This window comes from Corallococcus sp. M7 (assembly GCF_054512695.1).
Window position 1 is genome coordinate 3,519,851 of sequence record NZ_CM137252.1, and the last position, 459,337, is coordinate 3,979,187.

General features: G+C 68.7%; 395 protein-coding genes, 2 tRNA genes and 7 pseudogenes (1 of these 404 only partly in view). 247 read left to right on the forward strand and 157 right to left on the reverse strand.

Annotated features, from left to right (window positions below; all coding sequences use genetic code 11):
* Positions 1–519 precede the first annotated feature (519 nt).
* Positions 520–4,230, reverse strand: a complete 3,711-nt coding sequence (hrpA, locus tag ACX114_RS14320; RefSeq protein WP_459298488.1) for an ATP-dependent RNA helicase HrpA — start codon at positions 4,228–4,230, stop codon at positions 520–522.
* Between the two features lie 180 nt (positions 4,231–4,410).
* On the opposite strand from hrpA, the gene ACX114_RS14325 reads away from it, so the two are divergent.
* Both ACX114_RS14325 and ACX114_RS14330 read left to right on the forward strand, forming a co-directional pair.
* Entirely contained in the window at positions 4,411–4,848 is a 438-nt protein-coding gene (locus tag ACX114_RS14325; protein WP_459298490.1) for a hypothetical protein, read from the forward strand.
* A gap of 417 nt (positions 4,849–5,265) precedes the next feature.
* A complete protein-coding gene (locus ACX114_RS14330; RefSeq protein ID WP_459298492.1) occupies positions 5,266–5,439 on the forward strand; it encodes a hypothetical protein in 174 nt (57 codons plus the stop codon).
* A 106-nt stretch (positions 5,440–5,545) separates the two neighbouring features.
* On the opposite strand, the gene ACX114_RS14335 is transcribed toward ACX114_RS14330, so the two are convergent.
* A complete protein-coding gene (locus ACX114_RS14335) occupies positions 5,546–6,544 on the reverse strand; it encodes a hypothetical protein (protein WP_459298494.1) in 999 nt (332 codons plus the stop codon).
* 218 nt (positions 6,545–6,762) lie between these two features.
* Here ACX114_RS14335 and ACX114_RS14340 point away from each other — a divergent pair, with 218 nt between their 5' ends.
* Positions 6,763–8,640, forward strand: a complete 1,878-nt coding sequence (locus ACX114_RS14340; protein WP_459298496.1) for a tetratricopeptide repeat protein — start codon at positions 6,763–6,765, stop codon at positions 8,638–8,640.
* 69 nt (positions 8,641–8,709) lie between these two features.
* Here the strand turns inward: ACX114_RS14340 and ACX114_RS14345 are convergent, their stop codons facing one another.
* The 7 genes from ACX114_RS14345 to ACX114_RS14375 all read right to left on the reverse strand — a co-directional run bounded on the left by ACX114_RS14345 (position 8,710) and on the right by ACX114_RS14375 (position 17,015).
* The gene (locus ACX114_RS14345) at positions 8,710–9,351 is read right to left on the reverse strand and encodes a glutathione S-transferase family protein (protein WP_459298498.1); all 642 of its coding nucleotides are present in this window, start codon (positions 9,349–9,351) and stop codon (positions 8,710–8,712) included.
* Positions 9,352–9,514: 163 nt separating this feature from the next.
* On the reverse strand, positions 9,515–10,045 hold the full coding sequence (locus ACX114_RS14350; RefSeq protein WP_459298500.1) for a hypothetical protein: 531 nt from the start codon (positions 10,043–10,045) through the stop codon (positions 9,515–9,517).
* A 204-nt stretch (positions 10,046–10,249) separates the two neighbouring features.
* Entirely contained in the window at positions 10,250–12,133 is a 1,884-nt protein-coding gene (locus tag ACX114_RS14355; protein WP_459298502.1) for an extracellular catalytic domain type 1 short-chain-length polyhydroxyalkanoate depolymerase, read from the reverse strand.
* 49 nt (positions 12,134–12,182) lie between these two features.
* A complete protein-coding gene (locus tag ACX114_RS14360) occupies positions 12,183–13,235 on the reverse strand; it encodes an alpha/beta fold hydrolase (protein WP_459298504.1) in 1,053 nt (350 codons plus the stop codon).
* Positions 13,236–13,237: 2 nt separating this feature from the next.
* The gene (locus ACX114_RS14365; protein WP_459298506.1) at positions 13,238–14,878 is read right to left on the reverse strand and encodes a hypothetical protein; all 1,641 of its coding nucleotides are present in this window, start codon (positions 14,876–14,878) and stop codon (positions 13,238–13,240) included.
* A gap of 53 nt (positions 14,879–14,931) precedes the next feature.
* Entirely contained in the window at positions 14,932–15,552 is a 621-nt protein-coding gene (locus ACX114_RS14370; protein ID WP_459298508.1) for a hypothetical protein, read from the reverse strand.
* 158 nt (positions 15,553–15,710) lie between these two features.
* Positions 15,711–17,015 (reverse strand): LVIVD repeat-containing protein, encoded by a 1,305-nt coding sequence (locus ACX114_RS14375; protein ID WP_459298510.1) that lies wholly within the window; start codon positions 17,013–17,015, stop codon positions 15,711–15,713.
* Between the two features lie 410 nt (positions 17,016–17,425).
* Here ACX114_RS14375 and ACX114_RS14380 point away from each other — a divergent pair, with 410 nt between their 5' ends.
* Complete coding sequence (locus ACX114_RS14380) at positions 17,426–17,893, forward strand: hypothetical protein (RefSeq protein ID WP_459298512.1); 468 nt, start codon at positions 17,426–17,428, stop codon at positions 17,891–17,893.
* A 12-nt stretch (positions 17,894–17,905) separates the two neighbouring features.
* On the opposite strand, the gene ACX114_RS14385 is transcribed toward ACX114_RS14380, so the two are convergent.
* Positions 17,906–18,367: a GNAT family N-acetyltransferase gene (locus tag ACX114_RS14385; protein ID WP_459298514.1), complete on the reverse strand. Its 462-nt coding sequence runs from the start codon at positions 18,365–18,367 to the stop codon at positions 17,906–17,908.
* Positions 18,368–18,756: 389 nt separating this feature from the next.
* On the opposite strand from ACX114_RS14385, the gene ACX114_RS14390 reads away from it, so the two are divergent.
* On the forward strand, positions 18,757–19,914 hold the full coding sequence (locus ACX114_RS14390; protein ID WP_459298516.1) for a hypothetical protein: 1,158 nt from the start codon (positions 18,757–18,759) through the stop codon (positions 19,912–19,914).
* A gap of 32 nt (positions 19,915–19,946) precedes the next feature.
* On the opposite strand, the gene ACX114_RS14395 is transcribed toward ACX114_RS14390, so the two are convergent.
* Both ACX114_RS14395 and ACX114_RS14400 read right to left on the reverse strand, forming a co-directional pair.
* A complete protein-coding gene (locus ACX114_RS14395; RefSeq protein WP_459298518.1) occupies positions 19,947–22,469 on the reverse strand; it encodes an imm11 family protein in 2,523 nt (840 codons plus the stop codon).
* A 98-nt stretch (positions 22,470–22,567) separates the two neighbouring features.
* Positions 22,568–23,035, reverse strand: coding sequence for a hypothetical protein (locus tag ACX114_RS14400; protein WP_459298520.1), 468 nt, complete (start codon positions 23,033–23,035; stop codon positions 22,568–22,570).
* A 651-nt stretch (positions 23,036–23,686) separates the two neighbouring features.
* Here ACX114_RS14400 and ACX114_RS14405 point away from each other — a divergent pair.
* The 5 genes from ACX114_RS14405 to ACX114_RS14425 all read left to right on the forward strand — a co-directional run bounded on the left by ACX114_RS14405 (position 23,687) and on the right by ACX114_RS14425 (position 31,211).
* Positions 23,687–26,485, forward strand: coding sequence for a DEAD/DEAH box helicase (locus ACX114_RS14405; RefSeq protein WP_459298522.1), 2,799 nt, complete (start codon positions 23,687–23,689; stop codon positions 26,483–26,485).
* 114 nt (positions 26,486–26,599) lie between these two features.
* A complete protein-coding gene (locus ACX114_RS14410) occupies positions 26,600–28,510 on the forward strand; it encodes a hypothetical protein (RefSeq protein WP_459298524.1) in 1,911 nt (636 codons plus the stop codon).
* Positions 28,511–28,551: 41 nt separating this feature from the next.
* Positions 28,552–29,241, forward strand: coding sequence for a hypothetical protein (locus ACX114_RS14415; RefSeq protein WP_459298526.1), 690 nt, complete (start codon positions 28,552–28,554; stop codon positions 29,239–29,241).
* 12 nt (positions 29,242–29,253) lie between these two features.
* A complete protein-coding gene (locus ACX114_RS14420) occupies positions 29,254–30,660 on the forward strand; it encodes an EH signature domain-containing protein (protein ID WP_459298528.1) in 1,407 nt (468 codons plus the stop codon).
* Between the two features lie 239 nt (positions 30,661–30,899).
* The gene (locus ACX114_RS14425) at positions 30,900–31,211 is read left to right on the forward strand and encodes a MazG nucleotide pyrophosphohydrolase domain-containing protein (protein ID WP_459298530.1); all 312 of its coding nucleotides are present in this window, start codon (positions 30,900–30,902) and stop codon (positions 31,209–31,211) included.
* 10 nt (positions 31,212–31,221) lie between these two features.
* On the opposite strand, the gene ACX114_RS14430 is transcribed toward ACX114_RS14425, so the two are convergent.
* A complete protein-coding gene (locus ACX114_RS14430) occupies positions 31,222–32,109 on the reverse strand; it encodes a LysR family transcriptional regulator (protein WP_459298532.1) in 888 nt (295 codons plus the stop codon).
* 118 nt (positions 32,110–32,227) lie between these two features.
* On the opposite strand from ACX114_RS14430, the gene ACX114_RS14435 reads away from it, so the two are divergent.
* From ACX114_RS14435 to ACX114_RS14460, 6 genes are all read left to right on the forward strand, one after another.
* A complete protein-coding gene (locus ACX114_RS14435) occupies positions 32,228–33,037 on the forward strand; it encodes an oxidoreductase (protein WP_459298534.1) in 810 nt (269 codons plus the stop codon).
* Between the two features lie 132 nt (positions 33,038–33,169).
* The gene (locus tag ACX114_RS14440) at positions 33,170–34,144 is read left to right on the forward strand and encodes a hypothetical protein (protein WP_459298536.1); all 975 of its coding nucleotides are present in this window, start codon (positions 33,170–33,172) and stop codon (positions 34,142–34,144) included.
* A gap of 20 nt (positions 34,145–34,164) precedes the next feature.
* Positions 34,165–35,877: a DUF4041 domain-containing protein gene (locus ACX114_RS14445; RefSeq protein WP_459298538.1), complete on the forward strand. Its 1,713-nt coding sequence runs from the start codon at positions 34,165–34,167 to the stop codon at positions 35,875–35,877.
* Positions 35,878–36,292: 415 nt separating this feature from the next.
* Complete coding sequence (locus ACX114_RS14450; RefSeq protein ID WP_459298540.1) at positions 36,293–37,975, forward strand: hypothetical protein; 1,683 nt, start codon at positions 36,293–36,295, stop codon at positions 37,973–37,975.
* The gene (locus ACX114_RS14455) at positions 37,975–39,006 is read left to right on the forward strand and encodes a hypothetical protein (RefSeq protein WP_459298542.1); all 1,032 of its coding nucleotides are present in this window, start codon (positions 37,975–37,977) and stop codon (positions 39,004–39,006) included. Before ACX114_RS14450 ends, ACX114_RS14455 begins: the two co-directional genes overlap by 1 nt.
* 43 nt (positions 39,007–39,049) lie before the next feature.
* Positions 39,050–40,597, forward strand: coding sequence for a DUF1501 domain-containing protein (locus ACX114_RS14460; protein WP_459298544.1), 1,548 nt, complete (start codon positions 39,050–39,052; stop codon positions 40,595–40,597).
* A gap of 229 nt (positions 40,598–40,826) precedes the next feature.
* Here the strand turns inward: ACX114_RS14460 and ACX114_RS14465 are convergent, their stop codons facing one another.
* Positions 40,827–41,951, reverse strand: coding sequence for an FAD-dependent monooxygenase (locus ACX114_RS14465; RefSeq protein ID WP_459298546.1), 1,125 nt, complete (start codon positions 41,949–41,951; stop codon positions 40,827–40,829).
* A gap of 131 nt (positions 41,952–42,082) precedes the next feature.
* Here ACX114_RS14465 and ACX114_RS14470 point away from each other — a divergent pair, with 131 nt between their 5' ends.
* Entirely contained in the window at positions 42,083–42,694 is a 612-nt protein-coding gene (locus tag ACX114_RS14470; protein WP_459298548.1) for a TetR/AcrR family transcriptional regulator, read from the forward strand.
* Here the strand turns inward: ACX114_RS14470 and ACX114_RS14475 are convergent.
* The 3 genes from ACX114_RS14475 to ACX114_RS14485 form a co-directional block, all read right to left on the reverse strand.
* Positions 42,691–43,110: a hypothetical protein gene (locus ACX114_RS14475; protein WP_459298550.1), complete on the reverse strand. Its 420-nt coding sequence runs from the start codon at positions 43,108–43,110 to the stop codon at positions 42,691–42,693. The genes ACX114_RS14470 and ACX114_RS14475 overlap by 4 nt on opposite strands.
* 30 nt (positions 43,111–43,140) lie before the next feature.
* Positions 43,141–43,512: a hypothetical protein gene (locus ACX114_RS14480; RefSeq protein WP_459298552.1), complete on the reverse strand. Its 372-nt coding sequence runs from the start codon at positions 43,510–43,512 to the stop codon at positions 43,141–43,143.
* 157 nt (positions 43,513–43,669) lie between these two features.
* Positions 43,670–44,113 carry a hypothetical protein gene (locus ACX114_RS14485; RefSeq protein ID WP_459300427.1) on the reverse strand — a complete coding sequence of 148 codons (444 nt, stop codon included), beginning with the start codon at positions 44,111–44,113 and terminating at the stop codon, positions 43,670–43,672.
* Between ACX114_RS14485 and ACX114_RS14490 the strand changes: the two are divergent.
* From ACX114_RS14490 to ACX114_RS14505, 4 genes and pseudogenes are all read left to right on the forward strand, one after another.
* Positions 44,094–44,210, forward strand: a pseudogene (locus ACX114_RS14490) (IS5/IS1182 family transposase); the annotation flags it as partial. The gene ACX114_RS14485 and the pseudogene ACX114_RS14490 overlap by 20 nt on opposite strands.
* Before the next feature lie 437 nt (positions 44,211–44,647).
* A complete protein-coding gene (locus ACX114_RS14495; protein ID WP_459298554.1) occupies positions 44,648–45,886 on the forward strand; it encodes a LamG-like jellyroll fold domain-containing protein in 1,239 nt (412 codons plus the stop codon).
* A 23-nt stretch (positions 45,887–45,909) separates the two neighbouring features.
* Positions 45,910–46,407: a hypothetical protein gene (locus tag ACX114_RS14500; protein ID WP_459298556.1), complete on the forward strand. Its 498-nt coding sequence runs from the start codon at positions 45,910–45,912 to the stop codon at positions 46,405–46,407.
* 379 nt (positions 46,408–46,786) lie between these two features.
* A complete protein-coding gene (locus ACX114_RS14505; protein ID WP_459298558.1) occupies positions 46,787–47,179 on the forward strand; it encodes a hypothetical protein in 393 nt (130 codons plus the stop codon).
* Positions 47,180–47,593: 414 nt separating this feature from the next.
* Here the strand turns inward: ACX114_RS14505 and ACX114_RS14510 are convergent.
* Together ACX114_RS14510 and ACX114_RS14515 are read right to left on the reverse strand one after the other, a co-directional pair.
* A tRNA-Glu gene (locus ACX114_RS14510) sits at positions 47,594–47,666 on the reverse strand.
* Between the two features lie 12 nt (positions 47,667–47,678).
* Positions 47,679–47,751, reverse strand: a tRNA-Lys gene (locus tag ACX114_RS14515).
* Positions 47,752–47,940: 189 nt separating this feature from the next.
* On the opposite strand from ACX114_RS14515, the gene greB reads away from it, so the two are divergent.
* The 5 genes from greB (at position 47,941) to ACX114_RS14540 (ending at position 52,194) form a co-directional block, all read left to right on the forward strand.
* On the forward strand, positions 47,941–48,480 hold the full coding sequence (gene greB / locus ACX114_RS14520; protein ID WP_459298560.1) for a transcription elongation factor GreB: 540 nt from the start codon (positions 47,941–47,943) through the stop codon (positions 48,478–48,480).
* A gap of 9 nt (positions 48,481–48,489) precedes the next feature.
* Positions 48,490–49,485, forward strand: coding sequence for a deacetylase (locus ACX114_RS14525; RefSeq protein WP_459298562.1), 996 nt, complete (start codon positions 48,490–48,492; stop codon positions 49,483–49,485).
* Positions 49,486–49,673: 188 nt separating this feature from the next.
* Positions 49,674–50,993: a PhoH family protein gene (locus ACX114_RS14530; protein ID WP_459298564.1), complete on the forward strand. Its 1,320-nt coding sequence runs from the start codon at positions 49,674–49,676 to the stop codon at positions 50,991–50,993.
* Positions 50,994–51,027: 34 nt separating this feature from the next.
* On the forward strand, positions 51,028–51,345 hold the full coding sequence (locus ACX114_RS14535) for an HP0495 family protein (RefSeq protein WP_014395757.1): 318 nt from the start codon (positions 51,028–51,030) through the stop codon (positions 51,343–51,345).
* A gap of 87 nt (positions 51,346–51,432) precedes the next feature.
* A complete protein-coding gene (locus ACX114_RS14540) occupies positions 51,433–52,194 on the forward strand; it encodes an SAM-dependent methyltransferase (protein WP_459298566.1) in 762 nt (253 codons plus the stop codon).
* A 66-nt stretch (positions 52,195–52,260) separates the two neighbouring features.
* Here ACX114_RS14540 and ACX114_RS14545 read toward each other — a convergent pair whose 3' ends face one another.
* Entirely contained in the window at positions 52,261–53,349 is a 1,089-nt protein-coding gene (locus ACX114_RS14545) for a diacylglycerol/lipid kinase family protein (protein WP_459298568.1), read from the reverse strand.
* Between the two features lie 405 nt (positions 53,350–53,754).
* Between ACX114_RS14545 and dnaK the strand changes: the two genes are divergently transcribed.
* The 6 genes from dnaK (at position 53,755) to ACX114_RS14575 (ending at position 62,671) form a co-directional block, all read left to right on the forward strand.
* Positions 53,755–55,668, forward strand: coding sequence for a molecular chaperone DnaK (dnaK, locus tag ACX114_RS14550; protein ID WP_459298570.1), 1,914 nt, complete (start codon positions 53,755–53,757; stop codon positions 55,666–55,668).
* A gap of 218 nt (positions 55,669–55,886) precedes the next feature.
* A complete protein-coding gene (locus ACX114_RS14555) occupies positions 55,887–56,744 on the forward strand; it encodes a hypothetical protein (RefSeq protein WP_459298572.1) in 858 nt (285 codons plus the stop codon).
* A 28-nt stretch (positions 56,745–56,772) separates the two neighbouring features.
* Positions 56,773–57,180 (forward strand): thiol-disulfide oxidoreductase DCC family protein, encoded by a 408-nt coding sequence (locus tag ACX114_RS14560; RefSeq protein ID WP_459298574.1) that lies wholly within the window; start codon positions 56,773–56,775, stop codon positions 57,178–57,180.
* Between the two features lie 54 nt (positions 57,181–57,234).
* Positions 57,235–59,766 carry an AAA family ATPase gene (locus ACX114_RS14565; RefSeq protein WP_459298576.1) on the forward strand — a complete coding sequence of 844 codons (2,532 nt, stop codon included), beginning with the start codon at positions 57,235–57,237 and terminating at the stop codon, positions 59,764–59,766.
* A gap of 35 nt (positions 59,767–59,801) precedes the next feature.
* Positions 59,802–62,084, forward strand: coding sequence for a vWA domain-containing protein (locus ACX114_RS14570; protein ID WP_459298578.1), 2,283 nt, complete (start codon positions 59,802–59,804; stop codon positions 62,082–62,084).
* A gap of 17 nt (positions 62,085–62,101) precedes the next feature.
* Positions 62,102–62,671, forward strand: a complete 570-nt coding sequence (locus ACX114_RS14575; protein ID WP_459298580.1) for a PspA/IM30 family protein — start codon at positions 62,102–62,104, stop codon at positions 62,669–62,671.
* 15 nt (positions 62,672–62,686) lie between these two features.
* Here the strand turns inward: ACX114_RS14575 and ACX114_RS14580 are convergent, their stop codons facing one another.
* Entirely contained in the window at positions 62,687–63,568 is an 882-nt protein-coding gene (locus ACX114_RS14580) for a DNA integrity scanning protein DisA nucleotide-binding domain protein (protein ID WP_120617570.1), read from the reverse strand.
* 126 nt (positions 63,569–63,694) lie between these two features.
* Here ACX114_RS14580 and ACX114_RS14585 point away from each other — a divergent pair, with 126 nt between their 5' ends.
* Entirely contained in the window at positions 63,695–64,057 is a 363-nt protein-coding gene (locus tag ACX114_RS14585) for a TraR/DksA family transcriptional regulator (RefSeq protein ID WP_014395767.1), read from the forward strand.
* Between the two features lie 72 nt (positions 64,058–64,129).
* On the opposite strand, the gene ACX114_RS14590 is transcribed toward ACX114_RS14585, so the two are convergent.
* The gene (locus ACX114_RS14590) at positions 64,130–64,897 is read right to left on the reverse strand and encodes an FHA domain-containing protein (RefSeq protein ID WP_459298583.1); all 768 of its coding nucleotides are present in this window, start codon (positions 64,895–64,897) and stop codon (positions 64,130–64,132) included.
* A gap of 112 nt (positions 64,898–65,009) precedes the next feature.
* Here ACX114_RS14590 and ACX114_RS14595 point away from each other — a divergent pair, with 112 nt between their 5' ends.
* The gene (locus tag ACX114_RS14595) at positions 65,010–66,698 is read left to right on the forward strand and encodes a protein kinase domain-containing protein (RefSeq protein WP_459298585.1); all 1,689 of its coding nucleotides are present in this window, start codon (positions 65,010–65,012) and stop codon (positions 66,696–66,698) included.
* Between the two features lie 49 nt (positions 66,699–66,747).
* On the opposite strand, the gene ACX114_RS14600 is transcribed toward ACX114_RS14595, so the two are convergent.
* Positions 66,748–67,935: an FHA domain-containing protein gene (locus tag ACX114_RS14600; protein WP_459298587.1), complete on the reverse strand. Its 1,188-nt coding sequence runs from the start codon at positions 67,933–67,935 to the stop codon at positions 66,748–66,750.
* Positions 67,936–68,095: 160 nt separating this feature from the next.
* On the opposite strand from ACX114_RS14600, the gene ACX114_RS14605 reads away from it, so the two are divergent.
* Both ACX114_RS14605 and ACX114_RS14610 read left to right on the forward strand, forming a co-directional pair.
* Positions 68,096–70,315 carry a RelA/SpoT family protein gene (locus tag ACX114_RS14605; RefSeq protein WP_459298589.1) on the forward strand — a complete coding sequence of 740 codons (2,220 nt, stop codon included), beginning with the start codon at positions 68,096–68,098 and terminating at the stop codon, positions 70,313–70,315.
* 81 nt (positions 70,316–70,396) lie between these two features.
* Entirely contained in the window at positions 70,397–70,783 is a 387-nt protein-coding gene (locus ACX114_RS14610; protein WP_459298591.1) for a RidA family protein, read from the forward strand.
* A gap of 89 nt (positions 70,784–70,872) precedes the next feature.
* On the opposite strand, the gene ACX114_RS14615 is transcribed toward ACX114_RS14610, so the two are convergent.
* Positions 70,873–72,828 carry a DsbA family protein gene (locus ACX114_RS14615; protein ID WP_459298593.1) on the reverse strand — a complete coding sequence of 652 codons (1,956 nt, stop codon included), beginning with the start codon at positions 72,826–72,828 and terminating at the stop codon, positions 70,873–70,875.
* Positions 72,829–73,072: 244 nt separating this feature from the next.
* On the opposite strand from ACX114_RS14615, the gene ACX114_RS14620 reads away from it, so the two are divergent.
* Positions 73,073–73,303, forward strand: coding sequence for a sulfurtransferase TusA family protein (locus tag ACX114_RS14620; protein ID WP_459298595.1), 231 nt, complete (start codon positions 73,073–73,075; stop codon positions 73,301–73,303).
* 19 nt (positions 73,304–73,322) lie between these two features.
* On the opposite strand, the gene ACX114_RS14625 is transcribed toward ACX114_RS14620, so the two are convergent.
* A complete protein-coding gene (locus tag ACX114_RS14625; RefSeq protein ID WP_459298597.1) occupies positions 73,323–74,234 on the reverse strand; it encodes an ABC transporter ATP-binding protein in 912 nt (303 codons plus the stop codon).
* A complete protein-coding gene (locus tag ACX114_RS14630) occupies positions 74,231–75,094 on the reverse strand; it encodes an ABC transporter permease (protein WP_459298599.1) in 864 nt (287 codons plus the stop codon). The genes ACX114_RS14625 and ACX114_RS14630 overlap by 4 nt, the downstream gene beginning before the upstream one ends.
* A gap of 174 nt (positions 75,095–75,268) precedes the next feature.
* On the opposite strand from ACX114_RS14630, the gene ACX114_RS14635 reads away from it, so the two are divergent.
* Positions 75,269–76,894, forward strand: a complete 1,626-nt coding sequence (locus ACX114_RS14635; RefSeq protein ID WP_459298601.1) for a penicillin-binding transpeptidase domain-containing protein — start codon at positions 75,269–75,271, stop codon at positions 76,892–76,894.
* 10 nt (positions 76,895–76,904) lie between these two features.
* Here ACX114_RS14635 and ACX114_RS14640 read toward each other — a convergent pair whose 3' ends face one another.
* Positions 76,905–78,098, reverse strand: coding sequence for a DUF4388 domain-containing protein (locus ACX114_RS14640; RefSeq protein WP_459298603.1), 1,194 nt, complete (start codon positions 78,096–78,098; stop codon positions 76,905–76,907).
* 21 nt (positions 78,099–78,119) lie between these two features.
* Between ACX114_RS14640 and ACX114_RS14645 the strand changes: the two genes are divergently transcribed.
* The 4 genes from ACX114_RS14645 to ACX114_RS14660 all read left to right on the forward strand — a co-directional run bounded on the left by ACX114_RS14645 (position 78,120) and on the right by ACX114_RS14660 (position 82,237).
* The gene (locus ACX114_RS14645; RefSeq protein WP_459298605.1) at positions 78,120–78,398 is read left to right on the forward strand and encodes a glutaredoxin family protein; all 279 of its coding nucleotides are present in this window, start codon (positions 78,120–78,122) and stop codon (positions 78,396–78,398) included.
* 120 nt (positions 78,399–78,518) lie between these two features.
* Positions 78,519–79,472, forward strand: coding sequence for a GGDEF domain-containing protein (locus ACX114_RS14650; RefSeq protein ID WP_459298606.1), 954 nt, complete (start codon positions 78,519–78,521; stop codon positions 79,470–79,472).
* Between the two features lie 46 nt (positions 79,473–79,518).
* Positions 79,519–81,177 carry a sigma 54-interacting transcriptional regulator gene (locus ACX114_RS14655; RefSeq protein ID WP_459298608.1) on the forward strand — a complete coding sequence of 553 codons (1,659 nt, stop codon included), beginning with the start codon at positions 79,519–79,521 and terminating at the stop codon, positions 81,175–81,177.
* Between the two features lie 256 nt (positions 81,178–81,433).
* Entirely contained in the window at positions 81,434–82,237 is an 804-nt protein-coding gene (locus ACX114_RS14660; protein WP_459298610.1) for an NAD-dependent epimerase/dehydratase family protein, read from the forward strand.
* A gap of 3 nt (positions 82,238–82,240) precedes the next feature.
* On the opposite strand, the gene ACX114_RS14665 is transcribed toward ACX114_RS14660, so the two are convergent.
* Entirely contained in the window at positions 82,241–83,848 is a 1,608-nt protein-coding gene (locus ACX114_RS14665; RefSeq protein ID WP_459298612.1) for a cation:proton antiporter, read from the reverse strand.
* A gap of 262 nt (positions 83,849–84,110) precedes the next feature.
* Here ACX114_RS14665 and ACX114_RS14670 point away from each other — a divergent pair, with 262 nt between their 5' ends.
* Positions 84,111–84,677, forward strand: coding sequence for a tetratricopeptide repeat protein (locus ACX114_RS14670; protein WP_459298614.1), 567 nt, complete (start codon positions 84,111–84,113; stop codon positions 84,675–84,677).
* 95 nt (positions 84,678–84,772) lie between these two features.
* Positions 84,773–85,909 (forward strand): 3-deoxy-7-phosphoheptulonate synthase, encoded by a 1,137-nt coding sequence (locus ACX114_RS14675; protein ID WP_459298616.1) that lies wholly within the window; start codon positions 84,773–84,775, stop codon positions 85,907–85,909.
* Here ACX114_RS14675 and ACX114_RS14680 read toward each other — a convergent pair.
* The 4 genes from ACX114_RS14680 to ACX114_RS14695 are packed head-to-tail and all read right to left on the reverse strand — an operon-like array spanning position 85,899 to position 88,968.
* Positions 85,899–86,732, reverse strand: coding sequence for a prephenate dehydratase (locus ACX114_RS14680; protein ID WP_459298618.1), 834 nt, complete (start codon positions 86,730–86,732; stop codon positions 85,899–85,901). The two genes, ACX114_RS14675 and ACX114_RS14680, sit on opposite strands and share 11 nt — an antisense overlap.
* Entirely contained in the window at positions 86,725–87,864 is a 1,140-nt protein-coding gene (pheA, locus tag ACX114_RS14685; protein ID WP_459298620.1) for a prephenate dehydratase, read from the reverse strand. The genes ACX114_RS14680 and pheA overlap by 8 nt, the downstream gene beginning before the upstream one ends.
* A 40-nt stretch (positions 87,865–87,904) precedes the next feature.
* Positions 87,905–88,495 (reverse strand): DUF4291 domain-containing protein, encoded by a 591-nt coding sequence (locus ACX114_RS14690; protein WP_459298622.1) that lies wholly within the window; start codon positions 88,493–88,495, stop codon positions 87,905–87,907.
* Positions 88,492–88,968 carry an EVE domain-containing protein gene (locus tag ACX114_RS14695; protein ID WP_459298624.1) on the reverse strand — a complete coding sequence of 159 codons (477 nt, stop codon included), beginning with the start codon at positions 88,966–88,968 and terminating at the stop codon, positions 88,492–88,494. Before ACX114_RS14695 ends, ACX114_RS14690 begins: the two co-directional genes overlap by 4 nt.
* A 261-nt stretch (positions 88,969–89,229) precedes the next feature.
* On the opposite strand from ACX114_RS14695, the pseudogene ACX114_RS14700 reads away from it, so the two are divergent.
* From ACX114_RS14700 to ACX114_RS14715, 4 genes and pseudogenes are all read left to right on the forward strand, one after another.
* A pseudogene (locus ACX114_RS14700) lies at positions 89,230–89,436 on the forward strand (transposase); the annotation flags it as partial.
* Between the two features lie 35 nt (positions 89,437–89,471).
* The gene (locus ACX114_RS14705; RefSeq protein ID WP_459298626.1) at positions 89,472–89,861 is read left to right on the forward strand and encodes a DUF7832 domain-containing protein; all 390 of its coding nucleotides are present in this window, start codon (positions 89,472–89,474) and stop codon (positions 89,859–89,861) included.
* Positions 89,862–89,987: 126 nt separating this feature from the next.
* On the forward strand, positions 89,988–90,317 hold the full coding sequence (locus tag ACX114_RS14710; RefSeq protein WP_459298628.1) for a hypothetical protein: 330 nt from the start codon (positions 89,988–89,990) through the stop codon (positions 90,315–90,317).
* On the forward strand, positions 90,314–90,838 hold the full coding sequence (locus ACX114_RS14715) for a hypothetical protein (protein ID WP_459298630.1): 525 nt from the start codon (positions 90,314–90,316) through the stop codon (positions 90,836–90,838). Before ACX114_RS14710 ends, ACX114_RS14715 begins: the two co-directional genes overlap by 4 nt.
* A 267-nt stretch (positions 90,839–91,105) precedes the next feature.
* On the opposite strand, the gene ACX114_RS14720 is transcribed toward ACX114_RS14715, so the two are convergent.
* Positions 91,106–92,095 carry a WD40 repeat domain-containing protein gene (locus tag ACX114_RS14720; RefSeq protein WP_459298632.1) on the reverse strand — a complete coding sequence of 330 codons (990 nt, stop codon included), beginning with the start codon at positions 92,093–92,095 and terminating at the stop codon, positions 91,106–91,108.
* Between the two features lie 27 nt (positions 92,096–92,122).
* Here ACX114_RS14720 and ACX114_RS14725 point away from each other — a divergent pair, with 27 nt between their 5' ends.
* A complete protein-coding gene (locus tag ACX114_RS14725) occupies positions 92,123–92,944 on the forward strand; it encodes a tetratricopeptide repeat protein (RefSeq protein WP_459298634.1) in 822 nt (273 codons plus the stop codon).
* On the opposite strand, the gene ACX114_RS14730 is transcribed toward ACX114_RS14725, so the two are convergent.
* Positions 92,945–94,978: an amylo-alpha-1,6-glucosidase gene (locus ACX114_RS14730; RefSeq protein ID WP_459298636.1), complete on the reverse strand. Its 2,034-nt coding sequence runs from the start codon at positions 94,976–94,978 to the stop codon at positions 92,945–92,947.
* A 292-nt stretch (positions 94,979–95,270) separates the two neighbouring features.
* On the opposite strand from ACX114_RS14730, the gene ACX114_RS14735 reads away from it, so the two are divergent.
* Entirely contained in the window at positions 95,271–96,827 is a 1,557-nt protein-coding gene (locus ACX114_RS14735; protein WP_459298637.1) for a phospholipase D-like domain-containing protein, read from the forward strand.
* Positions 96,828–96,967: 140 nt separating this feature from the next.
* Here the strand turns inward: ACX114_RS14735 and ACX114_RS14740 are convergent, their stop codons facing one another.
* A complete protein-coding gene (locus ACX114_RS14740) occupies positions 96,968–97,159 on the reverse strand; it encodes a hypothetical protein (RefSeq protein WP_459298639.1) in 192 nt (63 codons plus the stop codon).
* 407 nt (positions 97,160–97,566) lie between these two features.
* On the opposite strand from ACX114_RS14740, the gene ACX114_RS14745 reads away from it, so the two are divergent.
* The 10 genes from ACX114_RS14745 (at position 97,567) to ACX114_RS14790 (ending at position 108,854) form a co-directional block, all read left to right on the forward strand.
* Positions 97,567–98,136 carry a polysaccharide biosynthesis/export family protein gene (locus ACX114_RS14745; protein WP_459298641.1) on the forward strand — a complete coding sequence of 190 codons (570 nt, stop codon included), beginning with the start codon at positions 97,567–97,569 and terminating at the stop codon, positions 98,134–98,136.
* 80 nt (positions 98,137–98,216) lie between these two features.
* Positions 98,217–99,365, forward strand: a complete 1,149-nt coding sequence (locus ACX114_RS14750; RefSeq protein ID WP_459298643.1) for a hypothetical protein — start codon at positions 98,217–98,219, stop codon at positions 99,363–99,365.
* 37 nt (positions 99,366–99,402) lie between these two features.
* Positions 99,403–100,812: a GumC family protein gene (locus ACX114_RS14755; RefSeq protein ID WP_459298645.1), complete on the forward strand. Its 1,410-nt coding sequence runs from the start codon at positions 99,403–99,405 to the stop codon at positions 100,810–100,812.
* Positions 100,813–100,848: 36 nt separating this feature from the next.
* Positions 100,849–101,586, forward strand: coding sequence for a CpsD/CapB family tyrosine-protein kinase (locus ACX114_RS14760; protein ID WP_338270041.1), 738 nt, complete (start codon positions 100,849–100,851; stop codon positions 101,584–101,586).
* A 110-nt stretch (positions 101,587–101,696) separates the two neighbouring features.
* A complete protein-coding gene (gene exoE, locus ACX114_RS14765; RefSeq protein WP_459298648.1) occupies positions 101,697–103,064 on the forward strand; it encodes a polyisoprenyl-phosphate hexose-1-phosphate transferase ExoE in 1,368 nt (455 codons plus the stop codon).
* Positions 103,065–103,183: 119 nt separating this feature from the next.
* Positions 103,184–104,257, forward strand: coding sequence for a gluconeogenesis factor YvcK family protein (locus ACX114_RS14770; protein WP_459300167.1), 1,074 nt, complete (start codon positions 103,184–103,186; stop codon positions 104,255–104,257).
* 36 nt (positions 104,258–104,293) lie between these two features.
* Positions 104,294–105,412: a GNAT family N-acetyltransferase gene (locus tag ACX114_RS14775; protein ID WP_459298650.1), complete on the forward strand. Its 1,119-nt coding sequence runs from the start codon at positions 104,294–104,296 to the stop codon at positions 105,410–105,412.
* Positions 105,400–106,578, forward strand: a complete 1,179-nt coding sequence (locus ACX114_RS14780) for a DegT/DnrJ/EryC1/StrS family aminotransferase (RefSeq protein ID WP_459298652.1) — start codon at positions 105,400–105,402, stop codon at positions 106,576–106,578. The genes ACX114_RS14775 and ACX114_RS14780 overlap by 13 nt, the downstream gene beginning before the upstream one ends.
* Before the next feature lie 80 nt (positions 106,579–106,658).
* Positions 106,659–107,855: a GNAT family N-acetyltransferase gene (locus ACX114_RS14785; protein WP_459298654.1), complete on the forward strand. Its 1,197-nt coding sequence runs from the start codon at positions 106,659–106,661 to the stop codon at positions 107,853–107,855.
* A 36-nt stretch (positions 107,856–107,891) separates the two neighbouring features.
* Entirely contained in the window at positions 107,892–108,854 is a 963-nt protein-coding gene (locus ACX114_RS14790) for a D-2-hydroxyacid dehydrogenase family protein (RefSeq protein WP_459298656.1), read from the forward strand.
* A gap of 3 nt (positions 108,855–108,857) precedes the next feature.
* On the opposite strand, the gene ACX114_RS14795 is transcribed toward ACX114_RS14790, so the two are convergent.
* The 11 genes from ACX114_RS14795 to ccmA form a co-directional block, all read right to left on the reverse strand.
* Positions 108,858–109,010, reverse strand: coding sequence for a hypothetical protein (locus tag ACX114_RS14795; protein ID WP_459298658.1), 153 nt, complete (start codon positions 109,008–109,010; stop codon positions 108,858–108,860).
* A gap of 723 nt (positions 109,011–109,733) precedes the next feature.
* Positions 109,734–110,699 (reverse strand): tetratricopeptide repeat protein, encoded by a 966-nt coding sequence (locus ACX114_RS14800; RefSeq protein ID WP_459298660.1) that lies wholly within the window; start codon positions 110,697–110,699, stop codon positions 109,734–109,736.
* Between the two features lie 3 nt (positions 110,700–110,702).
* Positions 110,703–111,206 (reverse strand): cytochrome c-type biogenesis protein, encoded by a 504-nt coding sequence (locus tag ACX114_RS14805; RefSeq protein WP_459298662.1) that lies wholly within the window; start codon positions 111,204–111,206, stop codon positions 110,703–110,705.
* Positions 111,207–111,320: 114 nt separating this feature from the next.
* Complete coding sequence (locus ACX114_RS14810; protein WP_459298664.1) at positions 111,321–112,553, reverse strand: zinc ribbon domain-containing protein; 1,233 nt, start codon at positions 112,551–112,553, stop codon at positions 111,321–111,323.
* 157 nt (positions 112,554–112,710) lie between these two features.
* Positions 112,711–113,268, reverse strand: a complete 558-nt coding sequence (locus tag ACX114_RS14815) for a TlpA family protein disulfide reductase (RefSeq protein ID WP_459298666.1) — start codon at positions 113,266–113,268, stop codon at positions 112,711–112,713.
* Positions 113,265–115,289: a heme lyase CcmF/NrfE family subunit gene (locus tag ACX114_RS14820; protein WP_459298668.1), complete on the reverse strand. Its 2,025-nt coding sequence runs from the start codon at positions 115,287–115,289 to the stop codon at positions 113,265–113,267. The genes ACX114_RS14815 and ACX114_RS14820 overlap by 4 nt, the downstream gene beginning before the upstream one ends.
* On the reverse strand, positions 115,286–115,780 hold the full coding sequence (locus ACX114_RS14825; RefSeq protein WP_459298670.1) for a cytochrome c maturation protein CcmE: 495 nt from the start codon (positions 115,778–115,780) through the stop codon (positions 115,286–115,288). Before ACX114_RS14825 ends, ACX114_RS14820 begins: the two co-directional genes overlap by 4 nt.
* A gap of 4 nt (positions 115,781–115,784) precedes the next feature.
* Positions 115,785–115,952: a hypothetical protein gene (locus tag ACX114_RS14830; RefSeq protein WP_167510780.1), complete on the reverse strand. Its 168-nt coding sequence runs from the start codon at positions 115,950–115,952 to the stop codon at positions 115,785–115,787.
* A gap of 2 nt (positions 115,953–115,954) precedes the next feature.
* On the reverse strand, positions 115,955–116,668 hold the full coding sequence (ccsA, locus tag ACX114_RS14835) for a cytochrome c biogenesis protein CcsA (protein WP_459298673.1): 714 nt from the start codon (positions 116,666–116,668) through the stop codon (positions 115,955–115,957).
* A 3-nt stretch (positions 116,669–116,671) separates the two neighbouring features.
* Positions 116,672–117,376 (reverse strand): heme exporter protein CcmB, encoded by a 705-nt coding sequence (locus ACX114_RS14840; protein ID WP_459298675.1) that lies wholly within the window; start codon positions 117,374–117,376, stop codon positions 116,672–116,674.
* Positions 117,373–118,038 carry a heme ABC exporter ATP-binding protein CcmA gene (gene ccmA, locus ACX114_RS14845; RefSeq protein WP_459298677.1) on the reverse strand — a complete coding sequence of 222 codons (666 nt, stop codon included), beginning with the start codon at positions 118,036–118,038 and terminating at the stop codon, positions 117,373–117,375. Before ccmA ends, ACX114_RS14840 begins: the two co-directional genes overlap by 4 nt.
* A gap of 410 nt (positions 118,039–118,448) precedes the next feature.
* Here ccmA and exoL point away from each other — a divergent pair, with 410 nt between their 5' ends.
* The 5 genes from exoL (at position 118,449) to exoP (ending at position 124,236) form a co-directional block, all read left to right on the forward strand.
* A complete protein-coding gene (gene exoL, locus ACX114_RS14850; protein WP_459300169.1) occupies positions 118,449–119,702 on the forward strand; it encodes a spore coat polysaccharide deacetylase ExoL in 1,254 nt (417 codons plus the stop codon).
* Positions 119,699–121,216, forward strand: a complete 1,518-nt coding sequence (locus tag ACX114_RS14855; protein WP_459298679.1) for a lipopolysaccharide biosynthesis protein — start codon at positions 119,699–119,701, stop codon at positions 121,214–121,216. The genes exoL and ACX114_RS14855 overlap by 4 nt, the downstream gene beginning before the upstream one ends.
* 103 nt (positions 121,217–121,319) lie before the next feature.
* Entirely contained in the window at positions 121,320–121,850 is a 531-nt protein-coding gene (locus ACX114_RS14860; protein ID WP_014395823.1) for a serine O-acetyltransferase, read from the forward strand.
* A gap of 34 nt (positions 121,851–121,884) precedes the next feature.
* Entirely contained in the window at positions 121,885–122,946 is a 1,062-nt protein-coding gene (locus ACX114_RS14865; protein ID WP_459298682.1) for a glycosyltransferase family 4 protein, read from the forward strand.
* Between the two features lie 87 nt (positions 122,947–123,033).
* Positions 123,034–124,236 carry a spore coat polysaccharide biosynthesis glycosyltransferase ExoP gene (exoP, locus tag ACX114_RS14870; RefSeq protein ID WP_459298684.1) on the forward strand — a complete coding sequence of 401 codons (1,203 nt, stop codon included), beginning with the start codon at positions 123,034–123,036 and terminating at the stop codon, positions 124,234–124,236.
* 72 nt (positions 124,237–124,308) lie between these two features.
* Here exoP and ACX114_RS14875 read toward each other — a convergent pair whose 3' ends face one another.
* The 6 genes from ACX114_RS14875 to thiS form a co-directional block, all read right to left on the reverse strand.
* Complete coding sequence (locus tag ACX114_RS14875) at positions 124,309–125,493, reverse strand: DUF4350 domain-containing protein (RefSeq protein WP_459298686.1); 1,185 nt, start codon at positions 125,491–125,493, stop codon at positions 124,309–124,311.
* Between the two features lie 118 nt (positions 125,494–125,611).
* The gene (locus ACX114_RS14880) at positions 125,612–126,496 is read right to left on the reverse strand and encodes a DUF4129 domain-containing protein (RefSeq protein WP_459298687.1); all 885 of its coding nucleotides are present in this window, start codon (positions 126,494–126,496) and stop codon (positions 125,612–125,614) included.
* A 6-nt stretch (positions 126,497–126,502) separates the two neighbouring features.
* Positions 126,503–127,546 carry a hypothetical protein gene (locus tag ACX114_RS14885; protein ID WP_459298689.1) on the reverse strand — a complete coding sequence of 348 codons (1,044 nt, stop codon included), beginning with the start codon at positions 127,544–127,546 and terminating at the stop codon, positions 126,503–126,505.
* A gap of 43 nt (positions 127,547–127,589) precedes the next feature.
* A complete protein-coding gene (locus tag ACX114_RS14890) occupies positions 127,590–128,222 on the reverse strand; it encodes a thiamine phosphate synthase (RefSeq protein WP_459298691.1) in 633 nt (210 codons plus the stop codon).
* A gap of 2 nt (positions 128,223–128,224) precedes the next feature.
* Entirely contained in the window at positions 128,225–129,010 is a 786-nt protein-coding gene (locus ACX114_RS14895) for a thiazole synthase (RefSeq protein WP_120552339.1), read from the reverse strand.
* A gap of 26 nt (positions 129,011–129,036) precedes the next feature.
* Positions 129,037–129,240, reverse strand: coding sequence for a sulfur carrier protein ThiS (gene thiS / locus ACX114_RS14900; RefSeq protein ID WP_014395831.1), 204 nt, complete (start codon positions 129,238–129,240; stop codon positions 129,037–129,039).
* Between the two features lie 337 nt (positions 129,241–129,577).
* Between thiS and ACX114_RS14905 the strand changes: the two genes are divergently transcribed.
* From ACX114_RS14905 to ACX114_RS14920, 4 genes are all read left to right on the forward strand, one after another.
* The gene (locus ACX114_RS14905; RefSeq protein WP_459298694.1) at positions 129,578–130,162 is read left to right on the forward strand and encodes a hypothetical protein; all 585 of its coding nucleotides are present in this window, start codon (positions 129,578–129,580) and stop codon (positions 130,160–130,162) included.
* 219 nt (positions 130,163–130,381) lie between these two features.
* The gene (locus ACX114_RS14910) at positions 130,382–131,515 is read left to right on the forward strand and encodes a serine/threonine-protein kinase (RefSeq protein WP_459298696.1); all 1,134 of its coding nucleotides are present in this window, start codon (positions 130,382–130,384) and stop codon (positions 131,513–131,515) included.
* A 75-nt stretch (positions 131,516–131,590) separates the two neighbouring features.
* Positions 131,591–132,598, forward strand: a complete 1,008-nt coding sequence (locus ACX114_RS14915) for a dipeptidase (protein ID WP_459300171.1) — start codon at positions 131,591–131,593, stop codon at positions 132,596–132,598.
* Between the two features lie 36 nt (positions 132,599–132,634).
* The gene (locus tag ACX114_RS14920) at positions 132,635–133,015 is read left to right on the forward strand and encodes a hypothetical protein (protein WP_459298698.1); all 381 of its coding nucleotides are present in this window, start codon (positions 132,635–132,637) and stop codon (positions 133,013–133,015) included.
* Between the two features lie 2 nt (positions 133,016–133,017).
* On the opposite strand, the gene ACX114_RS14925 is transcribed toward ACX114_RS14920, so the two are convergent.
* The 4 genes from ACX114_RS14925 to ACX114_RS14940 are packed head-to-tail and all read right to left on the reverse strand — an operon-like array spanning position 133,018 to position 135,478.
* The gene (locus ACX114_RS14925) at positions 133,018–133,377 is read right to left on the reverse strand and encodes a carboxymuconolactone decarboxylase family protein (RefSeq protein WP_459298700.1); all 360 of its coding nucleotides are present in this window, start codon (positions 133,375–133,377) and stop codon (positions 133,018–133,020) included.
* A gap of 30 nt (positions 133,378–133,407) precedes the next feature.
* The gene (locus ACX114_RS14930) at positions 133,408–133,677 is read right to left on the reverse strand and encodes a peroxidase (protein ID WP_459298702.1); all 270 of its coding nucleotides are present in this window, start codon (positions 133,675–133,677) and stop codon (positions 133,408–133,410) included.
* A gap of 38 nt (positions 133,678–133,715) precedes the next feature.
* Positions 133,716–134,501 (reverse strand): alpha/beta fold hydrolase, encoded by a 786-nt coding sequence (locus ACX114_RS14935; RefSeq protein WP_459298704.1) that lies wholly within the window; start codon positions 134,499–134,501, stop codon positions 133,716–133,718.
* A gap of 35 nt (positions 134,502–134,536) precedes the next feature.
* Positions 134,537–135,478, reverse strand: a complete 942-nt coding sequence (locus tag ACX114_RS14940) for a magnesium transporter CorA family protein (protein ID WP_459298706.1) — start codon at positions 135,476–135,478, stop codon at positions 134,537–134,539.
* A gap of 88 nt (positions 135,479–135,566) precedes the next feature.
* Here ACX114_RS14940 and ACX114_RS14945 point away from each other — a divergent pair, with 88 nt between their 5' ends.
* The 3 genes from ACX114_RS14945 to ACX114_RS14955 are packed head-to-tail and all read left to right on the forward strand — an operon-like array spanning position 135,567 to position 138,744.
* Positions 135,567–136,709, forward strand: coding sequence for a hypothetical protein (locus tag ACX114_RS14945; RefSeq protein ID WP_459298708.1), 1,143 nt, complete (start codon positions 135,567–135,569; stop codon positions 136,707–136,709).
* On the forward strand, positions 136,706–137,551 hold the full coding sequence (locus ACX114_RS14950) for an HAD-IIB family hydrolase (RefSeq protein WP_459298710.1): 846 nt from the start codon (positions 136,706–136,708) through the stop codon (positions 137,549–137,551). Before ACX114_RS14945 ends, ACX114_RS14950 begins: the two co-directional genes overlap by 4 nt.
* Positions 137,548–138,744: a class I SAM-dependent rRNA methyltransferase gene (locus tag ACX114_RS14955; RefSeq protein WP_206797108.1), complete on the forward strand. Its 1,197-nt coding sequence runs from the start codon at positions 137,548–137,550 to the stop codon at positions 138,742–138,744. The genes ACX114_RS14950 and ACX114_RS14955 overlap by 4 nt, the downstream gene beginning before the upstream one ends.
* Before the next feature lie 66 nt (positions 138,745–138,810).
* On the opposite strand, the gene ACX114_RS14960 is transcribed toward ACX114_RS14955, so the two are convergent.
* The 3 genes from ACX114_RS14960 to ACX114_RS14970 are packed head-to-tail and all read right to left on the reverse strand — an operon-like array spanning position 138,811 to position 140,717.
* Positions 138,811–139,317: a hypothetical protein gene (locus tag ACX114_RS14960; protein ID WP_459298712.1), complete on the reverse strand. Its 507-nt coding sequence runs from the start codon at positions 139,315–139,317 to the stop codon at positions 138,811–138,813.
* On the reverse strand, positions 139,314–139,742 hold the full coding sequence (locus ACX114_RS14965) for a hypothetical protein (RefSeq protein WP_120586489.1): 429 nt from the start codon (positions 139,740–139,742) through the stop codon (positions 139,314–139,316). Before ACX114_RS14965 ends, ACX114_RS14960 begins: the two co-directional genes overlap by 4 nt.
* A 36-nt stretch (positions 139,743–139,778) precedes the next feature.
* The gene (locus tag ACX114_RS14970) at positions 139,779–140,717 is read right to left on the reverse strand and encodes an alpha/beta fold hydrolase (protein ID WP_459298714.1); all 939 of its coding nucleotides are present in this window, start codon (positions 140,715–140,717) and stop codon (positions 139,779–139,781) included.
* Positions 140,718–140,894: 177 nt separating this feature from the next.
* On the opposite strand from ACX114_RS14970, the gene ACX114_RS14975 reads away from it, so the two are divergent.
* From ACX114_RS14975 to ACX114_RS14985, 3 genes are all read left to right on the forward strand, one after another.
* A complete protein-coding gene (locus tag ACX114_RS14975) occupies positions 140,895–141,530 on the forward strand; it encodes a serine aminopeptidase domain-containing protein (RefSeq protein ID WP_459298716.1) in 636 nt (211 codons plus the stop codon).
* A gap of 158 nt (positions 141,531–141,688) precedes the next feature.
* Complete coding sequence (locus ACX114_RS14980) at positions 141,689–143,503, forward strand: S8 family serine peptidase (RefSeq protein WP_459298718.1); 1,815 nt, start codon at positions 141,689–141,691, stop codon at positions 143,501–143,503.
* Complete coding sequence (locus ACX114_RS14985) at positions 143,500–143,715, forward strand: DUF5818 domain-containing protein (RefSeq protein WP_459298720.1); 216 nt, start codon at positions 143,500–143,502, stop codon at positions 143,713–143,715. Before ACX114_RS14980 ends, ACX114_RS14985 begins: the two co-directional genes overlap by 4 nt.
* Before the next feature lie 36 nt (positions 143,716–143,751).
* Here the strand turns inward: ACX114_RS14985 and ACX114_RS14990 are convergent, their stop codons facing one another.
* The 6 genes and pseudogenes from ACX114_RS14990 to dnaJ all read right to left on the reverse strand — a co-directional run bounded on the left by ACX114_RS14990 (position 143,752) and on the right by dnaJ (position 153,225).
* Positions 143,752–144,948, reverse strand: coding sequence for a CPBP family glutamic-type intramembrane protease (locus ACX114_RS14990; protein WP_459298722.1), 1,197 nt, complete (start codon positions 144,946–144,948; stop codon positions 143,752–143,754).
* Between the two features lie 81 nt (positions 144,949–145,029).
* Positions 145,030–147,585 (reverse strand): 1-acyl-sn-glycerol-3-phosphate acyltransferase, encoded by a 2,556-nt coding sequence (locus tag ACX114_RS14995; protein ID WP_459298724.1) that lies wholly within the window; start codon positions 147,583–147,585, stop codon positions 145,030–145,032.
* Between the two features lie 14 nt (positions 147,586–147,599).
* Positions 147,600–149,321 (reverse strand): arginine--tRNA ligase, encoded by a 1,722-nt coding sequence (gene argS / locus ACX114_RS15000; protein WP_459298726.1) that lies wholly within the window; start codon positions 149,319–149,321, stop codon positions 147,600–147,602.
* Between the two features lie 74 nt (positions 149,322–149,395).
* A complete protein-coding gene (locus ACX114_RS15005; protein WP_459298728.1) occupies positions 149,396–151,096 on the reverse strand; it encodes a hybrid sensor histidine kinase/response regulator in 1,701 nt (566 codons plus the stop codon).
* 138 nt (positions 151,097–151,234) lie between these two features.
* A complete protein-coding gene (locus ACX114_RS15010; protein WP_459298730.1) occupies positions 151,235–151,963 on the reverse strand; it encodes a HEAT repeat domain-containing protein in 729 nt (242 codons plus the stop codon).
* 81 nt (positions 151,964–152,044) lie between these two features.
* A pseudogene (gene dnaJ / locus ACX114_RS15015) lies at positions 152,045–153,225 on the reverse strand (molecular chaperone DnaJ).
* Positions 153,226–153,490: 265 nt separating this feature from the next.
* Between dnaJ and ACX114_RS15020 the strand changes: the two are divergent.
* The 36 genes and pseudogenes from ACX114_RS15020 to rplQ all read left to right on the forward strand — a co-directional run bounded on the left by ACX114_RS15020 (position 153,491) and on the right by rplQ (position 176,249).
* Positions 153,491–154,081, forward strand: coding sequence for a hypothetical protein (locus ACX114_RS15020; RefSeq protein WP_459298732.1), 591 nt, complete (start codon positions 153,491–153,493; stop codon positions 154,079–154,081).
* Positions 154,078–154,572, forward strand: coding sequence for a ribosomal protein S18-alanine N-acetyltransferase (rimI, locus tag ACX114_RS15025; RefSeq protein WP_014395856.1), 495 nt, complete (start codon positions 154,078–154,080; stop codon positions 154,570–154,572). Before ACX114_RS15020 ends, rimI begins: the two co-directional genes overlap by 4 nt.
* Before the next feature lie 221 nt (positions 154,573–154,793).
* Positions 154,794–155,165: a 30S ribosomal protein S12 gene (gene rpsL, locus ACX114_RS15030; RefSeq protein WP_014395857.1), complete on the forward strand. Its 372-nt coding sequence runs from the start codon at positions 154,794–154,796 to the stop codon at positions 155,163–155,165.
* A 170-nt stretch (positions 155,166–155,335) separates the two neighbouring features.
* On the forward strand, positions 155,336–155,806 hold the full coding sequence (gene rpsG / locus ACX114_RS15035) for a 30S ribosomal protein S7 (protein WP_459298735.1): 471 nt from the start codon (positions 155,336–155,338) through the stop codon (positions 155,804–155,806).
* Positions 155,807–155,915: 109 nt separating this feature from the next.
* Positions 155,916–157,997, forward strand: coding sequence for an elongation factor G (gene fusA / locus ACX114_RS15040; protein WP_459298738.1), 2,082 nt, complete (start codon positions 155,916–155,918; stop codon positions 157,995–157,997).
* 139 nt (positions 157,998–158,136) lie between these two features.
* Positions 158,137–159,327, forward strand: coding sequence for an elongation factor Tu (gene tuf, locus ACX114_RS15045; RefSeq protein WP_143901324.1), 1,191 nt, complete (start codon positions 158,137–158,139; stop codon positions 159,325–159,327).
* Positions 159,328–159,522: 195 nt separating this feature from the next.
* A complete protein-coding gene (gene rpsJ, locus ACX114_RS15050; protein ID WP_002633608.1) occupies positions 159,523–159,831 on the forward strand; it encodes a 30S ribosomal protein S10 in 309 nt (102 codons plus the stop codon).
* Between the two features lie 51 nt (positions 159,832–159,882).
* Positions 159,883–160,506: a 50S ribosomal protein L4 gene (gene rplD, locus ACX114_RS15055; RefSeq protein ID WP_459298741.1), complete on the forward strand. Its 624-nt coding sequence runs from the start codon at positions 159,883–159,885 to the stop codon at positions 160,504–160,506.
* The gene (locus ACX114_RS15060; RefSeq protein WP_459298743.1) at positions 160,503–160,796 is read left to right on the forward strand and encodes a 50S ribosomal protein L23; all 294 of its coding nucleotides are present in this window, start codon (positions 160,503–160,505) and stop codon (positions 160,794–160,796) included. The genes rplD and ACX114_RS15060 overlap by 4 nt, the downstream gene beginning before the upstream one ends.
* Positions 160,797–160,834: 38 nt before the next feature.
* Positions 160,835–161,680: a 50S ribosomal protein L2 gene (gene rplB, locus ACX114_RS15065; protein WP_120621648.1), complete on the forward strand. Its 846-nt coding sequence runs from the start codon at positions 160,835–160,837 to the stop codon at positions 161,678–161,680.
* A gap of 13 nt (positions 161,681–161,693) precedes the next feature.
* Positions 161,694–161,981, forward strand: a complete 288-nt coding sequence (gene rpsS, locus ACX114_RS15070; RefSeq protein WP_459298745.1) for a 30S ribosomal protein S19 — start codon at positions 161,694–161,696, stop codon at positions 161,979–161,981.
* 35 nt (positions 161,982–162,016) lie between these two features.
* Positions 162,017–162,361, forward strand: a complete 345-nt coding sequence (rplV, locus tag ACX114_RS15075; RefSeq protein ID WP_014395865.1) for a 50S ribosomal protein L22 — start codon at positions 162,017–162,019, stop codon at positions 162,359–162,361.
* 41 nt (positions 162,362–162,402) lie between these two features.
* Positions 162,403–163,065 carry a 30S ribosomal protein S3 gene (rpsC, locus tag ACX114_RS15080; protein WP_014395866.1) on the forward strand — a complete coding sequence of 221 codons (663 nt, stop codon included), beginning with the start codon at positions 162,403–162,405 and terminating at the stop codon, positions 163,063–163,065.
* Positions 163,066–163,129: 64 nt separating this feature from the next.
* Positions 163,130–163,549 carry a 50S ribosomal protein L16 gene (rplP, locus tag ACX114_RS15085; RefSeq protein ID WP_014395867.1) on the forward strand — a complete coding sequence of 140 codons (420 nt, stop codon included), beginning with the start codon at positions 163,130–163,132 and terminating at the stop codon, positions 163,547–163,549.
* Between the two features lie 74 nt (positions 163,550–163,623).
* On the forward strand, positions 163,624–163,830 hold the full coding sequence (rpmC, locus tag ACX114_RS15090) for a 50S ribosomal protein L29 (protein WP_014395868.1): 207 nt from the start codon (positions 163,624–163,626) through the stop codon (positions 163,828–163,830).
* An 83-nt stretch (positions 163,831–163,913) separates the two neighbouring features.
* Entirely contained in the window at positions 163,914–164,240 is a 327-nt protein-coding gene (rpsQ, locus tag ACX114_RS15095; protein WP_169821648.1) for a 30S ribosomal protein S17, read from the forward strand.
* Positions 164,241–164,305: 65 nt separating this feature from the next.
* Positions 164,306–164,674 (forward strand): 50S ribosomal protein L14, encoded by a 369-nt coding sequence (gene rplN / locus ACX114_RS15100; RefSeq protein WP_014395870.1) that lies wholly within the window; start codon positions 164,306–164,308, stop codon positions 164,672–164,674.
* A 42-nt stretch (positions 164,675–164,716) separates the two neighbouring features.
* Positions 164,717–165,046: a 50S ribosomal protein L24 gene (gene rplX, locus ACX114_RS15105; protein WP_014395871.1), complete on the forward strand. Its 330-nt coding sequence runs from the start codon at positions 164,717–164,719 to the stop codon at positions 165,044–165,046.
* Positions 165,047–165,221: 175 nt separating this feature from the next.
* A complete protein-coding gene (gene rplE / locus ACX114_RS15110; RefSeq protein WP_120552132.1) occupies positions 165,222–165,875 on the forward strand; it encodes a 50S ribosomal protein L5 in 654 nt (217 codons plus the stop codon).
* Positions 165,876–165,899: 24 nt separating this feature from the next.
* Entirely contained in the window at positions 165,900–166,085 is a 186-nt protein-coding gene (locus ACX114_RS15115) for a type Z 30S ribosomal protein S14 (RefSeq protein WP_014395873.1), read from the forward strand.
* A gap of 168 nt (positions 166,086–166,253) precedes the next feature.
* Complete coding sequence (gene rpsH / locus ACX114_RS15120) at positions 166,254–166,652, forward strand: 30S ribosomal protein S8 (protein WP_014395874.1); 399 nt, start codon at positions 166,254–166,256, stop codon at positions 166,650–166,652.
* A 64-nt stretch (positions 166,653–166,716) separates the two neighbouring features.
* The gene (gene rplF / locus ACX114_RS15125) at positions 166,717–167,283 is read left to right on the forward strand and encodes a 50S ribosomal protein L6 (RefSeq protein ID WP_014395875.1); all 567 of its coding nucleotides are present in this window, start codon (positions 166,717–166,719) and stop codon (positions 167,281–167,283) included.
* A 108-nt stretch (positions 167,284–167,391) separates the two neighbouring features.
* Positions 167,392–167,748, forward strand: coding sequence for a 50S ribosomal protein L18 (gene rplR, locus ACX114_RS15130; RefSeq protein ID WP_014395876.1), 357 nt, complete (start codon positions 167,392–167,394; stop codon positions 167,746–167,748).
* A 22-nt stretch (positions 167,749–167,770) separates the two neighbouring features.
* Positions 167,771–168,292 carry a 30S ribosomal protein S5 gene (gene rpsE / locus ACX114_RS15135; protein WP_014395877.1) on the forward strand — a complete coding sequence of 174 codons (522 nt, stop codon included), beginning with the start codon at positions 167,771–167,773 and terminating at the stop codon, positions 168,290–168,292.
* Between the two features lie 2 nt (positions 168,293–168,294).
* Positions 168,295–168,564 carry a 50S ribosomal protein L30 gene (gene rpmD / locus ACX114_RS15140; protein ID WP_120552129.1) on the forward strand — a complete coding sequence of 90 codons (270 nt, stop codon included), beginning with the start codon at positions 168,295–168,297 and terminating at the stop codon, positions 168,562–168,564.
* 16 nt (positions 168,565–168,580) lie between these two features.
* Positions 168,581–169,108: a 50S ribosomal protein L15 gene (gene rplO / locus ACX114_RS15145; protein ID WP_459298754.1), complete on the forward strand. Its 528-nt coding sequence runs from the start codon at positions 168,581–168,583 to the stop codon at positions 169,106–169,108.
* A 131-nt stretch (positions 169,109–169,239) separates the two neighbouring features.
* The gene (gene secY, locus ACX114_RS15150; protein ID WP_459298756.1) at positions 169,240–170,586 is read left to right on the forward strand and encodes a preprotein translocase subunit SecY; all 1,347 of its coding nucleotides are present in this window, start codon (positions 169,240–169,242) and stop codon (positions 170,584–170,586) included.
* 90 nt (positions 170,587–170,676) lie between these two features.
* Entirely contained in the window at positions 170,677–171,327 is a 651-nt protein-coding gene (locus ACX114_RS15155) for an adenylate kinase (protein ID WP_459298758.1), read from the forward strand.
* 101 nt (positions 171,328–171,428) lie between these two features.
* Positions 171,429–172,187, forward strand: a complete 759-nt coding sequence (gene map, locus ACX114_RS15160) for a type I methionyl aminopeptidase (protein WP_459298760.1) — start codon at positions 171,429–171,431, stop codon at positions 172,185–172,187.
* Between the two features lie 150 nt (positions 172,188–172,337).
* Positions 172,338–172,556: a translation initiation factor IF-1 gene (gene infA / locus ACX114_RS15165; RefSeq protein ID WP_002614803.1), complete on the forward strand. Its 219-nt coding sequence runs from the start codon at positions 172,338–172,340 to the stop codon at positions 172,554–172,556.
* A gap of 67 nt (positions 172,557–172,623) precedes the next feature.
* Positions 172,624–172,740, forward strand: coding sequence for a 50S ribosomal protein L36 (gene rpmJ / locus ACX114_RS15170; protein ID WP_043321360.1), 117 nt, complete (start codon positions 172,624–172,626; stop codon positions 172,738–172,740).
* Positions 172,741–172,797: 57 nt separating this feature from the next.
* On the forward strand, positions 172,798–173,181 hold the full coding sequence (gene rpsM / locus ACX114_RS15175; protein WP_014395883.1) for a 30S ribosomal protein S13: 384 nt from the start codon (positions 172,798–172,800) through the stop codon (positions 173,179–173,181).
* 75 nt (positions 173,182–173,256) lie between these two features.
* Positions 173,257–173,697 carry a 30S ribosomal protein S11 gene (rpsK, locus tag ACX114_RS15180; RefSeq protein WP_014395884.1) on the forward strand — a complete coding sequence of 147 codons (441 nt, stop codon included), beginning with the start codon at positions 173,257–173,259 and terminating at the stop codon, positions 173,695–173,697.
* Between the two features lie 69 nt (positions 173,698–173,766).
* Entirely contained in the window at positions 173,767–174,393 is a 627-nt protein-coding gene (gene rpsD, locus ACX114_RS15185) for a 30S ribosomal protein S4 (protein WP_014395885.1), read from the forward strand.
* A gap of 220 nt (positions 174,394–174,613) precedes the next feature.
* A pseudogene (locus ACX114_RS15190) lies at positions 174,614–175,630 on the forward strand (DNA-directed RNA polymerase subunit alpha); the annotation flags it as partial.
* A gap of 199 nt (positions 175,631–175,829) precedes the next feature.
* Positions 175,830–176,249 (forward strand): 50S ribosomal protein L17, encoded by a 420-nt coding sequence (rplQ, locus tag ACX114_RS15195; RefSeq protein WP_223743466.1) that lies wholly within the window; start codon positions 175,830–175,832, stop codon positions 176,247–176,249.
* 130 nt (positions 176,250–176,379) lie between these two features.
* Here rplQ and ACX114_RS15200 read toward each other — a convergent pair whose 3' ends face one another.
* From ACX114_RS15200 to ACX114_RS15210, 3 genes are all read right to left on the reverse strand, one after another.
* Positions 176,380–176,940 carry a hypothetical protein gene (locus ACX114_RS15200; RefSeq protein WP_459298765.1) on the reverse strand — a complete coding sequence of 187 codons (561 nt, stop codon included), beginning with the start codon at positions 176,938–176,940 and terminating at the stop codon, positions 176,380–176,382.
* 108 nt (positions 176,941–177,048) lie between these two features.
* On the reverse strand, positions 177,049–178,434 hold the full coding sequence (locus tag ACX114_RS15205; RefSeq protein ID WP_459298767.1) for a tetratricopeptide repeat protein: 1,386 nt from the start codon (positions 178,432–178,434) through the stop codon (positions 177,049–177,051).
* Between the two features lie 7 nt (positions 178,435–178,441).
* Positions 178,442–179,242 carry a lysophospholipid acyltransferase family protein gene (locus tag ACX114_RS15210; RefSeq protein WP_459298769.1) on the reverse strand — a complete coding sequence of 267 codons (801 nt, stop codon included), beginning with the start codon at positions 179,240–179,242 and terminating at the stop codon, positions 178,442–178,444.
* Between the two features lie 211 nt (positions 179,243–179,453).
* Here ACX114_RS15210 and ACX114_RS15215 point away from each other — a divergent pair, with 211 nt between their 5' ends.
* The 3 genes from ACX114_RS15215 (at position 179,454) to ACX114_RS15225 (ending at position 183,043) form a co-directional block, all read left to right on the forward strand.
* Entirely contained in the window at positions 179,454–180,068 is a 615-nt protein-coding gene (locus tag ACX114_RS15215) for a deoxynucleoside kinase (RefSeq protein ID WP_223743470.1), read from the forward strand.
* Entirely contained in the window at positions 180,065–181,240 is a 1,176-nt protein-coding gene (locus ACX114_RS15220) for a DUF2314 domain-containing protein (protein WP_223743471.1), read from the forward strand. The genes ACX114_RS15215 and ACX114_RS15220 overlap by 4 nt, the downstream gene beginning before the upstream one ends.
* Before the next feature lie 66 nt (positions 181,241–181,306).
* Positions 181,307–183,043: an FHA domain-containing protein gene (locus ACX114_RS15225; protein ID WP_459298772.1), complete on the forward strand. Its 1,737-nt coding sequence runs from the start codon at positions 181,307–181,309 to the stop codon at positions 183,041–183,043.
* 6 nt (positions 183,044–183,049) lie between these two features.
* Here ACX114_RS15225 and ACX114_RS15230 read toward each other — a convergent pair whose 3' ends face one another.
* A complete protein-coding gene (locus ACX114_RS15230) occupies positions 183,050–183,976 on the reverse strand; it encodes a DMT family transporter (RefSeq protein ID WP_459298774.1) in 927 nt (308 codons plus the stop codon).
* 183 nt (positions 183,977–184,159) lie between these two features.
* Between ACX114_RS15230 and ACX114_RS15235 the strand changes: the two genes are divergently transcribed.
* Entirely contained in the window at positions 184,160–185,077 is a 918-nt protein-coding gene (locus ACX114_RS15235; RefSeq protein ID WP_459298776.1) for a pseudouridine-5'-phosphate glycosidase, read from the forward strand.
* A gap of 17 nt (positions 185,078–185,094) precedes the next feature.
* Here ACX114_RS15235 and ACX114_RS15240 read toward each other — a convergent pair whose 3' ends face one another.
* The gene (locus ACX114_RS15240; RefSeq protein WP_459298778.1) at positions 185,095–185,589 is read right to left on the reverse strand and encodes a GAF domain-containing protein; all 495 of its coding nucleotides are present in this window, start codon (positions 185,587–185,589) and stop codon (positions 185,095–185,097) included.
* Positions 185,590–185,664: 75 nt separating this feature from the next.
* Between ACX114_RS15240 and ACX114_RS15245 the strand changes: the two genes are divergently transcribed.
* The 5 genes from ACX114_RS15245 to ACX114_RS15265 are packed head-to-tail and all read left to right on the forward strand — an operon-like array spanning position 185,665 to position 193,440.
* Entirely contained in the window at positions 185,665–186,396 is a 732-nt protein-coding gene (locus ACX114_RS15245; RefSeq protein ID WP_459298780.1) for an SIR2 family NAD-dependent protein deacylase, read from the forward strand.
* A gap of 53 nt (positions 186,397–186,449) precedes the next feature.
* The gene (locus ACX114_RS15250) at positions 186,450–189,581 is read left to right on the forward strand and encodes a hypothetical protein (RefSeq protein WP_459298782.1); all 3,132 of its coding nucleotides are present in this window, start codon (positions 186,450–186,452) and stop codon (positions 189,579–189,581) included.
* Entirely contained in the window at positions 189,578–191,413 is a 1,836-nt protein-coding gene (locus tag ACX114_RS15255) for an ABC transporter ATP-binding protein (protein ID WP_459298784.1), read from the forward strand. Before ACX114_RS15250 ends, ACX114_RS15255 begins: the two co-directional genes overlap by 4 nt.
* Before the next feature lie 58 nt (positions 191,414–191,471).
* Positions 191,472–193,028, forward strand: coding sequence for a hypothetical protein (locus ACX114_RS15260; RefSeq protein WP_459298786.1), 1,557 nt, complete (start codon positions 191,472–191,474; stop codon positions 193,026–193,028).
* Positions 193,021–193,440 carry a hypothetical protein gene (locus tag ACX114_RS15265; protein WP_459298788.1) on the forward strand — a complete coding sequence of 140 codons (420 nt, stop codon included), beginning with the start codon at positions 193,021–193,023 and terminating at the stop codon, positions 193,438–193,440. The genes ACX114_RS15260 and ACX114_RS15265 overlap by 8 nt, the downstream gene beginning before the upstream one ends.
* A 39-nt stretch (positions 193,441–193,479) precedes the next feature.
* Here the strand turns inward: ACX114_RS15265 and ACX114_RS15270 are convergent, their stop codons facing one another.
* Positions 193,480–194,964 carry a two-component regulator propeller domain-containing protein gene (locus ACX114_RS15270; RefSeq protein WP_459298790.1) on the reverse strand — a complete coding sequence of 495 codons (1,485 nt, stop codon included), beginning with the start codon at positions 194,962–194,964 and terminating at the stop codon, positions 193,480–193,482.
* Positions 194,965–195,043: 79 nt separating this feature from the next.
* Positions 195,044–196,675, reverse strand: coding sequence for a hypothetical protein (locus tag ACX114_RS15275; protein WP_459298792.1), 1,632 nt, complete (start codon positions 196,673–196,675; stop codon positions 195,044–195,046).
* Between the two features lie 125 nt (positions 196,676–196,800).
* Here ACX114_RS15275 and ACX114_RS15280 point away from each other — a divergent pair, with 125 nt between their 5' ends.
* Positions 196,801–199,869, forward strand: coding sequence for a poly(A) polymerase (locus ACX114_RS15280; protein ID WP_459298794.1), 3,069 nt, complete (start codon positions 196,801–196,803; stop codon positions 199,867–199,869).
* Positions 199,870–199,880: 11 nt separating this feature from the next.
* Here ACX114_RS15280 and ACX114_RS15285 read toward each other — a convergent pair whose 3' ends face one another.
* Entirely contained in the window at positions 199,881–201,062 is a 1,182-nt protein-coding gene (locus tag ACX114_RS15285; RefSeq protein WP_459298795.1) for a DUF6068 family protein, read from the reverse strand.
* Positions 201,063–201,438: 376 nt separating this feature from the next.
* Between ACX114_RS15285 and ACX114_RS15290 the strand changes: the two genes are divergently transcribed.
* From ACX114_RS15290 to ACX114_RS15300, 3 genes are read left to right on the forward strand one after another with little or no spacing between them, the layout of a single operon-like run.
* A complete protein-coding gene (locus ACX114_RS15290) occupies positions 201,439–202,212 on the forward strand; it encodes a zinc-dependent metalloprotease (protein WP_459298797.1) in 774 nt (257 codons plus the stop codon).
* A gap of 3 nt (positions 202,213–202,215) precedes the next feature.
* The gene (locus ACX114_RS15295) at positions 202,216–203,016 is read left to right on the forward strand and encodes a trypsin-like serine peptidase (protein WP_459298799.1); all 801 of its coding nucleotides are present in this window, start codon (positions 202,216–202,218) and stop codon (positions 203,014–203,016) included.
* 26 nt (positions 203,017–203,042) lie between these two features.
* Positions 203,043–203,819 carry a zinc-dependent metalloprotease gene (locus ACX114_RS15300; protein WP_459298801.1) on the forward strand — a complete coding sequence of 259 codons (777 nt, stop codon included), beginning with the start codon at positions 203,043–203,045 and terminating at the stop codon, positions 203,817–203,819.
* Between the two features lie 6 nt (positions 203,820–203,825).
* Here the strand turns inward: ACX114_RS15300 and ACX114_RS15305 are convergent, their stop codons facing one another.
* Positions 203,826–204,458 (reverse strand): TetR/AcrR family transcriptional regulator, encoded by a 633-nt coding sequence (locus tag ACX114_RS15305; protein WP_459298803.1) that lies wholly within the window; start codon positions 204,456–204,458, stop codon positions 203,826–203,828.
* Between the two features lie 96 nt (positions 204,459–204,554).
* On the opposite strand from ACX114_RS15305, the gene ACX114_RS15310 reads away from it, so the two are divergent.
* From ACX114_RS15310 to ACX114_RS15355, 10 genes and pseudogenes are all read left to right on the forward strand, one after another.
* Complete coding sequence (locus tag ACX114_RS15310; RefSeq protein ID WP_459298805.1) at positions 204,555–206,249, forward strand: acyclic terpene utilization AtuA family protein; 1,695 nt, start codon at positions 204,555–204,557, stop codon at positions 206,247–206,249.
* A 36-nt stretch (positions 206,250–206,285) separates the two neighbouring features.
* Positions 206,286–207,452 (forward strand): acyl-CoA dehydrogenase family protein, encoded by a 1,167-nt coding sequence (locus tag ACX114_RS15315; protein ID WP_459298807.1) that lies wholly within the window; start codon positions 206,286–206,288, stop codon positions 207,450–207,452.
* Positions 207,453–207,463: 11 nt separating this feature from the next.
* A complete protein-coding gene (locus ACX114_RS15320) occupies positions 207,464–208,342 on the forward strand; it encodes an SDR family oxidoreductase (RefSeq protein ID WP_459298809.1) in 879 nt (292 codons plus the stop codon).
* Position 208,343: 1 nt separating this feature from the next.
* Positions 208,344–209,960: an acyl-CoA carboxylase subunit beta gene (locus tag ACX114_RS15325; protein WP_459298811.1), complete on the forward strand. Its 1,617-nt coding sequence runs from the start codon at positions 208,344–208,346 to the stop codon at positions 209,958–209,960.
* 11 nt (positions 209,961–209,971) lie between these two features.
* Positions 209,972–211,984 (forward strand): acetyl/propionyl/methylcrotonyl-CoA carboxylase subunit alpha, encoded by a 2,013-nt coding sequence (locus ACX114_RS15330; RefSeq protein ID WP_459298813.1) that lies wholly within the window; start codon positions 209,972–209,974, stop codon positions 211,982–211,984.
* On the forward strand, positions 211,981–212,754 hold the full coding sequence (locus ACX114_RS15335; protein WP_459298815.1) for an enoyl-CoA hydratase family protein: 774 nt from the start codon (positions 211,981–211,983) through the stop codon (positions 212,752–212,754). Before ACX114_RS15330 ends, ACX114_RS15335 begins: the two co-directional genes overlap by 4 nt.
* A 55-nt stretch (positions 212,755–212,809) precedes the next feature.
* A complete protein-coding gene (locus ACX114_RS15340; protein ID WP_459298817.1) occupies positions 212,810–214,420 on the forward strand; it encodes an AMP-binding protein in 1,611 nt (536 codons plus the stop codon).
* Between the two features lie 196 nt (positions 214,421–214,616).
* Positions 214,617–214,722, forward strand: a pseudogene (locus ACX114_RS15345) (pilin); the annotation flags it as partial.
* A complete protein-coding gene (locus tag ACX114_RS15350) occupies positions 214,701–214,904 on the forward strand; it encodes a hypothetical protein (RefSeq protein WP_459300173.1) in 204 nt (67 codons plus the stop codon). The pseudogene ACX114_RS15345 and the gene ACX114_RS15350, both read left to right, overlap by 22 nt.
* On the forward strand, positions 214,901–215,083 hold the full coding sequence (locus ACX114_RS15355) for a hypothetical protein (protein WP_459298819.1): 183 nt from the start codon (positions 214,901–214,903) through the stop codon (positions 215,081–215,083). The genes ACX114_RS15350 and ACX114_RS15355 overlap by 4 nt, the downstream gene beginning before the upstream one ends.
* Before the next feature lie 26 nt (positions 215,084–215,109).
* Here ACX114_RS15355 and ACX114_RS15360 read toward each other — a convergent pair whose 3' ends face one another.
* The gene (locus ACX114_RS15360) at positions 215,110–216,534 is read right to left on the reverse strand and encodes a hypothetical protein (RefSeq protein WP_459298821.1); all 1,425 of its coding nucleotides are present in this window, start codon (positions 216,532–216,534) and stop codon (positions 215,110–215,112) included.
* A 143-nt stretch (positions 216,535–216,677) separates the two neighbouring features.
* Between ACX114_RS15360 and ACX114_RS15365 the strand changes: the two genes are divergently transcribed.
* Positions 216,678–217,226: a gas vesicle protein GvpG gene (locus tag ACX114_RS15365; RefSeq protein ID WP_459298823.1), complete on the forward strand. Its 549-nt coding sequence runs from the start codon at positions 216,678–216,680 to the stop codon at positions 217,224–217,226.
* Positions 217,227–217,275: 49 nt separating this feature from the next.
* On the opposite strand, the gene ACX114_RS15370 is transcribed toward ACX114_RS15365, so the two are convergent.
* Complete coding sequence (locus ACX114_RS15370; protein ID WP_459298825.1) at positions 217,276–217,476, reverse strand: hypothetical protein; 201 nt, start codon at positions 217,474–217,476, stop codon at positions 217,276–217,278.
* Between the two features lie 224 nt (positions 217,477–217,700).
* On the opposite strand from ACX114_RS15370, the gene ACX114_RS15375 reads away from it, so the two are divergent.
* Together ACX114_RS15375 and ACX114_RS15380 are read left to right on the forward strand one after the other, a co-directional pair.
* On the forward strand, positions 217,701–218,243 hold the full coding sequence (locus tag ACX114_RS15375; protein WP_459298826.1) for a hypothetical protein: 543 nt from the start codon (positions 217,701–217,703) through the stop codon (positions 218,241–218,243).
* 181 nt (positions 218,244–218,424) lie between these two features.
* Positions 218,425–221,094 carry a DEAD/DEAH box helicase family protein gene (locus ACX114_RS15380; protein ID WP_459298828.1) on the forward strand — a complete coding sequence of 890 codons (2,670 nt, stop codon included), beginning with the start codon at positions 218,425–218,427 and terminating at the stop codon, positions 221,092–221,094.
* A gap of 6 nt (positions 221,095–221,100) precedes the next feature.
* On the opposite strand, the gene ACX114_RS15385 is transcribed toward ACX114_RS15380, so the two are convergent.
* Entirely contained in the window at positions 221,101–221,961 is an 861-nt protein-coding gene (locus ACX114_RS15385; RefSeq protein WP_459298830.1) for a haloalkane dehalogenase, read from the reverse strand.
* 151 nt (positions 221,962–222,112) lie between these two features.
* Here ACX114_RS15385 and ACX114_RS15390 point away from each other — a divergent pair, with 151 nt between their 5' ends.
* Positions 222,113–223,024 (forward strand): LysR family transcriptional regulator, encoded by a 912-nt coding sequence (locus tag ACX114_RS15390; protein ID WP_459298832.1) that lies wholly within the window; start codon positions 222,113–222,115, stop codon positions 223,022–223,024.
* Between the two features lie 105 nt (positions 223,025–223,129).
* Positions 223,130–224,737 (forward strand): endo alpha-1,4 polygalactosaminidase, encoded by a 1,608-nt coding sequence (locus ACX114_RS15395; protein ID WP_459298834.1) that lies wholly within the window; start codon positions 223,130–223,132, stop codon positions 224,735–224,737.
* A gap of 39 nt (positions 224,738–224,776) precedes the next feature.
* Here the strand turns inward: ACX114_RS15395 and ACX114_RS15400 are convergent, their stop codons facing one another.
* Together ACX114_RS15400 and ACX114_RS15405 are read right to left on the reverse strand one after the other, a co-directional pair.
* On the reverse strand, positions 224,777–225,517 hold the full coding sequence (locus ACX114_RS15400; RefSeq protein ID WP_459298836.1) for an endonuclease/exonuclease/phosphatase family protein: 741 nt from the start codon (positions 225,515–225,517) through the stop codon (positions 224,777–224,779).
* 96 nt (positions 225,518–225,613) lie between these two features.
* Positions 225,614–226,549: a bestrophin family protein gene (locus ACX114_RS15405; RefSeq protein ID WP_459298838.1), complete on the reverse strand. Its 936-nt coding sequence runs from the start codon at positions 226,547–226,549 to the stop codon at positions 225,614–225,616.
* A gap of 73 nt (positions 226,550–226,622) precedes the next feature.
* On the opposite strand from ACX114_RS15405, the gene ACX114_RS15410 reads away from it, so the two are divergent.
* The 3 genes from ACX114_RS15410 (at position 226,623) to ACX114_RS15420 (ending at position 229,412) form a co-directional block, all read left to right on the forward strand.
* The gene (locus ACX114_RS15410; RefSeq protein WP_459298840.1) at positions 226,623–227,753 is read left to right on the forward strand and encodes a hypothetical protein; all 1,131 of its coding nucleotides are present in this window, start codon (positions 226,623–226,625) and stop codon (positions 227,751–227,753) included.
* A gap of 136 nt (positions 227,754–227,889) precedes the next feature.
* Positions 227,890–228,231 carry a hypothetical protein gene (locus tag ACX114_RS15415; protein ID WP_459298842.1) on the forward strand — a complete coding sequence of 114 codons (342 nt, stop codon included), beginning with the start codon at positions 227,890–227,892 and terminating at the stop codon, positions 228,229–228,231.
* A gap of 41 nt (positions 228,232–228,272) precedes the next feature.
* Entirely contained in the window at positions 228,273–229,412 is a 1,140-nt protein-coding gene (locus ACX114_RS15420; protein ID WP_459298844.1) for a TPM domain-containing protein, read from the forward strand.
* 3 nt (positions 229,413–229,415) lie between these two features.
* On the opposite strand, the gene ACX114_RS15425 is transcribed toward ACX114_RS15420, so the two are convergent.
* Complete coding sequence (locus ACX114_RS15425; RefSeq protein WP_459298846.1) at positions 229,416–230,174, reverse strand: 2OG-Fe(II) oxygenase; 759 nt, start codon at positions 230,172–230,174, stop codon at positions 229,416–229,418.
* 82 nt (positions 230,175–230,256) lie between these two features.
* Between ACX114_RS15425 and ACX114_RS15430 the strand changes: the two genes are divergently transcribed.
* Together ACX114_RS15430 and ACX114_RS15435 are read left to right on the forward strand one after the other, a co-directional pair.
* Positions 230,257–231,252, forward strand: coding sequence for a DUF1801 domain-containing protein (locus ACX114_RS15430; RefSeq protein ID WP_459298848.1), 996 nt, complete (start codon positions 230,257–230,259; stop codon positions 231,250–231,252).
* A gap of 118 nt (positions 231,253–231,370) precedes the next feature.
* Positions 231,371–235,030: an ELWxxDGT repeat protein gene (locus ACX114_RS15435; protein WP_459298850.1), complete on the forward strand. Its 3,660-nt coding sequence runs from the start codon at positions 231,371–231,373 to the stop codon at positions 235,028–235,030.
* Positions 235,031–235,120: 90 nt separating this feature from the next.
* Here the strand turns inward: ACX114_RS15435 and ACX114_RS15440 are convergent, their stop codons facing one another.
* Positions 235,121–236,314, reverse strand: coding sequence for a macrolide family glycosyltransferase (locus tag ACX114_RS15440; protein ID WP_459298851.1), 1,194 nt, complete (start codon positions 236,312–236,314; stop codon positions 235,121–235,123).
* 117 nt (positions 236,315–236,431) lie between these two features.
* Here ACX114_RS15440 and ACX114_RS15445 point away from each other — a divergent pair, with 117 nt between their 5' ends.
* The gene (locus ACX114_RS15445; RefSeq protein ID WP_459298852.1) at positions 236,432–237,040 is read left to right on the forward strand and encodes a TetR/AcrR family transcriptional regulator; all 609 of its coding nucleotides are present in this window, start codon (positions 236,432–236,434) and stop codon (positions 237,038–237,040) included.
* Here ACX114_RS15445 and ACX114_RS15450 read toward each other — a convergent pair.
* The gene (locus tag ACX114_RS15450) at positions 237,003–237,719 is read right to left on the reverse strand and encodes a DUF2306 domain-containing protein (RefSeq protein WP_459298853.1); all 717 of its coding nucleotides are present in this window, start codon (positions 237,717–237,719) and stop codon (positions 237,003–237,005) included. The two genes, ACX114_RS15445 and ACX114_RS15450, sit on opposite strands and share 38 nt — an antisense overlap.
* Before the next feature lie 139 nt (positions 237,720–237,858).
* Here ACX114_RS15450 and ACX114_RS15455 point away from each other — a divergent pair, with 139 nt between their 5' ends.
* Positions 237,859–239,022: a sensor histidine kinase gene (locus ACX114_RS15455; RefSeq protein WP_459298854.1), complete on the forward strand. Its 1,164-nt coding sequence runs from the start codon at positions 237,859–237,861 to the stop codon at positions 239,020–239,022.
* Positions 239,019–239,666: a response regulator gene (locus tag ACX114_RS15460; RefSeq protein ID WP_459298855.1), complete on the forward strand. Its 648-nt coding sequence runs from the start codon at positions 239,019–239,021 to the stop codon at positions 239,664–239,666. The genes ACX114_RS15455 and ACX114_RS15460 overlap by 4 nt, the downstream gene beginning before the upstream one ends.
* 28 nt (positions 239,667–239,694) lie before the next feature.
* On the opposite strand, the gene ACX114_RS15465 is transcribed toward ACX114_RS15460, so the two are convergent.
* Positions 239,695–240,066, reverse strand: a complete 372-nt coding sequence (locus tag ACX114_RS15465) for a hypothetical protein (RefSeq protein ID WP_459298856.1) — start codon at positions 240,064–240,066, stop codon at positions 239,695–239,697.
* Between the two features lie 2 nt (positions 240,067–240,068).
* Entirely contained in the window at positions 240,069–240,788 is a 720-nt protein-coding gene (locus ACX114_RS15470) for a hypothetical protein (RefSeq protein WP_459298857.1), read from the reverse strand.
* Positions 240,789–241,307: 519 nt separating this feature from the next.
* Here ACX114_RS15470 and ACX114_RS15475 point away from each other — a divergent pair.
* Complete coding sequence (locus ACX114_RS15475; protein ID WP_459298858.1) at positions 241,308–242,411, forward strand: hypothetical protein; 1,104 nt, start codon at positions 241,308–241,310, stop codon at positions 242,409–242,411.
* Between the two features lie 57 nt (positions 242,412–242,468).
* Here the strand turns inward: ACX114_RS15475 and ACX114_RS15480 are convergent, their stop codons facing one another.
* The gene (locus ACX114_RS15480; RefSeq protein WP_459298859.1) at positions 242,469–243,710 is read right to left on the reverse strand and encodes an MFS transporter; all 1,242 of its coding nucleotides are present in this window, start codon (positions 243,708–243,710) and stop codon (positions 242,469–242,471) included.
* A 124-nt stretch (positions 243,711–243,834) separates the two neighbouring features.
* On the opposite strand from ACX114_RS15480, the gene ACX114_RS15485 reads away from it, so the two are divergent.
* The 3 genes from ACX114_RS15485 (at position 243,835) to ACX114_RS15495 (ending at position 245,834) form a co-directional block, all read left to right on the forward strand.
* Positions 243,835–244,815, forward strand: a complete 981-nt coding sequence (locus ACX114_RS15485; RefSeq protein ID WP_459298860.1) for a LysR family transcriptional regulator — start codon at positions 243,835–243,837, stop codon at positions 244,813–244,815.
* Positions 244,816–244,895: 80 nt separating this feature from the next.
* Entirely contained in the window at positions 244,896–245,288 is a 393-nt protein-coding gene (locus ACX114_RS15490; RefSeq protein WP_459298861.1) for a hypothetical protein, read from the forward strand.
* A gap of 6 nt (positions 245,289–245,294) precedes the next feature.
* Positions 245,295–245,834 carry a hypothetical protein gene (locus ACX114_RS15495; RefSeq protein ID WP_459298862.1) on the forward strand — a complete coding sequence of 180 codons (540 nt, stop codon included), beginning with the start codon at positions 245,295–245,297 and terminating at the stop codon, positions 245,832–245,834.
* Positions 245,835–245,847: 13 nt separating this feature from the next.
* Here ACX114_RS15495 and ACX114_RS15500 read toward each other — a convergent pair whose 3' ends face one another.
* Together ACX114_RS15500 and ACX114_RS15505 are read right to left on the reverse strand one after the other, a co-directional pair.
* Entirely contained in the window at positions 245,848–246,978 is a 1,131-nt protein-coding gene (locus tag ACX114_RS15500; RefSeq protein ID WP_459298863.1) for a methyltransferase, read from the reverse strand.
* 31 nt (positions 246,979–247,009) lie between these two features.
* Positions 247,010–247,504, reverse strand: coding sequence for an endonuclease V (locus ACX114_RS15505; protein ID WP_459298864.1), 495 nt, complete (start codon positions 247,502–247,504; stop codon positions 247,010–247,012).
* Positions 247,505–247,634: 130 nt separating this feature from the next.
* On the opposite strand from ACX114_RS15505, the gene ACX114_RS15510 reads away from it, so the two are divergent.
* On the forward strand, positions 247,635–249,590 hold the full coding sequence (locus tag ACX114_RS15510) for a DUF4185 domain-containing protein (protein ID WP_459298865.1): 1,956 nt from the start codon (positions 247,635–247,637) through the stop codon (positions 249,588–249,590).
* A 70-nt stretch (positions 249,591–249,660) separates the two neighbouring features.
* Positions 249,661–250,113, forward strand: a complete 453-nt coding sequence (locus ACX114_RS15515) for a hypothetical protein (RefSeq protein ID WP_459298866.1) — start codon at positions 249,661–249,663, stop codon at positions 250,111–250,113.
* Between the two features lie 19 nt (positions 250,114–250,132).
* Here ACX114_RS15515 and ACX114_RS15520 read toward each other — a convergent pair whose 3' ends face one another.
* Positions 250,133–250,420, reverse strand: a complete 288-nt coding sequence (locus ACX114_RS15520) for a hypothetical protein (protein ID WP_459298867.1) — start codon at positions 250,418–250,420, stop codon at positions 250,133–250,135.
* Positions 250,421–250,528: 108 nt separating this feature from the next.
* Here ACX114_RS15520 and ACX114_RS15525 point away from each other — a divergent pair, with 108 nt between their 5' ends.
* From ACX114_RS15525 to ACX114_RS15535, 3 genes are all read left to right on the forward strand, one after another.
* Entirely contained in the window at positions 250,529–251,089 is a 561-nt protein-coding gene (locus ACX114_RS15525) for a hypothetical protein (protein WP_459298868.1), read from the forward strand.
* 124 nt (positions 251,090–251,213) lie between these two features.
* A complete protein-coding gene (locus ACX114_RS15530) occupies positions 251,214–252,785 on the forward strand; it encodes a discoidin domain-containing protein (RefSeq protein WP_459298869.1) in 1,572 nt (523 codons plus the stop codon).
* A 96-nt stretch (positions 252,786–252,881) separates the two neighbouring features.
* Positions 252,882–254,552 (forward strand): glycoside hydrolase family 43 protein, encoded by a 1,671-nt coding sequence (locus tag ACX114_RS15535; protein ID WP_459298870.1) that lies wholly within the window; start codon positions 252,882–252,884, stop codon positions 254,550–254,552.
* Positions 254,553–255,380: 828 nt separating this feature from the next.
* On the opposite strand, the gene ACX114_RS15540 is transcribed toward ACX114_RS15535, so the two are convergent.
* Complete coding sequence (locus ACX114_RS15540) at positions 255,381–256,103, reverse strand: TetR/AcrR family transcriptional regulator (RefSeq protein WP_459298871.1); 723 nt, start codon at positions 256,101–256,103, stop codon at positions 255,381–255,383.
* A 125-nt stretch (positions 256,104–256,228) separates the two neighbouring features.
* On the opposite strand from ACX114_RS15540, the gene ACX114_RS15545 reads away from it, so the two are divergent.
* Positions 256,229–257,104 (forward strand): SDR family oxidoreductase, encoded by an 876-nt coding sequence (locus ACX114_RS15545; protein WP_459298872.1) that lies wholly within the window; start codon positions 256,229–256,231, stop codon positions 257,102–257,104.
* Here the strand turns inward: ACX114_RS15545 and ACX114_RS15550 are convergent.
* The 6 genes from ACX114_RS15550 to ACX114_RS15575 all read right to left on the reverse strand — a co-directional run bounded on the left by ACX114_RS15550 (position 257,088) and on the right by ACX114_RS15575 (position 262,636).
* On the reverse strand, positions 257,088–258,218 hold the full coding sequence (locus ACX114_RS15550) for a hypothetical protein (RefSeq protein WP_459298873.1): 1,131 nt from the start codon (positions 258,216–258,218) through the stop codon (positions 257,088–257,090). The two genes, ACX114_RS15545 and ACX114_RS15550, sit on opposite strands and share 17 nt — an antisense overlap.
* A 79-nt stretch (positions 258,219–258,297) precedes the next feature.
* Entirely contained in the window at positions 258,298–259,008 is a 711-nt protein-coding gene (locus tag ACX114_RS15555; protein WP_459298874.1) for an iron-containing redox enzyme family protein, read from the reverse strand.
* Positions 259,009–259,075: 67 nt separating this feature from the next.
* Positions 259,076–259,888, reverse strand: a complete 813-nt coding sequence (locus ACX114_RS15560; RefSeq protein ID WP_459298875.1) for a GNAT family N-acetyltransferase — start codon at positions 259,886–259,888, stop codon at positions 259,076–259,078.
* 70 nt (positions 259,889–259,958) lie between these two features.
* Complete coding sequence (locus tag ACX114_RS15565; protein ID WP_459298876.1) at positions 259,959–260,513, reverse strand: hypothetical protein; 555 nt, start codon at positions 260,511–260,513, stop codon at positions 259,959–259,961.
* 296 nt (positions 260,514–260,809) lie between these two features.
* Positions 260,810–262,201 carry an APC family permease gene (locus ACX114_RS15570; protein ID WP_459298877.1) on the reverse strand — a complete coding sequence of 464 codons (1,392 nt, stop codon included), beginning with the start codon at positions 262,199–262,201 and terminating at the stop codon, positions 260,810–260,812.
* A gap of 30 nt (positions 262,202–262,231) precedes the next feature.
* Positions 262,232–262,636 carry a RidA family protein gene (locus ACX114_RS15575; protein WP_459298878.1) on the reverse strand — a complete coding sequence of 135 codons (405 nt, stop codon included), beginning with the start codon at positions 262,634–262,636 and terminating at the stop codon, positions 262,232–262,234.
* Between the two features lie 105 nt (positions 262,637–262,741).
* Between ACX114_RS15575 and ACX114_RS15580 the strand changes: the two genes are divergently transcribed.
* Positions 262,742–263,653, forward strand: a complete 912-nt coding sequence (locus ACX114_RS15580; protein ID WP_459298879.1) for a LysR family transcriptional regulator — start codon at positions 262,742–262,744, stop codon at positions 263,651–263,653.
* Here the strand turns inward: ACX114_RS15580 and ACX114_RS15585 are convergent.
* Both ACX114_RS15585 and ACX114_RS15590 read right to left on the reverse strand, forming a co-directional pair.
* Positions 263,640–264,053 (reverse strand): immunoglobulin-like domain-containing protein, encoded by a 414-nt coding sequence (locus tag ACX114_RS15585; RefSeq protein WP_459298880.1) that lies wholly within the window; start codon positions 264,051–264,053, stop codon positions 263,640–263,642. The genes ACX114_RS15580 and ACX114_RS15585 overlap by 14 nt on opposite strands.
* A 147-nt stretch (positions 264,054–264,200) precedes the next feature.
* Positions 264,201–267,086 (reverse strand): YncE family protein, encoded by a 2,886-nt coding sequence (locus tag ACX114_RS15590; RefSeq protein ID WP_459298881.1) that lies wholly within the window; start codon positions 267,084–267,086, stop codon positions 264,201–264,203.
* Positions 267,087–267,299: 213 nt separating this feature from the next.
* On the opposite strand from ACX114_RS15590, the gene ACX114_RS15595 reads away from it, so the two are divergent.
* Positions 267,300–270,014 carry a LuxR C-terminal-related transcriptional regulator gene (locus tag ACX114_RS15595; protein WP_459298882.1) on the forward strand — a complete coding sequence of 905 codons (2,715 nt, stop codon included), beginning with the start codon at positions 267,300–267,302 and terminating at the stop codon, positions 270,012–270,014.
* Here ACX114_RS15595 and ACX114_RS15600 read toward each other — a convergent pair.
* On the reverse strand, positions 270,011–270,271 hold the full coding sequence (locus ACX114_RS15600) for a hypothetical protein (RefSeq protein WP_459298883.1): 261 nt from the start codon (positions 270,269–270,271) through the stop codon (positions 270,011–270,013). The two genes, ACX114_RS15595 and ACX114_RS15600, sit on opposite strands and share 4 nt — an antisense overlap.
* Before the next feature lie 143 nt (positions 270,272–270,414).
* Here ACX114_RS15600 and ACX114_RS15605 point away from each other — a divergent pair, with 143 nt between their 5' ends.
* The 3 genes from ACX114_RS15605 to ACX114_RS15615 all read left to right on the forward strand — a co-directional run bounded on the left by ACX114_RS15605 (position 270,415) and on the right by ACX114_RS15615 (position 274,642).
* Entirely contained in the window at positions 270,415–271,272 is an 858-nt protein-coding gene (locus ACX114_RS15605) for a hypothetical protein (protein ID WP_459298884.1), read from the forward strand.
* 41 nt (positions 271,273–271,313) lie between these two features.
* Positions 271,314–272,207: a hypothetical protein gene (locus ACX114_RS15610; RefSeq protein WP_459298885.1), complete on the forward strand. Its 894-nt coding sequence runs from the start codon at positions 271,314–271,316 to the stop codon at positions 272,205–272,207.
* A gap of 149 nt (positions 272,208–272,356) precedes the next feature.
* On the forward strand, positions 272,357–274,642 hold the full coding sequence (locus ACX114_RS15615; protein ID WP_459298886.1) for a Kelch repeat-containing protein: 2,286 nt from the start codon (positions 272,357–272,359) through the stop codon (positions 274,640–274,642).
* Between the two features lie 16 nt (positions 274,643–274,658).
* On the opposite strand, the gene ACX114_RS15620 is transcribed toward ACX114_RS15615, so the two are convergent.
* Entirely contained in the window at positions 274,659–275,444 is a 786-nt protein-coding gene (locus ACX114_RS15620; RefSeq protein WP_459298887.1) for an AraC family transcriptional regulator, read from the reverse strand.
* Between the two features lie 70 nt (positions 275,445–275,514).
* On the opposite strand from ACX114_RS15620, the gene ACX114_RS15625 reads away from it, so the two are divergent.
* Positions 275,515–276,450: a DMT family transporter gene (locus ACX114_RS15625; RefSeq protein WP_459298888.1), complete on the forward strand. Its 936-nt coding sequence runs from the start codon at positions 275,515–275,517 to the stop codon at positions 276,448–276,450.
* Between the two features lie 72 nt (positions 276,451–276,522).
* A complete protein-coding gene (locus ACX114_RS15630) occupies positions 276,523–279,180 on the forward strand; it encodes a pentapeptide repeat-containing protein (RefSeq protein ID WP_459298889.1) in 2,658 nt (885 codons plus the stop codon).
* Here ACX114_RS15630 and ACX114_RS15635 read toward each other — a convergent pair.
* Positions 279,177–280,214 (reverse strand): hypothetical protein, encoded by a 1,038-nt coding sequence (locus ACX114_RS15635; RefSeq protein WP_459298890.1) that lies wholly within the window; start codon positions 280,212–280,214, stop codon positions 279,177–279,179. The two genes, ACX114_RS15630 and ACX114_RS15635, sit on opposite strands and share 4 nt — an antisense overlap.
* 27 nt (positions 280,215–280,241) lie before the next feature.
* Between ACX114_RS15635 and ACX114_RS15640 the strand changes: the two genes are divergently transcribed.
* Both ACX114_RS15640 and ACX114_RS15645 read left to right on the forward strand, forming a co-directional pair.
* Positions 280,242–281,171 carry a metallophosphoesterase family protein gene (locus ACX114_RS15640; protein ID WP_459298891.1) on the forward strand — a complete coding sequence of 310 codons (930 nt, stop codon included), beginning with the start codon at positions 280,242–280,244 and terminating at the stop codon, positions 281,169–281,171.
* Positions 281,172–281,272: 101 nt separating this feature from the next.
* The gene (locus ACX114_RS15645) at positions 281,273–281,773 is read left to right on the forward strand and encodes a hypothetical protein (protein ID WP_459300175.1); all 501 of its coding nucleotides are present in this window, start codon (positions 281,273–281,275) and stop codon (positions 281,771–281,773) included.
* 6 nt (positions 281,774–281,779) lie between these two features.
* Here ACX114_RS15645 and ACX114_RS15650 read toward each other — a convergent pair whose 3' ends face one another.
* The 3 genes from ACX114_RS15650 to ACX114_RS15660 all read right to left on the reverse strand — a co-directional run bounded on the left by ACX114_RS15650 (position 281,780) and on the right by ACX114_RS15660 (position 283,900).
* Positions 281,780–282,667, reverse strand: a complete 888-nt coding sequence (locus ACX114_RS15650) for a hypothetical protein (protein WP_459298892.1) — start codon at positions 282,665–282,667, stop codon at positions 281,780–281,782.
* Positions 282,668–282,758: 91 nt separating this feature from the next.
* On the reverse strand, positions 282,759–283,094 hold the full coding sequence (locus tag ACX114_RS15655) for a hypothetical protein (RefSeq protein WP_459298893.1): 336 nt from the start codon (positions 283,092–283,094) through the stop codon (positions 282,759–282,761).
* A complete protein-coding gene (locus tag ACX114_RS15660; RefSeq protein WP_459298894.1) occupies positions 283,091–283,900 on the reverse strand; it encodes a DUF2092 domain-containing protein in 810 nt (269 codons plus the stop codon). The genes ACX114_RS15655 and ACX114_RS15660 overlap by 4 nt, the downstream gene beginning before the upstream one ends.
* Positions 283,901–284,135: 235 nt before the next feature.
* On the opposite strand from ACX114_RS15660, the gene ACX114_RS15665 reads away from it, so the two are divergent.
* A complete protein-coding gene (locus ACX114_RS15665; RefSeq protein WP_459298895.1) occupies positions 284,136–284,507 on the forward strand; it encodes a hypothetical protein in 372 nt (123 codons plus the stop codon).
* A 4-nt stretch (positions 284,508–284,511) separates the two neighbouring features.
* Here the strand turns inward: ACX114_RS15665 and ACX114_RS15670 are convergent, their stop codons facing one another.
* Genes ACX114_RS15670 through ACX114_RS15685 form a run of 4 tightly spaced genes read right to left on the reverse strand, consistent with a single transcriptional unit; the run spans position 284,512 to position 287,527 of the window.
* On the reverse strand, positions 284,512–285,450 hold the full coding sequence (locus ACX114_RS15670) for a hypothetical protein (RefSeq protein ID WP_459298896.1): 939 nt from the start codon (positions 285,448–285,450) through the stop codon (positions 284,512–284,514).
* Positions 285,437–286,006 carry a hypothetical protein gene (locus ACX114_RS15675; protein ID WP_459298897.1) on the reverse strand — a complete coding sequence of 190 codons (570 nt, stop codon included), beginning with the start codon at positions 286,004–286,006 and terminating at the stop codon, positions 285,437–285,439. The genes ACX114_RS15670 and ACX114_RS15675 overlap by 14 nt, the downstream gene beginning before the upstream one ends.
* A gap of 36 nt (positions 286,007–286,042) precedes the next feature.
* Positions 286,043–286,492 carry a hypothetical protein gene (locus ACX114_RS15680; protein WP_459298898.1) on the reverse strand — a complete coding sequence of 150 codons (450 nt, stop codon included), beginning with the start codon at positions 286,490–286,492 and terminating at the stop codon, positions 286,043–286,045.
* Between the two features lie 60 nt (positions 286,493–286,552).
* A complete protein-coding gene (locus tag ACX114_RS15685) occupies positions 286,553–287,527 on the reverse strand; it encodes a M91 family zinc metallopeptidase (RefSeq protein ID WP_459298899.1) in 975 nt (324 codons plus the stop codon).
* Positions 287,528–287,898: 371 nt separating this feature from the next.
* On the opposite strand from ACX114_RS15685, the gene ACX114_RS15690 reads away from it, so the two are divergent.
* The 9 genes and pseudogenes from ACX114_RS15690 to ACX114_RS15730 all read left to right on the forward strand — a co-directional run bounded on the left by ACX114_RS15690 (position 287,899) and on the right by ACX114_RS15730 (position 298,908).
* Complete coding sequence (locus ACX114_RS15690; protein ID WP_459298900.1) at positions 287,899–288,432, forward strand: RNA polymerase sigma factor; 534 nt, start codon at positions 287,899–287,901, stop codon at positions 288,430–288,432.
* Positions 288,432–288,524, forward strand: a pseudogene (locus ACX114_RS15695) (zf-HC2 domain-containing protein); the annotation flags it as partial. The gene ACX114_RS15690 and the pseudogene ACX114_RS15695, both read left to right, overlap by 1 nt.
* A 639-nt stretch (positions 288,525–289,163) precedes the next feature.
* Positions 289,164–291,422 (forward strand): CHAT domain-containing protein, encoded by a 2,259-nt coding sequence (locus ACX114_RS15700; RefSeq protein WP_459300177.1) that lies wholly within the window; start codon positions 289,164–289,166, stop codon positions 291,420–291,422.
* Between the two features lie 291 nt (positions 291,423–291,713).
* Entirely contained in the window at positions 291,714–292,154 is a 441-nt protein-coding gene (locus ACX114_RS15705) for a hypothetical protein (RefSeq protein WP_459298901.1), read from the forward strand.
* Between the two features lie 11 nt (positions 292,155–292,165).
* On the forward strand, positions 292,166–293,575 hold the full coding sequence (locus ACX114_RS15710; protein WP_459298902.1) for a hypothetical protein: 1,410 nt from the start codon (positions 292,166–292,168) through the stop codon (positions 293,573–293,575).
* A gap of 58 nt (positions 293,576–293,633) precedes the next feature.
* Positions 293,634–295,601: an SAVED domain-containing protein gene (locus ACX114_RS15715; protein WP_459298903.1), complete on the forward strand. Its 1,968-nt coding sequence runs from the start codon at positions 293,634–293,636 to the stop codon at positions 295,599–295,601.
* Positions 295,594–296,664 carry a nucleotidyltransferase domain-containing protein gene (locus ACX114_RS15720; RefSeq protein WP_459298904.1) on the forward strand — a complete coding sequence of 357 codons (1,071 nt, stop codon included), beginning with the start codon at positions 295,594–295,596 and terminating at the stop codon, positions 296,662–296,664. The genes ACX114_RS15715 and ACX114_RS15720 overlap by 8 nt, the downstream gene beginning before the upstream one ends.
* Entirely contained in the window at positions 296,661–298,421 is a 1,761-nt protein-coding gene (locus ACX114_RS15725; RefSeq protein ID WP_459298905.1) for a ThiF family adenylyltransferase, read from the forward strand. The genes ACX114_RS15720 and ACX114_RS15725 overlap by 4 nt, the downstream gene beginning before the upstream one ends.
* Before the next feature lie 4 nt (positions 298,422–298,425).
* Positions 298,426–298,908 carry a Mov34/MPN/PAD-1 family protein gene (locus tag ACX114_RS15730; RefSeq protein WP_459298906.1) on the forward strand — a complete coding sequence of 161 codons (483 nt, stop codon included), beginning with the start codon at positions 298,426–298,428 and terminating at the stop codon, positions 298,906–298,908.
* A gap of 101 nt (positions 298,909–299,009) precedes the next feature.
* Here the strand turns inward: ACX114_RS15730 and ACX114_RS15735 are convergent, their stop codons facing one another.
* Both ACX114_RS15735 and ACX114_RS15740 read right to left on the reverse strand, forming a co-directional pair.
* Positions 299,010–301,877, reverse strand: coding sequence for an Ig-like domain-containing protein (locus ACX114_RS15735; RefSeq protein ID WP_459298907.1), 2,868 nt, complete (start codon positions 301,875–301,877; stop codon positions 299,010–299,012).
* A 221-nt stretch (positions 301,878–302,098) separates the two neighbouring features.
* Positions 302,099–302,911, reverse strand: coding sequence for a hypothetical protein (locus ACX114_RS15740; RefSeq protein ID WP_459298908.1), 813 nt, complete (start codon positions 302,909–302,911; stop codon positions 302,099–302,101).
* A gap of 130 nt (positions 302,912–303,041) precedes the next feature.
* Here ACX114_RS15740 and ACX114_RS15745 point away from each other — a divergent pair, with 130 nt between their 5' ends.
* From ACX114_RS15745 to ACX114_RS15760, 4 genes are all read left to right on the forward strand, one after another.
* A complete protein-coding gene (locus tag ACX114_RS15745) occupies positions 303,042–303,863 on the forward strand; it encodes a TIGR02452 family protein (RefSeq protein ID WP_459298909.1) in 822 nt (273 codons plus the stop codon).
* 52 nt (positions 303,864–303,915) lie between these two features.
* Positions 303,916–305,568, forward strand: coding sequence for a choice-of-anchor D domain-containing protein (locus ACX114_RS15750; RefSeq protein ID WP_459298910.1), 1,653 nt, complete (start codon positions 303,916–303,918; stop codon positions 305,566–305,568).
* A gap of 177 nt (positions 305,569–305,745) precedes the next feature.
* Entirely contained in the window at positions 305,746–306,579 is an 834-nt protein-coding gene (locus ACX114_RS15755) for a HEAT repeat domain-containing protein (RefSeq protein WP_459298911.1), read from the forward strand.
* A 115-nt stretch (positions 306,580–306,694) separates the two neighbouring features.
* The gene (locus tag ACX114_RS15760; protein WP_459298912.1) at positions 306,695–307,513 is read left to right on the forward strand and encodes a carbonic anhydrase; all 819 of its coding nucleotides are present in this window, start codon (positions 306,695–306,697) and stop codon (positions 307,511–307,513) included.
* A gap of 14 nt (positions 307,514–307,527) precedes the next feature.
* Here the strand turns inward: ACX114_RS15760 and ACX114_RS15765 are convergent, their stop codons facing one another.
* The 4 genes from ACX114_RS15765 to ACX114_RS15780 form a co-directional block, all read right to left on the reverse strand.
* Complete coding sequence (locus ACX114_RS15765; RefSeq protein ID WP_459298913.1) at positions 307,528–308,145, reverse strand: glutathione S-transferase family protein; 618 nt, start codon at positions 308,143–308,145, stop codon at positions 307,528–307,530.
* 42 nt (positions 308,146–308,187) lie between these two features.
* Positions 308,188–308,457 (reverse strand): hypothetical protein, encoded by a 270-nt coding sequence (locus tag ACX114_RS15770; protein WP_459298914.1) that lies wholly within the window; start codon positions 308,455–308,457, stop codon positions 308,188–308,190.
* Between the two features lie 146 nt (positions 308,458–308,603).
* Entirely contained in the window at positions 308,604–311,021 is a 2,418-nt protein-coding gene (locus ACX114_RS15775) for a M12 family metallopeptidase (RefSeq protein ID WP_459298915.1), read from the reverse strand.
* Positions 311,022–311,244: 223 nt separating this feature from the next.
* Positions 311,245–311,448 carry a hypothetical protein gene (locus tag ACX114_RS15780; protein WP_459298916.1) on the reverse strand — a complete coding sequence of 68 codons (204 nt, stop codon included), beginning with the start codon at positions 311,446–311,448 and terminating at the stop codon, positions 311,245–311,247.
* A gap of 256 nt (positions 311,449–311,704) precedes the next feature.
* On the opposite strand from ACX114_RS15780, the gene ACX114_RS15785 reads away from it, so the two are divergent.
* Together ACX114_RS15785 and ACX114_RS15790 are read left to right on the forward strand one after the other, a co-directional pair.
* Positions 311,705–312,757 carry a hypothetical protein gene (locus tag ACX114_RS15785; protein WP_459298917.1) on the forward strand — a complete coding sequence of 351 codons (1,053 nt, stop codon included), beginning with the start codon at positions 311,705–311,707 and terminating at the stop codon, positions 312,755–312,757.
* A gap of 52 nt (positions 312,758–312,809) precedes the next feature.
* Entirely contained in the window at positions 312,810–314,432 is a 1,623-nt protein-coding gene (locus ACX114_RS15790; RefSeq protein ID WP_459298918.1) for a sigma 54-interacting transcriptional regulator, read from the forward strand.
* Between the two features lie 476 nt (positions 314,433–314,908).
* Here the strand turns inward: ACX114_RS15790 and ACX114_RS15795 are convergent, their stop codons facing one another.
* On the reverse strand, positions 314,909–318,433 hold the full coding sequence (locus ACX114_RS15795) for a serine/threonine-protein kinase (RefSeq protein ID WP_459298919.1): 3,525 nt from the start codon (positions 318,431–318,433) through the stop codon (positions 314,909–314,911).
* Positions 318,434–318,657: 224 nt separating this feature from the next.
* On the opposite strand from ACX114_RS15795, the gene ACX114_RS15800 reads away from it, so the two are divergent.
* Together ACX114_RS15800 and ACX114_RS15805 are read left to right on the forward strand one after the other, a co-directional pair.
* Positions 318,658–319,188 (forward strand): phage tail protein, encoded by a 531-nt coding sequence (locus tag ACX114_RS15800; RefSeq protein ID WP_459298920.1) that lies wholly within the window; start codon positions 318,658–318,660, stop codon positions 319,186–319,188.
* A 5-nt stretch (positions 319,189–319,193) separates the two neighbouring features.
* On the forward strand, positions 319,194–320,144 hold the full coding sequence (locus ACX114_RS15805) for a lectin MOA-related protein (RefSeq protein WP_459298921.1): 951 nt from the start codon (positions 319,194–319,196) through the stop codon (positions 320,142–320,144).
* Between the two features lie 123 nt (positions 320,145–320,267).
* Here ACX114_RS15805 and ACX114_RS15810 read toward each other — a convergent pair whose 3' ends face one another.
* From ACX114_RS15810 to ACX114_RS15830, 5 genes are all read right to left on the reverse strand, one after another.
* Complete coding sequence (locus ACX114_RS15810) at positions 320,268–320,660, reverse strand: hypothetical protein (protein ID WP_459298922.1); 393 nt, start codon at positions 320,658–320,660, stop codon at positions 320,268–320,270.
* Between the two features lie 67 nt (positions 320,661–320,727).
* Complete coding sequence (locus tag ACX114_RS15815) at positions 320,728–322,536, reverse strand: metal-dependent hydrolase (protein WP_459298923.1); 1,809 nt, start codon at positions 322,534–322,536, stop codon at positions 320,728–320,730.
* Positions 322,537–322,541: 5 nt separating this feature from the next.
* Positions 322,542–323,078, reverse strand: a complete 537-nt coding sequence (locus tag ACX114_RS15820; protein WP_459298924.1) for a metal-dependent hydrolase — start codon at positions 323,076–323,078, stop codon at positions 322,542–322,544.
* A 187-nt stretch (positions 323,079–323,265) separates the two neighbouring features.
* Positions 323,266–324,108, reverse strand: a complete 843-nt coding sequence (locus tag ACX114_RS15825) for a hypothetical protein (RefSeq protein ID WP_459298925.1) — start codon at positions 324,106–324,108, stop codon at positions 323,266–323,268.
* A 646-nt stretch (positions 324,109–324,754) separates the two neighbouring features.
* Entirely contained in the window at positions 324,755–324,883 is a 129-nt protein-coding gene (locus tag ACX114_RS15830) for a hypothetical protein (protein WP_459298926.1), read from the reverse strand.
* Positions 324,884–324,938: 55 nt separating this feature from the next.
* Between ACX114_RS15830 and ACX114_RS15835 the strand changes: the two genes are divergently transcribed.
* From ACX114_RS15835 to ACX114_RS15850, 4 genes are all read left to right on the forward strand, one after another.
* Complete coding sequence (locus ACX114_RS15835; protein ID WP_459298927.1) at positions 324,939–331,424, forward strand: Ig-like domain-containing protein; 6,486 nt, start codon at positions 324,939–324,941, stop codon at positions 331,422–331,424.
* Positions 331,425–331,963: 539 nt separating this feature from the next.
* Positions 331,964–332,167 carry a transposase zinc-binding domain-containing protein gene (locus ACX114_RS15840; protein ID WP_459298928.1) on the forward strand — a complete coding sequence of 68 codons (204 nt, stop codon included), beginning with the start codon at positions 331,964–331,966 and terminating at the stop codon, positions 332,165–332,167.
* A 574-nt stretch (positions 332,168–332,741) separates the two neighbouring features.
* Positions 332,742–333,089, forward strand: a complete 348-nt coding sequence (locus ACX114_RS15845) for a hypothetical protein (protein WP_459298929.1) — start codon at positions 332,742–332,744, stop codon at positions 333,087–333,089.
* Positions 333,089–335,752, forward strand: coding sequence for an AAA family ATPase (locus ACX114_RS15850; RefSeq protein WP_459298930.1), 2,664 nt, complete (start codon positions 333,089–333,091; stop codon positions 335,750–335,752). Before ACX114_RS15845 ends, ACX114_RS15850 begins: the two co-directional genes overlap by 1 nt.
* Before the next feature lie 252 nt (positions 335,753–336,004).
* On the opposite strand, the gene ACX114_RS15855 is transcribed toward ACX114_RS15850, so the two are convergent.
* Complete coding sequence (locus ACX114_RS15855) at positions 336,005–337,759, reverse strand: serine/threonine protein kinase (RefSeq protein WP_459298931.1); 1,755 nt, start codon at positions 337,757–337,759, stop codon at positions 336,005–336,007.
* A 124-nt stretch (positions 337,760–337,883) separates the two neighbouring features.
* On the opposite strand from ACX114_RS15855, the gene ACX114_RS15860 reads away from it, so the two are divergent.
* Positions 337,884–339,845, forward strand: a complete 1,962-nt coding sequence (locus ACX114_RS15860) for an ABC-F family ATP-binding cassette domain-containing protein (RefSeq protein ID WP_459298932.1) — start codon at positions 337,884–337,886, stop codon at positions 339,843–339,845.
* Between the two features lie 6 nt (positions 339,846–339,851).
* Here the strand turns inward: ACX114_RS15860 and gspC are convergent, their stop codons facing one another.
* The 4 genes and pseudogenes from gspC to ACX114_RS15880 form a co-directional block, all read right to left on the reverse strand.
* Positions 339,852–340,712, reverse strand: coding sequence for a type II secretion system protein GspC (gene gspC, locus ACX114_RS15865; protein ID WP_459298933.1), 861 nt, complete (start codon positions 340,710–340,712; stop codon positions 339,852–339,854).
* A 164-nt stretch (positions 340,713–340,876) separates the two neighbouring features.
* Positions 340,877–342,403: a M35 family metallo-endopeptidase gene (locus ACX114_RS15870; protein WP_459298934.1), complete on the reverse strand. Its 1,527-nt coding sequence runs from the start codon at positions 342,401–342,403 to the stop codon at positions 340,877–340,879.
* A 90-nt stretch (positions 342,404–342,493) separates the two neighbouring features.
* Positions 342,494–343,195: a TFIIB-type zinc ribbon-containing protein gene (locus ACX114_RS15875; RefSeq protein ID WP_459298935.1), complete on the reverse strand. Its 702-nt coding sequence runs from the start codon at positions 343,193–343,195 to the stop codon at positions 342,494–342,496.
* A gap of 49 nt (positions 343,196–343,244) precedes the next feature.
* A pseudogene (locus ACX114_RS15880) lies at positions 343,245–345,487 on the reverse strand (ATP-binding protein).
* Between the two features lie 110 nt (positions 345,488–345,597).
* Here ACX114_RS15880 and ACX114_RS15885 point away from each other — a divergent pair.
* The 11 genes from ACX114_RS15885 (at position 345,598) to ACX114_RS15935 (ending at position 358,827) form a co-directional block, all read left to right on the forward strand.
* Positions 345,598–348,036: a transglycosylase SLT domain-containing protein gene (locus ACX114_RS15885; protein WP_459298936.1), complete on the forward strand. Its 2,439-nt coding sequence runs from the start codon at positions 345,598–345,600 to the stop codon at positions 348,034–348,036.
* A gap of 78 nt (positions 348,037–348,114) precedes the next feature.
* Positions 348,115–349,557, forward strand: a complete 1,443-nt coding sequence (locus tag ACX114_RS15890) for a hypothetical protein (RefSeq protein ID WP_459298937.1) — start codon at positions 348,115–348,117, stop codon at positions 349,555–349,557.
* Positions 349,558–349,705: 148 nt separating this feature from the next.
* On the forward strand, positions 349,706–350,854 hold the full coding sequence (locus ACX114_RS15895) for an oxygen-binding di-iron domain-containing protein (RefSeq protein WP_459298938.1): 1,149 nt from the start codon (positions 349,706–349,708) through the stop codon (positions 350,852–350,854).
* 67 nt (positions 350,855–350,921) lie between these two features.
* A complete protein-coding gene (locus ACX114_RS15900; protein WP_459300179.1) occupies positions 350,922–351,893 on the forward strand; it encodes a serine/threonine-protein kinase in 972 nt (323 codons plus the stop codon).
* Positions 351,894–351,921: 28 nt separating this feature from the next.
* Positions 351,922–352,302, forward strand: a complete 381-nt coding sequence (locus ACX114_RS15905) for a VOC family protein (protein WP_459298939.1) — start codon at positions 351,922–351,924, stop codon at positions 352,300–352,302.
* 71 nt (positions 352,303–352,373) lie between these two features.
* Complete coding sequence (gene selA / locus ACX114_RS15910) at positions 352,374–353,768, forward strand: L-seryl-tRNA(Sec) selenium transferase (RefSeq protein ID WP_459298940.1); 1,395 nt, start codon at positions 352,374–352,376, stop codon at positions 353,766–353,768.
* Positions 353,765–354,358 carry an HNH endonuclease gene (locus ACX114_RS15915; RefSeq protein ID WP_014396030.1) on the forward strand — a complete coding sequence of 198 codons (594 nt, stop codon included), beginning with the start codon at positions 353,765–353,767 and terminating at the stop codon, positions 354,356–354,358. The genes selA and ACX114_RS15915 overlap by 4 nt, the downstream gene beginning before the upstream one ends.
* A gap of 122 nt (positions 354,359–354,480) precedes the next feature.
* A complete protein-coding gene (locus ACX114_RS15920) occupies positions 354,481–355,527 on the forward strand; it encodes a MinD/ParA family ATP-binding protein (protein ID WP_459298941.1) in 1,047 nt (348 codons plus the stop codon).
* Entirely contained in the window at positions 355,524–357,449 is a 1,926-nt protein-coding gene (locus tag ACX114_RS15925) for a helix-turn-helix domain-containing protein (protein WP_459298942.1), read from the forward strand. Before ACX114_RS15920 ends, ACX114_RS15925 begins: the two co-directional genes overlap by 4 nt.
* Before the next feature lie 77 nt (positions 357,450–357,526).
* The gene (locus ACX114_RS15930) at positions 357,527–357,790 is read left to right on the forward strand and encodes a hypothetical protein (RefSeq protein ID WP_014396033.1); all 264 of its coding nucleotides are present in this window, start codon (positions 357,527–357,529) and stop codon (positions 357,788–357,790) included.
* A gap of 11 nt (positions 357,791–357,801) precedes the next feature.
* A complete protein-coding gene (locus ACX114_RS15935) occupies positions 357,802–358,827 on the forward strand; it encodes an RluA family pseudouridine synthase (RefSeq protein WP_459298943.1) in 1,026 nt (341 codons plus the stop codon).
* Here ACX114_RS15935 and ACX114_RS15940 read toward each other — a convergent pair.
* Positions 358,808–360,118 carry an HD-GYP domain-containing protein gene (locus ACX114_RS15940; RefSeq protein ID WP_459298944.1) on the reverse strand — a complete coding sequence of 437 codons (1,311 nt, stop codon included), beginning with the start codon at positions 360,116–360,118 and terminating at the stop codon, positions 358,808–358,810. The two genes, ACX114_RS15935 and ACX114_RS15940, sit on opposite strands and share 20 nt — an antisense overlap.
* Before the next feature lie 4 nt (positions 360,119–360,122).
* Positions 360,123–361,889 carry a HEAT repeat domain-containing protein gene (locus ACX114_RS15945; RefSeq protein ID WP_459298945.1) on the reverse strand — a complete coding sequence of 589 codons (1,767 nt, stop codon included), beginning with the start codon at positions 361,887–361,889 and terminating at the stop codon, positions 360,123–360,125.
* 197 nt (positions 361,890–362,086) lie between these two features.
* Between ACX114_RS15945 and ACX114_RS15950 the strand changes: the two genes are divergently transcribed.
* Positions 362,087–362,419 carry a hypothetical protein gene (locus ACX114_RS15950; protein ID WP_459298946.1) on the forward strand — a complete coding sequence of 111 codons (333 nt, stop codon included), beginning with the start codon at positions 362,087–362,089 and terminating at the stop codon, positions 362,417–362,419.
* Between the two features lie 46 nt (positions 362,420–362,465).
* Here ACX114_RS15950 and ACX114_RS15955 read toward each other — a convergent pair whose 3' ends face one another.
* From ACX114_RS15955 to ACX114_RS15985, 7 genes are all read right to left on the reverse strand, one after another.
* Positions 362,466–364,934, reverse strand: coding sequence for an OPT family oligopeptide transporter (locus tag ACX114_RS15955; protein ID WP_459298947.1), 2,469 nt, complete (start codon positions 364,932–364,934; stop codon positions 362,466–362,468).
* Between the two features lie 72 nt (positions 364,935–365,006).
* Positions 365,007–365,894 carry an RNA polymerase factor sigma-32 gene (locus ACX114_RS15960; RefSeq protein ID WP_206796597.1) on the reverse strand — a complete coding sequence of 296 codons (888 nt, stop codon included), beginning with the start codon at positions 365,892–365,894 and terminating at the stop codon, positions 365,007–365,009.
* Positions 365,895–366,313: 419 nt separating this feature from the next.
* Positions 366,314–368,383 carry a transglutaminase TgpA family protein gene (locus ACX114_RS15965; RefSeq protein ID WP_459298948.1) on the reverse strand — a complete coding sequence of 690 codons (2,070 nt, stop codon included), beginning with the start codon at positions 368,381–368,383 and terminating at the stop codon, positions 366,314–366,316.
* Complete coding sequence (locus ACX114_RS15970; RefSeq protein ID WP_459298949.1) at positions 368,380–369,360, reverse strand: DUF58 domain-containing protein; 981 nt, start codon at positions 369,358–369,360, stop codon at positions 368,380–368,382. Before ACX114_RS15970 ends, ACX114_RS15965 begins: the two co-directional genes overlap by 4 nt.
* The gene (locus ACX114_RS15975; protein ID WP_120590647.1) at positions 369,357–370,337 is read right to left on the reverse strand and encodes an AAA family ATPase; all 981 of its coding nucleotides are present in this window, start codon (positions 370,335–370,337) and stop codon (positions 369,357–369,359) included. Before ACX114_RS15975 ends, ACX114_RS15970 begins: the two co-directional genes overlap by 4 nt.
* Positions 370,338–370,472: 135 nt before the next feature.
* The gene (locus ACX114_RS15980; protein ID WP_459298950.1) at positions 370,473–370,805 is read right to left on the reverse strand and encodes an STAS domain-containing protein; all 333 of its coding nucleotides are present in this window, start codon (positions 370,803–370,805) and stop codon (positions 370,473–370,475) included.
* Between the two features lie 220 nt (positions 370,806–371,025).
* Complete coding sequence (locus tag ACX114_RS15985; protein ID WP_459298951.1) at positions 371,026–371,763, reverse strand: lytic transglycosylase domain-containing protein; 738 nt, start codon at positions 371,761–371,763, stop codon at positions 371,026–371,028.
* Positions 371,764–372,067: 304 nt separating this feature from the next.
* Between ACX114_RS15985 and ACX114_RS15990 the strand changes: the two genes are divergently transcribed.
* From ACX114_RS15990 to cglE, 14 genes are all read left to right on the forward strand, one after another.
* A complete protein-coding gene (locus ACX114_RS15990) occupies positions 372,068–372,214 on the forward strand; it encodes a lmo0937 family membrane protein (RefSeq protein WP_459298952.1) in 147 nt (48 codons plus the stop codon).
* Positions 372,211–372,780, forward strand: a complete 570-nt coding sequence (locus tag ACX114_RS15995; protein ID WP_459298953.1) for a hypothetical protein — start codon at positions 372,211–372,213, stop codon at positions 372,778–372,780. Before ACX114_RS15990 ends, ACX114_RS15995 begins: the two co-directional genes overlap by 4 nt.
* A 40-nt stretch (positions 372,781–372,820) precedes the next feature.
* Entirely contained in the window at positions 372,821–373,474 is a 654-nt protein-coding gene (locus ACX114_RS16000) for a HupE/UreJ family protein (protein ID WP_459298954.1), read from the forward strand.
* 115 nt (positions 373,475–373,589) lie between these two features.
* Positions 373,590–374,003, forward strand: a complete 414-nt coding sequence (locus ACX114_RS16005) for a hypothetical protein (RefSeq protein WP_223743187.1) — start codon at positions 373,590–373,592, stop codon at positions 374,001–374,003.
* Positions 374,004–374,077: 74 nt separating this feature from the next.
* Complete coding sequence (locus ACX114_RS16010) at positions 374,078–374,848, forward strand: hypothetical protein (RefSeq protein ID WP_459298955.1); 771 nt, start codon at positions 374,078–374,080, stop codon at positions 374,846–374,848.
* Positions 374,849–374,995: 147 nt separating this feature from the next.
* Complete coding sequence (gene rplC, locus ACX114_RS16015; protein ID WP_459298956.1) at positions 374,996–375,664, forward strand: 50S ribosomal protein L3; 669 nt, start codon at positions 374,996–374,998, stop codon at positions 375,662–375,664.
* 337 nt (positions 375,665–376,001) lie between these two features.
* Entirely contained in the window at positions 376,002–376,820 is an 819-nt protein-coding gene (locus ACX114_RS16020; protein WP_459298957.1) for an outer membrane beta-barrel domain-containing protein, read from the forward strand.
* 9 nt (positions 376,821–376,829) lie between these two features.
* Positions 376,830–378,041 (forward strand): outer membrane beta-barrel domain-containing protein, encoded by a 1,212-nt coding sequence (locus tag ACX114_RS16025; RefSeq protein ID WP_459298958.1) that lies wholly within the window; start codon positions 376,830–376,832, stop codon positions 378,039–378,041.
* A 3-nt stretch (positions 378,042–378,044) separates the two neighbouring features.
* Positions 378,045–379,583 (forward strand): tetratricopeptide repeat protein, encoded by a 1,539-nt coding sequence (locus ACX114_RS16030; protein WP_459298959.1) that lies wholly within the window; start codon positions 378,045–378,047, stop codon positions 379,581–379,583.
* A 273-nt stretch (positions 379,584–379,856) separates the two neighbouring features.
* Positions 379,857–383,522: a tetratricopeptide repeat protein gene (locus ACX114_RS16035; protein WP_459298960.1), complete on the forward strand. Its 3,666-nt coding sequence runs from the start codon at positions 379,857–379,859 to the stop codon at positions 383,520–383,522.
* Positions 383,519–385,012 (forward strand): tetratricopeptide repeat protein, encoded by a 1,494-nt coding sequence (locus tag ACX114_RS16040; RefSeq protein ID WP_459298961.1) that lies wholly within the window; start codon positions 383,519–383,521, stop codon positions 385,010–385,012. Before ACX114_RS16035 ends, ACX114_RS16040 begins: the two co-directional genes overlap by 4 nt.
* Positions 385,013–385,170: 158 nt before the next feature.
* Entirely contained in the window at positions 385,171–385,455 is a 285-nt protein-coding gene (locus ACX114_RS16045) for a hypothetical protein (RefSeq protein ID WP_120547342.1), read from the forward strand.
* Between the two features lie 56 nt (positions 385,456–385,511).
* Positions 385,512–387,578, forward strand: a complete 2,067-nt coding sequence (locus ACX114_RS16050; RefSeq protein ID WP_459298962.1) for a TonB family protein — start codon at positions 385,512–385,514, stop codon at positions 387,576–387,578.
* 167 nt (positions 387,579–387,745) lie between these two features.
* The gene (gene cglE / locus ACX114_RS16055; RefSeq protein ID WP_459300181.1) at positions 387,746–388,345 is read left to right on the forward strand and encodes an adventurous gliding motility protein CglE; all 600 of its coding nucleotides are present in this window, start codon (positions 387,746–387,748) and stop codon (positions 388,343–388,345) included.
* 6 nt (positions 388,346–388,351) lie between these two features.
* On the opposite strand, the gene ACX114_RS16060 is transcribed toward cglE, so the two are convergent.
* Positions 388,352–389,044 carry an aspartate/glutamate racemase family protein gene (locus ACX114_RS16060; protein ID WP_459298963.1) on the reverse strand — a complete coding sequence of 231 codons (693 nt, stop codon included), beginning with the start codon at positions 389,042–389,044 and terminating at the stop codon, positions 388,352–388,354.
* Positions 389,041–389,865, reverse strand: a complete 825-nt coding sequence (locus ACX114_RS16065) for an AraC family transcriptional regulator (protein WP_459298964.1) — start codon at positions 389,863–389,865, stop codon at positions 389,041–389,043. The genes ACX114_RS16060 and ACX114_RS16065 overlap by 4 nt, the downstream gene beginning before the upstream one ends.
* Positions 389,866–390,024: 159 nt before the next feature.
* Between ACX114_RS16065 and ACX114_RS16070 the strand changes: the two genes are divergently transcribed.
* The gene (locus ACX114_RS16070) at positions 390,025–390,831 is read left to right on the forward strand and encodes a hypothetical protein (protein WP_459298965.1); all 807 of its coding nucleotides are present in this window, start codon (positions 390,025–390,027) and stop codon (positions 390,829–390,831) included.
* A 75-nt stretch (positions 390,832–390,906) separates the two neighbouring features.
* Here ACX114_RS16070 and typA read toward each other — a convergent pair whose 3' ends face one another.
* The 3 genes from typA to ACX114_RS16085 form a co-directional block, all read right to left on the reverse strand.
* Positions 390,907–392,760, reverse strand: a complete 1,854-nt coding sequence (gene typA, locus ACX114_RS16075; protein WP_459298966.1) for a translational GTPase TypA — start codon at positions 392,758–392,760, stop codon at positions 390,907–390,909.
* A gap of 166 nt (positions 392,761–392,926) precedes the next feature.
* The gene (locus ACX114_RS16080) at positions 392,927–393,850 is read right to left on the reverse strand and encodes an alpha/beta fold hydrolase (protein WP_459298967.1); all 924 of its coding nucleotides are present in this window, start codon (positions 393,848–393,850) and stop codon (positions 392,927–392,929) included.
* The gene (locus ACX114_RS16085; protein WP_459298968.1) at positions 393,847–395,436 is read right to left on the reverse strand and encodes a sigma 54-interacting transcriptional regulator; all 1,590 of its coding nucleotides are present in this window, start codon (positions 395,434–395,436) and stop codon (positions 393,847–393,849) included. Before ACX114_RS16085 ends, ACX114_RS16080 begins: the two co-directional genes overlap by 4 nt.
* Positions 395,437–395,548: 112 nt before the next feature.
* Here ACX114_RS16085 and ACX114_RS16090 point away from each other — a divergent pair, with 112 nt between their 5' ends.
* The 7 genes from ACX114_RS16090 (at position 395,549) to ACX114_RS16120 (ending at position 402,552) form a co-directional block, all read left to right on the forward strand.
* On the forward strand, positions 395,549–396,550 hold the full coding sequence (locus ACX114_RS16090) for a cation diffusion facilitator family transporter (protein ID WP_459298969.1): 1,002 nt from the start codon (positions 395,549–395,551) through the stop codon (positions 396,548–396,550).
* Between the two features lie 45 nt (positions 396,551–396,595).
* On the forward strand, positions 396,596–397,639 hold the full coding sequence (locus ACX114_RS16095) for a hypothetical protein (RefSeq protein WP_459298970.1): 1,044 nt from the start codon (positions 396,596–396,598) through the stop codon (positions 397,637–397,639).
* Positions 397,640–397,649: 10 nt separating this feature from the next.
* A complete protein-coding gene (gene rsmD / locus ACX114_RS16100) occupies positions 397,650–398,207 on the forward strand; it encodes a 16S rRNA (guanine(966)-N(2))-methyltransferase RsmD (RefSeq protein WP_459298971.1) in 558 nt (185 codons plus the stop codon).
* A gap of 47 nt (positions 398,208–398,254) precedes the next feature.
* Positions 398,255–398,737, forward strand: a complete 483-nt coding sequence (gene coaD, locus ACX114_RS16105) for a pantetheine-phosphate adenylyltransferase (RefSeq protein ID WP_014396068.1) — start codon at positions 398,255–398,257, stop codon at positions 398,735–398,737.
* Positions 398,738–398,818: 81 nt separating this feature from the next.
* Positions 398,819–400,012, forward strand: coding sequence for a pyridoxal phosphate-dependent aminotransferase (locus ACX114_RS16110; protein ID WP_459298972.1), 1,194 nt, complete (start codon positions 398,819–398,821; stop codon positions 400,010–400,012).
* A 118-nt stretch (positions 400,013–400,130) separates the two neighbouring features.
* A complete protein-coding gene (locus tag ACX114_RS16115) occupies positions 400,131–401,777 on the forward strand; it encodes a carboxypeptidase regulatory-like domain-containing protein (protein WP_459298973.1) in 1,647 nt (548 codons plus the stop codon).
* Between the two features lie 157 nt (positions 401,778–401,934).
* Positions 401,935–402,552 carry a carboxypeptidase regulatory-like domain-containing protein gene (locus tag ACX114_RS16120; RefSeq protein WP_459298974.1) on the forward strand — a complete coding sequence of 206 codons (618 nt, stop codon included), beginning with the start codon at positions 401,935–401,937 and terminating at the stop codon, positions 402,550–402,552.
* 5 nt (positions 402,553–402,557) lie between these two features.
* Here ACX114_RS16120 and ACX114_RS16125 read toward each other — a convergent pair whose 3' ends face one another.
* Positions 402,558–403,292 (reverse strand): hypothetical protein, encoded by a 735-nt coding sequence (locus tag ACX114_RS16125; protein WP_459298975.1) that lies wholly within the window; start codon positions 403,290–403,292, stop codon positions 402,558–402,560.
* Between the two features lie 141 nt (positions 403,293–403,433).
* Between ACX114_RS16125 and carB the strand changes: the two genes are divergently transcribed.
* The 4 genes from carB (at position 403,434) to ACX114_RS16145 (ending at position 410,128) form a co-directional block, all read left to right on the forward strand.
* Positions 403,434–406,685: a carbamoyl-phosphate synthase large subunit gene (gene carB, locus ACX114_RS16130; protein WP_459298976.1), complete on the forward strand. Its 3,252-nt coding sequence runs from the start codon at positions 403,434–403,436 to the stop codon at positions 406,683–406,685.
* 184 nt (positions 406,686–406,869) lie between these two features.
* Entirely contained in the window at positions 406,870–407,406 is a 537-nt protein-coding gene (locus tag ACX114_RS16135) for a thrombospondin type 3 repeat-containing protein (protein ID WP_459298977.1), read from the forward strand.
* A 229-nt stretch (positions 407,407–407,635) separates the two neighbouring features.
* Positions 407,636–409,606 carry a rhomboid family intramembrane serine protease gene (locus ACX114_RS16140; RefSeq protein ID WP_459298978.1) on the forward strand — a complete coding sequence of 657 codons (1,971 nt, stop codon included), beginning with the start codon at positions 407,636–407,638 and terminating at the stop codon, positions 409,604–409,606.
* Positions 409,607–409,873: 267 nt separating this feature from the next.
* Positions 409,874–410,128: a hypothetical protein gene (locus tag ACX114_RS16145; protein WP_459298979.1), complete on the forward strand. Its 255-nt coding sequence runs from the start codon at positions 409,874–409,876 to the stop codon at positions 410,126–410,128.
* 443 nt (positions 410,129–410,571) lie between these two features.
* On the opposite strand, the gene ACX114_RS16150 is transcribed toward ACX114_RS16145, so the two are convergent.
* The 12 genes from ACX114_RS16150 to tssK all read right to left on the reverse strand — a co-directional run bounded on the left by ACX114_RS16150 (position 410,572) and on the right by tssK (position 430,017).
* Complete coding sequence (locus ACX114_RS16150; RefSeq protein ID WP_459298980.1) at positions 410,572–410,820, reverse strand: hypothetical protein; 249 nt, start codon at positions 410,818–410,820, stop codon at positions 410,572–410,574.
* Between the two features lie 12 nt (positions 410,821–410,832).
* Complete coding sequence (locus ACX114_RS16155; protein ID WP_459298981.1) at positions 410,833–412,740, reverse strand: T6SS phospholipase effector Tle1-like catalytic domain-containing protein; 1,908 nt, start codon at positions 412,738–412,740, stop codon at positions 410,833–410,835.
* Positions 412,724–413,308, reverse strand: coding sequence for a DUF3304 domain-containing protein (locus ACX114_RS16160; protein WP_459298982.1), 585 nt, complete (start codon positions 413,306–413,308; stop codon positions 412,724–412,726). Before ACX114_RS16160 ends, ACX114_RS16155 begins: the two co-directional genes overlap by 17 nt.
* A 70-nt stretch (positions 413,309–413,378) precedes the next feature.
* Entirely contained in the window at positions 413,379–414,464 is a 1,086-nt protein-coding gene (locus ACX114_RS16165) for a hypothetical protein (RefSeq protein WP_459298983.1), read from the reverse strand.
* On the reverse strand, positions 414,461–415,447 hold the full coding sequence (locus ACX114_RS16170; RefSeq protein ID WP_459298984.1) for a hypothetical protein: 987 nt from the start codon (positions 415,445–415,447) through the stop codon (positions 414,461–414,463). The genes ACX114_RS16165 and ACX114_RS16170 overlap by 4 nt, the downstream gene beginning before the upstream one ends.
* Positions 415,448–415,463: 16 nt before the next feature.
* Positions 415,464–417,221: an alpha/beta fold hydrolase gene (locus tag ACX114_RS16175; RefSeq protein WP_459298985.1), complete on the reverse strand. Its 1,758-nt coding sequence runs from the start codon at positions 417,219–417,221 to the stop codon at positions 415,464–415,466.
* A gap of 96 nt (positions 417,222–417,317) precedes the next feature.
* On the reverse strand, positions 417,318–422,330 hold the full coding sequence (locus tag ACX114_RS16180) for a choice-of-anchor D domain-containing protein (protein WP_459298986.1): 5,013 nt from the start codon (positions 422,328–422,330) through the stop codon (positions 417,318–417,320).
* A 660-nt stretch (positions 422,331–422,990) separates the two neighbouring features.
* Positions 422,991–423,497 (reverse strand): hypothetical protein, encoded by a 507-nt coding sequence (locus ACX114_RS16185; RefSeq protein WP_459298987.1) that lies wholly within the window; start codon positions 423,495–423,497, stop codon positions 422,991–422,993.
* Complete coding sequence (locus tag ACX114_RS16190) at positions 423,494–427,195, reverse strand: hypothetical protein (protein ID WP_459298988.1); 3,702 nt, start codon at positions 427,193–427,195, stop codon at positions 423,494–423,496. Before ACX114_RS16190 ends, ACX114_RS16185 begins: the two co-directional genes overlap by 4 nt.
* Positions 427,196–427,507: 312 nt before the next feature.
* Complete coding sequence (locus tag ACX114_RS16195) at positions 427,508–428,146, reverse strand: DotU family type IV/VI secretion system protein (RefSeq protein WP_459298989.1); 639 nt, start codon at positions 428,144–428,146, stop codon at positions 427,508–427,510.
* An 11-nt stretch (positions 428,147–428,157) separates the two neighbouring features.
* A complete protein-coding gene (locus ACX114_RS16200) occupies positions 428,158–428,736 on the reverse strand; it encodes a hypothetical protein (protein WP_459298990.1) in 579 nt (192 codons plus the stop codon).
* Positions 428,737–428,763: 27 nt separating this feature from the next.
* On the reverse strand, positions 428,764–430,017 hold the full coding sequence (gene tssK / locus ACX114_RS16205; RefSeq protein WP_459298991.1) for a type VI secretion system baseplate subunit TssK: 1,254 nt from the start codon (positions 430,015–430,017) through the stop codon (positions 428,764–428,766).
* Positions 430,018–430,327: 310 nt separating this feature from the next.
* On the opposite strand from tssK, the gene tssB reads away from it, so the two are divergent.
* Genes tssB through ACX114_RS16220 form a run of 3 tightly spaced genes read left to right on the forward strand, consistent with a single transcriptional unit; the run spans position 430,328 to position 433,139 of the window.
* Positions 430,328–430,888, forward strand: a complete 561-nt coding sequence (gene tssB / locus ACX114_RS16210) for a type VI secretion system contractile sheath small subunit (RefSeq protein WP_206796433.1) — start codon at positions 430,328–430,330, stop codon at positions 430,886–430,888.
* A gap of 50 nt (positions 430,889–430,938) precedes the next feature.
* A complete protein-coding gene (gene tssC, locus ACX114_RS16215; RefSeq protein WP_459298992.1) occupies positions 430,939–432,456 on the forward strand; it encodes a type VI secretion system contractile sheath large subunit in 1,518 nt (505 codons plus the stop codon).
* A 32-nt stretch (positions 432,457–432,488) separates the two neighbouring features.
* Complete coding sequence (locus ACX114_RS16220; protein WP_459298993.1) at positions 432,489–433,139, forward strand: hypothetical protein; 651 nt, start codon at positions 432,489–432,491, stop codon at positions 433,137–433,139.
* 60 nt (positions 433,140–433,199) lie between these two features.
* On the opposite strand, the gene ACX114_RS16225 is transcribed toward ACX114_RS16220, so the two are convergent.
* On the reverse strand, positions 433,200–433,799 hold the full coding sequence (locus ACX114_RS16225) for a hypothetical protein (protein WP_459298994.1): 600 nt from the start codon (positions 433,797–433,799) through the stop codon (positions 433,200–433,202).
* A gap of 55 nt (positions 433,800–433,854) precedes the next feature.
* On the opposite strand from ACX114_RS16225, the gene ACX114_RS16230 reads away from it, so the two are divergent.
* From ACX114_RS16230 to ACX114_RS16250, 5 genes are read left to right on the forward strand one after another with little or no spacing between them, the layout of a single operon-like run.
* Positions 433,855–434,835, forward strand: coding sequence for a type VI secretion system protein IglI family protein (locus ACX114_RS16230; RefSeq protein ID WP_459298995.1), 981 nt, complete (start codon positions 433,855–433,857; stop codon positions 434,833–434,835).
* 13 nt (positions 434,836–434,848) lie between these two features.
* Positions 434,849–435,793 carry a hypothetical protein gene (locus ACX114_RS16235; RefSeq protein ID WP_459298996.1) on the forward strand — a complete coding sequence of 315 codons (945 nt, stop codon included), beginning with the start codon at positions 434,849–434,851 and terminating at the stop codon, positions 435,791–435,793.
* Positions 435,794–435,807: 14 nt separating this feature from the next.
* Complete coding sequence (locus tag ACX114_RS16240; protein WP_459298997.1) at positions 435,808–436,194, forward strand: GPW/gp25 family protein; 387 nt, start codon at positions 435,808–435,810, stop codon at positions 436,192–436,194.
* Positions 436,191–437,822, forward strand: a complete 1,632-nt coding sequence (locus ACX114_RS16245; RefSeq protein ID WP_459298998.1) for a hypothetical protein — start codon at positions 436,191–436,193, stop codon at positions 437,820–437,822. The genes ACX114_RS16240 and ACX114_RS16245 overlap by 4 nt, the downstream gene beginning before the upstream one ends.
* A gap of 3 nt (positions 437,823–437,825) precedes the next feature.
* A complete protein-coding gene (locus tag ACX114_RS16250; protein WP_459298999.1) occupies positions 437,826–439,493 on the forward strand; it encodes a type VI secretion system baseplate subunit TssF in 1,668 nt (555 codons plus the stop codon).
* Position 439,494: 1 nt separating this feature from the next.
* Here the strand turns inward: ACX114_RS16250 and ACX114_RS16255 are convergent, their stop codons facing one another.
* The 5 genes from ACX114_RS16255 to ACX114_RS16275 form a co-directional block, all read right to left on the reverse strand.
* Positions 439,495–439,881, reverse strand: coding sequence for a DUF4280 domain-containing protein (locus ACX114_RS16255; protein ID WP_459299000.1), 387 nt, complete (start codon positions 439,879–439,881; stop codon positions 439,495–439,497).
* Positions 439,881–440,186, reverse strand: coding sequence for a hypothetical protein (locus tag ACX114_RS16260; RefSeq protein WP_459299001.1), 306 nt, complete (start codon positions 440,184–440,186; stop codon positions 439,881–439,883). Before ACX114_RS16260 ends, ACX114_RS16255 begins: the two co-directional genes overlap by 1 nt.
* Positions 440,183–441,565, reverse strand: a complete 1,383-nt coding sequence (locus ACX114_RS16265) for an AMP-binding protein (RefSeq protein ID WP_459299002.1) — start codon at positions 441,563–441,565, stop codon at positions 440,183–440,185. Before ACX114_RS16265 ends, ACX114_RS16260 begins: the two co-directional genes overlap by 4 nt.
* Entirely contained in the window at positions 441,562–442,602 is a 1,041-nt protein-coding gene (locus ACX114_RS16270) for a hypothetical protein (RefSeq protein WP_459299003.1), read from the reverse strand. Before ACX114_RS16270 ends, ACX114_RS16265 begins: the two co-directional genes overlap by 4 nt.
* Positions 442,603–442,747: 145 nt before the next feature.
* Positions 442,748–445,069, reverse strand: coding sequence for a PAS domain-containing sensor histidine kinase (locus ACX114_RS16275; protein ID WP_459299004.1), 2,322 nt, complete (start codon positions 445,067–445,069; stop codon positions 442,748–442,750).
* A gap of 416 nt (positions 445,070–445,485) precedes the next feature.
* On the opposite strand from ACX114_RS16275, the gene ACX114_RS16280 reads away from it, so the two are divergent.
* The 12 genes in view from ACX114_RS16280 to ACX114_RS16335 are tightly spaced (at most 25 nt apart) and all read left to right on the forward strand, a layout consistent with a single transcriptional unit that may run on beyond the window.
* Entirely contained in the window at positions 445,486–447,444 is a 1,959-nt protein-coding gene (locus tag ACX114_RS16280; RefSeq protein ID WP_459299005.1) for a hypothetical protein, read from the forward strand.
* Positions 447,445–447,460: 16 nt separating this feature from the next.
* Positions 447,461–449,782 (forward strand): phage tail sheath family protein, encoded by a 2,322-nt coding sequence (locus ACX114_RS16285; RefSeq protein WP_459299006.1) that lies wholly within the window; start codon positions 447,461–447,463, stop codon positions 449,780–449,782.
* Positions 449,782–450,345 carry a phage tail protein gene (locus tag ACX114_RS16290; protein WP_459299007.1) on the forward strand — a complete coding sequence of 188 codons (564 nt, stop codon included), beginning with the start codon at positions 449,782–449,784 and terminating at the stop codon, positions 450,343–450,345. The genes ACX114_RS16285 and ACX114_RS16290 overlap by 1 nt, the downstream gene beginning before the upstream one ends.
* A 25-nt stretch (positions 450,346–450,370) precedes the next feature.
* On the forward strand, positions 450,371–450,862 hold the full coding sequence (locus ACX114_RS16295; protein ID WP_459299008.1) for a phage tail protein: 492 nt from the start codon (positions 450,371–450,373) through the stop codon (positions 450,860–450,862).
* 1 nt (position 450,863) lies between these two features.
* Positions 450,864–451,739 (forward strand): hypothetical protein, encoded by an 876-nt coding sequence (locus tag ACX114_RS16300; protein WP_459299009.1) that lies wholly within the window; start codon positions 450,864–450,866, stop codon positions 451,737–451,739.
* 18 nt (positions 451,740–451,757) lie between these two features.
* The gene (locus ACX114_RS16305) at positions 451,758–451,970 is read left to right on the forward strand and encodes a hypothetical protein (protein ID WP_459299010.1); all 213 of its coding nucleotides are present in this window, start codon (positions 451,758–451,760) and stop codon (positions 451,968–451,970) included.
* Entirely contained in the window at positions 451,967–452,695 is a 729-nt protein-coding gene (locus ACX114_RS16310; protein WP_459299011.1) for a CIS tube protein, read from the forward strand. The genes ACX114_RS16305 and ACX114_RS16310 overlap by 4 nt, the downstream gene beginning before the upstream one ends.
* A 12-nt stretch (positions 452,696–452,707) precedes the next feature.
* The gene (locus ACX114_RS16315) at positions 452,708–452,986 is read left to right on the forward strand and encodes a hypothetical protein (RefSeq protein ID WP_459299012.1); all 279 of its coding nucleotides are present in this window, start codon (positions 452,708–452,710) and stop codon (positions 452,984–452,986) included.
* Positions 452,986–454,173 (forward strand): phage late control D family protein, encoded by a 1,188-nt coding sequence (locus tag ACX114_RS16320; protein WP_459299013.1) that lies wholly within the window; start codon positions 452,986–452,988, stop codon positions 454,171–454,173. The genes ACX114_RS16315 and ACX114_RS16320 overlap by 1 nt, the downstream gene beginning before the upstream one ends.
* The gene (locus tag ACX114_RS16325) at positions 454,173–454,547 is read left to right on the forward strand and encodes a GPW/gp25 family protein (RefSeq protein WP_171447665.1); all 375 of its coding nucleotides are present in this window, start codon (positions 454,173–454,175) and stop codon (positions 454,545–454,547) included. Before ACX114_RS16320 ends, ACX114_RS16325 begins: the two co-directional genes overlap by 1 nt.
* Positions 454,544–458,410: a baseplate J/gp47 family protein gene (locus ACX114_RS16330; RefSeq protein WP_459299014.1), complete on the forward strand. Its 3,867-nt coding sequence runs from the start codon at positions 454,544–454,546 to the stop codon at positions 458,408–458,410. Before ACX114_RS16325 ends, ACX114_RS16330 begins: the two co-directional genes overlap by 4 nt.
* Positions 458,407–459,337, forward strand: partial view of a baseplate J/gp47 family protein gene (locus ACX114_RS16335; RefSeq protein ID WP_459299015.1) — the 5' end (the start) only. The gene runs 1,640 nt beyond the window's last position; 931 of the gene's 2,571 nt are visible here — the first part of the coding sequence; the start codon lies at positions 458,407–458,409; the stop codon falls past the right edge of the window. Before ACX114_RS16330 ends, ACX114_RS16335 begins: the two co-directional genes overlap by 4 nt.

Genomic DNA, 459,337 nt, shown 5'->3' on the forward strand with positions numbered 1-459,337 from the left:
GGCGCGTCTCTCGCCCAGGGCGGGGGCAACACTGCCAGGTCTTGAAGGTTTGCCTTCAATGGAATTCCTGGATGGTCATCTTTTGCGGGTATGTGTCAGGATGGCCACGGACGGACGGCCTAGCGCGTGTCGCCGCCACTGCAAGGGAAACCGACCATGTTGCGAAACCTCTCCCCGTTACTCTTCGTGACCGTGCTGGCTGCCTGTGCTGTTGATGTACAGCCACACGTCATCGAACGGGAGCTGGACTCCTGATGCGGACTGCTCTTCCGGCTGCAACATCGGTGGCGTGGGGTATTGCCAGAAGTTCTGGCCTGGCACGACGGTCATTCGGGAGGTCCTGGTTTCTTCCAAGCCGACCTCCGCCTGGGCCACCGCCGGGTGTGGTCCCGTCTTTGATGAATGGACGGTGACGACGAGTTCGAATGCCTGGATTGAGGGGCGCGCGAACCTGAAGACACCAGGGCCGGAAACCGCTGGGGCTCAGCGGCTTCCGGCCTCCGTCCTGGCCACTCGCTCCTAGCGCAGCGCCGCGAGGGCCGCGCTGACCTTCGCCACCGTCACCGACACGGGCGTCGTCACCTCCGGAGCGAAGATGGCCACGCGGAGCTCCTCGAAGGCCCACCGCAGCTCCTGCGCCGCCTCCTGGTCACGCGCGGTGGCGCTCTTGGCCAGGAAGGTCTCCCACAGGGGGAGGAAGGGCGCGGCCTTCCCTGCGTCCTTGCTGGGGTTCGCCACCGCACGCGACAGCCGTGCCTGGGCCGCGCGGAGGTAGCGTGGGTAGTGCAGCAGTCGCCCGAGGGGAATCCACTCGATGAGGTTCGCGGGGAACAGGTGCCCGAGCTGCGAGCGGATGTCCCGCACGGCCGCCGCGCCGCTCTGCCCCTTGGAGGCCGCCTTGAGTGCCGCGAGCGTCGTAGCGAGCTCCGCCGAGGTGACAACGACGGCGTTCGCCCAGTCCTTGGCTGTCTGCTCGATGCGCGGTGAGCCCTCATGGACCAGCGCCTCGAAGGCCGCCTTCGTGCGGGGCAGCGGCGCACCCGGTGCGAGCTTGAACGCATCGTCGACGCCGCGTGCGAGGACGAGCGCCCGGAAGGCGTCGGCCTTGCCCCGCGCGGGTGGCGCGCCGTCCAGGGACGGGAAGGGCGGCGGCATGCGCGCGGCGCTGACGGCCACGTGTCCGCGCGCGGCGAGCATCAGGAGCCGGCGGACCCCTGTGCGCGTGGCCGCTTCGGCGGCGGCGGCGGTCTCGAGCAGCGTCAGGTCCACGGTCGCGCCCCGGTCGACGAGCGCGGGATAGGTGCGGACCTCGAGCCCGCCGACCCGCCGGGTGACCACGGGGGGCAGCTCTCCGAAGGTCCAGGCCGTCAGCCCCTTGCGCTCCCAGTCCGAAGTCGGTGCCGCGCTGCGCAGCGCCGCCCGTGCATGTCCTCCGTGCTGCTCAAGCAGCGCGTCGGCATCGCGGCTCTTCGCGAGCTCCTTTCCCCGCTCGTCGAGCACCCGAAGCGTGATGCGCAGGTATGGCACCACGGCATCCACCCGGAAGGACTCCTCGGGCACGTCCACGCCGGACAGCCGGGACACCGCTCGCGCGAGCGCTGGAATCATCGGCCCTCGGAAGGGCACCAGTTCCTTCTCGAGACGGTCGACCAGCTCCGGCAATGGCCCCAACTGCTTGCGCTGGGCGCGGGGGAGCTGCTCGAGCAGGGCGGTGAGCTTCTCCCGCTGCCACCCGGGGATGGTCCAGTCGAGCTCACCCGGGACCACCTGGGCGAGCAGCAGCAGCGGCACGCTCACGGTGATGCCGTCGTCCTCGGCCGAGGGGTCGAAGGTGTACGTCACCGGGACGGACGCGCCGTGCAGGGGAATGGTGTCCGGGTAGTGCTTCGAGGACAGGCCCGGGTCGTGCGAGAGGGCATCCTCCATCGAGAGGACGAGCACGTCGGGGTCGGCCGCCTCGGCCTTGCGGCGCCAGACCTCGAAGCCCGCTCCGTCCGTCACGTCCGCCGGGACGCGCTGGTCGAAGAACGTCAGCAGCGCCTCGCTGTCGAGCAGCTCGCTGCGCCGGGCCTTGTCCCGCAGGCGCGCCACGCGATCGAGCACCTGTTGGTTCTTCTCCTGGAACGCCCCCCGGGTGCGGTACTCGCCGCGCACCAGGGCATGCTCGAGGAACATCAGCCGTGCCCGGGCGGGGTCCATGCTGGCCAGGGCCACGGGGCGCTCCTTGAAGACCTGAAGACCGAAGAGGGTCGCGCTCTCCTTCACGATGGCGCGCGCGGACTTCTCCGACCAGTGCGGTTCGGAGTGGCTGCGCTTGAGCAGGTGGGGGGCCGCCAACGCGAGCCACTCCGGGTCGAGCTTCGCCACGGTGCGCGCGAACAGCTGGGTCGTCTCCACGAGCTCGAACGCCATCACCCATGCAGGGGGCTTCTTCGCGAGCGCCGACGAGGGGTGGACCATGAAGCGCGTCTGCTTCGCGCCCGTGTAGTGGCGCTGCTCCGGGTTCCACTGGCCGATGCGGGACAGCAGCCCGGTGAGCAGCGCCTGGTGCAGCATGTCTCCGCGCGCCGGGGCGCCCCGGCCCTTGCGAGGCAGGCGCAGCTCGCGGACGGTCTCCTCGAGCTGGCGCTGGACGTCCCGCCACTCGCGCACCCGCAGGAAGGACAGGAAGTTGTCCCGGCACACGCGCCGCAGATGGGACGTTCCGCGTTCCTCGGCCTCGCGCACGAACGCCCACAGCTTGAGCAGCCCCGCGAAGTCCGAGTGCTCGTCGCGGAAGCGCCGGTGCGACTCGTCCGCCTTCTGCGCGAGCTCCCGGGGCCGCTCGCGCGGGTCCTGCAGGTTGAGCGCCGCGGCGACGATGAGCACCTCCTCCAGGCACCCGTACTCGGCGCCGGCGAGGATCATCCGAGCGATGCGTGGGTCTACCGGGAAGCGCGCGAGCTGGTGCCCGAGCGGCGTCAGGGTGCGCTCCTTGCCCTCGATGGCTCCGAGCTCCTCGAGCACCCGCCAGCCCTCGGCGATGGCCCTCGGCTGGGGCGGGTCGAGGAAGGGGAAGTCCTCGACGTCACCGAGGCCGAGGGACTTCATCCGCAGGATGACCCCCGCGAGCCCGGTGCGCTTGATCTCCGGATCGGTGAAGGCGGGCCGCGTGGTGAAGCTCACCTCGTCGTAGAGGCGCACGCAGATGCCCTCGCGCACGCGTCCGCAGCGGCCCTTGCGCTGGTCGGCGCTGGCCTGGGAGACCGGCTCGATGTGCAGGCGCGTGGTGCCCGAGCGGGGTTCGTAGCGCGACAGGCGCGCCACCCCCGTGTCCACGACGTACACGATGCCTGGGATGGTGACCGACGTCTCCGCGACGTTGGTGGCGAGGATGACGCGGCGCTGGGGGATGGTGGCGAAGACACGCGACTGCTCGGAGGCCGACAGGCGCGCGTACAGGGGCTGCACCACCGTGCCGCGAAGCTCGCGCGCGTTGAGGGCGTTCTCGGCCTCGCGGATCTCCCGCTCGCCTGGGAGGAATACGAGGACGTCCCCGTCCGGGTCGAGCGAGAGCACGTTCGCCACCGAATCGGCGACGGCGTCGGCAAGCTCGGAGTCCTCGGCGGGCGGCTCGTAGAGCACGTCCACCGGAAAGGTCCGGCCCTCCACCTGGATGACCGGAGCCCCGCCGAAGAACTGCGAGAAGCGCTCGGTCTCGATGGTGGCCGAGCTCACCACCACCTTGAGGTCGGGGCGTCTGGGGAGGATGCGCTTGAGCCACCCGAGCAGGAAATCGATGGTGAGGCTGCGCTCGTGGGCCTCGTCGAGCACGATGGTGTCGTAGCGCTTCAGGAGCGGGTCGCTGTGGATCTGCGCGAGCAGGACGCCGTCGGTCATGAACTTCACGGCCGTCTGCCGGGACGAGCGGTCTTCGAAGCGGATCTGGTAGCCGACGTCCGTGCCCAGCTCCGTGCCAATCTCGCGAGCCACGCGCGCCGCCACGCTCGTCGCGGCGATACGCCGGGGCTGGGTGACGCCAATCTGGCGCGGGCGGCCGCGCCCCATGGCGAGCAGGATCTTCGGCAGCTGCGTCGTCTTCCCCGAGCCGGTGGCCCCCGCGACGATGACCACCTGATGGGCGGAGATGGCCGCGGTGATGTCCTCCACCCGGCTCGAGATGGGGAGCTCGGGGGGGAAGCGCAGGGTGGGCAGGCCGCCGGGGGAGGGGACGGGTGATTCGCCGGACATGGCGGTATGGACTAGCACTGAAGCGCGCGCTGCGCCCCTGACGAATCGTGTGGGACCCTGCTCGGCGGGCGTTCCTGGGGGGATTCCCCATGCAGGCCCATACGCACCTGGATGCAAACCGTGGGAGCGACGTACAGCGGAGGGATGCACTGAACCCGCGCCAGGCCGTATCATCGTCGCGTGACGAAACCGCGCACGCTCACCGACCTGATGGCCGAGGTGTCCGGCCGCGCCCACGAGTGGTCAACGCCGCAGGACCTCGGCTGCGATCGCGTGACGGTCACGGACGCCTGGCTGGCGAGCGACGATCCGGTAGCGATGCTGTTCCTGCTCGCCGCGGTTCATCCCCGACGCGAAGTGGAGCTGTGCATCAAGCTGGCGACCGAGATGTCGTTCTTCGAGCCCATGCGGGACGAGGCACACACGATGAGTCGCCGCCTCCCCGGCATGAACTTCAATGGTCGGTCTCCGTTCTACTTCATTGCTCTCTACCAGCGGCTGAGCGCCGCTCTGCGGGTGACCGAGGACACCAAGCGGTCGCGGCTCGAGCCCGAGCTCGCCGCGGCGATCCGTGTCGTCATCCCTGATCCGTTCACGCTCGTCGGGCCCAGCGAATAGGCCCCGGGGAGGGACAAGCGATCGCCAAAGTCCTCGCGGCTCGGCGGCAGCGCGTCCCGAGCACTTCAAATGGCACCCATTCGGTCCACGCAGCATCCGGGTGCGAGCTTCGACCTCGATAAGGGAAATGAGCCACCTGCGGCCGGGAGGAGGCGGGAGCCGACCCGTGAGTGTTCAGTCGATGGCATTGATGGCGTGGGGCGTCTGTCGTTGGGCCAGGGGCCAGCGTCTGCTGCCGGGCGTGCCTGGCTTCGCGCAGGCACGTACCCCCACACCCCAGGAGTGCAGATGAACGCGCTGAGGAAGTCCCTGAACGCTGTCGCCGCCATCCTCGCTTTGGCCCCTGCCGCCGCGTTTGCCTATCCGCCGCAGTGCTATGACATTTGCTACATGTATGACTGCACCGGATCTTGTTTCGTGAGGACCATCCCCACCACCTGTGAGGAGTGGGGCGGGTATTGCTCGACGTCCGCGCAGCCTTCGCAGGAGACCGCCGTCTCCTCGGAGCAGGCCCAGCGGTCCGAGGACACCGCGCAGGTCTGCGACGCTGCCCATCCGGAAGTGGAGCAGGCTTCGTCCGCCGAGAGCTGAGCGGTCTGGAGCACCCGCGAGGCCCGGTGTCGTGTCCGGGTCTCGCGGTTCAGCGCGGCACTCCAGAACCCTCCTGCGCATCCGCACGGACGACATGCTCAATCGGTTACAGCTTCTTCGCGACAACGGGGCGATAGAGCAGGACCTTCGACTTGTAGCCGTCACTGTCCACGAGGAGGTTCGTGGTGGGTTTGATCTCCTGATTCACATGGAGCATCTTCTTCTTGGGCTGGAAGCCGCAGAACTCCGCCACCCAGGTCCAGGCGGTATCCTTGGGGGCCAGGGTGCCCTCGAAGACCCCGGCCTTCTCCTCGTAGGCTCCGTCAGCGACGATCTTGAGACCGCTGGCGTTGTCCAGGGATTTCGGAGTTCCATAGCTGGACACAATCCTCGCAAGGAGCTTTTTTTCGAGGTCCAGGGACCCGACGTCGGCACAGATGGCCATGTCGAAGCCATGCAGGTTCTTGGGCCCTCCCACGTCCGAGGTGATCACCGACGAGGGAATCGCATCCATGGTCGTGTCGTGGGACTTCTTGAACAGGATGAAGGGCTTCCTGGCGATTCCATCGTATCCCAGCGAGGCGTTGATCATGATGTTGCTCTCCGGGATGATGTACTGGTGTGAGCCCAACATGATCAGGGTCCGAACGAGGTCTTCGTTCTCCGCCTCCTCCTTGAGGGCGTTGTAGGCCATCACGAGGTCCGCGTAGCTGGGCATGTAGCGGGACGTCCCGGTGTACCCGCCCTCTGGAAAAACGATGATTCTCGCGTTGGAGGGAGAAGAGGGGCCGCGGGCCTGTAGGATCTTCTGCACCACCCCTTTCTTGTGTTGTATCGCAGCCTCGTGCTCGATCGAGGCAATGCCATATTCCTTTTTTGACTTCGGGATGATCAGGGGAGACGGCAGCGACGGATAGGTCATCTCGCCATCGGTGGAGCCGAGTTCGAAATACGGAGTGAGCGAGTTATGGCCCGAACCGCCGGTTTGAAGCACGACGACCGGCTCGACCGTTTGAATCGCCTCCTGGAGGCCACGCTCGATGGTCGTCGAAAAGAACCGCTTCGTTGTTGTCACGAGGATGCTGCTGAGCTGCTTCTTGAACATGGTGGCCAACTTTCACGTGCCCTTGGAGGAAAGGCAGACACGCAGACAGAGGGGATGGCGGGCAGCGCATCCTCCCGTGGACCGGAGCATCGCGGGGTGCGGAAGGATTCAACGACACGCCAGAGGAAGGAAGAACCGGAGGGGTGGGAATGCAACGATGTGCGCTCGCGCCTGGAGTCAGGTGCGCTCCTGGCGCATTTCGCGTATGGGAAGGACCCATGAGCACAGGTCGTGTCTTGGGATTGGCGGCGCGTGGCGCCCTGCTGGCGGTGTGGGGCTGTGTCCTTGGCGTGTCGTGTGTGAAGCGACCCGTGGACTACGCACGGGAACAGGCGCGAACCCTCGCGCCAGCGAAGTTGGAGTCCTCGTCGCAGCCCTCGGTGGGTCCCGTCCGGAAGATCCGGGTCCGGGTCTATGCGGACTCGGACTATCGGGAGCAGGTGGTGCGCTGGCGAAGCAGCGTCGTGTCCCAGTTGCAGCGTGCGAGCGCGGTGATGCAGGGGCCGCTGGGCGTGGTCTTTGAGCTGGAGTCGACGCGCGAGTGGGCGCATCGAGGTGTCGAGGGCGGGTTGGAGGGTTCACTGACCGCGCTGGAGTTGACGGATCCGGGCGAGGACGTGGACCTGGTGGTCGGCTTCGTCTCCGCGCTCAAGCTCTTCTCCTCCGCGCAGCATGAGCTGGGCATGGCCCGGCTATTCGGGCGTCACTGCGTGCTGCGCGAGATGGGAAACCCGGAGGAGGTCCGCGCCATCATGGAGGCGCTGGTCCACCTGCCCCAGGACGAGCGGCAGGCGCTCTACCAGGAGCGGAAGATGCATAAGGAGACGTCCATCTTCCTCCACGAGTGGGCGCACACGCTGGGGGCATTCCACGTGCGCAGCTCGCACTGGATGATGTACCCGAGCTACGCACCGAATCAGGCGGCCTTCGCATCGCAGACCCTGGCGTTGCTCAAGACCAGCCTTCGCCATGCATCGGCGGGTCGTCGCGATGACGCCGCCGCGCGGGCCTGGGCGACCGAGCTGGGGGCACTGCTGGCCTCGACGTCCTCGCCGGACTGGGAGGGACCGGAGAAGGAGGCTGTCGTCGAATGGCTCGCGAAGGTCCGCGAGGGCAAGGCGCCGCTGGTCGTTCACCAGCCCCAGGCCCCCCTGCCTCCGGAGGACCGGCGCCGGCTCGAACAAATCCTCGCGCTGGAGAAGGAGGGCCGCGTGGAGGTCGCCGCCCAGCAGCTGGAGCCCCTCGCGCGACGCTACCCGGAGGACTTCTTCGTCCAAAGGCTGGCCTGCTACCTGGACACGCGTGTCGCCCCCAAGCTGCCGGCGACCCGGGTGAAGTGCGAGGCCGTCGCCGAGAAGTTCCCCTCCGAGCCCGCCCCCTTGTTCCACCTCGCGACCCTGGCCCTCCAACAGGGGCAGCACCTGGAGGCGCAAGGCCAGCTCGTGCGGGCGCGGCAACGGATGGACGCGAACCCTGGAACACCGCCGGAGGTCTGGGGAGACCTCGCGGCCTTCTTCAAGGAGACCTCCTCGGTCACGTGGGCGGAGCAGGCCACCCAGAAGGCGGGCAATGACTCTCGGGCCGAGCCTCTGCGGACCTGGGCTCGGCAGGCTCGACGCTGGAAGGCGCTGCCAGTGGATGTCGCCGTGAGCGGTGTCGCGGTGGAGCGGGAGGGAGAGTTCATCCGCGCGGCGAAGGACGTCGAGGATTTGCTCGACAAGGGGCCGGCGACGAAGGCGCAGGCACGACTCATCTGGCTGAAGCGGGAGTTCCCGCGCGCGGCGGTGCTGCACGTATTGGACTGCGAAGTCCACATGCGCGCTGGCAGGGCGGGGCCCGCGAAAGCGGCGTGTCGGCAGGCCGTGGCCGCGCACGAGGAGGCGGTGCAGGCGCACTTCATCCTGGGATGGCTGGCCTCCACGTCGGGTCCCCGCGAGGAGGCGCGTACCCACCTGGAGCGTGTCGTGGCGCTGGAGCCCTTGCACAGGCAAGCATGGCAACTCCTGGCGGAGCAGTACCGCGCCGTGGGGATGGCGGAGGCGCTGAAGACGCTCCAGGGGCGCTATCGTGAGCAGTTCGCCCAGGAGCTGCGCTGAGGCGCGGCGAGCCAACCCGCGCGCCGCTTCGATGAAGAGGCGCCGCGGGGGAGCGTCGCGAGCAGCAGCTCAGCTCCGGGCGGCCGGCGGCGGCATGGCGGGCGCGGTGCGCTGCCACGCCTCCAGCTCCTGCACGCGCCCCAGCCAGGCCCGGAGGTTCGCGTAGCCTTCAATGGGCAGGCGCGCCGGGCCCGCGAGGGCGAACGACGCGGCGAGCGAGAGGTCCGCGAGCGTCAGGCGCTCCTGCGTGACCCACGTCCTGCCCGCCAGGTGCGAATCCAGCACGGGCGCGGCCTGCGCGATGAGGGCCTCGCCGCGCGCGACCTCGGCGGGGTCCGGCGGCCCGCGGCCGGTGCGCTGCTTCACGAAGTTCTCCTGGACGAGCACGGTGTTCGCCGGGGCCATGTGGGCCGAGCACCAGAACAGCCAGCGGTTCACGTCGGCGCGGCCCTGCGCGTCCGTCGGGAGCAGGGTCTGCCCCGGGGTCTTCTCCGCGAGGTACAGCATGATGGCGCGCGACTCCCAGAGCACGAAGCCGCCGTCGTCCAGGACGGGGACGCGCCCGTTGGGGTTGATGCCGAGGTACGACGACTCGCGCTGCTTGCCCGTGGTGAGGTCCACCACGATGCGCTCCAGGGGAATGTCGAGGTGGGCGGCCACGAGCAGCACGCGGCGCGAGTTTCCGGACAGGGGGTGGAAGTAGAGCTTCAAGACGGACCTCCGGGACAGCACGGGTGGAGGGGGAGGACCTATCCACCCGGCGTGACAAGGGTCTGTCAGGTATCGTCAGGGGCACGGCTTCAGGATGGAGAAGAGCTCCTTCTCATCCCGCCGAGGACCGCTCCGCGTCGAGCGGTCCTCGCGGTGCCCGGTGCTACCGGCCGCAGGTGAACAGGTTGCTGCCGGCGTTGATGCCGCTCATCGCGTATCCGCCGGCCAGGCACACGTGCATGGGATAGCCGTCGATCGTTCCGGGGCTGCCATCGACAGTCTCGAAGACGACGCTCGTTCCGGGATACTGGCAGGCCAGGTGGTTATTGCCGACGCTCAGGCCGACCATGACGCTGCCGTAGGGACAGGCATGCATCCCGTTGCGACTGGTGCCCACATCCAGGAAGCGGGAGCCGCTCGTGGAGGAAAGCTTTGCGCACTTGAAAACGTTATTGCCGAGGTGCGCGCCAATCATTGCGTAGCCGGTAGGGCAGCAGTGCATGGTGCTGCCACCGACGGTACAGCTCGTCCCCGCGTCGTAGATTGGCAGCCCCGTGAAGGAGAGCGACGACTTCGCCACCTCCACGTCGAGCTCCGCTCCCTCTTCTTCTGGCGCGGCGCCGCAACCGGCGAGCATCGTGACCGCGGCCAAGGCCATGACTGCTGAAGACGCCCCCTCGAAAAATCGCTTCATTGATTCAGTCCCCCTTCATGTGACGACAGGTTCACCTGGGGCGCGATGTGCCTCCCCAGCCCAATGCCTGCTCATACGCCAGGGCAGGCGTTTTCAAGTTATTCCGAATTTTACGAATAATCAAGAAGGGCGCGCGCCCGGGGGAAGCCTTGCGTCGGTTCAAGGGGCCGCCCCGGATGTGCCCCCGGGGCGGCACAGCGTGGACTACGGCGTGTAGACGACGGTGAGCGTGGCGTTCGCACCGTCCTTCACGAAGAGGTAGGCCGTCGCCGCGGGATTCTGGGCGAAGCGCAGGCGCAGCTGCGTCCGGCCCAGCTTGTTGACGGCGGCTGTCCCCGCCCCTGCGAAGTCCGTGGAGCGGACCGTGCCCGTGGTGAACTTCGCGACGCCCGCGACGGCGCTCGCGGTCGCGGGGGCGGCCCAGTCGCCCGTCTCCGTCGCGGCCGCGTTGAAGCTGCCCGTGGCCACGTCGATGACGAGCGTGTTGCCCGCGGGGCTGGCCCAGGGGTCTCCGGAGCCGGACGCGTAGGAGAGGGTCAGGAACGCCTGGGTGATGCTGGCGGTGTCCGGCAGGCTGGACGTGTCGAACGACAGCAGGGCGCGGTTGTGCTTGCCGTCCACCCCCCGTCCGAGCGCCAGGCCCGTGAGCGTCCCGAGCTCCGCCGCGCTCCCGTCCGCGTTCGCCTTCACGTAGCCATCCTCCGCCGTGATGCTGGTGAAGCTGACCATCGTCGGCGTCGTCCCGCTGTTGCTCACCGTGACGGACGTGTCCGCGTCCAGCGTGGAGTTCCCCGCCGCATCGAACGCCCGGGCCCCCAGTACATGCGAGCCGTTGGCGACCGTCGTGGTGTCCCAGTTGAACGCATGGGGCGCCGTGCTGTCCGTGCCCACGAGGTTCCCATCCACGTAGAAGTCCACCCGCGTGACGCCGACGTTGTCGGACGCGCTCGCGGTCACCGTCACGGTGCCACTCGCCGTGGCGCCGGAGGCGGGCGCCGTCACGTTCACCATGGGCGCGGTGGTGTCATCCGGCGGAGTGCTGGCTTCCGTGAGCCCGAAGAAGAGCGCCTGGTGATACACGCCACACAGGTTCACGTCGGACTGGTACGCGCCCGTCGCGCCACAGGCGGTGCTGCTCCCGGGGAAGCTGTACTGCGGATCCACCGGGACGGCGTGCCCCATGCCGGTGATTTCATAGGTCTCCACCAGCGCCGTGCCCGCGCTGTCCCGGTACACCTTGTGCGGGAAGCCCCCCACGGTGTCCGTCGTGTCCGGCGTCTGGTCGATGCCGTGCACCTGGGTCCACTGCTTCATGGACTCGGTGAGGTTGGCGGGCCTCACCGTGTAGTCACTCGTGCCATGCCAGATGGAGACGCGCGGCCGGGGACCCGTGTAGCCCGGGTAGGCGTTGCGCACGAGGTCCGCCCACGCCGCGGGCGTCTTGCTGACGCCAGGGCTCATGCAGTTGAAGCCCTCGGTCATGGAGTTGGCGCACCGGTACGGACCGCCCGAGTTGATGGCGCCCGCCGCGAAGACGTCCGGGTAGGTGGCCAGCATGGCGGGAACCATGAAGCCTCCCGCGGAGAACCCCGTGACGAACACCCGCGCCGGGTCGATGGAATAGGCGGCCTTCATGGCGTCCACCATCTGCTTGATGGACAGGACCTCACCCGAGCCGCGCGCGATGTCCCCCGGCTCGAACCAGTTGAAGCAGCTGGAGGGGTTGTTGCTGCTCGGCTGCTGCGCGTAGACGACGTAGAACTTGTAGACGTTCGACGCCGCGGTCCACCCAGCGGGCTCAATGCCCGCGGCGTTCTGCGTGCACCCGTGCAACACCACCACCAGCGGCGCATTGGCCGGCATGCCCGAGGGCACCTGCCGGAACATCTGGAGGTTGCCAGGATTGGACCCGAAGCCCGTCACCTGCGTCAGCCCCTGCTCCACCTGCTCGACCTGGGGGACGCCGGTGTCCGGCGCTTCGGCTCCCAGCGGGCCGCAGCCCGCGCTCGCCGCGACAGCCAACGCCGCGACGCGAAACCAGGGGACGTGCGTGAACCACCCAAGACGACGAATGCCTCGACCGTGCATGGTGCCTCCCTGGCCGCCACGGGGGAGGAGGGTGGGCGGCCGAGTCCGTCTAGGGTTCGGGTGCTGAGGCCGCCGGCAGGCTCTTGAGGAACGCCTCCAGCGCCGCGTTGAACGGCACCGGGCAGTCGAGCTGCACCGTGTGGCCACACCCCTCCAGTCCCACCAGCTTCGAGCCCGGGATGCGCGCGTGGCCGTATTCGAAGATGTCCCGCGGGAAGCCACCGTGCAGGAACGGGTTGGGAATCAGGCGGTCCGCTTCCCCGAAGAGGATGATGCTGGGGGCGGTGATGCGGTGGAGGTTGTCGCGCACGAAGTCGTCGTTGGCGAGCCCCCGCACCGAGCGCACGTTGGCATAGGCATACGCGTCGAACTCGGGCGACTTCGCCAGCCGCACGCGCTCCTCGATGAGCCACTCCAGCTCCGGCCGCCAGTGCTGGAAGTTGGCCTGCCGCACGCTGCCCCGGATGCCGTACTCGGGTGCGGACTTGATGAACTCCGTGCTCATCACCCGCGCGAACCAGTCCTTCTCCTTCTGGGAGAACTTCTCGAAGCCCGCGGGCGACACCAGCACCAGCCCCGAGGGCTCGTCCGGGTAGCGGATGGCGTACGACAGCGCCGTCTGCCCTCCCATGGAGTGGCCCACCAGGATGGGGTGCTCGACGCCCAGGCTCCGCGTCAGCTCACGCACCGCGTCCGCCATGGCCTCCATGGTGTACGGAAAGGAGCCGGGCTTGTCGGACTTGCCATACCCGGGCAGGTCCACCGCGATGACGTGGTAGCCCGCGCGCTGGAGCACGTCGAGCTGCGCGCTCCAGAACTTCAGGTAGCTGCCCAGGCCGTGGATGAGCACCACGGTGCGCGCGCCGGGCGCGGCGGGCAGCTCCACGTAGGCCATCTGGGGCACGCGCGCCATGCCGTAGGTGGCCGCCGTCTCGGGCAGGGCCACCCGCTTCAGCGGCCAGGGCTCCTTCGAGCCCGGCGACGCGTAGTCCAGGTCCTGGAACGCCAGCGGTGGCGCGCTGGCGTACGAGCGCACGCAGCCGGTGGAGGAACCCAGCCCCGCCACGAGCAGCAGGGCCTTGAGGGCGCGGAAGGGGCTCATGGTCAGAACGCGTACCAGGTGAAGGTGGTGAAGGCGGCGAAGGGGTTGTTCTTCACCGTCGTGGAGCCGTCATAGAAGGCGCCACGGAACAGGTAGCCGGCGTGCAGGCCTACCGTCATGAGGTAGCGGATGGTGTAGCGCACCTCCGCGTTCACCTCGGCGCCAATGAAGCGCCCGCGCCGCACGGCCGGGTCCCAGCGCGGCGGGCTCGCCCCCGAGTTGGCCAGACCCGTGGCCAGCTTGAGGTTGAGCGTGTTGGGGATGACGTCCCACGCCGCGCTCGCGATGCCGGTGCGCAGGCCGTAGCCCTGGTTGGAGATGTCCGTCACCGCGCCCGTGTAGTTGTTCACGGTGCTGGTGAAGGGGAACAGCAGCAGCATCTTGTGGTTGAACCACACCGAGCCGGGCAGGCCGTACTGGTTGAGCGTGAAGGCGCCCGTGTAGCGGCCGTCCTCCAGGTTGCTGTCGCCGGTGGAGAACATGCCCTCCAGCGTGACCAGGTCCGCCGGACCGCGGCCCCACTGGTAGAGCACCTCCAGGTTCGCGGACAGGCCGGAGATGTCCACCTTCTTGTTGAACGAGGTGTCCGCGCGGTCGCTCGTGTAGCTGCCACCGTTGTACATGACGAAGCCGGAGGCGGCGAGGCGCCCCGCGCGGAAGTCGATGTTGTGGTGGAAGTTCGCGCCCAGCCAGAAGACGTTGCCCGTGGGCCGCTCGATGTTGAAGCGCGGGGTACCGACGAACGGGCTGAGGCCCGTGGACGAAGGCCCGCTCTTCACGATGCCTTCGAAGGCGTACGCGTCCCCCTTCGTGTCATCGCGCAGGTACCAGGCGGACAGGCCGATGTTCGTCCCGGGCTGCACGGGGTAGGCGTAGTCCGCGGTGAGCAGGTAGATGAACTTCAGGCGCGGGTCATCCCGCGTCGCCTTGTCCGCCTGGGCGCTGCCCAGGGGCAGGAGGCTCAGTTTGGAGAGCCCCTTGTAGTTGCTGTAGAGCGACAGGCCCGTGGCGTCGCTGCCAATGAACGCCAGCTTGTAACCCGTGCGGACGATGTCGTTGAGCGGCGAGCGCGTCGGGTCGAAGATGGAGTCGTAGACCGGCTGCGTGCCGATGAGCAGCGTGAGCCGGGCCGGGTTGCGCGTGGGATAGACCGCGACGTTGACGTTCTTCGTCTGGATGTTGACCTGGTCCGCGTTGAAGCCGCCGCCCTCGTTCTGCTGCGAGGCATTGGCGGCGCGGCCCCAGAGGTAGTCCACCTCGAACTGGGCGCGGAAGGACGCCAGCCCGTCCGCGAAGGACGGGCTGTACTCCAGCACGGGGATCCAGCGCTGCTCCACGTAGAACGCCGAACGCCCCGGCTCCACGCGGACGGAGCTGCCGGACAGCGAGCCGATGGGCCCCAGCGACACGCCCTTGAGGCCCGCGGGGTCGCCCACGCTGTTGGTCACCGACAGGCGGGTGAAGAAGTAGTTGATGAGGACGAACTCGCGAGGCTTCGCGTCCTCCTCGCGGTCCTTCTCATCCAACCAGTCGCCGTAATAGAGGCCCGGCACCGTGGTGCCTTGCCCCGCCGCCGGCAGCGCCAGTCCCAGCACGAGCGCCACCGCGCCCAGGCGCGCCGCGCTCAACCACCCTCCCGACATAGACACCTCACCCTGATGGACCGCAGAGAGGGCGGTTCGCGCCCGCCGTGCGACTAGCCGCTGATGTCGTAGACCTGCACCGCGTTGCCGGTGAAGGCCACACCGGAGACGCTGACCGTCTTGGCCCCCACCGCGCCGTCGGCGCAGCGCCAACCCGTGGCCTTCGCCTCGAAGTAGAGCTCCATGGAGATCTTCTTCAGGTCCGAGGAGATGCTCACGCGGCCTTCCTGCTTGAAGCTGCCGTAGTCCACCAGGATCTCGAAGCAGCTGCCGCCCGCGGTGATGTTGGAGAGCGTGACCGCCTTGGAGTCGAACACCAGCGCGTTCTGCGCGGCGGCGTGATCACACGTGCCACCGGGCTTGCCGACACCGGGGGAGTTGCGGATGGTGCCGGGGATGCTGGAGACGTGGAAGTTGTTGCCGCCCACGCCAATGGAGACCTTCTGGAAGCACTGGCTGGCCGAACCCCAGTCGATGTCCTCGTCCAGCGACAGCGGGTGGCTGGGGATGTTGTCCCCCTCCATCACCAGCGTCTTGCCCTCCAGGAAGGCCAGGATGTTCGACTGGCTGTCCAGCTTGGGCGCGTTGTCCACGGGATCCTGCGTCTCTTCCTCCCCACAACCCGTGAGGCCCAACGCGCACAGCAGCATCGCGGACGGAAGCGTCTTCTTCATGCGGGTGACTCCTGGTTCGGGCGCACGGGGGAGATGAAGCCCGATTCATGTTTCAGCTACGGGTAGCACCCGCCTGACAGCCTTGTCAAAAGACAGACGATGGCTTGATGCGTCAGGACGCCTCGGGCGCCCGGCCCGGGACCCGGGCCGGGGACTGCTCACTCCTCCTGGAGGATGAGCAGGCCCCGGTTCGTGTCCACCACGTAGATGAACCCGTCCCCGGGCACGCGGATACCAATGGCGTTCGAGAAGAACTCGGAGCCCGTCCGGGTCGGCGGGGTGTCCCGGTACGTGTTGAAGTACGCCACCTCGCGCGGCCGGGGCGGCACGGACACGTCCAGCACGCGCACGCCCTCCTGGTAGTACGCGATGTAGAGCTTCGTGCCCACCAGCACCATGTTGTGGATGGAGAACTCGGGACGCAGCGCGTACCGGCCGATGAGCCGCATGTTCGCGGGGTCGGTGACGTCCAGCACGCGCAGGTGCGCATTCACCTGCTCGCCGCCCTCGAACGCGATGGTGCGTCCCGCGAAGGTGCCCACCGCGTTCGCGTGGCTGAACGCGTCGCCATAGGCGTAGCGCCCCAGCTCCCGCACGCGCGTCGGGTCACTCACGTCGAAGGCGATGTAACCCTCGGTGGTGTGGTTGACGTAGAGGTTGTCGCCGTACGCGAAGGCGTCGTGCACGCCCCCGAAGCTCTCGTCCGGAATCGAGATGCGCTCCAGCAGCCGCGGCGAAAGCGCCGAGCTCACGTCGAACATGAGCGTCTGGCTGGAGGACGATGGCGCCATGCCGTAGAGCCGATCTCCGCGCACGTGCACGGTGTGCACGTTGAGGGCGCCGCCGGGCAGCGCGCGCACGTACTGCGGATCCGCCGGGTTCGTGATGTCGTAGACGATGACGCCGGAGTCGGCGCTGGCGATGTAGAGCGCGTCGTCCTTCGCCCAGGCGCCATTCCAGTAGGTATCCCCCTCCAACTGGATTCGCTTCTTGAGCACCGGGTGGGCGGGATCCTTCACGTCGTAGACAGCGAGGCCTCCGTCCCCGGTGTTGTCGCCAATGGCCACCACGTACGCGTGGCCCTTCGTGACGTAGATGTCCACCGGGAAGGCCAGTGGGACGGCGGACTCGGAGACGAGCTTCAGGCCCGAGGACTCCCCTTCGCCCCGTCCCCATCCGGGGCGCAGCGCCGTGAAGCTGCCCTTGGACGTTACCCGTCCCTCGGGATTGCACCACGCGTAGCAACCGTTGACGCGGTCCGGCTCCGGCCGCGTGCAGCCGGCGAAGATGCGGTTGCGGAAGGAGGGGGTGGGAAGCGAGCTCCGGACCTGCGTTCCGAAGAAGAACTCCCCGTTCCCTACGTCCTGGAAGAGCAGCGGATTGCCATCGCTCTGGCCCAGCCCGCCATCCGAAGACAGCCGCAGCGTGAAGTTGAGCTGAAGAGGACTGATGGTGGACCGCATGCGCACCTCGTACGCGCCCGAAGTCTCCAGGCCGTCGAGCGCCCCGGATGGACACATGGACCGGTCGAACAGGGCCAGGTCCGCGCACGGCTCGCTTTGCCAGGGCCCCCGGAAAGCACTTGTCCCAGGCAACCATTGGGGCGTTGAGTGGCGACGGCCCGGAGCCGCCATCCACCCTGAGGGGTGGCCCATCGCGCGGTGCACCTCCAGAGTGCGACTGGGGTGCATTCCATTCAAGCTGAGCCCTGATGTAGATGGCCAGACGCAAGAAGGGAAGGGGGCCCGGGGGCGCTGGGGATTTATGCGCGCTCCTCGAAACCTTCTCGCGCACGGACGCACCGTGGGGTTGTCAGGTCCTCTCGCTGCCGCACGACGGTGGCGGCGCCTTGTAAACAACGAGGAGCCGCGCCATGGGGCATCGCATCGACAGAACCGCCGAGTTGTTCGAAGCCGTCCACTACAACACCAAGACGACTCCGGAGCTACGTGAAGCCCTTCAGAAGAAGGCCCGGGAACTCGTTGCGAGAGTCGAGGAGCGCGAAGGGCGCCTGAAGCGCATTCGCGAGGAGTACCAGATTGATGCCGAGCGGCTGGCGGCCCTGGTCATCCAGTACCAGAACAGGGACTCCAACTTCGTGTCCTACCAGTCCCAGAACGGCGCATCACCCGCTTCCATCGTGCCCGCGGGCGTCATCGCCAACCTCATCAGTGAGAGCGAGATGATCGACTCGGAGCGGGGGCAGATTCGCAAGGTGGAGCTGGTCCTGCGCAACCTTCCCGACACGGAGCTCTACCACGAGCCTCGGACCGGCGCGGTCAGGAGCAGGCAACCGCTGCACCAGCTCACGGATGACGAGCTCGAGTACCTCGGGTTCTGATCCGCCCCCGCGTCAGTCCCTGCGCATGTCGAGGTGCGGGATGCCGTCCTCGTCGTAGATGTCGCTCACGGCCACGAAGCCGAAGCCCTCGTAGAAGCGCTGCAGGTAGGCCTGCGCCCCGATGCGCACGGGCGCGCCAGGAAAGCGCTCGGAAAGGAATCGCAGGCCGCGCTCGACCAGGTCGCGGCCCTGCCGCTGCCCGCGCAGCGCCGGCGCGGTGACGACGCGGCCGAGGCTCGCCTCAGGGAACTTGAGGCCGGGTGGCAGTGCGCGCAGGTAGGCACCCAACTGCCCCGTGCCCGGGAGCCTCCCGAGCAGGTGGAAGCACGCAGCGTCCAGGCCGTCCGCATCGACATAGATGCTCTTCTGCTCCACCACGAAGACTTCGGAGCGCAGCGCGAGCAGCCGGTACAGCTCCTCGAGCGTGAGCTCGTTGAAGCGCTTCCACTGCCAGTCGAGAGGAGAGGGGACCATGGTGTCCGGTCACCTTAGCGGCCGTGTCGCCGCTGGCCAACGCCATCGTTGCAACCGACGAACTCATCAACAACTGGGCGTTCTCCATCATCTTCTGAGCCGGCGGAGCGCGTGGGCCCCGTGATGGCGGTGGGGTGACGTCTGGATTTGCTCAGCAGGACGACCGGAGTCCGACGAAGGGCGTCACTGCTTGTTGTGCTTTACTCAAGGCCTGTAGGGCCCTCATCAGGAAGCATTGCTGAGCCGCGCTCCATCCCGGGGTTCGTAGGCGGCCTCCCATGGGTGTAACCTGGGAGGCCATGTGTACTTTCTGTGATCTGGGGATCTGCCATGATCCGGCGCATCGAAGTGGGGCCCTGATCGGCCAGTGGGTTCGTGACTCGTGCCGCTTGTGCGTGCTCGGTGTCTGCGCGGAGCATGGGCCCCAGGGGCCGGACGTGGGGGAGACGCCCATCCCCCTGTTCGACATCCGGAGGTCCCGCCCGTCCGTCAGCAGCACGCCTTCGCCGGGTGTCCAGGCCCCCCGTCGCGGCATCCTGGCCATGCCCACGGTGTCGCCGGTCGCGCGGATGCACCGGAATCCCGATCAGGTCCAGGAGGCCCTGCTCATCTCGGGCATTCTCGGCTCGCCCATGGGGGTGACGCACGCGATCCCGAAGAACATCCATCGCTTCTGGACCGGCGGCCCCATGCGCCCGGCGGTGGTCGATGCGCTGATCTCCGATGGCGCCCGGGCGAAGCAGGCGGGATGGAAGTGCTACCTCTGGTTCTCCGCCGAGGTCGAGCGGGTGCTGGACAGCCACCTCGAAGGGGAGATCGACAAGACCAAGGGCGTCTTCCTCTTCTCCAAGCGGCCTCCGATGCCCGTGGACAAGCGCCCCCTGCGCGCCAACCAGCGTCGCCGCCTGGAGCAGGCGGGCTATCGGGTGCTCCCCATCGAGAAGCTCGACAACGGCGGGTGGTTGTCAAAGCTCTCAGCCAGGGCGGGAAGCTCCGCGCTGTCTGGCAATTGGGATGACGTCAAATACTTCTCGGACCTGGCGCGGCTGCTGTATCTCAACTTCGTCGGGGGCATCCACATGGATGTCGACATCGCGCTGGGCGACATCGACCTCACGCAGCAGTATTTCCACAACGACCCGGCGGGACATGTCCCGCTCATGGGCAGCCTGCTGCGCGACCAGTCCGACCCGATGATTCCGAGGCTCCGCTACCTCAAGCGGGTCCGCCAGCAGCCCATGCTCACTCAAGAGGAGTACGACGAGTACATGGAGGCCCTGCGCACGCTGGTGGACAAGGCGATGTACGCCGCGGGCATGTTGAACGCGTTGATCGCATCGCGCCCGAACACCCCCCATCTCCAGGACACCATCGAAGAGTTCCGGAAGGCCATCGACAAGTACGACGGCTTCCTCAGCGGAATGTCACTCTCCCGCACCCTGCTCTTCGGAAAGACGAAGGAGGGCAATCTGGACCAGGCCCTGAAATGGACGGTTCCGCCGTACCTCGTGCGCCTGGATCCAGACACCGACGAAAGCAATCTCTGACGGCGGCGGTGTCAGGCCCCGCCCCCTGGCCGTCAGACGACGCTCGGCCGTGGCCCACGATAGACGGTGTCCACCCCGGCCGCGGCCAGCCGGGCGCTCAGCTCCGCGGCGGTGCCCTTCTCCGCCCGGAGCCAGGCCAGCTCCGGAGGCATCAGCACGGTCACCGTCCCCAGGCGCGCCTCGCCCGCGGGCAGGGTGAAGTTCGCCGGCAGCGTGGGCGTGGGCCGGCCCACCAGCACGCCCACCTCGCCCTCCGGCGTGCACACCTCCGGGGGGAGCTGGGGCTCCTGCGCCATGAACGCGTCCACGTCCTGGTGCAGTCCGCAGATGGCCACCGCGTCCGCCACGCCCATCACCAGCCGCTCGGGCCAGGACTTCAGCTCGTGGAACCCCTCGTCCTCCACCAGCGGCGCCTCCACCTCCAGGGCCAGCTCCACCCCCAGCCCCGTGGAGCGCACGGTCTCGTGGTAGTAGGTGGTCGTCAGCCCCAGGGTGACCAGCAGCGTGCGCCCCCCGGGCCGCCGCAAGCGCATCAGCTGCCGCATGTTGGGCCAGTACGGACTGTGCGAGAGCGTGTCGTCCATCTCGCCCGCTTCCCCCAGCCCGCGAACGAAGGCCTCGCGCGCGTCCTGCGTCGTGGAGAACAGCGTGGCGAACCGCTCGGCTTCGTGCGGATCGGCCGTCAGGCTCTCGCCCTCCGCCCACTCGAAGTGCATCCCCGTCCCGCCCACGCTGGACAGGGCCCGCATCACCGGCTCGGTGACGATGAGCGCGCGGGGCCAGCCCCACGGCCGGAACACCCGCGCCCCTCCCGCCTGCCCGGGGTCGACGCGCAGGCCGCTGATCCACGCATAGGTGCCCATCCGCTCCGGGGTTCCGCCGTTGTCCGGCGACCAGCGCAGCACGCGGGTGGAAAGCTCGTCGTTGATGCAGTGCACGACGCGCTTCACATGGACGAGGAAGACAGGCTCCGTTTCCCCCTCCACCGTCACGGGGAACAGCGCCACGTCCTCCGGGGCATGCTCGCGCAGCACCGCCGCCACCCGCGCGGAGACGAGCGGCACCGCCTCATCCACCAGCAGGTAGTCGCGGGCCGCACCGGGCCTGCGCCACGCCAGCCGTGGCATCTCCGCCAACGTCACCGGTGCCTCCTCCAGGAAGGGCTTCAGGTCCAGGGCTGTCCCCGCCGCAATGCTCGGCAGGGCCGGCAGCCGGTAATGGCCCGCCCTCAGGTCCTCGGTGAGCGTGTAGAAGCAGGGCTTGGGAGGAGGCGGCGGCTCCGGAGGAATCTCCTGGAGGACGTCGGGGGGAGGACTCAGCACCGGGGCGCGCCGGGTGCGGCTGAGGTGGCCATGGCCCGCCTGCCGCAGGTGCTCCAGCAGGTACGGGCCCCGCTTCTCCGCCTGGAGCCAGTCATGCTCCGGCCCCAGCAGGGCCTGGACCATCACCAGCCGGACCTCGCCCGAAGGCAGGGGCATGCGCTCCGGCAGGTCCTCCGCCTTCACGCCCACCACCAGACCCTGTCCCATGTAGATGTCTCGCAGGGACTCGGGGAAGGAGCCCGGGCCCAGCGTGACGCTGACGGGCCGCTTCTCCAGGGTCTCCCGTCGCTGTGCATCCTCCAGCAGCACCTCCGCCGCGCCCTCCAGGGCCCGGGCTGGCCAGGTGGCTTCGTACTCGTCCTCCAATGGCGGTTCGTCGGTCTCCAGCGCCAGCTCCATCCCCAGGCCGCCGCTCTCGGTGCCGGGCTGCGGCGAGGACAGCCCGTCCGTCACGAACAGCGTGCGGCCGCCGGGTCGCTGGAGGCGGAGGATCCGGTGGCGTCCGCGCGGCCATTGGGGATCCGCCTCGCCCATCCCGGGGACCGGCTCCAGGTTCGTGCCCAGCCCTCGCAGGAACGCCTCGCGCTCCGCGTCCGAGCGCCGCCACGCCTCCCGGGACCGCGCTGCCTGCTCGCGCGTCCGAGCGTCCAGGGTGCGCACGTCGGAGACGTCCTCGAAGCGGACGCCCGTGAACCCCTCGCGGGCCAGGGCCTCTTGGACCTCGCCCCGGACGATGATCCATTGGCGTTTGCCCTCCAGGCGGAACACCCGCGCGTCACCCGCCCGCGCCGCGTCCAGCCGCGCCCCCAGCAGGAGCCAGTGCTCCTCGCCCGTGGGGTTGCCGTCGCGCGACCCGAACCAGTCCGGCCGCGATTGGACCTCCTCGCAGTGCTCCAGGTCCAGACACGACACGGTCCGCAGCACGTTCAGCAGGAACCAGGTCCCGGCCTGGCCTTCAATCTCCGCGGGGACGAGCTGCACGTCCGCCGGCGCCAGCTCGCGCAGCACCCGGGCCACGCGCGCGTCCACCAGCGCGTTTCCCCTCCAAAGGGGGAAGAACGCCGGCGCAACTCCCGGCGCCCGGACCTGGAACCGAGCACCCGAGCTCTTGAAGACGCCGACCCCGAGGAACGCATCGGTGTCCAGGCGCTCACCCTCCAGCGTGAGCGCGCTGCTCAGTTGCCAGGCGCCAGGAACCTCCTCCACCACGAGCCGCAGATGCCTTGCCGTCATGAATCGCATCCTTTCAGAGACGTCCGACGGACCAGGAGCCCACGGGCACGGTGGCCGCGATGCTCCCGTGAAGAACCGTTTCCGGCTCCGGACTCCGCTTACAGGATCTCTTCGAAGGCGCTCTTCCAGCTGTAGCTCCCGGACTCCTTGCCCGTGATGGAGGTGTTCGCCGGGTCGATGTAGATGGTCAGCACGCCGCCGTTGAGCGACGTCTTGGTCCCTTCCGTCGACAGCCGGCAGACCGTCTTCTTGACGGCCTCCTTCACCGCCTCCTTGCCATCCGCGGTGCCGCAGACTTCGACCAGGGTGCCCACGGCCATCTGGCACGCGCTCTGGGTCCGATCCTTCATCGGGTCGAAGGCGGGGTAGCTCGTCTTCTCGTAGCTGCTCTTCAGGGCCGAGCCACAAGCCTTGTTGACCGCATCCTCCTTCTTCTTCAGCTCCGCGTCATAGGTGGCCCAGCCGTTCTTCTGGGCCACGGTGAGCCGCTGGGGCTTCGAGTTGGACTCGTCGGCGATGGCGAGCGAGGCGAACAGGCAGAGACACACGGACGAAATCCGGAACATGAAGGCTCCTGGTAGAGGCGGGACGCGGGAACGCGGACCGCCGTTCCCCCAGGGAAGGGCCGCCGGGACTACTTTTGCATTCATTTTCGAAAAAGCCGTGCGCTCGCCCGGCGACGCCTGCCCCTTGGCGAAAACGGCCTTCGCCTGGGCGAGCCGCTCCCGCTCCTAAGTGGCTCCATCAAGTGGGGGACAGAGCCGAAACCGGAAGAGTGGAGTGATCCGCCTGCGGCATGGGCGAGGCTGGAATTGCGCCAGGAGTGCACGCTGCGGCTGGATGGGGCCGGGTTGCCGCGCGGGAGTTTCGGGCTGCTACTCCGATACGCAGAGCGGTTTCCTCTGGCGTCACGCGGATGCTGCTGAAGAGGGACCGTGAACCGCCCGGTCGAAGGTCGCGCCAGTTCCGTACTGCATCCGGTCCTAGGTCTCGCGCTTGCTCGGTCCATATGGAGCCGCCACGAGTCCCTCCTCCATGATGTAATGGGGAGGAATGCGGGGGATGAATGCTAGTGGCGGAATGGCCGGAAGCTCAATACCCCAACAGGGTGATGGTCTTGCACGTCAAGGACGCGATACGTCACCGAGGGACGGACGGACAGCTCTCCTGGCAGGCCTGTGAACCCAGATAACTGTGCCCCCCTTCCGCGCTGGTCCATGGATGCGGACCGGCTGTGCATTGCGTTGACCCTCTTGCCTCCCAAGTTGGCCGAACGGGTCCGGTTACGAAGGAATGACTGGAACGCCAAGGGGTGGCTTGACGGTCAGCGGCTGTGCTTCAGCCGGCAGCAATGGCTTGCGCTGGGCCGTCCTGGGGAGGGGGGCTTCGACGCGGAGGAGCGTGAATACGCACGTGAGGAATGGGCTTCGACGCAGCACCTTCTGATGGACCTGCTGGGAATTCATCAGCAATCCCTCCGCTGGGAGGTCGTGGGAATCCCAGGAGGCGCCGGTGCCCGTTACAAGGTCCGCGTCGACGGCGAGCCCATCTCCGCCACGGAACAGCCCTTTCCCTGGACGGTCAGCCCGCCTGAAGGAACTGCGCTCCCTCTGACGCCCACGGCAGCTTGGGCATGCTCCGAGGCTCACCGCGCGACACATGCCTCGACGCAGGAGCAACTGTCCGTGGTCGTCCGGCTGCGAGGCGTGCTGGAGGATATATCAGGACTGCTTGGAAACCGCATCCCGTTCGCGCCCACTGGCTTTCTCAAGACCTTCGAGCCTCGCTCTGTGAGTCGTTTGGGATTGCGATGGGAGCATGACGACGACCTTACGGAGGTTGTCTCCCTTCGCCCCTACGCCGTCTTCGCGGATGGGACGCGCGCGGACTTCCCCCTGTCTTCGGTACGACCCGGCGGCATCGCGGGAGAAGACGCTCGGCGCCCCCTTCTGCTTCCTGAACACACCGATGAGGTACTGGCCAGGGCCCGTCCCCTTCAGCGACGCCTCGTAGCCGACGTCACGCGCGAGATGGCGGACCCGTCGCATCTCATCCCGGAGGGGCGAGACCTCGACGCGAGCCTCGAACTCTCGGAGTACTCGCCCCGGGTGGCGGGCTTCGAGCTCCTCCGGGGACGCCAGCCGGGCGAAGGCCGCGACGCCACCGGGTTGGCGTGGTTCGAATCGTTCTCTTCCTCCGAGTCCTTCTCCCTGACCCTCCACGTCGACGATACGGACAAGCGCCTCCAATTGAACTCACGGGAGGATGCGCTGGAACTCTTGAGCCGGAACGATGCGGCGCTGGCCAGCGCCACCCTCATGCCCCTGAACGTGGGCGGACAGCAGGTGTCCCCAAGTGAGGCGCTGGGGCGTCAGCTCAGGATCGCGCTCGGACTTTCAGCACCTGCCGAGGAGATGGATGAGGAGGCGCCCGACGACGGCTCCCGACCTGGGGGCCGCCTCGGAGCCATCGTCCGCGAAGTGGAAGCTCCGTCGCTCGCGGAGCCACGGGCGGACGACGCACCACCCGTGCCATGGGAAATGCTGGAGCAGGCCTTCCGTCCAGGCGTGTCTCTCAAGACGCATCAGAAGGAAGGACTCGCGTGGCTGTGGCGCCATGCTGTTTCTGGAAGCCCCGGTGTCCTGCTCGCGGATGACATGGGCCTGGGCAAGACATTGCAGGTCGCGTGCTTCCTGTCCTTGCGCCGGCTCATGGCGGGAAGCAACGCCCGGCCTCTGTTGGTGGTCTGTCCCACCATTCTGTTGGACAACTGGAAGCAGGAGCTGAAACGCTTCTTCCGGGAAGACCTCTGGCAGTCCGCATTCATCCTCCACGGGAATGAACTCCGGGCCGTGAAGCACGGGGACGGACTCAATACCGACTTCCTCTCGCGGCGGACGCTGATCATCACCAACTACGAAACGCTGGGGGCCTATCAGCGCTCGCTGTTGAAGGTGGACTTCGACGTCGTCGTCTTCGACGAGGCCCATCTGCTCAAGAACCCGGACACCCTGCGCTCACGTGCGGCCCGGGCCCTCAAGCGCAACTTCGCCGTCGCGCTGACGGGCACGCCGGTGGAGAACGAGTTGTTCGACGTCTGGGCCCTCTACGACGCCATCCAGTGTCGTGCGCCCCGGGTCTTCGGACCTCGTGCCGCCTTCCGGGAGGAACATGCCGGTGAGCATGGCGCAGCCACCCTGCGGAGGCGGCTGAAGTATCCGTCCAGGGACAGCACGCTGATGCGCCGGGAGAAGGCAGAGGCGCTCAAGGACCTGCCGGAGAAGCGGTATCACAGTCACCCGGTAGAGATGACGACGCTCCAGGAGGAGCAGGAGCGGCTCATTGCCCGGCAGGCGCCGAAGCGTGGCGCGCTCTGGGCACTCTCCGCGCTTCAGAAGCTGTATCAGCACCCGGCGCTTCTGGCGGACTCACGCGGGCTCGCCGCTGCCACCGCTCTTCAGGAGAGCCCCAAGACCCGTCTTTGCCTGGAATTGCTCGCCCGGGTGGAGGCCGCGTCAAGCGGCGTGCACGCGGAGAAGGCCCTGGTCTTCGTCCTCTCCCGCGCAATGCAGGAGCTGCTGTCGAGCCTCATCAAGGAACGGTTCCGCCTGTCGGAGGTCCCCATCATCAACGGGGAGCCTGAGAGCCGACGTTCCGCCCTCGAATCCATTGACGCGTTTTCCCAGGCGAAGGGCTTTCAGGTCCTCCTGCTGAGTCCGCTGGCCGCGGGCGCGGGGCTCAACATCGTCGCGGCCAACCACGTCATCCATTACGGGCGCTGGTGGAATCCCGCCAAGGAGGACCAGGCCACGGACCGGGCCCACCGCATCGGGCAGGTCCGGCCCGTGCACGTCCACTATCCGCTGCTGCACCGGCAGGGACGTCCCGAGGCTGGCTTCGACATGCGGCTCCACGAGCTCGTGGAGCGCAAGCGTTCGCTGGCACGCGATTTCCTCGCGCCCATTCCGGATGAGGCACGGCAGTACTCAGGTGTGTTTCAAGAGGGGGAAGGCTGAGCCATGTCCATCATCATGCATGCCTTGCAGGACGAGTCCCTGCGCATTCCGCTGCTCATCATCGTGCTGTTGGCGCTCCTGTCCCTGGTCGCGGTGGCCGTGCGCGGGTGGCGTTTGCTCCAGGCCATCCAGACGCTGGAGCAGAAGCTGGAGCAGTTGCTGACGGGGCGTCTCCAGGAGCCGGGTAGCCGCGACGAAAGTCGCGCCCTGTGGCGGGCCGTGCGCGAACAACTCGTCTTCCCTCCCGGGAAGCAAGAGGTCCCAGGACCCGTCCTCATGCGTTCGTCGCCGTCACGAGAACTGCGTGAGACCTGCCGCGCGCTGTTCCGCCACTCCCTGGGGCATGGAATTGGCCGGAACCTGACGGGCATCGCGCTGGTGATGACCTTCGGCCTGCTGGGCGTCGTGTTAGTGGGCCCCGTCCAGGAGGCGCTCACGAGCACGGGGGGCGGCGGCCAGTCCCAATCGGACCTGCTCTCCCAGGCCATCGGGAAGATGGGGGCCAAGTTTTTCATCTCCGCGACGGGGCTGGTGGGCACGCTGCTCTTCCAGATGGTTGCCTTCTCCCTCGAACGCAGGCTCCTGGGGCAGTTGGATGCGATGCGCCTGGGCTTCGAGAAGTACACGAGGACCCTCGACGCGCACGAAATCGCCCTGGCCTCGGCGCGTGGGGAGTCCCTGGGCTCGCTGAAGGCAGAACTGGTCCAGACCCGGAGGGAACTCGCCGAACAACTTTCACAGCTCGAAAGCGTGAATGTCTCGATCCAGGGGATCGGCACGGAGGTCCAGGCCCACTTCGGGAAGATGATGAAGGAGGAGGTTGGGGACGTCATCACGCGGCAGTTGAGCGCGGTGGAAAAGGCAGTGCGCGACATCGCCACGGACCTCCAGCGCTCCATCTCCACGAACTTCACCGCGTCGCTGCAATTGGAGATGGCGAGCATCAAGGCGCACCTGGACGGTATCCAGCAGGCGCTGGTTGGGCAGCAGGAACACGACCTGGGACGAATCCTTGAACAGCTGCGCGACACGGTGTCAGGCGGGTTCCACACCCAGTCCCAGGACATGGCCCGGCAGATGGCGGGGCTTGTGGCGGTCCTCCCTCAGTTGGAGAAACAACTCGAGGCGATGACGCAGATGCTGGGCAGCCAGGCTCGGCAGTGGGGCAGCGAGAACCAGCGCGCCGTGGAGGCCCTGGGCGAGAAGGTGTCAGAATTGGTGGGGAGTTTCGACGGTGTTCGGGACAACATGGAGAAGGCGGTCGCGCAGGTGCTGAGGAGTACCGCCACCGCCTCCGTCGACCTGGGACGGCAGAACCAGCAGGTCATCGACCAGTTGGTAGGCAGCGTCTCGAACATCGTGGACCGCTTCCAGGAGGTGCTCACGCAAATGGGTGCCAGTTCCGACCAGATGGTGCGCGCTGCTGCGACGGTGTCCCGAGACATGCACTTGAGCGCAGCGGATCAGTCCAACGCTCTGCACAGCCAACTGGAAGAGCTTCGGAATCTGTCCAGGTCCGACGTGGGCCACTTCCAGGCCCGTGCCGCGGAGTTCGCCAGTGCCATGAAGGAATCGCAGGACAGCCTGCGCGTCGTGACAAAGCAGCTCAACGAGACCGTGGACAAGCTGGCGACCGCGTCACGAAGCGCTGGTGAGACCCATCACAAGGCGGGGGCGGTCTCCGAGAAGATGGAGGGCGTTGCGCAACGGCTCATCGACACCGCCCGATCCTTCCACCAGTTGTCCCAGGATCGTCTGGGGGTGGTGAAACAGGAGGAGACGCTCCTGAACGCCCAGCGCGAGGCCCTCGAGCGCGTGACGCCGGTGCTCAACGGCTTGACGCGGACCTATGAGGAATCCGTCAGCAAGCAGGTCCAATTGCTAAGCAGCCAATGGACGCAGGTCGTGAGCAAGGTCGATTCCGCGCTAAACCGTTCCTCGAACGAGTTCTTCCAGGGCGTCGAGGAGTTGTCCGACGCAGTGAATCAGCTCAAGGATTCATTGAAACAGCAGGTGCGGCGGTGAGCCAGGGAGGAGAAGGTAATGACCGGTCGCTCGCGGACCTGATGGCGGGCGTGGCGGTGGTCTTCCTGCTGCTCGCGGTCATCTTCATCCTGGACGCGCGCCAGCAGCGCGAGGAGGCCATCCGCGAGAAGGAGGTGGCCATTGGCAAGGTGGATTCACAGAAGGATGGCGTGCAGGCGTCACTGGTGGTGCTGAGAGCGGAGTTGGTGACCCTGGACTCCGATCTGGACGGTGGTTTCATCGAGATGAGCGGGCTGGATGGCGGGGTGAATGCGCTGGAGATCGAATTCAAGAACCTCCAGTTCGGCCTGGGAGAGTGCCGCACGCCTCCGGAGTACGTAGAGCAGTTCCGCCAGGGCGCGGTGCCGCTCATCGAACGCGTCTGCGCGGCTGTGGACGCGATGCGCGACGCGGGCGCCGAGCCGTCAATCATCTTGGAAGGACACACGGACGACCGTCCCTTCCTGGGCACGAGCGGCGAGTGTGGCGTCCGCAATGGCGTGGCGCGGTTCAGTTTCGAGAACAACGTCCGGGCAAGTGCCTCCCGTGCGCAGGAGGTGTTCTTTACGGTTCGAGATCAGCTTCCGGCCGCCAGCTACGCGCGTACATGCCTGGATGCGAATTTCGTGGTGTCGGGACGAGGGCAGACCGCGCCCAGGACTGGAACGGAGGGGGGGGACCCCGCCAACCGGCGGCTCGTGCTTCGTGTTCGTGGCGACCTGCGTCTGTAATTGGGGGACACAATGGGGCTGGATGACTGGCTTGACGAAGTAGGGGAGCGGCAGAAAGTCGTCCTCGCCGCGTTCGGGACCTTCCAGCAGCAGGTGGAGGATGGGCTGCACCGGCTCGTCCTGCGAGCAGAGTCCGTCCAGCAGCGAGCGGACGAACTTGAGCCGGAGCGGCTTGCCCGTTTGCGGCAGGTGCTGGATGTCGAGGCCGTGCTGGCGAAGGTGAAGGCCCAGGATTTTGATGGGCTAAGCCGTAGGGAGCGGCGCGCGGTGCCGGGTTTGTGGCGGGAGCTGGGCCTGGAGCACATGTCCTGGTTCCTCACGCGCAGCCCCGACAGCGTGCCGCGACTGGTACGGCAGAAACTCCGTGACTGGAGCGCGTCCGAGGACGCCGCCACTCAGCGGAAATGGGCCCAGTTGGTAGGGCGGCGCGTCGAGGACAAACGCGTGTTGAGATGGGCGTTGCCGATGTCCGTCGAGGCGGCATTGGGAGCCGAGGGCCCCAGCACGTTGGCGCGGCATTGGGGGGACCACGCCCTCGCGGAAGTGGTGGGGATGCTTCGCAACTCTGGCATCAAGGAGACCAGTCCCTACGCTGGCCACGTCATCGCGGAGTACCTGGAGGGACGCCTCCAGACGCGTCAGGACCTGTCCCAGGCGATGGCCTTCCTGGTGGACGACCCACTGGGACTCTCCTGGATGCCGCACAGGAACGTGGACGGCGTCGCTGTGTCGGCGCCAATGGAAGCCCGTATCGCGGTCATCTCCAAGGTCCTGGAGTGCCGGCTGGCCGGACGAATGGCGCCGGCCGTCCTCGCCCGGCTGGAGGAGCGGTTGATTGCCAGGGACGGGGTTTTCGATGATCCCCGGCACGTGACGCTGACCCAGGCATGGCAGTCGGTCCGTGCCCGCGCCCCACATGCCTTCGACGCGTTCCTGTCCGCGCTCATCCAGCAGGATCTGGAGTTCTTCTTCGAACGCGCGATGAACGAGCAAGACCGGCGACGGTTCTGGTTGAACTATCTGGGTTCCATTCGGAGGACGACCTGCTGGCTGGCGTCCGAGACATATGACGCCCTGAGGGCTCGGCTCGCGAACCTACCCGTGGAGCAGCAGGCCGCGTTTCGTCGGGCCCGGCGACTCCCGAAGGGAAAGATAAGTGCGTTCGTGTTGTCGTTCGAGCAGTACGTATCCGTGGAATTCTCCGACAAGGGCAACGCCACGTATGTCTATGAGCATCGGCGGATGGCGCAAATGCTCAACGGTCAGCCGGTGGAACACCATGCTGACCTCAAGGACACGCAAGAGCGGTATTGTGAGAAGCGATTGACCCATCTTCCTGGATGGGAGCTCCGCTTCGAACAGGAACTCTTGGAGCTGAGAATCGCTCAGGACCGCCCTGTGGTGCGCAGAGCGCGATGACACCCGCCGCGCGCGCCCGGCCCAGGGGCCCGTTCGGATGGTGGGGAAAGCGCCAAGCTTCAGTAGCCCCCATGCCCAATCCCTCTGCCGCACACTTCATGGCATCCGGCGCTCTGTCTTGAAAACGGCTGGCAATAATCCCGCAGCTCCGCCCCAGGCTCAGGCCTGGGTCGGGCGCAATTCGCAGTGACTCCAGGCGCAGGGTTGACAGCCACCCTCCGCTGAACGAGCACGGGGGCATGATTGAGCTCCCCGAGCGCGCCGCGATGCCGGACTACCAGCGGTACATCCACGACCTGGAGTCGCTGCACGGCTGGCTCCAGCAGGACCTGGTCCTCAACTGCTTCCGGATGGGCGAGGAGGTGGGCGAGCTCTTCAAGGCCGTGCGCCAGTACGAGAAGCGGCCCTCCGATGCGACGGCTCGCGAGCACGTGGGGGAGGAGCTGGTGGACGTGCTCAACTACCTCCTGGCCATCGCCAACCGCGCGGGCGTGGACCTGGAGCAGGCCTTCCGGGAGAAGAACGCGCGCAACCAGCAGCGCACCTGGTGACGAAGCCCGCTCACGTCCGGCTCCGCACGAAGTCCACGAAGGCCTTGAGCACGGGCGGCAGGTGTCTGCGGCTCGGGTAGTAGAGAAAGAAGCCGGAGTAGGGCGGGCACCACGCCTCCAGCACGCGCACCAGCCGTCCCTGGTCGACGAGGGACTGCACCTGCGACTCGAAGAGATACGCCAGCCCCAGGCCCGCGAGCGCCGCCTCCAGGATCTCCACCTGGTCGCTCAGGGCCAGCGAGCCGCGGGTCTCCACCTCCAACTCCTTGCCGTTGCGCTCGAACTCCCAGGCGTAGCGTGAGCCGTTGGTGAACCGCATCTGGATGCAGTCATGCGCGGCCAGGTCCCGGGGTGTCTTCGGGGGCGGGTGCTTCGCGAAGTACGCGGGCGTGGCGACGATGGCCGTCCTCAGCGGAGGGCCCAGCGGAATCGCCACCATGTCCGCGGCCACGCGTTCGTGGAAGCGCACGCCGGCGTCGAAGCCCTCCTTGACGATGTCCACGAACGCGCCGCTGTCGACGACCTCCACCTCGATGCCCGGGTGCGCCGCCATGAAGGGGCCCAGCACCGGCATCAGGCTCAGGCGGATGGCCACCCGGGCCGCGCTGAGGCGCAGCCTTCCGACGGGTGCGTCCCGGAACGAGTTCAGGTCATCGAGCGCGTCGTCGATGTCCCGGAACGCTGGCCGCAGCCGCTCGGCGAGCCGTTCCCCCGCGGCGGTGAGCCCCACGCTCCGGGTGGTGCGGTGCACCAGCCGCAAGCCCAGCTTCTCCTCCAGGCCCCGCAGGCTGTGACTCAGCGCGGACGGCGTCACGCCCAGGGCCGCCGCCGCACGGCGGAAGTTCAGGTGCCGGGCGATCTCCAGGAACACCGTCAGCTCACGGACGTCGGCCTGCATGGAGGCTCCCTTTCACTGTTGAGTCAGGTTCAACGGTCTTGTGCCTGCCGTGCGCATTTTCTCATGGATGGCTTGGGCCTATTCATTGCCGTGTCACCCACTGACGCGGAGCAAGCACATGAAGACCTGGCTCATCACTGGCGCATCCCGTGGTTTTGGAGTCCTCATCTCCCAGGCGGCGCTCGACGCGGGAGACCGTGTCATCGCCACCGCGCGCAACCCGAAGAGCATCCCCCTGGCGGCCCACCCGAGGCTGGTGGTCGCGCAATTGGACGTCACCGACGAGGCCCAGGCCCGGGCCGTCGTGGCGGAGGCGGGCCGCATCGACGTGCTCGTGAACAACGCGGGCTTCGGCCTGTTGGGCGGTGTGGAGGAGGCGAGCGCCGACGAAATCGAGAAGCTCTACCGCACCAACGTCTTCGGCCTGCTCGCCGTCACCCGCGCGGTGCTGCCCGTCATGCGCCAGCAGCGCTCCGGGCACATCATCAACCTGTCCTCCATTGGAGGGTACCGCTCCGCGGCGGGGTGGGGCGTGTACTGCTCCACGAAGTTCGCGGTGGAGGGCCTGAGCGAGGCGCTCCAGGACGAACTGGCCCCGCTGGGCATCCATGTCACGGTGGTGGAGCCGGGCTACTTCCGCACCGACTTCCTGGACGCGGCGTCCCTCACCCGGTCGGAGCGCATCATCCCTGACTACGCGGAGACGTCCGGCGCCATGCGCAAGCGCGCCGTCGAGCTCAACCACCAGCAGCCGGGTGATCCGGCGAAGCTCGCGATGGCCATGGTCACCCTGGCGAAGATGGAACAGCCTCCACTCCGCCTGGCCCTGGGCAGCGACACGGTGAAGGCCCTGGAGGAGAAGAACGCCTTCGTCGCCCGGGAGCTGGCCGCCCACCGCGCCCTCTCCCTGTCCACGGACTTCACCTGAGGTCCGTATTGAACCCCTTCGTTTGACGGCGTCTCGCGCGGCAGCCCCTGGCCTGGTTTTCCCAGGCCTCACATTGCGGCTAGCCTGAGGACCGAGGGGCACCCGTTGATGGGTGCCCGATGGGGGAAGAGGATGGGCCGCGATTCCTACGCGTCGATGCGGAAGAGGGAGGCCAAGGAGCAAGAGCGACGGACTCAACTGCGCCTTGCGCGTGAATCCGCGGAGGAGAGCAAGGCTCGGATCGAGGAGTTGAAGTCGACGCATAAGGCATGCAGCGCTCCGATTGACTGGCGAGCACTCGCGGTCAGTCTGCCTCCTGCGCCGGTGACCCCGACCCACTGGGCGGAACGTTCAGCCGACCGCCGAACGCGTCTCCTCAGCCTTTTTGACGTCCCCTCGGCACAATTGCCGAACAGGGTGTCCGCCTTGGCGGAGGACTCAGCCCGGTTCAACTCCGCGCAACAAGCCTTCCAGGAGGAAGCACTGGAGCAGGCTGATTCCGTTGTCCTGGCGCAAGGTATCCTGCAGGGAAACTCAAAAAGTTACCGGCGCGTCCTGTTGGAGATTTCCAATAACGCCAGGGCATCTCCTGGAGGAATGGCGGTGGACTTCGATATCCACTCGCCCCATCTGGTGGAGGCACGGGTTACGGTCCAAGGCTCGGCCATTCTGCCTGCCGAGGTTCAAACATTGACCTCGACCGGCAAGCTGTCGACGAAGGCCATGCCCCGTGTCCAATTCGTCGAGCTCTACCAGGACTACGTGTGCTCATGGGTCTTGCGAGTGGCGCGTGAAGTTCATGCGCTCCTGCCGGTGAAGGCAGTCCTCATGACGGCGTACTCGTCTGACGGGCTTCCGGTGCTCTCTCCCGTCCTCTCCACGATCATCCATCGAAAGCAAATAGAGAGTCTGCCGTTCGATACCCTCGATCCATCGGACGCGTTGGATGGACTGCAAACCCGAACGAATTTCAAGGCCTCCCGTCGTACCGGCGCATTCCAACCCATCATCGCTTTCTCTCCGTCAGACGTTCTCTTCACCGAACCCGCCAGTTCGCTTCAGTCGATGATCGAAACCGCGAATCGGTTCCTTGAGGAACTCGAGTAGACACCTTCGGGGGGCTCATCATGGCAAGCCTGTTTGCAGTGATATTCGTCGCGTGCGGTTTCGGTTTCATCCCGGTCGCCATCTGGGCGTTCGTGCTGCGCGGACGGTGGCAGAAAGCCCAGCAGTCACTATCGGAAGCCGAGCAGGAACTCTCGAAAGTCCGCGCCGACTCCGTTGCCGAACGGGAGCGTCTCAAGCAGGAGGTCAGCAAAAGGCTCGATGACGTGGACGCGGAGTTGTCGCGCGAGCGGGAAAGCTCGAAAGCTGAAGCAGAGCGGGTGCGCGCCCACTTCGAAGAGGAGTTCAGAAAGGCGATGGGGACCTTCGAACCCCTGTTGCGGTTCCAAGGGCTCGCGAACGCGGAGCAAGAAGTCAAACGGTCTCTCGACGAGGCGCTCAGGCTGGCAGGTGCGCTCAAACAGCAGGCCGAGACCTTTTCCGCGGCATCCAAAGCCCGGAGCGAAGTCGAGCTTCGTGAGGCAAGCAACAAGCTCAAGGAGCTACGATCCGAAGCGGACTCCATCCTCAGCAAGGCAACCCAGGATGCGCGAAGGATCCTGGACGAGGCCCACAAGAGCGCTGAGCGGATCGCGGGAAATGCATACATCGCCCTGCGAGAGAAGGATGCGTTGGAACAGGCTGTTCGCGCGATCCGCAACGTGATCGACGGCTACGGAGACAAGTACGTCGTTCCGACGCGAAGCCTTCTGGATGAACTGGCCGCGGACTTTGGTCACCTGGAGGCCGGGGTCAAGTTGAAGTCGGTCCGGGAGCAGTCCCGGCGAATGGTGGAGGAAGGCCACGCCGCGGAGTGCGACTATGCGGAAGCCAAGCGGAAGGAGGCCGCGGTCCGATTCGTCATCGACGCGTTCAATGGCCGTGTGGATGGAATCCTTTCAAGGACCCGGAGCGACAACTACGGGACGCTCGAGCAGGAGATCCGGGACGCCTTCGCCTTGGTCAACCTGAACGGAGAGGCATTCCGCAATGCACGGATCCTGGATGCGTATCTGGCGGCACGGCTGGAAGAGCTGAAATGGGCAGTCACTGCTCAGGAGCTCCGCCTTCGGGAGCGGGAGGAGCAGCGCCGGATCCAGGAACAGATTCGTGAAGAAGAGAAGGCGCGCCGCGAAGCGGAGCGCGTCATGAAGGATGCGCAGAGGGAGGAAGAGGTCCTGTCCAAGGCCCTGGAGAAGGCCCGTGCCGAGGCCGAGTCCGCGTCGGCTGAAGAGCGTGCTCGCTTCCAGCAAAAGGTCGACGAGTTGAACCAACGCCTGGCGGAGGCAGAAGCCAAGAACCTCAGGGCGAAGTCGATGGCCGAGCAGACCCGTTCCGGTAACGTGTATGTCATCTCGAACGTGGGGTCCTTCGGGGATGGGATCTTGAAGATCGGGATGACCCGCCGCCTCGACCCGATGGATCGCATCTACGAGTTGGGGGATGCGTCCGTTCCATTCGAGTTCGACGTGCATGCGATGATCACGACCGACGACGCACCCGGCCTGGAGCGGGAGCTTCACAAGCAGTTCGAGGATCGAAGGGTCAATCGCGTCAACCTCAGGAAGGAGTTCTTCCGGGTCTCCATCCTTGAACTACGGGACCTGGTGGCGGCCAAGGGACTCCAGGCCGCGTTCACGATGGCGGCGGAGGCGCGTGAGTACCGGGAATCCATGGCGATAGCTCAGCGTGGCGCGGAGGGGGCTGCTGGCGCCACTACCGCTGAGTTGAGTTGAGGGAAGGCAAGGCCGTAGCGGGGACGAGAAGGAGCCCGAAAAACACCGAGGCCGGAATACCTATACCCGGTGTGTCGAACGCCTGGGGGGCGCGAGCGCGGGCGCGTGGAGCATCTTCGATGGCGAGGGCCATCACTTCCACCGCCTGCGCTACTGGACCCAGGTCCATGCGGCCACGGTGTCACTGCTGGATCCGTGCTGAGCCCGGATCGCGCCTCCTGTGTCATGGAGTCATGCGCCCGGTGTATTGTTCGTGCATATGCACTGGCACTTGCACCTGAAGCGCGCGGCCCTGCTGGCTGTGCTCTTCGCGGCGTTCGGGCTCACCGGAGTCGACGCGCACGCACAACAATGTGGCCCCGAAGCACCTCCCCCCGCCGTCCCTCTCAATGACCAGATGAGCGGGACGCGGATCTTGCGCCGCCTCGTCCTCGGTCTCACGGGGACGACGCCCACCGTCGAGCAGTACGAGGCGATGGCGGCAGCGACCACGCCCGAGGCGCGGGAATCCATCCTGCGCTCCACGCTCGAGGCCGCGCTCGGCTCGCCGAAGTTCTACGAGCGGATGGTGAACTTCGGCCACGAGTGGCTCGCGGTGGGCGCATACACCACCGGCGCGGCGGGTGACGCCTACCAGGGCGACATGTCCGGCCACCTCTTCAAGTGCGGCGCCAACACCGCGCACGCGGGCGCGTACTACGCCGTGCACGAGTTCGGCGATTCGAAGGACCCGGCCAAGCAGTGCCAGGATCAGGACGCCGACGGCAACCCCGCCGTGCCCGAGGTGCACCAGGTGGAGCCCTGGTGGGCGCCGGGCACCACCGTCACCGTGCTCGGCAAGGCCGGCTCCGACGTCACCCAGGTCACCGACAGCAAGGGCCAGCCGGTCGACTGCGGCCTCGCGAACGGCGGCTACTACGACCCCATGCTGCCCCCCGCGTGCGGCTGCGGCCCGAACCTGGTGTGGTGCAGCCCGCTCTACGGCCTCCAGGGCAACAGCAACCACGACTTCGGCGTGCAGCGCCGGCACCCCTACGAGGAGCCCGCGCGCCTCTTCGCGCACCTCGCGTGGCACGACCGGCCGCTCTCGGACCTCGTCCTCGGGAACTACTCGGTCGGCACCAACTGGCTGCGCGCGCTGTACGTGCGCTTCGGCCGGCAGATGGGCAGCAGCGCGCTGGACAAGAACACCACGTGGTGGCGTCCCGACGCGGACAACGCGCCGCGCGACCCGCTGCACCCCACGCCGGATGATCCGCAGGCGTGGCGCGAGTTCGTGGTCGAGGACCTGGAGCCCTTCCACCTCGCGCTCACCCCGGACCGGGCGCGCTCCGGAAGCATCGACCGCACCTACCGCTTCGACCCGCGCACCACGACCGACGCGCCCCAGGGCCTCCCCACCGCGGGCGTGCTCACCATGATCGGCTCGCTGTCGTCCTTCCCGCGCGAGCGCGTCCGGGCCGCGCGCTTCCTCGAGATGTTTGCCTGCCAGAGCTTCTCGCCACCGCCCGCGGACGTGCACTTCCCGCCCCTGGAGGTGGACCCCGGCACCGGCGGCACGTGCCTGCACTGCCACCGGACGCTCGACCCCGCGGCCATCTCCTTCAAACGCTGGGACTTCAACCCGGCCCAGAGCTTCTACGTCCCGTGGCCCTTCATGCCGGGCGTGGGCCGCTACCGCATCACCAAGGAGTGGCTGTCCGGCCAGTACCCGTACACCGGCACCTCGCCGGGCTACCGCTGGAAGAACGCGTTCGTCCCCAACACCCTCCTCACGCCCGTCACCCCCGAGCAGGTGAAGGCCAACCCCGAGGCGGTGCTGCTCGACACGATGCCCGACACGTACACGCTGCTCGGCGAGCACGGCGACGGCACCATGGGCCCGCTCGGCTTCGGGAAGCTCGTCGTGCGCTCCGGCGAGTTCGACCGCTGCGTCGCGCGCAAGATGTATTCGATGTTCATCGGCCGCGACCTGAACCCGGCCACGGAGAAGGGCTTCATCGACAAGCTCGCGCGAGAGTTCGTCGCGGGCGACCGGAAGCTGAGACCCTTCATCCGATACCTCTTCGAACAGCCCGAGCTGCGGAGGGGCCTGTGATGAACACGTTGCGTTCGACCCTGATGGGCGTCGCGGTCGCGCTCCTCTCCATCAGCTGCGACGGGAAGATCTGGGACGCTCCCGGTGAGGAGGACCCGGGCGGCGACAGCTGCGCGGCCGTGAGCAAGAACGACGAGATCCGTCTCGCGCTCGCGCCCGCGTGCCAGGGCTGCCACCTCACCGGCAACAAGCCCTTCTTCGCCTCGCTCACCGCCTTCGAGAACGGGCTCGTCTACAACGAGAAGTACGTGAAGCGCGGCGACCCCGGGAACAGCATGCTCATCCAGATGCTGAACGGCGTGGCCCCCGGCAGCTATCCCCAGATGCCGCCCGGGCAGCCCTACAACGAGCTCGTCAGCAGCGGCCGCGTCACGCTGACCATCGCGCAGGTGGAGGACTGGATTCGCAACCTGCCGGCCACGCCCGCGCAACTGGAGGCCCCCGTGGCGGAGGAGTTCAGCGTCCGCCGGCTCACCGCCGAGGAGATGATCATCAGCCTGATGGATCAGCTCGGGCTCACCCTCGAGGACTTCGTCAGCACCACCGACCCCAACTGGCGCAACAGGCCGTACGTGGCGAACGGCGGCAAGTTCTTCATCTGGCCCGGGGACTGGGCCCCCGGCATCTCGGGCGAGTATGTCTCCGACTCGCGCAGCGTCGAGCGCTTCGAGGCGCTCGGCGGCGGCAATTCGCTCCTGTACCGCAAGCGGGACGTGAGCTTCGGTCCGTCCGCCGCGCAGACGCTGGTGCAGATGTCCCAGGCGTGGTGCGCGCGCGCCGTGGACAAGAAGAGCAACCCGGCGGTGCTGCGCTACGTGACGCTCGCTGACACCTCCAAGAGCAACCCCGACGCGGTGCAGAAGAACCTGCGCTCGCTCTCCCTGCGCATGCTCGGCCAGCCGCCCTCGGACGCGGAGGCCCAGGCGCTGTACGAGCAGGTCTACCTGCCGCTGGAGGCGCAGAACACGCGCCTCGCCTGGATTGGCGTCTGCGCGGCGCTCATCCGTCACCCGATGTGGATCACCTACTGAGCGAGGACACCATGCCGAACACCTCTCGTCGCACCCTGCTCAAGTGGACCTCGGCGCGGGACAGCTCGCGCTCCTCGATCGCGCGGGGCTCCTCGGTTCGAGCACCGCGCACGCCGCGGACGTCGACGTCCCCTCGCGCCTGGTGGTGCTCTACATCCCCGGCGGCTACCGGCCGGCGTACTACTTCACCCCGATGGAGGACGCGGACATCCCGCTCTGCGTCCCCACGCCCTCCACCCATAGCGGCGAGCCCGTCTTCTTCCAGGCGAGCCAGCTGGTGAACCTCGCGCCTCCGAACGGCTCCTACAAGCCGCTGCGGACGTGGCAGTCGTGGAACCCCGCCGACCCGGCCGCGCGCGGCAACTACAGCCCGCTCATGTATGGCTACACGCACTTCGCGCTGGCGGATCAGCTCAGCGTGCTGCACGGCATCGACCAGGGGACCAACGACCACTCGAGCGCGTTCATCTCCTCGATGTGCGGTGTCGCCGGCGCGGACTACCGGGCGCCCGCCGTGCACTCGGTCATCGCGAATCACCTGTACGAGAAGTACCGCGAGAGCCGGCCGCTGCCCTTCGTGGTCGTCACCGGAGAGCGCGGCACGCCGGTGGGCATGGGGCTGCCCTCCCACGCCTCGCCCCTGCGCGTGCCGTCCATCGAGGCGCTCAAGCCGATGCTCTCGGCGAAGCCCTCGGACAACCCGTGGTGGACGGGGCTCGACGCGCGCACCGAGGCGCCCGAGCTGGACGCGCGCGGGAAGCCCACCGGGGGCACCCTGAAGACGACGGCCATCGAGCGCTTCTCGCTGACGCGCGCCCAGCAGCTCCTGGGCAACTCGACGGCGAAGGTGGACAACTACCTGGAGGGGCTGCACGGCTCGCTGTCGTCGGTGTCGCGCGTGCTCGCGACGGACGTCGTGTCCGTGCTGGAGAAAACCAAGGGCATCGAGATGATGACCTCGAACCGCCCTGCGTACCTGTCGAGCTACCTGTCCAACCAGTCGTTCACGTACACCTTCGGCCTCGCGAACTTCCACCTCACGGGGCTCGACGCGCGCATGGACCTGGCGCTGCGCCTGCTCAAGGCGGACCTCTGCACCTCGGTGCACGTCTCGTTGCAGCAGGACTTCGACACGCACAGCGGCCTGGGCCATGGCTACAGCTGCGCGCACGGCCGCGGGATGATGGACAACGTCGCGCGCTTCCTCGGCGAGCTCAAGGCCGCGCCCGCGCCCGGCAAGCCCGGCAAGACGCTGCTCGACGACACGCTCGTGCTGGTGATGAGCGAGTTCGGCCGGAGCTGGGCCTCGCGGAGCAGCGACGGCAGCTACTACCTGCCGGACGATCACCACCCCTACACGTCCATCTGCTTCGCGGGCGGGAACGTGGCGGGGAACCGGCAGGTGGGCTCGTACACCCCGCGCGGGCTCGGTGTCCCGGTGGACATCATCGAGGAGAACGGCCAGGCCTCGAAGCGCGTGCCCCGCTCCGCGGACGCGGTGACGACCGCGCTGCGCATCCTGGGCATGGAGACGCACGAGTTCTTCATCCCCGGCGGCTACGGCGAGGTCGTGGGGCTGCGGAAGGCATAGTCCCGACCGGGCGGGTGGAGGGCCCAGGGGGCAGGGAAGGCACCCTGGGCGTTATGTTTCCGGTCAATCCTTTTGCCCTGGGGGGCCCCTCCCGGAGCCGTTCCCCGGCGTTCAGAAGGAGGACGGCACCCCGCGGCAGGCTGGGCCAGATCCAGGCTGTCGACATCCAGGGTGATTGGACCGCCCTCGGCCTCCCACAAGTCGGACTTCGACGGTCTGTCCTCTCCTGTCAGAAGGCGGAGTCGGTCCGCGTGTTCCTCGCGCGGATGGCCTCTTCGGTCCTCGGAACGAGGGACTCGAGTCCGGTCCTCACGGCCTCCGCCTGGACCTGCTCGACGAACGGGCGGAAGCGCTCGTCGTAGGCTCTAAACGCGAGTTCGAAGTCGCAGTCGTGCTCTCGCATCGCATCCGCCAGCGCGGCCGCGCCATCAATGGCCAACGAGCCCCCCATGCCGGCAGCGGGTGAAGGGCAGTACCCCGCATCGCCCACCAGGGCGACCCGGCCTTTCGTCCAGGAAGGCATTCGTATCTGGCACAGCTTGTCGAAGTAGAAGCTCTTCGAGCTCCGCACCTCTTCGAGCAACTCCGCCGTCCTCCAGCCCGCCCCAGCGAACCGGTCCACGACGAGCCGCCGTTGCGCCTCCTCATCGCGACGGTCGTACGGGAGCTCCTTGTCGGAAGCGAACGCGAAGATGATGTCCGTGTTGTTCTTGTAGGCGTTGAGCATCACCGCCTTGCCCGGCACGTTGAACATCTGCGCGGTGTTCCGCTCGATGAGCAGCTTGTCCACGATCGTGATCGAGAAGTACTGCTCGAGAAAATGCAGGTATCGGGCTTCGTCGCCGAACCAGAGCCGCCGCACGGCGGAGTGAACACCGTCGCAGCCGAACACCAGGTCGAACGTGCGTCGTGCGCCCCTGGCGAACGTGGCCTCGATGCTGTCCTTCGTCTCGCTCAGCGCGGTGATGCTGTCGTCGAAGACGACTTCAATGCGGTCCTTCACGGCGTCGAACAGCATGTTCAGCAGAACGGTTCGTTCGATCTCGAATTCATCTTCCGAAGGCGCTTCATCCTCTCCTCTCAAGACCATCGAGCGCTCCGTGACATCTCGCTCGTTCTTCAGGTCCCACCGCTGCAGGCTCAATCGGTTCGACCGGATCTGCTCGAAGAGGCCCATGCGCCGGACGATGTCGACGGTGTTGCCCTTGATGTCGACGGCCGTGCCGCCCGTCCGGAGCCCGCGCGCGACCTCCACGACGGTGACCGCGTAGCCGAGGCGGCTCATCCAAAATGCGGTCGAGAGCCCGGCGAAGCTCGCGCCGGAGATGAGGACCTTTCTTCCATTCGCGCTCATGACTTCTCCACGGCATGGCCGGATTCTGGCGGTCGAAAGATTGTACCCGGTAAAAGTTTTCGCAAGGAATTCTTTGACCGGGTATAGAAATTCGCGCCCCAGGTCGGAGGCGCTTCGCTAGAATCCGGCGCATGGGCGAGCGACGTGAGAGCAAGAAGCGCGAAACCCGGCAGCGGATCTCCGATGTGGCGACGGAGCTATTCCTCGCGCGGGGCTTCGAGGCGGTGACGCTCGACGAGATCGCTGCCGCCGCGGACGTCTCCAAGATGACGGTCATCAATTACTTCGGGCGCAAGGAGGACCTCATGCTCGATCGCCAGGATGACTTGAAGCTGGTCTTCTTTCGCGAGGCGATTCGCGCGAGGCCGCCAGGGCAACCTCCCATCGCCGAGCTCCGCGCGCTCATGGGCAGGCTGCGAGAGCAGAAGCATCCGTTGGCGCGCTTCGACCGCCATACGGCTGACTTCTGGCGCTTCGTCGCGGCGAGCCCGTCACTCGAGGCGCGGCTCCGCGAGCTCAACGACGAAGCGGCAGAGGGGCTCGCGCTCGAACTCGCCGGTGCGATGCCGGAGGGCCTCGCGCGGCTCGCGGCCGGCATGATCGTGCTGACGGTGCGCACGGCTCGCCAGGAAGCCGTCCGCGTGTTCGAACGCGGAGGCTCCGCGAAGAAGGCGGACGTTGCGTTCTTCACCTTGATCGATCAGGGCTTCGCGGCCGTTCAAGGAATGGCGGCGGGCGTCTAGTGCTTCGCCGGCGCGTCGTCGTCCTTGTCCCTGTCGGGGACGAACTCGTTGAAGGAGTCCCAGGTCTTGCCCGCCTCGATGGGGTCCGGCTTCAGCACGGTGGTGAGCGCCTTGTCCGGCAGCCAGGGCAGGTAGGTGCTCAGCGCCATGAAGAGATGCGGGCGGAAGCCGCGCGCCAGCTCGTGGTGGAGCTGGGCGCTGACGTTCCCCGGGCTGCCGTACAGTAACTGGGCAACCTCGTTGGGGACGCAGTGGTTGATGACGTCGGGCCAGTTGGGGAACAGCCAGTGGGGTTCGGCTCGCGCGATGGCTCCAACGTGCTGGGCGGTGCGGAGCCTCTCCTTGGCCCTCCCAGGCTCCAGCCTTCCGCGCGGCCACGCCTGGGCGGACTTCAATGCCAGGCGTGGCCGCCCCACGGAGGTCAGCTCACCGTCGCACGCGGTCGATCACAGGGTGCAGGTGACGGTGTTGTTGCCGCTCAGGTACGGAATGGTCTTGCTGCAGAGGTAGGAGCCGTAGGTGCTGGTGACCCGGTACGGCGACGGGCAGGTCGTACCGCACGAGGTGAAGGACGAGCCCGTGTTGGGGTTGCACTGGACCGCGTTGTTGATGTTGGTGCAGAAGTCGCCACACGAGCTGCTGCACAGGTAGGTCGTCGGGTGCTGACCGCTCGGGCAATTCAGACCACAGTACTGCGTCAGTTCCTGCTGCGCCGACGCCATCATGGGCTCGGTGCTGTCCTCCGCCAGCTCCGGGCCTCCGCACGCGGTCAGACCCAGTGCCAGCGCACCCACCAGAAGCATTCCCAGTCGAGACATGTGTTCTCCTTTGCGGTTTGGGAGGTCATTGACCATCCGCTTCGGAGAAGTACCGGGGTTGGCGGACACGGGACATCGCCGTGCCGCCAGTGGCTCCAGGCCCGGGGTGAAGTGGCCCTTTGCATCCGTGAGTTGGCCGAACGCGTCGGGCTCGTTGCTACTGCGCGACGCAGCCGGGCTGCGTGATGACGCAATGGCTGTTGGCCTCGCTGACACAGATGCTGTCCCAGGCCGAGTTGCAGCAGAACGGATCGATCGTGCACACCTTGTTCGCGCAGGTGCCGCAGCTATTGCTCAGCACGGTGCCAGACGTGCACACGTCGTGGGAGCAGGAGGCGGGAGCGCCCGTTCCACAGACGTTGTTGGTGCACGTCAGCCCCGAGCCACAGGTGCCGCAGTTCAGCGTGCCGCCACAGCCGTTGGAAAGGGTGCCGCAGTTCTTGCCCTGCGCGGCGCACGTCGTCGGCGTGCACGGCGGAGGGGACAGGTCGAACTTCTCGATGCTGGCCAACGGCACCATGGAGCCCGTGCTGCTGGTGCCCGTTCCTCCCAGGAACAGGACGCGGCCGTCCGGCAGCGCGACGGTGGGTGGTTTCCGCAAGACGCGTTTCAAAGGCAGGGAGCGCACGGAGCTGGCGGCCTACCTGGTGGGCGCCGCGTACAACCTGGTGCGGATGGCGCGGCTGGCTGCCGCATAGCCACTTCACGCTCGCCGCCTCATCTCGAAGACAATGTTGAGATTGAAGTCAACGAGAAGCCCAGCCCCGTGCCAGCAAACCGGGCTTCTTCAACAGCCTGCTAGCCAAGGACGGCGGGGTAGGGGCCGCGAAACGGTCGCGCTGGATGCCCAGCGCGAAGCGCGGCATCGCCGCATAGGTGTCCTCTCGCTTCTCTCATCGCATCAGCAGACGTCGGAAGCGATTGCGCCAGGAGAGCGGTCGCTCGACGCACCCTCGTGGCGTCGACGTCGTGCGCTGGGCGTCCCGCTTCGGTCCATCGGAGGGATTGGGGCCAGTCTTTCGCGAGCGCGGTGCCTTTTCCCACAATCGTCGTAGGGGTTCAGGCTTGTTTTTCTGTTTAGGCGGATTTTAGTCTGGAATCTCCCACGATCCGCGTGGGAGCATAAGGAGCAGCGATGAAGATCAATGCCTGGGGGCTCGCGGCCGCGTGTCTGGCCGTCCTTCCCTGGATGGCTGTTGAAGCCGCCCCACCTCGGATCACCCAAGGGCTGGTGGGCGAGTGGAAGATGCAGATCAGCGGCACGACAGTTCCAGACACGAGTGGTTACGGAAACCACGGTTCCCTCTATTGGTACACCGGGCAGCGGTCATCCTGGGGCTGGCAGGGGGATGGCGTGGACCTTTCTGGGGGGGCGTACATCGCGGTGCCGACCAGTCCCAGCCTGGACTTCGGGTCGGGAAGCTTTGGGATATCGGCGTGGATCCGGAGGAGAGACAGCATCATCAAGACCATCGTGGATAGTCGGGGTAGCGATGGTCGCGGCTTCTACTTCGCGGTGGATGCGACGGCGGATGCATCCGCCCGTCGGCTGGTCTTGCATGTGAAAGATGCGAACGGCAGTTATCAGTTCCGGTCCGCTGAAGTCTCTGCCCGTCCCGCGATGTATCGTCAGTGGCAACACGTCATGGTGGAGTTCTTCCGAACCGGACCTGGTGCCGTGACGGTCATCTTCAGCGTGGATGGTTTCCGGGTCGGGCACATCGAGTCCACGAACTTCAACCTGGGATCGATCTCCAATGTCGACCGCCCGTTTTATATCGGTACCTCGAATGATAATATCTGGTATGGTTTTGATGACCGCCTCGATGAGGTCCTTGTCTATAACCTCAATGGCTATTCGCCGGCCGGCTCAAACATCCCGCAGAACGAGACAGCAGTGGGCTATGCGACCTACGCTCCGGGTTACTGGAATGACCTGAGCAGCCGTCGGTACAACAACAACTGCTATAATTACGCGAACAACAAGCCGACGGATACCTTCGCGCAACCGGGCCGCGCCGCCGGGGCGCAGTACACGGCTCTGACCTGCGATGCAGTGAGGCAGGCCGCGATCAAGGACGGGCTGGAGTTGGTCACCGACAGCCATCTGGCCTACACGCCGAAGACGGTGGTCGCGTTGGTGGTCGCACCGGGATACGACTACCATTGGTATCGCATGGGCTATCACCCGGGCCAGACGACGCCGCTCTGGACGCACAAGCCTGGGGGCACGGCCGCGACCGACCGTGACAACTCCGACAATCTGATTACCGACCCACGGACTGCCAACCGTGGTCCCTATACGGATTTTTGCGGCTTCTTCCGAGTGTGGTCGGACAGCCTTCAGGGCGGCGGCCACGAGTACATCAACTGACCCACCGGTGCTTAGGAGAAACCATGTTCAAGTATTCGAAGAGTGCGGTCCTGGTGGGAATGGCGGTTCTGTTTTCGTTCGGTGGAGCCTTGGACGCGATGGCTGCCGAGCCTGCGGCCGAAGGGCCCGCGTTCCGAGTCACCTATCTGGTCTATTCCGGCCGGCCCAATCCGCGGTTGTTGGTGACGGACTCCGCTCAAGTCCGTGCTATCCAGGCTCAGCTGGATAAGGTCGAACGCACGCCAGCCCTGAAGGGCACCGAATCTCATGCTGTTCTGGGATACAGTGGGATCCTCATCGAACGCGTGGGAGTGGAGGACAAGCAGGAACAGCTCATCGTCAAGGGTTCCACGCTGAGGTCCGGGCCCGGCGAAGGGGAGGGCGCCAAGAGCATCGCTCCCGCAACTGTGCGGACATCTCCGGTCGCGAGCGACCTGGAGGCCGCGTTGTTGGAGCTGGGGCAGTCCGCCGGGGTGCTCGACGCGAACACGCTCCGGGTGGTGCGCGACAGCCGGAATTGATGCTGGGACGCTATCCCTAAAGAGAGATGTCTCACGAAACCATGGGACAGAGGACGAGCCACGTCCAGGCGTGACGTGGCTCGCACCGTTCGAAGTCAAGTGGAGGGTTGAGCTCTCAAGGAATGCCGCGGCTGGGCTTGTCTCCGGGGGAGTTCCCGCGCGCCCCTCCCGCCAGGGCATCGCCTTGGACTCCTCCAGGGCGGCGGTGAAGCTTTCGAGTCTCGGGGCCGAGAGGGCATGTCAGACCGGTGAGGTTCAATCTCCCCGGCGGGGGCGAGCGGCTCTGGGGATTTCCGACCCCTCTGACCAGAAGCGCCACGACCTGAAACCATGGAGGCTTGGGACGTCGAAACCCCCTGGACGCAGATTCGGAAGCGCCGTGGTCATCGACGGCAGCATGGTGGGGCTCCTGAGCGCGCGGGTGCTCGCGGACCATTTCGACAAGGTGACGCTGGTGGAGCGGGATGTCCGGGGGGAGGGGCCCGCCGCGCGCAAAGGTGTGCCGCAAGGGCCGCACATCCACGTGCTGTTGGATACGGGCCGGCGCATCCTCGACACGTACTTCCCGGACCTGCTTGAGCAACTCCAGGTCCAGGGCGCCGAGTTCATCGACTCGAGTGGAGACCTCGCCTGGCACCACTTCGGGGTGTGGAAGCTGCGCCGCACCAGCGGCATCCCCGGTCTGCTGTGCACCCGGCCCCTGCTCGAGTGGAACGTCCTGCGCGGTGCTTGGTGCCGAGCTGCTGGACACCTGCCTTCGCGAGCAGGCTGAACGAGTCGGGCCTGGCGCAGCGCTTCCGCGAGCGGCTGCCTGACGTCATCCGGCTCCCGTGGCTGTTGGGCACGGGCATGCACCTGCTTTATCAAGCGGCCCTTCGGGCTGGGCTTGCTGCACTGGTCCATCCTGCGGCTGATGGAGCGCACGTCGACCAACGGCCACGTCCAGCGCCAGTGCTACCGGATACTGCACCTGCACGCGAAGCTGGAGGCGGTTCTCCAGCCTTCCGTGGCATTGCCCGTGTTGGGTCATGGCGTCATGTCGCTCCTCCGCCCTCTTGAGCGGCTGGCGAATACCAAGACACGGCCTCCCCCCTCTTCAGGAGACATTCTGGAGACGCGAAGGAGCCAGAAAAGACCGAGGCCGGAAACCGCTGGGTCTCAGCGGCTTCCGGCCTCGGTCCTTCAGTGTCCCCGACGGGATTCGAACCCGTGTTACCGGCTTGAAAGGCCAGCGTCCTGGGCCTCTAGACGACGGGGACGTCGTCACTGCTTGAGTCGCGGGGGGCTCGAACCCCCGACCCTCGGCTTAAAAGGCCGGTGCTCTACCAGCTGAGCTAGCGACTCGCTATTCTTTTTTTGGCACCGGCTGCGGATCCGCCAGCGGCTCCGCGAGGCGCTTCCTACCAGCAGCGCCCGGGGAGTTCCACTGGCGATCGCAGCCGCCCCTTCCTGACACGCTCCGTCCCGCCCCTGGGTGAACATCCGGCCGCCCGGCCCCCGCCACCCGTCAGCTTCCGGCGCTATACACAGGGCATGTCCCAGGAAGCTCCCGAACCGCCCGACGACAGCCCCGAGGACGAAGAGGCAGGGGAGCAGGCCCCGTTCCGCCGCTACCTCACCCGCGTGGGCGCCGAGCGCATGCACCGCGAGCTGCTCCAGCTGCTCAACGAGGCCCGTCCCAAGGTCACCGCCGAGGTCTCCGCCGCCGCCGCCCAGGGCGACCGTTCAGAAAACGCCGAATACATCTACGGCAAGAAGCGCCTGCGGGAGATCGACCGGCGCATCCGCTTCCTCTCCAAGCGCCTGGACACCGCCACCATCGTCACCCCCTCGGAACAGGGCGACCGCTCGAAAGTCTACTTCGGCGCCACCGTTACCCTGGAGGACGAGGGCGGAATCCGCAGCACGTACCAGATTGTCGGTTCGGACGAGATCGACGCCTCCGGAGGCCGCATCAGCGTCGAGTCACCCATGGGCCGCGCGCTCCTGCGCAAGACCCTGGGCGACACCGTGGAGGTGCGGCGCCCACGGGGTGAGATTGAGCTCACCCTGGTGGACATCCGCTACGACTAGGACACTCCCATGCCCCGGACGCCAGAGCTCAGCTCCCATGCTCGCCGCACCTATTCGCGCCTGAGCAGCGTGGACCTGGCCGCGTCCGCCGAGGAGTCCCTGTCCCTGGACGACCTGGGCCTGGAGTCCGGCGGCGACCGCGTGGGCCTGGCGTTCGGCACCTACAGCCGCGAGGACCTGGAGCGCGCCCTCCAGGCCTACGGCTTCGCGCAGCGACTGGAGGAGCGGGTCGGCCCCGTCGAGCTGCGCCTGTCCTGCCAGGATCCGTTCCAGCCGCGCATCACCGTCATGAGCCGCCGCTTCCACTCGCCCGTCGTGGACCTGGCCCTGCGCCAGGCCCTGGGCGCGGAGGTCGGCTTCACCCGCTCGGCCGCGCAGGCGCCGCTGCTCTACGTGGACAGTCTTCTCCTTCAGCACCCGGGGCGCCCCTTCGACTGGAACCGTCCGCCGCTCCCGGGACAGCTCCACCCCGGACTCTCCCTGTCGCGCGACCTGCTGGAGCTCCTGCACCTCATGGCCCGCCGCATCGGCGCGGAAGGCGTGGCGCTGATGCCCGCGACCTTCTCCGCCGCGTGCGTCTACGAGCCGCGCTTCACCTTCGCGGACGGCGCCGCGCAGGGACACTTCAGCGCTCTTCGCCGCGCGGGCCGCGGCTGGCCCCGCTGGCTCCTGGCGTGGGCGGTGGAGCTGGGCTGTATGCGGAACGCGCAGGGACAGACGGCCCTCTTCACACCCACGCCGATGATCAGCCCCCTGTCGCGGCGGGTGGCCCGGCGGCTGGACACGGGCGGTTGGCACAAGGCCTCGCGCTTCCACGCGAAGCAGGTGCTGTCGCTGGACGAAGAGGCGCTGCAGGCGCGCTTTCCCTGGGCCCGCATGCCCCCCGGCCCCCCGCCTGAAAGGGTGGTGGAGGTCCTTGGGTATGATCCGCTGGCGCCCGCGTCGCCGTACCAGGACGCCGGGGAGCCCGCGCCCGCTGTGCCGCGCGCCGCCGCGACGTCCTGAGGGCCGCTGTAGCGCCCTGTTTCTGTCTGGCGCGGGGCGTGCTGTTTCGGACGGACCTTCGCGCTTTCAGACGGGAATGCGGCTGGTGGCCCCTCGTTCGGTGCCTATATTGAGCGGCGTTGGTCCTTCAAAGTCGTCGCTCGCCGTCAGCAATCGCACCCGAACCAGGTCAGGTCGCGAAGCCCTCGATGCGAAAGAACTTCATCCTCGACACGAACGTCCTCCTCCATGACCCCCGCAGCATCTACGGGTTCAAGGACAACAACGTCATCATCCCCATCTACGTCATCGAGGAGATCGATCAGTTCAAGCGCGATCTCTCCGAGCTGGGGCGCAACGCGCGACTGGTGGCGCGCTACCTGGACTCCTTCCGCGCTGAAGGCTCCATGAAGGAGGGCGTCCCGCTGCCGCACGGCGGGATGCTCCGCGTGGCCTTCACCGACCGTTCGCTGCCGTCCTCCATGGCGGACAGCAACCTGGTGGACAACCGCATCCTCGCGGTGGCCCTGGACCTGATGGAGACCGAGCCGGACACCCAGGCCGTCTTCATCACCAAGGACACCAACCTGCGCATCCGCGCCGACGCCCTGGGCCTGTCCGCCCAGGACTTCGACACCGAGCGCGTCGAAATCACCGACCTCTACACCGGCTTCACGGAGCTGCTCGTCCCCACGGAGATGGTGGATCAGCTCTACAAGCCTGGCGGCGAGGTGGAGGTTCCCGCCCAGGACCGGCTCTTCCCCAACCAGTTGGTGCTGCTCAAGGACGAGCTCAACCCGTCCCATACCGCCATGGCCCGCTTCAACGGCGCCAAGGCGCGGCTGGTGCCGCTCGCGCGCAACAGCAAGGAAGGCACCTGGGGCATCCGGCCGCGCAACATGGAGCAGGCCTTCTGCCTGGACCTGCTGCTCAATGACGACATCAAGCTCGTGACGATCGTCGGCAAGGCGGGCACGGGCAAGACGCTGCTCGCCATCGCCGCGGGCCTGCAGAAGGTGACGGAGGAGGGGCTGTACCACAAGCTGCTGGTCAGCCGTCCCATCTTCCCCCTGGGCCGGGACATCGGCTACCTGCCCGGCAGCGTCGAGGAGAAGCTCAACCCCTGGATGCAGCCCATCTTCGACAACGTCGAGTTCCTCATGAACCTGAGCCGCGCGGACAAGAAGGCCGGGCGCGGCCACCATGAGCTCATCGACCTGGGACTGATGGAGATCGAACCGCTCACGTACATCCGCGGGCGCAGCATCCCCAACCAGTTCATCATCGTGGACGAGGCGCAGAACCTCACCCCGCACGAGGTGAAAACGATCCTCACCCGCGTGGGCGACAACACGAAGATCATCCTCACCGGCGACCCGTTCCAGATCGACAACCCGTACGTGGACTCCACGAACAACGGGCTCGTGCACGTGGTCAACCGCTTCAAGAACGAGAAGATCGCCGGCCACATCACCATGGCCAAGGGCGAGCGCAGCATGCTGGCCGAGTTGGCGGCCAACCTGCTGTAGAGCGCCGACGGCCCGCGCCTGATAGAGACGTGTCATGACCCAGGATGGCACCGACAAGCCCGACACCCCCGGCGAGGAGAAGAAGCCCCTCGTCGAGTACCCCTCTGTCTACGAGTACAAGGTGATGGGCAAGGCGACGGTCGAGGAGACGCCCGGCTTCGAGGAGCACGTGCGCTCGCTCTTCCGGCGGAAGCTGGGGTCGGAGGTCTCTCCGGACTCCATCCACGTGCAGCACAGCCGCAAGGGGAAGTTCGTGTCCCTGAGCGTGTCCGTGCTGCTCTTGTCCGAGGAGCAGCGCCGGGCCATCTACGCCGAGCTGCACCAGGATCCCCGCATCGTCTACTACCTGTGAGGCAGGCGGTGCGCGGCCGGATGCCCCAGGGCGCCCGGAGGCCGCCGGCGGCTGGAAGTCCGGCCGGGGTGCGTATATGAGGGTGGAATGAGTCCCGCCGAGCACTTCCCGCTGTACCACCCGCCGGGGGCGCAGCGCGCGTTCGGATCCGACGACGCCACGCGCCGCTTCGCCAAGGTGGCCCAGCTCGAGCAGGGCTCCCGCGTGCTGGTGCTCGGCTGTGGTCCGGAGGGCAGCGCCGCCGTGCTGCTGGCCCAGGAGCTCAAGTGCTCCGTGGTGGCCGTGGACACGGACGAGGCCCTGGTATCCCCCGTCCGCGAGCGCGTGCGCACCCAGGGCCTGTCGGATCGCATCGAAGTCCGCCGCGTGGCGCCGGACGCGCTGGGCATGCTGGACGGCCCCTTCCACGGCATCCTCGTGCCGGGGCGCGTGCACTACCCGCTGGACATGGCGCTGCGCGTGTTCCGCCCGCTCTTGGGCAAGCGCGGCCGCGTGGGCTTCACCTTCCCGGCGAAGGTGGGCCGCTTCACGCCCAAGCCCGTGCTGGACTTCTGGGAGAAGCGCCTGGGCGCGCCGCTGCTGTTGCCGCGCGAGCTGCTCCAGGCGCTGGAGACCGCCGGCTTCGAGCCGGAGTCCGTGGAGTCGCTGCACGACACGGAGCTGGACGCGCTCTACAAGGACATGGAGGCGCACCTGCCGGAAGGCGCCTCTGCGGAGAGCGCCACCTTCCGCGAGGAGCTGGCCCTGCACCGCGAGCACAACCAGCGGCCGGGCGTCAGCTACGCGTTCGCCGTGGGCCGTCGCAAGGAGCCGGGTGAGAAGCCCCCGGCGTCGCGCGACCGCGGCTGAAGTCTGTCGGAGGCTTGCTGCGTGGGGGAGGGCCCGAGGACTCCGGGCCCTTCAACCGCCAGGGGACTACTGCACGCCGTTGAAGTCGAGCAGCTCGATGGACTCGGGCGCCACGGACAGCGTGACCTGCTCGCGGTAGCCGGCCGCGTCGCCGCCGACCTGGAAGGGCATGGGGCGCGCGAAGCGGATGGTGACCTCGCGGGCGTGGAAGTCGTGCAGGCCTTCCGGAGCCCAGCGGCCATTCCAGAGGCGCGGGAGGTTGGCCAGCACCTGCGTGGGCGACACCTGGCCCAGGCGCAGCTGCAGGAAGCCCCGGCGGTCATTCGCGTGGGGGAACATGCGGAAGCCGTAGCCGTAGAAGGGCATGGTGCCCGCGGCGGCCATCATCAGCTTGCCCCGGAAGAGCACCGCGCCCGGCGCCAGCGGCGCGCCCACGGTCTGGCCCTCCGCGCCCAGGCGGTAGGCCTCCGACGCGCCGTTGACGACCTCGCACTCCACCAGCACGGAGCTGGTGAGGTAGTGCGGCACCGTCTTGAAGGCCACCGCGGAGAAGTAGCCGCCACCGCCGGACATGACCCGCTTGAACATGCCCTTGCCCAGCGACTCCTTCACGGAGATGTAGTCGTTGAGCACCTTGCCATCCACGCCCAGGCCCGCGAAGGGCGCGCGCTGGCCGTCCACCTGCACCAGGTCCATGGTGCGCACGCCGGGGAACTCCGCCGCGCGGGCGCGCACCACGTCGTTGAGGATGCCGTCGCCCCGGGTGCTGGACGCGTTGACGAACGCCGCGATGCCGTTGCCCGTGCCCAGCTTGAGGATGCCGAAGCGCGGCGCGGCCTGGCCGGCGAACTTCCCGCGCGGGCCCACCTGCTGCAGCACCTCGTTGACGAAGCCCATGAAGGTGCCGTCGCCGCCGCCGGTGAAGACGGTGGGGTAGCCCCGCTCCAACACCGTCTGCGCGATGCGCCGCGCGTCCAGCGGCGAGCGCGACAGGAACAGGTCCTCCTCCGGCACCACGTGCGACAGCAGCTTGACGACCCGGGCGTCCACCTTGCGGGCGTTCGCGTTCAGCAGCACCGCGACCTTCGGTTCGGCGGACGGGAGCGCCGCGGGGGAGCGGCGGAAGTCCGTGGAACGCAGGGGCTGAACCAGCATGGACGACTCCAAAGGGGCGGGGAGCGGTATGACAGCGATGACGCGGTTTGGACTGTGCACTTTTCTCGCCAACCCCTGACGCGCGGTGTCAGCCGAGCGCGTTGAAGTGATTCCGAGGGGTTGAACGGTCCGCTGGTGTCCAAAATGCCCGCTCGGTTGCTACCGCGGGGTGACGGCAGTGTAGAGCGCGTTACGCACCCGTGGCGCGTGGATGGCGTTCCGGTGACATGCGGGCGGCCGGGCCTGCGCACTGCGCTACGCAGCGGGCGTCATCACCTTTGCGCTGGGTGCCCGGGCCTACGGGGAAACCCGTCCTCGCGTTTGACACGCCGGGGGGGGTGGTTACGTTGGGCTTACATCGGGATTTCGTAGGAAAAACGCAGTCATTTCCAGAGGATGGGAACCGTGGGCAAGATTATCGGAATCGACCTGGGCACCACGAACAGCGTGGTGGCGATCATGGAGGGTCGCGAGCCCAAGGTCATCGTCAACGAAGAGGGAGCCCCCACCACGCCTTCGGTGGTCGCGTTCACGAAGGACGGGGAGCGCCTGGTCGGTCAGGTGGCGAAGCGCCAGGCCATCACCAACCCGGAGCAGACCGTCTACTCGGTGAAGCGCTTCATGGGCCGCCGTTTCGAGGAGACGACCGAGGAAGCCAAGCTCGTCCCCTACAAGGTGGGCCGTGGCCCCAACGGCGACGCGCGCGTGGACATCGCCGGCAAGCAGTACAGCGCGCCGGAGATCAGCGCGCAGGTGCTGCTGAAGCTCAAGCGCGCCGCGGAGAACTACCTGGGTGAGAAGGTGACGGAGGCGGTCATCACCGTCCCGGCGTACTTCAACGACGCCCAGCGCCAGGCCACCAAGGATGCCGGTGAGATCGCCGGTCTGACGGTGAAGCGCATCGTGAACGAGCCGACCGCGGCGGCGCTCGCGTACGGCATGGACAAGAAGAAGGACGAGAAGATCGCCGTCTACGACTTCGGCGGCGGCACCTTCGACGTGTCCATCCTGGAGGTGGGCGAGAACGTGGTGGACGTGCTCGCGACCAACGGCGACACGCACCTGGGCGGCGACAACATCGACCTGGAGATCATGAACTGGCTGATTAGCGAGTTCAAGAAGGACACCGGGCTCGACGTCAGCAAGGACAAGATGGTCATCCAGCGCCTGAAGGAGGCGGCGGAGAAGGCCAAGATCGAGCTGTCCAGCGCGACGCAGACGGAGATCAACCTGCCGTTCCTCACGGCGGACGCATCTGGTCCGAAGCACCTGAACGTGAAGCTCACGCGCGCCAAGTTCGAGCAGATGATTGGCCCGCTGGTGGAGCGTTCGCTGGAGCCGTGCCGCAAGTGCCTCAAGGACGCGGGGCTGGACCCCAAGGACCTCAACGAGATCGTCCTGGTGGGCGGCACCACGCGCATCCCCATGGTGCAGGAGGCGGTGAAGAAGCTGTTCGGCAAGGAGCCGAACCGCTCCGTGAACCCCGATGAGGTCGTGGCGCTGGGCGCCGCGGTGCAGGCGGGCGTGCTCGGCGGCGAGGTGAAGGACATCCTCCTGCTGGACGTGACGCCGCTGTCGCTGGGCGTGGAGACGCTGGGCGGCGTGATGACGAAGCTCATCGAGCGCAACACGACCATCCCCACGCGCAAGTCGGAGACCTTCTCCACGGCGGCGGATGGCCAGACGCAGGTGGAGATCCACGTGCTGCAGGGTGAGCGCGAGATGGCGGGCGACAACCGCAGCCTCGGCCGCTTCCACCTGACCGGCATGCCCCCTGCGCCGCGCGGCGTGCCGCAGATTGAAGTGACGTTCGACATCGACGCGAACGGCATCCTCAACGTCAGCGCCAAGGACAAGGCGACCGGCAAGGAGCAGAAGGTCACCATCAGCCACTCGTCCGGTCTGTCGAAGGACGAAGTGACCAAGATGGTCGACGACGCGCGCAGCAACGAGGCCGCGGACAAGGCGCGCCGCGAACTGGTGGAGGTGAAGAACCAGGCGGAGAGCCAGGCCTACGCCGCGGAGAAGATGATCAAGGAGAACAAGGACAAGCTCACCCCCGACGTGGCGAAGGCCATCGAGGAGGGTGTCGCGGAGCTGAACCGCGTCCGCGAGGGGCAGGACAAGGACGCCATCAAGGCGGCCCTCGATAAGCTCCAGCAGGCCAGCTACAAGGCGGCCGAGGAGATGTACCGGGCCACCGGCGGCGCGCCGGGCGCCACGCCTCCTCCGGGCGCCGAGCCTTCCGCGGCTCCGGGCTCCAGCGCCCAGCCGTCCGCGAAGGACGACGTGGTGGACGCCGAGTTCCGCCAGTCTTGATGCCTTGAGCCTCCCGCCATCCGGCGGAGGCTGAAGTCCGAAGGCCGGTGCTCCCACGCGGGGCGCCGGCCTTCTTCTTTTCTCCGCGACGGTGGACGGGTGTTCCGGACGCGGGATGAGGGCCGGGAGCAACCCCGCGAATTCACGCGGGGACGCATGGCGAAGGCACTGCAAGGGGCGGGTGGGTTCCTCGCAGTCCACCCCGAAGGTGTCCCTCCATGTCCCGCATCGACTCCCTGGTGTCCGGCGTCCTCCCCGACCTTGTCGCGCCCGAGGGCGCATCGCTTCCCCTGGCTTCGCGCACGGAGACGCCTTCACGGACGTCGGCCGCTCCGGCCAACTCCGTGGAGGTGTTTCGGGGGACCGGCGCGCCGGCCACGCCTCCCACGCGGGCGCCGCAGGTGGCGCCCCGGGCGCGGGAGGGCAACGGCTTCGACTTCGGCGTGGGGGGCGCGTTCCCGCCGAAGCCCACGGGGTCCTTCCAGGAGCAGCTGAAGCAGGGGGCGCGGCTCCTGGAGCAGACGAATGCCGCCGCCGTCAGCGTGACGCTGGACAAGGGCCCCGCGATGGACCGCTACGCGCGCACGCAGTTGGGGCACCTGGACCCGAGCCCGCCCATCGCGGGCGCTCCCACGGCGCTCACCGACTACACCAGCACCATCCCCGGCGTGTCCGCGAGGGACGCCTTCGAGGCCTTCGTGAGCAATCCGGAGCTGCTCTTCGGCGCGGCGGGCATCTCGCTGCGGCCGGCCGTGAGCGCGCTGACGGACGGCGCCCGGCTGTTCCTGGAGGAGCAGGGGCCGCCGCCGGTGTGGGCGCCCATCACCGTGAAGCTCAACGAGACGGAGCGCGTCGTCCACATCACCACCCTGGACGGACACCCGCTGCGCGGCACCAACCAGTTCGTCTTCGACGACGATGGCAGCGGCGGTACGCGCATCCGACAGTACTCGGCCTTCCAGGGCAGCTCCCCGGCGACGTCGGTGGGCATGGCACTGATGGATCCTATTGAACGGCAGCACGACATCTGGCGCAGCGTGCACGGACAACTGCATGAGATGCTCAAGCCGCGTTGACATACTGGGTGTAAGAGGGGGGTGACCCATGACGACGCTCCAGACGACACCGCCGGGCCATGACGTGGTGCTCTACGACAGCCACTGCCGTGTGTGCAGCGGCGCCGCGCGAGAGATGCGCAAGCTGGTGGGCGGACAGGGCACGCAGCTGCTCTCCTTCCGGGACGAGGGCGTCCTGGATGCCTTCCCGGGGGTGAGCTTCGAGCGCTGCGAGAAGGCCATGCAGCTCATCCAGGCGGATGGCCAGGTCCTGGAGGGCGCGGAGGCCATTGTCCGCGCGCTGGGCCGGCGGCCATTGGGGCGGCTGCTCTACGTGTACTACGTCCCCGGACTGCGGCAGCTGGCGGACGCGGTGTATGGGGTGGTGGCCCGCTACCGCTTCCGCATCGCGGGACGCAACTGCCCCGACGGGGCGTGCGCGGTGCACTTCAAATAGGGGGAGGGGCGCGGGTAGCATGCGGCCTTCCCCGCATCCTCCTCTGGCCCCTTCGTGACTTCGCCTCCTCCCAACCTGCAGGCCGCCCAGTCCTTTCGCCGCTTCTTCGGGGAGCTGCGGGAGACGTACCTGGAGCGGGAAACGCTGTTCACGCAGATTGAGCTGGCGCTGCTCTGCCGCGAGCACGTGCTGGTGGTGGGGCCGCCCGGGACGGCGAAGAGCGCGGTCGCCAGCGCCGTCCTGGGGCGCATCACCGACGAGGTGTCCGGCCTGCCGTCGCTGTTCTCCAAGCAGATCGCGGAGACGACGCTGCAGACGGACCTCATCGGTCCGGTGGACTTCAAGGTGCTCACGGAGACAGGGCGCACCGAGTACCTCACCGACGAGGGCATGCTGGGCGCGGTGCACGCGTTCCTGGACGAGGTCTTCGACGGCCGGGACATGCTGCTGCGCTCCATCCTCAACGTGATGTACGAGCGGGAGCTGAAGCACGGCCGCAAGGTGACGACCGGCCGCACCGAGTGCGTGGTGATGACGAGCAACCGGTACCTCACGGAGGTGCTCGCGCGCTCGCCGGAGCTGCTCCTGGCGTTCGCGGACCGGTTGAGCTTCATCAGCTTCGTGCCCAAGGCCTTCGCCCGGCGGGAGAGCCGGGCCGCCATGCTGCACCGCTTCGTGCACGGGACGCGGCCGGACCTGCGCGCCACGCTGACGCTCCAGCAGTTGGATCTGCTCCAGGACGCGGTGGCCCAGGTGAAGGTGCCCGGCCACGTGCTGGAGGGTGTGGAGATGCTCACGGACGCGCTGGAGCGCGCGCTCGTGGCGCAGGTGTCGAAGCTGCCGGACTACGTGCCCACGAAGTACTTCTCCCAGCGCTCGGTGGTGAAGGCGCTCTGGACGCTGAAGGCGGCGGTGGTGCGCGATCAGATCTACCGCCGTCCGGACCGGCCGCTCGAGGCGACCGTCGAGGACCTGGACGCGCTGCGCTGGTTCTTCCTCCTGGGCGGTCCGCCCGCGGCGGAGGCGGACGCGCTGCTCAAGGCTGCGGTGGACCCTCGCGAGCGGGCGCAGTTGGAGATCGTCCGGCTGGAGCAGCGCACCTTCGACGAGGTGCTGGGCAAGGTGCGCCAGGAGCTGGGCGGCGGCGTGGAGCGCGAGGCGACGACGCTCGCGGCCGCGGACGATGTGAACGCCGCAGAGGGCCTGAGCCGCAACTGGCAGGCGGGCGTGGTGTCCACCACCGCGCGCGGCGTGCTGGGCAAGCTGGTGCCCGGGCCGCGTCACGGCCAGAACCGGGCGCCGCTGCTGGTGGCGGCGCGTGCGCTGGTGGCCGCGCTGGAGCAGCGGCTGTCGCGGGGCATGACGGCGGGGCAGGGGGAGGGGCGCGGCGGCGTGGCGTTGCTCATCGCCATCCGCGACGTCCTGGAGCTGAGCCGGGCGGTGCCGGAGCTGAAGCCGGGCTACCCCGCGCTGTGTGAGTCAGCCGCGCGGTTCCTGGAGCAGGCGCTGGAGATGAGCGCGTCCGCGGCGGAGGGGCTCGCGTTCGAGGACAGCGTCAAGATGGAGTGGCTGGTCGGGCTCGCGGAGAACCTGGAGGAGGAGCTGGGCGTGATGGGCTCGCTGGCGGCGATGCTCAGCGAGGCGGTGCCCTCCCTCCACGAGCGGCTGCGTGACGCGGACAAGGACACGCGCCGCCGGGTGGTGGCCGCGCTCCGTCGCCGCGTGTCGGCGGCGTTCCCCGCGCAGGCGCCCCGGGGCCGCAAGGATCCGCTGGATGCGCTGTCCGCGGACTCGCGGCGGCTCACCCAGTTGGAGAACGCCCTGACGGCGTTGGATCCGTCCCAGGCGGGGTTGAAGCAGGAGCTGCTCCGGCCGCTGAGCGTGGCGTACGCGCGCGAGGTGCTGGGCGCGACCCCGTTCGAGCGCATCGAGCAGTACGGCCGCGCGGTGCAGGCGGTGGCGGAGAACCTGCGCCGCGAGGGCGTGACGGCGGAGCCGGTGCTCGCCGAGTGCCGCGACCTGATGGAGAACCGCCTCCGGGAGCATGCCCGCGTGCTGTCTCGTGAGGTGGCCAGCCCGCCTCCGGCCCCCAACGCCGTGCTCAACGGCGACGCGTACACCTACTACCGGGGTGAGCTGTCCGCGCAGGTCCCCGACGGTGAGCTGACCGCGCTCGTGGGCCTGGACGGCCAGTTGATGGCGGCGCGTCCCCCATCCGCCTCCGCGTTCCTCTCCGACACGGTCCGCGCGGCGGTGGCCGAGGCGGAGCTGTCCTTCCTCCAGTCGCGCATCAAGTACCTGCGCAGCTGGCTGACCCAGTTGCTGTCCGCGCTGCCCGCGCCGGAGGCGCTCAACGGCCGGGCCGACGCGGAGCGCACCTTCGAGCGGCTGGTGCGCAGCCGCTTCCCCCAGCTCGCGCTCAAGGAGGGCGAACTGGTGCGGCTCAAGGCCACGCTGGGCATGCTGGAGACGCTCCCGGGTGAATTGGGAGAGAGCGCGCGCAAGCTGTCCACCCAGCTTCGCGGCATCGACGAGGACTTCGGGCGCTTCAGCCGGCAGGTGCTGGAGCGGCGGACCGCGCCGTGAGCGCGGGGGCCCTGTTCGGAAGGCGGCGCTGAGTCGTGCTGGCGCGTCGGCTCACTCCCCTGCGGCAGCGCCTGGATGCGCTCCGGCAGCCCGTGGCGGCCCGTGGTGGCGCGTGGTCCTGGCCCTTCGGCCGCAAGCTGAAGGGGCCGGAGGACCTGGGCCTGCCGGTGCTCGTGGCGCTCGACCGCGAGCTGGATCGCGTGGGCATCCACACCGCCGCGGATGCCCGGCTGTTGCTCGCGTTGGGCACCCAGCGGGGCAGGGCGGGGGCGCTCGCGCAGGGGCTCGCGACGCGCGCGAACCAGGCCCTGGAGGAGTACGAGGAGTGCCTGCGCCTCGTGGAGAAGGCGCACCGCTCCGGGGAGATGCCTTCGGGGGCGCTCACCGCGCTGGACCGCGGCTTCGTGCGGCTGGCCCGCGCGGTGAAGGTGGCCGATCTCTTCAGCCGTCCGCTGGAAGCGCAGGCCGGTGAGGACGCGCCGTTCGAGATCTTCGAACGTCCCGCTGGAACGACCCGGGAGCGGCCGCCGGCGAATGCGCGACTGGCCGTCGCGGAGCTGCTGGCCGCTCGCGCGCGGGACAACGTCATCGACCTGGTGCAGAAGCGGCGCGACCTGGATTTGGCCCACGAGATGCTGCTGCGCCTGGGCACCACGGACGCGGACCGCGCGCGGAGCATGGCGCTGCGCAACGACGTGGCGGAGGCTCGCGAGCGGGTGCGCGAGGTGCCGCCCACGCGCTCCCTGGAGGCGCTGGTGCGCGGCGTGCGGGAGACGGCGCAGAAGGATCCCCGGGGGGCCTACCGTTCGTTGCAGGGCCTCTACGAGCGCGCCATCGAAGCGGGTGACGCGGAGCTGGCCTCGGCGGCGCGGCGCGCGCTGACACCGCTGCTTCCTCCCGAGTCCCGGCTGACGCGGATGGTGGAGGAGGCGGAGGCGGGCACACGCCTCCAGTGGCTGGGAGAGGCGGATGCCGAGGCGGACTCCGGGCGCGAAGCGGAAGACGCGCCGGACGAGCAGCTCGCGGACCTGGCGTTCTCACTGAAGCCGGAACAACTGGCGACGTTCGACCTGGCGGCGGGGTGCGCGCGCTTCTTCGACGTGGAGGACGCGCTGTCGGAGGAGATCATCGAGAAGGACGCCGCTTCCGTGCGGGCCGTTCCGCGGCAGGTGCCCTATCCGACCCAGACGATGTCGTTCGACACGACGGGTAGCCTGGATGAGGTCCACCACTTCGTCATCACGGATCCTCGGCGCCTGCTCCAGGACCTCGCGGGACACCGGCAGCTCGTGCGCACGTACCTGGACGACGCGCCGCCCCCCAAGCCGCGCAAGGTGAAGCGCACCGCCGTGCGCGTCTACGTCTGTGACGCCTCCGGCTCCATGCACGGCGCTCGGGCGCGTTTCCGGGACGCGCTGATCATCGCGGAGCTCAACAACCTGCGCGTGAAGGCGCGGCGCGGAGAGAACTTCGACCCGCTCTACTTCAGCTTCTTCAACGACGTGCCCACGGAGCTGGCCCGCGTGGACACCGCCGCGGAGGCGACCCGGCAGATTGAGAAGCTCTTCCGGGACTCGCCCGCGGAGGGGCAGACGGACATCTCGCTGGCCCTGCTGTCCGCCTTCGACTCCATCCGCGCCGCGCAGGGGCGCGACCCGTACCTCGCGCGCGCCACGGTGGTGCTCATCACCGACGGCGAGGACCGCGTGGACCTGGACCTCATCCGCCGCACGCGCGCGCCCATGGGCGCCCTGGACATCGCGCTGAGCTTCATCTCGCTGGGCGAGGAGAACCCGGACCTCAAGTCCCTGGTGCTGGAGCAGCGCGCCGCCGGAGGCCGCGCCTTCTATCACCCGCTCTCCGACGAGGAGATTCGCTGGGCGCGCACGGAGTTCGACACGCCCTGGCGCACGCTGTTGCCTCGCGACGTGCCGGCCTCGCTGGAGGCACTGGAGGCCCTGGCCCCGCACCTGGACGCGCTGGAGGCGGTGGCGGCGGGCCGCGCGCCCGGGGCGGGCGTGGCCGTGGAGGCCTCCTTCGACGCGCTCTTTCCCTCCAAGCCCGCGGCGTCCCCCGTGCCGGAGGCGCCCGGGGCGGAGCTCGTGGCGCGGGTGACGGACATCCTGGAGGCGGTGGGCGAGGCCGCGTCGCTCGCCTCCGCGGACCGCCGCGCGACGGAGAGCGTGGTGCTCCTGCAGCACCTGCTGTCCGTCTACGGACTCACGCCCGCGCGCTACCTGGCCGTGCTGTCCGGCGGCGGGCGTCCGGTGACGGAGGCGTTGGAACGGGTGCAGTTGCTCTGCCGCCCGTTCGGGTAGGCTTCAGGGCACGCGCCATGTTCGGCTTCCTCAAACGCAAGAAGACGCCTCCAGCGCCCGTGGACCCGTTGGCCACGTTCGACCGGCTCATCGAGGACCTGGAGCGCCAGGCGGCCGAGGTGCGCAAGTCCGCCGCCACGCTGCTGGCCCTCAAGGGCGAGCTCTCCCGCGGAGTGACGCGCTACACGGCCCGCCTGGGCGACATCGCCGGACGGCGGCAGACGGCGCATGACCGGGGCGACGCGAAGGGCGTGGGCGTGCTGGAGCGCGACCGCGTGCAGACCGAACGCCTGCTCGAATCCACTCGGGAATCGCTGCGGCGCGCGGAGCGGGACTCGGAGCTGCTCCTGGGCGCGGCCGGCGAGCTGGGCGAGCGCGTGGCGGACCTGCGCATCGAGCGGGAGAGCGCCTCCGCGCGCATGGCCGCGGGCGGTGTCGTCACGGAAGCGCTGCGCGAGCAGGTGGAGCGCTTCGACCGGGTGATGGCGTTGGAAGCAGCGCGCGACGAGGTGGAGAAGGCGCACGCCCTGGCGGACATCTACCGCGAGGAGCACCCGCCCCACGCGGCGCCCGAGCGTGTGAAGTAGGGGGAGGGCGCTTCTTCAGGTCCGCCGCGCCGTCTGGTGCAGCTCCAGCACGATGTTGCCGCCCTTGAAGAGCCGCACCGCGCCGGACGTCTGGCTCACCGTGAGCGCGATGCAGTGCGTGGTGGACGTGATGCCCGCGGAGGCCGCGTGACGCGCGCCCAGGCCCAGGGGAATCTTCACCGTGTCGTCGTTGGAGGACAGGTAGCGGCCGGCGGACAGCACCACGCCGTCCTCGCGGATGACGAACGCGCCATCCAGCACGGAGAAGTTCTTGATGGCGTCGCGGATCTTCGGGTCCAGCACGTTGCGCTCGGACTCCGACAGGCCCTGGAACGGGTTGATGGTGAGCTGCCGGCTCTTCTCCAGCACGCTCGTGTGGTCACCAATCGTGATGATGGTCCCGATGGGATGACCCTCGAAGCCCTCCTGGCCAATCTGCAGCGCCAGTTGGATGAGCGCGTCCACCACCTGCGAGTTGAACTCCTCGCCCAGCTTCACGCCCTCGATGGCGAGACGGTCGTCCAGCGACCCGCCGATGCGCATCTGCATCAGCGTGTCCGGCGCGCGGCCCACCTTGCCCGTCATGCAGAGGACGAGGTCGCCTTCCTTGAACGCGCCCTGGGACAGCGCGGACACGAGCGCCACCTTCACCCGCTCCGTGCGGGAGTAGTCGTACGCGGGGATGACGAGCGCGCGGACCTTCTTGTGCAGAAGCTCCTGCGCCAGCTTGTCCATCGTCACCGCGTACACCAGCTTCTTGCGCGCGGGCTTACCCCGGAGGTCCTCCGGCGCAATGGGCGTGTCGCAGATGTAGAGGAAGTGGTCGACCTCGCTCTTGGCGGCCAGGGAGAGCGCCGAGCGCATGAATTCCCGATCGAACTTCGTGTTGTCGCTCAAGGCGCCCCTCATGCACCCTTCGTTTTGTAGCAGGTCAGCTTGACACTGGCAGCTGCATGAATAAAGCTTTCGGGCCCTTTTTTTCGGGGGCAGGCCCCCTCTACCCGTCCAACGGAGCCGCAGGCTGTGAACCAGAAAGATCTCAAGCGTTACAAGAAGATGCTCGAGGACAGCAAAGCGAGCCTGCTCGAAAGCGCGAAGAAGACCCTGGTGGAGGAATCGTCCTTCGACACGGACGACCTGCCTGACGAAATCGACCAGGCCGCCTCCGAGTACACCCAGTCCATGGTCTTCCGTCTGCGGGACCGCGAGAAGTTCCTCCTGCAGAAGATCGATGGCGCCCTCAAGCGCGTGGAAGACGGCACCTTCGGCATCTGCGAGCGCTGCGAGGAGGACATCTCCCCCAAGCGCCTGGATGCGCGTCCGGTGACGACGCTCTGCATCCGCTGCAAGGAAGAGCAGGAGAAGAAGGAGAAGTCCTACGGCTGAGCCGTGGCTTCCCAGGGGCCGCACGGTGCTCCCGTGCGGTCCTTGGCTTCGCTTGAGTGAAGGACCGTCGCTTCAGGCCGCCGCGGGCTGGATCTCCACCCGCAGCAGCTGACGGCCGATGAGGAAGTGGTCGCCGTTGTCGACGAAGGTCGGCCCCGCCAAGCGGATGAAGGTGCCGTTGGACGAGCCCACGTCCCGCACCATCAGCCGGTCCCCCCTGACCTGTAGCAGTGCATGCCGCCCGGACACGAAGCCGTCCGTGGGGAAGGCGATGTCGCCCTGCTCACGACCCAGCAGGTTGTCGCCGTCCTTGAGCGGGTAGGCCGCGCCGCGCAGGCCGCCCTCCAGCAACTGGATGAGCCGCAGCCGGTAGCCGGGATCCGGCGAGCCCCACACCTGCGTGCCGCCGGGCCCCAGCGCCGCGGCGGGGATGGGCTCCAGCACCAGACGCTGCCGGCCCAGGCGCAGCTCTCCGCCGGCGGGCAGCTCGCGCTCATTGCGCAGGCGCACGAAGACGCCGTTGGCGCCGCCCACGTCCTCGATGGCGAGCCGGGCGCCGGAGAAGAAGAAGCGCGCCTGCACGGGCATGATGAAGGGGTCGTCGTTGAGCGCGATGTCCGCCTGCTGGCCGCAGGTGAGGGTGTCGCGCTGCATGCGCACGAGCGCCTCGGGGCCTCCGTCCGCTCGCACCACGCGGATGGACACCTGCGGGCGCGACGAGACGTGCGCCACGGCCATCACCATGGTTCCGGAGCGCAGCGCCGAGCCGCAAGCTCGGCAGACAGTGGCATCCCGGGAATTCTCGGTGTCACAGCGGGGGCAATATTCCACGGCGTCCATGCGAGCGTCCCTTCTAGCAGGCCCGCGCCGCGTTGGGGGGCCCGACAGCGCACAGCTTGCTCCCCACCCGAGGGGCATGGTGAAGTCCCGGCCCCACTGACTGGACGCTGACGTGTACTGCCCTTCCTGCGGCGCCGACGCCGAAGACTCCTCCCGTTACTGCCCCGCCTGCGGCGCGACGCTCCTGCGCTCGGCGGATGGCGGCGACGAATACGTGGGCAAGACGATTGCCGCCAAGTACCGGGTGGAAGCCCTCATCGGCGAGGGCGGCATGGGCAAGGTGTACCGCGCCCGTCAGCTCGCGCTGGACAAGGTGGTGGTGCTGAAGGTGCTGCGCCACACGCTGCTGTCGGACGAGCGCACCGTCGCGCGCTTCCAGCGCGAGGCCAAGGCCGCCAGCCGCTTGAATCACCCCAACTCCATCAGCGTGCTGGACTTCGGTCAGGCGGACGACGGCGCGCTCTTCATCGCGATGGAGTACGTGGCCGGGCAGGACCTGCATCAGATCCTCAGCCGCGAGTGGCCGCTGGGCGAGGCGCGCGTGGTGCGCATCGCCCTCCAGATTTTGAGCGCGCTGTCGGACGCGCACGGCGCGGGCGTCATCCACCGGGACCTGAAGCCCGAGAACATCATGGTGGAGCAGCGCCGCAACGAGCCGGACTTCGTGAAGGTGCTGGACTTCGGCATTGCGAAGATCACCGACTCGCAGGACGAGGGCCCGGCCCTCACGCGCGCGGGCTTCGTGTGCGGCACCCCCGAGTACATGTCGCCGGAGCAGGCGCGGGGCGCGGTGCTCGACCACCGCTCGGACCTGTACGCGGTGGGCGTCATCCTCTACCAGCTGATGACGGGCCTGCTCCCCTTCGAGTCCGACTCGGCGGTGGGCTTCGCCACCAAGCACCTCACCGAGGAGCCACCTCCGCCCACGCGCCGCCGCCCGGACGCGCGCATCTCCCCGGGCATGGAGCGGCTCATCCTCCGCGTCCTGTCCAAGGACCCGGACGACCGGCCGGCCAACGCCGCGGCCTTCAAGACGGAGCTGCTCGCGGTCGACAAGGAGCGCCGCCGCGGGGGCGCTGCCTCCAGTGCCAATGACACGGGCGGGCGCCGTCCGCAGGCCTCGGGCGTGCTGGCCCCCATCCCGCGCAAGTCCCAGGCCGCGCACAACAGCGCCCGGAACAACACGGCCTGGAACGACGTGACGGTGGAAGCCACCGTGCAGGGCCTGCCCCACTCGCATTCGCGTACGCCGGTCTCGGAAGAGTCCACGATCGCGCCCGAGGGCACCCAGACCTCCGTGGTCGCGCCTGTCTCCAGTGGCGGAGAGGGCATCATCCTCTTCTTCAAGGCGCTCACCACCGTGCTGGTGCTAGGGGCGGTGGGCTTCTTCGTCTACTACTTCGGCATTGGCGCGGGCAGCGGCTCCGAGGGGAACCAGTACGTGGCGCCGCCCAACGCGCCCCGCCTGCTCACCTCCGGTTCGGATCAGCCGGACTACCTGCGGCAGATCCCCAGCAACGCGCGCAACGTGGACAAGGCGCGCAAGCTGACGCAGGACGGGGACCGCGACGTGATGGCCGGGGAGCTGGTCCGCGCGACCTCCAGCTACAAGGAAGCCTTCAATTTCAACCCGGAAGCGGAGCTGGCCCTCAAGCTGGGCGAGCTGTACTGGCAGCGCGACAACACGGACGAGGCCCGCGGCTGGTGGGTGCGCCACCTGACCGACATGCCCGACTCGCGTGCGCGCGCGTACATCGAGGTCCGGCTCGGCAGCCCGGTGGCGCGGCCCTCGTCGCCCTGAGTGCCGCCGGTAGCGCCCGGCCCGCTCCCGTGGGGCGGGCCGCTTCCCGTCAGCCCAGCGTCTCCACCTGCATGACGTGCTGACCCAGGCGGACGCGGTCGCCCGGACGCAGGGGGCGCTCCGTCGCGGGCGGGATGCGCACGAAGGTGCCCAGGCCGCCGGAGAGGTCGCGCAGCATCGCGCCCGTCGCCGTGGGGCTCAGTTCGCAGTGCCGGCCGGCGAGCCCCTCGTCATTCGGGTACGCCAGGTCGCAGTGGGCCTGTCCGATGGTGAGCAGTGCGGCGGCTGTCACCACCGCGCGGCCCGCCCTGCCGCCCATGTGGACCTCCTCCACGCCGTAGAGCGCCTGGCCGAGCGGCACGGGCGAGCCATACGGGGTGGGGCGGCCCGCCACGGGCGCGGGGGACTCCACGCGGCCGGTGAAGCGGAACAGCCGCTGGCCGGCGCTGAAGAGGGCGCGCGGCGCCAGCGGCTCCGTGCCGGCGAAGGTGACGTAGACGCCTGACGCGCTCGACTCGTCGCGCACGAAGAGGGCGCCGTCCTTCACGAGGAAGGTGGCGTGCAGCGGCGACACGTAGACGTCGTCCGGGAAGAGGATGGCGCCGCGCTGGCGGCCCACCACGCAGCCCGTCACCGGCAGCTTGTAGCGCTGGCCGCGCGTCGTCCCGGCGATGACCGCCAGCCCGAAGCGCGATGCCACCGGGGCGGGGCGTGCGGTGGCGCCCGTCGTCGCCGGGGGCGTGCCGGCCGGAACCGGCGCCGTGGCCCCCGTGCCGCCGCGAGGGGGCAGGGCGTTGTCCGGCACGGGCGGAGGCGGGCGGGTGTTCGCGGGCGGCAGGGCCGGCCCGTAGCCCGCGCGGGGCGGAGGCGGCGTCCCCACGGGCGGCGCCGCGGCCCGGCGGGCCTCCACCATCAGCCCCTGGGCGGCGGTGGGCGGCGGAGTGCGCGCGGAGGGCTTGAGCCCGGGCGGCACGGCGCTGGGCGGCGGAGGCGGTGTGGGCGGGGTGAGGGGCTCGCCCGGGCGCGTGAAGCTCGAGACGGCGGCGGGGCGGCCAGGGCCCGTGCCAGCCGGGGGCGGCGTCGCCGGCCGGGGCGGGGTCGTGGCCGCCGGACGGGGGGCCGGAGCGGCCTCTTCCATCGCCTGGCCGCACAGCACGCAGGTGGCCGAGCGTGGCGGGTTGAAGCCGTCACAATTCGGGCAGACCACCGGGAGCGCGGACAGCAGAAGCTGAGACATGGGCAGAGGGCCAATCTAGGGGGGCGTGAAACGCCGGGTCAACGAAAGCCTCGGACCCATCTCCAAGGCGCCCGGGCCTCCAACGACCCGGCGGGGCATGCGATGTTCCAGGGTAACGTTGCCCCTGCTGTTTGAGGCAGTTACGATTGTCACCGCCTCGATGATTCGCCTGAACGACATCCTGCAGCGGGTTGCGTCGTACCACCCGGACCCCGACCTGGACATCATCAAGAAGGCGTACGTCTACTCGGCCAAGGTCCATCAAGGGCAGCTCCGCAAGTCGGGAGAGCCCTACCTCATCCACCCGCTGGAGGTGGCGGGCATCCTGGCGGAGCTGAAGCTGGACGAGGCGTCCATCGTCACCGGCCTGCTCCACGACACCATCGAGGACACGCTCGCCACTGCGGAGGAGCTCACGGAGCTCTTCGGGCCGGAGGTCGCCCAGCTGGTGGACGGCGTGACGAAGCTGTCCAAGTTCTCCGCGTCCGCGACGCTCTCCCAGGAGGAGAAGCAGGCGGAGAACTTCCGCAAGATGATCATCGCGATGGCGCAGGACATCCGCGTCATCCTCGTGAAGCTGGCGGACCGCACGCACAACATGCGGACGCTGGATCACATGTCCGAGGAGAAGCAGGCCCGCATCGGACAGGAGACGCTGGACATCTACGCGCCCCTGGCCAACCGCCTGGGCATCTCCTGGATCAAGACGGAGCTGGAGGACCTGTCCTTCCGCTACGTGAAGCCGCAGGAGTTCTTCGCGCTGGAGGAGCAGCTCAACAAGCGCAAGAAAGAGCGCGAGAAGTACATCGAGGACACCTGCGACCTGATGCGCGAGAAGCTCCAGGAGCGCGGCCTCAAGGGCGACGTCAGCGGGCGCTTCAAGCACGTCTACAGCATCTGGAAGAAGATCAAGTCGCAGGGCATCGACTTCGATCAGATCCACGACATCATCGCGTTCCGCATCATCGCGCCGTCGGTGCCCTCCTGCTACGAGGCGCTGGGCATGGTGCACCAGATGTGGAAGCCGGTGCCCGGGCGCTTCAAGGACTTCATCGCCATCCCGAAGCCCAACATGTACCAGTCCCTGCACACCACGGTGATTGGTCCGTTGAGCGAGCGCGTGGAGGTGCAGATCCGCACCGCGGAGATGCACAAGATCGCCGAAGAGGGCATCGCCGCGCACTGGGCCTACAAGGAAGGCCGCGCGCCCATCTCCAAGGACGACGAGAAGTTCGCCTGGCTGCGCCAGTTGATGGAGTGGCAGCAGGACCTCAAGGACCCCAAGGAGTTCCTGGAGACGGTGAAGGTGGACCTCTTCACCGACGAAGTTTTCGTCTTCACGCCCAAGGGCGACGTGCGAAGCCTGCCGCGCGGCGCGACGCCGGTGGACTTCGCGTACGCCATCCACAGCGACGTGGGCGGCCGGTGCGTGGGCGCCAAGGTGAACGGCAAGATTGTTCCCCTGCGCTACAAGCTGAAGAACGGCGACACGGTGGAGGTGCTCACCAGCCCGCAGGCGCACCCGTCCAAGGACTGGCTCACCTTCGTCAAGACGAGCCGCGCGCAGCAGCGCATCCGCGGCTTCATCAAGCAGCAGCAGCGCGACAAGAGCCTGCAGCTGGGCCGCGAGCTGGTGGACCGCGAGTTCAAGCGCTTCCAGCTCAACTTCAACAAGCTGATGCGCTCCGGCGAGGTGAAGAAGGTCGCCGAGGAGCTGGGCTTCCGCGTCGAGGACGACATGCTGGTCGCCATCGGCTACGGCAAGGTGACGCCGCAGCAGCTGGTGCAGCGCATCGTTCCGCAGGAGAAGCTGGCGCAGGCGGAGCCGCCGCCGCGGCCTTCGGACGCCGGCGGGACGGGCAACGGCTCGGGGGCGAACGCCTCCATGCTGCCGGGCCTGTCGCGCATGACGGACCTGGCCAAGCGGCTGGTGGGGCGCAACAGCCGCAGCGGCGTCCAGATTGGCGGCGTGGATGACGTGCTGGTGCGCTTCGGGCGCTGTTGCAACCCCGTTCCCGGGGACCCCATCGCGGGGTTCATCACCCGGGGCCGGGGTGTGACGGTGCACACGGTGGGGTGTGAGAAGGCCCTGGCCACGGACCCCGAGCGGCGCGTGGACGTGTCCTGGGACGTGAAGGGCGACTTCAAGCGGCCCGTCACCCTGCGCGTGCTGACGGCGGACCGGCCGGGCCTGCTGGCGGACATCACCAACACGTTCTCCAAGAAGAGCGTCAACATCTCCCAGGCGAACTGCCGGGCCACCGGCGATGACCGGGCCGTCAACACCTTCGAGGTCACCATCTCCGACCTCAAGCAGCTGACGGACCTGATGCGCTCCATCGAGCGGTTGACGGGCGTCTACTCCGTCGAGCGAATCTAGCCCTGTCCTGTGCTACAGCCCGCGGCGGACCCGCGGCCCTCGTCCCCTTTGGGAGGGCCGCCTCAACGCGAGGTGTGCTGCATGGCGCGCAAGGCAATCCACTCCGACGACGCCCCCAAGGCGATTGGCCCCTACTCCCAGGCCGTGCAGGTGGACGCCGGGAAGATGACGTTCCTGTCCGGCCAGATTCCCCTGGATCCGAAGACGATGGAGATGGTCACCGGTGACGTCGTCGCGCAGGCCGAGCAGGTGATGAAGAACCTGCAGGCCGTGCTCGCCGCCAGCGGCCTGGACTTCAGCCACGTCGTGCGCTGCACCATCTTCCTCACCGACCTGGGCGACTTCGCCAAGGTGAACGAGGTGTACGGCCGCGCCTTCTCGGGCGCTCCGCCGGCCCGCGCCACCGTGCAGGTGTCCGCGCTGCCGCGCGGCTCCAAGGTGGAGATCGACGCCATCGCCGTCTCCTGACGCCGCACGCGGGACTCGCTGGAAACACGAAGGCCGCCGGTTCCCGCTGTGGGAGCCGACGGCCTTGGTGCTTCAGGAGCGGGGGAGGGCTACTTCGCTTCCGCCGCCATCGCCACGCCGGCCTTCTTCAGCTCCTCGTCGATGACCTTCTTGAAGGCCTCGAAGGGCTGCGCACCCACCAGCGTGCGGCCGTTGATGAAGAACGTCGGGGTGCCGTTGGCGCCCTTGGCGGAGCCGTCCGCCATGTCCGCCTCGATCTGCTTGTCGAACTTGCCGGAGTCCAGGTCCGCCTTGAACTTGGGCACGTTGAGCTTCAGCTCCTCGGCGTACTTCTCCAGGCTGGCGCGGTCCAGCGCGCGCTGGTTGGCGAAGAGCTTGTCGTGCATCTCCCAGAACTTGCCCTGCTCGTTCGCGGCCATGGAGGCCACGGCGGCGAGCTTCGCGTTCTGGTGGAAGGGCAGGGGCTGGTGCTTGAAGGCGATCTTGACCTTGCCCTTGTAGACCTTCTCCACCTGCTCGAGCGTCGGCACGGCGCGGCTGCAGAAGGGGCACTCGAAGTCGGACCAGGCGACGATGGTGACAGGCGCGTTCTTCGGACCGCGCACCGGGGCGTTGCCCACTTCCACCTTCTGCACGGCCGGCTCGGCGGGCGCCGCGGGGGCGGCCGGAACGGCGTTCACGTTGTCCTGGTTCAGCTTGGCGTAGAGGTCCTCCGCCTTGGTGCCGGCGGCGAGCGCCTTGTCGGCCTTGGCGATCTCCTGGTCGATGAGGGGCTTGAAGGCCTCGAAGGGCTGCGCGCCGGAGAGGAAGCGGCCGTTGATGAAGAAGGCCGGGGTGCCGTTGGCGCCCACCGCCATGCCGGCGGAGGAGTCCGCCTCCACCTTCGCGGAGATCTTGCTCGACTCCAGGGCGGCCTTGAACTTGTTCATGTCCAGGCCCAGCTCCTGCGCGTACTTCTCCAGGTCACCGCGCTCCAGGGCGCGCTGGTTGGCGAAGAGCTTGTCGTGCATCTCCCAGAACTTGCCCTGCTCGTGGGCGGCCATGGAGGCGGCGGCCGCGATCTTCGCGTGCGAGTGCATGGGCAGCGGCTGGTGACGGAACACCACGCGCACGTCCTTGCCGTAGGTCTCCTTGATCTTGTTGAGCGTCGGCACCGCGCGGCTGCAGAACGGGCACTCGAAGTCCGACCACTCGACGATGGTCACCTTCGCGGTGGCCGGGCCGAAGGAGGGGGAGTCCGCGGGGATCTCGATCTTCTTCGCGGCGGCGGGGGGCTCCGCCTGCGGCTGGGAGGGGCGGGAGGGGGCGCGCTCGACGCCCTTCTCGATGATGCGCGCGTACACCTGCGACGGCGCGACGCCGCTCTTCACCAGGCCCTCGGCCTTGGCGAGCTCCTCGTCGATGAGGGCCTTGAAGTTGTCGATGGGCTGCGCGCCGGAGAGGAAGCGGCCGTTGATGAAGAAGGCCGGCGTGCCGCTGGCGCCCATCTGCTGGGCCAGGGCCTGATCCTTGTCGATGGTGGCGCCCAGGCGCTCATCCGCCATGTCCGCCTTCCACTTGGCGACGTCCAGGCCGATCTGCTTGGCGTAGCCCTCCAGGCTCTCGCCATCCAGCTTCTTGTTGTTGGCGAAGAGCAGGTTGTGCATGTCCCAGTACTTGCCCTGCTCACCGGCCGCGAGCGCCGCGAGGGCCGCGGGACGGGCGTGCGGGTGGAAGGACAGCGGGTTCTGGCGCATCACGACGCGCAGCTTGTTGCCGTAGTCCTTCTGGAGCTGCTCGACGGTGTTGTGCGCGCGGCTGCAGAACGGGCACTCGTAGTCGGAGAACTCCACGATGGTGACGAGCGCGTTGACGCTGCCCTTCGTGGGGGCGCCGTCGACGGGCACCTTGAAGACGGTGGGGTCCACGGCGCGCGCGGGCTTGTTCGCACCCTGCGCGACGGACGGCGTATTACCGGTGGTGGTTTTCGAGCCGGTGGCGGCACGGCCGCCAACGAACCCGAGCACCAGGCCGACCAGCAAGGCCACGATGACATTGGGCTTCATGGGTTGGGAATGCTCCTGCGCCATAGGTCCGACTCCGGGCCCCAAGCGGGTGTCTGGGTAGGGAAAGGGCGGGGTACTTAACAGAGGGAATTCCAGACACGCAAGCCGCGATGACCGCCTGCGTCCGCCCGATATCCAGAGGCCTCGAAGGGGCGGACAACGACGCTGGGGACACCAAAATTCCCTCTCAGCGCGCGTGTCGTGTCACTTTGGCAGCCAATCTTTCGTGACAGGATGCGCGGCCATGGAAGCCGGTGTGCGCGTGGATACGTCCGGGGCCCTCTGCCCGGTGCCCATCCTGGAGATCGCCAAGGCGATGCGGCGCCTTGCGCCCGGGACGCTGGTGGAGCTCATCTCCACCGACCGTGGGCTGGAAGCGGACCTGCCCGCCTGGTGCGATGCGACGGGCAACGAGCTGGTCCGCATGGAGCGCCGGGGCACCCACTATGTGGGCTGGGTGCGCAAGGCGGGGTGAGCGTCCGTGGGGCGCGGGCCTACAGCAGTTGAAGGACGCGGTCCTCCAGGCGGCGGCCGCGGCTGACGCCGAGGATGAGCACCTGGTGCTGGAGGAGGTGGCCGACGGTGCGGCTGATGACCTCCTCGGCTTTGTGGGCCTGGCCGTCGAAGCGCACGCGCAGCACGTCCGGGCCCTCCATGCGCGCGTCGGTGACGCCAGGCATGGAGGTGATTTCGGGGATGATGACGTCGCCCCGGGCGATCTGGACACGGAACTCGGCGCCCTGGCCGGTCAGCTCCGACATGGTGCCGGCCTGGGCGAGCGTGCCCTTGTCGAGGATGGCGGCCGCGTCGCACAGCTCCTCCAGCTCCTGGAGGTTGTGGCTGGAGACGACCACCGTCTGCGTGCCCTTCATGTCCTTGATGACCTGACGCACCTGCGCGGCGATGCGCGGATCCAGGCCGGCGGTGGGCTCGTCCAGGAGGACGAGCGGCGGGCGGCCCATCAGGGCCTGGGCCATGGCGGCGCGCTTGGCCATGCCGTGGCTGAGCGCCTGCGTCTGGACCTTCCAGGCCTCCATCAGGCCCACCTTCTCCAGGGCGCCGCGGGCCTCGTGTTCCGGCTGGGGCAGGTCCGACAGGCGGGCCCAGTACATGAGCAGCGCGCCCACCTCCCAGCCGGAAGGCAGCACCGCGTCCTGGGGCAGCGCGCCCACGCGACCCTTGAGGGCGCCGGGCGTGGTGGGGGACACGCCCATCACCTGGAGCGAGCCCTCGGACGGGTAGAGGTAGCCGCACATCATGGAGAACGTCGTCGTCTTGCCGGCGCCGTTGGGGCCGATGAGACCGAAGACGTCGCCCTGCTGGACCTGGAGGCTCACCGCCTTGACGGCGACCTTGGGGCCGAAGTGCTTGGAGACGTTGTTCAGCTGGATGGCCAGATCGCTCACAGGTCCCTCGTGCGCAGGACGCCATAGGCGCCGAAGAGGAAGACGGCCGCGAAGGCGGCGTAGGCCGCGCCGCTCGTGGCGAACTCGGAGAGCCGCGGGTGCAGCAGGTTGCCCGAATAGAACGACGGGGACAGGTAGCGCAGGAAGCGCAGCACGTTCTGCTCGCTCACGGAGCGCCCCACGGAGTCCATCAGCCAGAAGGCGAAGAGCAGGATGAAGTTGAAGACGAGGCTCACCGCGGGGAGGCGGAAGAGGCTGGAGCACAGGGTGGTGAGGGATACGTACGCCAGCGAGTAGACGATGGTGGCGCTCCAGAACTTCAGGAGGTTGAGCACCAGCACGCCGAAGGCGAAGTCGTCGTTGATGATGCGCGCGTAGATGAAGATGGCCAGGTCGATGATCAGCACCAGCCCCACCAGCAGCGTGGCCTGGGAGAGGAACTTGCCCAGGAGCACCGACGAGCGGCGTGCGCGGACCGTGAGGTAGCGCATGGAGCGCGGACCCACTTCGCCGCTCACCTGGTCGAAGCCCATCAGGGCGATGTAGGCGGGCAGGAAGAAGAGGCTGAGCTTGAAGACGATGAGCACCACGATGGGCACCTGCGCCAGGGCCTCCACCATCGCGGCGTCGTTGTCGGCGAGGAAGCCCAGCACCCCGCGTTGCATCTCCGCCGCGGCCTGCTTGACCATCTCCGGGTCCCCGCCGCTCTCGGTGAGCTTCGCGTTCACCTGGGCCTGCAGACCCCGGGTGACGAAGCCCACCATGAGCAGCACCAGCGCGGAGAACATGCTGTAGAGGCCGAGCAGCACGATGGCCCGGCCGCTCTTCACGGCCCGGCGCAGCTCGGCTCCCCAGATCACCAATGTCTCTTTGAGTCCGTCCAAGGTGCACAGGACCCTACTGGACCTCCGAGCACCTTCCCAGGTTTCTGGCGGACGAAGGCAGCAGTCGAGGAGGCAAGCCGTGGACAGCGCGCCCTCAGCGACTAGGATCCGGCGGCCTGCTCCCTGTCCCCCCAAGGAGAGCCCCGAAGAATGACGATGCGCCGCCTCCTCGCCGCCCTGCCGCTGTTCCCCCTCACGCTGCTCCTGGGTGCCTCCGCGCCCGGGCCGGACGCGAACACCGCGCCGTCACCCGCCGCCCCGTCGGATGCCCAGGCCCTGGCGCAGTCGGTGAGCGCCCTGGGGACGGACGCCGGCCCCGTGGGCGCCCGCGCGCTGGTGGAGAAGGTGGAGGCCGAGCAGCGCGCCCAGGTGGCTTCGCCGGACGCGGGGACCTCCGCGAGCGTCGCGAAGGCGCCGGGCGCTCCGACCGAGCCCGCGCCGAGCGGGGCTGCCGCGGCGCAGGCTTCGGGTTCGGCCGCCGCTCCCGCGTCGAGCGGGACCGCTGCGGCGCAGGCCTCGGGAGCGGGGGCTGAGGCGGCTCCCGCCGTGCAGGGCCCGGACACGCGTCCCGTGGATGCCCGCGCGCTGGCGGAGGCGCTGGCCGCGAAGGACACCGCCGCGCTGGAGCCCGGGATGGTGCCTCCGATGCCGGTGCCCTCGCGGGAGAAGGCTCCGCCGTTCGGCAAGCTCCAGGGCCTGCCGCGCGCGCAGGACCTGGTGGCCCGCGCGAAGCTGGAGGGCAACAAGCTGGTGGTGAAGGGCGGCAAGAGCGCGCCGGATCAGGTGCTCACCATCGACCCCGGCCTCCAGGCGTCCCTCACGAAGATCATGCAGAACTACCAGGTGCCCTACGGCGCCGCGGTGGTGCTGGAGCCCTCCACCGGCCGCGTCCTCGCGATGGCGGAGCACTCGGAGGCGAAGCCGGAGCTGCGCGGGCTGCCCATCCGCGCGGTGTACCCGGCCGCGAGCATCTTCAAGATCGTCACCGGCAGCGCGCTCCTGGAGGCCGGCGTGTCGCCCGACACCGAGGCGTGCTTCCACGGCGGCAAGCGGCGCCTCAACGAGCGGCAGCTGGAGGACACCGAGCGCGACGGCGCCTGCTATTCGCTGGCGCTGGCCATGGGCAAGAGCGCCAACGTCATCTTCGCCAAGATGACCAGCAAGCACCTGACCGCGGACTCCCTCAAGCGCATGGCGGCGCGCCTGCGCTTCAACCGCGAGATCCCCTTTGCCCAGCCGCTGGACGTGTCGCTCGCGTACATCCCGGAGGACGGCTTCGCGCTCGCCAACACCGGCGCGGGCTTCGGTGACGTGTACCTGTCCCCGCTGCACGGCGCGCTGCTGGCGTCCGTGGCCGCCAACGAGGGCCGCTGGGTGGACCCCGTGCTGGTGGAGCCGGAGCCCTTCATGCCCCTGCCGGAGCCGGAGCCCGTGCTCACGCCCACCGCCGCCCATGAGCTCACGCGGATGCTGGAGGAGACCGTCACCCACGGCACCGCGCGCGGCGTCTTCCGCGAGCGCGGCTTCCAGGTGAAGGACGCGGTGGGCAAGACGGGCACGCTCGCGGACCGCGAGCCCTTCCGCGACTACTCGTGGTTCGTGGGCTTCGCGCCCAAGGACAACCCGCGCGTGGCCGTGGCCGCCCTCATCGTGAACGACCCGAAGTGGCGCATCCGCGGCTCGTACCTCGGCCGCGAGGCCCTGCGCCTGGCGCTGGAGCGCATCCCCGCGCCGGTGGAGGTGACGGCCCCCGCGGGCGCCGCCGGCAAGCACTGAGGCGCGGACGTCAGGACAGCGGACGCGCGGTGAGCTTCACCAGCCCCGTGTCCACGAAGCCCTGGAAGAACTTCAGCGCCTCCAGCTCCTGGAGGGGCGACACGTGCACGATGGCGGCCACGTCCCGCCGCCCGTCGATGCGCGACAGCAGGTAGCGCTCCGGTGACGTGAGGGGCAGCGTCTTCAGGTGCGCGGGCGTCACCATCAGCGCCGGCACCCGCGACGGCTCCATCAGCGCCTTGCGCAGCTCCGTGAGCAGCCGGCCCTCCGCGTCGCGCAGCAGCTTCTGGGTGTGCTCGGTGGGCGCGATTTCGTGCGCGCGCCGGGCCAGCGCCTCGCCGTCGCGCAGGTTGCCCGCGTCCAGGAAGAGCTGGGCGGCCTGGAGCACCTCGTCGGAGGAGGACTCGGAGCCGATGACGCCGCCCGAGTCCAGGTCGTCCTCGTCCTCCTCCACCACGACGACGGTGTGCGCGCCGGGCTCCGGGGAGGGCAGGGGCGCTTCGTCCGACACGCGCAGCGCGTCCTGGCGGTAGAGCGCGTACAGCCGCTGGTACAGGAAGAAGTCGGTGGCGTGCAGCGCCAGCGCCATGCCGTCGATGCTGAGGCCTTCCTTCGCGAGCTGCACGATGCGCTCGTCCATGCTGCCGGCCTTGCGGTCCGTCAGCTTGCGCTCGTCCACCTCCAGGCGCACGCGGCCGGAGGGGAACACCGCGCGGATGGCCTGCCATGCCGTCTCGCGGAACTCGCCCTCGCGGTGCACGTCCAGCAGGTCCACGCTGACGTCCAGACCCTCCAGCTCCGGCGCGACGTCGGTGGGGCGGAAGTCGAAGCCGCCTTCCTCCCAGGTGAAGGCATCCAGGAGCATCTCCCGGAACTTGTGGGAGAGCACCGTGCGCACGGTGGTCTCCGACACCGTGCCGGTCATGATCAGGATCTTCCCCAGCAGGATGTGCGTCTCCGCCTGCGTGGAGAACGCGCGCTCCAACTGATCTTCCGTCAGGTGGCCCTGGTTGATCAGGAACTGGCCGAAGTACTCGCGGGGCTGGTTGGAGCTGGCGGTGATGACGCTGCCGTCGCGCAAGAGGAGCTGCTTGCGCACGTCTCCCCGCTCCACGTTCAGGGTGCCGGTGGCCCGGCGATTCCCGAGGTGGACGACCAGGTCCTTGAGGGGCATCGTCGAAAAATCACCACACACGCCGCGCATCGAGCGCCCATCCTGCAACGCATGCGAGTCGATATCTACTCGAAACCCCGGTGTTCCCTCTGTGAGAAGGCCCTCGCCGTGGTCGTCGAAGTGCAGGCCCGGCTGCCGTTCGAGCTCTACGTCACCGACATCCTCCAGAGCCCGGACCTCTTCGAGGCGTGGCGTTACGACATCCCCGTGGTCCTCATCGACGGGGTGCCCGCCTTCAAGCACCGCGTCGACGCGGAGACCCTGGAAGTCCGGATCCGCGAGGTGATGAATGGCATACCCATTGCTAAAACCGTGGGCCAGGATGGGTAACGAAGTGCCCTTCCCTAAGAAATCCAAGGGGATACGTAGGGCGCGAAAGTAGCGGGGCTGTAAATCTGGGCAGGCGGGCAGGGTGGTGGGGAAGAAAATGCTGGAAGGGAGGGCACGGCGGTGGGTGTGAAGCGCAAGCGAGCGGGAAAGTCGGGCCAGCCTCCCACGGTGTTGCTGGTGGAGCCTCGCGCGGAGGACCTGGAGCGCACCCGGGCGCTGCTGGGGGAGTCCGGGTTCCGCGTGGTGCCCCTGACGCGCTTCGACGCGGCGGTGCCCCTGTTCGAGGTGATCCGCCCGGACGCGGTGCTGCTGGCCGCGCAGCCGCCGGACTTCGCGGCCATCCAGACGGCTCGGCGCCTGCGCCAGGTGGGCAAGGGCACGGTGCCGATGATGTACTTGGTGGATTCGCACGACCGGGACGCGTGGCGCTTCTGCGTGGAGAAGGGGCAGTGCGTGGACGTGGTGCCGCGCACGGTGGATGGCGCGGAGCTGTCCATGAAGCTGCACGCGCAGATGCGGCTCAAGCAGTCGGTGGAGCGCGCGGCCACGGGTGAGGAGGCCGGCACGGCGCTGGCGCTGCATGACCCGGTGACGGGGCTCTACAACCGGCCCTTCCTCTTGGCCCTCATCGGGCTGGAGGCGCGCCGGACGGAGCGCTACGGCGGGACATTCTCGGTGGTGGCGGCGGAGGTGACGGGGTGGAGCGCGCTTCGCAAGGAGCACGGCAAGAGCATGGCGGAGCGGCTGCTCGTCTACAGCGCGGTGGTGCTGGGGCAGACGGTGCGCGAGGCCGACGCGGTGGCGCGGGTGGGCGACAGTCAGTTCGCCATGCTGCTGCCGGGCACGCCCGCGGAGGCGGTGCCGGAGGTGCTGGCGCGGGTGGAGGCCCGGTTCGAGGCCGCCCGGTTCCAGATGGAGGGTCGCGTGGTGCGCACGGCGCTGGAGCTGGGGGCGGTGAGCTTCCCGGACACGGTGGGGGCTCCCACCCAGCTCTTGGGCGCGGCACTGCAGACCTTGAGGCGTACACGCGAGCTTCGGCGGGCAGCCGGTCCAGCCCGTCTGATGTCGGTTTGATTCAGTTCACGAGGGTTTGATGCACAGGGCGAGCGGAGGCGTGGGGATGGATCGGATCGCGGTGCTGGTGGTGGATGACGAGGAGTCGGTGCGCACGTTCCTGTCCGAGCTGCTGGGCAGCTCGGGCTACCAGGTGCGCTGTGCGTCGAGCGGTTCGCAGGCGCTGGAGATGCTCTCCGGTGGCTCGTTCGACGCGGTGCTGCTGGACGTGGTGATGCCGGAGATGAGTGGTCTGGAGGTGCTGCGCCGCTACCGGAGCACGGGCGGCACGGCGCCGGTCATCGTGTTGAGCGCGCTGTCGGGCGCGGACGATGCGGTGCGCGCGCTGAAGATGGGCGCTTCCGACTATCTGGCGAAGCCCTTTGGCAACGACGAGCTGCAGGACGTGCTCGCGCGCGCCCTGGGGACCCGCGTGCCGGAGCGTCAGGCGACCGCGCCCGCGCCCCGCGTGGTGCTGACGCCCGCGGAGGCCGCGGCCGAGGCCCGCGTGCTCATCTCCACGTCGCCGGCCATGCGCCGCGCGCGTGCGCTGGTGGAGCGCATCGCGGACACGGACGTGCCGGTGCTGCTCTTGGGTGAGTCCGGTACGGGCAAGGAAGTGATTGCCCGCGAGATCCACGCGCGCAGCCAGCGCCATGGCCGGCCGTTCATCAAGGTGAACTGCGCGGCGCTGCCGGGTGAGCTGCTGGAGAGCGAGCTGTTCGGCCACGAGCGCGGCGCCTTCACGGGCGCCACGGCGGAGAAGCCGGGCAAGTTCGAGCTGGCGGATCAGGGCACCATCTTCCTGGACGAGATTGGCGAGATGGCCATCCGCCTCCAGGCGAAGCTGCTCCAGGTGTTGCAGGACGAGGAGTTCTTCCGCGTCGGCGGCAAGAAGAGCGTCCGCGTGGACAGCCGCGTGGTGGTGGCGACGAACCGCGACCTGGAGAAGGAGATCGCGCTCGGCAACTTCCGCGAGGACCTGTACTACCGCCTCAACGTGGTGGCCATCCGCCTGCCGCCCCTTCGCGAGCGCCGCGAGGACGTGGTGCCGCTCACCGACCACTTCCTCAAGAAGTACGGCCGGGGCTTCATGACGAACGTGTCCGAGCTGCCGTCCGAGGTGCTCCACGCGTTCAGCGACTACGAGTGGCCGGGCAACGTGCGCGAGCTGGAGAACATGGTCCGCCGGCTGTGCGTGCTGAAGGACCCGACCCTGGTGCTGGATGAGATCCACGCCGGTGGCCGTGCTCCGGCGAGCGCCCCGTCGCTGCCCACGTCGTTCGGCGGTGGGGACGACTTCATCCCGCCTCCGTCGCGCCACGTGGATGAGTCCGCCCGCGTCTTCGCGGCTCCGCCGTCCGTGTCCTCGGTGGCGTCGGGCTCGGGGGTGCAGGTGCTGGAGATGCCCGCGCGCGGCGCGCTGACGCCGGTCCCGGTGGCGGAGGCCACGCCGTTCAACGCCGTGGCGCCGCAGCGCTACGCGAACCCGTTCGATGCGCCGCAGCCTCCGCCCCCGCCGCCTCCGGCCGGGGAGCTGTCGCTCAAGGACATTGGCAAGCGCGCGGCGATGCTCGCGGAGCGCGAGGCCATCCTCGCGATGCTCCAGCGCACCGCGTGGAACAAGCGCCGCGCGGCGGGCAAGCTGCGCATCAGCTACAAGGCGCTGCTCTACAAGATCAAGGAGTGCGGCATCATCGACCCTCGCGCCAGCGCGGAGTTCTGAGCCGCGCGCCTGGGGCGCGATGGAAGACCTGGGAGTGCGGCATCATCGACCCGCGAACGCGGAGAGTGGCGTCGCACATCTGGGGCAGGGTTGAAGACGCGAGGAGTACGGCCTCTTCGACCCGCGCGAGCGCGGAGTTCTGAGCCGCGACTGACGACGTGAGGTGACGGCCCTTCTTCCGGATGACGGGAGGAGGGCCGTTCACTTTCGCGCCGGGCCTTGCGCGGAGCGGGCGTTGCCCGGTATCGCGGAGGCCATGACCGCTCCGCTCCTCCTGCTTGGCTGTGGTTTCACGCTCACGCGCTTCGCGGTGGCGGAGGCCCGCGCGGGCCGGGAGGTCCTGGCCACGACCCGGGATGCCGCTCGCCGCTCGGTGCTGGAGGGCGCGGGTGTCCGCGTGGTGTCCATTGACGACGCGCTGTCACGGGCAGCGGGCGCGCACGTCGTGGACTCCGTTCCTCCGGACGCCGGACTGGATGCCCGCTTCGCGGAGGCCCTGTCCCGCTCGCGGCCCTCGCGGCTCGTCTACCTGTCGTCCACCGGCGTCTATGGCTCCGCTCGCGGACACGTGGACGAGTCCACGCCGGTCGACCGGACCTCCCCGGTCTCCCGCGCGCGCCTGGAGGCGGAGGACGTCTTCCTGCCCCTCGGTGCGAGCGTCATGCGCATCGCGGGCATCTACGGCCCGGGGCGCGGCACGTCCGGACGCTTGAAGGCGGGCACGCTGCGCATCCCGGAGTCGGGCGGGGGACGCCTGTCTCGCATCCACGTGGATGACCTGGTGGACGCGGTGCGCGTGGTGCTCGAACGCGGCGCGCCCGGCGAGGTGTACTGCGTGGCCGACCGCCGGCCCGCGACGCAGGAGGAGACGGCCTCCTATCTCTGTCAGCAGCTGGGCCTCCCCATGCCGCCGCGCGTGCCCTTCGAGTCCCTCCATGAATCCCTGCGCGGCGACCGCGCCATCAGCGCCGCGAAGCTGGAGGCCCTGGGCTGGACGCCGCGCTACCCGGACTTCACCACCGGGTTCCTCGCCGCCATGGAGGAGGAAGCGCGCGGCTGAGCACTACTCGGGTGACTCCGCCCGGAGGAGCTGTTGCAGGTCGAGCTCCGACCAGTCCAGCTCCTGCTCCACCTGCTGGAACGCCGCGTCCCCGATGGTGCCGGTGGCCCGGAGCTCCACCAGCTTCTTCCGGCTCGCGGCCATCGCGGCGCGCACCATCCCCGCGTCCGCGGTGGGTGGGCCCCAGGGAGCGCTGGGGCTCGCGGCGCCCACGAGCGCGTGCTCGTCCAGGAGCTGGCGCGCGCGCCGCAGTTGCAGCTCGTACCGGCGGCGAACCAGGGTCGCCATCTCCGTGCCCGGCGAATCCTGCGTGGCCTCCAGCCCCGCGCGCAGCGTCTCCACCCGCGCGAGCCGCACCTCGTGGTCCACCTCGCCGTCGTCGTCCAGCTTCAGCCGCGTCATCAGGGGCTTGAGCGTCATGCCCTGCACCACGAGCGTCCCCAGCACCACGGAGAACGATGTGAAGAGGATGAGGTCCCGGTAGGGGAAGGCCGCGACCCCGTCATGCCCCGTGGGCAGCGCCAGCGCCGCCGCGAGCGTCACGATGCCTCGCATCCCGCACCAGCCCACCAGCACGGCCGCGCTCGGGGAGAGCGTGACGGCGCTGGACTTCGACTTGCGCTGCCGCCAGCGGTTGAACGCCGCCGCCCCCATCACCCAGGCGATGCGCGCGAGGATGGCCGCGACCGTCACCACCGCCGCGATGGCCGCGTACTCCAGCCACGTCTCCCGGTCGAAGCGCGCGACGATGCCCTTCAACTGGAAGCCCACGAGCACGAAGGCCAGCACGTTCAACACGAACGTCGCCACCTCCCAGACGGCATAGGACGGGATGCGGATCCGCGCGGGCGTCATCGTGGAGGCCGTGCGGGAGATGGTCATCGCGTAGACCACCGTCGTCAGGATGCCGGACAGGTGCAGCCGCTCCGCGAGGATCCACACCGCGAACGTGCTGCCGAACTGGGTGATGACCGCCGTGGACACGTCCTCGACGCTGGCGTTGATGCGCAGGCTCACCCGCGACAGCACCACGCCCAGGAGCACGCTGGCCACCGTGACGACGAGCAGCGTGGGCACCGCGCTCCAGCCCAGCACGCCGCCCGCGGCCACGGCCCCCAGCGCGAGCCGGTAGATGAGCAGGGCGCTCGCGTCGTTGAAGAGGCTCTCGCCCTCCAGGATGACCATCAGCCGGTGCGGAGGCTTGAGCTGCTTCAGCACCGCCGTGGCCGCAGCCGCGTCCGGCGGCGCGACGATGGCGCCCAGCGCGATGGCCGCGGCCCAGGGCATCGACGGCACCATCCACCTCACCGCCACCGCGACGGCGATGACCGTGAGCACCACCGCCCCCAAGGCCAGGCTCGCCACCGGCCGCCAGTTCGCGCGCAAGTCGCGGGGAGACGCGTCGAACGCCGCGTCCAGCAGCACCGGCGCGACGAACAGGGTGAGCGCCAGCTCCGGATCCAGCACCAGCTCCGGGCTGCCCGGCACGAGCGCCAGCACCGCGCCGGCGAGCGCCACCAGCGCGGGGTAGGGCGTGCCGAGCCGCCGGGACAGCGCCGCCAGTCCCGCGCCGCCCAGCAAGAGCGCGATGACGATCTCGAACACCAGCATGAAGACCTCGCGAAGAAGTCCACCCGGGACTCCTGCCGGCGACGTAGCGCAGGAGGGCCCGCGGGGAACAGTGGCGAATTCCGGACGGCGGAAACCTGCGTCCCGCCGGAGGCCGCCTGCGTCATCAGCCGAACGCGATGGGTGCCATCAGCCGGAAAAGGGGCGCACCTTTGCGAGGCGTGGGCCCCCGGTGACAGGCTTGCGCTTTCGGGCCACGTGAAGCGCGCGGCCTTGCGAACTCCGTCCCATGGGGGAACCGAAGATGTCCAGGTCGTTGCTGTTGGCGTCGTTCAACGAGGGCGTCCACCGCTCCATGGCCGGCAACCACGAGGCCGCGGTCCAGTCGTTCGATCAGGTCCTCGCCGTGGATCCACGCCACTTCCCCGCGCTCACCGCGAAGGCCTTCGCCCTCAAGCAGTTGGGGCGCACCGAGGAGGCCCTCAAGGGCTTCCAGCGCGCCATCGAGCTGGACCCCTCCGCGGCGGACCCCCACCGCGAGGCCGCGCTCTGCCAGCTGGAGCTGGGCGAACCGGAGGCCGCCTCCCTCCTGATGCACCGGGCGGTTCAACTCAACCCCACCCCCGGCTACCGCGAGGCCGCCGCCATCGAGGTCTACCACCTGGGTAACACGCTGCTGACCCAGGGCCGGCGGCCGGACAAGGCCCGTTACCGGCTGGCCCGTCAGGTCTTCGAACTGGCCCTGGAGCTGTCGCCCGCCTACGTGGAGGCGGCCAAGGCCCTGGCGGACGTGTGGGAGCACCTGGGCGACCCTACCCAGCAGGAGCACTACACCCAGCTGGCGACCCGGCTGCGCCCCGCCTCCTCCTGAGGCCGCTCCCATCAAATTTTTACAAAAGCGGAGGGAAAGGGCGGGTTGCCGGTGTTGAATGCCGAAGCGGCCCCCCACCCAGGAGAACCCTTCGCATGATCGTGATGCTCGAGCCGGATTCCCCGGAATCCGTCGTGAACGCCGTCCTCCAACTCGCTTCGCAGTACGAGGGCGTCACCCCGCGTGCCCACGTGGTCCAGGGCGCCGAGTCCACCATCACGGAGCTGTACCTCCTGGGCTCCACCGCGCAGGTGCCGCTGGAGCCGTTCCAGCAGCTGCCCGGCGTGCGCCAGGTGGTCCGCGTCTCGCAGAAGTACCGCATCATCGGCCGGCACGGTGGCCAGCGCACCACGGCGGGCTTCGACTACAACGGCGTCAGCTTCGGCGACAACTCGGTGAACCTCTTCGCCGGCCTGTGCGCGGTGGATTCGCTGGAGAGCGTGGACGCGATGATGGCGGCGCTCGCTCGCTGCGGCATCACCACCACGCGCATGGGCGCGTACAAGCCGCGCACCAACCCGTATGAGTTCCAGGGCCTGGGCGCGAAGTGCCTGCCCTGGGTGTTCGACTCCGCGGGCAAGCACGGCATCAAGGTCATCGCGATGGAGGTGACGCACCCGCGCCACATCGACGAGATCAACGACGCGCTGAAGAAGTCGGGGGCGCCCACGGGCGTGATGCTCCAGGTGGGCACGCGCAACGCGCAGAACTTCGAGCTGCTCAAGGTGATTGGCCAGCAGCGCACCTTCCCGGTGCTCTTCAAGCGCGGCATGGGCATCACGCTGGAGGAGTCCCTCAACGCGTGCGAGTACGTGGCGAGCGAGGGCAACCCCAAGATCGTCTTCTGCCTCCGCGGCGTGAAGACGCACCTGGGTGACCCGCACCGCAACATGGTGGACTTCGCGCACGTGCCGGTGGTGCGCCGCCTCACCCGCATGCCGGTGTGCGTGGACCCCTCGCACGCGATTGGCCGCGCGGAGGCCCCGCCGGACGGGCTGCCGGACATCTTCCACGCCATTGGCCAGGGCCTCATCGCGGGCGCGTCCATGGTGCTGGTGGACTTCCACCCGACGCCGGAGAAGGCGCTGTGCGACGGGCCGCAGGCGCTGCGCCTGGAGCAGCTGGCCGCGCTCCAGCGCTACACGAACATCGTGCGCACCGCGTACACGGAGGCCGTGCGCAACGGCGACGGGACGCAGGCCTCCGCCCAGGCGAAGGCCATCAGTCGCTGAGCGCGTAGCTGCCCAGCACCCGGAGCGACGTGCAGGCGCTCCGGGCTTCCGCCAGGGCCGCCTTCACGGGCGCGGAATCCACGGCGCCCTCCACGTCCAGGCACCAGCGGTAGTCCCAGGCGCGGACGCCGCCGGGCCTCGACTCCAGCCGCGCGACGTTCACGCCATGCGCGGCGAAGGCCGTGAGCACGCCCGCGAGCGCGCCAGGGCCGTTGTCGAGCGTGAGCACCAGGGACGTCTTCCACCGCGCCCCCAGATTCGGCGGCACGGCCGGGCCCACCGCGAGGAAGCGCGTGGCGTTGTCCGGCGAGTCCGCGATGCCCTCCGCCAGCACGGTGAGCCCGTAGAGCTCCGCCGCCGTCCGGCTGGCGATGGCCGCCGTGCCCTCCAGTGATTCCTCCGCCACGCGCCGCGCCGCCACGGCGGTGTTCGCCTCGGGCACGGGGTGCAGGTGGTGCTTCCGAAGCCAGCCTCCGCACTGCGCCAGCGCCTGCGGATGGGACAGCGCGCGCGTGAGGCCCTCCAGCGTGCGGCCCGGCGGTGCGAGCAGGCAGTGACGCACGGGCAGGCGCAGCTCGCCGGAGAGGGTCGGCGTGAATTCCAGGAGCAGATCCACCACCTCCGCCACGGGGCCCGCGAGCGCGCTCTCCATGGGCACCACGCCGCCGTCCACCGTGCCTTCGGCCACGGCCTCGAAGACGGCGCGGAAGGTGGGGCAGGGAATGCGCGTCACGGAGGCGCCGAAGAGGGCGCCCGTGGCTTCGTCGCCGTACGCGCCGCGCTCACCTTGAAAGGCGATGCGGCGTGGGGCGGCGTCAGCCATCGATGGGCTCCGCGCGCGGATAGGTGCCCAGCACGCGCAGCGACGACGTGAGCGGGCGCAGGTCCTCCAATGCCGCCGTCACCGCGGCGGACGCGGCGTGGCCCTCCACGTCCAGGTAGAAGCGGTACTTCCATGGCGCGCCCGGGATGGGGCGCGACTCCAGCTTGGAGAGGTTCACCCCGCGCTGCGTGAGCCGCTGGAGCACCTGGCCCAGCGCGCCCGGGCGGTGCTCCAGCACCACCAGCAGCGACGTCTTGCACGGCACGTCCGGCGCGAGCGGCGTGGGCTGGCGCGACACCTCCACGAAGCGCGTGAAGTCCGAGCCGGGCTGTAGGTCGCTGGCGAGCACCACGAGCCCGAAGCGGCCCGCCGCGGACTCGCTGGCGATGGCGGCCACGGTCGTGTCGTTGCGGTCCGCGACCATTTGCGCGGCGATGGCGGTGTCCGGTCCCGGCACGGCGCGGGCCCAGGGCACGTGCGTGCGCAGGAAGTCCTCGCACTGCGCCAGGGCCTGCGGATGGGACATCACCTCGCGCAGGTCCTCCAGCTTCGCGCCCTTCACGCCCAGCAGCCGGTGGTCCACCTGGCTCACCACCTCGCCGGTGATGACGCCGTCGCCCGCGGCGAGCACGTCGTACGTCTCATTCATGCTGCCGGCGGTGGTGTTCTCGATGGGCAGCAGGAGCACGTCCTGCTCGCTCTGCTTGAGGGCCTCCACGGCCTGGCGGGCGGTGTCGAAGCCGGTGAGGAGCACGCCGCCCGGCCGGTGTCCGTAGCGCTGGCGTGCGGCCAGGTGGCTGTAGGAGCCCTCGACGCCCAGGTACCCCACGCGCAGGGGCGTGGTGTCCAGGCGGGTGACCAGGGCCTGCTGCCGGGCCACGGACATGTCCAGGATGACGCGGTAGAGACGCTCCACTTCGTGCGGATCCAGGCCGCGCTCGGCCGCCCGGCCGCGCAGCTTGCGCAGGAGCAGGTCCTCGCGTTGCGGGTCCCGGAAGGGCCAGGCCGTTACCAGCTTGGCGCGCGCCACGTCGTCGGCCAGGGCCATGCGCCGCTGGAGCGCATCGAGGATGTCCTCGTCGATGCGTTCGATTTGGGTCCGCAGGGTCTCCAGGGAGGGGATGTCCGCCATGCCCGGAACATAACAACTCGCGTCGAAGGCGCGGGGTCCTTCACATCCCCAGGCGCCGGGCGAGGTCGGAAGGGACCGGGTAGACGGACTCCTTCGGCAGGTGGCGCGTGGCCTGATCCGCGCGGCCGTCGTCCAGGTGCTTGCGCAGCTTCTGGACCAGGGGCGTGAGGTCGGTGATGGACACGGTCCAGTCATCCACGAAGCGCTGGATGACGGCGCGGCTCAAGCCCACCTGGATGCTGTCGTGGGGCAGGCCCGCGCCGCGCAAGCTGCGCTCCGGGTCCCATTGGATGTGGACGGGCGCGGTGTCGAAGGCCTTGCGCCACGCGTCCGGCGAGCCGTGGGCCTTCGGCTCGAAGCCGGTGAGGACGCCGGAGGACAGGGCCTCCTCCCAGCCGGAGCGTTTGATGCGCACCGCGAGCGTGCGCTCCTGGCCGCTCTTCCTGCCCCAGTTGGAGCGGTGCATGAGCCACAGGAAGCTGGGTTTGATCCACGTCATCCGGCCCACGGAGAACGGCGGGCCGAACCTCTGCTGCTTCACGGCCACGTCGGCGATGGCGTCCGAGTAGGCCTGGTACACGACGATGGTGGCTCGGTCGAAGTCGGCGCGGACTTCGCGGGCTGCGCTCATGGGGTTGCTCTGGATTTGGCCTTCGGCTTGGGTTTGGCGGCGGAGGTCTTCGGGAGCTTCGTCTTGCCCATCTCAAGGACGAGCTTGAAGTGCTCCACGGGGGTGGGCGTCACGCTGAGGCGGCTGCGGGTGATGAGCGGGAAGTCCTTGAGCGCGGGCGTGGCCTTGATGGTGGCCAGCGTCACCGGCGTGGTGAAGGCGACGACGGGGCCCACGTCCACGGAGGCCCAGTCCTCGCCGGGGGCGGTGGGGTCGGGGCCCGGCTTGGAGAGGACGCACGCCACGCCGACGACGGCCTTGTCCTCATTGGAGTGGTAGTAGAGGCACAGGTCCCCGGGCGTCATGGCCCGGATGTTGTTGCGCGCCTCGAAGCTGCGCACGCCCGTCCACTCCGTCCTGCCGTCCTTCTCCAGCTGCGCGTATGCGTAGACGGAGGGTTCGCTCTTGATCAACCAGTACCGCGGAGTCGCCATGGCGGCGCACCCTAGCTCAGGGAGGCGTTTCGCGCGCCATCGTACTCCGGGCGCTATTCCAGCTCGAACGTGGAGAGGAGTTGCTGGAAGGGCTCAGCCTTCTCTCTGTAGCGCAGGTACAAGAGGCGGTAGAGCCGCTGCCCGAGCGAAAGCCGAAGCGGGAAGACCGACCCGGGCGGCCACCGACGGACGCGCGCCCACTGCGGAACGGCATTCTGAGGGGGCTGCGCACCGGATGCGTCGGAAAGACGAAGCGCGGGAAGTGCTCCACACCGACGGGGCCGTAAGCGCAAGGCCACGCAGGATGGGCGCGAGCTGCGGCGCTACAAGCGACGCTGGAAGGTGGAACGCTTCTTCGCCTGGCTCCACTTCTTCTGTCGCCTCGTCACCCGCTACGAGGTGAAGGCCGAGAACTTCCTCGGGTTTCTCCATCTCGACTGCGCTCTCATCCTCCTGCGCCAATTCTGAGGTCGGCTCTAATGGGTTCAGATAAGTTGGTGCAGATGGCATACGACAAAGCGACGTGGCACTACGAGGGCGAGTATCCAACTGGGCTTTCGAAGCAGCGAGCGTTCGTGCACACGGGAATGTTCATCGCGTGGGCAATCACGCGCGGAATGGCGAGTGAAGGCATACCGGCACGGCAACAGCGTGCGGTGCGTGCTCGGAAGATGACGGGCGCGCGGGTGTACGCGAAGGCGGACGGTGTGTTTGCAGCGAGCATGCTCACGCGTGAGGGGCAGAAGTTTGCGGCCGACTATTACGCTGAGATGTTTAACAAGGACCAAGAGAAGCTGCTCGCCGGCAAATTGCCAAGTGAGTACCATGTGAAGGATACGTGGAAGAATCTTGATGTGGTTTTGAAACGCATTGATGGGCGTTTTGCGAAGTGAAAGAAGGCTCACCCCGGGAAGGCGAGCGAGAGCGCAAAAAAGAAACGACCAGCCGCGAAGAGCAAAGCGCCAACAGAAGATGAACTGGATGCGTTCTTGGATTCGCTCGAAGGGCAGTGAGTGCGCATGAATACGACGGGCCGGCGATTGCAAATGTGGCAGCTGATGAAGCAGCACGTGCTTCCCATCACCGAACCTGCAGTGACCGCGAAGGCCACTAAACACGGCTTCGTTCTGTATCTGGACGGCGAAGAGGCAGGCTCGATCGACGATGTTCTCGCGTGCCCAGAGTCCTACGCATACCCTGCGGCCACGGTTGCGGTGGTTGCGAAAATTGCAGGTGAGGTGCTCGATCAGGAGACGCTCGCCAAGCGCATCGCGGTGCGCAGGCTTCATGATTCAGGTGCGACTCGCCTCCAAGAGAGCGTTTCCAAGCTCGGGGAGCGTGTGTCGTGAAGCGTCTTGAACTCATACGTGATCCCGCCAAGCAGTTTCCGCAAATCGACAATCCGCTTGCGTACAACGAGGCGAAAATTTGGCACTGCAAATTCCGGTCGCTCGAACCGCTGGCAGCGTTTGCCAACTTGGAAACGCTCATCATCGCGACCTATCCTGGACCTGATCTGTCGCCGCTCTCTGCGCTCGTCAAACTTCGTCGCCTGCGCATTCTGCACTTTCCCAAAGTGACGAATCTTGCGCCGCTTGGCGCCTTGAAACGCCTGGAGGCGCTGTCGCTGGAGACCACGCCGGGGTGGGATGCCTCCGGAAAAAAGCTGCACATGGAGTCGCTAGCGCCGCTTGCGAAGCTGACGCAACTCAAACATCTGTGTCTCATGCGCGTAGTGGGCGATCTTACGCCCCTGAAGCAGCTCAAAGGGTTGGAGACCGCGTGTTTGAGCGGCTTTCCTAAGCAGGAAGTCGCTGCGTACTTCGAAGCCACTGGCATTCGCGAAGAGAATGGTCCCCAAATTGAATGATGCGTTGTGGGCGGGGCTTCGTACGCTCCGAGCAGGGTGTCACTCGTCGGCGGGGGACCCTGGGTGACCCGGAAGTAGGTCCACCTCCCGGCGAGCGCCACCGTCGCGAAGATCCCGGCCCCCACGAGGTTGCCCGCGCGAAGCAGCAAGCAGGTCGTGACGAAGACGAACCAGAGGAAATTGTTACGACGGAAGTTCATGGCTTCCCCCCTGAAGTGGCCTCCCCGCCACCTCAGGGGTTTTCATGGCACGTCTGATTTTGGGGCGTCAAGGCGCGGTGCTTACACCCCACAGGCCCACGGTTCCGTCTCCCTGTGCCACGGCAACGAATCGGCCATCAGGTGAGAAGACCGCATCACCCGTAGGGAGCTCACTGTCGTCGGAGTGGCTGAACAGCACCTCGCCGGTATCGAAGTGGTAGACCGCGAAGCCATGGGTGTCAGATGAGGAGACCATCAACTTCCCATCCGGGCTGAAGTCGATATTGCTCACGTAATGATGGTAGTCGTTGAACCTCTTCAGGACGCGGCGCTCATGCACATCCATGACCACGACCTCGTGGACGCCTCTCGCGACGAGCAGGGGCCGCGTGGGGTGGAATGCAACGCCCGCCGCGAACTCAAACCCAAGTGGATGAACCCAGGGATGGGCACTCGCCTTCAGGTCCCAGAGGTAGAGAGCCGCCTGTTCATGGTTGTAATACGACACAATCGCGGCCGCGAAGCGTGAGTCATGGGAGAATGCACACGCCTTGACCTCGACGTGCCACTCAACGCCTAGCAGGTCACGAATCCGTTTCCAGCCCGCCACGTCCCAGAGGAGGGCCTCGCCACGTTCCAGGATGGCCAGCAGCACACCGTCCCGGGACATGGCCAGGCCGATGGCGGGCGCGGAGAGGGTCTGCTCACGCCACAGCGAGCCGTCCGTCGTGGAGAAGGCCATGAGCCGGGGCCGCCAGGAAACAACGGCCTCCGCGACCGGCGGCCCCGCGGTCACGATGTGACTCGAGCCGTGGAAGAGGGCCTCGATGGGCTCCATCTTCAACTCCACCGATCCGCTGGCGACGTCCGTCGCTGTGTCCAGGTTCCACCACCGCAGGCGGGAGTCGGCTTTCGCGAGCAGCCGGGTGCCTGAGGGGTCAAAGCAAAGCTTGTCCCAGAGGACGGAGCTGAGCTGGGAACCCAGCTGCCGCACACGCTTCAGGCCGGGCGCATTCACCGGGGTGATGACCGCGCGGGTCAGGTCTGTCTGGCTCATGTCGTGTAGGCCGGAATGGAAACGCGAGTGCGAAGGAAGACTCCCACCGTCAGGTCCCTGGCGGACGCGGCCATGGACCGGGCGTGGACGCTCGAGGAGGCGCGGCCTGACGACCGCAAGGCCCTCTTCGAGGCCTATCTCGCGGCGGCGCGGCTCGGGAAGATGGAGGCCATGACGAACGTGGGGCTCCACTTTCTCTACGGAGATGGCGTCCGGCGTGACCCGAAGCGCTCCCGGATGTGGACGGAGAAGGCAGCAGCGATGGGGGACGATGTCGCGGCATTCAACCTGGGCCTCGCCTATGACAATGGACGGGGTGCCCGAAAGGACAAGGCCCTCGCGGAGGCGTGGTATCGCCGGGCCGCCGCCCTGGGGTTCGCCGTCGCCGAGGGAAACCTGGCGTATCTCCTGTTCGAGAGCACCGAGGCCCACCAGCAGCAGGAAGCGGTCCGGCTCTACCGGAAGCACGCACGCCAGGGACACCCGGTTCCGGCCTACAACGTCGGTCTTGCGTATGAGCTGGGAAAGGGCGTCCGCAAGAACCTGAAGAAAGCCAATGCGTATTACGAAATGTCCGCGAGGGGAGGGTACGCGGAAGCCCAGCTGGCCCTGGGCTACAACTACTCCAATGGCGTGGGCCTTCCTACCGATGCCTTGCGTGCCTTTGCTTGGTTCCGACTGGCGGCGCAGCAGGGGAATGCCAGCGCGTCCTTCAACCTGGGCTTGATGTTCGCGAACGGGGAGGGCGTGCCCCAGTCCAAGGCGCGCGCCATGCGTCACTTCCGTGATGCCGCGAGCCAGGGACATGCGAAGTCCGCCAGATGGCTGCGGAAGCTTGAGAAAGCCTGATCACCCCACGTTGGTCTTGCTGAACACCCGCAGCGCCTCCGCGACACTCCAGGCCTGGGCGAAGCAGCCTCGCGGACGGTAGGGCTCCGTCGCATCGAAGATTTCTGAAATCTGGCCAATCCCCGCATGTGACAGGTGGTCCTCCATTCCAGACAGCAGGGCCCTCGCGGCCTTGATGTCCGGGGACACCTTCAACGTCGCATCCACGTAATGGCCAATGAGCCAGCCCCACACCGTGCCCTGGTGATAGGCCGCGTCGCGGGCCCGCAGGTCTCCGTCGTACTTCGGTTTGTAGTCCCTACTCCCCGGCGCCAGGCTGCGCAGCCCCACCGGCGTCACCAGCTCACGGCGCACCACCTCCAGCACCCGCGCCCACTTGTCCCGCTTGAGCACCGGATGCTTCAGCGAGATGGCGAAGACCTGGTTCGGCCGCACGCTCGCGTCCTCTCGGCCGTCCTCTCCGTCCACCACGTCGTAGAGACACCCGCCCGCTTCGTTCCAGAAGCGCTGATTGAAGCTGCCCTGTGCCTTCTCCGCCGCGCCCCGGTACGGCCCTGACTCCAGCCCCAGCCGCTCCGCCCAGCCCGCCATCAGGCGCAGGGCGTTGAACCACAGCGCGTTGATCTCCACCGCCTTGCCCCGGCGGGGCGTCACCACCCAGCCCTCCACCTTCGCGTCCATCCAGGTGAGCTGGTAGCCCTCCGCCCCCTGTCGCAGGAGCCCATCCGCCGGGTCCACGCCGATATTGAAGCGCGTGCCCTTCTGGTGATGCGCCACGATGTCCTGCAGCGTCGGGAACAGGTCTCGCAGCAGCGCTTCGTCCCCCGTCTCCTCCAGGTAGCGGTCCACCGCGTGGAAGAACCAGAGCGTCGCGTCCGCCGTGTGGTAGACGCCCTCGTTCTCTCCGTCCGGGAAGTAGTTCGGAATCAGCCCGTCCCGCACGTAGTGCTGGAACGTGCGCAGGATGGCCGCCGCCTCGCGGTAGCGCCCCGTGGCCAGCGTCAGCCCGTCCAGGCTGATCATCGTGTCCCGGCCCCAGTCCGTGAACCACGGGTAGCCCGCGATGACGCTCCTTGCGTCCAATCCCATCGACCGTGCCCACGCGGCGTCCGCGGGCCTTGGCGGATCGATGATGAACTGGTCCGCCGCCAACACCAGCCGCGCCGGCACTCCCGTGCGCCCATGCTCCGGGGCGCGCTCCAACAGGCGCTCCTGTCTGCCCAGTTCCCGCTCGAAGACCTCCTTGGGATTCCGCTCCAGCAGGTGCCCTGGCGCCTCCACCGTGAGCCCGAAGGAGAGCGTGCTCCCGGGCTTCAGCGTCGCCGTGAAGTGGCCCGGCGAGTGCTGCACCTCCGTGAAGTCGTAGCCGCGCGCCTTCTCCGTCCGCAGGTGCTGCGGCCTGGAGGTCTCCGCCAGGCTCACGTACGGCGTGGGCCCGTCCGAATACAGCCGCATCCTTTGGATCGGACCGTCCTCTCCGTTGCGCAGCTCCACCAGCGGGCCTCGCAGCGTGACGATGGCCTCTCCCACGTCCTTCAACAGCGGCCCGTCATGCGGGCGCAGCACCGGGAACGGCCGCAGGTGCAGCGTCACGTCCGGACCGGACAGATGCTCCCACTGAAGGAACACCGTGTCCTCGCCGTGCACCATCACGCAGCGGCGCCTCAGCCGCGCACGCCCCACCGCGTACTCCCAGACGGGAATCAGCCCCTCCAGGTGGAAGTGCCGCAGGTGCCTCGCGCCGTCCTCCAGGGTGGTGCCGTCGTCATGCTCCTCGGACGTGAGCCGGTAGCGCTCTCCGTCCACCAGGGCCGTCTCCTCCAGCCGGGCCATCAGCACCGTGCGGCCCAGCTTCTCCAGGGTGGGGATGAACAGGCCGTGGTAGCGGCGCGTGTTGCAGCCCACCACCGTGCCGGAGGCGTAGCCCCCTCGGCCGTTGGTCAGGAGCCACTCGTGGTGCACGCCGTCGCTGAAGTCGGCGCCTTCCAGGAAGTCGAAGGACAGGCGGGGCAGGGCAGGGGCTGGTTCGTTCACGCTGTCGTCTCCTCCTCGCTCCCGTCCCCCTGGGCGGAGACGCGCGGGAAAGGGTAGGAAGCAGGAATCCGTCGGACATCGCCCTCGCGGAGAGGTTGCTCATGCAGGCCCGCTCCACACAGCGCATCCCCCGGTCCCCAGACTCGAGGGGAGGACAGCCGGGCAGCCAGGCCCTCGACGCCCGCGCGAGCGCGCTGGAATCCCTTCACGTGAAGCCCTTGCGACCGTCCCCAGGGGACAGCACCTCACCCAGAGCCTTCGGGCGCGCCCCGATTTCCCGAGGAGACACGCCGTGGCCATCGTGAAGTCATCGGGCATCAGCGGCCGGCAGCACAACCTGGCCGAACAGGTCTTCTCCCGCGCCGCGGGCGCGCCGCTCGTGACGGGAAACGACGTGAAGCTCCTGCGCGACGCTCGCGAGAACTACCCCGCGTGGCTGCGCGCCATCCAGCAGGCCGAGCGCTCCATCCTCTTCGAGAACTACATCATCGAAGACGATGACGTGGGCCGCGCCTTCGCGGACGCGCTGGCCGCCCGTGCCCGCGACGGTGTGCAGGTCCGCGTCCTCTATGACTGGCTGGGCTGCCAGGGCCCCGCGTCCCGCCGCTACTGGCGCTTCCTGCGCGAGGCGGGCGTGGAGGTGCGCTCGTTCAATCCCTTCCAGTTCGACCGGCCCCTGGCGTGGCTGGGCCGCAACCACCGCAAGACGCTCACCGTGGACGGCGAGGTGGGCTTCGTCTCCGGCCTGTGCGTGAGCCACAAGTGGGTGGGCGACGTGGAGAAGGGCGTGGCCCCGTGGCGCGACACCGGCCTGGAGATTCGCGGCCCCGCGGTGGCGGACCTGGTGCGCGCCTTCGCCCAGGGCTGGAGCACCGTGGGCCCTCCCTTGGATGAAGAGGGCTGCCTGTCCGCTCGCGCCTCCCTGCCCATGGGGGAGGTGTCCCTGCGCGTGGTGGCCGGCGTGCCCTGGAGCGCGGGCCTCTTCCGCGTGGACCAGCTCATCGCGTCGCTCGCGCGCAAGCGGCTGTGGCTCACCGACGCGTACTTCGTGGGCACCGCCACCTATGTGCAGGCGCTCCGGGCCGCGTCGCGCGACGGCGTGGACGTGCGGCTGCTCGTGCCCGGCAGCAGCGACATCCCCGCGCTGCGCCCGCTCACCCAGGCCGGCTACCGCCCGCTGCTGGAGGCCGGCATCCGCGTCTATGAATGGAATGGCACCATGCTCCACGCCAAGACGGCGGTGGCGGATGGCACCTGGGCGCGCGTCGGTTCGTCCAACCTCAACCCCGCGAGCTGGCTGGGCAACTCCGAGATCGACGTCGCCGTGGAGGACGCCCCCTTCGCCCGGTGCATGGAGGACATGTACCTCCAGGACCTGGAGCACGCGACGGAGGTCGTGCTCAGCGGAAGGGCACGCCGCATGAGCGCCGCGCCTCCGCTGCCTCGCGCACAGCGGAGACCTCGCGGCCGGCGGGGCAGCATGAGCCGCGCGGCCGCGGGCGCGGTGCGCCTGGGCAACACCGTGGGCGCCGCCGTCACCAACCACCGCGAGCTGGGCCGCACCGAATCCAAGGTCGTCTTCGGCGCGGGCGTGGTGCCGCTGGCCCTGGCCGGCGTCGCGCTCTACTGGCCCCACGTCGTGGCGGTGCCCGCGGCGCTCGTGGGCGCGTGGGCCGGCATCGCGCTGTGGAGCCGGGCCCTGCGCCTGCGCCGTCAGGAGGCCCAGGGCACCGAACAGCAGCCGCTGCCGGAGCAGGAGGTTCCGCCGCGCGTCGTCGTGGAGGAGCCGCGCGCGTTGCCGGAAGCGCAGGCCTCCCACGCTCCGGAAGCCGGGCCGCACCAGCCTTGAGGTGAAGGGAAGGGCAGGGCCCCAAAAACGACAAGGGCCCACGGGCCGGCAGCGGGAGGAAGCCTGGCTTCCCACTTCGCTGATCCGGCCCGAAGGCCCTGTGCTTCCTACAGCGTTTCAGACTTCGCTGGCGCTTGGGCTCAAGCCTGCTTCGCGACGCCCGCGGGCTCCGCCGCCTTGCCGCTCAAGAGCGAACTGCCGCCGTACAGGGCCAGGCCCACCATCCCCAGCACGCCGGCTTCGACGCTGTTGCCCAGCGACGCCCCCATCAGCCCCACGATGCTGGTTCCGAGCATGAAGACCACCCCCACCGCCCCTGCCACCTTGCCCATCCGCTGTCCCCCTCTGGACTGAATTGGACCCCTGAACCACTACCGCTGTCCGACGCCCAGACCCTTATCAAGACGCGTGCCAGGGCTTTGGCACGGGGGGCCCAGAGGGAGCCCGGAAGTGCGTGGAAGGTACGGGGCCCACGTTGGGCAATCCTCTTCCACCCCGTGGAAGCGATCGGCAGAAAGCACAGGGGCGAACACCGGGGTAGGACCGGAATTTTTCCCGGATGCGCCCATGTGCGCCTGATGTGGCACGCCGTAACCCACTGCATTCCAAGGGTTTTCCCTCTCCCCGGCCGCTGGCACACGCGCTGCTAAGAGCCTCCGCCAGAAGCGAGCCACCCGGCCCTTCAGGGCGTGTGAACGGTAGCTCGCGCGGAACATCAGTGAACGAAGGAGAGCGGAAGATGGGAATGCGGCGCACGGGGTTCTGGACGGTGATGGGGATGCTCCTCCTGTCGGGTTGTGCTCACCAGCAGACGCTGAAGGTCGACAACGCGGAGCAGCCCTACCGCATCGGCCGCGAGGACGTGCTCGACGTGAGCGTGTGGCGTGATCAGGAGCTGTCGCGCACGGTGCCGGTGCGTCCCGACGGCTTCATCTCCATTCCGATGGTGGGTGAGATTCAAGCCGCGGGCAAGACGCCCACGGAGCTGGCGGAGGCGCTCAAGTCGGGCCTGTCTCCGTATGTGCAGGAGCCGCGCGTGACGGTCATCGTCCGCGAGGTCAACAGCAGCCGCGTGTTCGTCACGGGCGAGGTGGCCCACCCGGGCGCCTACCCGCTGCGTGGCCGCGTGTCCCTGCTGCAGGCCATCGCGCTGGCCGGCGGCTTCACGGACTTCGCCAACTCGGACGGCATCGTGGTCATCCGCACGGACGGCAAGGGCGGGCAGATTCCGGTGCGCTACAGCGACCTGGTCTCCCCCGACGGCGAGAGCGTCATCCTGCGGCCGGGTGACACCGTCGTCGTCCCGTGAAGCGGGACGGGCGAGCGGACTTCAAAGACAGACATCGGGAAGCGACGAACGTGGGCGTGGGTCAGGACGGGAGGGCGGCGGTGAGGGGCAACTGGAAGCGGGCAGTGATTGCAGGCTGTCTCATCGCCGCGCCGGCCGCGCAGGCGGCCACCATCCTGGAGCCTCGGCTCCGCCTCACGGCGGAGGAGCGCTTCGACAACGACATCCGGCTGGGCGGCGCGGGAACCAACGGACAGTTCATGACGAAGCTGTCTCCGCGGCTGGGCCTGGACGTGAAGAACGAGCAGCTGACGCTCGAGTCCTTCTACGCCACGGACGTCCTCGCGCGGCACGGCTCCGGGAAGACGACGGTGGACCACCGCGCGGGCGTGGGCTTCCGGGACGTGCTGTCCCGGCGGCTGCGGCTGGATGCCAGCGCGCGGGTCTTCCGCGTCACCGACCCCACGTCGCTGCCGCGTGACGGCCTGGCGCGCTCCACGGCGCCCACCTTCTATGCGCAGACGAAGCTGGGACTCACCAGCCGCGTCACGGAGCGCATGGATGTGCGCGGCAACTACATGTTCGAGGCGACGCGCATCATCGAGCCGGGGCGGGTGGCGGGTTACGCGCACACCCCTTCGGTGGAGCTGTGGTACCGCACCACGCGCCGGCTGTCCCTGGGCGCCGAGTACCGCTACCAGGGCTTCCTGTACGACCAGGACTACAGCCAGGCGCACGGCGCTTCCGCGGCCCTGCGCTACCGGCTGACGCGGCCCACCACGCTCACCCTCCGGGGCGGGCCGGTGCGCTACCTGCCTTCGGACGCGTCACGCGGCGGGTGGCTGCCTCGCGTGGCGGTGGAGCTGGTGCGCGAGGGTGAACGCAGTGACTTCGGCTTCGCCATGGGTCACGACCTGGTGGGCGCGAGCGGTTTTTCCGGCGCGGTGTGGGCGGACTACGCGTCGGTGATGGGGGCGCATCGTTTCACGCAGAAGCTGTCGGCCTTCGGGGCGGCCAGCTTCTTCCGGAACGGCACGGCGCCCGGTGAGAACTACACGCAGTGGCGAAACACCACGAACGTGTCGCAGGGCTATGCGGTGGGAGCAGGCGTCGAGTACCGGCTGAGCCGGAAGCTGGCGCTGCAGGGCGCGTTCGACCGCATCGCGCAGGTGGGTGCGGCGGATGTCGCTGGGGCGGGGGACCTGACACGCAACGTGTTCGCCCTCCGTCTGGTCATGACAGCTTGGTAGGCAACCTTTGAGAGCTACGAGGATGGAGGAGCGGATCATGGAGCGTGGGATGACGGCGGACCAGTTGCTTTCGGCGCTGTGGCGCCGCAAGGCCCTGGTGGGGGCGATCGCTGCAGCAATCTTCGTGTTGGGTGCGGCCATCGTGATGACCCGGCCGAGCATTTATGAAGCGTCCGTGGTGGTGCGTGTGGAGCCGCAGCGCCCCGGCGAGGAGATGGTCCAGCGCACGGTGAGCGAGCTCATCGAGCAGCGGCTGGTCACCGTCCGCCAGGAGCTGCTGGCGCGGCCGGTGCTCCAGAAGGCCATCGAGGAGATGAACCTCTACCCGGAGCTCGTGTCCGATAAGGGCATCGAGGCGGCGGTGGAGCAGATGCGCAAGGACCTCACCGTGCGCGTCGAGGGTGAGACGGCCTTCGAGCTCACCTACGCGGGCCGCGACCCGCAGGTGGTGGCGCAGGTGGCCAACCGCCTGCCGGCCATCTTCTCCGAGGAGACGCTGAAGATCCGCCAGACGCAGGCGGCCCGCGCCACCGACCTCTTCACCGAGGAGATGGTCGCCATGGGCAAGGCCGTGTCCTCCTGGGAGAGCAAGATCTCCAGGTTCAAGGTGGACCACCTGGGCGAGCTGCCCGAGCAGATGGAGATGAACATGCGCGGCCTGGAGCGCATCAGCGCCCAGCTGCAGACGAAGTCCGAGGAGCTGCGCAGCGCCGAAGCCCGCCGCTCCGACCTGGCCCGCGCCCGCAACGCCGCGGACAGCGAGGCCGGCCGCCTGGAGGCCACGGAGAGCGGCCTGTCCCGCACCCTCACGCAGGCCAAGACGCAGTGGACGCCGGACCACCCGGAAGTGAAGCGGATGGAGCGTGAGCTGGGTGACATCAGCGCCCAGCGCAAGGACGCGGAAGGCCGCATGTACGCCGAGCGCAACGAGCGCACCCGCGTGGCCACGCTCATCACCAACATCCAGAAGGACATCGTGGACCTCCAGAAGCAGGCCGAGGCGTACCAGGCGCGGCTGAACAACACCCCGCGCTGGGCCCAGGAGCTGGCGGTCATGAACCGGGACTACGAAATCGCCCGCACCAAGTACCAGAGCGTGGTGAGCCGCAAGGTGGAGGCGGAGATCGCCCAGGAGCTGGAGGCCAAGAGCGCCAAGAGCCTGTTCAATGTCATCTCGCCCGCCGGTGTTCCTTCCTCGCCTGCTCGCCCTGACCGCATGACGGGCCTGCTCATCGCCGCCCTGGTGGCCCTGGCGCTGGGCGTCCTCACCGGCACCGTCCTCGAGATGCGCGACGACAGCCTGCGCGATGGCACCGAGGTCCGCGAGCGCATCACGCTGCCTGTCCTGGCGGTGGTCCCGAACATGCAAGGCAAGACGGAGAAGCGGATCTTGATGCCGATGGCTGGGAGCAAGAACAGCGTCTCCTCGCCTACTTCCCTGAACTAATTGCCGACCCCATACGGAAAGGATTGGAGAACTCAGATGGATTCGACGATGGAGCGGGCCGGTAACTTCCTCCCCCGCGTGGACGACAGCGCGGCTTCCTCGAACGCAGTGGACCGCCGGGTGGTGACGCTCACGGCCCCTGCTTCCGCGGCCGCCGAGCAGTACCGCACCCTGTACTACCGCCTGGAGCGCATGCGCGAGCAGCGCCCGATGAAGGTGGTGGCGCTCACCTCCGCGATGCCCGGCGAGGGCAAGACGGTGACGAGCGTGAACCTGGCCCTGGCCGCGGCCCGGGCGAACCCGGAGCGCCGCATCCTGCTGGTGGACGCGGACCTGCGCCGGGGGCAGGTGGCCCCCACGCTGGGCATGCGCAACAAGCAGGGCCTGGCGGAGCTGCTGGCCGGTGAGTGCGACGTGCGCGACGTGGTGCGCCGCTTCAACTCCACGCGGCTGGCGGTCATCCCCGCCGGCGCCACGCCGGAGGAGAGCACCCAGGTGCTGGCCAGCGCCCGCATGAAGCAGTTCCTCAAGGCGGTGCGCGAGGGCTTCGACGAGGTGTATGTGGACCTGCCGCCCACGCTGCCGTTCGCGGACGCGGCCATCCTCGGCCACCAGATGGACGGCGTGCTGATGGTCATCCGCGCCAACGTCACCCCCTCCAAGGTGGTGAACCAGGCGGTGGAGCAGCTGGCGGGCGCGGCGCTGGTGGGCTGCGTGCTCAACGGGGCGGAAGTGAACGCGACCCCGTACCTGAAGAACTACGTGAAGAAGTAGCGGTTGGTTGTCGAGTTGAAGTGATTCGTGGCCCGACCCGCTCCTCGCACCGATGAGGTGCGATGGGCGGGGGGCCTGGAGCGGCGGCGGGTTGGGGTTGGAGGAGTCACGTGCTTCGCGTTTTCCACCACTATTTTTCAGCCAAGAAACTGACGTTCTTCCTCGCCGAGTCCTCGGCGATCGCGTTGGCCTGTGTCGCGGGTGCCGCGGCCTGCGCGGCCCTCTTCGCGCCCCTGGGCACCCAGCCCCCGTTCGCCACGATGTGGCCGACGCTGGTGGGTCTGGGCCTGGCCTTCGTCGTCACCTTCCAGTTCACGCTGTACCTGTTGGACCTGTACGACCTGCGCATCGCGGCCGAGGACCGGACGCGCGGCTACCGCTTCCTCAAGGCCGCGGGCGTCACCGCGATGGTGGCGGGCGGTGTGATGCTCCTCCTGCCGCTGGCCCTGCCGGTGGTGCTGCCCCCCGGGACGCTGCTGGGCGGCGCGATGGGCGCCCTGGCCGGCACCCTCGTGGTGCGCGTCTCCATCCGGGCGCTGGTCGGTGAGCCCGACGCGGTGCTCGTCGTGGGGGATGGCCTCAAGGCCCGCGCGGTGGCGAGCGCCATTGAAGACGGCGGCGAGGGTTCCTTCCGCGTGGTGGCCCTGGTGGACCCGCGCAAGGTGGAGGAGCCGCTGGACGCGATGGCGGCGCGCCTCAACGCCTCCTACGTGGTGCAGGCCGCGGATGACATGCGCGGCGCCAACTGGGTGGAGGCGCTCCTGCGCTGCCGGCTGGACGGGCGGCGGGTGTACGACGCGGCGGGCTTCTGCGAGCGCGTGCTGCGCCGCATCCCGGTGCAGTTCCTGCGCGCCAGCGACTTCGCCTTCGCGGATGAGATGACGGTTTCGCCCCTGCGCCGGGCCTTCAAGCGCGTGTTCGACGTGGCGGTGGCCTCGCTGCTCCTCCTGATGGCTTCGCCCTTCCTCATCCTGGTGGCGCTGGCCATCAAGCTGGACTCCAAGGGCCCCGTCTTCTACCGGCAGGACCGCGTGGGCCTGGGCGGCCGGGCGTATCCACTCTGGAAGTTCCGCAGCATGCGCACCGACGCGGAGAAGAACGGCGCGGTGTGGGCGCGCTCCAACGACGACCGCGTCACCCGGGTGGGCAAGTTCATCCGCAAGACGCGCATCGACGAGATTCCGCAGGTGTTCAACGTGCTGCTGGGCCACATGAGCTTCGTGGGGCCCCGTCCGGAGCGCCCGGTGTTCACCGAGCAGCTCAAGCAGCAGATTCCGTTCTACGGCGTGCGCGAGGCGGTGAAGCCGGGCATCACGGGTTGGGCGCAGATCCGCTACCCCTACGGCGCTTCGGTGGAGGACGCGCGCAACAAGCTGGAGTTCGACCTGTACTACGTGAAGAACGGGTCGCTGTTCCTGGACGTCGGCATCATCTTCCACACGGTCCGGCACGTGCTGCTGGGACGTGGGGCGCGGTAACACAGTTCAGCAGTGGATGTTGGTGACCGTCCGCGGCCTCCGGTTGTCGGGGGAGGCCGGGATGCCAAGGGTGGGTAGCCATGGATTGGGATGGGCGAGGGGGTCGGAACATGGTGGGCATGGACGTGGACGCACCGTTCTCAGAGCAGTGGAGCCAGGACGACGCGCGCAACAAGCAGCAGGGCGTGGAGCGCAACGAACTGCTGCAGGCGCCGAAGAACCGTCCCACGCGCATCGTCGCGATGGGCGGCGGTACGGGCCTGCCCATGGTGCTGAAGGGGCTGGCCCGCAAGGCCTCCCCCAAGGGCGGCCAGCCTGGCGTGGACATCACCGCGGTCGTGGCGATGAGCGACGACGGCGGCAGCTCCGGCCGCCTGCGCCGCAACCACGGCATGCTGCCCCCGGGCGACATCCGCAACTGCCTGGTGGCGCTCGCGGGCGGCAAGAGCGCGCTGAAGGACGTGTTCCAGTACCGGTTCGGGGGCGCGAAGGGCCTCGCCGGCCACGCGGTGGGCAACCTGCTCATCGCGGCGCTCGCGGAGCTGAAGGGCGACTTCCTGGAGGCGGTGCGGCTGTCCGGGGAGCTGCTGGGAGCGCAGGGCCAGGTGCTGCCCAGCACGCTCGCGTCGGTGCAGCTGGTGGCCCAGATGCATGACGACACGGAGGTCGTGGGCGAGCGCAACATCTGCCGTGCCCAGGGCCGCGTGCGCCGGGTGTCGCTCAGCCCCCGCTCTCCGCCTCCGGTGGACGGCCTCTTGGAGGCCATCTACTCGGCGGACCTCATCGCCATCGGGCCGGGGTCGCTGTACTCGAGCGTGCTGCCCAACCTGCTGGTGGACGGCGTGGCCCAGGCGCTGAAGGAGACGCGCGCGCTGAAGGTCATGGTGGCCAACCTGATGACCCAGCCGGGTGAGACGGACGGCATGAACTGCCTGGACCACGTGCAGGCCGTCATCGACCACGTGGGGCCGGTGCTGGACGCGGTGCTCGTCAACGGCCGGGCGCCCTCGGAGGAGTCCATCCAGCGCTATGCGCGCAAGGGCTCCTTCATGGTCACGGCGGAGACGCGGGAGCTCTTGTCCTCCGGCGTGATTCCGGTGCAGGCGGACCTCCTCAAGGAAGGTTCCAAGATCCGACACGACAGCCGCAAGGTCGCTGCCTGCCTGCTGAAGATGGCGCGCAGCGGGTTGTAGGCCGCGCTGGCCATCACCACCTTGGGGCCCTCTCACATGGAAGCCATTCAACTTTCGGCCGCCTCCCAGGTCGTGGAAGTCAACGACCGGGCGGCCTTCATGTCCCTGGAAGCCGAGTGGAACCAGCTCGTGGAGACCACCTCCCACGAGCTGTTCTACCGGCATGAGTTCCTGCGGCTGTGGCTGGACAACTTCGCCGCCGGCTCGCGCATGCGCGTGCTGCTGCTTCGCGGCGAGGATGGAACGCTCACCGCCGCGCTGCCGCTGGTGGAGGAGCGCACGTCGATGTACGGCGTGCCCGTCCGTCAGCTCACCTCCGCGGCCAACGCACACTCCTGCCGCTTCGACATGCTGGCGCGGGAGCCGGATGCCGCGGCCCAGGCCTTCCTCGCGCACCTGCGCGCGACGGGCGGCTGGGACGTGCTGCGGCTGACGGACGTGCCGGACGGCGGCGTGGGCTTCCGCCTGCTGGAGGCCGCGAAGCAGGGCGGCCTGCCGACCGGTGAGTGGGAGTCGCTGCAGTCGCCCTACGTGCCGCTGCCCGCGAAGAAGGACGCGTACTTCGCGAAGCTGCCGTCCAAGTTCAAGGCCAACTGCCGCCGCCGGCGCCGCAAGCTGGAGGAGAAGGGGAAGGTCACCTTCGAGCGCGTCTCCGGCGGGCTGGATCTGGAGGGCACCCTGGAGGAGGGGCTGCTCCTGGAGCAGAGCGGCTGGAAGGGCGCGAATGGCACGGCCATGGCGCAGGACGCGAAGACGCGCGGCTTCTACACGGAGCTTGCGCGGGACGCGGCCTACCGCGACCGCCTGGCGCTGTACTTCCTGCGCGTGGATGGGCGCGCGGTGGCGTTCCAGTACGGCCTGGAGTTCGGCGGGCGCTACTTCCTGCTGAAGCCTGGCTACGACGAGTCCCTGAAGGAATGCAGCCCCGGTCAGCTCCTGATGGAGGAGGTGCTGGGGGACTGCCTGGACCGGGGGCTCACCGAGTTCGATTTCCTGGGGCCGGACATGGTGTGGAAGCGCGACTGGACGGATCAGGTCCGCCGGCACACCTGGCTCTATGTGTTCAACGACACCGCCTTCGGCCGGGCCCTGTGCGCGGCGAAGTTCCGGTGGGTACCGGCGGCGAAAGAGGTGGTGGCGCGATGGAAGAAGTGAAGACGACCGACAAGCTGTTCGTGCCGTCCCTGCCCACGCTGTGGCCGGGCATGCTGATGGCCCCGCCGCGTCCGGGGGCGCTGCCGCCGTTCTCGTCTCCCAACGCGCGCTACTTCTACTTCGCGCGCAACGCCGTCTGGCTGACCATCAAGATGCTGCGCCTGGATGGCGGCGAGGTGCTGATGCCCGCCTACCACCACGGCGTGGAGGTGGAGGCGGTGGTGGACGCGGGCGCCATCCCGCGCTTCTACCGCGTGGGCAGCCGCTGGGACGTGGACGTGGCGGACGTGGCGAAGCGGATCACGCCGAAGACGCGCGCGCTCTACCTCATCCACTACGCGGGCTTCCCGGGGCCGGTGGACGCCATGCGCAAGCTGGCGGACGAGCACGGCATCCCGCTGATTGAAGACTGCGCGCTGTCGCTCCTGTCTTCTGACGGCGCGACGCCGCTGGGCACCACGGGCGACGTGGGCATCTTCTGCCTCTACAAGACGCTTCCGGTTCCCAATGGGGGTGCTCTGGTCGTCAACGGCAAGCGTTCGTACAGCCTGCCAGAGCCGCCGGCGCCGCCGCTGGCGTCGACGTTCAGCCACACCGTGTCCGCGCTCTTGCAGAACCTGGAGCTGCGCGGCGGGGCGGTGGGCCGGGGGCTGCGCGGCCTGGTGCGCTCGGTGGGGCACGGGGCGGTGAAGGCCGCGAGCGTCGAGCGCGTGGCCACGGGCACGCAGCACTTCGACCGGCGGCACGTGGACCTGGGCATGAGCCCGCTGACGAAGCGGATTGCCCTGGCTCAGGACCTGGAGTCCATCGTCGAGGCGCGCCGCCGCAACTACTTCCTGCTGCTGGGCAGGCTGCGCGACGTGTCGCCGCCGCTCTTCAACCAGCTGCCTCCGGGCGTCAGCCCCCTGTTCTACCCGATGGTGGTGCAGGACAAGGAGCTGCTGCTGGCGAAGCTGCGCGAGAAGGGCATCGACGCCATCGACTTCTGGAAGCGCTTCCATCCGGCGTGCGACCCGTCGGAGTTCCCGGAGGTCGCGCAACTGCGGCGCACCATCCTGGAGATTCCCTGCCATCAGGACCTGTCGCCGGAGGTCATGGGGCAGGTGGCGGACGTGGTCCGGGAGGCGCTGAAGTCCGAGCGCCGGCCGAGCAAGCGCGCGTCGTGAGGGAACAGGAGCTGGCTCCCGGGTTGCAATGGCACTCGGGGGCCGGGGCAGTGCTTCGGGAAAGGCATCGGGGTGACGCGGTGATCCGCGAAGACGAGTTGACGTCGGGGCCGAGGTTGACGCCGCGGCTGGACGTGGCGGCGGTGGGCAGTGCCTCGCAGTTGGCGGGGATGCGGGCGGAGTGGAACTCGCTCTTGGACGCGAGCACGGCCGGTCCGTTCAACGCGTGGGAGTGGCTGTATCCGTGGTGCCGGCGCATCGCGCCCGACGTGCGGCCGCTGGTGCTGACGGCGCGCGACCGGCTGGGCACGCTGGTGGGGCTGCTGCCGCTGGGCCTGGAGCACCGCTGGGTGAACGGAGTGCCGGTGCGGCGCCTGGGCTTCCTGGGTGAGACGCACGTGGGCAGCGACTACCTGGACGTGGTGGCGCGCAAGGGCCGCGAGGCGGAGGTGACGCGGGCGTTCTTCAACGTGCTCCAGGGGCTGCGCGACGAGTGGGACGTGCTGGATTTGACGGACCTGCGCGAGGGTTCGACGACGCTCGGCGTGGCGCGCGAGGTGTTTGGCGACGTGCGCGTGACGGAGCGCTACGTGTGCCCGTACGAGACGCTGGTGCCGGGCGAGCCGTTCGATGCGTTCTTGAAGCGCACGGGCCGCCGGGACAACTACCTGCGCCGGCGCAAGTGGCTGGAGAAGCAGGACGGTTACCGCATCGAGCGCACGGACGCGCCGGGCCAGCTGGCCGGGCCGATGACGGACTTCTTCCGGCTGCACGCGCTGCGCTGGTCGTCGGATGGCGGCTCGCAGGGCATCAAGGGCGCCGGGGTGGAGGCATTCCACCGGGACGCGACGCAGTGGCTGGCGGAGCGGGGCCGACTGCGGATGTACACGATGAAGGTGGGCGGCCAGGCGGTGGCGTCCGTGTATGGCATCCTGCATGGCCAGACGTTCGTGTACTTCCAGTCCGGGTATGACCCGGCGTGGCGCAACCGCAGCGTGGGCCTGGTGCTGGTGGGCGAGACGTTCAAGGACGCCATCGAGATGGGGCTGACGGAGTACGACTTCCTGCGAGGCACGGAGACGTACAAGTCCGACTGGGTGTCGAAGCAGCGCCAGACGGTGTCCCTGCGCGCGCACGGCGCGGGCTTCGCGGGCACGTGGTTCACGCGCTCCGAGGAGTGGGCCCGCCAGACGCGCAACGCGGTCAAGGGTGTCCTGTCCGACGAGCTGGTGGAGAAGGTGCGCCGGTTCCGTCGGCGGAAGGCCGCGGTGAATTGACGCTTCGGGGCGGCGCGGCGGATCCTGGCGGGTGCCATGGAAAAGCTGCGCTGCGCCGTCCTGGATGACTATCAGGGGGTTTCCACGCGGCTCGCGGATTGGTCTTCCGTGAGCGGACAGGTCGAGGTGACGGTGTTCCGCGAGCACTTCTCCGGTGAGGAGGAGTTGGTCGCGGCGCTGTCGCCGTTCGACCTGCTCGTCGTGATGCGGGAGCGCACGCCGTTTCCGAAGGCGCTGCTCGAGCGGCTGCCACAGCTGCGGCTGCTGGTGACGACGGGGATGCGGAATGCGTCCATCGACGTGGCCGCGGCCACCGCGCGCGGCGTGACGGTGTGCGGGACGGCGAGCGCGACCGAGCCTCCGGTGGAGCTGACGTGGGCGTTGTTGTTGGCGCTCGCGAGGAACGTGGTGGGGGAGAGCACCGCGTTCCGGCAGGGCGGCCCGTGGCAGCACTCGGTGGGCGTGGACCTGCACGGGAAGCGGCTGGGGCTGCTGGGCTTGGGGAAGATTGGGAGCCGGGTGGCCCGAGTGGGCGCGGCGTTCGGGATGGACGTCGTGGCGTGGAGCCCGAACCTCACGGATGCGAAGGCAGGGGAGGTGGGGGTGACGCGGGCCGCGTCGAAGGAGGCGCTCCTGGAGACGAGCGACTTCGTGTCCATCCACCTGGTGCTGGGTGAGCGCTCGCGGGGGTTGGTGGGGCGCGTGGAGCTCGCGAGGATGCGGCCCACGGCGTACCTCATCAACACGTCACGCGCGGCCATCGTGGATCAGACGGCGCTGGTGGAGGCACTCCAGCAGGGTGTCATCGCGGGCGCGGCGGTGGATGTCTTCGAGACAGAGCCTGTGCCCGCGGACGACGTGCTGCGGAAGTTGCCAAACCTGCTCGCGACCCCGCACCTGGGCTACGTGTCCCAGGGGAACTACGCGACGTACTTCCGTGAAGCCGTGGAGGACATCCGCGCGTTCTTGGATGGCGCGCCCATCCGCAGGCTGGGGTGAGGTTCAGGGAAGGTTGTCTGGATAGCTGGTGAAGAGGGCGTGGAAGAGCGTTGTCTTCGGTGGGGATTTCCAGCCCACGAAGACGGGCGCTGGGTGGTTGGCGATGTCAGGGGGCAGCAGGCTCAGCCCCATCGTGTACTCCATGAGTCTCGCCATCGTGACCGCTGGCTCCACTGCGGGAGGCTCCAGATCGAGCTGCCGGAAGCTGCGGCGCTCGCCGTATTCAAACTGGACCCGATACACCGTGTAGACCGGCGCGATGATGCTGGCGCAGCCGACGTAGACCCAGTGCAGGCCGGAACGCTCACGGTCACGACTTGGATAGATGGCGCACCAGAAACATGCATCCGAAGATGTGGTGATGTTTCCGACGCTTTTCTCTGGGAACGCCGTTCTGAGTTGCTCGATCAGGACGTCCCAAGGCCCAGGCTCCGCCAGCTTCCTGCGCCATAGCGCATGGGTACAGCCGCTTCGGGGCTGGGTTCCTGATTGGGATCTTCCTGCGAGGGCCAGTAGGTTCGCGCGATCTCCAGCAGCTCCTCAATGGATGGAACCATGGCTACCTGCCTCCGTTGGTGGTTGGCCTTACAGGAGTCACCACCACGGGCTTGATACCCCCGTATCGCGGGCGATGCCGACGTGGAGGCACGCTGCCCGCCAGCCTCCTGGTTCCCCGCCGTTCCACTTCACTACGTCATGAAAGACGAAGTGACGGGGGCGCAGGGCGCCCTCCACATACGTCGCGGAACCGCCGGTCGCGCAGCCCGAAGCGATGACCCGCGTGACAGCGGCCTTCCAGAAGCCTGATGCACCCATGGCCCACCTCCAGGGGGGACACACTTCACGGGGCCGGAGGTCCGGCCCCTCACGACGCACAGCCTACTGCGGCTGCTGCGCGACCTCGGCCTTCAGCTGTGCGATGGCGGGGGCCAGCTGCGGGGGCTGCATGTTCTTGGGCACTTCCACCGTGAAGCGTTCGAAATGCTCAATCGCTCCGGCCTTGTCGCCCCGGCGCAGCGACAGGCTGCCCAGGAAGATGAGCGCCTCCTGCGCGTCCGGCCACGTGTCCACCAGCTCCGTCAGCTCCGCTTCCGCGCCCTGCAGGTCGCCCTGCGACGCCGCGCGCAGCACGCCCCGGTGCACCCGCAGCTCCACGTTGAACGGATCCACCGCCAGACCCTTCAGCGTCACCTTCAGCGCCTCGTCGAACTGCTGCTGACGGATGAGCTCGTGGCTCAGCATCGACGCGGCCTCCACGTCTCCCGGGTTCGACGCCAGCCGCTGGCGCGCCTGCTCCAGCTCGTCGTTCACCTCGGGCATCTGCGCCTGCTGCTGGGCCTGCGTCATGCCCGGCGGCGTCGCGCCCGTGCCCATCTGGCCCTCTTCACGCGGCTTCTGCTCGGAGACGAGCAGGTAGCCCAGCCCGCCGAAGAAGACCACCACGCCCGCACCCCACAGCGCGCCCACCATCTGCGGGTTGCGCGACGCCCAACCCGAGGGCGCCGGCACGTTACGCGCGGGCGCCTTCTCTCCTGCCGCCTGCCGCTTCTGGTGCTCGTCCTTCGCGCGCAGCGCCGCGGCCGCTTCCTTCTCCAGCCGCGCCTTCTCCGCCGTGTAGTGCTCCGCGGTGAAGTGGTGCTTCTCCGCCTCCAGCGTGCGCAGCTGCTCGATGAGCGACTGCGCCCGCTGCGCCAGGTCGTCCACCGTGCCGTCCGTCTTCGGCGTCGTGTCCGGCAGCGCGCTCCCCGTCTTCATCTTCATGTAGAGGAGCCACGCGGCCGCCAGCACGAAGGCGACCGAGAGGACGATGATTCCGGGCAACCAGTTGGTGGGCTCGGGCTGCATGGCTTAGCGCTCCAGCTCCCGGCGCACGGCCTGGAGGTAGGGGTCCGCTTCGTCCGTGGACGGCGCGGGTGTGGAAGGGGAGGGGACCGGCGCGGCTTCCGCGGTCGCGGCGCCCTCGGGCAAGGGCTGACGCTGCTTCAGGATGACGAAGAGGCCGCCCAGCACCAGCGCCACCGGGCCCAGCCACACGAACCAGTTGAAGCCCTCCGCGCGCGGCTCCAGCAGCACCCACTCGCCGTAGCGCGCCACGAAGTAGTCCACGATTTCGGTGTCCGTCTTCCCGGCGGAGACCAGCTCGCGCACCTTGTCCAGCTGCGCGCGCGCCATGGACGACGGGCTGTCCGCCACCGACAGGCCCTGGCACACCGCGCAGCGCAGCTTCTTCGCCAGCTGCTGCACCCGCGCCTCCTGGGCCGGCGCGAGCGGATCACTCGCGGCCTGCTGCGGCGCGAACTGCCCCGTGGCAAGGCTCAGGGCGAGGGTCAACGAGACGAGGACGGCATTCATCGGGGGCTCCAGCGGGGGCCGTCCCTAACTACCGCCCCCTGACGGGTATTGCACACGGAATCCTGGGCCGCACGCCCGCCGCCCGGGCAGCCCATCCGATGGAAGGCAAGGGGCCTAGCCCCGGTAGCCCGAGTCGGGCTCGGTCTCCAGGTCCTGGTCCGGGTCGTAGGGGTCGTCCTCGGGAGGCAGGAGCTCCGCCGGCTCGTCGCGGCCCAGCGCCTGGCGCACGGCATGGAAGCCCACCGCCCCCAGGTCCGCGAGGAACGCGAAGGGCCCCACCGCGAGCTTCACCCCCGCGAGCCCCCAGAGCAGGCTCACGCTCACCGCGCCCACCGGCGCCCACTTGAGGAAGGCCGGGCGCTCCACGTCCGGCCGCAGCGCCGCGAGCACGAGCACCGACAGGAGCACCAGCAGCGGCAGCTCCGACAGCGGCAGGTCCCAGCCCGAGCGCGACGCGACGCCGCCCCCCGCGCTGTAGAGCGAGTCATCCGAGGGCCGCGTCGTGGGAATCACGCGCAGTTCGGACGGGCCCCCGCGCACGCTGCCCGGCACCGGCGCGTTGTCCGGCAGCGCCGAGCCGTCCGCCATCACCTTGCCCCACGGCAGGAAGAGCGCCACCACGCACACCGCCACGCCCGCCAGCGCCAGCACCCTCGGGAAGCCCAGGAGTGAGCGCAGGTCGAAGTCGCGCGCAACACCGTCCGGCTCCGCGATGACCAGCTTGTACTGCTCCACGGCGATGAGCGCCGTCCCCGCCGCCCAGATGGGGAAGAGCAGGTTGAACCCGGACAGGAGCCGCACCGACAGCGCCACCAGCAGCAGCGTGAACGCGGCGGGGATCTCCGGCCGCATCAGCACCAGCGGCACCGAGTCCACCCAGCCCGGCGCGTTGCCGTCGCGGCGCAGCTCCCGCGCGACGAGCGACACGCTGCCCACCAGCGTCAGCAGCGTCCCCAGCACGCCCACGCTGGGGAAGAACGGCAGGATGGACAGCACCAGCGAGAACGCCACCAGCCCCACGCCCAGCACGCTCTGCGAGTGGCCCGGCACGTCCTTCAGCCAGCGGGGCCCCGTGTACGGATCCTCGTCCTCGAACTCCTCCGGCGGAGGCTGCGCCCGGGAGCCGCGCGGGGGGCGCGCGCCGCTGCCCTGCTGCCGGGCCTCCTCCTCCTCGTCCAGGATCTCCGCCGCGTAGGCCGGCTCGGACATGGGGCGGCTGGGGCGCTGGCTCTTGGCGCTGCTGGCGCGGGGCGGGGGCGCGGGACGCGCGGGCATCTTCGCGCCGCAGTTCTCGCAGTACATCAGGCGGACGTCCGCCGCGCTTTCACCGCACTCGGGGCACTGCATGGGGAGCCCACCTCGCTGGAGCAGGGGCCGGGGGAAGCCCTCGCGAACGACGCCGACAGATGGGACTTACTACGGTTTCCAGGCCTCCCGCGAGGCGGCCCCGGGACTCCCTCGCGGGGTTCCCGGGCGCCTGCCTTCCAAGCGGGCTTCGGTTGCCTCAGTCCCGGCGCGCGGCTTCCGCCGTCGGGGCCAGGGGCTGGGTCAGCTCCTGCACCCGGGTGGCCAGCGTCTTCGGGTCGATGGGGCCCACGTGCTTGCCGCGGATGATGCCCTGCGCGTCGATGAAGTACGTCTCCGGCACGCCCGCGACGCCGTAGTCCACCGCCATGCGCGAGCGCTCATCCATCAGCTGCGGGAAGCTCGCGCCCATGCGGCGCAGGAAGTCGAGCGCGTTGGGCTCCGTGTCCTCGAAGACGACGCCCATGAACACGGCCTGGGCGCCCAGCTCGCGCGCGCCCCACTCGAGCACCGGGTGCTCGTACTTGCAGGGCCCGCACCACGACGCCCAGAAGTTGATGACCACCGGGCGGCCCTTGAGGTCCGCGAGCTTCACGGGGTCTCCGCCGCTCAGGGGTTTCAGCGTGAAGTCCGGCGCGGCGGCGCCCTTCAGCATGAAGGGCACCTCGTGCGGATCGCGCCCGAAGCCCTGGAAGAGGACGAAGAGCAGCGCCGCCCCCACGGCGGCGAACACCAGGGGAAGCCGCCAGCGCTTCATGCCGCACCCCGCTCGGCGTCCGTGCCGGGGAGGGGAGGCGCCGCGCCCACCGGCGCCGCGTCCGTGCGCAGCACCGCCGCCCGGCGCGCGGGCCACACGGCGATGAGCGTGCCCAGCAGCAGGAGCGGCAGGCTGTACCAGATCCATCCCACCAGCGGGAACACCCAGACGTTGAAGCTCGCCGTGCCCGTCGTCTCGCTGAAGGCCATCAGCGAGATGTACAGGTCCTCCTTCGGCGACTCACGCACCGCGGGCGTGCCCACGGGGTCCGTGCTCCGCTCGTAGTAGTTCATGCGCGGGCGCAGCTCCCGCACGTCGCCGTTGGGCGCCGTCACCTCCAGGCGCGCGGCGACGAAGGTGCGGTGCGGCTCCTCGCCGCTGGACAGGCCCAGGTACTTCAGCTGGTAGCCGTCCAGCATCATCGTGCCGTCCTTCTTCAGCGTGCCGGACGTGTGCTTCACGTACGCGCTGGACGCCGCCACGGCGACGATGATGAGCACGATGCCCAGGTGCACCACGTAGCCGCCGAAGCGCCGGCGCGCCTTGCTCGTCGCGGTGGTCAGCGCCGTGACGAAGCCCTCCTTGCGCTCGGTCATGCGCACCCGCACCGGCACCACCAGCTCACGCAGGGTGATGAGGGTGACGAAGCCCGCCAGGCCGAACGTGAGCAGTGGGTACACCCCGCGCAGCCCCGCCGCGTAGCAGGCGAGGGTGATGGCCACGCCCACCGCCGCGGGGATGAGGAACTGCCGGCGCAGCGTGGCCTTGTCCGGCGTGCCCCACGGCAGCACCGGGCCCACGCCCATGAGGAAGAGCACCGCGATGCCGCCCGGCACCGCCATCTTGTTGAAGTACGGCTCGCCCACGCTCACGCGGATGCCGCGCACGGCCTCCGACACCAGCGGGTAGAGCGTGCCCAGCAGCACCGTGAAGGTGATGGCCACGAACACCAGGTTGTTCACCAGGATGCTCGCCTCGCGAGACAGCATCGAGGACAGCCGGCCCTCCGGCGCCAGCAGGTGGCCGCGCGTGGCCAGCAGGCCAATGCACACCACCAGCAGGATGGCGATGAACACGAGGAACGTGGGCCCGATGTCCGACTGGGTGAACGAGTGCACCGAGTTGAAGATGCCGGAGCGGGTCATGAACGTGCCCAGGATGGTGAGCACGAACGACGCGAGCGCGAGGCTCAGCGTCCACAGCTTCAGCATCCGCTTGCGCTCCTGCACCATGGTGGAGTGCATGAACGCCGTCGCGGTCAGCCACGGCAGGAACGACGCGTTCTCCACGGGGTCCCACGCCCAGTAGCCGCCCCAGCCCAGCACCGCGTACGCCCACCAGGAGCCCAGCACGATGCCCAGCGTGAGGAACATCCACGCGATGAGCGTCCAGCGCCGCAGGGGCGCCATCCACGCTTCACCAATCTCCCCGCGCAAGAGGCCCGCCACGGCGACGCCGAACGGCACCGTCATGCCCACGTAGCCCGCGTAGAGCATGGGCGGGTGGATGATCATCAGGAAGTGGTTCTGCAGCAGCGGGTTGGGGCCCGGACCGTCCGCCGGCACCGGCGACACGGCGCCCCAGGGGTTGGCGGGGCCCGCGATGAGGAAGGCGAAGAAGACGCCCACGGCCAGCATGGTGCCCAGCGCCAACTGCATGTAGCGCGCGTGCTCCTTGCGGTGCACCCAGGCGAACGCCGCCAGGTACACGCCCATGATGAGGCCCCAGAAGAGGATGGAGCCTTCCAGCGCGCTCCACAGCGACACGATGGTGTAGATGAGCGGCGTCGCGCGGCTGCCCACCTGGGCCACGTACTTCACGCTGAAGTCGTGGTTGATGAGCGCTTCCACCATCACCAGGTTGCTGCCGATCATGCACGCGGCGAAGCCCCACACCGCGCGCAGCACCCAGGGGTAGCTGGCGTCGTTGCGGCGCATGCCGCCCACCAGTCCCAGGATGGCGCCGAACGCGGCGAAGGCCAGGCCCGCGAGGACCAGCCCGTAGCCCAGCATTCCGTTCACGGCGCCCCCGGCGGCGTCGCGGTCGCGGTGGTGGCGCCTTCAGCCAGCGTGTCCTGCCACTTGCGCGGCTCCTCGCCTTCCTTGGGCGCGCGGTACTCGTTGGAGTGGTTCACCATCAGCCGGTTGGACGTGAAGACGCCGGACTTGTCGTAGGTGCCCTCCACCACGACGCCGATCTTCTCGCGGAACATCTGCGGGGGCGTCTCCAGCGAGCGCACGTGCACGCTCTTCGCGTTCGCGTCCGGGCCGTCCGCCACGCGGAAGTCCAGCGTGGTGTGGCCCTCGTTCCACTGGATGCTGCCCGGCTGCACCACGCCGCCCAGGCGGATGGTGGCCGTGTAGGCCTTGTCGCCGTTGGAGAGCAGCTCCGACGGGCTCCAGTAATAGACGAGGTTGTCCCCGATGTTGCCGAAGGCGATGAAGCCAAGGCCAGCGCCGGCGAAGAGCAGGGCTCCCAGCGCGATGAGACGGTTGCGATTGACGGGCGTCATGGGCTCACTCCTTCGAGTCGGTGGCGCGGGGACGGCGCGCCCAGAGGGACGCCGAGTAGAGCACGAAGGCGGCCACGGAGATGCCGTAGCAGGCCCACACATAGCCCCAGCCGCCCTGGAGCCGGCCGCTGCCCACCTGGGCCAGCAGCATCAAAGAGGTCAGCGAGGTCATGTTCAGGCCACCTTCGAGGAATGGGACGCGCGCAGCGCGGGGTCATCCGTGGGCAGCGCCTCCGGCAGCGCCACCTCCGCCTTCCGCTCCGCGAGCGCGATGCGGTAGCGGTGCACCATGAAGACGATGAGCAGCGCCAGCATGCCGAACGCCGACACGCGCAAGGGCAGCACCATCTGCGGGTCCACCGTCTTGGGGCTGGACTGCACCTGATGGAGGCTGCGCCACCAGCGCACGGAGAACCACACGATGGGCAGGTTGATGGCCCCGATGATGGCCACCACCGCGCTCCACACCGCGCGCTTCTCCGGGTCCTCCACGAAGCGCCGCAGCACCAGGTAGCCCGTGTAGGAGACCAGCAGGATGGCCTCCGACGTCAGGCGCGGGTCCCAGGACCAGTACACGCCCCAGGTGGGGCGGCCCCAGATGGAGCCGGTGATCATGCCGAGCGTGCCGAAGAGCAGGCCGACCTCCGCGGAGGCCTCCGCCATCGCGTCCGTCTTCCACGACTGACGCATCAGGTACGTCACCGCGGCCACGAAGTTGATGAACATGGCCATCATGGCCATCCACTGGAGCGGCACATGGACGTACATGATGCGCTGTACTTCGCCCATCTCGCGGTCCGGCGGCGCCCACGCGAGGCCCAACCACCAGCCCGCGCCCAGCAGCGCCAGCGTGATGGCTGGCAACCCGAACTTGACGAACTTGTTCATCCTTCAGTCCTCGATGACCCGGGGAAACAGCACGAAGCCCACGCCCCAGTAAATCAGATTGAACCCCAGCAGCAGCCCCTGCCATGAGCCCAGTTGCTGCATCGGGTCACCCTGGAGTACGAGCGTGGTCCCCTTGGCAGCGGAGAGGAGGGCCGGGATGACGAGCGGGAACAATAGCAGAGGCAGCAGCACATCCCGGGCCCGGGCATTGCTGGAGATGGCCGCGTACACGGTCCCCGGGGCGCTGAGCGCCAGGCTGCCCAGGACCAGGATGCCCGCCAGGTCACCGACCCCGGTGACGATGCGCACCCCATAAAGGGCCACCATCACCGGCACAAGCACGACCGCCAACGCCAGCAGCAGCAGGGCGTTGCCCAGCGCCTTGGACAGGAAGATGGCACGAGCGTCCGCCGGGGCCAGCCGCACGCCGTCCAGGCAGGCGTTCTCCGTCTCCACGCGGAAGGACTCGCCCAGGGACAGCACGCTGGCGAAGAGGATGGCCAGCCACAGGTAGCCGCCCGCGTTGCGCTCCAAGAGCTTCGTGTCCGGGCCCAGCGCGAAGGAGAAGAGCAGCAGCGTGGCCATGGCGAAGAACACCAGCGCGTTGAGCCGCGCGCGGGTGCGCCATTCGATGAGCAGGTCCTTGCGCAGGAGGACGAGCGTCGTCGTCAGCAGGCCGGGACGGCGCTTCGCGTTCGGGGCGCTCATGCCGCCACCGCCCGGCCGTCCTGCAGGTGCAGCCGCTCCTCGCACAGGCTCAGGCCCTGTTCGATGAGGTGCGTGGCCAGCACCACCGTGGTTCCGCCCGCCTTCAGCTCCGCGATGACGCCCTCCATGTCCTGGATGCCCTGGGGGTCCAGCTCACCGAAGGGCTCGTCCAGGAGCGCCAGGGCGGGGGCCTTCATCAGCAGCCGCGCGATGGCCAGGCGCTTGCGCATGCCCGCGCTGAAGCCTCGCACCGGGCTGTCCGTGCGGCGGGTGAGGCCCACGCGGTTGAGCAGCGCGTCCGCGACGTCCTGCGGCGCGTCCACGCCCAACAGGCGCCCCAGCACCATGAGGTTCTGCTGCGCGGTGAGGTCCTCGTAGAGGAAGCTGGCGTGGGACAGGAGCGCCACGTCGCGGCGCACCGCCTCACGGTCCGTCACGGCGTCCCGGTCCAGCACCTCCACCCGGCCCGCGGTGGGGCCGAGCGCGGTGGCGACGAGGCGCAGGAGCGTCGTCTTCCCGGAGCCATTGTGGCCGGTGAGCAGCAGGGAGCGGCCAGCGGGGAGCGCGTAGGTGAGCCGCGCCAGCGCCCACCTTCGCCCATAGCGCTTGCTCACGTCATGGAGGGCGAGCGCGGGCGCTGATCCAGAGGGGAGAGGGGGCATCGGCGGGCCGTTTCGTAGCCTTAAACCCCGTTGTTCACCAGTGAAACCCCTGGGGTCGCCCGCCGGAGGACAAGAAGTTTTTACGCCTGCTTCTTCCGCCGCTTTCGCCGGGGGACTGAAAGGTTTTCGCCACAGGTGGGCGCGCGACTGCCCTGGTACACCCAGGTACGACCTCCAAAGGGGCGTTCCTGCCCTCCAGGGCACGGGGTTTCCTGGGGTTACGGGTGATTTCCACCACCTACCTGCCCTGGCATCCAGCATGCACACAGGCGGCGCGGGGCCCGTTCCATTGGGGGGAGCGGGCAGACGGCGAAAGCCGCGAGGGAGGCGTGATGGCAGGCAGGGTGTTGCGGCGGGCGGCGAAGGCGGCGGCGGCGGGATTCCTCCACTACAGCGGGGTGCGCAAGGCGATGGCGGCGTACCGCCGTTCGCAGTCGGGGGGCCGGCGCATCCTCATCGTGAGCTACCACCGCGTGGTGAGCGACTTCACCGGGGAGCTGCAGCGCTCCATCCCGGGGCTGCTCATCTCCCAGGAGACGTTCCGCCGTCACCTGGAGCAGGCGCACGCGGCGGGCTTCGAGCTGGCGAGCCTGGGCGACGCGGTGGACGTGATGGCGGGCCGCCGCACGGCGAAGAAGGACCTGTTCGTGGTGACGTTCGATGACGGCTACCGCGACGTGTACCGATATGCGTACCCGGTGCTGAAGCAGATGGGCGTGCCGGCCATCACCTACCTGCCCACCGCGTTCATCAACACGGACAAGCGCTTCAACCACGACCGGCTGTTCCACCTGCTGCGCTGCGTGCAGGAGCGCCGCTTCCGTCCGGACTACTCGGCCATGCCCGGCCCGTCCGTGCAGCTGTTGGGGCCCATCCTCTCCGGACAGAAGACGACCTCCGCGGCGCTGGACGACTTCATCGGCGAGCACCCGACGCGCGTGCTCACCGGCATCATCGACGCGCTGGAGCAGCAGCTGGGCGGCGGCTCGGACCTGATGCCCGAGCAGGGCGACGTGATGAACTGGGACGAGGTGCGCCAGATGGCGCGCGACGGCTTCGAGTTCGGCGCGCACACGCTGGGCCACACGGTGCTGACGCTGGAGCCCACGTCGGTGGTGGAGAAGGAGATCGTCGAGTCCAAGGAGACCATCGAGCGCGAGGTGGGCATCCAGGTGAAGGACTTCGCGTACTGCAACGGCTGGTACTCGGATGAGATGATCCGCGTGCTCAAGGCGAACGGCTTCCGCTCGGGCGTCACCACGGAGGACCTGCCCAACCGCGTGGGCGGCGACCCGTTCGCCCTCAAGCGCAAGGTGATGTGGGAGAACTTCAGCCTGGGGATGATGGGGGACTACTCGTCCTCCCTCACGGTGTGCCAGTTCGATGACTGCTTCGGCGTGCTGGGCATGAGCCACCCGGTGCTGGGCCACCGTCCGCACATCCTCTCTCCGGCCGTCAGCGGCGCTCCCAACATCCTGGTCCAGGAGGCGGCCGCCGCGGAGGCCGCGCTCGCGAAGGCGACGCCGGTGGACGTCGTGGACGTGACAGCTCCGGTGATCGTGACGGATCCGCGGGTTGCGGCCGTGGTGACGGGTGCGCAGGTCGTGGTGGCGCCGAACGTGGCCCTTGCCCCGGAGGCGGCGAAGCCGGAGGAGCTCCAGTGAGTGCGTCACCCAAGCCGGCCCAGTCCCCGTCGTTCCTGGGGCGGGCCGGCCCGTTGGTGTTGGCCCGGTTGTTCACCGCCGGGCTGACGCTGTCCATCCCGCTCGTGCTTGCCCGGGTGCTTCACCTGGACGAGTACGGCACCTACTACCAGCTGTTCCTCATCGCCACGACGCTGTCGTACGTGCTGCCGTTCGGCGTGGCGCAGAGCCTCTACTACTTCCTGCCCCGCGCGGAGGCGAAGCGGCCGTACCTCGGTCACGCGCTGCTCTTCGTCACGGGCGCGGGCGTGGTGGCCGCGGGGCTGGTGTGGTTCTTCCTGGGCCACGTGGCGGCCTACTTCAACAACCCGGCGCTGATGGATCACCGCGCGGCGCTGGCGCTCTACACGGCGTTCTTCCTGGGCAGCTACCCGCTGGAGATTTCGCTCACCAGCCAGGGGAAGACGAAGGCGTCCGCGGTGGTGTACCTGGCGTCGGACGCGGTGCGCTCCGGCGTGATGGTGCTGCCGCCGCTGCTGGGCTTCTCCCTGCACGGGATGATGATCGCCGTGGCCTGCTTCGCGGGGCTTCGCTACGTGGCCACGTGGGTGGTGTCGCTGCGCGGGTCCACGGGCCCCTTGGTGGACTGGAAGCTGTTCAAGGAGCAGCTGGTGTACGCGGCGCCTTTTGGTGCCGCGATGTTCCTGGCCATCCCGCAGCAGAACGCGCACATGTACGCGGTGGCGGGCGTGGTGGCCCCGGCGGTGTACGCGCTCTACCGGGTGGGCTGCTTCCAGTTGCCGGTGGTGGACCTGCTCTACACGCCCACCAGCGAGGTGCTGATGGTGCGCCTGGGCGAGCTGGAGCGTGAGGGCCGGTTGGAGGAGGGCGTGGAGGCCTTCCGGGAAGCGGCCGGCAAGCTGGCGTACGTGTTCCTGCCCTTCGCGGCGTTCCTCTTCGCGGCGGCGCCGGAGTTCGTGGGGGCGATGTTCGGCCAGAAGTTCCTGCCCGCGGTCCCCATCTTCCGGGTGAGCGTGCTGGGCGTGGTGCTGTCGATTCTTCCCATGGACGGGACGCTCCGGACCCGTGGGCAGACGCGGGCCATCTTCGCGTCGTACCTGGTGAAGGCGGTGGTGACGGTGCCGCTGCTGTGGTTCGGCGTGAAGTACTTCGGGATGATGGGCGGCATCGCGTCCTGGGCGCTGGCGGAGATGGTGGGCAAGGGCATGCTGCTCATCCGCGTGCCCCGCGCGCTGTCCACGCCCGAGCGGAAGCTGGGGCTCAAGGACGTCATCCCGTGGCGGGAGCTGGCGCAGGCGTCGCTGGCGGCGTTCACGGCGGGCGGGAGCATCTTCCTCTTGCGCTCCGGCGTGCATGACACGTGGGTGAACCTGCCCGCGGGTTTCCTGTGGCGGGTGCTGCCACTGGCGGTGGCGGGGCTGCTCTTCGTGGTGGGGTACGTGGTGGGTCTGTATGCGCAAGGCGTTCGCCCGTGGAGCGCATTGCAGTCCCTCCGTCCCCGCCGCGCGGCCTGATCCACCGTCGGGTATTGCACGCGTGGGGGGCACTTCCCTCCCCACGCGTGGGTACCTACCTTCCAGGCGTCACGGATTTTGGGCGAGGGCGAGGAGAGGCGTGATGGGATTCGACGCGATGACGTTGTACCGGATGGCGCATGGGCTGAAGAAGCGTGGGGTGCCGTTGCTGCCCGCCGTTCTTCGCAAGGCCATCTACTACCTGCACAGCTCCTACATCCCCGAGGACGCGGAGCTCGGCGAGGGGACGCAGCTGGGCTACGGCGGCATCGGCGTGGTCATCCACAAGGCGGCGAAGGTGGGCCGTCACGTCCTCATCTCGCAGCAGGTGACGATTGGCGGACGCTCCGGGCTGGAGGGCGCGCCGGTGATTGGCGACTACGTGCGCATCGGCGCGGGCGCCAAGGTGCTGGGCAACATCCACGTGGGCGACTTCGCGGTGATTGGCGCCAACGCGGTGGTGGTGAAGGACGTGCCCTCGGGCGCGGTGGTCGCGGGCGTGCCCGCGAAGGTCATCCGCCAGGACGCGGATCCGCTCACCACGTACCAGCGTGAGATGGGCCTGCTGCCCCAGCGCACGCCGCCGAAGCTCACCCAGGTTCCACGCCCCTCCGCGCAGGCTTCCGCGCGCTAGGCACTTCGCTTCGTTGAAGAAGAGGGCTTGCTTCATGCGCGTGCTGCTCGTCGGGGACTACCCGCCGCCGTACGGGGGCGTGGCCATCCACGTCCGTCAACTCCATCAATTTCTGCGCGACCGCGGGGTCGAGGCGAAGGTGCTCGATATCGGGAAGGGTGGCCGGCCGGCTCCGGACGTCCTCCCCGTTCACGGCGCCGCCGCCTTCGGCCTGCGGCTCGCGGGATTCACCTCCGCGGGCTGGACGGTCCACCTGCACACCAGCGGCAACAACCCGAAGGCGTGGGTGCTGGCGGCGCTGGTGGGCACCATGCCCGGGCCGCGCTCGCCGCGCGTCATCACGCTGCACTCCGGATTGATCCCGGACTACCTGGCGGAGTCGCAGGCCCGGCGCGTGTTCGCGCGCTCGGCGCTGGCGGGCTACGCGCGGGTGGTGGCCGTCTCTCCGGCGGTGCGTGACGCGGTGGTCGCGTGCGGTGTTCCGGAGGAGAAGGTCGTGGTGCATCCGGCCTTCTGCGGTTCGCAGGTGCGGCCCGGCCCGGTGACGCCGGAGGTGGAGGCCGCGCGGGCCCGGCGCAGTCCGCTGCTCGCGATGGCGCACCACCCTTCGCCCGTGTACGGGCGCAAGCAGATGTTCCGCGCGCTGAAGCTCGTGGCGGAGACGCATCCGGGCGTGGGCCTGGCGCTGTTCGGTCCGGGCACGCGCTCCGAGGAGTTCATCCGCGACGCGCGCGAACTGGGCGTGGCGGGGCTCCTGGAGGACCTGGGCGAATTGGAGCACGCGAAGGCGCTGGGGCTCCTGTCCCAGAGCGACGTCTTCATCCGGCCCACGACGCACGACGGGGACTCCATCTCCGTGCGCGAGGCGCTGGCGTTGGGCGTGCCGTGCGTGGCCAGCGACGTGTGCGCTCGGCCCGAGGGCACGCGGTTGTTCAAGTCCGGGGACGAGCGGGCGCTGGCGCAGGCGGTGCGCGACGCGCTGGCGGCGGGCCCGGCGAAGGTGACGGCTCCGGATGCGGGGCCGGTGATGCTGGACATGTACGCGGAGTTGCTGCCGTCCGGCATGGCAGGTGCAGGAACCGTGAACGCGGCGTGACGGAGTGGGGACGGGTTGGGGCGCCTTCGAGTGAGAGGGCGCGCTTCAGGGACTTCAGCACTGAACTTTTGACTTCAGGAGTAGACGATGCGGCGCAGTGAAGAGATGGATCTGTCGAAGCGGGCCCTCCGTGGGCGGGACCTGGTGGTGTTCTCCAACGACTGGGACGGGGATCCGCTGTCGAAGGTCCACATCATGCGGATCCTCTCGCGGGACAACCGCGTGCTGTGGGTGAACAGCATTGGCAACCGCGCGCCCAAGGCGAACGCGCACGACGCGCAGCGGATCATCAAGAAGCTGAAGACGTTCACCCAGGGCATCAAGGAGGTGGAGCCCAACCTGCACGTGCTCGCGCCGCTGGCGATTCCGTTCTACGGCTCGGAGACGGTGCGCCAGGCGAACCGCCACCTGCTGCGGCTCCAGGTGCTGCGCGCGATGAAGCAGCTGAAGTTCGAGCGCCCCATCTCCTGGAGCTTCCTGCCCGCGTCCGCGCCGGTGTCCGGCACGCTGGGCGAGGACTTCGTCGTGTACCACTGCGTGGACGAGTTCTCCGCGTTCAGCGACACGAACGGCAAGCACATCGCGGAGCTGGAGGAGCGCCTGCTGCGCCGCGCGGACATGTGCATCACGTCCGCGGAGCGCCTGTATGAGAACAAGAAGCGCCTCAACCCGCGCACGGTGCTGGTGCGCCACGGCACGGACTTCTCGCACTTCGTGAAGGCGTGCGACCCGGCCACGAAGATTCCGGAGGACATCGCGAAGCTGCCCAAGCCCATCATCGGCTTCTTCGGGCTGGTGGCGGACTGGATTGATCAGGACGCCATCATCGCGTGCGCGAAGGCGCACCCGGAGGGCTCGGTGGTCATCGTGGGCAAGACGACGCCGGACTGCGACGACAGCCGCCTGCGCGCCGTTCCCAACATCCACATGCTGGGGCGCAAGCCGTACGCGGACCTGCCGGGCTACAACAAGGCGTTCGACGTGGCGCTCAACCCGTTCGTCATCAACGAGCTGACGCTGAACTCCAACCCGCTGAAGGTGCGCGAGTACCTGGCGTCCGGCCTGCCGGTGGTGTCGTCCGACCTGCCGGAGGTCCGCAAGGTGGGCCTGTGCCGCATCGCCACCACGCCGGAGGACTACGTGAAGCAGGTCAACGCCGCGCTGGCGGACAACCCGGGCCCGAACCGGGAGCGCGCGGAGAAGATCTTCCACGAGAGCTGGGAGGCGCGCGTCGCCGAGATCCGTCAGCACGTGGGTGAGGCGATGCTCGCGGCGGGCAAGAAGCTGTAGGTCCGGTCCGGTACCGGGCGACAAGAGGGCGCGGGTCCGGAGCGTGCGAGCGCCCCGGGCACCGCGCCTTCGTCATTCCTGGGGAGCGCCCTCGCGGCCCGTCACGCGGCGCTCCAGCAGGGCGTAGCGGCGGGCGAGGCGCGTGTAGTCGGCGGGGCGGATGGGCGTGCGCTCCTTCGTGCGCAGGAGGTCTTCCTTCGCGTCCAGGTAGTCGCGTGCGGGCACGCCGCAGGTCTCTTCCAGGAGCCGCGCGGCCTCCGTGTCCGGCAGAGAAGGGGCGATGCCCAGGCGTTCGTGCATCAGGCGTCGCAGGCCGGTGTCGAGCTCCGGCAGCAGCTCCGCCTCCACCTTCGCGCGGCGCATGAGCCAGCCCAGGGAGCGCACGTATTCGCGCGAGGAACGGTGCCGCTCCACGCGCACGGGCCGGGGGGCGCCGAAGCGGGTGCCTCGGGAGACGACGTAGACGAGCCCCACGGCGAGGCTCTGCGCGATGAAGACCCAAAGGCCCTGGGACAGGGGCGGGCGGGAGATGACGGCGTGGTGGAACTCGTCGAAGCGCAGGGGGCCGCGCGCGGCGAGCGCATCCCAGAAGCGCAGGTTGTCGAGCAGCTCCAGGCGCCGGTTCTCCGCGAGGTCCGGGCCCGCGGCGACGTAGACCTCGCCCTTGCCCAGCCCCCAGCGCCACAGCACGCCCGCATTGCCCAGGCCCGCCAGCGGCACTGCGTCTTCATGTTCCACCCGAATGCTCCGGTCCCGGGCCACGCGCAGGAGCGACAGGTCGCGCAGCGCGCCCGCGGGCAGCCACACGTCCACGGTCACGCCCGCGGGATCCACCCATTCGGAGGCGAGGCCCTGGTGGTTCGTGCCGGGCAGGGCGCCGGAGACGATGTGCAGCCAGTCCTCCATTCCCGGCTGGTGCTCCGCCAGCGCATGCGGAGACAGGTACACCAGCGTGCCGCCGCCCCGGACGAAGCGCTCCAGCGCGGCGACCTCTTCCTTGGTCACGGGCTGGGCCTGCGGAGCGGCGATGACCAGCGTGCGCGTGCCAGCGGGAATCGAGTCCAGGGACGACGTCTGCGCGCTGACGTCCCGTCCGCGTTCCTCCAGGTAGACGAAGAGGGCCTTGAGCCCCAACGGGCCCGGGTTCGTGATGGACGGCACGGGGGAGTCCGGCGGGGCCTCGTGTGAGGCCAGGCCGACCGCCAATGCGACTGCGATCATCAAGCCCAGGACGACCGCGACGCGCGCGTTCCTCACGGCCGGACCTCCGTGCGGGAACTGATGCGGCGCGGCCCGTCAATGCATGCGTGCTGGCTCATGCACCGCACGCTGCACGGCGCGCGCGAGGGGCCAGGGAAGCTGTCGCGGAAGCCCTTCATGGCCGGACCTCCGCGAGCGAACCGTGCAACTGCTCCACGGACTCCACGAAGCGCGTGGCCTCCTCGCGCGACACCGGCTCCAGCGAATAGAAGGCCTGATCGTACCAGCCGACCAGCCGCTCCACTTCACCCGTCACACGCGCGGGGGCGCCTCGCGTGGGCAGCTCCGCGGCGAGTTCGCGGTTCGTCTTCACTCGGTCCGGGCGCGCCAGCTTGCGCTGCTCCAGCGTGGACAGCAGGCCCAGCAGCCCTTCGCGGATGGCCTCGCGTGCGTCCTCCGTCTCCAGCGCGGTGCGCGCACGGCCCAGGTGTTCTCCGGGCGTGTCCAGCTCCAGGGGCGCGGCTTCGCCCTCCACTCCCTCCGCGGTGACGGCCTTCCTGCTCCGGCGCCAGCGCACCCTCAGCACACCGAACAACACCACCGCCAGCGCCAGCCCCAGCATCACCGCGCGCGTGGCCACCGCGAAGCCCTGCGCGCCACGGGATTCGAAGAGGCCCTCCAGCCAGTTCTGCAACTCGCGCAGAAGGCGCGTCAGCAGGTCGCTGTTGCGCTGCCGGGCCCTCGCGAACTCCGGCCGGTCGAGGATGGCGCGCAGCCGCTCCGGTTCGCTCGTCACGCCGGGCGCCACGGCCGGCTCCGCGTCCAAGCGGCACACGGCCTCCAGGTACACGGTGAGCTGCCGCGCCCGCTCAGGCTCCGTCTGTCCGGAGGTTCCGGGCGGCAGGGGCACTCCGTCCAGTGCCTCCATCAGCCGGTTCACCTCCGCGTTGAACGCGGCGGGCCGCGAGCGCGCCGTGTCCTCGAGCTGGCGCGACACGGCCTCCCGGTCCGCGCACGGGGGCAGGGCAGCCAGCAGGAGGACGAGGGGCAGTGCGGGCACGGGAGGTCAGGGGGATGGCGTCGCCGGCTCCGCGGTCGCGATCCGCCGCTCCAGGTCCAGGCCCTCGCGGCGCACGCGCATGTCCACGTAGAAGAACGCGGACACCACGAAGCTCAGCGGCGTGAAGAAGGACTGCCCCACCACCTGCAACAACTCCGCAGGGACGAGCAGCGCCTGCGGAATGGCCGCCTGCGCCGCCGGGTCCAACAGGTTGCCACCGTAGGCGAGCCGGACGATCCACGCGGGCAGCCCCGACACCAGGCTCACCGCGATGAGGATGCCGCCCACCACCGTGGACAGCACCATGGCCCGCACCGTGCCCCGGCCCATGAAGCCCGGCTCGACACGGCCCTTCAGCAGGGCCCCGGAGCGCTTGAAGGCCGCCCACGCGCCCACGTCCTCCATGGCCAGCACCGGAGGCAGCAGCATGAAGCGCAGGAAGTACCAGAGCACCGCCGCCAGCGCGCCCAGGCCCAGCACGATGGCGCCGATGATGATCAGCGCGATGCTCAGCGCCGTGCCGCCGCCCGTGCCCCGGCCGGTGACGGCCGCGACCACGCCCATTCCCATGACGAGCGAGCCGGGCAGGCACAAGAGGAGCGTCACCCCCACGGACCAGAGAATCGACAGCAGGTAGGTCGCGGTCAGCGTGCCCAGGCGCGACACCGCTCGCCGCAGGCCTTCCGAGGAACGCACCGGTTCCCCCAGCCGCGCGGGAATCACGTACCGGGCAGCCGCCGTGGTGGCCACCCAGAAGTTCCAGATGAGGAACACATACAGCACGAGCATCAGCCCCAGCACGATGCCGGACTGGGCCAGGGCCTGCGTGGGATCCGCACCCGGAGGCGTCTTCCCCAGCCCGGGCAGCACGCCCACCGTGCGCGTCATCACGACGGTGAACGCCTTGACCGCGATGTAGTTGAGCAGGTCGAACCCCAGGCACAGCACGAACAGGGGCTTCAGGTGCGCGCGCCAGAACGTCGCCGCGCGGTCGATGATTTCTCCGATGGCGAGTGGGCGCAGCTCAACGGAGGTCGGGGAGGGCGTCACGGCCGCGCAGCATAGCGCCGCCTTCAGCGCCCGGGTTCACACATCACGAACAATGCCCGGGCCGCCCGTGAGGCGGCGCGCATGCATCCAGCAGCGCGAGGGCCGCCGCGCGCGGATCCTCCGCCTCCAGCACGGCGGAGATGACCGCGACACCCCAAGTCCCCGGCACCTCCCGAGCACGCTCCGGCGTCATCCCCCCCAGCGCCAGGGCAGGGCAGGGCAGCCGCTCCGCAAGGGCCTTGAAGCCATGGGGCCCCAGCGTGTCGCGCGTATCCCCTGGCTTGGACCCCGGAGCGAACACGGGGCTCACCAGCGCCAGGTCCGCGCCCACCGATGCCTCCGCTTCGCGCGCGTCATGCACCGCCACGCTCACCCACCGACCCGCCGGCAGGAACGGGCGCACGTCGCGGGGCGAAGGGCCGGAGGCAGGCAGATGCAGGTGCGCGCCCACGAGCAGCGCGACATCCAGCCGGCCATTCACGAACAGCGTCCGGCCCCGGCACACGTCCGCCAGGAGCCGCGCCTCCTCCAGGAACAGCCGCCCGGAGGCCTCCGGGTGGCGGTGCTGCACGGCGACGTCCGGCCCCGCCTCCAGCGCCCGCTCCAGGGCGGTGAGCAACCGCGCCCGGGGCAGCCGCCAATCCGTGATGACCACGAGGCGGGGCAGGGCGGGCACCGCTACTCCACGAGCCCTTCGATGGGGCTGGACGCGGAGCCGTACGCCTTGCGCGGGATGCGGCCGGCAAGGAACGCGTCGCGGCCGGCCTCCACCGCCTTCTTCATGGCCACGGCCATGCGCACCGGATCCTTCGCGCCCGCGATGGCGGTGTTCATGAGCAGCGCGTCCACGCCCAGCTCCATGGCGATGGCCGCGTCGGACGCCGTGCCCACGCCCGCGTCCACGATGACCGGCACCTTCACCACTTCACGGATGAGCCGCAGGTTGTGCGGGTTGCGGATGCCCAGCCCGCTGCCGATGGGCGCCGCCAGCGGCATCACCGCCGCGCAGCCCGCGTCCTCCAGCTTGCGCGCGGTGATGGGGTCGTCGCTGGTGTACGGCAGCACCGTGAAGCCTTCCTTCACCAGGATGCGGGCGGCCTTCACCGTCTCCTCGACGTCCGGGTAGAGCGTCTTCTCGTCGCCGAGCACTTCCAGCTTCACCCACTTGCTCATGCCCAGCTCTTCCGCCAGCCGGCACGTGCGCACCGCGTCCTCCGCCGTGTAGCAGAGCGCCGTGTTGGGCAAGAGGCGCATCTTGTTGCGGTCGATCCAGTTCATCAGCGACGCCTCGCCCGTCGCCTTCAGGTCCAACCGCCGCACCGCCACCGTGACGAGCTCCGCGCCCGACGCTTCGTGGCACTGCTTCATCACCTCGTGACTGGGGTACTTCCCCGTCCCGACGATGAGCCGCGAGGTGAACGTCACCCCCGCCAGCGTGAAAGGCTTGTCCGCGATGCCGCTCATGACCGTCTCCTCTCCAGGGCCTGCGCTCACCCGCCACCCACGAAGGTGACGATCTCCACCCGGTCCCCGTCCTGGAGCCGGTGCTCGGGGTGACGGGCGCGGCGCACCACCTCCGCGTTCACCTCCACCGCCACCCCCGGGCCGCTGCCCAGATTCAACAGCGCCAGCAGGGACGAAAGGGTGCTGCCCTCCGGCAGCGTCCGCGCTTCTCCGTTGACCCACACGTTCATGGCCTCACGGCTCCTTCCGGCCCCCCTTCGGACGGGACCCGCCGCAGCCAGTACAAGGGCGGTTCTGCCCTGTCAACGCACAGCCTCCCCCATGCAACAGGCCTGCTTCAGCGCACCGGAACGGATTTTTCGCGCTCCTTTGCGTTTTGTTCCGCTTCCCCAGCAGGCAGACGGCCAGGGCCTCCCTCGTGCGCGGGCCGCCCCTGCTCATGGCTCCCTGCGTTGCCAAGCGCTGTGCAGGTACGGGGGCAGCGACCAGTTTCTGCCCAACGCCGGGGAACAAATCACCGGCACTCAAGAACACACTCACAGGGGGCGGTCACACATGCGGAAGCTCATGATTGCGGTCACGGCGGTCGCGGGTCTGACGATGGTCACCGGCTGCAAGAAGGATGACGTCCAGTCGCAGCGCGAGGATGTCGCCGAGGCCCGTCAGGAAGCGGCGCAGGAGACGGCGGAGGCGCGCCAGGACGAGAGCCAGGAGCTGGCGTCGGCGCAGCAGAACGCCAACGAGGACGTCGCGGAGGCGCGCCAGGACGCGAACGACAAGATCGCCAGCGCCAACGAGGAGGTCCGTGACGAGGAGCAGGACCTGGCCGAGGCCCAGGCCAACCGGAATGAGGACCTGGCCGAGGGCGGCTCCGGCATGGCCGGCACCACCAGCGCCGCGGCGGCCACCACCGTCAACGGCCGCGTGCTGTCCAAGTCCGGTGACACGCTGACGCTGGTGGACAGCTCCAACAAGGAACTGAAGATCAAGACCAACGACAAGACCGCGCTGATGGACAACGGCAGCCGCGCGGTGAAGCTGGACGACATCCAGGAGGGCTCGCAGGTGCGCGCCTCCTACGTGATGGACGGCAAGGACATGGTCGCCCGCGACGTCACCCTGGTGGCGCCGGTGAAGAAGATGGACAAGTAACCCCGCGCCTCACGCGCCTGACGTCCTTCGGGACTGGGGAAAATACTTGAAGGCAGCGGCTCCCACCCTCGCGGTGGGGGCCGTTTCCTTTTTAGTCGGGGAGATGCCCGGTGGGGTCGGATGGGGATGTCTGACCCGGGTGGTAGGACGCGGGCGTGAGGAGTTCCTCATGCCTTCCCACCCCCGGGAAGCGCCTCTTCGTCAGGAGCGTCACCCACGATGGCCACCCATCCCCCCGCGTCCTCCGCGTCCCGGCCCTTCATCCTCTTCACCACCGGGGCCACGTCCTATGAGCTGGTGCGCTACCTGGGGTCGCGCGCCGGCGGGGAGCTGCTGCTCGCCCGCAGGCACTACGCGCGCACGCCGGGGGGGCTGGTGCTCATCAAGCGCCTGCGCGACGTGACGGATGACGTGGCGCGGGCGCGGCTGCGGGAAGAGGTGAAGCTGCTCATGCGGCTGTCCCATCCGGCCATCGCGCCGGTGTACCTGGTGCGGGTGCATGACGGCGCGCCCCACCTGGTGACGGAGTTCGTGGACGGGCCGTGCCTGGAGACGCTGTCCAGCTTCGCGGCGCTGCGGCGGCGGCCCTTCTCGGAGGCGTTCGCCGCGTACGTGGGCGCGGAGGTGGCGGACGCGCTCCATCACGCCCATTCGCTGGAGGACGCGCGCGGCCTGCCCGTGGGCGTGGTCCACCGCGACATCAGCCCCCGCTCCCTGCGCGTGGACGTGCACGGGCGGGTGCGGCTGTCGGACTTCGCGCTCGCATGGTCGCGGATGCCGGGGCGCGTGGTGACGGAGCCGGGGCTCGTGCGCGGGGACGTGGCCTATGCGTCGCCGGAGGCGCTGGAGGGCCTGCCTCTGGATGGCCGCGCGGACCTGTTCTCCCTGGGGATGGTGCTGCTGGAGCTGCTCACCGGACTGCACCTGCTGGACCTGGACGACGTGGAGCGCGCCGCGCAGCAGGCCCAGCCCGTGCCCGGAACGCGCGGGCTGTGCGCGGAGACGCCCAGCTGGCTCCCCGCGCCGCTGATGGCCGCGCGCATGGCGTGCCTGACGCCGGCCCACGTGGAGCAGGCCACGCGGGGGCTTTCGCCGGGCATGCGGGCGGTGCTGCAGAGGGTGCTCCAGCGAGACCGCGACCTGCGCTTCCAGACGGGCGCGGAGCTGCGGGACGCGCTCCGGGGGCTGCTGAACGCGGAGGGGCGGCCCTATGGCCCTCCGGAAGCGCTGCGCGAGGTGGCGGAGGTGCGCACGGACGCGCTCGTGGACCCCGCGGGGGCGGCGGAGGCGGGGCTTCCGCTGGAGGACGACCTCTGGGACGGCTGCGATGACGACGGCGCGGACTGGACGTGAGGCGTGACGTCCGGACGTCGCCAGACGCCCGGCGGGCGCTTGTCATCGCGGGAGGCCGTGGCGAAGACTGCTGGCATGGGTGACGTGAAGGAGCTGCACCGGCAGTGGTGCATCGCGGACGGACACGCGGACTCGCTGATGTGGAACCGCGACCTGTGCGAGCGGTCGACGGAGGGGCACGTGGATTTCCCCCGCCTGCGCGAGGCGGGGGTGAAGCTGCAGTGCTTCACGCTGGTGACCCGGGGCTTCCCGTTCATTGGCGGCTTCCCGCTGTTCGCCGCGTGGCGCAAGTGGCCCCGCGAGGCGCGCGGCGGCGAGTGGACCCGCGCGCTCTGGCAGATTGAAAAGCTGGACGCCTTCTGCGCCCGCTCCGGGGACACCGTGCGCGTCGCCACCACCGGGGCGGGGCTGGAGGACAACCTCGCGCACGGGCGGCTTTCGGCGGTGCTGGGCGTGGAGGGAGGCCACGCGATTGAAGGCCAGGTGGAGCGGCTCGCGGAGCTGCACCAACGCGGGGTGCGCTTCATGGGGCTCACGCACCTGTCCAACAACGACCTGGGCGGTTCGTCCTTCCCCATGATGGGCAACCGGGGGCTCACGCCACTGGGGCACCAGGTGATGGAGGAGATGGCCCGCCTGGGGATGAGCGTGGACGTGGCGCACGCCTCCGAGCAGACGCTCACGGACCTCTTCGCGCACCCCACGGTGCGCTACTTCTGCTCGCACACCGGCGTGCGCGCGGCGGGCGGCGGCTGGCGCAACCTGTCCGACGCGGCGCTGCGCACCATCGCCCAGCGCGGCGGCGTGGTGGGCATCATCCTGGCGCCGGTGTACCTGGGCGGCGACACGTGGGACGACGTGGTCCGCCACGTGGAGCACGCCGTGGACGTGATGGGGGTGGAGGGCGTGGGCGTGGGCAGTGACTACGACGGCATGGTGGCGCTGCCCCGGGGCATGCGGGACGTGACGGATCTGCCCCGGCTCACGGAAGCGCTGCTCAAGCGACACCCGGAGTCCTGGGTGGAACGTGTGATGGGTGGCAACTTCCGGCGTTACTTTCGCGAGACGCTCGGCGGCGGTTGACAGCGAAATACCTGTCGAAAAGAGTCGCCGGCACCCATGAAACGTCTTCCCCTCGCGCTCCTGTCCCTCGTCGGTTTCTTCCTTCTTTCCGGCTGTGGTGGGCCGGGTTCGGGCGACTCGTGTGACGGCGGCGACTACGTGTGCCAGGACGACGCGCAGGCCCTGGAGTGCCGCAATGGCACCTGGCGTCCGCTCGCGTGCCGCGGGCCGCTGGGCTGCCGGGAGCTGGCGGACAGCGTGCGGTGCGACACGTCCCTCAACCAGGAGAACGACGGCTGCGCCATGGACGCGGAAGGCAAGGGCGTGTGCAGCCCCAACGGCGCCGCACTCCTCACGTGCCAGCAGGGCGTGCTGGTGAAGACGGCGGATTGTTCGTCCTGCGCCGTGCAGGACAACCAGGCCGTCTGTCAGCCGTAACGTCAGCGCTCCGGTTCCCCTTCGGACTTCGGTGGGGAACCGGGAGGGGGCGCGGGCAGGTAGCCGCCCGCGGCCATGCGCTTCGCGGACCGTTCGTACATGGCCGGTGAGAGGCCCTGCACGCCGGTGCCGTCAATCCACCGGTTGTAGAAGTTGAAGAGGGCGCAGACGGAGATCGCGTCGTAGACGGCCTCGTCCGACCAGCCAGCCGCCTTCAGGCGCTCCACGTCCTCGCGGCGCACGTCTCCGGGCGCGTCGTTGAGTTGGTCCACGAAGGCGAACAACGCCCTCTCGGCCTCCGGGATGGGGGCCGTCTTCACGTCGTCCAGCACCGCCTGGACGTGCTGCGTGCTGCCCAGCAATTCCGCCGCGACCGCGGCGTGAGAGCCCGTTCAAAATACGCAGGCGTTGCGCCGCGACGTGTACGCGGCGATGAGCTCCCGCAGCCCGGCGGACAGCGGGGACGGGCCGCGCATCACCTCGTGGGTGAAGGCGGACAGCGCGTCCGTCATGCGCGGCTTGAACGCGAACAGGTGCCAGATGCCCGGCGGCGTCATGCCCCCGGCCCGCGCCATGGCGATCATCTTCCCGTAGTGCCCGTCGGACTCGTGCGACTCCACGTCGGGCAGGTACATGTTTTCCGGAGCGGGGGACTTCAGCATCGCGCACTTCCCTGGCGAGAGGACGGGGACGTCGTCCATCAGGCCAGCGACGCGAGGAAGCTGTCCAGCACCGAGTTGAAGGCCTCCGGCTGTTCCTGGTTGGGCAGGTGCGCCGCGCCGGGGATGACCTCCAGCCGCGCGCCCTGCACCAGGTCCGCCATCTGCTTCGCCTTCGCCAGCGGCGTCACGGCGTCGTGCTCGCCCACCACGACCAGCGCGGGCCCCGCGTAGCGCGCGAGCAGGTCCTTGCTGTCCAGCCGCAGCGCCATGCCCCGCTGCGCGGCGGCGATGGACTCCGGCGACACGGACAGCCCCAGCTTCGTCACCTCGCGGCCCACCGGCGAGTCCGGCCCCGCGTGGACCAGCTTGGGCACCAGCCCCTGGACGACGGACGCCGTGCCTTCCTTCAGCGCCTGCTGCGCGGTGGCCTCGCGCTTGTCCTTCCCGGCGGCGTCATCCGCGGTGCACTGCGTGTCCGCAAGCACCAGCCCACGCACCCGGCCCGGGTCCTCGCGCAGGAGCGCCAGGGCCGCGTAGCCGCCCATGGACACGCCACCCACCACCGCCGTGTCGATGTTCAACGCGTCCAGCAGCGCGAGCGCGTCCTGCGCCAGCTTGCGCATCTCCGTGGGGCCTTCGCCCAACTGGCTCTGCCCGAAGCCGCGCAGGTCCGGCACCAGGAAGCGGTAGCGCCCGGACAGCGCGGCCACCTGCCGGTCGAACGCGGAGCCATCCAGCGGGAAGGCGTGCATGAGCAGCACCGGCAACCCCTGGCCCACGTCCCGGTAGTGCAGCGAAACCCCATCCACGGCGACCGTCAGCATGCGTGCCTCCTCGCGGCCCGCCGCGGGGGGCGGCGTCAGATCCACTTCTTGTACTTGAACCAGCCGACGAGCCCCAGGGGGAAGCCCACCATGGTCACCCACATGGCGGCGTACCAGCCCGGTCCCGTCAACTGTTCGAAGTTCTGCCCGAAGAAGCCCACGATGAAGGACAGGGGCAGGAAGAGGGTGGCGAAGATGGTGAGCTGCTTGCTGATGTCGTTGGTGCGCTGGGCCACCATGGACAGGTAGCCGTCCATCACGTTGCCCACCACGTCGCGGCTGGCGTCGATCTGCTCATACAGCCGGATGAGATGGTCGTAGACGTCGCGGAAGTACAGCGTCGTCTTCTCCTGGATCTGCGGGATGCCCCGGCGCGACAGCATGCCCACCACGTCGCGCTGCGGGGACAGCACGCGGCGCAGCGTCACCAGCGCGCGCTTGAGCTGGAAGATGCGCTGCAGGTGCTGCGGATCCGGCTCCGCGAAGATGGCGTCCTCCAGGTCGTCCAGCCGGTCGCCGAAGTCGTCCATGATGGGGAACTGGGCGTCCACGAGCGCGTCCGCGAGCAGGTAGAGGATGACGTCCACGCCCCGGCCCAGCGTGCCCGCGGGGTCGTCCTTCACGCGCCGCAGGACGGCGTCATGGCTGGACAGGCGCAGCGCGTGCACGCTGATGAGCCAGTCCTGCGCGAGGAAGAAGTGGTGCTCGTGCAGCGTGAGCTCCGTGACGTCCGAGCCGCAGCTGAAGCCCTGCATCACGATGAACTGGTGGTGCGGGTATTCCTCCAGCTTGGGCCGCTGGTCCAGGTGCAGGCAGTCCTCGACGGCCAGGCGGTGCAACTGGAAGCGCTCGGCCAGGCGGCCCATCACCTCCGCGTCCGGCTCCAGGACGTCGATCCACTTGGGCCCCGCCCTGTCGAGCAGCTCTTCACCCCCCAAGACAGCCCTGCCGTCTTCCCACAGACAGACCTGGATCATTTCCGTGGACTCCCCGGCCCACCCCTCGGGCCCGGGACGCTTGCTAGAACTCCCCGGACGCGATGTCGAGCGGTAGAGTGGGGTCAACGTGTCCGCTGCCGCCGAGAATCCACCGCCGGCCTCCTTGACCCCGAGGCTCGAACAAATCCTCCAGTCGCTGCCCGACCGCGCCTTCGCCGCGCGGCTGCGAGCGGTGTATCTCGCCGTGGCCCAGGCCATCTCCCGGCTGAGCGACCTGGACCTGGTGAAGTACGAGACGCCCGTCGTCGACGCCAGCCCCGACCTGTCGCTGTGGGAGGAGATGGCGCCCGTCATCCGCGACACGGTGATGGACGTCAACGCGCTGCTCAACGTCATCCGGGAGCAGTTTCCCGGCACGCCGCCGCCGGCCGCGTCCCGCAAGGGCCCCGGGGATGTGCCCGCCATGCTCCAGGAGGGCATGGCCCGGCTGGCCCAGAGCATCACCCAGCTGGGCGAGGCCATGCGCAACCCGTCCGTGGTGAGCGACCGCTGGCAGCTGTTGGCGGAAATCCAACGCTTCCGGTCCGACTACCGCGAACAGATGAGCCAGCTCGTCTTCGAGTCCGCGAGCACCTTCGGCGAGGTGTCGCGCGCCCAGGTGGTGCCCGGCTACGAGGCGGAGGTGAAGGCGGCCGTCACGGTGCGCGCCATCACGTCCGACCTGGTCCGCATCGTCGGAGCGCGGCTCAACAAGGTGCGCGACGCGAAGCCGGAGGAGGTGCTGTGGAACGCGCAGCAGCTCCAGACGGAGCTGGACGCCTTCGGCCGCACCGCCGCGTACCGGAACCTGCGCGCGCAGGACAAGCGCCACATCGTGGAGGCCCGCGCGGAGATTGGAGCGCTCGCGCTCGAGTCCGCCCCCGAGCAGGCACGGCTGCTGACGGTGACGGAAGGGCTGGATGAGCTGGTGCGGAGCCTGTCCGCGGTGAACCAGCGCCAGTTGCTCATCCTCCACGACCGCGAGGTGTGGGCCGCGTGCGGCGTGCGCCTGGAGCGCGCGCTGATGCAGTCGAAGAAGGATCCGGTCGCGTCCGCGAAGGCGCTGGCGGAGGCCGCGGCCAGCGCGCAGTCGCTCTATGGCCGGGACCCCACCATGGACGCGTTCCTGCGCAAGGCGCGCAAGCTGAAGCTCGCCACGCTCACGGGGCCGGAGCTGCTCTCCACCATCGAGTCCTTCCAGTCCCAGCTCGCGCAACTGGACGTGATGTGAAGCCAGCGAACGTGAAGGCCGTGGAGCCGCGCCCCCTGCGGCAGGCGGACCTGTCTGGCGTGCAGGGCGTCTTCACCGACGTGGACGGCACGCTGACGACGGGCCACAAGCTGCGCAGCCAGACGGTGCGCTCCCTGGAGCAGTTGTCCGCGTCCGGCCTGCGCGTGGTGCTGGTGAGCGGAAGGCCGGCGGGGTGGGGCGAGGCATGGGCCCGCCAGCTCCCCGTGGATGGTGTCGTCGTGGAGAACGGCGGGCTGTTCTTCCTCAAGGACGCCAAGGGGAAGCTGCGCAAGGTGTACCTGGAGCCGCCCTCCCAGCGCGTGGCGAACCGCCAGCGCCTGGAGAAGGAGGTCGAGCGCGTGCTCGCCCAGGTGCCCGGCGCGCGGCTGTCCGTGGACAGCCGCTACACGGAAGTGGACCTGGCGGTGGACTACAACGAGGAGGCCCGGCTGGGCGATGAAGGGGCCTCCCGCATCGAGTCGCTGCTCAGGGCCCGGGGCGTGACGGCGGTGCGCTCGTCCGTCCACGTCAACTGCTGGCTGGGCCGCTTCGACAAGCTCTCCGCGTCGCGCCGATTCGCGAAGGTGGCGTGGGGCGAGAAGCTGGACCCCGCGGACGGCCGGTACGTCTACGCGGGGGATTCTTTCAACGACGCTCCGATGTTCCAGGCGTTCAAGCTGGGCGTGGGCGTGGCCAACGTGCGCGCGGTGTTGGATCGCATCGACGCGCCGCCGGCCTTCATCACCCGGGCGCCCGAGGGGCGGGGCTTCGAGGAGCTGGCTTCAGCCCTCCTCGCCCGCCGCCGGACGGCCCGCAGTCGCAGTCGAGGAGTTTCAACGTGAATGTCGTGAAGCTGGAGCTGGCCCGAGGCCTGGGGCGTCACCTGCGTGCGGGGCACCCGTGGGTGTTCCGCAAGGCCCTGGAGCACACGCCGCGGATTCCGGCCGGCAGCGTGGTGGACCTGACGGAGAACGGGAAGTTCGTCGCGCGCGGGTACTACGACCCGCACTCGGCCATCGCGGTGCGCGTGCTCACGCGGGACTCGCGCGAGACGGTGGACTCGCGCTTCATCACCCAGCGCGTGCAGCGGGCCCTGGCCGCGCGCACGGCGCTCATCGACCTGAAGGACACGGACAGCTACCGCCTCATCCACGGCGAGGGCGACGGCCTGCCCGGCGTCGTGGTGGACCTGTACGCGGGCTGGGCGGTGATGAAGCTCTACTCCGCCGGCCTCACCCCGTACCGCCCCCTCATCGTGGAGGCGCTGAAGGCGGGCGTCCCGGGCCTCAAGGGCATCCTCGGCCGCGACGAGGTGGGACGCGACGACGTGGAGGAGGACGACGGCCGCGGCAGCGGGAAGATGCTGTGGGGCGAGGAGGCCCCGGAGCTCATCCCCATCCGCGAGCGCGGCGCCATCTTCCTGGTGGACGCATGGAAGGGGCAGAAGACGGGCTTCTTCCTGGATCAGCGTGAGAACCGCTACCTCATCCGCCGGCTGGGGCAGGGGAGGGACGTGCTCAACTGCTTCAGCTTCAGCGGCGGCTTCTCCGTGAACGCGGCGCTGGGCGGGGCCAACAGCGTCTTCTCCGTGGATCAGGACCCGGAGGCCATCGCCCTGGCGCGGGAGAACTTCACGCGCAACGGGCTGCCGGCGGCGAAGCATGACTTCCTGGCGGCGGACGTGTTCGCGCTCATCCAGTCGTTCAAGGAGGAGGGCCGCACGTTCGACCTCATCATCCTGGACCCGCCCGCCTTCGCGAAGAGCCAGCGCGCGGTGGAGGCGGCCGTGGACGGCTACGCGTCCCTCAACCGGCAGGCCCTGGCGCTCCTGCGTCCCGGAGGCCTGCTGGCCACGGCGTCGTGCTCCGCGCGCGTGACGGGCGACATGTTCATGGGCGCCGTGCGCGAGGCGGGCTTCAAGGCCGGCGTGGACCTGGCGCTCGTGGAGGAGCGCTACCAGCCGCCGGATCACCCCGTGCGCCTGCAGTTCCCGGAAGGGAAGTACCTCAAGTTCTACGTGATGCAGTCGGTGTAGCGGCTTGGGCCCCGGCCCCGGGGCGCGCCTGACATGAGGCGCGCCTCCGGTGGTCCCCGGGAGTGCTCAGGTGCCGAAGACCTTGTGGGCCACGCGGTCCAGCACGTCCTTGCCCCAGACGACGCTGGCCTTGCCCAGCCGATCCAGGTCGCGGGTGAACTCGCGGCCGTCCGGCACGACTTCGTAGGTGCGGGTCAGGAAGAGATTGCCGGTGTCGGGCTCGAAGTCGACGTTGCCGCCGCCCGTGTCCGTGCCCTCTTCCTGCTGCTGCTGGAAGCCCTCGATGATGCCGGGCTTGGGCGGTTCGCGGAACCGGTAGATGAGGGCGCTGCACTTGAGCGCCGGGGGCGACTCGACGTGCTCGAAGGCGTACTGGCCTTCGCCGTTCATCATGCCGCCCAGCCCCTGCTCGTTGAGGCCCTCGGTGACGCCGGCGCCCTGCGTCTGGAGGTACCACTTCACCAGCTGCCGGGCCGCGTCGCGCGTCATCGGCCCCCCCGCGGGCGGCGCGGGACGCGCCATGCCCATGGAGGACAGCAGCCACTGGATCTTGCTGGCGAACGTGCCGATCACTTCGCGGGGATGACGCGGTCCGCGACGCGGTTGAACACTTCGTCGCCCCACACGAGGCTGGCTTCCACGAGCCGGTCCACGTCTTCCTTGAACTGCTGCTCCGACGGCACCACGCCGTACGTGCGGCTCAGGAAGAGGGACTTGTTCTCGGTCTCGTAGTCCACCTTGCCGCCGCCGGTGTCCGTGCCCTTCTTCTCTTCGTCACGGAACCCGTCGATGACGCCCGGCCGGGGCGCGTCGCGGAAGCGGTAGATGAGGGCGCTGCACTTCAGCGCCCCCGAGTCCTTCACGTGTTCGAAGTAGACCTGCGCGTCGCCGAGCGCGGCGCCGCCAAATCCCTTCGCGTTCAGCCCGGAGGCCTGCGCATCGCCTCCGTGGGCCCGGATGAATGACTGCACCAGTCGCTGGGCATCTTCGAGCGTCATACGTGCAGTCATACCAGTCCGGACCCGGGATTAGAACTAACCGGCGCGCGCCTGGTCGAACGGGACGCGCTGGTTGAGGTAGGTGTCGTTGATGTTGTGCGCGCCGGAGAAGATGCTCTTCTCGGAGAAGTAGCGGATCTTCGCGTCCTTGCCCGCGTGCTTGAGCAGGTCCAGGGGGCCCTTGCCGCTGGTGCCCAGACCGAACAGGCCCGGCACGGGGTCCTTGTCGTTGACGTAGTGGACGTACTTGGGGCCGTCCGGGTAGGTCGCCGCCGCGGCGCCGAAGGTCTCCACGGAGACCTTGCCCAGCTTCTCCTGCACCTGGGCGGGGGACAGCCCGTCTTCGATGCGCAGCCGCTTGGCCACGTCGTTCAGCGCGCGGCTGGTGATGAGGCCACCCTGGCTGTGCGCCATCAGGTGCACGTCACGGCCGGCCTTCAGCTCCGTGTAGAGCGAGTCCGCCAGCGTGTCCACGGCCGGGTTCTTGCCCTTGTCCATCTTGTCCGTGATGCACTGGCCCAGGTCCTTGAAGAAGCCCTCGGTGGAGTTGTGGATACCGATGGTCTTCTGGCCCGTCTTGTCCGCGATGGCCTGCAGCGTGGTCTCCTGACCCGCCTTGTCCGTCATCATCCCGTTCACGTAGATGATGGTGCCCGGCTGCTTCACGCCGCCCTTGGGCTCGTAGGCCGGGATCTGGCTCAGCGGGGTGCTGGCGTCGAAGGCCTGCCCGCCCTTGCCCATGATCTTGCCGTCATAGGCCTTGTCCTTCGCACCCGCCGGAGCGGTGAACACGGCCGCCGGGGCCGCGGTGCGCACCGCGCTGTTCGACGCCTTGGTGTCGAAGCCATCCTTCACGGTGTTGGCCGGCTTCGCCGTGACCGGGGTGGCCGTCTTGGCAGGGGCGGCCGCGCCGGTCCCCGTGGTCGTGGTGGTGCGCGCGATGGTGTTGTTGGAGGTGCGCCCGATGGTTCCCATGGCTTGAGGCTCCTGCGGTGTGCGGATTTTTGAAGGGGGGAGGGAAAGCTTGCTGCGTTGATCCATTCTCACCCGAAGCGCCGAAAAGTTGCGAGCAGGTCACGGAATGTGTGCAACGCGCTGCGGCACGGGAAGTCCGGCCCGGGCGCGGCCGGGGGGACGGCTTAAGGTGGGGGCATGGTCCAGAAAGGTCAGTTCCTGGAGCGCTCCACGCTCATCCCCGTGGGTTCGGATGGAACGGTGATGGAGGGCACGGTGCACCGGGGCCAGAAGTCGCCGCCGCTGCTCATCCTCCCGCCCCGGCCGGAGGAGGGGGGCGGGATGGATCACGTCGTGGCGGCTGAGCTGGCGTTCGCGGTGGCGCGGGCGGGCTTTCCCACCCTGCGCTTCAACCACCGGGGCGTGGGGGCCAGCCAGGGCGTCCGGGGCACCGGCGGGGCGCTGGTGGAGGACGCGGAGGCCGCCATGCGCGTGGCGCTGGAGAACGCGGGCACGACGGCGCTCGCGGTGGCGTCCCTGCACGGCGGGGACCGGGTGGCGCTGGCGCTCCAGGAGCGGCACCCGGCCGTGGGCGGACTGTGTCTGGTGGCGCCGGATGTGGACCCGTTGTCACTCGTGCGACTGTCGTGTCCGCTGCTGGTGATTGTGGGGGCACAGGACACCCGGGTGCCCCGGGCGGCGCTGTCCGCGGCTGTCGCGGAGGCCGGGGGCGATTTAGAGGTCATCGACGATGCCGGGGCGACCTTCCATCGCAACCTTCCCCAGGTGGGGCGGGCGGCGGCGGCGTGGCTCCAGCGCCTGTCGGGCGGGTAGGGCGTTGGCGTGCAAACCGTTGGACTTCTTCACCTTTCTTCATCCCCGGCGCCTTGCACGCCCGGCCGGGGGGCGGACAGACTGAAAGCGCAGACCCAATCGTCCCGCCGTGCGTTCGTAGTGGGTCTTCGAGGCGTCTTCGTTCAAGGAGTGTCCCGATGCGGATGAGGCGATGGAACGTGGTTCTCGCGGCGCTGGCCCTGTCGGCCTCGGCGTGCGCTTCCGCGTCGCGGGAGCCGGAGGCCCCGGCCGGGCAGGACCTGTCGGCCGCGCAGGAGGAGGTGTCCCGGGCGGTGGCGGAGGGCTCGGACGACGTGGTGTCCGGCGCCATCGTGGTGGACTTCAAGGACGGCACCACCAAGGAGCAGTTCGACGCCTGGGAGCAGGAGTGGGGCGTGGACCTGGAGTTCAACTCCCTGGAGGGCCCGCGCACGGGCGTCACGCTGGCGGTGGGCGTGGACGATGTGGAGGACGTGCTCCAGCGCATCCGCCAGAACCCGGCGGTGGAGTCCGCCGAGCCGCTCATGCAGGTGCGCACCAGCTACACGCCGAACGACCCCCAGTTCGAAGCCCAGTGGAACCTCCGGATGATCGACATGCCGAAGGCCTGGGACGGCAACCGGGGCAAGGGCGTGGTCGTGGCGGTCATCGACACGGGCATCGCCTACGAGGACCACGACGACTTCAAGCAGGTGCCGGACCTGAAGGGCGTGTCGTTCGTGAAGGGCTATGACTTCGTCAACGACGACGAGCACGCCAACGACGACCACGGCCACGGCACGCACGTGGCGGGCACCATCGCGCAGGCCACCAACAACGGCGAGGGCGTGGCGGGCGTGGCGTTCGACGCGACGCTGATGCCGCTCAAGGTGCTGAACCACTTCGGCAGCGGGACCTCCGCGGACATCGCGGACGCCATCCGCTTCGCGGCGGACCACGACGCGAAGGTCATCAACATGTCGCTGGGTGGTGGCCTGTATTCGCAGGTCATGGCCAGCGCGGTGGACTACGCGCGCAAGAAGGGCGTCACCGTGGTGGCCGCGGCGGGCAACACCGGGCGCGGCAGGGTGGAGTTCCCCGCGGCCTACCCGGGCGCGGTGGCGGTGAGCGCGGTGGGCCCGTCCGGGACGCGCGCGCCGTACTCGTCCTACGGCAAGGAGCTGGACATCGCGGCGCCGGGTGGTGACAAGCGCCAGGGCGATACGGGCGGCATCCTCCAGAACACCATCGACCCGCGCGACCCGTCGCGCTCCATCTACGCCTGGTACCAGGGCACCAGCATGGCCGCGCCGCACGTGGCCGCCGTCGCCGCGATGCTCTACGGCGCGGGTGCCACCACGCCGGATGAGGTCGAGCAGGCGCTCTACGCCGGCGCCAAGGCGACGGAGAACCAGGCCTGGTCGGAGGAGTACGGCCATGGCGTCCTCAACGCGAACGCCTCGCTGAAGGCCTTCAACGGCGCTTCGCCCCGGTGGCCGGCGCTGGGCTGGGCCGCCGCGCTGCTCGCGCTGGTGCTGCTCACGCTGCGCGGCCGCGAGCGTCCGGGCTACCTCAACGTGCTCTTCCGCCCGGCGTTCCTCGTGCCGCTGGTGCTCTCCACGGTGGGCTTCTTCTTCCTGCGCACTTGGTTCGCGGGCGCGGCGGGCGCGGCCCAGGACGTGGTGAGCGTGGCGGCGCTGCCCATTCCGGACTGGCAGAAGATCATCTTCGGGCGGAGCGCGGTGAACCCGCTGTTCTACAGCGCGCTCATTCCCCTGGTGCTGTCGTTGCCGGCCATCGCGTGGCGGGGCTTCCGGCCGGCGGTGGGCGGCCTGGCGTTGGGCTTCGCGGGCTTCCTGGCCTACGCGGCGTGGGTGGGTGCTCCGGCGCTGGCGTGGATGCCCTTCACCTTCCTGGCGAAGCCGTGGCTGGGCTTCAACACGGTGGTGTGCCTCGTCATCGCCCGCGCGATGCTCAAGCGGGAGGACGCATGAAGCTCTCTGGCACGGTGCAGTACCAGGACCTCGAGGGCGGCGTATGGGTCCTGAAGGCCGACGATGGCCGGACGTACCAGCTCGCGGGCGGTGACCGGAAGATCAAGAAGGACGGTCAGCGCATCTCCGCCGAGGGCAGCATCCAGCGTGACACCGTCACCGCCGCCATGGTGGGGCCGGTGTTCCACGTCAGCTCGTACAAGCCGGAGTGACGTAGGCGCCTGGGGGGAGCCATCCCCCCCGGGGTCTCAGAGGCGGAGCGTGTCCTTGCTCTTGGCCTTGCGCTTGGCCTTGCCGGGGCCATACGCCTCTGACTGCCGGAGGCGCTCCTCTTCGTAGGCCTCCATGGGCACCTCGCCCTTGCGGACGGCGTCGCGGAGCTGCCGCATGGCCTTGCGCTCGGCCTTGAGCGCCGGGTCCGCGTCCTTGGGCAGCGGATCCACCGGGTGCTGCACGTCGTAGACGCTCAACGACACGCCACGCCCATCCACCAGGCCCAGCCCCACCAGCGACAGCGTGGCTGCCGTCACCCAGGGCAGCAACTGGAGGGCGAAGAGGGGCACGGGCTTCGTGGCGCGCACCTCCTCATCGCCGGGCGGAGCGCCGCGTCCCCATACGGCAGGGAAGTGCCGGGAGGCAGCGCGCAGGCCCAGCAGCGCTGTCCAGCCCACCAGCGCCAGGCCCAGCACGGCGCGCCAGTCCGTCACGTCGTCCGTCGCTCCGTCCTTCGCGAGCCCGGAGTGCGTGGCGATGAGGAACAGCGCCGACGATACGATGTTGTTGGCCGCGTGCGCCGCGATGCCCGGCCACAGCGAACCGGTGCGCCAGAAGAGCCAGCCGAACAGCAGCCCCAGCTCCGCGCGGGCGAGGAAGCCCACCGGGTCCAGGTGGAACGCGCTGAACACCACGGACGAGATGATCAACGCACGCCAGGGAGACGCGGGGGCCGGTGGCGTCAGGGAGCGCTGGAAGAGGCCACGGAAGAAGACCTCCTCGCACAGCGGCGCGGCCACGGACACACCGCCCAGGAGCAGGGCCAGCTCCACCGGCGTCTGGCCCTCGAAGAGGCGCGAGGCGTCGAACATCTCGCGCAGCCACGCGGGCGCCACCTTCTGCGCGAGGAACTGGATGGGCACCACCACGCCGACGAAGTTGGCCACGCCCAGCAGGAAGCCGAACAGGGCGGGTGCACCCAGGAACGGCGTGAGTCCCACGTACGCGGCGGGCCGGTACCCCGAGCGGCGCAGCATGATCCACGCGAGCCCCAGGAAGAGGAACACCTCCGTGAACCACACGCCGAAGGAGGGGTTGAGCAACTGGGTGACGGCGCCCACCGTCACGAAGAGCCCGAAGGCCAGGGCCGCGGCGAGCACGGGGTGGGGCGGCGACAGCGGCGCGGGGGCCTCCGCCGGCCGCGGGTCGCTGGAAGGGGATGCTTCGTCCACCGTGTCGTCTCCTGACCCCTCTCCGTCAGACGGAGAGGGGTGGGGTGCCGCGTTCGCTTCGAGGCGCTACGAGGAGCTTCGTCAGGCCCGGTGGAGGTAGCCGCGGATCTCCTCCGCGAGCGGGTTCTTTCGGGGCAGCTCCGCCGCAGAGGCCGGGTCGCCCAGCCGCAGCTTCTTGTCCTCTTCCACGAGGATGCGCTGATCCAACAGGTACTCCACCGCGTTCTCCAGCGTCGTTTTCGCCAGGGACTCGGCGGCGGTGATGCGACCGGCGTTGTACTCGCCGCGCCCCGTCTCCAGCGCCAGCTTGACGAACGTCTTGCGGTCGGTGGCCACGCCCGCGGCCACGTCCGGCAACGTCATGGCGGCCAGCAGGTAGGCCTCCAGGAAGTCGCGCAGCAGGTCCGCCAGGAACTCCAGGTCCGGCTGGGCGTGGGCCTCCGGCGCGCGCGTGAGCGTGTCGCCCTCGTGGATGACCAGGCCCATGCGCACGAGCCGCTCCACGCACTCGGCGAAGATGGTGTCGAACGACGCGCCCACCCGGTAGATGAACTCCACCTTGAAGAGGCGCGACAGGAACAGCGCGCGGACCTTCACGGTGTCGTACGGCGCGGGCGTGCCCGCGAGCAGCGCGTTGGCCACCAGGCTGCGCGCGGCCACCAGGTTCATCAGCGTGTTCTTGTAGAAGGACATCTCCGGGCGGCGCGAATCCTCCACCTGGTAGCTGACCTCACCGCGCGCCTCCTGCGTGCGCACCATCTCGTCGGAGATGAACTCGCGCATCGCGTCCTGGATGGGGCCCAGCGTCTCCGGGTTGCTCGGAGCGTTGGCCAGCTCCTTGGACAGCCGTGCGCCGTCCTCGGAGGCGATGCGGCGCAGCAGGCTGATCCGGTCCGTGAGCTCGCGCTGGGTGAGGCCGCGACGGCGGTGGGCCAGCAGCGACGCGCTCACCAGCGCGTGCGGCGTGACGGTGGACACCTTGCTGATGCCGTACATCACGCGGTTGCCCAGCGCGCGCACCAGGCCCTTCTTCTGCTCGTCCGTCACCGGCTCCTGCGGCGACAGGCCACGCGCCTTCATGAACTCCACCAGCGACAGCGGCTCGTCGAAGGTGAGGTGGATGCGCCCGTAGCGCGCGGCCAGCACCTTGGGCGCGCTCAGGAGGGCCTTCAGGTCCTCCGGCTTCTTCTCTCCGCCGGCCAGCTCCTTCGAGTAGCTGTCGGACTCGACGACCTTCTCGTAGTCGATGGAGACGGGCACGAAGTAGAGGTCGTTGCGCGCGCCGTCCAGCACCGCTTCGACCTGCCACGTGAGCATGCCCAGCTTGGGCGTGAGCAGCTTGCCCGTGCGCGAGCGGCCACCCTCCGGGAAGAACTCCTGGTGGATGCCGTCATGCACCAGCTTCTTGATGTACGCCTTGAAGGACGCGGCGTAGACCTTGTCGCCCTTGAACGAGCGGCGCAGGAAGAACGCGCCGCAGCGGCGGAACAGCACGCCCAGGGGCCAGAAGGACAGGTTCGCGCCCGCGGCGACGAGCGGCGCGGTGTAGCCCCGGTTCCAGAGCACCCAGCTCATCACCAGGTAGTCCACGTGGCTCTTGTGGCTGGGGCAGAGCACCACCGGCGCCTTGCCCGCGGCCTTGAGCGCGCGGTGCAGGCCGGCCTCGTCCACGCCAATGCCGTCGTAGATGCGGTTGAACACCCACTCCAGCACCGGCGCGATGAGCGCCAGCACGGACGGGTTGGGCTTGGCTGCGATGGCCTCCAGGTTGCGCTGGGCCTCACGGTACACGCTGGACGGCTTGCGCCCCGTGGCGGCGGCGTGCTCGTCCAGCACCTTGCGCAGCTGACGGTCGCGCAGCGTCTCCTCGATGAGCCGGTCCGTGGGCTTCTGCGGCGGGCCGAACACCGCGCGCGTCTCCCGCGCGAGGAACACATGCAGCGTGCTGCGCACCTTGCGCGCCAGCACCTCGTCGCTGACGCCCGGGTTCTCCTCGATGAACTTGCGCAGGTCGATGGGCTCTCCCACGCGGAACTGCGCGCGCTTGTAGTTGCGGAAGAACGCCACCATGGAGTGCACGAAGCCCGGCGCCTCGGGGCTGCCGAACAGCGCGTCGCGCCAGCCCGGCTTGAGCTTCGCGGGGCGCTTCTCCCAGACGAACAGCTCCGGCACCAGGAACACCGGGCGCTCGGAGCCGCGCGCCAGCCGCACCAGCTCGGGGAAGGGGTCCTCGCGCGTCTCCTTGCCGGAGGCGTGCAGGAGCGCCGTGCGGCGCAGGAACACCAGGCCGCTGCCGCCCTGCTCGCGGGCGTAGCGGAAGCGCTCCTCCACCGCGCCCCCCTGCGCCGTCTGGCGCCAGGGTTTGGTGAACCACGGGCGCAGGTTCACCACCGCGCGGATGGGCGGCATGGCCCGGCGGACCATGGCCCACGCGATGTAGAGGAAGTTGATCCACGCCGTGGTGCGCATGACGTGCACCACGAAGCCCCGGGCGCTGAGCGCGCGCAGCTCGTTCTCGGCCTCTGGCGGGAAGTGCACCCCGTCGAAGTACCGAGCCCCGAGCACCCGGGACATGGGACCAAATTCCTCCTTCAAGGCCTCTCCTTGCGTCGCGGTCTGCGCCAGCGCGGTGTCCATCGCAGCCCCCCAGGCTACATGTTTTCCGGCGTCGGGATGCCCAGCAAGGTGAGCCCCGCCGCCAAGGTGATACGCGTCGCGTCCGTGAGCGCCAGCCGGGCCGCGCGCACCGCGTCATTCCCCTCCACGAGGATGCGCTTGTCGCGGTCCTTGTTGCCGGCCGTGTAGTAGCGGCTGTACGCCGCCGCCACGTCCAGCAGCAGGCGCGCCACCAGGCTGGGCTCGTACTGCTCCGCCGCCGCCTTCACCGTGTCCGGCAACCGCATCAGCTCGCGCACCAGGGCCTGCTCCTCCGGGAGCGTGAGCAGCGCCGGATCATATGCCGTGGGCACGCCGCCGCCCCTGCGCAGCACGTTCGCGCACCGGGCGTGCGCGTACTGGAGATAGGGCCCCGTGTGCCCCTCCAGGCTTGTCACCTCGTCCCAGTCGAACGTGTAGTCGCTGGCGCGGTTGTGCTTGAGGTCGCCGAAGACGATGGCGCCCAGGCCGATCTGCTCCGCCAGCGCGTCCGCGTCGGCCGTCTCCAGGTTGCCCTGCGCGATGTTCTCCTTCACGCGCTGGAGCACGCGCTCCTTCGCCTCGTCCAGCACCTGGTCCAGCTCCACCACCTGGCCCTTGCGCGTGCTCATGCCGTGGATGCGGCCGAACGGCACGTGCACGCACTGGTCCGCCCACGGCTGGCCCATCTCCTTCAGGGTGCGGAACACCTGCCGGAAGTGCAGCGCCTGGTCCTGCGCGACGACGTAGAGCGACTTGTCGAAGTTGAAGCGCGCGTGGCGGTCCTCGGCGGCGGCCAGGTCGCGCGTGGCGTAGAGCGTGCTGCCGTCGTTCTTCTTGAGCAGCACGGGCGGCTCGCCGTCCGCGTAGGGCATGTCCACGATGATGGCGCCCTGGGACTCCTTCACGCCGGGCTTCTTCGCGATCTGGTCGATGACCGCGTCCATCTTGCCCTGGTAGCGGCTCTCGCCCTCGATGTGCTCGAAGTCGATGCCCATGCGCGCGTAGACGCGCTTGAAGCCCTTGAGGCTCGTCTCCCGGAACTGGTTCCAGAGCTTCATCGCCTCCGGGTCGTTGGCCTCCATGCGGCGGAAGAACTCGCGGGCCTTCTCGTCGAAGGCCGGGTCCTCGCCGGCGCGCTTGTTGGCCTGCACGTAGACCTGGACCAGGTGCGCCATGTCGTCGATGCGCGCCGGGTCGCCGTACTCCTGGAAGCCCACGGCCACGAGGCCGAACTGCTTGCCCCAGTCACCCAGGTAGTTGATGCCCTCCACGCGCCAGCCCAGCGCGCGGTACAGGTTCGCGATGCAGTGGCCCAGGAACGTGGTGCGGATGTGGTGGAAGCCAATGGGCTTGGCGATGTTGGGCGACGAGTAGTCGATGACCACCGTCTTGCCCTTGCCGTCCTCCGCGTCGCTCCCGTAGGCGAGCCCCGCCAGGCGCACGCCATCGATGACCTCCTGGGTGAAGGGGAGGGGAAGGAAGCGCGCGTTGACGTAGGGGCCCACGGCCTTGACCTCCAGGCCGGGGACCTGGAGCGCCTGCGCGAGCTGCGCGGCGATGGCGGGGGGCGCCTTCTTCTGCGCCTTGGCGAGGGGGAAGGTGGCGAAGCTCAGGTCGCCGTGCGCGGGATCCGCGGGCTTGACCTGGGGCTCGATGTCGGCGGCGGGGACACCCAGCGCCCCAGCGAGGGCCTGGGCGAACGCGGCGCGGTAGCGGCTATAGACAGAAGTGCTCATGGACCGCGCGGATACTACCCAAGGCGGGGCGCCTTCCATCCACCTCTTCTGTGGGGAAGGCGCCGGAGCGTCGTTCAGGGCACGGCGGGGCCGCGGCTCTTGGGGCGCACCACCGAGGCCACGGTGTCCAGCAGCTTGGGCAGCTTCAGCGGCTTCTCGAAGTACCCGTCGATGCGGTCCGGCCCTTCACCCGAGGTGAGAGACGCGACGTCGCTCGCGCCGGAGATGATGTAGACGACCACGTCCGCCAGCGACTCCGTGGTGCGGATGTAGTGGAGCACGGAGCGTCCGTCCTCCCCCGACAGCCGCAGGTCCAGCAGCACCATGGCCGGCCGGATGTGGGACAGGATGGAGCGCGCCTCGGCGGCGCCGGAGGTGGCCATCACCCGGTAGCCCTCCTGCTCCAGCACCTGCTCCAGCACCTCGCGACAGTCCACGTCGTCCTCCACCAGGAGGATGCCGCCCGCCTTGGGCGCGGCCTGGTTCACGTCCGGGGCGCTCACGGCGCTCGCGAACAGGGGCAGGACCATCTGGAACGTGCTGCCCTCGCCCAGCACGCTGGTCGCGTCCACGCGGCCGCCATGCAGCGCGACGATCTTGGCGACCAGCGGCAGGCCCAGGCCCGTGCCCGGCGGACGGGGCATGCCCGGCTGCGCGCGGTAGAACGAGTCGAACACGTGCTCCAGGGCCTCCGCCGTCATGCCCTGGCCGGAGTCCTTCACGGTGAGGATGCCCAGGCCCTCGCTGGACGACACGCTCACCTCGACGACGTCGTCCGTCTCGCTGTGGTGGATGCCGTTCTCCACGAGGTTGTGGATGGCCTCGGAGATGCGCTCGCGGTCGCCCCGGACGAACACCTCCGGGCAGGGGGGAATCACCACGCGCACGCGGCTGTGCTCCGCGACGGCGCCCAGCCCCCGCACGACCTCTTCCGCCACGGCCTTGAGGCCGAAGGGACGCTGGTTGAGCTGCATCTTCCCGGACGACAGCCGGGACATCAGCACCAGGTCATTCACCTGCTGGAGCAGCCGGTCCGCGTTGCGATCGCAGATCTGCACCGCGCGGCGCTGCCCGTCCGTCAGCGTGCCCAGCTTCTCCCGGCCCAGCATGGCCAGGTAGGCCTTGATGGTGGTGAGCGGGTTCTTCAAGTCGTGGGACACATTGCCGAGCAGCTCCTCGCGGTTCTGCTCCAGGCTCTTCAGGCCCGCGATGGCCGTCTGCAGGTCCTTGTTGCGGCGGGCGCTGTCGTCGCGCAGCCGGGCCACCTCGTAGGCGGCGGTGAGCTGCGACGCCAGCGACTGCATCAGCACGTCGGAGGCCTTGCGGCGCGCGCCCAGCACCACGAGCACACCCGTCACGCCCTGCGGCCCCTCCAGGGGCACGGCGACGGTGTCGTCCTCGCGCAGGAGCACCTTGTCGGTGAAGCACCGGCCCACCACGCCCTCGCCCGGGACGGCGGCGGTGACGCGCTCGTCGTAGCGTCCGCGCACGTGCTCCACGTGCAGCTGGTTGCGCGACGGGAAGTGGCGCGCGACGTAGCAGACCTTCGGCTTGAGCAGCGTGTGGAGCGTCTGCAGCTGCGCGCGCAGGGCCTCGGTGGGGCCCGCGTTGTCGGTGAGCTGCCGGCCCATCTCCAGCAAGGCCTGGGCGGCGGCATCGGTGTCCACCGGGGGAGGCGGCTTCGCCGCCCGCTTCGGTGGGGCCTTCTTCGCGGTGGTGGCGGGACGCAGCGGGACCACTTCTGCGAGCTGCGGACCCTTCTTCTTCGATGGCACGCGTGAATCCTGCTTCATGTCTCGCGTGGGAGGGAACCGCACCAAGGCCCGGTGCCCTCCACCAACGCCGAGCGTGTCAGGTGCCCGACAGCCCCCCAGCCCCGCTGTCCGCTTCCCTGACTGGGATGCGGGAATGACTCAGGGACGGCGCTGGATGCGGCCGTCCTTGTCCAGGCTGTAGGGCTCCACGAGGGCGGCCTGCACCTTGTCCTGGTAGCCCTGCACGCCGAACCCGCTCTCCGCCAGCGCCGCCAGCGCCACGGTCTGCACGCGGCGTGCGGTGTCCTCGGAGGTGAGCAGCTTGAGCAGGGGCTCGCGCGCCGGCTCGTGCTTCAGGGGTCCCAGGACGTTGATGGCGGCGATCTTCACGTCGTCGGACATGTCCTCCAGGAAGGGGAGGACGGCCGGGGCCACGCGCGGATCCTGCTTGCCCAGCACGTGGTGGAGCAGCACGACCTTCTTCTCCGGGTCGCGCGTGTAGCGGGAGGACAGGTGCTGGAGCGTGTCGGTGATGACGCCCATGAGCGCGTCCTCGGGCAGCAGCTCCTGGAGGATGCGCAGCGCCCAGGACGTGGCCTGATCGCTCGCCTTGAGGAAGGCGCTCACCGGCGCGACGGCGTCCTGGCCGAAGTGCTTGATCAGCTCGAAGGTGTGCTCCTTCTCGTCAGCGTCGGTGGTGAGCGGGTCCACGGTGATGGTGAACCGGCTGAGCAGCACCGTGACGGCCTCGGGGTACTTCATCTCCCCCAGCTGCTGCAGGGCCTTCTGCCGCGTGGACGGCTCCCCATACTTCTGGGTCACCTTGGACTTGAGCTTGAGGGCTTTTTCGGGGCCCGAGCCGCCCGTGAGGAAATCGAAGAGACCCATAGGTAGATACCCGCTCCGGATTCGGAAGAGTGGAGGCGCCATGTAGGACGGTGCGCCTTCCAGGACAAGTGGCAACGACAACTACAACGCTAGCTCCCGGCGAACGTCGCCCCGGTAGGCCCGCGCCAGCGTCTCCGCGGCGGCCCGGACCTCGTCCGTGGCCTCCTCGGGGACCTTCACCTGGAGCAGCAGGTACATGTCGCCCGGAGTGCCGCCCCGGAGCGACGGCACGCCGCGTCCCTTGAGCCGCATCTTGCGGCCGGACTGTGAACCCGCGGGCACCTTCAGCGTCACCTCACCCTGGAACGTAGGCACGCGCACCTCGCCGCCCAGCAGCGCCTCGGACACCGTCACCGGCAGGTCCAGGTAGAGGTCATCGCCCTCGCGGCGGACCAGCGGATGCTCGGCCACCTCCGTCTCGATGTAGAGGTCCCCCGGAGGGCCCCCCTGGATGCCCGCCGCGCCCTGGCCGCCCAGCCGCACCTTGGAGCCCGTGACGACGCCCGCCGGAATCTTCACCGTCAGCCGGGTCGTCTCCTCCTTGATGCCGCTGCCGCCGCACTGGGAGCAGGGCTCCGGGGCCTTCCCGCTGCCGCGGCAGGTGGGGCACACGCCGGATCCACCGAACATGGCGCCGCCCCGGCGGGCCGCCCCGTGCCGTTGCAGGTGGGGCACGTCACGAGCTTCCCGGTGTTGCCCTCGCCGTGGCACTTGGAGCAGCGGCCCGGCCGCTGGAGCGTCAACGTGCGCTCGGTGCCGGTGACGGCCTCCGCGAGCGAAATCTGCACGCGGGTCGTCAGGTCATCGCCGCGCTCGGCCGCGGTGGAGCGGCTGCCGCCCCGACCCCGGCCGAAGAGGTCGTTGATGTCGAAGCCGCCGGCCCCGCCGCCTCCGCCAGAACGCCCGAAGATGTCGTTGAAGAGGTCCCCCAGGTCCACGCCCTCGGTGCTGAAGGGGATGCCGCCGCCACCGCTGCCTCCGGCCGCCTGGGCGGCGCGGTACTGGCGGTAGGCCGCGGCCTTCTTCTCGTCGAAGCCGATCTTCTCCGCGTCCTCGCCGAACTCGTCGTAGAGCGCGCGCTTCTTCGGGTCGCCCAGCACCTCGAAGGCGGTGTTGATGCGCTTGAACTTCTCCTCCGCCCCCTTGTCGCCGGGGTTGACGTCCGGGTGGTGCTGGCGCGCGAGCTTCCGGAAGGCCTTCTTGAGGTCGTCCGCCGAGGCCGTCCGTGGCACGCCCAGAATCTGGTAGTAGTCGTCAGCCATAGGTCTTTAGGGTGGTGCAGTACCCGACAAGGGAGAACGTAACCAGCGGTGCGGTGAGCGCCAGCACGGGATGTCCGGACAGCACCGCGATGGTTACAGTCGCCGCACGATGAGGAAGGCCATGCCAGCACCGCGCGCCCGCCGGAAGGCCCCCCTGTGGCTGGCATGCGGGCTGTTCCCCACGGCTCTGGGGCTCGCCCTGGGGTCCGGGGGGACCGCCCACGCCGCCCCCCCACCGCCTGCTCCCGCCGCGGAGGAGGGCAGGGTGGTGGACCGGGTCGTGGCGGTCATCGAGGGCCAGGTCCTCACCCAGAGCGAGTTGGAGATGGAAGCCCGGGTGGCGCTGATCCAGCGAGGAGCCGTGCAGGCGGCCGCCCTTCCCCTGGATGAACAGATGCTCCGGGGGGCGCTGGAGCTGTCCATCAACCAGCGCCTCCAGGTCCTGAGCGCGGACCGCCTGCAGGCCTTCCCGGCCGAACCGGCGGAGGTCGAGGCCAGGCTGGACGCCGTCCGGGCGAGGCTGGGAGGGGAGGAGGGGCTCCGGCGCTTCCTGGATCGGCATGGCGTGAACCGGGACGCCCTGGAGGCCGTGCTGGCGCGGGGTTTGCGGGCGGAACGAATCCTCGACAGCCGGGTCCGGTTGAAGGCACAGGTGAGCGAGGCGGAGGTCCGTCACCATTATGACGCCCACCGGGACCTGTACCCCGGTGAGTTCGACCAGGCGGCGCGCACGGCCATCCGCGAGGAGCTGGTCCGGGCGCGCTACGGAGAGCTGGCGGCCCAGGCCCTGGCTGAAGTACGCAAGTCGGCGCAGGTGCGGCGGGTGGCGCCCTTCGCGCGGGAGGCACGGCGATGAGACGGCTGCGGGACGACGGGACGCCCGACAAGGGGAAGGGCTTCCTGATCCGGCAGATGACCGTGGACGACATGCCGGCGGTGATGGCGCTGGAGAAGGCGTCCTTCAAGAACCCCTGGTCCACGGAGCTGCTCGGGCGCGAGCTCCAGCACGACTGGTCCACCATCCTCCTCGTGGAGGAGCCCCTGCCCGAAGGCGGCGTGGCCCTGCTGGGCCTGGCCATCTTCTGGATCGTCCACGACGAGGTCCACGTCCTCAACGTCGCCACCGCCCCCGTGCACCGCCGCCGGGGCGTCGCGCGCACCGTGATGGAAGAGGTGCTCCGCCGGGGCGTGGCCCGCCGCTGCTCGCTGGCCACCCTGGAGGTGCGCCGGGGCAACGAGTCCGCCCTCAACCTCTACCGCTCGCTGGGCTTCCGGCCGGTCGGCATCCGCCCGAACTACTACGTGGACGAGGGCGAGGACGCGATCGTGATGGTCCTCGACTTCTAGTCCTGTAAGGGAGTAGAGCGTCCGGCCGTCGTCGCAGTCCCAGGTTTTTCGGGTGTGAGGGGATGCACCCGGGTCCTCTGGCCGTTTCTGGCCCAGGGGCAGGCCATGCTTGACACCCGGGGGGCCCTCCCTATACTCGCGGGCCTTTTGTGTAGCCTGTAGGTAGATATGCTCCGCTTTCGTGTAGCCGGACGCGGGGTTCCCACGAAGAAGAGGTTTCAGTGCCGACCATCAGCCAGCTCGTCCGCAAGGGCCGCGAGAAGCTCAACATCAAGGGCAAGAGCCCTGCCCTGAAGGAGTGCCCCCAGAAGCGCGGTGTTTGCACGCGCGTCTACACCACGACCCCGAAGAAGCCGAACTCGGCCCTCCGCAAGGTGGCCCGCGTGCGTCTCACCAACGGCATCGAGGTGACTTCCTACATCCCCGGCGTGGGTCACAACCTCCAGGAGCACTCGGTGGTCATGATCCGCGGTGGCCGTGTGAAGGACCTCCCGGGCGTTCGCTACCACATCATCCGCGGCACGCTGGACTCCGTGGGCGTTGCCGGTCGCAAGCAGAGCCGCTCCAAGTACGGCGCCAAGCGCCCCAGCTAGTCCGGTTCTCCCGCGCGTCGTTGGCGCGGAACACCTTCGCTGTTCCTGAAGAAGTGTCGGACGCTGGCCCCACACCCTGGGGAGTGTCCCTGGAAGTTCCCAGCAGTCGTTCTTGAAGCCCCTGAACAAGGCTTTCCTCCAGGCGAGGAGAGTGGGGCGTAAGGGAAGAGATGCCTCGTCGTCGCGTAGTCGCCAAGCGGAAGATTCTCCCGGATCCGAAGTTCCAGGACCGGCTCGTCACCAAGTTCGTCAACGACCTGATGCGCAAGGGGAAGAAGTCCATCGCGGAGGGCGTGTGCTACGGCGCCTTCGCCCTCATGGAGGAGCGCGCGAAGGAAGATCCCCTCAAGGTCTTCAAGAAGGCCCTGGACAACGTCAAGCCCGTCCTCGAGGTGAAGAGCCGCCGTGTCGGTGGCGCCACCTACCAGGTGCCCGTGGAGGTCCGTCAGGATCGCCGCGTCGCGCTGGGCATGCGTTGGATCATCTCCTACGCCAAGGCGCGTGGTGAGAAGACCATGCAGGAGAAGCTGGCCGGCGAGATCATGGACGCCGCCAACAACCGCGGTAACGCGGTGAAGAAGCGTGAAGACACGCACAAGATGGCGGAAGCCAACAAGGCCTTCGCTCACTACCGCTGGTAGGTCCCGAAAGGGGCTTCGCGGTTGCCGCCCGGATGCGCTGCCAGCGTCCGGGCGGTTTTGTTTGTCAGCCCTGGCAGAAGCCTAAGAGACGTCCGGAAGGAACCGAGTCATGGCCCGTGAGTTCCCCCTCGAGCGCTACCGCAACATCGGCATCATGGCGCACATCGATGCCGGCAAGACGACCACCACCGAGCGGATCCTGTTCTACACAGGCGCCATCCACAAGATGGGTGAGGTGCACGAAGGCACCACCACCACGGATTGGATGGTCCAGGAGCGCGAGCGCGGCATCACCATCACCTCCGCGGCCATCAGCGCCTTCTGGGAGCGGATGGACCAGCGCTACCGCGTGAACATCATCGACACGCCGGGGCACGTGGACTTCACCATCGAGGTGGAGCGCTCGCTGCGCGTGCTCGACGGCGCCATCGCCGTGTTCGACGCGGTCAACGGCGTGGAGCCGCAGTCGGAGACGGTGTGGCGCCAGGCGGACCGCTACAAGGTCCCGCGCATCTGCTTCATCAACAAGATGGACCGCGTGGGCGCGGACTTCGAGATGTCCGTCGGCACCATCAAGGAGAAGCTCGGCGCGCGTCCCGTGCGCATGCAACTGCCCCTGGGCGCCGAGGACAAGCACAAGGGCGTTATCGACCTCGTCCGCATGAAGGCGCTGGTGTTCCAGGACGCGGAGCAGGGCAGCCGCTTCGACCTCCAGGACATCCCCGAGGAGTACCAGGAGGCCGCCGCCGCCGCGCGCGGAGAGCTGCTGGAGGCCGCCGCCGAGCAGGACGACGCGCTCACGGAGAAGTTCCTCAACGGTGACGAACTCACCGAGGACGAGGTGCGCGGCGCCATCCGCAAGGGCTGCGTGGGGCTGAAGCTGTTCCCGGTGTTCTGCGGCTCGGCGTTCCGCCACAAGGGCGTGCAGCCGCTGTTGGACGCGGTGGTGGACTACCTGCCCAGTCCGCTGGAAGTCCCGCCGATCCACGGCAAGACCCCCAAGGGCGAGGACGCCATCCGCGAGACGCGCGACGACGCGCCCTTCAGCGCGCTGGCGTTCAAGATCATGAACGACCCGTCCTTCTCCTCGCAGACGCTGACGTTCCTGCGCGTCTACTCGGGGAAGCTGGAGGCGGGCACGGCGGTGTGGAACTCCGTGAAGGGCAAGCGCGAGCGCGTCAGCCGGCTCGTGCAGATGCGCGCGGACAAGAAGGACGAACTGACGGAGTGCTACGCCGGCGACATCTGCGCGGTGGTGGGCCTGAAGCTGGCCACCACGGGCGACACGCTCTGTGACGACAAGCAGCAGATCATCCTGGAGCGGATGGAGTTCCCGGAGCCCGTCATCGACATCGCCATCGAGCCGAAGTCGACCGCGGACCAGGACAAGATCATCCAGGCCCTGCAGCGGCTGGCCATGGAGGACCCGTCCTTCCGCGTGCGCTCCAACGAGGAGACGGGCCAGACGCTCATCGCCGGCATGGGCGAGCTGCACCTGGAAATCATCGTCGACCGGCTCCTGCGCGAGTTCAAGGTGGACGCGAACATCGGCAAGCCGCAGGTGGCCTACCGCGAGACGGTGACCACGACGAAGGAGGCGGAGGGCAAGTACATCCGCCAGGCGGGCGGCAAGGGCCAGTACGGCCACATCAACCTGCGCGTGTCCCCGAACGAGCCCGGCAAGGGCTTCGAGTTCGTCAGCACCATCACCGGCGGCGCCGTGTCCAAGGAGTTCGTGGACGCCGCGCGCGACGGCGCGAAGGAGGCCATGCAGAACGGCCCCGTCGCCGGCTACCCCATGGTGGACGTGAAGGTGGAGGCCTACGACGGCTCCATGCACGACGTGGACTCGTCGGAGATGGCCTTCAAGATCGCCGGCTCCATGGCCTTCAAGGACGCGGTCCGTGCGGCGAACCCCGTCCTGCTGGAGCCCATCATGGCCACGGAGGTCGTCACCCCGGAGGCCGCCATGGGCGACGTCATCGGCGACCTGAACGGCCGACGCGGGAAGATCCTGGGCATGACCCCCCGGCCTGGCGGCGTGCAGGCCATCCAGGCGGAGGTGCCCCTGGCCGCCATGTTCGGGTACTCGACCGACCTGCGGAGCAAGAGCCAGGGAAGGGCGACCTACACCATGCAGTTCAAGCACTACGCACCGGCGCCGAAGTCAGCGCTCAACCCCATCTACTGACCTCCCGCCCGCAGGGGGAGCCGCCGGGCGAATTCTGTTGACGTTCCAGCGGCTTTGAAGCACACGCAGCACCCCTCGGAAGTTCTCTCGAAGTCCTATACCGCCGGGGTCGCACCGGCGGCGTCGTGAGGAGCGGTTCATGTCCAAGGAAAAGTTCGATCGCAGCCTGCCCCACGTGAACATCGGAACGATTGGGCACGTGGACCACGGCAAGACGTCGCTGACGGCCGCCATCACCAAGGTGCTGGCGAAGACGGGCGGCGCCACGTTCCTGGCGTACGACCAGATTGACAAGGCGCCGGAAGAGCGCGAGCGCGGCATCACCATCTCCACGGCGCACGTGGAGTACAAGACGAAGAACCGTCACTACGCGCACGTCGACTGCCCGGGGCACGCCGACTACGTGAAGAACATGATCACGGGCGCGGCGCAGATGGACGGCGCCATCCTGGTGGTTTCGGCGGCGGACGGCCCGATGCCCCAGACGCGTGAGCACATCCTGCTGGCGCGCCAGGTCGGCGTTCCCTACATCGTGGTCTTCCTGAACAAGGTGGACCTGCTGGACGACCCGGAGCTGCGCGAGCTCGTGGAGATGGAAGTCCGCGACCTGCTCAAGAAGTACGAGTTCCCCGGGGACACCATCCCCATCGTCCCCGGCTCCGCGGTGAAGGCGCTGGAGGGTGACACCAGCGACATCGGCGAGCCGGCCATCCTGAAGCTGATGGAGGCGGTGGACAGCTACATCCCGACGCCGCAGCGCGCGACGGACAAGCCCTTCCTGATGCCGGTGGAAGACGTCTTCTCCATCGCCGGCCGCGGTACGGTGGCCACGGGCCGCGTGGAGCGCGGTGTCATCAAGGTGGGCGAGGAAGTCGAAGTCGTGGGCCTGCGCGCGACGCAGAAGACGGTGGTGACGGGCGTCGAGATGTTCCGCAAGCTGCTGGACGAGGGCCGCGCGGGCGACAACATCGGCGCGCTGGTCCGCGGCCTCAAGCGCGAGGACATGGAGCGCGGCCAGGTGCTGGCGAAGCCGGGCAGCATCACGCCGCACACGAAGTTCAAGGCGCAGATTTACGTGCTGTCGAAGGAAGAGGGCGGCCGCCACACCCCGTTCTTCAAGGGGTACCGTCCGCAGTTCTACTTCCGCACCACGGACGTGACGGGCACGGTGAAGCTGCCGGACAACGTCGAGATGGTCATGCCGGGCGACAACATCGCCATCGAGGTGGAGCTCATCACCCCGGTCGCGATGGAGAAGGAGCTCCGGTTCGCGGTTCGTGAAGGCGGCCGCACGGTGGGCGCGGGCGTCGTGGCGGAAATCATCGCGTAGTACTCAGGCTGCCAGCTCTCCGGTAGGGTCCTTGGGGGCCGTTCCGGAGAGCCGGTGGAAATCCAGTTGCAACCCATGGGGTGTGGTGGTACACACCGCGCCCCTTCGTTCCGAAGAAACGGTTCTCTGAAATCCAGGCGTTGACGGGCGTACCGCCTCACGGTTCCCAGAGGTCGTTCAAAGAGGTTCTTGCGAATGGCGACACAGAAGATCCGCATCCGGCTGAAGGCGTACGACTCGAAGCTCCTGGATCAGAGTGCTGGGGAGATCGTCGAGACGGCCAAGCGCACGGGCGCCAAGGTGGCCGGTCCGATCCCCCTGCCGACGCGCATCAACAAGTTCACCGTGTTGCGTTCGCCGCACGTGGACAAGAAGAGCCGCGAGCAGTTTGAGATCCGCACGCACAAGCGCCTGCTCGATATCCTCGAGCCGACCCAGCAGACGCTGGACGCGCTGATGAAGCTGGATCTGTCTGCCGGCGTTGACGTCGAGATCAAGTCCTAGGAAGCGGGATGGCGTCGGAGTGGTTTCACTCTGACCCCCGAGGAAAGTGCCATGGCGAAGTTTGACGTAGTCGACCTGGATTTGAAGAAGGTGTCGGAGATCGAGCTCTCCGACGAGATCTTCGGCGCCGAGCCGAACACCCACCTGTTCTACGAGGTGGCGAAGATGCAGCAGATCAACCGGCGCCGCGGCACGGTCGGGGTGAAGAACACCTCGCTCGTCAGCGGCGGCGGCAAGAAGCCCTGGAAGCAGAAGGGCACCGGCCGCGCCCGTCAGGGCTCGATCCGCGCCTCCCACTGGGTGGGCGGCGGCAAGGCGATGGCCCCCAAGGCCCGTGACTACTTCTACCGGCCGCCCCGCAAGGTCCGCCGCGGTGCCCTGCGCGCCGTGCTGTCCCTGCGCGCCCGGGAGAAGCAGCTCATCATCCTGGACGGCTTCAAGCTGGATGCCCCGAAGTCCAAGCAGGCCTTCGAGGTGCTCACCCGTCGCCTGAAGCTCCAGAACGCGCTGGTCGTCGACGAGCGCGGCAACACCAACCTGCACCGCAGCGTGCGCAACCTGGCGAAGTTCGACGTGCTGCCGCCCGAGGGTCTCAACCTCGAGTCCGTGCTCAAGCACTCGCACATCGTCCTGACTTCCGCCGCCGCGAAGGCGCTCGAGGGGTCCCTGTCATGAATCTGAACGACGTCATCAAGGGCCCGCTCATCACGGAGAAGCTGGACAAGGCCCGGGAGAAGTTCCGCCAGTACTCGTTCATCGTGGACCGCAAGGCCACGAAGCACGACGTGTCCCGCGCGGTCCAGACCCTGTTCAAGGTCACGGTGGAGGGTGTTCGCACCAACATCGTGCGTGGCAAGACGAAGCGGGTGGGCAAGAGCATCGGCCAGCGCCCCAACTTCAAGAAGGCGGTCGTCACCCTGAAGGAAGGGGACAAGATCGAACTCTTCGAAGGGGGAGCGGTCTGACGCCATTGGCGTCCGGATCCGCCTGAGAGGAACACACCATGGGCATCAAGAAGTACAAGCCGACCAGCGCCGCCCGCCGTCTGATGACGGTGTCCGACTTCGCGGACATCACCAAGGACTCCCCGGAGAAGTCGCTCACCGAGCCCATCAAGCGCTCCGGTGGTCGCAACGTCCACGGGCACATCACCCGCCGCCACCAGGGTGGTGGTCACAAGCGCCGCTACCGCGTCATCGACTTCAAGCGTCGTGACAAGGACGGCGTGCCGGCCAAGGTCGTCGCGGTTGAGTACGACCCGAACCGCACCGCCAACATCGCCCTCCTGCACTACGCGGACGGCGACAAGCGCTACATCCTGGCCCCCGTGGGCCTGAGCGTGGGCGACACCGTGTTCGCCGGCTCCACCGCCGACATCCGGCCGGGCAACAGCCTGCCGCTGCAGAACATCCCGGTGGGTACGATCATCCACAACGTGGAGCTGAAGCCGGGCCGTGGCGCCCAGGTCATCCGCTCCGCGGGCACCTCTGGCCAGCTGATGGCCAAGGAAGATCGTTACGCCCAGGTTCGCATGCCTTCCGGCGCCGTGCGCAAGGTGCTCATCGAGTGCCGCGCCACCGTCGGCCAGGTGGGCAACATCGAGCACGAAATCATCCGTATCGGTAAGGCGGGTAAGAGCCGTTGGCTGGGCATCCGGCCCACCGTCCGCGGTCTGGCCATGAACCCTGTCGACCACCCGCACGGTGGTGGTGAGGGTAAGTCCGGCCAGGGTAACCCGCACCCGGTGTCTCCGTGGGGCAAGAAGACCAAGGGCCTCACCACGCGCACCAACAAGCGCACCGACAAGTTCATCGTGAGCGGCCGCCGCCAGGGCGCGCGCAGCCAGTAAGAGGATTTGAAACATGGCTCGTTCGATCAAGAAGGGTCCGTTCGTCGACGATCACCTCCTCAAGAAGATCGAGGGGATGATCGCGGCGAACAAGAAGGCGGTCGTCAAGACCTGGTCCCGGCGCTCCACGATTCTCCCTGAGTTCGTGGGTCACACCTTCGCCGTGCACAACGGCAAGAAGTTCATTCCGGTGTTCGTGACGGAGAACATGGTGGGCCACAAGCTCGGCGAGTTCGCTCCCACGCGCACCTTCGGCGGGCACTCGGCGGAGAAGAAGGTCGCCAAGGTCCCGGGCAAGTAGCCCGTACCTACGCCTGAGAGCCTGAGGAGATGACCATGGAGTCGACTGCACATCTGCGTCACCTGCGCATGAGCCCGCGCAAGCTGTCCCTCGTCGCGGCGCTCATCCGGGGCAAGCCCGTTGAGGCCGCCCTGAACATCCTGAAGTTCACCCCGCGCGCCGCCGCGCGGCCGGTGGAGAAGCTCATCAAGAGCGCCGTCGCCAACGCGACGGACCTGTCCAAGGGCCAGGTCGACGTGGATACCCTCTACGTCAAGACCATCTCCGTGGACCAGGCCGCCACCCAGCGCCGGTTCATGCCGCGCGCCATGGGGCGCGCGACGCCCATCCAGAAGAAGTCTGCCCACGTCCACGTCGTGCTGGCCGAGGCCAAGAAGTAGGACCCGTCGGGCCCTGCCCGGACGCACCAAGGAGATTCAGTTTGGGACAGAAAGTACATCCGATTGGGTTCCGGCTCGGCGTCATCAAGACCTGGGACTCCAAGTGGTTCGAGCACAAGAACTACGCTCAGTGGCTCCACGAAGACATCCGCATCCGCGAGTTCGTCAAGAAGTCGCTGAACCACGCGGGCGTCTCCAAGGTGGAGATTGAGCGGGCCGCCAACAAGGTGAAGGTCAACGTCCACACCGCGCGTCCGGGCATCGTCATCGGCAAGCGCGGCGCTGGCATCGAGACCGTCAAGAAGGACCTCCAGCAGTTCACCAAGAACGAGGTCTTCCTGAACATCGTCGAGGTCCGCAAGGCCGAGACCGACGCGCAGCTCGTGGCGGAGAACATCGCCACGCAGCTCGAGCGCCGCATCGCCTTCCGCCGCGCCATGAAGAAGGCGCTGCAGACCGCGATGAAGTTCGGGGCCAAGGGCATCCGCGTGGCCTGCTCTGGCCGCCTGGGTGGCGCCGAGATGGCCCGCTACGAGTGGTACCGCGAGGGCCGCGTGCCCCTGCACACCCTCCGCGCGGACATCGACTTCGGCTTCGCCGAGGCCAAGACGACCTACGGCAAGATTGGCTGCAAGGTCTGGATCTGCAAGGGCGAGGTCCTCCCCGGCAAGGGCGGCCAGGCCCCCCAGGCCACCAACCGGTAAGACGCCCCTGTGGGGTGGGCCCTAAGAAGCCCGCCCTGCACGCGAGGCACGAAGGACATCGACCATGCTTCAGCCTGCTCGAACCAAGTACCGCAAGATGCAGAAGGGCCGCATGTTCGGCTCGGCCCACCGCGGCAGCGACCTCACCTACGGTGAGTTCGGCCTGGTGAGCCTCCAGCCGGGATGGATCACCTCGCGCCAGATCGAGGCGGCCCGTATCGCGATGACCCGCCACGTGAAGCGCGGCGGCAAGATCTGGATCCGGATCTTCCCGGACAAGCCCATCACGAAGAAGCCCGCCGAAACCCGTATGGGTACCGGTAAGGGTGGCGTGGAGTACTACGTCGCGGTCGTCAAGCCGGGACGCGTGCTCTACGAGATGGAGGGCATGACGCAGGAGATCGCCACCGGTGCGCTGAAGCTGGCGCAGGCGAAGCTGCCGGTGCTCACCAAGATCGTGCGCCGCAGCGAGCTCTCGCTGTAGTCACGCACCGCCGGGACGGGCGCTCCACCTGGTGACAGGGGAGGGCGCCCGCATCCCGCGCCGAGGAGACCAAGATGGCGACTGCGAAGGAACTGAAGGAACTGTCGACGGACGACCTGCAGAATCGCGCGAAGGAGCTGCGCGACACGCTGGTCCAGGATCGGCTCAAGCGTCGGACCGGCTCGCTGGACAGCCCCGCTGAGGGCGTGCAGCACCGCCGTGATCTGGCCCGCATCCTCACCGTCCTGGGCGAGAAGGCCCGGGCCGCGAAGGCGGGGTAGTAGTAGCAGTGCATCCGCGGGCATCCGGGCTCACCCGGGTGTCCGTGGCCATCCGGGCAGAGGGCCCGGGTGCATGACAGACAGTGAGAACCAACATGGCTGAAGCGACCGAAACGCCCGCTGCCGAGACCTCCACCCGGGGTCGTCCCAAGACCCGCGTGGGCATCGTCACCTCCAACAAGATGCAGAAGACGGTGGTCGTCACCGTCCAGCGTCGTGCTCCCCACCCGAAGTACGGGAAGATCATGAGCCTGCGCGAGAAGTACAAGGCGCACGTCGAGGATCACGACTACCCGAAGAAGGTCACCATCAACGAGGGTGACCGGGTGCGCATCGCCGAGACCAAGCCCGCTTCGAAGGACAAGCGTTGGCGCGTGGTCGAGGTGTTGGAGAAGAGCAAGAACGTCTAGGTAGGCCACACCGCGTCCGTGCGCCATGAAGCGCGTGGACGGGTTCGAGCAAGAGGAGACTTCACATGATTCAGATGCAGAGTGTGCTCGATGTGGCCGACAACTCGGGCGCCAAGAAGGTGTTTTGCATCAAGGTTCTCGGCGGCTCCAAGCGCAAGTACGCCTCCATCGGCGACGTCATCGTCGTGTCGATCCGCGAGGCCCTGCCCAACTCCAAGGTGAAGAAGGGTGACGTGGCCAAGGCCGTCATCGTCCGCACCCGTCGCGAGGTGGGTCGTGCGGATGGCAGCTACATCAAGTTCGACGGCAACTCGGCGGTCCTCATCAACAAGGACCTGGAGCCCATCGGGACGCGCATCTTTGGGCCGGTGGCCCGTGAGCTGCGTGCCCGTAAGTTCATGAAGATCATCTCGCTGGCGCCCGAGGTCCTCTAAGAGGACGCAGGCCTGACGGCGAACAGCCAGAGTGAGGAAGCCATGCAGAAGCTGAAAGTCGGTGACACCATCCAGGTCATCTCCGGGTCTGAGCGCTCGGAGAAGACGCCGGCGACCAAGCGCGGCAAGGTGCTGAAGGTTGACCGGGAGGCGGGCCGCGTGACGGTCGAGGGCCTGCGCCTGGTCAAGCGCCACCTGCGCAAGACGCCGCAGTCCCCCGAGGGCGGCATCATCGAGAAGCCGGGCACCATCGCGCTCTCGAACGTCCAGGTGGTCTGCGCCAAGTGCGACAAGCCGACCCGCGTCGGCATCCGCAAGGAGGGTGAGTCCTCCAAGCGGTTCTGCAAGCAGTGTGACGCCCTGATTGACTAAGGGTCGTTGTTCGGGCATGTATGCGCGCCCCTTGTCCCACCCGGTGGTGGGGCAAGCGGGCGTGCACGTCCAGAGGGCTGAAATCGTTGTTCCTTCTGGGTGTTTCCACGTTCTAGACGCAGGACTGATCGGGCGCGCTGGGTCATGACGGCGTTCCGAAGCAGAGGACTGAAAGATGGCTGACGAGAAGAAGGCCGACTCGAAGGAAAAGAAGAGCAAGAAGCGCGGCAAGGAAGAAGCCAAGAAGGTCGGCTTCGCTGCGAACATCGAGGAGGGTCTGAAGGCCCGCTCGGCGCGCCTCAAGGACCGCTTCCGCGCGGAAGGCGTTCCTTCGCTCATGAAGGAGCTGGGGCTCAAGAACCCCATGGAAGTGCCGCGGCTGGAGAAGATCGTCGTCAACATGGGTCTGGGCGAGGCGCTCGCCAACAACAAGATCCTGGAGTCGGCGGTGGACCAGCTGGCCGCCATCACCGGTCAGAAGCCGGTCGTGACCCGCGCGCGCAAGTCCATCGCGAACTTCAAGCTGCGCCAGGGCCAGGCCATCGGCGCCGCTGTCACGCTGCGTGGCGACCGCATGTTCGAGTTCATGGACCGCCTCATCACCGTCGCGCTGCCGCGCGTGCGTGACTTCAAGGGCGTGTCCCCGAAGGCCTTCGACGGGAAGGGCAACTACACGCTCGGCGTGCGTGAGCAGATCATCTTCCCGGAAATCAACTACGATCAGATCGAAAAGGTGAAGGGGCTCAACATCAGCTTCGTCACCACCGCCCGGAACGACGAGCAGGGCCTCGCGCTGATGCGTCACTTCGGCATGCCGTTCCGTCAGTAACCGAGCCCAGGACTCCCATCGATCATGGCCAAGCTCTCCAAGATTGCCCAGGCGAAGCGCAAGCTGAAGTTCCCCGTGCGTCAGTACAACCGCTGCGGTCTCTGCGGTCGTCCTCGCGCCTTCCTGCGCAAGTTCAAGATGTGCCGTATCTGCCTGCGTCACCGCGCCCTGCGCGGTGAGATCACCGGCGTCACCAAGTCGTCCTGGTAGGCGCTGGACCCGGAACCCCGTCCCTGTCCTGAAGAGGGCAGGGCGGTGTCCGGTTGAAGTGGATGAGAAGTGGCGGTCGTCGCGAACCCCCGGGATGGGCCCGGCAGGCGCGGTGGCCGCAAATGCGGTGAGTCCTCATGGGACCGCTGCTTTGCTTGAAGGTGCTTCATGCCGGTCAATGATCCCGTCGGCGACATGCTGACCCGCCTGCGCAACGCCTCGCGTGCGCGGCACGACAAGGTCGTCATTCCCCACTCGAAGCTCAAGGTGGAGATCGTCAAGGTCCTCAAGGACGAGGGCTACATCGGGGATTTCACCATCCACGAGGTCGCGCCGCAGAACGAGATCACCGTCCAGCTGAAGTACGGCCCGGACCGCAGCCCTGCCATCACCGGCATCCGCCGCGTGTCCAAGCCCGGTCTGCGCCGCTACGTCGCGGTGCGTGACATCCAGCCGGTGCTCGGCGGCATGGGCATCTCCATCCTCTCCACCTCGCGCGGCATCCTGGTGGACACCGAGGCCCGGAAGCAGAAGGTCGGCGGCGAGCTGCTCTGCACGGTCTACTAGCCAGGAGCCTGGGTGTAGCGCCCCGAGAGGAGCGCGCCCCGGGCGACGACAGCACGAGGCAATCATGAGTCGGATTGGAAAACTGGCGATCAAGCTTGGCGACAAGACGAAGGTCAACGTCGCCAACCAGCAGGTCAACTTCGAAGGCCCCAAGGGCAAGCTGTCCGTCAAGCTCCCCGCCAAGGTGAAGGTGGAGGTGAAGGACGGCCAGGTGACGGTGCAGCGTGAGGATGACTCGCGCGAGGCCCGCAGCCTGCACGGCCTGACGCGGACCATCCTCGCCAACGCGGCGAAGGGCGTGTCCACGGGCTTCGAGAAGCGCCTCGACATCCGCGGCGTTGGTTTCCGCGCGGAAGTGAAGGGCAAGGCCATCCACTTCTCGCTCGGCTACTCCCACCCGGTGGTGTTCAACCTGCCGGAGGGTGTGACGGCGGAAGTCGACAAGACCTCCCGCACCGAGGACAGCCTTCCCACGGTGGGGCTCACGCTCCGCTCGGCGGACAAGGAAGTCCTGGGCGCCACGGCGGTCAACATCCGCTCGCTGCGTCCGCCGGAGCCCTACAAGGGCAAGGGCATCAAGTACGCCGAGGAGCGCATCCGTCGCAAGGAGGGCAAGACCGGTACGACCTAGTCGTCGCCGCGTCTTCGCCGAGCATTCAACCCCGCCGGGCCTTGAAGCCTGGCGGAATCATCCGGCGGCGGAAGGCCGCATCGCCGCCGGACGGAAAAGGAAGCAGCCATGTCCAAGACTGTCGATCAGCGCCTCAAGAGGAAGAACCGCATCCGCAAGAAGCTCTCCGGAACCACGGAGCGTCCGCGGCTGTCGGTCTACAAGAGCCTCAAGCACATCTACGCGCAGGTGGTGGACGACTCCACCGGTCGCACGCTGGCGTTCGCGTCGTCCCTGTCCAAGGAACTGAAGGGCAAGGACGAGGGCGACAAGAAGGCCGACGCGAAGCGCGTGGGCTCCCTCATCGCGGAGAAGTGCAAGGCCGCCAACGTCGATGCGGTGGTGTTCGACCGCAACGGCTTCCCTTACCATGGGCGCATCGCCGCCGTGGCTGACGCCGCGCGCGAGGCCGGCCTGAAGTTCTAGGTACCAGAAAGGAATTCCTCAAGTGGCAACTCCGATCAATCCGAACGATCTGGACCTGACCGACCGCGTGGTGAATATCAACCGCGTGGCCAAGGTGGTGAAGGGTGGCCGCCGGTTCTCGTTCGCCGCGCTTGTCGTGGTGGGCGATGGCAACGGTCACGTGGGCGTGGGCCTGGGCAAGGCCAACGAAGTCCCCGAAGCCATCCGCAAGGGTGGCGAGAACGCGAAGAAGAACCTGTTCCGCGTTCCTCGCATGGGCCACACCATCCCGCACGAGATCCTGGGGCACTTCGGTGCCGGCTGGGTGCTCCTGAAGCCGGCCTCCGAAGGTACGGGCGTCATCGCCGGTGGCGCGGTGCGCGCGGTGCTGGAGGCGGCGGGCATCCGCAACATCCTGACCAAGAGCCAGGGTTCGCGGAATCCTCACAACGTGCTGAAGGCCACGGTTGCGGGCCTGAAGCTGCTGCGGAGCGCGGAGCAGGTCGCGCGGCTGCGTGGCAAGGACGTCGAGACCCAGAAGCTCGCGGGCGAGGCGAGGGGCTAGTCATGGCGCTCAAGGTTAAGCTGACGAAGAGCTACTCGGGTTCGTCCGAGGACATGCTGGCCACCATCAAGGGCCTCGGTCTGAAGAAGTTCGGCGACGAGCGGCTGTTGAAGGACACCCCGGCGGTGCGCGGCATGGTGTTCAAGGTGAAGCACCTGGTCTCCTTGGAGACGGTCAGCCAGGAGGCCCCGGCGCCCAAGCGCCGCAAGCCCCGGAAGATTGTCGCCCGGGACCGCGCCCTGGAGCGCCTGGCCGCCACGGCCAAGGCCTGAGAACTGAGGATCCAACATGAGCATCCTGACCAATCTGAAGCGCCCTGAGGGCTCCTGGCACCGCAAGAAGCGCGTGGGCCGTGGCCAGGGTAGCGGCCTGGGCAAGACGGCCGGCCGCGGCGGTAAGGGCCAGAAGGCCCGCTCCGGCAACATGCGGTTCGAGGGCTTCGAAGGCGGCCAGAGCCCGCTGCAGCGCCGCCTGCCGAAGTTCGGCTTCAACCCGCCCAACCGCACCACCTACGCGGTGGTGAACCTGGGCGACCTGGAGCACACGTTCGACGCCGGCGCCACGGTGGACGAGGCCGCGCTGAAGCAGGCGGGCCTGGTCAAGGGCCGTTATGATGGCGTGAAGGTCCTGGCGCACGGCGAGCTCGCCAAGAAGCTCACCGTGAAGGTGAACAAGGTGTCCGCGGCGGCTCGCGAGAACATCGAGAAGGCGGGCGGCTCCGTGGAGGAGCTCCCCCTGGTGGCGCACAAGCCGGAGGCGGCCGCCAAGGCCCACGCCGGCAAGGGCGTCAAGGCTCCTCGCCAGCCCCGGGCGTAGGCGTGACCGGCGCGCATCACGGTGATGTGGTGCGCGTCCCCAGCCTTGTGTAGGCTTCCGCGCCCCTTTCCGGAACCGGAGAGGGGCGTTTGTTGTTGCTGGCAGAACCTCTTGAAGAGGATGGCATTACCGTGGCCCTGAACGCCTTCGCCAACGTCTTCCGCATCGCGGAGCTGCGCAGCCGGCTTGCGTACACGCTCGTGCTGCTGTCCGTCTACCGCATCGGCATCTTCATCAACACGCCGGGCGTGGACCGCTCCGCGATGAACGCGTTCATGGACGCCCAGAAACAATCGGGCGGCCTCGTGTCGCTGTTCAACCTCTTCTCCGGCGGCGCGCTGGAGCAGATGTCCATCTTCGGTCTGGGCATCATGCCGTACGTGAGCGCCTCCATCATCATCCAGCTCCTGGCGGTGGTGGTGCCCAGCCTGGAGCGCCTGCAGAAGGAAGGCGCCGCGGGCCGCCAGAAGATCAACCAGTACACGCGCTACGGCAGCATCGTGCTGTCCGTCGTGCAGGGCGTGGGCATCTCGCGGTGGCTGGCCTCGCTGGGCCGCTCCGACGCGGGGCAGAGCGGCTTCAACCAGGTGGTGGTGCCCAACGACAACCTCTGGTTCACCTTCATGACGGTGGTGAGCCTCACGGCGGGCACGGCCTTCATCATGTGGCTGGGCGAGCGCATCACCGAGCGCGGCATCGGCAACGGCATTTCGCTCATCATCTTCGCGGGCATCGTGGCCCGCGTGCTGCCCGGCGCGAAGCAACTGCTGGACCTGACGACGCAGGAAGTGGTGAACGTGGCCGCGGTGCTGGGCCTGCTCTTCTTCATGCTCCTCATCATCGGCGTGGTGGTCTACGTGGAGCGGGGCATGCGGCGCGTGCCCATCCAGTACGCCAAGCGCATGGCGGGCCGTCGCATGTTCGCGGGCCAGGCCACGTACTTCCCCATGAAGGTGAACGCCTCGGGCGTGATTCCCCCCATCTTCGCCGGCGCGGTGCTGTCCTTCCCGGCGACGCTGGGCGCGTGGTTCCCCTTCCTGCAGGGTTTCCAGCGCAGCATTGAAGGCAACCTCTGGGTCTACAACGGCCTGTTCGTGCTGCTGGTGGTGTTCTTCTCCTACTTCTACACGGCGCTCACCTTCCGGCCGGATGACGTGGCGGACAACATCAAGAAGCAGGGTGGCTACATCCCCGGCATCCGCCCAGGCCGTCAGACGGCGGAGTTCATCGAGCGCACGCTCAACCGCCTCACGTTCGGTGGCGCCATCTACCTGGCCATCATCTGCGTGATTCCGTCTGTCATCAGCAGCGTGCTGGGTGTGCGGTTCACCTTCGGCGGTACGGCGCTCCTCATCGTGGTGGGCGTGGCGCTGGACACGGTGCAGCAGATCGAAGGTCACCTCATCAGCCGCAACTATGAAGGCTTCGCGGGTCCTCGCGGTCCGCGCATCCGTGGTCGGGTCCGCGTGGCGGCCTGACGGCAGTCGGTTGTGTTCCGGGCGCCTCTCCCCATTGGTGGGGAGGGGCGCCTCGTCGTTCAAGGGTGGACGTAGGTACAAAGGAGCGACATGAACCTCATCCTCTTGGGGCCGCCGAACGCCGGGAAGGGAACCCAGGCGAAGAAGCTCTACGCGGACTTCCAGATCCCGCAGATCTCCACCGGCGACATCCTGCGCAAGGCCGTGAAGGAGGGCACGCCGCTGGGCAAGGTGGCCGGTCCCCTGATGGCCGCGGGGCAGTACGTCCCGGACGATGTCGTCATCGGCATCGTGGAGGAGCGGCTGAAGGAGTCGGACGTGGCCCAGGGCTTCGTGCTCGACGGCTTCCCCCGCACGCCGGGACAGGCGGACGCGCTGGACCGGATGCTGGAGCGTCTGGGCAAGCAGCTGAACGCCGTGGTGTCGCTCGAGGTCCCGCACTCGACGCTGGTCGAGCGTGGCTCCGGCCGGCGCGTGTGCCCCAATGACGGAGCCGTCTACCACGTCACCCAGAGCCCGCCGAAGCGCGCGGGGCTGTGCGACAAGTGCAGCACTGAGCTCGTGCAGCGTCCGGATGACACGCCGGAGGTCATCGAGAAGCGCCTGCAGAAGTACGACGCGGAGACGTCCCCGCTGAAGGACTTCTACGCGAAGAAGGGGCTGCTCAAGAGCGTGGACGGCGTCGGGTCTCCGGAGGGCATCTACGAGGAGATCAAGAAGGCCGCTGGCCGTCCTGCCTGAGTCTGGGGCAGCCAGCGTGGCGAGGGCAGGGCCGGTCCGGACTGCCACCCCACCGGTCACGGGTTCCCGACAGAGCAGTGGACCGGTAGGGAAAGGGGCGGATGAACCCGGTGGAGCTCAAGAGTCCGGATGAGATCGCCCTGATGCGGGAAGCGGGGCGGATCGTCTGTGAAATCCTGGACGAACTGGAGAAGGCAGTGGCTCCCGGTGTCTCCACCTGGGAGTTGGACGCCCTGGCGGAGGAACTCATCGCCAAGAAGGGCGCCCGGCCGGCGTTCAAGGGCTACCACGGCTTTCCGGGCGTTCTCTGCGCCTCCGTGAACCAGGAGGTCGTCCACGGCATCCCCAACCGGAAGCGCAGGTTGGTGGCCGGGGACCTGATGAAGTTGGACTTCGGGGTGGTCTACCGGGGCTTCTTCGGGGACTCGGCCCGCACGGTCCCGGTGGGGAAGGTGACGCCAGAGGCCCAGGCCCTGGTGGATGTCACCCGGCAGTCCCTGGAGAAGGCCATCCAGGCGATGCAGCCGGGCAACCGGATTGGCGACATTGGCCACGCGGTACAGAGCCACGTGGAGGCCCGGGGGTTTTCCGTGGTCCGGGACTTCACGGGGCACGGGATTGGCCGGAAGCTGCACGAGCCGCCGCAGGTGCCCAACTACGGGCAGGCGGGTTCCGGGATGAAGCTGCGGCCAGGCATGGTCCTGGCGGTGGAACCGATGGTGAACCAGGGGACGCCCGACGTGGAGGTCCTGGAGGACGAGTGGACGGCCGTCACCGTGGACGGCAAGTTGTCCGCCCACTTCGAGCACACCATCCTGATCTCGGAGCGGGGCCCGGAAGTGCTGACCCGGCGTCGATGAGGGCCCTCGGACCCCGGGTGAAATAGAGTGATGTCAGAGGGTGTTGATAGAGGTCCAGATTTCAGATCGCGCGGCGCTTGCTACTTACGGACCAAAGTGTTATCCCGCCGCGCTTCCAGAAGGTTCGTGGTCCGGGAAGAAGGTTGACGCTTGCCGAAGGATGATTCCATCGAAGTCGAGGGGACCGTCATGGAACCCCTACCGAACGCGATGTTCCGCGTGGTGTTGGACAACGGCCACAAGGTGCTCGCGCACATCTCGGGCAAGATGCGGATGCACTTCATCCGTATCCTCCCGGGCGACAAGGTGAAGGTCGAGTTGTCGCCGTATGACCTGACCCGTGGACGGATCACGTACCGGGCCAAGTAATTCGCGCCGGCCGCCTGTGCGGACCGGCTGTCGTGCTTTTCACCGCTGAAGGAAGGAAGTTCGCTCCATGAAGGTTCGGGCGTCCGTCAAGAAGATCTGCGACAAGTGCAAGGTTGTTCGCCGCAAGGGCATCGTGCGCATCATCTGCGCCTCCAACCCCCGGCACAAGCAGCGCCAGGGCTAAAGAGTCCCCAGGGACTCTTCAGCCTCAGACCAACTCCACAACGAAGGAAGACCGAAGATGGCTCGTATCGCCGGCATCGATCTGCCGCCCAACAAGCGTGCGGTGATCTCGCTTCAGTACATCTACGGGATCGGTAACAAGACCGCGCACGACATCATCGAGGCGGCGGGCATCGATCTCACCACCCGGACCAAGGACCTCACCGAGGACCAGGCTCGAAAGATCCGCGAGATCATCGAGGCCAACTACAAGGTCGAGGGTGACCTCCGGCGCGAGGTGACCATGAACATCAAGCGGCTGATGGACCTGGGTTGCTACCGGGGTCTGCGTCACCGCAAGGGTCTTCCGGTCCGCGGCCAGCGCACCCACACCAACGCGCGCACCCGCAAGGGTCCCAAGCGCGGCATCGTTCGCGCGAAGCCGGCCGCTCCGGCCCGCTAAACCCTCTGGCGCCTGCCGCCTCACCCTGTGTGAGGCGCGGGCGTTGATCACCTACTCCCAGGAGCAGCGATTCACATGGCTGACGAGATCAATACCGCCGCCGCGCCGGCTGGTGCCGAGGGTGGCGAGACCCCTGCGGCGAAGAAGAGCAAGCGCAAGGGCAAGAAGAACATCCTCAACGGCGTGGTCCACATCCAGTCCACGTTCAACAACACCATCATCACGATCACGGACGTGTCCGGGAACGTGATCTCCTGGTCGTCGGCCGGGGCGCGCGGCTTCAAGGGCAGCCGCAAGTCCACGCCGTTCGCGGCGCAGGTGGCCGCTGGCGACGCCGCGGCGAAGGCGATGGAGCACGGCCTGAAGACCGTGACGGTGTTCGTGAAGGGCCCGGGCGCGGGCCGTGAGTCGGCGCTGCGCGCGCTGGCCGCCGCCGGCCTGAAGATCAGCCTCATCCGCGACGTGACGCCCATCCCGCACAACGGCTGCCGTCAGCCCAAGCGCCGCCGCGTCTAATCACCGCTTCGGGCCGGGGACCCGCCTCGCGGCGGGCCCGGCTCCAGACCATCTGCAAGGAGAGTTTCCGTGGCTCGTTATACCGCGAGCGCCTGCCGTATCTGCCGGCGCGAGAACCTGAAGATGTACCTCAAGGGCGACCGTTGCTACACGGACAAGTGCGCCATCGAGCGCCGCCCCTATCCCCCCGGTCAGCACGGCCAGGGCCGCGTGAAGTTCTCCGGCTACGGCGTGCAGCTGCGCGAGAAGCAGAAGGTCAAGCGCATGTACGGCCTGCTCGAGAACCAGTTCCGCGGGTACTACCACCGCGCGTCCGCGGCCAAGGGCAAGACGGGTGAGAACCTGCTGCAGCAGCTGGAGCTCCGTCTGGACAACGTGGTGTTCCGCATGGGCTTCGCGGACACGCGCAACGAGGCGCGCCAGCTGGTGCGTCACGGTCACTTCCAGGTCAACGGCCGCCGGGTGAACATCCCGTCGTTCGCCGTGAAGCCGGGCAGCGCGGTGGAAGTGGCGGAGAAGAGCCGCAAGGTGCTCCGCATCTCCGAGGCGCTGGAGACGGTGGACCGCCGTGGCGTTCCGCAGTGGATCGACCTGGACAAGAAGGCGTTCAAGGGCACGGTCAAGACGGTCCCGAACCGCGAGGACCTGACGATGCCCATCCAGGAGCAGCTCATCGTCGAACTGTACTCGAAGTAATCAGGGATGCCGGGTCCGCTTCGCGGTGGGCCTCTCCCGCGGTGGACGCCCTGGCCGACAAGGCCGGGGCGTTGTCGCTTTGTCGCCTGTCGTTTCATCGCCTGGAGGGCGCGTCCTGCGCGCGCCGGGCGAGGTTGTTAGGCAGTCCCCCCGCGTGCCCGTCCTCCCGTCACCCTGACGGGGAAGTGGGTGATGGCGCACGACCAGAGGAGCAGTCCCCATGGCCGACACGTTTGTTGCGAAGAACTGGCGCGACCTCATCAAGCCGCGCCGCATGGAAGTGGACCAGGACTCGCTGAGCCCCACGTACGGCAAGTTCGTGGCGGAGCCGCTGGAGCGCGGCTTCGGGACGACGCTGGGCAACTCGCTGCGGCGGGTGTTGCTGTCGTCGCTGCAGGGCGCGGCCATCACCTCCGTGAAGATTGAGGGCGTGGACCACGAGTTCACGACCATCCCCGAGGTGGCCGAGGACGTCACGGACGTCGTGTTGAACCTGAAGGAGGTCCTCCTCCGGATGCACACGAACGAGACGAAGACGCTGCGCATCGAGGTGGAAGGCCCCAAGGAAGTGAAGGCGGGCGACCTCATCGCGGACCAGGACGTGGAGATCCTGAACCCGGGTCACCACATCTGCACCGTGTCCGAGGGGGGCAAGGTGCGCATGGAGCTGACGTGCCGCCGGGGCCGGGGCTACGTGCCGGCGTCCACCAACAAGGTGCCGGGCGCGCCCATCGGGACCATTCCTATCGACTCGCTCTTCTCGCCCATCCGCAAGGTGAACTACCAGGTCACCAACGCGCGCGTCGGTCAGGTCACGGACTACGACAAGCTGTCGCTCGAGGTCTGGACGGACGGCTCCGTGGTGCCGCAGGACGCGGTGGCGTACGCGGCGAAGATCATCAAGGAGCAGCTCACGGTCTTCGTGAACTTCGACGAGACCGAGGAGCCGGTCGTCGCCGAGGCGCCGAAGGAAGAGGCCAAGCTCAACGAGAACCTGTTCCGCTCGGTGGACGAGCTGGAGCTGTCGGTGCGCTCCGCCAACTGCCTGCAGCAGGCGAACATCAAGTCCATCGGTGACCTGGTCCAGCGCACCGAGGCGGAGATGCTCAAGACGAAGAACTTCGGCCGCAAGTCCCTGAAGGAGATCAAGGAGATCCTCGCGGAGATGGGCCTGTCCCTGGGCATGAAGCTGGAGAACTGGCCGCCGAAGAACGCGCCGGCTCCCGCGGCCCCCAAGCGCCTAGAGCGTCGTCGTTTCTTGAAGCACCTGCCCTGGCTGTCCACTGACACGGCTTCACGGTGGCGCGAAGGCAGGGGGCCCTGGTACACAGGGCCCGATTCAACGGCGGCCCCTGGTGTCGGGGCCGTCCTTCCCACCCGGTACCTGATACGGCCGGAGTGGTGGGGCACTCAGCAAGAGGCCCCGGAGCACGCGCATGCGTCATAAGGTCGGACAGAGGAAGCTGCACCGCACTACGAGCCACCGTCTCGCGATGCTGAACAACATGGTCACGTCCCTGCTGGAGCACGGGGCCATCCGCACCACCGTTCCCAAGGCGAAGGAAGTCCGTCCGCTGGCCGAGCGCATCATCACGCTCGCCAAGCGCGGTGGCCTGTCCAACGTGCGCCTTGCTGCCCGCACCGTGAAGGACCGCGCGGTCCTCCAGAAGGTGTTCAGCGAGTACAAGGAGCGTTACGCCTCCCGTCCGGGTGGCTACACCCGCATCGTGCGCCTGGGCTTCCGCCGGGGCGACGCCGCGGAGATGGCCCTCATCGAGCTGGTGGACCGTCCCGCGAAGGCTCCGGCCGCCGCCGAGACGACCGAGGCTCCCGCCGAGGCGAAGACCGAGGGTTGAGCCGTTCCCCGTGCCCGGGTCTCACGTGAGTGAGGCCCGGCCGGGCTGAAGCAGCACAAAGGGCGCCTTCCTGCTTCAGGAGGGCGCCCTTCGTGTTTCCAGCGGCTGGGGAGGCCTGCCTCGCGGCGGGCTACTTCTTCGGCGCGAGGAGGCGCTTCCACTCCTCCTGGAGGGAGGGCGTGAGGTCGGCCTTGTCGTCCGAGCTCTTCATCGTCAGCGCCTGGAAGCGCAGGTCCGCGGGCGCGGAGCCGCCGTTCTTTCCCAAGAGCTGCTTGGGCGTGATGGTGACGAAGTTGCCGGGCAGCACCTCCGCCACCACCGCCTTGTACTCGTTGTTCACGGTGATGATGACGTCGCGCCAGGGGTCCTTGCTCTCGTTCCAGATGGTGACGGAGGGCCGGTCCAGCTTGTCGCTGAGCACCAGGCGCGCGTCCATGTCACCCGTGTCCATGGAGCTGCCCGGGCACGCGATGCCGAGGCTGGCGACGGACAGGACGAGCCAGCCCGCGACGATGCCGGCCTTGTACTTGAAGAAGCGGTCGCTCGCGCGGAAGTCCGCGAACTGCTCCTTCAGGATGGAGAAGGCGTTGAGGACGACGTTGGACGTCTCCTCCGCGACGCGCTTGCCCAGGGGGCCTTCCGGCTTCGGCTTCTCCAGCGGGGCCGCGCGGGCGGCGCTCACGGCGCGCATGCCGGGGCTGGTGGCCGCACGGGGCTGGGTGCCGGGGTTGCTTGGAGGGGCGGGTTTGCGCGCGTCGCTCATCGGAGGCCGAGTGTAGAGGGGGCGGTGCGTTGGTGGCTACTGCTGGCCCTTGAGCACCTGCAGGGCCTTGCTGGCCACCGCGTTGTCGGGCTGGGTCTCCAGCACCTTCCCCAGCCAGCGCTCCGCTTCGCTCGCGGCCTTCTGGCGGTCCTCGGGTCGGCGGGCCTTCTGGGCCTCCTCGGTGTAGAGCAGGCCCAGGCGCAGGGCGAACTCGGTGTTCTCCGGGTCCTTGTCCGCCACGGCCTTCAGCTCGCGCTGCGCGGCCGCGTAGTCCCCCTGCAACTGGTACACGAGCGACAGCTTGCCGCGCGCGGCCACCGAGTCCGGCGTCAGCGTCACCGCCACCAGGAAGGCCTCCTTCGCGGTGTCCAGGTCCCGGGCCTCCAGGCGCAGGTCGCCCAGGCGGAACCAGGCCAGGTCCAGCAGCGGGTTGAGCGCCACGGCCTTCTCGAAGGCGGTGCGCGCCGCGTCCGTGCGCTGACGCGTGAGGTACAGCTCGCCCAGGTAGAGCTGGTTCTTGCCGTCCTGGGGTGCGCGCTCGATGGCCTGCTTGAACTCGTCCACGGCGCGGCCGGCGTCATCCAGGCGCTGGTAGGCCAGCCCCAGCAGGGCGTGCACCACGGCCAGGTCCGGGTAGTCGTGGAGGATCTCCTCGAAGGCGATGACGGCGTGCTGGGGCGCGTCCAGCTCGTGCAGATAGCGCATGCCCTCCTCGAGCTTCGCCTCCGCCGCCTTGGGGAAGTTCTGGAACGGGTCCGCCAGCGGGTTCATCAGCGCCCGCGCGGTGGCGACCTCCGCGGGGGTGGGGTTGCCGCGCACGACGGTGCCCAGGGCCTCCACGGCGCCTGCGGTGTCGCCCGTGCGGGCCAGGGCCTTGGCCAGGGGCAGCTTCCAGCCCGCGCGCTCCGGGGCCAGCTCCACGGCCTTGCGCAGCGGGCCCAGGGCGGCGGCGTACTGCTCCGACTCCAGGCGCGCCACGCCCAGGCGGTAGTGGAACTCCGCGGTGGTGGGGGACAGCACGATGGCGCGCTCGAAGGCGGCCACGGTGGGGGCGCCGGCGTCGCGGGCCCTCGAGAAGAGGGTCAGGCCCAGCATGTACTGGTCCACCGCGCGCTCGTTCTTCGCGATGGCCTGGCGCAGCTCCTCCGCCCAGGCGTCCGCGCGGCCGGCCTTCACCTGGGCCTCGGTGAGGGCGCGGGCCACGTCCACGTCGTCCGGCGTGCGCGCGTGCAGCTCCCGCAGGAGCTTCACCGCCTCATCCGGCTGGTTGCCGTCCAGGTACGCGCGCGCCTGGGCCTGGGGCGTCAGCGCGGGGGCCTGGGCCTGGCCATGGCCGCAGCCGGTGACGAGCAGCCCCAGCCCCAGGAGGGCGGCGGGCCAGCGGAGCGTGCGGAGGCGGTTCGAGGGCGGCGTCAGGGGCACGGGGAGCTCAGGAGGCCTTGGAGGTGACGGAGGTGGTGAGCTGCGCGACGCCCTCGCGGTTCGGCGCGGCAACGGCGGTGTCCGGGTCGCCGCCCTTGCCACCCAGCGAGAGGCTGTCGGCGATGATCTGCGCGCGCACGGCGCGGGCGAGGCCTTCGCGGTCGTTGTCCGCGAAGCCGGTCGTGTCGATGGGGCGGCCAATCTTCACGCGCACCGGACCCGGGGTGATGTTCCACGAATTCTTGGGCATCACGTTGTCGGTGCCCTCGATGGTGACGGGGCAGATGGCCACGCGGGCCTTGAGCGCGAGCGCGAAGGGGCCCTTCTTGAAGGGCAGCACGCGGCCGTCCTGGGAGCGGGTGCCCTCCGGGTACAGGAAGATGCTGGTGCCGGCGCGGATCTTCCGGGCGGCCTTCTCCAGTGACGCGATGGCCGACGAGCGGTCCCCTCGGTCGATGAAGATGTGCCCCGCGAGCCACAGGTACCACCCGATGAGGGGCACGAAGCGCAGCTGCGACTTGGCGACGAAGCGGAAGTCCACGGGCACGGCGACGAAGTGCGCCGGGATGTCCAGGGTGGACAGGTGATTGCCCACGTAGATGGTGGGCCGCTTCGGGTCCACGTTCTCCTGGCCAATGACCTCCAGCTTCGCGCCCCCGGCCCACAGCAGCACGGGTGACCAGATGTGCCGGACGACCCACACCGAGCGCGACGAGTTGAGCGTCACCAGCATGGCGAGGCAGGCCAGCGGGAAGCAGACGATGGACCACACCGTGACCACCAAGATGCACCACAGCTTGCGCAGCATGCGTCGCCTTTCCTCCTACCGGGGGGCCTGAGCGCCGGAAGGGCCCCGGGGGTGCCGCTCCCCCGTCGTGCAGGCGGGCGACGCGGCATGGGCGCCGGCTCGGGCTCCTGGACGTGCGGAACGGGGCGGGGGCATGCACTTTATCTACCATGGCTCCCCTCGCCATTGTTTCTGGTGAATGCCGCTCGCTGGGGTTACAAGCAAGGGTGGCGTGGCCAGGAAAAAGTTCATCGCCATCGCGGGCAACATCGGGGCCGGAAAGACGGAGCTCACGTCCTTCCTGTGCCGGAAGTACGGCCTCACGCCGTCCTTCGAGCCCAATGACCAGAACCCCTACCTCGCGGATTTCTACAAGGACATGAAGACGTGGGCGTTCCGCTCGCAGCTCTTCTTCCTGACGCACAAGTTCCGCCTGCACCGGGAACTGGAGCGCACGCCCGGCACCGTGCTCCAGGACCGGACTCTCTACGAAGACGCGGAGATCTTCGCCAAGAACCTCCACCGGCAGCGGCTCATCGACAAGCGCGACTGGTCCACCTACTGGGAGCTGTACCAGACCATCTCCCAGTCGCTCCGGCCGCCCGACCTGATGATCTACCTGCGCTGCCCGGTGGTGACTCTGAAGGAGCGCATCCGGCTGCGCGGCCGGGCCATGGAGAAGGACATCCCGACCGCCTACCTGAAGCGCCTCAACGCCCTCTACGAGGAATGGTTCGAGGGCTACTCGCTGTCACCGGTGCTGGTGCTGGGGACGGACAAGCTGGACTACCTCACCAACCTGGTGGACCGCGTGGACCTCTTCCGACAGATTGAGAAGCACCTGTGAAGGAGGTCTACGTCCTGGCCACCGAGCAGTCCGTGCCGCCCTCTCTTGACGCGCTGCGCGCGGCGTTCGCGACGGACGAGGTGGAGTTCGTCCCGCACGAGGGTGACTGGGGCTTCACTGTGCGGGCGGACGGCTCGGAGGTGAAGGTGGTGCTCAAGCCCCTGAGCGACGGCCGCCCACGCGTCCCCCAGGAGCTGTTCAGCGGCAGTCCGGAGGCCTTCGCGCGGGTGGAGAAGTCGCAGGCCTGCTACGCGTTCCTCCTGGAGCCGGGCGGCGCGCAGCCCACGCTGCCCGTCTTCGAGGCGCTGTGGACCGTGCGCACGCTGATGGAGCAGGCGCCGGGCGTGCTCGTGGACCTGACGGCGTTCAAGCTGCACGAGCCTGAGGACGTGGTCGAGATCACCGAGCTGGACTTCGACATCCGCGACCACGTGCACCTGCACGCCATCGAGCTGGCGGAAGGGGACACGCCGCTGTGGGTGCACTCGCACGGGATGGAGAAGTTCGGCGCGCGCGACGTGGAGATCTTCCACCTGGGCGAGGGTGACCTCCTGGCCGCGGAGAGCTTCCTCCACGAGCTGTGCACGGACCTGGCGTTCGCGCAGGGGCCGGCGCTGCGCTCGGAGGTGGCCACCAGCGAGGGGCAGAGCTTCACGCTGGTGCCGTCGGAAGAGGCCCGCGCGAACCTGCTGGGCGTGCCGCTAGACGCCTTCGAGGGCCACGAGGGGCTGTTCCTCACGGTGGTGTCGCCCCTGGGCCGGCACAACACGGCGGAGCTCCTGGCGACATACCGGGAGCGCTTCGCCAAGGAGCCGGCCGAGCAGACCCAGGCCATGCACGAGGAGGCGCAGGCGCTGCTGCCCGCGTTCCTGGCGCGCTTCCAGCGCAAGGGGTTGATGGAGCCCCTCACGTTCCTGGTGCGGGCCCCCTTCGAGACGCACCCGGAGGGCGAGGTGGTGGTGGAGAACCTGTGGCTGGAGGCGGTGGCCCGGGACGAGGGCTCCGTCGTGGGCCGGCTGGTGGATGGCGCGGTGCACACCACGGAGTGGCGCAAGGGGGCCCACGTGGAGGTGGAGGAGAAGCAGATCAACGCCCTGGCCATCGCCCGGGAGGGCCGCGCGCTCAACGAGTCCGAGCTGCGCGCTCTTTTGAACGCCGAACGTCCCATGTAGCGCTGCGCGTCCAACCCGACGCGTCTTGCGGGCGCCCCGAGGGGCACTGCTAGGCTTCCCTCCCGAATGCCGGCATTGCTGCTGCTCACGGGGCCCTCGGCGGGGCGCCGGTACGAGGTCGTCTCCCAGCTGACCCTCGGCCGCAGCCCCTCCTGCGACATCCCACTGGAAGACGACCAGGTGTCGCGCCGCCACGCGCAGCTGTTCCTGGACACCGTCGCGGGACAGGTGCGGCTGCGCGACCTGGGCTCCACCAACGGCACGCTGCTCAACGGGCAGCGGCTGGCGCTCCAGGAAGAGGCGGTGCTGCGGCCGGGTGACCGGATGCGCGTGGGCGCCACCATCGCGGTCTATGAGCCGCCGCCGGTGTCCATCGTCGACGAGCCCTCCGGCGTGGTCGCTCCGGAGCCGGAGCACGTGCCGATCGAAGAGGTGCTGCCGCACGTGGGCGCGGCCGCGGCGATGTACTCGGCGGGGACGGCGCTCCTGGGGGCCACCAGCGAGGCCATGGTGCTGCGGCGGCTGTCGGAGGAGACGGTTCACGCGCTCAACGCGGACCGCGCCGCGGCGCTCCTGAGCGGGCCGGAGGGACTTCGCACGGCGGCGGTGTCCGGCGCTGTTTCCGTGGAGGTGCCTCGCGCGCTGGTGCAGGCGGCGCTGGAGCGCAAGGAGTTGGGGCGAACGGACACGGCGCTGTGCTCGCCGCTGGTGGCCTCGGGCGGGATGCCCTTCGGTGTGCTGTACGTGGAGCGTGAGGAGTCGCCGTTCACCGAGGGCGAGGGCCAACTGCTCGCGTCGCTGGGGCGGCTGGGTGGCGAGGCCTATACGGCGGTGCGCTCGCGCGGTGAGGCGGAGGCCGCGGAGACGCCGTGGGTGACGCCGCTGGGGACGTCGCGGGCGTTCCGGGGCGTGGTGGAGGAGGCTCGGCGTGCGGCGGGCAGTGCCGCCCCGGTGGTGCTGTTTGGCGAGCCGGGTACGGGCAAGGCGCTGCTCGCGCACTTCCTCCACGGGAAGTCCCCGCGCGCGCTGGGGCCGTGGGTGACGGTGGAGTGCCGCCAGTCGCTGGAAGCCGTGGAGGTGGCGCTCTTCGGCCGTGCGGGCGCTCCCGGCCAGCCTCCGGTGACGTCCGCGGTGCTTCGCGCGGACGCGGGCACGCTGCTGCTTCGCCACGTGGAAGCGCTCCCCCGGCCGGCGGCGGAGCGATTGGCTCGGATGCTGGCCCGTCGCGCGGCTCCAGCACGGCAGGGCGGAGAAGAGCCGGTGGACGTGCGCATCGTGGCCACGAGTGCTTCACCGGTGTCGCGGCTCGCGTCGCGGGGAGAGTTCGACGCGGCGCTGGCCCGGGGGCTCACGGGCTTCGAACTGGAGGTCCCGCCCCTGCGGGAGCGGCGAGGGGACGTGCCGGTGCTGCTGGAGCACTTCGCGCTGCGCGGAGCCCGGCAGGGCGGGCGGGAGGCGCCGGTGCTGGGACCGGAGGCCCGGCGCCTCCTGGCCGAGTATCCGTGGCCGCAGAACGTGCGCGAGCTGGAGTTGGTCGCGGAGCGGCTGGGGCGCGTGTACGCGGCGGGCCACGTGGGCATCCCGCAGCTGCCTCCGGAGGTGCGCGAAGGCGCGGTGGGGCAGGCGCCTCGCACGTTGCAGGAGCAGGTGGCCCGGCTGGAGCGCGACGCCATCGCGGAGGCGCTTCGCGAGTCCGGCTGGAAGAAGGTCCGTGCGGCGGAGCTGTTGGGCATCAGCCGGCCCACGCTCGACCGGAAGATGGAGGAGTACGGACTGACGCTGGAGCGGGGGACTCGAGGCTGAGCGCGGTCAGGCCTTCGTGATGGCGCTGTCCTTGCGGCGGCTGATCAACACGCCCGTGAGGATGAGCGCCGCGCCGAGCACCTGGAACAGGGTGGGGCGCTCACCCCGGACGGCCCAGGCGGTGAGGGCGGCGACCACCGGAATGCCGGTGCCGTAGAGCGTCGTGCGGTTGGTGCCCACCTGCTGCACGCTGCGGAACCACACGAAGTACGCGAGCACCAGGGGCACCAGCGCCGAGTACACGAGCGCCACCCATCCCGCGGCGCTCACGCGCGACGCGTCCATCTCGATGACCTGCGACGCGCCGGCCAGCACGACCCCCGGGGCGCCCGTGAGCATGGTGATGGCGGTGACGCGCAGCGCGGAGATGCCCTCTCCCACGGCCCGCGTGCCCACCGTGTAGATGGCCCAGCACAGCGAGCTGCCGACAATCAGCGCATCGCCCGTCCACGTCGCCGCGCCCAGGTTCGGGCCTCGTGCGCCGACGACCAGCAGCGTGCCCACCACCGCGAGCGAGAGTCCCGCGACGACCGGGCGCCGCAGCCGTTCGATGCCCAGCGCCGCGCCCAGCGCCGCCGTCACCACCGGGCTCACCGCCGTGAGCATGCCGCTGTTGGCCGCCGTGGTCCGCGCGAGCCCTTCGATGAAGCACAGTTGATACAGCGTGTTGCCCACGAACCCCAGCGCGGTGAGCCGCAGGAATGCCTTCCACGGCATCGGCTTGTGGCCCTCCACCGCGAGCAACACCAGCCCCATCGCGAGCGCCGCGAGCCCGAAGCGCAGCGACATGAAGGCCCGCGCCGGCATGCCCTCCAGTGCGTCCTTCACCAGGGTGTAGTTCGTCCCCCAGACGACCACGACGGCGATCATCGCCAGGTCGGAGGCGGAGAGGAGACGGGCAGGCGCTGCGACCGCGGGCGACGAGGTGCTCACGGCGGCGGGGCATAGGGCGATGCGCGTCCGGATGCAACCGACGGGGCTGCAACGAGCTGTCGCCGCTTCCCTGGCAGGCGGCACACACGCGCGGTGCTCTCCCACGGGGAGGCGACACCGGGCCGACGTTTCCCCACGCCCGTGCTTGTCCGGCCGCCCGGGCCATGGCGTAAATGCCCGCCCATGGACTTCCGATATTCGGACGAGGTGCGGCGCGCGAAGGACTCCGGGCAGCCGCTGGTGGCGCTGGAGACGAGCGTCGTCGCGCAGGGTCTGCCGTACCCCGACAACCTGGCCGCCGCTCGCGCGTGCGAGGAGGCCGTGCGCCGCGCTGGCGCCGTGCCCGCTCCCATCGCACTCGTGGACGGCGAGGTGTGGATTGGCCTGGAGGACGCCACGCTGCGCCGCCTGGCCGAGGGCAAGGAGAAGCTCCTCAAGGTGGGCTCGCGCGACCTGGCCGTGGCGGTGGCCACCCGCGCAAGCGGCGGCACCACGGTGAGCGCCACGTGCGAGCTGGCCGCGGCGGCGGGCATCCGCGTCTTCTCCACCGGCGGTATCGGCGGCGTGCACCGGGGCGCCTCCGAGCACTGGGACATCTCGCAGGACATCGCGGCCCTGTCTCGCTACCCCGTCGCCGTGGTGTGCGCGGGCGCCAAGTCCGTGTTGGATCTGCCCAAGACGATGGAGCTGTTGGAGACGGCGGGCGTGCCCGTCATCGGCGTGGGCACGAACGAGCTGCCGTCCTTCTACAGCCGCGAGTCCGGCCTCTCGCTGGAGCACCGCGCGGACGACGCGGAGACCGCCGCGCGCATCGCCCACGCTCGCTTCGAGACGCTGGGGCAGGGCGGCGTGCTCTACACGGTGCCGCCTCCGGTCGAGGCCGCGCTGCCTCGCAACGACGTGGAGCTGCACATCGCGTCGGCGCTGGCGGACGCGGACCGTCAGGGCGTGCGCGGCAAGGCCGTGACGCCGTTCCTCCTGGGCGAGATGGCGAAGCGCACCGGGGGCAAGACGCTCAAGACGAACCTGGCCCTCCTGGAGAACAACGCGCGCTTCGCGGGGGCGCTGGCCGTGGCCTACGCCCGCCTCGCGAAGCGCTGAACGCCGCGGACGGCGCTTCAGGCCGTGCGGTGCTGGAACCAGGACATCAGGTCCTCCAGCGCCGCGCGGTCCACGTCGTCGAAGGTGTTCTTGTGCTCGGAGTCGATGTCGAGCACGGCGAGCAACTCGCGGTTGCGCCCGAACACCGGCACCACGATTTCAGACGCGGAGCGCCCGTCGCAGGTGATGTGGCCCGGGAACGCGTGCACGTCCGGCACCACCACCGTCTCACCCTTGGCCGCGGACGTGCCGCACACGCCCTTGCCGAAGGTGATCTCCAGGCACCCGAGCGTCCCCTGGTAGGGGCCCACGCGCAGCAGCTTCCCGGGCGTCACCACCCGGTAGAAGCCGGTCCACAGGTGGCCGAAGGCGTTGTGCAGCAGGCAGCTCATCGTCGCCATCGCGCAGATGTCGTCATCCACGCCTTCGAGGATGGCGAATGCGTGGGTCTTCAGCTCCGCGTATGCCTCGGTCTTGGGCTGACCGCGCAGATCCAGGGTGACTTCGGCCATGATGGGGTCCTCTGTCAGGAATTCCGACCCGCCCCTTCTAACAACCCCCGTGCCCGCTGGCACTCTGGAGGTCGTGTGGAACCGCTCGTCCTGGATTCGAAAACCCGCCTGCTCGTCCTCACCGGCGCTGGAGTCTCCGCGGAGAGCGGGGTGCCCACCTTCCGGGGCATGAACGGGCTGTGGGAGAACCACCCCGTGGAGGCGGTCGCGTCCCCGCAGGGCTTCGAGGCGAACCCCGGGCTCGTCTGGCGTTTCTACTCGCAGCGCCGGGCAGGGGCCGCGGACGTGAAGCCCAACCCGGGCCACGACGCGCTGGTGCGCTGGGAGCAGCACCTGGGGGACCGCTTCCTCCTGGCCACGCAGAACGTGGACGGCCTGCACACGAAGGCGGGCAGCCAGCGCGTGGTGGACATGCACGGCAACCTCTTCCGCACGAAGTGCGCGGACTGTCAGCGCGCGCCCTTCGCCGACACCACCGTGCACCCGTCGGGCACGGTGCCGAAGTGCGACAACTGCGGGGGCCGGCTGCGGCCGGACATCGTCTGGTTCGGGGAGATGCTGGACCCCAACGACCTGGCGCGCATTGGCGACTTCATCACGCGCAATGACGGCACACGGCTGGTGTTCCTGGCCGCGGGCACGTCCGGAGCGGTGTGGCCCGCGGCGGGCATCGTGGACGAGGTGCGCTCCGTGCGCGGTGACACATGGCTCGTGAACTACGAGTCCGCCGCGAACACGGAGCGCTTTCATCACTTCGTCCAGGGAATGAGCGGAGAGGTGCTGCCCACCCTGGCGAAGCTCGTCTAAGCCGTCAGGCAAGATAAATCCGCCTGTTTTGATACTCCAGGTATGCTCTGGGAATGTTATCTCCCAGCCATACCCGGAATTCCGGGGCGGATGCCTCCGTCGGCACCGAAGCGCTCGACCCGATTCTTCAGGGCGACCCGGCGGGGGCCTACGCCCTCCTGGATGAAGACACGCGTGCCCGGTACCGGGCGGCCTGTCTGGAGATGGCGCTCGCGTCGGGCAAGTCCCCCGAGCAGGTCGCGAGCGCGGCGGTCCAGTGGAGCGGGGAACGCCCGGTGGTGGATCCCCGGGACCGTCACGTGGGCGAGGTCCTGCTCTCCGCCGGGCGACGGGAGTTGGAGGTCCAGCTCGGGTGCCGGATTCCGGCGAGGACCCGCGTCGCACGCTGGATGTCGCGACACGCGGGGCCCCTCTATGTCGGCACCTTCTGCCTGCTGACGCTGCTCACGCTGGTGCAGGTGGAGCGCATGCTCGCGGCGAGCGGCGTCTTGCTCTCGCAGCGGCTGATCCTGGTGGGTCTGCTCATCCTCCCGGTCCTCGCGCTCCTCCAGGAGATCATCAACGTCGTGGTGTGGCGCCTGTGCGCGGAGCCGCCGCCGCTGCCCCGGCTGGATCCAGACCGGGTCCTCACCCCGGAGACGCGCACCCTGGTCGTCACGCCCCTGCTCGTGACGCGCCAGGAAGACATCGACGCCCAGCTCCGGCGGATGGAGCTCAACTTCCAGGGCAATGTTTCACCGGAGCTCTACTTCGCGCTGCTGACCGACTTCCCCGACGCGCAAGCGAAGGACCTGCCTGGGGAGCAGGAACTGCTGCGGCACCTGGAGCATGGCATCCAGGCCCTCAATGCGCGGCAGGGAGCTCCCAACGCGCCGCGCTTCTTCCTCCTCCACCGCGACCGCCGCTGGAATCCGGTGGCGCGCCGCTGGATGGGCTGGGAGCGCAAGCGCGGCAAGCTGGAGGAGCTCAATCGCTTGCTGCTTGGCGCGGAGGACACGAGTTACGTGGCGCCCGTGCCCCAGGTGCTGCGCTCGGTCCGCTATGTGATCACGCTGGACGCGGACACGCAGTTGCTGCCCGGCACCGCGGCGCAACTGGTCTCCGTCCTCCACCATCCGTTGAACCAGGCCCGGTTCGAGGCGGGCGGGCAGCGGGTCGTGTCTGGCTATTCGATGATCCAACCCGCGATGGAGAGCGAACCCACGAAGTCCGCGTGGAGCGCGCTGCGGGACCCGAAGATGTCCATCCTCCGCAGGAAGCGGAAGCAGCGCTCCACCTTGAGCCAGAGTGCCTTCGGCGTGGACGACTTCGTCGGGAAAGGCATCTACGACGTCAGGGCCTTCTCCCGAGCCCTGGAAGGACGCATCCCGGAGAACCTCGTCCTCAGCCACGACAAGCTGGAGGGAAAGTTCTCGCGTGTCGCATTCGCGCCCGAGATCCTGTTGTTCGAGGCACGGACGTCGGACCTCGCGAATGACGCGCGCATCTGGCACCGCTGGACTCGCGGCGACTGGCAGTTGCTGCCCTGGCTGCTGCCGTGGGTCCCGGCCCATGGAGGCCGGTGGGTGTCCAATCCACTGAGCGTCCTCGACCGGTGGAAGATCCTCGCGGACATGCGCTACAGCCTGAACCTGCCTGCGTTCCTGGTCCTGCTGACCTACGGGTGGGCGTGTGCTCCCGGTGGCGGCAGCCCCTGGGCCTGGACGCTGGGTGGCGTGTTGTATCTCTGCCGCCGCTCGATGCTCTTCTTCGTCTCGGTCGTGTCGCGCAGGCTCTGGAGCGACGCCTCCGCGCTTCAGCGCGTGCGGGCCTTCGCGGCGGGGGGCGTCCAGACCGTGCTGTTCGCCGGGATGGAGCTGGCGAGCACGCTTCCGTTGGCCGGTATCAACCTGGATGCGATCCTCCGCGCCCTCTACCGGATTGGAATCGACCGGTCCCGGAGCCTCGAGTGGACCACGCACTCCCAATCGAGCCGGGAGGTGCGCGGCCGCTCCTCGCTGATGCTCCCCGAGCTCTGGCGGGCCGCGGGGCTGGCGCTGCTCATCGCGGTCACGCTCGCCTGGATGAACCCGGGCGCGCTTCCGTGGGCGGCGCCGGTGCTCGTCTCCTGGATTCCCATGGTGTTCCTCGCCCGCGGGAGCCGGGCCCCTTCTTCCAGGACGGAGGATGGCGCGACGGAGGAGCTGCGGGCGCTGGCACGACAGTGCTGGGCGCTCCATGAGCAGCATGCCTCCCGCGCGGCGCCATCGCCGGACGGCGTCGCGGAGTTCACCCCCATCGACGCGGCGCTCGGGTTGCTGACGCCGTTGAGCGCGTATCACCTGGGCTGCCTGGAGGCGCCGGAGCTGGAGCCCAGGCTCGCGGAGGCCCTGGCCTTCATCGAGTCGCTGGAGCGCTTCCGGGGGCATCTGTACGCCCGGTATGACGCCCGGACGCGGCGGCCGCTCGACCCGGCGTCCATCTCCACCTCGGAGAGCGGGATGCTGGCCGCGGCGCTCCTGTCCATCGAGAGCGCGCTGCACGCGATGCGCCTCGCGGGCCGGGCGTCGGCGGCGTCCCTGGACGAGGGAGCCGCTGCGCGCCTGGAGGCCCTGGAGGGGCGGGCGCACGTGCTTCGGGAGGCCATGGACTTCACCTTCCTCCATGACGCGTCCAGGGCCCTGTTCCACGTCGGATACGACGTGGCGGCGCGCACTCCCTCCGACGGGCACCACGACGAGCTCGCCTCGGCGGGCCTGCTGGCGGGCTTCATCGCGGTGGCCCAGCGGCAGGTGCCCCTGCACCACTGGCGGGCGCTGCTGGAGTCGCACATGCGGGTCCGCGCTCCTGGGACAGCACGGACGCCTCCTCCGGCGGATGAGCAGCTGTCGCCATTCGTGTTCCTGGACTCGCCCCCGGCGACGCTGCTGGGAGACGCGGCACGCTCGGGCGTGGACGCGAGGCTCGAGGCGGAAGCGCCTGTCCACGTCCAGGCGCTCACGCTGCGCTTCAATGCCCGGGAGGCGGGAGCGCGCCTCCAGCGGAGCTTGAGCTCCCAGCCGGAGGTCCCGCGGCGTTCCCTGGGCATGACCCTGCTGGCGCTGACCAATGCCGCGTGCGACGACATCCTGGTCCAGCAGTTCCACGGGCATTGGCGGACCGCCTGGCTCGAGGCACTGGTGTACGAAACGAAGGAGGCGCCATGACGGCGGTGCGCAGCACGGAGACGCCGGCGGGTGTGCCCGAGCAGCAGGGACGCCTGGCCGCGCTCCGCAACATTCTTCCCGTGCTCCGCATCGTTTGGGAGGCGGGGCCCCGGACGGTGGTGGCGCACGGGGTGCTCCGCTCGCTCGCGGCGCTGTGTCCGCTGGCGGTGTTGGTCGTGGCCCGGTGGATCGTCGACGGTGTCGTGGCCACGGCCGGGGCGGGGCAGGGCATGACGCCCCGGCTCTGGGCCCTGGTCGCGCTGGAGTTCGGCCTCGCGATCCTGGGGGCGGTGCTGAACCGGGGCATCGAACACATGAACGTGGTGCTGCGTGAGCAATACACGCGGCACATCAGCCTGCGTTTGATGGACCAGGCGTCGCGGCTGGACCTGTCGACCTACGAGGATCCGGGTTTCCATGACCGGCTGGAGCGGGCGCGGGCCCAGGCCACGGATCGGCTGGTGATGGTGGCCGCCATCGCCCGCTTCCTGCAACTCGGGCTGACCACGGTGAGCCTGTGCGCGGGCATCGTGCTGTATTCGCCGTGGCTGCTCCTCAACATCGCGGTGTGCCTGGTGCCCGCCGCGCTGGGCGAGGCCTGGTTCGGGGCGCGCGGCTACGCGATGAACTTCCGGCACACGCCCAAGCGGCGCGAACTGGACTACCTGCGGCAGTTGGGGGCGAGCCGGGAGAGCGCGAAGGAGCTGAAGATCTTCGGGCTCAGCCCCTTCCTGATGCATCGCTATGACGCCGTGTCGAAGGAGCTCATGCGGGACGTCGTGGGGCTGTCGAGACGCGCGCTCTGGGGGCTCTCGCTGCTCTCGGTGGTGAGCTCGTTCGGCTACTACGGCGCCTATGCCTTCGTCATCTACCAGGCGGCGGGCGGCGTGCTGTCCGTGGGCGAGCTCACGTTCCTGGCGGGCGCGATCGCGGGAGCGAACCGGACCCTCCAGGAGCTCTCCATCACCGGAGCGGGAATCGCGGACCAGTCGCTCTACCTCCGCGACATGCTGTCTTTCTTTGCTCTCAAGCCCTCCATCCACTCCCGGCCCGACGCGCTCCCGGTGCCCCGGCCCATCCGCAAGGGCCTGGAGTTCCGCGACGTGACGTTCATCTACCCGGGCCGGCCGGAGCCCGTGCTCCAGGGCGTCAACTTCCACATCGCGCCCGGCGAGCGCATCGCGCTCATTGGCGAGAACGGCCAGGGCAAGACGACGCTCGTGAAGCTGCTGATGCGCCTCTATGAGCCGACCTCCGGGCAGATCCTCCTGGATGGCGTGGACCTCAAGAACTACCGCCTGGAGGACCTGTGGAACGAGGTGGGGGTCATCTTCCAGGACTTCGCCCGCTATGAGATGTCGGCCCGCCAGAACATCGCGGTGGGGCGCATCGAGCAGCACGAGGACGACGAGCGCATCGTGGACGCCGCCCGTAAGAGCCAGGCGGACACCGTCATCGACAAGCTGCCGGGCCGCTACGCGCAGATGCTGGGGCGGCGCTTCGACGGAGGGCTCGAGCTGTCGGGAGGCGAGTGGCAGCGCATCGCGCTCGCCCGCGCCTATCTGCGCGACGCGCAGATCCTCGTGCTGGACGAGCCCACCGCCGCGCTCGACGCGCGCGCCGAGCTGGATGTGTTCAACCGCTTCGGCGAGCTGTCCAGCGGGAAGATGGCGCTGCTCATCTCGCACCGCTTCTCCACGGTGAAGATGGCCGACCGCATCTTCGTCCTGGCGAACGGGAAGATTGTCGAAGAGGGCCACCACGAGCACCTGATGGCTGCGGGTGGGCGCTACGCGACGATGTACGAGCTTCAGGCCTCCCGCTACCGCTGAGGGGCCTTGTCGTGGATGTCATTGACCGCTTGTTGTCTCGGGGGATGGGAGCAACACCATGATCGAGCCGCGAACGCTGGATGAAACCAAGCTGGTCATCTGGGATCTCGACGACACCTTCTGGATGGGGACCCTGACGGAAGGGGGGATCCGCTACCAGCAGGAGCTTCACGACGCCGTGATCCGGCTCGCTGAGCTTGGCATCATGAGCTCCATCGCGAGCAACAACGACCATGAGACCGTCCGGGAGGTGCTGCGCCATCACGGGCTCTGGGAGTACTTCATCTTTCCCGCGATCCACTGGGGCACCAAGCCGGAGATGGTTCGCGCCATCCTCGCCAACGCCCAGCTTCGGCCGGCCAACACGCTGTTCCTGGACGACAAGCTCCGGATCCGCGAAGCCGTCGCCTCCGAGCTGCCCGAGCTCCTCGCGGTCGACACGGCAGAAGCGTTCCTCCCCGCGTTCCGCGCCTGGTCGTCGGGTCGCGTTCCTTCCGGCGCGGGAGTCGAGCGCCTCGCGCATTACAAGCTTCTGGAGTCGAAGGAGGAGGCCCGCTCCAGGTTCGTGGCCCACGGTGCGGGCTCCGCGCAGGACTTCCTCCGGGCGTCGGAGGTGGTCTGCACGGTGCAGGCCATTCCAGAGTCGATGTTTGACCGGATCCTCGAGCTCGTCTTGCGGACGAACCAGCTCAACTACACCCAGAAGCGCCTCTCCGCGAAGGCGCTGCGCGAGTTGCTTGCCCTGCCGACGGTCGAGTGTGGCGCGGTCTCCGTGCGAGACCGTTTTGGCGATTACGGCGTCTGTGGCTTCTACGTGCTGGAGCAGGCTCCAGAGCCCGTGCTGAGTCACTTCCTGTTCTCATGCCGGGTCCTCCAGATGGGAGTCGAGGAGGCCCTCTACCAGTGGCTCGGCCGTCCGCGGATCGAACCGGCCGCCGGACAGCAGGATGCGGTCGCGAACCTCGCCGCTCGCGCTCCCGGGGTGGACTGGGTGACGCTCGTCGACGCACGCGCCCAGAACCCGGAGGAGGCCGCTCGAGTCGCCGCCCCGGGCACGGAAGGCAGGTCTGGAGCCGGAGGGCGCCTGCTGCTGGTCGGCCCTTGCGAGCTGGAGATCATCGGCGCGGGTCTGGAGTCGTATGGACGGGGGCTCGTGGAGTCTTCCCTGGCCGTGACGTTCCGGGCCGACGATGGGCGGATCATCCGGCAATTCGGACATGCGTCCTGGCTGCGGCTCGCGGCGGAGCCACGTCTGGTGGAGCAGTGGGCGGAGGACCTCGAGATGCTCCCCTGGTACCACCCGACGCTCGTGGATGGCCGGATGGCGGATGGAGGGGGAAACAAGGTCGTGGTGCTTTCGTCGGTGCGCAACGCACAAGCCGCCGTCTACCGCCACGTGAGTGGTGGGTTCACGGTCCCGTTCGACTACTTCGGCACGTTGCTGGGGGGGCTGGATTTGACGAACCCTGACGACTGGGCGCGGGCGGATTTCTATTCCGCGACGACGTATGGCGTCCCCCTGTCAGAGGAATTCCTCAAGCGCTTCGCCGAGCGCTACACCTTCGGGATTGCTGAGCGCCGAGGAGTACGAGCGTTGCCTGCTGCGGATGTGTGAGCTGCTTCCCGCCGACGGCCACCTCGTGGTGCTCACCGTTCCGGACCTGTCCCGGGCGCGCGTTCCCCTCGAGTCCGCGCACGTGGCGGAGCGCTTCGGGCAATGGCAGCGCCAGCATCAAGCGGTGAATGACGCCATCGCCAGGGCAGCGAAGGCCTCCCGGGGGAAGATGGCTGTCCTGGACATCAACGCCCACGCCACCGAGGAGTTCGGTTTCCTGAACTCGAAGGAGCCCAGGCCCGAGGATGTCGAGCCCGAGCAGGTGTTCGATTGGGTCTTTCACCGCTACTACCACTTCGAGCGGCAGGTCTACGTGAACCTCGGCATGGAGCTGCTGCGCCAACTCAAGGCGTGGGGCGTGCTGTCCTTCGAGGAGGACCAGGTGAGAGAGCGGGCCATGCTCGCCGGCTGAGCCCGCCCTCTCGTATCGCCCCCCGGGCGTTCCGCGGTCCTATGGACCGCGGAGGACCGTGAGCCCCCTGTCCTCGGTGAGCACGAGCAGCATGCTCGGCGTCACGTTGGGTTCGTAGACGAGCTGCACGACGCGTTGGCCGGACACCTCCTTCACCGGAGCCAGCGTGGTGCCGTCGGCCTCCAGTCGCCAGAGGCCGGCGCCGTCGGTGCCGATGTAGAGCGCGCCGTCATCCGTGGCCTTGAGCGCGAGGATGCGGTTGGACGGCAGCCCCGCGACCTTCGACCAGTTGCCCGTGGAGCGGTTCTTCGGCGTCAGCGCCCAGACGCCGTACTCCTTGCTGCCCAGGTAGTAGCGGCCGGAGCGGACCTGTTCGAAGGCGCGCCAGTAGTCGTCGGTCGCCTGGCCGTTGAGCGCGTCGTTGAAGCTCTTGAACGACCAGGGCGTGGGGCCTTCCCAGGTGAGCTCGCGGTCCCACTCCTCCAGCTTGGGGCTGGGCACGAGCACGCCGACCATCTGCTCGTTGGCGACGAGGACGTCCCCGTTCTGCCCGATGCCCAGGCCGTGCATGTAGGGGCACTGCAGCGAGCCCCATTCCGAGCCGTTCTCGTAGAGGTACCAGCCTGGGTGGCGGTGGCTGTTGTAGACGAGCCCCTGGATGCGCGTCACACCGTGGTTGGTGGTGATGTAGAGGTCGCCGCGGTCGCGGCCGCGAGTCACGCGGGCGCAGTTGAGGACGGTGCGGTCCTCCTCGTAGTGGAAGTCATTGGTGTTGTGGATGCCCGCCTCGCGGCCCGCGTTGGACGCGCCAGTGGTCCGCCAGAGGTGCTCCTCGAGCTTGACGGTGCCGTCCGGCTGGAGGCGGACCGCGTCCAGGTCTCCCTTCCGGTATTCGGCGAAGCGCTCGGCGGAGTAGCCGGCCTCGCCCTTCCAGGGGATGTATGTGCGCTGCTCGATGCCCTCCGCGCGCTTCATCTCGTTGGCGGAGTAGCCCACGTAGGCACGTCCGGCCTCACCGCCGCAGATGACCGTGGAGTCGGTCGCGAGCGCGTCCGGACCGAATGCCTCCGCCGCCTGACCGACGTTGGAGGTCCACGTGGGCTTGGTGTCGCCCGGGCGCAGCACGCCGATGCGGCGGCCATCGAGGAGCCAGAGATTGAGCCCTTCATCGAGCCCGACGCTCCGGGGCTTTTCGACGCCGAACGTGCGTGTGTAGTCGAGCACCGCGTCCGTGGGCCAGGGCCCGGCGTCGGGCGTCTGGCCGGTGCCGGCATCGGGATCCGGCGGTGTCCCCGCGTCAGGGGTTTCGCCCGCATCGGGTGTCCCGCCATCTTCATCCGGAGGGGGCGTGCCGGCATCCGGAATGGAACCCGGAGGGGGGAGCGAGGGAACTTCGTTTCCATCGGATGGATCCGTGGTGGTTCCCTCCTGCGGATCAACTGTCGGGGAGTCGTCGCTGCAACCCGCCGACAACAAAGAGATGACCACCAACCCCGTCCCCACCACGCCTGCGCGAATACCCATTCCGTGTCTTCCTCCATGGGGGCTTCATGGCAAGACACGGGCCAGCCTGTGTTTCGCGAGCACGCTGCCCGATGAAGGCCTACTCGTCGGAGCTCGCGCGCTTCCCGACGAAGAGCCTGCGCGTATCGACTTGCGCGAGGCACCGTGCACCGCTCGCGGAGAACGCGATGGGCTTGAGGCCCACCGCATCACACAAAAGGCGCTGCGGTTCAGGCGCGCACGCCTTGAAATCACCGGGTGACTCCGTCCGGGTCGCACCTTCAATCATCACGACGGTGGGCTTGCCGTCGCGTTGGGCACGGATGCCGAGCACATCGCCCGCGAAACACAGTTGCGTGAAGCCGAAGCTGAGGTGCTCGTCGCTGTGGAGCACTTCGCGTACTTCGCCCGTGTCGACGTCGATGATGACAATGACCGAGCGATCCTTCTGTCCGTAGCCCTGGGATTGTCCGTTGACGTGTCCCGGCGTGACGAGCGCGAGCGCCAATTGCCGTGGCGTACTGGCGATGGCCGTGCAGAGCCCCGGCAGTTCGAAGACCTCGCGACCTTCAATCGCGATCGCTGAACGTCCCAGCCGCCACCACGCCGTGACAAGCCGCTCTCCCGCGAACGCACCCACGGCATGCGTCGTCGGTTCATTGAACACGCGCTCGAAGCCCCGGTACGCCGCATGCTCATTCGCACGCTCACCCACGAGTGCATGGGTGAGTCGAGCGACAAGGTGTCGCCGCTGATGGGGACTGCGCTCCTCGAGTTCGGCGATACCGAGGCCCCGCGCGGTGTGCAGAAGGAACTCGACTCCTCCGTCAGCGCCGATGGAAAGCAGCTCCGTCTCGAAGCCAGCGCGCGGGATGTATTCGCTCGGAGGCGCACGTACGCAGAACAAAGAGCGTGGAACGCCGGGTGCAAGTGCGACAGGAACCTCAAGCCAGCGAGCAACCTTTTCGACGAAGGCGGCGCCCGATGCAGAGGTCGCCGCATCGATGCTTCCGCTGGTGAGCCATACGCCCTCGTCGAGCACGTAGCGCGTGTCGAGTGGGTGCTCCTCCACCGCGAGCTTCACCCGAAGCGGAGGCTTCTTCTCGAGCGCAGGGCGCATGAAGGACAACACGCGTGCTGAGGGAATCTCGTCGCCCTCGATGAGCGTCAGCGAAACATCGCTCCAGTGCTGTCCGGCGAGCTTTTCGAGCAACTCGTCGAATCCATCGGAGGAGGAGTGCTCGAGTGCCTCCTGGACGGACGGCGGGATGCCCGGGCCTTCAATCCTGGGCTCGAGCCGGTGCTCCTCGATTTCGACGCCATGGAAGCTCGCACCGTCCATCGAGTAGCCGGACAGCATGACCTCACCGGTCGGCGTGGCCTGAGCAACCACCATCGCCGTGCCGTCATACAGAGAGACATGGAGGGCTTCGCACCCGAGCACGCGCGCGATGCGTCCCAGTCTGTGCTCGCCGGAGGCTCCGGGTTCCGCGAGCAGCTCCAACGGAGCCGTCTTGACGACGGACCACCCTCCGAGTCCTGCCCCGAGCGCGAGGGACCACCGGTCAGAGGTCGCGCCGGTTCCGTACTGCATCCGATCCCAGGTCTCGCGCTTGCGCCGCACGTAGGGCGCCGTCACGAGCCCTTCCGCGAGGCAGACATCCCGGATGGCCCGTCCCAACGAGTCGAGATCGTCCGTCCGGAAGAGCGTCACCTGTCCCCATTCACCCATGGGCGCCGTATATCGAAAGCGGGGGACGAGCGCCCTGTCAGGCGGACTCAATCCGTCGCGTCAGCGCGGCGCGTGCGCGGCCCATATGGACGTGCCTTCCAGTACCCTTCGCCAAGAGCCCCGCCATGTCCCAGGAACGCTTCACGACCAGCCGCGAGGTGTATCACCGGATCCGGTGGGACTCGCGGATCGACGCCCGCGAGTTCGTTGTCGGCTACGACGCGCACCGCGGCGCGATGGAGGAGATGCCCTTCGAGGCGTTCATCCCCGACGGCGAGATTCCTTGGCACCGCGTCTGGTACTTCAAGCGCGGGACCCAGGTGGTGTGGGACCGCAAGGCGCGCATCGACCTGCTGAGCAACACCCGGCCCGTGGAAGAGGAGCCCGCGCCACCTCCGCCTGTCACGGTGCCTGGGTTCACGCCCTTGCCCGCATGGCGGTACGACGCACGCTCGGGAGCGTGGGCCCAGGCCTCCCGTGAGCCGGGCCAGGCGCCTCCCTCCACGGCGCCGCTCACCGTCGCCACCTTCAACGTCCTCTTCGACCTGTACGACGCGCAGTTGCTGGCGACCGAGCGCAGGACCCCGGCGGCGCTCACGCTGCTCCATGAAACGGGCGCGGACGTCATCGCTCTTCAGGAAGTCACTCCCTCGTTCCTCAAAGCCCTGCTCGCGGAATCGTGGGTTCGCGAGCGGTACTGGATGTCTGACGGTCCCGGGGCGCAGACGGTAATGCCCTACGGTCAGGTGCTCCTGTCGCGCGTGCCGCTCGCCTCGGTGTGGCAGCGCGTCTTCTCCCGCGACAAGCGCATCATCACCGCCGAGCTGCATCTCTCGGGCGGCACGCTGTGGGTGGCCACGCCGCATCTGACGAGCGACCGGGACGCATCCGGAGCCTCCGCGCGCGCCGTCCAGGTCGAGGCCCTCCTCGAATGGGCCCGCGTGCTCGGTTCCACGAGTGATACCGAGGCCCCGGACCTGGTGGTGGCCGGTGACTTCAACTTCGGCGACGGCGCGCCAGAAGCGGAGTCCTTCGCTCGCGCGGGCTTCGTGGATGCGTGGTCCTCGCTGCGACCTTCGGAAGCAGGGGAGACGTTCAACCCCCGGTTGAACACCCTGGCGGCGGTCACCACCGTCTCGGGAGCGCTCCGGCGGTTGGACCGGGTGCTGGTGATGTCTCCCTCGGACCGGCTCGCTCCTGAGTCCGTGGAGCTCTTTGGCGAAGCGCCCCTGGCGGGGCCGCCTGGGCCCACCGGGCAGGCCCTCTTCGCTTCGGATCACTTCGGGCTGCGCTGCGTCCTTCGCCGTGAAGCCATCGAGTCTCGCGAGGTGCCCTCCGCGCGCTCCTCCACGGCGCTGGTCCATCACACGGCGCTGGTGCTCATCCCCCCTGAAGACGCCTGGGGCCCCATCCAGGCGCTGCGCAAGAAGCACGACGCGAAGTTCCAGCGGTGGATGCCTCACATCACGCTGCTGTATCCCTTCGTTCCGGAAGAGGACTTCGAGACGGCGGAAGCCATCCTCTTGGATGCCCTCCAAGGCGTCGAACCCTTCGACGTGACGCTCTCCGCGTTCGGCCACTTCGAACACCGAGCCAACGCGACGGCGTGGCTTCGCCCCGATGATCAGCCCTCCGTCGCACTGGCGGCCCTGCACGCGAAGCTCGTGGCGGCCCTTCCTGAATGCGCCTCGTCCGCCCACGGTGGCTTCACGCCCCATCTCTCCGTGGGCCAGCTCCCGCTCACCGCGGACATCGCTCGCACGCTCGGCGAGTGGCAGCGCGCATGGCGTCCACTGAAGTTCCACGTGGGCGAGCTCTGCCTCATCCGGAGGAAGGGGGACACGCCCTTCGAAGTCATCCGGCGCATTCACCTGACGCAGGCGCCTCGCGCAACCCCGGAGCACGAGGATGCTCCGCTGCGAGATGCACTGGCCTCCATCAACGCCGTCGAGTCTCACGAAGGACACGCCGCCAGGACCTCCGCGGTGGAGCAGTTGCGCCAGCATTGCGAACAGATTGGCGCCACGCTGCATCCCTACGGCTCCTATCTCCTGGGCACGGATGGCGCGGGCAGTGACGTGGATGCGGTCGCCATCGGACCGGCGCGCCTGTCCCGTGATGACTTCGCACAAGCGCTCCTCCAAACGCTGGCACCGGGCACGGCCCGCTACGTGGCGGATGCCGCCATCCCGCTGGTGAAGCTGTCCCTCCTGGGCGTGAGCTTCGACCTCGCCTATGCGAGCCGTCCGGAGGGCGTGCCCCCGGAGGAGCCCCTGACGTTGCTTGAACGGCACGGTGAGCAACTCGACCCCGCGGGACTCCGCGCCGTGCTGGGCCTGGCGGACACGTTGGGCCTGATGGACGCCATCGCACGTGACGCCGGACGGACCGAGCGGTTCCGCGCTCTGCTGCGCGCGGTGAAGGCCTGGGCCCGCGCCCGTGGCATCTACTCGCACGCGCTGGGCTACCTCGGAGGACTGTCGTGGACGCTGCTCGCGGCGTGGGCCTGCACCCGCGCGACCCCGGACGTCATGCGGTCCGACGCGGCGCTGCTCTCGCACTTCTTCGGCACCTTCGCCGCGTGGCCGTGGCCCCAGCCGGTGACGCTCACGGCCGAAACAGCGCGCTACCGGCCCGAAGGCAAGCGCGACCTCCTGCCCGTCATCGCGCCCGCGCTCCCGGCTCGGAACACCGCGCGCAACGTGTCGCGGTCCACCTATCGCGTCATCCGGGAGGAGCTGCTCCGTGCCCGCGAGCTCGTGGCCAAAGCCCGGGCCTCACGCCTGCCTTCCGCATGGGCGGCGCTCTTCCAGCCCCTGAGCGCCAACGAGACCCCGCCTGCCGCGCTGCGCCTGTCCGTCGAAGCACCCACCGCCGAGGACCAGGACATCGTCGCGGGTTGGATCCTCGGACACGTCACGGCCCTGGTGTACCGGCTGGAGGGCGACCGGCGCCTCTCCGTGCGTCCGCTGCAACCCGCACAGGCCGGAGGCGCGCTGCTCATTGGTCTGGACGTGCGTGAGACACGGGACGCGGCTGCGCTGGCCTGGCATCCGTCCAGTCCGCTGTTCGCGGCCGTGGAGGCCTTCCGCGCGTCGTTCCTGGAATGGACGCACCGCCCATCCGGCGCGGTGCTCCAGGTCGAATGGGTGCGTGGCCCTGACAGCGCACGGAGCGATGCACCCGGTTCGTAAAGCCTTGCGTGCTACTTCGCTCCCGCGAGCCACGAGCCCCAGCGCACGATCCGCGTGCCGCCCTCCGGCTCGCGCGTGCCGCCCGTCACCACGCGGTCGGTGCTGTTGGCGAGCGGCTGGAAGCGCGCCTCATACGGCAGGCCCGCGAGCCCCGGCGCCCACGGGTCGGCCGCGTAGGTATCGGCGAAGACGCGCTGGGTGCCTTCGACGTCCTCGTGGCTCTGGATGATGAGCGCGGGCACGTCGTGGCCGCCCGCGCTGAACGTGCCCCGGGTGCCGTTGGCCGCGGCGGCGGGCGGCCAGTCCTCCGTGAACACCACCTCCGAGGGCAGCCCCATCAGCAGCTCCTCCAGGGGCTCCGGCTCGGCCTGGGAGAAGTCGGAGCAGGGGGCCGCGTTGGCGTCGACGGGGCCCTCGGCGCGCAGGAGGTAGCCGCGCTCCGCGGTGAAGCAGACGCGCTGCACGCCGGGCGAGGGGCCCACGTCCACATATCGCTCGTAGTACGCACCCGGGCCCAGGGGCCGCTCCAGCGCGGGCGCCGGGGCGCTGGCCTCGGCCGAGCCCTCGCGAACCTCCTTCAACTTCAGCTGGTAGCCGCCCGGCACGCGGAAGCCGGCGGACTCCGTGCTCGCTTCAATCAGGCCACGGGCGAGGTACAGCGGTCCCGGTGTGTTGGCGTACACGCGCGTGCGCAGGGGACCATCGAAGGAGCGCTGGTCGCTGACGTAGCGCACGGCCTCCCAGTTGCGGCCCGCGCTGGAGGCGACCTCGGCGGTGGCCGTGCCTCCATGCGGCACGTCGAGCGGGCGCGACATGTCCGAACGTACGGGGATGATCAGGTCCCGCGCCAGCCGCACCTGGGACAGCGGCTTGCCGCTCTCATCGCTGAAGGCCGCGCGCACCCAGACCCAGGGTTGCTGCACGGCCACCACTTCCAGCGTCAGCTGTCCCTGGAGCGTGCGCGCGGTGCCGCCGCCGCGGGGCTCGGGGCCTCGGGTCGCGTTGAAGGAATAGGTGACGCGGTCTCCCACGCGTGCGCGCGCCCAGGCCTCGGAGGCCTGCACGGACGCCGCGTTGTCGGCTCGCGTGTCGGACGCGGAAGGGCCGCTCGACTTCGTGCTCTCGCAGCCGGGGAGGAACGACAGGGCCGCACCCAACAGCGCGGCGATGGGGAGGGAAGGGCGCATGGTCATGGGGACGGGAAATACCGGGAGTGGATTCAATTCGCAGCTATCGCACGTTCTGTGCGTTTTTCATGAATAGTGGGAGTAAATGCGACCCAGGGGAGGGTGACTGATGAAAAGACACCCCTGTCCGAAAATTGGTGAGTTGCGGGATGGCAGGTAAAAACCATGTCACAACGGGCACTTGTGGCTCAAAACGTTACGCTTCGTTACGCTCACATTCTTGGAAGCTGGAGTGCTGGCGCTCCAAGCAATTCAACAAAAGCCGGTTATTCCCTCTGAAGCGCGGCTGGCCCGGCAGTTGCTCAGTGGCTGGGCAAGCTGTCCGCGGCTGACGGGAAGGTCAGGCGGCAGCGGATCTCCCCCGAACGCAGAGGAACGACGAATGTTCAAGAAGGCGGCAGTCCTCGTGGCGAGCTGTGGTGCGATGCTGTCTGGCTGCGGTACCGACCTGGAGCAGGAGAACCAGGAGATCGTCTCCAACCTGGTCGAGGCCGGTTTCCCCGCGTCCGACATCATGGAGGCTGACGGTCTGGTGTACGTGGGCCGCGACGCGCACGTCACCCTGGAGGCGTCTCGCGAGATGCTCCAGCCGGCGACCCAGGAGACCCAGGAGCAGTACCGCACGACGAACCTCGTCGCCTCGACCGTGACGAAGATCTGCGTCAACCCGACGTCCGGCTTCAACAGCTACTCCCGCCTGAGCCAGGGCCTGGATCTGGCCATCCAGAACTACAACCAGCGCGGCCTGAGCTTCACGATGGCGCGTGGCCCCACCACGGGCTGCAGCGCGAACATCACCGCGACGACCATGTCCGGCGCCGGCGGCTCCGCGGGCTTCCCGTCGGGCGGCCGTCCCTACGGCACCATCAACATCGGCACCGGCCTGCAGAGCTACAGCGTGGACGTGAACGAGCACGTCATCACGCACGAGCTCGGCCACGCGATCGGCTTCCGTCACTCTGACTACTACAACCGCTCCATCAGCTGCGGCGGCTCCGCCACCAACGAGGGCACCGCCGGCGTGGGCGCCATCCTCATCAGCGGCACGCCGAGCACCGCGACGGTGGGCGGCTCCATCATGAACTCCTGCTTCCGCTCGACGGAGTCGGGTGAGTGGACCAGCTCCGACATCACGGCGCTGAACGCCCTCTACTAAGCGATGGCGTCGCGACCCCTTGAGTCCTTCATGAGTCCGAGGGGTCGCATCCTCGCGGGCACCTTCATCCTCCTGGGCCTCGTGGCCTGTGGAAAGGAGGAGGTGCCCGTGATTTCCCATCCGGTGGTGTGTGAGGGCCCCGCGGCGTCGCGGGTGCGTCCGCCTCCGGAGGTTCGTGGCCAGACGCAGTGTGGCCCGACCGAGGACTTCACCCCCATCAACAGCTACCAGGGCGAGTTCGCGGACGCCGTGCAGACGGCGGAAGACGCGGTCGTCCTGATTGACGGGCGCTGCACCGGGACGCTGATTGAGGCGAGCGCGGGTCCCGTGGTGGTGACGGCGGGGCACTGTGTCTCGCTCGGTGACCGGCCGCTGCTCGTCTTCAACTTCGAGGACCAGCCGGACGGAGACCCGCTCATCACCGAGGGCACCGTCATCGAGCAATCGCTCGAGCCCGACTACGCCCTCATCCAACTGGACGTGATTCCCCAGGTCACGCCGGTCCTGCTGTCGGCCGTTCCCAGCGAGCGGCTGGCCATCATCCAGCACCCCCGGGGCAAGCCCAAGGTCCTCGCCGAAGGCGACTACCTGGATGCCTGTAACGCGCAGGTCTACTACGTGGACCTGGACACCCTGGTCGGCAGCTCCGGCGCGGGCGTGCTCAACCGTCAGGGCCACCTGGTGGGTGTCCACACCGACGGCGATTGCGACAAGGCCGGCCGCGGTGCCAACCGGGGTTGGACGATGGAGGCGATTGTCGCGGCGTCACCGTACCTGGTGGACGCCGACATCGTCGCGCGCTGAATCCAGACGGAAGAGGGGAGACGACCATGTTCAAGAGAGCGGCGGTGCTCGCGGTGGGCTGTGGCGCGTTGCTGTCCGGCTGTGGCGCCGACCTGGGGGAGGAGAACCCCGAGATCATCTCCAACCTGATGGAAGCGGGGTTCCAGGCCCGCGACATCCAGGTCGTGGACGACTCCGTCTACGTGGGCGGTGATGCCGAGGTGAGCGTCGAGGCGTCCCGCGAGATGCTCCAGGACACGCTGGGCAGCGAGGAGCACTACCGGACGACGAACGTCGTCAACAAGTCGCTCGTGAGGAAGATCTGCATCAACCCCACGTCCGCGTTCAGCACCTACAGCCGCCTCATCCAGGGGCTGGACCTGGCCATCCAGAACTACAACGCCCTGGGCCTCTGCTTCACGATGGTGCGGGGCCCGTCCACCGGCTGCAACGCGACCATCACCGCGGCGACCGCGGCGGGCACGAGCTACAACTCGGGCTATCCGTCGGGGGGCCTGCCCTACGGGACCATCAGCATCGGCACGGGGTGGAACACCGCGCCGCTCGACACGGTCGAGCACATCATCACCCACGAGCTGGGGCACGCGCTCGGCATGCGCCACTCGGACTACTACTCCCAGGTCATCAGCTGCGGCACGGGCGGCAGCGAGGGCACGGCGGGCGTGGGCGCCATCCTCATCCCCGGCACGCCCACCACGTCCTACGTGAACGGCTCCATCTTCAACGCCTGCCTCCCGCCGAGTCCGACCGGTGAGTTCACCAGCACGGACATCACCGCGCTGACGTATCTCTACCGCTGCTGAGGGCTTTCAGTCCGCCTGCGCCGCGCGCTTGGGCGTGAGCTGCGCTTCGAGCGTCCGCGCCCAGTGGGCCAGCACCTTGCGGCGCCGGGCCGTGTCGTCGTGGAGCAGGTTCGCCAACGCCAGGCCGCGCAGGAGGTCCAGCGTCGCACGCACGGCGTCGCGGACATCGCGGTCGCGCTCGTCGAGCCCCAGCAACTCGACGGTGAGCCGGTGCACCTCGCGGCCCACCTGCGTCTCCAGCGGCAGCAGGATGGCCTTCAGCTCCTCATCCGCCACGGCGGCCACCCAGAGGTGTGTCGCGGCGGTGAAGAGCGGGCCGGCGTAGACGTCGTGGAGCAGGTTCAACAGCGGCTCGACGCGCCGCCGGCTCTCCGGCAGGCCGTTCGCGCGCCGTACCAGCTCTTCGACCTGCTGGCGGAAGACGTGCTCGACGGCCGCCGCGACCAGGGCCCCGCGCGTCGGGAAGTGGTGCTGGCAGGCACCGCGTGACACCCCCGCGCGCTCCGCGATGGCGCCCATGGTCGCCCCCGCCCAGCCCTTCTCCACCAGCACTTCGATGGCGGCCGTCATCAGCTTCTGCCGCGTCACCCGGCTGCGCTCCTGCTCCTGCCGTGTCGTTCCGCTCGCCGTGCCGCTCATGGAGCCACAGTGTTGCGGCGGGAAGAAAAAAGCAATCGTGATTGCTTTATTTGGATGTGGGGGACAGACTCGCCGCTCCCTGGCTCAGGAGGTGCGATGGACGCGCGTTCGCTGCGTATCGGCAATGCATCCGGCTTCTACGGCGACCGCTTCTCCGCGTTCCGGGAGATGCTGGAAGGCGGTCCGCTGGACGTCCTCACCGGCGACTACCTGGCGGAGCTGACCATGCTCATCCTGGGGCGGGACCGGCTGAAGAACCCGGCCAGCGGATACGCGAAGACGTTCCTGCGCCAGCTGGAAGAGACGCTCGGCCTCGCGATGGAGCGCAGGGTCCGCATCGTCGCGAACGCCGGTGGCCTCAACCCGGCGGGGCTCGCGAACGACCTGCGCGCGCTCGCGACGAAGCTTGGGTTGACCGTCAACGTCGCGCATGTCGAAGGCGATGACCTCGTCGGACGCGCGGACGAGCTGGGCTTCGACCAGCCGCTCACGGCGAACGCATACCTGGGTGGCTGGGGCATCGCCGCGTGCCTGGACGCGGGCGCGGACATCGTCGTCACGGGGCGCGTGACGGACGCATCGCTTGTCGTCGGCCCCGCGGCCGCCCACTTCGGCTGGAAGCGCGATGACTGGGACCGGCTCGCGGGCGCCATGGTCGCGGGCCACGTCCTGGAGTGCGGAGCCCAGGCGACCGGTGGCAACTTCGCGCGCTTCGGCGAGATCGACGTGCGCCGGCCCGGCTTCCCGCTCGCGGAGATCTTCGCGGACGGCTCCAGCATCATCACCAAGCATCCTCACACGGGCGGCGCCGTCACCGTCGACACCGTGAAGACCCAGCTCGTCTATGAGATTGGCGGTGCCCGCTACGCCGGCCCGGACGCGACGGCGCGCTTCGACACCATCGTGGTGGAGGCGGACGGCACGGACCGCGTGCGCCTGTCGGGCGTGCGCGGCGAGCCGCCTCCTCCGGACGTGAAGGTGTGCCTCAACCGGCTCGGGGGCTTCCGCAACGAGGCCCAGTTCATCCTCGTCGGCCTGGACATCGAGGAGAAGGCCGCGCTCGTGCGGGCGCAGCTCGACGCGACGCTCAAGCCCCGGCCCGCGGAGGTCCTCTACACGCTCGCGCGCACCGACCACGCCGACGCTCCGAGCGAGGAGCAGGCGTCGGCGACGCTGCGGGTCACCGTGAAGGACTCCGACCCGAAGGTCGCTGGCCGTTCCTTCAGCGGCGCCGTAGTGGAGCTGGCCCTGTCCAGCTACCCCGGCTTCTTCCTGCCCGCGCTGCCCGGCGACGCCTCGCCCTTCGGCGTCTACACCCCGGGCTATGTGGATGCGCGCAAGGTGCCGCATGTCGCGGTGCTCCCGGATGGCCGGCGCATCGACGTGCATCCCACGGAGGAGACGCGGGGGCTCGAAGCCGTCCCCGCGACATCGCTGCCCGCGCCGCTGCTGGGGGGCCCCACCCGGCGCGTGCCGCTCGGCCAGGTGGCCCTGGCCCGCAGCGGGGACAAGGGCGGGGATGCGAACATCGGCGTCTGGGTCCGCACCGACGCGGCCTGGAGCTGGCTGGTGCACACGCTCACGGAGGAGCGGCTGCGCACGCTGCTTCCGGAGGCGCGGGACCTGAAAATCCAGCGGCACGTGTTTCCAAACCTGCGCGCCCTGAACTTCATCATCGAGGGCCTGCTCGGCGAGGGCGTCTCGTCCGCCACCCGTTTCGATCAACAGGCCAAGGCGCTTGGCGAGTGGCTTCGCTCGCGCCACGTCGACGTCCCTGAATCGCTTCTGTAGCGCCTTCGCACGCGCCCGAGCCCACCGAGGAAGCCCATGCAGCAGACCCAGGAACACCGCGCCATCCGCCAGACCGTCCGCAAGTTCGTGGAACAGGAGCTGAACCCTCACGTCGACGCCTGGGAGGCCGCGGAGATCTTCCCGGCGCGGGAGGTCTTCAAGAAGCTGGGGGAGCTGGGGCTGCTCGGCATCACCAAGCCCACGGAGTTCGGTGGGCTGGGACTGGATGCGTCGTTCTCCGTCGCCTTCGCGGAGGAGCTGGGGCACTGCACCTGCGGCGCGCTGCCCATGGCCATCGGCGTCGTGACGGACATGGCCACGCCCGCGCTCGCGCGCTTTGGCGGTGACGAGCTGCGGCGGGAGTTCCTGGCGCCCACGCTCACGGGCGAGCGCGTCTGTTCCATCGCGGTGAGCGAGCCCGGCGCCGGCTCCGACGTGGCGAGCGTGACGACCACGGCGCGCCGCGACGGCGACGACTACGTCATCGACGGCAGCAAGATGTGGATCACCAACGGGATGCAGGCGGACTGGATCTGCCTGCTCGCCAACACGGGGGATGGGCCCGCGCACGCGAACAAGTCGCTCATCATCGTGCCCATGGACCGCCCTGGCATCACGCGGTCGAAGATCCGCAAGCTCGGCATGTGGGCATCCGACACGGCGCAGCTCTTCTTCGACGGCGTGCGCGTCCCGGCGCGCTTCCGCATCGGCGACGAGGGGCGCGGCTTCGCGATGCAGATGCAGCAGTTCCAGGAGGAGCGGCTGTTTGTGTCGGCCAGCACGCTGGTCACCTTCGACCGGCTCATCGCGCAGACGGCGGAGTACACGCGGCAGCGCAAGGCCTTTGGCCAGTCCATCCTCGACAATCAGAGCGTGCACTTCCGGCTGGCTGAGTTGCAGACGGAGGTGGAGGCGCTCCGGGCGCTCATCTACCGGACCGTGGGCATGTACATCGAGAACAAGGACGACCCGGAGGTCGTGAAGCTCGCCTCGATGTGCAAGCTCAAGTCGGGCCGGCTGGTCCGCGAGCTCGTCGATGGCTGCCTCCAGTACTGGGGCGGCATGGGCTTCACCTGGGACAACCCCGTCGCCCGCGCCTACCGCGACCTGCGGCTGGGGTCCATTGGCGGCGGCGCCGACGAGGTGATGCTCGGAATCATCAGCAAGGCCATGGGAACGCTGCCCCGCAAGGCGCGCGGCTGAGGAGCAACACGATGGGATACCGTTCAGTCTTCGCCCCGAATTCCTTCGCGGGCCGCACCATCATCGTCACCGGCGCCGGCAGTGGCATTGGCCGGTGCACCGCGCATGAGCTGGCGTCGCTCGGTGCGCACATCGTCCTGGTGGGCCGCAAGACAGAGAAGCTCGCGAAGGTCGCCGGCGAGCTCTCCGCCGAGGGCTGCGCGTCCACGCAGCACGCCGTGGACATCCGGGACGAGGCCGCGGTGAAGGCCATGGTCACCGCCGTCGTCCAGGAGCACGGCCGCATCCACGGGCTCGTGAACAACGCCGGTGGGCAGTTCCCGTCGCCGCTGTCGCAGATCTCCAAGAAGGGCTTCGAGGCGGTCGTCTCCACGAACCTCACCGGCGGCTTCCTGGTCGCGCGCGAGGTGTTCACCCAGTCCATGAGCGAGCACGGTGGCGCCATCGTGAACATGCTCGCGGATGCCTGGAACGGCATGCCCGGCATGGGCCACTCGGGCGCTGCGCGCGCCGGCATGTTCAACCTGACGCAGACGGCGGCCGTCGAATGGGCCGCGTCTGGAGTGCGCGTCAACGCCGTCGCGCCCGGATGGGTCGCCTCCAGCGGGCTGGATACCTACGAAGACCCCTTCGTCCGCGAGATGATCCCCTTCCTGCGCAAGCAGGTGCCCCTGCACCGGCTGGCCACCGAGGCGGAGGTGAGCGGCGCCATCGTGTTCCTGCTCTCCGACGTGGCGGCGTTCATCACCGGCGAGGTCATCCGCATCGACGGCGGCGCGTCCTGCAACACCAAGGCGTTCCCGCTATCGGAGCACGACAACTCGAAGCCCTACGACGGGTTCCACCTGGCCAAGGGGCCCGCCATCCTCGACGGCCCGAAGGAGAAGTGACGTGCCCACGATCGTCTCCCAGGTCGAACCGGCCTCCGCCACCTTCACCACGCAGCGCCAGGAGATGCTCGCCCGCGTCGCGGAGCTGCGCGCCATCGAGCAGAAGTCGCGCGACACCGAGCAACTGGCCCGAGACAAGTTCAAGCAGCGCGGGCAGTTGCTCCCGCGTGAGCGACTGGCGCTGCTGCTCGACCGGGGCTCGCCGTTCCTGGAGCTCTCCACGCTCTGTGGCTACAAGCACCATGACGATAGCGACGGCTCGCTGGCCGGTGGAAACACCATCATCGGCATCGGCTTCGTGTCCGGCGTGCGCTGCCTGGTGTTCGTGAGCAACTCCGCCGTGAAGGGCGGCACCGCGACGCCCTGGGGCGTCCAGAAGGCGCTGCGTGCGCAGGAGATTGCCCTTCAGAACCGCCTGCCCGTGGTGTCGCTCGTGGAGAGCGGCGGGGCGAACCTGCTCTACCAGCAGGAGATCTTCATCCCGGGAGGGGAGACCTTCTACAACCAGGCGAAGCTGTCCGCGGCCGGCATCCCCCAGGTCACCGTCGTCCATGGTTCCAGCACGGCGGGCGGCGCGTACATCCCGGGCCTGTCCGACCATGTCGTCATGGTGCGCGGCAAGGCGAAGGTGTTCCTTGCCGGCCCGCCGCTGCTGCTCGCGGCCACGGGCGAGGTCGCCACGGACGAGGACCTGGGCGGCGCGGAGATGCACACCACCGTGGCCGGCACCTCGGACCACCTTGCCGAGGACGACGCCGATGGCATCCGCATCGCGCGGGAGATCGTTGCTTCGCTCGGATGGAATGACGCCCTGCCGGCCTCCGCGCGTCCTACCTTCGAGCCGCCCCGCTATGCGGTGGAGGAGCTGTGCGGCGTCGTGCCCATGGACCACCGCAAGCCCTACGACTGCCGCGAGGTGATTGCCCGGCTGGTGGATGGTTCGGACTTCTCGCCCTTCAAGGACGACTACGACGCGCTCACCGTCTGCGGCTGGGCGCGCATCGAGGGCCGGGCGGTGGGCCTCATCGGCAACAACGGGCCCATCACCGCGAAGGGCGCGACGAAGGCGGGGCAGTTCATCCAGCTCTGCTGCCAGGCGCGTACGCCCATCATCTACCTGCAGAACACCACCGGCTACATGGTGGGCACTCAGTCGGAGCAGGGCGGCATCGTGAAGCACGGCGCGAAGATGCTCCAGGCCGTGGCCAACGCGACCGTGCCGCAGATGACCCTCCTCATGGGCGGTGCCTTCGGCGCGGGCAACTACGGCATGTGCGGCCGTGCGTTCCATCCGCGCTTCATCTTCGCCTGGCCCAACGCGCGCACGGCGGTGATGGGCGGTGAGCAGGCGGCGAAGGTGCTGACCATCGTCGCCACGGAGAAGGCCCGGCGCGCGGGGCTGCCGCCCGACCAGGAGTTCCTGGACGGAATGGCGAAGCCGCTCATCGAGCAGTTCGACCGCGAGTCGGATGCCTTCCATTGCAGCGCCCGGCTGTTCGACGACGGCGTCATCGACCCCCGCGACACGCGGCGGGTGCTCGGGTTCATCCTGGCCACGTGCGACGAGGCTTCGCGCCGCACGCTGTCGCCCAACTCCTTCGGCGTCGCCCGGCTGTAGCGAGGGGAATCATGAAACGCATCCACAAGGTGCTGGTGGCGAACCGGGGTGAGATCGCCGTGCGCGTGCTGCGCACGTGCCGTCGACTCGGCCTGCGCACGGTCGCGGTCTACTCCGACGCGGACCGGGATGCCCCGCACGTGCGGCTCGCGGACGAGGCCATGCATCTGGGGCCGCCGCCCGCGAGGGAGTCCTACCTCTCCATCGAGAAGGTCCTCGCCGCGGCGAAGGCGTCCGGCGCGGACGCCATCCATCCCGGGTACGGCTTCCTGTCGGAGAACGAGGACTTCGCGCGCGCGTGCGCGTCAGCCGGCTTCGTGTTCGTCGGACCGCCCGCGGAAGCCATCGAGCTGATGGGGAACAAGCGGCAGGCGAAGCTGCGCATGCAGGCCGCGGACGTGCCCTGCATCCCTGGCTATGAGGCCGCACGCCCTGGCGAGTCCCTGGAAGACGAAGCCCTGGTCCGCGAGGGCCAGCGCGTCGGGTTCCCCATCATGGTGAAGGCGGCGGCGGGCGGTGGCGGGCGCGGCATGCGGCTCGTCCGCGAGCCTGGCGCGCTGCTCGACGCCATCCGTTCGGCGCGCTCGGAGGCGACGAACGCCTTCGGCAGCGGCGAGCTCATCCTGGAGCGGGCCATCGAAGGCGCGCGTCACGTGGAGGTGCAGGTCTTCGCGGACGAACACGGGAACGCCGTGCATCTGGGCGAGCGCGACTGCTCCGTGCAGCGCCGGCACCAGAAGGTGATTGAAGAGAGCCCGTCTCCAGCCGTCACGCCCGAGTTGCGCGAGCGCATGGGGTCGGTGGCGGTGCAGGCCATCCGCGCCATCGGGTATCGCGGCGCGGGGACCATCGAGTTCCTCCTGGCGCCCAACGGCGACTTCTTCTTCATGGAGATGAACACGCGCCTCCAGGTCGAACACCCGGTGACCGAGCTCATCACCGGGCTCGACCTGGTCGAGTGGCAGCTGCGCGTCGCCGACGGTGAGCCGCTCCCGCTGACGCAGCCGGAGATCACCTGGCGCGGGCACGCCATCGAGGCGCGCCTGTGCGCCGAGGACCCGGCGAAGGGCTTCCTCCCGCAGACGGGCCGGCTCCTCGCATGGGAGCCACCGGTGGGGGAGGGCGTTCGCGTGGACCACGGCGTGCGTGAAGGCCAGGACATCACGCCGTTCTATGACTCCATGCAGGCCAAGCTCATCGCGTACGGACCGGACCGCGAGACGGCGCGTGAGCGGCTGGCCGCGGCGCTGCGCGAGCTGACGGTGTTCGGCGTCACGACGAACAGCGCGTTCATCCAGCACGTCCTCGGGCACGAGGCGTTCCGTTCCGGCCGGTACGACACGGGCTTCGTCGGCGCGCACACACCGCCGGAGACGCTGCAAACGCTCGGGAAGGCCTCCCTGGAGGACCAGGCCATCCTGGCCGCCTTGCTCTTCCATGACGACGCACAGGCGCTGGCCCGGAAGGGCGGCTTCGACGCGACGCTCACGGGCTGGAGCAGCTCCTACGCCCTGCCGGTGCCGGTCAGCCTGCATGACGGTGCCTTGGAGTTCCGCGCGTCGGTCCGTCCCGTCTCGCCGGAGTCCTACGAGGTCGGTGTCGGCGACACCCGGGTCTCGCTGTCCTTGCGCGCCCTGAGCGCCGAACGCGCGGAGGTGGAGGTCGCGGGGCGTCGCCGCGCGGTCCGCTACCGCCGTGCGGGTGGCACGCTCTGGTGCACGCTCGACGGCATCACGCGCCAACTGCGGGACGTGTCCTTCCGGCTGCCCTCCGAACGCGAGCGCGCCAGCGACGGCCGCCTGCGCGCGCCCATGGATGGCCGCATCATCCGGGTGAGCACCGAGGTCGGCGCGACCGTGAAGAAGGGCGACGTGCTGGTGGTGCTCGAAGCGATGAAGATGGAGTCGTCCCTCATCGCGCCGACGGATGGCGTGGTCACGGCGGTGAACGTCACGGTCGGGGCGCAGGTTCCGGCACGGCATGTGGTCGCGGTCGTCTCCCCCGCGGCGAAGGAGGCAGCATGAGTGAAGCAACGCTCGTCCGGTACGAAGTCTCTCGTGGCGTCGCGACCCTGACGCTCGACTCGCCGCGCAACCGCAACGCGCTGTCGCGGGCGCTCGTCACGCAGTTGCTGGAGCGGCTGAACGCCGTGGGCGCCGACCCGAGCGTTCGCGCGGTCGTCCTAGCGGCCACCGGTCCCGCGTTCTGCGCGGGGGCGGACCTCTCGGAGATGGCGGATGGAGGCGCCGCGAAGGCACCGGCCGTGCTGCTCGACGTGCTGCGCACGATCGTCACGCTGCCCCAGCCCGTGGTGGCGAAGGTCGCCGGGCAAGTGAGGGCGGGCGGCATCGGCATTGTCGGCGCGTGCGACGTGGCGGTCGTCGCGGAGTCCGTGAAGTTCGCCTTCACCGAGGCGCGCATCGGCGTGACGCCCGCGGTCATCTCCCTCACCACGCTGCCGCACCTGACCAGCCGGGCGGCGAGCCGCTACTTCCTCACCGGTGAGGCCTTCGACGCGGCCGAGGCCGCGCGCATCGGGCTCATCACCACCGCGGTGCCGGATGCGTCACTGGAGGGCGCCGTCGAGCAGATCCTTGAGACGTTCCGGGTGTCGTCGCCGCAGGGCCTGCGCGAGACCAAGCAGCTGGTGGCCGCCGGCCTGCGCGCGCGCATCGATTCCGGGGGGGCGGAGATGGTCGCCCTCTCCAGCCGGCTGTTCGCCTCCGAGGAGGCCCAGGAGGGGATGCTCGCCTTCCTGGAGCGCCGGCCTCCTTCTTGGGCCGCGCCGAAATAGGCTGCCGGGGCACCCGGTTCGACCCGACGCCCGAACGGGCGGAATGGAGCACACGATGTCCGCGATCCAGGCACCTCGGTCCCCGCGTATCAGCCGCGTCTCGCTGGGAGACATCGTCCACCGGTCGGCGTTGCGCTGGCCGGAGCGGACGGCACTCGTCGACGGGGACCTCGAGTTCTCCTACGCGGAGCTCGACCGGCGCTCGAGCGCGTTCGCGCACTACCTGCTCGCGCAGGGGCTGCCCCAGGGCTCGCGCATCGCGATGCTCTGCGGCAACTCCGCGCAGATGCTCACCGCGTTCGTGGGCATCTACAAGTCAGGGCTCGTCTGGGTGCCCATCAACACCGGCCTCTCCGTGGAGGCCGTCCGGTACATCCTCGAACACGCCGAGGCGACCCACGCCGTCGTCGACGCCGAGCTCCTCGCGAAGCCCGGGCTGCGGGCGATGCTCGACGCGCTGGGCACCCGCGTCATCGTCTGCGTGCCGGAGGGGCAGGCGGCGCCGGGCGGGGACACGGTCGCGTTCCTGGACACGCTCGAGGGGCAGCACGGCACGCTGCCGGAGGTGGACATCCAGAGCGGCCAGCTCGCGCAGATCATGTACACCAGCGGCACCACCGGCCAGCAGAAGGGCGTCATGCACTCGCATGCGTCGGTGCAGGCGGCGCTGAGCGGGAACCTGTTCGAGCTGGGCATGCGCCCGTCGGACGCCACCATCTGCGTGCTCCCGATGTTCCACTGCGCGCAGCACGCCATCGTGATGACGTTCCTGCTGGCCGGGGCGACGGTCGTGGTGCGGCGGGCCTTCGACCCGGGCGCGATGCTCGCCACCATCGAGCAGCGCGGCATCACGTTCCTCCTGGGCCTGCCGGTGATGTACGGCGCGATGCTGGCGCACCCGGCGCGTCCGGCCACGAAGCTGTCCAGCCTGCGCCTGTGCCTCTACGTGATGGCGCCCATGGCCCGCACGATGCTCGTGGAGCTCATCGAGCACTTCTGCCCGGGCGGCTTCGCGCTCGCGTCGGGACAGACGGAGATGTACCCGGCGACGACCATGTTCAAGCCGGAGCAGCAGCTCAAGCGGTTCGGCTCGTACTGGGGCGACTCGGTGGTGACGAACGAGACGGCCATCATGGATGACGAGGGCCGGCTGCTCGGGCGCGGCGAGGTGGGAGAGATCGTCCACCGCGGGCCGAACGTGATGCTCGGCTACTACAAGGACCCGGAGGCGACCGCGCGGGCGAGCGCCTTTGGCTGGCACCACACCGGCGACCTGGGCATGTTCGACGCCGACGGCCAGCTGCTCTTCGTGGACCGCAAGAAGGACATGATCAAGACGGGCGGAGAGAACGTCCCGTCCATCAAGGTCGAGGAGGTCCTCCTGCGTCATCCCGCCGTGCTTCAGGTCGCGGTGGTGGGGCTGCCACACGCACGCTGGACGGAGGCGGTGACGGGCTTCGTCGTGCTCAAGCCCGGCGCCTCCGCGACGGAGGCGGAGATCAACGCCCACTGCCGCCAGCACCTGGGTGGGTTCGAGGTACCCAAGGCCATCGTCCTGCTCGCGGCCATGCCGCAGACCAGCACGGGCAAGGCCCAGAAATTCGTGCTCCGTCAGCAGTACGCCACGCACTACGATGAGGGGCGTGACGACCGAAATCCCTCCTGAGTCCGCCCCGCCGAAGAAGACCGTCCTGCCTGGAGTCGCGCTGGGCTTCACCATCGCGGGCCTGTGCTTCATCTGCATATGGCCCGTAGGGCTCGTGCTGGCCATCGTGGCGATGCTGAAGACAGGCAAGCCGGAATATGCCCGGAGTCGGGGGCTCGCTATCGCAGCCCTTTGCGTGGCGGGGTTGGGGCTCTTCACCATTGGCATCCAGGCCGCCATCGCCATCCCCAACTTCATCAGGTTCCAGTCGCGCGCGAAGCAGGCGGAGTGCAAGTCCAACCTGAAGGCGGTCTTCACCGCGGCGAGGGTGAGCCTGGTGGACGACCAGCCCCTGGTCAGCCTCCAGGAGATGGGCATCGAGCCGGGACCGAGCAATCGCTATGCCTATGTGCTGCGGATGCCGGAGGACATCATCCCCGTGGGCGCGACCTCCCCGCGCTCGACCCGGCAAGGATCCAGGCGGCCCTGGACCAGGCGGGCGTGAAACCGGGCGTGGAGGGGACCTGTCCCGACTGCATCGTGACAGCCGCGTGCGTGGGCAACGTGGACAACGATGACACGCTGGACGTGTGGAGCATCTCCACCGTCAAGCGCACGGCCGCCAACGGCGACACCATCGAAATAGGCGACCCGTACAACCACGTGAACGACGTCCAGCAGTAGGCCTCGGACATGCTCCTGGAGTCGCCCTAACGTTTGCCCAGGAGGCCGAAGGGCTTCCACTCCAGGATCTTCAGGTCGAACCCCGCCTGGCGCTTCCCTGCGATCCAATCCTCCAGGGCGCTCAGCGCGGAGGCCTCGTCATCGAAGCGCTGGCGCTCGCCGTCGCGAGTGACCAGCGTGGTGCCGTCCACGATCGCCGACGTGTACTGCGCCTTGGGGCCGCTGTAGTTCGCGAGCTCGCGTTCCAGCGGGCCCCGGCCGGGAATCACGGACGTGACGCGCAGGAAGTCTCCTTCGTAGCGGGCCTCCAGCCGCCGCACCTCCCGCGTGGCAGCGTCGGGCGTCTCGAAGGCGAAGCGGAACGTGCGCATCGACCCGTTGTTGTAGCCCCCGTGGAACTGGACGACGGCGCCGAAGCGTTCGAGCTCCAGGAACAGGTCGCCCCGCTTGCGCCAGAAGGTGACGCGCTCCGAGGCCCGCTGCTTCACGTCGAGCTCCGGGGGCGTCGCCTGTCCGAGGACCCGGTTCCCGTCGAAGATGTGCAGCGGCAGGCTCCCCGGGCGCATCAGCCATACTTCGCCTGTCTTGCGTTGGGCGTAGACGACGTCCTTCGCGCGCGCGTTCTTTGACGCCTGGGCCGCGATGCCTTCGATGTCCAGGCCCTCGAGCTCCTGGGCGGTGGGGGCATCCGGCTCGCGGACCTGCCGGGGCTGGAGCGTGTCCGTGAAGACGGGCTGGCCCTGCTGGATGCGCTCGAACAGGGCGCCGTGGTGGACCTCCCCCAGGTCGATGTTCCACAGCTCGGGGCGCAGGAAGGTGGACGCGAGCGATGCGGCCTCATTTCCGGAGCGGCCGTTCTCCAGGTGGTGCTCGGCGTGGACTTCGCCGTAGCAGGTGACGTCGTGATCGTTCTCGTCGAGGAAGCGCGTGGTGAGGTCCCCCGCCACGACGAGGCTGTCGTCGTTATAGATGCCCTGGATGGCGTCTCGCACCACGAGGTCGCCGAGCACCAGGAAGTTCCCCGACGTCTCGAGCCCCCATGCCGTGCAACGGCCCACGACCACGACCGTCGAATCCGGTCCGCAGTCTTCCAGCACGCCCGCCACCTCCAGGTCCCCGAGGACGATCAGGGGCGCGGTGACACGCAGTGAGCCGGCGGCCCGCGCGTTGCCCGTGATGACCCGGGCCTCGGAGACGGTCCCTTCGAGCAAGGCGTCCTCGGGCGCCAGCAGCTCGCGAATGACGAGGGCCGCGAGGCCGATGGGCGACAGGGGCCCGGGGCACAGCGCCTCAGCGAGCTGGGACGGCTCCATCTCCGCGTCGCGAAAAGCGCTCGCCAGGTCCGAGACCGAGGGCGCTCCATGATGGGAGAGGGCGTCGAGGACGGCGCCTTCGAGCCGGGCACGCATGGCCTCCGCGCGCGGGAGGAACTCGTTCTGGGAGAGGCTCATGGACGCGCATGCTACCCACTGAACCCTCGCGCCAAGGGGTGGTGGTGCACGGCCATCGCTGTTTTCATGCAGGGCCCCGGCCGCTTGTAACGGGGCGAGGCATTCGTTCCGGGCCTGCGCGGTGCCTCTTCGAGGTGGGTGTGATGTACGAGGATGATGGGTTCATGGTGGGGTTCGTGGTGGTGGCGGTGGTGAGCTGGGGACTGGTCTTCATCGGCGGAGGCGCGTTGGTCGTGCGCCTGATCCGCCGGGCACGGAAGAAGGAGCAGGTCCGCAAGAACGGACTGCCAGGTGAAGCCACGGTGCTGCAGTACAAGGCCACGCCGATGTTCATCAACCGCAGCCAGGTCTTCGACTTCCTGCTCGAGGTGCGGCTTCCCGGCCAGGCGCCGTATCAGGTGTCGTTGAGCAGCCGGTGGCACGACTGGAACGTGCGAGTGATGGACGTGGGACTGCGGCTCAACGTCAAGGTCGACCCGGAGGACCCACAGGAGGTCGTCGTGCTGGGGCCGGTCGTCGCGCAGGATCTAGGCCGGTTCCTCCGCGAGGGCATGGACGCCATGGCCACGGGCCAGACAGCGCACGGAGATCCCGTGAAGGCCCTGACTGACCTCCAGCGGATGGCCGACGCGGGCCTCGTTTCGGAGGAGGAGTACGCGCGGAAGAGGGCGGAGATCCTCGACCGGCTCTGAAACGGCCGGGCCCATCACGCAGGCCCGGCCGCGGTTCATCCGCTGCGGCCTACTGGCAGATGGTTTCGGCCGAACACACGCACTGCCCACCGCCCACGCCGGCACACTGACGGAAGCACGAGCAGTCTTCGTTCATGCAGAGGTTGGAGCACAGGCCAATGGCCTCGGAGTTGGTAGGCATCAGCGCCCCGACGGCACCACCCGCCACGACGCCCAGCATGAACACGAACTTCGCGATTCCCTTGCGCATGTACGACCTCCCGGGTTGAACAGCCCGTCCATTCTAGAGGCGCGTCCTCGATTCGACGAGGCTCGACACCGGGGGCCGGGAGCGGGTGCCTGCGCCCCTTCGATGAAGCCTTCCCGTCTCATCCAAGGTGTGCCTTCCCGACCTCGAGCCCACCCCCAGGTTCAGTGGCTCCCGAGGAGCGGTTTCTCGACCTTCCACCCGGGCCAGTGAGGGAGGTGCATGCAATGAAGGCATTCAAGGCGGTGCTGCTGGGAACGCTCGCGTCGGCGCTGCTCGTTGGCGCGGGGTGCAAGACCACGAAGGGCGAGGGGTCGGAGGGGAGCGGCACTGGCGGATCCGGAACGATGAATCCAGGCATCGGCGGCAGGACGAGCGTCGGCAGCTCCAATGAAACGGAGGGAGCCGAGACCGGCTCTGGCGACGTTGGCGGCTCAGGTTCAGGGACGAGCCAGGGGACCGGGGGCTCCAGCACGGGCGGCACAGGCGGCTCCAGCACGGGCGGCACAGGCGGTTCCAGCACGGGCGGCAGCGGCATGGGCGGCGGCTCCACCTCCGGCGGTACCTCCAGCGGAGGTGGCACGAGCAGCGGCTCAAGCACTGGCGGCTCGGGTGGTGGCGGCTCCGGCGGCAGTGGTTCGAGCGCGGGCGGCTCAGGCTCGGGCGGCTCGGGTGGCAGTGGTTCGAGCGCTGGGGGCTCGGGCGGCTCGGGCGGCTCAGGCGGCTCGGGCGGAGGCGGCGGCGGAGGTGGAGGTGACCTGAGCCGCTGACCCTGACGAGCCGAGGATGCGCGCTTCGCGTCCTCGGCTCTCAAGGAGGGTATCACCCTGGGGCCAGGTGCCCGTGAGGTGCCTGAAGCCCTGGCGTGCGTGGGTGCCTGCCTCCTTCTGATGGGTCCCGGACACAACTGACGCTTCCCCGGGCCCCCTCCCGTGCGTATCACTGGCCTTCGTGCGCACGCCCACCGACCGCTTCCTGCCGCCCCGCACCGACGCTTCCCCCTCCACGGCGCCCCTGCGCGGACGGGTGGTGGTCATCGCGCCCACGCGGGCCGCTTGCGAGACCATCGAGCTGGCGCTCGGGCTGGAGCTGCGCACGTACCTGGAAGAGCACCACGGCGAGCGTCTCCGTGCGCTGGCGCGGAGCGGGCAGGGGTTCGGCATCGTCGCGGGCACCGGCACGGGCAAGACGCTCGCCATCCGCCCCATCGCGGAGGAGCTCACGGGCCGGCGGCCCCTGCGGGTGACGGTGGTCAACCGCGAGCGGGAGGCCACCGCGGAGACGCCGCTCGCGGACGTGGCCATCGTCACCACCGGCATCGCGAGGCGCTGGTTCCAGGGCGGCGCCATCCGGCGTGAGGACACGCTCATCGTGGATGAGATCCACCAGACCTCCGCGGAGCTGGAGCTGTGCCTGGCGCTGGGCAAGCGCGTGGGCTGCCGCTTCATCTGGCTGTCCGCCACGGTGGATCCGGCCTTCTACTCGCGCTACCTGGACAGCGCGGACGTGCTCCAGGTGTCCACCTTCGACCCGGCCAAGGCGGCCCTCGTGGAGGTGGAGCGCCGCCAGCCGCGGTCCTTCCTCGATGACGCCTTCCTGCGGGACGTGCAGCAGCGGGGGCGCGGGGTGGGCGTGTTCCTGCCCACGCGGGCTGGAGTGGAGGAGGCGGCGGCCCACGTGCGCGCGAGCGCGCCGGAGGTGCACGCGGCGCACTACCACGGCGGCGAACCGCTGCGCGCCATCCGCCCCTTCCTGGAGGGCACGGCGCCGCGGCCCTTCGTGCTCGCGATGACGGCGGCGGGGCAGAGCGCGCTCAACGTGCCGGGCCTGGACACCGTCGTCATCGACGACCTGCGCTTCACGAACGTGGTGGAGGGCGGCCGCAACGTGCTCACCCGCGTGCACCTGGGCAACAACGAGCTGTTGCAGATGGCGGGGCGCGTGCACGGGCGGGTGGCGGGCGGGCGCGTCTTCATCCTCAGTGACCGGTTGATCCACTTCGCCTCGCTGCGGCCCACCGCGCCCGAGTTCCAGCTCGCGGGCGAGCCGGAGCGGGTGGCGCTCACCGCGGCGGCCCTGGGCGTGCGGGCGGATGAGCTGGACCTGCCCGTACCGTTGGACCGCGCCGCCTATCGACGGGCGCTCGCGAAGCTGGAGGCGCGCGGCATCGTGGACGCGGACGGACGGCTGTCCGACTACGGCCGCGCGGTGGAGGCCCTGCCCGTGGAGCGTCCGTGGGCGGAGCTCATCGTCAACGCGGAGGACGCGCTCCTGCCGTTCCTCGCGGTGTGCAGCGCGGTGGAGTCCCTGCACCGGATGACGCGCGAGGAGCGGAACCTGGAGAGCGTGCTCGTGCAGGGCAGTGACCACCTGACCGCGTACAACCTGTACGCCGAGGCCTTCCGTGAAACGGGCACGGTGGGGGAGGTGCAGGGGCTGCCGCGCCACGTCTTCGACCCGGAGAAGCTCGCGGTGTGGGCGGAGGGGCGCGGGGTGCTGGTGAAGGCGCTGGAGGACGCGGCGCTCGCGATGGCGAGCGTGTACCGGAGCGTGGGGCTGGCGCTGCCCGCGCGCATGCCGTTCGCGAGCTCCAGCGTCCACCATCGCTTCTGCGACCTGCTCGCGCGCTTCATGCCCTTCGACCTGGTCATCGACGAGCGCACGGCCTGGGGTGAGCTCACACGCGTGTCGAAGACGAGCGTGTGCGGCAACCTGGGCGCGGTGGCGGGCACGCTGCGCTACTTCGCCGACCGCAACGGTGAGTCGCAGGGCGCCATCGAAGGCACCCAGCTTCCCCAGTCACTGCTGCGCCGCTACGCGCGCCGTCACGCGGAGGCGCCCACGTATGACGTGCGCTTCCGCTCGGTCGTGCTCGTCAAGCGGCTGGACTACTTCGGCTTCACGCTGGAGCAGGAAGTGGACGTGCTGCGCGCCTGGGGGCCGGAGCTCGCCAAGGCGGCCCGGCACGCGCTCGCCGAGGCGCTGGCGCGAGGCGATGCACCCCATCCTGCGGTGGACCGTCATCGGGTCGCCATCGCCGAGGTGCGCGAGCTGTGGCGCCGTTCGGGAGGCACCACCGCGCCGCTGGGGCACCCGGAGCTCACAGCGCTCTACGAGGCGCAGCTCGACGGCGTGGACACGCTCGACGACTTCCGGGAGCGCCCGCTGCGGCTGGACCTGGACGCGCTCGTGCCGCGCTCGACACGTCAGGCACTCCTGGCGCTCCCGGACACCGTGGAGGTCCGCGAGCAGGCGGTGCCGCTCGAATACGACGTGGAGGAGCTGTCGGACGGGGCCCTGAGAGGTGTGGTGCGGCTGCACCTGCCGGAGAAGCTCGCCCGCACGCTGGTGGAGGAGGAGCTGCCGCTGCTCGACCGGCCCCAGCGCTTCAGCGTGGCCCGGGGCCGGAGGGGCGTGCTCCAGGCCCGCTCACTCCTGGAGCTCCAGGAACTGCTCGACCAGCCCTGGATGCCGGACGAGATCGCCGAGGCCAACCGGGAGCGTCGGCCCGCGGAACAGGAGCGGGAGCGCGGCGCCCCCTGGCGCGGAGGGCCTCGGGGCCACCATGGCAAGCCGCCCAGGAATGGAAGACGGCCGGGAGGCGGCGGGCGGCGGCGCTGAGCCGCGTCATCCCGCGTGGCGATCCAGCCAGAGCCTCAGGGCGCGCGCGATGTCCTCGGGTGCGTCTTCCGGCGCATGGTGGCCCGCGCGTCCCAGCGGAACGATTTCGAGGCCCCGGAGGTTGGCTCGCGCCCACTCGATGATGTGCGGCGCGTTGAGCCCGATGTCTCCGAAGGTCAGCAGGAGCACCGGCTTCACGGAGGGCTGCGCGAGCCACGCGTCATAGCGCTCGATCACCGCGGCGACGTCAGCGGGCTCACCATCGATTGGAATCTCCCGGGGCCACTGCAGCACCGGGCGCCGCGACGCCGCGTCGGGATAGGGGGCCTGGTAGACGGCCCTGTCGCTCTCAGCGAGGCCACGCTGGACGCCATTCGCGAAGGACTTCTCGAGGAACGCGTTCTGTTCGAGCACGAGCGTCTCACCGACTCCCGGCGTGCGCAGGGCGCGGAACAGTTGCTCGCCCTGGGGAGGCCAGTCGCTCCAGCGCATGGGGCGGAGGAACGTCTCGAACACGGCCACGCCCCGCACGCGGTCCGGATGCCGCCGCGCCCAATCCAGGGCCAGCACTCCGCCCCAGTCGTAGCCGACGAGCACGACGTCCCGCAGGCCGAGCGCGTCGAACCACGCATCGAGGTACCTCGCGTGGTCCGCGAACCGGTACGGGATGTCCGGCTTGCCCGAAGCCCCCATGCCGATGAGGTCGGGCGCGAGGCAGCGGCCCCGGTCGGCGAGCCTCGGAATGACGTTCCGCCACACGTGTGAGGACGTGGGATTGCCGTGCAGGAACACGATGGGCGAGCCCGTCCCGGCCTCGCGGTAGGAGATGAACGAATCCAGGACCTGGACCTGGTGAACCATGGACATGGGCGTGCTCCGGGAAGGAAGCGGTGGAGAGGTGTGGCATGCGATGAGCACGCCCGCGACGAGACAGCCGAGCAGTCTATGCATGCACCCATGATGGGGAAGGGGACCCCTCGCTGGTAGTGATGGTTCGTGAGGTCTAGGCTCACCAACCGTGAGCATTTCGATCGCCGCCCTCGACCTCAACCTCCTCCTGGTGCTCCACACCGTCCTCACCGAGCGCAGCGTGGTGCGCGCGGCCGAGCGGCTCCACGTCACGCCCTCCGCCATCAGCAACAGCCTGGCGCGCCTGCGGTCCGTGCTGGGCGACCCGCTGGTCACGCGCAAGGGCCGTGGCATCGTCCCCACGCCCCGGGCGCTCGCGCTGGCCCCCGCCATCGCCCGAGGCCTGCGCGAACTGGAGTCCGGGCTTCACGAGGCCCCCTTCGAGCCGGCTCGTTGCACGCGCACCTTCACGCTCGCCGTCGCCGATGCGGGGCAGGTCACGTGGGGGCCGCGAATCGCCGCCCGGATGGCCCGGGAGCTGCCGGACGCGCGCCTCTCCGTGGTTGGCATCGCCTCGCTCGTGGCGCTCGGGGACCTGACGTCGTCACAGGTCGACCTGCACATCGGCCTCGCCGGGCGGGGCGCGGGCCTGCACGTCGAACCGCTGCTGGACGAGCGCACCGTCCTCGTGGCTCGCGAAGAGCACCCCGCGCTCGCGAAGCGGCTGTCCCCGCGTGCGCTCGGCGCGCTCCGTCACGTGGGCGTGGAGATGGTCCCTGGCAAGGGCTTCCGGGACCTCGTTGGCGCCGCGTACGCACGCGCGGGCATCCGGCGGGAGGTCGCCATGACGGTGCCTTCCTTCCTGACGGCGGCGGCAATCGTGTCCGCGACCGACCTGGTCGCGACGTTGCCGGAGTCACTCGTCGCGGCGCAGGGCGCGCGCCTGGGGGTTCGTGGCGTCAACGCGCCGGTCCCCGCGCACACCGTCAAGCTGGCCCTGTGCTGGCATGACCGCACCCATGCCGACCCGGCGGCGCGGTACTTCCGTGAGCTGGTTCGGCGCGCGGTCCTGGCCGAGTGAGCATCAGGAGATGAATCCCTCCCGCAGTCGGTAACTCGCGGATTTTTGTGATAGCCCGGCCCAAACCCTGGAGGCGCAATGTCGAAATGGAGTGCCTGTCTGTTCTTGCTGCTGTCCGCTTGCATGTCATCGGAAGGGGAGTCCGCGCTGGCGCCGGAGGCTCAACAGCAGGCGCTGCCGGGCTCGGAGGTCATCGACTTCGCCTCCGCGAGCACGCAGGCGAACACGGACGCGTCGGGCAAGAGCGGCGGCATGGCCGTGCTCAAGACGAACAGCGCGAACTGCACGGTGGGCGCGTACGCGGACTGCTATGCGCAGTACATCGAGTTCAGCCCCAGCTACACGGGCTACCTGTCCTTCAACCTCTCCAGCCTCACCCAGGCCGCGCCCACCCCGGCTCAAATCACCCAGCTCAGCCTGCTGACGAAGTACCAGGGGCCCGGCGTCGCGGCGTCCTACTACCAGTGGCAGCTCTACCGGTTCAGCACGTCCAGCTGGGTCAGCATCGCCAACTCACAGGGGCGCGGTGACTGGGTGTGGACGCCGGCCTTGACGCTCGCGCTCCCCACCACCGAGACCGCGTCGAACTTCGTGTCGAGCACCGGGGAGATCCGCGCGCGCCTCATCAAGGGAGCCGGGACGGACGCGGCGCAGCTGGACAGCCTGCGCCTCCAGGTGTCGTGGGACATCGCCTCGTCGTGCACGCCAGAGACGGACGCGGCCTTCTGCGCGCGGCTGGGCAAGAACTGCGACCCGGTGACGGGCACGGACAACTGTGGCCAGTCGCGCACGGTCTCCAGCTGCGGCACCTGCCAGAGCCCGGCGACGTGCGGCGGTGGCGGCACCCCGAACGTCTGTGGCGAGGCTTCCGCCTGCACGGTGGCGGCCTTCCCCAAGGGCACCACCTGGATGTGGGACCTGGAGCATGCGTCCATCCCCACGAACCTCAACGCCCAGGTCTACGTCGTCGACCTCTTCAACACGACCGCCGCGAAGATCCAGGAGTACAAGACCGCCGGCAAGAAGGTGGTCTGCTACTTCAGCGCGGGCTCCTATGAGGACTGGCGGGAAGACGCGAACCAGTTCCCGCAGGACACGTACTGCACCCCCGGGGAGAACTGCGCGCAGTCCGTGCACATCATGGGCGACTGGTGCACGAGCGGCGGTGGCTGTGAGTGGTGGTTGGATCACCGCAAGCCGGCGGTGCGCACGGTGATGACGTCGCGCATGCAGCTGGCGAAGAACAAGGGCTGCGACGCGGTGGAGCCGGACAACATCGACGGCTATTCGCACGACGACGAAATCAACTGCACCGACCAGGCCTGCTGGGGGCTCACGGCGGCGAACCAGCTCGACTACAACCGCTGGCTGGCCACCACCGCCCACTCCCTGTGCCTGGGCATCGCGCTCAAGAACGACGTGGACCAGGTCCCCTCGCTCGCGGACTCCTTCGACTTCGCCATCAACGAGGAGTGCCAGCGGTTCAACGAGTGCGCCGCCTACAAGACCTGGTTCACGAACAAGAACAAGGCGGTCTTCAACGCCGAGTACCGGAAGGACTCGAGCGGAGACATCACCAACTGGACGTCGTGCACGGGCACCGGGGCGACCTGCGCCTGCGGTGAGAGCAACTTCGCCCAGGGGGACATGCGCACCCTGGTCTTCAGCACCGCGTCGGTCCGCTACGACAACCTCCAGTTCACCTGCTGGTAGCGCGGGGGCCGGGGCGGTCCTCCCGCCCCGGCCTCTTCCTCAGTACTGGACGGTCGCGGTGTAGGCGAAGTGGTCGGAGCCGTACTTCTCCAGGCGCTCGGCGGGGCCGGTGCCGATGCCGATGCTGACGTAGATCTGATCGATGGGCACGCCGCTGACGCCCGCCGTGTTCAGGTGGTTCATCCCCGGGATGTCCTGCGACAGCGCGCGGTTGAAGTCGCCCACCAGCACCACGGGCAGCCCCCGGCCGCGCAGCTCCGCGACGACCTCGCGCACCACGGCATTGTGCGTCCGCCAGCGCTCCTGACGCTCCGGGTGCTCGCCGTTCCAGGCGCCGGAGATGTAGTGGGTGTTGACGAACGCCAGCTTCTCGCCGGTCGCGATGTTCTTCAGCACGACCCAGTTCACGAAGCGCGCCGGCGTCACTCCGGCCTCCCCGCCGTGCGTGAGCCGCGAACCGTCGCCCGTCTTCTCGAACTTGTTCTTGCGCCAGGAGATGGCGATGGAGTTGCGCGCGTCCAGCCGGTCCTCACCGGGCCGGAAGTGGGCGTAGTACTCCAATTCCCCCAGCTTGGAGTGGCCCTCCGCGGTGGACACCTCCTGCCAGCCGATGATGTCCGCGAGCGGCTTCATGTTTGCCTGCCCGTACCACGTGTTGTGCGTCGCGACCGTGGTCGTCGTGGCGGCCAACGCCGTCGCATCCGTCTCCTCGGTGGATGCGGGCACGAGCCCCAGGGAGAGCAGCAGGCTGAGAATGGCCGACGACAAGAGCTTGAGCATGGTTCCCTCGAAAGTGCGCGCCAGGTCATTCCTGGCGCGTCCTGGGGAAGCTAGCAAAAGCTGTATTCGCAGAAAATGCGACCCGAAATGTTTCCGTCAGCCGAGGACAAAGTCCCTGGGGCGCAGCGGCTCCGGCTGAGGCTCTCCCAGCGATTCCAGCATGTTGATCTCCGCCGTGCGGGACATCGCGAGCAGGGGCAGGTCGTTGGGCGCTTCTCCGAAGGGCTCTTCCATCTCCTCGCTGAGGAGGTCCAGGCCGAAGAAGGTGTAGGCAATCATGGCCGTGAGCACCGGCGTGAACCACCCCATGGACTCGGCGAGGCCGAAGGGCAGCAGCAGACAGAAGAGGTAGGCCGTGCGGTGCAGGAGCACCGTGTAGGCGAAGGGCAGGGGCGTGAGGCGGATGCGCTCGCAGGCGGTGAAGATGCTCATCATCGCGTGCACCCGTTCGTTCAAGGCGGCCCAGGTGATGTCGGTGAGACGGCCCTCGCGGAGCAGTCGGGCCAGCTCCAACTGGTGCTCACGGAGGATGGCGTTGGGGCGGTTGCCGCTGCCCAGGACGCGCGAGCGCTCGGGCTCTTCCAGATGGCGGCCCAGGGCCTCTGAAGCGTCTTGCGAGCGGAGGTGCGCGGCGAGCGCGTAGGGGAAGGCGATGGTGCGGTGCACCAGCCTCCTTGCCGCCTGCCGCCCGGCGTCGGGCAACTCGGCGCGCCCGTCGTCCAGCAGCGCGATGGCCGCCTGGGTGAAGGCGCGCACCTCGATGATGAGCGCGCCCCACTGCTTCCGCCCCTCCCACCAGCGGTCGTAGCAGGCGTTGTTGCGGAAGCCGAGGAAGATGGAGAGCGCGATGCCGAGCAGCGACAGCGGCGCGGGCGACGTGACGGGAAGCCGGATGTAGCCCTGCTTCAGCGTCAGGACGACCAGCGAGGCGAGTGCCGCGACCCCCAACACGTGGGGCAGGACGCGCGGCAGGATGGTGCCGCGCACGACGAACAGGAGCTTGAAGAAGCCAGGACGGGGACGAACGATCACGGCGCGTCTCGTGCCCCAAATCCGCGCCTGTCGCAAGCGTGCCGCCCTAGACTGCCTCCCTCCTGGAGGCTGAATGCACCCGAAGAGACTTCACCGGTTCCCCGTGTCCACGCTGCGCTCCCTGGCCGTGGGGGCCGCGCTGATGTGCGGCGCTGGCTGCTCGGACGATGAGGGCGTGGACGTCCCCAACCCGCTGACCAACCCGAAGGACGGGCCCCCGGCCGGCAACCCGAACGCCGAGGCGACGTGCACCGTACCCGCCGAGGCGGGGCTCGCGGACGTGTCCCGGCCCACCACCGTCGTCGGGACGGGGACGCCGGCCAGCTGTACCTCGGAGGCCTTCGTCAATGCCGTGGCGAAGGGCGGGGTCATCACCTTCGACTGCGGCCCGGAGCCCGTCGTCATCACGCTGGACCGGACGGCGAAGGTCTTCAACGACAAGGGGCCGGAGATCGTCATCGACGGCAAGGGGCTGGTGACGCTGAGCGGCGCGGGCAAGCACCGCATCCTCTACATGAACACCTGTGACCAGGCCCAGGTGTGGACGACCTCGCACTGCCAGGACCAGGACCACCCGCGGCTGACGCTCCAGAACCTCACCTTCGTGGACGCCAGCTCCAAGAGTGAGAAGGAGTACGACGGCGGCGGCGCGGTCTGGGTGCGCGGCGGGCGGGTGAAGGTCATCAACTCCCGCTTCTTCAACAACGTGTGCGTGGACACCGGCCCGGACGTCGGCGGCGCCGCGCTGCGCGTGTTCGACCAGTACGACGACCAGCCGGTCTACGTGGTGAACACGACCTTCGGCGGCAAGGAGGGCTACGGCGGGGTCTGCTCCAACGGCGGCGGCATCAGCAGCATTGGTGTGTCGTGGACCATCATCAACAGCCTCTTCTCCCACAACCGGGCCATCGGCAACGGCGCCAATCCCGCGCAGCCGGGCACGCCGGGCGGTGGTAGCGGTGGAGCCATCTACAACGATGGCAACACGATGACGCTCTCGCTCTGTGGCACGCGCATCGAACACAACGAGGTCAACGCGCACGGCAGCGCCATCTTCTTCGTGAGCAATGACCACTCAGGCGACATCCGCATCGACCGTTCGGTCATCCAGAACAACAAGGGTGGCTCCTGGTACGAGACCTGGCCCCAGATTTCGAATCACGCGGACACGCCCATCCGGGTGACGAACTCCACGATTGAGTAGTGGCCGTCCTGGTGGCGAGCCAACGCGTTTCAGTATGCTCCGCCCCGGTCTGTGTATCCGGCCGGGGGGACTCATGACGGAACGACGTGAGTGGGTATTCGGAGCGCATCGGGTGCATCTTGAGGCGCCTGATGTCTTGTGGGTCGACTTCCAGGGCGCCACGGGACTGGAGGACGCGAAGCGCCTGCTGTCCATCGTGCAGGAGGTGGCGGTCCAGGGGCCCGTGTTCGTCGTCGTGGACATCGACGGCTCTGTCATCGACAAACCTGCTCGCGAGCACTTCAGCAAGGAGTCCCGCCCGGAGTGGCTGCGAGGCGTCATCTACGTCGGCACCCAGCGGCTGCAGATGGCGAGCGCCAAGGCCGTCGCCTTCGCGCTCTACCTCACGGGCCGGCTGAAGGGGGACGTCGAGTTCGTCACCAGCGGTCAGGCCGCGCGCGACCTCATCGAGCGCAAGCGAGCGAAGGCGGCCCGCTAGCGGCTCCTGGGGGCATGGCGCCATCTGTTACATTCGGCGCCATGCGCGCATGGCTGGGTCTCGTGGTCCTGTTCTGCGCCCTCGGCACTCCGGCCCTGGGCGTCACGGTGGAAGCGGTCCCCCGGCCTGCCGCGGGCTCCTGGACGGTGGACCTCACGCCGTCCCACGTGCTCACGCCGGCGGTGCGGGCGGAGGTCGACGAGATGGCCCGGTCGCTGAATGACCGCGGGCTTGGCCAGCTCATGGTGGTGATGGTGGACACCACGTCGCCCAGGCGCTCGCGTGAGTTCGCGCTGGAGCTCTTCAATCGCTGGGGCATCGGTCATCCCGGCAGGGACGACGGCGCGCTGCTCTTCATCGCGTACGCGGACCGCAAGGCGGAGATCATCCTCGGAGACGGGGTCGATGAGCCCGACGACCAGGTGGCCAGCGACGTGGTGATGGCGCAGGAAGTGGTTCCTGCCTTCAAGCGTGGCGACCCGAACGGCGCCGTGCGTGGGGGCGCGCAAGGTCTGAAGGAGCTCATCGAGAACTCACGGCTCAACAACCCCGTCGACGCCGCTCCGAGCGCCGACAGTGATGTCGAACTCACGGACTGGGACCGGGAGGCGTTCCTGAACACCCCGCACATGCAGGTGCTCCCGGCGGAGGAGTCCTCCTCGCCGCCGAACGTCGGCCTCTTCGCGGGCGTCGCGGGCGTGCTCGGCGCGGCGGGGTTCGCGGGCAGTGCCTGGCTCCGCCGTCGTCCGCGCAAGTGCCGCACGTGCGGCGACCTTCGGGTGCGGCTTGGCGAGGCGGAGGACGATGCCCACCTCGACCCGGGACAGCGGTTCGAGGAGCAGCTGGGCTCCGTGGACTATGACGTCTGGTGGTGTGGTCCGTGCGAGGACGCGAGCGTCGAGCGCTACGGCCGGCTCTTCTCACGCTTCAAGCGGTGCCAGCGGTGCCGCTATGTGACGGGCAAGCAGACCTCACGCACGCTGAGGAGCGCGACCTACGACCATGGTGGCGAGGTGGAGGTGACGGTGCGCTGTGGACACTGCGACCACGTCACCACCTCACGCCACAGCACGCCCCGGCGCACCCGGCCCTCGTCGTCGAGTTCCTCGAGCTCCTCCCGCTCCTCTTCGTCGTCCGGAGGCGGGCGCTCGTCGGGAGGCGGCTCCAGCGGTAGCTGGTAGCCTTCAGGGGCGCGGTGGCGCCCAGAGCGCGCTGTGGGCCTCTGGCGCGTCCGGGGACTCCTCCGCCGTGTAGAAGTAGGCCGCGACCGTGGCCCGGCCCCGTCCTTCGGGACACGCCAGCGCGGCGGGGTGGCCGTGCCAGTGGGTGTCTCCGTGCGCCATCACGACCAGCCGATCCAGCACCGGGGCGATGCGGGCCTCGCACCGGGAGAGGTCGGCGTTCCACAGCTCCAGGTCACCGCCCCACGCGGGCTCCCAGCCCGGGTTCAGGTAGTACAGGACGGTGAGCCGCCGGGAGAGCGCGCGGGTGCGATCGCGATTGAAGTCCGCGTGGAGCGCCAGATGGCCTCCGCGCAGCGTGAGGTGCAGCCCCGCGCCCCGGAAGTGCGGATCCGCGATGAGCCCTTTGACGCCAGTGAGCGTCTCCAGGAAGTCGAGGAACGCCATGCCGGAGAGTTCCGCGAGCAGGTGCCGGAGCGCGCCGTGCACACCCTCGAAGGCCTTGCGCTGAAGCTGTCCCAGGCGGGCCGCCTGCTCTGGATGATCACGGCGCATCCAGGGGGCTCCGGTCGCGCCTGGAAAGACGCCGGCCAGGTCCGTCGCCAGCCGCTCCCCCAGGAAGTCATCGATGACGACGTGCGGATGGGGACGGGCGCTGTCGTAGGTGTCGCGATGCGCCAACGCGAGTGAGCGGAGCGCGGTCCGGCTGAGGAAGAAGCTCGGGCCCAGCAACGGACCTTCATCAACTGTCGCGACGCTCACGGGACCTCTTCCGGTGGGGGTTGCCGGCCGTCGATGATGCCATGCTCGTTGCACCCACGCTTCCGGACAGACAGGAGCCGCAATGGCGACGAAGACCCGAGTCCCGCAGACGATCGACGCCTATCTGGCAAGCGTGCCCGACCCGGCGGCGAAGAAGACCCTGACCGCCCTGCGCACGCAGCTGCGGAAGTTGCTCCCCAAGGCCACGGAGACGATCAGCTACCAGATGCCCACCTTCAAGGTGGATGGGAGCGCCGTCGCGGGCTTCGCCTTCTTCAAGAACCACTGCGGCTACTACCCCTTCAGCGGCGGTGTGGTGCCGGCGATGGCGTCGGAGCTGGAGGGCTACGCCACGTCGAAGAGCGGCGTCACCTTTCCTCCGGACGAACCGCTCCCCGCGAAGCTGGTGAAGAAGCTGGTGCAGGCGCGGCTCGCGGAGATCGCCACGCGCGCGAAGAAGCCCGCGGCCGCGAAGAAAGCGCTCATCACCGAACGCATCACGGACGCGGCGGTGAAGGAGGCCACCGGCCGTGACTGGAAGGCCTGGATGCGCGCCCTGGACAAGGCGGGAGCGGCCGGGCTGACCCACAAGCAGCTGGCCGTGCTCGTGGGCCGCGAGGTCGAGTCCCGCTGGTGGCAGCAGTCGATCGCCGTGGCGTATGAGCAGGCCCGAGGCAAGCGGGTGGTGGGCGAGACCGCCGCCACGGGCTTCCAGGTGGGCGTCGTGCGCACGCTGCCGATGACCGCCCCCGAACTGTGGGAGTGGATCACGACGCACCCGGAGCGCTGGCTGGGCCCGGGCGCGACGCTGCAGGCCGAAGCAGGAGGCCGTTATGAGGCCCCCAAGCGTCGCGGCGTCCCCGCCGTGCGAGGCGAAGTCCGGGTGGTGAAGCCCGGCCAGCGCCTGCGCATGACCTGGGAGACGGACGGTTGGAAGAAGCCGGCGACCTTGCAGCTCACGGTGATGCCGAAGGCGAAGGGCGCTTCCCTCCACGTGCACATGGAGAAGCTCCCGGACGCGGAGGTCCGCGAGGCCATGCGCGAGCGCTGGTCGAAGGTCCTTGCCCGGGTTGTCTAGTGTTCTTCGGGCGGGGGATTGACGTTGCGTCCACCCACCCAGTACTTCCGAGCCCTCACCGACGAGACACCGCCCTGGGGGCGGGCCGGTGATGGATGAGGGGGAGTACATGCGAGCCATGGCGAAGTGGGGGACCCTCCTGGTGGCCCTGGGCGTGGCCCTGGGAGCGTGCTCGGACGCGGGGCTTCCGGGGGCTGGAGTGTCCGCGAAGCAGGGCTCACGCGCCGAGGCGCTCGCGGCGGGGGAGGCCCGGCTCCTGCGTGACATCCGCCCGGGAACGGCGACCGCCAGCCCGTCCTACGCCGAGTTCGCGTCCCATGCACTGCGCGTGGGGCGCACGCTCTTCTATGCCGCCTCCGATGTGCGCAACGGGCTCGAGCTGTGGAAGAGCGATGGCACCCCCGAGGGCACCTCGCTGGTCATGGACATCCGGCCGGGGTTCAACGATTCGAACCCGGACAACTTCGTGGAGATGGACGGCATCCTCTACTTCTCCGCCACCGATCACGCCGGCAACGAGCTGTGGCGCAGTGACGGCACTCCCGAGGGGACCTGGCGGGTCAAGGACCTGGTCCCGGGGCCCAACAGCGGCGCACCGCGCGCCTTCACCCGCGTGGGCCACCGGCTGTTCTTCGCCCGCGACCGCGAGCTGTGGACGAGCGATGGCACCGATGCGGGCACCGTGCGCGTGCGCTCCTTCGAGGGCTCCATCTGGGGCACCGTGGGAGATCTCACCCTCTCGGGAGGGACGCTCTTCTTCTCCGCGAACGAGCCGGGCCATGGCTGGGAGCTGTGGAGGAGCGACGGCACCCCCGAGGGCACGGTGCTGGTGAAGGACATCTGGCCCGGCACGGGCCACTCCCAGCCCACGAACTTGAAGGATGTGAACGGGACGCTCTTCTTCACCGCGGATGACGGTGTGCACGGCAACGAGCTGTGGAAGAGCAATGGCACTGCCGAAGGCACGGTGCTCATCGCGGACGCGAACCCCAGGGTCAACGGCGGTCTGTTCATCAGCTCGCCAGCGGTCGTGGGCGGGACGTACTACTTCGCGAACGATGGGCTGAACGGCGAGGGGCTCGAGCTGTGGAAGAGCGACGGTACGCCCGAGGGCACGGGGATGCTCAAGGACCTCATGCGGGAGGGAAACGGCATCCCCCAGTCCTTCATCGAGGTGAACGGCGTGGCCCTCTTCACCGCCCAGGGGGATGGGATCGGGCGCGAGCTGTGGCGGACCGATGGCACTCCCGGGGGCACGGTGCTGGTGAAGGACATCGCGCCCGGGGGCGACTACTCCTTTCCATACTTCCTGGGGGTCATGGACGGGGTCCTCTACCTCGCCGCGAATGACGGCGTGTCCGGCAACGAGCTGTGGCGCAGTGATGGCACACCCGAGGGCACCTGGCGGGTGAAGGACATCAACCCCGGCTCCGCTGAAAGCGGGTTCAGCAAGATGCTGGTGCTGGACGGCCGCCTCTACTTCTTCGCCTATGACGCGGCGAAGGGCATGGAGCTGTGGACGAGTGATGGCACCGAGGCCGGCACCGAGCGACTGACGGACCGGGGGCCCGCGACGTTCGATTCCAATCCCCTGTACTTCGTGGATGTGGGCGGCAAGGCGTTCTTCATCGCGGATGATGGCGTGCACGGCAACGAGCTGTGGAAGAGCGACGGCACGCCCGAGGGCACGGAGCTGGTGAAGGACGTGTCCGCGGGCATGGCCACCTCGGGGTTGGGGGGGCTCACCCGGGTTGGCGAGACGCTCTTCTTCGTCGCCCATACGCCGGCCACGGGCCATGAGTTGTGGAAGAGCGACGGCTCCGAGTCCGGCACGGTGATGGTGAAGGAGATCCGCTCCGGGACGGCGTCGTGTGACTGCAACATGTTGGTGGCCTACCAGGGGATGCTCTACTTCATCGCCAACGATGGCGTGTCCGGCGTGGACCTCTGGCGCAGCGACGGCACCGCCGAGGGCACGGTGAAGGTGAAGGACCTGTCCTATGACCTGTCCAGCGGCGCCGTCCGCGAGCCCGTGCTGATGGACGGCATCCTGTACTTCATCCGCCTCTCCGCGCTGTGGCGCACGGACGGGACGGACGCGGGGACGTGGATGGTGAAGCAGCTCATCGGTGATTCGAGCAGTGATTCCTACCAACTCACCGCCGTGGGGAACCGGCTCTTCTTCCGCTCTTTCGACTACTCCTACGGCTCCGAGCTGTGGATGAGCGACGGCACGTCCGAGGGGACGGAGCGGGTGAAGGACATCTGGCCCGGCGCGTCGGGCTCCAAGCCCTCCTCGCTGGTGGGCGTGAATGGAAGGGTCTACTTCGCCGCGAGCGACGGCATGTCCGGCAACGAGCTGTGGCGGAGCGATGGCACGCCCGAGGGCACGGTGAAGGTGAAGGACCTAGTGCCGGGTGGCAGCTCCGCGCCCACGTTGCTGACGCGCGTGGGCGAGACGCTCTACTTCGCCGCCACCGACGCCTTGGGGGCACCGGAGCTGTGGAAGAGCGATGGCACCGAGGCGGGCACCGTGCGTGTCCGGGGGCCTGTGCCGGGCCTCACGGGCACTGGAGAAACGGTGCCGTTTCTCGCGCTCGAGCCTGAGGGCGTGTTGCTGTTCGCCGCCGCGGATGCCGCGTCCGGCATTGAGGTGTGGAAGACGGACGGGACGGAAGCGGGCACCGTGCGCATCACGGACATCGCGCCGGGGCCGGGCTCGTCGCGCCCGCGCATGCTCACGCGCAGCGGCAACCGCATCTTCCTCTCCGCGAATGACGGCTGGACGGGCCTTGAGCCCTGGCTCATTCCCCTGCGGGCGGTGACCGGCCCCGTGCCGCCGACCGTGACCTGCCCCGAGGACGTCACCGCGGAGGCCTCCCGTGCCGCGGGCGCTGACGTGATCCTGCCGGAGGCTCGGGCCTCGGACGACACCGCCGCGCCTCGGGTGACGTACAGCCCGGAGTCGGGCAGCACCTTTTCGCTGGGCGACACCCAGGTCTCGGTCACGGCGCAAGACGAGGAGGGGCTCACGGCCACGTGTACCTTCCACGTGTTCGTCCGCGACACCACCGCGCCCAAGGTGACGTGTCCGGAGGACGTCTCCGTCACCGTCGAGGCTGAGGCTGCGCACCCCGTGGAGTTCCCGCCCGCCACCGCCGTGGATCTCGTCACGGCCGCTCCCGTCCTGACGTACAGCCAGGCCTCGGGCAGCACCTTCCCGGCCGGGACGACGCCCGTCACCGTCACGGCCGAGGACACCGCGGGCAACCGCGCCACGTGCGACTTCCAGGTGTCGGTGACCGTGATGCCGCCTCCGTTCGACGCGGGGACGGAGCCGGACGCTGGGGTGGATCCGGACGCTGGCATTCAGACGCCGGACGCTGGAGTGGAGTCCGACGCTGGAGTGGAGTCCGACGCTGGAGTGGAGTCCGACGCTGGAGTGGGGTCCGACGCGGGGATGGAGTCCGACGCGGGGATGGAGTCCGACGCGGGGATGGAGTCCGACGCTGGAGCGGATCCGGACGGTGGCGCTCAGAAGCCGGACGCCGGGCCGGAGTCGGACGCTGGGGTGGAGCCGGACGCTGGGGTGGAGCCGGACGCCGGGACTCAGGTGCCGGACGCGGGAACGAAGCCAGACGCGGGTGTTCAGCCGAACCCGGATTCAGAGGGCACGGGGTGCGGATGCTCGGCGGACAGTGGTGCTCCCGTGAGCGCTGTCTGGGGAATGCTGGGGCTCCTCGGCTTGATGGCGGCCCGGCGTCGCTCCATCTCCTGAGCGACGTTCGAGCGGTGCGGTATCGGGATGCCCTGGCCCGTTCTGGCCGGGACATCCCGTGCCCAGGTCGCATGTGCGCCCCGGGTTCATCTACAGGCGGAACTCCTCCTCCAGCAGCGCCGCCGCACGAGCGGCCCCAGCCTCGGCTCGCAGCTCCTGGCGAAGGGCCGCCAGCCGGGTCGCGACGGCTGGGTCCTCCGTGAGCTGAAGCAGCGCGGAGCGCAGCGCGTCCGGCGTTGCGTCCTCCGTGTCGATCCGTTTCGCGACGCCAAGCGCGACGAGCTGGTCGGCATTGGAGAACTGGTCCGTCGACTGGGGCACGGCGATCATGGGCAGCCCGCAGTACAGGCCCTCCTGTGCGCCACCCATGCCCGCATGGGTGATGAACGCATCCGCCTGCTCGAGCACCGCCAACTGCGGCACCCAGCGGTGGACCTCGACGTTGTCGGGGAGGGTCCCCAGGTCCTCCATGGCCACGTGCTTGCCGATCTGCAGCACGACGTGCCAGCCGGGAAGCCCGCCAAACGCAGCGATGCACGCGCGGTAGAAGGTCGGCTGGCGCGTGAAGGTCGAGCCGAGCGACACCAGCAGCACCTTCCGTGCGCCTGGGGGACGCTGCCACGAGCCCTGCGCCGAGCGATCCCCGAAGCACGGCCCCACGAAGGTGAAGCGCTTGCGGTCCACCCGGTCCGCCTGGGGTTGGAGCGCGCGCGGGATGAGCACCAGTCCACGCGGCGGCTTCCCGACGAAGAGCATGGCGTCGGTCTCCGCCACGCCACACTCCTTCAGCCAGGCGGAGTAGCGCTGGTAATGCGCCACGGCGCGCGGGTCGGTGCGCAGCGTCTCCACCAGCGCGGCCATGTCCTGCTCATAGCCCTCCCAGGCGACGGAGGAGGGGGAGAGCTGGACCGCGGGGATGCCCCAGTTCTCTCCGAGGATCCGCGCCGTGGAACAGCCGATGTCGTAGAGGAAGAGATCCGGCCGGTCGTGCTCATACGCCGCGCGCAGCTGCGGAAGCATGGCCATGGCGTCATCGAGGAACATGTCCAGCTGTCCCACCAGGTCGTCGGGCCAGCGCGTGTCCGGCGCCCCTTCGCGGGGGAGCAGGGAGCGGTAGGGGCGAAGCTCCGCGCCCGTGCGGGAGATGGCCTCCGCGAAGTCCGTGTCGTTGGCGTACGTCACCCGGTGGCCTCGGGAGACCAGCTCCCGGATGAGCTCCAGGCTCGGATTGACGTGGCCATGGGCGGGGATGCTGACCATCGCGATGTGGGCACGGCGAGACATGGTGCTCTCCTGGCGGAAGGTGACGAGACGAACCGTCTCGTTTCGTCACAATCCGCCCGGAGTGCCTGGATGTCAAGACGAGACGTGCCGTCTCGTGAGTTGGTAGGCTGGCCGCCCATGGCTGACCCGAAGACCCCGGAACCGTCCCGCCGCAGTGAACGCTCCCGCCAGGCCATCCTCACGGCGGCCGTCGAGCTCGTCGGTGAGATGGGCTACGCGCGTCTGACGATTGAAGCGATCGCGGCGCGGGCGGGGGTGGGCAAGCAGACCATCTACCGGTGGTGGCCGTCCAAAGGTGCGGTGGTGCTGGACGCCTTCGTGGAGCTGAGCGGCGGCAACCAGCCCGCGGCGCTGCCGGACACCGGCAACCTCAAGGCCGACCTGCGGGAGGTGCTGCGCGCCACGGTGCAAGAGCTCACGGATCCGCGCTTCGAGCTGCCCTCTCGGGCGCTCACCGCCGAATCGCAGGCGGACCCCGCGCTGGCCCAGCAGTTCGTGGAGGCCGTGCTGCGGCCCCACTTGAGGGCGGTCCAGGAGCGGCTGCGTTCAGCCCAGCGCGCGGGCCAGGTCGCGAAGGGAGTGGACCTGGATGTCGCGGTGGAGCTGCTCGTCGGGCCGCTCTTCCATCGGTGGCTGCTTCGCACCGCGCCCCTCACGAGCGCTTACGCGGACACCGTGGTGGATCTGGCTATCGCCGCGCTGCGGCCCCCATCCAAGGGCCGCTAGCGGGAGCCGGGGCCTTCCGGGCGAAGCGCTGGCGGTAGTAGCGGGTCCACAGCTTCAGCCCCACCACGCCCACCACCGTGGGCCCCAGGAAGATCGCGAGCTGAAGGCCCTCGATGCCGACGTGCCTGGCGTTCACCACCAGCGCGGCGGTGATGGTGCCGATGCCCGAGGCCACCATGGCGCCCATGTGCTGGAACCACCAGTGCATGCGGTCCTGGGGCGGCCGCATCCAGTACCAGAGCCCGGTCAGGCCGGAGAAGATGCCCACCGGCGCGAAGCCCCAGAGCAGGGGCACGCCCATCCGCAGTCCGTACGCCTCGGTGAAGAGCCCCATGCACAGGAGCAGCGTGGACAGGCCCACGTCCACCGGGTGCGTGCTCGTCCCGGTGCGCGTCTTCGTGCGAATCACGCGCACCCCCATGGACGCGGAGGCCGCGCTCAGCACCGCGATGTAGATGAAGAAGAGGTCCATGGGCTGCTCGCCCGGTGCCCGGATGAAGCGCGGTCCGGACATGGCCAGCGCGGAGAGCGCCGCGGAGATCATCGCGCCCACGTAGGCCTGGCCCACGCGCCGGTGCAGGGTGCCTCCCTTGCGCGCCACCAGGGGCAGCCAGAGCGTGACGAACGCGAGGATTCCCGACGCGATATGGAGCCAGCGGGCGAGGAGATAGAACGACACGGGTGCCTCCGACGGGTTGCGAGTCCGAGAAGCAAGGTACGCGTCGGCGCGTGTGCCTCCATCTGGCGGAAGTCATACGGCCCGCATGTGACTTCCGGCACATGGCCCCCACGCCCCGGGTGGCCTAGGTTCCCCGGCCATGCCCGAGCAGTCCCCCGTGGCGAAGCCCGCCACCACTCATCGCCTGCTGCTCGTCGCCGGGATGCTGACCTGGGCCGTGGTCGGCGTCGCGCACGCCGAGGACCTGGCGCGTGAGCCCGCGCGGTGGACGGCGCCGGACACGCTGCTGTGGGGACTCGCGCTCCTCACCTTCGGTGGGGCCTTCTGGTTCCAGACGCGAGAGCAGGGCAGAGGAGAGCTGCCGCTGCTCGTCGCGCAGACGCTCGCGGCGCTCGGCTGCATTGCCATGGGGGAGAGCGGGCTAGACGGCGCGCTGCTCGCCATCACCGCCGGACAGGTGCCGGAGATCCTCCCCCAGCGCCGGGCGCTGGCGTGGGTGGGGACCCAGGTGCTGGGCATGCTGGTGGTGTTCGCGCTCCAGCGTCCGCTCGTCCAGGCATTGGTGCAGACGCTCATCTTTACCGGCTTCCAGGGCTTCACGTTCGGCACGGCCCTGGTGATGGTCCGCGAGGCCGAGGCCCGCCGCGAGCTGGCCCGGGTGCACGCGGAGCTCCAGGCCACCCAGGTGCTGCTCGCCACGCGTGAGCGCGAAGGCGAACGGTTGCGCATCGCGCGTGAGCTGCACGACTCCGTGGGGCACCACCTCACCGCGCTCAGCCTCAACCTGGAGGCCGCCGCGTACACCGCGAAGGACACGGCCGCCGCCGAACACCTGCGCCGCGCGCGAGAGACCGCCCGCACGCTCCTGTCCGAGGTACGCCGCACGGTAACGGAGCTGCGCGAGGCGCCCATGCCGCTCTTGCCATCGCTGCGCGCGCTCGCGGAAGGCGCCCCGGGGCTCGACGTGCATCTGGATGTCCCCGGCGAGCTGGCCCTGGAGTCCACCGAAGCGGCGCACTCGCTGTTCCGCTGCGTGCAGGAGGTCCTCACCAATACGCTGCGCCACGCCGGGGCCCGCAACCTGTGGATTGTCATTGCCCCCACGGAGGACGGCGGGGTGCGGGTGCACGCGCGGGACGACGGAAGCGGCGCGGTGAGGGTGACGCCCGGCGCGGGGCTCACCGGCATGCAGGAGCGGTTCACCCGGCTGGGCGGGCGCGTGGAGTGGCGCGCGGCGACGGGGAAGGGGCTGGAATTGGAGGCGTGGCTGCCGGCCACGCAGGAGCGTGGGGTGGGGACATGAACACGGTCCGCCTGGTGCTCGCGGATGACCACGCCCTGGTGCGCCAGGGCTTGCGAAGCCTGCTGGACCTCACGCCGGACCTGCGGGTGGTGGGGGAGGCCTCGGACGGGGAGGAGGCGCTGCGCAAGGTCGCGGAGCTGAACCCGGACGTGGTGCTCATGGACGTGCGGATGCCGCGCATGACAGGGCTGGAGGCCCTGCGCGCGCTGCGCCGCACGGACGCGGACCGGCGCGTGGTGCTGCTCACGACCTTCGACGAGGACGCCGTCCTCATTGAAGCGCTCCGCCTGGGCGTGCAGGGCTTCCTCCTCAAGGACGTGTCGCTGGAGGAGCTGGCGGAGGCCATCCGGCGCGTCGCGTCCGGTCAGACGCTGCTGCCGCCAGGCGTCGCGGAGCGCGTCGCACGCGGCATGGCGGAGCTGCCCCGAGACTTCCCCCACGCGGACCTGCCGGAGGGGCTCACCCGCCGCGAGGTGGAGGTGCTGCGCCTCATCGCGCGGGGACTGAGCAACCGGGAGATCGCCGACGCGCTGGGGACGGCGGAGGGCACGGTGAAGAACCAGACCTCCAGCATCCTCTCCAAGCTGGGCGTGAGGGACCGCACCCGCGCCGTGCTCCGCGCCATGGAGCTGGGCTGCCTCTGAGGAGGCCGCGGGGGCTCACGCGCCCGCGTCAGCGCGTCTTCTGCTGGTACGCCTTCACCAACGTGTTCATGCGCCGCCCGCTCGGATCCTCCTTGCGAGGATCCGCGACGACGAGCACCCACTTGCCCGAGACCACCGTGGAGCCGACGGCGTCGCCGATGAGCGCCCAGCCAGCCTCTTCCGCCTTTCGGACCTGCTCCGCGCCATCGAAGAGGCACACCGTGGCCTCCAGGCCGCTCACCTTGCCGGCCTGGCACCTGCCGCCGGGCAGCTTCTCTCCGACGTCGGTGAAACCGGAGGGCGACTCACCCGCCGCCCTCCACGCGTCCAGCACGTCGTTCGCATTGCTGGAGCATCCCGCCAGCAGCAACGCCCCCAGCGCGAAAGCCATGCGCCGCATGCTCAGTCCCGCCCCTTGTGCTTGTGCTTCTTGTGTTTGCCGTGGCCTCGGCCGTGGCCATGGTGATGGTCATGGTCATCATCGTCGTCCTCCCGGATGATGATGACCTCTCGGGAGGGCGGAGGCGGCCGTGCTCCGACCTTCACGTCCACGTCCACGTTCAAGCCCACCTGGATGATGGGGCCGCGGTACTGGGGCGGCGGCGCGAACGCCACCACCGGACGCGGCACGTTCCAGCCGCGATAGACCGTGTTGACCCGGACCCGCTTCGGATTCTCCCGCTGATACGCCTCGGGGTACTCACCCGCGAAGTAGTGGACGTCCTCCTTGTCCACGAACTCCTGGCGCGGTGGCGGCTCATAGGCGTGGTAGTGCGGCCCGTCGTGATAGCAGTACTCCACCACGTCCACATCCACATCGATGTTGATGAGCACGTTGAGCACCACCGGATGGTGCCCGTAGTAGGAGTGCCGAGGACCCTCGTAGCCAAAGGGCGTGGGGTCGCCAATGAAGACGTAGACGTTGTCACGCGTGCGGTAGAGCGTGTCCGCGTACAACGGCGCGGCGGAGTGCACGTGCATGGATTCGAGGTGGCACAGCCCGTCCCCGGGCTGCCCGGTGCGCGGGTGCATTCCCGCGTACCGCCACTGCTTCGCCTCGGCCGCGCTGGCGGCCAGGAACAGCAGCGCCGTGGCCAGAGAGGCCAGATTCCTGTGTGACATGGTGTGATTCTCCCCGGAGCCGGGCACGCTCCAGCCACTCCCTGACCCGGTCCGCACGGGAGCGATCACATCCAGGCGCGTGGCCCGCATCCTTTGTGTCCGTGGAGGTGCTCCACGTGCCTCGCGGCGACAGCAGGCTCGAAACTTTTCGGTGCAGTGACATCGCCGCCGCGCAAGAGGCTGTCTCGACTTTCGAACCTGCCCCGGCGTGCGCGGCCGGTGCTGAACGGTTCTGCTGTCCAAACCCAGACGTCACGACATGAGGAGGCAAGCGTCCGGGGCACGTGGGCGTCCGGTCCTGGATGGGCGGCCATTCCCTGAGGGGCATTGGGAGGGTCCGTTCGCGCCCATACCCTTTCAGGCCACGTCGACCTGAAGCGAGGACCCCCGATGTCAAACCCCCGCTGCTCATGCCGCTCTTGTTGGATGCGTGTCCCGGTCTTGGTGCTCTCGCTGTTGCTGTGCAGTGCGTGTGAGGCCGTGGGGCGGATCGAGTCCCCTGAAGTGCAGGCCCTTCCCATGGAGCCTTCCTCCGCGCCCGAAGACGAGGCGCAGCCTCCGGCTCCCCCCGCGCTGCCTCCGACTCCCGCGGGGCTTCGTCCCGTCGCGGTCTGGGAGGCGATGTTCGTGGACGAGTGGGGCCGTGAGCACATGCAGACCTTCCTGCCCTGGAGCAACTCACGCGACAGCTGGGACTTCTACAACCTCGCCTACGGCCTGGACGCCAACACGGCGATGTACCGCGCCACCGGGAAGCGGGCGTACCTGGACCGGGCCCTGCTCTACGTGAACAACCTGGTGGCCTCCGCCCGCGTCTCCTCGTCGCTGCCCCAAAGCCAGTTCAAGGACGGGTACATGGGCTGGACCTCGGCCCTGTCGTCTCCGGCCGGGCAGGAGGTGCCGCTCTATGAGAGCTATTGCTGGCGCTACGTCACGCGCATGCTTCGCGTCATCCGCGAGACGCCGGACCTCTACAACTCCACCAGCTACCGCAGGCAGTACGACCGGCTGCTGACGTTCACGGAGCGGAACATCTTCGACAAGTGGTACCTGCGCGGGGCGAACGACTTCGTCTACCGCAACCGCACGCACATGGCCGCGCACTGGGCCTTCATCGCCATGGACCTGTCGCGGATGACCAATGACCCCGAGCGGAGGAACCGCTACCTGGAGGTCTTCGACAACATCAACCACGGCATGCCGAACTTCCCGTCCTCGCTGCGCGACAAGCTGTCGCCCAACCCCGACCACCCGACGGCCTGGTTCTGGAACGACAAGTGGGACACGAACGCCCAGCCCGGCCAGGACGTGGCGCACGCGAACAACGTGCTGGCCTTCATCGTCGAGGCCCATGACGCGGGCATGGAGTGGACGGACACGGACATCCGCCGGTTCGTCGCCACGCTCAACACCGTCATCTGGCCCGCGCCCAAGGTGTATGCGGAGTTCGTGGATGGCACCGGGCCGGGGGATGGCTGGTTCAACGACGGCCTGATGAAGCTGGGCCGCTACGACGTCAACCTCCAGCGCCGGCTGGAGCAGCACCGCGTGGGCCAGAACAGCCAGTTCTTCGCCAACGGCGCGCTCAACGTGCGGCTGCTGTCCGAACACGCTGTGCAGTAGATGGGGCAGGGGCGCCCCGTCCCCGGGCTGGGGGCGGGGCGCGGTGTCCTGGCCGCGTCAGCGGGCCGAGGGGAACAGGCGGACGAGCAGGCCCGCCAGCGCGGAGGCCGTCGCCAGCAGTGTCACGCCCATCCAGCCCCACGAGGCCAGCACCAGGCTGCCGCTCGCCGCGCCCACGGACATGCCGGCGAACACGCCGACGAACAGCACCGCGTTGAGGCGGCTGCGGGCGGCGGGCTCGATGCCGAAGACGAGCGTCTGGTGCGCCACGAGCGTCACCTGCGCGCCCAGGTCGAAGCCAATCGCGCTGGCGCCAATCAGCCACAGCCGGTGCTGGGGCTCGAGCCACGGCGCCGCGAACATCGTGGCGAAGGAGACGACGGTCAGGCCGGCGCCCAGGCGCGTGACGACCTCCGGCCCGTAGCGGTCCGCGATGCGGCCCGCCACCGGAGCGCCCAGCGCCCCCGCCGCGCCCGCCAGACCGAAGGCACCGGCCGCGGCGCTCCCCAGGTGGAACGGGGCGCCATGCAGCATCACGGCGAGGGTGGACCAGAACGCGCTGAAGCCAATGGAGATGAGCCCCTGGGCCAGCGCCGCCCGGCGCAGGGCGCCATGCTTGCGCCACAGGCCCGCCAGTGAGCCGAGCAGGGCGCCATAGGAGAGGGTGTTCGTCGGGTGGAAGCGGGGCAGACCGCGCCAGGCCGCCACGCCGACGAAGGCCACGCTGGCGGCGGCGACCCCGTACATGGCGCGCCAGCCGAAGCGCTCGGCCACCACGCCGCTGACGACGCGGGACAGGAGGATGCCGAGCAGCAGGCCCGTCATCACCGTGCCCACCACCTTGCCGCGCTCGTGCTCGGAGGCCAGGGTCGCGGCGGCGGGGACGATGTCCTGCGCCACCGTCGCCGTCAGGCCCACGGCGAAGCTCACCACCAGCAGCAACTGGATGCCCGGGGCCAGGCCGCCCAGCAGCAGGGCCACACTCAGCAGCGCGGCCTTGATGAGGATGATGCGGCGCCGGTCGAAGCGGTCGCCCAGCGGGGTCAGCAGCAGGATGCCCAGCGCGTAGCCCAGCTGTGTGAGCATGGGCACCAGGCCCACTGCGGTGTCGGAGGCGCCGAGCGTGCCCCCCATCACCCCCAGCATCGGCTGGCTGTAATAGATGGACGCCACCGACAGGCCGGCGCTCACGGCCAGCAGCAGCCGCAGGCCGTGCGACAGGGACGTGCTGGCGGCGGAGACCGGGGAGGGGAGGACGCCGTTGCCGGCGGTTCCATGTACGGCGCGAATGAAGGACATGATGTTCACCTCGGGTGCTGCGCGACGAGGTGACAGTGCGCCAGAGGGAGGGGGGACGGTAGACGCGCGCTCCGTACAGCGGTTATACGCGTGGCGTATCACCCTTCCTTGGGAGCAGGCTCACATGCCCAACGCTTCGAAGCCGGCCCGGCGGCGTGGGTCTCCGCCGAGAATTCCCGCGTCCGCCAATGCCGACCGGCTGGAGCTGATGCAGACGTTCATCCGCATCGTCGACGCCGGGAGCCTGTCCTCGGCCGCCGCGCAGATGGGCACCACGCAGCCGACGGTGAGCCGCAGGCTCCAGGCACTGGAGCGTTCCCTGGGGCTGCGGCTGCTCCAGCGTTCCACGCACGCCATGAAGCTCACCGAGGACGGGACGCGCTGCTACGAACGGGCGAAGGAGCTGCTGGCCAGCTGGGCCCTGTTCGAGTCCGACCTGCGCGGCGCGAGCGACGAACCAGAGGGCACGTTGCGCGTCGTGGTGCCTCACGCGTTCGGGCAGGAGCTGTTGGTGGATCCGCTGACGGAGTACCTGGGCCGTCACCCGCGGGTCTCCGTCGAATGGCTGCTGCATGACCGGGCGGTGGACTTCATCGCGGACGGCATCGATTGCGCCATCCACGTGGGCGAGGTCCAGGACCCCAGCGTGGTGGCGATCCGCGTGGCGGAGGTGCCGCGCATCGTCGTGGCCGCGCCCTCGGTGCTGGTGGGGAAACCGGTGCCAACGCATCCCGACGAGCTCGCGAGGCTGCCCTGGGTGTCCCTGCGCACGTTCTATCGCAACGAAATCTCACTCACCCACGTGACCACCGGCGAGGTCCAGCCCATCGTCTTCCAGCCGCGCGTGAGCACGGACAGCCTTTACGCCCTGCGCAGCGCCGCGGTGAAGGGCCTGGGCGTCTGCGTGGGCTCGTCCTGGGTGCTCCGGGAGGAGCTCCAGCGAGGCCGGCTCCTGCACCTGGTGCCGCGATGGCAGGCCACGCCGCTGCCCATGTACCTGCTCTATCCCTCCGCGCGCTTCCATCCCGCGAGGCTGCGCAGGTTCGTGGCGTGGATGCGCGAAAGGATTCCGGCGGCCCTCGCGGTGGCCACGCGCACGGGGTGAGCCAGCTCTTTTCTGGACAGAATTGACATACGGAAGGTGAATGACGCGCGCAACCCCTACCGGATGCAAAGGATTCCAGGATGCACAAGAAGCTGATTGGCTTTGGCATGGGATTGGTGCTGCTGATGGGAAGCACCGCGGCGTGGGCGGGCGGCAAGGGCTACTCCCCCGTCTACATCAGCATCCCGCTCCGCTATGCCACTGGGAGTATGGGAGATGCACGCAACTCCACGGACACCCAGCAGGGCATCAGCATCACTTTTGATGCCTCGAGCAACTCGGAGTTCGCCTACGTCAACATCACTGACTCGACCGGTCTCTATGCCTTCTGCTCCACTTCCAGTCCCACCCTGATCTCGGCCATGAAGGCGGTGAACAGCGACGCGCGTATCGCCGTCAGCTGGGATCAGAACGGGGTTTGCACCAGCATCACCGTGGACAACAGCTCCTGGTCCACCCCCAAGCTTCCGTGACCGCGCATGTCCCTGCCTTCCACAGGACGTCAGCTTGGACTGATGCTGCTCGCCGGCGTGGCGGGCATGGGACTGGCGCGTTCGAGTGCCCCCGCACACCTCGATGAGGAGGTGCTGCGGCGGCTGGACCGTCAGGAGGCCCGGTGGGATGCCCTGGCGCGCAGGCTGGAGGCATCCCCTCCCTCGTCCCCGTCATGCCCCGGAGCCGCGGTCACGGACGTCGTGGCGACGCGGGAAGACCTGCGCCGGATGCTCCAGGAGGAACTCCGCCTGGCCCGCTCCAGCGCTCCGGTGCGAGAGCCCGAGGCGAAGACGCCGGAGGTCGCGCCCGCGTCGCGGGAGAGCCTGGCCCTCCAGGCCGAGGCCCATCAGTGGATGGACGCACGCCTTGCCTCCGGAAGATGGGGCAATTCGGAGCGCGAGGAGTTCCGCGCCTATCGCCAGCGACTGACAGGCACCCAGTACCAGGAGCTGCTCAAGAAGCTGGCGGTCGAGGTCAACAGCCAGCGGCTGCGCATCGAAACGACGGACGGCCGTCCCTTATGAGGGCGCGCCCTGGCTACCTGTCGGTGGGCGCGAGGCCGTAGAGGGTGGTGATCTCCCGGGAGCGCGCGGCGTGCAGCGGGTCCGCCTTGTCCTTCGCCTTGGAGTGCCGTGCCTGGGTGGACTTCCGCCACGCCACCTTCAGGCCGCAGCGCTCGAACTGCTCCTCCAGCCACCCGGCCGGACGCAGGCCGAGCAGCACCGCCAGGTCCGAGAGGATGAGCAATCCCTCTCCCCCTGGGTTCAGCGCGGCGGGGAGCCCTTCCAGGAAGCGGCGCAGGAACTGGCTGTCCTCGTCGAACACCGCGCGGTCCACCCGGTTCTTGGGCGGCTCGGGAATCCATGGCGGGTTGCAGACGACAAGGTCCGCCCTTCCTTCCGGGAACAGGTCCGTCTCCGTCACCTGGAAGCGCTGCGAGAGGCCGAGCCGCTCCGCGTTCTCCCGTGCGCACGCCACCGCGCGGGAGTCGCAGTCCGTGGCCTGCGCGAACACCGCTCCTCGCTGCAGGAGGAGGAAGGACAGCACGCCGGTGCCGGTGCCCACGTCGAACACGCGCTTGCCCTTCACGTCCGGCACGGCCGCCAGCAGCTCCACGTAGTCCGTGCGCGTGGGCAGGTAGACGCCGTAGTGCGGATGCAGCAGGCCCTTCAGCCCCGGGACCTCCAATCCCTTGCGCCGCCACTCCGCGGCCCCGAGCATGCCGAGCAACTGCTTGAGCGGCACGACAGTGAAGTCCTCCGTCGGCTCGCCCCAGACCTGCCGGCACGCTTCCGCGACGTCCGGCGCGCGCGCGAGCTCCATGCGGTAGCCACGATCCAGCGCGACGACGATGCGCGACAGCGTCGCGTGCTCCTGCTGCCGTGCGCGGCGTTCGGCCCGGAACGCCTCCAGCGGTGAGCGGGCCTGCCAGGGCCGTTCAAGCCGCCGCCCCAATGCGCCCAGCAACTGCTTCGCGTTGTGGAAGTCGCCGGTGTAGCGCAGGAACTCGCCCCGGCGGACGCGCTTGAGCGCGGTGTCGGCGCTGAGCCCGTCATCCACGGGCGACAGGCGCGTGGGCGCGGGCTCATCACTCTCCGAATGCCAGGTGAAGGCGGCGCCGGGCGGAAACTCGAAAGGAGAGGCGGTGGGGCGGCGGGGGCGATCCATGGCTTTGGGGTAGCACGTCCTCGTCCCTCAGTCAGGACTCACGGCACAGCCGGTCCACGAACTTCAACATCGTCGGTAGGCGCGATGCGCCGTGCATCCGCCGGATGTGCTCCGCGGCGGTCGCGGTCTCCATCCCGATGGCGGTGACGAGCAGGGGACGCAGGCTCTGCCCCCGCACGATGGGCAGGGCCGAGCCGGTGGTCACATAGGGCGTCTTGGCCACGCCGATGACAGGCACCGTGCGACAGAGCGCCTCGTACAGGTGGGCGCCCAGACCGGGCACTCCGTCCCCGAGCCACACGTAGCCATCCACGACGATGGCCTCCAGCGGCTCCTGCACGTCGGCGAGCACCCGCAGCAGGTGCGGCAGCTCGCGGCGGTAGAACTGGCCGGGCTCGTAGGGGGCCGCGATCGGTCCCCGGTCCACCAGGTGCCCGGCCTCCTTGGCGTCCGTCCAGGCGCGGAAGAGGACGCACGCGGCCACGGTGACGTCGGGGCGGTAGTCCACGTCCACGCAGGCGAGCATCCACGTCTCCTTGGGCGTCCCCCACGCTACAGCTGATCCACCGGACACTGGAGTCTTCAACTCAAGGTTAGATATTTCTCGATTTGGAGCTTTCGCGGTGAATGCAAATTTCCTTGCCGGAGGAGTCCAGATGATCAGGCGTGCGGTGGTGTTGCAGGCGGTGTGTCTGCTGGGAGTCGCGGGCACGGCCGGGGCGGTGACGCCCACGAACGTGACGAAGGTGGCGCGGGTGACGGGCGCCACGCCAGCGGGTGAGACGCTGCCCAATCCGAACCAGACGCACACCAACTACGAGGTGTATGGCACGGACCTGGGCATCGTCTGGGACAAGGGCGGCGGTGAGGTGTTCGTCCTGTTCGGGGACACCTTCGGTGTGGGCTGGTGCGGCAACGGCGGGTGCGGCGGCGGCTGGCGCAGCAACGTGCTGGCGCGCTCGGCGGACACCACGTTGTCCAACGGACTGACCTTCACCACGATGATCCAGGACCGCACCCGCCACGCGAAGGAGGTGCTGGCGTCCAAGAAGGTGGACAACGACGAGATGACCGTCATCCCCACCGCGGGCGTCAGCGTGGGGGCGCGCCACTACATCCACTACATGTCCGTGAAGCACTGGGGCGATCCGGGACAGTGGACGACGAATTCCTCGGGCATCGCGTACTCGGATGACAACGGACAGAACTGGGTGAAGCACCCCACGGCGCGTTGGGTGAACAACGCGTCCTTCACGAATCCCTTCCAGATGGGCGCCTTCGTGAAGAACGGCGGCTTCGTCTACCTGTACGCCACGCCCAACGGGCGCTTCGGCAACGTGCACCTGGCGCGCGTGCCGGAGGGCTCGCTGCTGGACATCAACGCGTACCGGTATTGGGACGGCAATGGCTGGTCCGCGTCCCAGGCGGCGGCGCGTCCGGTGGTCATTGGAATCGCGGGGGAGTTGTCCGTCTCCTACAACGCCGCGCTGGGCCGCTTCCTGATGACCTATCTCAACGAGCACCGTCAGGCCGTGGTGATGCGTGACGCGGGCACACCTACCGGGCCGTGGAGCGGGGAGAAGCTGCTGGCCACCGGTGCCGCGTTCCCTGGCATCTACAACGGCTTCATCCACCCGTGGGGCAACAGCGCCAGCGAGCTGTACTTCATCATCTCGCAGTGGACGCCCTACAACACGTTCCTGATGCGCGCGTCGCTCACGGCCGACGCGGACGGAAACAACCTGCTGTCCGAGCCGGGCTTCGAGACGCAGGCCGCGACGCCGACGATGGCGCCCTGGTACCTGACTGGCGCGGGCGGCATCGACCGGGCGCTGGGCAACGCTCGCTCCGGCCAGGACAACGGCTTCGTGCGTGGGTCCAGCGGCTGGAACGCGCTCAAGCAGAGCGTCGTGGTGCAGCCATACACGGACTACACGCTCAAGGGCTGGCTGCGCTCCTCGTCCAACACCAGCCGGGGCTTCTTCGGCGCGCGCGTCGCGGGCAACGGCGCCATCCTGGGAGAGGCGCAGTACGGCTCGCTGCCGTCGTGGACGGAGCGCACCGTCACCTTCAACTCCGGCGCGAACTCCATCGTGGAGGTCTACAGCGGCGTGTGGGCGGACGCGGGCGACACCTGGGCGCAGCTGGATGACGTGAGCCTCACCCGGGGCGCGAACCTGGTGGCGCAGGGCGGCTTCGAACAGCAGCCGTCCTCCACCGCCACCTCACCCTGGTACGTCCAGGGCAACGGTGGCATCGACCGGGGACTGGGCTTCGCGCGCACCGGCGCCAACAACGGCTTCGTGCGCAACAACACCGGCTGGAACGCCCTCAAGCAGGAGGTCGCGGTGACGCCCAACACCGTCTACACGCTGACGGGTTGGGTGAAGACGTCCTCCAACCAGAACGATGGCTACTTCGGAGCGCGCGTGCTCAACGCCGGCCCCATCCTCAACGAGGTGCACCTGACGCAGCCGTTGAGCGGCTACACGCTCCAGTCCGTCACCTTCAACTCCGGCAACAACCACAGCGTGGAGGTGTACGCCGGAACCTGGGCGAACGCGGGCGACACCTGGCTGCAGGTGGATGACGTGGCGGTGGTCCGTGACTAGCAGTGCGGGTGATGCGCTCGACAGGTCATGGAGGTTGTCAGGCGATCACGCGCGCCCCTAGGCTCGCCGGATGAACCGACTCCTGGCAGCGTTGATCCTGCTCCCTGCGATGGCCTTCGGGCAGGTGCGTGTAGACATCGATGTGAAGCTCCCCGACATCGTCTTCTCGACCCCTCCGCCGCTGGTCGTCGTGCAGCCCGGCGTGCAGGTGGTGGAGGACTACGACGAGGATCTCTACGTCGTGGACGATGCGTACTGGGTGCGCCGCGATGGCCGGTGGTACCGGGCGCGCGACTACCGCGGTGGCTGGGAGGTCGTGGAGGAGCGGCGGGTCCCCGTCACCGTCGTCAAGCTGCCCCCCGGGCGCTACAAGCGGTGGAAGCACTCAAAGAAGAAGGTCGCCGTGCCCGCGTCGTACCGTGAGCGCGGCCCCGACCACCGGGACGACCGGCACCACGATCATGACGACCACCACGACGATCACCACAAGGGAGGCAAGGGCAAGGGGAAGGGGAAGAAGTAACCCCTTGCCGGAAGGCCGCTCAACCCTCGGCGGTCTGGAGCTGCTCGGCGTCCGGGTGCCCCTCGCGACACACCCGGGCGTCTTCATCGGCGGCCATCCCGGAGGTCGTGGCTTCAGCGCCCACTCCGAGTGACTCGACGCAGCGATAGCCCGCGTCACCGCAGTTCGTGTCCTGGCCGTTGACGCTGCAGACATCGACGCAGAGCGGATACCTCGCGCAGACGGTGCTGCACGGGGGCTCCGCGGCGAGCGCCGACGCGGAGGTGAGCAGGAGGAGGGCAGCGGCGAACGGAGTGGGGAGGCGCATGCGGAGCTCCGGTGGAGAAGGGGAGCGCGGATGCTCGCCCGGGACACGCGGCGCGGGGAATCGTGGCTACCCGCTACTCGATACCTGGCGTCTGCTATGAGTTCAGCCATGTCCCTGAAGCACGTCTCGCCGCTCCTCGCGCTTCTGCTGTCCGTGCCTGTCGGTGCCGATCCGGTGCCCACCCACTGCGCCCAGGCTCCCCTGTTCCAGCGCTACGCGCGCAGCGGCATGGTGGAGTCCCTGCCTGGAAACAAGGTGCGCCTGACGGCGGTGGCGGACGTCCACAGCGCGGACTGCGGAACCCCCGACTGCTACTTCACCCGGGTGCGAGCGGTGTTCCACTTCGCGGAGGGCAAGGACTGCCGCGTGCGCGAGGTGGAGGTCTCCACGGAGGATGGCGGGTGCAGACCGAAGAATGAGCGTGCTCCGAAGAGAAAGGAGGCGTTCTTCCCGCAGGGCCCCGCGGACGTGGCCGACCCGGCGTTGGCGCAACTCACCCTGCGTACGCGCAAGGCGGACCGCGCCCTCGTCCTCCTCCCGAGGAACCTCTTCTACTTCGAGGACGTGAAGCCTGACGCCCCGCTCCACACGACGCTGCCCACCGGCGAGGCGGGAGAAGACGCCTGCTGTTGGGGGGCCTCCATCGCGGAGCCGCACTTCCGCGATTAGGAACCCGTGGCGCGTGGTGATGGTGTTTTCAATATATTCTAGTTTGTCTTAATAGAATTGACTTACTGGTTTTGGTGCTTGCAATGTCTCCCCGTCGCCAAGGATGGCGACAGGGGAGCACACCATGCCGAAGTCGAAGCAACTCGCGTCCTGCCTTGCCCTCGCGCTGGCCACGGTCTCGCCAGTGGCCCTCGCTGATTCGGCCATCTACGGCGGCGGCCCGTTCTATTCCGGCGGCACCGCGGTGATGAACGACCTGCGCGGCTCGGGCTTCACGACCGTGATCCTCTGGAGCTTCCACATCGAGGACAACGGCGACCTCGTCTACAACGACATCCCGGTGGTCCGGAACGGCGCCTATATCGGCGACCCGGCCTGGCCCACGCGGCTGGCCACGCTGAAGACGGCGCCGACCTCGGTCAACCGCATCGAGGTGTCCATCGGCGCCTGGAGCGTCCCTGACTTCGAGCGCATGGCCCGGCTGGTCAACGGCACCGCCGCTGGCTGCGGCAGCACGCTCGTCTGCGGCACCGGCACCAACAGCATCCTGTACCGCAACTTCCAGGCGCTGAAGGCCGCCACCGGCGCGGACGCGGTCAACTTCGACGACGAGAGCGCCTACGACCTCGCTCCGACCACGCAGTTCGGGCAGATGCTCATCGGCCAGGGCTACAAGATCACCTTCGCGCCCTACACGCAGCAGACCTTCTGGCGCAGCCTCAAGGACAACCTGGGCAGCGCGGTCGACGGCATCTACCTCCAGGTCTACGACGGCGGCGCCGGCAACAACCCCGCGAGCTGGAACACCGCCATGGGCATGACCGTGGACCCGGGCCTGTGGTCGCGCCACGGCACCAACTGCGCCAGCGGCGACAGCCCGGCCACGGTGCAGAGCAAGATGAGCAACTGGAAGAGCACCGCCGGCATCAACGGCGGCTTCATGTGGCTGTACGACGACATCCAGAAGTGCTCGGCGCAGGGCACGAGCGCGCAGTACGCGGCGGCCATCAACACCGCGGTCAGCGGCAACACCCCGCCGGTGGCCAACTTCGGCGTCACCGTGAGCGGACTCACCGCGACCTTCAGCGACGCCTCCAGCGACAGCGACGGCACCATCACCTCGCGCGGGTGGAGCTTCGGCGACGGCAGCGGTTCGACGGCGACGAATCCCAGCCGCGTCTATGCCACCGCCGGCAACTACAACGTCAGCCTGACCGTGACGGACAACGGCGGCGCAAGCCACACCAAGACCCAGGGCGTCTCCGTCGGCGCGGGCTACGCCAACCTGGCGCTCAACAAACCGGCGACCGGATCCACGGCCTGCAACAGCAGCGAGTCACCGGCCAAGGCGGTCAACGGAAGCGTCTCCGGCGGCACCACCGACAAGTTCTGCTCGTTGGCCTCGGGCGCCTGGCTTCAGGTGGACCTTGGCTCGGTGCAGACGGTCAGCAGCTTCACGGTCCAGCATGCCGGCGCGGGCGGTGAAGCGAGCACCTGGAACACCCGGGCCTTCACCCTCCAGACCTCCACCAACGGCACCAGCTGGAGCACCCCGATGACGGTGACCAACAACACCGCCAACACCTCCACCCACGCCATCAGCGCCACCTCCGCGCGCTACGTCCGGCTCAACATCACCACCCCGAGCCAGAACGGCGACCCGGCCACGCGCATCTACGAGCTCGAGGTTCGCTGACCGACCCTTCCCGCGCGCGGATGGATTGGGGACTCGACAACAAGTAAAAACTGATAAATAGGACTTCCAAGTCTTCGCAGGCCTGGAGGTCCATCGATGAAGAACCCCCCGTTGTTGTCCGCTGTCGTCCTCGCCGCGCTCGCGGCGGGGTGTGGTGAGGAGCGCTCCGAGGGCCCCGAGCTGGCCACGTCCAGCGGGGCGCTCGCGTGCTCCACGCGCATCACCTACGGGGACCGGTGGATCCACCCCGGGCACCCGGAGCAGTACGACATCGCGAGCGGTCTGGTGACCTGGGACGGCAGCTGCGTCAACGAAGGCACCAACTCCTACGCGGTGTTGTCCAACGGCTGGAAGCCGTACTTCACCGGCAACAACGCCTGTGTGATGGCGCTCGACACGACGGACTGTGGTGGCGCCACGGCTTGCGCCACGCGCGTCACCTACGGCCCGGCGTGGCTGCACCCCGCGGGGCACCCGGCCCAGTACGACGACGTGGGCGGCCGCGTGACGTGGGACCGGGGCTGCATCAATGCGTCTCCCAATTCGTACACGGTGCTGTCGAATGACTGGGCGCCGTACTTCAGCGGCACCAACGCGTGCGGCATCTCGCTGCGCTACACGGGCTGTGGCGGGCTCTACCAGAACCCCGTGGTGCCCACGGACTGCGCGGATCCGGGCGTCATCCATGACGGCACGCAGTACGTCGCGGCCTGCACGTCCGGCGGCGCGGCCAACGCGTTCCCGCTGCGCACGTCCAAGGACCTGGTCACCTGGACGGCCGCCGGCAACATCTTCCCCTCCACGCGCAAGCCGACGTGGGCCACGGGTGACTTCTGGGCGCCGGAGATCCACAAGGTGGGCAGCCGGTACATCGCGTACTTCACCGCGCGCCACCAGGACGGGAAGCTGTCCATCGGCGCCGCGACGGCCACCAGCGCGCTGGGCCCCTTCACGGACCTGGGCCGTCCGCTGGTGCATGACGCGGGCATGGGGATGATCGACGCCACGTTCTTCTACGACACCGCGGGCGTGCCGTACCTGGTGTGGAAGGCGGACGGGAACGCGGTGGGGCAGCCCACGCCCATCTACGGCCAGACGCTGGCGGCGGATGGATTGTCGCTCACCGGCACGCGCCGCACGCTGATGAGCAACACGCTCGGCTGGGAGGGCGGCGTCGTCGAGGCGCCGTGGGTCGTCGCGCGGGGCGGCTACTACTACCTCTTCTACAGCGGCAACTCGTACGCCAACAGCACCTACGCCGTGGGCGTGGTCCCGGGCCACGAGCCCCCTGGGGCCCTACACGAAGCTGGGCAACCCCATCCTCAAGACGGGCGGCGGCTGGGTGGGACCCGGGCACAACTCAGTGGTCACCGGCCCCGGCGGGGACACGATCATGGTCTACCACGCGTGGAACAGCGCCCACACGGCCCGGGTGATGCTCGTGGATGCCATCACCTGGCCCAACGGCTGGCCCGCGGTGCCGGAAGCGCCTTCCTCCGGTTCGCGCCCCATGCCGTAGCAGAACGTGTCCAGGTGAGGAGCGCGCGGCAGACCAACTCGCGCGCTCCTCCGTCACGGGGCACTATGAAGGGCTGGTCGTCTTGCTCTGGCCGTCATCCCTGCGGTCCGGCGCCGCGGGCCCCCTGCTGCCGAGCAAGGCTCCAAGCCAATCGTGCGCCAGTGGCCCCAGCGCCTGGAAGCCTTCACCATCGAGTACGAGCACGGCGATCCCCTGCGTTCTCAGGAACTGCTCGCGCGCATCGCTGATGGGTGCATCTGTCACCAAGCACAGGCGATCCTCGCTGCTCCCGTCGAAGTAGCGGTACTCCAGGAGCTGCGAGAGTGCGTGACGGGTTTGCGTCCGCTCGGTTCTGGCACCGAGTGTCTTCACTTCGAAGATGATGCGGCGCCCGTCGGCCGGATTCGTGGCCCACAGGTCCACCGAGTTTGGGATCTCCTGAATTCCGATCCACCTCGCCTCCACAAGGTGCCGGTGGAGGACGATGAGCAGGGCATGGTGTTCTTGCGAGGCTTTCTCTTGGCGGGCCGACGTGTCTTCGGGGTCTTCGTGCTCATCGCCAGGGACGAAGGGCGCAGGGACTTGATGGGGATCGAATGGGCGCGGCGTCCGGGACCGTCTCGCTGCTCGAACTGCAGTCCCTGTTGAAGCATCCAGCGGTTCGTTCGGTGGAGCATCTGCGGGAGCAATTGCCCGCCCTTGAACGTCTGTACGGAGCGGCCCGGGGGAAGCCCCGTGCACTTCAGCGTCCTTGGTGCGTGACAGGTAGTCGGCGTAACGCCGCAGGGCAACCTGGATGTCTGAAGCTCCTCCAGGGCCCAGCTTTCCGGCCAGATCCCGGTCGTCTTCGATGCGGTCAATGAACGCACGCAAGGTGCTGGGGGCCGTCCCCTCCACCTGCCATCCCGACACCTCTTCAAGGCGGCGCAGCCGCGAGACGTAGTCACTCGCCGAGCTGGGGCTGAGGGGAGCCTTTGACTGTTGTGAGACGTAATCGCTCGCGAGATAGCGCTGAAATCCGGGGAACGACATGGGTGGGTCCCTCAACCTGCTGCGCGGTGTGTCGGCAGTGAATGTCACCCGGCGTCCGTGATGCGCGCCAGCAGCTCGCTCAACAGCGCGCTCTCGCCGGGGGTCAGGACGGTGAGCCGGTCCAGGGAGGCTCGCAGCGTGGTGGCCGCTGAGCGGACCTCCGTGTTCGCCTTGGGCGCTGATTCGCTGGTGATCGCGGCCATGACCGTCTCCCTCGCGGCATCGGAGAGTCCGAGGTCGCGTTGCCCTTCGGGCTGGCGCAGGAGCGTGAGCACCGCGCCGTTGCACATCGACGACACGAGGCCGAGCGCCCGCTCTTCACTGACCCGCAGGCGGCCCGCGAGCGCGATGTTGCGGATGCGGCGGCGCAGCACGTCGTTGCCGGTGCTGACCACGGAGGACTCGGGCGCCGGCTCCAGGTCGCTGCACATGAGCGCGAACAGCCCTGGATGGCTGAGCCCGAACGCGACGTGCATGTCCCAGCCCATCCGCAGGTCCTGAAGCGGATCCGGGTGCGGTTTGCGCGCCGCCTTCTTCGCCACGTAGCTCGTCAGCTCGTGCTCGACCACGGCCGACAAGAGGCCGCGCTTGTCCCCGAAGAGCCGGTAGAGCGTCGGCGCCTGCACACCGGCGGCGGTGGCCACCGCACGTGTCGTCGCGGCGTCGGGCCCTCCTGCCGCGATGAGCTCCGCGGCCGCCGTCAGGATGCGCGCGCGCGTATCGGGGCCCTCGGCGTCTTCGGCGGCGGCCTTCTCGCGATCCTTCATGCGACCGACTTAGCACGTGGCTGTCGGAACGGCGGTAACAAAGACTTGATAACGGCGCTAGCGGTCGCTACGTTATCGGCGGTATCTAGATTCTGTTTCCGCCGATACAGGGCAGGGGTCGTTCAATGATCGTCGTGACCGGAGCAACCGGGCAGCTTGGCCGCCTCATCGTGGAGAAGCTCATCGCCCGCGTCCCCGTGGACCGGGTCGCCGTCAGCGTCCGGGACGTCCAGAAGGCCCAGGACCTGGCGGCACGGGGCGTCCGGGTGCGGAGAGGGGACTTCGCGGAGCCGGCGAGCCTCGCGCAGGCCTTCGAGGGCGCGACCCAGGTGCTGATGGTCTCGTCGAACGCGGCCGCGCATGGGGGCGATCCCCTGGCCCAGCATCGCTCCGCCATTGACGCCGCGCGGTCCGCTGGCGCGCGGCGCATCGTCTACACGAGCCACATGGGCGCGAGCCCCACGTCGGCGTTTCCTCCCATGCTCGACCACGCGGCGACGGAGCAGATGCTGGCCGGGTCCGGCCTGGCGTGGACCTCGCTTCGCAATGGCTTCTACGCGTCGAGCGCGGCGTTCCTGCTGGAGCGCGCCCTGCAAGCGGGCGTCTTCGAGGCTCCGGCGGATGGAAAGGTCTCCTGGACCACGCATGCCGACCTCGCGGAGGCGGCGGCGGTGGTCCTGACGAACGAGGGGCGGTTCGACGGGCCGACGCCGCCGCTCACGGCCTCGCAGGCGCTCGACTTCGGTGAACTGTGCGACATCGCGTCGGGCCTCCTCGGACGTCCCATCCGCCGAAGCACCGTGTCGGAGGACGAGATGCGCGCGAAGCTCGTGGCGAGCGGGATGCCCGCGCCCGGGGTCGGCATCTCGCTCGGCCTCTATCGCGCGAGCCGTGACGGCGAGTTCGCCGCCGTCGACCCCACGCTGCGGCGGTTGCTCGGGCGTGAGCCCATGAGCATGCGCGAACTGCTCGCCGACAAGCTGCTCAGGGTGCGGGGATGAACCGCGGCTCCCCGGGACGCATCGGCCCCAGGTACTTCAGCCACTTCTCGTACTCGCTGTCGTACGAGGCCCGGCGCACATAGACGTCACCGAAGTTCCCCGAGGTGGGCGTGGCGCGCAGCCACAGGTCCAGCGCGCCCGTGTCGTCCAGCCGCGCCACGCCGATGTCTCGTGGCGACGGCGTTCCCGGCAACGGGGGCAGCGGCTCCACGCCATCGTCAGGCTTCGTCTCCAGGCTCTGCATCCGGTCTCGAATCGCGCCCAGCACCCAGGGGTCCATGCCCGGCGTGGCGCGCAACCGGGCGTCCTGTGCCTCCAGCCGTGCGCGCAGCGTGGGGAGCACCTGGGTGCGGAGGGTCTCCACGGCCCGGGCGTCCCAGCCCAGGTAGCGGGTGCTGCTCACCAGGGCCAGGTGCAGACCGTTCAGGTCGTCCAGGGTCGGCAGGTCCTGGGTCCGGGCCAGCCACGTTTCATAGAACGTGCGCAGGAACCACTCCTGCTCATAGCGGATGACCGGCACCGTCCTGCCCCATTCCCAGTCCGGCGCGAGCCCCGTCTGCCCCAGGTGCCAGGTATTGAAGCCGCCTCGCGAGTCGGCGAACTTCGAGAGCTCGGTCCAGCGGGCCTCGACGTCGGGGCGGGACTCGATGAACTCGCGGCAACGGCGCATGTCCTCGGCCGAAGCGCGCGGGTCCGCGGCCACCAGGTCACACGCCTTGCCCACCGCGCCTCCCTCCACCGCGGCGCGCAGCGCGAGCCGCGCCTCCTGCTCCTGCCGCGCGCGGTGACGCGACGTCGACCACTCGCCTCCCATGATGGCCAGGAAGGCGGTGACGGCGCAGGCGACCAGCGCCACCATGGGCAGGCCCATCCCCAGCGGGACCGCGTCGAAAGGGCGGTCCGACACGAAGCGCCGCCAGCCGACCCAGAGCGTGAGCAGCAGCGGGAGCACCGCGAGCACGAAGGCCAGCCCGTTCAACGCCTGATGCAGCGGCGTGGCGGAGTGCCGGTACGACTCGCTGCTGAAGGCCAGGGTGAAGAAGGTGCCCACCAGCAGCGCCACCCCCAGCCCCAGCTCCACCAGCAGACACACTGCCGCGACGACCGCGCTCATCCTGGATGCCCCCATCCCGTCGCGGTCAGGGCCCCATGCTCCCGGCCGCGCTCCGTGAGCGTAGCCGAATCCGGCGCTCCTATGCCGCGAGGGAACGGCTGGAGGCGCCACCCTCACGGAAGATGCGCGGGTAGACGCTCCGGGCGATGCGCGCCGAGAAGAGGATGGCCTCCTGATCCTCGGGGTCCGTCAGCTTCCCCAGGATCCTGACCATCTCCGCCACGTGGTCTCCGTCCAGCGCCCCATGGCTGCGCAGGAACGTCACCGCCTTGTGGATGTTGGGAATGGCGGCCGCCGCCTGCATCCGCTCCGCCCACCGGCCCGCCCGCGTCTGCGACAGGTACTCCAGCACGTACGCGGTCCCCAGCACCGCCGTCGGTACGCCCGCGCGCGACGTGAAGAAGTTCCAGCCCGTATAGGCATCCACCGCCGGGCTCTTCTCCGCCGCCTCCACCTGCTCCTGCGACCACCCCAGGTTCTTCAGGTCGGACAGCAACCACAGGTCATGCCCCCGCTCCTCCTCCCCCTTCTGGACCAGGAGCTCCGCCAGCTCCGGATGCCGCCCCAGCTTCCTCAGCCGCAGGCCCGCCTCGCCCAGAAGCGCCGTGCTCCAGCGGGCGTAGTGGAACGTCTGGACGAGGTAGTGGATGTAGCCCTCCGCGTCGAGGGTGCCCTCCAGCATGCGGCGGGCGTCGGGCTGCGCATCCACCGCCGCCACCAGCGCCCGCGCCTCCGCGTCCAGCGCCGCCAGCCAGTTCGCTCCCGCCTGATGCTCCGTCTGTGTTTGCACGTGCGTCTCCTGTCCGGGGCCATTCCGGGCTCCCGGCGGGTGTATGGTTTTAAAGGTAAGCCCCAGGCTAGGCGGCGGAGCTCACGCCGTTCTCCATCGCATGGAAGCGCTCCAGCGTGTCCGCCGGGATCTCATCGAGCGCGATGAGCAACGGCAGCGTGAACCACTGGAAGTACGCGTCGTAGAGCGGCTCCGCGATGAAGCGCGCGCTCATCGTCCTGGCGAAGAGCGAGGGCGACCTGGGAACCCGCAGTCCTTCCAACAACCCCTGCTTCGCCCGCGCCCGCTCCTCCGGCGTGTAGTAGGGGGTCCGGGACTGCGCCGCGGACTCCCGCGGATCCGGCACGGCCACCCGGAAGCACGGACTGCGCCATCCGCGGCTCGCCACCACCTGCCATGACAGCAGGGCGTCCTCGGGCGAATCCGTCTCCAGGTTCGCGGACGCGATCCAGTGGGTCACTCCTCGCCGCCGGCTCTCCGCGTACATGCCCGCCTGCAGCCAGGTCACGGCCTCCGAGCGCCGCCACTCCGGCAGCACGCAGAAGCGCGAGGGCTCGGCGAGCACCATCCCCGGCCGGATCAAGCCGGAGAGGTCCAGCCGCTGCTCCAGCTCCAGCCCCAACTTCACGCCCAGGTTCGCCGCCACCTCCGCGTTGGGCAATGCAATCCGCATCGTCGCCACCGGCTCGGCGCCGTCATGGACGAGCACATGCACGGTGGTATCGAGCGTGTCGATGCAGGTCATCTCCCGCCGGGACACCGCCGACTGCTCGGACAGCAATCCCATCTCTCCGCCAAAGACAGCCCAGCGGATGCGAGCCGCGTCATCCAGCTCCCGTTGGGTGGTGGCGACACGCCAATGCCAATGCTTGCGCCTCATGGGTCGTCTCTTTGGGGGCGGGCACCGCCCGAGGCCTCATGCACAGGCCCCGGGCGGCGTGCGGCTCACGTCACTGCATGATGGTGACGATCTGCGCCTGGCAGGTGCCGCCGTCGATGAAGGAGTTGATGGTGTCGAGGGCGCAGATGGCGCCGCCGTAGGTGCCGTAATAGACGGTCGCGGTGCAGGTCCCGGCGTTGTCCGCGATGTCCACGCGCCAGACACAGGTCTTCACGCCGGCCGGGTTCGCCGGGTCGACCGTCCAGTAGTACTGCTGGGAGAACGACGGGGCCGGCGCGGGAGCGTTGACCTGGAACCCGCCCAGGGTGGCGGTGGGCACGGGATAGGGCGTGAACACGCCGTTGAACGTGCCGTTGATGGTCTGGAGGCCCAGGGAGATGGTGGCGCCGCTCTGGTTGGAGACGAAGAAGTTCTCCAGGGCCGGGCCAATGGCCGCGCCGCCCTTCACCTGGGGAACTTCGAACGCGCCCTCGCGAACGCTGACGTACTCGTTGCGCTGGGAGAGGAAGTCGGGGAACCCGAGATCGGCCGGGGCGGCGAAGGCCACCGACGGCGCGAGGGACAACAGGGAGGCGGCCAGGAAACGCTTCACGTTCCTCGTCATGGACTACTCCTGAGTTGATTTGTGTGGGGTTGGCCGAAGCCGAGGCATTCCTAACACTGGTCTTGATTTAACTGCAAATCAGAACGAGCAAAACAGGTGATTCCTGTGAGTGCGGACGATTTCGTCCGGGCCGTGTTGCACATTGCGTTGGGAGCCCGGCTAGGGGTTTTCCACGGGTCTGCCCATACACGCCGCCTGGGGCCGGAGCACCCCCGCTCGCCGGGTAGGCGGGCGAGCGGGTCAAATACATACGTGCCTGTGTATGGCTTCAATCGCTGGCGGTCGCGTCCGGAACCTCAAGGCGCGCCCAGGGCCGGCGGGGTCTCGGGCCGCCGGGTGCGCCGGCGCCAGAACAGGAACACGGGCACGCCCGCGCCGAACAGCAACGTGCCCTTGAGCGCGTTGAGCGGGTTGGAGGCCGTCGAGCCCAGGATCACGTAGAGCGCCGCCGCGATGAACAGGAGCGGGGTGACGGGATAGCCGGGCACCCGGTACGCGGCGCGGGGCACCAGCCCCTGCCGTTCGCGCGCGCGGTAGACGAACAGCGTCGCGGCCGTGGCGCCGAAGATGAGCCAGTCGGCGAAGACGACGTAATCGAGCAGCTCGCCGTACGTGCCGGTGCTCGTGAGGAGGATGGCCCAGGCCGCCTGGAAGAGGATGGCGTTGGAGGGCGTGCGGAAGCGCGGGTGCAGCCGGGCCATCCACGGGAAGAACAGTCCATCCGCGGCCATGGCCTGGTAGACGCGCGGCGATACGAGGATGACGAGGTTGAGGAACCCGAAGGTGGAGAGGGCGACCCCCAGGGTGATGAACGTGCGGCCCGCGGGCCCGATGAGCTGGCCCAGCGCATCCGCCGCCGGAGCGCTGCTCGCCGCGAGCCCCGCCGCTCCGAGCGTGCGCAGGTAGGTGAGGTTCGCGAGCAGGTACACCGTCACCACGCCGATGACGCCGAGCAACAGGGCGCGTGGCAGGTTGCGCTCGGGGTTGACCATCTCCTCGGCCACGAAGTTCGTCTGCTGCCACCCGCCGTAGCTGAACAGCACCGGGACGAGCGCCGCCCCCAGCGCGAGCACGAGGGAGTCGGGCGCCACCGGAGCGGCCACGGCCTCCACCGCGGCGGGCTGGGCGCTTTCCAGCAGGAGCCCCGCGCCCACGAGCACGGCGAGCGCCAGCAGCTTGAGCACGGTGAAGATGTTCTGCGTGAGCGCCCCGGGCCGCACGCCGAAGTAGTTCACCCCGGAGAGCAAAAGGATGGCGCCGACGGCGAGGGGGAAGCGGAACCCGGGCCCCAGGCCGGTGAGCGCGAGGGTGTAGTTGGCGAAGGTGACGGCCACCGCGGCGATGGCCCCGGTGGCGATCATCAGCATCAATCCCCACGCGTTGAGGAACGCGGGCAGCGGGCCGAAGGCCTCGCGCAGGTAGACATAGCTGCCGCCCGCCTTGGGGGTGCGCTGTCCCAGCTCCCCGTAGATGAAGGCGCCAATGAGCGCCACGACCCCGCCGAGCATCCACACGGCCAGGGTGAGCGCGGGCGTGTGCACGCGCTGCGCGACGATGGCCGGGTTGAGGAAGATGCCCGAGCCGATGATGCCGCCAATGACGAGCATCACCCCCGAGAACAAGCCGACGCGTCGAGCGTAGCCGTCGCGGTGGGGCGCGGCTTCATCCGGGAGGGGAGAGGGGCTCATGGTCCCCCAGCATATGCCCTCCGTCGCGGCTCAGCCCACGACGGCCGTGGCCTCGATCTCGACCAGGACGCCCGGCTCGAAGAGCACGGAGACCCCAATCAGCGATGCCGGCGCCGGAGTGATTCGCAGCTCCCTGGCGACCTGTTCGATGCCGGCGAGGAACTCAGGCATGCGCTCATGCTTCCAGTCGACCACGTAGATCGTCAGCCGGACGACGTCGTCGAACGTCGCCCCGGCCGCCGCGAGGGCGATGGCGACGTTGCGGTAGGCCTGCGCCACCTGTCCGGCCAGGTCGCCGCGCGCGACCAGCTTGCCGTCCGCGTCGTACGCGACCTGTCCCGCGATGTGCACCTGCCGGGTGCCGGTGGCGATGGCCACCTGCCGGTACACGTCGGGCTTCATGATTCCGTCGGGGTTGAGCAGGGTCACGGGCATGGCGGTTCTCCAGAGGGGAGGTGAGTGCCGGACTCGTATACCGGGCCCATTGACGAACAGCGTTCCCCTCTCCAGCGACGCGGTCGCTACAATCGAGCGCCCTCGATGAAACGCGCCCACCTGGATGAGATCTTCGCCTTCATGTCCGTCGTGGACGCGGGCAGCTTCGTGGGGGGCGGAGAGGCCCTTGGCCTGACGCGCTCGGCGGCGGGCAAGGCCCTGGCCCGGTTGGAGTCGCGCCTCGGGGTGCGCCTGCTCAATCGCACGACACGTCAGTTGAGCCTCACCGACGAAGGCCGTGTCTTCCATGAGCACTGCCTGCAGGTCCTCGCGGCGCTGGACGACGCGGAGGCCAGCGTCGGGCAGCGCACGGGGACGCCCCGAGGGTTGCTGCGGCTCACGCTGCCCGCCGCGTTCGGCCGGCTGCATGTCCTTCCCCTGCTGCGGGACTATCTGCGGACCTGGCCCGAGGTGCAGGCGGAGGTGAGCTTCTCCGATCGCGTCTCGGACATCATCGAGGAGGGCTACGACCTGGCGGTGCGCATCAACGCCTCCAGCACCGATACGCGCCTGGTCTCGCGGACCGTGGCCCGATACCCGGTGTTCGTCTGCGCCGCGCCCTCGTACCTGAAGGCGCGCGGAGAGCCCAAGACGCCGGAGGACCTGGCGGAGCATGAGTGCCTGGTCTTCAGCAGCCGGACGCGACGGCAGCACTGGCACCTGCGCCAGAAGGGCGGCGCCACCGTGAAGGTGGAGGGACGAAGCCGCCTGCGGCTCGACAGTGGCGAGGCGATCCGGGACGCGGCCGTCGCGGGGCTGGGCATCGCCTATCTTCCCGGCTTCCTGGTCAACGAAGACCTGGCGAGCGGGCGGCTCAAGGCGCTGCTTCCATCCTGTGAGACGGAGCACGTCCCGATCATGGCGCTCTACCCGAGCAAGCGGCACCTGCCGGCGAAGGTGCGGCGCTTCATCGACCTGATGGTCGATGAATGGAACGCGCTCGTCACGGCTCGATGAGGAAGGAGTTGCTGATCACCGGCTCCTGGACGGTCCGCCCCTCGGAGTCGGTCTCCCGGGTGTCCACGTCGTGCACGACGCGGTACTCACCGGCGGCCAGCTCCGCGGGGAGCTTCAGCGTGCCCTGGGCCTGGTCACCGCCCTTCAGCGTGTCCTGGTAGGCCTGGCATGCCTCGGTCTCGCCCAGGTGCGGTGTGTGGAGCCATCCGGTGTCCTCCCTGCGCTCGACCCGCACCATGCAGAGGTTGTAGCCCACCTCGCGGGTGCCCTCGTTGCGCAGCTCGAGCTGGACGGTGTCACCGGGGCGGTACTCCGTGGTGTCCGTGAAGAGAGAGACCTCGAGCTCCCCACAGCCCACCAGGAGCGTGAGGAGTGCCATCAAGGAAAGCGAGCGTTGCATCTGCGTCCTCCAGGGATTGAGGCCCGGCGCTGATGCAGACGCCGGGCCAGGGTCATCCCCTCGTTTTCCGGAGGAACGCAGCCGACAGGCCTCTCAATTATTTGAGAGCCCTGGCCTGCGACCACGAAAAAGCCCCACCTCGGTCCATCACTGACCGTCGAGCCTGCCGTCCAGGTTCCGGTCGAGCGCGATGCGCGTGCCGGAGCCCGGAGGCACCGCGGTGAAGGTCACCTCCTGGCCCAGTGTGTTCGCCAGCGCGCGCAGGGCCGTGGTGGTGAGGTTGGCGGTGCCGTCGTCCGGCTTCCACGTTCCGGCCACGCGGTCGAAGAGGAAGCCCTTCACGCGCGTGCCGATGGCGGCCTTGGCCACCAGGTCGGCCTCATACGTGGAGCCGCCGAGGATCTTCGACACGAACGGCGCCTTCGCCCGGGCGACGAGCAGGTCGATGCGCGCGCCCACCGCGGAGGCGTTCGTCGACGTGAGCGTCACCTGCTGTCCGACGATGGGCGCCAGGTCGGAGTCCACCGCCATCATGTAGGCCTCCACCTCGCGGCGCTCGGTGTCGCTCCGGAAGCCCACCAGCGGCCCGCCAATGCTGTTGTTGGCGAAGACGATGGCGCTGAAGAAGCGGAACAGCGTGTCCACCGCGCCGTCGTGCGTGTAGCCGAAGCCGCGGATCTGGTCGCCCGTGGGCCCGGTCTCCGAGTGCTGGAAGAAGCTGTTGTCCGGGAAGCCGAACATGCCGACCTTCGTGTACATGTTGCGCACGTGGGGGATCTTCATGATCTGGCTGATTCCCTCGAAGCTCGCCTGACCGTCGGTGCCGAAGTGGCCCTGCGCGGCGTCGATGGTGTGACAGCCATTGCAGTTGAAGCCGGTGTTGCCGCCAATCGCCAGACCGTCCACGCGGCGGCTGCCGAAGTAGAAGTCGCGGCCGGCGGCCTGCGTGGACGTGAGTGAATTGTCCAGCTTGCGGATGGGGTTGGGCGGCAGCTGCACCTGGAGCTGGAAGTTCGTGAACTGGTTCATCTCCGCCTCGGTGGGCTGATCCACGCGGCCAAGCAGCCCCGGGAACGCGACGACGAAGTTCTTGAACGACAGGGCTTCGTCATACGACCCCGAGCCGAAGAAGCCCGTCGACCGGTCCCCGCGCCAGTGCATGGCGCCCGAGGTGGACATGCCGCGCAGGGTCTGCGTCGTCATGGGCCCCTTCATCGGGTGGAAGGAGTTCTGGTTGCCGGTGCCGTTGACGTCGGAGCTCGGGTGGCCGGTGAGCAGCCGGAACGCGCCAATCTCCAGGCTGCTCGCGAGCCGCTTGTCGATGGCGTTGGTCGTCACCGGGTCATCCGGGTTGCCCAGGTCCCAGGCGAGCTCATCCTTGTCGCCGAAGATGTGGCAGCTGGCGCAGGAGGCTTCTCCGTTGGCCGAGGAGAAGTTCGCGTCGTAGAGGAACGGGCGGCCCTGCACGACGGAGGCGGGCTCGGGGTTGAAGAGCGCCGCCGCGCCCACCTGGCTCTTCGTGGCCAGGTCGATGACCTTCACCGCGTTGTCGAAGCGGGTCATCACGTAGAGGCGGTTGCGCGCCTCGTCCAGCACCAGGCCGCTGGGGCCGCCGCCGCTCACCGGGATGTAGTTGGCGCTGGCCGTCCGGGGATTGAAGGTGTCCGCCTCCAGCGCCGCCGTGTCGAACACGCCGACCTTGCTGGAGCTGAACGCGGCCACGTAGAGCCTGGCGCCGTCGCTGGAGATGGCCATCTCCGTGGGCGTGGAGAGGCTGTGGTTCTTCGCCGTGGGGTCGAAGCCGGGCGCGCCGGCCAGCTTCGAGTAGTCGATGTGCTTGTTCAGGTGGCGCGGAGACACCGTCGTCCCCTTGATGACGGTGATGCGCATCTTCGCGATGTTGCCCTGCACCGTGCTGCCGCCGAAGGTGCCGGGGCCCTCGAAGCGGGTGTGGTTGTTGGCGTCGCTGTTGGTCGCGTACACCGCGCCCGTCTTCGGGTTGGTGGCCAGGTTGAAGACGGTGGTCCCCACGCCCGTGTAGAACGCCTTCTGCTGCAGGCCATCCGCGTCGATGGCGAAGACGTCCTTGTCCGGCAGGTTGAAGCGCACGCCGTTGTTCCAACTGCGGCCGAGCGTGTCCTCCCAGCGGCTGAGGGCGCTGTTCCACTTGACGATGAGGCCCGTCTCCGGCGCCTTCGCGCCCTGGGCGTTCGTGGACGGACCGGGCAGGCCGCCCAGGAAGAGGTTGTTGCCCCACGGGAACGTGTCCGGCTGCACCAGGCACACGCCCGCGCTGCCAAAGCCGTTACATACACTGTCCATGTTGATGGTCGTCGTCCGGTTGCCGGACTGCGCGATGGCCGCGTAGACCGTCTTCTTGTCCGGACTGACGGCGAGTCCTCGCGGCGTGTCGCCGAAGAGCGTCAGGATGCGGACGGGCGTGCCGCCCAGCGTCGTCCCCAGGGACACGGGGTTGAAGACCCAGATGTCCGCGCGGCCCACGCCCGGCGTGGTGAGCTGCGGATCCCCCGCGCCGGGCACGGAGGCGATGGACGGGTCCGTGCGCTGCTGGCCACGGTGCGCGGTGGTGATGAACGCATTGCCGTTGGCGCCCGCGAACACGATGTCGCGCGGCTCGTCACCCACGAGCAGCGTGCGCACCACGTGCGGCGTGCCGCTCACGCTCACCACGCTGACGCTGTCGGACAGGTGGTTGACCACCCAGACCTCGGTGTCGTTGCGCACGGCGACGGACACGGGCTCCAGACCCACCGGCACCTCGGCCGCGAGCGACAGGCCCGCGCTGGTGACGTTGAAGATCTCCAGGCGGTTGTCCGGCGTGTTGACGGCGAACAGCTTCGTTCCGTCCGGAGACAGGGCCAACGGACGCACGTGCGCGCTCTCGAACTCGATGAACGAGGGCGCCTGGGCTGCGGCGGGGGCGGCGGCGAACAGCGAGGTGGCGGCGCACAGCAGACCGGCTCGGGCGCGCCACCGGTTCTTGCTCGGGCCCACTTGCGGGGTACGGACCATGGGGATCTCCTGGGTGAGCGGGTAAGAGCTGCGCACTCGGGATTACCAGTGAGGCTCGCGACATCGCCCCCTCCGAAGGGAGGGGCAGGGGAGGGGGCCTGTGACGCGTTGCGGTGTTCGGTGTCTGACATTGGGGGCGTCCGGGCCCCGGTCCCCGCCCGAGCGGCGCGTGGTCTACTTCGCACTGCCATCGGTCTCAGGGGGAACGTGCCCATGGGCGATCCGCTCTCGCACCTGCTGCCGACGAAGCTCACGCCGCCGCGGACGGCGTCGGTGCTGGTGTCGCGCGTCGCGGCGCTCCGGAAGATTGAACGGGGTGTCGGCGGCACGCTGGTGCTGGTGACCGCGCCGCTGGGCTCGGGCAAGACGACGCTGCTGACGCAGTGGTACCGCGAGGTGGGCGGGTCGCGGCTGCTCGCGTGGCTGTCACTCGACGAGCGGGACAACGCGCCCGAGCGCTTCTTCTCGTACCTCGTCGGCGCCATCCGCCGCGCGGCGCCGGAGTTCGACGCGTACATCGCGAGCCAATTGGACGCGCAGGTGGCGCCCCCGCTGGACCATGCGACGACGGTGGTGCTGCGCAGTCTGTGGAACCTGGGGCGCGAGCTCGTGGTGGTGATTGACGACTTCCACGTGCTGCGGGAGCGCTCGCTGGTGCGGGCCTTCTCGTACCTGTTGGATCACGCTCCGCCGCACGTCCATTGGATCGTCTCGTCGCGCAGCCCGCCGGAGTTGGACCTGGCGAAGCTGAAGCTCACCGAGCAACTGGTGACGCTCGACGGCCGCGACCTGGGTCTGGACGGGGAGGCCATCCGCGAGCTGGGCCAGCGCCTGTGCGGCGCCGCGCTCCATCCGGAGGACGTGGAGTACCTGCGCGCGCGCACCGAGGGCTGGGTGGCTGGCGTGAAGCTGGCCCTGCTGACGGCGGGCGAGCACGCCAGCGTGAGCGACGCGCTCCGCAAGGCCGTCGGCTCCAACCACGACGTGGCGAGGTACCTGGCGGACGTGGTGCTGCGCGAGCAGACGGAGGAGGTGCACGCGTTCCTGGTGCTGAGCTCGGTGGTGGACCGGCTCAACGGGGAGCTGTGCAACGCGCTCCTGGGTATCACCCAGGGACCGGCGCTGCTGGCGGAGCTGGAGCGGGCGCAGCTGTTCATCCAGTCGCTCGACACGCAGCAGCAGTGGTACCGGTACCACCCGCTGTTCCTGGACTTCCTGCGCACCCAGCTCGCGTGCACGTATGGAGACCGCATCCCCCGGCTGCACCGGGCGGCGAGCGCCTGGTTCGCCGAGCACGCGCTGCCGGACGAAGCCCTGACGCACGCATTCGCATCCGGGGACCGGGGCTGGTGCCTGGAGCTCACGGCCCGCTGCGCGGAGGAGTGGATGCGCGAGGGCGAGATTGCCTCCGTGCTCCATTGGACGGCGAAGCTGACGGCGGAGGAGACCTTCCAGGCGCCAGCCATCTGCGTGGCGCGCATCGCGTGCCTCATCCTGTCCCGAGGCTTCGCGCCGGCCTCCCTGGCCCTGCAGGACGCGCAGCGCCGGCTCCAGACCGCCGCAGCCGACCCGGAGCGCGAGCGGCTGTCGCGACAGCTCTCCCGGCTCGCGCTGCTGCACGCCGTGCTGTCGGACTCGGCTCCGGCCTCCAGCATCGAGCTGGAGGCGTCACCGGGCGAAGAGGACCCGGACGTCTTCATGGCGGGCGCGGTGCTGGCGGCGAAGGCCTACCAGGCGCTCCGGCAGAACCGGTTCGATGCGATGCGCCGGCTCGCGTCCGTCGCGCGCGAGACGCTGGCCGGACTGAACAACCCCTACATGGTGGGCTACACGGACGTCCTCATCGTGCTGGCGGACCGGGCGCAGGGCCACATGAAGGACGCGTCGGACCGGTGCGAGGCGGCGTTCGAGCGCGCGAGCCGTGGACGGCGAAACCCGGTGTGGGTGAACGCGGCGACGGCGCTGGCCAACACCCGGTACGACCAGAACCGGCTGGACGAGGCCGAGGCGCTCTGCATCGAAGTCCTCCCGCTGCTCTCACAGGCAGCGGTGTTCGAGACCTTCGCGGTGGCCTACCTGGTGCTGGCCCGCATCAAGGCGATCCGAGGCAAGTACGCGGAGGCCTGGCAGCTCTTGGACTACCTGCACAGCGTGCTCGAATGCGGGCACCAGACGCGCTTCCTGGCCCATGTCTGCGGCGAGAAGATCCGCCTGTCGCTGGTGGAGCAATCCCCCGCGAGGATGAAGGCGGTGGCGCGGGAGTTCGACCTGGGCGAGCGCATGCGCCGGGGCGAGTGGAGCGAGCGGCGCTTCTACGACGAGACCTGGGAGCAACTGGGAGTGGCGCAGGCGTGGGTATTGATGGCGAAGGGGCGGCACGACCGGGCACACGGGCTGCTGGAGACGCTGCGAGCCAGCGCGCATGACGCGGGCTGCGTGGCCCGGGAGACGGCGCTGCTGGCCGCGCTGGCGGTGTGCCATTGGCGCGCGGGAGACCCCGCCGCGGCGTTCGCGGCGGTGAACCGGGGGTTCGCCCTGGTGCCCCGGTTCGGCTTCAGCCGGGGCGTGTTCGACGAGACGCCAGGGCTGCAGGAGGTCATCGTCGCGGCGGCCACGCAGCGCAAGCTGAGCCACGTGCTGCCGGCCCGCTACACCCAGCGCTACCAGGACCTGCTGTCCCTGGGCCCCAGCGGCCCCGCCGGACTCGCGCCCCTGCCCAGCGCACCGCTGGAGCCGCTCACGGAGCGGGAGCTCCAGATGCTCAAGCTCCTGGCGCAGGGACTGAGCAACCAGGAGATCAGCGAGCGCTCCAACGTGGCGCTCTCCACCACGAAGTGGCACCTGCGCAACGTGTTCTCGAAGCTCGAGGTGACGACGCGCGCCGCGGCCATCGTGAAGGCGAGGGAGCGGCTGGCTCGGAACCTCTAGCCGCGCTCGTCCTTCACCGTCGCGGCGTTCAGGATCCTGGAGGGGTTCGTGTTGGCGTCCGCCACCGTGAGGGCGATGTCCTCGACGTGGCCTTCCCGGGCGAGGAAGACGATGGCTCCCAGCAGCTTCTCCGTGGGATGAGAGACCCGGCCCAACTGCTCGAGCACGGGTTCCACCAGGTCGCGTCCGAACTTCCGCTCGATTTCAGCGACGCGGTCCGCGTGGCTGAGACCGTACTCCTGCTTCTTGCGTGGCATCACCCGTCCTCCGGCTTCCCGAAGGGCAGGGTGCCTGCCCGGAACTTTTTCGCGAAGGGGGTGAGGGAAATTCCGCCCGGATTTCGTTGATGGGCCGTCACCCACACCCCAGACGGGGGGAAAGACGGACCATGAAACTCCGGATGCAGACTCACCTGTGGACGGGCGCGGCGCTCGCGCTGCTCCTGCCCGCGGCGGCCCTGGCGAACGAAACCCATGTCTACGGCATCGCCAACTTCGGCGGCGCGGGGCAGTGCCCTGCCGAATCGCACTCCGTGCATACGACGACGGCGGCGGCGTTCGCGAACTACTTCAACCAGCTCGTCAGCTCCGGCCTCTGGACGGATGTCCGCACGCTCAACAACTCGAGTGCGCGCACGGACCTCTGGACCGACGCCTCGAAGGGGGCCCTGGCCGACGCGAAGGACACCCAGCTCAATGCCGGCGTGGACGACGCGGACGTCGTCTACGTGCACACCCACGGCGGCCACAGCGAGGCGAACCTCCGCAGCTGGCTCGTGATGGGGACCAACGCGGATGCGTGCTCCGCCGTCACGGACACCCACATGAGCCTGGGCAACGGCAAGCTGAACATCGCCGTCGTGAAGGCCTGCCAGTCTGGCGACTACCAGGTGTGGAAGCAGGGCGGGTACCGGACGGCGCTCGTGACGCCCACCAGCGGCTTCAGCATGTGGAATGCCTTCCACGGCAACTCGTCGTGCGGCAGCTTCGTGACGAGCTACGTGCAGCGCTACGTGGCGAACTCGCGGGGCGACGGCGCGGGCGAGAACTGGATCGACGAGGCCTACGACTTCGACAAGGGCACCGACAACGACGACTGCCCGGTGTCCATCGTCTTCGGTGAGACCAAGGCGCAGCGCGTGGCGATGTTCGAGGCCGGTGGCTGGCGCGACCGCAAGAGCACCGGGCGCAAGGTCGCCTCCACCATCTTCTACGTGGGGGGCTGCGAACCCTCCGGCGGGCAGAAGCTGCCCGAGTGACCACCGCCACCCACGACTTCGAACCGAAAGAACGAACCGCCATGAAAAGCCATCTGCTCATCCGATTCCTGACCGTCCTGCCGCTCGCCGCCATGTCTGGCTGCGATGAAGGCGCCTTCATGGATCCCGCCGCCGTCACCACCCAGTCCTCAAGGGCGACGACCGTCGGCTTCATCTTCGACTCCACGGCGATCGCCACGCCGCCCACGGGAGGCCTCCCCACCACGCTGCTTCCCAGCACCGCGTTCAATGACGCCGCGTTGCAGGGCTCCCTGGTGGGCACGACCGAGCCCTTCACCCAGACGGGGACGCTGGGCCCCCGCGCGGACCTGGAGTCCCAGTCCTGGAAGCTGGAGCGCGACCCGTCCGAAGGCCAGGTGCTGGTGCTGAACAAGGTCGCCAGTGGCCCGGAGACGCCGCAGGAGCCCGCCATCCTGCAGCGCACCGCCCTGGCCCGCCTGCAGCGCTGGGGCATCCCCACGTCGGAGATCGGGGCGGTGCGGCAGGTGAAGTCGTTCACCCAGAGCGAGGACCCCGCAGGCCTCGAGACGCCCGCGCTCCACCGCCACAAGACCTTCGTGATGCGCGCCATCAATGGCATTCGCGTGGAGGGCCACCGCGCGGTGGTCTCCCACGGGCCGGATGGCAGCTTCCAGCGCGCGCTCATCAGCTGGCCGGCCCTGGGCAGCGCGGGCCACCTGCTCCGGACGCGGCTGACGACGGCGCAGATTGAAGAGCGGGCGCGCGCGGCGCTCCAGGCCGAGGGAGAGACCACGGGCCCCGTGCGCCTCTCCTGGAAGTACGTGCCCACCCGGCTCGCCACGGGCGCATGGGCGCTGACGCTCAAGGTCTCCGCCGCGATGCCCGCGGTCACCAGCACGACGAGCACCGAGGAGCCCCGCGTCGTCGACGTGGACGTCAGCGCCGTCCCCTGACGGCACCCAAGCAGGCGTCCGCATTCGTCTGACAAACGATGGCGCGTGCGCTAGCGGGGTGATGTCCAGCGCCGCCTCCCATTGCCATTACTCCGCGCCACGCCAGTCATCCGGGTGGTTGCAAGGAATTGGCAAGGGGAGGCGGCCGCATGAAGAAAGCATTCACTCCGTTGGTGCTCGCGCTCGCAGTGTCGCTGTTGGCGAGCTGCTCGGATTCCTCGAAGGACACCGGAACGGTCCGGTTCGCTGTCTCCACCAACCAGGCGCTCGCCCCAGACATCCTCTTCGTCCTGGTCACCTCGGGCGGCCCGGACATCCCCGCGCTGACCACGGAGCTGACCGCGACGAACGGCGTGTGGGGCGGCATCATTGGCAACATCCCCGCGGGCTCCGATCGCATCTTCGTGGCCCAGGCCTTCAACTCCTCCGGCGACCTGGCCTACGAAGGGATCGCGACGGGAGTCACCATCACCGCGAACCAGAGCACCCTGGTCGCCATCACCCTTCAGCAGCTCAACCCACCGCCTCCCTTCGACAACGAGGCGCCCGTCATCGACTCCCTGGTGGCCTCCGCCACCTCCGTGGCCGCGGGGGGCACCCTCTCCCTGACCGCCACCGCGCATGATCCCAACCCGGGCGATACCCTCTCCTACGCCTGGAGCGCGACCGCGGGTTCATTTTCCGATAGCTCGGCTGCCGCCACTTCATGGACCGCGCCCGCCGCCACGGGCATCCAGACCCTGACCCTGACCGTGACGGACTCGCGAGGCCTGTCCTCCAGCGTCGCGCTGGCGGTCAACGTCACCGTGGACGGGGAAGGGGAGGCGGAGCTGTCCATCTCCTTCAACAGCTTCCCCATGGTCGCCGCGATCAGTGCCATGCCCACGAACCTGGCCGTCGGCCAGACGACGACGGTCTCCGCCTCGGCTTCCGACCCGGACGGTGACAGCCTCTCCTATGCCTGGAGCGCGTCCTGTGCTGGCACCTGGGACCAGGCCTCCTCCAGTTCTGCTCGATTCACACCTTCGGCCCTGCCCGCCGGTGCCTGTAACAACTGCCGTCTGACCGTCACGGTCTCGGATGGGCGCGGCGGAGCGAACACCGGCACCGTCGCGCTGTGTGTCAGCGACACGCCTCCGGCCAATCACTTCGCCCCCGTCATCATCCGCTCCTACCGCTCCGCGGACACGGCCACCTCGGGCCAGGAGTTCGCCTACGAGGTGTGGGCCAGCGATCCCGAAGGTTCCGCGCTCACCTTCTCCTGGGAGGCCACCGCCGGCTGGCTGGACGCGCCGTTCACCGGCGCCTTCAGCAGCCGCGTCACCTGGACGGCTCCCTCCTGTGGCAGCGCTCCTCCCTCCATCACCGTGACCGTCACCAACGCCTTCCAGCTGAGCACCACCCGCACCTTCACAGTGACGGGGCTGCCGCCCTGTTCGGGGAGCTGGGCCCTGACGGGCTCCCTGGCGGGACCTCGCTCGGACCATGAGGCAATACGGCTGCCGGACGGCAGGGTGCTCGTCGTGGGGGGGCTCGGCTCGGATACCGACTACCTCGCGACGGCGGAGCTCTACGACCCGGCCACGGGCACCTGGAGCCCGACCGGCTCCATGGCGGAAGGGCGTTGGCTGCACACGGCGACGCTGCTGCCCAACGGCAAGGTGCTCGTCGTCGGGGGACTCAATTCCATGGGCTTCCTCGCGACGGCGGAGCTGTACGACCCGGCCACGGGGACGTGGTGCCCCACGGGCACCATGGCCGACCCCCGCTCCAGCCACACGGCGACGCTGCTGCCCGATGGCAGGGTGCTCGTCGCGGGAGGCAGTGCCGTCCCCGGCGCGCCTCCGACGGCGGAGCTGTTCGACCCGGCCACGGGCACCTGGAGCCCGACCGGCTCCATGACGGAGTGGCGCCGGGACCACACGGCGACGCTGCTGCCCGATGGCAGGGTGCTCGTCGCCGGGGGATTCGTGACGTCCAATAGCAGCAGCAGGACGGCGGAGCTGTACGACCCGGCCACGGGCACCTGGAGCGCCACCGGCTCCATGACCGATCCCCGCGCCTTCCACACGGCGACGCTGCTGCCCGATGGCAGGGTGCTCGTCACGGGAGGCGTGGACGAGCTTGGCTCCTCGCTCGCGACGGCGGAGCTCTACGACCCGGCCACGAGCACCTGGAGCGCCATCGCCCCCATGCTCGAAGGTCGCGCCCTCCACACGGCGACGCTGTTGCCCGATGGCAGGGTGCTCGTCGCGTCGAACCGGTTCCCGCAGTTGTACGACCCGGCCACGAACACGTGGATCCCCGCCGGCACCATGGTCGTTCCGCGCTCCAGTCACTCCGCGACGCTGCTGCCCAACGGGCAGGTCCTCATCGCGGGAGGCTGGGGAGGCTCCCTCGGGTACCTGTCCACGGCGGAGCTGTACACGCCCTGAGCGATGAGGAGGCCTGTCACGCGGCCACGAAGCCGTGGCCGCGGACCTTGTCCGGCGTGGTGCCCGTCATCCGCCGGAACATGGCGATGAAGGCGGAGGCGCTGCTGTAGCCCAGGTCGAGCGCGATGGCCTCCACCGCGTGTCCCTGCTCCAGCATCGCGAGCGCCTTCACCACGCGCAGCCGCTGGCGCCATTCGCTGAATGACAGCCCCAGGTGCTGCTGGCAGCGCCGCTCCAGCGTGCGCTCGGTGGTGTGCAGCACCTTCGCCCATTCCGCCAGGGAGCGCTCATCGTCCGGGTGTTGCTCGAGCGCCGTGAGGACCGGCCGCAGGAGCGGATCATCGGACATGGGCAGGTAGCTCCCATGGGCGGGGGCCATCGCCAGTTGGTCGATGAGCACCCGGAACAACCTGCGCTCGGCGCTGGTGCGTGGCTGCGCCAGCCCCTGGGTGCGCAGGTGCTCCATCAGGGACTTCATCAGCGGGCTGACCGCCATCGCGCACGCCGTCCTGGGCAGGCCCCGGCACCACGCGGGGTCCAGGTAGAGCGAGCAGTGGCTCGCCTCGAAGCGGTTCATGCCCCGGTGCTCCAGGTCGGGTGGCAGCCAGATGCCGTACTGCGGGGGAGCGAGGTAGTGGCTGTCCGCCAGCTTGAGCTCCATCACCCCGCTGTACGCGTAGACGAACTCACCCCAGGGGTGGCGGTGACGCGGATACGCCGCCTCCGCGGGCAGGCTCGCCGCGCGGAAATACACGGGGTGTGGAAGCTTTGAGGTGAAGGGAACTTGCAGCTGCTTCGCCATGGCGGCTTCTCGGGATGGGTTGTCGGAATCTCGCTATATCCATCCGCCCCGTCAGCCGCAGGATGAAGTCATGAGCTCCCAACGAAAACCCGCGGATGGCTTCGCGCTCGCGACCATGGTCGTGCTGTGCGCCATCTGGGGCTTCCAGCAGGTGGCCGTCAAACTGGCCGCTCCCTACGTCCCCAACCTGATGCAGATGGCGCTGCGCTCGGCCGTGGCCGCGCTGCTCGTGGCGCTGCTGTGCTGGGTGCGAGGCGAGCGGGGGCTCTTGCGCCGTGGGCCGTGGCGCGCCGGTCTGCTCGTGGGCGTGCTCTTCTCCCTGGAGTTCCTCTTCGTGGCGGAGGGGCTGCGGCACACGAACGCCTCGCACATGGGCGTCTTCCTCTACACCGCGCCCGTCTTCTCCGCGCTGGGCCTGCACGGGTTCGTGCCCTCCGAGCGGCTGAAGCGGACGCAGTGGCTGGGGATTGGCGTGGCCTTCGCGGGCATCGCGCTGGCGTTTGGCGGCGGCTGGCTGCGCGGCGGCCTCAGCCCGAGCGTGCTCCGGGGCGACGCGATGGGGCTGCTCGCGGGCCTGTCCTGGGGCGCCACCACGGTGGTGATTCGCGTCTCGTCGCTGTCCGACGCGCCGCCTACGCAGACCCTGCTGTATCAGTTGGTGGGCGGCGCCGCGCTGCTGCTCCCCGTGGCCCTGCTCACGGGCCAGGCGGGCCCCATCACGATGGTCCCCGTGGCCTGGGCGAGCCTGTTCTTCCAATGCGTCATCGTCTGCTTCGCCACCTACCTCGTGTGGTTCTGGCTCCTGCGGAACTACCTCGCCTCCAACCTGTCGGTCTTCTCGTTCATGACGCCCCTGTTCGGCATCAGCGCGGGCATCCTCGTGCTGAATGAACAGGCGGACCTCTCCTTCGCGGTGGGCGCGGTGCTGGTCCTCACCGGCATCCTCATCGTGAGCGGCGCGGGCCTGCTGCGCTCCGCGTCCACGTTGAAGCAGGGCGCGACCTGAGCCGGGGGACTCCGCGGGTGTGGGCACGGGTTCACTTTCCGCGAGAGTCCCGCTTGTGTATGCAGTTGCCTCATGACCTCTCGACGCGTTTTCGGAGCGACCCCCTTCAACGTCCCCGGCGAGTTCATCGGCATCGACTTCTCCCCGGACTCGAAGCACCTGTGGGCCGCCCTCTCCACGGGGGATGACGATTCCTCCCACGTGGTGTCGTTCGACGTGGCGAGCGGGAACGCGGTCGGGCAGCACAAGGCAGACGGCCACCTCCGGGTGGTGCACGCGCTGCCTGGGAATGAGGTCCTCCTGGGGGGCTGGGGGATCATCCACCGCCTCTCCGCGAAGGGCGCGGTGCTCTGGACGCTGGAGGGGGGGCAGCGCTGCCGCCTGGCCGGCGTGAGCGCGGACCGGTCCCGGTTCGTCACGTTCGACGAGAACGTGGCCCAGGTCCGCGACGTGGAGCGCCACTCCGTCGTCCACAAGATCAAGGAACTGGAGGGCGACCTGTACGCCGTCGCCTTCAGCGCGGACGGCGCGTGGTTCGCGACCGGGTCGTCGAAAGGCGTGGTCCGCCTGTTCGACGCGCGGACCGGCAAGGCGCAGGCGAAGCGCAAGAGCACCATGGTCCTGGCCCTGGCCTTCTCGCCCTCGGGCGAGCACCTGCTCGTGGGCCACGGCAACGGCAAGGTGGAGCTCTGGGACCTGCCAGCGCTGAAGCCGGTGAAAGGCTTCATGGGCCGGCACGAGTTCGGCAAGGGGAGCGGCCCCGCGGGTTGCCGGTGGGTGGGCTTCTCCGCGGACGGCACGCGCGCGTACTCGCTGGGCAACGAGGGACGGGTGCGGACCTGGAGCGTGCCGGACGGCGATGATGGGCCGGCCCTCAAGGTGCCCGCTCGCCACCTGCAGGGGCCGGTGACGGTCCTGTCTCCGGATGGGCGGTGGCTCGCCAGCGGCTCCACCCCGGGAGCCCTCAGCGTGTGGTCCACGGAGGACCTCAAGCCGATCGCCGGTGAGGCTGCGCCGTCGCCCATCCTGGGGCTGGCCCTGACGCCGGACAGCGTCGTCGCCGCATCGAACAAGGCCTTTGTCTCCTGGAACCTGGGCACTGGCGCGAGCAAGGAGGTGGAAGCGAACTTCGCGCCCACGGATGTAAAGGCCCTGTCGTCCGGGACGCTGGTGCGGCTCGATTACTCGTCCATCTACGTCGAGCAGTCGCTCAGCGAGAAGTCGCGCGAGGCCTTCGAACTGGCCAGCTACGCCTCGGGACCGCTCGCCCTCTCCCGGGATGAGACGCGCATCGCCGCGCCCGCGCAGGAGCGGGCCCAGGTCTGGGGCGTGGAGCGGGCGCTGCTCCAGGCGGACCTGGTGCACAAGGAACGGGTCCGGGCCTGTGCCTTCGGGCCGGAGGATGCGTGGCTGGTCACCGCGGATGATGCCTTGCACCTGTGGCGGCTGGGAAAGACGCCGGAGCTCCTCCGGGACATCGCGCTGGAGGGCGGCGGACAGGTCGAAGGGCTGGCGGTCTCCCCCCGAGGATGGATCGCGGCGAGCGTGATCGACATCGACCGCGATGACGCGAACAGCTGGCTGCTGCTCGTGGATCCGCGAAGCGGCGAGACGCTGCGCAAGCTCAAGCGGCCCGACGCGGTCCTGGGGCAGGTGTTCTTCGCGGGCGACCCCCGCGTCGTGGTGGCGGATTCGCTGGGGCGGCTGCTCCACGTGGACGCGACGGACCCGGCGAACGCGCGCTGGCTGGAGCCCGTCCCGGAGGACGCCACCCCCAGCTCGCTGGTGAAGGAGGCACGCCCCATCGCGCGGCGTGGCGACACGGTGGCCCATGTGGGAGCGGATGGCAGTGTGGTGGTGGAGACGCTGAAGGACGGGCCGCTCGACAAGGGCGCGCCCTTCCTTCTGGACGATGCGCCGGAGCCCAAGGGCAAGAGGGCGAAGAACGTCCTGGCCCAGAAGCCCGAAGGCCTGTTCGAGAAGCGCCTGGAAGGGGCCCGGTTCCTCTTCGGTGGCCGCTTCAAGGAGGCGACACCCGCGTTCCGTGAGGGCCTGCTGAAAGAGCTGGGCGCCGAGGTCGCGGCGAAACCCGATGCGAAGGTCACCCACCTGGTGCTGGGAAGCGGTGCCGCCGCCAGCGTCGCCTCGGGGCTGAAGGCCAGGGGCGCGACGTTCGCGGAGCTCTCCGAGAGACACTTCATGGAGCTGCTGCTGCCGACCACCGCCGAGGCCCTGGCGATGCTCCGCAACGAGGTGAAGGACGGCGAGGCCCGCTGGAATTCGTGGCGCAAGCGATACATGGCTGCCCATGGAGAGCGGTTCCCCGTCCCGTTGCAGGGCGTGGACCTGGCGGGGCTCAAGCTGGGCGCGTACACGCTGCTGGTGATGGACTTCACCGAGGCCCTGCTCCAGGGGGCGGACTTCACGAAGGCGTACCTCTTCGACACCGTCTTCCGGAGCGCGGACCTACGCGAGGCGAACTTCACCCGCGCCTCCTGCGGCCGGACCGTCTTCTCCACCGCGAAGCTCGGTGGCGCCCGCTTCAAGGGCGCGGAGTTGAGCGGAACCCGCTTCGACGGCGCGGACCTGCGCGACGTGGACTTCTCAAGCGCCCAGTTGCATGGCGTGGACCTCCGGGGCGCGGACCTGACCGGTGCTCGAATGCCTGGCACCGTGAAGGACTTGCAGCACGACGCCAAGACCCGCTGGCCCAAGGGCTACAAGCCCTAGCCCCGCTCCCGCGCACGTTCGATGCGGATTCGCAGCTCCGGGTCGTCGAGCCGGTTCGCGATGGCGGCGGCCCGGGCCAGCGTGCGCTCCTGATCCGGAGCACCCTGGATGCGCGCGACCATCAGCAGTCCCATCACCCGCAGGCGAACATAGCCACCATCGCCCGCGTGCTCACAGGCGCGGTGCGCGAGCCGGAGGGCCTCCTCCCGCTCGCCCAGGCGATGGAGGCCAAACGCGAGCCCGGCGTCGCGGCGATAGCTGGCGAAGGGATGCACATCCTCGGAGGGGAGGGAGCGGTACGACGCGAGCGCCGTGGCGGTGTCCCCCCGGCGGTTGGCGTCGAAGGCTTCGTGGTCCACCAGCCGGGCCTGGAAGCAGGCGGCGTCCATGGGGTCCAGCTCCGCCCGCGATGTCCCGAGGATGCTCCGGGCCTTCTCCAGGTGGGGACGCGCGGCGGCCTCCGCGCGCTTCACGTTCGAGTCGAGGCGCGTGAGCAGATAGCTCGTCGCCAGGTGGTGTTCGATTCGCGCCGCCGGAGCGTCCGCGAGCGCCGCGGCCCCGTCGAGCAGGGGGCGCGCATCCTCGAAGGCCCGCTGGCGCAGCGCCACCCCCGCCAGTCCCAGGAGGATCCAGACGCGGGCCCTGGACTCGGAGAGCGGCGGGCGTTCCCAGAGGCGCAGTTGGTCGAGACAGAGCCGGACGGGCAGGTCGCCGAAGGGGCTGTGGTACGTGCCCATCCATCGGGCCTGGGCCTCGACGGTGGCGGGCACGCCGAAGACGCGCAGGAGCCGCTGGCCAATGAGGCCGCCGTCCCGTTGTCCCCGGCCCCGCAGCCGCCGGAGGGCCCGTTCCACGGAGGTGGTGTCCTCCGCCAGGCCCCGCTCCACGAGCTTCCAGGCGACCGCGGCCAGGGTGCCGTGCTCCTTCACCAGGGCTTCGAGGTAGTCGGACCACGTGTAGCCGGCGGGGACCTGGGCCGCGGCCTCGCGGTGTCCGGTTTTCTGTCCGTTCTGGCGCGGGGGCCCAGATGCCATCGTGGTTTCCTCGAAAGGACGCACGTCATGCGCTTGCTGCTCATCTCCGACACCCACGGCCACCTGGACATCATCGAGCGGCTCGCGAGGGAGGCCCGCGCCGACGCAGTCTTGCACGCGGGAGACTTCGGCTTCTATGACCATGGGAGCGCGGACCGCATCGAGTCCCGCGAGCTCTTCCTGCGCGTGGTTCATTCGAATTTGCCCGCGGACGTGAAGCAGCGGGCCAAGAAGCTGAAGGGAGACGCCCTGCGTGCCTTCATCCGCCAGGAGCTGCCCCTGTCGGACCTGGCGGAGTGGCTGCGGGCGGGGAGGGGCTTCTCGCTGCCCACGTTCGGCATCTGGGGGAACCACGAGGATGGCGCCGTCGTCGCCTCGCTCCTGGCGGGGCGCGAGCACGTCCCCCACCTGACGCTGCTGGGAACGGCGACGCACGGACCGTTCCGCTTCTTCGGGCTCGGGGGGAACCTGCTGCCCGAGCTGCTGGGGGAGGACGCGCCCATCGCCGGAGGCCGGGGGAAGATCCACGCGACGGCGCGCGACCTCACCGCGCTGCTGGACTCGGCGCGACCGAGGGTGCCTGGAGAGGTCCGGGTCCTCGTGACGCATGTGAGCCCGGGAAAGGCGCCGCTGGTGGCGTTGCTCGCGGAGGCCCTGGATGTGGACCTCACGGTGTCAGGGCATATGGGGTCGCCCTATGGATGTGTATGGGATGACTTCGCGGTTCGCGATCCCGCTGAAGCCGAGGCCCGCCTCGCCGCCGCCGCGTCCGCGCTTCCCGAAGACCTGCGGCAACGGCTGCCCGTGCCCGCGGTGGGGGAGGGCAGGGCGCGCTGGTTCCGGGGCACCTTCCACATCAACCTTCCGGATGCGCCGGATGGCCACGCCGTGGCGGAGCTCCGGGAGGGACGCCTGCGATTGGAGACGGTCTCCGCCGGATTGCCATTGCGTGGCTGAGGGCGTGCCAGCCAATGCACACCGTGCAGCCCGCTGCACACGAAACGGCATGACTCCCAGAGGGCGCGGCCTGGGGCACGAGGGTTGCTACCGTGCGCCGTATGTCCAACCGCCTGTTGATTCTTCTCTGCGTCCTCACCGCGTCCGTGGCCCGGGCAGATCCCTCGCTGCCCAAGGACGAGACGTGGCTCATGATTGGCCCCCTGTTCAGCAGCTCGTCGCGGGGGGCGGGGATAGGCCTGGAGGCGTCCCTCAATATCGCGGACGACATCCATGCCCTGGGGGTGTTCGGCCAGGCACAGCGCATCGAGGATTCGCACAACCGGCTGAGCGCGGGCATCCAAGGCAACTTCGTGCTGTTGGGGCTGGAGCTGGGCGTGATGCACGAAACGCAAACCCGGGCGAACGTGGCCACGACGGGGCTCCATGTCGCGCCCTACTTCTCCTTCATCTTCGGCTCGGTGGGCCTCCGGCTGAGCATCCCCATCTCGGGCACGGAGGACCACCGGCCCCGGTATGGCTTCGAAGGGGCCGTCGTCCTGAGCCTGAAACTTCCCGTGCTGTTGGGCGGGAGCAGCGTCGCTCCCTTCCCTCATCTTTGAGCCTGCTCAGAGCGCCTTGACGTACCCGGAGACCTTGGGATTGCAGGCGGCCACCGTCTTCAGCTCAGCCTCGGCTGCCTTCTTCTCCGGCAGGATGCTCGCCACGATGAACAGCCCTGGTGTCAGGCGCTTGTGCGGCGTGGTCTCGAGGATCAGGAAGTTCTTCGTGCAGGACTTCTCCGACTGCGCGGCGTCGCGGGATGCGACGGCTTCCTGGACCGTCTTGAAGCTGCCGATGATGGCCGCGTAGTACGTGGGCCGGTTCCGGAGCTCCTTCACCACTTTCTGGCCAGCGGCATCCCAGCGGTAGGCATCGAGCTTCCACTCGTCGGGCTCGGCGGAAAGAAGCACATAGGTCCTGAAGAAGCCTTCGACCGGTGAGCCCGGCGTCAGCCGGTACGGGGCGACCTTGGAGCCCTCCGGGTCCGCGAAGTTCTCATCGCCGTTCCAGGCTTCCGCCACTCCACCGTCCTTGACCACGTAGAGGCGGTGGTGGCGATGGAGATGTTCGAACCCGGTCTGCTGGGTGACGAGGAGTCCCCACCCCGTGGCCTCCAGCCGTACGGGCTCGACCCAGGTCGAGACCTCATGCTCCTCGTCGCCGGACGACCAGATATTGGTGGAATCCGGCTCCTCGGGGTCGTGCTTGATCCCGTACGGCATGCCGGCGGGGAGCTTCGCCTTGCGCTTCTCGCCCGCCCCATCGCCCAGCTCGAGCTCTAGCTGACAGGTGTCGCCCGCCTTGTGACAGCCCGTGGCGCGCAGGATGAACATCGCCCCGGTCGTTTCGCTGGCCTTGAAGCGCTTGAGCTCAAGACCGTCCCGAGCCGGAGGCACGGCGCTGGCCACCCCAGGAATGGCCACGCCGAGCAATACGAGGAACACCGAACCCAACGCCGACCGATTTCCAAAGCCCAACTTCCAGCCTCCCTGATTCCGGCCTTGCCAGCCGTCATCAGAGGATTTCACGCCGGAGTGTCAGGGGCTACTCGGCGACGTACACGAGGGTGTCCCCCTGGTAGTAGGGGCGGTAGCGGACGCCGCCGCACTGCTGGTAGGCGATGCCGCTCACCGTCGAGGCCACGCAGCCAGCGGGAAGCGCAGTGACGGTGGTCGCACTCACCGGCGCCGCCACCACGGTGGTGTTGTTGCCGTAGTAGGCATCGTGACGGGCGGCCGTGCGTCTCGAGGTGCGCCGCGCCACCCGGCGCGACGTGCCGTAGTACGCCAGGGCCACCTCCGGGACGATCTCCCCCAGGAAGAAGAGCCCCAGCAACATCGCCGCCATCCGCTGGCGGGGCTTGCGCGAGTGCGTTGTCATTTCGAGCCTCCTTGCTGCGCTCCGCCCTGCGAGTCCGGTGCGAGGAACGACACCCGCGTGGCATCGCTTGGGGGCGTGAACTGGAACTGGTCCGGGGTGAGCTTGGGCGACAGGTTCCATTCGGACAGCGTCACCGAGTACTGCGGTGCTCCCGGCAGATCCCTCGAGGTGATGACGTACTTGAGCGGCAGGGGCCGCGGGCCGTCCTCGACCCACAACTCCCAATCCACGCCATCGCGGTTGCGGAACGCCAGGTGGTGCACGGGCACCCCGTTCACCTTGGCGAGGCCTAGGTACTTCCCGGAGCGCACGTCCTCGGTGAGCGCGGTGTAGGGATTGCTGACGAGCAGGTCCCCTCCTGGCGCATCCAGTCCGAGCCGCTGTGAGGCCATGTCCAGCGTGGCATCCAGGGTGGAGGGGGCGGGCGTCGTCGCATAGGCGTTGGCCTGCTCGCCGTGGAGCGTGAGCCGCTGACCGTCATAGAAGAGGTGGAGCCTGGCCAGGTCTCCAGCGCGGTCCACGCGGAGCCGGTTGGGCCTTTGCAGGCGCACGTCGCCCGCGCGCTGCAATTGGATCTTCTGCCCCGAGTCGAGCACCTGATCGAGCGTCCCCTCGGTGCGGACGGAGAACTCGCGCTGCTCGGCCAGGAAGTCGCTCATCTGGCGCAGGATGCGCTGGGCCTTGGGATCGATTTGAGCCTCGGACCCGGTGCGCTCGGCTGCGGCTTGTTCCTGTTGTGCGCCCACGAGCAGGGGAGTCGTCCCGAGGAACAGGGCGAGCAGGGGCCCGCACCACCTCTTCCTCAACCTTGCGCTGCTTCCTGTGTCTGTCATGAACCCCTCCTGACCCCAGGAGGTTGAGAACGTCGATCCCGGGCACCAAGGCTCACCGGTTCGACCGCCGCGCCGTCTGGTACCTCGCGAGTCGCGATGGTTCCAGTGCAACGGAATGGGAGGGGCTCGCTTGACGACAAGCGCGCCCCTGCTCTCTCCTCACGACATGAAAGCGCCTCTCTCCATGTTCGTGAGTGCAGCGTTGACCTTGGCTTCGGGACCCGTCCTCGCGCAGGACCGCGCGGATGACCTGCTCAGCGGCAAGCCTCCCCCCACGGGCACCGGGATGCTCGTCACTGGCAGCATCTTGTCCGGCGTGGGGGCGGTCAACCTGCTCACCTCGCCCCTGTGCAAGACGAGCCTGATTCCGCGCGACACGCAGGATGTCTGTCTTGGGTCCTCACTGGTGATTGGCGGCCTCTTCGCGGCCGTGGGGCTCCCGCTCCTGTTCGTGGGCATCAGCCGCCACAACAACTACGTCGAATGGAAGCGGGAACACCGCGCCATCTCGTTGCTCACCGACGTGGGCGTCGCGCCGACCCCCGGGGGCGCCGCGCTCACGTGGAGCGCCTCGTTCTGATGGCTCAACCGGAGCGGCGGCGCTGGATGGCCTTGGGCGTCCGGGCGAGGTGGAGCATCTGGTAGAGGCTCAGCAGCATCATCGTCACCGCGCGGGACGCATCCGGGGGCGGAGATGTTTCAGCCGCCGCGTCCTTCGGGACATGGGGGAGCCAGGACTCCTCCAGCCGGATCCGGAGCCGGAGTTGCTCTCCGGTGATGCGCAGCCGCTGAAGCTTCGCGCCGGGCGGAAGGAGCACCGCCTCCCGGGCCTGGTCCTGTGACAGCGTCGCGAGCCGCGGATGCCGCTTCGCCTTCACGCGCAGCCGGGCCTCCAGGAGCAGGGTGTCGTACTCCTTGGTCTTCTTGCGACGCCGGGTCGAGTTGGGTCCCGGGACGCTCTCCTTGACCCTGCGGCGCTCCACGGCGCTCAGCCGCAGGTGCGCGCCATCCGCCAGCCGCATCTCCAGCGTGAGCCACGGGTCCAGCACATCCGGCACGACCTTCCGGGTGAGCTTCAGGTCATAGAAGCTCGAACCCGGGCCCTCCGGACGCGGGTCCGGACGAAACCGCAGGCGCACGGGCGTGTTGGGGGCGAGATCCATCCTGAGGCGCCGGAGCACCCGGCGGACCAGCTCCGGCCGGCGGTCTAGCGCATCGCCGGGATGTCCCTCCGCGTGAAAGCGAGGGGGCAGCAGACTGCGAAACCACAAAACCGCCCCCAGCACGAACGCCAGGACTCCCGCCACGACGTCCAGGGGGCCATCAGCGGTGCCAGCCACCCACAGGAGCAGGATGAAGACCCCGATCCTCGCCAGGGAGGCCAGCCGGTACCCCACGCGGCCGCGGAAGCGGCGGGCCTCCTGGGTGGATGGCAGGGCCGCCAGGGCATCCATCACGCCTGTGATGGATGCCTGGAGCTCCAGGGCCTGCGACCTCGGGTTGATGCGCTCAACGGATGCCACGCGGCCCTCCTGCCTGATTGGGCTTGTTCGGGAGCGGGCATGCTAGCCGTCGCGGCGAGACATTCCACGTGGCGGGCAGGTCCGCCTCGCAGAATACACAGACGAACCAGGCCTCCTTCACGAGGTTGATTTCGCCGCACCGGGTGCAGCGTCTGAAGACGGCCTCATGCGTGAAGCCCGCGGGGGGATTCAGACCTGCCTGGGTGAGGGCCCATTCGACGGCGGTCCAGCAGGTCGTGTCCGGGCAATACCCCGTCGACTGATTCGAGACCTCCGCCACCTGGACAGCGGGGCGTGCGCGCGGGAATCGGATCTCTCCAGCCGCCAGCACTTCTTCGCCTCCCGCGCAGGCGACGTGCTCGGAGCGTCGAGGGGCCAGCCGCAGGCGTCCCTCGAGGTCGACGACGTACGTCGCCCCTTCGACGAGGGCGTCTGGAGTCGCATCGAGCCACGCCGCGACGTCGCCGGGAGCCACGATGGGCGTTCCCGCCGGGGCGTTCGCGACAGCGAGGCGTATCGCCTCAGGACCGATGTAGGAGTAGGCGTGCAGTTGCATTCCTGCTCCTCCACGGCCGAAGGGGCGGCGGCTGACTCACATCCCCGGGATGGCGCTTCGGAACTCCTTCAGGGCCATCTCCAGGTCTCCGCGCGCCGCATCTCCAGGGGGGAGGGCACTTTCGGGCCGGGCCATGAAGGACTCCACGCCCTCCAGGACGGCACGGCACAGTTCGTCGGATTCCACTTCACCCAACGATGCCGTGCCGCACTGGATGGTGATGCGGCCCTTCTTTCCCCGCATGAAGCGCAGGCTGAAGGACGAATCCGCACCCACGAAGAGATGCTCCTTCGCGCCGCCCGCCACCATCGCCTGGAGGCCGTCGAGCAGCCCCACGAAGGAGATGGCGAGCATCATGGCTTGATTCGGGGACCTGCCCTTGGAGGTGCAGGTCCCCGTGTCGCTCGTGAACGTCATGTGCCCCAGGTCGAAGCCGGTACGGCCGGGGTCATGTGCGTCGAGCCATTCACACTCAATTCGGAACATGTCAGGTGCCTCGGGCGGGACGCCATCATGCCCGGCCTGCGCGCCTGAATGCCCGGCGCATCACTTCTCCAGGTCGCCGACGATCTTCTGGAAGGGCGACGGCTGGCCGGACAGCTTCTGGAAGAAGTTCCGGGCGTCGGTGCCCTCGTCGTAGTTCTTGAAGGCCTGGTCGTTGCTGTTCTTCCCGTCGGGCTTCAGGCCCGAGTAGCCCTGGCGGGAGGGCAGGCCGTGCTCGGCGCGGATGGCGTTCTCGGACGGGGCCCAGTTGTTCTTCGTGTGCGGCGTGGGGCGCAGGCCGATGGTCTCGAACTCCTCCGTGAGGCGGAGGCGGTTGTCGACGGTGTCCTTCATGTTGGCCGAGTGCGACGGGTACTGCTTGAAGACGTCCGCGTCGCTGTGCTTGCTGGCGGCCAGGGGGCTCACCTGGAGGCCGTTGGATGCGCGCCAGGCGTGGACCGACTCGTGGCCCAGGCTGTTGAAGCGCTGGCCGCCGCCGTTCTCGTTGTACTTGACGTCGCTGGCCGTGCCGGCGCCGGGCTGGCCGTCGTAGCGGTACGCCGGGCGGGTGGACGACAGGGTGCCGTCGTTGCGCGGCACATGCGAGTTGGGCATCGCCGAGTCGCGGCCCGAGTAGATGTCCATCGCCGTCAGCGGCTTGCTCTGCGTGCCCGTGGCGCCAGGGTTCACGGCCTGGGTGCGGCCGTTGATGTCGTTCAGCATCTGGTTGCCCACGGGCTTGCTCGTGAGGCGGTTGGTGGAGGTGCGCACGTCCTGCGTGAAGTCCGCGAACTCGGCGCCGGACTGGCGGCTGTCCCGGCGGGTCCGGATGCCCTGGAGGTTCGGGTCCACCACGCCGTAGTCGGTGGGCTTGAGGTTGTTCTTGCCCGCCTGCAGCTCCGCGGGCGTCGCCACGGGCTTCGGCTTCGCGGTCTCGGGCTTCGCCGGCAGGCTGTCGCTGCGGGGGCGGGAGGGGGCGCTGGAGCTGGAGCCGAACGACGAAGAGGGCTTGGAGAACGAAGAGGAGCGCAGCTTCATGGGAGGGCCTCGGAAGTGGAGTGCAGCGACAGACCACCTCTAGTGCACCCCGCGTGCCCACCGTTTCACGGCCCCAGGCGACCCATGCCCCTCCTGATTTCAGGAGGTTACGCCGAAGAAGGGGGCCCTCCCGGAGGCGGCCCTGGTGACTGGCGTTGGGGGCCTGATGGCTGGAGACATCAGGGGAGGTAACAAAAACGGCCGCTCGGCGTCTGGGGCGCAGGCAAGCTCCCATGTCCCCACCCGATGCCCCTCCATCCGACGCGTATCCGCCCCAGGAAACGCCCACTCCCGACCCACGGGGGCAGGCACGAGGTCCCGCCACCGCTCTTCCTCCTGCCCGAAAGGAGATGGCGAGGCTTCCGCCCCACATGAGGACAGAAGCCAGTGCCCAGCGCCTGGGCGAGCTCGCCATGCAGCATCGCGACTGGCTGTTGAGCCAGGCGAGGAATCTCTGCAGGAACGAAACGGACGCCGAGGATCTCGTGCAGGAGACGCTCCTGCGCTTCATCGACGCCTTCAGCCGCAGCGAGTCCCTTCCTGACAGGAAGACCTGCGGAGCCTGGCTCAACACGACCCTCAGCAACCTCTTCTTCAGCCAGTGCCGCAAGCAGCAGGTCCAGAAGAAGCACCTCCCGGATCCGACCCGTCAGGGACAGCCCGAGGCGGCCTCGAAGCACGTGGCCCTGCCGGATCTCGATGACGTGACTCCGGACGAACTCGCCAAGGCCGTCGAAACCCTGAGCCCTCCGATGCGGGCTACCTACGACCTGTATGCGCAAGGGATGAAGTACCGCGACATCGCCCTGGCGCTGGACATCCCGGTGGGCACCGTCTCCAAGCGACTCCATGACATCCGCGCGAAGCTGGGTGCGCTCCTTCGCCCGCACCACAAGGTGAATTGATGGCCAGCCCCTGCGAGCATGTGGCGCTCTTCGTCGATGGTGAGCTTTCGCCCGAGGAGGCCGAGGACTTCCGCCAACACCTGCCGGACTGCGTGACCTGTCAGCGGGAGATTCCGGCCCTGCTCCAGTTCAAGTTCCTGGCGAAGGAGCATGTCGGCACCCCGGAGGAATCCAGGGCTCCGCGACCACCGCCGCCCCCGGAGGCCTCCGCCGTCTGGTGGAAGCAGCGAGGAATTCTCGCCGCGACGTCGTGTGCGCTCGTGGCCGTGGTGCTGCTGCTCCTGGTATGGAGGCCTTCCGGGCCTCCGCCCGCCCAGGCTCCACTCCTGGTGGAAGGTCCGGAGCGTCCGCTCGAGCCCAGGCTCAGCCATCCGTCCATGGCCCGCTATCGCCCCCTGGCCAGCAGACCCATGGCGGCACAGGCCGGTTCTTCCTCTGGCCCTCCGGCATATGACGTTCTGAGTGAGCTTCAACGGGAGAAGGACTACCAGGGACTGGCCACGGCCATGCTCCTTCGGGAGGGGCCGTCCGCCACGAAGCAGGTCCTTTCCGTCCTGGACAAGCTCCACCCGTCCCCGGAACGCGAAGCCGACCGGGCGGCGGTCCTGCTCATCCAGGGCTCCTTCGAAGAGGCCCTGGATGCGGCGGACGAGGCGCTGTCGCAACGCCCCAAGATGCCCCAGGCCCTCTGGAACCGGGCCCTGGCGCTGAGGGAGCTCCAGCTGCCGTGGATGGCGGCCAGGGCCTTCACGGACATCGCCAACCTGAAGGAACCTGGTTGGTCGGAAGAAGCCCTGCAGAAGTCGCGGACCTTGCGGCACATGATGCCCGACCGGAAGCAGCGCGACGCGCAGGATGCCCTGGGCAGGTCACTCGTGGACATGGACCCCGCGGCGCTGCCCGGTGACTTCAGCCTCTGGCCCAGCGCCCGCATCTACTTCTACGACGCGGTCCGGTCCGCGACCAGCAGAGCCCGGGTCCTGGAGTTCGAACCCCTGGCGAGGAAGCTGGATGCTCGCGCGGGCGGCCGGGTGCTTCAGGACTATGTCGCCCGGATTGCTGGAGCGGACTTTCAGCGCCGAGGCCCCCTGGCGAAGACATACGCGGACCTGGTTCACGACCGGCTGACGAAGGCCCAGCAAGAGCAGTTCCTGACCCGGCTCCAGACTGCGGGAGAGGATGACCTGCTCCTTGGCGCACTCGTATTCATGGGAGCCGTCCCCCAGCACCTGGCCCTCTTCGAGCAAAAGGCCACCGCGAGCGGGGACCCCTGGTTCACCCTGACCGCGGCCAGGGCTCGCGCGACGGAGGAGCGGGGCCGCGCGGCGGAGGACGGTGTGGGGACCACCGAGTGGACCACCGCGGCCCACTGGAACCAGGCCGTCCAGACGCTGCTGGAAGCCCAGCGATTGTGCACCTCGCCCGGTCTGGATTACCGCTGCGTCCAGATCGACATCGACCTGTCCACCCTCTACACCCAGCTCCACCGGCTTGATGATGCACGGCGACATGCCCAGCAGGGGCTGGTCCTCACCCGCAGAAACGGTGACTGGTACCTGGAAAGAGACCTGCTGTTGAACGTCGCCCAGATTTCCCGCCTCGTGAATGACGCTCCGCTCTCGCGCGCGTACTACGGCGAGATCCTGGAGCGTGACCCGGAGGATCCCGACACCCGCCGCCGGGTCCACCAGGCGCTCGCGGACGTGGCGTGGCACCAATTGAACGTGGACGAAGCCAGGAATGAGCTGGACTTGGCGCTTGCCACGGGCCTCCCGCTCTCCGCCAGTGGCGCCTTCACCCTGGCGGATGTCGCCCGGCTTCGCGGCAGCCCCGGGGATGAAGAACAACTTCAGAAGGCCTCAAACGCGATTCCCCCTGGGAAGCAGGGGGAGCGTTGGGTCACTGCCCACGCCATGGGGCGCTTCGTCATCGAGCAGGACCCGGCGCGTGGACGTGCCTTGTTGAACGACCTCCTGAGCCAGGTGGAACCCGCCGCGATGCAAGGACTTCCAGCGGCCAGGCGGGTGCGGGCCTATGGGTTCACCTCCCTGATCATGGAAGCGGGGCATCGAAATGCCTTCACGGAAGCACTGGCGTTGATGGCAAGGGAGCGCGGCACCCCGCTTCCCACCCGCTGCCTCGTCGCGGCCACCGTTGACTCCGAACGCACGCTGGTGCTCTCCCTGGACTCGCAGGGCACGCTCGCCGGCTACTACGACGCCAGCCGGCGCCAGCCCCTGGCGGCAAGGCTCGATGGCCTGGTGCCTGCGTCCGTGCTCGCCCCGCTGCGCGAATGTGCCCAGGTGGACGTGCTCGCGCGCGCGCCCCTGCATGGCCGTGCAGGGCTCCTTCCTTCCACGTTCGCATGGAGTTACCTCACGCGGACCACCGAAACCCGCCGCCAGCCTCCCTCCGGCATGGCCCGGCATCTGGTGGTTTCGGGAGTCTCCCTCCCTCCAGGCCGAGACCTGCCCAGACTGAATGACTGGCAACCCGGCTTCGGCCCCATGGAGGAACAGGTCCTTCTTTCGGGCGCTCGAGCCACACCGGCCCGAGTGCTCGCCATGATGGAAGATGCGTCGGAGGTCGATGTGGTGACTCACGGTGACATCCACGCAGGGTCCAGTGCTTCCTTTCTTCTCCTGGCACAGGACGCGGACGGACCTGAACTGCACGCCGCCCAGGTCCGAACAGCGACGCTCCGGAACGCGCCATTCGTCGTGCTGGCCGCGTGCAAGGCCGCCCATACCACCTACGCCGTCCATGAGCCCCTGAGCATTCCCGCGGCATTCCTTGACGCAGGAGCACGGGGTGTCCTGGCCGCGCCCATTGAACTGTTGGACAAGGAGGTCAACGCATTCTTCAACCAGGTCCGGGAGCGGCTGCGCGCGGGACAGCCCGCAGCGATTGCCCTCCGCGATGAGCGTGAAGCCTGGCGCCAGGATGGGCGTGACAGGAGTTGGCTTGATGGCATTCTTTTATTTGAATGAAGCAAGGTAACAAAACGGTCCAAAGGGCGTCCTGAATGCCAGGTGAATCCCACACCTGCATCCATCTGGAGGAAGCGCGCCTTGGACACGCCGAATCTGCCGTACCTCGATCTGGAGTTCACACAAGAGCAGGCATTCTGGCCGCGAGACTCGACAGCGCGACGTCTCGTCTACCTCATGCCCTTGTCACGGCCGACGGAGTTCCTGGCATTCGGAGTGCTTGCTCCGGATGCGCCATGCTTCGTCGGCAGGGGACGGGTGAGCACGAACCTGGGCCCATTCATCGAGAGGATGGTCCGAGACAGCGCGGAGGTGCGGCTCTACGAATGGCCCCCGCTGCCACGCTGGCTCCTCGAGCAGTACGCCAGCAACCCTCCCTGGGAAGGCCACGAGGTGGAGGGGCCCACGGGCACGCCGGTGCGCGGCTTCGCTCCCAGGAATGTGCCTGACTACATGGCAGGGACCGCCAGCCCGCTGTGGCCCGAGGGCACGGCGGACCGGTGCATCCTGCTCATGCCCTTGGAGGACCCCAAGACGTTCCTCGCGCTTGGCGTCGCGCAGGAGCCCGGACAGGTGTTCTTCGCGAGCAAGGGCTTGTTGGAGGAGTCGCTCGGCGCGCTCATCAATCAGGCGGTGCGTGAGCAGTCTCGTGTGGAGCTGCATGCCCGGCCAGCCCTGCCCAGGGACGTGCTGGACCGCTATCTGGAACTGCCGGCCACCTTCAATCCCTAGCGAGTTCTCCCATGCCGCTCGAGTTGCTGCTCGCGCACGCGGACACCCGCGAGCCCGTTCTTTGCCCTGGGTTTGATGATTCGGTGTGGCGAAACCCGCCTCCCATTCATGGCATCTCACCACCGAAGTACCTGTGGAGTGACGCTGGGGCCCTGGATGACTTTCCGGCACAACGCTGGGGCATCGTCTACCCACGGGGGCCTGAGGGAGAGCGGCTGCTGGAGCTCATCGCGCCACTTCGGGAGCTACGCCAGGAGGAGCAGGGCGGCGAGGTTCGCACCTATGCGGTTCCGTCGGACCTGGACCGGGAAGCAGCCCATCGGTGGAAGGAACGCCATTTCGACACGGAGAATGGCCAGGATCAGGACCGCCCCCGATACGTGTTGATCCTCGGCGACCTGGATGTGGTCTCCCTGGAGTTTCAGCAGGTCCTGGCCACCAACGCACTCGTGGGCCGCCTGGTGTTCCCATCCGAGGACGGCTACCGGGCCTATGTCCAGAAGGTCGTCCGCTGGGCACGAACACCGTCGGATGTGGAGCGGGCGCAAACGCTCTTCTACACGGCGCGCGACCATACGGACGCAACCCGAATCGGCCATGACCAGTTGATGGTGCCGAGCGTGGAGGAGTGCCGGCGGCTTCAGCGGGAGGGCCGGCTCCCCGCGGCTCCGCCGCGTCATTGGGTTGAAACGGGAATGGAGCGGGACTCCGCTGTCGCAAGGTTCCTCGAGTTCGCGCGAGGAGCCGAACCGTCGGTGCTGTTCTCGCTCAGCCATGGGCTTGGCCATCCCAAGGGCAGGAACTGGAACTCCGCCGAGGAGCAGCGGGCCCACCAGGGCGCGCTGCTCCTTCCCGAGGGCGAGCTGCTCTGCGCGGAGAATGTCGCGGCGGCCCCCTTCCTGCCGGGGGGAATCTGGTTCTGCTTCGCGTGCTTCAGCGGCGGCACCCCGGAGCAGAGCGCCTACGTGTCATGGTTCCAGGATCTCGAACCGAGGGACGCGGCGCGCGTCAAGGCATTGATGCGCCCTCGCCAGGATCGCCCGTTCATCGCCGCGCTTCCACAGGCCGCCCTGTCCAATCCCGAGGGGCCGCTCGCGGTGCTGGGACACGTGGACCTGGCGTGGACCCAGAGCTTCAACGACGGGGGGCGCAGCAGGTTCATGCGCTTCGCGGGCTTCATCCAGGAACTCGCCAGACGCAGAAGGGTAGGGGCCGCCATGGCTGGCATCCTCAAGGCCGTCGCCGAGACAGGTGCATCCTTGATGTCCAGCTACCACCAGCAACGGATGGCCCACGTGACCGGGCAGCCCTATTCGGGGAGCCCCGCCGAGCAGGCCGATCGGTGGATGCTGTACCACGACCTTTCGAGCTTCGTGCTGCTCGGTGACCCCGCGGTCCAGCTTCCGCTACGCCGGAGGTAACAAAAATAATCTCAAGGCGTCTTTCGTCTCCGAAGTCATACAACAGCAGGAAGACGCCATGCCTCCCAAGCCTGTCCCTTTGGAAATCAAGCTGGAGTTCACAGGACAATCCAAGAAGGAATTCACCTGGCAGTCGAGGTCGTACCACGCCAGAGGCTCCCGAGGCATGGGCGCCTCGGTTGACCTTCGCTGGTCCAAGCTCCGTAATGACCTGGAGGCGCTCGCACGGAACGACCCAGGTGGTGCCCATGGTGAGCGGCTCTCGAAGTCCCTGCGTGATTTTCTCAGTCCCGCGGGCTGGGCCCTGGTCGAGTCACAAATCAAGGATGCGCTTCATCAAGGCCGTCCCGTCCATCTGACACTCTGCGCCGCGGGTGCGGACGAACTGTATTTCCTCCCGTGGGAGCTCCTGACCATCGGCCACGGGCCTCCATTCGCCGAGACGGACGAGTGCGTGCTGCAATATGAGTACGACTGCGAGCCTCGCCATGAGCCCGATTCCCGGCCCCAGGGGCGAATCCTCTTCGCGTGGTCATCCGCGGGAGGATGGGTTCCCCACGAAGCGCATCTGGACGCACTCAAAGATGTGTGCGCCAGGGCCGGCTTCGGCTTCGACCCGGAGAACGATGTCCTGCCCAACGCCACCGAGGAGTTGCTCGCCGAGAGAGTCAGGCAGAGCACCCGCCCGTTCACGGCCCTCCACCTGCTGAGCCATGGAAAAGAGCTGGGCGATGGCACGTATGGCCTTGAGCTCAACGCCTTCGATCCGACGGAGGGGGCCGAGACCGTCAATGCCCGGCGACTGGGCACTCTGCTCTTCGCGAGGGCCAACTCCCTCCGCCTCATCACGCTCAGCGCCTGCCAGAGTGGAGACTCGGGCGCCCCGGCCCATCCCATGCGGAGCATCGCCCAGATGCTCCACACGAACGGGGCACCCGCGGTCATCGCCTCCCGATTCCCGCTGAGTTGTCCAGGCTCCGTCGAACTGACCCGCACGCTCTACACCCGGCTGCTCGTGGACGGGTCGCACCTGGGAGCCGCACTCTCCGCCGCCCGCCGCCGCCTTCGTGAGACAAGTTGCTATCGTGACAGCCGTTCCCTTCAACTCTACGCCAGGGCCGGAGACGAGCCCGCGCTCTATCCATTCAGTTCCCCGCCACTTCGGCCGTCCGCGGCCGAGGCTCGCGAAGAACTGGTGCGCGTCTGCCATGAGGCACTCAGCCGGACTTCAGTGGAACCACGCGAAGAGGATGCTCCAGAGCTCTTTGCTCGCCGGAACATCCGGCCCGGCATCGTCCTCATCGACCAATACGAAGCCATTGGAGAGCGCCGGTGGGCAAACCTGGAACAGGAGGTCCAGCGGCTGGTGGCACCGGCGGGTTTGCTCCGAAGCACTTTCAATGAGCGTGGCACCGCGATCCTCTACTACGGGTTTCCCTATGTGCCCCTGGCGCTCCTGACCGGATACCTTGCGCATAATCGATTGGTGCATGTCCTTGAACATGATCGGTCCCTCCAGCGCTTCACCTGGTCCACGCAGCCGCCAGACTCCAGTCCGCGGCTGGAAGTGACTTGCGACTCCCGTGAGTCGGGTTCCGCGGCGCGCGTCAGGATTTCCGTCTCCAACGAGGTTGATGCGAAGGACTGCGCGGAGGTCCTGCCGGAGTCGGAGGTCCGTCTCGATCTCCACCTTGAGTTGAAGCTTCCCAAGAAAGGCATCGTTCAAAGCGAGGCACAGGTCCTCGAGTACGCCAGCGTCATTCGCGAGGCCATCGAAGGGAGCATCAGTGGACGCAACGAGTTCACGAGCGTCCACGTCTTCGCTGCCGTCCCCGTCAGCATCGCCTTTCACATTGGCCGGGCGCTGGCATCCACCGGCCTCCCGGAATGCTACTCCTATAACTACAACGGCCAGGACACCCCTCGATACAGGTGGCGCCTGGCTTTGAAGGCCGCCAAAGAGGGATGCCCCTCTATCACCTTGCTCAATCCAGTCTCCCAAGAAGGCGAAACCCACCATGGCTGACGTCCAGAAGCAGTTCGAGCAGTTCGATGACGCAATCCGGCTCACCCGGCTCAAGGAGAACAAGGAGCTCATCCAGAAGCGGGACATCATCCTGGGGAAGCTCCGCAAGGCCTTCGCGCAGCTGCGTGAAGAGGGCGAGACGGTCCCCTCGTTCGAGTTCATCAATCAGGGCAGCTACGAGATGGGGACGGGCATCCACCCCGCGGAGGGGCAGGACTACGACATCGACGTGGGCCTGAAGTTCAACTGCGCGAAGGACGACTATCCCAACCCTGTCGACCTGAAGGAGTTGGTGGCCAAGGCCCTGAAGGACCACACGGAGTTGGGGACCGAGATCCGACGCTCCTGTGTCACGGTCAAGTACACCCGTGACGGAGAACAGGCCTTCCATGTCGATCTCGCTGTCTACGCCTACGATGACCCGGAGAGCGAGACGAAGCGGCTCTTCATCGCCAAGGGAAAACTCGGCGCGGGCGAGGAGGACCGCTCCTGGGAGGAGTCGGACCCCGAGGGTCTCATTCTCTGGGTGGAACAGCGATTCACCGGCATGGCGCAGGACCAGTTCCTCCGCATCATCCGGGCGCTGAAGCGTTGGAAGACGGAGAAGTTCAAGACGGATGGTCAGAACGCGCCGTCAGGCATCGGGCTGACCGTTGCGGCGGGGCAGTGGTTCCAACCGCGCGTCAAGCAGGACGCCTTCGCCGCACGAACCCGATGCGATGACCTGGAGGCCTTGCGAGGCTTTGTCGCCACCCTGGTATCCAAGTTCCAGGTCGTTGGAACGAAGCAGGGTGGGGCGCCGGTGTACCGTCTCTCCGTCGCTGTTCCCGTAGCACCGGGCACGGACATCTTCACGAAGATGACGGATGGTCAGATGACGACGTTCCGGGAGCGGCTCCTCCAACTCGAGGAGAAGCTGGACGACGCAACCCGGGATCCGGACCCTGTCACCGCCTGCCAGACCCTGCGCGATGCGTTCGGCCCGAAGTTCCCCGTTCCGGACAAGTCGAGCGGCGCCCGCTCCGGAGGACGCGCGGTCGCGGGTGGGGGTATCTCCGCATGAATCCGCACCGCGAGGAGCTCCGGCGCCAGTCTTCCACCCCCCAACGGGCGCTTGAACAGGTGGCCCAGCGCGGGATCCTCGAAGACTGCGGTCCCGTCCTGTTGCAGTCCACTTCGAACAAGCCTGGATACGAAGAAGCCACCTGTACGGGACGGTTGAGCGTGGCGGACCATACGTTCCGCCTGCGCATCCGCCTGCCCTGGAGCTTCCCGCGATGCCTGCCGGTGATCTCCATCGAAGGCATGACGCCAGCCCTCGTGCTCCCTCACGGATTCAGCGACAACACGCTCTGCTATACGTCGGATCTGACGCTGCTTGACCGGAAGGACCCTGAATCAATCATCGAGGAATCACTCCTCAGGGTCCGCCACATGCTCCATGAATTGGTGACTGGCAACCGCGGCCGGGAGTTCCTGCGCGAAGCCGTCGCGTATTGGGAGGGCAGCGCGGAAGGAAGCACGCTGGACTGCCTCATCACGGTCGGGGATGAGCCCCGGATCGTATCCGTCCTCCAGACTGCGACGGAGGTGAAGGCCGTCGCGGATGATGCGGAGACCTACTCGCGCTCACGCCTGTCCCATCCTGATGAGCGACTCCATACCGCGAATGCCCTCTACCTTCCGCTGTCCCCAGACGGCGATGCGGCCGGATTCCGGGTGGGGGAGCTCGCGACGCCGACGGGGTTGCGCGCGTATGTGAGGCGGCTCCCGGATGGGCTCCGGACCGCGCTCACGAACCTCATCAGCCGTTGCGACAAGTCATGGCACCTGCTCATCCTGGGACTGGAGCGGAAGGGCGCGGACCGCGCCCTTCTGGGGCTTGAGTTGTCTCAGCTTGAGCAGGGGCATCCGCTTCTCACGGACAACACGAACGCGAAGGTGAAGCCCATCCACCTCGTCCGGTGGGACCGCTCCTATCTCCTTCCTCGCGGTGGCGCCGAGCCAGACCTCCAGAAGTGCAAGGTGCTCATCGCGGGGTGTGGCTCCGTCGGTGGCCATCTGGCCATGGCGCTGGCTCGGGCAGGAGTCGGACATCTCTCGCTCGTGGACCCGGACGTTCTCGCCCCAGAAAACACGTACCGGCACGTCTGTGGGATGCCCAGGAGTCGTCAGCCGAAAGTCCTTGCGCTGAGCGCGGAGATCCTCTCGCACATGCCATACATTGAAGTGGAGCCGGTTTTCGAATCGGTTGAAGGGTGTCTCAAGGAGTACTCCGAACGCCTCCGCTCCTACGACCTGGTGATCGCCGCCATGGGGATTCCCGTCCTGGATCTCCATCTGAACGAGTGGACCTGGATGGATGCCGGGAATCCCCCCGTGCTCTTCGCGTGGTTGGAGCCATACGGGTTGGGCGGCCACACGTTGCTGACCCACGTGGCGGGGCAGCCAGGCAGGAAACGAGGCTGCCTGGAGTGTCTCTATGAACGCCCTGTCGAAGGAGGCCCCTTGGAGAATCGGGCGGCCTTCGCCGCGCCGGGCGTCAGTTACGGACGGGACGTGCTTGGGTGTGGGACCAGCTATCTGCCCTTCGCGAACCTCGATGCTCAGCGAACGGCGGAACTGGCGGCGCGCCTGGCGTTGCGCTCCCTGCGAAAGGAGACCGATGAAGCGACGCTGTTCTCCTGGAAGGGCGACTCGGCCCCCTTCCAGAAAGCGGGGTACACCGTCACGCCCCGGTTCCTCACGGGGCAGGACACCTGGGAAAGCCACCATTCTGATTTCAGGCGGTTGGATTGCCCCATCTGCGCGCCCACCTGAAGCCATGAAGAGTTTCTTGTTCAGACGCGCCGGTGGCGGCGTCTTGAAGGTGTCTCCCGAGGTGCTTGCGCGGCTTGATTCATTCCGGCAACTGGAGCCGTTCCAGACGGAGGCGGGCGGGGTGCTTCTCGGCCGCCGGATCCAGGGATGCGACGACATCGTCATCGACGAAGTGACGACGCCCATGGCGGGAGACTCGCGGGCACGGCTCCGATTCCACCGTGCACCCTCACAGCATCAGTCGGTCATCGATGCGCGATGGGCTGAATCACAAGGCACCTGCCACTATCTGGGGGAATGGCACACCCATCCCGAACCAGACCCCACCCCCTCCCGTGTTGATGTCGAAGGCTGGGGAAGACGGTTGAAGAAGGACCGTTTCGAGGGCTCCTCTCTCTTCTTCCTCATCGTGGGAATGGAGCAGGTCGCCATCTGGGAGGGCTTTCGGGAGCGCAGGCTTATCGTTCAACTTCAACGGAGCTCCTGATGCTGTGTCGGCCCACGAAGCTGACTGCGATAGACCGTGCGAACGCGAAGGCGCGGGGAGGAACAAGGGGACCTCCCCGCGCCCCGCTTCACCACACGCTGTTACCGGACGGTCCAGGCCACGGTGCCGCTGCAACTGTTGCTCGAGTAGCAGCCGGCACGGATCTGATAGCTCCCGCTGCCGCCCGCAGGCACCGTGTAGACGAAGTTCGAACCCACGCCGCCGCAGGCGTCATCGTTGAAGGTCAGCTGCGTGCCGTTCGGTCCGTAGAGCCGCAGGTAGGTGTCCCCGGAGAAGCTCGCGCCCGTCACACCGCAGGTTCCCACCGTGAAGGTCTGCCCCGCCAGCAGGGTGAGGGTCAGGTTCCCCGTGTTCACCGTGGCGCTGCTGGTATTGGAGGCGCTGTAGTTGAACGTCCCGGAACCTGAAGACGGCGAGTTGAGCGTCCAGGCCACGGTGCCCGTGCAGGCGGTGTTCGCGGCGCAGCCGGCCTGGAAGGAATAGGTGCCGCTCGAAGGCACCGTATAGACGAAGTTCGAGCCCGCGCCTCCACACGCATTGTCATTGAAGGCCACCAGCGTGCCATTCGGGCTGAAGAGGCGCAGGTAGGTGTCTCCCGTGAACGTCGAGCCCGCCACGCCGCAGGTTCCCACCGTGAAGGTCTGCCCCGCCACCATCGCGATGGACTGGTTGACCGTGCCCACCGTCGCGTCATTCGTGTTGCGCGCGCTGTAGCTGAAGGGGCTGGAGTTGGGCGGAGGCGGATACAGCACGAACACCGTCACCGACGCGCTGGCGGAGACATTGCCCGCGGCGTCAGAGGCCGTCGCGGACAGGGTGTGAGTCCCAGGAGTGGTGGAACTGTACCAGGACTTCGAGAAGGGCGCCGTCATGACGGGGCTGAGCGGCATCCCGTCCAGGAAGTAGTCGACCCGGGTCACTGCGACGTTGTCGCTGGTTGAAACGGTGAGGATGTACGTCGAGTCGCGGACGAGGATGTCGTCGGGCGCGGGGTAGGTGAAGGAGATCGTGGGCGCGGTGAAGTCGTTGGCCACCGTCACGTTGATCAGCGTGCTGCCCATGTTCCCCGCACCGTCGTACGCCTTCGCCGTCAGCGTGTACGCACCATTGGCGAGCCCACGCGTGGCCCAGTCATACGTATAGGGCGCACTCGAGTCGATCGCGAGCAGCGTGGTGCCCCGGTAGAACTCCACACGGTTGATGCCGGAGGCGTCGCTCGCGTTGGCCGCCAGCGTGACGGTCCCCTGCAGTACGGCGCCCTCCACCGGCGACGTGAAGGAGACCTCCGGCGCGACGGTGTCGTTGTCCACCGTGATGTTCACCGGGGCCGAGTCCGCCATGTTGTACACCGAGTCCCAGGTTCGCGCGCTGACCGTGTGTGTGCCATTCGCCAACAGGGCGCTGTTCCACGTGAGGGTGTACGGCGGCGTGGCGTCCGTGCCCACGGAGGTGCCGTCCACCATGAACATCACGAAAGCGATCCCGCTGGGGTCGGAGGCGTCGACGGAGAGCACCACGTTCCCCCGCACGGTCGCTCCCGCCACGGGCGCGGTGACGGTGATGGTGGGCGGCGTGAGGTCGTTGTTCAGCGTGAACGTGAGCCACTCAGAGTAGACAAGATTGCCCGCCGGGTCCCGGACCTCGGCCCGGACCCGGGTGGCGCCATTGGGCAGGGCGCGGGTGTTCCAACTGCAGCTGAAGGAGGGGCTGTAGGCATTGCACAGGGTGGTGGAGTTCAGCTCCGCGCGGAAGTCCACCCGGGAGACGGGCGTGTTGTCCGTCGCCGTGGCGGTGAGCGACACCGTGCCGGACAGCACGGTGCCCGCCGCGGGCGACACGATGGCCACCGTGGGCGCCGGGTCCACCGTGACGTGCACGGGCGCCGACGTCGTCACCTTCCCGGAAGCATCGTACGCCTTGGCCGTCAGCGTATGCGGGCCGGGCGACGCCGTCTGGGACTTCCAGGCGACGCCGTGCTGGGCCTGGTAGCTCGTGCCGAGCAGCACGGTGTCATCGAGATAGAACTCCACGTGGGTGACGCGGATGTCGTCGGTGGCGTTGACCACCACGCTCACGGACCCGCCCACCGTCGCTCCCTCCGCGGGGGCAAGGAAGCTCACCTTCGGTGGCTCCCGGTCGTTGCGGGCGTAGAGGTTGATGGAACCGGCCCGGCCATTGCCCACGGCGTCGTAGGCCCTCAGCGTCCACATGACCGTGCCGTTGGGCACGGTGGCGCTGTCCCAGAGGATCTCGAACGGCGCGGTGCTGTCGCTGCCCACGAGGACGTTGTCGATATAGAAGTCCACCCGGCCCATGGCCTGGTCATCCACGGCATTGGCCCCGAGCGTCACCAGCCCGGTGACGTAGGTCCCGGCGGGGAGCGAGTGCGAGAGTTCGGGGGAGCTGACGTCCGGCGCGGAGACCGCGAAGGCCAGGTCGTCGTGGTCATGGACCGCCCCGGGGGTGCACGCAGCGCCCTGGGCCTGGGCGGCGTCCACGAGCACGGCGCGCACGGCCTGGAGGCTGCCCGCGGGGAGCTTGAAGGTGGTGGAGAGGGTTTCGGCGCCGCCGGCGGCGGGCAGCGTCGCCAGGTGCACCCACTGAGGCGCGGTGGCGTCCTCGGCCCGGAAGAGCATCAGCGCGCTCCCGGCGGAGGGCGCACCCCATACGTCCGCCTCCACCTTCACGTTCCGCCCCTGGGCGAGCCACGAGACGCCATCCACGGTGGAGACGCGGAGGGCCTCCACGGAGGCGTCTGACTGGAAGGTGCCGTCGTTTCCGTCCGCGCAGCTTCCGCCCAACGTGTTGGGGGCGTTGGACTCGGGGCCCACGGTGCCCCGGCCCGTCAGCAGGGTGTTCGAATCACAGCGGGCGCCGTGGGAGGCGCACGCGGGCGCCGCCAGTGAGGCGTCATACTGCGCGTCTGTCGATGCGAGCGTCTGGGCCACGGATGCGCTCGCATCCGGGGAGGAATTCGTATCGGAAGGGCCGGGGGCACAAGTCCATCCGGCAAGGCACAACATCAAAGCTTGAGTCAGTCGGAGTGAAACTCTCATCACGCGTCCTTGGGGTGAGTGGCCAACGCCGGACGCTGTATAGGAAAAGGCCCTGACGCGGGCCAAGCGACGGGGCGCGTGGGTGAAATCGCCACGGCCCCCTTGAATTCAACCTACTGGCACGATGCTGGATACGACGGCGTGATGATGGTCTGTCCTGACTCCGTGAGGGTCAGGACGGAACCCTCCGTGGCACCGGTCACGGCCTTCGCCGTGGCGGTGAAGCCTGTCGTTCCGTTCAGCGTGACCTTGTAGATGAACCGGCATCCTCCCACCCAGGAGGCGTCCGGGACGGCGGCGCGGGTGCCATCCGAGCACCCCTCCGGCGCGAAGCCAATCAGCGACGGGTTGGTGGAGTACTGATCCTTCTCCGCGAAGTACGCCTGCTCCGCCACGTGGATGGAGGCCAGGTTGCTCCGGCCCTCCCTCAACTGGGCTTCGCAGGTGAAGGATTGCGGCGACTGGCACTCCGCGGCGTCCACGTAGCGGCGCACCCCCTGGTGCTCCAGCCAGAAGAGGCGGCCGGAGACGGGGTGGGTGCCAATCTGGAGGGTGATGCCCGCGGACACCGTCCCCGCCACGCCCTGCGCCACCGCCGTGAAGCCCGGCGAGGGATGCGGCGTGATGCCAGAGACCTTGTAGGAGAAATTGCACCCGGACACCCAGCCCGGCCCCGGCACGGGGGCACGGCTGCCGTTGGGACACGCTGCGGGCGCGAAGCCGGCGCTGGCGAGGTTCAGCGTGAAGACATCATTCTCTCCGAAGTAGCTGGACTCCGCCGCGAAGAGCGACCGCATCTCGCGGATGGCCTCGCATTCCACCGTGCCGCAGTCCACCGGTGTCCCCGCGTCCGCCCAGGCGGTCGCGGACACGCTTGTCATTCCCATGCACAGCACGGACAGCCACTGCTTCAGGTTCTGCTTCATGAGGTGTGGGCTCCTTCTTGGGAAAAGGCCGCGGCTTGGACACGTGCCTCCGGTCACCGGTTCCGTTCGCTTGTCAGGTTCCGGCGTCACTCTTCGTGTTTTTGGTACACGAAGGCTCTGGAAGAGGGACATGTCGCTGAAGGGAATCGCGCAGGAGACGGTGGGAATCGTGGAGCGGGGTGAGTACGTGGCGCCATCCGGGCGGCCCGTGCTGTTCAAGGATCAGGTGGAGGGCGCCCTGCGCGGGACGGTGCTCTACCGGCCCGGTGACTTCGCGCGGCTGCCTCGGCCCGAGCCTCGCACGGGAAGCGCCATGCCGCGCATCGAGGTCACGTCCGAGAAGACCGGCGCCGCGTCGCGACGCTGCGTGGAGAGGGAGGGGATGGCGGACGTCGTCGCGCTCAACTTCGCGTCCGCGAGGAATCCAGGCGGCGGCTTCCTGGGTGGAGCGAAGGCCCAGGAAGAGGACCTGGCGCGCTGCTCGGCGCTCTATCCATGCCTGCTCACGCAGCGCGAGTACTACGACGCCAACCGCGCGGAGTCCTCGCCGCTGTACACGGACCACGTCATCTATTCGCCCCAGGTGCCGTTCTTCCGCGACGAGGGGCTCACGCTGCTGGAGAAGCCCTTCCGCGTATCCCTCATCACCGCGCCCGCGCCCAATGCCGGCTCGGCCAGGCGGAATGCGCCGCACCTGCTGCCCCGCATGGGCGAGGTGCTGCACGCGCGGGCCCTCAAGGTGCTCCAGGTGGCGGCGCACCATGGGCACCGAACGCTGGTACTGGGCGCGTGGGGCTGCGGCGCGTTCCGCAATGACCCACGCGACGCGGCGGACGCCTTCGCTCGTGCCCTGGAGGCCTTTCCAGGCGTCTTCGAGCGGGTGGTGTTCGCGGTGTGGGAGCGGGGAGGGGAGGGACTCAACCTGCGGGCCTTCCGCGAGCGGTTCGCCTGACAGGGGGCATGGCTTGTCACGATGTCTGGGGCTTGGCTAGAAGTCCGCCCCCATGTTCCGAAAGTCTTTGTCGCTCGTTCTTCTCCTGGGAGCCCCCATCCTCTTCGGCGCGTGCTCCGACGAGCCCGCCGCGCTCATCATCGACCGGAAGTCGTTCGACTTCGGGGAGGTGGAGGTGGGGAGGTCCCCCGGCGAGCAGCTCTTCACGGTGCGCAACGCTTCGCCGCGCGACGTGGAGTCGGTGTCGATGTCCATCGAGGGCTCCGAGTCCTTCAGCATCGCGTCCAACACCTGCGAGAAGTACCTGGCCGCGGGCATGGAGTGCGAGGTGCGCGTGCGGTTCTCGCCCGCGCTGGGCGGCACGCACTCCGCGCGCCTCCACGTGACAGGGGCGCCGTCGGTGCACGCGACGGAGCTCCAGGGCACCGGCTTCGCGTGGGTGGACGTGACGTCCATTCCGCCGGGCACCCGCGTCGTGGCGGGGGATGACTCCTTCACGTGTACCCAGCCGTGCAGGCACGCGGTGCGCACGGCGGAGCTGACCCTGTACGCCGGTCCGGAGGGGTTCCCGACCTGGAGCGCTGCCTGCACCAACGCGGCCCGCAGTGGCTGTCTGCTCCGTCTGGACGCGTCGAAGTCCGTCGCCCTGTCGGCGTGGTCGCCCTTCTATCGGTGGGAAGTGCGGCGCAGCCGCCCTCCCATGACGGTGGCGCCGCTGGCCGACGGAAATATCGTCGTGCAGGACACCCTGGGCGTGACGTCGCTCGACAGCGCCGGACTGGAGCGCTGGTCATTGCCCATCGGCTCCACGTCGAAGCTTGTCGTCACCAGCGACTGGCACATCTCGGTGCTGCACTACGGTGGGACGGTGACCCAGTACGACGGCGACGGGCGGGTGCGGTGGACGTACACGCCGTCCCAGCCGTCCCCGAGCGAGGGGCACATGGTGGCGGACGTCTTCGGTAATACCTACGTGCTGCTGACGCAGGGAAGCCATGACACCGTGCTGTCGATGAAGCTCATTGCGCTATCACGCGAGGGCATCGAGCGATGGAGCACCGTCATCAGAGAAGCGCAGCTCAACTTCCCCCTGGGCCTGGGCGTCATGGGGGATGGGAACTCCGTCTACGTGGGGGGCAACGCGTACAACCGGGGCACCAACCCGCAGGAGCTGGTACTCGTGAAGAGCTACATCCGCAAGCTCACCCCCGCTGGGGTCGCGCTGTGGACGAAGGAGGGGACCTGGGGAAGCGTGGCCTTCACCCTCACGGGTGAGATGGTCTCCGTCTTCAACGAAGGCTCCCTTCCGGGAGGCTTCGCGGCCTCGTGGATGGATGCCAATGGCAACGTGCTGTGGCAGTCGCAGACGTCACTCGGCAAGGGGCCGGGCACGGTCGACGCGTTTGTTTTCCCCTCCAACTTCAACCTCGAACCCAGGCTGCTCTTCGGGGGGCACGAAATCCTCCCTGGCACCTCCGCCTATGGCCGGGGCTGGTTTGGCGACATGGGCGACAGGTCGATGCTGGCTCCGGGGCGCATCACATACGTCGACTCGCCGTATGGAAATGGGGCCTGGGTCAGCACCCTTGCCTATGCGGACCTCGCTCGTCACGTGGTGGTGGGTGGCGGCTTTGGCCATCCCTCCGAGCCGACGGAGGGCTTCATCCGCCTGTACGACCCACGCACGCTCTCGATGGAGCAGTGATTGGCTTGAAACCGCGAGGCGCTGGCCGTGGGTTGCACGACGTCCAGTGGGCCGTCCACGGAGCTGTACTCGCCGTGATGTGAAGTGAACGCACGCGGGCCCGGCGCGACGGTGCCGGGCCCGTGCGACAGGGCAATGCCTGGGATGGCGCGGGCGTCCGGCGCTAGGCTTCCCGGCATGGATTCCCCGCCCGAGGCAGATCTCTCCACCGATGAGCTGTTCGCCCGCACGCTCCAGGGCGGCGAGGAGGACGAGGGTGCGTGGCGGGCCATCTGGCAGCTGCACCACCGGGGTGGGGAAGAGGTCTTCCAGCGGGCCGCGGCCTGGCTCCAGTCCCCCTCCCCGAAGGAGCGGGGACGTGGCGCGAACGTCCTGGCGCAGCTGGATTTCCGGCACCGGTCCCCGGAGCTCATCGCCCGCTTCACGGACGCACTCCTGCCGGCGCTCGCGAAGGAGCAGGACGCCGCGGTGCTGGAGGCGATGGCCGCCGCCCTGGGCCACCTGGGGGACCCTCGCTCGGTGCCCGCGCTCCTTTCGCTGAAAGCGCACCCGGAAGCCCCCGTCCGCTTCGGCGTCGTCATGGGGCTGGCGAGCCACCGGGATGCCCAGGCGATTGAGGCATTGATCCACCTCTCCCGCGACCCCGACCAGACCGTGCGCGAGTGGGCCACGTTCACGCTCGGCTCCCAGGCGCGGGACGTGGACACGCCGGAGCTGCGCGAGGCGCTGGTGGAGCGGCTCTCCGAGACCCACGTCAAGATTCGCGGGGAGGCCCTCTTGGGATTGGCCCTGCGCAAGGACGCGCGAGTCCTCGAACCGCTGCGGCGCGTGCTGGAGGAGGGGCCCGTGGTCACCACGCTGGAGGTGGAGGCCGCCCAGGCGCTGGAGGACGTCTCGCTGCTCCCGCTGCTGCTGGCGCACCGGGAGGCCCTGGACGAAGAGGACGACGACCACGAGTTCCGCGCGGTCCTCTTCGAGGCCATCCACGCCCTGGAGTCGCTCTCCCGGTAACGGCTGTTTCACGGGAAATGTAACCAGTCGGAAATAATCAGAAATCTGCGGATATCCGAGCCTCCGGTTATGAGGGCGCACCGCGACGGACGCCTGTCGCCGAGGACTCCCCATCATGATGCTCTCCCGCACCGACTCCGTGCGTGCCCTTCGGGGTGCGCTGCTGTCTTCCCTGTTGCTTGCGCCGACGGCCTTCGCCGCCGACGCGGCCCCTGCCTCCCTCACGACCCCCAGCGAGGATGCGCACTGGGGCTACGATCAGACGCTGAGCCCGGAGCACTGGGGCGAATTGCCCGGTGACGCCATCTGCGCGCAGGGCGAGGCGCAGTCACCCATCGCGCTGGTGACCGCCGGGGCCGCCCATCCGCGCCTGGACGTTCCCAGCTTCCACTACGCCACCAGCCGCGTGCGCATGCTCAACACGGGGCACACGGTGCAGTTCACCTACGACAGTGGCAGCACCGTCCGGGTGGGGGGCAACGAGTACAAGCTGGCGCAGTTCCACTTCCACACGCCCAGCGAGCACACGAAGGACGGCGTGGAGTACCCGCTCGAGCTGCACCTGGTGCACACGGATGCGAATGGAACGCCCGCGCTGGTCGTCGGAGTCCTCATCGAGGAGGGCGCGGTGAACGCAGCGCTCTTCACCGCCTTCCGGCACCTGCCCCGGCACATGGGGGAGGAGAGCTCGCCCGCGGGGGCGCTCCTCAACGCGAGCGCGCTGCTGCCGCACGACAAGGCCTTCTTCCAGTACGCGGGCTCGCTGACCACGCCCCCGTGCACGCAGGGGCTTCAGTGGTACGTGATGAAGCAGCCCATCCAGATGTCCGACGCGCAGATCGCCGCGTTCGAACGGCTGCCTCACCTCAACCCGAACAACCGCCCCCTGCAGCCGCTGAATGGGCGCACCGTCAGCGTGCACGGCGGACGCTGAACCCCTTCCGGGGCCTACGGCGTCTTGACGACGTCGGTGATGCGCAGGTGGCGGGGCTGGGCCTGCACCCGCTCGAACCAGGCACGGATGGCGGGGTAGCGGCCCAGGTCGAACCGGCCCTCCTCCGCCACGTGCGTGTACGCATACAGCGCGATGTCCGCGAGGCTGTAGTGCTCGCCCGCGAAGAAGGGCCGCTTGCTCAGCTCGCCCTCCATGACGTCGAGCGCGGCGTAGCCCTTCTGCATGCGCTCCTCCAGCTCCTTCTCCTTGCCGGCGGGGATGCCAAAGAAGGTCCGCCACGCCCGGGCCACGGCGATGTAGGGCTCGTGGCTGTACTGCTCGAAGAACATCCACTGGAGCATCCGCGCCCGCTCCAGTCGGTCGGTGGGGATGAAGGGCGTGCCCTCGCCGAAGTACCAGAGGATGGCGTTGGACTCAGCGAGGAAGACACCGGGCTCCAGCTCCACGGTGGGCGTCCGGGCAATGGGGTTCATCGCCTTGAACTCCGGCGTGCGCGTCTCTCCAGCGGAGAGGTCCACCTCCCGCGTTTCAAACGGAATCGCGAGCTGATGCAGCAGGAGGCGGACCTTGTAGCAGTTCCCCGAGGGGTGGAATTGGTGGAGCTTGATCATGGGCGGGGAGTCTAGCCCCATGCCCCCCCGGCGCGCCCGCGGTCAGCAGTGATTGACCCGTTCGAAGTAGGCCGAGCGGTAGCCGTGCAACACCGACTGGTCACCGAATCCGCATCCGCAGATGATCTCTCCGCGCCAGATGGTGTGCTCCGGATCCTCGTAGTACGTGATGACGTAGTCCTGCCCGTTGCAATCGGGAAGCGCATCCTGGCGCGTCCCGATGTCTGTCGGGAGCTCCCGATCACCTTCTGACGTTCCACATCCAGCAAGGAGGCCGACTGCCATCATCCCAGCGATGATTGCCGCTCGCATCTGTTGCTCCTGGTTGTGTGTGTTGGGGACTGCAATGCCAGGATAGCGTTGTTCTTCACGGCAGGTGAATGGCTTGACATTCAACGCGCGACAACACCCCGGGGCCGGCGTGAGCCAACCCCGGGGTGCCGGGTCCTACCAAGACGTCAGTCCAGGAAGCCGTCGAGCATGGAGTAGGAGTTCCACCACTCGTTGTAGATGCGGCTGCCGGGGGCCATGCCGGTGCCCAGGTCGAGAATCTGCAGCTTGCCAGAGCTGTTCGTGCGGCTGATGGAGAGCAGCTGGCTGCGCCCCTTCTGCCCGAAGTCTCCGGCCAGGTAGGTGTCATCCAGATCCAGCCAGCCGGTGGTGAGCCAGCCGCTCATGCTCCAGGGCTCCTGGTAGACGGCGTTGCCCAACTGGGTGGGCTGCACGTTGACGGCGTAGTCGATGACCATCACCTTGCCGCCATCCTGACCCCGGTTGATGAACATCACCTGGTCGCGTCCCAGGCCCCGGAAGTCGCCCACGACCTGCCGGTCGTCGTCATTCAGCCAGTTGCTCGTCAGCCAGGAGGTGCTCGTCCAGGTCTCGGACGCGCGGAACACGCCGCCCAGGACGCCCGTCGAGTAGTCCAGCACCGCCACCTTGCCAGCGTCACCGCTGCGGTTGATCGCCATGAGCTGGTCGTAGCCCAGGCCCATGAAGTCACCGACGAGCTGGAGGTCGTTGCTGTCCAGCCAGCCGCTCAACAGCTGCGTCTCGCCCCACTCCTCGCGGTAGGTGATGGAGCCGAAGCGGCCCGGCGCCGAGGGAATCATGAAGTCCATGATCATCACCTTGCCCGCCTGGCCCTCACGGTTGATGAACATCACCTGATCTCGGCCCCGGTTGGCGAAGTCCCCCACGAACTGCAGGTCCTCGTCGTCCAGCCAGCCGCCCAGCAGGGTGCTCTCCGAGTACGCCTCGTAGCCCACCATCACGGCCGGGACCTGCGCCGGGTTCTTGAAGTCCAGCACCATCAGCCGGCCCGCGTCACCGCTGCGGTTGATGAACATCACCTGGTCGTAGCCCAGGCCCATGAAGTCGCCCACGAGTTGGACGTCGTCCTCGTCGATCCACCCGCTGAGCAGCGGATGGGTTCCCCACTGCTCGATGTACCCAGGGACTCCCGGCGCGGTGAGGTTGCCGTAGTTGACGACCTTCACCTTGGCGCCGCTTCCGTCCGTGTTGATGTAGAGCATCTGGTCGTAGCCCAGGTCCATGAAGTCACCCTGGAGCTGGATGTCCGAGCCGTACTTCACGCGGTAGCCCGCGACCGGATGCCAGGTGATGGTGCCGCCCTGGAAGTGATTGCGCTTCATGCCGCTGGGGAGGGTGTGCGTGTCGTCCAGCGGGTAGCCCAGCGGGCTGTTCTCATGGCCCAGCTGCGCGTACCTGGTGGCGATCTCATTGCGGACCATGTGAGCGCCCACGTCCGGGTGGAAGTAGATGAACCCATTGGTGTACGGGCGGTAGAGGCCATCGTTCTTGGCGATGCCCTCGGGGCCCGTGGGCAGCCCCATCGTCGCGATTCCAAACACGCCATACTTCCGGCTGATGTAGCTACCGTACATCGACGTCAGCCCCAGGACGTCCCAATCGCTGAGCTTGCTCAGGTTGCCCACATCGTCCACCGTCATGCCAGCCGGGAGGGGCTGGAGCGTGGTGAAGAGTGGCAGGTCATTGCCATTCGCATCTTCCTTGGAAAAGCCGGAGAAACGCGAGTAGTGCATGATGGAGGCGTAGTCATACGGACTGTTGAGGTCCTCCCCGACCTTGTCGAAGTTGTCCAGACCGTCGACGAAGTTCTCCGGGTGGACCTGGATGTACTGATCCCGGTCCGACCGGGACATCTCGTGGTACAGACCGATGGCGTGCCCCAGCTCGTGGAGGGCAGCCTCTTTCGAGCACTTCGTTCCCAGGTTGAGCGGCTGGGGGTTGGGCACCCAGATCTGGCCGGAGAGTCTGCCGACGATGGAGTTACACGCGCTGGGGTTGCTCGGCTGCTTGATGACGACGCACTCCCCGAGGACGCCGCACTCCGGCTGGAACTTGAAGCGGATGACGGTGCGCCTCTCCCACTCGGCGATGGCCCAGAAGACATCCGCCTTGCGAGACTCCGGGAAGCTGAAGTCGAAGGTGTAGGTCACCTCGCCGTTGGGCCAGAGGTTGTCGTCGTCGTGGTAGCCCACGCTGGACGCACTCACCCGGGAGCCCGACGTGGGGCCTCCCGCGCGCAGACGCTGGGTCTCCGCCTCGACCCAATCCACGGGGACCAGCAGGACGTCGCCGAAGGCGACCGCCCAGCCATCCTCCTCGTGGTAGCGCACCTCCTGGGGCGGCTGCCCGGGGACCAGCTGGAGGAATGCGATCCGCTTCTCGGAAGGCCCCGTGGCTTGAGCGGTGACCTCCGGCGCCGGGGTGTTCTCCGGCACGTCCTTCTCCTCGCGTCCACAACCGGCGCCGACCAGCGCCAGCATGAAGATGCTCCCCACCATTGCGCGGACGCCTCGCGTCCCGTGGTGGTTCACTGCCTTGTTCATGGACTTCCCCCTCAAATGGCTTGCCACGGCCGCAAGCCAGACGGATGCATTCGGCACCCGTTCGGGGCGCTGACATACCTTGGGAGAACGTCCTGACAAAGACACTCTTCGTCTTTGCGGACTGGGATGCGGGGTGCGCCGGGTTGCCTGACACCCAGGTCCGCACTGCGCTGACTTCGACCGCTCAGGTGGAAGCCGATAGTTTAATGAATCCTCATGCGTCCTATGTCATCGGGTAGTCGGGGACCGTGAACGGGTAGTCGGCAGAGCCCACCGTCTGGTGGAAGTGGTTGGGGAAGGTGCCTCGTACGGGCCGGAGTGTCACCACGTCCAGGGTGGGGAGCTCCGCGCGGATGATCCACCCGAGCCCGAGCATGGACACCTTGGCGTTTCCCAGCAGGTGGGAGCGCCCGTTGATGGTGACCATGGATCGAAGATGCCCCACCGGACCTTCACGGCGGTGTTGGCGCAGCAGGTCTCCGCTTCCCGGGTGCCCTGGCAGGTCGCCTGGCACCGGCGCGCCGCCGACATGCCGCCGGACTGTCGCAGCCTCCGTCCGGCGCGACGTTCAGCCGCCCCCGTCTGGCCGACCGCCTTGGCTTGCCACCTGCAATGCGTTTCTTCGCTGACTCAACCCGTCAGCGCACCGGCGACGGTGCTCCACCCCCATGGTTGGAGTGAACATGTTGAAATCCATTCTTCGGCGCCTGGGCCTGCTCACCGGCTCCTTCCTTGTCTCGGGACTCATCGGCTGCGGTCCTGACCTGATCACGACCGAGTTGAGCCCCGTGAGCCCGCGGGCGGATCCGCTCACCGTGAGCCCTACCGCGAGCGCGCAACTGCCCACTGTGGGCAACGCGGGCACGCCCTTCTCGGACGCGTGTCCTGCCGGCTATGTGGGGACGGGCTTGAACGTCCGCACCAGCAACAAGCTGGATCAGGTCCAGCTCATCTGCCGCAAGCTGAACCTCGATGGGACGCTGGGCGCCACCGCCCTCACGCCCGCGCGGGGTGGGACAGGTGGGACGGCTGCCACCGGGAGCTGCGCGAGCAATCAGATCATGTCGGGGCAGGTGCTCGGAATCGCAGGGGACCCGGTCAGCCAGGTGGGGGCCCTGTGTTCGACCGCCACGCGACTGAAGAACGCCGCCGGCGGATACGACAGCACGCTCAGCCCGCTCGGTCCGCCAGGATCCCCCTCGACCACGGCCTGTCCGGCGGGCTACGCCATCACCGGCCTCTACGGCCGCACGGGTGTCGGGGCGGAGCAGCTCGGCTTCAAATGCAAGAAGCTGGATGACGTGAAGAGCAGTAATTGGTTCGGCTTGAGCAGCGGCTTTGCACAGGTCGACAGCGTGAGCATCAATGGCTCCATCCTCGGGCAAAGCGCCAACGTCGCTGCTGGCCAGAACTTCCAGCTCAGCCTGCATAACAGTATCGAAAACCTACAAATGGGCTGCTCGAATTGCTGGACCCGGTATCACATCATCGTCGCCTTGATCTCCTCGGATCCTTCCGTCGCGCCGCAACCGTTGGCATGCACGCTCAGCGCCTACCTCAACGGAGGGGAACGTGCGGACGCTACTTCCAGCCTCTCGCTGCCGGCGCCCACCCAACCCGGGACGTATACCCTCCGCGCCACCGTCGATCCGTGGAGCACCTCCTGCAACCCGCAGGATGGGTGGGCCATGGGGGGGGCGTATGGGGCAATCATCGGGGAAATGCAGGTCAACTGACCGCGAAACCCGGTGGCACCTCTGATGCGGCGAGCCGGATACAGTAGCGGGGATGTCCCGCCCTGGTGCCCGCGATCCCCATGTCCCCCTGGCGACGGCTGACGTGTCCACTGCGGCGGAGCCGAAACCGCGCGGACAGCGGCCGTTCGCCCGGCTCGTTCCCGCGCTGACCCTCGTCTCCCACACCCACGCCACCCGCATCGGAGAGCGGCTGCTGCTGCACGGGCTGCTTTCTGGCCGGGAGGTCGCGCTCTCCCGGAACTCGCCAGACTTCACCCGTCCGGGCGAGCCGCTGGGCCTGCCGCTGGGCGATCCCTTCATGAGCCGCAAGCCGCTCGTGTTCGCTCCCGCAGGGGAGGGCATCCGCCTCATGCCGGCTGAAGGGGGACGCTGCACCTGCGCGGGCGAGCTGCTCGACCGCGGCCGGGAGTTCGGCCCGGAGGAGCTGGCGCGGGGAATCCCGCTCGAGTTCTCCGGGAGGACGGTGCTCCTGCTGCACCTGACCGCGCCCCCTGAAATGGACGCACCTGCCTCCCTGGGCATGGTGGGCGAGAGCACCTCCCTGCGCCTCATCCGCAGGGACATCGGGCGCGTGGCCGACCTGGACGTGCCCGTCCTGATTCGCGGCGAGACGGGCACGGGCAAGGAGCTGGTCGCCCAGGCCCTCCACGAGCGGAGCCGGCGCGGCGGACGCTTCGTCAGCGTGAACCTCGGCGCCATTCCCAAGGAGCTGGCCGCCGCGGAGCTCTTCGGCAGCGTCCGGGGCGCCTTCACCGGCGCCCAGCGCGACCGCGAGGGTTTCTTCCGGGCGGCCGAGGGCGGCACGCTCTTCCTCGACGAAGTGGGGGAGGCCTCCTCCGAGGTTCAGGTCATGCTCCTCCGGGTGCTGGAGACAGGGGAGCTGTACCCGGTGGGTGCCAGCACTCCCGTGAAGACAAACGTCCGCCTCGTCGCCGCCACGGACGCGAATCTGGAGGCCCAAATCACCGAGGGGCGCTTCCGCGCGCCGCTGCTCCACCGGCTGGCCGGCTATGAAATCCGTCTGCCCCCGCTGCGCGAGCGCCGGGAGGACATCGCTCCGGTGTTCCTCCACTTCGCCCGCAAGGAGTTGGAGGCGCTTGGGGAGGCCCACCACCTCAACCCGAGCGATCCCTACGCCGAGCCGTGGCTGCCGGCGGCCCTGGCGGTGCGGCTGTTGCTGCACCCCTGGCCCGGGAACATCCGCCAGTTGCGGAACGTGGCCCGGCAGCTCGTCATTGGCAGCCGGGGGCAGCCCTGCCTGGAGCTGGATCCGCGCCTCGCCTGGGAGCTGACGCTCCCCGTGGCGTCGTCATCTCCAATCCGCGATCCCGAGCCGGAGCCCACTCCGGAGCCCCCAGTCCGCCGCAAGTCCACCGAGGTGAGCGAACCGGAGCTGCTCGCGGCCCTGCGCGCGCACGGCTGGGACGTGAAGAAGGCCGCGCAGCACCTGGGGATCGCCCGCTCCTCCATTTACGACCTCATCGAGCGCAGCCCCGGCCTCCGTCTGGCGGGGGACCTGGGCGTGGAGGAACTGACCCGCTGCTACCACGAGTGCCAGGGCGACCTGGATGAGATGGTGAAGCGCCTGGAGGTCTCCAAGCGGGCCTTGAACCGGCGGGTCAAGGAGCTGGGACTGGTGCCGAAGATCTTCTGAGCCGCAGGTGACGGCATACCGGTCTCGTTTGATAATGGAAAGGAACCGCCCCGGGACACCGCCCGGGACGACCCCGGAGAGCACCATGGCGCGCACCACCTCGGCGAGAGGCAAGAAGCCGTCCCAGGACACCGATTCAGGACCTCAGGCTCCATACTCGCCAGAACCCCTGGTACGGAACGTCGACTTCATCGCGAATAATAGAACTTTCAAGCTCCCTGAGATCCCTGTGCAGCCTGGGCAATCAGTGGTCTTCCTGGTGATGGTCCAAGGGACAGACATTCCCTCCAGCACCTCCATGACCTTTGCGTTGCTCACTCACGGTCCCACGAACAGGGTCTACGCGGGGGCTTTGGCACCCACGTCGAGGTGTGAATACAAGATTTCCGTGGGCTCAGGGGGGGCGCAGGGCGAACCCAAGACAGCCTCGGGAAAGATCGACGTGTCAGGAGAAGGCGACCCGGACGACAAGCGGCTCAGGGACCAGCGCCAGGGGACTGCGCGACGGAGAGCGGGCCGCCCCACTCGTGGGTGAGGTTGGGATTGCTCGCGAGCGCCTGGGTCAGCTCCTTCAGTGCCTGGGCCCGCGAGGCGCGCTGAAGCTCGGGACTCGCGGTTTCGGCCTGCTTCAGACGAAGGCTGGCATGGAGCGCGTGCGCCACGGCCCAGTCCGGCCGGGCCTTCAGCACCTGCTCGGCGAGCTCAAGCCCCCGCTGGAGTTGGGGGCCGTCCTCCTGGCCCGCGCGCCTCCGCTGCGCGGCCCACAGCGCGTGAAAGACGCCGGCTTCCAGGCGATATTCCTGTTCGTCCGGCGACAGCGTGATGGCTTTCTCAAAGGACTTCGCGGCGTCCTCCAGGTCCTGGTGCCGGAGCGCCTGCGCCTTGCCAAGCTGGAGCCACAGCTCCGCATCCTGGGGGTTCTGCTCCATGGCCGCGTGGAGTGCCTTCCCGGCGCGCGCGAGCTCGGCGTCCGGAGCCCGCCCGTGCGCCGCCTCATGGCGGGCAAGGGTGACGTGCACCGTGCCCATGAGGCCATACAGCCATGAGGCGCCCGGCATCCGTTCAAGTCCCTGCTTGAGCAGGGGCTCGGCCTCCCGTGCACTCGGGCGAGGATCTTCTCCCCGCGCGAGCAGATAGTTGCCGCGCCGGACCAGCAGCGAGCCCAGGTTGGCGTAGCCGAAGCCTTGACCCGGCGCGACCGCGATGGCCTGCCCGAAGCTGGCGCGTGCCTCTTCGAGCACTGGAAGGGGATCGCCTCCCCGATTCCAGACATCTTCCGCCCGCAGGAGGAGGACCACGCCCATGCCGTTGTGGAGGTGAGGGAGCTTCGGGTTGATGGCGAGCCCCCGCCGGTACTGCTCCAGGGCGAGCTCCAGCTCCGGCTGGAGGTCCTCGCCGCGCCCGCGCCGCCGCCGGGCCAGTTGCTCATGGACCTGCCCCGCGTAGAAGTACGGCACGACGTGCTGGGGATTGAGGGCACGCGCCTTCTCAAGGGCCTCCGCGGCCTTCTGGAGATCCTGCTCCCCTTGTGCGTTGCGTGGCAGCGAAGCCCGGGTCAAGAACGCGCTCCCCAGGTTGATCCAGTCCTCCGGAAGAGGGGCCATGGCCAGCGCCGCCTCGTAGGCACGGATGGCCTCGTCCCTATGGCCCCAGGAGTCCACTCCGAGCTGATCCTCGTAGTCAGCCCACGTCGTGAAGACCAGGCCGGAGTCGCCGTGGTAGGCGCGATCCCGGTCCGCCTCGCGGATGCTCCCGAACAGCGCCGCGGCCCTGCCCAGCAGTGTTCGCGGATCCTCCCCCTTCTCCAACTGGTGGCGCGCCGCGAGCCAGGTGCTCCGAGCCAGCGTGTACGTGGTCTCCGAGCGCGTGGGGTCCACGGCACGGGCGCGCTCGGCGGCTTCAAGGGCCTTGGCGAGGAGTTCAGCGCCGTCGCCCCCCTGCGTGAGCCGCTGTTCGGCCAGGCGGTGATTCACACGCGCCATGCGGATCAGACATGCGATGTCGTCTGGCATCACGGTGAGGCAGCGCGACAGGGCCTCCAGGGCCCGCTGGTAGGCGGGCAGCACCTCTCCCTTGCCATACAGCTCCACCACCATCGCGCTGTTCTCCAGCCCGGCCAGGGACCGGTACACGGCGGGGTCGCTCTCGGCGGTGGCGGCGGCGGTGGCGAAGGAGGTGCGGCCGGCCTCGAAGTCCTTTCGTGCGCCCTCGAGGTCTCCCGTGTTCCAGCGCTTGAGCGCCCGGGCCTGGAGGATGTCTCCGCGCAGCAGGGGCAGCTCATGGAACCAGGGCACCCGGCGGCTGGCGTTCTCCAGCAGGGAGAGCGCATCGTCGAGGCGCCCCTCGTAGAAGGCGACCAGCGCCGACACATACTCCGCAGAGGGCATCTGGGCGCCCTGGCTGCGCTGGAGCCAGGAGAGCGCCGGATCCCGGTAGCGGCGCTCCGCGTCACGCGTCGAAGCCTCCCGCTGCTGAGTGCTGCGCAGCCGCTGCGCCTCCAGGAGCTTCTGCTGGTAGAGCCGCCCGGTCACCAGGGCGAGCGCGTACGCGGCCCGCGGATCGTGAAAGCCGTTGCGCCATGCGGATTCGAGCAGTTCGAGCGCCTTTGCCTCCTCTCCCAGCGCGAGGTAGCCGCGTCCCAGCGCGTAGTGACCAGGGCCCAGCGCTCGTGGACCGGCGCGTTGGATCTCCGCCTCCAGCTCCGCCATGCGCGCCTGGATGGCCTGGCGATCCTCGCGCGTGTCATGCAGGCGTGAGAGCGAGGAGTAGCGCACCATGGACTCGATGTGGCTCACCAGCTCGGTGAACCGCTGGACGGTCCGTTCGCGCTCGGCGGCCTCACGGCGCCCCAGCGCGCCCCATCCCAGAGCCACCGACACGGCGAGCAACGCCAAGGCGCTCACGGAGGCCAGCAGCCGGTGCTGGCGCAGCCGCTTGCGCACGCGGTATCCGAAGCCCGTGCGCGCCAGGACGGGCTCGCCGCCGAGGAAGCGCTCCAGGTCCTCCGCCAGGGCGCGCGCCGAGTCGTAACGCGCGGAGCGGTCCTTCTCCAGGCACTTGAGCGCGATGGCCTCCAGGTCCGAAGGGACATCCGGGTCCACCCGGCGTGGCGGCCGGGGCTCCATGGATGCGATGTTGTTGAGGACCTCCAGGCCGTTGTCGCCGGGGATGGGGTGCTGTCCGGTGAGCAGGAAGTAGAGGCTGGCGCCCAGGCTGTAGACGTCCGCGCGGCGGTCGAGCCGGCTCACCTCGCCGCGGGCCTGTTCCGGCGCCATGTAGTGGGGCGTGCCCAGTACCGCCCCGCTGGCCGTCGTGGATTCGTTCCACTCGCGCGCCAGGCCGAAGTCCATCACGTAGGGCCGGGGCGTGCCGTCCTCGGCGCGCTCGACCATGATGTTGGAGGGCTTGAGGTCCCGGTGGATGAGCCCCACGCGGTGGGCTTCCTGGACTCCCAGCGCGGCCTCGCGAAGCACCAGGGCCTTCTGCTCGACGGTGAGTGAGCGCGCCAGGGCGCTCAGCGGCTGACCGTCGATGTACTGCATGGCGATGAAGACCTTCCCGTCGACATGGCCGACCTCGTACACCTGGCATACGCGCGCGTGCTTCACCTTCGCCTGGGCCCGGGCCTCGGAGATGAAGCGGCGGGTGTGCGCATCGTCGTCGTCGCGGACGAACTTGAGGGCCACCGGGCGGCGCAGCCGCGGATCATTCGCCAGGAACACGCGCCCCATGCCGCCCTGCCCGAGGAACCGCACGAACTGGTAGCGGTCCCAGTGGGGAAGGGGAAAGGTTGGGGTGCCGGTCTCCCGCGAGGGAGGGGTCGGGCCTTCCTTCACAAGCGAGGCCAGGGTCTCCTCGGAGATCCGGCCCCGCTCACGCAGCAGCTCCAGGGGGCTTCGTCCCAGGCGCAGCGCCTCCTCGAGCAGTGCCGCCGACTCCTCCCGGGACAGGATGCCCTCGTCGATGACAAGCCATATCTGCGTCTCGTAGTCGCGTTGCATCCGAGGGCATTGTACCCGGTTCGACGGACAGGGCCGTCGTGGCACGCCGCCGACATGCCGCCGACATGCCGTTGACCTCGCGCACGGCCCGGCTCCCGTCGACGGTGCCCTTCCCGCGCTTCCGGTGACTTTTCCGTGGCGGAGATCCAGCGCTGGCATCCCCATTGCTTTGGAGAACCTTCGCTGAACCCTCTCACGAAGCTGTTCCTCCATGGAGTCCTGACATGATCAACCCACCTGTAGGAAGCCTGCCGCCGATCGGCACGATCATGGCCTTCGCTGGTCAGAAGGCCGCTCTCTCGAACGCTGGTTGGCTGGTTTGCGACGGGAGCACCTTCAACAAGAGCGACTACCCGCTGCTCTTCGCCGCCCTGGGCGATCTTTACGGCGGCGATGGGGTCACCACCGCTCAACTGCCGGATCTGCGCGGGCAGTTCCTGCGAGGCGTCGATGACGGGAGCGGCAACGATCCCGACGTGAACACACGCACTCCGGCAGCCAACGGCACGGCTGCCGGCGTCGGCTCAACTCAGGTCGATGCGCTGGCGAACCACCAGCACAATTGGGACCATTTCTTCTACAACTTCAACTTTCGAGGCGAGGACATCGCCTGCCATCAGCCTGTGGACTCACAGCACCTGCAGAACAATACGCGCCAAGCGACCAACAACGACGGCGGCGTGAAGACCGGCAGCACAGGCGCCGAGACGCGGCCCAAGAACGTCGCAATCTATTGGATCATCAAGGCGGCCTGACTCCCATGACCAGGACCCGACCTGAGGGGGCCCTGCGCCTCCAAGAGATCCACCGCCTGCTCAAGCGCGTTGCCCCGGACGCCGCGCCGGCGATCCTCCCGGGGGTTCCGATCGCAATCATCGAAGCGGGAGCCGTCAATCCGCGCGCGGTCATCGAATCGCCCGATCCGTTCGGGACGATGGGCTGGGCAGTGCTGGCCGCGATGAGCCATCCGACCGATCCCATCCCGGTCGCCTTCGAAGCCGATCCGTTCAAAGGCGCCACGCGCGCCTATTCGCTGATCAGCGACCAGAAAGCCTATCTCTGCATCCCGGATACGAAGGGCTTGAGTCTGCCCCTCTATTTCTCCACCAATCCCGCCGCGGTCCCTGCGCAACTCACCGCGACAGGGACCAACGTTCAGTTCACGCTGTCGATCCAGGCGAATGGGCAGAACTACAATGTCTGTGCAGGAGCCCCCAACAGCGGGGCGGGCGGGTGGTCATGGCTCTATGCCCACCCAACGGATGCCGCGGCATCTTTCTCGACGGAGTATTTCGCGCTCGACCGCCACCTGCTGGAGACGCTCCTGAAGCGACAATGGCCGGCGCTCAGCCTCCAATACCTCGGCCGGGGTGACGCCTATTACGGGGTGCTTTCCAATGCCAAGGCCAAGGCGATCTGGAACGCGGCCAATTTCGGCCAGCTCCGCTATCAGCCAGACGTCTTCGACTGCGAGGATTTTTCGTACGTCTACAAGGCGCAGGTCTCTCGGCAGCAGTATGCCGATTATGTCGCGACTGGCATCAAGTTCGCCTATGCGGCGGGCTCGATCGTGGGCGACAAGCCACCCGGTGCGCATGCCGTGAACATCTTCATCGACGAGACATTCACCGCCCAGATCCTGGAGCCGCAGAACGGCACCATCGTGCCCGGCTCGCAGTGGGGATATACGCCGCGCACCATTTGGTTCTAACGGCTACCCCATTCAACGCACGGACAACCGAAGGCAAGGAAAAGCCCAGCAACCTACCAGGGTTGCTGGGCTGGTTCTGGAGTGAAGGCTCATTGTAGGAGCCCGCGCACTGAGGCAGTCCGGCTAGTAATTGAGCCAGCGGTAGCCCGTGGCCGCCGAGCCCGAGCAGAGCAGGGAGTCCGGCGTATGGGTCGTGGCGTTGCAGCAGGCCTTCGTGGCGCCCGGGGTCGTGCACCGCTGGTTCACGTAGGTGCTGCATGACAGCAGTCCGGCGCAGGAAGACGGACAGGCGGTCAGCACGCCGTCGCACGTCACACCCTGGTTGTCCGTCGACGAACAGGTGGTCCCCGTACAGGAGACCGACGTGCCCCCGGCGCAGGCCGCCGTACAGGTGCCGAGCTGGGACACCGTGCGCGCTTCGGCCTCGGGGGCCATCGTGTCGTCAAGAGCCGGGCCGCCGCATCCGACGAGGGAAAGGCCAACCAACGTCACCAGCGCTGAAAGGGAGAGCTTCATGGGAAACCCCTGGAGGTCCTTCGAGTGGACTCAAACCCTATCATGGAGGCCGCGGCGTCCACCTGGCTCAGGGCGCTGCGGGGCTGGCGTCGAAGACCTTCACGTCCACGAAGGGGGGGCTCGGATCGGTGCTCACGCTGGCCCGCGCGAGCGCTTCGATGGCCTGCCAGCGCAGCGGGGGGGCGGCATCGACGATGCCTTCCGCACGCAGCGAGGGCAGGGGGCTGGTGACCCCGAGCTGATCCGGTCCGTCCGGAGGGTCTCCCGTGTAGCGCCCGCCCACGATTTCTCCGGAGGCATCCAGCGCCAGCGTCATCGGGTAGTGCTGCACGAGAGGCCTGGCGCCGACCTTCGCGTATCCGCTGCCCTCGGGCCATTTCGGATCCAGGACGTCCGTGGCGCTCGCGGGGAGCAACGTGGAGCTGAGGCTCAGCTCGATGTCGACGTCCACGAGCTTCGCCACGCGGGGCGCGAGTTCGGGCGCCAGGGGCTCGCTGGACGGTGCGTAGGGCTCACGCGTCAACCGCACCGTGGCACCGGCCACCGAGTGGTACTGCGACTGTTTCGTGGGATGGACCTCGACGACGAAGGACTGGCCGCCAATCCCCAGGCGATTCAACACGGCCAGCGCGAAGGCGGCGGGGTGGACGCTGCAACGCGCGCTCACGTCGAAGCCCGACCCGGTGCAGAGCTCGCTGACCGTATGGATCTCCGCCGGCTGGTAGTACGCGGCCGCGAGCAGCGCCTTCACGTCGTTGGGATGGAAGCGGATCCGGCGCCCATCGCGGGCCACGACATCGACCGTGCGGAAGGGCTCCTCCAGCGCGAGCGCCGCCGCCGCCGCGCCGTTGCAGAGCCCGAACCAGAACCTCGGCCGGGGCCGGCGGTTGTGCGTCTCCGCGAGCGCCGCCTTCGTCGCGGGGAAGTCCACCGCTCCCGAGGCGAGGTCGTACTTCTCCGTGGGAGACAGCCAGAACAGCCCGTCCCCCGGGACCGGGGCGGAAGGCGGCTCCACTCCGAACAGCGTCCTCCCCACCAGGGTCGGCACGGAGTCGCGCCAGCGGCCGGCCTGGCCACCGAACCAGAAGGGATAGAACTCCGAGGACCACGGCACCCGCGTTGGAACGAGCGGCCGGTTGAACAAGCCGCGCGCCTGGAGTTCGTCGAACCGGGTGACGAGCGCGGGGCCAGGAAGTGCCTCGGGCCGCTCTCCCGGATCCGATGGCAGGGCGGAAATGACGCGCTCCGGGGGAAGCGAGAAGCCCGTGGGTCCGAACACGCGCAAGGCCGCAGCCAGCAGCGCCCAAGCACCGAAGAGGACGGTCCATCCGCGACGCGCGGCGGGTTCCGGAGGCAGCGCGGCGCCGCGCACCAGGAGCAGCGTCGGGAGGAGGATGAAGAGCGACTCGACCGCGAGCACCTGCACGCCGAGCCGTCCCAGCCATTCATCCATTCCCACCGGGACGACGGGAGCGAGTCGCAAGGCACGTGGCAGTTGGAAGCGCGCTTCGGAGAAGGGGGCGAGGAGCGCCGTGCCCGGACCACCCCAGGTGAGCAGGTCCAGGAGCACGTGCCCGCAGCCCGCGAGCCACAACACGAGCGCGTATCGCCAAAGGCGCTGGCGCCACTCCCCGCGGGGCGTCACCAGCGCCGCGCCCACGACGGCGAGCACAAGCAGGAACAGGGGCGAGTGCAGCAGTCCCCGGTGCGCCCAGAGGTCGCCGGGGTGCTGACTGAACGGCGACAGCGCGAAGTCCAGGTCCGCGACGATGGCGCAGAGCCCCGCCGCGATCAGGACCCGCCGAGGAAGGGCTGCCCCCGGCCGCGCGCGAACGGCGAGCGCCGTCCAAGCGGCATGGGTGAACAGCGAGGCCACGTCCGCTACCCGGTGCTTTCCGCCAGGGACTTCTTCCTGGGGAACGTCGCGTAGAGGAAGAACGGGGCGAAGAAGAGCAGCTCGTACATCACCACGTAGAGCCCGCGCGGGGAGAACATGTACAGCCCGATGGGCGCGACCGGGATGGGCGTGACGGGCGCGAAGATGCGCTCATACGAGAACGGCCAGAACAGCGCGCAGCCAAGCCCGCCGTCCGTCAGGATGTCCGCCAGTCCGTGGCTCAACGCGACCGCCGCGACACAGACGAAGGTGCGCAGCGCCGGTGCGCCCGCGCGCCGGGCGATGGCCACGATGATGGCGGTGACCCACAGCGCGAAGACGAACGAGTGCGACGCACCCCGGTGGCCCCAGGGCGCCTCGTACGGGATGCCGAACGCGAACGCGATGACGTCTGCGTCCGGCAACATCGACAGCGCCGAGAACGCGACCATCGCGCGCACCAGCTTCGCGCGCGACGCGTCCTTGCCTACCCAGGCCCGTGCCGCGGCCATGCCGATTGCCACGTGTCCAATGCTCGCCATCTGCGGCGAAGTATAGCCCCTGCGACGGAGGCCACCACCTCCACGCCCTGGCTCCGCCCACCTCCATCGCCCCTGGAAGGCCTGGGCTTGAGGGCGAGGCTGGCCCCGGCGCGAGGCCACGCCTTGCAGCGCCTCCCAGAGTCACTCTTCTGGGAGGGCAGAATGTCCGGACACGCTCGTCAGCGGATCAGCGGAACAGCGCCGGCCACCACCGGACGTGGCACCGGGAATAGGGCCTCTCTCCGGAGACATCTTCAACGGGCAGGTCTTCGACGACGGTCCCGTCGCCCCCCACCCGGATGAAGCCGCAGGAGCCCCCAGTGTCCATGGCCGGCAGGAGCACCTTGCCGCAGGACTCGCCAGAGGCCGCGATGAGCTGCGCCTCGTGTTGACAGCCCGCATTTCCGGCATCGACCTGGCTCCACCGGAGATATCCCTTGCCGCCGGGAAGCAGCTCGAACCCGCGGCCGCCCTCGCCGTCAAGCCACTCGGGCAGCGCACTGGCAGCGGACTGCAGGCCGTCGAACGCGGCCACCCACGTCTTGCCGAAGTTGTTCTCGACCCCCATCACGAGGCCTCCCTGCAACACGGGCGCGAGGTCGTACCGGTAGTAGAGGTTCGGAGCCTGCTCCAGGGTCAGCGCCAGGAACGGGGTGCCGGGCTGGCCCGAGCTGTCCACCCAGACGCCCTCCACCGAGACCGCGCCCTCCGCCAATGCCCCGGCGGAGAGGACCAGGGCGTGCCCCTCGGTGGTCACGCCCAGCGCGCTGACGGGACCGTTGAGCAGTGAGGCCAGGGACACGCTCCAGCGAAGCTCGCCCGTCGCGCCATACGCGTTGAGCGTTCCGTCGACGAGCACCTCATGCATCCCTCCCGCCGGGTTCACCGCGCTGGCCTGATACCCCTCCGGCCGCCGTGGATGCTGGATGACTCGCCCCTGGACGGTGTCGAGGAACGTCATCCAGACGGTGCTTTCGAGGGGATGGTAGCTGTGTCCCAGGAACCCCTGGGGCTGGCTATTCAGGCTCATGCCATTCGCATCGCCTATCGAACCGCCCCAACGGTAGACACCGTCGGAGTTCACCACGGAGAAGGACATCGGCATGAGGTCCCAGGTGGTGGAGGTCATGATGATGTTGCCCGCGCCATCCGCCGCCGAACTCCCGCAGAAGCCATACGTTGAAGTCCCCTGGGCCCTGTGCTTCCAGGCCGCCAGGACTTCCGAGGAGAAGCTCGGGAAGACCTCGCATCCCGAAGGCCCGGGGGCAGGTGGAGGCGGTTCGGTCTCCACAGGTTGCTCGGGCTGCCCGGGCGGTACCACCGGGTCCGGCTCTCCAGAAGGCTCCTCCGTGACCGCGCCTCCCCCGGAAGGCCCCTCGTCCACCGTCGGCTCCGGAGCGACGGCTTCCGGCTCGGGCGCTCCCCGCACGTCCGAAGTGCCGCAGCCCGTGCTCAACCCGCCGAGGAGAAGCCCCACCCCGACGACCCACCGCCTCGTGTTCCATGACATTGCGCTGACCCCTTCAACCCGCCCGGGTTGACTGAGAGTGCAGGTAGGAACCGGGTCATCCCATTACCAGGGGGCAGGGCGATTCATGGCAATGATTGTCGGCTGGGGGACGGGCCCCGGGCGCCCCCCTCCGCAGGCACCGGCTCCGGGGAGGCCATCGGAGGCTTCACGGGATGGCGGCGGCGGGATTCGAAGCGGCTGCCTCTTCGAACACGCCGATGCCCGGGTCGCTGCCAACGGGCTTCGTGGGCCGGGACGCCGCCGTGACGCGCACCGGCTCCGACCGCACGTCCACGCGCGCCACGGTCCTGGATCGCGATCCATTTCACGTTCGCCACTCAATTTAGAGTATGCGGATTTTTCCACTGCTGGTGGCCGTCGGCGTCACGCTGCTGGCTTGCGACTCGAGGACCTCCTCCGGCACGGCGGAGGCCGAATCCCCGCCGCGCGCGCGCCCGGGCGGCAAGGCGTTCGTCGCCGGCACCCGGCTGCTGAAGACCGAGAAGGCCTTCCCCGGGCGTTACATCGTCGTCCTCGAGGACAAGACCTCGCTGGCCGCGCTCCAGGCGCCGACGCAGCGCGTGGCGTCCGTGGCCTCCGAGGTGGCATCGCTCCACGGGGCGAAGGTCGGGCACGTGTACTCGCACGCCCTCCCGGGGTTCGTCGCGACGATGACCGAGGCCGACGCACGGCGGCTGAGCCTGGACCCGCGCGTGCGCTACGTCGAAGAGGACGGAATGATCAGGGCCGCCAGCACGCAGCCGTCTGCTCCGTGGAACCTGGATCGGCTGGATCAGCACGACCTGCCGCTGGACCAGGGCTATTCCTACAGCCGGACGGGCAGCGGGGTGCATGTCTACGTGCTCGACACAGGCATCTGGACGCCCCACACCGAGTTCGAGGGGCGCGCCCGCTTCGAATACGACGTCGCCAGCTACAGCTGGAACCAGGGCAACCCGGACTGCAATGGCCACGGCACCCACGTGGCGGGAAGCATTGGCGGCAAGACCTACGGCGTCGCCAAGGGGGTGAAGCTCCACGCGGTGCGCGTGCTCGGCTGCGACGGCGCGGGTTACGTGTCCGATGCCATCCTGGGCATCGAGTGGGTGACGGCCAATCACATCAAGCCGGCGGTGGCCAACATGAGCCTGACGGCCTATGCCGACACGCAGGCCCTGGAGGATGCGATCACCCGCTCCATCAACGCGGGCATCCCCTACGTCGTGGCCGCGGGCGACACCGAGGGCGGACCCTTCAACTTCGGCGCGGATGCGTGCTTCCGTTCTCCCGGGAGGCTTCCGGCGGCGATCACCGTCAGCGCGACCACCGTCACGGACCAACGGTTCTCGTATGCCAACTACGGCAGCTGCGTGGACCTCTTCGCGCCGGGTTCGCAGATCACCTCGGCCTGGCCCGGTGAAACAGGCACCTATGGTCATTACAGCGACACCCTGCTGACCAGCGGCAGTTCCATGGCCGCCGCCCATGTGACGGGCGCGGTCGCGCTCTACCTGGAAGCCAACCCCACCGCCACGCCCGAGGAGGTCGCGAACAGGCTCATCAGCCGCGTGACGCCGGACAAGGTCTCAGGCACCGAGGGCGCGCCGAACCGGCTGCTGTACACCCCGTGCTCGGTGCTGGAGGCGACGCAGTCACCGCAGGTGGCCCTGACCGCCCCGGCGGCCGGAGCGGCGCTGAGCGGCACGGTGACGCTCACGGCCAACGCCACGGATGACGTGGGCGTCACGAAGGTCGAGTTCTACGCGGGCGTGTTCCTGCTGGGCACGGTCACCTCGCCTCCCTACACGCTGGCCTGGGACACCACCACCGCCAGCAGTGTCCCCACCACGCTCACCGCCAGGGCGTACGACGACGGCTGCGGCTGGACACAGAGCGCGCCCGTGGACGTGGCCGTGCAGAACGTGGGCAACGCGGCCTTCGACGCGCAGTGGCAGGTGCCCGCCTGTGCGAGCGTGAGCTGCCGGTGTGACTCGGTGTGGCTGCTCGAGGGGAGGGGAGCGCTCGGCCCCGAGCTGCATGCCCCGAATACCCTGACGGGGAGCTGCGCGGATGGAACGAACCGGCCGGATCTCCCCAGCCCCGCGCTGCAGCGGCTCGCCGTCTTCCGGGACGCGGGGGATGCGCTCGCGGAGGGCAAGCGGGTGACGATCCAGGCGACGGTCCGGGCCAGCCACCAGTACGGGCAGGAATCCCTGGACCTCTACACCGCGGCCGACGCGAGCAGCCCCGTCTGGACCTATCTCACGACCCTCGCTCCCGGAGGTTATCGGGACCGGGTCCTCTCGACCCAATTCCTCCTCCCTCCGGGCGGCATGCAGGCCATTCGCGGGGTGTACCGCACCGGAGGAAGTGCGCAGGCGTGCAACCCGGACTCCCGCTCCGACCACGATGATCTGGTCTTCGCGGTGGGACAGGAGTCGGACCCCTCCGCGCCCACGGTGGCCATCACCTCGCCCACTGCGGGCGCGGCGGTGGAGAACACCGTCACCGTCGGGGTGGAGGCGAGCGACAACTTCGGCGTGGCGCGCGTCGAGCTGTACGACGGCGCGACCCTCGTCGACACCGCCACCCGTCCTCCCTTCTCCCTGACGTGGAACACGAAGGGATTGCCCAACGGCACCCATCGCCTCACGGCGCGCGCCTACGATGCGGCGGGCCTCAGCACCACGTCGGACCCGGTGGACGTCATCGTCAACAACGACCTCGTCCCGCCGCAGGTGTCCGTCCTCTCGCCCGCAGCGGGCGCGGCCGTGAGCGGGGATGTCCACCTGAGCGCCAGTGCCAGTGATGACCGGGGCGGGAACGTGCGTGTCGAGTATTACTATCTGCTCCCGCCCTCCAACTACCGTCTCATCGGCGGCAGCTCGACGGCGCCCTACGACGTGACCTGGAGCGCACGCTATTTCAGGAACGGTTCCTGGGCGCTCTATGTGAAGGCCTATGACACCGCCGGCAACGTCTCCATGGCGGGGCCGCTGAACGTGGTGTTGGACAACGACAATACACCTCCGACGGTGGCCATCGTCTCGCCGGCCTCTGGCGCGAACGTGAGCGGCGCGGTCTCCCTCCAGGTCTCCGCGAATGACGATCGGCAGATGGAGAGGGTGAACTACTTTGTCGATGGCAAGCTGCTCGGCACCCGTCTTTCAGCTCCTTATGCACTGACGTGGGACTCGACGTTCCAGGCCAATGGCAGCCACACGCTGACGGCCACGGCCATGGATGCGGCGGGCAATGGCTCGACGAGCGCCTCTGTCACCGTGACGGTGAGCAACCCGGGCGCCGCGGCGTACGACGCAACCCTGAAGGTCCCGGTCTGCACCACGCCGTCGTACTACTGCGACTCGGTCACGCTGCTCGCGAACAGGGGCTCTCCCTCCGAGGCCCACACACCCAACACCCTGGATGGATGCGCCGACGGCACCGCGACCTTCTATCCGGGCACCTCGACAGCCATCGATCGGATCCGCGTGTATCGGCCGGATGGGACGAACCTGGCGGCCGGGAAGCGGGTCCGGATCGACGTCACCGTCAATGCGCTCAGCCCGAACCGTGAGGGGGTGGATCTCTACTACACGAGTGACGCGGCCCACCCCTCATGGACGTACCTGACCACGCTCGTGCAGGGCAACTATGGCCAGCAGACCCTCTCCACGGAGTACAGGCTGCCCTCCGGAAATGTGCAGGCCGTGCGTGCAAGCTACTGGTTCAGCACGCACACCCAATCCCCGTGCAGCGTCGGCTCCAATAATGACGACGACCACGATGACCTGGTCTTCACGCTCGCAGACGAGCCGGACACCACGTCGCCCTCCGCGCAGCTCACCTCTCCGGCCGGGGGCACGGTCCTGACTGGGATGGCCACGGCCACGGCCAGCGCGAGTGATGACTACGACGTGGCGCGCGTGGACTTCTACGAGGGGACGACCCTGCTGGGCACCGATGACACGCCGCCGTACAGCGTGAGCTGGAACAGCTGGAACACGCCCAATGGCAGCCGCTCGCTGACGGCGGTGGCCCGGGACGCCGCGGGGAACGCGAGCCCCTCGAGCCCCGTCGTGGTGACGGTGAACAACGACCACGCTTCCATCCTCACGACGATCACCAGCCCCTCGGACGGAGCGACCCTGGCGGGAACGGTGGCGGTCTCCGCCACGGTCGGCAACCCGAGCAAGGTGGCGCGGGTCGAGCTCTACGCGGGCACGCGTCTGCTCGGCACCGATTCCACGTCTCCCTACGCCTTCAGTTGGAACACCGTCGCCGAGCCCACCGGCCCGTACACCCTGACCACCCGCGCGTACGACGCATCGGGCAACGTGGAGGTGTCCGCGCCGGTGAACGTGACCGTTGTGCGTGACAACACTCCGCCCACGGTTTCGATCACTTCGCCCTCGGCGGGTGCCACGGTCCGCTCGACCGTGCAGGTCCAGGCCACCGCCACCGATGACACGCAGATTCTCCGGGTCGAGCTCTACGTGGACGGTGCGTTGATTGGAACCGACTCCTCCTCGCCCTATGCGGTCTCCTGGAACCCGGGCTCGGTGGCCAATGGCAGCCACACGCTGACGGTCAATGCCTATGACGCCTATGGCAACGTGGGGACCTCGCCCGCGGTGGGGGTGACGGTGACCAGCGACGTCACCGCGCCCACGGTTTCGGTGAGCTCACCGGCGGAGGGTGTCACCGTCAGCTCCTATGCCTTCTTCGCGGCGAACGCCGCCGATGATGATGTCATCTCCAGGGTGGATTACTTCCTCGATGGACAGTTGCTGGGGCAGGGTGGCAGCAGCTCACCCTACACCCGTACCTGGGACAGTCGGAGTGTCGCCAACGGCGCCCACACGCTGATCGCCAAGGCCTACGACGGCGCCGGCAATGTGGGCGTATCGGCCACGCGTTCTTTCATCGTGGACAATGATCGCACGCCTCCGACGGTGGCCCTCACCTCGCCCTCGCAGGGAGCGAGCCTGGCGGGACGGGTCTCCATCCAGGTGAGCGCGAGCGACGACCGTGGCGTGCGCGGGGTCGACCTCTACGTGGATGGCAGCTACGCAATGTCCAGTTCCTCGCCGCCCTTCACCATGACCTGGGACAGCCACTCGGTACCCAATGGCAGCCATACCCTCACCATGAAGGCCTATGACGCGGCGAACAACCTCACCACGAGCGCCCCGGTCACGGTGAGCGTGGTGCAGCCGGGGACCGCCGTGTACGACGCCACACGCCAGGTCCCCGCGTGCGCACAGGTCTCCAGTGTCTGTGATTCCGAGTCGCTCCTGCAGGGCCGCGGTGTCGTCTCTCAGTTCCCAGAGCTCCACCCGCCCAACACGCTCGATGGCTGTGCCGATGGGGCAGGGGGCTCGTACCCGTCCGGGCGGGTCGGCTGGATCGCGGTCTCCGGCGTGAATGGAGCATCCCTGCTGGAAGGCAAGCGCGTCCGGATCGAGGTCGGGGCCATGATCGACAACAGTTACTCCGATGCGGTCGCCCTCTACTCCGCGAGCGATGCCGCCGCCCCCGTGTGGAAGTACTTGGCCACGCTACGGGCGAGCGCGAGTGGCTCGCAGGTCCTCTCGACGGAGTACGTGTTGCCCACGGGAAGCGTGCAGGCGGTTCGTGCCAGCTACCTGTCTGGCGGCAGCACCGCCTCGGCCTGCAGCACCGGCGCCTATGATGATCATGACGACCTGATGTTCGCGGTCGGCCCGCCGGAGCTGGACGTGACGCCCCCGACGGCGGTGCTCACCGCTCCGGCCGCGGGCCATGTCCAGGGGGCCGTGCAGATGACGGCCACCGCCAGCGACAACTTGGCCGTCGTGAAGGTCGAGTTCTATGACGGTGCGACGCTGCTGGGGTCGGACACCACGGCCCCCTACGGCGTGAGCTGGAATACCGCGAGCGTGGTCGCGGGCGCCCATACGCTCACGGCGAAGGCCTACGACAGCGCTGGCCTCACGGGGACCTCCGCCGGGGTCTCGGTGATGGTCGACAACCTCGCTCCGACGGCGGCCCTCACCGCTCCGGCCAGCAATGCCGAACTGCTCGGCACGGTGACGGTGTCGGCCACGGCGCAGGACGACATCGGTGTGACGAAGGTCGAGTTCTATGCCGGCGCGACGCTGCTGGGGACGGACACCACGGCGCCCTACAGCGTGAGCTGGAATACCGAGGGCGTGGCTTCGGGCACCCATACGCTCACGGCGAAGGCCTACGATGGTCTGGGCCGGACGGGGACCTCCGTGGCGGTCCTGGTGATCGTCGACAACACCCTTCCCACGGTGTCATTCACCGCTCCGCCTGCCACCTACGTTCGGGGGAGCGTGCAGCTGACGGCCAGCGCCAGTGACAACCGGGCCGTCACGAGGGTCGAATTCCACGACGGCTCGGTGCTGATCGGCACCGCGACCACCGCGCCGTACTCCGAGAATTGGGACACGGTGGGGTTGGCCAATGGCAGTCATACGCTCTACGCCAGGGCCTATGATGCCGCCGGGAACGTCAAGGTTGATTCGCGCAACGTCACCGTAGACAACGCCGCTCCGGCCGTGGCCATCACTTCACCGTCGAATGGGGCAACGCTGTTGGCTCTGTTCCTGAGCACCACCATTCAGGCCAGCGCGAGCGACAACACCGGTGTGACCCAGGTGGTGTTCTACGATGGCGCCACCGTGCTCGGCACGGACACCAGCGCGCCCTACAGCGTGAGCTGGAACCTCCTGAGCGCGGCCAAGGGCAAACACACACTGACGGCCAGGGCCACCGACGTGGCGGGCAATGTCACCACGTCCGCGGCAATCTCCGTGACGGTGCAATAGCGGGGACCAAGGCCGTTCGAGATGAAGATGAGGACAAAGAAAAACCCAGCAACCCTTTAGGATTGCTGGGCTTCTCGGGATGGTGACGGCAGGAATCGAACCCGCATCAAGGCGGAAGCAAAACCCCAAGCAGGGCGCGTTGTTACCGACTAACGCCTTGCTCTCACGCCAGATAGTTCCTCCGCTCCGTCCCATCTCGTCCCGTCCCGTCCAATTCACTGCTGGAGGGTCACCTTGGAGCACATGCGGACCAACAGGTGCAATCTGCTTGGAATCAAGCGGCCTGAGTTCCCTGGTCTCCCAGAGCTCACGAAAACCCTGTGGGAGGCGGACAGGAGCGTGTGCCCTGGCAAGGTGTTGCAGGGGAGGAGCGAGTGGAGGAGCGCGAGTGAGCGAACCGGCGGAGGCAGCCGGAGGGGACAGCGCTGTACCAAGCGTTGAAGGACAACCTGACCACGCTGCTGGCGGAGGCGAGCGAGGTGGGCACGGCCTCCCCCGGTACGTGGAGCGGAACGTAAGCCTGATACCTGGAGTGCGGAGTGTTGGCGCACGGCTTCGCGCGGGTGCTCTGCGAGAGTTGCAAGGACGAGTTTCTCGTCGCCTTTTTGTGCAAGGGACGAGGGGAGTGTTCCTCCTGCAACGCAAAGCGAGCGCATGTGACGGTAGTGCAACTAGTGGAGCAGGTGCTGCCGCATGTCCCCTACCGGCAGTGGACGCTGTCCTTTCCGCATCGGATGCGGTAGGTGCTGCTCAAGGACGTGGGGCTCCTCTCGGACGTCCTCCCCCTCTTCCTGCGCGCGGGGTACGCCCCCAGCGGCGGAGGGTGCGGAAGAGGGGCATCGGGGCCAGCCTTGCAGGCCGCGTGAGTCGTCGTTCCAGGTGCTCTAAAAAATAGCGCTCCCCACCGGGTGCCGTCAGATACGACAGCGCTTGGTTTCCGCCTCCAAGCGGGCTCAGGCGAGCAGGTCCAGCGCGAACGCCTTGCGTAGCAGCCCGACCCAGTCCCATCGTGGGGTTCGTTCTTGCTTTGATCGCTTCACCGTCGCGACAATGGACGGGCTCTCCTCCTTCATCTCAGTCCAGCTTGAGGGACCCATCGAGTGGGAGTAGGGTCCAACGAAACTCCGAAATAATGACCCCTGTGCCTCTGTCAGCGCGATGTTTACTTCCGGACGTAACTGAACCGCTGCGAACATGCCAAAACCACCTCGGCTGGAACCTGTAGACGACTACGGAGGAGCTCGGCTGCCTCGCATCCGTGATGTTCATGTGCTGCTATCGGCGGAGCGCCGCATTGCAGCTTGGCATCTTGGAGGCATGGCGTTGGAGTGCCTTATTAAGACCGGAATCGTCTATGGCCTGGGTATTACCCACTGGAAAGACGATCTGCACCCCAAAAACCCCAAAAACCCCAAGCATGTTTTATTGAATGCGCTTCGGGAATTGCCTGCGCCCGTCCAGAATGCGCTGCTGGCTGATCCCCGCGTTGCTGTCGATCTAGCAGTCATTCAAAGTCCGCCAAACTCCAACTACCAATACGCCTCGCTTCGCTACTGTGGCCGCAACCCCGCCGATGCAGATCACCAGTTGTGGCTCGACGCTTATAAGCGGCTACTGCGTGCCGTCCACAAAGCGTTTCATCGACACCTGAAAGGATGGCAGTGATGAGGCCCTCCACCCAGACGCTTCGGGACCTTCTCAAGAAGCATTTTGTTGCTAGCGACGAAGAGTGGATCGCTGACATACACATCCTGCCCGGTAATGCGGTCAACGGCACAATCGTTAGCCAATTGTTCGAAAGCGTCGCGGTGGTTGAGCGCCTCCAGCGAGTCAATGATTTCCTGCAACAGCTTCAACTGCATGCAGGTTTTTTGACCCTGTGCTCACCAAACGAAGCGAGGGAGCTTGAACTCGATCCGTCCAATGAAGACTCAGTTGAAGCAAGTGCACTGCCGGCGACTTGGAGCGATCTAGCCGAAGCCCTGGCTGGTTCAGAAGAGCGAGAGGAGATTCCGAGCGAAGCTTCGCGGCCACGCATTATAACATTTTACTCTTATAAGGGGGGCGTTGGTCGGACCACCGCAATCACGCACGTAGCACACGAATTGGCTCGTCGCGGAAGAAAAGTCGTCCTGATCGACCTTGATCTTGAAGCGCCCGGAATTCATACGGCGTTTGATATCCCTGAGCCAGCACGCATGGGATTGGTGGAATACTTGTATCGCATGGCTAATTCAGCCGTTCCGCCAAATATCCCAATTTCAGAGGTTTTTGGTGAAGTGAAGTTCCGCAGTGAAGCGCGTGGTCGACTGTTTGTGGTTCCAGCGGGCCATGTAGATGCTGGTTATATCTCTCGTGTAGCGAGCCTTGCGATCGAAGATATCATAGGGAAAGGCGGACCGTGGGAGCAGTTCGTAGACGCTCTCCGCCAGCAGCTTGATCCGGATTATCTGCTCATCGACTCACGGACGGGAATAAATGCCTGGGCTGCATTCAGTATGTTCCAGGCTGCTGATGAGATTTTCATTGTTTTTCACCCAAACACACAGAATATTGATGGCCTGCGGGAGTTGCTCCGAGGCATGCACTTGCTTGGCCTTGGTTCGCGAATCCGGCTCATATCCTCAATGATCCCGGCAACGGAGGAGGGTAAGAGGAAGGCAGGCAAAGCAATTGCAGAACTAGAAGCGCTGTACCGCTTACCAGTCAAGGATACAGAGTTGACGGAATCGGAAGGGGAAGAGCGCACTGTGCGCGTCCTGTATAATGCACATGCAGCTCTGGCAGAGCGGGTTCCCTTCGTTGGGTTGGAGCAGAGTTACCTACCGGCTGCGAACCTCATTGACGAGACCAGCAACGAAAACAATGTGGTGCGACTGCTCGACCGGCTCAATCGACGCGAAGTCGTCGAAAGCATGCCCTTTCAAGAGGTTCGGGCTGAACAGTTGGTAGACAATAACCGGCTCGGTGAAGTGTTTCACCGCACGGCTGATTTCGACAGGCTTTTAGATGGTCCGACATGTCTCGTTCGCGGCCGCAAGGGAACTGGAAAGAGCGTCATTTATTGGCTGTTCACCAAGCGCAAAGAGGTCGTTGAGGAACTGGCTGGCACGCGGCTTCGTGGCAAGTCCTATCTTTTCTTGTCTGGCCATGGGAAGGCGGACATTAAGCCGGGTATTGAGGAGTTTCGCGAATTCGACAAGCTGGTTTCGGCAGACCAATGGGATGTGGTTTGGAGAGCTATCATCCTCCTGCGCTTCTTCCTCCGTGTTCCAGCCCTGATAAAGCCCGCTGTCCGGCGCGCTTTAAATATCGACGACAAGGTATTGGATGTTATCAAAGTGCTCGATCCCGATGCCTCAGTTTGGGGGCGTGAGCACACGCAGGCTGTCGAGAAGTTGGCCCAGTTGCCTCTCCAGGCAAAGTATGCACTGGATGCAGTCAATGAGCATTTGAGTCTAAGCAAGCCAGGGCAGGAAGCGTGGCTCTTTTTTGATGATCTTGACGAGGATTTGCGAACTGAGCCAGCCTTTCGCAATCGTGTGCTTTCAGGTCTTTTTGGCCTTATTCAGACGGGCGATGCTAGGAAACATGCCTCCATCCGGTTTAAAGTGCTCTTGCGTGAGGATCTCTGGAGCGATCTTACGTTCCAGAACAAAAGCCACTTTGATGGACGTCACATCGTTCTTCAGTGGCGACGAGAGGACATGCTTCGCCTTGCGCTGCGTCAAGCGAGGGGATCGAGGCAGTTTGACGATATTGTCCGGCGTTTCCGCCCGATAGTTGATCTCGATGCTGCTGATGAGGCGACGCTTTATCAGGCGCTTGAGCCGCTTTGGGGTATTCGCGTTGGAAAAGTTCGTTCCAAGTTTGTCTATCGATGGGTGTATGAGCGTCTGTCTGATAGTCAGGGAAATTTTTTCCCGCGGTCTATGCAACATTTGTTGATGGGGGCCAAGGAGGCAGAGTTGGACTACCTCCGTCAGTCTAATATTCAGCCAAAGACAGATAGGCTCCTGCGCTTTGATGCGCTGGTTAATGGGCTGCAGAAAAGAGCGTCGGATGCTCGAGTTAGTGAATTGAAAGAGGAGTACCCAGATATGAAGCAGTTCCTCGGCAGCCTCAAGGACGACAAGTCGCCCCTGTCGTCCAAGAAGTTGGAGGAACTTTGGGTAAGGGCAGGCAAACCGCACGGACAGAGCTTTGATGAGGCTGTTGAGTGGATGAAATCAATTGGATTCTTGAGGGGCGAGGATCAGGATGGTTCCTTCAAGGTCGTTGACCTTTATCTCTGGGGACTCAATATGTTTAGGGATGGCGGACCGTGAATGACGCATCGGGCGACGGGGATGTCTGAAGTTGCCTGATTCCGCAAAGCGTTCCGCGCTTTCGTCCGCAAACGGAAGCGCGGCGCAGGAACTGGATCGGCCCAGTTCCTGCGCCGCGCGCCGCTCTGGGCTAGAGAAGCCAGAGGGGCACACTGAGCTCACCTGAAGAAGACGAAGACAAAGAAAAACCCAGCAACCCGTTAAGATTGCTGGGCTTCTGAATGTGCAGGCGGCGGGAATCGAACCCGCAGGCTACTCGAACACGCCGATGCCCGGGTCGCTGCCGCCGGTCTTCACGGGCTTCGTGGGCCGGGGCGGCGGCGCGGCGCGCACCGGCTCCAGCCGCACGTTCACGCGCTGCTCCGACGTGTCCGCGAGCCGGCTGTAGTCCAGGGTCTTCTCCTGGTCCTGATGCCCGGAGAGCTTGAAGCGCAGCTCGGTGACCTTGGAGCGCGGCATGAGCAGCTTCGTGGGCGTGGTGCCGATTTGCGCATCACCGTCGAAGATGGCCGCGCCGGACGGCGAAGAGGTGAACTCCACCGTCACGTCCTGCGGCAGCGCCGCCGGAGGGGGCGTCGCCGGCGGCTCCTGCACCCGCGTGGGTGGCGCGTCCACGGACGCCTTCGGCGGCGCCATCGCCACGGGAGCCTGCGGCGTCCGCGCTGCCTCATCACCGCCGCGCGTCATCACCACCGCCACTCCCGCGCCAATCAGCAGCAGCGGCACGCCGATGATCGCCGCCTTCACGCCCCCGGACATGCCCTTGGGCGGCGGCGGAAGCTCCGGCTCAGCAGCGCGCGGGGCAGGGGGGCGGGGCCTGCTCGCGGCCACCGGCGCCGGGCTGTTCCCGTTGGACGTCGCCCTGGGCGCCGCCGCCTGCGCTCCCGCCGACGTGCCGCCCCGGGGCGGAGCCAGGCCCACGCGCGAGCCCGTCTTGCCCGTGGCCGGTGCTCGGCCCGCGCGGCTTCCTGAACCCAGGCGGCTGCCCGAACCGGCGCGGCTTCCCGAGCCCGCGCGGCTGCGGCTGCCCGTGCCTCGCTCGGCGCCGGGCGTGCCTCCCGTGGGGTGCGCGTCCAGCTCCTCCGGGGAGAGGCCCTCCACCGCGTCCAGCAGCGCGTCGATGAACTCCTGCGCGTTCTGGTACCGGTCTTCCTTCTCCGGCGCGAGCGCCTTGGTGAAGAAGGCATCCAGCTCCGGCGGCACCGGCGCGCCCTGGCGCTTGCTGTTCACCGGGGGCACGGGCTGCGTCAGCGACGCCGTCAGCGCCTTGCGCACCGTGTTCGCGCCGTAGGGCGAGCTGCCCGTGAGGCAGAAGTAGAGCACGCCCGCCATCGAGTACAGGTCGGAGCGCTGGTCCACGGACTCGCCGCCGGCCTGCTCGGGCGGCATGTACTGCGGGGTGCCCAGCACCTGGCCCGTGGAGGTGAGCTGCTCCTCCTCGTCCTGCTCCAGCGCCTTCACCAGACCGAAGTCCAGCACCTTGACGAAGTCCTTCCCGTCGAGCGCCTGGACCATGATGTTGTGCGGCTTCAGGTCGCGGTGGACGCAACCCTCTTCGTGCGCGTGCGCCAGCCCCAGCGTGGCCTGCTCCAGCAGGTTCACCGCGCGGCGCAGCGTCATGGGGCCTTCGCGCTTCACCAGCTCCTTGAGGCTCTCCCCCTTGAGGAGCTCCATCACGTAGTAGCAGGTACCGTCCGCCGCCCGGCCGAAGTCGAAGATGGTGATGACGTTCGGGTGGCGCAGCCGGCTGGCGATCTCCGCCTCGCGGCGGAAGCGCTCGAAGAACTGGGGCGCCGCGGCGAGCGACGGGTTGAGCGTCTTCACGGCCACCGGACGCTGAACGGACGTCTGCGTGGCCCGGAACACCATGCCCATGCCGCCCTGGCCCAGGACGCTCTCAATCTTGTAGCGGCCGTCCAACACCTGGCCCAGGAGCTGGAGGCTCTGCGCCGCGCACAGGTGATCTTGACCTTCGGTACTACCGCAGTGGGGGCAGGGAGCGGCCATGGGTGCCGGGAGTATAGGCAAGCCCCGCCTTCCGCCCAACCGGGGAGATGTGCTCCCTGGGCAGTCAGGCAGGCATCAGAACCGTTCCCGAAGGGCTTCCCGGCTGTTATCTCCCCCCTCCGCCATGAGCCTCGTCATCGCCCAGGACATCAGCCTCGCCTACGGAAAGAAGGTCCTCTTCGACGAGGACAATTTCACCCTCGGTCCCAGGGACCGGGTGGGCCTGGTGGGGGCCAACGGGACGGGCAAGTCGTCCCTCATGAAGATCATCGCCGGGGCGAGCCAGCCGGACGGGGGCACCGTCCAGTACAGCCGCCGGGCCCGGGCGGGCTACCTGCCCCAGGAGATCGCCGGCCTGCCGGAAGGCACCGTCGTGGAGGCGGTGATGAGCACCGTCCCCGGCCGGGATTCGCTGGAGTCGCGCCTGAAGGACACGGAGGCAGCGCTCGCGGCCAGCTCGGACGAGGAGGAGCAGCTGGAGCTGGCGCAGACGCTGGCCGACCTCCACGCGGAGCTGGACGACTTCGAGAACCGCTACGGCCGCCACCACGCCGAGCGCATCCTCAAGGGGCTGGGCTTCAAGGACGCGGACCTGTCCAAGCCCACCCAGGCGCTGTCTGGTGGCTGGCGCATGCGCGCGGCGCTCGCGGGCCTGCTGCTCCAGGACCCGGACCTGCTGCTGTTGGACGAGCCCACGAACCATCTGGATGTGCCCACGCTCGCGTGGTTCGACGGGTTCCTGCGGCGCTCCAACAAGGCGATGGTGCTCATCTCCCACGACCGCGACTTCCTCAACCGGCAGATCAACCGGGTGGTGTCGCTGGAGATGGAGGGCGTGCGCGAGTACGCCGGCAACTACGAGGACTACAAGCGCCAGCGCGCCGAGGAGATGGTGCTCCTGCAGGCTCGGGCGGAGAAGGTGGAGCAGCGCCGCGCGGAGCTGCAGGGCTTCATCGACCGGTTCGGCGCGAAGGCCACCAAGGCGAAGCAGGCGCAGAGCCGCGCGAAGATGCTGGCCAAGCTGGAGAAGGTCCAGGTCCTGGAAGAGCGCCAGACGATGAAGTTCCGCTTCCCGGAAGTGGAGCGCTCCGGCCGGGACGTGGTGTTGATGGAGGGCATCACCAAGCGCTACGGCCCGCTCACCGTCTATGACGGGCTGAACGCGCGGCTGGAGCGGGGCCAGCGCATCGCCGTGGTGGGCGCGAACGGCGCGGGCAAGACGACGCTGCTCAAGATGGTGGCCGGGGAGCTGGCGCCGGACAGCGGCAAGGTGACGCTGGGGCACAACGTGGTGGTGGGCTACTACGCGCAGCACCACGCGGACAAATTGGACCGCCGCAACACCATCATCGAGGAGGTGCGGCCCCTGGCGGCGGACAAGCCGGAGAGCTACGTGCGCGGCGTGCTGGGCGCGTTCCTCTTCAGCGGCGATGACGTGGACAAGCCCATCGGCGTGCTGAGCGGTGGCGAGCGCGCCCGCGTCGCGCTGGCGAAGCTGCTGCTGATTCCGTCCAACTTCCTCCTGATGGACGAGCCGACGAACCACCTGGACCTGGACTCGTCGGAGATGCTGATTGAGGCGCTGAAGCTCTACGGCGGCACGCTGCTGTTCGTCAGCCACAACCGCAGCTTCATCAACAACCTGTGCACGCACGTCTGGGAGGTGGCGGACGGCAAGCTCACCTCCCACGCGGGCAACCTGGACGAGTACCTCTATCACCAGGAGCAGGTGCGCCTGGCGGCGGAGGGCGCGGAGGCGGGCACGCCGAGCGGGAAGGGCGCCGCGGCGGCCGCGGGCCCGGTGTCGGAGAAGGACCGCAAGCGCCTGGAGGCGGAGGCGCGCCAGCGGCGCTCCGTGGTGGAGGGCCCCATCAAGAAGGAGATCGCGAAGCTGGAGGAGCGCATCGCGAAGGTGGAGGCCGAGCAGAAGGAGCGCGAGACGCAGCTGGCGGACCCGGTGCTCTACAACGACTTCGCCCGGGCGAAGCCGCTGATGGACGCGCACCGCGCGGGCAAGGAGGAGCTGGAGGACCTCTATGCCCGCTGGGAGGCCGCGCAGGAGAAGCTGGCGGCGGCGCAGGCCTGAGCGGGCCTACTGGACGTCGAAGGTCTTCTGGACCGGGGCGCCGCCGCGTTCGATTCGCAGCTCGATGCGCCGTGCGTCCCGTAGCTTGGTGAAGGCCTCCAGCGCCTTGTCTGGGCTGTCCAGGTCCAGGCCGTTGATGCGCTGGAGGACGTCTCCATTGCGCAGCCCCAACCGTGAGTAGAACGACTCCTCACGGATGGAGAACAGCTTGAAGCCCATGGGGCGGCCGTCCTTGAAGGCGGGGACCACGCGGGCCTGCATGGACAGCTCGTTCAGGTGCGTGAGCGCTTCGGTGAGGTCCTCGCGCGGCACGACGTAGGTGTCCGGGGCCGTCTCCCGGATGCCTCGACCCAGGCCGGAAGCCCCTGGCTGAACGTTCACCAGGGCGGGCGTCCCGCTCCCTGAGCCGTCGACGTATTCGAGCCGTCCATCCACGAGCAGCAGGATGCGCTCCCGCTCGATGGCGAAGACACGGGCGCCCTGGATGGTGTCGCTGATCATCAGGCTGCGCGCACTGCCGGCCGGGAGCTCATGGATGGAGGCCATGGACCAATGAGGATCCTGCGCCACCAGCGTGCCCAGCAGCCGGATGCCCAGCGTGCTCCGGCGGACGTCCGGCGACGGCTCTGGAGGTACCTCCACGCCGGTGGCGGGTGAGAGCCCCGTCAGCCGCGCCAGTCGCGTCCCATCCAGCGCCGTCGCGGGAGGAACGTTCGATGGCGCCGGAGCCGCGGCCCAGGTGTCCCGGATGCCAGGCATCACGAAGGCACTGGTCACCTGATTCACGAGGAGCGTGGCCGTCAGGGCACACGCAAAGACAAGCAGGACGAACAGGCCCTGGATGGGCCGCTGCAACTCACGGTTCATGTCGAAAGGCCTCCCTGTTTGAAGCAGGGAGGCCTTGAGCAAGCCGGGGGCCAGCGGGCGCTCCAGAGGGAGCGCGGTGGGCGCTGACGCCCGGTCAGGGACCTGGTGTCAGGGAACGCGATGCCAGCAATGACAACCCGTCATGACACGGTGTCCGTCCATCCTCAGTGGCCGTAATAGAAGGCCGAGCCCCAGAGGTAGGGCGTCCGGCTGGCGGGAGCCGTGCCCACCAGACAGTGCGCACCGTCATAGCCACCGATGACGCAGTGGGGCGGCGGCGTGATGTAGAGGTTGTTCGCCCACTTGAACGGCGTCGAACCCCAGGGCAGCGGCATGACGTAGCAGTTGGCCCCGTCGAACGTCGACGGCGCGGGGCACGCATTGCCGGGGCCGGGCGTCAGGTAGAGGTTCCCGGACCAGATGAAGTAGCTGGTGCTCCAGGACGGGTAGGGGAGGATGTAGCAGTTCGCCGTGTCCCAGCCGGAAGGCGCCGGGCAATACGTGCCGGGGACCGCGTTGACGTAGTAGGCGTTGTTGTGGACGAACGCCGTCAGTCCGGAGGGCACGTTCATCACGTGGCAGTTCGCCCCATCCCAGCTCGCGGTGATGGGCGCTCCCGTGTGGGACGTGACGGTCGGCGCGCAGGGGTTGTACGGGTTGTAGGGCGTGGCCGCGGAGAAGAACGCGTACGAGTCGGCGTTGCGGATGGCGCTGCTGGGATTGGAGTTCGCGAGCGACATGCTGGCGGAGGTGCCGTACACGACGTCATCCGTCTGCGCCACGACCCGGAAATGGCTGACTTCATGAATCAGGGTGTCTGCCTTGGAACCCGGTCCCGTCATGGGCGCGGGCCAGAACGCCGGGCACAGGTGGATCTTGTACTCCTGCCGGGGCTTGACGTAGGCGTAGGCGCCACTCTGGTTGCAATTGCAGTAGTACTTGAACGTCTCGTTGTCCACCGCGTTGCGAATCTTCCGGAAGTTCTCACGGACGGTGCTGTAACGAGAGCCGTCGAAGGCGCCAAACCACTGGGTGTAGCGGGTCACCGGGTTCCCCGCCACCAGGTAGTCATAGGAGTCGTTCGCGTAGTTGAGGGCGTGCTGCCGGGCGTCGATCACCGCGTTCTTCTGAGAGCTGCTGCACGACTTCCACTTCTCGTTGCTGCCGCTGACGATCTTGGTCTCCGGCTCGTCGTCCAGGTCGTCCGGATCCAGCGGCGGCTCGCGGCCTTCGATGTCGAGGAAGACAACGTTGGAGACCACCGTCCCCTTGCCCATTCCAGCGTCCAGGATCTCAGTCTTGAACTGGACCGCGTAGGTGCCCGAGACGGAGAGGTCGTAGTTGTCCCACAGCGAGGCGATGCCCGAGAGGCTCTCTCCCGGCTTCAGCGTGAGGTAGTCGCTGTCCGCGGGCGCCTCGCGCCTGTAGAGCCGGCCGATGTAATCCACCGGCTTGCGCTCCAGGGCGACGGTGAGGATGTCCGCCTGGATGCCATCCACGACAGGCGTCTGGTAGCCGAGGATCCGCACCGGCTCTTTCGACACGTTCGTGAACGTAACGGCGAGGTCCACGGGTGCGTCCGCGGGGAACTTCGTCACCTTGGACGCGAGCTTGATTTCAATGGCCTCTCCCGCGCTTGCGTTTAATGGGATTGAAACAAGCGCGGCCACGATGAGATAGGTCAATTTCATCCAGACAGGGTGCAATACCCCGGGTGAAATTTTCAACGTGACAAATGCGTCGTGCGAGACGCTGATTTGTAACCAGAATTGCTACAGCGGCTATTTGAAGATCTTCGACAAGAGCCACACGACGGCGGACTCCGCGGCGCTGTTGTTCAGGTGCCGCGCGCGGCGTCCGTAGGTCTCGCTGGGCTGGGCCTTGGTCAGCTCGTCCGTGTACGGCGCGGAGCCTTCCGGCGCGCAGCTTCCGCAGTACAGGTGTTCTTCCCAGACGAACCCGTAGCGCACGTCCATCCGCCGGCCACACGTCACGCAGGCCGGCTCGTCACCCACGCGCACCTTGGGCAACAGGCTCAGGCTTCGCTTGGGGTCGTACTCGTGCTCGAAGTCGGCGGCGAGGGGCCGCGGCTCATGGCGGGCTTCCGGCTCCGGGGCCTTCTGGAGACGGGCCAACTCCTCCCCGTCCAGGGCCACGCCCCGGCACTTGCCGCAGACGTCCACCGTCACGTCCCGCAGGTCCACCACGGGCAGCGGCGCGCTGCCACACGTGGGGCAGGTGGGCGCCTGACGCCCGCAGGAGGGACAGCCCGGGACGTACTGGAGTGACGCCTCACAGCCCTTGCACCGCCCGGGTTTGCCCTTCGCCTGCTCGAAGACGGCCGTCAGCGTGGGCCCGCCGACGACGCGCGCCAGCATCTCCTCCTCGAACCAGGCGGCCCCGCAGGCGCCGCACTCGTCGCGCACCAGCCCCCGGGCGTAGGTGTTGCGCATCGTCGTCTGGCAGTAGGGGCACGCCTGCATGGCCCCCTCAGCCTACCGGGTCTTTCCCGGAAACGGGATGCCGCGCGCCTCAGCCCGCGCGGCGGCGCTTCTCCTTCTTCGGCTTGGGTTCGGGCGTCTTCGGGGCCGGCGTGGGTTCGCGCAGCTCCTCCGGGACGGGGAGGGCGGGCTGGGAGGGGCGCGTGGGCGGCGCGGGCGTGCCGTCCGGCAGGGAGCCCTCCACCTGCTCGGAGGGGAGCGCTGGCAGGCGGATGATGAACGTGGTGCCTTCGCCCACCTTGCTCTGTACGCTGATGCTGCCGCCGTGGTTCTTCACGATGCGCTGGCAGATGGCGAGCCCCAGGCCCGTGCCCTTCTGCTTCGTGGTGAAGAAGGGCACGAAGATGTGCGGCTGTTGATCCGCCGGGATGCCCGGGCCGGTGTCGGAGACGCGCACCTCCACGAACTCGCCGCCCGCGCTGCGCAGGTCGCCGAAGCGCTCCGGCTTCTCCGTGCGCACCGTGATGCGGCCCGGCTGCGGCCCCAGCGCCTGCACCGCGTTCTGCACCAGGTTGATCAGCACCTGCTTGAGCTGCTCCGCGTCGCCTTCTGAGCGAGGCAGGCGCAGGTCCAGCTCCACCGCCAGCTCCACCGTGGCCGGCATGTCGTTCTGGATGAGCCGCATCGTGCGCGTCACCACCTCGTTGAGGTCGGTGGGCCCGAAGCTCTGCTTCAGCGGACGCGAGTAGTCCAGGAACGCCGTCACCACGCCGTTGAGCCGGTTCACCTCTTCCACGATGACGTCCAGGAACTCGCCGTCCTCGCCCGGCAGCTTCTTCGGGTCCAGGCACTGCGCCGCGCCCTTGATGGCGCCCAGCGGATTGCGGATTTCGTGCGCCAGGCCTGCCGCCATCTCACCCAGCGCCGCCAGGCGGTCGCGCTCGCGGATCTTCTCGTACAGCTTGGAGTTCTCCAGCACCGTCGCCATCCGCTCGGAGACCTCCAGGATGAGCGCGATTTCGTCCGACGCGTACGCCTCCGGCACCCGTTCGTCCCACAGGTTCAGGAAGCCGATGACGCGGTCATTGCCCATCAGCGGCACGCTGATGCCGGCCTTCATCTGGAGCAGCGCGGCGCGCGTGTCGTTGAGCCGCTTCAGCTCATCGCGGAAGCGCTTGCCCTCCACCGCCTGCACCCGCATCACGGAGATGCGCCGCTCGATGTTCTCCAGCAGCACCGCCTTCTGCCCGCTGGCCACCGCGAAGAGCACGCCGCGCGCGGCCGCCGTGTCCAGCAGCGCCACCGGCAGGGTCCGCGCGAGTCCAGGAGCCGGTAGCCCGGCCGGTCCTCCGCGATCAGGTACACCGACGCGTGCGTCACGCGCCCCGTCTCGTGTAGCGCGTCCAGCACCACGTTCGCCAGCTCGGAGATTTCGATGACGGACGCCATGCGCACGCGCAGGGTGCTCAGCGTGCCCAAGAGCGCGAAGCGCTCGCGGAAGAAGATGCGCACCACCATCTCCTCCACCTTGGTGCGCAGTGGATCCAACAGGATGAGGATGACGAACGCGGCCACCACCGTGTTGAAGACGAAGAGCGACGTGTTCTCGTCCACCCACGCCGTCAGCACCGTGAACACCGACGCCAGGATGATGGCCAGCACCGTCTGCGAGGCGATCTTCCCCAAGAGCTCGTGCAGGTCCATCAGCCGCAGCCGCAAGAGCGTCTGCGCGAGGAAGAACAGGTAGAGCGTCGCGAAGACGGGGCCCAGCGTGGGGAACGGGATGTCGTTGCGCGACAGGAAGTCCAACCCGTTGAACAGCACCGCCGCGCCCGCGCCAATGGCCAGGTACGCCAGCCGGAACTGCTCGATGCGCGACTCCGTCGTGCGCACCCGGTGCACCAGCAAGGACACGGAAGTGAACAACGTGCCCAGCACCCAGGCGCCCAGCGCCAGACGGGCCCAAGGTTTGTCCGCCAACGGTGTAACGGCGACGGTCAGACCCAGCACGCCGGACAGGAGGGCGAGCCGCCGGCCGACCTGATGGGCGCCCTTGCTGACCCCCAGGAACTCGAGGAAGAAGGCGACCGCCGCCCCGGGCACCAGGGAGACGACGAGCACCGTCGCCCCGAGGGCGATGCGGGACACCCAGGGGTAGTCCTGAGGGGGGAAGATGCTGTGGAAGAAGAGGCTGAGGTAGTACCCGGCGACCGTCAGGGTGAAGACGGAGTAGAGCGTGAGGACCCGGGGCCGTCCGGGGCGCAACAACATGGACACGCCCAGCGCCAGACCGATGATGGAAGCGAGCAGTGCGCTTTGGGTGCGGATATCCATGTGCAGGCGGACAGTCTAACCTCTGTCAGGGGCTGGAAATTTTCCAACCATCCCCAGTTGTCCTCGGGCGTGCCCGAGCGCATCTCCCAGGGTCCCCGAGGCCCCCGCGAATGAAAGTGTCCCTCCAGCATCTCGCCCTCCTCGCCTCCGCGGCGCTGTTGTCCGCGCAGGCTCCCGCCCCCGCCGTCCCCAGCACGGCCCCGGCCGCCACGGCTCCGGCCGCCACGGCCCCGGCTCCCAGCGACGACACGGATCAGGCCCCCACGACGCGCACCGACAGCGCGCCGTCGGAGGCGCAGCTGACGCCGCCGCCGGACGCGGACAAGGCGCCGTTGCCGGTGGGCTACGTGCAGGTGTTCAACCCGGCCTTCCCCGGGATCGTGCCGCCCACGCCGGTGGTGCACCGCGGGCGCCGCTACGGGCTGGAGGACCTGACGCCGTACTTCGCGGACGGCAAGAAGAAGGACGCGAAGGACGCGTTCGACAAGGGCCAGTACACCAAGGCGCGCGCGCTGCTGGAGGGTGAAGGGGACAGCCCGCCGGTGCGCTACCTGCGCGCGCTGTCCGCGGTGCGGGCCGGGGACGACAAGGCGGCGGCGACGGAGATGGCGGCGCTCGCCAACGACTACCCGGCGCTGAAGGACCGCTGCCTCACGCACGCGGGCGTGGCGCTGGAGTCCCAGGGCCGGCTGGATGACGCGGCGGCCAGCTTCAAGCAGGTGCCGGAAGGCTCGCGCATGTACGTGGACGCGCGCCTGGGCCTGGCGCGCGTGCTGCGCAAGAAGAAGGACTACGACGGCGCCATGGAGGCGCTGACGCCGCTCACCCAGCGCATGATGACGGGCTGGGGCCGCAACGTGGGCGCGGAGGCGCTCATCGCCACGGCGGACCTGGCGGTGGAGAAGAAGGACAAGGCGGCGGAGAAGGCCGCGCTGTGGAAGCTGTGGGCAGCCCAGCCCCTGTCGCCCATCGTCAAGCAGGTGGAGAAGCGCCTCAAGGGGCAGACGCCGCCCGTGGACGCCAAGGTGGGCCGCGCGGAGGCGCTCATTGAAGCGCACCGCAACAAGCAGGGCATGGCCATCCTGGAGCCGATGCTCAAGACGCTGAAGCTGCCGGACGCGCTCGCGTGCCGCGCGCACTTCGCGTTCGGCAAGGGGCAGCGCAAGGAGCGCCAGCACACGGCCGCCATCCAGATCCTCACGCCGGTGGTGGAGCAGTGCAAGGACCGCGACCTGTTGGCCCGCGCGCTCTACGTGCTGGGCTCGTCGCGCTCCATCGTGGATCAGCAGCGCGGCACGGACACCTACGAGCGGCTGGCGAAGGAGTTCCCGGACCACTCGTTCGCGGACGACGCGCTCTTCTACGCGGCCGACCTGTACGTGAAGACCAACCGCCCCAAGGAGGCCATGGCGCGGCTGGATGAAGTGGCCCGGCTGTACCCCAAGGGCGACTTCCTGGGCGAGGCGCTCTTCAAGGCCTTCTGGGTGGCGCGCACGTCGAAGGCGGAGGACGGGGGCTTCTCCTTCCTGGACCGCATCGAGGAGCAGTTCGCCAACGCGGACGAGTCCTACGACGTGGAGCGCGCGCGCTACTGGCGGGCGCGCACGCTGGAGGAGCGCGGCAACATCCAGGGCGCCGCGGAGCTGATGGAGAAGCTCGCGGTGGAGCACCCGGCCACATACTACGGCCTGATGGCGCGCTCGAAGCTGGGCGAGCTGGACCCCAAGCGGCTGGAGGCCGTGTCGGCGTCCATCTTCGACGTGCCGGAGGCCGCCAGCCCCTGGCCGATGTTCGCGGGCCCCATGGGGGACGACCCGCACTTCCGCGCGGGCGTGGAGCTGTTGCGCCTGGGCTTCGCGGACTCCGTGCCGTCGGAGCTGATGCTGGTGAACCGCGCCAACCAGCCGCCGGAGTCCATGCGGCTGCTGGTGATGGTGCTGTCGCAGTCTGGCGACGCGCGCTCGGCGCACGCCATCGCGCGGCTCGCGCTGCGCAAGGACCTGAGCGGGCGCATCACGCCGCAGACGCGGCCCGTGTGGGAGGTGGCCTATCCCAACGCGTTCCGCGACCTGATTGAAAAGCACACCGCGCCCGCAGGCGTGGAGCCGGACCTGCTCCAGGCGCTGATGCGCGAGGAGAGCGCGTTGGATCCCAAGGCCCTGTCCTGGGCCGGCGCCATGGGGCTCACGCAGCTGATGCCCTCCACGGCGAAGGGCGTGGCGCGCGAGCTCAAGATCAAGAAGTTCACCGTGGACTCGCTGCTCCAGCCGGAGCTGAACATCCGCTTCGGCGCGCACTACCTGGGCGGCCTCATCAAGCAGTTCAAGGGCCACACGCCCTACGCGGTGGGCAGCTACAACGCGGGCTCCGGCGCGGTGAACCGCTGGCGCGCGGCGAAGCCGGACCTGGCGCTGGACGCGTGGGTGGAGGAGATCCCCATCGCGGAGACGCGCGGCTACATCAAGCGCGTGCTGCGCTCCTACAACACCTACCAGCTGCTCTATGGCCGCGCGCCGAAGGTGCCGGTGATGCCTAGTGCATCGCGTTAGTGTGTAATCCTGGCTGAAACCTGAATTCGCGCTTTCTTTGTGGAGGGGGACGGGCGGGCCGTGATTTCGTCGGCCGCCATGCTCCCCCTCCGAACGCGAATCGCTCCCCTGGCAGTAGCGGTATTCACCCTGGTGGGCCTGTGTCTTCCGGCTGAAGCGGAAGCGCAGGCCTGGTCGCTGACGAACGCGCAGCGGCAGGCGTTCCTGCGCTACTACGCGCCGGTCATCTTCAAGCGCGCGAACGCGAACGGCAACGAGCACGGCTACGACTGGCTGACGAGCTTCGACTTCGACCAGGACGGGGACTTCTCCAACAACAAGCTGCACTGGAAGCAGATCAACCAGTACGTGGACGCGTCACGCGTGGGGCCCAGCGCGTTCGACAAGTGGCGCATCCGGCCGACGCTGTACACGTCGCTGATCGAGTTCATGGACGGGGGGAAGAACCTCGTCCTCGTGTATCACCTGTATCACGCGCTGGATAAGAACGCGGCGGGCAACTGGCAGCTCCACGACTGGGAGCGCGTCGAGCTCCAGATTCGCAACGTGGTGGGCAACCCGGGCAGCGGGGAGTCCGTGGCGTTCGCGGTGGTGACGCAGCACAAGCGCAACGTGGTGCGCCGGGCGGGCAGCAGCGACCTCCAGTTCATGCAGACGGGCACGGGCAGCCACCTGCTCATCTGGCAGGCGGAGTGGTCCGACAAGCTGCTGGCGCCGCACGGGCAGGAGCTGCGCTTCGTGACGGATCCGTATTCGTTCTTCGCGGGCCGCATGGCGTCCGGTGGCAAGGCGGAGGCGGACGTGAACAACGACGACGGGCGCAAGAAGCTGCACTACGTGTTCGTGCCGGAGGATGACGGGGCGGCGGTGGCGGCGTTCAACGCCCAGCCGGTGCGGTACTCCACGGCGGACGCGCTGGCCAGCCGCTACGACAACGGGGACTCCGCCAACTGGCCCGCGGTGAAGCGCGTCACGTACGAGCTGCAGGACATCGCGGACATCCTCCCGACGCACTGGGAGTCCGGGGGCTATGCGACGCACTGGCTGCCGGACTCGCCTCGGTTCTTCTTCCTGGAGAGCCCGGTGGTGAACGAGGCGGGGCAGGCGGAGGTGAGCACGGGGATGCAGCGCTTCTTCTCCAAGACGCGCGATGTGGAGAACCAGGACGACCGCGAGGGCTACCCGTCGAAGGCGTGGTTCTTCGGCACGTTCGAGCTGAACGACAAGGCGTCGGACACGGGCGGTGGCGGCGGCTCGTTCGGCGACAAGGTCTGGGCGGGCACGGCGGTGGACTCGCGGGACCAGACGCGGATGAGCGCCAGCGGCTACCCGGCGTCAGCGAACGCGTACTGGTGGCAGCACGATTACTTCGTGCACTCGGGCGTCACGGACGACAAGGACGGCCAGGAGCAGGGCTTCTTCCTGCAGGGCGGGTGGTACCTGCCGCAGAACGGCGGGTTCGACGGACGGTGGGTGCAGCTCTTCGACGACCGGCCGGGAAAGGAGTCGGGCGAGTACTGAATTGGTCCTGATTGCTGGCAGGGCGCGGAGCGAGAAGCGTGGCTCATGCCCTGCCGGTGACGGGCCCCAGAAGGGGACGCGGGGTGGCGGTGGACTGGTAGGATCGAGGCGCAGTTCCACCCCCTCGTTTGCGTGAAGGAAACACGCCATGAGCCAGCCCAGCGCCCCCAGCCCTCAACAAATAGACCTCAACCGCACCGCCGTGGAGATCGCCCCCGAGACCTTCTGGGTCGGGAAGCGCGAGCCCGGCGGCATCTTCTTCGCCAATCCATACCTGCGCCGCTTTCGGGGGACGGATCAACGGACGAAGAAGCCCTCCGAGTTCAACCTCCTCATCGACCCCGGGTCGAGCAGCGACTTCTCCACCATCCACACGAAGGTGGTGTCGCTGATTGGCGGGATGGACCGGCTGTCGGCGCTCTTCATCAACCACCAGGATCCGGACGTGGGTTCGTCCGCGAACATCATCTCGGCGCGCTACTCGCCTCGCGCGAGCATCCTGTGCTCCGAGGACACCTGGCGGCTCATCGTCCACTTCAACCTGCCGCGAAACCGCTTCATCCCGACGGAGAAGTTCGCCGCGGGGCTGAGCGTGCCCACGGGGCACAAGCTGCTGCCGGTGCCGTCGCCGTTCTGCCACTTCCGGGGCGCGGTGATGCTCTACGACCCGCAGACGCGGGTGCTCTTCACGGGGGACCTCTTCGGCGGCCTCACGGACAGCAAGGCGCAGGGCCTGTGGGCGGATGAGTCCGACTGGAATGGCATCCGGGCGTTCCACCAGATCTACATGCCGGTGAACTCGGCGCTGGTGCGCGCGGTGGCGGCCATCCGGAAGCTCACGCCCGCGGTGGAGATGATCGCCCCGCAGCACGGCCGCATCATCCGGGGCAAGCTGGTGCAGCAGTTCCTGGAGCGCATGGAGCGGCTGCAGGTGGGCCTGGACATCATCGACGAGGCGCAGGACCGCACGCACCTGCAGGCCTGGAGCGCGGTAATTGACCGGGTGCTGAACCTGGCGCGCGGCTACCTGGGGGACTCGGTGGAGGCGAAGCTCACCGCGAGCGGCCAGCTGGCGGACACGGCGAAGTTCAACGGCCAGCGGCTGGAGGTGAGCCGCATGGGCAAGTGGACGCTGGAGCACGTGGTGGAGGTGCTCTGCCAGGGCGAGCCTTCGGAGATTTCGGGCCCCATCATGGTGGAGGCCACGCTCGCCGCCGCGGAGTACAACCTGCCCACGCCGCACCTGGACCTCGAAGGCGCGGGTGCGCCGGCGCCGGTCTCGTTGCTGGAGCCGTGAGAGGGGAGGGCGGGTGATACCCAAGGATCCTGACAGCGGAGGCGTGGCCTACCTGGGCCCGGAGGCCCTGCATGGCAAGGCGCTGGACGAAAACGGTCTGGAGCCCACGCTCCCGCAGGTGCGGACGCCCGTGTCTCCGGGAGGCACATTGCTCCAGGGGGCGGTGACGCCCCGGCCGCCCGCGCCAACGAACCAGGGGCTCGTCCCCGGGCAGGTGGTGGCGGGCCGCTACCGGGTGGAGAAGTGGCTGGGCGTGGGCGGCACGTCGGCGGTCTACCAGGCGCTGGATGTGAAGAAGCAGCAGCGCGTGGCGCTGAAGGTGCTGGCGGTGCCGCACGCGGACGAGGCGATGGTGACGCGCTTCCGCCAGGAGGTGGAGCACGCCCGGGCGTTGGAGCACGTGAACATCCTGCATGTGTTCGACGTGGGCTCGGATGGGGACCGGCATTACCTGACGGTGGAGCTGCTGGATGGGAGGGACCTGCGGCAGGTGATGCAGGAGGGGCGCCCCACGCTGGCCAATGCCTTGCGGTGGCTGACGCACGCGACGGTGGCGCTGGAGCACGCGCACGCGCACGGGGTGCTGCACCGGGACGTGAAGCCGGGGAACCTGTTCATCACGCGCACGGGTGTGTTGAAGCTGATGGACTTTGGCCTGGCCAAGAGCGCGCATGTCATGGGCAACACGGCCCAGGGCGCGACGCTGGGGACGCCAGAGTACATGGCGCCGGAGCAGGTGAAGGGGGCGGAGGTGTCTCCGGCCACGGACCTGTACGCCTTGGGAGTGGTTGCGTACGAGCTGCTCACCGGGCAACTGCCATTCCGTCATGCCCAGCCTGTTCCGCTGATGCTGATGCACGTGCAGGAAACGCCCGTGCCTCCGAGGACGCGGCGTCCAGAGTTGCCGGAAGCTTTCGAGCAAGTCGTCCTCAAGCTGATGCGGAAGCAGCCCGAGGAGCGTTACGCGAGCGCCACGGTGCTGCGCGCTGAACTGGCGAAGCTGTGGCCGCTGGCACTCCAGCACGGGCGCGCGTTATAGGAGGCTCCTTTCCCGCAGGGGGGCCTCCATGTCTGTCAAATTCAACCACACGATCATCCATGCGAAGGACAAGGTCGCGTCCGCGCGATTCCTCGCGGAGTTGCTCGGGCTGCCGGAGCCGAAGCCCTTCGGTCACTTCCAGGTGGTGAAGCTGACGGATGGGGCGTCGCTTGACTACATGACCACGCAGGACGCCATCCATGGTCAGCACTACGCATTCCTGGTGACGGAGGAGGTCTTCGATTCGCTGATCGCCAAGATCCGCGACCGGAAGATCCAGCACTGGGCTGACCCGTTTGGTCACCAGGAGAACCAGATCAACACCCATGACGGAGGACGTGGGGTCTACTTCCAGGACCCCAGTGGCCACTACATGGAGGCGATCACCGTTCCGTACGGCGGTTGGTGACGTACTGATGTCTGGGATTGCTCTCCTGACACGGTTGGGGGGGCGCGAGCCCGGGGAGTAGAGTCCCGGGCATGGGCGCTGCGTCGAACTCTCCGGATGGCAAGAACGCACTGCTGCGCGGCCTTCCGTCCATCGAACAACTCCTGCGGCGGCCGTCGCTGGAGTCCCGGCTCGCGAACCTTCCCCATGCCCGCGCGGTCGCGGCGCTGCGACTCGCTGTCGAACGCGTGCGCTCCCGGCTTCTCGCCGGTGACCTGCGCCCCTTCGAGGATGCGGACGTGGAGGCGGCGCTCACGTCCGTGGCCACTCCGAACCTCCGTCGCGTGATCAACGCCACCGGCGTCGTGCTTCACACGAACCTTGGGCGCGCACCTCTCGCTCCTGAGGCCGTGGAGCGCGTGGTCGCCGTGGCCCGGGGCTACTCCAACCTCGAATACGACCTGGACGAAGGCGAGCGTGGCAGCCGCTACGCGCCGCTCATCGGTCTGCTGCGCACGCTCACCGGCGCGGAGGACGCCATCGTCGTCAACAACTGCGCGGGCGCCGTGCTGCTCGTCCTGGCCGCGCTTGCTTCCGGCCGTGAGTGCATCGTGTCCCGCGGTGAGCTTGTCGAGATCGGTGGCGGATTCCGCATCCCGGACGTCATGCGTCAGTCCGGCGCGAAGCTCGTTGAAGTGGGTACCACCAACCGCACGCGTCGTGCGGACTACGCCAACGCGATGAGCCCGGAGACCGGCCTCATCGTGAAGGTCCACCGCTCCAACTTCGCGCTTGTTGGCTTCACGGAAGAGGCGTCCCTCGCGGAGCTCACCGAACTGGGACGCTCCCGTAACGTGCCTGTGTTCCAGGACCTGGGCTCCGGCGCGCTCGTGCCGCTGTCTGGCCCGGGGCTCACCTCGGAGCCCACCGTAGGGCAGGCGATCCGGGATGGCGCGGATGTCGTCGCGTTCTCTGGCGACAAGCTCCTTGGCGGTCCCCAGGCGGGCGTCATCGTCGGCCGGGCGGACCTGCTTCAGCGCATCAAATCCCACCCGCTCACACGTGCGCTGCGTGTCGACAAGATGACGGTCGCGGCCCTGGAGGCGACGCTGGAGCTGTACCGGGATGGCCGCCCGGAGGCGGTTCCCACCCAAAGCCTGCTCACCCAGCAACCGGCTTTGTTGCAAGCCCGTGCCGAACGCCTGGCGGCCATGCTCGCGGCGCGCGGCGTCGAGGGCCGGGTCGTGTCCGTGGATGGACAGGTGGGTGGAGGTGCCATGCCGCTGTCCCGGTTGCCTTCCTACGCTTGCAGCCTCACCGTAGAAGCGCCGAAAGTATTCCTGGAACGTCTGCGCGAAGCCGAGGTGCCGGTTATTGGCAGGATTGCGGATGACGAGGTCGTTCTCGACGTCCGGTGTCTCTCAGAGGAGGACCTGGGGCAGGTCGCGCAGGCTGTGGCGGCCGCCCGTTCGGGAAGCCAGCCATGATCAACAGCGCCGTGCTCGTTTTAAACCGGTACTACCAACCGGTTCACGTGACGTCAGTCAAACGGGCTTTTTCCCTGCTGTATCAGGGCGTCGCCAAAGCCATCGACGAGCAGTACCGCCTGTATGAGTTCGAGGACTGGGCCGCCCTCAGCGCCACCCAGGACAGCATCACCACCATCGACCGCACCATCCGCGTGCCGCGCGTCCTCGTGCTCGGCGCGTATGACCACCTGCCGCGCGCCAAGGTGCGCTTCTCGCGCCTCAACATCTACGCGCGCGACAACGACACCTGCCAGTACTGCGCGAAGCAGCTGCCCCGCAGCGAGCTCAACCTGGACCACGTCAGCCCGCGCACCCAGGGCGGCAAGACGACGTGGGAGAACGTCGTGTGCTCCTGCGTGCCCTGCAACCTGAAGAAGGGCGGACGTACTCCGGAACAGGCCGGGATGCGGCTGCTCAAGAAGCCCGTCCGGCCGCGCTGGACGCCGCTGTTCCGCGGCGCCATCCGCAAGATCACCTACCGCGAGTGGCTGCCGTTCCTGCACCTCGCGGACGTGTCGTACTGGAACGTCGAGCTGCTCGACGAGTGACAGCGAACGGCTCCCCGGCCGCCTGCCCCCCGAGCCTCCTGGCGCCGGGGCGCGGGCCCCGGGCGCTCGGGGGCCGGCCGTGAAATGGCGGGGTGTCGACTCGGGCGGTAGGACGGGCTTTGATGCGAGCCTTCGTGAAGCCCGCCCCCCTGCCTCCATCCGCTCCCGCCTCGCTGGCTGGCACCTCGCCGCGTGCAGGCAATGACGTGTCGCCCTCGGGACCCGCGGGCCTCGCCCGGCGCCCCCGCGCGCGGCGGATCATCGCGGTGGGCGGCGGCAAGGGCGGCATCGGCAAGTCGATGGTGTCCGCCAACCTGGGCGTCGCGCTCGCGCAGGCAGGCCAGAAGGTGCTGCTCGTGGACGCGGACCTGGGCGGCGCCAACCTGCACACCTGCCTGGGCGTGGGTCCTCCGGAGGCCACGCTGTCGGACTTCCTGCGGCGCGGGAAGGCGAACCTCGAAGAGGTGATGGTCGCCACCGGCGTACCGGGGTTGTCGCTGATCGCCGGCGCGCAGGACTCGCTGGACGCGGCGAACCTCAAGTACGCGCAGAAGCAGAAGCTGCTGCGCACGCTGCTGTCCCAGACGACGGCGGACTACCTCATCCTGGACCTGGGCGCGGGCACCAGCTTCAACACGCTCGACTTCTTCCTGATCGCGGACCACGGCCTGCTCGTTGTGCTGCCGGAGCCCACGTCCGTGGAGAACGCGTACCGCTTCGTCAAGGCGGCCTTCTTCCGCAAGCTCCAGCAGACGGAGGCGCGCTACGGCATCCAGGACATGGTCGATGGCGCGCTGTCCACCCGCGAGGGCGGCCTGCGGACGCTGCACGACATCGTCGCGCAGGTGCGGCGCAAGGCCCCTTCGGACGCGGAGCGGCTGGAGCGCGAGCTGGCGGCGTTCCACGTGCGGCTCGTGGTGAACCAGGCGCGCACGGACGCGGACGAGAAGGTCGGCGCCGCGATGGTGTCCGCGTGGAAGAAGTTCTTCGGCATCGACATGGATGACCTGGGCGCCCTGCGCCACGACGATGAAGCATGGCGCGCGGTGCGCAAGCGCAAGCCGGTGCTCCTCGAGCGGCCCGACTCGCCCGTGTCCCAGGGACTCCAGCGCATCGCCGCGCGTATCCTGACGCTCGACGGCCTTTCCTCCGAGTCCGCCATCCCATGAAGCCCTTCGCGCAGCAGACCTACTACGAGCTCCTGGAGGTGCCGCCCACGGCGACCGACACGGAGATCCGCGCGGCCCATCAGCGCCTGATGGAGCTGTATTCGCCGGATTCCATCGCGGTGTACGCGCTGGGGGATCCGGATCAGGTGGAAGCGCTGCGTGAACGGATGAACGAAGCGATGGAGATGCTCACCGACGCGGACCTGCGCGTCGAGTATGACCGCTCCATCGGGCTGTCCACGGAGCGGCTCGCGAAGGCCGCCGCGACGGCGGAGGCGGCGGGCGCGGTGGACTCGGCCGCGCGTGTCGCGGAGGCCCTGGCGACCGCCGCGGCGGCGTTGGCGAAGGCCGCTGGTGCGGTGGATGCTGAACGGTTGGAGGCGGAGTCGCGACTGAAGGCCGCGGCTTCCGTGAACGACAATGAAGGGGAGGCGCCTCACGCGAGTGGGACGCCTGGAAAGAGCGAGGAGCGGATGCGCGGTGAGGAGTCGAAGCGGCAGGAGTCCTCGGGGAAGGACGCTCCAGGCGTGCCCTCCGAGCCGGTGATGGTGGGAGGCGTGGCGGTGGTGGAGGCCTTCCGCGCCTCGTTCACCCGGAGCCTGTCGTTCGTCTACGTCCCCGCGAATCCGCTGCGCGGCCAGGGCAGGGGAGCCGCTGAAGCTCCGGTCCCCGCCGTGGACGCGAAGTCCTCCGGCGCCGAGAACGCGCTGGCTGCCTCGGCCCCCAATGCCGTGGAGGCCTCTGCGAAGGCGGTCGCGTCCCCAGCGGAAGTCCTGCCTCCGGCCGGAGCTTCTCCCGCGCCTGCAAGCTCCGCCGTGGAGTCCCCGGTAGCCGCGGAGCCTTCCGCCGTGGGCTCGCCGGACCGCGTGGAGGTCCTCAAGGCTCCTGTTGCCTCCGAGGCAACAGAGGTCCCGGTGTCCCAGTCCGCCGCGGATACCCATACCGTGGCCGCGACGCCCGCGCCCGAGGCCAGTGCCACGCCCACCGCGCAGGTATCCGCGACGCCCGCGCCCGAGGCCAGCGCTACGCCAGTGGCCGCGACGCCCGAGGCCAGCGCCACGCCGGTCGCCGCGACGCCCGCGCCGGAAGCCAGTGCCACGCCCGCCGCGCCGGTGGCGACGATGTCCGAGGCCAGTGCCACGCCTGCCGCGCCGGTGGCGACGACGTCCGCGTCGGTGGCCGCGACGCCCGCGTCGGAAGCCAGCGCCACGCCCGCCGCTCCAGTGGCCACGGCACCCGTGTCGGAAACAGGTTCTGCGCCGGAAGCCAGCGCCACGCCTGTCGCCTCGCCCCAGGCCCCTGAGGCCGGATCCGTTGTCCCCAGCCCCGAGCCCGCCTCCGCCACGGCCGCCGTGACGACCACCCAGGGCGAGTCGGATCCGAACCCCACCCTGGACTCCAGCACCACCGCGCTGGCCCGGGTGCCGGCCACCGGGGCTTCCCGCGCCGCTGTCCGGCCGCTGACGTCGCGCCCCATCGACTCGCGTCCTCCGCAGAACGGCCCCACGGGGCCGGGCAGCGTGAAGGGCCCCACGGTCCGCAAGCTGGGGGACGCCCAGGTCCTGGCCCAGGACTCCGCCATCGCGACCGCCGAGTCCGCGCTGGCCCAGGTGGCCGCCAAGGTCCGCGAGGCCCGCCCCCGGGGCGTGGACATCCCCTCCGACGCCGAGTTCAACGGCGAGCTGCTCCGGCGCGTCCGGGAGGCCCGGGGCCTCACCATCCAGCAGCTGGCCGACCGCACCCGCATCTCCGTGCGTCACCTGGAGAACGTGGAGGCGGACCGCTACACCGCGCTGCCCACCACCGTGTACCTGCGCGGCATCCTCATGAACCTCGCCCGCGAGCTCGGCCTGGACCCCCTGCGCGTGTCCAAGAGCTACCTCGCGCTGTTCTCCGAGAAACCCGCCAAGTCGGGCCGTTGACCGGGAGTCGGCCAGGCCCCCTCCCGTGCGACGGGAAAAGTTGACTCGCACGGGGTGGGTGCCTAAGTAGTGGCACGATGACGGAAGAGGAAAAGGTCAAGGCGATGCGACTCGCCCGCGCGATCGCCTCCGATATTTCGCTCTACAACGAGCAGAAGATCATCAAGGGCATCGAGCAGGACAACCTTTTCGAGGTCCTCAAGGAGGAACTGGAAGAGGGGCGCGCGCTCTACAAGAGCCGCGTGAGCGCGGAGATCAGCTCCCAGGCGAACTTCTTCGAGCGCGCCATCAACGACATCGTGCTGCGCTCCAAGGCGCACGTGAAGTCGAAGATCTGGTAGCGCCCACCACCGTGGCCTCACCCGACACGCGCGAGCACCGCGCCCTCCCCGAAGCCCGGGGCGAGCGGCTGGATGCGTACTTGGCCCGCGCGTTCCCGGACCTCACCCGCTCCCGCCTCCAGGGCCTCATCGCCGACGGCCACGTGCTGTCGGACGGCAAGCCCGCCAAGGCCGCGCAGCGCCTGCGCGGAGGCGAGGCGCTGGTCCTCCACGTTCCCGCGCCCGTCGCCGCGATTCCCCAGGCGGAGGCGCTGCCCGTGTCCGTGCTGCACGAGGACCGGGACCTGGTCGTCGTGGACAAGGCCGCCGGCATGGTGGTGCACCCGGGGGCGGGCAACGCGTCCGGTACGCTGGTCAACGCGCTCCTGCACCGCGTGAAGGACCTGGCCGGCGTGGGCGGCGAACTGCGCCCCGGCATCGTCCACCGGCTGGACAAGGACACCACCGGCTGCCTCGTCGTGGCCAAGCACGAGCAGGCCCTGGTGGCGCTCCAGAAGGCCTTCAAGACGCGCGAGGTCCAGAAGACGTACCTGGCCCTGGTGCATGGCGTGCCACCTGCGGAGGGGCGCATCGAGACGCTCTACGGCCGCCACCCCATCCACCGCCAGAAGTTCACCGGCAAGGTGAAGGAGGGCAAGCCCGCCATCACCCTGTTCCGCGTGCGCGAGGCCTTCGAAGGCGCCGCGCTGGTGGAGGTGGACCTGCTCACCGGCCGCACGCATCAGATCCGCGTCCACCTGGCGGAGGCCGGACACCCGCTCCTGTGCGACGCGCTCTACGGCGCCGGACGCAAGGCGAAGGGCGCGGTGGCGGAAGCCCAGGAGGCGCTGGGCCGCCAGGCGCTGCACGCGTGGCGCCTGGCCTTCGAACACCCGCGCACCCACAAGGCGCTGGACCTGGAGGCCCCCCTGCCGGAGGACTTCCAGAAGGCGCTCACCGTGCTGCGCGAGGCGAGCATTCCCGCCGGGCCTCCCACGAAGGCGAAGCCCGCGCAGAAGAAGCCGGCGGCGAAGAAGGCTACAGGCCGGAAACGCTGAGCTGCTGCTGACGGCGGGAGAGGACCTTGATGGGCTGGATGGCCATCACCCGCATGAAGACGGCCAGGAGCTCCGGGTCGAACTTCTGGCGCATCTCCGTCCACATCAGCATCAGCGCCACCTCCGGGCCGTACGCGTCCCGGTAGGGCCTGCGGGAGGTGAGCGCGTCGTAGGCGTCGCAGATGGCGATGATCTTCGCGTACACCCCCAGGTTCGTCTTGGGGATGATCATCTGGATGTTGCCGCGCGCGTCCCGCACCGCGGTGCCGTAGTCCGTCTTGTGCTCGAACGTGGTCACCACGCGCAGCAGCGTGGAGCGGCTGAAGCCCTTCTCCATCAGGATGTTGCGCACGCTGATGAGCGGCGCGCGGGCCACCGTCGTCTTCTCGTCCGCGGTGAGCGCGCCGCGCTTGGTGGCCAGCTCCTCCGGCAGCGTCGTCATGCCCGCGTCGTGGAAGAGCGCGATGTAGCCCAGGTCGCGCAGCTGCGGCTTGGTGAGCCCCAGCTCCGCGCCGAACACGATGCACATCAGCGCCACGTTCACCTGGTGGTAGACGAGGTAGTCCTCCTCGCGCTTCTGCGTCGTCATGCCCAGGAAGTGGGTGCGCTGATCGTAGGAGATGTCCACGAAGTCCTGCACCAGGCGCAGCGCGCGCGACGAGCCAATGGGCTTCCCCGCGCGCACGGACTCCAGGTACTTCTGCAGGAAGAACACCGCGCGGGCGTACACGGTCATCGCGTACTTCTTGCGGTCGACCTTCTGGTCGCCCGGCGTGTCCATGTCCTTGTTGAGCTTCTCCTTCAGCTTGGAGAACTTGGCCACGCGCATGTTGAGGAGCTTGCGCCCCTGCAGGCCGTCCTCCTCCGCGGTGGCGGACTGCTCCTTGCTGAAGATCCAGACGAAGTTCTTCAACTCCTGCGTGGTGACGGGCTTGGTCAGCGTGATGCCGCCCACGTCCTTGGAGCGCATCTCCGACAGCAGGTAGCGCTGGTTCTCGATGGAGTTCAGGTCCACCTTCACCAGCATGCCGTTCAGGTAGAACGAGTCCTTGACGCCCGTCAGCTCCAGCCGGCCTTCCTTGCCGATGATCTGGTTGATGATGTCCTGGAGCTGGTGGAGCGGCTTTTCGAAGACCGCGTTCTCCGGGTCATACATCTTCACAGAGCGCACCAGCATGTAGAGACCCGCGAGCATGGAGCGCGACAGGTTCTGGAGCTTCTCGTTGTGCTCTCGACCGTACTCGCCCAGGTTCTCGTCCTGGGTCTGATTGATCTTCAGATTGTCGGCCATGGTGTCAGCTCGCTTCTTCCGGGAGCGCCGAGTCCCCGAACAGGGCCTTGCGCGTCTGGTACATCGCCTTGCGGGCCGCGGTGAGGACTTCCAAGGGCTGCGCCTTGTCCTCCACCACGCCCTGCAACATCTTGTAGGACTGGATGGAGCCCGCGCCGCCCAGGCCGGTGATGGCCAAGAGCTTGTCCTCCATCACCCGCCGCTTGTTGAGCAGCGACGGCTTCACCGTCAGCAACTGCTGCATCATGGACAGCGCCGCGGGCAGGTTGGTGGACCCGATGGCCGCGTAGAAGGCGGCCTTCTCGTCGGACGTCTTCTTGTCCCAGCTGGGGTCGCGCACCTGCCGCACCAGGTCCGTGAAGGCCCGCTCGCGGTCGAACTCCGGCAACAGCTTCGCGGCCAGCATGCGCACCTGGGAGACGCCGTCGGTGAGCGCATCCAGGATGATGCGCCGGGCCTCCGCCGTGCGGCCCCTGCCGATGATCTGCATGACCTCCAGCTTCACCACCAGGTTGGGGCTCTTCATCACCTGGCCGAACATCTTCACCCGCTCCGGGTGGTTGCTCTTCTCCAGGATGTAGACCATGTCGCGCACCGTCTGCGGCCGGTCCGACAACAGGCGCGCGACGAAGGGCTCCGGCAGGTCGCGCGCGAACGTGGCCAGCACGTCGCACAGGAGCACGCGGTTCTCCGGCAGCTCGATGGTCTCCAGCACGCTGAGCAGCGGCAGCACCGAGTCCACGCCCAGCGCCTGCAGGTAGCGCGTCACGTCCTGCGGCTGCCGCGTGCGCGTCGTCTTCAGCGACTCGCCCATTCGCGTGAGGCGCTGCTCCTCGCCCATCTTGTGGAGGAAGTTGGTGAGCAGCCGCCCCAGGTCCTCGCCGCCCTCGCGCTGGGAGAGCGCGCGCAGCTTGAGGACGATCTGATTTACCGTGGCGAAGTCGTCCTGGAGCAGCAGCATGTCCAACAGCTGCAGGAAGATCTCCTCCAGCAGCGCCGCGTCATCCACGCCGCCTTCCACCACCTGGAACACCGCGCCCACCAGCTTCGGGAAGAGGCGCGCGTTCTCTTCCTCCGTGATCTCGCGCTGGATGCGGGCCTTCAGGTCGTCCGAGGCGTGCCGGCCGCCCACGACGAGGCCGCGCAGCTGCTCCACGCCGTCCAGCTTCGCGTCCAGGTCCTCCGCGGACACGCGCGCGAAGCGCAGGAAGTCATCCGAGTTCGTCTGGAGGCGGGAGTAGAGGTAGCCCACCACCTTGTCCACCTCCACCTGGACCTCGTCCTCGGAGGCGCCCTCCATGGAGAAGCCCTCCACCACCACGTACTCCACCTGCTGCATGCCCGCGCGCCACAACTGCGCGAGCACGTCGTCCGCGCCGCGCTCCGGCTCCGACAGCGCGATGAGCGTGAGCGTGACGAGCTCCTCCAGCGGCAGCCCCGGGCGGAAGATGAGCTGGCGGATGCCGTCGCGGAAGAACTTGTAGGGCAGCGGCGACTCCTCGGAGAAGAGCGGCTCGCCGTGCAGCATGAAGTTCTGCTGCTCCACCTTCAGCGAGAGCGGTCCGAACTTCTCCGTGTACGTGGAGATGGACTCCAGCGCCTTGGAGAGGAACTCCGGGAAGCGCGCCTCGTTGTGGCGGTACATGCCAATCTGCTTGATGCCCTTGAGCAGGTGGAACGCGAACGTCTTCGCCAGTTCCACCTTCTCGCGGACCTCCGGCGACTGTTCCGGTTCCGCGGTCGCGTCCGTGACTTTCTGGGGCTGTGCCATGAAACCTGAAGAATCCGGAGGGGGCGGAAGGCCCCGATGGGGGGAGCTTGAGTGTACTCCCGTCCAGGTTCCGGACCCAATTCGGGAAGCGCCCAGAATCCAGGGGGTTGGCGTGACACCTGGGCAACATGGGGCGGACTGGCGGTGAAGCCGGGGTGTGTTACGCAAGGGGCCCCTTGCTGTCCGGAGTCCCGTCCATGAAGCGACTGGCCGTGTCCGCCCTGGTCCTGGCGTCCCTCACGGGCTGCTTCCGCATGAGCGTGCGCAGTCCGGCGCCGCGCGACGGCGCACCGGAGTCCCGCACGGGCGTGAGCCTGGTGGAGGGGCTGACGACGTCCAACGTGGCCGCGGCGGAGTGCCGGCATGGCCTGTCCCGGGTGGACGTGTACTGGCCGTGGTGGAGCCCGTTCGTCTACGCCTTCACCTTCGGCATCGTGACGCCGCTGCGGGCGGAGTACGTCTGCGCGAAGGGGGCGGGGGACTTCGACGGCGGCGACACGGAGGTGCCGCCGTCGGTGCCCGGGCTGTAACGGAAGCCTCCCCGCGAGCACGAAGCGGGGAGGGTGCTTCAGGCCGTCAGTGCGACGGCGGCGGGGCTTCCGCGCCGCTCTTGCCCTTGAGGGCGGAGCGGAAGAGGACCGCGGTGAGGACGGCGAAGAAGGCCAGGCCCCAGACGTTGGACCACGTCGGGTGCGCCAGCTCGCTCTCGCCCACGGCGTTGAGGAAGGCGCCCACCGCGCCTTCATGGCCGAAGAGGGCGGGCAGGTTGATGGCGCGCGTCCAGGTCCCGTCGCTGGCGATTTCGAGGAAGGCAATCAGCACGCCCGCGATGGAGCCGCCCGCGATGTAGCCGGAGGACATCAGCGTGCCGGGGGAGAACTCGGACTCCGCCGCGCTGCCGCCGCGCAGCTTGTCCACGAAGTGGCGCACCATGCCGCCCACGAAGATGGGGGCGCTGCTGCTGATGGGCAGGTACACACCCACCGCGAAGGGCAGCGAGGACACGCCGCACAGCTCCAGCATCAGCGCGATGAAGACGCCCAGCAGCACCAGGTCCCACGGCAGCCGCTGCGTGAGGATGCCGTCGATGATGAGCGCGAACAGCTGCGCCTTGGGCGCGGAGTAGCGGGTGAGCGTCTGGCCCTCGTACTCGCTGATGCGCCCGCCGATGCCCGGGTCCACCACGTACTGGATGCTGCCCTGGTCATCCACCAGGTAGCGGCCGGCGGGCACGGGCGTGTCCGCGCCGCGCACGAAGCCTTCCTTGTAGATGCGGTCCGGACCGGCGGTGATGGCGCCCGCGTCCGACAGCTTCAGCGACGGGCCGTTGGCCGGCGCCAGCGTGAGGCCGGACAGCTGCTCGGGCGGCATCGGGCGCCAGCTGCGCAGCTCCAGCCCGCCGTCCACCGGCGCCACGTCCAGGCGCTCCGCCCACAGCGAGCGCTTGAGCTGCGCGGGCGTCATGCCGCGCTGGGTGAGCGCGTCCTGGGACACCGCCCAGCGGTAGGTGTGCTGGGTGCGCGTCTCCTGCGTCAGCTCCGTCACCTGCACGCCCGGGTGCGTCTCCGGGATGACCGCCGTGGCGCCCTGGTTGAGCAGCACCAGCACCAGGCCGATGAACATGGCGCTCGTCAGCACGCCGACGAAGAGGGCGATCTGCTGCTTCTTGGGCGTGCCGCCCACGAGGAACGCCGTCTTCAAGTCCTGCGCGGTGGTGCCGCCGTTGGACGCGGCGATGCCCACGATGGCCGCCGTGGTGAGCGCCATGAAGCGGTCCGGCGACGACGTCCAGCCGAACAGCAGGTACACGAGGCAGGTGACGAGCAGCGTGGCCACCACCATGCCGGAGATGGGGTTGGACGAGGAGCCGATCTCACCGGTGATGCGCGCGCTCACCGTCACGAAGAAGAAGCCGAAGATGACGATGAGGATGGCGGAGATGAAGTTCACGTGCAGCGGCGGCGCCAGCCAGATGGCCAGGATCAGCAGCGCGCTGCCCACCAGCACCACCGTGATGGGCAGGTCCTGATCCGTGCGCAGCACCGTGGGCAGGGCGCCCTGCGTGCGCGACTGGCGCAGCGTCTCCACGCTGCGCTTGAAGGCGCCCACGATGGTGGGCAGGGACCGGATGAGGCTGATGAGGCCGCCCGTCGCCACCGCGCCCGCGCCGATGTAGAGCACGTACGCGTTGCGGATCTGATCCGGAGACATGTCCTTGATCAGCATCCCGTTGTGCACCAGCAGCGGCGTCTCCATGCCGCTGCCGAAGAAGGAGATCATCGGGATGAGGATGAGGTAGCTGAGCACGCCGCCGGCGAAGGTGATGCCCGCCACGCGAGGCCCGATGATGTAGCCCACGCCGAGCAGCTCCGGGGACACCTCCGTGGAGAGCGTCGCGGCCTTGAGCCCCTTGATGGGCGTGCCGATGGCCTCCTTGAAGAGCTTCATCCCGGAGTAGGCGAACTTGTAGACGCCGCCGATGATGAAACCCAGGATGACCGTGCGCGCGTTGGTGCCGCCCTGCTCGCCCACGATGAGCACGTCCGCGCTGGCGGTGCCCTCCGGGTAGGTGAGCTTGCCGTGCTCCTGGACGATGAGGCCCTGGCGCAGGGGAATCATCATCAGCACGCCCAGCACGCCGCCCAGCGCGGCGGTGAGGAACGCGTGCGTGAGGCTGATGTCGTAGCCCAGGATGAGCAGCGCGGGCAGGGCCGCCGCCACGCCGAAGGCGAGCGACTCACCCGCGGAGCCCGTCGTCTGGACGATGGTGTTCTCCAGGATGCTGGAGCGCCCCAGGGCCCGGAAGATGGCGATGGAGAGCACCGCCACCGGGATGGACGCGGACACCGTGAGGCCGACCTTGATGGCCAGGTACACGGATGACGCTGCGAACACGATGCCCAGCACCGACCCGAGCACCAGCCCGCGGATCGTCAGCTCCGCGGGCGACTGCTCGGGGGGGACGTAGGGCTTATGCGGGGCGGAACCATGCGCCTCCGCGAGAGGAACGCGATCATCGACGACCGGCGGGGAACCGTGGGACAAGCAGGCACTCCTGACAGGAAATCAGGGGGCCCGTTGTAGCAGGGTCTCCGCCGGGGTGCGAAAACTGCCCCTTCAGCCCTGGGCGGCCATCGTCTCCGGATCCACCTCCGCCATCAGGGCGGCCAGCTCCGACTTGAGCTTGTCCTTGGCGCGGATCTCCAGCTGGCGCGCGCGCTCGCGGGAGAAGCCGAAGTGCTCGCCCAGCTCCTTAAGCGTCATGGGACGCTCGTTCATCACGCGCTGCTCGATGATGAAGCGCTCGCGCGGGTCCAGGCGCATGAGGGCGGTGCGGACGCGGTTGTTGATGAGGCCCGCCTCCTCCTTGTCCGCGAACTCGTCGTCCTGGGGCGCCGCGGCGCTCACCACGAAGTCCACGTGGCTGTTGCCGCCGTCCTCGCCCATGGGCGCGTCCAGGGACAAGTCCCGGCCGCCCATGCGCTGCTCCATCTCACGCACCTCACCGGGCTTCACATGGAGCTTGCGGGCAATCTCATCCACGTTCACCACGGCCTCGCCGCTGCCCAGCTTCTCCAGCTCCCGGCGCGTGCGGGCCAGACTGAAGAACAGCTTGCGCTGCGCCTGCGTGGTTCCAAGCTTCACCAGCGACCAGCTCTTCAGGATGTAGTTCTGGATGTACGCGCGGATCCACCACACCGCGTACGAGATGAGGCGGATGCCCTTGTCCGGGTCGAACTTCTGCACCGCCTTCATCAGGCCGATATTCCCCTCCTGGATGAGGTCCGACATCTTGATGCCGTAGGAGCGGTACTCGTAGGAGACCTTCACCACGAAGCGCAGGTTGCTCGTCACCAGGCGGTGGCCAGCGGCCAGGTCACCCTTGATGAACCGGCGCGCCAGCTCCTGCTCCTCCTCCACCTTCAGGAGCGAGTACTGGTTGATCTCCGAGAGATACATCGCGAGGGAGCCAGAATTGGACGACTGCTCGGTCGAAGCCTGCATGGATGGATTCTCCAAATCGGGCCTCCTGCCGCGGCGGAGGCGCTTGAAAAGTGCTCTGGGTTCAAGTCCTACAACTTGACGTGTCTGCCCTGAGCAACCGGGATGCCAACCAGGGTTGGATGTATTCGCGTGTGTCTCCGAGGGGTTGCAGGACGCAGGTGGGCGTCGCCTGGCAACGGTCTGTAACCGTTACCCGTGGCCGGTAGGAAATCCGCGGGTCTGCGAGAGGAGAAAATGCACGGGACATGGCCCTCGAGCGCACGTCGCCATGACGTCCGCGAATGGGGTTCCGTGAAAGCCTTAATGGCGCCGCGTGGCGGAAGGGGAAGACATTTCTCCACCTCGGCCGGGCGTTCCTGGGGAGGGCGGGCGACCGGCGACGGAAGCCCGCTTCCGTCCGGAGGGCACTTCTCTTCCGCTCAGGAGGCGCGGGCGGTAGGGCCTGCCTGTCCGGCCGGTTTCGCTGTACGACGGGCGGCTTCCGCCTCCAGCGCGCGGCGCAGGGTGGCGAGCAGGTGCTCGGCCTCTCCCTCGCGCAGGGCACGGCCGCCGAAGCGGGCCTCCAGGTAGCGGCGGGTGAGGGGCGTCAGCGCCAGCGCCAGCGGATGGCCCTCACCCGCCAGGCGCGTGGTCAGGTCCTCCAGCGTCTCGTGCTCGAAGCGCGGCACATGGGCCTTCTGGAGCGCCGTGTCCACCCGGTCCAGGAAGCGCGTGGCCTCCAGCACCGGGGCGCGGCCCGTCCAGCGGGAGACGAGGCGGCCCGCGCGCCAGACGACGAAGGCCACGATGGCGGCCGTCACCCACGCGCGCGGCGGGGGCAGGCGGCTGGGGGCTTCGTTCGCGGGAGCGCCGGGCGCACGGCGCGGCGGGCGGACCAGGGCCCTGGCCAGCTCGAACTGGTCGCGGAAGGAGTAGTCGACGACGGAGTTGCGCCAGCGCGCCTCCACCGCTTCGTAGAGGGCGAGCACCTTCTCCAGCAGCACGGAGCCCTGGCTCGTGCGGTTCGACGGCGGCGTCGCATCCACGGTGATGAAGCCCCGCCCCGGGACGAGCACGTGCGTCCAGGCGTGCGCGTCGCCCGCGCGCACCAGGTAGCCCCCGTCCATGCGCGTGCCGCCATAGAAGCCCGTGGCGAGCCGCGCCCCGATGCCCTGCGTGCGCAGCATCAGCGTGAGCGCGGTGGCGAAGTGCTCGCAGTGGCCCGCCTTGCGCACGAAGAGGAACTCCGCCAGCGGATCCTCCGGCGTGCCTGCCTGCTCCAGCGTGTACGCGTAGTCCCGCTGCAGGAAGGCAGCGAGCTTGCGCGCCGCGGCCAGCGGCTCCTTCTCGCCTTGGAGCACCTGCGCCGCCAGCTGGGCGACGCGCGCGTCCAGGTGCTCGGGCAGCGCCAGGAGTTGGTCGCGCTCCGCCTGGACCAGGCCCGGGGACAGGCCCTTCTTCGCGTCCGGCGGCAGGCTGTAGGCCTCGTAGGTGTACGAGGGCGCGGTGATGGTGAAGCGCACCTCGCCGCCGCCCTGGAGCTGCACCGGGCTGTTCCGGGTGCCGGTGGGCGTGTGGGCCATGGCGTTGCCCAGGCGCGAGGGCATCTCCAGGGCAATCAGTGTGCGGGCGCCGTACGCGGGCAACAGCTCGATGCGCTGGTGCAGGAGCGTGTCGCTGGCGGGGCGCAGGGTGATCTGCCGCTCCGTCTGCTGCGGGCCGACGACGTTCGTCCACTCCATGCCGTCGAAGGTGTCGTAGGTGCGGCCCACCCAGTAGGCGTCCAGCGCCTCGCGGCCCGGGTCGGGCGTCAGCGTGGCGCGCAGCACCACGCGCGGGTTGCCCTTGATGGTGCCCGCGCCGCCCAGCCGCACGGTGTTGGAGTAGCCCGCGCTGCTCACCGCGCCCAGGCCCGGCGCCGAGCGCGGCCCCACCATGGCCCAGTTGAGGCGGGGGAAGAGGACGAAGAAGGCCACCGCGCCGGCCACCGCGAACGACACGCCCGCGGACAGAGGCCGCAGCACCGCGCGCACCGGCACGGGCTCGCCGTCCGGCACCGCCGCCTCCACCACGCCCAGCGCCAGCGACAGGCTGGCCAGCACCCCGAAGGCGATGAGGCACAGCGCGTAGGACATGTCGCCCGACAGCGCCGCGCCACCGGCCACCATCAGGAGGCCCGTCAGGTGCGTCTGACCTTCGGCCGCGGCATCCGGCGTGGACAGCATCCGCTGCGCGGCGATGAGGCTCGCGAAGGAGCACGCCGCCACCACCGCGTTCATCAGGCCGGACGTCAGCTGGAGGCCCAGGAGCACCGCCGCGAGCAGCAGCCCCAGCGCGGACAGGCGGGAGAAGCGCGCGACGAGCCGCACGTCGCACAGCGCCAGCACCAGCGCCCCGACGAAGACGCCCAGCACCCACACGGGGAGCTGGCCGGACATGGCCATCGCGGCGAAGGCGGAGCCCGCCGCCAGGTCGCGCAGGACGAGCCGCAGCCTCAAGGGGCGCTTCACGCCGCCTCCCGGGAGTCCGTCCCTGCGTCCGCGCCCTCGAAGCCCACCCACGCGAGCGCCTGGAGGATGCGCCGCTCCTGCGAAGCCCCCGCGGCGGGCCGCAGCGCGCGCTCCGGCAGCTGGAGGCCGACCTCGTGTCCCGCGTCCAGCAGTTGGTGCGCCTGGGCGGCGACCTCCTCACAGCGGCGCTCCAGCGCGTCGCCCGTGAGGCCCGTCTCCAGCGCGAGCTTCCAGATGCGGCGCTCCTCGCGCTCGCGCTCCACCTTCAGGAGGCGCCCCGCCGCGGCGCTCTTCAGCCAGTGGATGCGGCGCGCGTCCTCGTTCGCGCCAAGCTCGCGCAGGCCCGCCACGTCGCCGGTGCCGTCCAGGTGGCGCGGGCTGCCCGCCTCGCCCCGGGGGCCCTTCTCCGCGGGCCCCGGTTCCTTGCAGGCGTAGCCCCGGCGCGGATAGACGAGCAGCGTCCCCTCCAGGGAGAACACGCGCGTCTTGGCGAAGAGGCCCAGGGGCCACGTGGTGGTGACGCGCACGCCGGACAGGCGCACGGGGCCGCGGTGTGGCGCGGCCAGGTCCGCCCGGACGATGTGCTCCCTTCCCGCGGGCAGGTGCCCCAGCTTCCCGGTGCCGGTGAGCGGGGAGAGGTCCTCGGAGAACGTCAGCGCGAAGCCGTGCCCCTTCTTGCGCGACACCGCCCAGCGGTAGGCGAAGGGCTCGCGCGCGAAGGCCGCGTCCGCGCCCACCCGGCGCACCGTCAGGTCGCGCAGGCAGCGCTCCGACAGCACGCCGGACACCACCACCATGCTGAGCAGCAGGCCCAGCAGCAGGTAGAGCAGGTTGTTGCCCGTGTTGAGCGCGCCCAGCCCCACGCCGAACGTCACCACCAGGTACGTGCGGCCCGTCTTCGTCACCGACAGCGTGCGCGGCGGACGGAAGAAGGCGCGCAGCCGCGCCTTGAAGGGGGGACGGGCGGGGGCCTTCACCGGGGCGCCGCCACCTTGCGGGCGATCTCCTCCACCAGGTGCGCCGCCTCGTCCCGCGCGGACACGCCCTGCACGGCGCTCCTCAGGAGCACGCGGTGCGCCCAGCAGGGCACCAGCATGGCGCGCACGTCGCCGGGGGTGACGAAGTCGCGCCCCTCCCACAACGCCTGGGCCCGGGCCGCGGACCCCAGCGCCAGCACCGCGCGGGTGGACGCGCCGCGCTCCAGGTCGCCGTGCTCACGCGTGGCCCGCGCCAGCCGCACCACGTAGTCCGCCACCGCCGCGTCCAGCTTCACGTCCTGGGCGAAGTCGCGCAGCGACGCCAGCTCCTCCGGCCCCGTCACGGCCTCCACCGACGGCAGCGGGGACGCCGCGCCGCGCGTGGTGAGCAGGCGCGCCTCCACGTCCGGCGCAGGGTGGCCCAGGGACAGGCGCACGAGGAAGCGATCCAGCTGCGAGTCCGGCAGCGGATAGGTGCCGGAGAAGTCCACCGGGTTCTGGGTGGCCACCACGGTGAAGGGCGAGGGCAGGGCGTGGGTCTGCCCGTCCAGCGACACCTGGCCCTGGGCCATGCCCTCCAGCAGCGCGGACTGGGTGCGCGGGGGGGCGCGGTTGAGCTCGTCCGCCAGCACCAGCTGCCGGAACAGCGGCCCGGGCCGGAAGGAGAAGGTGGCCGTCTGCGCGTGGAAGACCTGCGCGCCCAGGATGTCCGCCGGCAGCAGGTCCGCGGTGAACTGGATGCGGGAGAAGGACAGGGCGCACGCGCGCGCCAGCGCCTCCGCCAGCGTCGTCTTGCCCACGCCGGGCATGTCCTCCAGCAGCAGGTGCCCGCCGGCCACCACGCAGGTGACGACGCGCCGCACCTCCTCCGGCTTGCCCTGCACGGCGCGGCCAAGCTGGGCGGCGAGCCGCTCCATCACCGCGCGCGCGGAAGCAGGGGAGGGAACGGGACCGAGGACGCGAGCGGGCTGGGTCATCTGGGCGCGGACTCTAGCCCAGGCGAACGCCCGCCGGCACCCTCCAGGCCGCCCGTGTTCCACGCCGGATGCCCGCCTGCCTTGGAGGCGCGGGCGCTTGCCGGGGATTCACACGGCCCGGAGGGCCACCCACACTCAGACGGAGAGGATGTCCTCGGGCGTGTAGTACGCCCGGTGCGTCGTCGGCGAGGACAGCACGCCGAAGTAGCGGAACATCCGCTCGTGGTGCGTGGCCAGGCCGCGCAGCTGCACGGCGCTGTCCTTCAGGCCGTGGGTCAGGATGCCCACCGCGCTGTCCTTGAACTCACGCAGGTGCGCGAAGTCCAGGACCACCTGGCCTTCAATCTGGCTCAGCGCCTGGAGCGAGTTGCGCAGCTCCTGGGCCGTACGGCCGTCCAGCGTTCCTTCCAGGCGCAGCGTGATCCGACCCGCCGCCTCCTCCTCCCGATGAATCTGAAGCCCCGTCATGATCCGCGCTCCCGCTGAGGTGTGCACGTGTGTGCAGCTCGCGATGTAATGGCGGCTGCCGCACGTTGCCGGACCACGACGATGGTCCGGGTTCCCACCGGGGGGTGGGGGTGCACAGCCGGAGCCGAACAGTGCACCTTCACCCGCGATCAGGTCAGTGGCAGGCATGCAACTTCGGCCGGAGTGTTGGCGAGCGAGCGAAGCGCGTGTCACGCAGCGGTCAACCCTTGCGGTCGGTTGTCGTCTGCTCGGCACGCAGGCTGATGGCGCGCTCCTGCTGGGCCTTCAGCTTGCGGAACTCCTTCACGACCTTGGCGGGATAGCCGGCCATGAACTTCACCCGGTTCTCCTTCTTGGCCAGGATGCGCTTGGCCAGCCCGGGGCCCGCGTTGTAGGCGACGAGCGCGCCCTCCACGGAGCCGAAGCGGTTGATGAGGTCCGCCAGGTAGGCCGTGCCCAGGTTCACGTTCGTCTCGAAGTCGAAGAGGTTGGTGTGGCGGCCCAGCCGCCAGCCGGACTTCTCCGCCAGGTACTTGCCCGTGTCCGGCATCACCTGCATGAGGCCCATGGCGCCCACACCGGACACCGCGTAGTTGTTGAAGGAGGACTCGCAGCGGATCAGCGCCACCACCAGCAGCGGATCCAGGTTGTTGCGCTCCGCCTCGCGGACGATGGCCACCGCCAGCCGGCGCTGCTGCCGCTCCGGGAGCCCGGAGGCGCGCACGGCCTCGGCCACGCCCATCTGCTCCGCGCGGAGGTAGTCCGCCTCATCCTCGTACTGCTGCAGCCGGGCCAGGGCGGCCTTGAGCTGTGCGTCCTTCTCCGCCAGCTGCGCCCTCAGGGCAGCGACGTCCGGTGCTTCACCCTGGGCACCCACCGGCACCTGCACCGGGAAAGCCACCGCGTTCGTCCCCACCAGCATCGCCGCCGCCACCATCGCCACCGTCCAACCCCGCATCTCGCCCTCCCCTGGCGCCCCAACCGCCCGCGCCCGCTGACTCGCCCACACCCAGCGGCTAAGCAGGCAACGTGCCAGCGTACGTGGCGTGCGCCAGCTGCCTCACGGATCCTTAAGAGAGGGGCTGAAACAGGACCGGCGCGGCCCACGGCGTCCGGAAAAAATGCCCGGACTGGGAAGTTTGTTTCCCAACCTGACCCTGCAGAAAGCTCCACCTGTTGCCGCGGTGCGCCTGCGTCCCTAGCTTGGGCCCGGTCTGAGTTTCGGGGCCCTATGTGGCGGGAGGCGTGGCGTGTACTGGACCATGGGCATCATCTTGATGGTGTTGTGGGTGATGGGGCTGATCACCGGTTCGACGGAGGGGCAGTGGGTGCACCTCCTCCTGGTGTTCTCGCTCGTCGCGTTCGTGCTGGCCGTCGCGTCGCTCGGGCGCCGGCGGGGGATGGCATGAACCTGCCGGAGCTGGACATGGCGTGGCTGGAGCTGCCGCGGGACAAGGCGGGCTTCGTTCGGCGCGAATGTCCCCGCTGCCAGCGCTCCTTCAAGACGCGGCCCAGCCGCCATGACGCGGGGATGCTTCAGCGGCTGCTCGCGGGCTACTTCCCCTTCGAGAACCTCCACGAGGCGTACACGGCGGAGGAGTTGCCCGCGTGGCACTGCCTGTACTGTGGCCACCGCGCGCTGCCGGACGCGTGGCTCACGCCGGATCAGTCCGCGCACGTGGAGCAGATGGCGCGCGCGTGGGCGAACCACGTGCGGTACGAGCAGCTGGCGTACGTGCAGCGCACGCTGTCCCAGAACCCGCGGCCCACCTTCGTCTCCGTGGCGCCGGAGCCGCTGCCCCGGCCGCTGCCTCCGGACGAGGAGATGCTGCGCACGCTCCCCATGGTCTGCTGCGGGGACGAGGTGCAGGCGCAGTGGGAGTGGGATCAGCCGATGGTCTGTCCGCGCTGCGGCGCGCACCACGGCGGGCTTTCGGGCCGCCAGCAGGTGCATCTGGAGTTCGTGAGCGAGTAGTGGACGGGCAGGGCGCGCGGAGGGCAGGCTCCTTCGCGCGATGAAGCCGTTCCCCGCTGTCCGGGTGGTGTTGCTGGCCCTGCTCCTGTTGGGACCGGCCGCCGTCCACGCCCACGAAGTGGAGGTCGCGCCCGAGGCGGTGAGCGGGTTCGCCGGCTGGGTGGGCGAGGGCATCCGCCACATCCTGGCCGGGGCGGATCATCTCCTCTTCCTCTTCGCCGTGCTGCTGGTGGGCGGCTCGTTCCGGCGGATCCTCCTGCTGGTGACGTCCTTCACGCTGGCGCACTCGCTGACGCTGGTGCTCACCGCCCTGGGCCAGGTGACGCTGGACGCGCGGGGCACCCGGTGGGCGGAGGCCGCGATCGCCGCGTCCATCCTCTACATGGCGCTGGAGAACCTGTTCCTGCGCCAGCACGGGCACCGCGCGGGGCTCACCTTCCTCTTCGGCCTGGTGCATGGGCTGGGCTTCGCGAGCGTGCTCGGCGGCTACGGGGTGGGGACGGCCGTGGTGCCAGCGCTCGTGGGCTTCAACCTGGGGGTGGAGGTGGGGCAGGCGGCGGTGGTGGCCTTCCTGGTTCCCGTGCTGCGGATCGTTCAGCGCAGGCCCCGTCTGCACTCGAAGGTTGTGCGCCTGTCATCCATCTGCCTCGCGGGAGTGGGGCTTTATTGGATGGTTGCTCGTGCGGTCGGTTGAATTGAACCAATAGCGTTCCTAGCTTGCGTCTCACGAGGGTGGGGGAGGGACGCTGATGGGAGCGAGGCATACCCGGCTGGCAGCCGCACTGGCCGCCGCGTGGGAAGCAGAAGTGGTGTCGGCCCGTCGTATGACGGGACTGGCGGAGCGCATGAACGACGCGCGGGTCCGGGCGCGCCTGATGGTGCTGGCCGCCTTCTGCCGCGCCCATGCATCACGGCTCCTGGCCCGTCTGGCGGCGCTGGGGCGCGGGCCGCTGCCGGTTCCTCCGGAAGAAATCGATCTGGATCCGGACACGGTGCTGGAGCTGCGCCGGGAGGGGGCCTTCGCCCGCGCGTCGGCCGCGCGCTATGAGACGACCGCGGAGATGGCGCGCCAGCACGCGGACCTGTCCTCGGCCTGGGTGTGCGAGCTGAACCGGACCGAGGAGCAGGACCGCGCCCGGGAGCTGCTCGCCCTGGCGGAAGGGGCCCTGGCGGCGGTGCGGCGGGGCGAGTCCCAGGCCGTCGCGGCCCCCGCGGATTCCTGAAGACAGGAAGGCCGAGCGCTTGGAATGCGCTCGGCCGGTGACAGTCCCGGCGTCTTGGGCGTATGAATCCGCCCATGGCGAAGGAGAGCTACAACGATCTCATCTTCCAGCTCGGCGACCTGGCCCGGGACGTCCTCTCGGGCAAGCCGAACTGCCCCCGCTCCATGGAACGCGTCTACCGCGCCGAAGAGGTGCTGGAGGCGCGCCGGGATGAGCTGGCGGCCCTGGAAGCGGAGATGAATGACGAGGACGTGGCCTACCAGGACTTCCTGGCGCAGCACGAGGACGAGTGCGCGGCCCAGAAGCAGATCACCGGCAAGTTCCAGAAGGCCGTGACGGCGGTGGAGGGCAAGGTGAAGGGCCTGCGCAAGACGCTGGCCACCCGCCGCGCCGACCTGCGCTACGCCATCGTGGGCCTGAAGAAGCTGGAGGCGAAGCTCGCGGACCTGGAGATGACCACCCAGGATCCGGTGAAGCTGGACGCCGCCAAGCAGAACCTCAAGAAGAACCGCATCGCCCAGATGCGCCTGGCGCGCGAGGTGGAGGACTGGGAGTCCCAGCTGGCGACCGCCCTCACGCCCACCCCCGGTCAGCCCGGCGCGGCCGGCATCCTGGCGCACAAGCGCCTGATCGAGCTGGAGGACGCCGCGGAGGAGCAGAAGCAGCAGCACGACGCCCGCATGGCGGAGCTCGACCAGGCCATCGCCACCAAGGAGGAGGAGATCAAGGGGGCGGAAGATTATCTGGATCAGGCCCTGTTCCTCCTCGGCGAAGAGGTGTATGCCCAGCGCATCGCGGACGGGCAGCTGAACCCCTTCTACCCGCGGTTGGATGTCGCGCAGTGAGGGGTACGCCCACCCTTGGTGCTTGACGTAGGGGACGTGTTTGCTATCTTGCGCCGCTTCCTGGCGGCCGCGGGACCGCGTGTAGCCAGTTCAGTTCATTGATTTCATTGGGCTTTCAGCGCCACGGGCGCTCGCTGTGAGGACGACGTGAAGGGTCTGATTGGCAAGAAGATCGGCATGACCCAGGTGTTCAACGACGAGGGCAACCTCGTTCCGGTGACGGTCATCGACGTCAACACCTGTCTGGTGGTCGGCAAGCGCACCCCGGAGAAGGATCAGTACTCCGCGGTGACCGTGGGCTTCGGCGAAATCCGCGAGAAGATCCTGAACAAGCCGCAGCTCGGCTTCTTCAAGAAGGCCAGCGCCACGCCGCGCCGCCACCTGCGCGAGTTCCGCGTCACGGCCGAGGAGGCCGCGGGCTTCAACGTGGGCGACGCCGTCAAGGCGGACATGTTCAACAAGGGCGAGCTGGTGGACGTCACCGGCGTGACCAAGGGCCGCGGCTTCTCCGGCGTCATGCGCCGCTGGAGCTTCAAGGGCTCGCAGACCAAGACGCACGGTACGCACGAGTATCAGCGTCACCCGGGCGCCATCGGTCAGCGTAAGACGCCGGGCCGTACGTACCCGAACAAGAAGATGCCGGGTCACTACGGCGTCGAGCGCGTCACCACGCAGAACCTGACCGTGGTGGACGTGGACGTGGAGAAGGGCCTGGTGCTCGTGAAGGGCGCGGTCCCCGGCCACAACGACGGCATCGTCATCGTGCGCCCCTCCATCAAGGTGGCCATGCGCGCGCAGCACAAGGCCGCGAAGTAATTCGCAGCCGCTGACGCCGGGGCGCTTCACACCGCGCCCCATTCAACGCCTCGCTTCGGGCACCTTCGGGTGGCCGGGCGGGGCGTTCGTCGTTTCCGGGCCCGGTGTGTTTCGCGCGTCGCGCGCGGGGCCTCGAGGCCTCGCATCCGTCTGGAAACGTTGAGTGCTGGTCGCCCTGGGGGCAAAGGGCGAAAACTTTACCGACTGCCGCTGGGATCCGCTTGCGGTGAATGGGCGCCGTGCTCACATCGCTGTCCCACGCCGGAGCCTCGCCGTCCAAGCAGACGGGTTGCCCTCCGGATCACCCAACGGCCCACCCCCGGGCCGGGCAGGAGATATGAACGCACGCACGCTTCGCGTCTTCGCCGCGCTGAGCCTCTCGCTGACGGCGCTCGGCGCCGCCGCACAGGAAGACGGCGTCCTGGACTCGGCGGTCGTCCGCAACCGGCTCTACAAGCCCGCGGGCCATCCGGAGCTGTCCCTGTCCGTGGGCCTGCCAGTGCAGACGCACCTGACGGCGCACTACTTCTTCGACGTCGGGCTGGCCTACAACCTGTTCGACACGTTCGCGCTGGAGGCACGCGCGGGCTACGCCCTCAGCCGCCACACGGGCCTGGCGCGCTCCATCTCCGAGTCCTTCCTGGACCGCGAGGACAAGCGCGTCACGGACGAGCTGGAGGACATGTGGCGGATGAACCTGCACGGCGTCGTCGGCGCCCGGTGGGCTCCCATCTACGGGAAGATCTCCCTGGTCGCGGACATCCCGGTGCACTTCCAGACGTACCTCTGGGCGGGCGGCGGCCTCACCAACCTCAAGCGCCAGTCGGTCATCCAGTGCACCCAGGTCGTGGACCGGGCCGCGGGCGTCTGTGACAACCGCACGGCCGTGGATGACCGGGGCAGCGCCACGGAGAACTACTGGGTGAAGGAGTCGCGCGTGGCGCCGGTGGTGTCCGCCGCGCTGGGCTTCCGCTTCTTCATCAAGGAGCAGCACGGCATCCGGCTGGAGCTGCGCGACTGGATCTTCAAGGACAGCTACCGCGTGAACCTGCTGCGCGACGACTGGGAGGCCGGCAATCCCACCGGCGAGCCCGCCGGCAGCCCGGGCCTCACGCACCTGGTGCAGTTCGACCTCGGCTACACCTTCTCCTTCTGACCCATTCCTATGCGACCCTTCCGTTCCATCGCGCTCCTCGTTGCCGCGGTGCCTGCCCTCGCGTTCGCGCAAGGCGCCTCTCCGGCGCAGCCGCCGGCCGCTCCGGGTCCGGATGCGACCGCGCCGGCCCCTCCTTCACCGGCCGAGCCGCCGGAGCGTCAGCGCACCGAGCGCGACGCGCCGGCCGTGCCCCAGTCGCAGCCGGAAGCCGCGCCGGCCACGCCGTCCGCGCCCGCCGTCACCGGTGAGGACGACGTGGGGAGCGCTCCGTCTTCCGAGCCGATGGGGGCCCAGGCTCCGGCCGCCACGCCTCCCGCGGACGCGCCGGTGCTGGACACCGGTGAGGCGCCGCGCACCACCGACGCGCAGCAGCAGCGGCTGGTGAATGGCGCGCCGCTCTACAACCCGAACGTCAACGTCCACATCGTCCAGAAGAAGCGCTTCGCGGACGAGGGCAAGCACGAGCTGGTGCTGTATCCCGCCGCCGTGCAGGTGAACGGCAAGTTCACCAACCACGTGGGCACCGCGCTGAGCTACGTCTACCACCTGCAGGAGAACTTCGCCCTCCAGGTGGGCGGCCAGTACAACTGGTACTCCGACGAGAGCGACTTCAACCTGGAGCTCATCGACAAGGTGCGCGAGCAGGCCCAGGCCGCGTCGTCGCTGCTCCTCCAGTGGGGCGCGCACGCGGGCGTGGAAGTGACACCGCTCTACGGCAAGTTCGCCTTCTTCAACAACTCGCTGGCGCAGTTCAGCGTGGTGCTCTCAGGCGGCGCGGGCATTGGCAAGACGCGCCACCTCATCCGCCCGGAGGTGGCCAACGAGGTGGACGGCCAGACGTACCAGGTGCCCGCGCGCTTCGGCGACACGGGCAACAAGTTCCTGGGTGAGGTGGGCGGCGGCTTCCGCGTGCAGTTCGGTGAGAACTACGCCCTCCGCCTGGAGGTCCGCGACCTCATCTACACCGCGCGCGTGGACAAGGTGGATGGCTGCAACCTGGCGGACTTCGAGGCGCTGGAGGCCGCGCGTGCCGCCAACCAGCCCTTCGACGGCCTCTCCTTGAGCGGCAGCTGCAAGGTGGCGAAGTTCGACGGCGTGGACCCGGAGACGAAGAAGAACTACCGCGAGGACATCATCCTCGGGAGGGACCTCGTCGCCGAGCCTTCGTCGGACGTCCTCAACAACGTCAGCTTCTACGCTGGCTTCTCGGTGCTCTTCTAAACCATGTCCCGACTGCTCCGACTCCTCGTCGTCCTCGGGCCCCTCGCCGTGCCCTCGGTGGCCCTCGCCCAGCAGGACGTGGGCACCTACAACCGCGCGCTGTCCGCCTTCAACGAAGGCAAGCTGGACACCGCCGCCCCCCTCTTCGCTCGGCTGGCGGAAGGGGAGGACGCGGACCTGAAGGGCAAGTCCGAGTTCTACCTGGCGCAGACGTTCGCCAAGAAGGACCTGCCCGTCGCGGCCTTCATCTCCTACGCGGCCATCGTCAACGCCGGCCCCAAGCACCCCTCGTACCTCAAGGCCATCGAGGGGCTGGTGGACATGCAGCAGCGGCTGGATGAGCAGAACCTCATCCCCAGCATCCTCAATCAGGCCTACACCGACGAGGTGCGCGACCAGTGGGTCACGCTGCCCAAGGAAGTGCTTGCGCGCATCAACTACCTGGTCGGCACCGCCAGCCAGCGCCGCATGCGCTTCGAGGAGTCCCGCGCGCTGCTGGAGGCCGTGCCCGCCGACAGCCGCGTCTACGCGAAGGCCCGCTACCTGCTGGGCACCGTGCTCGCGGACCCGCGCTTCCCCGGCCGCCCGGGGGAGGGTGAGACGCTGGACAAGGAGGCCATCGCCGCGTTCCAGGCCGTGCTGAACACGAAGGAACCGCAGGTGGAGCTGCCGGAGACGCGTGAGCTGGCGCTGCTGGCCCTGGGCCGCGTGCACTACCGCCGCGGTGAGTACGCGGACGCGGTGAAGGCGTACGAACGCGTGCCCCGCTACGCGCGCTTCTGGGACCAGGCCCTGTTCGAGAACGGCTTCGCCCGCTTCCAGAACGAGGACTTCGGCGGCGCGCTGGGCAGCCTCCAGGCGCTGCACGCGCCGCAGTTCGAGGGCGCCTTCCAGCCCGAGTCGTGGATCCTCAAGGCGACCGTCTATTACTACTCGTGCCTCTACGACGAGGTGAAGACGACGCTGGCCGCGTTCGACGAGCGCTACGGCCCCATGGCGAAGCAGTTGGAGCCCTTCACCGGCGAGGACGTGGCGCCCATCAACGCCTTCAACCTGGTGGCCTCCGAGAACCGCCGCCTGCCGCGCGCCGTGTACCTGTGGATCCGCAACAACGAGCGCATCCGTGAAGTGATGCGGACCCTGTCGCGCGTGGACCAGGAGAAGCGCGCCATCAGTGAAGGCCCGTGGAAGGGGACGCCGTTCGCCGCGCAGACGGTGGCGTCGCTCGAGGACATCCGCACCACGCTGCTCCAGGTGGGCGGCACGCTGGCGAAGAACCGCATCAAGGAGGCCGCGGACAACCTCCGCACCTTCTCCGACCAGGCGGAGATCATCCGCGTGCAGACGGCGCTGGATGAGAAGGACCTCTTCTCCGAGGGCGTGGACCAGAAGGCGCTGCTCTCCCGCCAGACGCTCTACCGCCCGAAGATGCCCGGCGCGGACTACAACTACTGGCGCTTCCAGGGCGAGTTCTGGATCGACGAGATCGGCTACTACCAGTACACGCTCAAGCGGGGCTGCCCCGCTCGCCAGGAGAAGTAGGCCGCGAAGCAGGCAAGTGGGAGCCGGGCGCACCCGGCCCCCTTGAAGAAGCATCCCAAGAGGCCCCGCCACCGTGCGTTTGTCACGGGGGACGGGGCCTCTTCGCGTGATGTTGAGTCCTGGAAGGTGTCCCGGCGTGATCGCGTACGCCGGGGCACAAGGCACGTTCCGGGCCACTTCTCAATCTGGGTACCCGCGTCTACTTTCCGTCGTCCCTCCCAACTGGGCAGAAGTTTTCCCAGGCAGGCGAGGCGCGGTTCTCCAGGAGCTCGCATGAAGGTGGTTCTTCGGTTCGGTGCACTGGCGGTGGGCGTCGCGCTCGCGGCCGGTGGGGTGGGGGAGGCGGCGGAGGAGACGGCACCGCCGCGCAAGGTGGCGACGAAGAAGTCCTCCTCGAAGGCGGCGGCCAGGAAGGCCGAGGCCGCGAGCAAGAAGGACAAGGAGGAGGCGAAGAAGGCGGAGCTGCCGCCCGGTGTGGCGCCCCAGGACATGCGCAAGGGCCCGGCGCGGGTGAAGCCCGCCACGGCCAAGTTCGCGGACACGCCGCGCATCGCGGACTCCAAGAAGGACGCGCTCGCGGACAAGAAGCGCGACGAGGCCATCGAAGGCTTCAAGCGCCTCATCCCCAAGCTGCAGGAGACCTCCACGCAGAAGGCGGAGATGCAGTACCGCCTGTCGGAGCTCTACTGGGAGAAGTCCAAGTACCTCTACCAGCTGGAGATGGAGAAGTTCCTCGCGGCGGAGAAGGCCTACGACGCCGCCGTGGCTCGCGGTGAGAAGGCCACCGCGCCGGAGCAGGACCACCGCGAGTCCGAGCGCTACCGCGCGGAGACGATGCGCATCTACGAGGCCATCCTCAGCGAGTACCCGGACTACCCGGCCCGCGACGAGGTCCTCTTCTCCCTGGGCTACAACCTCTACGAGCTCAACCGCCGCGAGGACGCGGTGAAGCGCTACGAGGAGCTGATCCGCGACTTCCCGAAGTCGCAGTTCGTCCCGGACGCGTACATCCAGCTGGGCAACCACTACTTCGAGAACAACAAGCTCGCGCCCGCCAAGGAGAACTACGAGAAGGCGCGCGACTCCGGCGTTCCCAAGATCTACGCCTACGCCACCTACAAGCTGTCCTGGTGTGACTTCAACGCGGGCGACCTGGACGCGGGCCTGAAGAAGCTCCACGAGGTGGTGGACTACGCGAGCCAGCGCGGCGAGGAGCTGGGCGACCTGCGCACGGAGGCCCTCAACGACCTCACCGTCTTCTACGTCCAGTTGGATCAGCCGAAGGAGGCGCTCGCCTACTTCAAGCAGAAGGCTCCGGCCAAGCGCCAGGGCCGGCTGCTCGCGAAGACGGCCGCGGGCCTGGTGGACGCGGGCCACTTCGACAGCGCCATCCTGGTGTACCGCACGCTCATCGACGACGCGCCCATGGGCGCGAACGCGCCGGAGTACCAGCAGGCCGTGGTGCGCGCGTTCGAGGGGCTGCGTCAGCGCCAGCAGGTCCGCAAGGAGATGAAGCGGATGGTGGACCTCTACCGCCCGGGTGGCGAGTGGTGGACCGCCAACGCCAGCAACGCGGGCGTGCTGCGCAACGCCTTCAGCGTCACCGAAGAGGCGATGCGCGTGATGGTCACCGAGTACCACCAGGAGGCGCAGAAGACGCGCCAGGTGGAGACCTACCGGCTCGCGCGCGACATCTACAAGCAGTACGTGGACGCGTTCGCCTCCAGCGACAACCCGGAGTTCGTGGCGGACTCCGCCTTCAACATCCGCTTCTTCTACGCCGAAATCCTGTGGGCCCTGGAGGAGTGGGAGGCCGCCGCCGGCGAGTACGACGCCGTGGTGGCGTTCAAGATTCCGGACCGCGACTCCGCGAAGGAGGTCTCCAACGAGGCCTACCGCAAGAGCGCCTCGTACAACGCGGTGCTCGCCTACGACAAGCTCGTCAAGATCGAGCGCGGCCAGATTGCCAAGAGCGACCTGAAGGACGGCCAGAAGGTCGACGAGAAGAAGGACAAGGGCGACGTCGCCAAGCAGAAGCTGGTGAAGCGCGACGCCAAGGAGCAGGCCGAGCAGCCGCTCACCAAGTTCGAGGACCGGCTGGTCGCCGCGTGTGACACGTACAACAACCTCTACCCGGGCAACCAGGATGAGATCGACCTGCGCTACCAGGCCGCCGTCATCCTCTACGACCGCGCGCACTTCGTGGACGCGGCCCGCCGCTTCGGGGAGATCATCGAGAAGTTCCCGGAGGAGCGCCGCTCGCGCGACGCCGCGGACCTGACCATGTACGTGCTGGAGAGCCGCGAGGAGTGGAAGGAACTCAATACGCTCTCGCGCAAGTTCCTCTCCAACAAGAAGCTGTCCAAGCCCGGCTCGGACTTCGCCCTGCGCGTGGCCCGCGTGGTGGAGGGCAGCCAGTACAAGTACGTGGATGAGGTCGTCTACAAGAAGGAGAAGAACCCGGCGAAGGCCGCCGAGGAGTTCCTGTCCTTCGTGACGGAGTTCCCCAAGTCGGAGAACGCGGACCGCGCGCTCACCTACGCGATGGTCATCGCGCAGGAGGCCGGTGAGGTGGACAAGGGCATCACCGCCGGTGAGCGCGTCCTCAAGGAGTACCCGAACAGCAACTTCGAGCTGCAGACGCGCTACACGCTGTCTGGCCTCTACGAGAAGGTCGCCGAGTTCAAGAAGGCCGCGGCCATGTCCGAGTCCTTCGTGGCCGAGTACGACGCGGCCATCAAGGCCCGCGAGACACAGTCGAAGAAGGACAAGGAGAAGAAGGCCAAGGCCACCCCCGTCGCGAAGAAGGACGACACGCCGGGCGCCGTGGAGGACGCGGAGTCCAAGCGCGCGCAGAAGGCCGCCGAGCGCAAGGCGCAGGTGGACGCGGCGGGCGAGTGGGTGGCGGATGCCCTCTTCAACGCGGGCGTCTGGTACGACGGCCTGGGCGAGTCCCAGAAGGCCGTGACGGCGTGGAACAACTACCTGGCGCGCTTCAAGGACCGCAAGGACGTGCCGCAGGTGGCCTTCTCCATCGGCCTCGTCTGGGAGAAGGAGAAGAAGTGGGGCGACGCGGCCCGCGCCTTCAACCGGTTCGTGGAGGACTACGGCCGCGACTCGCGCACCGCCGCGGGGCAGGCGTACCTGGCGCGGTACCATGAGCTGCTCGCGTACCAGAAGATGAAGGACGTGCGCGGCCAGGAGAAGGCGCAGGACGAGCTGGTGCGCGGCTGGAACAAGCTTCCGGAGGGCGTGCGCAAGGACACCGCGGTGCTCAACGCGTACGGCCACGCGCGCTTCCTGGCGCTGGAGCCCACGTGGAAGCGCTTCAGCGACATCAAGTTCACGCGCGTCTCCACCATCCGCCGCGACCTGACGAACAAGCAGAAGGAGATGCAGCGCGTGGAGAAGGAGTACGCGGCGGTGCTCGCCACGGGCTCCGGCGAGTGGGGCATCGCGGCGCTGACCCGCATCGGCCTCGCGTACGCGGACTTCGCTCGCAACATCATGGACTCGCCGGATCCGTCCGGTCTGGATGACGAACAGCTCAGCATGTACCGCGGCGAGCTGGAGAACCTGGCGCTCCCGCTGGAGGACAAGTCCAACGAGGCGCTGGAGAAGGGCCTCCAGAAGGCCTACGAGCTGGGCATCTACAGCGAGTGGACGCTGGCCGCGCAGGATCAGATCAACAAGCTGCGCCCGGGTGCCTACGCCCAGGTGAAGCCGGTGACGTACCGGGGCAGCAGTGATTCGCGCATCGCCTCGGGCGTGCTGAAGGACCTCAACGGCCCCATCAGCGCCTCCGCGGAGCCGAAGCCCGCCGCGACGACTCCCGCGCCGGAAGCGGTGCCCGCCGAGGGCGCGAAGCCCGCCGCTCCCGAGGGCACGGACGCCGCGAAGCCTGAACCCACCGCGTCGCTCGAGGGGGTGCGGCCGTGAAGACGAACCAGAGCATCGACATCAGCAGCCAGTTGAAGGGGATGGGGACGACGGGGATGAACGGCTTTCGCACCAAGCGCATGTTCCTGGCGGGGGCCTTCGCCTTCGCCTTCACCACGGCCTGCGCCACGGGCCCCAGGCCCACGCCCGTCGCGATGAACGCGGTGGAGAAGCCCGCCGTCACGGTCCCCGCCGCGCCCCCTCCCGCCCCGGCACAGAAGGGCGACGCGGATGGCCAGTTCGCCGAGGCCCTGAAGGCCTACGAGGCCGGCGACCTGGACGCCGCTCGCAAGGGCTTCGAGGCCGTCGTGGACCAGCAGCCCAAGGCGCTCAACGCGCGCTTCAACCTGGGCGTCATCGCGGAGAAGCAGGGCCGCCCGGCGGACGCCCGCGTGGCGTACGAGCAGGTGTTGGCCCTGGACCCGGCGCACACGCCGTCCGTGATGAACCTGGGGCTGATGCACCGGCACGAGGGCCAGCTGGACGAGGCCCTCTCGCTGTACACGAAGGCGCTCCAGACGCCGGGCCATGAGCACGACGAGCCCGTGCTCAACGCGCTGGCCGCGACGTACCGGCTGGCGGGCAAGCTGGACGAGGCGGAGGCCACCGGCCGGCGCGTGCTCGCGCGCAGCAAGGACAACCCGGAGGCGTACAAGACGCTGGCGCTGGTGGCGTACGACCGGGGCCAGTACCGCCTGGCGGAGCTGCTGGTCGTCAACGCGCGCAAGGTGGCGCAGGACGACCCGGCCATCTCCAACACGCTGGGGATGATCTACCTGAAGATGGACGACCGGCCGCGCGCCCTGGCCCAGTTCCAGAAGGCCGTGTCGCTGGATGACAACTTCGCGCCCGGCCACCTCAACCTGGGCGCCCTGGCGCTGAGCTACCGCGACTACGCGGGCGCGGAGAAGGCCTTCACCAAGGCCCTGTCCCTGGAGCCGGACGGCCTGGAGGGCCAGCTGTACCTGGCGTACGCGCTGGACGGGCAGAAGGGCCTGGATCCGAAGAAGGGCGTCGCCGCGGGCGAGGCGTTCGAGAAGGTGCTCGCGCGCGCCGCGGACAAGCCGGAGGCGGTGTGCGGCGCGGGCTGGGCGTACGCGTCCGAGCGTGCGGCCTACGAGAAGGCCATCGCGTTCCTGGACCGCTGCAAGGAGCTGTCCTCCACGACTGAGCAGGACAAGCAGCTCATCACCGCCAAGGTGAACGGCCTGCAGAACATGCTCAAGAACCCGCCGCCGGCGCCGGCTCCGGCCGCCACCGCGGAGGCCGAGGGCGAGCAGAAGAAGGACGCTGAAGCCACCGGGGGCGCGGGCTCGTCCGTGATGAATCAGATTCCCCAGGACGCGAACGCTCCCGAGCAGGAGGCCCCGGCCGAAGGCGCCACCGAGGCGGCTCCGGAGACGGCACCCGAGGCCGCTCCCGCTGCCCCCGCGTCCGACGATGCGTCCGGCAATGGACAGACGGCTCCGACGCCTGCTCCGACGCCCTGAAGAAACAACAGTCGTCCCGGCGGGAAGGACGAGAACTTTCTTCCCGCCTTTAGCCACCCAGGTGCAAGCGGCCGGGCGGCTCCCTTAGAATCCAGGGACTTGGCGTTGGTGCGAGCCCTGCAATGGAATCCGAGAAGCGGGCCTGGCGGAGACATCTCATGAAACGACTGCTGGCAGCGATGGTGATGGTGGGAGGGCTGGGGGTGGCGGCTCCCGCCCTGGCTCAGGACGGCAAGGACTCGGTGAAGATCATCCAGGAGGAGGATCGCACCGTGTACCGCAAGAAGACGGTGATTGATTTCACGGATGTGGCGGTGGAGGGCGAGCTCACCAAGCCGGAAGGCTCCTACGTCCTCAACCGCAAGAAGACGGATTTCCAAAGCCTCATCAAGGTCCGGGAGAACTTCGACCCGGAGCTTCAGAAGTCCGCGGACAATCTCTAGACAGCACAGGTGGCGTTGAACGTTTTCGGGACGGGAAGGGAAGAAGGAAGAACTTCATGGCGGCGGCGAGAAAAAACGGATTGACGCTTCGGATCACCACCCCGGACGGCTCCATCCAGGAGACGGTTTCGGAGGCGGAGAGTGTCATCGTGGGGTCGGGCGCCCAGGCGGCGGTGAAGATTCAGGATCCGCGCGTGTCCAACCTCCACGTGATGCTGAAGGTGGACAACGATGGCTCCGTGACGGCCATCGACCTGGGCAGTGAAGGCGGCACCCAGGTGTCCGGGCAGAAGCTCATCATCCCCACGGCGCTCAAGCCCGGGGATGTGCTCACGGTGGGAACCTCCCAGGTGGAGGTGCTCTTCGGTGACGCGCCCCGGCCGGTGGCTCCGGCGGCGGCGGTGGCTCAGCCCGGCGTGTTCCAGCAGCGCCCGGTGATGCCCCCATCGGCTCCGGTGTCGGCTCCGGCCGCGCATGCGGCGCCGGTGCCTCCCAACATGCGGCAGGCGCCTCCGCCTCCGCGGCCCGCGATGAACGCGGCGCCCACGAACGTGGTGGGCACGGTGAGCACGCCGCGCTCCGCTCCGGCGGGCGCGCTGGGCACGCAGGTGTCCCCGAACGTGACGTCCACGCCGGTGTTCGGCCCTCCGCCGCCTCCGGTCGCGGCTCGCAAGGCCACGCCGCCCCAGGTGGCCCAGGCCCGCAAGCCGCAGCCTCCGCCGCACCTGCAGGAGCCGCTGCCGAAGGACGCGCAGCCCACGCCGGACGCGAAGGTGCTCCAGGTCTCCATGCTCTGGGGCGACCAGATGCTGGAGGTCCAGCACTTCAAGGACGGCGCGCCGGTCACCATCGGCGAGGCCGCGAAGAACACCTTCACCGTGTTCTCGCCGCAGGTGGGCAAGCGCCACGTGCTCGCGGTGAGCAAGGGCGACAAGCTGGAGCTGCGCGCTCCGGCGGGCTCCGGCGTCTTCGTCACCAACAACGGTGACGTGCGCACGAAGGACGCGCTGCGCGCCGCGGGCCAGCTCAACAACGCCACGGCGGACCAGGAGCAGCTCTTCACCCTGGGCCTGCATGACCGGGCGGAGGTGTCGCTGGGCACGGTGGCGTTCGTGATGCGCTACGTGAAGCCGTCGCCGGCCATCCTGGCGACGTCGCTGTCCGACCGCGACTTCAGCTTCTTCAAGATCGCCGCCATCTGCATCCTCGCGGCGGCGGCGTTCGTCACCGCCATGGTGCTGACGCCGCACACGGATACGAAGTCCGCGGACGACGTCTTCGAGTCCCAGCAGCGCGTGGCCAAGTTCCTCATCGCCCCGGAGAAGAAGGTGGAGGCGAAGAAGCTCCAGCTCTCCGGCGTGGAGGAGGGGGCCAAGGCCAAGGACGAAGAGGGCAAGTTCGGCAAGCAGGAGGCGAAGCAGGAGGAGGCCGCGCCCTCCAAGCCGGGCACCCCGGTGGTGGACAAGTCCAAGAAGGAGAAGGACCGCCAGGTGGTGGGCAAGGTGGGCCTCCTCGGCGCGCTCAAGGGCATGAAGGGTGGCGCTTCCGACGTGTTCGGTCCGGGCGGCATCGGCACGGGCATCAACAACTCGCTGGGCGGCCTCAAGGGCGGCGCGGCCATGGGTGACGCGCACGGCGTGGGCGGCCTGGGTTCGCGTGGCACGGGCAACGGCGGTGGCGGCACGGCGCTGGGCATCGGCGGCCTGGGCACCCAGGGCAACGGCCGGGGCACGGGCGGCTCGGGCGGCATCGACCTGGGCGGCCGTGGCAAGTCCGTCACCAAGGTCATCCCCGGCAAGACGACGGTGATTGGCGGCCTGGACAAGGACGTCATCGCCAAGGTCATCCGGCGGCACCAGAACGAGATCAAGTACTGCTACGAGTCGGAGCTGAACAAGAACCCGTCGCTGGCCGGCAAGGTCGCGGTGGCCTTCACCATCGACCCGGCCGGCGCGGTGGCGGACGCCAGCGTGTCCGAGTCCACGCTGGGCAGCTCTCCCGCGGAGCAGTGCATGATCTCCCGCATCCGCCGCTGGAAGTTCCCGGAGCCCAAGGGCGGCGGCGTGGTGAACGTGACGTACCCCTGGCTGTTCTCGCCCTCGGGCGCTGACGCCGCGGAGTAACGGCACCCACCGCGATTCGTAGACTGGAAGACCGAAATGGCGTGGACGAAACGGTCCACGCCATTTTCGTTTTTCCCCGCTGCCGTTTCGTGCCGGGCGTCACTACTGTCCGTGCCACTGCTGCCAGGCGTGCAAGGGAGCAGGAGGACAACGTGACGGGAGGAGTCGTGAGGAAGTCGCTGCTGTTGGCCGCGCTCGCGCTGGCGACGCCGGCCCTGGGGGCCACGCCGCCGGAGGGCGTGCCGTTCGAGCCGCGCCGGGGGTTCTTCACCGAGACCGACGTCGGGGTCTTCTTCACGGTGGGCGGCGAGAACAGCTACTCCAACGCGCAGTCGTACGTGCAGTTGGGCATTGGCTACGACCTGACGGAGCGCATCTCGCTGGGGGCCCACTTCGCGCTGGGCTCCTCCGCGCAGAACTGCTTCGCGGGCTACCTGCCGGACTCCAACGTCTGCGCGCTGTCCGACAACTTCACCGTGGCCTTTGGCGACCTGACGGCCGCGTACCACGTGCAATTGGCCAACCGCTTCTACCTGACGCCCAAGGTGGCGGCGGGCTACACGCGGTTGGATCCCCGGCCGGTGGATCCGGAGAAGGGCGACCCGGGCCAGGCCATCAACGCCTTCAACGCGGGCCTGGGCGTGGGCGTGGAGTACGCGACGTCCTTCGACCACTTCTCCGTGGGCGCGGATCTGCTCGGCCGCTACATCATCGGGCCGAACATCATGTCGTTCGCGGTGTTCCCGCGCGTGAAGTACACGTTCTGAAGCGGGCTACGAGCCCAGACAGAACGCGGCGGCCTTCAGGGCGTGGATGGCCGTGGTGTCGAACACCGGCACGGACGCGTCGCCGGGTTTGATCAACAGGGTGATCTCCGTGCAGCCCAGGATGATGCCCTGGGCGCCCCGGCGGACCAGACCCTCCATGATGCGCTGGTAGCGCTCCCGGGAGACGGCCTTCACCTGGCCCAGGCACAGCTCTTGGTAGATGACGTCATGGACCTCCTGGCGCTCCGCGTCGGTGGGCACCAGGACCTCCAGGCCTGACTCCGCGAGCCTGCCTTTGTAGAAGTCCTGCTCCATCGTGTAGCGCGTCCCGAGCAGGCCCACGGTCTTCACCTTCGCGCCCAGCACCTCCTGCGCGGTCGCCTCCGCGATGTGCAGGAAGGGGATGCGGATGGCGGAGGTGATGGCCGGCGCCAGCTTGTGCATGGTGTTGGTGCACAGCACCAGGGCCTCGGCCCCCGCGCGTTCCAGCGCTTGGGCGGCGTCGCACAGGATGCGGGCCGCGTCGTCCCATCGGCCGGCGCTCTGGGCGTGTTCAATCTCCTGGAAGTCCACGCTGTAGAGGACGACCTTCGCGGAGTGGTGGCCCCCCAGCGCCTGCTTCACGTGCTCGTTGATCCGCCGGTAGTACTCCGCCGTGGACTCCCAGCTCATCCCGCCCAGCAAGCCAATCGTCTTCATTTGGGTTGTTCCCTCCCGTATCGGGCGTATCCGGCGGGCGTGCGGCCCACGATGCGCCGGAAGTCGCGGATGAAGTGGACCTGGTCGAAGTAGCCCAGCTCCAGCGCCAGCCGCGCCAGCTCCGGGGGCGGTGATTCGCGCAGCCGCTCCGCGGCCTCATGCAGGCGGTAGCGCTGGATGACCCACTTGGGGTTCACGCCCACGTAGCGGTTGAACAGCCGTTGGACCGTGCGCAGCCCCGGGCCTTCGGGCGTGAGCAGGTCCTCCACCTTCGTCACCGCGCGGTCCTCCAGGATGCGCGTGACGAGCCCCTGCACGAGCGCCACGTTCGGATCCGGCGCGGGCAGGCGGGTCCGCAGGAAGGCCTCCGCCAGGGCGATGCGCTCGCGGTCCGCGTCGCGCGTGACGTCGGTGGCGAGGATGGCGGCTTCCAACTCAAGCGCCTCCGGGCCCAGCAGCGTGCCCGGCGGGACGGCGCGCCGCGTGAGCGCGGACACGGGTGTGCCCACGAAGGGGAAGAAGCCACCGGGCCGGAACTTGATGCTGAACACGCCGCCCAGGCCCTCCAGCGTGATGGAGAAGCGGCCCGGGTGCGGGCCTCCCACGCGCGACGTGCCGTCCTGGAAGGCCCAGTGCACGGACGGGTGGCTGAGGCTCTGCTGGAGGTAGGGCGGCTGTCCGCGCAGATCCCACCGCACGGCCCAGAAGTGTTCGACCCACGGGCGCAGGTCCTCCGCGGGCAGGACGCGGACGTGCTCGAAGTGCCGGGCATCCGGGCGGGGATACAGCAGGCCCCGAGGCTTTCCCGCGTTCGACTCCACCCGCCGTGCCGCCTCCCTCGGGACGTCCGTGTCCTGACGCGTTTCTACTACCGCTTCGACGGACGCCGGACACGTGCCCCGTCCTGGCGGGCGGATTCAGCTCCGTCGCTCGTGTGCTCACCCTGAAAGTCACCCTCGCGGTTCTTTCCAGGTAAGCCCATGACCCCCGTTATCCGTTCCCATGCCCGTGTGTGGGTGCTGGTGCTGTCGTTGCTGTCCGTCCCCGCCTTCGCGCAGGGCATCCCGGACCTGCCGTCCGCGGAGGCGTGCTGGGGCCAGGTGCCGGACGCGGACCATGACGGCGTGAGCGACAGCTGCGAGCTCCAGGTGGCCGCGGCCTTCATGCCCACGCTGTGGATTGCCCAGGGCGAGAAGGGCGTGGCGCGCCGGCCGTACTTCGCGGCGCGGCCGCTCAACTCCGCCCTGCGCACGCTGCGCATCTTCTACCTGGCCGCGTATTACGAGGACCACGGCATCCCGAGCCTGGGCATCTTCAACGTCTTCACCCACGACGGGGACTCCGAGTTCCAGGTGCTGGACGTGCACTACACCGACGGCCGCTGGTACCTGGACCAGGCCTTCCTGTCCGCGCACCTGGAGACGGCGTGCGACTCCTCGGGCTGGTACGGCTACGCGCAGCTCGAGTACGCGGGGGCGTACCGGGGCGCGCCGCGCATCTACGTGGCCGTGAACAAGCACGGCTCCTACGCCTCGAAGGCCGCCTGCGACCGGGGCTGCTACTTCACCGACAGCTGCTCCCAGGGCCGTCAGGAGGCGTTGGACCCGGGCAACCAGCTCGCGGGCCGCAACGTGGGCTCCATCAGCCTCCCGTTGATCAACGCCGTCACCGTCCATGGCCAGACGGAGCGGCTCCTGGACGACGTGGAGTTCAAGGGCTGGGACGACCAGGCGGGCAAGAGCAACTCCACGCCGTACCGCGCCCGGCTCGTCCGCTTCGGTTTCTGAGTCCGGAACGAAGAAGGGGCCGCCACCCGCGAAGGTGACGGCCCCTGGATGCTTTCAGGCGCTTTCGCGAGGACTTCAGTCCGCCGCTTCGGCGCGCTCCTCGCGCTTGCGGTCGCGCTCGGCGCGGTAGCGCTCGCCCACGGCCAGCGCCTTCTTGCGCATGCGGATGGACTTGGGCGTCACCTCGACGAGCTCGTCGTCGGCGATCCACTCCAGGGCCTTCTCCAGCCCCATCTCGCGCGGCGGGACGAGGATGACGTTCTCGTCGCGGCCGGCGGCGCGGATGTTGGTGAGCTTCTTCTCGCGGCAGCAGTTGACGTTGAGCTCGGACGGGTGCGCGTGCTCGCCGATGATCATCCCCTCGTACACGGTGGTGCCCGCGCCCACGAAGAGCTGACCGCGCTCCTGGATGCTGAACAGCGCGTACGGCACCGTGTCGCCCAGGCGGTCGGAGACCATCGCGCCGTTGGCACGCTTGGGGATGTAGCCGAACCACGGCTCGAAGCCGTCGAACTGGCTGCTCATGATGCCTTCACCCCGCGTGATGGTGAGGAACTCCGAGCGGAAGCCGATGAGGCCGCGCGCGGGGATGCGGAACTGGAGGCGGGTGCGGCCCGAGCCCAGCTGCGCCATGTCCGTCATGCGGCCCTTGCGGGGCCCCAGGCGCTCCGTCACCGCGCCGACGCTGTTCTCCGGCACGTCGCAGAAGAGCAGCTCCATGGGCTCGTGCAGCTGCCCGTCGATCTCCTTGGTGATGGGCTCCGGGTTGGAGGCGGTGAGCTCGTAGCCCTCGCGGCGCATGTTCTCGATGATGACCGCCAGCGCCAGTTCGCCACGGCCCACCACGCGGAACGCGTCCGGCGTCGCGGTGTCCTCCACGCGCACGGCCACGTTGCGGTAGGCCTCGCGGTAGAGGCGCTCACGCAGGTTGCGGGAGGTCACGTACTTGCCCTCCTTGCCCGCCAGCGGCCCGTCGTTGACCTTGAAGATCATCATCATCGTGGGCTCGTCCACGGTGATGCGCGGCAGCGCCACGGGCTTCTCGAAGTCCGCGATGGTGTCGCCGATGCTGATCTCCTCGATGCCCGCGATGGAGACGATCTCACCCGGGCCCGCGTCCGGGATCTCCTGGCGCTTCAGGCCGGAGAAGCCGAACAGCTTGACGATCTTGCCCTGCTGCACCTTGCCGCCCTCGCGGACGACGGACACGGGCATGTTCGGGGTGATGCGGCCCGCCTGCACGCGGCCCACCGCCAGACGGCCGACGTAGTCGTCGTAGTCCAGGTTGGCGACCAAGAGCTGCAGCGTCGTCTGCTCCGCCGAAGGCGCGGGCGGGGGCGGGATGTGGTTGATGATGGCGTCGTACAGCGGCTCCAGCGTCTTGCCCGGCACTTCCAGCGACGTGGAGGCCTGGCCCTGGCGCGCGATGGTGTAGAGGACCGGCATCTCCAGCTGCTCCTCGTTCGCGCCCAGGTCGATGTAGAGCGAGTACACGAGGTCCAGCACGTCCTTGGCCCGGGCGTCCTGGCGGTCGATCTTGTTGATGACCAGCACCGTCTTCAGGCCCATGGCCAGCGCCTTGCTGAGCACGAAGCGCGTCTGGGGCAGGGGGCCTTCAGCGGCGTCCACCAGCAGGATGACGCCATCGACCAGGCGCAGACCGCGCTCCACCTCGCCACCGAAGTCGGCGTGGCCCGGGGTGTCGATGATGTTGATCTGCTTCCCCTTGTAGGAGACGGCGGTGTTCTTCGCGAGGATGGTGATGCCCTTCTCGCGCTCGAGGTCGTTCGAGTCCATGACCCGCTCGGCCACGTGCTCATTGGAGCGGAAGGTCCCCGCCTGCCGGAGCAGGTGGTCGACGAGGGTGGTCTTGCCGTGGTCGACGTGGGCGACAATGGCGACGTTGCGGATGTTTTCGCGAGAGATCATGCGGACCAACTGACGGAAAAGAAGGTGCGAAGAGACACGCCCAGAACGGGGAATCTCAATCCCACCGGAACCCGGAAGGCGGGGGCTTATATGCCGGGGGCTTCCCACCTGCAATGAAGGCGGGTGTCCAGCAGGCAAACAATCAGGCCCCTCGCAAGCTGGGCGCTTATCCCACCTTCGGGGGGACCTCGGCGGTTTCCACGCCCAGCCGCTCCCTCAGGAAGCGCTCCACCCGCAGCTCCACCAGCCCCGGAACTTCCAGTGGGGCGGTATGGGTGCCCTCGGAAATCATCAGCAGCTCAGAGGAGGGGATGCGCTCGGCCATCTTCCGGGACAGCCAGCCGGGGGTGAACCGGTCCTTCTCCCCGGCGACCACCAGGGTGGGCACGTCCACGTGCTCCAGGTGGTCCTCGGCGGTGTGGTTGGCCAGCGAGTCCAGGGTGCGCACGAAGACGACGGGGTCCATCCGTGCCAGATGCGTGAAGTACGGGGCCAGGTCGTTGCGCGCGATGAGGTCCGGGTTCATCTCCAGGCGGATGGCCAACTGGACCACCAATTCCGTGGTGAGCGCCCCGTGCACGATGCGCGCGGTGTGCCGGGGGAAGCGCTCCACCGCGGCCCGCAGGGTGGGGAAGAGGCGCTTGAGCAGCGTGGAGTCATGGAAGGTGTCCAGCGGCATGCCGTAGCTGCCGCACACCAGCACCAGCCCCTCCACGCGCCGGGCGTAGCGGCGGTGGAACTCCAGCGCCACCTGCACGCCCATGGAGTGGCCGAAGAGGACGGCCTTGTCCATGCCCGCCGCGTCCATCACCCGCGCCATGTCGTCGCAGGTGTAGGCCATGCCGATGCGCGTGCGGTCCGTGGGGACGGTGCTCTTGCCGTGGCCCCGGTAGTGCCAGCGCAGCACGCGGTGGCGCCGGCCCAGGTAGGGCAGCAGGTACTTCCACGCGAAGCCGTCACACCCCAGGCCGTCGCAGAGGACCATGCCCGGGGCGCCATCCCCCCGCACCTGGTAGTAGAGGTCCGCGCCGTCCGGCACCCGCAGCGAGTCCTGCCGGAAGGATACCGCCTGTCCATGCGGCGCGCTCACGCCTCCACCTCGTCCGTGTCCAGTCCTTCGGGGATGCCCTTGTCCAGCCCGTAGCGGGAGATCTTCAAGAGCAGATTGGAGCGGCTGATGCCCAGCTCCCGCGACAGCCGGCTCTTGTTGTAGCGGGTGCGCACCAGGCCCTGGTGGATCATCTCCTTCTCCAGGGACTCCACCGCCTCGTGCAGCTTTCCGTGCGCGCGGGGAGCGATGAAGGGCCCGCCGCCGGGCACCACGGCGTCGCGGATGCGGCTGGAGAGCAGCTCCGCGGGGATGGTCTCCAGCTCGCCGCCTAGCACGAGCAGCCGCTCGATTTCATTCTCCAGCTCGCGGATGTTCCCGGGCCACGCGTACGCGCCCAGGATGCCCAGGGCCTCCGGCGCCAGGCCTCGCGCGCGCTGGCCCTCGCGGTGGTGCTTGCGCAGGAAGTGGTCGATGAGGACGGGCAGGTCGTCCTTGCGCTCGCGCAGGGGCGGCAGCTGCAGGCGGATGACGTTGATGCGGTAGAAGAGGTCCTCGCGGAACTCGCCGCGCTTCACCAGCTCGCCCAGGTCCTTGTGGGTGGCGGCGATGACGCGCACGTCGACCTCGCGGGACTGGGTGCCGCCCACGGGCAGGAAGGTGCCCTCCTGGAGCACGCGCAAGAGCTTCACCTGGAGGGCGGGGGACATGTCGCCCACCTCGTCCAGGAAGAAGGTGCCCTGGTCCGCGACCTCGAAGAGGCCCTTCTTGTCCTTGAGCGCGCCGGTGAAGGCGCCCCGGGTGTGCCCGAAGAGGGCGCTCTCCAGGAGGTTGTCGTTGAAGGCGGAGCAGTTCTGCACGACGAACGGCTTGTCCTTGCGCGGGCCGTTGTGGTGGATGGCGCGCGCCACCAGCTCCTTGCCCGTGCCGGACTCGCCGTTGATGAGGACGGTGGAGTCGGAGTGGGCCACCTTCTCCATCAGGCGGAAGACTTCATTCATGGCCCCGGAGCGGCCGATGATCTTCTCGAAGCGGTAGCGGTTGGACAGCTCGGAGGCCATGGACTGGATGGTCTCCTCCTTGCGCGTGAGCTCCACCTCCTGGTTGGCGATCTCCGTGACCGCGAACTCCAGCAGGTCGGACAGCTTGCTCAGCTCCGAGCCGTCCAGCACCGGCACGCGCTCCGCGGCGCCCTCCAGCTCCAGCATCGCCCCGGGCGCGATGTCGCGCATCTTGCTCAGGAGCACGTGCCCGTCCGCGGGCGTGAGCGGCTGACGGGCGAAGCCCTCCACGAAGAGGAAGCCCTCGTACTCGTTGCGGATGTAGAGCGGCGCGCCCACGATGGACAGGCGCAGGTGGCAGTCGTGGAAGAGCGAGCGGCGCAGGTTCTTGGCGGCCTTGAACTTCTCATGGAGCACCCGCACCGACTGGGCACACCGCCGCATCCCCTCTCGCGCCCCCAGTGAGTGGCGGCAGAAGTCGTTGGGCGGCGGGATGAAATCCCCGCGCTGCCAGTCGTGCACCACGCCGTTGCGATCCGCGAAGGAAAGCTCCACCTGCCACCACTTGCGGATGACATCCCTCAACATGACAATGGTGTGCAGATTCTGATGCTTCTCGAAGTCCATCCCCGCGTCCCTCGGCCTGTTGCGGATCAGGACAACGGATCTACGGGGTTGTCCGAAATCAATCCAGCGGCACCTGTCCGATAATGGCGCTGATCGCGTACCCTGGTTCCCTGTGAGCGCACCCCCACATACACACGGCAGGGCCGGGCACGGTCATTCGCACGACCATGACCACTCGCACCATGGGCATTCGCACGGCCATGGGCACGGTCATTCGCACGGTCCCCGCAAGGGCGGGCTGGCGGAGGAGCGGCGCAAGGACCGGCGGCGGCTCCTGTTCGCGCTGGGGCTGACGGCGACCATCATGGTGGCGGAGGCGGTGGGCGGCTTCCTCACCAACTCGCTGGCGCTGCTCTCCGACGCCGGGCACATGCTGACGGACGTGTCGGCCATGGTGCTGAGCCTGCTGGCGCTGTGGTTCGCCGGGCGGCCCGCGGACCTGAAGAAGACCTACGGGTACTACCGGATGGAAATCTTGAGCGCGCTCCTCAACGGGGTGCTGCTGCTGGTCATCACCATCTTCATCCTGCTGGAGGCCTGGGAGCGCATGCGCACGCCCGCTCCGGTGGAGCTGGGGCCCATGGCGCTGGTGGCGGGCATCGGCCTGGTGGCGAACCTGGCGGCGCTGGGCTTCCTGCACCAGACGCACTCCATGAACGTGCGCGGCGCGTTCCTGCACGTGCTGGGGGACACGCTGTCGTCGGTGGGCGTGCTGATTGGCGCGGGCATCATGTGGTGGACCGGCTGGTACGTCGTGGACCCCATCATCTCCGTGCTCATTTCGATGATCATCGTCGTGGGCGCGCTGCGGCTGGTGAAGGACGCGGTGGACGTGCTCCTGGAGGCGGTGCCCGCGCACGTGGACCTGGAGCAGGTGCGGGACCTCATGGGGAAGGTGCCGGGCGTGCAGGCGGTGCACGACCTGCACGTGTGGACCATCTCCAGCGGGATGTACGCGCTGTCCGCGCACCTGGTGGTGGCGGACCCCATGGTCTGCAACAACGACGACATCCTGTCCGCGGTGAAGCACGACCTCTTCGACCGCTTCGGCATCGACCACACGACCATCCAGATTGAAAGCCAGTCCTACGCCCACCTGGGCGAGGTGCACTGACATCCTTGCGAAAGGGGCGCGGGGCGGGGATTCTCGCCGGCTCCTATGAGCGTGCTGGACAAGGTGTTGTCGCTGCGGCCGGGCAACGTGGTGGCGCGGGTGGGCCCGGGCTCCCGGGTGCCCCTGTTGGATCCACGGGAGCTGCTCGGGGCGCTGGAGTCCACGCCCATGGCGCTGCCGTGCCTGCCGGTGCTGTCCAAGGGCGCGCTGCCGGGCCTCTTGGGCGCGGCCCGCGCGGAGGACTCGGTGCTGGGCCTCTCCTGCCCGCACCCCCTGGCGGACCGGGGCGCGCCGGAGCGCTTCGTGAGGGCGGTGCACGCGGCGGCGCAGGAGGCCGAGCACACCCGGCCCCTGTTCCTCCAGGCCGGCCCCCTGCGCGTCACCTCCACGGACGCGGACGTGCTGGACGCGCTCCAGGACGGCATCTTCCGCGTGGTGGACGCGGGCTTCGCGCTGGTGTCGTTGGACCTGTCGCGCCTCACCTCCTACGAGGCCGTGGAGGCGGTGAACGCGCTGGTGGGCCCGCTCAAGGAGCGCGAGCTGTCGCTGGAGGTGTCCCCGCCCCAGTTGTCCGCGGGCGGATTGGTGGACACGTGCGCGACGCTGCTGGAGGGGCTGGCGCAGTGGCAGGTCCCGCTGCGCCTGTTGCGCGTGCCGGACTCGCAGCTGGGCGAGGGCGAATTGGACGTGGAGCTCTTGCGCCAGGTGGTGGAGACGGCCGCGGCGAAGGGCGTGGCGGTGGCCGTGGCGGAGGCCTCCACCGGGCCCGCGCGGGGCCTGTCCAGCTACGTGGCCGCGGGCGTGCGCAAGGTGGACCGGGGAGGGCCTTTCGGTCCGCTGGCCCTGCGCGCCTGGCCTCCGGAGGTGCGCGAGCCGGTGGTGGCGCGCGCCCAGGCGGCGGGCATGCCGGCCGGGGAGCTGCTCTCCGTGCTGGAGGAGGGGCTGCCGCCCCTGACGCCCGCCGCCCGCGAGACGCTGGAGGCGCTGTCCTTCGCGGAGGCCACGGAGGCGCTGGGGGCGCTGGGGGCGCACCGCTCCGCGTCGGTGGCCATGGCGTTCCTCGCGAAGCCGGACGGGGACCTGGGATAGAAGGGCGCGCATGCGCATTGTTGCAGGCAGCGCGAAGGGCCGGGCCCTGACGGGGCCCAAGCCGTCGTCCGGACACATCCGCCCCACGGCGGACCGCGTCCGTGAAACCATCTTCAACATGCTGGGCCAGTTCCTGGACGGCCAGGCCGTGCTGGACCTGTACGCGGGCACCGGCGCCCTGGGGCTGGAGGCCCTGTCGCGGGGCGCGGGCCGGCTGGTGCTGGTGGACCAGGACCGCGAGGCCCTGGCCCTGTGCCGCAAGAACACCGACGCGCTGGGCTTCACCTCCCAGGTGTCCATCCTGGCGCAACCCGTGGTCCGCGCGCTGGAGACGCTGGGCAAGCAGGGGGCGAAGTTCGAGCTCGTCTTCGCGGATCCGCCCTACGCGGCGCGCGTGGTGGAGACGGTGCTGGAGGCGGTGGTGGCGGCGGGCGTGGTGACGCCGGGCGGCACGGTGATGGTGGAGCACGACAAGCGGGAGGCGGCCCCGGAGGCCCACTCGGGGCTGACCCTGGAGGACCAGCGCCGCTTCGGGGACACCCTGGTGAGCTTCTACCGGGCCCCGTGACGTGCGCTTGACCGGCCCCGTGGGCCCGCCGAGACTTCAACGCACCCATGCCGGTCGCCATCTATCCTGGTTCGTTTGATCCGCTCACCAACGGGCACCTGAGCCTCATCCAGCGCAGCCTGAAGATGTTCGACCGGCTCATCGTCGCCATCGCGGTGAATCCGAAGAAGACGCCCCTCTTCAGCCAGGAGGAGCGCATCGAGCTCATCCGCGAGGCGGTGAACGACCCGCGCGTGGAGGTGGACGCCTTCCACGGGCTGCTCGTGGACTACGTGCACCAGCGCAACGTGAGCGTCGTCATCCGCGGCCTGCGCGCGGTGTCGGACTTCGAATACGAGTTCCAGCTGGCGAACATGAACCGCAAGCTGGCGCCGGACATCGACACCGTCTTCATGATGACGGGCGAGGACTACTTCTACATCTCCTCGCAGCTCGTCCGGGAGGTCGCGACCTTCGGGGGGAACGTGGACGGGCTCGTCCCGCCAAACGTCAACGCGGGGCTGAAGAAGAAGTTCGGCCCGAAACCCTAGGGTCGTTCCCCGGGGGCATCCGGCCCCCGCGGCGTGCGAGCGGGCTTGTCCGCTTCGGGAGTTCCGCGCTAGGCAAGGCGCATGAAACTCGCCCGCCGGCTGCAAGCCATCAAGCCCTCCGCCACCCTGGCCCTCAACGCCCGCGCCAAGGCGCTCGCCGCGAGCGGCAAGGATGTGGTGGTGCTCGCCGCCGGTGAGCCGGACTTCGACACGCCGGAGTTCGTGAAGCAGGCGGCCATCGAAGCGCTGCGCACGGGCTTCACCAAGTACACTGCCACCGCGGGCATGCCGGAGCTGCGCGAGGCCGTCTGCCGCAAGCTGGAGAAGGACAACGGCCTGAAGTACGCGCCGGATCAGGTGGTGGTGACGGCGGGCGGCAAGCAGTCGCTCTACAACTGCTTCCAGGCGCTGCTGGACGAAGGCGATGAGGTCATCGTCTTCGCGCCGTACTGGGTGAGCTACCCGGACATGGTGCACCTGGCGGGCGGTACGCCGGTCATCGTCCCCACGCGCGAGGAGGACGGCTACGCGCCGGACCCCGCCGCCATCAAGAAGGCGCTCACCCCGCGCACGCGCGCCATCATCCTCAACAGCCCGGCCAACCCCACGGGCGCGGTGTACTCGCGCGCCACGCTGGAGGGCATCGCGGACGCGGTGCGCGGCCACGACTGCATCATCGTCACCGACGACATGTACGAGAAGCTCCTCTACACGGAGGAGCCGTTCCTCAACCTGGGCAACGTCGCGCCGGACCTGGTGCCGCGATTGCTGGTGTCCAATGGCCTGTCCAAGTCCCACGCGATGACGGGCTGGCGGCTGGGCTACGCGGCGGGCCCCAAGGCGCTCATCTCCGGCATGCAGCTGGTGCAGGACCAGTCCACGTCCAACGCGTCCTCCATCACGCAGAAGGCCGCGCTGGCGGCGCTCAACGGCCCCTCGGACACCATCACCGCGATGGTGAACGAGTACCGCGCGCGCAGGGATTTGTTCGTCGCGGGGCTCAACGCCATCCCGGGCATCCGCTGCCGGCTGCCGGAAGGCGCCTTCTACGCGATGGCGGACGTGCGGGGCCTCCTGGGCAAGGCGTACAAGGGCAAGCCGCTGACGGACTCGCTCCAGCTCTCCGAGGCGCTGCTCAACGACTTCCTCGTCGCGGCCGTGCCGGGGGATCCGTTCGGCGCGCCGGGCTACATCCGCATGAGCTTCGTCACCTCGCGCGAGGTGCTCCAGAAGGGCCTGACGCGCCTGCGGGACTTCGTCGCGGCGCTGGGCTGAAGCGTTCCCGGTGGTTTCCGCGCGTGTGCTCAATTTCGCACGCGCAGTGCGTTAGGTGAGGGTCGTTCCGAGGCGTCGCGCCCGAACGGCCTCACCCCACTGACCGGGAAGAAACCACATGTCGATGAAGAGAAGGGGCACGCTCTGGGCGCTGCTCCTGGCCGTGCTGTCTGCTTGCGCCGCTGATGACGGCCAGGTCCGGGGACGTGTCACGACGGAAGCGGGGGCCGCGCTGGCGGGCGTCCAGGTGCGCGCGGACGGCACGGACGCCGTGGCCACGTCGGATGCGCAGGGCGAGTTCACTTTGTCGAACCTGAGGCACGGTGGCCACACGCTGGTGGCGTCCCACGCGGACTACGTCGACAGCTCGCGGACGGTGGAGGTCCAGGGCGAAGTGACGGCGGAGGTGTCGTTCACGCTGACGCTCGCGGTGGGGCAGGTGACGGGGACGGTCCGCATGGAGGACAAGAGCTCTCCGGCGGGGGTGGTCGTCTCCATCCCTGGCACCGAGGTCAGCGCGGTGACGGACGCGCAGGGCGCCTTCCGCCTGCCCTCGGTGCTCCCGGGCGCCCGAACCGTGGTGGCGCACAGGGACCACTACACGCAGGCCTCCCGGGACCTGGTGGTGGTGCGCGACGAGACCCACTCCGTGGACTTCGTGCTGACCCGTGCGGGAGCCCCGTCGGTCACCTTCCCCATGTTGTCCGTGCAGGGCGGCATCCTCGATCTCTCGGGCGGTCCCTTCGGGAGGACGCGTGGCGAGAGCACGGTGACGGTGGGTGGGGTTCCGGTGGCGGAGTATCTCTCGTGGGCGGACGGGAAGATCTCCGCTCGGGTGGCCGCGTCCGTCGCTTCCGGGGACCAGCCGGTGAAGGTGATGCTGGAGGCCTCCTGGCGTCCGGCCGTCTCGAAGTCAGTGCGCATCCTGCGGACCCGGACGGTGAGCGTCCGGAACGCCATGGGCGCGGGGATCCGGCCCGACGGCACCCTCGTGACCTGGGGACAAGGGCCGGCCATCGAGAATCCCCCTCAGGTGGGGGGCGTGGTCAGCGTCGCGCTTGGGACGTCTCACAGCGCGCTGCTGATGGCGGACGGCTCGGTGATGGCGTGGGGCAATGAAGCAGGGGCCATCCCGCGCCTTCCCGTGGGCAACGGCGTGGCCGTGGCCTGCGCGGGCTCTTCGTGCTTCGTGCTCCGGGCGGATGGGACGGTCTTCCGTTGGAGCGCGTCCGCGGACGGGAATCGTGAGGTTCCCGGGCGGGTGAGGGACGTGGTGGGAATCGAAGCAGGCCAGACCTACGTGGTCGTGGTGACGAAGGACGGCTTCGTGGATGCCTGGGGTGACATCGAGCAGGACGCGGCGACGGTGCCCGTGGGCCTCGCGGGCGTGGTGGAGGTGGCGACCGCGGGCAGCCACACCGTGGTCCTCAGGCGGGATGGCACCGTGACGGGCTGGGGGTCCAACTTCCAGGGTGAAAGCTCCGTCCCCACGGACCTCAAGGAGGTCATCTCCGTGGGGGGCGGCATCGCGCACAGCTATGCCCTCACGAAGTCGGGCCAGGTGCACTGCTGGGGCGGTGGTGACGACCAGTGCAACCTGCCCACGGAGGCCCAGTCCCAGGTCGCGCAGGTCGTGACCATCACGGACGGACTCTGGGGCATGGTGCTCAAGCAGGACGGCACCCTCGTCTCCTGGAGGGGAGAGAAGGTCCAGGGGAGCGTTCCTCCTCCCCAGGGGCTCGTCCTGGCGGTGCCGCCGCTCTAGGCCGGCGTCGTGAGGTGAAGAGGCGGTCCGGGACGGTGAATACCCGGGCCGCTTCGTCGTCTGGGGAGCCACCGGACGCACCGCCGAGCCCCCATGAGGGCCAGGTGCGGAAGGCCTCGCGCCGGCCGGAGCGCGCTCACCCAGGAAGAACCCACCCATGATGACCCTGAAGACGCGAGGCAGCGTGCTCTGCGCGCTCCTGATGGCCGTTGCGTTGTCCGCTTGCGACCCCGACGCCGAGTCCCCCAAGGATCCGGTCGGCAATGAGCCCCGGCCCGGGCGGGTGACGGGCGTCGTGCTGACGGAGGAGGGGCAGCCGCTCAAGGACTTCGAGGTCACCCTCCTGGAGACCGACAAGACGGTCAGCTCGGACGCGCAGGGCAAGTTCGCCTTCGAGTCGCTTCCTCCGGGCAACTACACCCTGATGGCTTCGGGGCCGGGCTACGACCTGGAGCAGCAGGAGGTCGAGGTGGAGGCGGGCATGACCGTCGCCATGTCCTTCAACCTGAAGGCCACCATCATCCGTGTGTCTGGCGAGGTCCAGGGGGAGGACGGAACGGCGCTCGTCGGCGTCTCCGTCTCCATCCTGGACCACGAGACGGACGAGGTCCTGGAGCGCGCGACCACGGATACGTCCGGGGCGTTCTTCGTGGACCTGGCGCCCGGCCTCTACACGATTGAAGCCGAGCGTGAAGGCTACGTGAGCTGGTCCGACCTGCTGATCGTGTTCCAGGATCCGGATCCCGTGAGCATCACCCTGCAGCAGGTGCCGTAGGCGGATCAGTCCGTGTACGCGAAGGCGTGCCAGGTCAGGTCCGGGCTGCCGCGGAAGAGGAAGATGGCCGCGCGGCCGGAGAGGTTGCCCACCGCGGCCCAGGTGTCCTTGAGCGCGCGCGGATCCAGCCCCAGGCGCGCCGGCGGCTTGCCGTACTTCTTCTCCATCTCCGCGATCGGCAGCACCTCGATGTCATAGAGGGTGATCAGGTCCGTGCGCCGCGCGCGCAGTTGCTTCACCCACGCCTGCACCAACTCGTCGGGCGTGTTGAAGCGCTTGTCCTCCAACTGGAACGGGAAGATCAGCTCCGTGGACGCGTTGCGCACATCCCCTGTCAGCAGGCTCTGGAAGAGGAAGCGCGCCTCGTTGTGGATCACCGAGCGGGCGATGCCCTCGGGGGACAGGTCCTCCTCGGTGGGGCGCGCGGCGTCGCGGCCTGGGGCCAGTTGGACGGTGCCCGCGCTGGAGGGGATGGGCGGCGTGGGCGGGCGCGCCGTGGGTGACACGGGCGCGGCGGCCGGGGGCGTGGCTGCGGCCTGCGGAGGCTTGCGAGGGGCCGGAGTGGGCGCCGCTGCTGGAGGCTGGGCCGCGGCGGGAGCAGGCGTCGGAGCCGGGGTGGGCTCGGCGGGGGCGGGCGCCGGGGTGGGCTCGGCGGGGGCGGGCGTGGCGGCGGGAGCGGTGTCCTGGGCGAGGGCGGGCGCGGAGAGAAGGACCAGCAGGGCCAGGGGCCAGCGACGCATGAAACCTCCGGAGGGAAGCGCGGCAGCGTAGCAGAGGACGCCGGAACAGGTCCCCGAGCGAGCGGCCAATCGGACAGGTCCTTCGCATGCCACAACGCACCGCGTGCATGTGGGGGCGGACGTTGGTATGGGGGGCGCCCGATGCCCAAGCGTACCGATATCCGGAAGGTTCTCGTGATTGGCTCGGGCCCGATTGTCATCGGGCAGGCCGTCGAGTTCGACTACTCAGGCACCCAGGCGATCAAGGCGCTTCGGGACGAGGGCGTGGAGGTGGTGCTGCTCAACAGCAACCCCGCCACGGTGATGACGGACCCAGAGTTCGCGCACCGCACCTACATTGAACCCATCACCGTGGAGGCGGCGGAGAAGATCCTCGCCGCCGAGCGCCCGGACTCCCTGCTGCCGACCATGGGCGGGCAGACGGCGCTGAACCTGGCCAAGGCGCTCGCGGAGCGCGGCATCCTGGAGAAGTACGGGGTGCGGCTCATTGGCGCGTCCCTGGAGGCCATCAACAAGGCCGAGGACCGCCAGCTCTTCAAGGCGGCCATGCAGAAGATTGGCGTGGCGCTGCCCAAGAGCGGCTACGCGACGACGCTCGCGGACGCCATGGCGCTGGTGGAGGAGATCGGCTTCCCGGCCATCATCCGTCCGTCCTTCACGCTGGGTGGCACGGGCGGCGGCATCGCGTACAACCGCGAGGAGTTCGAGGCCATCTGCCGCTCGGGCCTCAAGGCGAGCCCCACCTCCACCATCCTCGTGGAGGAGAGCGTGCTCGGCTGGAAGGAGTACGAGCTGGAGGTGGTCCGTGACTCCGCGGACAACGTCATCATCATCTGCTCCATCGAGAACCTGGATCCGATGGGCGTGCACACCGGTGACTCCATCACCGTGGCGCCCGCGCAGACGCTGACGGACCGCGAGTACCAGCGCATGCGGCAGGCGTCGCTGGCCATCATCCGCGAGATTGGCGTCGACACGGGTGGCTCCAACATCCAGTTCGGCATCCACCCGCGCGACGGCCGCATGGTCGTCATTGAAATGAACCCGCGCGTGTCGCGCTCCAGCGCGCTGGCGTCCAAGGCGACGGGCTACCCCATCGCGAAGGTCGCCGCGAAGCTGGCGCTGGGCTACACACTGGATGAGCTGCGCAACGACATCACCCGCGACACGCCGGCCTCCTTCGAGCCGACGCTGGACTACGTGGTGGTGAAGGTGCCGCGCTTCAACTTCGAGAAGTTCCCCAAGGCGGACCGCACGCTGACCACGAGCATGCGCTCGGTGGGCGAGGTGATGGCCATTGGCCGCACCTTCCCCGAGGCGTACATGAAGGCGCTGCGCTCCATGGAACTGGGGCGCGTGGGCCTGGAGTCGCCGGAGCTGCCCACGGAGAAGGAGGAGCGCGAGAAGGTCCTGCACGAGGGCCTGCGCGTGCCCCGTCCGGAGCGCCCGTGGTTCGTAGCGCAGGCCTTCCGCGAGGGCATGACGGTGGAGCAGGTGCACCAGCTCTCCGCCATCGACCCGTGGTTCCTGCGGCACATCGAGGCGCTGGTGCGCGAGGCGCAGTCGCTGGCGGACATTGGCCGCCTGGACCACCTGGCGGACGACGTGCTCCGTCAGGCCAAGGCGCACGGCTTCTCCGACAAGTACCTGGGCAACCTGATGGGCTACCCGGAGGCGGAGGTGCGGGCGCACCGGCACGCGCGCGGCATCCGTCCGGTGTTCAAGCGGGTGGACACCTGCGCCGCAGAGTTCGAGGCGTACACGCCCTACCTCTACTCCACCTACGAGGAGGAGGACGAGGCGCCCCCCACGGACCGGCAGAAGGTCCTCATCCTGGGCAGCGGTCCCATCCGCATCGGCCAGGGCATCGAGTTCGACTACGCGTGCGTGCACGCGGCCTTCGCGCTGCGCGAGGCCGGGTACGAGACGGTGATGGTCAACTGCAACCCGGAGACGGTGTCCACGGACTACGACACGTCCGACCGCCTCTACTTCGAGCCGCTGACGATTGAGGACGTGCTGGAGGTGTCCCAGCGCGAGAAGCCGGTGGGCGCCATCGTGCAGTTCGGCGGGCAGACGCCGCTGCGCCTGAGCGTGCCGCTGGAGCAGGCGGGGCTGCCGATCCTGGGCACGTCGCCGGACGCCATCGACCGGGCGGAGGACCGCGAGAAGTTCGCGAAGCTGATTGAAAAGCTGGGCCTGAAGCAGCCGGAGAACGGCGTCGCGCGCAGCCACGCGGAGGCCTTCAAGGTGGCCGAGCGCATTGGCTACCCGGTGATGGTGCGCCCGTCGTACGTGCTGGGCGGCCGGGCGATGGAGACGGTCTACGACGCGGCCAGCCTGGAGCGCTACATGCGCGAGGCGGTGAGCGCGTCGCCGGAGCACCCGGTGCTCATCGACCGCTTCCTGAAGGACGCCATCGAAGTGGACCTGGACCTGGTGGCGGACCGCACGGGGCAGGTGCTGATTGGCGGCGTGCTGGAGCACATCCAGGAGGCGGGCGTGCACTCGGGTGACGCGGCGGCGACGCTGCCTCCGCACTCGCTGTCGCCGGACCTGGTGGAGCGGATGAAGGACCAGGCCATCTCCATGGCGCGCGAGCTGGGCGTGGTGGGCCTGATGAACGTGCAGTTCGCCATCCAGGGGAAGAACATCTACATCCTGGAGGTGAACCCGCGCGCCAGCCGCACGGTGCCGTTCATCTCCAAGGCGACGGGCGTCCCGATGGCGAAGATCGCGGCGCTCTGCATGGTGGGCAAGACGCTGAAGGAGCTGGACCGCACGGAGGAGCCGGAGTTCCGGCACGTGGCGGTGAAGGAGAGCGTCTTCCCGTTCGCGCGCTTCGCGGGCGTGGACGTGATTCTGGGCCCGGAGATGAAGTCCACGGGCGAGGTCATGGGCCTGGCGGAGGACTACGCGTCCGCGTTCGCGAAGAGCCAGCTGGCGGCGGGCGTGAAGCTGCCCAAGAGCGGCCGGGTGTTCATCTCCGTGAAGGACGACGACAAGCCGGCGGTGGTGGACCTGGCGAAGCGCCTGCGCTCGATGGGCTTCAGCCTGACGGCGACGGCGGGCACGCACGACTACCTGCTGACGAAGGGCATCGAGTCACAGCGGGTGCAGAAGGTGAAGGAGGGCCGGCCGAACATCGTCGACAAGATCGTCGACGGGGAGATCGTCCTGGTCATCAACACCACCTTCGGCAAGCAGGAGATCGCGGACAGCTTCTCCATCCGCCGTGAGGCGCTGATGCACTCGGTGCCGTACTACACGACGGTGCAGGCGGCGCGCATGGCGGTGGGCGCGCTGGAGTCGCTGAAGCGCTCGGACCTCGCGGTGAAGCCGCTGCAGGGCTACCTGTACGGCGAGAACGGCGTGCCCCAGGCGCGCCGGTAGTCCCGTGAAGACTCGCGGCCCCTGGGCTTCCGGGGGCCGCCGGGCCTGGCTCCTGGTGAGCAATGGCGTGAGTCAATCCACCTCACGATTCGTGACCCCAGGCCTGGGAGGATGGCTCCTCCTCGGATGCATGGTCACTGCATGCGCGGAGCGGACGGTCGTCTCTCGGGGGCGTACGGCGGGAATGCCTGTCGACCGCAAGCAATCCCTGCCGGATGTGGATCATGACGGGGACGGCCTGGGGGGGCGCGAGGACAACTGTCAATTTGTCTTCAACCCGGAGCAGCAGGACCGTGATGGAGACCACATCGGAGACGCGTGCGATCCGGACCTCGTTTATGCGGATGCGCGGCTCGAGGCATCGCTGGCGCCGTCCTCCGTCCTCGTAAACGGCGAGCTCCGGCTGTCGGCGACGGTCACCAACACAGGCAACCTCCCCGCGACGGGCCTTTCCGTTCGGGTGATCCTGCCCGAGGCCATGACCCTGCTCCGAAGCACGGATGGGATAGGTCAGCCGTGTCACGTCTCCGGACTGCGCATCAATTGCGCGATGCCAGCGATTGTAGGGCCTGCATCCGCGAGCATCGCCCTCGTGCTGAAGCCGACCGAGGCCGGGGACCATTCTGTCTTCGTGGTCGCGGACCTGCCGGGAGATCCGACCCTGGATGACTGCATGGTGACGTTGGAGGGAACCGCCAGCGAGAACGCCGTACCGCCGTAGCGGAGGCACACTCCGTGAGCGGTGCGCCGGGAGCCATGTGAGTTGCTCGACATGGCTGTTTTCACGCAATTGAAGACAAGTCCTGTTGGGTGCGCCGGGTGAAGGCCTGCGCCCTGTCGTGCTATGTCCATGCGCATCGCGTGGTGCTGCATGGGTGGGGGGCCCCGCCCGTTGAGGTGAGGCTTCCGTCATGGTGTTCCTGCTCCCGCTTGGAGTGGAGGGGGCGACGTTGGACCGTCGCCCCTGGGTCTCCGTCTCCATCGCCGCCATCTGTGCCGTGGCCTTCTTCATCACCTGGGTGGTTCCCGCGAACCCGGGCGGAGTGGGGGAGGGCGAGCTTCGCGAGCTGATGCAGGAGACGCTCGCCCATCCCGACCTGGAGCTGCCCCAGGGCTGCACCGCGCTGCTCAGTGAGCACGGCAAGGCGCTGCTGGCCCGGCTGAAGGAGCAGGCGGAGGCGCCGGCCGGAGGCGTGGATGTGAAGGCGCTCCAGGCGCGGCTCGACGCGCACTGCGCGAGCGTCCTGGAGGCGAGGGATTCGGGCCTGCTTCACCGGCTGGGGCTCGTGCCCGCGCGGGGCCTGCTGCAGTGGGGCTGGCTGTCGTACATGTTCCTGCACCTCGGGTGGATGCACCTGCTGGGGAACATGTTGTTCTTCTACGTCGTGGGGCTGCTGCTCGAGGACGTCTGGGGCCGGCCGCTGTTCGCCGCCTTCTACGGGGTCGGGGGGCTGGTGGCGGGGATTGCCCACTTCGCGCTCGACACGCAATCCCAGACATTGATGGTCGGTGCCTCCGGAGCGGTGGCGGCGTGCATGGGCGCGTTCTGTCTGCGTTTCGCCATGCGCAAGGTCCGCGTGGGCTACCTCTTCTGGTTCCTGAAGATCTGGCGCGGGACGTTTGGTGTGCCCGGCTGGCTGTGGGCGGGCCTCTGGTTTGGCAACCAGGTGTTCGACTTCGTGGTCCAGGGCACCAACACGGGCGTCGCGGTGATGGCGCACATTGGCGGGTTCGCCTTCGGCTTCGTCGCGGCCAGCGCGTTGCGCGTGACACGGCTGGAGGAGCGCTTCGTCGCCCCCGCCATCGCCGCGCGGGAGGGTGGCTGGGTGGCGGACCCGCGCATGGTGGAGGCCCAGAGCGCGCTGGACGCCGGTGACCGGGAGAAGGCACGGGCGACCTTCCAGCGCATCCTGGCGGACCATCCGGACAACACCGAGGCGCTGCTCTCCCTGGGGCGGATGGAGCTGGAGGACGGCCGGGTGCCTTCCGGCTCCGCGAGGGTGGAGAAGGCGCTGCAACTGCTGGTGGGACATGACGTCCCCGAACCGCTCTGGAACGTGGTGGACCAGTTGGGGGAGCTGTTCCCGGTGGACCGGCTGCGCCCGGGTGTCGCGTGGCGCGTGGCGCAGGGCATGGACCAGGAGGGGGCCCCCGCCACGGCGGTCGGGATGGCCGAGTCGCTCTACGCCGCGGCTGGCAAGGGCACGGGCACCATGGCGGTGCGAGCCCTGGTCCGCGCCGCGGAGCTGCGGCTGGCGCGCCGTGACGCCCCGGAGAAGGCGGTGGAGTACCTGACCCGGGCGAAGCCGCTGGCGACCGGGGATGCCGCCGCGTTGGTGGAGCGGATTGGCCAGTTGGAGGAGGAGGCGGCGCGGATGGAGGCGCGGATGAAGGACCGGGGAATCGCCCTGGACACGGAGTCCGCCGCGCCCAGGACCCGAGCCGTCGCGGCCCTGGCGCCCGAGTCGCCCGGGGCCTCCACGCTGCCCCCGCGAATCATCCCCTGTCGCATCCTGGGGCTGACCGACAAGGCCCTGATGGTGGAGTCCCAGGGAGGCCAGCGCCGGTCGCTGGCCGTCACGGAGGTCATGGCGGTGGCCGTGGGAATGCTGCCCATCGCGGGACCCGAAGGGGCGGCCCCCCGGCAGACGGTGCTCACCGATCTGGTGGTGTCCTGGGGAGACCCGCAGCGAGGGCCAACCGTGCTGCGAATCCCGGCCGCCGGGCTCGGGCTGCCGGAGCGCTATCCCGGCCTCGCGCCGCGAGAGGCCTACGCGCGCTTCCTGTCGGCGCTGCTGGAGCACTCCAGCGCCAACGCCCTGCCTGACGCGCCCACGCTGGCCGAGGGCCGCTATCCCCGCTTCGCGACCGAGGGTGAGCTGACGGCGCACTACTATGGACAGGCGGCCGCGGCGGCCTGAGGACAGGGAGCGGCAAGGCCATGGATGAGGCGGTCGTGGAGCTGCGGGGGGCCGAGCGGTTCGGAGTCGCGCAGGCTTCGCGAGTGGTCGCCATCCGCTGGGACGTGCTCCCCTGGGGCCTGGTGCTCGACTTGGACTCGCCCCTCAGCGAGACCCGACACGGAGCTCCGAAGTGTCTGGCTGTGCTTCCACGGCCTGGGGGCGGTGACCTGGCCCTTTCAGCAGGCACGGGTCCCGACGGGATGCTGGATCGTCGTGGAGTTCCCCGTGGGAACGACGAGCGCAGGGCTCCTGTCCTATTCGTTCTCCACGGTGTTGCCCGTGGGAGCGACTGAGGACCTGGTGCTGAGGAATCCGGCCGAGGACGTCGTGGAGATCCAGGCCCAGGGCTTCACCGTGCTGGCCTCGCGGGCATCCACGCCTCCGGACGAACAGGGGCACCTGGACTGGGAGACCCGCACGCGCCTGGCTTCGGAAGCGAGCTTCGTGGAGGCCTTGAAGCGCAGCGCGGGGGCCTACTGAGCTCGCGGCTCATCCACGGGAAGGAGCCGGCAGCACCAGATGACTCCTGAGCAGGCATCGACCCGCCTCTCTCCAGGCTCGCAGGTCACGGGATGGCAGAACCTGCCGTCCAGCGAAGGATTCTCCTCTGCATCGATAATGTCCTCGGGAGACCCGCGAGAGTCGGCGCGGCGCCTGTCCAACGCGCAAGCCGCGACGCGCCTGCAAGAGCGATCGTCAATCGACGGAGGCCAGGGCCCGCCCAGGAAGTCCTCGGGGGCGTAGCGGTCCTCGGGAAGGTCGCCGGTATACGCCAGCATGTCCGCATCGAGGGCGCCGGGAGAAGCACATCGCTGCACGGGGCCCCAGGGCTTGAATTCGAGCACCTCGAACTCAGGGAAGCTGGCGCACTCCTGAAACTCACGGACCCTGCCTGTGAAGCGCCCCCGGACCAAGTACCGGCCCTACTCCCAGACATTGCGGCGCAGCCGCTCGTAAGGTTGGTTCGCCCCCACGGGCAGGACCCGCTTGAACGGGCCTGCGTCCGACTTTGAAAGATTCAACAGGTCCACGTCGCAGTCCGAGGTCCGCTCCGCGAAGTACTCTGGCACCACCTCTGGCGCATCGAGTGGGGGAGAAGGCCTGCGGAAATAGAGCCCCGCCAGCCCGATGCCGAGCAGTGCCAGGGCTGCCAGATACCTGTAGGGCCTCATCCACCTACCACGCTACCCCAGCGTGGACTCTTGGAACGCGCTCTCGATGCTCCGAGGGGACGGCTTGCTGTTGTGGGCGTACTCAAGCTTGTCGTCACCGCCCGTGTAGACGACGCGCGGGTCGGACGGCAGCGTCGCATCGCCAGCGAAGCCCGCGAGTGAGTCGTGAACGTAGGTGTCGAAGAACGCGATGATCTCCACGTCCTTCAAGCCCTTGCCCGCGGACTCCGCCTCATAGGCCTCCAGCAGGGCGCGATAGTGCGGCCGCAGCTTGTTCCGTCCCTTCTTCTGGGCGAGCGCCTTGAGGATCCGGGCGTCCTCCAGGAGTTGCGCGTCGTAGATGCGTGAGTTCTTCACGAACGAGCCATCCGTGCCAGGCAGTGTGTCCAGGAGAGACTTCTTCGCGAGGTACTGGTCCTCCGCCTTGCTCGCGAGCGACACCTCCTGCTCGTACATCTTCTGCCCTTCCTTGAACATCGACGAGCCCGAGTCCCGGAGAGCCCATGCCGTTCGCTGGTGGTTCTTGGCGTCGGTCTTCAGCCTGTTCGTGGTCTGGGTGAGCGTGTTTCGCTCTTTCTTCCAGGCGGGCTCGTAGGAAGCGAGCACTGTCTGGTCAGCCGTGGGCTGGCCCGCGCGGCGATTCTTCTGGTTGAGCAAGGCTTTGTGCAGGCGCCACTGGTAGTAGAGCTTCATATGGGCAAGCAGCATGCCGCCCACCGACTTTCCACCCCAGCCCGCGCTCTCCATGTAGTGGTTGTAGCGGCGGGCGAGGGTGGCGAACGCGGTCTTGCTGGAGGGATCCTCTCCGAAATCCTTCTGCTTGAGGGGGAGGGGACTCTCGGCTTCCAGGGGCACTCCTGCCTTGATCGCCTCGGTCCGCATCGCTCTCAGGGGAATGAGGCTCAAGAACGAACCGACCGCCGTGCTGCGGGCCCCCTCACCCAGGCGATAGCCGCCGCCGACATCCGAATGGGCTCCAGGGTAGACGATCTCACGGCAGCTCTTCGGATAGCTCTTGCCCTGAAGCACGCTGTCCAGGGGGAAGGAGTTGCGGATCTCATGCGCCGCCACCATGTGGACGCAGTCTTCCACCATGGCGGGGATGCGGAGGTCATCCGCCCAGGCCATGTGGCCATCCGCCCAACCTGACGCGGGATCCGCGCCGGGCGCGCCGCCTTCAGCGAACGCGATGTTGGAGAGAGTGCTGCCGTAGATGTGACGGCTCTTGAGGGTCTGCTCCAGGTTCAGCACGCCCGCGGACAGGTCGATGGCCTGACCGTTGTTGGTGCTCATGGGCATGCCCACCGACGCCACGGTGTCGAAGAGCCCCATGAAGTACAGGCGGACCCGATGCGAGGTGCCGTTGTACGTGAGACTCCATCCACCCGCCTGGCTTCCAATGCATTTCCCGGCCACGACCCGGGCGAAGGCACGTGCCAGCGCGGCACCGCGAGAAAAGCCGAAGAGCGCCAGATGGACCGGCCGGCCCTTGCTCAGGTCGAGCACCTCCTCCAGCTTCTTCATCGCCCAGTCGAGGCGATCCGAGCCTCTGTCTCCAAACCCCAGGCTCATTTTCTCGCCGCCCGGATCGCCAATCTCCTTGAAGCGCGTTCCGATGCCGGGGAGGTAATAGCTGAAGACACCCGCTGCGGACTGGGTCCTCGAGTGTGCACGGAACAGGCGCGCGACATTGCTGTGTTCCTCGGTGCCGAGGTCCGCGTCCAGGTTGTTGCCGGTGCCGTCGAAGAAGAAAGAGACCTTGATGGCCTGAGGCACGGCGGCGGGGACGTTCCGCGGAGCCAGGGATGTCTTGACGCTGGGGGCACGCGCTGTGCCCTCCGTATCGAAGTCCGCCAGACTGGCTGCCCGGATCAACCGACTTGGGGACTGCTGCTTGCCCTGCTCATGGATCGTCGCCATCACGGCACCTCGCTGACTGCTCGTCCTGGACCGAGTTGCCAGTGGGCTTGCGCCTGCCCGCATCCACCCGGTCGAGCTTCAACTTCAAGTCTGGATAGCCTTCCGTGACTTCCGCCTCGATGTGCCCATCCGGGAAGAAGTGCACTCCGAGATGCCGGGGATTGGCGGTAGCAATCCCCGCGAGCTGGACGGTCTTTTCACACCAACGCTTCCGATCCCGTGTCCACCGAATGGACAGCTCCACGGGGAACCTCGTGCCAGGCGAGAGCCCCACGCAGCAGGTCCCCTTGCCGCCACCGCTGTCGGTCGAGCTGACCTCGAGGTCACCTCCGCCCTGGCCGTTCACCTCGAAGCTGTCGATGGCGAGGTCGGTGTAGTTGTACCCGTTGATCTCCAGCGAGACGGGCTTCGCAACACCGGAGGCCTGCTGCGGCACCGGTGGAGGAGGGGCCACCGGCTTCGTCGTCTCCGGCGGCGGCTGCTTGCACGCAGCCGCCAACAGGAGGGCTCCCAGCCACGCGCCTCGGCGGAGTTGCCTCGCGGAGGGCTGCTCACGATCTTGGGTCATCTTCGCCATTGTGCGGGTCTACCCGGTTGTCCCTGTCCTTTCCACCGCAAGGCGTGTCCTCGGATGCTGCCTACTTTCCGAACGCCCGGTTGTAGTTCGGGTCCTTGAGCCAGATGGGTGTATCGAGGACTCGGAGCCACTGCTCTTTTCCGAATTGGAGGCGAAACGACTGCAGGCGCGCGAGCTTCTCCGCGGCGGTCATGCGTCCGGGGTTCGATGAGCTGTTCTTTTCCCGGAATGCGCCGATGGCCATCGCAGAGGATTCGGAGAGGATTCCGACCGCCAATTCGCCGGCAAGCGGGTAGACGTTTCGGAACAGCATGTCCCAGAGAGACTTGATGACCTCACCGGCGGCGGCATCCGTCAGGGTATAGCCTGTTGTCGACGGGGCCGTTGGGAAGAAGACGCTCTTGATGATGCCCGCGGCCGTAAGGGACCTGCCGATGAGGGACGACTGTCCGACGGTGGCGAGGGCGAGAATCAATTCGAAAATGATGTATGACTCCTCGACGCGGCCGGATGAGAGCTTGATGTGCTCTTCCCTTTGGGCCTCCGCGATCAACTCCTGCTCGTACTCATGAAGAGGCTTGTCCGCGAGGATCTTGATGGCGCTGTTTGATTGGATTCCTCCTGTCAGCCCCTCTGAGTAGGTCAGCCGGATCTCGAATTTTGTATAGTTGAGGCTGCCGTCGAATCTTTGGGTCAAGCATTCGTGGGTCAGAAGCTTTTTTGACGAGGATCCTTTGAGCTTGAGCTTCTTGGGGATCTTCCTTGCCAGTCCCAGATTGTCGATTCTGACGATGTCTCGGAGGTCTTTGTCCTTCAGGAGCGCAGCGGGGTGGGGCAACCTTCCAGAGGCTTCCGGCTGGAATGGCGTCACGAGGCCCTTGGCGATGTAGCCGACCCAGAATCTGCCGTTGATGTTCGCCCAGACATCCAGCCAGACGCCTTGTTGCCCCAGAACCGTAACGACAGTTCCTGGGGTGAGTTGTTTCAGCAGTCCGCCCTGCGGGGTTCCTTTGTTGAGGTACTTGCGATCGCGCAAGGACGCTCCCAGGGCGGTGACTTTTCCGAACCAGGGAAACGCGGTGGGAGTTTCAGTGCGTGCCGTCTCGGATGGCATGGTCTTTCCGGGCAGGAAGCGCGGATGGCTCACCAGCTTCCACCGGCGCCGCCCCCTCCGGAACTGCCGCCACCGAATCCCTTGAACCCGCTTTCCGAAAGCGACTGGCTCTTCAGCCCGGGATGGAGGTCCAGCAGATGCTGGACCCACTTCTTGGCGTAGAGCTCCTGTGGGGTCTTGAATTCCACCTTCCGGCGATACACCCCTCGCCATTCAGGCTGGGTTTCCCAGAGGGCGGCGCCGTCATCCGAGCCGTAGGCCTTGGGGTGGACCACGTTCAGGCGGAAGCCCTTGGAGTGGACGTAGTTCGCGAGAAGGATGCTCCAGAGGGAGATGATGGTCTTCCGGATGTCGATGACGACCCCTGGATCCACCTCCATGAGCTTGTACAAGAGCAGCGAGGAGCGCTCGACCGCGGAGGACTCCAGGTAGAAGACCGGGGTGGGGCTGCCGCTGTATGCCGTGAACTTTCCGCCCTCGACCTTGCCGACCTGGAGGTTTGCTCCGTTCCATCCATGCATCCCCGGCTGCAAGAGTCCGAAGACCCAGGACCGGCGACCCGCGAGGAAGTGGTACGCGTTGTATTGAATCAAGACAGAGAGCAGTGAGCCCGGCATCCACTGCAGTATCTTTTCCGCGCCCTCTGGGAAGTTGCGTTTGAGCGTCTGCGCGGCGAACCCCTTGTTGGGGTCCTGCCAGAGGACGTGGACCCAATCGCTGTGGAAGTCAGGCAGGTTGATGCCCAGCGACTCGATCTTGACGTCGAGCAGGAAGCGAAGCGTCCGGGTGCGCTCGAACTGCCGGGTCGACCAGGCGACGCTCGCCCGGTTCTCCTGCATGTTTTTGCCGAGCCCATTGAAGAACGTGGGGAAGTCCTTGGTGAACCCTCCCACGAGTACTGGAAGCTGCTTCTGCGGATCGCCCTGGAGCCCGGGGACGCTGAAGTGGATCCGGAACTGATTCACATGGAAGTTGCCACTGCCCCTGGCGATCTTGAGGTCCGTGAAATCCATCATCCACCTCCTGGTGGGTCTACCGGGGGGCCAGAGGGCGCTGTGCCGAGCTTCTTCTCAAGCTCCCCTGGTCGATGGGAGGAAGCCTCGTGGCCACGTAGGTGTTGTCGCGGGCAAAGGTCTGCCGCTCCGGTTGAAGCATCTTCACGTCGAACTTCGGAGGAGGAAGATGCAGCGACTTGCAGGCAAGGCCTTGCATTCCTCCCACTTCATCAAGCGCGACCTTCAGCGTCACAAGAGGAGGAAGGAGTGTGCGAGCGAGTTTGGGCAGGGGTGAGTCGTAGGACAGAAGCTCCTTCATGAGGGATTTGGTCGGTGACGCCATGAGCGCGCCGATCTGCCTCATCACCGACTGGTAGAGTCCCGGGATATTGAGCACCCCCAGACGCTTCTTCCGCATCTCCTCGACGATGGGGCTGTGGATGTCGTCGTTGGCCTGGCCGGATGACTGGGGGCCTACCGTGAGCCGGGTGCGTTTGGTGGCCCCATTGGGGCCCAGCAATCGCTGGCTGTGGAGTGCCCCAAGCGCCCCTCCCACGCTTTTGGCGGCCTTGGCGTCCCCTCCAGCCCAGGCGATTGTCGCCGCGGCGAACAGTTCCAGGATGTTGGAGGTCTTTATCACCGTTGGGAACAGCTCCCTTTTGACGGCGAGCCTGAAGACGAGGGTCAGCACGATGGTGAGGAGATCATCCACCTTGCGGAGCGAGCCATTCTTGAGGAGCTTCCGTAGCTCCGCCGTGGCGGCCCCCTCCAGCATGGTGGCGTTGCCTGCAAGCAACGTCTCGCCCGCGAGTGAGACGACATCTCCCTGGGTGAGGTAATGCGTCGCCAATGGACCCTTGGGGGCCTTGAGGCGGTTCGCGGTCTTTCTATCGACGCCGGGTGAGTTGAAGGTCACCACCTGGAGAACCGAGTCCCCGAAATCGACCGCCACCCGCTGCGCCATGGCTCCGCCCAGGCTGTGACCGACGACAACAATGTCCTTCCTGCCAATGCGCGTCAGCAGGGTCTGGAACAACGAGCGGGTCTGCTTGAAGGCAGTGGCGCCAACCCCCGCGGGGTCCATGTCCGCGACGGCATCAGGTGCCTTCTCGAACTCGGTGCCGCGGACCGCGAGGATGGGATGGTTTCCACGGGATGGCTGCAGCCAGTAGGCGAACACGCCATGGGTCTTGTTATGGGGGTCGCTGCCCTCCATCTGGACAATGGTGTAGTAGAGGGGCTGTGTGCCTGGCTTCTTGGAGTAGGGACGTTTGGTTGAGACCGCATAGGTCGCCGGGAACTTCAGCTCGGGCATTGCCCAGAGTTCCGGCGTTTCAACGCGATACAGGAACCTGTCGCCAACCTGCGTGCCGCCGCCCTGGTTGTTCAAATAGGCGAAATCATGGGCCAGGTACTCGTAGAACGCGTGGTCGGGTGTGAAGTCCTCGGCCCATGGCTCGGGTGGAGCCTTGGGCATGACGATGGGCCGTGTGGCGACCCGGGTGTTGTCCTGGCGGATGTGCTGGGTCTGGAGCCGCAGTGCGTTCAGATCAATGCGAAGCGCATTGGAGGGAGACGCGGTTGCCTTTGCCGCTCCCGAGCCGGACGCCACCGCCAAGACGTTGGACTCTGGGATGTAGACCTTGTCACCCGGCTTGATGTGGTCGGGATTGGGCCGTGTCTTCCGGAGCGCGGCGTTTCGAGGGTCTTTGTAGACGACGCGCCAGTCCGCGATCCGGTAGGACGCGGCGATGCTGTACAGCGACTCTCCGGCCTTGACGACATGCTGGGTCATGACACCCGCTCCTGCTAGTGCAGCTGGATGGATTGAGTCGGGAGGTTTCCAGCCGGCCCATGGGCTTCCCTCCATGGGCCGGGGTTCGCCGGAGCGTCAGTCTTCGGCCTGCGCCCGCCGTCCCTGACGTGCCAGGCCCAGGCCCAAGAGGAGCAGCAGGGCCAGCGCCGCGCCCCCATCCCCGCTGGTCCCACAGGCGCAGCCGCCGCCCGTGCCCCCCAGGGTTCTGGCGTTGCCCTTCAGCGTGAGCGTGGCCTCCGCCGTCGTCTCTCCGCGCAGGCGCAGCTTCAGCGTGCCCTCCGCGGGGCCTCCCACGTCGCCACGGAAGGTGACGCCCACCGTCGTCTGGGCTCCCGGCGCCAGCTCCGCGTCCAGGGCGCTCGCGTCGATCACGAACGCCGGGTTGGTGTTCTCCACCACGCTCAAGCGCGCTGGCGACGCGGACTGGTTCGTGAGGGTCACCGTGCGCGGCGCGCTCGTGGCGCCAATGTCGACCCAGCCGAGATCCAACTCGAACGGCTCGATGGTCAGGAAGCTGGCCACGGACACACCTGACAGGGCCACCAGCGCCGCGCGCTCCTGGTCCTTCGTGCCCAGGACCAGCGTCGCCTTCGCCGCGCCAATCTGCGTCGTGTCGTACTTCAAATCCAAGGTCAGCGAGTCACCCTGCGGCAGGACGCGGCCCTCTGCTCCCAGGAGGGGCGACACCACCACGAAGCTCGCGGCCTGGGGGCCTTCCACCTTGGGCGGCATCAGCACCAGCTCCTGGGTGGTGTCGTTGGTGAGCACCACCTTGGTCGTCGCCGGCTCCGACTGGCGCACGGTGCCGAAATCCACCGTGCGATTGAGCGCCCGGAACACCGTGGAGAGTCCTCGACCTGACAGCGACACCTGTGCATCCGGGGACTCAAGATCGTTCGTCACGACCAGAAGGGCGGCCTTGGATGTCACATCCGGGCGAGGCACGAACTTGACGGAGATGTCCCTGGACTCCTGCGCCGCCAGCGTGATGGGCAGCGCGGGCGCGGACTCCAGGCTGAAGTGGGACGGCTCGGAGTTCTCCGCCACGCCGATGATCTCCAATCCCTTCACCTGCAGCGGCTGGAGCGATTCGTTGGTGAGTCGCACCGAGCGAACCGCCGAGGTGGAGGACTCGGCCACCCGCGCGCCGAACTCCAGCGTGGGCGTGGACAGGCTGAGTTGGTTCGTCCGTCCACGTCCTCCCAGCGTCACCAGCGTGGTGCTGGACTGGCTGTCGTCGGAGGTGATGCGCAGGACCGCGTTGAAGCGTCTCTGGACATCCGGATGGAACTGGAGAGGCACGTCCAGGGTTCCATTTCGAGGCAGCGCCGCGGGCAGCTTGAGGTCCCCGAGGATGAAGGCCCTAGCGTCCTCGCCATCCAGACGGACGTCCTTGATCGTGAGCACGCCTTCGTCGGGGATGGCGCCACCGTCAGTTCCCGCGTCCGCGCTCCCGACAGGTGAAAGATGGGTCAGCTGCAAGGTGATGTAGTCCGAGCTCGTGTTCACCCGCGTGCCTCCGAAGTCCAGTGCGCCGTCGAAGGCCTTTTCGTCCTTGCGCGTCACCGCCATGCGCACGGAGGTGGCCGTGGCATGCAGGGTCAGCTCCAGGGGATCCTGGCCTGGTGCGCCTCCGCCAACCGTGGCCTTCACCGTCCTGGGGCCCGCGGTCGACCCGAGCGGCCGGAAGAGCAGCTTCAAGGGGGCGTTGCCTCCCGCGGGAACCAGGGGGAGCGGCTCCGGCGCGAAAAACTCCGAATTGCCCGCCTGGAAGATCACGGAGACCTGGGCCGCCGTGATGCCCGAGTTGATCACCGTCACGAACTGTTCGCCCGTCGAGCCGAAGTTGACCGGGCCGAAGTTGACCACGCTGGAGGGCACGAACAGACCGCCCACTCCCTTGACGGTCAGCTTCTGGGTGTTTGGCGTTGTCGTGGCGTTGCTGACAATGGAGAGCAACGCCTCGTTGTCGTCCGTCGCGGTGGGTTTCGCGGAGACATAGAAGGTGTGCACCGCTCCTGGGGCGACCGTGAAGATGGTGCCGGTGGTCGCGTTCGTCTTGGGCAAGGAGGTCTGACAATCCCCCTGGGCCGGGGAGACAGCGCGCAGGCAGAAGGAGCCAGGCACGGACACGGAATAGACTTCCAGCACGGCCCGGCCGTCGTTCCTCACCACGATCTCCTTCAGGGGACCTTCCGTGCTGATGGCTTGCGGAGCGAACTGTGGCCCTGGAGCTCCCGGCAGGACCAGGACGGCTTCCGTGCCTCGCCCTGAAGCCTGGATGGTGAAGTCCGGAGCGTCGTTTGAATTGTTCGAGACATGCAGGGTGGCCAGCACGTCCGCCGTCGTATCTGGCCGGAAGGTGACTTCGAGGTTGACGGATTGATTCTGGTTGAGGACGACGGGGTAATCCCGGGTGCCCTCCAGCTTGACCGTGAAGAGGTTGTTGCCAGTCGCGTTGTAGATGGTGAGCGGCGCGGAGCCGGCGTTCTTCAAGTTGACGACCAGGGTCTTGGAGGTCAGCCGGGGCACATCGTTGAAGACAAGCAGGGGCTTGTCTGTCTCCAGTTTCGCGACCGCTGCCACGCCCGTCAGGCCGATTTCCAGGGCGGTGACTGTATTCCGCGGCTCCAGGGTGACCTTGAGCTTGGTGGAGTAGATGCCCGAGTCCGGAGGCGTGAACGTGACCTCGATCTCACGAAAGCCCTTCGCGGGGATGATGGTCTGCGGCCATTCCAGAACCTGGATGGTGTAGATGGCTCCGAGGGTGGCGGTGATGGTCGCGATTTCGACATCCACCTGTCCTGGATTGTCGAGGCGGATCTTCTCCTTGCGGGAGCTCTTCGGCAGCGTGGGCAGGAACTCCAGGGTTTCAGTCGTCGAGGTAACCCTTCCATGCGCCCCTTTGCCCTGCAGCGCGATGGAGCGGTACGTGGTGATGTTCGTCGTGAGGCCCCGATAGCCAATGGTCAGTACGCCGTCATACTGCTGCTCGTCCTGGGTCGGGCTGAAGGTCACCCGGAAAGGCTGGGTTCGCTTCGAGCCGCGCGCGAGTTCGGGTTCATTCAGGAGGAGCGGGTCCACGGAGAATCCCGGACCGGATACCTGAACGGAGACCATCTTGATGCTCTCCAACGCGTTCGGCGCGTTGCTCACGAAGAGGTCCGTGTTGGCGTGGACCAGTTCAATCTGCTTGTAGCCAAATTCGATGGTTTCGCGAGTGAAGAGGGCGTTGGGGCCGCTGGAGGTGCCCTTGACGAGGAGGCTGGGAGTCAGCTGCCGATTGTTCGTGGTGTAGAAACGCAGCCGCGTCTCCAGGTTGCCCAATCCTGTCGCCGGGCGGAATCGCACCTTCACCTTGACGGAGTCATTCGGCTGCACCGTCAGCGCCTGGAAGTCGACGACCTGGAAGTACGCCTCATCGTCCGGGACAATCTTTGTCAGATACAGGGCCTGATTGCCGGAGTTGTGCAAGGTCGCATCGGCCAGGCGCTCGGTGCCGGGGGCCGTGCTCGGAAACGTGAGCGTGTCGTTGTTCTCCAGCGTCAGTTCCGGGGCGAGCGCGACGCCGGTGATCTCCACGGAGGCCACGGGCTCCGTCGCATCCGTCTGGAAGTGGAGCGTGCGGGAGACATCATTGTCCCAGGTGGTCGCGGCGAAGGTGACTTCCAGGGGGGTGGTGTCGCCTGCCGCGATGGTCAGGCCCTCGGTGGGAATGCCGGAGAGCGTGTAGGGCGCCAGGGTTTCGGGAGGCACATAGAACACCTTGACGGGCCAATTCGTGGTGTTGGAGAGGGTCACCTTCCGGGTGAGCAGCGCATCGCCCACCGACCACCGGCCGAAGTCCAGCGAGGTCGGCTTGACCTCCAACGCGGTCTTGCGCGCGGTGCCCTTCAGGGGCACGTTGGACAAGCAGGTGGTGGCGGGGGAGGCGCCAAAGGTGAGCTGGCCATGCACGTCACCGTTCTCGGTGGCGGTGGGTTTGAACGTCACGAAGAGCTCCCGTCCCGCGGAGCCCGGTGCCAGCGTGAACGTCTCGGTGGGGTTCACGGTGAAGGCAGTGCTGCCCGTCACCGTGGGCGTCAGCGTCAACGCGACCGTCCCCGTGTTGCTCACAGTCACCTTCTGACTGGCCGCTTTTCCAATCCCCTGTTCGCCGAAGTCGAATGAAAGAGGATTGATGCCCAGGCAGGGCGTGCCCGGCGTGATGTCGCCTGACAGTTTGAGCGATGGCGCTGAGGTATCGTTGCTGTCGAAGGTCAGCGTGCCCGCCGTGCCACTCGTCGGCGTCGGACGGAACGTCACCTGAAGGCGCTGGCTGGCCTTGGAAGCGAGGCTGAAGGAGCCCGAGGGGGTAACCTGGAACGGCGCGTTCGAGGGCAGCAGCGCCATGGTATTCACCGTGAGCAGGCTGTCACCGTCGTTCGTGACCGTGACTTCCTGGGGGGCGCTGCTGGTTCCCACCGCCGTCTGAGAGAAAGCCAATGTGTCGGGGGTCAATCTCAGCTTCGCTGGCGACAGGCCCTGGCCGTAGAGCCACGCACTGGGCGGAGTGGGGCAGACCGACAGTTCGGGGGCCAGCTTGAGCAGCCCCGTGAAGTCGCCCGCGAGGTTGGGGTTGAACGTCACGACGAGGGTATTCGAGCCGCCTGCGGGGATGGTCAGGTTCGCGTTCGGCACGCTGAAGGGCGCGGTGGCCGAAGGCTTCTGGGAGAACTGGGTATTGCCCAGGTTGAGCACCGTGATCGTGCGCGTCGTCGGAGTGTTCAGCTTCTGGGCGCCGAAGACCACGGACGACTGCCCGAGCACGAGCAGCGGGCCCGTTCCCGTGCCGCTGAGCGTCGCCGTCAACATCTGCGCGTCCAGGTCGTCCGTGTAGAGGGTCACCTTCCCCTGGAAGGTGCCGGGCTGGCCCGGTGCGAAGCGCACCCTGACGTCGATCCGGTTCTGGCTGCCCAGGGGCAGGGGAGGCACGGCGCAGGGCAGCTCGCACTTGACGTTGTTGGCGTCATACAGGCCGAGGAAGGTGAATCCTCCGTTGATGCTCACATTGTGGATCTTGCGCGTCTTCGTGGAGGGGTTGCGCACCACCACCTGGTCCTGGCCCGGCGAGCATGCGTCCTGGCTGCCAAAGTCGAGGGAGCCCGCCTCGAGATACAGCGGGAAGTCTTGTGCGACCGGGCCCGCGTCGGAACTGCCTGCATCCGTGGAGCCAGCGTCAGAGGTACCACTGTCGGGCGTTCCGCCGTCGGAGGAGCCTGCGTCGCTCCCGGCGTCAGACGAGCCGCCGTCACTGCCTGCGTCGGAGGTGCCGCTGTCGGGCGTGCCCGCGTCAGCGGAGCCGGCGTCACTTCCAGCGTCCGCGGAGCCTGCATCGGTTCCAGCATCAGCGGTCCCTGCATCGTTCCCGGCATCGCTTGAGCCTGCATCGCTACCGGCGTCGGATGAGCCGGCGTCGCTTCCTGCATCGCTACCGGCATCAGCCGAGCCCGCATCTCCACCGTCCGCTGCGCCAGCGTCTCCGGCGTCCGACGAACCCCCATCACCGCCGTCCGCGGCACCCGCATCGCCTGCGTCGGCGGTGCCGGCATCACCGCCGTCAGCGGAACCCGCGTCGCCTCCGTCAGCGGTTTCGATAAGGGCCTTCCGGGTGCCGAGGTCCGATACCTCGTCATTGTCGGGACCGCAGGCGGTCAGGACGCACAGGGCAGCCGTCAGGATGAACAGGATGCGTTGCATGAGGCGACCTCAGTTCTCGGCGTGGAGGGCCGGGACCTTGGCGGTAGAGGAGGGTGGGGGCTTCGGGGCGGCGGGCGGTTCGGGCGGCTTCGCCGCGTCGTCGCCTTCCTTCGGCGCCGCGGGCTGCGTTCCCGTGCGGATGCGCCCTTCGAGCAGCTCGATGTCCAGCGAGCCGGGCGTGGGTGTGTTCACGAACTGCTGCCAGGTGCCGTCTGGCGCGGTGAAGAGGAACGACACCGCCACCGGCGCGGCGTCGTCCGGCAGTGGCACCTTCAAGCGCTGCAACGTGCCCGGATAGATCAGCGCGGAGAGCAGCACGTCCGCGTCCGGCTGGAAGATGCGCGCGGAGACCTCACCGTAGGACTCCACGGCGAACTGCTTCGGGTCCACCTTGCGCACCAGCATGTACAGCGGCCGGCCCTGGTTCGTCCCCGACGGGGCCTTCACGCTCAGGTGCAGCGTGCTTGGCTGACACGCGGTCAGCAGCGTCAGTAGCAACGGGATACAGCGCCTCATCGCGGCACCTCGCGGAACGGGATCCAGGGCTCACCCTTGAGCCCGAAGCGCAGGTCCATCACCCCGTCCGTGGACGTGGCTCCTCGCGCTCTCAATGACCAACGGCGGTGCTGCGGGTCCTCGGTGGACTGCGACGACTCCAGCAGCCGGAAGCAGCTCCACGCCGAACGCGACTTCTCCAGCGACGCGTACTGCACCGACTGGTCCGCGGGCGCTCGCACCTCCAGCATCAGCGATGCCGTCTGCTGGTCCCACCACGCCAGCGGGAACTCCTGCCAGGACGGGCTCTGGTTGTAGGCGAGGAACGTCGTCTTGCCGCACTTGAGCGAACCCAGCGTCACGAAGCTGCCCTGCGTGGGCGCCTTCGGCAGCGGCAACGGCATCACCTGCAACATCAGCGGGCGGGGACGTCCCTCCGTGTCCCACAGCATGCGGGCCAGCCGCGACAGCCTCCCCAGCGTGGGCAACATCCCCTGCGGCAACGACAGCCGGGACTGGAGCGCGCCACGCGCCACCCACTCCGAGCCTCGCTCCTCGCACACCGGCGCCAGCACCCGCGTCACGAACTCCCAGAAGGCTCCGTCCTGCTTGCGCAGCACCTCCAGGTCTCCCGGATCCACCTCCTGCATGGCGTCCGGCGTGAACGGATAGCGGTTCAGCAACGGACGCAGGAACCGGCTCGAGGCGTCGTCCCACTGCCGCTCCAGGGTCCGCTCGATCTCGCGCTGCCCCAGCTCTCGTACCGCGAGGAACGGCTGGCGGAAGGGCTGCCGCAGCTCTCCGATGAGCCCCTGCTGGTCCAGCCACGCGTCCACCTTGCGCAGGTAGGACGTGTCGTCCTCCAGCATCATCGAGAAGGCCAGGCGCCCCAGCGGCGTCAGCAGCTCCGGCAGCTTCGCGGCACCGCCAGCTGGCTGCGCGCCGCCGGTGGCCAGGCCTCCGTTGAGCGACGCCGTCGCCTCCGCGGGCACCACGCCCGGACGGGGCACCGCGTTCAACTCGTCCGACATCTGGGCCACCAGCGCCCGGTAGGGGTTGAGCGCCGTGTAGTTGCCCGTCTCGTCCGGCTTCATCACCGTGGCGATGGGCTTGAACGGCGCTACCGCGTTGCGCAGCGACTCGTAGAAGGGGCCGTCCAGCGGCTCCAGCGCCACGCCCTGCGCCACGTCTCGCAGCATGTCCACCAGCTCCGAGGACGGCTGCGTGAGCCGCGACAGCTCCTCCGCCAGGAGCGCGGGGATCACCGCCTGGAAGCGGTAGGTGGACACGCGCTGGAAGAGGCGGTTGCGGTACTGGAACGCGAACTGGTTCACCTTGCGCCGCACGTGCTCCTGGCGCTGCGACACCTCCTCCACCGGGAGTCCCGAGCCCTTGATTCGCGTGGTGAACTCGTCCACCAGCGGGCGCAGCCGCGTGTCGAACTCCAGCCGGTCCGCCGCCAGGGTCGCTCCGCTCCGCGACGCCACGGCCTCCTCGCCCTCCACCACTCCGAAGGGCAGGCGCCCCGTCTTCTCGTGGTAGCGCAGCAGCGCCTGGTGCAGGATCCGCGAGCCGTCCTTGGGACGGAACTCGAAGGTGCTCTGGAGCACCGGCACCTGGAGCACCGCGGGGCCGTTGCCCGGCAGCCACAGGCCGTCGCGCACCAGCAGCTCCGCCACGGTCATCTTCTGCACCGCCTTCACGCCCAGGTACGCCTCTTCCTCCATGCGCAGCACGTTCGTCAGCGCGTCCCGGTGGTCGTTGATCCACGCCACCGTCTTGAGCGTGGAGGGGATGCCCCGGAAGCGGCTGGTGTCCACGCGGGCCTCGGAGGCGGCCAGGAGCTCCAACGCTCGCGGCAGGCTGCTGAAGCGCGCGCTGTCATCCAGCAGCGCCTGGAGCCTCCTGCGCTCGTCCTGCATGGACTCCAGCTCCGCGTCCAGACGCTCCAATTCGCGCGGCTCCACGGCCCGGTTCGCCAGCAGGTCCTGCAAGCGCCGCAGGTGCGCCTGCCACGGCATCAGCTGCGCCTCCAGCGTGAGCGGCTCCGGGAAGGGCCAGCGCGCCCAACTGGCCTCGGGCGTGTCCGGCGCCGACCACGGCGGATTGCTCATGACGACGTAGTCGGCCACCAGGGACTCGTTCAGCCCCACCGCCGTCACCCACGAGCGCCCCGCCTCCAGCGCGGCCACGTCGCCCGTGGACTCCGCCTCTCCGCCTTCCGACACGAAGCTCCAGTTCGGGCGCGTCTTCAGGCTGGAGAGCACCAGCTGCCCCAGCGGCTCCTCGCGCGAGCCGTGCAACGTGGCCAGCAGGTAGACGACCTGCTCCGGACGGCACGTGTCCGGCTGGTGGTGGCACTTCTCCAGCGCGGGCCGGATGTGGGCCTCGCGGATGCCGCGCGCCAGTCGCTGGCGCAGGTCCTCTCGCGCGCCGGTGAAGCTGTAGCGCAACAGCGGCCACGCGTTCATCGCCCTCCACAGCGAGTCCAGGGATTGGCCCGCCGCGAGCACCGGCTCCTGCACCGCGGCCCCGGACACCGCCTGCCCCTGGTCGCGCATGCGCTGGACCATGTCCTCGAAGCGCTGCACGCGCGTGCGCGCCTGGCCCAGCCTCCACGCGAAGTGCCCGTACGCGGCCAGGAGCGGCAGCGCGAACGCCAGGCCCAGCAACACCGCGCGGCGCAGGTGCGTGTGCAGGTAGCGGTCGTGGACCGCTCGCGCCGTGCTGGCCTCGGCGGACACGGAGAGGACGTCCGGGTCCCTGGCGTCCTTGTCCGCGGAGGACAGCGACACCGTGGCCAGCCGGGGCGCGTACGCCAGCGTCTGGCCCTCCATCAGCGCCGTCACGAAGCGCGACAGCGCCTCGAAAGGCGCGTGGCCTTCCGAATAGAAGCGCTCCAGCCGCTCGAAGGACTCCACCGGCAGCGCCGTCAGGCCCAGCGCCAGGTACTGCTCCTGCGCCTTGAGCAGCGAGCCCAGCTTGCCCTCCTGGCCGGGCGGGGGCAGGGGGAAGCGCAGCGGCACGTGGTGCGCGCGCAGCAGCTTCGCGAAGTCCGCGAAGCCCTCGCGCTCATCCAGGTGGGTGAGGCACACGCGCGTCTCGAACGCGCCCCCGCGCACCTCCGATAGAAGGTTGAGCTTGCCGCGCAGCAGCTGCGCCGCCCGGCGCACCTCGTCCGGGGGCGTGTCCTGAAGCCAGCGCGCGTCCAGCACCAGCACCGCCAGCGCCTGCTGGCCGCCGCCGAAGCTGTCCTTCCACAGGCGGCGCAGGGCTTCGCGCGCCTGGGGCGTCTCGTCCTCCAACAGCTGCGGGGACACCTCCTGCGCCACCACGTCCGCGCCCAGGTAGACCTGGAGCAGCGAGTCCGTGAGGAGGCTGGGCAGGAACTGCCGCGCCTGCCGCTTCCAGTCCAGGTCCAGTTCAATCAGCCGCGACTTGCCCGCGCCCGCCGGCCCCAGCACCACCACACCTGGCAGGTCCCGTACCGCCACGCGGTGGCGCAGCGGCAGCCCGGCCAGGAACTTCTCGCGCACCTTGCGCAGCCGGTTCTTCGCCAGGGGCTCCGGCGCGGCGGTGCCTCCGGCCGTGGCCGTCTTGCGCTTCGCGCGCCACACGAGGAACAGCGGAATACCGATGGCCAGCAGCGCCACGAGCAGCAGCGCGTAGGGCTTCCACTTCGGTGGGATGAACGCAATCAGCTTCTTGATGACATCCATGGCTCAGCGCTCCCCCCAGCCCAGGACGTTCCCGGCCCGGTCCCGAGCGATGCAGGGCCTCCAGGACGTCCTCCAGCGTGTCCACCGTGCCCGCGAACGACGCGCGCGCCTTCTCCTGCTCCTCCGGCGACAACCTCGCGTCACCCGGCCCCGGCATCAGGCGGGCCAGCGTCTGGCCCAGCTCGTCCAGCATGGGCTCCAGGCCATATCGCCCGACGCCCAGGCGCGCGGCGACGGTCTTGCGCACCTCCTGGAGCAGGGCGGGCGCCGCGTCGAGCGCGGCCGGAGCCTGGGGTGCGGCGGCTTGAGGCTTCACCGGGTCACCCACCAGAGCAGGACCTGCAGCCCCAGCACGCTCGCGGCGCTGGCCGCGTAGTAGCGGGCGGGAAAGGCATAGAGCAGCGGCCCCAGGGACTCGCCGGACGCGGCGGCGGCGGGCGGCGGCGGGGGCGTGACGATGCGCGCGGACAGCCGCTCCTGGTACTCGCGCAGCTTCGCCGTGTGCCCCAGGTAGCGGCCTCCGAAGCCCGCCGTGATGCAGAAGTGGAGCATCTCGAAGAGCAGCGCGGGCGAACCCGGCTGATCCAGCCGTTGATCCGCCAGCGTGTAGAAGGCCTCGCCGCCGCCGTCCTCGCCGAAGAGCCGGTACTGCAAGAGCGGCCACAGTGGCTGCTCCGCGTCCGCGAGCCTCAGGAGGACGCGCTCGTCCACCAGGTACGTGAAGGGCTTGAGCGCGTCCTGCACCTCCTCGTCGCGGGCGTGGGCGCCCAGGCCCGCGCGCAGCCGTTCGATGACCTCCAGGAGCTCGTCGTGGAGACGGCGCAGGCCCTCGCGGCCCAAGAGCCCCGCCGCCGCGGCGGAGCCGGGCGCGGACTGCGGCAGCCACCCGTCCAGCACGGACTGGGCCTGCCGGTACTGCGTGAAGACGACCTGCCAGTGCTCGAGCTTCATCGCGCCCCCCGCTAGCCCACGTTCACCATGCCGCCCTTGAGTTCCGCCACGCCGTCCGCCTTGAGCGCCAACTTCGCCTTGGCGGTCACGTTCACCTGCGCTCCCTCCATGGCGACGTCCTTCTGTCCCTCCGCCTTGACGGACGGGGCCTTCAGGGCCACCGCGCCGCTCTTGGCCTCCACCTGGACGTCGTCCCCCTCCACGCTGAACTTCGTCGCCGCCTTCAGCGTCACGCCCTTGTCCGAGGACAAGGTCGCGTCCTTCGCCGCCTTCTGCGTCAGCTCGTCCTTCGTGGTGACCGAGAAGGCCTTGGCGCTCTCCAGCGCGAACGTGTCGTCGCTCTTCCACGACGAGGCCTTCGTGGACGTGACCTCGATGGTCTCCGCCTTCAGCACGAAGGACTTGCAGGTCACCGTGACGCTGTCCTGCTTCTGCACGATGGTGCTGGTGGCGCTGTCACCCTTCACCTCCAGGGTGATGGCCTCGCCATCCATCTTCACCGTCTGGAGGATCTTCCCGTCCTTGTCCTCGGTGGTGAGGATGAGGCCCTTCTCCTTGTCCATGTCGATGATGCAGATGAGCTTGGGCATGCGCGCCGTTCCCCCGTCGGTCCGCCGTCAGGCCCTGCGCCAGTAGAGGAGCACCTGCGCCCCTTCGAGCGCGGGCGTGGCGAAGAACGTGAGCCCGTCCTCGCGCGTCGCGGACTGCCATTCCTCGCTCTGGGGCGTCAGCTGGTACCAGTCGATGTCCGCGTCGAAGGCGTGGGGGAACGAAGGGAAGGCCACGTGCCGGTACGGCACGCCCTTCAAGGCCTGGCGCCGCACCGCCGGCAGCCGCAGGGGACTGGCCAGCTTCACGCCCTCCATGGAGCGGGGCCGGTCGCGCTCCTGCCGGCGCACCAGCAGGTAGAAGTCATCCGGCGGCGGCGTCTCCTTGGGCAGCGGCGTCAGCTTGAAGTGGCCGTCCTGGAAGTCGAAGGCGCGATAGGACATGGGGCTGGCCTGCGGGCGGAAGCCGCGCGTGAGCAGCTCCATCCACCGCGCGATCCCCGGGTCCGGCGCTTCGTGCTCGTACGCGGGCAGGTCGTCGTCCGGCTCCGCCTCCAGGTAGCAGCACGTCTCGAAGTACAGCCGCCGCAGCGCCTGCACCAGCGGGTAGGGCGGCGGCAGCAGGCCGTGGCGCATGTCCTGGCGCAGCACCTGGAGGCTTCGCACCTCGCACAGCGCCCGCCGCGCGCTGGCCAGCCGGTCGCCCCGCACCAGTCCTTCGCGCAGCGACGTGCGCAACTGCCCCTGCGCCTGCTGGAGCAGGCCGTCCAGTTGCTCGAACAGGGGCTCCAGGAACGGGTGGGGCCCCACGCTCAAGAGCGGCGGCAGGTGCGTGGAGGACAGCCGCCAGGGGCCGTCCGCGTTCCGGGTGAAGACAGCCAACGACAGGCTGCTCACCGTGTCGTCCACCACCGGCTCCAGGGACAGACACAGCCGCCGTCCCGCGCGCACCACGCTGGGGGCTTCACCACCCGCGGGCGCCAGGTCCTCGCGGGGCTCCAGCACTCCCAAAAGGTGCAGATACACCGTCACCCGCGTGCGCCCTGTCTCCTCGAGTGACAGCGGTGTCACCTCCGCGTTACCCGGCACCTCCACCAGGTGGCCGCCCGGTAACACCGCAGTCAATTCCTCCAGCGCCACCGAGCCCTTGGCGAGCAACACATCGTTGAAACGCAGGCCGCTCACGCCCACCACCGGCAGGCCCGCGAACCCCGCGTAGCGCCGGGCCTCCGTGGAGAGGGATTCCTCCTGGGCCCGGAAGTGTTCAGGCAGCAGGGTCTGCCCCTCCTGCCACAGGACTCGCGCGAGTGTGTCTGGGTTCATGACCAGGAGCGGCGGGAGAGGGTTTTCCTGTCACGGGGACCGCCCTGGCAAAGGCTTGCTTGGGCTGGGTGACAGTGTTTAGAAAAAGCTACCGGCCTGAAGCCTGTGACGTCAAGTGAGCCTGGCTGATCCACCGTGTCTGGTTTCTCGCCCTGTGGGGCGAGCAATGCCATGGGTTGGGTCTTTCCTGGCACCCCGGGTAATCGTGAGCCCATCGTGGCAGGTCATGTGTTGGGGGTGTATTGCTTTTGTGTATTCGTATGGTTTATCAATTCTTTCACAAACGGCGGTTCAGTTCTTGGGGGTACTCATGGCCATCACCGACGAAATTCCCAGATCACGCATCACGCTGACCTACCGCACCCAGGTGAATGGCACCCGGGCGGACAAGGCGCTTCCGTTCCGGTTGCTGGTGATGGGGGACTTCTCCAAGGGCACTTCGGTGGATCGCAAGAAGGACCTGGATCAGCGGGAGATCCGCAACCTGGATGGCAAGAACCTGAACCAGGTCATCCAGAACATGGGCATGACGCTGAACTTCAGCGTGCCCAACCGCGTGGACAAGAAGGACCCGGTGGATGGTTCGGCGCCGGCGCCGCTGCAGGTGAGCCTCAAGCTGGACTCGATGAAGTCCTTCAGCCCGGTGGACGTGGCCCGTCAGGTGCCGAAGATCAACGCGCTGCTCACGCTGCGCAAGCTGCTGCTGGAGCTGCAGGGCAACCTGGACAACCGCAAGGAGTTCCGCCAGCTGGTGCGCCAGCTCGCGCAGAACCCGGAGGCCGTCCAGAAGCTGAAGACGGAGCTGGCCGCGTTCAAGTCGATGAGCCTGCCGAAGCTGGCCGCGACGAACCCGCAGCCGCCCACGACGTGATGCCGGGCGCAAGCCCTTCCCCACGACCTTCCTGAACGAGAGCTCCTGCCATGCCCACCACTCCTGCGTCTTCCAACACCGCGACCACCGCCGTGGCCGACGTGCCGCTGGACCTTCCGCTGTTCCTCAACAGCGTGCGCCTGGGCTCCGTGCCCGCCGCGCGCGACGCCTCCGCCCAGACCGACCTGCTGGTCATCCCCGACGACGCCACCCCCGAGGAGCGCTTCGTCTCCAGCCTGGCGGCCATGGTCCACAACATGGACACGGACGAGGGCCGCTTCGACAAGCAGACGGTGCAGGAGCTCGTCGGCACCATCGACGCGCTGGTGTCGGATCAGCTCAACGCCGTCCTCCACGCGCCGGAGTTCCAGGAGGTGGAGGCGCAGTGGACCGCGCTCAACGACCTGGTGCGCAACACCAACTTCAAGGCCAACATCGAGCTGAGCCTGCTGGATGTCTCCAAGGAGGAGGCCTACAGCGACCTGGAGACGAACGCGGCGGACGTCGCCGGTTCGGAGTTCTTCAAGAAGCTGTACGTCGCTGAGTACGATCAGTACGGCGGCGCCCCCTACGGCGCGCTGGTGGGCCTGTTCGAGTTCGCCAACACGCCGCAGGACATGCTGTGGCTCAAGACGATGGGGAAGATCGCCGCGGCCAGCCACGCGCCGTTCGTGGCGTCCGTGTCCCCGCGCTTCTTCGGCTGCGACACCATGAAGGAGGTGTCCCAGCTGCGTGACGTGTCCAGCCTGCTGGACTCGCCCAAGTACTCCGCCTGGAACGCGCTGCGTGACACGGACGAGGCCGCCTACGTGGGCCTCACGCTGCCGCGCTACATCGTCCGGCCGCCCTACAACCCGGAGACCTACCCGGCCCCCGGCATGAACTTCACGGAAGCCGTGAAGGGCGACAAGGAGGAGGAGTACCTCTGGGGCAACGCGGCCATGCTGTTCGCGCGCAACCTGGTGCGCTCGTTCGCGGGAAGCGGCTGGTGCCAGCACATCCGCGGCCCCAAGGGCGGCGGCCTGGTGGCGGGCCTGCCCGTGCACCTGACGCACCTGCGCGGCGAGGAGGAGATGAAGCTGCCCGTGGAGATGTCCATCCCGGACTTCCGCGAGCTGGAGCTGGCCAACGGCGGCTTCATCCCGCTCATCCACAAGAAGGGCAGCGCGGAGGCCGTCTTCTTCAGCGTCCAGTCCCTCAAGAAGGCCAAGGTCTTCGAGGACGCCAAGGACTCGGAGAACTCGCAGCTGGTGACGAACCTGGCCTACACGTACTCCATCAGCCGCATCGCGCACTACGTGAAGGCCATCATGCGCGAGAACATCGGCAGCACGGCCAACGCGGCGTACATGCAGCAGCAGTTGGACCGGTGGATCTCCCGGTACGTCACCACGCTGGTGAACCCGGATGACCTGACGCTGCGCTACTACCCCTTCAAGGCCTACAACCTCACCGTGGCGGAAGTGCCCGGCAAGGTGGGCTGGTACCACTGCAACCTCTCCGTCCTCCCGCACATCCAGTTCGAAGGCATGAACGTGGACCTTCGCGTGGATGCGCGGCTCGGCTGACAAACCCCGCAGCAAACTGGAGGACCGAAACCATGGGTGATGGACCGCTTGGCATTTCGTGTGACTGGCAGCAGACCATCCAGCAGCGCCCCCAGAAGAACATCCCGGTGGGCTATCTGCTGGACATCAAGGGGATGGGCAAGGACGACGGCTCCTTCCCCAAGAGCAGCAGCCTCTTCTACACCCCGTTCGTCGGCGATCCCGCCTACGCCGGCGTGCAGCTGGAGGACGTGGGCGCGAAGAAGGCCGTGCGCGCGGTGGGCCTCATCACCCAGCTCCAGTGGGAGGGCGGCAAGCTCGACCCCATGGACTTCACGGTGCTGATCTCCCCGGAGAACAAGGCGGACTTCACCGGCATCACCAACACGGAGATCCGTCAGCTCAAGTTCTGGATCTGCGAGTGGGACAGCGCCCAGGGCAAGTGGTTCGAGAAGTGCTATCCGCTGGGTGACGAGGCCGGTGGCCCCGCCAACGAGATGTCCGCCCGCCTGAACCAGAAGGGCAGCGAGGTGATGCTGCACGTGGGTGACCCGGAGAACGTGGGCGTCACGGACGTCAAGTTCTGCCAGATGACCTTCCAGCTCATCCCGGACAAGGCGCACCTGTGCAACATCCACTACGGCCACAACTCGATGGACAAGGACGTGTACGCCTGGGGCTACGTCGAAGGCAACCAGTCGTAAGGGATTGAAGCGCGTAACGGGGAGGGCGGACACAGCGCCTTCCCCGTTTCCGCTTTGGGGCTACTTGTCCGAGCCCCACTTGGTGACGCGGCGCTCCTGGGAGTTGGTGGCGAACTCCAGGGTGGTGCTCTTCTTGGGCGCGGGAACCACCCGGAACTGGAAGCGGTGGAAGCGGATGTCCAGGTCCCCGGCCAGCGTGGCGGGCTGGTTGTCCAGGAAGACCTTGGGACGGCCCTTCTCCGTATCCATCAGCGCCTCGGCGGTGGCGGGGCTCTTCAGCTTGGCGGCCTCGAACCAGGTATCACCCGCTTCATCGAAGTCGATGATGGCCCACGCCAGCTTCAGGCGCAGGTTGTCCAAGGGCTTGGCGAAATGATTGAGCACGTTCGCGGCCGTGACACGTCCCACGTACACGCTGAAGTCCAGCGGGCCGGAAGCGCCATTCATGGACAGCCGTTCAATGAGGCCAATGCATTGCGCCTTGGGACCGAAGTCACCCACCGTGGGGGAGAACAGGGAGAGGTCCTTCGCCAGGTTCAGCCCCCCGCAGCCGTTCCATTCCAGCAGATACCCCAGCGCGCCACGAAAGCCGGGCCGATACTGAAACCCGGTCTGCCAGTTGCATGCGATTTCGAGAACATCCGGCTTGGCGATAGGCATGGGGTGTCTGTCCTTGTGAATGAAAGACATGTAACATGAAGTGGAAAGACAGACCATGAGAGACCTGAGCCTGTGCCTGCGCCCCGTGGAGGGCGGATCGCTGGAGCGCCTGGAGTCGCATGATCCGCGCTTCCTCACGGTGGCGGACCTGGTGCAGCGGGAGGCCTTTACGGAGGCCGCGGACGCCATCGAGGCCCTGGACGCGGAAGGGGTCTACGAGGTCCGGCTTTCGGCCAACTACCTCTTCGCGGCGCTGCGCGAGGAGGGGCTCGCGCGCCTGCCGGACGTGCTGGAGGTGCTGGTCGCGCTCGCGCGCGCGGCGGCGGAGGAGGCCGCGCAGGGCGAGGGGAAGGACAAGTCCAAGCCCGCGGTGCTGCTCAACAAGGCGCTGACGTGGCTGTTCCAGACGCTGCTGAGCGCGCTGAAGTATCACCACGGCAAGAAGGACGCGGGCTGGGAGGCGTGGACGAAGGGCTTCTCGGACGGCAAGCGCAAGGACGCCCTGCGCGGCATCCAGACCCTGCAGGGCGCGCTGGAAGGCCCCGCGTTCCGCAACGGAGCCCAGGGCCTGGCGGGGCTGGGGCAGTGGCTGCGGGAGACGACGCAGGAGCGCGCGGCCGCTCCCGCGCCGGCACCGGAGCCCGCGAAGCCCGCCGCTCCCGCGAAGGGACGCGGCGCGAAGACCTCCGCGGCGGCCGCGCCTCCCTCGTCGTTTCCCCGCACGACGGGGCCGCTCCAGCTGCGCGGGTCGGCGCACCTGCTGGAGCTGTGCGACAAGCTCAAGGCCTTCGAGGTGCTGGTGGAGCGCGGCGACTTCCAGAAGGCCGCGCTGGTGAGCGACGACGTGCTGCGGACGCTGGAGGACTTCGATCCGCGGCGCTACCTGCCGGAGCTGTTCTCGTCGTTTGGCGCGTTGCTCAACCGCCACGTGGGGGACATCCAGGAGCACTGGGAGCGCAAGGACTCCATGGAGTGGCGCACGCTGTCGCAGTTCTACCAGGTGGACCTGAGCGCCTTCGTGGGGCCGGGCGAGTGAGGCGGCCCCGGTCATGATCGGCGCCTCGCCGCTGTTGTCCCCGCTGGAGCGGCGCATCCGCGCCCGCGCGAAGGACTTCGACCTGGGACCGCTGCTGCGGCTCTTGGAGACGCAGGGCTATGGCCGGGACCGGGTGCTCTTCGAAAGCAACCCGGAGCCGGTGGCGTCCGCGTCGCTGGTGGAGGCGGTGACGTTCCACGTCTCCCCGGTGCGCCGGGTGGTGGTGACGCTCAACCTGGGCCTCTTGAGCACGCCGGGCCTGTTGCCCAGCTACTTCCTCCAGGTGGCCGAACAGCTGCCGGAGCCGGAGCCGTTCCTCGACTTCATCCGCTTCTTCGACCACCGGCTGCTGCTGGCGCTGGTGGAGGCGCTGCACCCCGAACGGGACACGAGCCTGGTGGGGGACTGGGAGCGCACGAAGGGCTTCTACCTGCGCATGGTGGGCGTGGATTCGCAGGCCACGCTCCAGTGGCTGTTCCAGCAGGTGTTCCCGGAGCTGCGCGTGACGTGTGTCCGCCGCTCCTTCCGCACGCGCTTCTCCGGCATGCGGCCCGCCCACGGGCCCACGCCGCTGGATGGCACCGGCATCCTGGGCCAGACGTACGCGACGGACATCGGTGGCTTCCAGGTGGAGGTGTTCGCGGACGAGGAGGCGGACATGCGCGGGCGGGACTGGCCCGCGCGGGTGCGCCACCGCTTCCACCGGCACATCCTGCCGCTGCTCGTCCCCGCGCGGATGCAGCTGGAGGTGGTGCTGACGGTGCTCGCGCACGGGCGGACCGTGCGCCTGGGGCCTCGGGGGCAGCTGGGCTACGAGCGGCTGCCGGGCGCGGAGGGCAAGCCGCTGCGGCAGCTCATCTTCCTGGGCGACACGTCCGTGCCGGTGGCCGCGCCTCCGCGCGCCGAGGGCGACCGGCAGGGCATGAGCATGGGCACACCGAAGGCAGCGGGACGCTAGGAGGGGAGGGGACCGTGGGCTTTCTGCACCGGAAGTTCCTGGGGGTGGTGGAGACGCCGCGTGAAGCCGTGCTGCGCAACCTGGGCCACCTGTTCCATGCGAAGCGGGGCGCGGCCTCCGTGCTGCCCGGCTTCGGGCTGACGGAGACGGGGTTCCGCTCGGACGCGGAGCGCCTTTCGGGCCTGGGCGCGGAGATCCGCGAGACGCTGTCGCGCTACGAGCCGCGCGTGGAGGTGGTGTCCATCGACGAGGCCCCCGCCACGGCCGGCGGCGCGCCCGGTCTGGTGGTGCGCCTGCTGTTGCGTGACTCCCACGAGTCCATGGACCTGCTGCTGGACCCGGGCTCGCGCCGCCTGCGCGAGCGGCCTCCGGAAGAGGCCGCTGGGGAGGACGACCCATGAAGTTCACCGAACAGCTGAAGGTGACGCTGGACCTGAAGGCCGGTGATGAGGCCTTCACCCTGCCCGCGGGCAGCATCAAGCGCCTGTCGGTGAAGGCGCACTCCTATGGCTTCGAGGCCCAGGTGGAGTGGTGGGTGATGTGCAAGGAGAGCGGCGACGAGGACACGCTCTTCACCCCCTTCACCGACACCAAGCCCATTACGGCGACGCTGACCATCGACCGCCGCTACGGCGCGCAGGCGGAGGGGCGCGAGGGCGCGGAGGCCCTGCCGCTGAAGCTCATCGGGCGGGTGGAGGAGCGCCATGTCCGCGAGCGCTCGCTGGCGAACGTGAAGGATGCGCCGGTGATGCAGCGGCGCTACCGCATCCGCCTGGTGGACCCCGCCGCGATGCTCTGGCGCCGCCACTTCCCCAGCGGCGTGTGGGTGGATGAGACGCTACAGGCGGTCATCCAGGCGAACACGCCCGGGGGACTGGACGTGGCCTACGAATGGGAGGCCGCGGGGACGAAGCACGGCCTCCACGCGCTGGGGCTGGGCGCGGATGACGACTCCGGCGCCAGCTTCCTGGACTTCATGCACTGGGTGCAGGCGCGCATGCACGCGGGCATGTTCCTGGACTACACGGAAGGGAAGTACACGCTCGCGGACGCCAAGCCCGAGGGCGGCGAGGCGCTGGTGTTCACCCGCGACGAGGTGAAGCAGGTGGACCTGCGCTACCCGGAGCCGCGCCGGGATGCGCTGTCGGTGCTCAACAGCTACGTGGACGCCGGCACGAAGCGCAAGGCGGTGGAGAACGCGGACGCCATCGCGGGCGTCATCACCGAGTGCCTGGTCACCTCCACCCTGGAGGGCACGCTCACGGACCGGGTGACGCTGGAGACGAAGCGCCAGCAACTGGAGGGCCCGGAGCTGCGGCTGTCCTTCGCGAGCTACCCCCGCGCGTCGCTGGTGCTCAACGGCCTCTACACGCTGGGGGAGTTCAGCACGCAGGCCGCGACGCACGGCAAGCAGTACCGGCTCCACACGCTGGAATTGGACGCGCGCGCCGTGGAGGACGACGCCGCGCACGACCCGGACAGCACCGCCAACGACTACCAGCTGTCGCTGAAGGCCACGCTGGAGGAGGCGGCGGACCCCACCTTCCGGCGCCCGCGCTTCCGGCCGCCGCGCTGGCCCTTCCTCGCGGAGGGTCGCGTGGTCAGTGAGGAGGGCGGGGAGCCGGAGCGCACGTATCAGATCCGCCAGGACGACGAGACGTCGGTGGAGTCGTACCGGGTGAAGCTGCCTCTGTGGGACAAGGAGGTGCGCTGCCCCTACGAGCCGCACCAGCAGCCCGGGCACTTCTACTTCCCCGCGGACAAGGGGACGCGCGTGCTGGTGTCGCTGGACTACCAGCACGCGCGCATGGACCGCTTCCTGGAGTGGCGCCCCGGCGCGCGGCTCCCCAAGGAGTCGCAGGGCAATCACCTGCTGCTCGGCAAGACGGACAAGAGCGAGACGTCCATCCAGCACCTGTACCAGGACTCGAAGCCCATGCTGCGCATCCAGCGCACCCTGGAAAAGGACACCCAGCTCATCGAGGTGACCGAGGGCCGGATGTTCCTGCGCGTGCAGGAGGGGGAGTAGGCCATGCGGATGGATGAAGCGCTCTATGCGTCGTTCCTGGAGGAGCTCCAGGCGCTGGAGAAGTTCCGCCTGGGCTACACGGCCCTGCACCCGTCCGCGCCGCTGGATGGCGAGGACGCGGACGTGCGGCGGCTCACGGAGGCCATGGCCCTGTTCACCGCGCGCACGCGCCGGGCGGGGCAGCGCGCGCTGGAGCGCAGCACGCTGCGGCTGTTCCAGCAGCACTTCGCCTACCTGCTCAATCCCATTCCGGCCATGGCCATGTTCCGCGCGGAGCCGGACGCGCGCTTCGTGGACGCCGCGGAGCTGCCCCGGGGCACGCCCTTCCTCCTCAACCCGGACCCGGGCGGCGGTCCCACCGGGCCGCTCTCGCTGCGCACGCTGTCCCCGATGCGGCTGTTGCCCGTACGGCTCACGCAGGCGCGGCTGGAGCGTCAGGGCGAGGACGGCGCGCTGCTGCGGCTCGTCTTCGAGGGCGGCTTTCCCCGCAACGACTCACCGGGCGAGGTGCGGCTGCACATCAACCACCTCAACGACTTCCGGGCGTCCCTGGCGGTGTTCTTCCAGCTGAAGAGCGCCGTGCGCTCCGCCACCGTGAGCTTCGACGACGGGGCGGTGGAGCACGAGGTGAAGCCCTTCGACGTGCACTCGGGCCCGGTGCGCTTCGGCGCGCCCCGGCCGGTGGCGGCGGATGGCGAGCCGTCCGAGCACCCGTTGCAGCGGCTGCGGCAGTTGCTACACTTCCCGCAGCAGGAGCTGTTCCTGGAGGCCCGCATCCCGCCCGCCCCCCGCAACTGGCAGGGCTTCACCCTGAGCTTGCGCCTGGCGGGCCGCTGGCCCTCGGAGCTGGTGGTGGGACCGGACTCGTTCGTGGCGCACGCGGTGCCGGTGGTGAACCTGCAGCGCGCCATGGCGGCGCCCGTGGAGCACGACGGCACGAAGGAGCGGCACGCGGTGCAGCACCCGGATTCGTCCATGGGCTTCCGGCTGAACACGGCCACGGGCGTGTACCAGCTGAGCCCCAAGGGCATGGTGCCCCTGCGCCCGGGCGCCATCTCCGGAGGCGCGGAGACATACGAGCTGGAGCACGAAGGCCAGGGCCTGGCGCGCACGTCGTGGCTGGCGCTGGACATGCCGGACGCGTTCTTCAAGCCGGTGCGGCTGGGCGTGGATGGCCTGTGGCACCAGCCCCTGCCGCCGCGCTTCGATGCGCGGGGCTACCGGCCGGTGCTGGCGGACCGCTTCCTGGAAGGCGTGCCGTGGAGCCTGGTGGGCGCGGTGGCGCCCGGCGGGGACAACCCGGTGGAGCACGGGCAGCAGGCGCTGTTGCAGCTCCTGGCGCTGCGCACGCAGCGGTTCCTGGGACGGGAGGACCTGCTGTTCCTCCTGGAGGTGCTGGGCGTGCGGACGCAGCGGCACTTCCGGGACCTGCTGCCGTCGCTCACGGAGGTGTCCGTGAAGTCCAAGCCCTTCGCCCGGAGCGCCGCGGGCTTCAAGTACGTGTACCAGCTGGGCTTCGGGCCCATGGACGCGTCGCTGCTGCCGCTGGTGGACCTGCTGTGCGGGCGGCTGGTGGAGCTGTTCTCCATCTGGAGCGCGGAGGACGTGGTGGAGCTGGAGGTGCGCCTGCCCCAGCGTGAGGCGCCCCTGCGCTACGTGCCCCTGCCGTGAGTCACTTCACCTGCGTCTTCATCTGGGCGGGCACGTTGATCTTGATCACGCCGCCATAGGCGCAGTTGCACATGCACGTGTCGGTGAGCGCTGGCTTGCCCTTGATCATCACGGTGGGCGAGCCCGGCGCCCAGGGCGCGGGAATCACGGGCAGGCACGGCATGGGCGTGAGGGCCCCCATCGCGGCGGCGGTGGCGGCGGCCACGGTGGGGTTGGCGATGGACTGGCACATGCCGAAGGGCGGCACGTTCAGGCCCGGGACGGTGTCCATGATGGTGGCCGCCGGCGCGGTGGAGTTCACCTGGTTGACGGGCAGCACCGACAGCGTCGAAGGCGCCATTCCGAAGGTGCACTGGAGCATGGCTCCGGACACGACCTGGCTTCCCATCAGCGTGACTCCACCCGGGCGCGCAGCGACGTGAGCGCCTGGAACAGGGGGTCTCCCGATTTCAGCTTCAGGGAGCCCATGAGGTACTGCGCACGGCACCACTCTTCATCCACCGGCCCGTCCTGCTGGCCGTCCAGGCGCCGCGCGTGGAGCGCGAAGCGCTCGATGCGGTCCGGGAGCGCGTCAGTGCCCAGCGCCTGTTCAACGCGGCGGCGCACGTCGGCCTCGCTGACGTCCGTGCCAGGGGGCAGGTCGCCGGTGAAGACGAGCAGCACGCTGCGGTACGCGCCCGCCATGCCGCTCACCGGTACGGTGCCAGCCCCACTGCATCCAGCCGGGGGCCGGGGGGCTCGCGCAGCGCGTCCGAGGCCTCCGCGAAGAGGAACACCCGTCCGTCGCGCCGGGGCTCGCGCGCGCCCAGGTGGTGGTACTGGCCGCGCACCCGCGTCAGGACGACGTGCGCGGGCGGCCGTCCGGCGTCGGGCAGCGGGGTGAAGAGCCCCGTATCGCCCGCGGCGTCCTGCCCGCTGTCGGTGAAGTCGCGCAGCGCCCAGGCGCGTCCGGGCGCGGGGGCGATGTCCGTGTGCACGTCCGCCGCCACGCGCCGGTGCGAGCACAGCACCGCGCCGCCCCACGCCGGGTCCACGCACACGTTGCCGCCGGGCACGCTGGCCAGCCCGGTGGCCTTGAGCGCGTCGCGCCACGCGTGGAAGTCGAAGGGGGCCTGCGGATCCCTGAACCACAGGCCCACGTTCTTGAGCGGAAGCCGGGCGCGGGCCACCAGGTCGCGCATGGCCGGCGTGAGGCCCAGGGCGCGCACCGGGTGCTCGGTGAGCAGCGCGGGAGAGACCTCCAGGTCCGCGGGCTCCACGTGCAGGTACGTCGCGCCGCGCAGGAGCGTGGTGAAGTACAGCGCTGGCAGGTGCTGGAGCGGGTGGAAGCCCGGCGCCGCCAGGTGGTCCCCCGGGTTCAGGCCAAACGTGAGCAGCCCGTCCACCAGCGCGCTCCGCCACGCGTCCCCAGCGGTGAGCGGCACGGGCACGTCGCTGGGGTTGGCCAGCGGCGAGAAGAGCAGGCCCACCGGCTCCGCCGGCTTGTACGTGTACGACGCGAGCGCGGGCGGCACCTGCGTCTGCAACGGCAGCAGCCGCGCGGCGTGCTTGCCCAGGAGCGGCGCCTGGTGCGGCTCCGCGGCGATGTGCTGGGGTGCGAGCGCGTCCAGCCGGCGCGCCACGAAGGCACGGGCCCCGGGCGGCAGGAGGCTCACGCACGCGCCCAGGCCCAGCGCGGCGCACAGCGACACCATCAGCTCCGGGCCCGGCGGGAGCATCAGGCACAGCTTCGCGCCCGGCTTCACCCCCAGCGCCGCCCAGCCGGTGGCCCGCCGCGTGGCCTGCTCCTGGAGCTGGCGGTAGCTCAGCGTGCGCCAGCCCTGCGTCCGCGAGTACGCGCGCAGCGCGATGCGGTCCGTGGTGGCGTGGCGGGCCACCAGGTCGTGGAAGAAGTCGTGGTGCTGCCCGGTGCGGCTCTTGAAGGGCGTGCTGCGTCCTGCGTGGACGGGAGCCATCGCGGCGGCGAAGCCGTCCGGATCCTCCCAGCTTCGTGTGAGCCACGCCGGCACGCTCTCCGGAGGCGGCTGGGTGCCGTCGAACGCGGCGAGCACGATGCGTGGCTCGAAGGTCATGGCGAGGAGGACGGCGCGGGTTCAGGGGGGAGCAGCTCGCGGGTGGGCACCGGCTCCACGCTCGAGTCCGGGACGTACTCCGGCCGCGTCTGGAACTCCTCCAGGCGCAGCTGGGGCACGGGCTCCGGGAGCACCTCCATCCGGGGCGGCGGCTCCTGGCGGAACGACACGCCCAGGAGCACCCGTGCGATGGGGGTGCCCGGCGTGCGTCCCAGGCCGGGCCCCGCGAGCGCATGCAGCTCCAGGCCCTCCGACAGCGGGATGCGCCCGCCTCCGAGCACCTCCACCGCGGGCTGGTCCATGTCCGCCGCGAAGGCGGCCTTCACCGCCAGCTCGCCCCGCAGCCCCTGTCCGGCCGTCGTCACCCCTGCGCCCAGGCGCATCTCCAGGGTCTGCCCGGAGGCGCTCGGCGCGGAGAGTGGGTTGCGTGAGCGCAGGAGCACGCCGGCCTCCAGCGCGGGCTTGAGGAACCCCACCTGCGTGCCCACGGCCGCGAGCGCGCGCACGCGCAGGCCCGCGTCCCGGCCCAGCACCGCCGCGCTGCCGATGGGCAGGCCCACGCCCAGGTCCATGGCCAGGTCCACGGGGTGGTCGTCCCGGCGCGACAGCAGCCCCAGGCGCGCCTGGAGCTCCGGGGTGCCCAGGCCCTGCGAGGCCAGCGGCGTCAGGCCCAGGGGCGCGGGATCATCCCCCTGCTGCCACAGCACCACGGGCACCTGCGCGCCCACCTCCAGCCACGGCAGCACCCCGTAGCTGCCCGCGAGGACGGAGGACGCGCGGTTGCGCACGGCCTCCAGGCGGCGCTCACCATTGAGGAGCACCAGCGGCAGTTGCTGATACTGGCCCACCAACCCCAGGCTCATGCCACCGGGCACCAGCAGCTCGCCGTTGCGCATCACCGCGGTGCCGCGGCCGGGGTTGATCTCCAGGTGCTCCAATTCGAAGCCGGGCAGGGCGGACTGGGCCCAGGCGGGCAGGGCACTCAACAGGACCGCGGCGGCGGCGCCGTGCACTGACAGGAATTTGGGCATGGGCATGATGGCGCGGGACGCGCTCCCCCGGCGGACATCATACCCAGACAGCGATTCGAAACATAGCCGCGCCCGGCGGGATGAGCAGGCAATGGGTCGGCGCGGCCCTGATGCATGGGGTTGGCGACCTGCTCGGTCCTGGTGTTCCGGGTCAGGGGGACGGCAGCTCCACGATGAACGTCGCGCCGTGGCCGGGCTGGCTCTCCACGCGCAAGGTGCCGTGGTGGGCTTCGACAATCTGTCTGGTGATGAAGAGGCCCAATCCCAGACCGCCGTAATGCCGTGTCGACACGGCGCGGGTGAACTTCTCGAAGATGGCCTGGAGGCTCCCCGGCGGGATGCCAATGCCTTCATCCCTCACGCTCAGCCTCGCCCGGCCGCGGGCCTGCTCCACGCGAAGGGTCACCGGGTGGCCCGTGCCGTACTTCAACGCGTTGGACAAAAGGCTGCTCACCACCTGTTCCAGCCGGTGGCGGTCCCAGCGGCCCATGACACCCGGTGTCGCATGGACGATGAGCTCGCAGCTCGCCTTCGCCGCCTGGGCCTGGAAGCGCTCCACCGCGTCGCGCACCACGTCCGTCAGGTCCACGTCCTCCAGTTGCAGCGGCGCGGAGGGGCCCGTGAGCTGTGTCACCTCCAGCAGGTCGTTGATGAGCGTGGTCATCTTCCGTATCTGCCCGGAGATGGTCTCCGCTGTCTTCACCACGCGCTCCCGCAGTGACTCCAACGTCTGTTCTGCCTGGGCGTCCTTGACCAGGGATTGGAGCTTGAGCTGCAACGGCGTCAGCGGCGTCTTCAATTCATGCGACGCCACCGTCAGGAACTCGTCGCGGAGCGACACGGCGTGCTGGAGCTGGGCCTGTGTCTTTCTCAGCTCGGTGACATCCTGAAGCGCCAGGAGGACCGCCTCCGGGTGGCCGTGCTGTGCAGGGAGGGTGCCCGCCTCCACCAGCAGGGAGTAATGCCCCGTGGGCGTATGCCAGATGACCGGCTCCGCGTGCACGGGATTGCCCCTCAACGCGCGGATGCCGGGGATCTCCTCCATGGTCAGCTCGCGGCCCGCTTCGTCCGTGAAGCGGTGCGCTCCGCTCGTGTAGCTCTCCTCGCGCAGGCCTCCCGGGAAGTCGCCGCCGGCCATCTGCCGGGCCGCCTGGTTCGCGAAGATGATGCGGCCCGTGCGGGGCTCCACCAGGATGATGGCCACGGGCGTCCGGTCCAGCATCGCCTCCAGCCACCGCTGCTGGTTCCTCAGCGACGCCGCGGACTCCTCCAGCTTCTTCCGGGCCTCCACCCGCTCCGTCACGTCGATGGCGAACGACAGCACGGAGTCCACCTGGCCCCGCACGTCGCGCAGTGGCTGGTACGCCACGTCGAACTGCCGCGTCGACTGGACCCCGTCACCCTTGAAGTCGGTGGTGATCGGGACCTCTTTTTCAATGAATGGCTCTCCGCGGGTATAGGCCTTCTCCAGCATCCGCGAGTACTCCATCCCCCGCTCGTCCTGGATGTCCTTGACGGAGACACCCATCAGCTCCGCGCCTCCGGAGATCGCCCTGTAGAGGGGGTTCACCAGCGTGAAGATCTGCCGCTCGCCGGAGAGGATGGCGATGGACGCCGGGGCACTCGTCAGCACGGAGCGCAGCCTCGCGCGCTCGTTCTCCGCCTGGGCCTCCGCCTGCTTGCGCTCGGTGATGTCCTCCGCGGTGGATATCCACTCCCGGATGGCGCCCTTCTCCCCGAACACGGGCACCGCCCGGCCCACGACGTCCCGGTAGCCTCCCGCGTGGAAGCGCAGGCGGAACTCGCCCCGGTAGGACGTCTTCGTGCGCAGGGACTCCACCCAGCTGCGCACCACGCGCTTGCGGTCGTCCGGGTGGATGGCGGAAAGCCAGCCCAGCCCCAGGTGCTCCGCGTGCGTCTGGCCCGTGAAGGCCATCCAGCGCGGCGCGGGCTCCACCACCTCGCCCCGGGCGTTGGTGGACCACACCGGCTGGGCCATGGCCTCCACCAGTGAGCGGTAGCGCTGCTCGCTGGCCTGGAGCGCGTCATGGGCCCTGCGCTGTTCGGTGACCTCCGCCACGATGACGCCGATGCCCAGCAGCACCCCGGCGTTGGTGCGCACCGGGTAGTAGCTGACGAGGAAATGGCGCTCCACGCCCACCTCCTTCGAGGTGGCGCCCACCACCTCCACCGTCTGCGCGCTCCCTCCCTCCAGGATGCGCTGATACTGGGGACGCAGGGTGGGCCACATCTCCGGGACGATGTCCTGCACCTTGCGCCCCAGGTGCGCGGCGCGCGGGAGGCCATTCATGGCGGCGAGCGCGTCGTTCACCTGGACGAAGCGCTGCTCCATGTCCACCACCGCGAGTCCCACCGGCGTGCTCGCCACCAGCGTCTCGAGGAGCAGCCGGGAATGCGCGTCGGAGAGGGTCTGGATGGTCTCCGGGTCGAAGCTCGCGCTGGGGCTCTCCACGCACGCCTCCTTTGACCCCGACCCTTCCCGGCGAGCTTGGAGGCAGGGCCCCGTGACGCCGCTTCCCACCATGGGAGTGGCCTGACCTGGAGGGTGTGCATCGCCAGCCTCCGTGGGCAATCCACACCGGCCCGAAGGCGCGGCTGCCGCCTGGCTGGCACCCAATGACAGACAGCCAGGGGGCCGGGCCCTTCCTTCCCGTCCCTCCCCGGCGGACGACGGCCTCGTCGGAATTGTCACACAAAAAGTCAAATCCAGACATGCGTGCAGTGTTGACGCCGGCCGCGCTCCTGGTTCATTGTCGCCGCCCTTCGCGTGTCACAGCGGGAGATGGGCGGTTTTCGAGGGGTGCCGGGGGGGGCCGTGACGCTGCAGCTTGAAACCAGACATGTCATTGCCTTCGAGGGTCGTTTCGCGTGATTCGCGAGATCCTCAGCGGACTGCTCTGGCAGGGCCGGGTGGCATTGCGCAGCGGCGACGTGCGCGTCTATGCCGCGCATGGCTACGTGGATGAAGGCTACCGGCCTTCGCGCGTGCCCTTCCTGTCCGTCATCGGTCCGCTGGGACTGTTCTCCGAACCCGAGCGCGAGAACGGCCGCACGGGCGTCGCCACCTTCCGCGTGCCGGGCCACCTGGTCGGCAGGCCTCGTGCTTCCGGGGACAGCGTGCCCCCCAATGGCTCGCTCTGCTTGCGCCTGGATGGCCGCGCCACCGTCACCCTCGCGGGGCTGCCGGGCGGCTCGTTCGCCTCCGCCGCGACGGGGCCCGCCATCGCCGCCGCCATCAATGCTCGGCTGGCGGACGCGCTCACCGGTGGACTGTTCCAGGAGCCCACGGGCGCGCCGCTCACGGACCCCCTGCTGCTGGAGGCGCTCGCCTCCGTCATCGCGCGCTGGGACGTGGAGGGGAGCCGGCTCGCGATCAGCTCCGATGAGGGCATCCCCTCCATGGAGTTCCGCTCCAGCGTGGAGGTGCTGCCCGTCACGGGCGGCATCGAGGGCCCCCTGGGCCTGGACCCTCCGGAGCGCTCTCAAGAGGGCAGGGTGTTCCTCAGCAAGATCCGCGCGCCCAAGGCCATGGCCATCGACGTGCAGGTGGACCTGTGGGCGACCTCGCAGGTGGACCTGGCGTCCATCATGGACACGGTGGCGCTCGCCATCCCCACGCGCGGGCAGATGGTGTTGCGCCCGTCGCTCCTGGCCGAGGATGTGCCCGAAGGCGCCACGTCGGTCCGACTGCTGACGCGCGGTGAGCCCACCACGCTCCTCTCCCTGGTGCACCTGGAGGCCAGCGACCAGAACCTGGAGCGCGCGCGCGGCGGCCGGGTGGTCCTGACGCCCGGCGCGTCCTTCCTGCCCGACGCCGAGGGCCTGCGCCTGTCCGGCACCGGCACCGCCTCCGTCCTCGTCTACCCCACGCCCGCCGTGCCCGACCCCTTCCACGCCGACAATCCGGCTCCGGACGGACTGGCGTTGTCATTGGGGCTGCGCGTCGCGGCAGGCGCCGTGGCCGCGCGGACGCTGCCGGTGGCCGTGCTGATGGCACAGGGGCAGCCCGTGCTGCGGCTCATCGTCCGCTACGAGCAGGTGGACACCCGGCTCATGGGCGAGGTGGTGGCCACCGCGACATTGGCGCAGGCCACCGGGACGCAGGTCGCGGAGACGCGCTGGCGGCTTCCGGTGGAGCGGCTGGAGGCCGGCGTGGTGCTGCACGCGCGGCTGGAGGCGGGGGAGGGCGTGGTGTGGCTGTCTGCGGATGGGACGCCGCAGCCGCTCCAGGACGCGGAGGCCACGCCCGCGCCGCCCGTCGCCGCGCCGGGTGTCACGGTCGCCGCGAGCGACATGGTGCTCACGCTGGGAGCGCAGGCGGGCACGCCGTTGGACTTCACGGTGGACCACGTGCACCTGGTGGCGGAGCCGGTGGGGCCGTTGGATCCGGCGCTGCGCCGCTCCGTCACGGCGGCCTCGCGCCTGAAGCCCGGCGACGTGGTGGTGCTGGGCTCGAGCGAGGACGGCTACCGCGTGGGCAAGCAGCGCTCCCAGGCGCTGGTGCTGGGCGTGGAGGGCGACCGGGTGACGCTGAGCCGCCCCGTGGAGGGCGCCTGGGCCCGGGGCCGCACGCTCGTGTTCCAGGAGGAGTGCTTCTTCTTCCAGACGCAACTGCGCCGCCGCGACGACCTCTTGAACCACCTGTACCGCTGCTGCGTGGACTACCGGGTCTCCGCGCTGATGGACGAGCCGAACGCGCGCGGCACCGCCCGCCTCGTCGAGAAACCCGTGCTGGACCTCACGGCGCGCGGCGCCGCGCGGGGCGCCAGCGGCCACCCGGGAACTTCTGTCACCGAAGTCGATACCGCCAGGCGCGGGACCATCTGAAACCAGGAGGATGAACGTGGCTGAGCGACTGCATCCGGGCGTCTATGTCGAGGAGATCAGTGCCGGTGCGCGCCCCATCGAAGGGGTGGGCACGTCCACGGCGGCGTTCGTCGGACGCACGGCGCGAGGCATCCCGGCCCTGGCCTGGTTCGTCACCGGCTTCGCCGAGTACGAGCGGGCCTTTGGCGGGCACGAGCCCGGAGAGGCGGGGCTCGTCGCGCAGGCGGTGGAGGCCTTCTTCGATTCGGGCGGCCGGCGCGCCTACGTCGTGCGCGTGCTGCCCTCCGACGCGGTGGGCGGCGTGTCCACGCCGGTGGCCGCGAGAGCGGGCGGCAGCCTCAACGCCCTCACGTTCCTCGCTCGGGGCGCGGGCGAGTGGTCCGACTCCCTCCGCGTCAACGTGAGCGACTCCCTCAACTTCCCCAGCGAGGCGTTCCGCGTGGAGGTGACGTGGACGGAGGCCGGGGCCACGCGCCGCCTGGAGACGTTCGAGGACGTGCGCATGGACCCGGCCAGCGAGGACTACGTCGGCGACCGCATCAACGACATCTCCCGCTACCTCCGCGTGCGCGACGAGTTCCAGGTGGCGCTGGCCGCGCGGGCACCCGGCGCGGTGCTCGTCCCGGGCGTGCCTCCCAAGCTCAAGGCCGCCGTGCTGGCCAGCACGAAGTACAGCCTCTATGACGGCGGCAAGCTCCAGGTCTCCACCTGGGACGAGGCCCAGCCGGACCTGCCCCGCACGGTGCTGGACGTCCCCATCACCCAGGCCCTGGTGGTGGCCGCCGTGCCGGGCGCCGCGTTCGTCAACGGCCGCGTGCAGCTGACCGCCAGCGAGCTCAAGGCCTTCCTCACCCAGGCCGTCACCGCGGCGAACCTCGCCAACACCTTCGTCATCAGCGGCACGGACTCGCCGGAGATCTCGCTGAAGGTGGCCACCGGGCCCACGCTCACCATCCCCAAGCCCACGGGCGCGACGTACGACCTGGACCCGGAGGACGCGAAGGTCACCGTGGGCCCGCCGGGTGCGACCACCGTCGTGCCCATCCCCATCCTGGCGGCGAATGCCGGTGCGGTGACTCCCGCGGAGCTGAACCACTCGCTGAGCGTGGCGCTGGCCGGGAAGGTCGCGTCGGTGGTGACGGACGCGCAGGGCAACACCGTCATCACGGGCCTGGCCACGGCGGCGGGCACCTCCACGCTGTCGCTCTCCGCCACCGGCTTCACCGGCACCGCCGCCGCGGGCACGGCGGGCCTGAGCGCGGAGACGTTCGATGGACTCCAGCTCTCCATCAGCGAAACGCTCCAACCCACGGTGCCCACCATGCTCCGGCAGCTGGGCTTCGCGCCGCGCGCCCGGGGCTATTCGGACGACTCGCCCGCGAATCCCGTCGTGCGCCCGGCGACGGTGACGAACCTGCGGCTTTTGGGCGGGGACGACGGCGCGGGGCTGCTGGACACGTCCGACTTCGCGGGCGACGCGAAGCTGCGCACGGGCCTGCACGCGCTGGACACGGAGGACGTCAACATCGTGGCGCTGCCGGGCAAGAACGAGGTGTCGTTCATCGCCGCGGGCATCGCGTACTGCGACAACCGGGGTGACTGCTTCTTCCTCGCGGACGGTCCCGGCGGCGTGGACAAGGACTTCGCGGTGGTGCCGGACGACGCGAAGCAGTTCGTGGAGGGGCTGCCCTCGCGCTCGAAGAACTCGGCCATGTTCTACCCGTGGATCCGCGTGGCGGACCCCGTGGGCGTGGGCCGCAACCCCACGCGGCTGGTGCCGCCGTCCGGCCACGTGGCGGGCCTCTTCGCGCGCACGGACACCACGCGCGGCGTGTGGAAGGCGCCCGCCGGAATCGAGGCGTCCCTCGCCAACGCGCTGGGCCTCCAGTACCCCGTCATCGACGCGGAGCAGGACCAGCTCAACCCGGTGAGCCTCAACTGCCTGCGCCAGTTCCCCGGCGTGGGGCTGGTGTCGTGGGGCTCGCGCACGCTGTCGCCGGATCCGGAGTGGCGCTACATCCCGGTGCGCCGCACCGCGCTCTTCCTCAAGGAGTCCCTGCGGCGCGGCCTGATGTGGGCGGTGTTCGAGCCCAACGACGAAGAGCTCTGGGGCCGCATCCGCGTGGCCATCGAGTCCTTCATGCTGGGGCTGTTCCGCCAGGGCGCGTTCCAGGGCAGCACGCCCGAGGAGGCCTTCAGCGTCGTCTGCGACCGGAGCACCAACCCGCAGGAGAACGTGGACGCGGGCATCGTCACCGCGCAGGTGGCGTTCGCGCCGCTGAAGCCCGCGGAGTTCGTGGTCATCGAAATCAGCCAGAAGAGCCTGCTGGCGGCCTGATGCCCACGCCCGTCCCCGCCAACGCCCGCAACCCGCTGCGGACCTTCCAGTTCCGGCTCCGGATGAGCACGTCCGCGGCCGGTGACTACGTGGCGGGAGTGCGCTCCGTGTCCGGCCTGTCCGTCAGCGTGGGCGCGTACGAGACCTGGGAGGGCGGCAACAACCTGCACCGCTACGCCCAGCCCCACAAGGTGAACTGGGAGCCGCTCGTGATGGAGCAGGGGTTGGCGTTGGACGACACGCTGGAGCGCTGGGCGCGCGCGGTGCTGGAGTTCGCGCGCACCGGCAAGGCGCCCGGCGAGCCGGTGAAGCGCGACCTCTTCATCGACGTGTGGGACGCGTATGCGCACCCCACGAGCGTGCCCCCGCCCGGAGGCATGGAGGCGCGCATCCGCAGCTTCCACGTGCACAACGCGTGGGTGAGCAAGTTCCACGCCCTGCCCAAGCTGGACGCGATGGCGGGCGAGGTGGCGCTCCTGTCGCTGGAGCTCACCCACGAGGGCTGGGAGCCGGTGCCCCGGCCCGTGCTGTCCCTGCCCGCGACGAGCGTCCCGACGCCCTGACGTCCCCCTTTCGAGGAGTGAAGCCATGCCCCGATTCGTCGAATCCACGAAGCGCGACCCGTACCGCAACTTCAACTTCCGCGTGCTCTTCAACAACATCGAGGTGGCCGCGTGCCGGAAGATCTCCGGCCTCACCGGCACCGTGGAGGTGGTGAAGTTCCGCTCCGGCAACAGCCCGTCCTCCGTGGACGAGCTGTCCCCGGGCCGCGTGCACTACGAGCCCCTCACGCTGGAGGCGGGCCTCACCCAGGACACGACGTTCCGGGACTGGGCCACCCAGCTCATCCGCCATGAAGCCACGCCCGGCTTCCGCTCCGCCGAGCCGGACTTCCGGCGCACCGTGGAGATCCTGGTCTTCGACCTGGACTTCAACCGCGCGGTGAAGAAGTTCGTGCTGCGCAACGCGTGGGTCTCGAAGTTCACCGCGATGTCGGAGCTGGCCGCGGAGGCGAACGAGATCCTCATCGAGCAGTTGGAGGTCCAGCACGAGGGCTTCACGTTGGAGCCGGTGGTCTGACGTGCTCCTCGAACCTCCCATCCCGGTGCTGCTGCCGCACGGCCTCTTCGACGAGGACGGCCGCTGTCACCGCCAGGGCGAGCTGCGCCTGCTCACCGGCCGCGAGGAGTGGGCGCTGGCCCAGGCCGGCGAGCGTCCCGGTCCGCGCGCGGTGAGCGGGTGGCTGGCGGCGTGTCTGGGACGGTTGGGGGACTACGCGCAGGTGGACGCGGGGCTGGCGGCCTGCCTCACGCGCGGAGACAGGCACCACCTGGCGCTGCACCTGCGGGCCCGGATGTACGGGGACCGCGTGGCGCTGGTGGCGCGCTGCCCGGCGCCCGGATGCGAGGCGATGGCGGACGTGGACGTGCGGCTCTCCGCGCTCGCGCCGGAGCGGGTGGACGCGGCGCCGGAGGTGCTCACCGTGGCGCTGCCGGAGGGGCGGGCGGAGGTGCGCGAGCCCACGGGTGAGGACGACGCGCTGCTCGCGGAAGCGCATGGCACGCGGGCGGAGCGGTCCGCGCTCCTGTGGTCGCGGCTGGTGGTGGTGGACGGGCAGGCGCTGACGCCTTCCTCGTGGCTGGAGTTGCCCGCGCGCTCCCGGCACGCGGTGGCGCTGGCGTTGGCGGATGGCACGTCCGCGCCGGACCTGGGGCTGCTGGCGCGCTGTCCGAAGTGCTCCGCGTGGTTGGAGCTGGAGCTGGATCCGTTCGCGCTGCTGGCGCGCGAGCTGCGGGGTGGGGCGGCGCGGCTGGAGATGGAGGTTCACGTGCTGGCCTTCCACTACCACTGGTCGGAGGCGGACATCCTGGCCCTGCCGCGGGCCCGGCGGTGGCGCTACCTGGAGCTGCTTCGCAACGAGCTGGAAGGCCGTCCGCTGGTGGATGGCTGGAGCTGACGAGAGGAGGCACACGCCATGGCCCCACCCCCGGTGCAAGGACAGGTCGGACTCACCCGCCGCGAGATGGAGCGCGAGCTCGCGTGGATGCTGCGCAGCGTGCCGGACAACCCGAAGGAGTTCGTGAAGCTGTTCACCCAGTCGGTGGTGGCGCTGATGGACAAGAACAATGAAGCCATTGCCCGGAGCCTCGCCCAGCGCGAGCCGTCCGGCGTTCGGGGCAACGGATGACGCGCAACCTGGACCCGACGCTCATCGCGTTCGACCAGCAGCTCCAGAAGGGCATGCTGGTGACGCTGCCGACGTCCTCGGATGACAAGAAGACCGAGCCGGGCGTGCGTGCGCTGCGCTTCCAGTACAACCCGGAGACGGTGACGCGCACGCGCGCGGGCCAGTGGGAGACGAAGCCCGGCAAGACGCCCGAGCAGACCAAGGTCCTCACCGACGGCCAGCGCGGCGGCGGCCTGCACGCGAAGAGCGAGACGATCGCGTTGAAGCTCGTCTTCGATGTGACGGAGGCGCTGCTGCGGGACACGAAGGGCGAGGGCACCCAGGGCGTGCTGCCGGAGCTGGCCATGCTGGAGGGCATGGCGCTGGGCAAGGACCAGACGGGCGAGGAGGAGAAGAAGCCCGCGACGAAGCTCGTCTCGCTCAACCCCACGGAGCTGCTCCTGATGCTGGGGCCGCGCACCTTCCCCGTGGTCATCACCGGGATGACCATCGTGGAGCAGAGATTCGACCCGGCGTTGTTCCCGCTGCGCGCGGAGGTGGACCTGCGCATGCGCATCCTGGAGGTAGGGGAGAACGCGGCGAACAACAAGGTGGCCCAGGCGTTCGCGAACCTGCGCGACCAACGCCTGCGGATGGAGGACCTGGCGGCGGTGAAGGGCGCGGACGCGAGCACCCTCATCGCGCAGGCCCTGGCACCGCAGGTGAAGCTCAACGGGGCGAGCTGAAGGGACACGGCCATGAGCGACCCTTCCTCGCGAAACAAGGACCTGCCGACGTACGCGGTGCCGCTGGGCCCGGAGGGCGCCACGGTGTCGCTGTACGTGCCCCGCGTGGCGCCTCGCGTGCCCACGTCCCTGCTGCACAAGGTGGTGGCGGGGGACCGGTTGGACCTGCTCGCGCAGCGCTACTTCAGCGACCCGTACCAGGCGTGGCGCATCGTGGACGCCAACCCCACCTTCGAGCCCGAGGCGCTCCTGGAGCCGGGCACGGTGCTGTTCATCCCGGAGAAGCCCTGATGGCGGAGCAGCGCGCGGCGTTCCTCCAACTGTGGATCGACGGGCAGCCCATGACGGACGCCCGGGGCCGGGTGTCGCGCCTGGAGGTGGACGAGCGCACCGACGACGCGTCGTCCTTCCACCTGTCCCTGGACATGGCGCCCACGGACTCGGGGGACTGGGACGCGTTGGCGGACGGGCGCTTCGCGCTGCTCAAGCGCGTCACCATCAGCTTCGGCCTGGGGGCTCCGGACAGCGACGCGCCGGATGTCCAGGACGTGGTGTTCGACGGCTACATCACCGCGGTGGAGCCGTACTTCGGTCCCTCGCGCGTGCCGGACTCGTCGCTGGAGGTGTACGGGCTGGACGCGTCGTGCCTGATGCACCTGGAGGAGCGCACTCGCTCGTTCAGCGGGCTGTCGGACGCGGGCATCGTGCGGCAACTGTACGGCGAATATGGCTTCGCGCTGGATGTGCAGGAGACAGCACCCGTGCGCGACGCGGCGCGGGCGGTGGTGCTCCAGCGCGGCACGGATGCGTCGCTCATCCGGTGGCTCGCCCGGCGCAATGGCTTTGAGGCCTTCGTGGAGCGCAAGCAGGGGCCGGTGGGCGCGGGCGCCAACGCGGCGCCGGAGAGCGTGGGCCACTTCCACCTGCCCCGGCCGGATGGCCCGAAGCAGCCGGACCTGTCGCTCATCCCGCGCTCCACGCCGTCCGTCATCGAGCTCAAGGCGCGCTGGGAGAGCCACCGCCCCACGGAGATTCATGGCGAGCACATCGACGAGCGCACGCGGCGGATCCGCTCCGCCACGGTGACGGCGCCGCGCTTCCCTCGCATGGGGCCCAAGGGCCGCGCGGACATCCTGAAGGCGCGCATGGCGGCGGTGCTACCCAAGCGGCCCCAGACAAAGGCGGTGGGACTGCAATACGTGGACGTGCCTCATGACGTGCCGGAGGTGGAGAACCTGGCGTGGTCGGACTACCGCGAGGCGGACTGGCTCGCGGAGGCGAACGGCACGGTGCAGGGCCTGCGCTACGAGCGCATCCTGCGCGCTCGGCGTCCGGTGGGGCTCGTGGGGGCGGGCAAGCTGATGGATGGCACCTGGTACGTGCGCGGCGCGCGGCACCGCTGGGTGTGGGCGGAGGCGCTGGCCCGCTACGAGGTGGACGTGGACCTGGCGCGCGACGCGCTCAACGGGGTGGCGTGATGGGGCGCGGCCTGCACTTCCCGTTTCAGTTGGGGGACCTGGGCACGCCGCGCACGGTGGGGCCCTCGCAGGTCATCCGGCAGCAGTTGGAGCAGTTGCTCTTCACGCTGCCCGGGGAGCGGGTGAACCGGCCGCGCTTCGGGTGCGGCGTGCAGCGGATGGTGTTCGGCGCCGCGAGCCCGGAGGCCGCCGCCGCGGCCGAGTACATCATCCGCCTCAACGTGCAGGAGTTCATGCGCGACCAGGTGCGCCTGGACGCGGTGAAGGTGAGCGCCGAGGACGCGACGCTCTACGTGGACATCCTCTACACGCTGCTGGCGACGGGCGAGGAGCACGCGGAGTTGTTCCGCCGGGACCTGGAGGCGCCGCCGTGAGCGCGCGGGTCCTGACATTGCCGCTGGAGGCATCGCTCGCGGAGGCGCAGGCCGCGTTGCAGACCATGCCGCCGGGCGAGGTGGAGTGGGTGCTGCCCGTGGGAGTGGGCGTGCTCACCACGGACTTCGTCGTCGGCACGTCCGCGCATGCGTTGCGGCTCACGGGGGGCCCGGGCGTGACGCTGCGGCTCGACGGCGGGACGCTCGAAGTCACGGGGCTCGTCACCGGACTGGCGGGCGTGGCGGTGGTGGCGGTGGATGCCGGCTTGGTCCTCCTGGGGGCACGGGTGGAGGTATCGGACGTCACGGTGAGCGCCACGGCGTCGGGGGATTGCGCGGCGGTGAGCGTGGAGACACCGGATGGCACGGTGGTCATCGACTCGCTCACGGTGACGCAGGCGAAGGGCGAGGTGGCGACGGGGCTTCGGCTCCTGGCGACGGAGGCCCGGGTGACGGGCCTGTCCGTGGAGGCCGTGACGGCCACGGCGGGGGAGTCCTTCGGCGTGCGCGCGGTCTGCCAACGCTCGCAGTGGGCGGACGTGTCGGTGCGCGACGTCACAGGCACGGAGACGGGCGTGGGCCTGGAGCTGGCGGGCTTCACCCGTGCGGACCTGTCCAGGCTCACGGTGTCGGAGGTGTCCGGTGGGAGCGCGACCGGGGCCCGGGTGCTGATGGCGCAGACGGGTGAAGGACTGTCCGCGGTGGACGCGTCCGTGAGCAGCGAAAAGGCCTCAAGGGCCGGCGGGAAGGCGGCCGGGACTCAGGGCCTGGGGGCGCTGGGGGAGGGAACGGGCCTGTCCGCGGTGGACGTGTCCGTGAGTGACGTCAAGGCACTCGGGACAGATTGGAGCATTGGGGTCGCGGTGGCTTCGACGGACGCGCTTCAGGTTCGTGGCTTCACTGTTCAGCGCGTGCAGGGGGCGTCCTCCATGGGCCTGCTCGCGTTGGGCGGGCGGAGTATTGAAGTGGCCATCGGCCAGGTGGAGGACGTCACTGGCGGCACGCGCGCCACGGGCATGCGGGTGTTGGGTGGGCCGTCGCTGGAGCCGGTGGCGGTTCGCGACGTGGAGGTAAGCCGTGTTTCGGCGGCGCCTGTTCCGCTGTCCGCGCAGCCCGCCGAGACCTGGTCGGACTGGCTCACCGCCGCGTTGGATGCACTGTCGGCTTCGGTCGTGGGACCGCTGACGCTGCCGGACTTTCCCACCGATGCGGACGTCGTGGGCCTGCACTTGGCCGCGCCGCTGGGGGGGCTGGAGCCGGTGCTGGACGTAGGCACGCCGGGGGAGATCGCCGTCGAGGACTGCTCCCTCTTCGTCATCACCGGCACCGCGTTGCAACTGGAGGGTGGGCTGCGCACGGCGCTGGTGCGGCGCACCGAGGCCTGGACGTCGGTGCATGCAGGCTGGCTCCAGGCGGAGCAACTGCTGCTCGCGCAGCTCACCTGGCACCGGCATGCACATGGGCTGCGGCTGGGACCCGGTGAGATTCGCGCCTACGACTCGCTCTTCACGGCCATCGTGGGCGCCCACTTCGTACTGGACCCGGACGCGGAGCTGTCCGCATCACCCGCGTTGTTCGCGCAGGGGGCGTCTCCTCCGTTCATTGAGGTAGGGCCGCTGCCGTACCGGACGCCGGGGGCTCCAGAGGTTCCTCCGGTGTTGCTCAACGGCGGCCTGCCGCCTCCAGAGACCGTGGACCTTCGGCTGGTGCCGGATGCGGCCATCTCGCGCGCTGCCGTGCTGGTTCCGGGCGATGGTCCTCGCGACCCTGGGCCATTCGTGGGCGCGTGGGCTCCGGACGTGGTGCCGGGCTGTGACGTGAGGGATCCGCAGCCGCGTCCGTGGCTCGCGGCTCCGGAGCGGCCGGCGCCGGGCGCGCTGGTGGACTACCAGGCTCGCGACGCGCAGTCGCTGCTGGCGGTAATGCTGGAGCGAGCGCGCACGGTGATGGCGCCGTGGGAGGATCGGGGGCCCGCGGACTTCACGACCATGTTGCTGGAGGCCATGGCCGCGCAGCTCGACTCGCTGGCGTACCAGCAGGAGCGCGCGGTGGTGGAGGGCTTCCTGGAGGACGCCCGGCTGCGGCGCTCCGTGGAAGACCACGCGCGTGGCCTGGACTACGTGCCGGATCCGGGGCTCTCCGCCACGGTGATGCTGCGGTTCCGGTTGGATCCGGACGCGCTCGCGACGCTGGTGGGGGCGCGGTTGGCGGAGCTGAACCTGTCGGCGCTTCCCCCCGGCACCACCGCGCTGGAGTTCCTCACCGGCGGCGGCGTGCTGGAGATTCCGGCCGAAACGCTGGTGGCGAATGTCTCCACGGACGAGCACTCGCTGGTGTTCGTCACCGAGTCGCCCCTGTCGTACTTCCCTCGGCTGGAGGCCGTGACGCTCGCGGAGTCCGTGCTGCCGGGGGACACGGGCGCCACGCTCGCGGGCCTGTATCCGGAGCTGGAGCCCGGCCGGTGGCTGATCCTCTACCGGGGCCGTGGTGAGGGCGGGCACGTGGTGCGGGTGACGTCCGTGGCGCTCGCCACGGATACGACCTTCGTCGGGTGGGATCCCCGCAGGTTCGCGCCAGAGGCCTTCCTGGCACCGGCAGACCCCGCGCCTGGGCCTCGCGCGACGGTGCTGGGCAACGTGGTGCCCGCGCATCACGGGCTGCCGGTGACGCCGCTTCCGGAGGGCTTCGAGGCGGATTCGGCGGAGCCCTTCGCGCGCAGCCTCGCCCAGTGGCGCGCGTTGCTGTCCCCGGTCGTGGACGGCAGCGAGGAGCGCGAGTTCGACCTGCCGTTCCATCCGGTCAGCGTCCAGGCCTCCGGGTACCCCCTGCCGGAAGAGACGTCGCGGCGCGGGACGCCCCAGCTCCAGGTGAGCGTGGAGGACGACCCCTGGACGTTGGTGGACGACCTGTCCGTCCAGGGGCCGGGGGATGAGGTGTTCGTGCTGCGCGCGACCCCCACGGGTGGCGCCAGCCTGCGTTGGGGCGATGGCGTCAACGGCGCCGCGCTGCCGCCTCGGGAGACGACGCTGGGACTGTCGCTGCGCGTCGGGCTGGGGACGGTGGCCAACGTGGGGGAGGGCGTGCTCACGCGGTTGCTCCAGGTGCCATTGGATCCGCAGCGCTCCGCGTCCGCGGGCGAGCTGCTGGCCCAGTCGATGGACGACGTGCGCGCGTTGGTGCGCGTGGACAATCCGCTGCCCGCGGTGGGGGGACGCGACGCGGAGTCGCTCGACGCCATTCGCTATCGCGCACCGGCCGGTGTGTCGCAGCCGCTGTCCGCCGTCACGGTCGATGACTACGTGCGGATGCTCCAGCAGATGCCCGAGGTGGCGGGGGCCTCGGCGCGCGCCGTGGACCGGGACCTGCGCACGGTCATCCGCGTGACGGTGTTGCTGCGCGACGAGGACACGCTCGACCGCGATGAGCTGCTGCGCCGGTGGGCCGAGGTGCGCAGGCGGCTGGAGGAGATCCGCCTGCTGGGCGTGGACGTGGAAGCGCTGCCGCCCAGATGGGTTCCGCTCGACCTGGACCTGGAGGTGGATGCCGCGCCACATGCGCAGGCGGAGCAGCTGCGCGACGCGGTGGTGGGCGCCATCGCCGGGGACGGCGGCCTGTTGGATCCGGACCGCTCCGGCCTGAACGGCGACGTGCAGCTCGCGGACCTGTACCAGGCGGTGCTGCGCGTGCCGGGAGTGACGGCGGTGCGGGTGAAGCGCTTCCGCCGGCTGGAGCCAAACGCGCAGGAGCGGCTGGCGGCGGGCGTCATTCCCATCGGGCCGGACGAGGTAGCCACCGCCCGAGGCGGTTACTGGCCGGGTTCGGAAGGCGTCCTCACCGTGCAGGTGTGCGGAGGGCTGCGATGAGCCGCGTTCCCTCCACACACCAGGCACTGACGCATGAGCAGCTCCGCACCCGGCTGGCTGAGTCGGCGCGCATCGTCTTCGCCCGGCTGGACGAAGCGCCCACGTGGAATCCGCTCGCATACGCGGCGCCGTCCTCGGTGGACCTGGGGCGGGGGCTGCTGGACAGCGTGGCGCTCGCGCTGCACGTGCTGTGGACGTATCAGCAGGCGTGGGCGGAGGAGGGCTTCCTCGCCACCGCGCGGCTGGAGGACTCCGTCTCCAAGCTGCTCGGGCACATCGGTTATCGGCCGAGCCCGGGCACCGCGGCGGTGGGGCTCCAACACTTCCGCTGCAAGGCGAATGTGCGCGGCACGCTGTCAGCGGGAACGGCGGTGAATTCGGCGGCCGAGGGGGAAGAGACCGCCGCCGTGTTCGAGACGCTCGCGCCGCTGCGCCTGCTGCCGGAGCTCAACGAGCTGCGCGCGTTCCTGCCTCCTCCGGTGGGAGCGGGAACAGGAGCTGGCGCCGGGACGGGCACGGGAGCGGGAACAGGAGCTGGCGCCGGGACGGGCACGGGAGCGGGAGCGGGAGCGGGAGCAGGAGGTGGAGCGGGGACGGGGGGCACGGGTGGGGGGACCTCCGGTACGCCTTCCGGCCAGGCGGGTGAGCCCGGGGCTCCGGCTCCCACGGGCGGCATCTTCGGACCCGGCTCGGTGGTCGCGGGGCTTCAGGATCGCATCGAGGTGCAGCGCCACGGCCCGTTGGAGGAACGGCAGGTGGCTCGCGCGAAGCAGGATGCTCGCAAGCTGGCGTCGTTGATGAAGACGCTGGACCTGGGCGGAGATGCCGCGTGCAAGAGCACGCTGGACGCGCTCTGCGAACAGTTGTGCGAGGCCCAGAAGGTCGTGGCGCAGGCGGTGCCTCCGCCCGGCCGCCCCGTGGGGGCGT

Excerpts from the sequence above, each read along its gene's own strand:
- ACX114_RS14655 (WP_459298608.1), top strand. The coding sequence starts at position 79,519 with ATGGATCGGATCGCGGTGCTGGTGGTGGATGACGAGGAGTCGGTGCGC.
- ACX114_RS15290 (WP_459298797.1), top strand. The coding sequence starts at position 201,439 with ATGTTCAAGAAGGCGGCAGTCCTCGTGGCGAGCTGTGGTGCGATGCTG.
- ACX114_RS15480 (WP_459298859.1), bottom strand. The coding sequence starts at position 243,710 with ATGTCCTTCATTCGCGCCGTACATGGAACCGCCGGCAACGGCGTCCTC.
- ACX114_RS14720 (WP_459298632.1), bottom strand. The coding sequence starts at position 92,095 with ATGAGCCAGACAGACCTGACCCGCGCGGTCATCACCCCGGTGAATGCG.
- ACX114_RS14935 (WP_459298704.1), bottom strand. The coding sequence starts at position 134,501 with ATGCTGACGGTCGCCGTGGATGGGGTTTCGCTGCACTACCGGGACGTG.
- ACX114_RS16030 (WP_459298959.1), top strand. The coding sequence starts at position 378,045 with ATGTCCCGACTGCTCCGACTCCTCGTCGTCCTCGGGCCCCTCGCCGTG.
- ACX114_RS15330 (WP_459298813.1), top strand. The coding sequence starts at position 209,972 with ATGAAACGCATCCACAAGGTGCTGGTGGCGAACCGGGGTGAGATCGCC.
- ACX114_RS14535 (WP_014395757.1), top strand. The coding sequence starts at position 51,028 with ATGACCCAGGATGGCACCGACAAGCCCGACACCCCCGGCGAGGAGAAG.
- ACX114_RS14615 (WP_459298593.1), bottom strand. The coding sequence starts at position 72,828 with ATGAAGCCCAATGTCATCGTGGCCTTGCTGGTCGGCCTGGTGCTCGGG.
- ACX114_RS15285 (WP_459298795.1), bottom strand. The coding sequence starts at position 201,062 with ATGACCATGCGCCCTTCCCTCCCCATCGCCGCGCTGTTGGGTGCGGCC.
- ACX114_RS16070 (WP_459298965.1), top strand. The coding sequence starts at position 390,025 with ATGACCCCCGTTATCCGTTCCCATGCCCGTGTGTGGGTGCTGGTGCTG.
- ACX114_RS15800 (WP_459298920.1), top strand. The coding sequence starts at position 318,658 with ATGATCAACCCACCTGTAGGAAGCCTGCCGCCGATCGGCACGATCATG.
- ACX114_RS15200 (WP_459298765.1), bottom strand. The coding sequence starts at position 176,940 with ATGCGCGCCGTGAGCGCCGCCCGCGCGGCCCCGCTGGAGAAGCCGAAG.
- ACX114_RS16135 (WP_459298977.1), top strand. The coding sequence starts at position 406,870 with ATGCCTGTCGACCGCAAGCAATCCCTGCCGGATGTGGATCATGACGGG.
- ACX114_RS16320 (WP_459299013.1), top strand. The coding sequence starts at position 452,986 with ATGGCGGAGCAGCGCGCGGCGTTCCTCCAACTGTGGATCGACGGGCAG.
- ACX114_RS14620 (WP_459298595.1), top strand. The coding sequence starts at position 73,073 with ATGGAAGCCGGTGTGCGCGTGGATACGTCCGGGGCCCTCTGCCCGGTG.
- ACX114_RS16250 (WP_459298999.1), top strand. The coding sequence starts at position 437,826 with ATGCGGATGGATGAAGCGCTCTATGCGTCGTTCCTGGAGGAGCTCCAG.
- ACX114_RS14370 (WP_459298508.1), bottom strand. The coding sequence starts at position 15,552 with ATGAAGAAGACGCTTCCGTCCGCGATGCTGCTGTGCGCGTTGGGCCTC.
- exoP (WP_459298684.1), top strand. The coding sequence starts at position 123,034 with ATGCGGCGCAGTGAAGAGATGGATCTGTCGAAGCGGGCCCTCCGTGGG.
- ACX114_RS15680 (WP_459298898.1), bottom strand. The coding sequence starts at position 286,492 with ATGTTCCGAATTGAGTGTGAATGGCTCGACGCACATGACCCCGGCCGT.
- ACX114_RS15895 (WP_459298938.1), top strand. The coding sequence starts at position 349,706 with ATGAGCCAGCCCAGCGCCCCCAGCCCTCAACAAATAGACCTCAACCGC.
- ACX114_RS14910 (WP_459298696.1), top strand. The coding sequence starts at position 130,382 with ATGGCCACCCATCCCCCCGCGTCCTCCGCGTCCCGGCCCTTCATCCTC.
- ACX114_RS14555 (WP_459298572.1), top strand. The coding sequence starts at position 55,887 with ATGTCCCGCATCGACTCCCTGGTGTCCGGCGTCCTCCCCGACCTTGTC.
- ACX114_RS15730 (WP_459298906.1), top strand. The coding sequence starts at position 298,426 with ATGAAGAGTTTCTTGTTCAGACGCGCCGGTGGCGGCGTCTTGAAGGTG.
- ACX114_RS16150 (WP_459298980.1), bottom strand. The coding sequence starts at position 410,820 with ATGAGGCCCTACAGGTATCTGGCAGCCCTGGCACTGCTCGGCATCGGG.
- rplB (WP_120621648.1), top strand. The coding sequence starts at position 160,835 with ATGGGCATCAAGAAGTACAAGCCGACCAGCGCCGCCCGCCGTCTGATG.
- coaD (WP_014396068.1), top strand. The coding sequence starts at position 398,255 with ATGCCGGTCGCCATCTATCCTGGTTCGTTTGATCCGCTCACCAACGGG.
- ACX114_RS14420 (WP_459298528.1), top strand. The coding sequence starts at position 29,254 with ATGGGGCTGGATGACTGGCTTGACGAAGTAGGGGAGCGGCAGAAAGTC.
- ACX114_RS15525 (WP_459298868.1), top strand. The coding sequence starts at position 250,529 with ATGTCCCTGAAGCACGTCTCGCCGCTCCTCGCGCTTCTGCTGTCCGTG.
- rplD (WP_459298741.1), top strand. The coding sequence starts at position 159,883 with ATGGCGAAGTTTGACGTAGTCGACCTGGATTTGAAGAAGGTGTCGGAG.
- ACX114_RS15155 (WP_459298758.1), top strand. The coding sequence starts at position 170,677 with ATGAACCTCATCCTCTTGGGGCCGCCGAACGCCGGGAAGGGAACCCAG.
- ACX114_RS14405 (WP_459298522.1), top strand. The coding sequence starts at position 23,687 with ATGGATGCGGACCGGCTGTGCATTGCGTTGACCCTCTTGCCTCCCAAG.
- ACX114_RS15985 (WP_459298951.1), bottom strand. The coding sequence starts at position 371,763 with ATGCGGGGTTGGACGGTGGCGATGGTGGCGGCGGCGATGCTGGTGGGG.
- ACX114_RS15890 (WP_459298937.1), top strand. The coding sequence starts at position 348,115 with ATGCTCCCCCTCCGAACGCGAATCGCTCCCCTGGCAGTAGCGGTATTC.
- ACX114_RS15720 (WP_459298904.1), top strand. The coding sequence starts at position 295,594 with ATGGCTGACGTCCAGAAGCAGTTCGAGCAGTTCGATGACGCAATCCGG.
- ACX114_RS15940 (WP_459298944.1), bottom strand. The coding sequence starts at position 360,118 with ATGGCCGACAATCTGAAGATCAATCAGACCCAGGACGAGAACCTGGGC.
- ACX114_RS15795 (WP_459298919.1), bottom strand. The coding sequence starts at position 318,433 with ATGCAACGCGACTACGAGACGCAGATATGGCTTGTCATCGACGAGGGC.
- ACX114_RS15550 (WP_459298873.1), bottom strand. The coding sequence starts at position 258,218 with ATGAGCGCGGTCGTCGCGGCAGTGTGTCTGCTGGTGGAGCTGGGGCTG.
- ACX114_RS15770 (WP_459298914.1), bottom strand. The coding sequence starts at position 308,457 with ATGCGAGCGGCAATCATCGCTGGGATGATGGCAGTCGGCCTCCTTGCT.
- ACX114_RS14645 (WP_459298605.1), top strand. The coding sequence starts at position 78,120 with ATGCGAGTCGATATCTACTCGAAACCCCGGTGTTCCCTCTGTGAGAAG.
- ACX114_RS15915 (WP_014396030.1), top strand. The coding sequence starts at position 353,765 with ATGATCAACAGCGCCGTGCTCGTTTTAAACCGGTACTACCAACCGGTT.
- ACX114_RS15620 (WP_459298887.1), bottom strand. The coding sequence starts at position 275,444 with ATGGCGAAGCAGCTGCAAGTTCCCTTCACCTCAAAGCTTCCACACCCC.
- ACX114_RS15305 (WP_459298803.1), bottom strand. The coding sequence starts at position 204,458 with ATGAGCGGCACGGCGAGCGGAACGACACGGCAGGAGCAGGAGCGCAGC.
- ACX114_RS15560 (WP_459298875.1), bottom strand. The coding sequence starts at position 259,888 with ATGAGGCGCAAGCATTGGCATTGGCGTGTCGCCACCACCCAACGGGAG.
- pheA (WP_459298620.1), bottom strand. The coding sequence starts at position 87,864 with ATGGCGGACATCCCCTCCCTGGAGACCCTGCGGACCCAAATCGAACGC.
- ACX114_RS14825 (WP_459298670.1), bottom strand. The coding sequence starts at position 115,780 with ATGACGCCCGTCAATCGCAACCGTCTCATCGCGCTGGGAGCCCTGCTC.
- ACX114_RS15960 (WP_206796597.1), bottom strand. The coding sequence starts at position 365,894 with ATGCAGGCTTCGACCGAGCAGTCGTCCAATTCTGGCTCCCTCGCGATG.
- ACX114_RS14440 (WP_459298536.1), top strand. The coding sequence starts at position 33,170 with ATGGGCCGCGATTCCTACGCGTCGATGCGGAAGAGGGAGGCCAAGGAG.
- ACX114_RS16310 (WP_459299011.1), top strand. The coding sequence starts at position 451,967 with ATGACGCGCAACCTGGACCCGACGCTCATCGCGTTCGACCAGCAGCTC.
- ACX114_RS15565 (WP_459298876.1), bottom strand. The coding sequence starts at position 260,513 with ATGACGAGGAACGTGAAGCGTTTCCTGGCCGCCTCCCTGTTGTCCCTC.
- ACX114_RS14590 (WP_459298583.1), bottom strand. The coding sequence starts at position 64,897 with ATGGACGCCGTGGAATATTGCCCCCGCTGTGACACCGAGAATTCCCGG.
- ACX114_RS15235 (WP_459298776.1), top strand. The coding sequence starts at position 184,160 with ATGGACTTCCGATATTCGGACGAGGTGCGGCGCGCGAAGGACTCCGGG.
- ACX114_RS14340 (WP_459298496.1), top strand. The coding sequence starts at position 6,763 with ATGAGCACAGGTCGTGTCTTGGGATTGGCGGCGCGTGGCGCCCTGCTG.
- ACX114_RS14480 (WP_459298552.1), bottom strand. The coding sequence starts at position 43,512 with ATGTCTCGACTGGGAATGCTTCTGGTGGGTGCGCTGGCACTGGGTCTG.
- ACX114_RS15410 (WP_459298840.1), top strand. The coding sequence starts at position 226,623 with ATGCACCCGAAGAGACTTCACCGGTTCCCCGTGTCCACGCTGCGCTCC.
- ACX114_RS14415 (WP_459298526.1), top strand. The coding sequence starts at position 28,552 with ATGGCGGGCGTGGCGGTGGTCTTCCTGCTGCTCGCGGTCATCTTCATC.
- ACX114_RS14540 (WP_459298566.1), top strand. The coding sequence starts at position 51,433 with ATGAGTCCCGCCGAGCACTTCCCGCTGTACCACCCGCCGGGGGCGCAG.
- rpsJ (WP_002633608.1), top strand. The coding sequence starts at position 159,523 with ATGGCGACACAGAAGATCCGCATCCGGCTGAAGGCGTACGACTCGAAG.
- ACX114_RS15835 (WP_459298927.1), top strand. The coding sequence starts at position 324,939 with ATGCGGATTTTTCCACTGCTGGTGGCCGTCGGCGTCACGCTGCTGGCT.
- ACX114_RS14995 (WP_459298724.1), bottom strand. The coding sequence starts at position 147,585 with ATGGACACCGCGCTGGCGCAGACCGCGACGCAAGGAGAGGCCTTGAAG.
- ACX114_RS15320 (WP_459298809.1), top strand. The coding sequence starts at position 207,464 with ATGGGATACCGTTCAGTCTTCGCCCCGAATTCCTTCGCGGGCCGCACC.
- ACX114_RS14745 (WP_459298641.1), top strand. The coding sequence starts at position 97,567 with ATGGGAATGCGGCGCACGGGGTTCTGGACGGTGATGGGGATGCTCCTC.
- ACX114_RS14930 (WP_459298702.1), bottom strand. The coding sequence starts at position 133,677 with ATGCTGAAGTCCCCCGCTCCGGAAAACATGTACCTGCCCGACGTGGAG.
- ACX114_RS14335 (WP_459298494.1), bottom strand. The coding sequence starts at position 6,544 with ATGTTCAAGAAGCAGCTCAGCAGCATCCTCGTGACAACAACGAAGCGG.
- ACX114_RS15225 (WP_459298772.1), top strand. The coding sequence starts at position 181,307 with ATGCCGGCATTGCTGCTGCTCACGGGGCCCTCGGCGGGGCGCCGGTAC.
- ACX114_RS14840 (WP_459298675.1), bottom strand. The coding sequence starts at position 117,376 with ATGAGCGCCCCGAACGCGAAGCGCCGTCCCGGCCTGCTGACGACGACG.
- ACX114_RS15260 (WP_459298786.1), top strand. The coding sequence starts at position 191,472 with ATGATCGAGCCGCGAACGCTGGATGAAACCAAGCTGGTCATCTGGGAT.
- ACX114_RS16200 (WP_459298990.1), bottom strand. The coding sequence starts at position 428,736 with ATGCCCAAGCTCATCTGCATCATCGACATGGACAAGGAGAAGGGCCTC.
- ACX114_RS14495 (WP_459298554.1), top strand. The coding sequence starts at position 44,648 with ATGAAGATCAATGCCTGGGGGCTCGCGGCCGCGTGTCTGGCCGTCCTT.
- ACX114_RS15490 (WP_459298861.1), top strand. The coding sequence starts at position 244,896 with ATGCACAAGAAGCTGATTGGCTTTGGCATGGGATTGGTGCTGCTGATG.
- ACX114_RS15545 (WP_459298872.1), top strand. The coding sequence starts at position 256,229 with ATGATCGTCGTGACCGGAGCAACCGGGCAGCTTGGCCGCCTCATCGTG.
- ACX114_RS16020 (WP_459298957.1), top strand. The coding sequence starts at position 376,002 with ATGAACGCACGCACGCTTCGCGTCTTCGCCGCGCTGAGCCTCTCGCTG.
- ACX114_RS14690 (WP_459298622.1), bottom strand. The coding sequence starts at position 88,495 with ATGAGCGCAGCCCGCGAAGTCCGCGCCGACTTCGACCGAGCCACCATC.
- ACX114_RS14575 (WP_459298580.1), top strand. The coding sequence starts at position 62,102 with ATGTTCGGCTTCCTCAAACGCAAGAAGACGCCTCCAGCGCCCGTGGAC.
- ACX114_RS15990 (WP_459298952.1), top strand. The coding sequence starts at position 372,068 with ATGGGCATCATCTTGATGGTGTTGTGGGTGATGGGGCTGATCACCGGT.
- ACX114_RS14680 (WP_459298618.1), bottom strand. The coding sequence starts at position 86,732 with ATGGCTGACGCCGCCCCACGCCGCATCGCCTTTCAAGGTGAGCGCGGC.
- ACX114_RS14810 (WP_459298664.1), bottom strand. The coding sequence starts at position 112,553 with ATGCAGTGCCCCGAGTGCGGTGAAAGCGCGGCGGACGTCCGCCTGATG.
- ACX114_RS14355 (WP_459298502.1), bottom strand. The coding sequence starts at position 12,133 with ATGCACGGTCGAGGCATTCGTCGTCTTGGGTGGTTCACGCACGTCCCC.
- ACX114_RS14445 (WP_459298538.1), top strand. The coding sequence starts at position 34,165 with ATGGCAAGCCTGTTTGCAGTGATATTCGTCGCGTGCGGTTTCGGTTTC.
- ACX114_RS16050 (WP_459298962.1), top strand. The coding sequence starts at position 385,512 with ATGGCGGCGGCGAGAAAAAACGGATTGACGCTTCGGATCACCACCCCG.
- gspC (WP_459298933.1), bottom strand. The coding sequence starts at position 340,712 with ATGAACCGTGAGTTGCAGCGGCCCATCCAGGGCCTGTTCGTCCTGCTT.
- ACX114_RS16025 (WP_459298958.1), top strand. The coding sequence starts at position 376,830 with ATGCGACCCTTCCGTTCCATCGCGCTCCTCGTTGCCGCGGTGCCTGCC.
- ACX114_RS15240 (WP_459298778.1), bottom strand. The coding sequence starts at position 185,589 with ATGGCCGAAGTCACCCTGGATCTGCGCGGTCAGCCCAAGACCGAGGCA.
- ACX114_RS15435 (WP_459298850.1), top strand. The coding sequence starts at position 231,371 with ATGGCGAAGTGGGGGACCCTCCTGGTGGCCCTGGGCGTGGCCCTGGGA.
- ACX114_RS15715 (WP_459298903.1), top strand. The coding sequence starts at position 293,634 with ATGCCTCCCAAGCCTGTCCCTTTGGAAATCAAGCTGGAGTTCACAGGA.
- ACX114_RS15470 (WP_459298857.1), bottom strand. The coding sequence starts at position 240,788 with ATGTCACACAGGAATCTGGCCTCTCTGGCCACGGCGCTGCTGTTCCTG.
- ACX114_RS15700 (WP_459300177.1), top strand. The coding sequence starts at position 289,164 with ATGGCGGCCAGGGCCTTCACGGACATCGCCAACCTGAAGGAACCTGGT.
- ACX114_RS15600 (WP_459298883.1), bottom strand. The coding sequence starts at position 270,271 with ATGCCACGCAAGAAGCAGGAGTACGGTCTCAGCCACGCGGACCGCGTC.
- rpmD (WP_120552129.1), top strand. The coding sequence starts at position 168,295 with ATGGCGCTCAAGGTTAAGCTGACGAAGAGCTACTCGGGTTCGTCCGAG.
- ACX114_RS14695 (WP_459298624.1), bottom strand. The coding sequence starts at position 88,968 with ATGGCGACTCCGCGGTACTGGTTGATCAAGAGCGAACCCTCCGTCTAC.
- ACX114_RS15905 (WP_459298939.1), top strand. The coding sequence starts at position 351,922 with ATGTCTGTCAAATTCAACCACACGATCATCCATGCGAAGGACAAGGTC.
- ACX114_RS14385 (WP_459298514.1), bottom strand. The coding sequence starts at position 18,367 with ATGGTCCCCTCTCCTCTCGACTGGCAGTGGAAGCGCTTCAACGAGCTC.
- ACX114_RS15980 (WP_459298950.1), bottom strand. The coding sequence starts at position 370,805 with ATGACGGGGCTTCAGATTCATCGGGAGGAGGAGGCGGCGGGTCGGATC.
- ACX114_RS15750 (WP_459298910.1), top strand. The coding sequence starts at position 303,916 with ATGTTCCGAAAGTCTTTGTCGCTCGTTCTTCTCCTGGGAGCCCCCATC.
- ACX114_RS16230 (WP_459298995.1), top strand. The coding sequence starts at position 433,855 with ATGAGAGACCTGAGCCTGTGCCTGCGCCCCGTGGAGGGCGGATCGCTG.
- ACX114_RS16220 (WP_459298993.1), top strand. The coding sequence starts at position 432,489 with ATGGGTGATGGACCGCTTGGCATTTCGTGTGACTGGCAGCAGACCATC.
- ACX114_RS16195 (WP_459298989.1), bottom strand. The coding sequence starts at position 428,146 with ATGAAGCTCGAGCACTGGCAGGTCGTCTTCACGCAGTACCGGCAGGCC.
- ACX114_RS15615 (WP_459298886.1), top strand. The coding sequence starts at position 272,357 with ATGAAGAAAGCATTCACTCCGTTGGTGCTCGCGCTCGCAGTGTCGCTG.
- ACX114_RS15675 (WP_459298897.1), bottom strand. The coding sequence starts at position 286,006 with ATGCAACTGCACGCCTACTCCTACATCGGTCCTGAGGCGATACGCCTC.
- ACX114_RS15740 (WP_459298908.1), bottom strand. The coding sequence starts at position 302,911 with ATGAAGCAGAACCTGAAGCAGTGGCTGTCCGTGCTGTGCATGGGAATG.
- ACX114_RS15625 (WP_459298888.1), top strand. The coding sequence starts at position 275,515 with ATGAGCTCCCAACGAAAACCCGCGGATGGCTTCGCGCTCGCGACCATG.
- ACX114_RS14815 (WP_459298666.1), bottom strand. The coding sequence starts at position 113,268 with ATGAAGCGCTGGCGGCTTCCCCTGGTGTTCGCCGCCGTGGGGGCGGCG.
- ACX114_RS14605 (WP_459298589.1), top strand. The coding sequence starts at position 68,096 with ATGATTCGCCTGAACGACATCCTGCAGCGGGTTGCGTCGTACCACCCG.
- ACX114_RS15585 (WP_459298880.1), bottom strand. The coding sequence starts at position 264,053 with ATGCAACGCTCGCTTTCCTTGATGGCACTCCTCACGCTCCTGGTGGGC.
- ACX114_RS15115 (WP_014395873.1), top strand. The coding sequence starts at position 165,900 with ATGGCCAAGCTCTCCAAGATTGCCCAGGCGAAGCGCAAGCTGAAGTTC.
- ACX114_RS14545 (WP_459298568.1), bottom strand. The coding sequence starts at position 53,349 with ATGCTGGTTCAGCCCCTGCGTTCCACGGACTTCCGCCGCTCCCCCGCG.
- ACX114_RS15400 (WP_459298836.1), bottom strand. The coding sequence starts at position 225,517 with ATGCTCAAGCTCTTGTCGTCGGCCATTCTCAGCCTGCTGCTCTCCCTG.
- ACX114_RS14600 (WP_459298587.1), bottom strand. The coding sequence starts at position 67,935 with ATGTCTCAGCTTCTGCTGTCCGCGCTCCCGGTGGTCTGCCCGAATTGT.
- ACX114_RS15265 (WP_459298788.1), top strand. The coding sequence starts at position 193,021 with ATGTGTGAGCTGCTTCCCGCCGACGGCCACCTCGTGGTGCTCACCGTT.
- ACX114_RS14860 (WP_014395823.1), top strand. The coding sequence starts at position 121,320 with ATGGGATTCGACGCGATGACGTTGTACCGGATGGCGCATGGGCTGAAG.
- ACX114_RS14500 (WP_459298556.1), top strand. The coding sequence starts at position 45,910 with ATGTTCAAGTATTCGAAGAGTGCGGTCCTGGTGGGAATGGCGGTTCTG.
- ACX114_RS14530 (WP_459298564.1), top strand. The coding sequence starts at position 49,674 with ATGCGAAAGAACTTCATCCTCGACACGAACGTCCTCCTCCATGACCCC.
- ACX114_RS15365 (WP_459298823.1), top strand. The coding sequence starts at position 216,678 with ATGTACGAGGATGATGGGTTCATGGTGGGGTTCGTGGTGGTGGCGGTG.
- ACX114_RS15300 (WP_459298801.1), top strand. The coding sequence starts at position 203,043 with ATGTTCAAGAGAGCGGCGGTGCTCGCGGTGGGCTGTGGCGCGTTGCTG.
- ACX114_RS15335 (WP_459298815.1), top strand. The coding sequence starts at position 211,981 with ATGAGTGAAGCAACGCTCGTCCGGTACGAAGTCTCTCGTGGCGTCGCG.
- ACX114_RS15510 (WP_459298865.1), top strand. The coding sequence starts at position 247,635 with ATGATCAGGCGTGCGGTGGTGTTGCAGGCGGTGTGTCTGCTGGGAGTC.
- ACX114_RS16255 (WP_459299000.1), bottom strand. The coding sequence starts at position 439,881 with ATGGGAAGCCAGGTCGTGTCCGGAGCCATGCTCCAGTGCACCTTCGGA.
- tssB (WP_206796433.1), top strand. The coding sequence starts at position 430,328 with ATGGCCATCACCGACGAAATTCCCAGATCACGCATCACGCTGACCTAC.
- ACX114_RS14905 (WP_459298694.1), top strand. The coding sequence starts at position 129,578 with ATGATTGCGGTCACGGCGGTCGCGGGTCTGACGATGGTCACCGGCTGC.
- ACX114_RS15775 (WP_459298915.1), bottom strand. The coding sequence starts at position 311,021 with ATGAACAAGGCAGTGAACCACCACGGGACGCGAGGCGTCCGCGCAATG.
- ACX114_RS15580 (WP_459298879.1), top strand. The coding sequence starts at position 262,742 with ATGAAACGCGCCCACCTGGATGAGATCTTCGCCTTCATGTCCGTCGTG.
- ACX114_RS15370 (WP_459298825.1), bottom strand. The coding sequence starts at position 217,476 with ATGCGCAAGGGAATCGCGAAGTTCGTGTTCATGCTGGGCGTCGTGGCG.
- carB (WP_459298976.1), top strand. The coding sequence starts at position 403,434 with ATGCCCAAGCGTACCGATATCCGGAAGGTTCTCGTGATTGGCTCGGGC.
- ACX114_RS15690 (WP_459298900.1), top strand. The coding sequence starts at position 287,899 with ATGAGGACAGAAGCCAGTGCCCAGCGCCTGGGCGAGCTCGCCATGCAG.
- ACX114_RS14710 (WP_459298628.1), top strand. The coding sequence starts at position 89,988 with ATGAATACGACGGGCCGGCGATTGCAAATGTGGCAGCTGATGAAGCAG.
- ACX114_RS15430 (WP_459298848.1), top strand. The coding sequence starts at position 230,257 with ATGGCGACGAAGACCCGAGTCCCGCAGACGATCGACGCCTATCTGGCA.
- ACX114_RS14895 (WP_120552339.1), bottom strand. The coding sequence starts at position 129,010 with ATGAGCGGCATCGCGGACAAGCCTTTCACGCTGGCGGGGGTGACGTTC.
- ACX114_RS15925 (WP_459298942.1), top strand. The coding sequence starts at position 355,524 with ATGAAGCCCTTCGCGCAGCAGACCTACTACGAGCTCCTGGAGGTGCCG.
- ACX114_RS14380 (WP_459298512.1), top strand. The coding sequence starts at position 17,426 with ATGGGGCATCGCATCGACAGAACCGCCGAGTTGTTCGAAGCCGTCCAC.
- ACX114_RS16270 (WP_459299003.1), bottom strand. The coding sequence starts at position 442,602 with ATGCCCATGCCCAAATTCCTGTCAGTGCACGGCGCCGCCGCCGCGGTC.
- ACX114_RS14770 (WP_459300167.1), top strand. The coding sequence starts at position 103,184 with ATGGACGTGGACGCACCGTTCTCAGAGCAGTGGAGCCAGGACGACGCG.
- ACX114_RS14455 (WP_459298542.1), top strand. The coding sequence starts at position 37,975 with ATGAACACGTTGCGTTCGACCCTGATGGGCGTCGCGGTCGCGCTCCTC.
- ACX114_RS14400 (WP_459298520.1), bottom strand. The coding sequence starts at position 23,035 with ATGTTCCGGATTTCGTCCGTGTGTCTCTGCCTGTTCGCCTCGCTCGCC.
- ACX114_RS15475 (WP_459298858.1), top strand. The coding sequence starts at position 241,308 with ATGGAGCCTTCCTCCGCGCCCGAAGACGAGGCGCAGCCTCCGGCTCCC.
- ACX114_RS15725 (WP_459298905.1), top strand. The coding sequence starts at position 296,661 with ATGAATCCGCACCGCGAGGAGCTCCGGCGCCAGTCTTCCACCCCCCAA.
- ACX114_RS15850 (WP_459298930.1), top strand. The coding sequence starts at position 333,089 with ATGAGGCCCTCCACCCAGACGCTTCGGGACCTTCTCAAGAAGCATTTT.
- ACX114_RS15930 (WP_014396033.1), top strand. The coding sequence starts at position 357,527 with ATGACGGAAGAGGAAAAGGTCAAGGCGATGCGACTCGCCCGCGCGATC.
- rpmJ (WP_043321360.1), top strand. The coding sequence starts at position 172,624 with ATGAAGGTTCGGGCGTCCGTCAAGAAGATCTGCGACAAGTGCAAGGTT.
- tuf (WP_143901324.1), top strand. The coding sequence starts at position 158,137 with ATGTCCAAGGAAAAGTTCGATCGCAGCCTGCCCCACGTGAACATCGGA.
- ACX114_RS15765 (WP_459298913.1), bottom strand. The coding sequence starts at position 308,145 with ATGATCAAGCTCCACCAATTCCACCCCTCGGGGAACTGCTACAAGGTC.
- ACX114_RS16035 (WP_459298960.1), top strand. The coding sequence starts at position 379,857 with ATGAAGGTGGTTCTTCGGTTCGGTGCACTGGCGGTGGGCGTCGCGCTC.
- ACX114_RS16045 (WP_120547342.1), top strand. The coding sequence starts at position 385,171 with ATGAAACGACTGCTGGCAGCGATGGTGATGGTGGGAGGGCTGGGGGTG.
- ACX114_RS16060 (WP_459298963.1), bottom strand. The coding sequence starts at position 389,044 with ATGAAGACGATTGGCTTGCTGGGCGGGATGAGCTGGGAGTCCACGGCG.
- ACX114_RS14470 (WP_459298548.1), top strand. The coding sequence starts at position 42,083 with ATGGGCGAGCGACGTGAGAGCAAGAAGCGCGAAACCCGGCAGCGGATC.
- ACX114_RS14350 (WP_459298500.1), bottom strand. The coding sequence starts at position 10,045 with ATGAAGCGATTTTTCGAGGGGGCGTCTTCAGCAGTCATGGCCTTGGCC.
- ACX114_RS15630 (WP_459298889.1), top strand. The coding sequence starts at position 276,523 with ATGACCTCTCGACGCGTTTTCGGAGCGACCCCCTTCAACGTCCCCGGC.
- ACX114_RS15945 (WP_459298945.1), bottom strand. The coding sequence starts at position 361,889 with ATGGCACAGCCCCAGAAAGTCACGGACGCGACCGCGGAACCGGAACAG.
- ACX114_RS14970 (WP_459298714.1), bottom strand. The coding sequence starts at position 140,717 with ATGGGAACCATCGGGCGCACCTCCAACAACACCATCGCGCGCACCACC.
- ACX114_RS14365 (WP_459298506.1), bottom strand. The coding sequence starts at position 14,878 with ATGTCGGGAGGGTGGTTGAGCGCGGCGCGCCTGGGCGCGGTGGCGCTC.
- ACX114_RS16290 (WP_459299007.1), top strand. The coding sequence starts at position 449,782 with ATGCCCACGCCCGTCCCCGCCAACGCCCGCAACCCGCTGCGGACCTTC.
- ACX114_RS14665 (WP_459298612.1), bottom strand. The coding sequence starts at position 83,848 with ATGCTGGTGTTCGAGATCGTCATCGCGCTCTTGCTGGGCGGCGCGGGA.
- rimI (WP_014395856.1), top strand. The coding sequence starts at position 154,078 with ATGAGACGGCTGCGGGACGACGGGACGCCCGACAAGGGGAAGGGCTTC.
- ACX114_RS15760 (WP_459298912.1), top strand. The coding sequence starts at position 306,695 with ATGATGCTCTCCCGCACCGACTCCGTGCGTGCCCTTCGGGGTGCGCTG.
- ACX114_RS15710 (WP_459298902.1), top strand. The coding sequence starts at position 292,166 with ATGCCGCTCGAGTTGCTGCTCGCGCACGCGGACACCCGCGAGCCCGTT.
- ACX114_RS15570 (WP_459298877.1), bottom strand. The coding sequence starts at position 262,201 with ATGAGCCCCTCTCCCCTCCCGGATGAAGCCGCGCCCCACCGCGACGGC.
- ACX114_RS16110 (WP_459298972.1), top strand. The coding sequence starts at position 398,819 with ATGAAACTCGCCCGCCGGCTGCAAGCCATCAAGCCCTCCGCCACCCTG.
- rpsH (WP_014395874.1), top strand. The coding sequence starts at position 166,254 with ATGCCGGTCAATGATCCCGTCGGCGACATGCTGACCCGCCTGCGCAAC.
- ACX114_RS15210 (WP_459298769.1), bottom strand. The coding sequence starts at position 179,242 with ATGCTGCGCAAGCTGTGGTGCATCTTGGTGGTCACGGTGTGGTCCATC.
- ACX114_RS15975 (WP_120590647.1), bottom strand. The coding sequence starts at position 370,337 with ATGACCCAGCCCGCTCGCGTCCTCGGTCCCGTTCCCTCCCCTGCTTCC.
- ACX114_RS14560 (WP_459298574.1), top strand. The coding sequence starts at position 56,773 with ATGACGACGCTCCAGACGACACCGCCGGGCCATGACGTGGTGCTCTAC.
- ACX114_RS15515 (WP_459298866.1), top strand. The coding sequence starts at position 249,661 with ATGAACCGACTCCTGGCAGCGTTGATCCTGCTCCCTGCGATGGCCTTC.
- ACX114_RS14985 (WP_459298720.1), top strand. The coding sequence starts at position 143,500 with ATGAAGCTCTCTGGCACGGTGCAGTACCAGGACCTCGAGGGCGGCGTA.
- ACX114_RS15440 (WP_459298851.1), bottom strand. The coding sequence starts at position 236,314 with ATGTCTCGCCGTGCCCACATCGCGATGGTCAGCATCCCCGCCCATGGC.
- ACX114_RS16245 (WP_459298998.1), top strand. The coding sequence starts at position 436,191 with ATGAAGTTCACCGAACAGCTGAAGGTGACGCTGGACCTGAAGGCCGGT.
- ACX114_RS14760 (WP_338270041.1), top strand. The coding sequence starts at position 100,849 with ATGGATTCGACGATGGAGCGGGCCGGTAACTTCCTCCCCCGCGTGGAC.
- ACX114_RS15590 (WP_459298881.1), bottom strand. The coding sequence starts at position 267,086 with ATGGTCCGTACCCCGCAAGTGGGCCCGAGCAAGAACCGGTGGCGCGCC.
- ACX114_RS15505 (WP_459298864.1), bottom strand. The coding sequence starts at position 247,504 with ATGCTCGCCTGCGTGGACGTGGACTACCGCCCCGACGTCACCGTGGCC.
- ACX114_RS14980 (WP_459298718.1), top strand. The coding sequence starts at position 141,689 with ATGCGGATGAGGCGATGGAACGTGGTTCTCGCGGCGCTGGCCCTGTCG.
- rplE (WP_120552132.1), top strand. The coding sequence starts at position 165,222 with ATGGCTGACGAGAAGAAGGCCGACTCGAAGGAAAAGAAGAGCAAGAAG.
- rsmD (WP_459298971.1), top strand. The coding sequence starts at position 397,650 with ATGCGCATTGTTGCAGGCAGCGCGAAGGGCCGGGCCCTGACGGGGCCC.
- ACX114_RS15420 (WP_459298844.1), top strand. The coding sequence starts at position 228,273 with ATGCGCGCATGGCTGGGTCTCGTGGTCCTGTTCTGCGCCCTCGGCACT.
- ACX114_RS16190 (WP_459298988.1), bottom strand. The coding sequence starts at position 427,195 with ATGGATGTCATCAAGAAGCTGATTGCGTTCATCCCACCGAAGTGGAAG.
- rplF (WP_014395875.1), top strand. The coding sequence starts at position 166,717 with ATGAGTCGGATTGGAAAACTGGCGATCAAGCTTGGCGACAAGACGAAG.
- ACX114_RS16265 (WP_459299002.1), bottom strand. The coding sequence starts at position 441,565 with ATGACCTTCGAGCCACGCATCGTGCTCGCCGCGTTCGACGGCACCCAG.
- ACX114_RS15340 (WP_459298817.1), top strand. The coding sequence starts at position 212,810 with ATGTCCGCGATCCAGGCACCTCGGTCCCCGCGTATCAGCCGCGTCTCG.
- ACX114_RS15655 (WP_459298893.1), bottom strand. The coding sequence starts at position 283,094 with ATGACAACGCACTCGCGCAAGCCCCGCCAGCGGATGGCGGCGATGTTG.
- ccsA (WP_459298673.1), bottom strand. The coding sequence starts at position 116,668 with ATGAACAAGTTCGTCAAGTTCGGGTTGCCAGCCATCACGCTGGCGCTG.
- typA (WP_459298966.1), bottom strand. The coding sequence starts at position 392,760 with ATGATCTCTCGCGAAAACATCCGCAACGTCGCCATTGTCGCCCACGTC.
- ACX114_RS15860 (WP_459298932.1), top strand. The coding sequence starts at position 337,884 with ATGAGCCTCGTCATCGCCCAGGACATCAGCCTCGCCTACGGAAAGAAG.
- ACX114_RS15520 (WP_459298867.1), bottom strand. The coding sequence starts at position 250,420 with ATGCGCCTCCCCACTCCGTTCGCCGCTGCCCTCCTCCTGCTCACCTCC.
- ACX114_RS16295 (WP_459299008.1), top strand. The coding sequence starts at position 450,371 with ATGCCCCGATTCGTCGAATCCACGAAGCGCGACCCGTACCGCAACTTC.
- ACX114_RS15785 (WP_459298917.1), top strand. The coding sequence starts at position 311,705 with ATGTTGAAATCCATTCTTCGGCGCCTGGGCCTGCTCACCGGCTCCTTC.
- ACX114_RS14635 (WP_459298601.1), top strand. The coding sequence starts at position 75,269 with ATGACGATGCGCCGCCTCCTCGCCGCCCTGCCGCTGTTCCCCCTCACG.
- ACX114_RS15375 (WP_459298826.1), top strand. The coding sequence starts at position 217,701 with ATGAAGGCATTCAAGGCGGTGCTGCTGGGAACGCTCGCGTCGGCGCTG.
- rpsM (WP_014395883.1), top strand. The coding sequence starts at position 172,798 with ATGGCTCGTATCGCCGGCATCGATCTGCCGCCCAACAAGCGTGCGGTG.
- ACX114_RS14915 (WP_459300171.1), top strand. The coding sequence starts at position 131,591 with ATGGGTGACGTGAAGGAGCTGCACCGGCAGTGGTGCATCGCGGACGGA.
- exoL (WP_459300169.1), top strand. The coding sequence starts at position 118,449 with ATGGCGGCGTACCGCCGTTCGCAGTCGGGGGGCCGGCGCATCCTCATC.
- ACX114_RS15950 (WP_459298946.1), top strand. The coding sequence starts at position 362,087 with ATGAAGCGACTGGCCGTGTCCGCCCTGGTCCTGGCGTCCCTCACGGGC.
- ACX114_RS16120 (WP_459298974.1), top strand. The coding sequence starts at position 401,935 with ATGATGACCCTGAAGACGCGAGGCAGCGTGCTCTGCGCGCTCCTGATG.
- ACX114_RS15530 (WP_459298869.1), top strand. The coding sequence starts at position 251,214 with ATGCCGAAGTCGAAGCAACTCGCGTCCTGCCTTGCCCTCGCGCTGGCC.
- ACX114_RS15790 (WP_459298918.1), top strand. The coding sequence starts at position 312,810 with ATGTCCCGCCCTGGTGCCCGCGATCCCCATGTCCCCCTGGCGACGGCT.
- ACX114_RS14670 (WP_459298614.1), top strand. The coding sequence starts at position 84,111 with ATGTCCAGGTCGTTGCTGTTGGCGTCGTTCAACGAGGGCGTCCACCGC.
- ACX114_RS15255 (WP_459298784.1), top strand. The coding sequence starts at position 189,578 with ATGACGGCGGTGCGCAGCACGGAGACGCCGGCGGGTGTGCCCGAGCAG.
- ACX114_RS14435 (WP_459298534.1), top strand. The coding sequence starts at position 32,228 with ATGAAGACCTGGCTCATCACTGGCGCATCCCGTGGTTTTGGAGTCCTC.
- ACX114_RS15540 (WP_459298871.1), bottom strand. The coding sequence starts at position 256,103 with ATGAAGGATCGCGAGAAGGCCGCCGCCGAAGACGCCGAGGGCCCCGAT.
- ACX114_RS14430 (WP_459298532.1), bottom strand. The coding sequence starts at position 32,109 with ATGCAGGCCGACGTCCGTGAGCTGACGGTGTTCCTGGAGATCGCCCGG.
- rplQ (WP_223743466.1), top strand. The coding sequence starts at position 175,830 with ATGCGTCATAAGGTCGGACAGAGGAAGCTGCACCGCACTACGAGCCAC.
- rplN (WP_014395870.1), top strand. The coding sequence starts at position 164,306 with ATGATTCAGATGCAGAGTGTGCTCGATGTGGCCGACAACTCGGGCGCC.
- ACX114_RS14660 (WP_459298610.1), top strand. The coding sequence starts at position 81,434 with ATGACCGCTCCGCTCCTCCTGCTTGGCTGTGGTTTCACGCTCACGCGC.
- ACX114_RS15885 (WP_459298936.1), top strand. The coding sequence starts at position 345,598 with ATGAAAGTGTCCCTCCAGCATCTCGCCCTCCTCGCCTCCGCGGCGCTG.
- ACX114_RS14865 (WP_459298682.1), top strand. The coding sequence starts at position 121,885 with ATGCGCGTGCTGCTCGTCGGGGACTACCCGCCGCCGTACGGGGGCGTG.
- ACX114_RS16325 (WP_171447665.1), top strand. The coding sequence starts at position 454,173 with ATGGGGCGCGGCCTGCACTTCCCGTTTCAGTTGGGGGACCTGGGCACG.
- tssK (WP_459298991.1), bottom strand. The coding sequence starts at position 430,017 with ATGAACCCAGACACACTCGCGCGAGTCCTGTGGCAGGAGGGGCAGACC.
- ACX114_RS14705 (WP_459298626.1), top strand. The coding sequence starts at position 89,472 with ATGGCATACGACAAAGCGACGTGGCACTACGAGGGCGAGTATCCAACT.
- ACX114_RS14360 (WP_459298504.1), bottom strand. The coding sequence starts at position 13,235 with ATGAGCCCCTTCCGCGCCCTCAAGGCCCTGCTGCTCGTGGCGGGGCTG.
- ACX114_RS14975 (WP_459298716.1), top strand. The coding sequence starts at position 140,895 with ATGGTCCAGAAAGGTCAGTTCCTGGAGCGCTCCACGCTCATCCCCGTG.
- ccmA (WP_459298677.1), bottom strand. The coding sequence starts at position 118,038 with ATGCCCCCTCTCCCCTCTGGATCAGCGCCCGCGCTCGCCCTCCATGAC.
- rplV (WP_014395865.1), top strand. The coding sequence starts at position 162,017 with ATGGAGTCGACTGCACATCTGCGTCACCTGCGCATGAGCCCGCGCAAG.
- ACX114_RS15635 (WP_459298890.1), bottom strand. The coding sequence starts at position 280,214 with ATGGCATCTGGGCCCCCGCGCCAGAACGGACAGAAAACCGGACACCGC.
- rpsG (WP_459298735.1), top strand. The coding sequence starts at position 155,336 with ATGCCTCGTCGTCGCGTAGTCGCCAAGCGGAAGATTCTCCCGGATCCG.
- ACX114_RS15820 (WP_459298924.1), bottom strand. The coding sequence starts at position 323,078 with ATGGCGAGCATTGGACACGTGGCAATCGGCATGGCCGCGGCACGGGCC.
- ACX114_RS16155 (WP_459298981.1), bottom strand. The coding sequence starts at position 412,740 with ATGGCGACGATCCATGAGCAGGGCAAGCAGCAGTCCCCAAGTCGGTTG.
- ACX114_RS15485 (WP_459298860.1), top strand. The coding sequence starts at position 243,835 with ATGCCCAACGCTTCGAAGCCGGCCCGGCGGCGTGGGTCTCCGCCGAGA.
- ACX114_RS14920 (WP_459298698.1), top strand. The coding sequence starts at position 132,635 with ATGAAACGTCTTCCCCTCGCGCTCCTGTCCCTCGTCGGTTTCTTCCTT.
- ACX114_RS14610 (WP_459298591.1), top strand. The coding sequence starts at position 70,397 with ATGGCGCGCAAGGCAATCCACTCCGACGACGCCCCCAAGGCGATTGGC.
- ACX114_RS14675 (WP_459298616.1), top strand. The coding sequence starts at position 84,773 with ATGATCGTGATGCTCGAGCCGGATTCCCCGGAATCCGTCGTGAACGCC.
- tssC (WP_459298992.1), top strand. The coding sequence starts at position 430,939 with ATGCCCACCACTCCTGCGTCTTCCAACACCGCGACCACCGCCGTGGCC.
- ACX114_RS15755 (WP_459298911.1), top strand. The coding sequence starts at position 305,746 with ATGGATTCCCCGCCCGAGGCAGATCTCTCCACCGATGAGCTGTTCGCC.
- rpsK (WP_014395884.1), top strand. The coding sequence starts at position 173,257 with ATGGCTGACGAGATCAATACCGCCGCCGCGCCGGCTGGTGCCGAGGGT.
- ACX114_RS15455 (WP_459298854.1), top strand. The coding sequence starts at position 237,859 with ATGCCCGAGCAGTCCCCCGTGGCGAAGCCCGCCACCACTCATCGCCTG.
- ACX114_RS16125 (WP_459298975.1), bottom strand. The coding sequence starts at position 403,292 with ATGCGTCGCTGGCCCCTGGCCCTGCTGGTCCTTCTCTCCGCGCCCGCC.
- ACX114_RS14830 (WP_167510780.1), bottom strand. The coding sequence starts at position 115,952 with ATGACCTCGCTGACCTCTTTGATGCTGCTGGCCCAGGTGGGCAGCGGC.
- ACX114_RS16085 (WP_459298968.1), bottom strand. The coding sequence starts at position 395,436 with ATGGACTTCGAGAAGCATCAGAATCTGCACACCATTGTCATGTTGAGG.
- ACX114_RS14525 (WP_459298562.1), top strand. The coding sequence starts at position 48,490 with ATGCCCCGGACGCCAGAGCTCAGCTCCCATGCTCGCCGCACCTATTCG.
- ACX114_RS15705 (WP_459298901.1), top strand. The coding sequence starts at position 291,714 with ATGGTCCGAGACAGCGCGGAGGTGCGGCTCTACGAATGGCCCCCGCTG.
- ACX114_RS15270 (WP_459298790.1), bottom strand. The coding sequence starts at position 194,964 with ATGGGTATTCGCGCAGGCGTGGTGGGGACGGGGTTGGTGGTCATCTCT.
- ACX114_RS15385 (WP_459298830.1), bottom strand. The coding sequence starts at position 221,961 with ATGTCCATGGTTCACCAGGTCCAGGTCCTGGATTCGTTCATCTCCTAC.
- rpsS (WP_459298745.1), top strand. The coding sequence starts at position 161,694 with ATGGCTCGTTCGATCAAGAAGGGTCCGTTCGTCGACGATCACCTCCTC.
- ACX114_RS15460 (WP_459298855.1), top strand. The coding sequence starts at position 239,019 with ATGAACACGGTCCGCCTGGTGCTCGCGGATGACCACGCCCTGGTGCGC.
- ACX114_RS16010 (WP_459298955.1), top strand. The coding sequence starts at position 374,078 with ATGGCGAAGGAGAGCTACAACGATCTCATCTTCCAGCTCGGCGACCTG.
- ACX114_RS15060 (WP_459298743.1), top strand. The coding sequence starts at position 160,503 with ATGAATCTGAACGACGTCATCAAGGGCCCGCTCATCACGGAGAAGCTG.
- ACX114_RS16000 (WP_459298954.1), top strand. The coding sequence starts at position 372,821 with ATGAAGCCGTTCCCCGCTGTCCGGGTGGTGTTGCTGGCCCTGCTCCTG.
- ACX114_RS14640 (WP_459298603.1), bottom strand. The coding sequence starts at position 78,098 with ATGCGCGGCGTGTGTGGTGATTTTTCGACGATGCCCCTCAAGGACCTG.
- ACX114_RS15360 (WP_459298821.1), bottom strand. The coding sequence starts at position 216,534 with ATGAGCCTCTCCCAGAACGAGTTCCTCCCGCGCGCGGAGGCCATGCGT.
- ACX114_RS15825 (WP_459298925.1), bottom strand. The coding sequence starts at position 324,108 with ATGAGCCTGAATAGCCAGCCCCAGGGGTTCCTGGGACACAGCTACCAT.
- ACX114_RS15250 (WP_459298782.1), top strand. The coding sequence starts at position 186,450 with ATGTTATCTCCCAGCCATACCCGGAATTCCGGGGCGGATGCCTCCGTC.
- ACX114_RS15875 (WP_459298935.1), bottom strand. The coding sequence starts at position 343,195 with ATGCAGGCGTGCCCCTACTGCCAGACGACGATGCGCAACACCTACGCC.
- ACX114_RS14965 (WP_120586489.1), bottom strand. The coding sequence starts at position 139,742 with ATGACGCTCGAAGATGCCCAGCGACTGGTGCAGTCATTCATCCGGGCC.
- fusA (WP_459298738.1), top strand. The coding sequence starts at position 155,916 with ATGGCCCGTGAGTTCCCCCTCGAGCGCTACCGCAACATCGGCATCATG.
- ACX114_RS15610 (WP_459298885.1), top strand. The coding sequence starts at position 271,314 with ATGAAAAGCCATCTGCTCATCCGATTCCTGACCGTCCTGCCGCTCGCC.
- greB (WP_459298560.1), top strand. The coding sequence starts at position 47,941 with ATGTCCCAGGAAGCTCCCGAACCGCCCGACGACAGCCCCGAGGACGAA.
- ACX114_RS15810 (WP_459298922.1), bottom strand. The coding sequence starts at position 320,660 with ATGAAGCTCTCCCTTTCAGCGCTGGTGACGTTGGTTGGCCTTTCCCTC.
- ACX114_RS15640 (WP_459298891.1), top strand. The coding sequence starts at position 280,242 with ATGCGCTTGCTGCTCATCTCCGACACCCACGGCCACCTGGACATCATC.
- ACX114_RS15310 (WP_459298805.1), top strand. The coding sequence starts at position 204,555 with ATGGACGCGCGTTCGCTGCGTATCGGCAATGCATCCGGCTTCTACGGC.
- ACX114_RS15535 (WP_459298870.1), top strand. The coding sequence starts at position 252,882 with ATGAAGAACCCCCCGTTGTTGTCCGCTGTCGTCCTCGCCGCGCTCGCG.
- ACX114_RS16115 (WP_459298973.1), top strand. The coding sequence starts at position 400,131 with ATGTCGATGAAGAGAAGGGGCACGCTCTGGGCGCTGCTCCTGGCCGTG.
- ACX114_RS15595 (WP_459298882.1), top strand. The coding sequence starts at position 267,300 with ATGGGCGATCCGCTCTCGCACCTGCTGCCGACGAAGCTCACGCCGCCG.
- ACX114_RS14375 (WP_459298510.1), bottom strand. The coding sequence starts at position 17,015 with ATGCGGTCCACCATCAGTCCTCTTCAGCTCAACTTCACGCTGCGGCTG.
- ACX114_RS14800 (WP_459298660.1), bottom strand. The coding sequence starts at position 110,699 with ATGCAGCCCGAGCCCACCAACTGGTTGCCCGGAATCATCGTCCTCTCG.
- rplR (WP_014395876.1), top strand. The coding sequence starts at position 167,392 with ATGTCCAAGACTGTCGATCAGCGCCTCAAGAGGAAGAACCGCATCCGC.
- ACX114_RS14795 (WP_459298658.1), bottom strand. The coding sequence starts at position 109,010 with ATGGCGAGACTCATGGAGTACACGATGGGGCTGAGCCTGCTGCCCCCT.
- ACX114_RS16225 (WP_459298994.1), bottom strand. The coding sequence starts at position 433,799 with ATGCCTATCGCCAAGCCGGATGTTCTCGAAATCGCATGCAACTGGCAG.
- ACX114_RS14805 (WP_459298662.1), bottom strand. The coding sequence starts at position 111,206 with ATGAATGCCGTCCTCGTCTCGTTGACCCTCGCCCTGAGCCTTGCCACG.
- ACX114_RS15495 (WP_459298862.1), top strand. The coding sequence starts at position 245,295 with ATGTCCCTGCCTTCCACAGGACGTCAGCTTGGACTGATGCTGCTCGCC.
- argS (WP_459298726.1), bottom strand. The coding sequence starts at position 149,321 with ATGAGCACTTCTGTCTATAGCCGCTACCGCGCCGCGTTCGCCCAGGCC.
- ACX114_RS16305 (WP_459299010.1), top strand. The coding sequence starts at position 451,758 with ATGGCCCCACCCCCGGTGCAAGGACAGGTCGGACTCACCCGCCGCGAG.
- ACX114_RS15745 (WP_459298909.1), top strand. The coding sequence starts at position 303,042 with ATGTCGCTGAAGGGAATCGCGCAGGAGACGGTGGGAATCGTGGAGCGG.
- ACX114_RS15575 (WP_459298878.1), bottom strand. The coding sequence starts at position 262,636 with ATGCCCGTGACCCTGCTCAACCCCGACGGAATCATGAAGCCCGACGTG.
- ACX114_RS15870 (WP_459298934.1), bottom strand. The coding sequence starts at position 342,403 with ATGAAATTGACCTATCTCATCGTGGCCGCGCTTGTTTCAATCCCATTA.
- ACX114_RS16185 (WP_459298987.1), bottom strand. The coding sequence starts at position 423,497 with ATGAGGCGCTGTATCCCGTTGCTACTGACGCTGCTGACCGCGTGTCAG.
- ACX114_RS15855 (WP_459298931.1), bottom strand. The coding sequence starts at position 337,759 with ATGGCCGCTCCCTGCCCCCACTGCGGTAGTACCGAAGGTCAAGATCAC.
- ACX114_RS15845 (WP_459298929.1), top strand. The coding sequence starts at position 332,742 with ATGGCGTTGGAGTGCCTTATTAAGACCGGAATCGTCTATGGCCTGGGT.
- ACX114_RS14940 (WP_459298706.1), bottom strand. The coding sequence starts at position 135,478 with ATGATCCAGGTCTGTCTGTGGGAAGACGGCAGGGCTGTCTTGGGGGGT.
- ACX114_RS15805 (WP_459298921.1), top strand. The coding sequence starts at position 319,194 with ATGACCAGGACCCGACCTGAGGGGGCCCTGCGCCTCCAAGAGATCCAC.
- thiS (WP_014395831.1), bottom strand. The coding sequence starts at position 129,240 with ATGAACGTGTGGGTCAACGGAGAAGCGCGGACGCTGCCGGAGGGCAGC.
- selA (WP_459298940.1), top strand. The coding sequence starts at position 352,374 with ATGGGCGCTGCGTCGAACTCTCCGGATGGCAAGAACGCACTGCTGCGC.
- rpmC (WP_014395868.1), top strand. The coding sequence starts at position 163,624 with ATGGCGACTGCGAAGGAACTGAAGGAACTGTCGACGGACGACCTGCAG.
- ACX114_RS14755 (WP_459298645.1), top strand. The coding sequence starts at position 99,403 with ATGGAGCGTGGGATGACGGCGGACCAGTTGCTTTCGGCGCTGTGGCGC.
- ACX114_RS14425 (WP_459298530.1), top strand. The coding sequence starts at position 30,900 with ATGATTGAGCTCCCCGAGCGCGCCGCGATGCCGGACTACCAGCGGTAC.
- hrpA (WP_459298488.1), bottom strand. The coding sequence starts at position 4,230 with ATGTCCGGCGAATCACCCGTCCCCTCCCCCGGCGGCCTGCCCACCCTG.
- ACX114_RS16175 (WP_459298985.1), bottom strand. The coding sequence starts at position 417,221 with ATGACCCAGCATGTCGTCAAGGCCGGAGAGTCGCTGTACAGCATCGCC.
- rplP (WP_014395867.1), top strand. The coding sequence starts at position 163,130 with ATGCTTCAGCCTGCTCGAACCAAGTACCGCAAGATGCAGAAGGGCCGC.
- ACX114_RS16235 (WP_459298996.1), top strand. The coding sequence starts at position 434,849 with ATGATCGGCGCCTCGCCGCTGTTGTCCCCGCTGGAGCGGCGCATCCGC.
- ACX114_RS15295 (WP_459298799.1), top strand. The coding sequence starts at position 202,216 with ATGGCGTCGCGACCCCTTGAGTCCTTCATGAGTCCGAGGGGTCGCATC.
- ACX114_RS15995 (WP_459298953.1), top strand. The coding sequence starts at position 372,211 with ATGAACCTGCCGGAGCTGGACATGGCGTGGCTGGAGCTGCCGCGGGAC.
- ACX114_RS14465 (WP_459298546.1), bottom strand. The coding sequence starts at position 41,951 with ATGAGCGCGAATGGAAGAAAGGTCCTCATCTCCGGCGCGAGCTTCGCC.
- ACX114_RS15275 (WP_459298792.1), bottom strand. The coding sequence starts at position 196,675 with ATGGGTGAATGGGGACAGGTGACGCTCTTCCGGACGGACGATCTCGAC.
- rplO (WP_459298754.1), top strand. The coding sequence starts at position 168,581 with ATGAGCATCCTGACCAATCTGAAGCGCCCTGAGGGCTCCTGGCACCGC.
- ACX114_RS15280 (WP_459298794.1), top strand. The coding sequence starts at position 196,801 with ATGTCCCAGGAACGCTTCACGACCAGCCGCGAGGTGTATCACCGGATC.
- ACX114_RS16170 (WP_459298984.1), bottom strand. The coding sequence starts at position 415,447 with ATGATGGATTTCACGGACCTCAAGATCGCCAGGGGCAGTGGCAACTTC.
- ACX114_RS14780 (WP_459298652.1), top strand. The coding sequence starts at position 105,400 with ATGGAAGAAGTGAAGACGACCGACAAGCTGTTCGTGCCGTCCCTGCCC.
- ACX114_RS16095 (WP_459298970.1), top strand. The coding sequence starts at position 396,596 with ATGAGCGTGCTGGACAAGGTGTTGTCGCTGCGGCCGGGCAACGTGGTG.
- map (WP_459298760.1), top strand. The coding sequence starts at position 171,429 with ATGAACCCGGTGGAGCTCAAGAGTCCGGATGAGATCGCCCTGATGCGG.
- ACX114_RS14395 (WP_459298518.1), bottom strand. The coding sequence starts at position 22,469 with ATGACGGCAAGGCATCTGCGGCTCGTGGTGGAGGAGGTTCCTGGCGCC.
- ACX114_RS15920 (WP_459298941.1), top strand. The coding sequence starts at position 354,481 with ATGCGAGCCTTCGTGAAGCCCGCCCCCCTGCCTCCATCCGCTCCCGCC.
- ACX114_RS15315 (WP_459298807.1), top strand. The coding sequence starts at position 206,286 with ATGCAGCAGACCCAGGAACACCGCGCCATCCGCCAGACCGTCCGCAAG.
- ACX114_RS14775 (WP_459298650.1), top strand. The coding sequence starts at position 104,294 with ATGGAAGCCATTCAACTTTCGGCCGCCTCCCAGGTCGTGGAAGTCAAC.
- ACX114_RS14790 (WP_459298656.1), top strand. The coding sequence starts at position 107,892 with ATGGAAAAGCTGCGCTGCGCCGTCCTGGATGACTATCAGGGGGTTTCC.
- ACX114_RS15465 (WP_459298856.1), bottom strand. The coding sequence starts at position 240,066 with ATGCGGCGCATGGCTTTCGCGCTGGGGGCGTTGCTGCTGGCGGGATGC.
- ACX114_RS15780 (WP_459298916.1), bottom strand. The coding sequence starts at position 311,448 with ATGGTCACCATCAACGGGCGCTCCCACCTGCTGGGAAACGCCAAGGTG.
- ACX114_RS16315 (WP_459299012.1), top strand. The coding sequence starts at position 452,708 with ATGAGCGACCCTTCCTCGCGAAACAAGGACCTGCCGACGTACGCGGTG.
- ACX114_RS14740 (WP_459298639.1), bottom strand. The coding sequence starts at position 97,159 with ATGGGCAAGGTGGCAGGGGCGGTGGGGGTGGTCTTCATGCTCGGAACC.
- rplX (WP_014395871.1), top strand. The coding sequence starts at position 164,717 with ATGCAGAAGCTGAAAGTCGGTGACACCATCCAGGTCATCTCCGGGTCT.
- ACX114_RS15500 (WP_459298863.1), bottom strand. The coding sequence starts at position 246,978 with ATGGATCGCCCCCGCCGCCCCACCGCCTCTCCTTTCGAGTTTCCGCCC.
- ACX114_RS15605 (WP_459298884.1), top strand. The coding sequence starts at position 270,415 with ATGCAGACTCACCTGTGGACGGGCGCGGCGCTCGCGCTGCTCCTGCCC.
- ACX114_RS15445 (WP_459298852.1), top strand. The coding sequence starts at position 236,432 with ATGGCTGACCCGAAGACCCCGGAACCGTCCCGCCGCAGTGAACGCTCC.
- ACX114_RS16160 (WP_459298982.1), bottom strand. The coding sequence starts at position 413,308 with ATGACCCAAGATCGTGAGCAGCCCTCCGCGAGGCAACTCCGCCGAGGC.
- ACX114_RS15645 (WP_459300175.1), top strand. The coding sequence starts at position 281,273 with ATGTCCAACCGCCTGTTGATTCTTCTCTGCGTCCTCACCGCGTCCGTG.
- ACX114_RS15685 (WP_459298899.1), bottom strand. The coding sequence starts at position 287,527 with ATGAAGCTGCGCTCCTCTTCGTTCTCCAAGCCCTCTTCGTCGTTCGGC.
- ACX114_RS15010 (WP_459298730.1), bottom strand. The coding sequence starts at position 151,963 with ATGGGTCTCTTCGATTTCCTCACGGGCGGCTCGGGCCCCGAAAAAGCC.